The 458,593-nt window shown below is 63.5% G+C and carries 403 protein-coding genes, 10 tRNA genes, 3 rRNA genes, 4 pseudogenes and 3 riboswitches (2 of these 423 only partly in view); of the genes and pseudogenes, 235 read left to right on the top strand and 185 right to left on the bottom strand.

What is annotated here, in order from left to right; all coding sequences use genetic code 11:
* The 9 genes from ABX298_RS19160 to ABX298_RS19200 form a co-directional block, all read left to right on the top strand.
* Positions 1–531, top strand: partial view of an SDR family NAD(P)-dependent oxidoreductase gene (locus ABX298_RS19160; protein ID WP_013971831.1) — the 3' portion only. 237 nt of this gene lie to the left of the window's left edge; the window shows 531 of its 768 coding nt (coding positions 238–768); its start codon lies beyond the left edge, outside the window; the stop codon is at positions 529–531.
* 11 nt (positions 532–542) lie between these two features.
* A complete protein-coding gene (locus tag ABX298_RS19165) occupies positions 543–1,736 on the top strand; it encodes an acetyl-CoA C-acyltransferase (protein WP_085593209.1) in 1,194 nt (397 codons plus the stop codon).
* A gap of 8 nt (positions 1,737–1,744) precedes the next feature.
* Positions 1,745–2,872 carry an acyl-CoA dehydrogenase gene (locus ABX298_RS19170; protein ID WP_367393487.1) on the top strand — a complete coding sequence of 376 codons (1,128 nt, stop codon included), beginning with the start codon at positions 1,745–1,747 and terminating at the stop codon, positions 2,870–2,872.
* A gap of 13 nt (positions 2,873–2,885) precedes the next feature.
* Positions 2,886–3,659 carry an enoyl-CoA hydratase gene (locus tag ABX298_RS19175; RefSeq protein ID WP_013971834.1) on the top strand — a complete coding sequence of 258 codons (774 nt, stop codon included), beginning with the start codon at positions 2,886–2,888 and terminating at the stop codon, positions 3,657–3,659.
* Positions 3,660–4,291: 632 nt separating this feature from the next.
* Positions 4,292–4,597: a hypothetical protein gene (locus tag ABX298_RS19180; protein WP_367393488.1), complete on the top strand. Its 306-nt coding sequence runs from the start codon at positions 4,292–4,294 to the stop codon at positions 4,595–4,597.
* A 97-nt stretch (positions 4,598–4,694) separates the two neighbouring features.
* The gene (locus ABX298_RS19185) at positions 4,695–5,099 is read left to right on the top strand and encodes a TraR/DksA C4-type zinc finger protein (protein ID WP_003259022.1); all 405 of its coding nucleotides are present in this window, start codon (positions 4,695–4,697) and stop codon (positions 5,097–5,099) included.
* A gap of 178 nt (positions 5,100–5,277) precedes the next feature.
* Positions 5,278–5,472, top strand: coding sequence for a hypothetical protein (locus ABX298_RS19190; RefSeq protein ID WP_084785101.1), 195 nt, complete (start codon positions 5,278–5,280; stop codon positions 5,470–5,472).
* Positions 5,473–5,881: 409 nt separating this feature from the next.
* The gene (locus ABX298_RS19195; RefSeq protein WP_003259020.1) at positions 5,882–6,352 is read left to right on the top strand and encodes a hypothetical protein; all 471 of its coding nucleotides are present in this window, start codon (positions 5,882–5,884) and stop codon (positions 6,350–6,352) included.
* Positions 6,349–6,561, top strand: coding sequence for a hypothetical protein (locus tag ABX298_RS19200; RefSeq protein WP_367393489.1), 213 nt, complete (start codon positions 6,349–6,351; stop codon positions 6,559–6,561). The genes ABX298_RS19195 and ABX298_RS19200 overlap by 4 nt, the downstream gene beginning before the upstream one ends.
* Before the next feature lie 12 nt (positions 6,562–6,573).
* Here ABX298_RS19200 and ABX298_RS19205 read toward each other — a convergent pair whose 3' ends face one another.
* From ABX298_RS19205 to ABX298_RS19235, 7 genes are all read right to left on the bottom strand, one after another.
* Positions 6,574–6,939: a Na+/H+ antiporter subunit G gene (locus ABX298_RS19205; RefSeq protein WP_025338378.1), complete on the bottom strand. Its 366-nt coding sequence runs from the start codon at positions 6,937–6,939 to the stop codon at positions 6,574–6,576.
* Complete coding sequence (locus ABX298_RS19210) at positions 6,936–7,214, bottom strand: K+/H+ antiporter subunit F (protein ID WP_075044256.1); 279 nt, start codon at positions 7,212–7,214, stop codon at positions 6,936–6,938. The genes ABX298_RS19205 and ABX298_RS19210 overlap by 4 nt, the downstream gene beginning before the upstream one ends.
* Positions 7,211–7,699 carry a Na+/H+ antiporter subunit E gene (locus ABX298_RS19215; RefSeq protein ID WP_025338379.1) on the bottom strand — a complete coding sequence of 163 codons (489 nt, stop codon included), beginning with the start codon at positions 7,697–7,699 and terminating at the stop codon, positions 7,211–7,213. The genes ABX298_RS19210 and ABX298_RS19215 overlap by 4 nt, the downstream gene beginning before the upstream one ends.
* Complete coding sequence (locus tag ABX298_RS19220) at positions 7,696–9,375, bottom strand: monovalent cation/H+ antiporter subunit D (RefSeq protein WP_075044257.1); 1,680 nt, start codon at positions 9,373–9,375, stop codon at positions 7,696–7,698. Before ABX298_RS19220 ends, ABX298_RS19215 begins: the two co-directional genes overlap by 4 nt.
* Complete coding sequence (locus ABX298_RS19225) at positions 9,372–9,716, bottom strand: Na+/H+ antiporter subunit C (RefSeq protein WP_013971840.1); 345 nt, start codon at positions 9,714–9,716, stop codon at positions 9,372–9,374. The genes ABX298_RS19220 and ABX298_RS19225 overlap by 4 nt, the downstream gene beginning before the upstream one ends.
* The gene (locus tag ABX298_RS19230) at positions 9,716–12,631 is read right to left on the bottom strand and encodes a monovalent cation/H+ antiporter subunit A (protein ID WP_085593376.1); all 2,916 of its coding nucleotides are present in this window, start codon (positions 12,629–12,631) and stop codon (positions 9,716–9,718) included. The genes ABX298_RS19225 and ABX298_RS19230 overlap by 1 nt, the downstream gene beginning before the upstream one ends.
* A gap of 150 nt (positions 12,632–12,781) precedes the next feature.
* Positions 12,782–13,732: a DMT family transporter gene (locus ABX298_RS19235; protein ID WP_367393490.1), complete on the bottom strand. Its 951-nt coding sequence runs from the start codon at positions 13,730–13,732 to the stop codon at positions 12,782–12,784.
* 83 nt (positions 13,733–13,815) lie between these two features.
* Here ABX298_RS19235 and ABX298_RS19240 point away from each other — a divergent pair, with 83 nt between their 5' ends.
* Complete coding sequence (locus tag ABX298_RS19240) at positions 13,816–14,379, top strand: helix-turn-helix domain-containing protein (RefSeq protein ID WP_015269662.1); 564 nt, start codon at positions 13,816–13,818, stop codon at positions 14,377–14,379.
* A 142-nt stretch (positions 14,380–14,521) separates the two neighbouring features.
* On the opposite strand, the gene ABX298_RS19245 is transcribed toward ABX298_RS19240, so the two are convergent.
* On the bottom strand, positions 14,522–15,070 hold the full coding sequence (locus tag ABX298_RS19245) for a cysteine hydrolase family protein (RefSeq protein ID WP_075044259.1): 549 nt from the start codon (positions 15,068–15,070) through the stop codon (positions 14,522–14,524).
* 82 nt (positions 15,071–15,152) lie between these two features.
* Here ABX298_RS19245 and ABX298_RS19250 point away from each other — a divergent pair, with 82 nt between their 5' ends.
* Positions 15,153–16,136 carry a GlxA family transcriptional regulator gene (locus ABX298_RS19250; protein WP_367393491.1) on the top strand — a complete coding sequence of 328 codons (984 nt, stop codon included), beginning with the start codon at positions 15,153–15,155 and terminating at the stop codon, positions 16,134–16,136.
* A 106-nt stretch (positions 16,137–16,242) separates the two neighbouring features.
* A complete protein-coding gene (locus ABX298_RS19255) occupies positions 16,243–16,623 on the top strand; it encodes an antibiotic biosynthesis monooxygenase (protein ID WP_025338386.1) in 381 nt (126 codons plus the stop codon).
* Here the strand turns inward: ABX298_RS19255 and ABX298_RS19260 are convergent.
* Positions 16,602–17,372 (bottom strand): S9 family peptidase, encoded by a 771-nt coding sequence (locus ABX298_RS19260; RefSeq protein ID WP_075044261.1) that lies wholly within the window; start codon positions 17,370–17,372, stop codon positions 16,602–16,604. The two genes, ABX298_RS19255 and ABX298_RS19260, sit on opposite strands and share 22 nt — an antisense overlap.
* Complete coding sequence (locus ABX298_RS19265; RefSeq protein ID WP_367393492.1) at positions 17,356–18,474, bottom strand: DUF3182 family protein; 1,119 nt, start codon at positions 18,472–18,474, stop codon at positions 17,356–17,358. Before ABX298_RS19265 ends, ABX298_RS19260 begins: the two co-directional genes overlap by 17 nt.
* Before the next feature lie 220 nt (positions 18,475–18,694).
* Here ABX298_RS19265 and ABX298_RS19270 point away from each other — a divergent pair, with 220 nt between their 5' ends.
* Positions 18,695–20,503 carry an aminopeptidase P family protein gene (locus tag ABX298_RS19270; RefSeq protein WP_367393493.1) on the top strand — a complete coding sequence of 603 codons (1,809 nt, stop codon included), beginning with the start codon at positions 18,695–18,697 and terminating at the stop codon, positions 20,501–20,503.
* 42 nt (positions 20,504–20,545) lie between these two features.
* On the opposite strand, the gene ABX298_RS19275 is transcribed toward ABX298_RS19270, so the two are convergent.
* The gene (locus ABX298_RS19275; RefSeq protein WP_025338390.1) at positions 20,546–20,827 is read right to left on the bottom strand and encodes a hypothetical protein; all 282 of its coding nucleotides are present in this window, start codon (positions 20,825–20,827) and stop codon (positions 20,546–20,548) included.
* A 189-nt stretch (positions 20,828–21,016) separates the two neighbouring features.
* Entirely contained in the window at positions 21,017–21,904 is an 888-nt protein-coding gene (gene rhtA, locus ABX298_RS19280; RefSeq protein ID WP_367393494.1) for a threonine/homoserine exporter RhtA, read from the bottom strand.
* Positions 21,905–22,696: 792 nt separating this feature from the next.
* Between rhtA and ABX298_RS19285 the strand changes: the two genes are divergently transcribed.
* The 6 genes from ABX298_RS19285 (at position 22,697) to ABX298_RS19310 (ending at position 30,008) form a co-directional block, all read left to right on the top strand.
* Positions 22,697–24,233 (top strand): 16S ribosomal RNA (locus ABX298_RS19285).
* A gap of 77 nt (positions 24,234–24,310) precedes the next feature.
* Positions 24,311–24,387, top strand: a tRNA-Ile gene (locus ABX298_RS19290).
* 6 nt (positions 24,388–24,393) lie between these two features.
* Positions 24,394–24,469 (top strand) — tRNA-Ala (locus tag ABX298_RS19295).
* 233 nt (positions 24,470–24,702) lie between these two features.
* Positions 24,703–27,592: ribosomal RNA gene (locus tag ABX298_RS19300) — 23S ribosomal RNA — on the top strand.
* Positions 27,593–27,729: 137 nt separating this feature from the next.
* A 5S ribosomal RNA gene (rrf, locus tag ABX298_RS19305) occupies positions 27,730–27,845 on the top strand.
* Together the 16S, 23S and 5S rRNA genes with 2 tRNA genes alongside form the textbook arrangement of a ribosomal RNA operon.
* A gap of 354 nt (positions 27,846–28,199) precedes the next feature.
* On the top strand, positions 28,200–30,008 hold the full coding sequence (locus ABX298_RS19310; protein ID WP_367393495.1) for an ABC transporter ATP-binding protein/permease: 1,809 nt from the start codon (positions 28,200–28,202) through the stop codon (positions 30,006–30,008).
* Here the strand turns inward: ABX298_RS19310 and ABX298_RS19315 are convergent.
* Positions 30,005–31,234 carry an MFS transporter gene (locus tag ABX298_RS19315; RefSeq protein ID WP_317409474.1) on the bottom strand — a complete coding sequence of 410 codons (1,230 nt, stop codon included), beginning with the start codon at positions 31,232–31,234 and terminating at the stop codon, positions 30,005–30,007. The two genes, ABX298_RS19310 and ABX298_RS19315, sit on opposite strands and share 4 nt — an antisense overlap.
* A gap of 299 nt (positions 31,235–31,533) precedes the next feature.
* Between ABX298_RS19315 and ABX298_RS19320 the strand changes: the two genes are divergently transcribed.
* The 5 genes from ABX298_RS19320 (at position 31,534) to ABX298_RS19340 (ending at position 36,739) form a co-directional block, all read left to right on the top strand.
* Positions 31,534–33,768 carry a TonB-dependent siderophore receptor gene (locus tag ABX298_RS19320; protein WP_367393496.1) on the top strand — a complete coding sequence of 745 codons (2,235 nt, stop codon included), beginning with the start codon at positions 31,534–31,536 and terminating at the stop codon, positions 33,766–33,768.
* Between the two features lie 204 nt (positions 33,769–33,972).
* A complete protein-coding gene (locus tag ABX298_RS19325) occupies positions 33,973–34,260 on the top strand; it encodes an iron transporter (protein WP_286918529.1) in 288 nt (95 codons plus the stop codon).
* On the top strand, positions 34,257–35,771 hold the full coding sequence (locus ABX298_RS19330) for a PepSY domain-containing protein (protein ID WP_286918530.1): 1,515 nt from the start codon (positions 34,257–34,259) through the stop codon (positions 35,769–35,771). Before ABX298_RS19325 ends, ABX298_RS19330 begins: the two co-directional genes overlap by 4 nt.
* Positions 35,768–36,100, top strand: coding sequence for a DUF3325 domain-containing protein (locus ABX298_RS19335; protein WP_286918531.1), 333 nt, complete (start codon positions 35,768–35,770; stop codon positions 36,098–36,100). Before ABX298_RS19330 ends, ABX298_RS19335 begins: the two co-directional genes overlap by 4 nt.
* Before the next feature lie 99 nt (positions 36,101–36,199).
* Entirely contained in the window at positions 36,200–36,739 is a 540-nt protein-coding gene (locus ABX298_RS19340) for a histidine phosphatase family protein (protein WP_367393497.1), read from the top strand.
* A gap of 3 nt (positions 36,740–36,742) precedes the next feature.
* Here ABX298_RS19340 and ABX298_RS19345 read toward each other — a convergent pair whose 3' ends face one another.
* Positions 36,743–37,528: a sulfite exporter TauE/SafE family protein gene (locus tag ABX298_RS19345; protein ID WP_046616814.1), complete on the bottom strand. Its 786-nt coding sequence runs from the start codon at positions 37,526–37,528 to the stop codon at positions 36,743–36,745.
* Positions 37,529–37,671: 143 nt separating this feature from the next.
* Positions 37,672–38,265, bottom strand: a complete 594-nt coding sequence (locus tag ABX298_RS19350; RefSeq protein WP_075044520.1) for a helix-turn-helix domain-containing protein — start codon at positions 38,263–38,265, stop codon at positions 37,672–37,674.
* 114 nt (positions 38,266–38,379) lie between these two features.
* On the opposite strand from ABX298_RS19350, the gene ABX298_RS19355 reads away from it, so the two are divergent.
* The 3 genes from ABX298_RS19355 (at position 38,380) to ABX298_RS19365 (ending at position 41,214) form a co-directional block, all read left to right on the top strand.
* Positions 38,380–39,516, top strand: coding sequence for an NAD(P)/FAD-dependent oxidoreductase (locus ABX298_RS19355; RefSeq protein WP_367393498.1), 1,137 nt, complete (start codon positions 38,380–38,382; stop codon positions 39,514–39,516).
* 12 nt (positions 39,517–39,528) lie between these two features.
* Positions 39,529–39,906 carry a RidA family protein gene (locus ABX298_RS19360; RefSeq protein ID WP_075044522.1) on the top strand — a complete coding sequence of 126 codons (378 nt, stop codon included), beginning with the start codon at positions 39,529–39,531 and terminating at the stop codon, positions 39,904–39,906.
* 243 nt (positions 39,907–40,149) lie between these two features.
* Positions 40,150–41,214 (top strand): hypothetical protein, encoded by a 1,065-nt coding sequence (locus ABX298_RS19365; protein ID WP_075044523.1) that lies wholly within the window; start codon positions 40,150–40,152, stop codon positions 41,212–41,214.
* A gap of 112 nt (positions 41,215–41,326) precedes the next feature.
* Here the strand turns inward: ABX298_RS19365 and mcpA are convergent, their stop codons facing one another.
* Positions 41,327–43,213 (bottom strand): methyl-accepting chemotaxis protein McpA, encoded by a 1,887-nt coding sequence (gene mcpA / locus ABX298_RS19370; RefSeq protein WP_025338403.1) that lies wholly within the window; start codon positions 43,211–43,213, stop codon positions 41,327–41,329.
* A 142-nt stretch (positions 43,214–43,355) separates the two neighbouring features.
* Positions 43,356–44,234 carry a LysR family transcriptional regulator gene (locus ABX298_RS19375; RefSeq protein ID WP_367393499.1) on the bottom strand — a complete coding sequence of 293 codons (879 nt, stop codon included), beginning with the start codon at positions 44,232–44,234 and terminating at the stop codon, positions 43,356–43,358.
* A gap of 102 nt (positions 44,235–44,336) precedes the next feature.
* Between ABX298_RS19375 and ABX298_RS19380 the strand changes: the two genes are divergently transcribed.
* Entirely contained in the window at positions 44,337–44,765 is a 429-nt protein-coding gene (locus ABX298_RS19380) for a PACE efflux transporter (RefSeq protein WP_075044526.1), read from the top strand.
* Between the two features lie 124 nt (positions 44,766–44,889).
* Here the strand turns inward: ABX298_RS19380 and ABX298_RS19385 are convergent, their stop codons facing one another.
* The 7 genes from ABX298_RS19385 to ABX298_RS19415 all read right to left on the bottom strand — a co-directional run bounded on the left by ABX298_RS19385 (position 44,890) and on the right by ABX298_RS19415 (position 53,236).
* Positions 44,890–45,951 (bottom strand): hypothetical protein, encoded by a 1,062-nt coding sequence (locus ABX298_RS19385; protein WP_367393500.1) that lies wholly within the window; start codon positions 45,949–45,951, stop codon positions 44,890–44,892.
* A 177-nt stretch (positions 45,952–46,128) separates the two neighbouring features.
* Positions 46,129–46,797: a GntR family transcriptional regulator gene (locus ABX298_RS19390; protein WP_025338407.1), complete on the bottom strand. Its 669-nt coding sequence runs from the start codon at positions 46,795–46,797 to the stop codon at positions 46,129–46,131.
* A gap of 16 nt (positions 46,798–46,813) precedes the next feature.
* Positions 46,814–47,518, bottom strand: a complete 705-nt coding sequence (locus tag ABX298_RS19395; RefSeq protein WP_025338408.1) for a FadR/GntR family transcriptional regulator — start codon at positions 47,516–47,518, stop codon at positions 46,814–46,816.
* Between the two features lie 44 nt (positions 47,519–47,562).
* Positions 47,563–48,873, bottom strand: coding sequence for a C4-dicarboxylate transporter DctA (locus ABX298_RS19400; protein WP_003260726.1), 1,311 nt, complete (start codon positions 48,871–48,873; stop codon positions 47,563–47,565).
* Positions 48,874–49,308: 435 nt separating this feature from the next.
* Positions 49,309–49,788 carry an Lrp/AsnC family transcriptional regulator gene (locus ABX298_RS19405; RefSeq protein WP_367393501.1) on the bottom strand — a complete coding sequence of 160 codons (480 nt, stop codon included), beginning with the start codon at positions 49,786–49,788 and terminating at the stop codon, positions 49,309–49,311.
* A 182-nt stretch (positions 49,789–49,970) separates the two neighbouring features.
* Positions 49,971–51,035, bottom strand: coding sequence for an ornithine cyclodeaminase (locus ABX298_RS19410; RefSeq protein WP_075044528.1), 1,065 nt, complete (start codon positions 51,033–51,035; stop codon positions 49,971–49,973).
* 452 nt (positions 51,036–51,487) lie between these two features.
* Positions 51,488–53,236: a sigma-54-dependent Fis family transcriptional regulator gene (locus ABX298_RS19415; RefSeq protein ID WP_367393502.1), complete on the bottom strand. Its 1,749-nt coding sequence runs from the start codon at positions 53,234–53,236 to the stop codon at positions 51,488–51,490.
* Between the two features lie 224 nt (positions 53,237–53,460).
* Here ABX298_RS19415 and ABX298_RS19420 point away from each other — a divergent pair, with 224 nt between their 5' ends.
* From ABX298_RS19420 to ABX298_RS19445, 6 genes are read left to right on the top strand one after another with little or no spacing between them, the layout of a single operon-like run.
* Positions 53,461–54,555, top strand: a complete 1,095-nt coding sequence (locus ABX298_RS19420; protein ID WP_367393503.1) for an ABC transporter ATP-binding protein — start codon at positions 53,461–53,463, stop codon at positions 54,553–54,555.
* Positions 54,555–55,664, top strand: coding sequence for an ABC transporter ATP-binding protein (locus ABX298_RS19425; RefSeq protein WP_367393504.1), 1,110 nt, complete (start codon positions 54,555–54,557; stop codon positions 55,662–55,664). Before ABX298_RS19420 ends, ABX298_RS19425 begins: the two co-directional genes overlap by 1 nt.
* Positions 55,661–56,524 carry a carbohydrate ABC transporter permease gene (locus ABX298_RS19430; RefSeq protein ID WP_013971875.1) on the top strand — a complete coding sequence of 288 codons (864 nt, stop codon included), beginning with the start codon at positions 55,661–55,663 and terminating at the stop codon, positions 56,522–56,524. The genes ABX298_RS19425 and ABX298_RS19430 overlap by 4 nt, the downstream gene beginning before the upstream one ends.
* A gap of 3 nt (positions 56,525–56,527) precedes the next feature.
* The gene (locus ABX298_RS19435; protein WP_367393505.1) at positions 56,528–57,328 is read left to right on the top strand and encodes a carbohydrate ABC transporter permease; all 801 of its coding nucleotides are present in this window, start codon (positions 56,528–56,530) and stop codon (positions 57,326–57,328) included.
* A 12-nt stretch (positions 57,329–57,340) separates the two neighbouring features.
* Complete coding sequence (locus tag ABX298_RS19440) at positions 57,341–57,613, top strand: DUF2160 domain-containing protein (protein WP_013971877.1); 273 nt, start codon at positions 57,341–57,343, stop codon at positions 57,611–57,613.
* A gap of 39 nt (positions 57,614–57,652) precedes the next feature.
* Complete coding sequence (locus ABX298_RS19445) at positions 57,653–59,392, top strand: ABC transporter substrate-binding protein (protein WP_013971878.1); 1,740 nt, start codon at positions 57,653–57,655, stop codon at positions 59,390–59,392.
* A gap of 186 nt (positions 59,393–59,578) precedes the next feature.
* Here ABX298_RS19445 and folD (ABX298_RS19450) read toward each other — a convergent pair whose 3' ends face one another.
* Entirely contained in the window at positions 59,579–60,433 is an 855-nt protein-coding gene (folD, locus tag ABX298_RS19450) for a bifunctional methylenetetrahydrofolate dehydrogenase/methenyltetrahydrofolate cyclohydrolase FolD (protein WP_025338415.1), read from the bottom strand.
* A 271-nt stretch (positions 60,434–60,704) separates the two neighbouring features.
* Between folD (ABX298_RS19450) and ABX298_RS19455 the strand changes: the two genes are divergently transcribed.
* The 4 genes from ABX298_RS19455 to ABX298_RS19470 all read left to right on the top strand — a co-directional run bounded on the left by ABX298_RS19455 (position 60,705) and on the right by ABX298_RS19470 (position 61,155).
* Positions 60,705–60,781: transfer RNA gene (locus tag ABX298_RS19455), tRNA-Arg, on the top strand.
* 41 nt (positions 60,782–60,822) lie between these two features.
* Positions 60,823–60,898, top strand: a tRNA-His gene (locus ABX298_RS19460).
* Positions 60,899–60,950: 52 nt separating this feature from the next.
* Positions 60,951–61,035, top strand: a tRNA-Leu gene (locus ABX298_RS19465).
* 44 nt (positions 61,036–61,079) lie between these two features.
* Positions 61,080–61,155, top strand: a tRNA-His gene (locus ABX298_RS19470).
* 72 nt (positions 61,156–61,227) lie between these two features.
* On the opposite strand, the gene ABX298_RS19475 is transcribed toward ABX298_RS19470, so the two are convergent.
* Together ABX298_RS19475 and ABX298_RS19480 are read right to left on the bottom strand one after the other, a co-directional pair.
* The gene (locus tag ABX298_RS19475; RefSeq protein ID WP_317409484.1) at positions 61,228–61,530 is read right to left on the bottom strand and encodes a Fis family transcriptional regulator; all 303 of its coding nucleotides are present in this window, start codon (positions 61,528–61,530) and stop codon (positions 61,228–61,230) included.
* Complete coding sequence (locus ABX298_RS19480) at positions 61,527–61,883, bottom strand: type II toxin-antitoxin system RelE/ParE family toxin (RefSeq protein ID WP_085692157.1); 357 nt, start codon at positions 61,881–61,883, stop codon at positions 61,527–61,529. Before ABX298_RS19480 ends, ABX298_RS19475 begins: the two co-directional genes overlap by 4 nt.
* A 206-nt stretch (positions 61,884–62,089) precedes the next feature.
* On the opposite strand from ABX298_RS19480, the gene ABX298_RS19485 reads away from it, so the two are divergent.
* From ABX298_RS19485 to ABX298_RS19515, 7 genes are all read left to right on the top strand, one after another.
* The gene (locus ABX298_RS19485; protein ID WP_025338418.1) at positions 62,090–62,389 is read left to right on the top strand and encodes a DUF6388 family protein; all 300 of its coding nucleotides are present in this window, start codon (positions 62,090–62,092) and stop codon (positions 62,387–62,389) included.
* A gap of 247 nt (positions 62,390–62,636) precedes the next feature.
* A complete protein-coding gene (gene tig, locus ABX298_RS19490) occupies positions 62,637–63,950 on the top strand; it encodes a trigger factor (RefSeq protein WP_024086620.1) in 1,314 nt (437 codons plus the stop codon).
* Between the two features lie 91 nt (positions 63,951–64,041).
* Complete coding sequence (clpP, locus tag ABX298_RS19495) at positions 64,042–64,683, top strand: ATP-dependent Clp endopeptidase proteolytic subunit ClpP (RefSeq protein ID WP_003259400.1); 642 nt, start codon at positions 64,042–64,044, stop codon at positions 64,681–64,683.
* A 108-nt stretch (positions 64,684–64,791) separates the two neighbouring features.
* Positions 64,792–66,075, top strand: a complete 1,284-nt coding sequence (gene clpX / locus ABX298_RS19500; protein WP_025338419.1) for an ATP-dependent Clp protease ATP-binding subunit ClpX — start codon at positions 64,792–64,794, stop codon at positions 66,073–66,075.
* 163 nt (positions 66,076–66,238) lie between these two features.
* Entirely contained in the window at positions 66,239–68,635 is a 2,397-nt protein-coding gene (lon, locus tag ABX298_RS19505; protein WP_015269697.1) for an endopeptidase La, read from the top strand.
* Positions 68,636–68,787: 152 nt separating this feature from the next.
* Positions 68,788–69,060 carry an HU family DNA-binding protein gene (locus ABX298_RS19510; RefSeq protein WP_003259401.1) on the top strand — a complete coding sequence of 91 codons (273 nt, stop codon included), beginning with the start codon at positions 68,788–68,790 and terminating at the stop codon, positions 69,058–69,060.
* 183 nt (positions 69,061–69,243) lie between these two features.
* Positions 69,244–71,115 (top strand): SurA N-terminal domain-containing protein, encoded by a 1,872-nt coding sequence (locus tag ABX298_RS19515; protein ID WP_025338420.1) that lies wholly within the window; start codon positions 69,244–69,246, stop codon positions 71,113–71,115.
* Positions 71,116–71,292: 177 nt separating this feature from the next.
* Here ABX298_RS19515 and ABX298_RS19520 read toward each other — a convergent pair whose 3' ends face one another.
* Complete coding sequence (locus ABX298_RS19520) at positions 71,293–72,333, bottom strand: patatin-like phospholipase family protein (protein ID WP_025338421.1); 1,041 nt, start codon at positions 72,331–72,333, stop codon at positions 71,293–71,295.
* Positions 72,334–72,511: 178 nt separating this feature from the next.
* Here ABX298_RS19520 and ABX298_RS19525 point away from each other — a divergent pair, with 178 nt between their 5' ends.
* The 3 genes from ABX298_RS19525 (at position 72,512) to ABX298_RS19535 (ending at position 74,462) form a co-directional block, all read left to right on the top strand.
* Positions 72,512–72,790, top strand: a complete 279-nt coding sequence (locus ABX298_RS19525) for a hypothetical protein (RefSeq protein ID WP_003259403.1) — start codon at positions 72,512–72,514, stop codon at positions 72,788–72,790.
* Between the two features lie 17 nt (positions 72,791–72,807).
* Positions 72,808–73,587 carry a CHAD domain-containing protein gene (locus ABX298_RS19530; protein WP_075044536.1) on the top strand — a complete coding sequence of 260 codons (780 nt, stop codon included), beginning with the start codon at positions 72,808–72,810 and terminating at the stop codon, positions 73,585–73,587.
* A gap of 77 nt (positions 73,588–73,664) precedes the next feature.
* Positions 73,665–74,462, top strand: a complete 798-nt coding sequence (locus ABX298_RS19535) for an acyl-CoA thioesterase (protein ID WP_367393506.1) — start codon at positions 73,665–73,667, stop codon at positions 74,460–74,462.
* A 331-nt stretch (positions 74,463–74,793) separates the two neighbouring features.
* Here the strand turns inward: ABX298_RS19535 and ABX298_RS19540 are convergent, their stop codons facing one another.
* From ABX298_RS19540 to ABX298_RS19550, 3 genes are all read right to left on the bottom strand, one after another.
* Positions 74,794–75,162, bottom strand: a complete 369-nt coding sequence (locus ABX298_RS19540) for an Mpo1-like protein (protein WP_038409214.1) — start codon at positions 75,160–75,162, stop codon at positions 74,794–74,796.
* Positions 75,163–75,237: 75 nt separating this feature from the next.
* A complete protein-coding gene (locus ABX298_RS19545; protein ID WP_367393507.1) occupies positions 75,238–76,716 on the bottom strand; it encodes a methyl-accepting chemotaxis protein in 1,479 nt (492 codons plus the stop codon).
* A 217-nt stretch (positions 76,717–76,933) separates the two neighbouring features.
* The gene (locus ABX298_RS19550; RefSeq protein WP_075044538.1) at positions 76,934–77,731 is read right to left on the bottom strand and encodes a TatD family hydrolase; all 798 of its coding nucleotides are present in this window, start codon (positions 77,729–77,731) and stop codon (positions 76,934–76,936) included.
* A 158-nt stretch (positions 77,732–77,889) separates the two neighbouring features.
* Between ABX298_RS19550 and ABX298_RS19555 the strand changes: the two genes are divergently transcribed.
* The 4 genes from ABX298_RS19555 to greB all read left to right on the top strand — a co-directional run bounded on the left by ABX298_RS19555 (position 77,890) and on the right by greB (position 80,864).
* Positions 77,890–79,296: a transglycosylase SLT domain-containing protein gene (locus ABX298_RS19555; RefSeq protein WP_075044539.1), complete on the top strand. Its 1,407-nt coding sequence runs from the start codon at positions 77,890–77,892 to the stop codon at positions 79,294–79,296.
* Between the two features lie 113 nt (positions 79,297–79,409).
* Positions 79,410–79,847 carry a DoxX family protein gene (locus ABX298_RS19560; protein ID WP_015269705.1) on the top strand — a complete coding sequence of 146 codons (438 nt, stop codon included), beginning with the start codon at positions 79,410–79,412 and terminating at the stop codon, positions 79,845–79,847.
* 223 nt (positions 79,848–80,070) lie between these two features.
* A complete protein-coding gene (locus ABX298_RS19565; protein ID WP_025338428.1) occupies positions 80,071–80,379 on the top strand; it encodes a hypothetical protein in 309 nt (102 codons plus the stop codon).
* Positions 80,380–80,390: 11 nt separating this feature from the next.
* Complete coding sequence (greB, locus tag ABX298_RS19570) at positions 80,391–80,864, top strand: transcription elongation factor GreB (RefSeq protein WP_286101396.1); 474 nt, start codon at positions 80,391–80,393, stop codon at positions 80,862–80,864.
* A gap of 126 nt (positions 80,865–80,990) precedes the next feature.
* Here greB and ABX298_RS19575 read toward each other — a convergent pair whose 3' ends face one another.
* Both ABX298_RS19575 and ABX298_RS19580 read right to left on the bottom strand, forming a co-directional pair.
* Complete coding sequence (locus tag ABX298_RS19575; protein ID WP_084785128.1) at positions 80,991–83,498, bottom strand: ABC transporter permease; 2,508 nt, start codon at positions 83,496–83,498, stop codon at positions 80,991–80,993.
* On the bottom strand, positions 83,498–84,181 hold the full coding sequence (locus ABX298_RS19580; protein WP_016714756.1) for an ABC transporter ATP-binding protein: 684 nt from the start codon (positions 84,179–84,181) through the stop codon (positions 83,498–83,500). The genes ABX298_RS19575 and ABX298_RS19580 overlap by 1 nt, the downstream gene beginning before the upstream one ends.
* A gap of 10 nt (positions 84,182–84,191) precedes the next feature.
* On the opposite strand from ABX298_RS19580, the gene ABX298_RS19585 reads away from it, so the two are divergent.
* From ABX298_RS19585 to ABX298_RS19595, 3 genes are all read left to right on the top strand, one after another.
* Positions 84,192–84,797, top strand: a complete 606-nt coding sequence (locus ABX298_RS19585; RefSeq protein WP_025338430.1) for an arylesterase — start codon at positions 84,192–84,194, stop codon at positions 84,795–84,797.
* Positions 84,798–84,855: 58 nt separating this feature from the next.
* Complete coding sequence (locus ABX298_RS19590) at positions 84,856–85,146, top strand: hypothetical protein (RefSeq protein WP_025338431.1); 291 nt, start codon at positions 84,856–84,858, stop codon at positions 85,144–85,146.
* 111 nt (positions 85,147–85,257) lie between these two features.
* On the top strand, positions 85,258–86,235 hold the full coding sequence (locus ABX298_RS19595; RefSeq protein WP_003259779.1) for a L,D-transpeptidase family protein: 978 nt from the start codon (positions 85,258–85,260) through the stop codon (positions 86,233–86,235).
* A gap of 132 nt (positions 86,236–86,367) precedes the next feature.
* Here the strand turns inward: ABX298_RS19595 and oprI are convergent, their stop codons facing one another.
* Complete coding sequence (gene oprI / locus ABX298_RS19600; RefSeq protein WP_003259780.1) at positions 86,368–86,619, bottom strand: outer membrane lipoprotei OprI; 252 nt, start codon at positions 86,617–86,619, stop codon at positions 86,368–86,370.
* Positions 86,620–87,128: 509 nt separating this feature from the next.
* Here oprI and ABX298_RS19605 point away from each other — a divergent pair.
* Positions 87,129–87,410 (top strand): GNAT family N-acetyltransferase, encoded by a 282-nt coding sequence (locus ABX298_RS19605; protein ID WP_025338432.1) that lies wholly within the window; start codon positions 87,129–87,131, stop codon positions 87,408–87,410.
* A 135-nt stretch (positions 87,411–87,545) separates the two neighbouring features.
* Here ABX298_RS19605 and ABX298_RS19610 read toward each other — a convergent pair whose 3' ends face one another.
* A complete protein-coding gene (locus ABX298_RS19610; RefSeq protein WP_013971901.1) occupies positions 87,546–88,622 on the bottom strand; it encodes a 3-deoxy-7-phosphoheptulonate synthase in 1,077 nt (358 codons plus the stop codon).
* Between the two features lie 231 nt (positions 88,623–88,853).
* Here ABX298_RS19610 and ABX298_RS19615 point away from each other — a divergent pair, with 231 nt between their 5' ends.
* The 3 genes from ABX298_RS19615 (at position 88,854) to cysB (ending at position 91,526) form a co-directional block, all read left to right on the top strand.
* Positions 88,854–89,801 (top strand): putative 2-dehydropantoate 2-reductase, encoded by a 948-nt coding sequence (locus tag ABX298_RS19615; protein ID WP_317409503.1) that lies wholly within the window; start codon positions 88,854–88,856, stop codon positions 89,799–89,801.
* A 124-nt stretch (positions 89,802–89,925) separates the two neighbouring features.
* Positions 89,926–90,423, top strand: coding sequence for a universal stress protein (locus ABX298_RS19620; protein WP_015269711.1), 498 nt, complete (start codon positions 89,926–89,928; stop codon positions 90,421–90,423).
* 128 nt (positions 90,424–90,551) lie between these two features.
* Positions 90,552–91,526 carry an HTH-type transcriptional regulator CysB gene (gene cysB / locus ABX298_RS19625; RefSeq protein ID WP_013971904.1) on the top strand — a complete coding sequence of 325 codons (975 nt, stop codon included), beginning with the start codon at positions 90,552–90,554 and terminating at the stop codon, positions 91,524–91,526.
* A gap of 139 nt (positions 91,527–91,665) precedes the next feature.
* Here cysB and ABX298_RS19630 read toward each other — a convergent pair whose 3' ends face one another.
* The 5 genes from ABX298_RS19630 to ABX298_RS19650 form a co-directional block, all read right to left on the bottom strand.
* Positions 91,666–92,400: a phosphoadenylyl-sulfate reductase gene (locus ABX298_RS19630; RefSeq protein WP_015269712.1), complete on the bottom strand. Its 735-nt coding sequence runs from the start codon at positions 92,398–92,400 to the stop codon at positions 91,666–91,668.
* A 183-nt stretch (positions 92,401–92,583) separates the two neighbouring features.
* Complete coding sequence (pabB, locus tag ABX298_RS19635) at positions 92,584–93,927, bottom strand: aminodeoxychorismate synthase component I (RefSeq protein WP_238067518.1); 1,344 nt, start codon at positions 93,925–93,927, stop codon at positions 92,584–92,586.
* 200 nt (positions 93,928–94,127) lie between these two features.
* Positions 94,128–95,108, bottom strand: a complete 981-nt coding sequence (locus ABX298_RS19640; protein WP_025338436.1) for an alpha-L-glutamate ligase-like protein — start codon at positions 95,106–95,108, stop codon at positions 94,128–94,130.
* Positions 95,108–96,643, bottom strand: a complete 1,536-nt coding sequence (locus ABX298_RS19645; RefSeq protein ID WP_025338437.1) for an inactive transglutaminase family protein — start codon at positions 96,641–96,643, stop codon at positions 95,108–95,110. The genes ABX298_RS19640 and ABX298_RS19645 overlap by 1 nt, the downstream gene beginning before the upstream one ends.
* A 5-nt stretch (positions 96,644–96,648) precedes the next feature.
* Positions 96,649–97,185, bottom strand: coding sequence for an ATP-dependent zinc protease (locus ABX298_RS19650; protein ID WP_025338438.1), 537 nt, complete (start codon positions 97,183–97,185; stop codon positions 96,649–96,651).
* 329 nt (positions 97,186–97,514) lie between these two features.
* Here ABX298_RS19650 and ABX298_RS19655 point away from each other — a divergent pair, with 329 nt between their 5' ends.
* The 6 genes from ABX298_RS19655 to prpD all read left to right on the top strand — a co-directional run bounded on the left by ABX298_RS19655 (position 97,515) and on the right by prpD (position 106,167).
* Positions 97,515–98,231 (top strand): GntR family transcriptional regulator, encoded by a 717-nt coding sequence (locus tag ABX298_RS19655; protein WP_025338439.1) that lies wholly within the window; start codon positions 97,515–97,517, stop codon positions 98,229–98,231.
* On the top strand, positions 98,228–99,118 hold the full coding sequence (prpB, locus tag ABX298_RS19660) for a methylisocitrate lyase (protein ID WP_003259689.1): 891 nt from the start codon (positions 98,228–98,230) through the stop codon (positions 99,116–99,118). The genes ABX298_RS19655 and prpB overlap by 4 nt, the downstream gene beginning before the upstream one ends.
* A gap of 167 nt (positions 99,119–99,285) precedes the next feature.
* Entirely contained in the window at positions 99,286–100,413 is a 1,128-nt protein-coding gene (prpC, locus tag ABX298_RS19665) for a 2-methylcitrate synthase (RefSeq protein WP_075044544.1), read from the top strand.
* 191 nt (positions 100,414–100,604) lie between these two features.
* On the top strand, positions 100,605–103,193 hold the full coding sequence (gene acnD / locus ABX298_RS19670; RefSeq protein WP_025338440.1) for a Fe/S-dependent 2-methylisocitrate dehydratase AcnD: 2,589 nt from the start codon (positions 100,605–100,607) through the stop codon (positions 103,191–103,193).
* Positions 103,194–103,328: 135 nt separating this feature from the next.
* Positions 103,329–104,519 carry a 2-methylaconitate cis-trans isomerase PrpF gene (gene prpF, locus ABX298_RS19675; protein ID WP_367393508.1) on the top strand — a complete coding sequence of 397 codons (1,191 nt, stop codon included), beginning with the start codon at positions 103,329–103,331 and terminating at the stop codon, positions 104,517–104,519.
* 163 nt (positions 104,520–104,682) lie between these two features.
* Positions 104,683–106,167 (top strand): 2-methylcitrate dehydratase, encoded by a 1,485-nt coding sequence (prpD, locus tag ABX298_RS19680; protein WP_367393509.1) that lies wholly within the window; start codon positions 104,683–104,685, stop codon positions 106,165–106,167.
* 176 nt (positions 106,168–106,343) lie between these two features.
* Here the strand turns inward: prpD and acnB are convergent, their stop codons facing one another.
* Positions 106,344–108,953: a bifunctional aconitate hydratase 2/2-methylisocitrate dehydratase gene (acnB, locus tag ABX298_RS19685; RefSeq protein ID WP_075044547.1), complete on the bottom strand. Its 2,610-nt coding sequence runs from the start codon at positions 108,951–108,953 to the stop codon at positions 106,344–106,346.
* A 406-nt stretch (positions 108,954–109,359) separates the two neighbouring features.
* Between acnB and ABX298_RS19690 the strand changes: the two genes are divergently transcribed.
* Positions 109,360–109,827: a DUF1289 domain-containing protein gene (locus ABX298_RS19690; RefSeq protein ID WP_161795747.1), complete on the top strand. Its 468-nt coding sequence runs from the start codon at positions 109,360–109,362 to the stop codon at positions 109,825–109,827.
* 71 nt (positions 109,828–109,898) lie between these two features.
* Entirely contained in the window at positions 109,899–111,167 is a 1,269-nt protein-coding gene (locus ABX298_RS19695) for a hypothetical protein (RefSeq protein WP_367393510.1), read from the top strand.
* Between the two features lie 41 nt (positions 111,168–111,208).
* Here ABX298_RS19695 and queD read toward each other — a convergent pair whose 3' ends face one another.
* Together queD and ABX298_RS19705 are read right to left on the bottom strand one after the other, a co-directional pair.
* Positions 111,209–111,565, bottom strand: a complete 357-nt coding sequence (gene queD, locus ABX298_RS19700; protein ID WP_025338446.1) for a 6-carboxytetrahydropterin synthase QueD — start codon at positions 111,563–111,565, stop codon at positions 111,209–111,211.
* Between the two features lie 53 nt (positions 111,566–111,618).
* Positions 111,619–112,698 (bottom strand): patatin-like phospholipase family protein, encoded by a 1,080-nt coding sequence (locus tag ABX298_RS19705; RefSeq protein ID WP_367393511.1) that lies wholly within the window; start codon positions 112,696–112,698, stop codon positions 111,619–111,621.
* A 279-nt stretch (positions 112,699–112,977) separates the two neighbouring features.
* Between ABX298_RS19705 and ABX298_RS19710 the strand changes: the two genes are divergently transcribed.
* The 5 genes from ABX298_RS19710 (at position 112,978) to ABX298_RS19730 (ending at position 117,310) form a co-directional block, all read left to right on the top strand.
* Positions 112,978–113,289: a PepSY domain-containing protein gene (locus ABX298_RS19710; protein ID WP_025338449.1), complete on the top strand. Its 312-nt coding sequence runs from the start codon at positions 112,978–112,980 to the stop codon at positions 113,287–113,289.
* Positions 113,289–113,603 carry a PepSY domain-containing protein gene (locus ABX298_RS19715; protein ID WP_025338450.1) on the top strand — a complete coding sequence of 105 codons (315 nt, stop codon included), beginning with the start codon at positions 113,289–113,291 and terminating at the stop codon, positions 113,601–113,603. Before ABX298_RS19710 ends, ABX298_RS19715 begins: the two co-directional genes overlap by 1 nt.
* Positions 113,604–114,272 (top strand): response regulator transcription factor, encoded by a 669-nt coding sequence (locus tag ABX298_RS19720; RefSeq protein WP_013971919.1) that lies wholly within the window; start codon positions 113,604–113,606, stop codon positions 114,270–114,272.
* Positions 114,269–115,588, top strand: a complete 1,320-nt coding sequence (locus ABX298_RS19725; protein ID WP_367393512.1) for a sensor histidine kinase — start codon at positions 114,269–114,271, stop codon at positions 115,586–115,588. Before ABX298_RS19720 ends, ABX298_RS19725 begins: the two co-directional genes overlap by 4 nt.
* A 567-nt stretch (positions 115,589–116,155) precedes the next feature.
* Positions 116,156–117,310 carry an HPP family protein gene (locus ABX298_RS19730; RefSeq protein WP_317409508.1) on the top strand — a complete coding sequence of 385 codons (1,155 nt, stop codon included), beginning with the start codon at positions 116,156–116,158 and terminating at the stop codon, positions 117,308–117,310.
* Here the strand turns inward: ABX298_RS19730 and ABX298_RS19735 are convergent.
* The gene (locus ABX298_RS19735) at positions 117,284–118,150 is read right to left on the bottom strand and encodes a LysR family transcriptional regulator (RefSeq protein ID WP_025338453.1); all 867 of its coding nucleotides are present in this window, start codon (positions 118,148–118,150) and stop codon (positions 117,284–117,286) included. The genes ABX298_RS19730 and ABX298_RS19735 overlap by 27 nt on opposite strands.
* A gap of 180 nt (positions 118,151–118,330) precedes the next feature.
* On the opposite strand from ABX298_RS19735, the gene ABX298_RS19740 reads away from it, so the two are divergent.
* Positions 118,331–120,220: a propionyl-CoA synthetase gene (locus tag ABX298_RS19740; protein WP_367393513.1), complete on the top strand. Its 1,890-nt coding sequence runs from the start codon at positions 118,331–118,333 to the stop codon at positions 120,218–120,220.
* Positions 120,221–120,347: 127 nt separating this feature from the next.
* Here the strand turns inward: ABX298_RS19740 and zapE are convergent, their stop codons facing one another.
* Positions 120,348–121,418 (bottom strand): cell division protein ZapE, encoded by a 1,071-nt coding sequence (gene zapE / locus ABX298_RS19745; protein ID WP_084785133.1) that lies wholly within the window; start codon positions 121,416–121,418, stop codon positions 120,348–120,350.
* A 159-nt stretch (positions 121,419–121,577) separates the two neighbouring features.
* Between zapE and ABX298_RS19750 the strand changes: the two genes are divergently transcribed.
* On the top strand, positions 121,578–122,003 hold the full coding sequence (locus ABX298_RS19750; protein ID WP_075044616.1) for a DUF1810 domain-containing protein: 426 nt from the start codon (positions 121,578–121,580) through the stop codon (positions 122,001–122,003).
* A gap of 1 nt (position 122,004) precedes the next feature.
* Here ABX298_RS19750 and ABX298_RS19755 read toward each other — a convergent pair whose 3' ends face one another.
* Positions 122,005–122,247 (bottom strand): hypothetical protein, encoded by a 243-nt coding sequence (locus ABX298_RS19755; RefSeq protein WP_286918469.1) that lies wholly within the window; start codon positions 122,245–122,247, stop codon positions 122,005–122,007.
* Between the two features lie 260 nt (positions 122,248–122,507).
* Between ABX298_RS19755 and ABX298_RS19760 the strand changes: the two genes are divergently transcribed.
* Positions 122,508–122,582 (top strand) — tRNA-Gln (locus tag ABX298_RS19760).
* A gap of 91 nt (positions 122,583–122,673) precedes the next feature.
* On the opposite strand, the gene ABX298_RS19765 is transcribed toward ABX298_RS19760, so the two are convergent.
* The 3 genes from ABX298_RS19765 to ABX298_RS19775 are packed head-to-tail and all read right to left on the bottom strand — an operon-like array spanning position 122,674 to position 127,801.
* Positions 122,674–125,061, bottom strand: a complete 2,388-nt coding sequence (locus tag ABX298_RS19765; RefSeq protein WP_137163480.1) for a response regulator — start codon at positions 125,059–125,061, stop codon at positions 122,674–122,676.
* A gap of 13 nt (positions 125,062–125,074) precedes the next feature.
* Entirely contained in the window at positions 125,075–125,536 is a 462-nt protein-coding gene (locus tag ABX298_RS19770) for a response regulator (protein WP_075044618.1), read from the bottom strand.
* A gap of 15 nt (positions 125,537–125,551) precedes the next feature.
* Positions 125,552–127,801, bottom strand: a complete 2,250-nt coding sequence (locus ABX298_RS19775) for an ATP-binding protein (protein WP_367393514.1) — start codon at positions 127,799–127,801, stop codon at positions 125,552–125,554.
* Positions 127,802–128,064: 263 nt separating this feature from the next.
* Between ABX298_RS19775 and ABX298_RS19780 the strand changes: the two genes are divergently transcribed.
* The 7 genes from ABX298_RS19780 (at position 128,065) to ABX298_RS19810 (ending at position 134,402) form a co-directional block, all read left to right on the top strand.
* Entirely contained in the window at positions 128,065–128,592 is a 528-nt protein-coding gene (locus ABX298_RS19780; protein ID WP_367393515.1) for a spore coat U domain-containing protein, read from the top strand.
* Positions 128,593–128,622: 30 nt separating this feature from the next.
* On the top strand, positions 128,623–129,159 hold the full coding sequence (locus ABX298_RS19785; protein WP_075044621.1) for a spore coat U domain-containing protein: 537 nt from the start codon (positions 128,623–128,625) through the stop codon (positions 129,157–129,159).
* Positions 129,160–129,177: 18 nt separating this feature from the next.
* Positions 129,178–129,708: a spore coat U domain-containing protein gene (locus ABX298_RS19790; RefSeq protein ID WP_085663165.1), complete on the top strand. Its 531-nt coding sequence runs from the start codon at positions 129,178–129,180 to the stop codon at positions 129,706–129,708.
* A 3-nt stretch (positions 129,709–129,711) separates the two neighbouring features.
* Positions 129,712–130,215, top strand: coding sequence for a spore coat U domain-containing protein (locus ABX298_RS19795; protein WP_085592943.1), 504 nt, complete (start codon positions 129,712–129,714; stop codon positions 130,213–130,215).
* Between the two features lie 39 nt (positions 130,216–130,254).
* Positions 130,255–131,031 (top strand): molecular chaperone, encoded by a 777-nt coding sequence (locus ABX298_RS19800; protein ID WP_075044624.1) that lies wholly within the window; start codon positions 130,255–130,257, stop codon positions 131,029–131,031.
* 108 nt (positions 131,032–131,139) lie between these two features.
* Positions 131,140–133,437 carry a fimbria/pilus outer membrane usher protein gene (locus ABX298_RS19805; protein WP_157896986.1) on the top strand — a complete coding sequence of 766 codons (2,298 nt, stop codon included), beginning with the start codon at positions 131,140–131,142 and terminating at the stop codon, positions 133,435–133,437.
* On the top strand, positions 133,434–134,402 hold the full coding sequence (locus ABX298_RS19810) for a spore coat U domain-containing protein (RefSeq protein WP_286101411.1): 969 nt from the start codon (positions 133,434–133,436) through the stop codon (positions 134,400–134,402). Before ABX298_RS19805 ends, ABX298_RS19810 begins: the two co-directional genes overlap by 4 nt.
* Positions 134,403–134,595: 193 nt before the next feature.
* Here the strand turns inward: ABX298_RS19810 and ABX298_RS19815 are convergent, their stop codons facing one another.
* Positions 134,596–135,744: a M14-type cytosolic carboxypeptidase gene (locus tag ABX298_RS19815; RefSeq protein WP_317409513.1), complete on the bottom strand. Its 1,149-nt coding sequence runs from the start codon at positions 135,742–135,744 to the stop codon at positions 134,596–134,598.
* Positions 135,745–135,886: 142 nt separating this feature from the next.
* Positions 135,887–135,948, top strand: a riboswitch (Fluoride riboswitch).
* Between the two features lie 74 nt (positions 135,949–136,022).
* On the opposite strand from ABX298_RS19815, the gene crcB reads away from it, so the two are divergent.
* A complete protein-coding gene (crcB, locus tag ABX298_RS19820; RefSeq protein ID WP_025338468.1) occupies positions 136,023–136,400 on the top strand; it encodes a fluoride efflux transporter CrcB in 378 nt (125 codons plus the stop codon).
* Positions 136,401–136,623: 223 nt separating this feature from the next.
* Here the strand turns inward: crcB and ABX298_RS19825 are convergent, their stop codons facing one another.
* The 4 genes from ABX298_RS19825 to ABX298_RS19840 form a co-directional block, all read right to left on the bottom strand.
* On the bottom strand, positions 136,624–137,397 hold the full coding sequence (locus tag ABX298_RS19825; RefSeq protein WP_075044628.1) for a helix-turn-helix domain-containing protein: 774 nt from the start codon (positions 137,395–137,397) through the stop codon (positions 136,624–136,626).
* A 36-nt stretch (positions 137,398–137,433) separates the two neighbouring features.
* Positions 137,434–138,666 carry an MFS transporter gene (locus tag ABX298_RS19830; protein ID WP_367393516.1) on the bottom strand — a complete coding sequence of 411 codons (1,233 nt, stop codon included), beginning with the start codon at positions 138,664–138,666 and terminating at the stop codon, positions 137,434–137,436.
* A gap of 270 nt (positions 138,667–138,936) precedes the next feature.
* Positions 138,937–139,146: a hypothetical protein gene (locus ABX298_RS19835; protein WP_075044630.1), complete on the bottom strand. Its 210-nt coding sequence runs from the start codon at positions 139,144–139,146 to the stop codon at positions 138,937–138,939.
* A gap of 13 nt (positions 139,147–139,159) precedes the next feature.
* Positions 139,160–139,942, bottom strand: coding sequence for a VacJ family lipoprotein (locus ABX298_RS19840; protein WP_367393517.1), 783 nt, complete (start codon positions 139,940–139,942; stop codon positions 139,160–139,162).
* A 168-nt stretch (positions 139,943–140,110) separates the two neighbouring features.
* Between ABX298_RS19840 and ABX298_RS19845 the strand changes: the two genes are divergently transcribed.
* Both ABX298_RS19845 and ABX298_RS19850 read left to right on the top strand, forming a co-directional pair.
* Positions 140,111–140,821, top strand: coding sequence for a response regulator (locus ABX298_RS19845; protein ID WP_085592953.1), 711 nt, complete (start codon positions 140,111–140,113; stop codon positions 140,819–140,821).
* A complete protein-coding gene (locus tag ABX298_RS19850) occupies positions 140,818–142,173 on the top strand; it encodes an ATP-binding protein (protein ID WP_367393518.1) in 1,356 nt (451 codons plus the stop codon). Before ABX298_RS19845 ends, ABX298_RS19850 begins: the two co-directional genes overlap by 4 nt.
* On the opposite strand, the gene ABX298_RS19855 is transcribed toward ABX298_RS19850, so the two are convergent.
* The 6 genes from ABX298_RS19855 to ABX298_RS19880 all read right to left on the bottom strand — a co-directional run bounded on the left by ABX298_RS19855 (position 142,174) and on the right by ABX298_RS19880 (position 148,363).
* Positions 142,174–142,638 carry a DUF1348 family protein gene (locus tag ABX298_RS19855; RefSeq protein WP_367393519.1) on the bottom strand — a complete coding sequence of 155 codons (465 nt, stop codon included), beginning with the start codon at positions 142,636–142,638 and terminating at the stop codon, positions 142,174–142,176.
* Positions 142,639–142,929: 291 nt separating this feature from the next.
* The gene (locus ABX298_RS19860) at positions 142,930–144,120 is read right to left on the bottom strand and encodes an MFS transporter (RefSeq protein WP_367393520.1); all 1,191 of its coding nucleotides are present in this window, start codon (positions 144,118–144,120) and stop codon (positions 142,930–142,932) included.
* Positions 144,117–145,070, bottom strand: coding sequence for a TIGR03571 family LLM class oxidoreductase (locus ABX298_RS19865; protein ID WP_075044635.1), 954 nt, complete (start codon positions 145,068–145,070; stop codon positions 144,117–144,119). The genes ABX298_RS19860 and ABX298_RS19865 overlap by 4 nt, the downstream gene beginning before the upstream one ends.
* A 4-nt stretch (positions 145,071–145,074) precedes the next feature.
* A complete protein-coding gene (dkgB, locus tag ABX298_RS19870) occupies positions 145,075–145,878 on the bottom strand; it encodes a 2,5-didehydrogluconate reductase DkgB (RefSeq protein WP_075044636.1) in 804 nt (267 codons plus the stop codon).
* 354 nt (positions 145,879–146,232) lie between these two features.
* The gene (locus ABX298_RS19875; RefSeq protein ID WP_075044637.1) at positions 146,233–146,727 is read right to left on the bottom strand and encodes a DUF934 domain-containing protein; all 495 of its coding nucleotides are present in this window, start codon (positions 146,725–146,727) and stop codon (positions 146,233–146,235) included.
* The gene (locus ABX298_RS19880; RefSeq protein WP_085617583.1) at positions 146,711–148,363 is read right to left on the bottom strand and encodes a nitrite/sulfite reductase; all 1,653 of its coding nucleotides are present in this window, start codon (positions 148,361–148,363) and stop codon (positions 146,711–146,713) included. Before ABX298_RS19880 ends, ABX298_RS19875 begins: the two co-directional genes overlap by 17 nt.
* Positions 148,364–148,576: 213 nt before the next feature.
* Between ABX298_RS19880 and ABX298_RS19885 the strand changes: the two genes are divergently transcribed.
* The gene (locus tag ABX298_RS19885) at positions 148,577–149,653 is read left to right on the top strand and encodes an ABC transporter substrate-binding protein (RefSeq protein ID WP_367393521.1); all 1,077 of its coding nucleotides are present in this window, start codon (positions 148,577–148,579) and stop codon (positions 149,651–149,653) included.
* Positions 149,654–149,982: 329 nt separating this feature from the next.
* On the opposite strand, the gene ABX298_RS19890 is transcribed toward ABX298_RS19885, so the two are convergent.
* Positions 149,983–150,198 carry a DUF2970 domain-containing protein gene (locus ABX298_RS19890; RefSeq protein ID WP_046615696.1) on the bottom strand — a complete coding sequence of 72 codons (216 nt, stop codon included), beginning with the start codon at positions 150,196–150,198 and terminating at the stop codon, positions 149,983–149,985.
* Between the two features lie 77 nt (positions 150,199–150,275).
* Positions 150,276–153,983: a methionine synthase gene (gene metH, locus ABX298_RS19895; protein WP_075044640.1), complete on the bottom strand. Its 3,708-nt coding sequence runs from the start codon at positions 153,981–153,983 to the stop codon at positions 150,276–150,278.
* A 183-nt stretch (positions 153,984–154,166) separates the two neighbouring features.
* On the opposite strand from metH, the gene ABX298_RS19900 reads away from it, so the two are divergent.
* From ABX298_RS19900 to ABX298_RS19920, 5 genes are all read left to right on the top strand, one after another.
* Positions 154,167–156,467 (top strand): fatty acid cis/trans isomerase, encoded by a 2,301-nt coding sequence (locus tag ABX298_RS19900; RefSeq protein ID WP_025338484.1) that lies wholly within the window; start codon positions 154,167–154,169, stop codon positions 156,465–156,467.
* 208 nt (positions 156,468–156,675) lie between these two features.
* Positions 156,676–157,710 (top strand): acyltransferase, encoded by a 1,035-nt coding sequence (locus ABX298_RS19905; RefSeq protein ID WP_075044641.1) that lies wholly within the window; start codon positions 156,676–156,678, stop codon positions 157,708–157,710.
* Positions 157,711–157,768: 58 nt separating this feature from the next.
* Positions 157,769–158,353, top strand: a complete 585-nt coding sequence (nfuA, locus tag ABX298_RS19910) for a Fe-S biogenesis protein NfuA (RefSeq protein WP_003250416.1) — start codon at positions 157,769–157,771, stop codon at positions 158,351–158,353.
* 221 nt (positions 158,354–158,574) lie between these two features.
* Positions 158,575–159,183, top strand: coding sequence for an SCO family protein (locus ABX298_RS19915; protein ID WP_024086651.1), 609 nt, complete (start codon positions 158,575–158,577; stop codon positions 159,181–159,183).
* Entirely contained in the window at positions 159,184–159,666 is a 483-nt protein-coding gene (locus tag ABX298_RS19920) for a copper chaperone PCu(A)C (protein WP_013971950.1), read from the top strand. It abuts the gene before it with no gap.
* 127 nt (positions 159,667–159,793) lie between these two features.
* Here the strand turns inward: ABX298_RS19920 and ABX298_RS19925 are convergent, their stop codons facing one another.
* From ABX298_RS19925 to ABX298_RS19960, 8 genes are all read right to left on the bottom strand, one after another.
* Positions 159,794–160,021, bottom strand: coding sequence for a hypothetical protein (locus ABX298_RS19925; protein WP_003260451.1), 228 nt, complete (start codon positions 160,019–160,021; stop codon positions 159,794–159,796).
* Positions 160,022–160,093: 72 nt separating this feature from the next.
* Complete coding sequence (locus tag ABX298_RS19930) at positions 160,094–160,927, bottom strand: AraC family transcriptional regulator (RefSeq protein ID WP_075044642.1); 834 nt, start codon at positions 160,925–160,927, stop codon at positions 160,094–160,096.
* On the bottom strand, positions 160,924–161,238 hold the full coding sequence (locus tag ABX298_RS19935; protein WP_046615691.1) for an AzlD domain-containing protein: 315 nt from the start codon (positions 161,236–161,238) through the stop codon (positions 160,924–160,926). Before ABX298_RS19935 ends, ABX298_RS19930 begins: the two co-directional genes overlap by 4 nt.
* Positions 161,235–161,927, bottom strand: coding sequence for an AzlC family ABC transporter permease (locus tag ABX298_RS19940; protein ID WP_013971958.1), 693 nt, complete (start codon positions 161,925–161,927; stop codon positions 161,235–161,237). The genes ABX298_RS19935 and ABX298_RS19940 overlap by 4 nt, the downstream gene beginning before the upstream one ends.
* Positions 161,928–162,236: 309 nt before the next feature.
* Complete coding sequence (locus ABX298_RS19945; protein ID WP_317409518.1) at positions 162,237–162,932, bottom strand: sel1 repeat family protein; 696 nt, start codon at positions 162,930–162,932, stop codon at positions 162,237–162,239.
* A gap of 138 nt (positions 162,933–163,070) precedes the next feature.
* On the bottom strand, positions 163,071–164,153 hold the full coding sequence (locus ABX298_RS19950) for a hypothetical protein (protein ID WP_075044646.1): 1,083 nt from the start codon (positions 164,151–164,153) through the stop codon (positions 163,071–163,073).
* 39 nt (positions 164,154–164,192) lie between these two features.
* The gene (locus ABX298_RS19955; protein WP_025338491.1) at positions 164,193–164,819 is read right to left on the bottom strand and encodes a LysE family translocator; all 627 of its coding nucleotides are present in this window, start codon (positions 164,817–164,819) and stop codon (positions 164,193–164,195) included.
* A gap of 2 nt (positions 164,820–164,821) precedes the next feature.
* Positions 164,822–165,610 carry a YqcI/YcgG family protein gene (locus ABX298_RS19960; protein ID WP_025338492.1) on the bottom strand — a complete coding sequence of 263 codons (789 nt, stop codon included), beginning with the start codon at positions 165,608–165,610 and terminating at the stop codon, positions 164,822–164,824.
* A gap of 159 nt (positions 165,611–165,769) precedes the next feature.
* On the opposite strand from ABX298_RS19960, the gene ABX298_RS19965 reads away from it, so the two are divergent.
* The 7 genes from ABX298_RS19965 to ABX298_RS19995 all read left to right on the top strand — a co-directional run bounded on the left by ABX298_RS19965 (position 165,770) and on the right by ABX298_RS19995 (position 176,992).
* A complete protein-coding gene (locus ABX298_RS19965; RefSeq protein WP_075044647.1) occupies positions 165,770–166,690 on the top strand; it encodes a LysR substrate-binding domain-containing protein in 921 nt (306 codons plus the stop codon).
* Positions 166,691–167,037: 347 nt separating this feature from the next.
* On the top strand, positions 167,038–169,398 hold the full coding sequence (locus ABX298_RS19970; protein WP_367393522.1) for a DNA polymerase II: 2,361 nt from the start codon (positions 167,038–167,040) through the stop codon (positions 169,396–169,398).
* Between the two features lie 81 nt (positions 169,399–169,479).
* Positions 169,480–173,967, top strand: a complete 4,488-nt coding sequence (locus ABX298_RS19975; RefSeq protein ID WP_286101420.1) for an NEL-type E3 ubiquitin ligase domain-containing protein — start codon at positions 169,480–169,482, stop codon at positions 173,965–173,967.
* A 199-nt stretch (positions 173,968–174,166) separates the two neighbouring features.
* Positions 174,167–174,721, top strand: a complete 555-nt coding sequence (locus ABX298_RS19980) for a DUF4174 domain-containing protein (RefSeq protein WP_047932611.1) — start codon at positions 174,167–174,169, stop codon at positions 174,719–174,721.
* 163 nt (positions 174,722–174,884) lie between these two features.
* Positions 174,885–175,376 (top strand): hypothetical protein, encoded by a 492-nt coding sequence (locus ABX298_RS19985; RefSeq protein ID WP_013971966.1) that lies wholly within the window; start codon positions 174,885–174,887, stop codon positions 175,374–175,376.
* A gap of 76 nt (positions 175,377–175,452) precedes the next feature.
* Positions 175,453–176,301 carry a DUF692 domain-containing protein gene (locus ABX298_RS19990; protein ID WP_367393523.1) on the top strand — a complete coding sequence of 283 codons (849 nt, stop codon included), beginning with the start codon at positions 175,453–175,455 and terminating at the stop codon, positions 176,299–176,301.
* A complete protein-coding gene (locus ABX298_RS19995; RefSeq protein WP_075044650.1) occupies positions 176,294–176,992 on the top strand; it encodes a DUF2063 domain-containing protein in 699 nt (232 codons plus the stop codon). The genes ABX298_RS19990 and ABX298_RS19995 overlap by 8 nt, the downstream gene beginning before the upstream one ends.
* 150 nt (positions 176,993–177,142) lie before the next feature.
* Here ABX298_RS19995 and ABX298_RS20000 read toward each other — a convergent pair whose 3' ends face one another.
* The 4 genes from ABX298_RS20000 to ABX298_RS20015 form a co-directional block, all read right to left on the bottom strand.
* A complete protein-coding gene (locus ABX298_RS20000) occupies positions 177,143–177,631 on the bottom strand; it encodes a DoxX family protein (protein ID WP_075044651.1) in 489 nt (162 codons plus the stop codon).
* A gap of 14 nt (positions 177,632–177,645) precedes the next feature.
* Positions 177,646–178,263: a ferric reductase-like transmembrane domain-containing protein gene (locus ABX298_RS20005; protein WP_025338500.1), complete on the bottom strand. Its 618-nt coding sequence runs from the start codon at positions 178,261–178,263 to the stop codon at positions 177,646–177,648.
* A gap of 246 nt (positions 178,264–178,509) precedes the next feature.
* Positions 178,510–179,796 carry a sensor histidine kinase gene (locus tag ABX298_RS20010; protein WP_367393524.1) on the bottom strand — a complete coding sequence of 429 codons (1,287 nt, stop codon included), beginning with the start codon at positions 179,794–179,796 and terminating at the stop codon, positions 178,510–178,512.
* Positions 179,793–180,533, bottom strand: a complete 741-nt coding sequence (locus ABX298_RS20015) for a response regulator (protein WP_003250463.1) — start codon at positions 180,531–180,533, stop codon at positions 179,793–179,795. The genes ABX298_RS20010 and ABX298_RS20015 overlap by 4 nt, the downstream gene beginning before the upstream one ends.
* A gap of 220 nt (positions 180,534–180,753) precedes the next feature.
* Here ABX298_RS20015 and ABX298_RS20020 point away from each other — a divergent pair, with 220 nt between their 5' ends.
* Together ABX298_RS20020 and ABX298_RS20025 are read left to right on the top strand one after the other, a co-directional pair.
* The gene (locus tag ABX298_RS20020) at positions 180,754–181,029 is read left to right on the top strand and encodes a DUF2790 domain-containing protein (RefSeq protein WP_025338502.1); all 276 of its coding nucleotides are present in this window, start codon (positions 180,754–180,756) and stop codon (positions 181,027–181,029) included.
* Positions 181,019–181,555 (top strand): thioredoxin family protein, encoded by a 537-nt coding sequence (locus ABX298_RS20025; RefSeq protein WP_286101422.1) that lies wholly within the window; start codon positions 181,019–181,021, stop codon positions 181,553–181,555. The genes ABX298_RS20020 and ABX298_RS20025 overlap by 11 nt, the downstream gene beginning before the upstream one ends.
* Positions 181,556–181,674: 119 nt before the next feature.
* Here the strand turns inward: ABX298_RS20025 and ABX298_RS20030 are convergent, their stop codons facing one another.
* Positions 181,675–182,523 carry a shikimate dehydrogenase gene (locus ABX298_RS20030; RefSeq protein WP_025338504.1) on the bottom strand — a complete coding sequence of 283 codons (849 nt, stop codon included), beginning with the start codon at positions 182,521–182,523 and terminating at the stop codon, positions 181,675–181,677.
* The gene (aroQ, locus tag ABX298_RS20035; RefSeq protein ID WP_025338505.1) at positions 182,520–182,969 is read right to left on the bottom strand and encodes a type II 3-dehydroquinate dehydratase; all 450 of its coding nucleotides are present in this window, start codon (positions 182,967–182,969) and stop codon (positions 182,520–182,522) included. The genes ABX298_RS20030 and aroQ overlap by 4 nt, the downstream gene beginning before the upstream one ends.
* A gap of 282 nt (positions 182,970–183,251) precedes the next feature.
* On the opposite strand from aroQ, the gene ABX298_RS20040 reads away from it, so the two are divergent.
* Genes ABX298_RS20040 through ABX298_RS20050 form a run of 3 tightly spaced genes read left to right on the top strand, consistent with a single transcriptional unit; the run spans position 183,252 to position 188,860 of the window.
* Positions 183,252–184,505: a TolC family protein gene (locus ABX298_RS20040; RefSeq protein ID WP_084785137.1), complete on the top strand. Its 1,254-nt coding sequence runs from the start codon at positions 183,252–183,254 to the stop codon at positions 184,503–184,505.
* Positions 184,498–185,697, top strand: a complete 1,200-nt coding sequence (locus tag ABX298_RS20045) for an efflux RND transporter periplasmic adaptor subunit (protein WP_075044656.1) — start codon at positions 184,498–184,500, stop codon at positions 185,695–185,697. Before ABX298_RS20040 ends, ABX298_RS20045 begins: the two co-directional genes overlap by 8 nt.
* Positions 185,698–185,713: 16 nt before the next feature.
* Positions 185,714–188,860 carry an efflux RND transporter permease subunit gene (locus tag ABX298_RS20050; protein WP_075044657.1) on the top strand — a complete coding sequence of 1,049 codons (3,147 nt, stop codon included), beginning with the start codon at positions 185,714–185,716 and terminating at the stop codon, positions 188,858–188,860.
* Positions 188,861–188,991: 131 nt separating this feature from the next.
* Here ABX298_RS20050 and ABX298_RS20055 read toward each other — a convergent pair whose 3' ends face one another.
* From ABX298_RS20055 to nhaR, 15 genes are all read right to left on the bottom strand, one after another.
* Positions 188,992–190,329 (bottom strand): MFS transporter, encoded by a 1,338-nt coding sequence (locus ABX298_RS20055; RefSeq protein ID WP_075044658.1) that lies wholly within the window; start codon positions 190,327–190,329, stop codon positions 188,992–188,994.
* A 263-nt stretch (positions 190,330–190,592) separates the two neighbouring features.
* Positions 190,593–192,743, bottom strand: coding sequence for a TonB-dependent receptor (locus tag ABX298_RS20060; RefSeq protein ID WP_367393525.1), 2,151 nt, complete (start codon positions 192,741–192,743; stop codon positions 190,593–190,595).
* A gap of 70 nt (positions 192,744–192,813) precedes the next feature.
* A complete protein-coding gene (locus ABX298_RS20065; RefSeq protein ID WP_085592246.1) occupies positions 192,814–193,224 on the bottom strand; it encodes a DUF2946 family protein in 411 nt (136 codons plus the stop codon).
* A 136-nt stretch (positions 193,225–193,360) separates the two neighbouring features.
* Entirely contained in the window at positions 193,361–194,137 is a 777-nt protein-coding gene (locus ABX298_RS20070; protein WP_025338510.1) for a ParA family protein, read from the bottom strand.
* 206 nt (positions 194,138–194,343) lie between these two features.
* Entirely contained in the window at positions 194,344–195,186 is an 843-nt protein-coding gene (locus tag ABX298_RS20075) for an IS3 family transposase (RefSeq protein ID WP_044288731.1), read from the bottom strand.
* Positions 195,183–195,491 carry a transposase gene (locus tag ABX298_RS20080; protein ID WP_004376391.1) on the bottom strand — a complete coding sequence of 103 codons (309 nt, stop codon included), beginning with the start codon at positions 195,489–195,491 and terminating at the stop codon, positions 195,183–195,185. The genes ABX298_RS20075 and ABX298_RS20080 overlap by 4 nt, the downstream gene beginning before the upstream one ends.
* A gap of 164 nt (positions 195,492–195,655) precedes the next feature.
* A complete protein-coding gene (locus ABX298_RS20085) occupies positions 195,656–197,227 on the bottom strand; it encodes a diguanylate cyclase (RefSeq protein ID WP_367393526.1) in 1,572 nt (523 codons plus the stop codon).
* 77 nt (positions 197,228–197,304) lie between these two features.
* A complete protein-coding gene (locus ABX298_RS20090; protein ID WP_085663195.1) occupies positions 197,305–197,784 on the bottom strand; it encodes a hypothetical protein in 480 nt (159 codons plus the stop codon).
* 213 nt (positions 197,785–197,997) lie between these two features.
* Entirely contained in the window at positions 197,998–199,338 is a 1,341-nt protein-coding gene (locus tag ABX298_RS20095; RefSeq protein WP_367393527.1) for an OprD family porin, read from the bottom strand.
* A gap of 16 nt (positions 199,339–199,354) precedes the next feature.
* The gene (locus ABX298_RS20100; protein ID WP_075044665.1) at positions 199,355–200,143 is read right to left on the bottom strand and encodes an ABC transporter ATP-binding protein; all 789 of its coding nucleotides are present in this window, start codon (positions 200,141–200,143) and stop codon (positions 199,355–199,357) included.
* On the bottom strand, positions 200,140–201,156 hold the full coding sequence (locus ABX298_RS20105) for an iron ABC transporter permease (protein WP_286101429.1): 1,017 nt from the start codon (positions 201,154–201,156) through the stop codon (positions 200,140–200,142). Before ABX298_RS20105 ends, ABX298_RS20100 begins: the two co-directional genes overlap by 4 nt.
* Positions 201,156–202,172 carry an ABC transporter substrate-binding protein gene (locus tag ABX298_RS20110; protein ID WP_367393528.1) on the bottom strand — a complete coding sequence of 339 codons (1,017 nt, stop codon included), beginning with the start codon at positions 202,170–202,172 and terminating at the stop codon, positions 201,156–201,158. The genes ABX298_RS20105 and ABX298_RS20110 overlap by 1 nt, the downstream gene beginning before the upstream one ends.
* Before the next feature lie 110 nt (positions 202,173–202,282).
* Positions 202,283–202,481: riboswitch (cobalamin riboswitch) on the bottom strand.
* A 28-nt stretch (positions 202,482–202,509) separates the two neighbouring features.
* Positions 202,510–203,676, bottom strand: a complete 1,167-nt coding sequence (locus ABX298_RS20115) for a DUF1624 domain-containing protein (protein ID WP_317409529.1) — start codon at positions 203,674–203,676, stop codon at positions 202,510–202,512.
* Positions 203,677–203,879: 203 nt separating this feature from the next.
* Positions 203,880–206,006 (bottom strand): TonB-dependent receptor, encoded by a 2,127-nt coding sequence (locus tag ABX298_RS20120; protein WP_367393529.1) that lies wholly within the window; start codon positions 206,004–206,006, stop codon positions 203,880–203,882.
* A gap of 108 nt (positions 206,007–206,114) precedes the next feature.
* A riboswitch (cobalamin riboswitch) is annotated at positions 206,115–206,323 on the bottom strand.
* Between the two features lie 35 nt (positions 206,324–206,358).
* Positions 206,359–207,252, bottom strand: coding sequence for a transcriptional activator NhaR (nhaR, locus tag ABX298_RS20125; protein WP_085692103.1), 894 nt, complete (start codon positions 207,250–207,252; stop codon positions 206,359–206,361).
* Between the two features lie 134 nt (positions 207,253–207,386).
* Between nhaR and ABX298_RS20130 the strand changes: the two genes are divergently transcribed.
* Both ABX298_RS20130 and ABX298_RS20135 read left to right on the top strand, forming a co-directional pair.
* The gene (locus ABX298_RS20130; protein ID WP_025338519.1) at positions 207,387–207,626 is read left to right on the top strand and encodes a hypothetical protein; all 240 of its coding nucleotides are present in this window, start codon (positions 207,387–207,389) and stop codon (positions 207,624–207,626) included.
* 29 nt (positions 207,627–207,655) lie between these two features.
* Positions 207,656–208,408, top strand: coding sequence for a TerC family protein (locus ABX298_RS20135; RefSeq protein WP_003260907.1), 753 nt, complete (start codon positions 207,656–207,658; stop codon positions 208,406–208,408).
* A 132-nt stretch (positions 208,409–208,540) separates the two neighbouring features.
* On the opposite strand, the gene ABX298_RS20140 is transcribed toward ABX298_RS20135, so the two are convergent.
* The gene (locus ABX298_RS20140; RefSeq protein WP_167506588.1) at positions 208,541–208,717 is read right to left on the bottom strand and encodes a hypothetical protein; all 177 of its coding nucleotides are present in this window, start codon (positions 208,715–208,717) and stop codon (positions 208,541–208,543) included.
* A gap of 165 nt (positions 208,718–208,882) precedes the next feature.
* Between ABX298_RS20140 and ABX298_RS20145 the strand changes: the two genes are divergently transcribed.
* The gene (locus ABX298_RS20145) at positions 208,883–209,617 is read left to right on the top strand and encodes a peptidase C39 family protein (protein WP_367393530.1); all 735 of its coding nucleotides are present in this window, start codon (positions 208,883–208,885) and stop codon (positions 209,615–209,617) included.
* Between the two features lie 120 nt (positions 209,618–209,737).
* On the opposite strand, the pseudogene ABX298_RS20150 reads toward ABX298_RS20145, so the two are convergent.
* The 4 genes and pseudogenes from ABX298_RS20150 to ABX298_RS20165 all read right to left on the bottom strand — a co-directional run.
* Positions 209,738–209,893 (bottom strand): annotated as a pseudogene (locus tag ABX298_RS20150) (gamma-glutamylputrescine oxidoreductase); the annotation flags it as partial.
* 82 nt (positions 209,894–209,975) lie between these two features.
* Positions 209,976–210,131, bottom strand: a pseudogene (locus tag ABX298_RS20155) (gamma-glutamylputrescine oxidoreductase); the annotation flags it as partial.
* A 194-nt stretch (positions 210,132–210,325) separates the two neighbouring features.
* Positions 210,326–211,273 carry an IS110 family transposase gene (locus tag ABX298_RS20160; RefSeq protein ID WP_367393531.1) on the bottom strand — a complete coding sequence of 316 codons (948 nt, stop codon included), beginning with the start codon at positions 211,271–211,273 and terminating at the stop codon, positions 210,326–210,328.
* Between the two features lie 249 nt (positions 211,274–211,522).
* The gene (locus ABX298_RS20165) at positions 211,523–212,806 is read right to left on the bottom strand and encodes an FAD-binding oxidoreductase (protein WP_025338521.1); all 1,284 of its coding nucleotides are present in this window, start codon (positions 212,804–212,806) and stop codon (positions 211,523–211,525) included.
* A gap of 203 nt (positions 212,807–213,009) precedes the next feature.
* Between ABX298_RS20165 and ABX298_RS20170 the strand changes: the two genes are divergently transcribed.
* From ABX298_RS20170 to ABX298_RS20205, 8 genes are all read left to right on the top strand, one after another.
* Positions 213,010–213,086, top strand: a tRNA-Val gene (locus ABX298_RS20170).
* Between the two features lie 202 nt (positions 213,087–213,288).
* Positions 213,289–213,365: transfer RNA gene (locus ABX298_RS20175), tRNA-Val, on the top strand.
* A gap of 168 nt (positions 213,366–213,533) precedes the next feature.
* A complete protein-coding gene (locus ABX298_RS20180) occupies positions 213,534–214,904 on the top strand; it encodes an oligosaccharide flippase family protein (RefSeq protein WP_274120234.1) in 1,371 nt (456 codons plus the stop codon).
* Between the two features lie 421 nt (positions 214,905–215,325).
* Positions 215,326–215,400: a hypothetical protein gene (locus ABX298_RS20185; protein WP_350059728.1), complete on the top strand. Its 75-nt coding sequence runs from the start codon at positions 215,326–215,328 to the stop codon at positions 215,398–215,400.
* A gap of 43 nt (positions 215,401–215,443) precedes the next feature.
* On the top strand, positions 215,444–216,403 hold the full coding sequence (locus ABX298_RS20190; protein ID WP_367393532.1) for a hypothetical protein: 960 nt from the start codon (positions 215,444–215,446) through the stop codon (positions 216,401–216,403).
* A 33-nt stretch (positions 216,404–216,436) separates the two neighbouring features.
* Positions 216,437–217,552: a glycosyltransferase 61 family protein gene (locus tag ABX298_RS20195; RefSeq protein WP_367393533.1), complete on the top strand. Its 1,116-nt coding sequence runs from the start codon at positions 216,437–216,439 to the stop codon at positions 217,550–217,552.
* Between the two features lie 126 nt (positions 217,553–217,678).
* Positions 217,679–218,248: an SPOR domain-containing protein gene (locus tag ABX298_RS20200; protein WP_025338525.1), complete on the top strand. Its 570-nt coding sequence runs from the start codon at positions 217,679–217,681 to the stop codon at positions 218,246–218,248.
* Positions 218,249–218,502: 254 nt separating this feature from the next.
* The gene (locus tag ABX298_RS20205) at positions 218,503–218,928 is read left to right on the top strand and encodes an HD domain-containing protein (RefSeq protein WP_003260953.1); all 426 of its coding nucleotides are present in this window, start codon (positions 218,503–218,505) and stop codon (positions 218,926–218,928) included.
* Between the two features lie 14 nt (positions 218,929–218,942).
* On the opposite strand, the gene ABX298_RS20210 is transcribed toward ABX298_RS20205, so the two are convergent.
* Together ABX298_RS20210 and ABX298_RS20215 are read right to left on the bottom strand one after the other, a co-directional pair.
* Positions 218,943–219,185 carry a DUF1654 domain-containing protein gene (locus tag ABX298_RS20210; protein ID WP_075044724.1) on the bottom strand — a complete coding sequence of 81 codons (243 nt, stop codon included), beginning with the start codon at positions 219,183–219,185 and terminating at the stop codon, positions 218,943–218,945.
* Between the two features lie 84 nt (positions 219,186–219,269).
* Positions 219,270–220,187 carry a LysR substrate-binding domain-containing protein gene (locus tag ABX298_RS20215; RefSeq protein ID WP_075044725.1) on the bottom strand — a complete coding sequence of 306 codons (918 nt, stop codon included), beginning with the start codon at positions 220,185–220,187 and terminating at the stop codon, positions 219,270–219,272.
* Between the two features lie 226 nt (positions 220,188–220,413).
* On the opposite strand from ABX298_RS20215, the gene ABX298_RS20220 reads away from it, so the two are divergent.
* The 5 genes from ABX298_RS20220 (at position 220,414) to ABX298_RS20240 (ending at position 227,055) form a co-directional block, all read left to right on the top strand.
* Complete coding sequence (locus ABX298_RS20220; RefSeq protein WP_075044726.1) at positions 220,414–221,700, top strand: dicarboxylate/amino acid:cation symporter; 1,287 nt, start codon at positions 220,414–220,416, stop codon at positions 221,698–221,700.
* A gap of 11 nt (positions 221,701–221,711) precedes the next feature.
* Positions 221,712–223,184, top strand: a complete 1,473-nt coding sequence (locus ABX298_RS20225) for an aspartate/glutamate racemase family protein (protein WP_367393534.1) — start codon at positions 221,712–221,714, stop codon at positions 223,182–223,184.
* A gap of 455 nt (positions 223,185–223,639) precedes the next feature.
* Positions 223,640–225,022 (top strand): FAD-binding oxidoreductase, encoded by a 1,383-nt coding sequence (locus ABX298_RS20230; RefSeq protein ID WP_075044729.1) that lies wholly within the window; start codon positions 223,640–223,642, stop codon positions 225,020–225,022.
* A gap of 14 nt (positions 225,023–225,036) precedes the next feature.
* Positions 225,037–225,387: a cupin domain-containing protein gene (locus ABX298_RS20235; protein WP_025338531.1), complete on the top strand. Its 351-nt coding sequence runs from the start codon at positions 225,037–225,039 to the stop codon at positions 225,385–225,387.
* 156 nt (positions 225,388–225,543) lie between these two features.
* Positions 225,544–227,055 (top strand): CoA-acylating methylmalonate-semialdehyde dehydrogenase, encoded by a 1,512-nt coding sequence (locus ABX298_RS20240; RefSeq protein ID WP_367393535.1) that lies wholly within the window; start codon positions 225,544–225,546, stop codon positions 227,053–227,055.
* Between the two features lie 74 nt (positions 227,056–227,129).
* Here the strand turns inward: ABX298_RS20240 and ABX298_RS20245 are convergent, their stop codons facing one another.
* The gene (locus tag ABX298_RS20245) at positions 227,130–228,218 is read right to left on the bottom strand and encodes an asparaginase (RefSeq protein WP_367393536.1); all 1,089 of its coding nucleotides are present in this window, start codon (positions 228,216–228,218) and stop codon (positions 227,130–227,132) included.
* A 406-nt stretch (positions 228,219–228,624) separates the two neighbouring features.
* On the opposite strand from ABX298_RS20245, the gene ABX298_RS20250 reads away from it, so the two are divergent.
* The 7 genes from ABX298_RS20250 (at position 228,625) to ABX298_RS20280 (ending at position 235,652) form a co-directional block, all read left to right on the top strand.
* Entirely contained in the window at positions 228,625–229,581 is a 957-nt protein-coding gene (locus ABX298_RS20250) for a sugar ABC transporter substrate-binding protein (protein ID WP_367393537.1), read from the top strand.
* 21 nt (positions 229,582–229,602) lie between these two features.
* Positions 229,603–231,156, top strand: coding sequence for a sugar ABC transporter ATP-binding protein (locus ABX298_RS20255; protein ID WP_367393538.1), 1,554 nt, complete (start codon positions 229,603–229,605; stop codon positions 231,154–231,156).
* The gene (locus tag ABX298_RS20260) at positions 231,153–232,148 is read left to right on the top strand and encodes an ABC transporter permease (protein ID WP_015269786.1); all 996 of its coding nucleotides are present in this window, start codon (positions 231,153–231,155) and stop codon (positions 232,146–232,148) included. Before ABX298_RS20255 ends, ABX298_RS20260 begins: the two co-directional genes overlap by 4 nt.
* Positions 232,149–232,152: 4 nt before the next feature.
* Positions 232,153–233,175 (top strand): LacI family DNA-binding transcriptional regulator, encoded by a 1,023-nt coding sequence (locus ABX298_RS20265; RefSeq protein ID WP_317410151.1) that lies wholly within the window; start codon positions 232,153–232,155, stop codon positions 233,173–233,175.
* Between the two features lie 15 nt (positions 233,176–233,190).
* The gene (gene rbsK, locus ABX298_RS20270) at positions 233,191–234,099 is read left to right on the top strand and encodes a ribokinase (RefSeq protein ID WP_075044737.1); all 909 of its coding nucleotides are present in this window, start codon (positions 233,191–233,193) and stop codon (positions 234,097–234,099) included.
* Positions 234,096–234,494 (top strand): D-ribose pyranase, encoded by a 399-nt coding sequence (gene rbsD / locus ABX298_RS20275; protein ID WP_061550488.1) that lies wholly within the window; start codon positions 234,096–234,098, stop codon positions 234,492–234,494. Before rbsK ends, rbsD begins: the two co-directional genes overlap by 4 nt.
* Positions 234,495–234,650: 156 nt before the next feature.
* Entirely contained in the window at positions 234,651–235,652 is a 1,002-nt protein-coding gene (locus tag ABX298_RS20280; RefSeq protein WP_367393539.1) for a nucleoside hydrolase, read from the top strand.
* On the opposite strand, the gene ABX298_RS20285 is transcribed toward ABX298_RS20280, so the two are convergent.
* Complete coding sequence (locus ABX298_RS20285) at positions 235,624–235,836, bottom strand: hypothetical protein (protein ID WP_003260960.1); 213 nt, start codon at positions 235,834–235,836, stop codon at positions 235,624–235,626. The two genes, ABX298_RS20280 and ABX298_RS20285, sit on opposite strands and share 29 nt — an antisense overlap.
* 276 nt (positions 235,837–236,112) lie before the next feature.
* On the opposite strand from ABX298_RS20285, the gene ABX298_RS20290 reads away from it, so the two are divergent.
* Complete coding sequence (locus ABX298_RS20290) at positions 236,113–236,433, top strand: I78 family peptidase inhibitor (protein ID WP_085619066.1); 321 nt, start codon at positions 236,113–236,115, stop codon at positions 236,431–236,433.
* A gap of 223 nt (positions 236,434–236,656) precedes the next feature.
* Here the strand turns inward: ABX298_RS20290 and ABX298_RS20295 are convergent, their stop codons facing one another.
* Both ABX298_RS20295 and ABX298_RS20300 read right to left on the bottom strand, forming a co-directional pair.
* Positions 236,657–236,869 carry a cold-shock protein gene (locus tag ABX298_RS20295; RefSeq protein ID WP_003250656.1) on the bottom strand — a complete coding sequence of 71 codons (213 nt, stop codon included), beginning with the start codon at positions 236,867–236,869 and terminating at the stop codon, positions 236,657–236,659.
* Positions 236,870–237,031: 162 nt separating this feature from the next.
* Positions 237,032–237,337: a hypothetical protein gene (locus tag ABX298_RS20300; RefSeq protein ID WP_025338540.1), complete on the bottom strand. Its 306-nt coding sequence runs from the start codon at positions 237,335–237,337 to the stop codon at positions 237,032–237,034.
* Positions 237,338–237,675: 338 nt separating this feature from the next.
* On the opposite strand from ABX298_RS20300, the gene thrS reads away from it, so the two are divergent.
* The 10 genes from thrS to ABX298_RS20350 all read left to right on the top strand — a co-directional run bounded on the left by thrS (position 237,676) and on the right by ABX298_RS20350 (position 250,644).
* Positions 237,676–239,598, top strand: a complete 1,923-nt coding sequence (gene thrS, locus ABX298_RS20305; RefSeq protein ID WP_013972004.1) for a threonine--tRNA ligase — start codon at positions 237,676–237,678, stop codon at positions 239,596–239,598.
* Positions 239,598–240,149 (top strand): translation initiation factor IF-3, encoded by a 552-nt coding sequence (gene infC / locus ABX298_RS20310; RefSeq protein ID WP_013972005.1) that lies wholly within the window; start codon positions 239,598–239,600, stop codon positions 240,147–240,149. The genes thrS and infC overlap by 1 nt, the downstream gene beginning before the upstream one ends.
* A gap of 61 nt (positions 240,150–240,210) precedes the next feature.
* Positions 240,211–240,405 (top strand): 50S ribosomal protein L35, encoded by a 195-nt coding sequence (gene rpmI, locus ABX298_RS20315; RefSeq protein WP_003250667.1) that lies wholly within the window; start codon positions 240,211–240,213, stop codon positions 240,403–240,405.
* A gap of 27 nt (positions 240,406–240,432) precedes the next feature.
* Positions 240,433–240,789, top strand: coding sequence for a 50S ribosomal protein L20 (rplT, locus tag ABX298_RS20320; RefSeq protein WP_003250671.1), 357 nt, complete (start codon positions 240,433–240,435; stop codon positions 240,787–240,789).
* A gap of 109 nt (positions 240,790–240,898) precedes the next feature.
* On the top strand, positions 240,899–241,915 hold the full coding sequence (gene pheS / locus ABX298_RS20325; protein WP_013972006.1) for a phenylalanine--tRNA ligase subunit alpha: 1,017 nt from the start codon (positions 240,899–240,901) through the stop codon (positions 241,913–241,915).
* A gap of 31 nt (positions 241,916–241,946) precedes the next feature.
* Entirely contained in the window at positions 241,947–244,328 is a 2,382-nt protein-coding gene (pheT, locus tag ABX298_RS20330; RefSeq protein ID WP_350013238.1) for a phenylalanine--tRNA ligase subunit beta, read from the top strand.
* A gap of 4 nt (positions 244,329–244,332) precedes the next feature.
* Positions 244,333–244,635, top strand: a complete 303-nt coding sequence (gene ihfA / locus ABX298_RS20335) for an integration host factor subunit alpha (RefSeq protein WP_003250679.1) — start codon at positions 244,333–244,335, stop codon at positions 244,633–244,635.
* Complete coding sequence (locus tag ABX298_RS20340) at positions 244,616–244,972, top strand: MerR family transcriptional regulator (RefSeq protein WP_003250681.1); 357 nt, start codon at positions 244,616–244,618, stop codon at positions 244,970–244,972. Before ihfA ends, ABX298_RS20340 begins: the two co-directional genes overlap by 20 nt.
* 113 nt (positions 244,973–245,085) lie before the next feature.
* A tRNA-Pro gene (locus ABX298_RS20345) sits at positions 245,086–245,162 on the top strand.
* Between the two features lie 604 nt (positions 245,163–245,766).
* Complete coding sequence (locus ABX298_RS20350; RefSeq protein WP_367393540.1) at positions 245,767–250,644, top strand: DEAD/DEAH box helicase; 4,878 nt, start codon at positions 245,767–245,769, stop codon at positions 250,642–250,644.
* Between the two features lie 501 nt (positions 250,645–251,145).
* On the opposite strand, the gene ABX298_RS20355 is transcribed toward ABX298_RS20350, so the two are convergent.
* The 3 genes from ABX298_RS20355 to ABX298_RS20365 form a co-directional block, all read right to left on the bottom strand.
* The gene (locus ABX298_RS20355) at positions 251,146–251,427 is read right to left on the bottom strand and encodes a hypothetical protein (RefSeq protein ID WP_367393541.1); all 282 of its coding nucleotides are present in this window, start codon (positions 251,425–251,427) and stop codon (positions 251,146–251,148) included.
* Positions 251,427–252,404 carry an integrase domain-containing protein gene (locus ABX298_RS20360; RefSeq protein WP_367393542.1) on the bottom strand — a complete coding sequence of 326 codons (978 nt, stop codon included), beginning with the start codon at positions 252,402–252,404 and terminating at the stop codon, positions 251,427–251,429. Before ABX298_RS20360 ends, ABX298_RS20355 begins: the two co-directional genes overlap by 1 nt.
* A 939-nt stretch (positions 252,405–253,343) precedes the next feature.
* Positions 253,344–254,600: an integrase domain-containing protein gene (locus ABX298_RS20365; RefSeq protein WP_367393543.1), complete on the bottom strand. Its 1,257-nt coding sequence runs from the start codon at positions 254,598–254,600 to the stop codon at positions 253,344–253,346.
* 426 nt (positions 254,601–255,026) lie between these two features.
* Between ABX298_RS20365 and ABX298_RS20370 the strand changes: the two genes are divergently transcribed.
* Positions 255,027–255,833, top strand: a complete 807-nt coding sequence (locus tag ABX298_RS20370) for an HNH endonuclease (protein WP_367393544.1) — start codon at positions 255,027–255,029, stop codon at positions 255,831–255,833.
* Positions 255,834–255,945: 112 nt separating this feature from the next.
* On the opposite strand, the gene ABX298_RS20375 is transcribed toward ABX298_RS20370, so the two are convergent.
* Together ABX298_RS20375 and ABX298_RS20380 are read right to left on the bottom strand one after the other, a co-directional pair.
* Positions 255,946–256,209 (bottom strand): DUF3077 domain-containing protein, encoded by a 264-nt coding sequence (locus ABX298_RS20375; protein WP_367393545.1) that lies wholly within the window; start codon positions 256,207–256,209, stop codon positions 255,946–255,948.
* A gap of 165 nt (positions 256,210–256,374) precedes the next feature.
* Complete coding sequence (locus ABX298_RS20380; protein ID WP_367393546.1) at positions 256,375–256,617, bottom strand: hypothetical protein; 243 nt, start codon at positions 256,615–256,617, stop codon at positions 256,375–256,377.
* Between the two features lie 531 nt (positions 256,618–257,148).
* Here ABX298_RS20380 and ABX298_RS20385 point away from each other — a divergent pair.
* Positions 257,149–257,817, top strand: coding sequence for an HD domain-containing protein (locus tag ABX298_RS20385; protein ID WP_367393547.1), 669 nt, complete (start codon positions 257,149–257,151; stop codon positions 257,815–257,817).
* 720 nt (positions 257,818–258,537) lie between these two features.
* On the opposite strand, the gene ABX298_RS20390 is transcribed toward ABX298_RS20385, so the two are convergent.
* Positions 258,538–259,575, bottom strand: coding sequence for a diguanylate cyclase (locus tag ABX298_RS20390; protein ID WP_367393548.1), 1,038 nt, complete (start codon positions 259,573–259,575; stop codon positions 258,538–258,540).
* 212 nt (positions 259,576–259,787) lie between these two features.
* Here ABX298_RS20390 and glsB point away from each other — a divergent pair, with 212 nt between their 5' ends.
* The gene (gene glsB / locus ABX298_RS20395; protein WP_085592323.1) at positions 259,788–260,696 is read left to right on the top strand and encodes a glutaminase B; all 909 of its coding nucleotides are present in this window, start codon (positions 259,788–259,790) and stop codon (positions 260,694–260,696) included.
* Positions 260,697–261,434: 738 nt separating this feature from the next.
* Here glsB and ABX298_RS20400 read toward each other — a convergent pair.
* A complete protein-coding gene (locus ABX298_RS20400) occupies positions 261,435–262,343 on the bottom strand; it encodes a LysR substrate-binding domain-containing protein (RefSeq protein WP_367393549.1) in 909 nt (302 codons plus the stop codon).
* A gap of 137 nt (positions 262,344–262,480) precedes the next feature.
* Between ABX298_RS20400 and ABX298_RS20405 the strand changes: the two genes are divergently transcribed.
* Together ABX298_RS20405 and ABX298_RS20410 are read left to right on the top strand one after the other, a co-directional pair.
* Positions 262,481–263,305, top strand: a complete 825-nt coding sequence (locus tag ABX298_RS20405; RefSeq protein ID WP_047934842.1) for a phytanoyl-CoA dioxygenase family protein — start codon at positions 262,481–262,483, stop codon at positions 263,303–263,305.
* Between the two features lie 81 nt (positions 263,306–263,386).
* Positions 263,387–264,778 carry an amino acid permease gene (locus tag ABX298_RS20410; protein ID WP_367393550.1) on the top strand — a complete coding sequence of 464 codons (1,392 nt, stop codon included), beginning with the start codon at positions 263,387–263,389 and terminating at the stop codon, positions 264,776–264,778.
* A 166-nt stretch (positions 264,779–264,944) separates the two neighbouring features.
* On the opposite strand, the gene ABX298_RS20415 is transcribed toward ABX298_RS20410, so the two are convergent.
* Positions 264,945–265,745: a DUF6708 domain-containing protein gene (locus tag ABX298_RS20415; RefSeq protein WP_367393551.1), complete on the bottom strand. Its 801-nt coding sequence runs from the start codon at positions 265,743–265,745 to the stop codon at positions 264,945–264,947.
* Positions 265,742–268,960 carry a T6SS effector BTH_I2691 family protein gene (locus ABX298_RS20420; RefSeq protein WP_367393552.1) on the bottom strand — a complete coding sequence of 1,073 codons (3,219 nt, stop codon included), beginning with the start codon at positions 268,958–268,960 and terminating at the stop codon, positions 265,742–265,744. Before ABX298_RS20420 ends, ABX298_RS20415 begins: the two co-directional genes overlap by 4 nt.
* 245 nt (positions 268,961–269,205) lie before the next feature.
* Here ABX298_RS20420 and ABX298_RS20425 point away from each other — a divergent pair, with 245 nt between their 5' ends.
* Both ABX298_RS20425 and ABX298_RS20430 read left to right on the top strand, forming a co-directional pair.
* Positions 269,206–269,373, top strand: a complete 168-nt coding sequence (locus tag ABX298_RS20425) for a hypothetical protein (protein WP_178080719.1) — start codon at positions 269,206–269,208, stop codon at positions 269,371–269,373.
* Between the two features lie 96 nt (positions 269,374–269,469).
* A complete protein-coding gene (locus ABX298_RS20430; RefSeq protein WP_170978830.1) occupies positions 269,470–269,649 on the top strand; it encodes a hypothetical protein in 180 nt (59 codons plus the stop codon).
* A 565-nt stretch (positions 269,650–270,214) separates the two neighbouring features.
* Here ABX298_RS20430 and ABX298_RS20435 read toward each other — a convergent pair.
* The 3 genes from ABX298_RS20435 to ABX298_RS20445 all read right to left on the bottom strand — a co-directional run bounded on the left by ABX298_RS20435 (position 270,215) and on the right by ABX298_RS20445 (position 274,246).
* A complete protein-coding gene (locus ABX298_RS20435; protein ID WP_367393553.1) occupies positions 270,215–270,979 on the bottom strand; it encodes a hypothetical protein in 765 nt (254 codons plus the stop codon).
* 64 nt (positions 270,980–271,043) lie between these two features.
* Complete coding sequence (locus ABX298_RS20440) at positions 271,044–272,321, bottom strand: bifunctional O-acetylhomoserine aminocarboxypropyltransferase/cysteine synthase (protein ID WP_085706182.1); 1,278 nt, start codon at positions 272,319–272,321, stop codon at positions 271,044–271,046.
* A gap of 167 nt (positions 272,322–272,488) precedes the next feature.
* Positions 272,489–274,246, bottom strand: coding sequence for an OPT family oligopeptide transporter (locus ABX298_RS20445; RefSeq protein ID WP_317410554.1), 1,758 nt, complete (start codon positions 274,244–274,246; stop codon positions 272,489–272,491).
* Positions 274,247–274,536: 290 nt separating this feature from the next.
* On the opposite strand from ABX298_RS20445, the gene ABX298_RS20450 reads away from it, so the two are divergent.
* The 7 genes from ABX298_RS20450 (at position 274,537) to ABX298_RS20480 (ending at position 279,860) form a co-directional block, all read left to right on the top strand.
* Complete coding sequence (locus ABX298_RS20450; protein ID WP_256575294.1) at positions 274,537–274,671, top strand: hypothetical protein; 135 nt, start codon at positions 274,537–274,539, stop codon at positions 274,669–274,671.
* A gap of 126 nt (positions 274,672–274,797) precedes the next feature.
* Complete coding sequence (locus ABX298_RS20455; RefSeq protein WP_317410551.1) at positions 274,798–275,877, top strand: WYL domain-containing protein; 1,080 nt, start codon at positions 274,798–274,800, stop codon at positions 275,875–275,877.
* Positions 275,867–277,429: a hypothetical protein gene (locus tag ABX298_RS20460; RefSeq protein ID WP_367393554.1), complete on the top strand. Its 1,563-nt coding sequence runs from the start codon at positions 275,867–275,869 to the stop codon at positions 277,427–277,429. The genes ABX298_RS20455 and ABX298_RS20460 overlap by 11 nt, the downstream gene beginning before the upstream one ends.
* Before the next feature lie 47 nt (positions 277,430–277,476).
* On the top strand, positions 277,477–278,052 hold the full coding sequence (locus ABX298_RS20465; RefSeq protein WP_317410548.1) for a hypothetical protein: 576 nt from the start codon (positions 277,477–277,479) through the stop codon (positions 278,050–278,052).
* A 10-nt stretch (positions 278,053–278,062) separates the two neighbouring features.
* Positions 278,063–279,088, top strand: coding sequence for a hypothetical protein (locus ABX298_RS20470; protein ID WP_367393555.1), 1,026 nt, complete (start codon positions 278,063–278,065; stop codon positions 279,086–279,088).
* 102 nt (positions 279,089–279,190) lie between these two features.
* A complete protein-coding gene (locus tag ABX298_RS20475; RefSeq protein WP_367393556.1) occupies positions 279,191–279,502 on the top strand; it encodes a YkgJ family cysteine cluster protein in 312 nt (103 codons plus the stop codon).
* A gap of 196 nt (positions 279,503–279,698) precedes the next feature.
* A complete protein-coding gene (locus ABX298_RS20480; protein WP_024086757.1) occupies positions 279,699–279,860 on the top strand; it encodes a hypothetical protein in 162 nt (53 codons plus the stop codon).
* Positions 279,861–279,940: 80 nt separating this feature from the next.
* On the opposite strand, the gene ABX298_RS20485 is transcribed toward ABX298_RS20480, so the two are convergent.
* Positions 279,941–280,912 (bottom strand): GlxA family transcriptional regulator, encoded by a 972-nt coding sequence (locus ABX298_RS20485; protein WP_075044779.1) that lies wholly within the window; start codon positions 280,910–280,912, stop codon positions 279,941–279,943.
* Positions 280,913–281,042: 130 nt separating this feature from the next.
* Between ABX298_RS20485 and ABX298_RS20490 the strand changes: the two genes are divergently transcribed.
* Positions 281,043–281,684, top strand: coding sequence for an HD domain-containing protein (locus ABX298_RS20490; protein ID WP_367393557.1), 642 nt, complete (start codon positions 281,043–281,045; stop codon positions 281,682–281,684).
* 182 nt (positions 281,685–281,866) lie between these two features.
* Here ABX298_RS20490 and ABX298_RS20495 read toward each other — a convergent pair whose 3' ends face one another.
* The 3 genes from ABX298_RS20495 to ABX298_RS20505 all read right to left on the bottom strand — a co-directional run bounded on the left by ABX298_RS20495 (position 281,867) and on the right by ABX298_RS20505 (position 284,621).
* Entirely contained in the window at positions 281,867–282,916 is a 1,050-nt protein-coding gene (locus ABX298_RS20495; RefSeq protein WP_075044781.1) for a 5'-nucleotidase, read from the bottom strand.
* Between the two features lie 84 nt (positions 282,917–283,000).
* On the bottom strand, positions 283,001–283,492 hold the full coding sequence (locus ABX298_RS20500; protein WP_075044782.1) for a DUF1543 domain-containing protein: 492 nt from the start codon (positions 283,490–283,492) through the stop codon (positions 283,001–283,003).
* 214 nt (positions 283,493–283,706) lie between these two features.
* A complete protein-coding gene (locus tag ABX298_RS20505; protein ID WP_024086760.1) occupies positions 283,707–284,621 on the bottom strand; it encodes a LysR substrate-binding domain-containing protein in 915 nt (304 codons plus the stop codon).
* A gap of 94 nt (positions 284,622–284,715) precedes the next feature.
* Here ABX298_RS20505 and ABX298_RS20510 point away from each other — a divergent pair, with 94 nt between their 5' ends.
* Positions 284,716–285,891 carry an MFS transporter gene (locus tag ABX298_RS20510; protein WP_286101638.1) on the top strand — a complete coding sequence of 392 codons (1,176 nt, stop codon included), beginning with the start codon at positions 284,716–284,718 and terminating at the stop codon, positions 285,889–285,891.
* A gap of 153 nt (positions 285,892–286,044) precedes the next feature.
* Here the strand turns inward: ABX298_RS20510 and ABX298_RS20515 are convergent, their stop codons facing one another.
* Positions 286,045–286,668, bottom strand: coding sequence for a glutathione S-transferase family protein (locus ABX298_RS20515; protein ID WP_015269931.1), 624 nt, complete (start codon positions 286,666–286,668; stop codon positions 286,045–286,047).
* 198 nt (positions 286,669–286,866) lie between these two features.
* Here ABX298_RS20515 and ABX298_RS20520 point away from each other — a divergent pair, with 198 nt between their 5' ends.
* The 3 genes from ABX298_RS20520 to ABX298_RS20530 all read left to right on the top strand — a co-directional run bounded on the left by ABX298_RS20520 (position 286,867) and on the right by ABX298_RS20530 (position 289,002).
* Positions 286,867–287,169 (top strand): DUF3077 domain-containing protein, encoded by a 303-nt coding sequence (locus ABX298_RS20520; RefSeq protein WP_025338583.1) that lies wholly within the window; start codon positions 286,867–286,869, stop codon positions 287,167–287,169.
* Between the two features lie 78 nt (positions 287,170–287,247).
* The gene (locus ABX298_RS20525; RefSeq protein ID WP_367393558.1) at positions 287,248–287,970 is read left to right on the top strand and encodes a hypothetical protein; all 723 of its coding nucleotides are present in this window, start codon (positions 287,248–287,250) and stop codon (positions 287,968–287,970) included.
* A 111-nt stretch (positions 287,971–288,081) separates the two neighbouring features.
* Positions 288,082–289,002: a LysR family transcriptional regulator gene (locus tag ABX298_RS20530; protein ID WP_025338586.1), complete on the top strand. Its 921-nt coding sequence runs from the start codon at positions 288,082–288,084 to the stop codon at positions 289,000–289,002.
* A 499-nt stretch (positions 289,003–289,501) separates the two neighbouring features.
* Here ABX298_RS20530 and ABX298_RS20535 read toward each other — a convergent pair whose 3' ends face one another.
* Complete coding sequence (locus ABX298_RS20535) at positions 289,502–290,806, bottom strand: MFS transporter (protein ID WP_013972035.1); 1,305 nt, start codon at positions 290,804–290,806, stop codon at positions 289,502–289,504.
* Between the two features lie 266 nt (positions 290,807–291,072).
* Here ABX298_RS20535 and ABX298_RS20540 point away from each other — a divergent pair, with 266 nt between their 5' ends.
* From ABX298_RS20540 to ABX298_RS20550, 3 genes are read left to right on the top strand one after another with little or no spacing between them, the layout of a single operon-like run.
* Positions 291,073–292,236: an iron-containing alcohol dehydrogenase gene (locus ABX298_RS20540; RefSeq protein WP_137163565.1), complete on the top strand. Its 1,164-nt coding sequence runs from the start codon at positions 291,073–291,075 to the stop codon at positions 292,234–292,236.
* A gap of 21 nt (positions 292,237–292,257) precedes the next feature.
* Complete coding sequence (locus ABX298_RS20545; RefSeq protein WP_013972037.1) at positions 292,258–292,572, top strand: NIPSNAP family protein; 315 nt, start codon at positions 292,258–292,260, stop codon at positions 292,570–292,572.
* Between the two features lie 33 nt (positions 292,573–292,605).
* Positions 292,606–293,382, top strand: coding sequence for an SDR family oxidoreductase (locus ABX298_RS20550; RefSeq protein WP_025338589.1), 777 nt, complete (start codon positions 292,606–292,608; stop codon positions 293,380–293,382).
* Between the two features lie 124 nt (positions 293,383–293,506).
* On the opposite strand, the gene ABX298_RS20555 is transcribed toward ABX298_RS20550, so the two are convergent.
* From ABX298_RS20555 to ABX298_RS20575, 5 genes are all read right to left on the bottom strand, one after another.
* Positions 293,507–294,442: a cyclase family protein gene (locus tag ABX298_RS20555; protein ID WP_025338590.1), complete on the bottom strand. Its 936-nt coding sequence runs from the start codon at positions 294,440–294,442 to the stop codon at positions 293,507–293,509.
* Between the two features lie 98 nt (positions 294,443–294,540).
* Positions 294,541–295,083, bottom strand: a complete 543-nt coding sequence (locus ABX298_RS20560; protein ID WP_075044791.1) for a WYL domain-containing protein — start codon at positions 295,081–295,083, stop codon at positions 294,541–294,543.
* Positions 295,084–295,190: 107 nt separating this feature from the next.
* Entirely contained in the window at positions 295,191–296,177 is a 987-nt protein-coding gene (locus ABX298_RS20565) for a zinc-binding dehydrogenase (RefSeq protein ID WP_286101643.1), read from the bottom strand.
* A 247-nt stretch (positions 296,178–296,424) separates the two neighbouring features.
* Complete coding sequence (locus ABX298_RS20570; protein ID WP_367393559.1) at positions 296,425–297,222, bottom strand: SDR family NAD(P)-dependent oxidoreductase; 798 nt, start codon at positions 297,220–297,222, stop codon at positions 296,425–296,427.
* Between the two features lie 86 nt (positions 297,223–297,308).
* Entirely contained in the window at positions 297,309–298,232 is a 924-nt protein-coding gene (locus ABX298_RS20575) for a LysR family transcriptional regulator (protein ID WP_286101644.1), read from the bottom strand.
* Positions 298,233–298,611: 379 nt separating this feature from the next.
* On the opposite strand from ABX298_RS20575, the gene ABX298_RS20580 reads away from it, so the two are divergent.
* From ABX298_RS20580 to ABX298_RS20595, 4 genes are all read left to right on the top strand, one after another.
* Positions 298,612–299,805, top strand: a complete 1,194-nt coding sequence (locus ABX298_RS20580; protein ID WP_025338595.1) for an MFS transporter — start codon at positions 298,612–298,614, stop codon at positions 299,803–299,805.
* A 30-nt stretch (positions 299,806–299,835) separates the two neighbouring features.
* Complete coding sequence (locus ABX298_RS20585; RefSeq protein ID WP_367394485.1) at positions 299,836–300,942, top strand: alkene reductase; 1,107 nt, start codon at positions 299,836–299,838, stop codon at positions 300,940–300,942.
* Positions 300,943–301,185: 243 nt separating this feature from the next.
* Complete coding sequence (locus ABX298_RS20590; RefSeq protein ID WP_013972043.1) at positions 301,186–301,431, top strand: type II toxin-antitoxin system Phd/YefM family antitoxin; 246 nt, start codon at positions 301,186–301,188, stop codon at positions 301,429–301,431.
* Positions 301,421–301,702, top strand: coding sequence for a type II toxin-antitoxin system RelE/ParE family toxin (locus ABX298_RS20595; RefSeq protein ID WP_003259987.1), 282 nt, complete (start codon positions 301,421–301,423; stop codon positions 301,700–301,702). The genes ABX298_RS20590 and ABX298_RS20595 overlap by 11 nt, the downstream gene beginning before the upstream one ends.
* 80 nt (positions 301,703–301,782) lie before the next feature.
* On the opposite strand, the gene ABX298_RS20600 is transcribed toward ABX298_RS20595, so the two are convergent.
* Entirely contained in the window at positions 301,783–302,178 is a 396-nt protein-coding gene (locus ABX298_RS20600; RefSeq protein ID WP_023662326.1) for a hypothetical protein, read from the bottom strand.
* Between the two features lie 88 nt (positions 302,179–302,266).
* Complete coding sequence (locus ABX298_RS20605) at positions 302,267–303,175, bottom strand: LysR family transcriptional regulator (RefSeq protein WP_075044797.1); 909 nt, start codon at positions 303,173–303,175, stop codon at positions 302,267–302,269.
* 291 nt (positions 303,176–303,466) lie between these two features.
* Here ABX298_RS20605 and ABX298_RS20610 point away from each other — a divergent pair, with 291 nt between their 5' ends.
* The 3 genes from ABX298_RS20610 to ABX298_RS20620 are packed head-to-tail and all read left to right on the top strand — an operon-like array spanning position 303,467 to position 307,065.
* A complete protein-coding gene (locus ABX298_RS20610) occupies positions 303,467–304,771 on the top strand; it encodes an MFS transporter (RefSeq protein ID WP_025338598.1) in 1,305 nt (434 codons plus the stop codon).
* Positions 304,772–304,801: 30 nt separating this feature from the next.
* Complete coding sequence (locus tag ABX298_RS20615; protein ID WP_367393560.1) at positions 304,802–306,043, top strand: Zn-dependent hydrolase; 1,242 nt, start codon at positions 304,802–304,804, stop codon at positions 306,041–306,043.
* On the top strand, positions 306,043–307,065 hold the full coding sequence (locus ABX298_RS20620; protein WP_013972048.1) for a histone deacetylase family protein: 1,023 nt from the start codon (positions 306,043–306,045) through the stop codon (positions 307,063–307,065). The genes ABX298_RS20615 and ABX298_RS20620 overlap by 1 nt, the downstream gene beginning before the upstream one ends.
* Before the next feature lie 227 nt (positions 307,066–307,292).
* Here ABX298_RS20620 and ABX298_RS20625 read toward each other — a convergent pair whose 3' ends face one another.
* The gene (locus tag ABX298_RS20625) at positions 307,293–308,717 is read right to left on the bottom strand and encodes a PLP-dependent aminotransferase family protein (protein ID WP_015269943.1); all 1,425 of its coding nucleotides are present in this window, start codon (positions 308,715–308,717) and stop codon (positions 307,293–307,295) included.
* Positions 308,718–309,040: 323 nt separating this feature from the next.
* Here ABX298_RS20625 and ABX298_RS20630 point away from each other — a divergent pair, with 323 nt between their 5' ends.
* Both ABX298_RS20630 and tam read left to right on the top strand, forming a co-directional pair.
* Positions 309,041–310,450 (top strand): amino acid permease, encoded by a 1,410-nt coding sequence (locus tag ABX298_RS20630; RefSeq protein ID WP_025338600.1) that lies wholly within the window; start codon positions 309,041–309,043, stop codon positions 310,448–310,450.
* Positions 310,451–310,688: 238 nt separating this feature from the next.
* The gene (gene tam / locus ABX298_RS20635; protein ID WP_367393561.1) at positions 310,689–311,465 is read left to right on the top strand and encodes a trans-aconitate 2-methyltransferase; all 777 of its coding nucleotides are present in this window, start codon (positions 310,689–310,691) and stop codon (positions 311,463–311,465) included.
* Here tam and ABX298_RS20640 read toward each other — a convergent pair.
* Together ABX298_RS20640 and ABX298_RS20645 are read right to left on the bottom strand one after the other, a co-directional pair.
* Positions 311,455–311,826 carry a DUF2784 domain-containing protein gene (locus ABX298_RS20640; protein ID WP_367393562.1) on the bottom strand — a complete coding sequence of 124 codons (372 nt, stop codon included), beginning with the start codon at positions 311,824–311,826 and terminating at the stop codon, positions 311,455–311,457. The two genes, tam and ABX298_RS20640, sit on opposite strands and share 11 nt — an antisense overlap.
* A gap of 219 nt (positions 311,827–312,045) precedes the next feature.
* Positions 312,046–312,915 carry a LysR substrate-binding domain-containing protein gene (locus ABX298_RS20645; protein WP_013972053.1) on the bottom strand — a complete coding sequence of 290 codons (870 nt, stop codon included), beginning with the start codon at positions 312,913–312,915 and terminating at the stop codon, positions 312,046–312,048.
* Positions 312,916–313,158: 243 nt separating this feature from the next.
* Here ABX298_RS20645 and ABX298_RS20650 point away from each other — a divergent pair.
* From ABX298_RS20650 to ABX298_RS20670, 5 genes and pseudogenes are all read left to right on the top strand, one after another.
* Positions 313,159–314,406 (top strand): annotated as a pseudogene (locus ABX298_RS20650) (MFS transporter); the annotation flags it as partial.
* A gap of 84 nt (positions 314,407–314,490) precedes the next feature.
* Positions 314,491–315,882: an FAD-dependent oxidoreductase gene (locus ABX298_RS20655; protein WP_317410134.1), complete on the top strand. Its 1,392-nt coding sequence runs from the start codon at positions 314,491–314,493 to the stop codon at positions 315,880–315,882.
* A 97-nt stretch (positions 315,883–315,979) separates the two neighbouring features.
* Positions 315,980–316,690 (top strand): YebC/PmpR family DNA-binding transcriptional regulator, encoded by a 711-nt coding sequence (locus ABX298_RS20660; RefSeq protein WP_085592727.1) that lies wholly within the window; start codon positions 315,980–315,982, stop codon positions 316,688–316,690.
* Positions 316,691–316,834: 144 nt separating this feature from the next.
* A complete protein-coding gene (locus ABX298_RS20665) occupies positions 316,835–317,779 on the top strand; it encodes a LysR family transcriptional regulator (RefSeq protein WP_367393563.1) in 945 nt (314 codons plus the stop codon).
* A 180-nt stretch (positions 317,780–317,959) separates the two neighbouring features.
* Entirely contained in the window at positions 317,960–319,372 is a 1,413-nt protein-coding gene (locus ABX298_RS20670) for a DOPA decarboxylase (protein ID WP_367393564.1), read from the top strand.
* A gap of 136 nt (positions 319,373–319,508) precedes the next feature.
* On the opposite strand, the gene ABX298_RS20675 is transcribed toward ABX298_RS20670, so the two are convergent.
* Positions 319,509–320,882, bottom strand: coding sequence for an MFS transporter (locus tag ABX298_RS20675; RefSeq protein ID WP_025338609.1), 1,374 nt, complete (start codon positions 320,880–320,882; stop codon positions 319,509–319,511).
* Between the two features lie 375 nt (positions 320,883–321,257).
* Between ABX298_RS20675 and quiC the strand changes: the two genes are divergently transcribed.
* Complete coding sequence (gene quiC, locus ABX298_RS20680; RefSeq protein ID WP_025338610.1) at positions 321,258–323,165, top strand: 3-dehydroshikimate dehydratase QuiC; 1,908 nt, start codon at positions 321,258–321,260, stop codon at positions 323,163–323,165.
* A 208-nt stretch (positions 323,166–323,373) separates the two neighbouring features.
* Here quiC and ABX298_RS20685 read toward each other — a convergent pair whose 3' ends face one another.
* The 5 genes from ABX298_RS20685 to ABX298_RS20705 form a co-directional block, all read right to left on the bottom strand.
* Positions 323,374–324,042: a class I SAM-dependent methyltransferase gene (locus ABX298_RS20685; protein ID WP_367393565.1), complete on the bottom strand. Its 669-nt coding sequence runs from the start codon at positions 324,040–324,042 to the stop codon at positions 323,374–323,376.
* Positions 324,043–324,088: 46 nt separating this feature from the next.
* Positions 324,089–324,952, bottom strand: coding sequence for a diguanylate cyclase (locus tag ABX298_RS20690; protein WP_367393566.1), 864 nt, complete (start codon positions 324,950–324,952; stop codon positions 324,089–324,091).
* Positions 324,953–325,125: 173 nt separating this feature from the next.
* Positions 325,126–326,454, bottom strand: a complete 1,329-nt coding sequence (locus tag ABX298_RS20695) for a TolC family outer membrane protein (protein WP_367393567.1) — start codon at positions 326,452–326,454, stop codon at positions 325,126–325,128.
* 1 nt (position 326,455) lies between these two features.
* Positions 326,456–327,796 (bottom strand): HlyD family type I secretion periplasmic adaptor subunit, encoded by a 1,341-nt coding sequence (locus ABX298_RS20700; protein ID WP_075044812.1) that lies wholly within the window; start codon positions 327,794–327,796, stop codon positions 326,456–326,458.
* Positions 327,797–327,802: 6 nt separating this feature from the next.
* On the bottom strand, positions 327,803–329,539 hold the full coding sequence (locus tag ABX298_RS20705) for a type I secretion system permease/ATPase (RefSeq protein ID WP_317410131.1): 1,737 nt from the start codon (positions 329,537–329,539) through the stop codon (positions 327,803–327,805).
* 547 nt (positions 329,540–330,086) lie between these two features.
* Between ABX298_RS20705 and ABX298_RS20710 the strand changes: the two genes are divergently transcribed.
* Positions 330,087–340,841, top strand: a complete 10,755-nt coding sequence (locus ABX298_RS20710; protein ID WP_367393568.1) for a peroxidase family protein — start codon at positions 330,087–330,089, stop codon at positions 340,839–340,841.
* Positions 340,842–340,995: 154 nt separating this feature from the next.
* On the opposite strand, the gene ttdB is transcribed toward ABX298_RS20710, so the two are convergent.
* From ttdB to ABX298_RS20725, 3 genes are read right to left on the bottom strand one after another with little or no spacing between them, the layout of a single operon-like run.
* On the bottom strand, positions 340,996–341,604 hold the full coding sequence (ttdB, locus tag ABX298_RS20715) for a L(+)-tartrate dehydratase subunit beta (protein ID WP_003259286.1): 609 nt from the start codon (positions 341,602–341,604) through the stop codon (positions 340,996–340,998).
* Positions 341,601–342,500, bottom strand: coding sequence for a L(+)-tartrate dehydratase subunit alpha (ttdA, locus tag ABX298_RS20720; RefSeq protein ID WP_013972067.1), 900 nt, complete (start codon positions 342,498–342,500; stop codon positions 341,601–341,603). The genes ttdB and ttdA overlap by 4 nt, the downstream gene beginning before the upstream one ends.
* Before the next feature lie 54 nt (positions 342,501–342,554).
* Positions 342,555–343,892 carry a dicarboxylate/amino acid:cation symporter gene (locus ABX298_RS20725; RefSeq protein WP_367393569.1) on the bottom strand — a complete coding sequence of 446 codons (1,338 nt, stop codon included), beginning with the start codon at positions 343,890–343,892 and terminating at the stop codon, positions 342,555–342,557.
* Between the two features lie 196 nt (positions 343,893–344,088).
* Between ABX298_RS20725 and ABX298_RS20730 the strand changes: the two genes are divergently transcribed.
* Both ABX298_RS20730 and ABX298_RS20735 read left to right on the top strand, forming a co-directional pair.
* A complete protein-coding gene (locus ABX298_RS20730) occupies positions 344,089–345,000 on the top strand; it encodes a LysR substrate-binding domain-containing protein (protein ID WP_085706159.1) in 912 nt (303 codons plus the stop codon).
* 61 nt (positions 345,001–345,061) lie between these two features.
* On the top strand, positions 345,062–345,547 hold the full coding sequence (locus tag ABX298_RS20735) for an isochorismatase family protein (protein ID WP_367393570.1): 486 nt from the start codon (positions 345,062–345,064) through the stop codon (positions 345,545–345,547).
* Positions 345,548–346,616: 1,069 nt separating this feature from the next.
* On the opposite strand, the gene ABX298_RS20740 is transcribed toward ABX298_RS20735, so the two are convergent.
* Positions 346,617–347,315 (bottom strand): pirin family protein, encoded by a 699-nt coding sequence (locus ABX298_RS20740; RefSeq protein ID WP_063913719.1) that lies wholly within the window; start codon positions 347,313–347,315, stop codon positions 346,617–346,619.
* A 175-nt stretch (positions 347,316–347,490) separates the two neighbouring features.
* On the opposite strand from ABX298_RS20740, the gene ABX298_RS20745 reads away from it, so the two are divergent.
* Entirely contained in the window at positions 347,491–350,007 is a 2,517-nt protein-coding gene (locus ABX298_RS20745; RefSeq protein WP_286101658.1) for a UvrD-helicase domain-containing protein, read from the top strand.
* 7 nt (positions 350,008–350,014) lie between these two features.
* On the opposite strand, the gene ABX298_RS20750 is transcribed toward ABX298_RS20745, so the two are convergent.
* The gene (locus ABX298_RS20750; RefSeq protein ID WP_367393571.1) at positions 350,015–354,886 is read right to left on the bottom strand and encodes an NEL-type E3 ubiquitin ligase domain-containing protein; all 4,872 of its coding nucleotides are present in this window, start codon (positions 354,884–354,886) and stop codon (positions 350,015–350,017) included.
* Positions 354,887–355,140: 254 nt separating this feature from the next.
* On the opposite strand from ABX298_RS20750, the gene ABX298_RS20755 reads away from it, so the two are divergent.
* The 4 genes from ABX298_RS20755 (at position 355,141) to ABX298_RS20770 (ending at position 359,519) form a co-directional block, all read left to right on the top strand.
* Positions 355,141–356,067: an alpha/beta fold hydrolase gene (locus ABX298_RS20755; RefSeq protein WP_085618479.1), complete on the top strand. Its 927-nt coding sequence runs from the start codon at positions 355,141–355,143 to the stop codon at positions 356,065–356,067.
* A 356-nt stretch (positions 356,068–356,423) separates the two neighbouring features.
* Positions 356,424–356,849 carry a VOC family protein gene (locus ABX298_RS20760; protein WP_286101659.1) on the top strand — a complete coding sequence of 142 codons (426 nt, stop codon included), beginning with the start codon at positions 356,424–356,426 and terminating at the stop codon, positions 356,847–356,849.
* Complete coding sequence (locus ABX298_RS20765; RefSeq protein WP_367393572.1) at positions 356,846–357,625, top strand: alpha/beta fold hydrolase; 780 nt, start codon at positions 356,846–356,848, stop codon at positions 357,623–357,625. Before ABX298_RS20760 ends, ABX298_RS20765 begins: the two co-directional genes overlap by 4 nt.
* A 217-nt stretch (positions 357,626–357,842) precedes the next feature.
* On the top strand, positions 357,843–359,519 hold the full coding sequence (locus tag ABX298_RS20770; RefSeq protein ID WP_075044823.1) for an MFS transporter: 1,677 nt from the start codon (positions 357,843–357,845) through the stop codon (positions 359,517–359,519).
* 112 nt (positions 359,520–359,631) lie between these two features.
* Here ABX298_RS20770 and ABX298_RS20775 read toward each other — a convergent pair whose 3' ends face one another.
* Positions 359,632–360,201, bottom strand: coding sequence for a hypothetical protein (locus ABX298_RS20775; RefSeq protein WP_023662794.1), 570 nt, complete (start codon positions 360,199–360,201; stop codon positions 359,632–359,634).
* A gap of 111 nt (positions 360,202–360,312) precedes the next feature.
* Between ABX298_RS20775 and ABX298_RS20780 the strand changes: the two genes are divergently transcribed.
* From ABX298_RS20780 to ABX298_RS20810, 7 genes are read left to right on the top strand one after another with little or no spacing between them, the layout of a single operon-like run.
* Positions 360,313–360,990, top strand: coding sequence for a thermostable hemolysin (locus ABX298_RS20780; protein WP_075044825.1), 678 nt, complete (start codon positions 360,313–360,315; stop codon positions 360,988–360,990).
* Positions 360,980–362,440 (top strand): AMP-binding protein, encoded by a 1,461-nt coding sequence (locus tag ABX298_RS20785; RefSeq protein ID WP_367393573.1) that lies wholly within the window; start codon positions 360,980–360,982, stop codon positions 362,438–362,440. The genes ABX298_RS20780 and ABX298_RS20785 overlap by 11 nt, the downstream gene beginning before the upstream one ends.
* Positions 362,441–362,455: 15 nt before the next feature.
* Positions 362,456–363,136, top strand: coding sequence for an iron-containing redox enzyme family protein (locus ABX298_RS20790; RefSeq protein ID WP_317410121.1), 681 nt, complete (start codon positions 362,456–362,458; stop codon positions 363,134–363,136).
* Positions 363,123–363,929: an SDR family oxidoreductase gene (locus tag ABX298_RS20795; RefSeq protein WP_025338631.1), complete on the top strand. Its 807-nt coding sequence runs from the start codon at positions 363,123–363,125 to the stop codon at positions 363,927–363,929. The genes ABX298_RS20790 and ABX298_RS20795 overlap by 14 nt, the downstream gene beginning before the upstream one ends.
* A complete protein-coding gene (locus ABX298_RS20800) occupies positions 363,926–364,567 on the top strand; it encodes a tetratricopeptide repeat protein (RefSeq protein ID WP_367393574.1) in 642 nt (213 codons plus the stop codon). Before ABX298_RS20795 ends, ABX298_RS20800 begins: the two co-directional genes overlap by 4 nt.
* Before the next feature lie 2 nt (positions 364,568–364,569).
* Positions 364,570–365,232: a response regulator gene (locus ABX298_RS20805; protein WP_075044829.1), complete on the top strand. Its 663-nt coding sequence runs from the start codon at positions 364,570–364,572 to the stop codon at positions 365,230–365,232.
* Positions 365,229–366,596 carry a sensor histidine kinase gene (locus tag ABX298_RS20810; protein ID WP_367393575.1) on the top strand — a complete coding sequence of 456 codons (1,368 nt, stop codon included), beginning with the start codon at positions 365,229–365,231 and terminating at the stop codon, positions 366,594–366,596. Before ABX298_RS20805 ends, ABX298_RS20810 begins: the two co-directional genes overlap by 4 nt.
* A gap of 6 nt (positions 366,597–366,602) precedes the next feature.
* Here ABX298_RS20810 and ABX298_RS20815 read toward each other — a convergent pair whose 3' ends face one another.
* Positions 366,603–366,989: a VOC family protein gene (locus ABX298_RS20815; protein WP_085592672.1), complete on the bottom strand. Its 387-nt coding sequence runs from the start codon at positions 366,987–366,989 to the stop codon at positions 366,603–366,605.
* Positions 366,990–367,370: 381 nt separating this feature from the next.
* On the opposite strand from ABX298_RS20815, the gene ABX298_RS20820 reads away from it, so the two are divergent.
* Complete coding sequence (locus ABX298_RS20820) at positions 367,371–368,276, top strand: LysR family transcriptional regulator (RefSeq protein WP_025338637.1); 906 nt, start codon at positions 367,371–367,373, stop codon at positions 368,274–368,276.
* A 38-nt stretch (positions 368,277–368,314) separates the two neighbouring features.
* Here the strand turns inward: ABX298_RS20820 and ABX298_RS20825 are convergent, their stop codons facing one another.
* Positions 368,315–368,788, bottom strand: coding sequence for a YMGG-like glycine zipper-containing protein (locus ABX298_RS20825; RefSeq protein ID WP_025338638.1), 474 nt, complete (start codon positions 368,786–368,788; stop codon positions 368,315–368,317).
* Between the two features lie 151 nt (positions 368,789–368,939).
* Between ABX298_RS20825 and ABX298_RS20830 the strand changes: the two genes are divergently transcribed.
* The 5 genes from ABX298_RS20830 (at position 368,940) to ABX298_RS20850 (ending at position 374,040) form a co-directional block, all read left to right on the top strand.
* Entirely contained in the window at positions 368,940–369,536 is a 597-nt protein-coding gene (locus ABX298_RS20830; protein WP_025338639.1) for a paraquat-inducible protein A, read from the top strand.
* Positions 369,533–370,177 carry a paraquat-inducible protein A gene (locus ABX298_RS20835; RefSeq protein ID WP_075044833.1) on the top strand — a complete coding sequence of 215 codons (645 nt, stop codon included), beginning with the start codon at positions 369,533–369,535 and terminating at the stop codon, positions 370,175–370,177. Before ABX298_RS20830 ends, ABX298_RS20835 begins: the two co-directional genes overlap by 4 nt.
* Positions 370,161–371,801 (top strand): intermembrane transport protein PqiB, encoded by a 1,641-nt coding sequence (locus ABX298_RS20840; protein ID WP_075044834.1) that lies wholly within the window; start codon positions 370,161–370,163, stop codon positions 371,799–371,801. Before ABX298_RS20835 ends, ABX298_RS20840 begins: the two co-directional genes overlap by 17 nt.
* Before the next feature lie 11 nt (positions 371,802–371,812).
* A complete protein-coding gene (locus ABX298_RS20845; protein WP_075044835.1) occupies positions 371,813–372,349 on the top strand; it encodes a membrane integrity-associated transporter subunit PqiC in 537 nt (178 codons plus the stop codon).
* 305 nt (positions 372,350–372,654) lie between these two features.
* Positions 372,655–374,040, top strand: a complete 1,386-nt coding sequence (locus ABX298_RS20850; RefSeq protein ID WP_075044836.1) for an amino acid permease — start codon at positions 372,655–372,657, stop codon at positions 374,038–374,040.
* Positions 374,041–374,159: 119 nt separating this feature from the next.
* Here ABX298_RS20850 and ABX298_RS20855 read toward each other — a convergent pair whose 3' ends face one another.
* Both ABX298_RS20855 and ABX298_RS20860 read right to left on the bottom strand, forming a co-directional pair.
* A complete protein-coding gene (locus ABX298_RS20855; RefSeq protein WP_075044837.1) occupies positions 374,160–375,605 on the bottom strand; it encodes a PucR family transcriptional regulator in 1,446 nt (481 codons plus the stop codon).
* A 207-nt stretch (positions 375,606–375,812) separates the two neighbouring features.
* Positions 375,813–377,576: a phosphoethanolamine transferase CptA gene (locus tag ABX298_RS20860; protein WP_075044838.1), complete on the bottom strand. Its 1,764-nt coding sequence runs from the start codon at positions 377,574–377,576 to the stop codon at positions 375,813–375,815.
* Between the two features lie 153 nt (positions 377,577–377,729).
* Here ABX298_RS20860 and ABX298_RS20865 point away from each other — a divergent pair, with 153 nt between their 5' ends.
* Positions 377,730–377,888 carry a DUF2986 domain-containing protein gene (locus ABX298_RS20865; RefSeq protein ID WP_064506462.1) on the top strand — a complete coding sequence of 53 codons (159 nt, stop codon included), beginning with the start codon at positions 377,730–377,732 and terminating at the stop codon, positions 377,886–377,888.
* Between the two features lie 160 nt (positions 377,889–378,048).
* On the opposite strand, the gene ABX298_RS20870 is transcribed toward ABX298_RS20865, so the two are convergent.
* Entirely contained in the window at positions 378,049–378,417 is a 369-nt protein-coding gene (locus ABX298_RS20870) for a hypothetical protein (RefSeq protein ID WP_075044839.1), read from the bottom strand.
* 345 nt (positions 378,418–378,762) lie between these two features.
* Between ABX298_RS20870 and ABX298_RS20875 the strand changes: the two genes are divergently transcribed.
* Positions 378,763–379,695, top strand: a complete 933-nt coding sequence (locus ABX298_RS20875) for a GntR family transcriptional regulator (protein WP_075044840.1) — start codon at positions 378,763–378,765, stop codon at positions 379,693–379,695.
* Between the two features lie 103 nt (positions 379,696–379,798).
* Here ABX298_RS20875 and ABX298_RS20880 read toward each other — a convergent pair whose 3' ends face one another.
* The 4 genes from ABX298_RS20880 to ABX298_RS20895 all read right to left on the bottom strand — a co-directional run bounded on the left by ABX298_RS20880 (position 379,799) and on the right by ABX298_RS20895 (position 384,066).
* Positions 379,799–380,839 carry an AbrB family transcriptional regulator gene (locus tag ABX298_RS20880; RefSeq protein ID WP_075044841.1) on the bottom strand — a complete coding sequence of 347 codons (1,041 nt, stop codon included), beginning with the start codon at positions 380,837–380,839 and terminating at the stop codon, positions 379,799–379,801.
* Between the two features lie 144 nt (positions 380,840–380,983).
* On the bottom strand, positions 380,984–381,619 hold the full coding sequence (otnC, locus tag ABX298_RS20885) for a 3-oxo-tetronate 4-phosphate decarboxylase (RefSeq protein ID WP_075044842.1): 636 nt from the start codon (positions 381,617–381,619) through the stop codon (positions 380,984–380,986).
* The gene (gene otnK / locus ABX298_RS20890; RefSeq protein WP_084785149.1) at positions 381,616–382,887 is read right to left on the bottom strand and encodes a 3-oxo-tetronate kinase; all 1,272 of its coding nucleotides are present in this window, start codon (positions 382,885–382,887) and stop codon (positions 381,616–381,618) included. Before otnK ends, otnC begins: the two co-directional genes overlap by 4 nt.
* A 108-nt stretch (positions 382,888–382,995) precedes the next feature.
* Complete coding sequence (locus tag ABX298_RS20895) at positions 382,996–384,066, bottom strand: isocitrate/isopropylmalate dehydrogenase family protein (protein WP_075044843.1); 1,071 nt, start codon at positions 384,064–384,066, stop codon at positions 382,996–382,998.
* A 248-nt stretch (positions 384,067–384,314) separates the two neighbouring features.
* On the opposite strand from ABX298_RS20895, the gene rraA reads away from it, so the two are divergent.
* The gene (rraA, locus tag ABX298_RS20900; RefSeq protein ID WP_075044844.1) at positions 384,315–384,791 is read left to right on the top strand and encodes a ribonuclease E activity regulator RraA; all 477 of its coding nucleotides are present in this window, start codon (positions 384,315–384,317) and stop codon (positions 384,789–384,791) included.
* Here rraA and ABX298_RS20905 read toward each other — a convergent pair.
* Positions 384,788–385,726, bottom strand: a complete 939-nt coding sequence (locus tag ABX298_RS20905) for a GntR family transcriptional regulator (RefSeq protein ID WP_075044845.1) — start codon at positions 385,724–385,726, stop codon at positions 384,788–384,790. The genes rraA and ABX298_RS20905 overlap by 4 nt on opposite strands.
* 121 nt (positions 385,727–385,847) lie before the next feature.
* Between ABX298_RS20905 and ABX298_RS20910 the strand changes: the two genes are divergently transcribed.
* The 9 genes from ABX298_RS20910 to ABX298_RS20950 all read left to right on the top strand — a co-directional run bounded on the left by ABX298_RS20910 (position 385,848) and on the right by ABX298_RS20950 (position 397,365).
* Positions 385,848–386,510: an aspartate/glutamate racemase family protein gene (locus ABX298_RS20910; protein ID WP_075044846.1), complete on the top strand. Its 663-nt coding sequence runs from the start codon at positions 385,848–385,850 to the stop codon at positions 386,508–386,510.
* Between the two features lie 193 nt (positions 386,511–386,703).
* On the top strand, positions 386,704–387,447 hold the full coding sequence (gene phbB, locus ABX298_RS20915) for an acetoacetyl-CoA reductase (protein WP_075044847.1): 744 nt from the start codon (positions 386,704–386,706) through the stop codon (positions 387,445–387,447).
* A 92-nt stretch (positions 387,448–387,539) separates the two neighbouring features.
* Positions 387,540–388,871 carry a CitMHS family transporter gene (locus ABX298_RS20920; RefSeq protein ID WP_367393576.1) on the top strand — a complete coding sequence of 444 codons (1,332 nt, stop codon included), beginning with the start codon at positions 387,540–387,542 and terminating at the stop codon, positions 388,869–388,871.
* Between the two features lie 64 nt (positions 388,872–388,935).
* On the top strand, positions 388,936–389,823 hold the full coding sequence (locus ABX298_RS20925) for a LysR family transcriptional regulator (RefSeq protein ID WP_286101670.1): 888 nt from the start codon (positions 388,936–388,938) through the stop codon (positions 389,821–389,823).
* 149 nt (positions 389,824–389,972) lie between these two features.
* Positions 389,973–392,645 (top strand): aconitate hydratase AcnA, encoded by a 2,673-nt coding sequence (gene acnA / locus ABX298_RS20930; RefSeq protein WP_075044850.1) that lies wholly within the window; start codon positions 389,973–389,975, stop codon positions 392,643–392,645.
* Positions 392,646–392,766: 121 nt separating this feature from the next.
* Entirely contained in the window at positions 392,767–393,819 is a 1,053-nt protein-coding gene (locus tag ABX298_RS20935) for a lactonase family protein (RefSeq protein WP_075044851.1), read from the top strand.
* Between the two features lie 63 nt (positions 393,820–393,882).
* Positions 393,883–395,199, top strand: a complete 1,317-nt coding sequence (locus ABX298_RS20940; protein ID WP_075044852.1) for an MFS transporter — start codon at positions 393,883–393,885, stop codon at positions 395,197–395,199.
* Positions 395,200–395,356: 157 nt separating this feature from the next.
* Complete coding sequence (locus ABX298_RS20945; protein ID WP_075044853.1) at positions 395,357–396,610, top strand: OprD family porin; 1,254 nt, start codon at positions 395,357–395,359, stop codon at positions 396,608–396,610.
* Positions 396,611–396,636: 26 nt separating this feature from the next.
* Positions 396,637–397,365, top strand: coding sequence for a transporter substrate-binding domain-containing protein (locus tag ABX298_RS20950; protein WP_075044854.1), 729 nt, complete (start codon positions 396,637–396,639; stop codon positions 397,363–397,365).
* 110 nt (positions 397,366–397,475) lie between these two features.
* Here the strand turns inward: ABX298_RS20950 and ABX298_RS20955 are convergent.
* Positions 397,476–398,827, bottom strand: a protein-coding gene (locus ABX298_RS20955) for an IS3 family transposase (RefSeq protein WP_237140941.1) whose coding sequence is annotated in 2 segments (ribosomal slippage) — positions 397,476–398,350 and positions 398,350–398,827 — 1,353 coding nt in all. Because the reading frame shifts where the segments join, the coding sequence is not laid out codon by codon here.
* A gap of 313 nt (positions 398,828–399,140) precedes the next feature.
* Between ABX298_RS20955 and ABX298_RS20960 the strand changes: the two genes are divergently transcribed.
* A complete protein-coding gene (locus ABX298_RS20960; protein ID WP_367393577.1) occupies positions 399,141–399,632 on the top strand; it encodes a GNAT family N-acetyltransferase in 492 nt (163 codons plus the stop codon).
* Between the two features lie 60 nt (positions 399,633–399,692).
* On the opposite strand, the gene ABX298_RS20965 is transcribed toward ABX298_RS20960, so the two are convergent.
* The 3 genes from ABX298_RS20965 to ABX298_RS20975 all read right to left on the bottom strand — a co-directional run bounded on the left by ABX298_RS20965 (position 399,693) and on the right by ABX298_RS20975 (position 404,513).
* Entirely contained in the window at positions 399,693–401,066 is a 1,374-nt protein-coding gene (locus ABX298_RS20965; protein ID WP_025338655.1) for an 8-oxoguanine deaminase, read from the bottom strand.
* A 224-nt stretch (positions 401,067–401,290) separates the two neighbouring features.
* Positions 401,291–402,871: an aldehyde dehydrogenase (NADP(+)) gene (locus ABX298_RS20970; RefSeq protein WP_367393578.1), complete on the bottom strand. Its 1,581-nt coding sequence runs from the start codon at positions 402,869–402,871 to the stop codon at positions 401,291–401,293.
* Positions 402,872–403,133: 262 nt separating this feature from the next.
* Positions 403,134–404,513 (bottom strand): APC family permease, encoded by a 1,380-nt coding sequence (locus ABX298_RS20975; protein WP_075044858.1) that lies wholly within the window; start codon positions 404,511–404,513, stop codon positions 403,134–403,136.
* Positions 404,514–404,794: 281 nt separating this feature from the next.
* Between ABX298_RS20975 and ABX298_RS20980 the strand changes: the two genes are divergently transcribed.
* From ABX298_RS20980 to ABX298_RS21000, 5 genes are all read left to right on the top strand, one after another.
* Positions 404,795–405,637, top strand: coding sequence for a helix-turn-helix transcriptional regulator (locus ABX298_RS20980; protein ID WP_075044859.1), 843 nt, complete (start codon positions 404,795–404,797; stop codon positions 405,635–405,637).
* Between the two features lie 42 nt (positions 405,638–405,679).
* Positions 405,680–407,062, top strand: coding sequence for an aspartate aminotransferase family protein (locus tag ABX298_RS20985; RefSeq protein WP_025338659.1), 1,383 nt, complete (start codon positions 405,680–405,682; stop codon positions 407,060–407,062).
* 189 nt (positions 407,063–407,251) lie between these two features.
* Complete coding sequence (locus ABX298_RS20990; protein WP_274079009.1) at positions 407,252–408,745, top strand: aldehyde dehydrogenase; 1,494 nt, start codon at positions 407,252–407,254, stop codon at positions 408,743–408,745.
* Between the two features lie 351 nt (positions 408,746–409,096).
* Positions 409,097–411,982 carry an HD domain-containing phosphohydrolase gene (locus tag ABX298_RS20995; RefSeq protein ID WP_367393579.1) on the top strand — a complete coding sequence of 962 codons (2,886 nt, stop codon included), beginning with the start codon at positions 409,097–409,099 and terminating at the stop codon, positions 411,980–411,982.
* Positions 411,983–412,527: 545 nt separating this feature from the next.
* A complete protein-coding gene (locus ABX298_RS21000) occupies positions 412,528–412,791 on the top strand; it encodes a DUF3077 domain-containing protein (RefSeq protein ID WP_023660664.1) in 264 nt (87 codons plus the stop codon).
* Between the two features lie 185 nt (positions 412,792–412,976).
* On the opposite strand, the gene ABX298_RS21005 is transcribed toward ABX298_RS21000, so the two are convergent.
* The 6 genes from ABX298_RS21005 to purU are packed head-to-tail and all read right to left on the bottom strand — an operon-like array spanning position 412,977 to position 419,801.
* Positions 412,977–413,582: a sarcosine oxidase gene (locus tag ABX298_RS21005; RefSeq protein ID WP_085590969.1), complete on the bottom strand. Its 606-nt coding sequence runs from the start codon at positions 413,580–413,582 to the stop codon at positions 412,977–412,979.
* A gap of 3 nt (positions 413,583–413,585) precedes the next feature.
* Positions 413,586–416,489: a 2Fe-2S iron-sulfur cluster-binding protein gene (locus ABX298_RS21010; protein ID WP_367393580.1), complete on the bottom strand. Its 2,904-nt coding sequence runs from the start codon at positions 416,487–416,489 to the stop codon at positions 413,586–413,588.
* Positions 416,486–416,791, bottom strand: coding sequence for a sarcosine oxidase subunit delta (locus ABX298_RS21015; RefSeq protein WP_025338664.1), 306 nt, complete (start codon positions 416,789–416,791; stop codon positions 416,486–416,488). The genes ABX298_RS21010 and ABX298_RS21015 overlap by 4 nt, the downstream gene beginning before the upstream one ends.
* A gap of 12 nt (positions 416,792–416,803) precedes the next feature.
* The gene (locus ABX298_RS21020) at positions 416,804–418,045 is read right to left on the bottom strand and encodes an FAD-dependent oxidoreductase (RefSeq protein ID WP_367393581.1); all 1,242 of its coding nucleotides are present in this window, start codon (positions 418,043–418,045) and stop codon (positions 416,804–416,806) included.
* On the bottom strand, positions 418,027–418,938 hold the full coding sequence (folD, locus tag ABX298_RS21025; protein WP_367393582.1) for a bifunctional methylenetetrahydrofolate dehydrogenase/methenyltetrahydrofolate cyclohydrolase FolD: 912 nt from the start codon (positions 418,936–418,938) through the stop codon (positions 418,027–418,029). Before folD (ABX298_RS21025) ends, ABX298_RS21020 begins: the two co-directional genes overlap by 19 nt.
* Positions 418,935–419,801 (bottom strand): formyltetrahydrofolate deformylase, encoded by an 867-nt coding sequence (purU, locus tag ABX298_RS21030; protein WP_013973142.1) that lies wholly within the window; start codon positions 419,799–419,801, stop codon positions 418,935–418,937. Before purU ends, folD (ABX298_RS21025) begins: the two co-directional genes overlap by 4 nt.
* 262 nt (positions 419,802–420,063) lie before the next feature.
* Between purU and ABX298_RS21035 the strand changes: the two genes are divergently transcribed.
* The 5 genes from ABX298_RS21035 (at position 420,064) to ABX298_RS21055 (ending at position 423,337) form a co-directional block, all read left to right on the top strand.
* Positions 420,064–420,465, top strand: a complete 402-nt coding sequence (locus ABX298_RS21035) for a hypothetical protein (protein WP_025338667.1) — start codon at positions 420,064–420,066, stop codon at positions 420,463–420,465.
* A 246-nt stretch (positions 420,466–420,711) separates the two neighbouring features.
* Positions 420,712–420,933 (top strand): MbtH family protein, encoded by a 222-nt coding sequence (locus ABX298_RS21040; protein ID WP_003256222.1) that lies wholly within the window; start codon positions 420,712–420,714, stop codon positions 420,931–420,933.
* Complete coding sequence (locus ABX298_RS21045; RefSeq protein WP_367393583.1) at positions 420,930–421,649, top strand: thioesterase II family protein; 720 nt, start codon at positions 420,930–420,932, stop codon at positions 421,647–421,649. Before ABX298_RS21040 ends, ABX298_RS21045 begins: the two co-directional genes overlap by 4 nt.
* Positions 421,650–421,706: 57 nt before the next feature.
* The gene (locus tag ABX298_RS21050) at positions 421,707–422,258 is read left to right on the top strand and encodes a hydrolase (protein ID WP_025338669.1); all 552 of its coding nucleotides are present in this window, start codon (positions 421,707–421,709) and stop codon (positions 422,256–422,258) included.
* 26 nt (positions 422,259–422,284) lie between these two features.
* On the top strand, positions 422,285–423,337 hold the full coding sequence (locus ABX298_RS21055) for a DUF1615 domain-containing protein (RefSeq protein WP_025338670.1): 1,053 nt from the start codon (positions 422,285–422,287) through the stop codon (positions 423,335–423,337).
* A 161-nt stretch (positions 423,338–423,498) separates the two neighbouring features.
* Here ABX298_RS21055 and ABX298_RS21060 read toward each other — a convergent pair whose 3' ends face one another.
* The 9 genes from ABX298_RS21060 to ABX298_RS21100 all read right to left on the bottom strand — a co-directional run bounded on the left by ABX298_RS21060 (position 423,499) and on the right by ABX298_RS21100 (position 431,172).
* Positions 423,499–424,362, bottom strand: coding sequence for a zinc ABC transporter substrate-binding protein (locus ABX298_RS21060; RefSeq protein WP_317410459.1), 864 nt, complete (start codon positions 424,360–424,362; stop codon positions 423,499–423,501).
* Positions 424,359–425,258 (bottom strand): metal ABC transporter permease, encoded by a 900-nt coding sequence (locus ABX298_RS21065; protein WP_317410460.1) that lies wholly within the window; start codon positions 425,256–425,258, stop codon positions 424,359–424,361. The genes ABX298_RS21060 and ABX298_RS21065 overlap by 4 nt, the downstream gene beginning before the upstream one ends.
* Positions 425,258–426,004: a metal ABC transporter ATP-binding protein gene (locus ABX298_RS21070; RefSeq protein WP_015270826.1), complete on the bottom strand. Its 747-nt coding sequence runs from the start codon at positions 426,002–426,004 to the stop codon at positions 425,258–425,260. Before ABX298_RS21070 ends, ABX298_RS21065 begins: the two co-directional genes overlap by 1 nt.
* Entirely contained in the window at positions 426,001–426,903 is a 903-nt protein-coding gene (locus ABX298_RS21075; RefSeq protein WP_025338673.1) for a metal ABC transporter substrate-binding protein, read from the bottom strand. The genes ABX298_RS21070 and ABX298_RS21075 overlap by 4 nt, the downstream gene beginning before the upstream one ends.
* 16 nt (positions 426,904–426,919) lie before the next feature.
* Positions 426,920–427,489, bottom strand: a complete 570-nt coding sequence (locus tag ABX298_RS21080; RefSeq protein WP_367393584.1) for a DUF6162 family protein — start codon at positions 427,487–427,489, stop codon at positions 426,920–426,922.
* Positions 427,486–427,806: a hypothetical protein gene (locus tag ABX298_RS21085; protein ID WP_025338675.1), complete on the bottom strand. Its 321-nt coding sequence runs from the start codon at positions 427,804–427,806 to the stop codon at positions 427,486–427,488. The genes ABX298_RS21080 and ABX298_RS21085 overlap by 4 nt, the downstream gene beginning before the upstream one ends.
* On the bottom strand, positions 427,803–428,342 hold the full coding sequence (locus ABX298_RS21090) for a thiamine pyrophosphate-binding protein (protein WP_085692923.1): 540 nt from the start codon (positions 428,340–428,342) through the stop codon (positions 427,803–427,805). The genes ABX298_RS21085 and ABX298_RS21090 overlap by 4 nt, the downstream gene beginning before the upstream one ends.
* On the bottom strand, positions 428,339–429,532 hold the full coding sequence (locus ABX298_RS21095; protein ID WP_367393585.1) for a PepSY-associated TM helix domain-containing protein: 1,194 nt from the start codon (positions 429,530–429,532) through the stop codon (positions 428,339–428,341). The genes ABX298_RS21090 and ABX298_RS21095 overlap by 4 nt, the downstream gene beginning before the upstream one ends.
* A 305-nt stretch (positions 429,533–429,837) precedes the next feature.
* On the bottom strand, positions 429,838–431,172 hold the full coding sequence (locus ABX298_RS21100; protein ID WP_367393586.1) for a lysine N(6)-hydroxylase/L-ornithine N(5)-oxygenase family protein: 1,335 nt from the start codon (positions 431,170–431,172) through the stop codon (positions 429,838–429,840).
* A 201-nt stretch (positions 431,173–431,373) separates the two neighbouring features.
* Here ABX298_RS21100 and ABX298_RS21105 point away from each other — a divergent pair, with 201 nt between their 5' ends.
* Positions 431,374–431,808 carry a hypothetical protein gene (locus ABX298_RS21105; protein WP_075044874.1) on the top strand — a complete coding sequence of 145 codons (435 nt, stop codon included), beginning with the start codon at positions 431,374–431,376 and terminating at the stop codon, positions 431,806–431,808.
* A 151-nt stretch (positions 431,809–431,959) separates the two neighbouring features.
* Here ABX298_RS21105 and pbpG read toward each other — a convergent pair whose 3' ends face one another.
* Positions 431,960–432,886: a D-alanyl-D-alanine endopeptidase gene (gene pbpG, locus ABX298_RS21110; RefSeq protein WP_075044875.1), complete on the bottom strand. Its 927-nt coding sequence runs from the start codon at positions 432,884–432,886 to the stop codon at positions 431,960–431,962.
* A gap of 277 nt (positions 432,887–433,163) precedes the next feature.
* Between pbpG and ABX298_RS21115 the strand changes: the two genes are divergently transcribed.
* Positions 433,164–433,589, top strand: coding sequence for an NUDIX domain-containing protein (locus tag ABX298_RS21115; protein WP_075044876.1), 426 nt, complete (start codon positions 433,164–433,166; stop codon positions 433,587–433,589).
* Positions 433,590–433,808: 219 nt separating this feature from the next.
* On the top strand, positions 433,809–434,324 hold the full coding sequence (locus ABX298_RS21120) for a GrpB family protein (RefSeq protein ID WP_075044877.1): 516 nt from the start codon (positions 433,809–433,811) through the stop codon (positions 434,322–434,324).
* Positions 434,325–434,544: 220 nt separating this feature from the next.
* Here ABX298_RS21120 and ABX298_RS21125 read toward each other — a convergent pair.
* Both ABX298_RS21125 and ABX298_RS21130 read right to left on the bottom strand, forming a co-directional pair.
* Positions 434,545–435,674, bottom strand: a pseudogene (locus tag ABX298_RS21125) (sensor histidine kinase).
* A 169-nt stretch (positions 435,675–435,843) separates the two neighbouring features.
* Positions 435,844–436,518, bottom strand: coding sequence for a polysaccharide lyase family 7 protein (locus ABX298_RS21130; protein ID WP_075044879.1), 675 nt, complete (start codon positions 436,516–436,518; stop codon positions 435,844–435,846).
* A 238-nt stretch (positions 436,519–436,756) separates the two neighbouring features.
* On the opposite strand from ABX298_RS21130, the gene ABX298_RS21135 reads away from it, so the two are divergent.
* Positions 436,757–437,080 carry a DUF1654 domain-containing protein gene (locus ABX298_RS21135; RefSeq protein ID WP_025338682.1) on the top strand — a complete coding sequence of 108 codons (324 nt, stop codon included), beginning with the start codon at positions 436,757–436,759 and terminating at the stop codon, positions 437,078–437,080.
* Positions 437,081–437,410: 330 nt separating this feature from the next.
* On the opposite strand, the gene ABX298_RS21140 is transcribed toward ABX298_RS21135, so the two are convergent.
* Complete coding sequence (locus tag ABX298_RS21140) at positions 437,411–438,235, bottom strand: S24 family peptidase (RefSeq protein WP_286919446.1); 825 nt, start codon at positions 438,233–438,235, stop codon at positions 437,411–437,413.
* Between the two features lie 162 nt (positions 438,236–438,397).
* Between ABX298_RS21140 and ABX298_RS21145 the strand changes: the two genes are divergently transcribed.
* A complete protein-coding gene (locus tag ABX298_RS21145; RefSeq protein ID WP_075044881.1) occupies positions 438,398–438,763 on the top strand; it encodes a chemotaxis protein in 366 nt (121 codons plus the stop codon).
* Positions 438,764–438,828: 65 nt separating this feature from the next.
* The gene (locus ABX298_RS21150) at positions 438,829–439,314 is read left to right on the top strand and encodes a glycoside hydrolase family protein (RefSeq protein WP_238066514.1); all 486 of its coding nucleotides are present in this window, start codon (positions 438,829–438,831) and stop codon (positions 439,312–439,314) included.
* A 73-nt stretch (positions 439,315–439,387) separates the two neighbouring features.
* Here ABX298_RS21150 and ABX298_RS21155 read toward each other — a convergent pair whose 3' ends face one another.
* Together ABX298_RS21155 and ABX298_RS21160 are read right to left on the bottom strand one after the other, a co-directional pair.
* Complete coding sequence (locus tag ABX298_RS21155) at positions 439,388–439,570, bottom strand: hypothetical protein (protein ID WP_286919445.1); 183 nt, start codon at positions 439,568–439,570, stop codon at positions 439,388–439,390.
* 94 nt (positions 439,571–439,664) lie between these two features.
* A complete protein-coding gene (locus tag ABX298_RS21160; protein ID WP_025338687.1) occupies positions 439,665–440,009 on the bottom strand; it encodes a hypothetical protein in 345 nt (114 codons plus the stop codon).
* Positions 440,010–440,171: 162 nt separating this feature from the next.
* Between ABX298_RS21160 and ABX298_RS21165 the strand changes: the two genes are divergently transcribed.
* A complete protein-coding gene (locus ABX298_RS21165) occupies positions 440,172–440,993 on the top strand; it encodes a shikimate 5-dehydrogenase (protein ID WP_317410259.1) in 822 nt (273 codons plus the stop codon).
* A 127-nt stretch (positions 440,994–441,120) separates the two neighbouring features.
* Here the strand turns inward: ABX298_RS21165 and ABX298_RS21170 are convergent, their stop codons facing one another.
* The 3 genes from ABX298_RS21170 to ABX298_RS21180 form a co-directional block, all read right to left on the bottom strand.
* Positions 441,121–441,363 carry a hypothetical protein gene (locus ABX298_RS21170; protein WP_013973119.1) on the bottom strand — a complete coding sequence of 81 codons (243 nt, stop codon included), beginning with the start codon at positions 441,361–441,363 and terminating at the stop codon, positions 441,121–441,123.
* 97 nt (positions 441,364–441,460) lie between these two features.
* Positions 441,461–441,988, bottom strand: a complete 528-nt coding sequence (gene gloA, locus ABX298_RS21175) for a lactoylglutathione lyase (protein ID WP_025338689.1) — start codon at positions 441,986–441,988, stop codon at positions 441,461–441,463.
* A gap of 225 nt (positions 441,989–442,213) precedes the next feature.
* Positions 442,214–442,573, bottom strand: a complete 360-nt coding sequence (locus tag ABX298_RS21180; protein WP_015270810.1) for a histone-like nucleoid-structuring protein, MvaT/MvaU family — start codon at positions 442,571–442,573, stop codon at positions 442,214–442,216.
* Between the two features lie 361 nt (positions 442,574–442,934).
* On the opposite strand from ABX298_RS21180, the gene ABX298_RS21185 reads away from it, so the two are divergent.
* The gene (locus tag ABX298_RS21185; RefSeq protein ID WP_238066512.1) at positions 442,935–444,224 is read left to right on the top strand and encodes an OprD family porin; all 1,290 of its coding nucleotides are present in this window, start codon (positions 442,935–442,937) and stop codon (positions 444,222–444,224) included.
* Between the two features lie 67 nt (positions 444,225–444,291).
* On the top strand, positions 444,292–445,041 hold the full coding sequence (gene cobF, locus ABX298_RS21190) for a precorrin-6A synthase (deacetylating) (RefSeq protein WP_367393587.1): 750 nt from the start codon (positions 444,292–444,294) through the stop codon (positions 445,039–445,041).
* Positions 445,042–445,162: 121 nt separating this feature from the next.
* Here cobF and ABX298_RS21195 read toward each other — a convergent pair whose 3' ends face one another.
* Positions 445,163–445,513: a response regulator gene (locus ABX298_RS21195; RefSeq protein ID WP_367393588.1), complete on the bottom strand. Its 351-nt coding sequence runs from the start codon at positions 445,511–445,513 to the stop codon at positions 445,163–445,165.
* Positions 445,514–445,762: 249 nt separating this feature from the next.
* Between ABX298_RS21195 and ABX298_RS21200 the strand changes: the two genes are divergently transcribed.
* The 5 genes from ABX298_RS21200 to ABX298_RS21220 are packed head-to-tail and all read left to right on the top strand — an operon-like array spanning position 445,763 to position 452,262.
* Positions 445,763–449,230 carry a response regulator gene (locus ABX298_RS21200; RefSeq protein ID WP_367393589.1) on the top strand — a complete coding sequence of 1,156 codons (3,468 nt, stop codon included), beginning with the start codon at positions 445,763–445,765 and terminating at the stop codon, positions 449,228–449,230.
* Positions 449,227–450,048, top strand: coding sequence for a protein-glutamate O-methyltransferase CheR (locus ABX298_RS21205; protein ID WP_003259474.1), 822 nt, complete (start codon positions 449,227–449,229; stop codon positions 450,046–450,048). Before ABX298_RS21200 ends, ABX298_RS21205 begins: the two co-directional genes overlap by 4 nt.
* The gene (locus tag ABX298_RS21210) at positions 450,045–450,620 is read left to right on the top strand and encodes a chemotaxis protein CheB (protein WP_286919438.1); all 576 of its coding nucleotides are present in this window, start codon (positions 450,045–450,047) and stop codon (positions 450,618–450,620) included. The genes ABX298_RS21205 and ABX298_RS21210 overlap by 4 nt, the downstream gene beginning before the upstream one ends.
* Complete coding sequence (locus tag ABX298_RS21215) at positions 450,614–451,840, top strand: hybrid sensor histidine kinase/response regulator (protein ID WP_075044892.1); 1,227 nt, start codon at positions 450,614–450,616, stop codon at positions 451,838–451,840. The genes ABX298_RS21210 and ABX298_RS21215 overlap by 7 nt, the downstream gene beginning before the upstream one ends.
* Before the next feature lie 44 nt (positions 451,841–451,884).
* Complete coding sequence (locus ABX298_RS21220) at positions 451,885–452,262, top strand: response regulator (RefSeq protein ID WP_075044893.1); 378 nt, start codon at positions 451,885–451,887, stop codon at positions 452,260–452,262.
* Between the two features lie 110 nt (positions 452,263–452,372).
* On the opposite strand, the gene ABX298_RS21225 is transcribed toward ABX298_RS21220, so the two are convergent.
* From ABX298_RS21225 to ABX298_RS21235, 3 genes are read right to left on the bottom strand one after another with little or no spacing between them, the layout of a single operon-like run.
* The gene (locus ABX298_RS21225) at positions 452,373–452,954 is read right to left on the bottom strand and encodes a TetR/AcrR family transcriptional regulator (protein ID WP_075044895.1); all 582 of its coding nucleotides are present in this window, start codon (positions 452,952–452,954) and stop codon (positions 452,373–452,375) included.
* A 12-nt stretch (positions 452,955–452,966) separates the two neighbouring features.
* Entirely contained in the window at positions 452,967–453,815 is an 849-nt protein-coding gene (locus ABX298_RS21230; RefSeq protein WP_085615207.1) for a 3-hydroxybutyryl-CoA dehydrogenase, read from the bottom strand.
* A gap of 13 nt (positions 453,816–453,828) precedes the next feature.
* Complete coding sequence (locus ABX298_RS21235) at positions 453,829–455,013, bottom strand: acetyl-CoA C-acyltransferase family protein (RefSeq protein WP_025338698.1); 1,185 nt, start codon at positions 455,011–455,013, stop codon at positions 453,829–453,831.
* A gap of 168 nt (positions 455,014–455,181) precedes the next feature.
* On the opposite strand from ABX298_RS21235, the gene ABX298_RS21240 reads away from it, so the two are divergent.
* The gene (locus ABX298_RS21240; RefSeq protein WP_367393590.1) at positions 455,182–456,192 is read left to right on the top strand and encodes an AraC family transcriptional regulator ligand-binding domain-containing protein; all 1,011 of its coding nucleotides are present in this window, start codon (positions 455,182–455,184) and stop codon (positions 456,190–456,192) included.
* A 131-nt stretch (positions 456,193–456,323) separates the two neighbouring features.
* Here the strand turns inward: ABX298_RS21240 and ABX298_RS21245 are convergent, their stop codons facing one another.
* Complete coding sequence (locus ABX298_RS21245; protein ID WP_025338700.1) at positions 456,324–456,761, bottom strand: carboxymuconolactone decarboxylase family protein; 438 nt, start codon at positions 456,759–456,761, stop codon at positions 456,324–456,326.
* A 198-nt stretch (positions 456,762–456,959) separates the two neighbouring features.
* Here ABX298_RS21245 and ABX298_RS21250 point away from each other — a divergent pair, with 198 nt between their 5' ends.
* Positions 456,960–457,418, top strand: a complete 459-nt coding sequence (locus tag ABX298_RS21250; protein ID WP_025338701.1) for a nucleoside deaminase — start codon at positions 456,960–456,962, stop codon at positions 457,416–457,418.
* Positions 457,415–458,593 carry the 5' portion of a CynX/NimT family MFS transporter gene (locus tag ABX298_RS21255; RefSeq protein ID WP_367393591.1) on the top strand. It continues 18 nt past the right edge of the window, so the window shows 1,179 of its 1,197 coding nt (coding positions 1–1,179); the start codon lies at positions 457,415–457,417; its stop codon lies beyond the right edge, outside the window. The genes ABX298_RS21250 and ABX298_RS21255 overlap by 4 nt, the downstream gene beginning before the upstream one ends.

The raw sequence follows: 458,593 nt of genomic DNA on the forward strand, positions 1-458,593 counted from the left end.
CTGCACGGGCTGGTCAACTGCGCCGGCATCGTCGGCGCCGAGAAAGTGCTGGGCAAGCAGGGCCCGCATGGCCTTGCCAGCTTTGCCAAGGTCATCAACGTCAACCTGATCGGCAGCTTCAACCTGCTGCGCCTGGCCGCCGCGGCCATGGCCGAAGGGGCTGCCGATGAGGGGGGTGAGCGCGGGGTGATCATCAACACCGCCTCCATCGCCGCCTATGACGGCCAGATCGGCCAGGCTGCCTACGCAGCTTCCAAGGGCGCCATCGCCAGCCTGACCCTGCCGACTGCCCGCGAACTGGCGCGCTTCGGCATCCGTGTGATGACCATCGCCCCGGGCATCTTCGAAACGCCGATGATGGCCGGCATGACCGAGGAAGTACGCGCCTCGCTGGCCGCCGGCGTGCCATTCCCACCGCGCCTGGGTCGCCCGCAGGAGTACGCCGCGCTGGCCCGCCACATCATCGAGAACAGCATGCTCAACGGCGAGGTGATCCGCCTCGACGGTGCACTGCGCATGGCTGCCAAGTAAGGAGAGCGAACATGACCCTCGCCAATGACCCGATCGTTATCGTCAGCGCCGTGCGCACGCCCATGGGCGGCCTGCAGGGCGACCTCAAGAGCCTGACCGCGCCGCAGCTGGGCAGCGCCGCCATCCGTGGTGCCGTCGAGCGCGCCGGCATCGATGCCACCAGTGTCGAGCAGGTGCTGTTCGGCTGCGTGCTGCCGGCAGGCCAGGGCCAGGCACCGGCGCGCCAGGCCGCGCTGGGCGCCGGGCTGGACAAGCACACCACCTGCACCACCCTGAACAAGATGTGCGGTTCGGGCATGCAGGCGGCGATCATGGCCCATGACCTGCTGCTGGCCGGCACCGCCGATGTGGTGGTGGCCGGTGGCATGGAAAGCATGACCAACGCACCGTACCTGCTGGACAAGGCCCGTGGCGGCTACCGCATGGGCCACGGCAGGATCATCGACCACATGTTCATGGACGGCCTGGAAGACGCCTACGACAAGGGCCGCCTGATGGGCACCTTTGCCGAAGACTGCGCCCAGGCCAATGCCTTCAGCCGCGAAGCCCAGGACCAGTTCGCCATCGCCTCGCTGACCCGCGCCCAGGACGCTATCAAGAGCGGTCGCTTTGCTGCCGAGATCGTGCCGGTCGAGGTCACCGAGGGCAAGGAGAAGCGCGTCATCAAGGACGACGAACAACCGCCCAAGGCGCGCCTGGACAAGATCCCGCAGCTCAAGCCGGCCTTCCGCGAAGGCGGCACGGTGACCGCCGCCAACTCCAGCTCGATTTCCGACGGCGCTGCGGCGCTGGTGCTGATGCGCCGCTCCGAAGCTGACAAGCGCGGCCTCAAGCCGCTGGCGGTGATCCACGGCCACGCCGCCTTTGCCGACACCCCGGCACTGTTCCCGACCGCGCCGATCGGGGCCATCGACAAACTGATGAAACGCACTGGCTGGAACCTGGCCGAGGTCGACCTGTTCGAGATCAACGAGGCCTTCGCCGTGGTCACCCTGGCGGCCATGAAGCACCTCGACCTGCCGCACGACAAGGTCAATATCCATGGCGGCGCCTGTGCCCTCGGCCACCCGATCGGCGCTTCCGGCGCGCGCATCCTGGTGACCCTGCTGTCGGCCCTGCGCCAGAACAACCTGCGCCGTGGCGTGGCGGCCATCTGCATCGGCGGTGGCGAGGCCACGGCCATGGCTGTCGAATGCCTGTACTGAGGTGAACCATGCTGGTAACTGATGAGCAACAACAGATCGCCGACGCGGTACGCGCCTTTGCCCAGGAGCGCCTGAAGCCGTTTGCCGAGCAATGGGACAAGGAACACCGCTTCCCCAAGGAGGCCATCGAGGAGATGGCCGAGCTGGGCCTGTTCGGCATGCTGGTGCCGGAGCAGTGGGGCGGCAGCGACACCGGCTACGTGGCCTATGCCATGGCCCTGGAGGAAATCGCCGCCGGTGACGGCGCCTGCTCGACCATCATGAGCGTGCACAACTCGGTGGGCTGTGTGCCGATCCTGCGTTTTGGCAGCGAGCAGCAGAAGGAGCAGTTCCTCACCCCGTTGGCCAGCGGTGCGATGCTCGGCGCCTTCGCCCTGACCGAACCGCAGGCCGGCTCCGACGCCAGCAGCCTGAAGACCCGTGCACGTCTGGACGGCGACCACTACGTGCTCAATGGCAGCAAGCAGTTCATCACCTCCGGGCAGAACGCCGGGGTGGTGATCGTGTTCGCCGTGACCGACCCGGACGCCGGCAAGCGCGGCATCAGTGCCTTCATCGTGCCCACCGATTCGCCGGGCTACCAGGTGGCGCGGGTCGAGGACAAGCTCGGCCAGCACGCCTCCGATACCTGCCAGATCGTTTTCGATAATGTGCGTGTGCCGGTAGCCAACCGCCTGGGCGCCGAAGGCGAGGGCTACAAGATCGCCCTGGCCAACCTCGAAGGCGGCCGCATCGGCATCGCCTCGCAGGCGGTGGGCATGGCCCGCGCGGCGTTCGAAGTGGCGCGCGACTACGCCAACGAGCGGCAGAGCTTCGGCAAGGCGCTGATCGAGCACCAGGCGGTGGCCTTCCGCCTGGCCGACATGGCGACCAAGATTGCCGTGGCCCGGCAGATGGTGCTGCACGCCGCCGCGCTGCGCGATGCCGCGCGCCCGGCGCTGGTGGAAGCGTCGATGGCCAAGCTGTTTGCCTCGGAAATGGCCGAAAAGGTCTGTTCGGATGCCTTGCAGACCCTGGGCGGTTATGGCTATCTGAGTGACTTCCCGCTGGAGCGGATCTACCGCGACGTTCGGGTTTGCCAGATCTACGAAGGCACCAGCGACATTCAGCGCATGGTCATTGCGCGCAATCTTTGAAGGAGCAGACTGCATGGCATTCGAAACCATCCTGTTGGACATCCACGGCAAGGTCGGCCTGATCACCCTCAACCGCCCGCAGGCGCTGAACGCGCTGAACGCGCAGATCGTCGGCGAGATCAACCAGGCCCTGGACCAGCTCGAGCGCGATCCGAACATCGGCTGCGTGGTGCTGACCGGTTCCGCCAAGGCCTTTGCCGCTGGTGCCGACATCAAGGAAATGGCCGAGCTGCAATACCCGCAAATCTACGTTGACGACCTGTTCAGCGATTCCGACCGCATTGCCAACCGGCGCAAGCCGATCATTGCCGCGGTGTCCGGTTTTGCCCTGGGCGGCGGCTGCGAGCTGGCGATGATGTGTGACTTCATCCTGGCGGCGGACAATGCCAGGTTCGGCCAGCCGGAAATCAACCTTGGCGTGCTGCCGGGCATGGGCGGCACCCAGCGCCTGACCCGTGCGGTGGGCAAGGCCAAGGCCATGGAACTGTGCCTGACTGGTCGTCTGATGGGGGCTGAGGAAGCTGAGCGTGCTGGCCTGGTGGCGCGTATCGTGCCGCAGGCGGAGCTGGTGGAAGAGGCGCTGAAGGTGGCCGCGACCATTGCCAGCAAGTCGATTCCGGTGAGCATGATGGTCAAGGAGAGCGTCAACCGTGCGTTCGAAGTCACCCTTAGCGAGGGTGTGCGCTTCGAGCGGCGGGTGTTCCATGCGGCGTTTGCTACCGAAGACCAGAAAGAGGGAATGGCTGCGTTCATTGCCAAGCGCGAGGCGCAGTTCAAGGACCGCTGATTGGAATCGGCATTGCCGTTGCTTTTGCTTTTGCTTTTGCTTCTAAGCGCACGGTAGTTCAGGCGCCGCCGATTGCGACTTCAGGAGGCCGAGCGAAGGGACTGCGGAGGGAGGTGACGGGCATGGATGCCCGTCAAGCGCTGAGGCCCCATGGATGGGGCCTGCAGCGCGTACTCCCGGGAGCAGGCCCGTAGCGAGGGAACCCCGGAGCGCAGCGTAGGGGCCGGATGATGGGAGCCGACGGTTTTTGGTTCCTTTTTGCCACGACAAAAAGGGACCCGCCGTAAGGGCGGAAAGGTGAAAAAGCGCCACCTTCGAAAATGAATGTTGACCTTGTTGTTGATGCCCACGCTTGAAAGCGAAGAGCGAAGAGCGAAGAGCGAAGAGCGAAGAGCGGAAAAGTACTGGTCTTGATCTCGCGCATAGTCCATTTACGATGGCGACGCATACTCACCTTTTCGCCCTTACGGCGAGTCACTTTTTGCCAAACGCGGCAAAAAGTAACCAAAAAACGCTGCGCTCCCATCATCCGGCCCCTCCGCTACGCTACGGGGTTCCCTCGCGCCGGTCTTGCTCCCGGGAGTACGCGCTGCAGGCCCCATCCATGGGGCCTCAGCGCTTGACGGGCATCCATGCCCGTCACCTCCCTCCGCAAGACCTCTGCTCGGCCTCCTGAAGTCGCGAAGATCAAGATCAAGATCAAGATCAAGATCAAGAGCAAGAGCAAGAGCAAGAGCAAGAGCAAGAGCAAGAGCAAGAGCAAGAGCAAGAGCAAGAGCAAGAGCAAGAGCAAGAGCAAGAGCAGAGCAGAGCAGAGCAGAGCAGAGCAGAGCAGAGCAGAGGGCGCCGACTGGCGGAATGTGGGCACCGGAAGCAAATTCGCACCCAATTGCAGTTGCTCCACGCGACGCGGCGCCTTAGACTGCCGCCCCCTGTAAAAGAGTGCCGGTTGGCGCTTGAAGAATTCCGCTGCCGATGTCAAGGCGTCGGCGGCACCCGAATCGCCCAAATGCACATTTTTTCATAGAGAAATCGATGACCAAGGAACAGTTGCTGGCCATGTCGGCCGATGACTACATGAACGCTGACCAGCTGGCTTTCTTCGCTGGCCTGCTGCAGGCGATGAAAGTCGAAACCCATGAACGCATCGAGCTGAGCCGTGCCACCATCGAAGGCCTGGACACCCCGTCGGATCCTGCCGACGTGGCTTCGGTCGAAGAAGAGCGTAGCTGGCTGGTGAACGCCATCGACCGCGACCAGCGCCTGCTGCCGCAGCTGGAAATGGCCCTGGACCGTATTGCCGACGAAAGCTTCGGCTGGTGCGATGACAGCGGTGAACCAATCGGCCTGAAGCGTTTGCTGATCAGCCCGACCACCAAGTACTGCATCGAAGCCCAGGAGCGCCACGAGCAGCTCGACCGCCACCAGCGCCAGGTGTAACTCCGCGCGGTGTGCCAAGCCCCACGGAGCGATCCCTGGGGCTTTTTGCGTTTCTTGCCGGCCGCGGTTTTGTTGCCCTGCACGTAACACTGCTGTACCGGGATGCGCTGTTTCCGCGCCGTACGCAGGCGTATCATGGCTTTATCGTTAGGGTGCTAATTAAATTCCGGAGGGAATGATGAATAGCCGGGTCGATGTAGCCGTGATGATTGGTTCGGGGGTGCCCGCCACACTGCGTGCGCTGGGTAAACGCATCTGCTGGGTGGTGCTGGTCAATGGCGAACGCCGTGGTACCCCATTCGCCACCCGTGAAGAAGCGCTGGAGTGCCAGGCGGCCTGGCAGCAGCAGTTGAAGAAGGGCCTGGCGGCTTGAGTGCAGTGAGTGCTGCCGACGAGCGAACAGGGTGTCGTTCAGGGCGTTCCTCTGTAAGAAATGTACTTTGCCTCTCGACGAATTTCGGTGTTTTCGTGCATATTCTTCCCCCAGTAATGCGCTGATGGATTGCAGGGCCCGTTCTCACGTGCGCTCTGGCATCGCCTGCCGCATCTTTTCTGGCGGTTTTGCTGTCAGACATTACGCTTCCCGAATCGGGAATATGCCGAAAGCCTGTATTTGAGGCCAGATCTGGCAAGCCAGAGTAAAGATTCCTGCACGCTGCATCGCCAGCGTGCACAGACATTTCGCGTATCGCTTTATTACTCTTTTCGCCTATCGATAAGAAATGGCCGTGCCTCACCGAGCTTGGGTGAGGGCGGGTTGTAACCGGTTGAGGATTACTTCATTGGCAGTCAGCACTCTTGATACCCATGCGTTGTTCGCCCTGGGCGACTTGCGCGGTAAATTGGCCCAGCTGTTCCAGGGCCGCTTTGTCTATGTCACCGAACAGAGTCCCGAAGGCCTGTACATGGCTGAAATCGACACCGAAAGCGCATTGGTCGTCGATGACAAGCAGCGGTTGGAACTGAAGGTGGGCGACCACTTTCGCGCCGCCGTACTGCCCAGCCGCGAAGGCGGCAAACTGGAAATGCGCTTTCGCGAAATCAAGCTGAACGTGTATGGCGTGGGCGACTATGCCTTCGTCTCGGTGCCCGAAGGCGAGGGCATCGTGTTCCGTGAAGGCCACGGTGTGATGCTGGTGTTCGCCGCGCAGCAGCAAGTGCAGGAAGGCCTGGGCAAGTTGCTCAAGGCGGTGACCGGCAAGGTTGCCAAATGGCGCAAAGGTGAGCTGACCACCTTCAAGGCCAGTGAATGACCCACAGTGACGACGCGCCCGCCACGCGTGCCGAATTCCATCGCCAGCACCAGGCGGATGCCGTGGCCGAGGCCGAGCGTTTGCTGGCCAGGCGCGAAGAGTTGCAGAGCGCCTGGTTGAACTGGGTGGCGGGGGAATTGTATCGCCTCGGCCCGCCGCCTTATGCGGCCATGGTCCGGCGCGAGTTGCAGCGCCTGGCCCAAGGGTGAGGTGGCAACCTCTCAGTTACCGCGATCGCGGCCGCTGCTGACTTCTTCAGGTACCGGCTCTTTCGCCATGCGCTTGCGGAACAGCGCCGCCCGGGCCAGCAACAGTGTGGTCACCGGTACGGTGATCGACAGCAGGATCGGAATCAGCCAGGCGTGCAGCACCGGGGCGTCCTTGAGCCAGGAAAAGTAGATGATCGAGGCCAGTGCCACGCACCAGGCACCAATGGTCGAGGCCAGTGCCGGCGGGTGCATGCGCTGGAAGTAGTCCTTCAGCCGCAGCAGGCCCACGGCACCGATCAGGGCGAACAGGCTGCCGGTCAGCAGCAGCGCGGCAGTGACCAGCTCCAGCCAGAAGGGGAGTTGCAGGGTTTCAGTCATTCGATCACCTCACCGCGCAGCAGGAACTTGGCCAGCGCAAACGAGCCAACGAAACCGAACAGCGCAATCAGCAGGGCACCTTCGAAGTAGGTGTCACTGGCATAACGGATTCCCAGTACCAGCATGGTCAGCATGGCCAGGATGTACAGGTAGTCCAGCGCCAGCACCCGGTCCTGGGCGGACGGGCCGCGGAACAGCCGGACAAGTGCCAGGGCCATGGCCAGGGCGAAGATGAACAGGCTGGCGAGGACAGCATTGGCGAGCAGGCCTGTCATTGGAAAATCTCCATCAGCGGGCGTTCGTAGGTGTCCTTGAAGTGCTGGATGAAGGCCGCCTCATCGTCCAGGTCGAACACATGCAGCAGCAACACGCTGCGGTCCAGCGCCAGCTCGGACCAGACCGTGCCGGGCACCACCGTGGTAATCATCGACAACGCCGCCAGGCCATGCGGGTCGCGCAGGGCCAGCGGGATGTGCACGAAGGCCGAGCGCGGCGGCTGCTTGCCGGCGCGCAGCACGCCACGGGCAACCAGCAGGTTGGACATGATCACATCGATGCCGACCCGACCAATCAGCCGGGCGATGGCCAGCGGCCGTCGCACATGGGCATGCTGCGGGCGCAGCGGTGCCATCAGCAGCGGCGCCAGCACGCCGAGCGCGGCAGCCAGCAGCAGGTTGCCGGGGCTGACCGACAGGTTCAGCAACAGCCACAGGCCGAACAGCGAAACCGATAACAGCGGTGCGGGGAACAGTCGATTCATGGCTGCACCTGTACGTCGAGCGAGGTGGGGCCAGGAATCGGCCGGGCGGCCATCACGGCTTCGATATAGGCATCGGGGGCCTGCAGGCTGGCGGCGGTGTCCTGGGTGTAGCGCAGCAGCGGTTCGGCCTTGAAGCTGAGGATGATGCACAGGCCGAGCAGGATGACGATGGGCAGGCATTCATAGCGGCGCAGCACCGGCGACGGGCGTTCCTCAGGCTTCCAGAAACGCTGGATGCCGACGCGGCCGAAGGCGATCAGCGAGGCCATGCCAGACAGGATCAGCAACGCCACCAGGCCCCAGCCCGCCGTGCTCAGCGGCTGCTCGGCAGGTACGCCCAGCCCCTGCGGGTTGAACAGCGCGCTGATCAGGTTGAGCTTGCCGACAAAGCCCGACAGCGGCGGCATGCCGATGATCAGCAGGGCGCAGGCGATGAAGCTGAGGCCGAGGAAGGCCATGGTCCACGGGATGATCTGGCCGATCACCACCTTCTGTTCATCGTCGAGGTTGATGCCCTTGGGCGGGTGCAGTGATTCCAGCGGTGGCGGCATGGCGTCTTCTTCGTCGTCCAGCGGTGCTTCGTTGGCCGAGCGCGAACGCTCGACCAGTTCGGCGAGCAGGAACAGTGCGCACAGTGCCAGGGTCGAGTTGACCAGGTAGAACAATGCTGCGCCGGTTAGCGCCGATTGCGCAAAACCGACGGCGCCGAGCAGGGTGCCGGCCGAAACCAGGATGCTGAGGGCAGCCATGCGCTCCAGGCGCTGCGCGGCCAGGATCGACACCGCCGCCACCGCCAGGGTGACCAGGCCACCGTACACCAGCCATTCACCACCAAAGTGCGCCGAGGCCCCGGCCTGCCCGGAGAACAGCAGTGTCCACAGGCGCAGCACGGCATACAGGCCGACCTTGGTCATGATGGCGAACAGCGCAGCCACCGGCGCGCTGGCAGAGGCATAGGCCGGCACCAGCCAGAAGTTCAGCGGCCAGATGCCGGCCTTGACCAGAAAGGCCATGGCCAGGATCGCCGCGCCGGCGTGCAGCAGGCCGCGGTCGGCCTCCGGCACCAGCGGAATCTTCAGGGCCAGGTCGGCCATGTTCAGGGTGCCGGTCACGCCATACAGCATCGCCGCGCCGATCAGGAACAGCGACGAGGCGAACAGGTTGATGGCAATGTAGTGCAGGCCGGCACGCACCCGGGCGCGGCCCGAGCCATGCAGCAGCAGGCCGTAGGAAGCGGCCAGCAGCACCTCGAAGAACACGAACAGGTTGAACAGGTCGGCGGTGAGGAAGGCGCCGTACAGGCCCATCAGCTGGATCTGGAACAGTGCGTGGAAGCTGGCGCCGGCACCGTCCCAGCGGGCGCGGGCAAACAGCAGGGCACTGCAGCCGATGATGCCGGTGAGGGTCAGCAGCAGGGCCGACAGGTGGTCGACCACCAGCACGATGCCGAACGGCGCCGGCCAGTTGCCTGGCAGGTAGACACCGATCGATTCCGCCTGGCCCTGGGTGCGCACCCACAGCAGCAGGCTGACCGCGATGGCCAGGCCGGCGAAGGTCGACAGCAGGTTCAGCCGGGCTTTTATCTGCCGGTGTTTCTCGCCCAGCAGCAACATCACTGCCGCGGTCACCAGAGGCAGCAGGATGGGCGCGATGATCAATTGGCTCATGCCACTCATTCGTCACGCTCCCGGCCATCCACGTGGTCGGTACCGGTCAGGCCGCGCGAGGCCAGCAACACCACCAGGAACAGCGCGGTCATGGCGAAGCTGATGACGATGGCGGTGAGCACCAGGGCCTGCGGCAGGGGGTCGGTGTAGTGCAGCAGGTCCTGGGGCACGCCGTCCTTGATGATCGGTTCCTTGCCGATGAACAGGCTGCCCATGCTGAAGATGAACAGGTTGACCCCGTACGACAGCAGGCACAGGCCCATGATCACCTGATAGGTTCGCGGACGCAGGATCAGCCACACCCCCGAGGCGGCCAGAACGCCGATGGCAACTGCAATCACTTCTTCCATCAGGCGGCTCCTGCTTGGCTGGTTTTCGCCGGGTTGCCCGGGCGGTAGGCGCGCACCGACTGGTGCGCCAGGGCAGTGAGGATCAGCAGGGTCGAGCCGACCACCACGGTGAACACGCCGACATCGAAGAACAGCGCGCTGGCCACGTGCACATCGCCGAGCAACGGCAGGTGCAGGTGGGCGGTATGGGTGGTGAGGAACGGGTAGCCCAGCAGCATGGCGCCCGCGCCGGTCAGGGTTGCGCACAGCAGCCCGGTGCCCATCCAGCGCAGCGGGCGCAGGCTCATCTGCGCCTCGACCCACTGGGTGCCGGCCACCATGTACTGCAGGATGAACGCCACCGACATCACCAGGCCGGCGACAAAGCCGCCACCGGGCTGGTTGTGGCCACGCATGAACAGGTACATCGACACCAGCAGGGCGATCGGCAGCAGCAGGCGCACCAGCACCGCGGGCACCATCATGAAGCCCAGGGCGGTGTCGGTGGCATGCCGTGGGTTGATCAGGTCGGTGACCACGTCAGGTGCCAGCTGACGCTGCTGCGCCGGCAGTTGCATGCTTTCCTTCGGCGGGCGGAAGCGCCGCAGCAGGGCGAACACGGTCAGCGCCACGGCCACCAGCACGGTGATTTCACCGAGGGTATCGAAACCACGGAAGTCGACCAGCATGACATTGACCACGTTGGTGCCACCGCCCTGGGGCAGGGCCCGGCTCAGGTAGAACGAGGAAATGTCGTTCGGCGTCGGCCGGGTGAGCATGGCGTAGGACAGCACGGCCATGCCGCCACCTACCAGCACCGCCAGCAGCAGGTCGCGCAGGCGACGCATGCGTGCACGCTCCAGGCTGCCCGGCAGCGGCGATACGCCTTCGATCCGCCGCGGCAGCCAGCGCAGGCCGAGCAGGATCAGTACGGTGGTGACCACTTCCACTACCAGCTGGGTCAGGGCCAGGTCGGGCGCGGAGAACCAGACGAAGGTGATGCAGGTCATCAGGCCGCAGACGCTGACCATGATCAACGCCGCCAAGCGGTGATACTTGGCCTGGTAGGCAGCGCCGATGGCGCAGGCAATGGCGATCAGCCACAGCGCGACGAACACGCCCGAGCCCGGAATCTTCGGCCGGTCGCCCCAGCTCAGGCCGCTGTAGAGCATGGGGGTGAGGCCGGCGAGGAAGGCGGCGAGCACCAGCATGAACAGCTGCGACTGCAGGCGGCGGCTGGTGAGCAGGCGCTCGATGCGCCGCGCCAGCAGCATCAGTTGCACCTGGCCGTGTTCGAACAGGCGCTTGCCGTTGAAACGCTCGATCACCGGCGGGTAGGGGAAGCGGCCCAGGCGCAGCTGCTTGCGCAGCAGCAGGTACAGCACGATACCGCCGCTCATGGCCACCAGGCTCATGATCAGCGGCGCGTTCCAGCCATGCCAGATGGCCAGGCTGTATTCCGGCAGGGTACCGCCCACCACCGGCAGCGCGGCGGCGGCCAGCAGCGGGCCGACCGACTGGGCAGGGAAGATGCCCACCACCAGGCAGGTAAGCACCAGCAGTTCGACCGGCGCACGCATCCAGCGTGGCGGTTCGTGCGGGGTGTGCGGGAGGTCCTGCGCCGTGGGGCCGAAGAACACATCGACGGTGAAACGCAGGGCATAGGCCACGCTGAAGGTGCCGGCCAGGGTGGCGATCACCGGCAGCGTGGCCTCGACCCAGGCAGTGGAGCTGATGAACACCGTTTCGGCGAAGAACATTTCCTTGGACAGGAAACCGTTCATCAACGGCACGCCGGCCATCGAGGCGCTGGCGACCATGGCCAGGGTGGCGGTGTATGGCACCAGGCGTATCAGCCCGCTGAGGCGGCGGATGTCACGGGTACCGCTTTCGTGGTCGATGATGCCGGCGGCCATGAACAACGAGGCCTTGAAGGTGGCGTGGTTGAGAATGTGGAACACCGCCGCGACCGCGGCCAGCGGGCTGTTCAGGCCCAGCAGCAGGGTAATCAGGCCCAGGTGGCTGATGGTCGAGTACGCCAGCAGGCCCTTGAGGTCGTTCTGGAACATGGCGGCGAAGGCGCCGAGCAGCAGGGTGAGGGCGCCGGCACCGCCGACGATCCAGAACCACTCCTCGCTGCCCGACAGCACCGGCCACAGGCGCGCCAGCAGGAACACCCCGGCCTTGACCATGGTCGCCGAGTGCAGATAAGCCGATACCGGGGTGGGCGCTGCCATGGCATGGGGCAGCCAGAACTGGAAGGGGAATTGTGCGCTCTTGCTCAGGGCGCCGATGAGGATCAGTGGCAGCAGCACCGGGTACAGCGCATGCTGGCGGATGGTGTTGCCGGCAGCCAGGACCTTGTCCAGGTCGTAGCTGCCGACCACATGGCCGAGCAGCAGGGCACCCACCAGCAGGCACAAGCCGCCCGCGCCCGTGACCATCAGCGCCATGTAGGCGCCGCGGCGGGCGTCGGCACGGTGGTGCCAGTAACCGATCAGCAGGAACGAGAACAGGCTGGTGAGTTCCCAGAAGAACACCAGCTGGATCAGGTTGCCGGAGATCACCAGGCCGAGCATGGCGCCCATGAAGGCGAGGAAGAAGGCGAAGAAGCGCGGCACCGGGTCCTGTGGCGACATGTAGTAGCGGGCATACAGCGACACCAGCGTACCGATGCCCAGCACCAGCAGCGAGAACAGCCAGGCGAAGCCGTCCATGCGCAGCACCAGGTTCAACCCCAGGCTGGGCAGCCAGAGGAATTCTTCGCGAATCACGCCACCGTGGGCAACCTGAGGGTACAGCAGTGCTACCTGGACAGTGCCGACCAGGGCCACGAGCCCGGCGAGAATGGACTCCGCGTTACGTGCGTTGTGCGGCAGCACGGCTGCCAGGCAACTGCCCACGAACGGCAGAAGCAATAGCACTATCAATGACATAGCGTTCTATTCTGGAGAAGTTTGCAAAGAATCATACGTGCCGAGGGGTTGATCACCAACACGCAAGCTGTCGCAGAATCCTACAAACAGGCTGTGACAAGCTGCTTTTTTATAACAGATTCTTACAAAGCATAGCCGCAGTTGGCGGCTTTACAGGCCAGCCTGGCGTTCGCCTTCATCCTGCACGTCCCGTGCTTCGGCCACCTCGCGCGGGCGGCGCACCTTGAGTTCGCTGACCACCACCGCGATCACGATCAGCAGGCCGCCGAGCAGTGCCACGCCCGGCAGGCGCTCACCGGCGATGCGCCCGACGATCCCGGCCCATACCGGTTCGCCGGCATAGATGAGGGTGGCGCGGGTGGGCGAGACCGACTTCTGCGCCCAGTTCATTGCCACCTGGATCACCGCGCTCATGGCGCCCAGCCCCACGGCACTGGCCAGCAGCAGCCAGGAAAAGTCGGGTATGCGCTCCTGGGTTGGCACGATCATCAGGAACGCCAGCAGCGAGGCGGTCGCCAGCTGCACCACGGTGACCCGGCGCACATCGACCTGGCCGGCGTAGCGGCTGATCAGGATGATTTCGCCAGCAATGGCCACGGCGCTGACCAAGGTTACCAGCTCGCCTTCGCTGAAGTGCAGGCTGCCACCCTCCGGGCCGGCCAGCAGCATCAGGCCGATGAATGCCAGGGCAATACCGATGCTTGGCATCAGGCCGGGGCGCCGGCCCAGTACCAGCCATTGCAGCAGCGGCACGAACGGCACGTACAGCGCGGTGATGAACGCCGACTGGCTGCTGCTGATGGTTTGCAGGCCCATGGTCTGCAGGCCGTAGCCGAGCATGATCGACACCCCGATCAGCATGCCGGCCTTCAGTTCGGTGAAGGTCAGCCCCGGCAGCGCCCGCGCCGAGACCACCCCGACGAACAGCGCGGCTGCAGCGAAGCGCAGGCCGACGAAGAACATCGGGCCGCTGACGGTCATCACATTGTGCACCAGCAGGAAGGTGCCGCCCCACAGTATGGTGATGAACACCAGCACCAGTTCGGCCTTGCTCAGGCGAAAGGCAATGGCAGGGGTCGGTTTGCTGTTGGGCTGGCTCATGGTCTTGCGCACTCGGAGGGGGCGGCGCACAATCGCCGCAAAGTGGGCAGTATACTGCGCAATACCGACCAGTGAGCAATATAGTGCACAAAGATTCCTCGCACCGGGCATCGGTGCTGCAACATGTCAGCCTCAATGTACGCAGCCTGCGCAATGCCGCGGGCATGAGCCAGACGGCGCTGGCCGAGCGCTCCGGTGTCAGCCGGCGCATGCTGGTGGCGATCGAGGCGGGCGAAAAGAATGTCAGCCTGACTACTCTCGACCTGATTGCCGAAGCCTTGGGCGTGGCTTTCAGTACCCTGATCCAGGCACCTGACCAGCGTGACCCCGGGCGCATCGAAGAGTTGGCCTGGGCCGGGGAGCACCCGCAGAGCCGGGCGGTGCTGCTGGGCAGCAGTGTGGCGCGGCGCGAGGTGGAGCTGTGGGAATGGACCCTGGCACCGGGCGAGTGCTATTCCAGCGAGGCTGATGCCGAGGGCTGGAGCGAGCAGATCTATGTGGCGCAAGGGCAACTGACGCTGATTATCGAAGGGGTCGAGCATCGCCTGCAGGTCGGGCAGTTCCATGTGTTTCCCAGCAATTGCCGGTATGCCTATCGCAACGATGGGGCAGTGGCGGTGCGGTTTGTGCGTAATGTGGTGATTTGATCGAGAGATGTTGCTGCCTCCAGGGCCTCATCGCCGGCAAGCCAGCTCCCACAGGTTCTCCACTGGCTCCGAGCCTGAAGGTGGACCTGTGGGAGCTGGCTTGCCGGCGATGAGGCCTGTATGGGCAACCCAAGGTTTGCGGTCAGTCTCCTATCAACTCATCGGTCCTGACCACCTTGGCATAGGCAAACGCCAATGCCGCCATCACCGAATCATGCACCTGCGCAGCCGGCACCCGCTTGCCATCGAACTCCAGTGGTAGCGTGGCACAGGCGTCGTGCGCCACGGTCACGTCGTAACCCAGGTCGGCCGCGGCCCGGGTGGCGGCGTCGATGCACATGTGGCTCATGCTGCCGACGATGGTCAGGGCCTCGACGCCATGCCGGTCCAGCGTGTGCTCAAGGTCGGTACCGAGGAAGGCGTTGACCTTGTGCTTGAGCACCACCGGTTCACCGGCCTGAGGCTCGACCTTGGCATGGATCGCCGCACCCTGCGAGCCTGGCGCGAAGAACGGCGCATCGGCGCTGTCGAACTCATGCCGCACATGCACCACCAGGTCGCCCCGTCGACGCGCCGCCGCCAACAGGCGGGCAGCATTGTCGGCCGCCTGGTCGGCACCATCGAGGGTCCATTTGCCGCCCGGGAAGTAGTCGTTCTGGATGTCGATGATGATCAGCGCCTGCTTGCTCATGCTGCCTCCTGTGGCAGTAGTCGTTGGATGACGTTAGTTATAGGCTGTGTGCACTGACCTGAGGATTGGCGCGAACGACACTATGCAGGCAAAAACTGACAACCCCGCCAGCCTGGACATCGGCCTGCTGCTGTACCCCGGCGCGCAACGTGCTGCCGTGCATGGGCTGGCCGACCTGTTCCTGGTGGCCAACCGGGTGGTTGCCGAACTGGGTGCCCTCGAGTTGCCATCGGTGCGTATCAGCTTCTGGCTGGCAGACGAGGCGGGGCAGTTGCAGCCTGCCCCTGAGAGCCCACCTGCCGCCGCGGCCGATCTGCGGGTGCTGATCATTCCGCCGAGCCTGGAGTCGGCACCTCAGGGTGAGCTGCTTGAGCGCCATCGTGCGTCGTTATGCCAGTTGCACGGGCACGGCACGGTGCTGGCGTCGGTGTGCATCGGGGTGTTCTTCATCGCCGCCAGTGGCCTGCTCGACGGGCGCCCGGCCTGCACCCACTGGAACTACGTGCATTCGCTTGCCCAGCGTTTTCCCAAGGTGCGGGTCGAGGCCCAGCAACCGTTGCTGGACGATGGCGACATCGTCACCTCGGCCGGGCTGATGGCCTGGACCGACCTGGGCTTGCGCTTGCTGGAGCGCTTCATGGGCGCGACGGTGGCGCGGGAAACTGCCCGCTACCTGGCGGTCGACCCGGTCGCGGCGCCGCTGCCCGGTGCAGTGTTCAATCCACGCCTGGACCATGGCGACGAGGCGGTGCTGAAAGTGCAGCACTGGTTGCAGGGCAACGGTGGGCAGGATGCCGACCTGGCCAGCATGGCTGCGTGCGCGGGGCTGGAGGAACGCACCTTCCTGCGGCGTTTTCGTGCTGCCACCGGGCTACGGCCAACCGAGTACTGCCAGCAGGTGAGGGTGGGGCGGGCGTGCCGCTTGCTGGAGTTCACCCGGCGCAATGTCGAGCAGATCGCCTGGGGCGTCGGTTACCAGGACCCGGGTGCGTTTCGCAAGGTGTTTCAGCGCATCACCGGCCTGACCCCGAGTGATTACCGGCGGCGCTTCGCGGTATTGGGTTAGGGCGCGGGTGCGTTCCCGGTGCGGAAAACCGCTTGACCTTGACATAACTTGAGGTTTTACCCTGCTCGGCATCGCGCTGTAGGCGTCCGTCACCAGGAGACCGTTCATGACGGCAACATCCCATGCCCTGTGGTTTACCCAGATGATCGAATATGAAGTGCCTGGCAGGTTTCAGCAGGCGTTGGCCCAGGCGCTGGTGGCGCGCAGCGAAGCGCTGGCCGCGCGTTGCGAAGGGCTGCAGGGTGTCAGCATCCAGGCCAGCGACGATGGCAGTCGGGTGCTGCAGTACCTGCAATGGCAGTCCCGTCAGGCGTGGGCAGCGGCGGCCGTTTATTTCGTCGGGGAACCTTTCCTCGAACTGCTTGGCCAGCATCAGGCGCGTGGGGTCAACTTTGCTGCCTACCAGACCCTGCGTAGCCTGGTGCGCGGCGCCGATGGCGGCCTGCATTGCCAGGTGGGCGAGCCTCAGGCATACCAGGGCGCGTAGTGCGGGTAGCGGTCCAGGCGGGCGCCAACGACCATTTCGCTGACCCATGCCGCCAGGATCGAACTGTAGGCTTTCTGGCTCTCTTCGCTGGACAACGCATGGTCGGCACCGTCGACGATGCGGTGGGTGAGCGAATGGGCGCTGACGAATGCCGAGCGGTAGCTCATCAAGGTGCTGTGCGGCACATAGTCGTCCTGCTCGGACTCCACCAGCAGTACATCGCCACCGAACTCGGCACAGGCTGCCAGTGCGCGGTTGTCCGCCGGGCCGAGCGGGCGCTGGCGGTAGGCGTTCAACCGTTGCCGGTCGAGGGTTTGCTTGGGGAGGTTCCATTCGTCGTCCCAGTACATCGCGGGTACCCGCAGGGCCAGCCATTTCACCGGCCGCTCACGGGTCAGCAGGGTGGCCAGGTAGCCGCCATAGCTGCTGCCGATGATGGCGATGGCACTGGTGTCGACGGCCGGGTGACTTACCAGCCGGTCGTAGGCCACCAGCAGGTCGGTCAGGTTCTGTTCGCGGGTGACCGTCAGCCGTTGGCTTTCGGTTTTTTCGTGGCCGCGCAGGTCGAAGGTCATGCACACGCAGCCCAGCCCGGTGATATGCCGGGCGCGGGCCAGGTCGCGTTGCTGGCTGCCACCCCAGCCGTGGACGAAGAGGATGCCCGGCATCTTGCTGCCGGGGCTGACCAGGGTGCCGACGATGCTGTCATCCTCGACCTGCAGTTCAACGGTTTCACTCTGAATGGTCATGTTCACGAATCCGCGCGAATTTGCTGAGTTGTCCGAGTTCACTGTCGTTTCCTTGGTAAAAGAGGGTGGCGTCAGTGGGCAGTTCGGGGGTGCCGAACACTTCATGGGTGGAGGCACGCACCCGTTGCAATGCCGGGTCGTCGGCGAACGCCTGCAAGGCCAGCAGCTCGGCACTGCTGGCTCCGCCCAGGCGCCAGGATTGCTCGAGTACGCCGCTGCGCAGGTGGCCCAGGGGATTGACGCCGCGGGCGATGTCGTAGTTGCGCCGTGAGGCGATGAAGCCGGGGAAGTGCTGCTCGGCGGCCTGTTCGTAGGCCATCGCCTGGTTGATGGCCAGGCGCAGCGGCTCGTCCAGCGGCAGTTGCAGCAGTGCCTGATAGTCACCGCGCACCACTACCAGGTCGGAGCCGCCATACACTTCCGTGCCCTGATGGTCGCGGGTCAGTTGCTGGGTGCCGTGATAGCTGCAGGTCAGGCCGGCGACGCGTACCTGGCCGACGCTGAAGGTTTGCACTTCGCTCAGGTCTTCCTCGAGCACCAGCCCCCACAGCGCAAGGTCCTGGTCATCCATGCCGGCCAGCAGCGGTTCCAGTTCATCCACCGCGGTGATGACCTGTTGCCCACGGCCGGCGCAGGCCAGTACCGGCTTGATTCGCAACGGGCCGTCCGTCAATAACAGCTGTGCGGCGGTGCGCGCATCAGCCTTGCTGAACACGGTGTAGCCGCGCAGCAGGGCGTCGCTGGCTTGGCGGGCGAAGGCATCGGTCCAGCCCGGCGGGAAACTGGCCCCGGCCGGCAACGGGTGGGAGATCGCCTTGGTCGCCATGTAGGGGTGTGCGACCAGGCCACCGAACAGGTCCTGCTCGCTGCAGATGCCCAGGGCGGCATGGCGCTTGGGATCGACCAGGGTTTCGGTGGGCAGGTAGTAGTAGCCATCGGTGGCGCTTGGTGGCTGGCCGGGTTGCACGTGTGGGCAGCCCAGCAGGCGGGCCAGGCCATCGGCAAGCTTCAGGTGCACGGCATGCTCGTGGTCGGGGGTGTGCGCGCGGGTGTCGAGCAGCACCACGCCGCTTTTAGGGGCGCAGGCATTGGGCATGGTCATTTGCCTGTGTGCAATGAATGTATTGAGTGTGAAGCCGGTGCTTTGAGGAAGTTCAGCGGAACTTGATCGGTGGTCCTGGCCCGTATGTAGGAAATGTCCGGTATGCGCAGGGCGTGACGGGCAATGCATGCCGTGTGTCGGTCGCCACGATTGCAGGGCCTCGGCGGCTGTTCCATTATCGGCACACTGGATAAACCGTGATGTAGCCGCAGGAGAGCGCATGAACGTTCAGACCACCTTTGGGCAAAGCGTGCCGCAGCGCCTGGCGCAGGTTCGCCAGGCCATGGCCGCAGAGGGCATCGATGCCTTGCTGGTACCCTCGGCCGACCCCCATCTTTCCGAATACCTGCCCGGTTACTGGCAAGGGCGCCAGTGGCTGTCGGGTTTCCACGGCTCGGTCGGCACGCTGGTGGTCACGGCTGACTTTGCCGGGCTGTGGGTCGATAGCCGCTACTGGGAACAGGCGGAACAAGAGCTGGCTGGCAGCGGCATCGAGCTGATGAAGCTGTTGCCGGGCAAGCCTGGTGCGCTGGAATGGCTGGGCGATCACGTCGAGACCAATGGCAGCGTGGCGGTAGACGGTGCGGTCATGGCCCTGGCTTCGGCGCGCCAGCTTGGCGACCGGCTGAAGGCGCGCGGGGCGCGACTGGTGACTGACAAGGACCTGCTGGGCCAGGTATGGGAAGGGCGCCCGGCGCTGCCAGGCAACCCGGTCTACCAGCATTTGCCACCGCACGCCACGGTAAGCCGTGCGGAAAAGCTGGCGCAGTTGCGCCAGAGCGTGCAGGCCAAGGGGGCCGACTGGCATTTCATCGCTACCCTGGATGACATTGCCTGGCTGTTCAACCTGCGCGGTAGTGATGTGTCCTACAACCCGGTGTTCGTCGCCTTTGCCTTGATCAGCCAGCAGCAGGCCATCCTGTTCGTCGGCCAGGACAAGCTCGACGAACATCTACGCCAGGTGCTGGCGGCCGACGGTATCGAGGCGCGCGACTACGCCGAAGCAGGCAAGGCCCTTGCCGCCATGCCGGCCGGCAGCCGATTGCTGGTCGACCCGGCCCGGGTAACCTGCGGCCTGCTGGATAACCTGCCGGCCGGGGTGGAACTAGTCGAGGGGCTCAACCCCAGCACCCTGAGCAAGTCGTGCAAAGGTGATGACGATCTGGTGCACATCCGCCAGGTGATGGAGCAGGACGGCGCGGCCTTGTGCGAGTTCTTCGCCTGGCTCGAGGCCAGCCTCGGTCAGGAGCGGGTTACCGAACTGACGGTCGACGAGCAGTTGAGTGCCGCGCGTGCCCGGCGCCCAGGCTTCGTGTCGTTGAGCTTCTCGACCATTGCCGCCTTCAATGGCAATGGCGCGATGCCGCATTACCGTGCCACCGAGCAGTCGCATGCGGTCATCGAGGGCGATGGTCTGCTGCTGATCGATTCGGGCGGGCAGTACCTTGGCGGTACCACCGACATCACCCGCATGGTGCCGGTGGGCAACCCGAGCCTTGCACAGAAGCAGGATTGCACGCGCGTGCTCAAAGGCGTGATCGCCCTGTCGCGGGCCACCTTCCCGCGAGGTGTGCTGTCGCCGTTGCTCGATGCCATTGCCCGGGCACCGATCTGGGCTGACCAGGTGGATTACGGCCACGGCACCGGGCATGGGGTGGGTTACTTCATGAATGTGCACGAGGGGCCGCAGGTCATTGCCTACCAGGCGGCGCCCACGCCGCAGACGGCGATGCAGGTGGGCATGATCAGCTCGATCGAGCCGGGCACGTACCGCCCAGGGCAGTGGGGTGTGCGCATCGAGAACCTGGTGGTCAACCGCGAGGCCGGCAAGAGCGCCTTTGGCGACTTCCTGAACTTCGAGACCCTGACGCTGTGCCCGATCGATACCCGCTGCCTGGTGCCCGAACTGCTGGCCAGGGAAGAGGTGGACTGGTTGAACGGCTATCACGCCACGGTACGCGAGCGCCTGGCGCCGTTGCTCAAGGGGGACGCGCTGGCCTGGCTGGAGGCGCGTACCGTGCCCTTGTAAGGCGGCAAATGAAAAGGGCAGCTTGCGAGCTGCCCTTTTTTTCTACTTGCAGATGACGATCATGCTGCGGCTGGTGTAACCCGCCGGGTTGATGCCGAACAAGTAGTCACCGGGTTCTTCATCGCTATCGCCCGAGCGTGCAATGACCCGGTAGCCGCGCGTGCTGCAGGAGCTTGCGGCCTTGCTGTAGCAGTTGTCCCACGAGGAAGACAGGCCGGAGCAATTGATATGCAGGCCCTTCTTGCCCCTTTTGACCTCAGTCTTGGCCGTGGCGGCACATCCAGCAATAGCCAAGATGGCCAGGATGAGCAAAATACGTTTCATTCCTGTCCTTAAATGCAGGGCTGATAGCTGTATGGCCCTGTCGTTATCGCTTTGGTTCTTCCTGAAATTTCCCCAGCGTCCGTGTTCGGTCCAGTAGATAGCGTAAAGATGATGATTCCGTGACAGCTTAATCAGCGAGACGGGTCGCTACAATCACTAATCCTGTCTCAAATGAAAATATTTCTCATGTCAGTCTGCTGCGACGGCCGGGCTGGGTTCCTTGCGCATGGACAGGGTGGTGCCGACCGACGCGGTAATGATCGCCAGGATGGCCAGCCACTGGGTAAACGTCAGTACCTCGCCCAGGAACAGCAGGCCGGACAGTGCGCCGAAGGCTGGTTCGATGCTCATGAGGGTGCCGAAGGTGCGTGCCGGGATGCGCGTGAGGGCAACCATTTCCAGGCTGTAGGGCAGGGCGGTGGACAGCACCGCAACGCCCAGGGCCATGGGGATCACGGCGGGTGTGAGCAAAGCGCTGCCGGCGTGGGCGATACCGATGGGGGCAACGAACAGCGCGGCGACCACAACGCCCAGTGCGGCACTCTGGATACCATGCTCGGCCCCGGCCCGCTGCCCGAACAGGATGTACAGTGCCCAGCACACGCCCGCGCCCAGGGCATAGGCTGCGCCGACCGGGTCGAGGGCCTGCCCGCCATGGCCGGCCGGCAGCAACAGCAGCAGGCCGACGATGGCCAGCGCAATCCACAGGAAGTCGATCGGCCGGCGCGAGGAGAAGATCGCCACGGCCAGCGGGCCGGTGAACTCCAGTGCCACGGCGATGCCGATCGGTACCGTTTGCAGGGCCATATAGAAGAGGAAGTTCATGCCGCCCAGCGCCATGCCGTAGATGATGACGTTGCGCAGGGTGTTGCGGGTCATGCGCACACGCCACGGGCGCAGGATCAGCAGCATGATGATGCTGGCGAAGATCAGGCGCAGGGTGGTAGTGCCTTGGGCGCCGATGAGGGGGAACATGCTTTTGGCCAGGGAGGCACCGGACTGTATCGATGCCATGGCGATGAGCAGCAGGCCGATCGGGAAGAGGGTAGCGGCCAGGCTGCGGGGCTGGGTGTTCATTTCTGTGCAGCGATCCTTGAGCGGGGTGGGGGTGAGCAATATAGTGCGCAATTATGAGGGTGTGGGGCAAGGTGCCGGCCATGAGTTTTCTGGCGCCTGCAAAATCGAGCGCCGCGCACGCGGCGCATCGCCGGCAAGCCGGCTCCCACATCTGTTTCGGGCCAGTTTGTCCTGTGAGTTCACCGCTGCCGCCTTGTTTGTTCCCTTCGATATCGAAGGTGGCGCTGCTGCTTTTCTGCAATCTCCTGTCATGCTCCAAGGGTGCGAGTGCGGAGGAGGCAGGAATAACTGGCCCGAAACAGATGTGGGAGCCGGCTTGCCGGCGATGCGCCGCGCGGGCGGCGCTCGATCTCACAGGCGCAGCAGGTGTTGTGGCGAGCACCTGGCGGCCCTGACGCGGTCTTTTTCAAAAAAACCTAAATTATTGAAATTAAAGGTTGACCTCCGGAAACGCCGCCCTATAATGCGCACCACTCCAACGCGGTAGCGAAGCAAAGCCAGCCACCCCGTTGAGTCAAGTGTTTGAAGCTAAACGAGTTTCTCGCAAAAAACTTCAAAATAAACGCTTGACAGCAAATGAGGAAAGCGTAGAATGCGCGCCTCGGTTGAGACGAAAAACTCTTAACCAAACGCTCTTTAACAAATCGAATCAAGCAATTCGTGTGGGTGCTTGTGAGTACGGACTGATAGTCACAAAGATTATCAGCATCACAAGTGGCCATGCGAGAAATCACATAGTCATTTGAGATTGCTGAGCCAAGTTTAGGGTTTCTTAAAAACCCAAGCAGTATTGAACTGAAGAGTTTGATCATGGCTCAGATTGAACGCTGGCGGCAGGCCTAACACATGCAAGTCGAGCGGATGACGGGAGCTTGCTCCTTGATTCAGCGGCGGACGGGTGAGTAATGCCTAGGAATCTGCCTGGTAGTGGGGGACAACGTTTCGAAAGGAACGCTAATACCGCATACGTCCTACGGGAGAAAGCAGGGGACCTTCGGGCCTTGCGCTATCAGATGAGCCTAGGTCGGATTAGCTAGTTGGTGGGGTAATGGCTCACCAAGGCGACGATCCGTAACTGGTCTGAGAGGATGATCAGTCACACTGGAACTGAGACACGGTCCAGACTCCTACGGGAGGCAGCAGTGGGGAATATTGGACAATGGGCGAAAGCCTGATCCAGCCATGCCGCGTGTGTGAAGAAGGTCTTCGGATTGTAAAGCACTTTAAGTTGGGAGGAAGGGCAGTAAGTTAATACCTTGCTGTTTTGACGTTACCGACAGAATAAGCACCGGCTAACTCTGTGCCAGCAGCCGCGGTAATACAGAGGGTGCAAGCGTTAATCGGAATTACTGGGCGTAAAGCGCGCGTAGGTGGTTCGTTAAGTTGGATGTGAAAGCCCCGGGCTCAACCTGGGAACTGCATCCAAAACTGGCGAGCTAGAGTACGGTAGAGGGTGGTGGAATTTCCTGTGTAGCGGTGAAATGCGTAGATATAGGAAGGAACACCAGTGGCGAAGGCGACCACCTGGACTGATACTGACACTGAGGTGCGAAAGCGTGGGGAGCAAACAGGATTAGATACCCTGGTAGTCCACGCCGTAAACGATGTCAACTAGCCGTTGGAATCCTTGAGATTTTAGTGGCGCAGCTAACGCATTAAGTTGACCGCCTGGGGAGTACGGCCGCAAGGTTAAAACTCAAATGAATTGACGGGGGCCCGCACAAGCGGTGGAGCATGTGGTTTAATTCGAAGCAACGCGAAGAACCTTACCAGGCCTTGACATGCAGAGAACTTTCCAGAGATGGATTGGTGCCTTCGGGAACTCTGACACAGGTGCTGCATGGCTGTCGTCAGCTCGTGTCGTGAGATGTTGGGTTAAGTCCCGTAACGAGCGCAACCCTTGTCCTTAGTTACCAGCACGTTATGGTGGGCACTCTAAGGAGACTGCCGGTGACAAACCGGAGGAAGGTGGGGATGACGTCAAGTCATCATGGCCCTTACGGCCTGGGCTACACACGTGCTACAATGGTCGGTACAGAGGGTTGCCAAGCCGCGAGGTGGAGCTAATCTCACAAAACCGATCGTAGTCCGGATCGCAGTCTGCAACTCGACTGCGTGAAGTCGGAATCGCTAGTAATCGCGAATCAGAATGTCGCGGTGAATACGTTCCCGGGCCTTGTACACACCGCCCGTCACACCATGGGAGTGGGTTGCACCAGAAGTAGCTAGTCTAACCTTCGGGAGGACGGTTACCACGGTGTGATTCATGACTGGGGTGAAGTCGTAACAAGGTAGCCGTAGGGGAACCTGCGGCTGGATCACCTCCTTAATCGACGACATCAGCCTGCTGATGAGCTCCCACACGAATTGCTTGATTCATGGTTGAAGACGATCAAGACCCTATATAGGTCTGTAGCTCAGTTGGTTAGAGCGCACCCCTGATAAGGGTGAGGTCGGCAGTTCAAATCTGCCCAGACCTACCAATATGCGGGGCCATAGCTCAGCTGGGAGAGCGCCTGCCTTGCACGCAGGAGGTCAGCGGTTCGATCCCGCTTGGCTCCACCACTTGCTTCACTTGATCAAACTCAGAAATGAGCATTCGCTTCGAATGTTGATTTCTGACTTTTGTCAGATCGTTCTTTAAAAATTCGGATATGTGATAGATATAGACTGATGACCAGTTTCACTGCTGGTTAATCAGGCTAAGGTAAAATTTGTGAGTTCTGCTCGAAAGAGCAACATGCGAATTTTCGGCGAATGTCGTCTTCACAGTATAACCAGATTGCTTGGGGTTATATGGTCAAGTGAAGAAGCGCATACGGTGGATGCCTTGGCAGTCAGAGGCGATGAAAGACGTGGTAGCCTGCGATAAGCTTTGGGGAGTCGGCAAACAGACTGTGATCCAGAGATCTCTGAATGGGGGAACCCACTCAGCATAAGCTGAGTATCTTGTACTGAATACATAGGTGCAAGAGGCGAACCAGGGGAACTGAAACATCTAAGTACCCTGAGGAAAAGAAATCAACCGAGATTCCCTTAGTAGTGGCGAGCGAACGGGGACCAGCCCTTAAGTTGATTTGAGATTAGTGGAACGCTCTGGAAAGTGCGGCCATAGTGGGTGATAGCCCCGTACACGAAAATCTCTTGTCAATGAAATCGAGTAGGACGGAGCACGAGAAACTTTGTCTGAATATGGGGGGACCATCCTCCAAGGCTAAATACTACTGACTGACCGATAGTGAACCAGTACCGTGAGGGAAAGGCGAAAAGAACCCCGGAGAGGGGAGTGAAATAGAACCTGAAACCGTATGCGTACAAGCAGTGGGAGCCTACTTTGTTAGGTGACTGCGTACCTTTTGTATAATGGGTCAGCGACTTATATTCAGTGGCGAGCTTAACCGAATAGGGAGGCGTAGCGAAAGCGAGTCTTAATAGGGCGTTTAGTCGCTGGGTATAGACCCGAAACCGGGCGATCTATCCATGGGCAGGTTGAAGGTTAGGTAACACTGACTGGAGGACCGAACCGACTACCGTTGAAAAGTTAGCGGATGACCTGTGGATCGGAGTGAAAGGCTAATCAAGCTCGGAGATAGCTGGTTCTCCTCGAAAGCTATTTAGGTAGCGCCTCATGTATCACTCCAGGGGTAGAGCACTGTTTCGGCTAGGGGGTCATCCCGACTTACCAAACCGATGCAAACTCCGAATACCTGGAAGTGCCGAGCATGGGAGACACACGGCGGGTGCTAACGTCCGTCGTGAAAAGGGAAACAACCCAGACCGTCAGCTAAGGTCCCAAAGTCATGGTTAAGTGGGAAACGATGTGGGAAGGCTTAGACAGCTAGGAGGTTGGCTTAGAAGCAGCCACCCTTTAAAGAAAGCGTAATAGCTCACTAGTCGAGTCGGCCTGCGCGGAAGATGTAACGGGGCTCAAACCATGCACCGAAGCTACGGGTGTCATCTTTGATGACGCGGTAGAGGAGCGTTCTGTAAGCCTGTGAAGGTGAGTTGAGAAGCTTGCTGGAGGTATCAGAAGTGCGAATGCTGACATGAGTAACGACAATGCGAGTGAAAAACTCGCACGCCGAAAGACCAAGGTTTCCTGCGCAACGTTAATCGACGCAGGGTTAGTCGGTCCCTAAGGCGAGGCTGAAAAGCGTAGTCGATGGAAAACAGGTTAATATTCCTGTACTTCCAGTTATTGCGATGGAGGGACGGAGAAGGTTAGGCCAGCCTGGCGTTGGTTGTCCAGGTTTAAGGTGGTAGGCTGGAATCTTAGGCAAATCCGGGATTTCAAGGCCGAGAGCTGATGACGAGTTGCCTTTAGGCGACGAAGTGGTTGATACCATGCTTCCAAGAAAAGCTCCTAAGCTTCAGATAACTGGGAACCGTACCCCAAACCGACACAGGTGGTTAGGTAGAGAATACCAAGGCGCTTGAGAGAACTCGGGTGAAGGAACTAGGCAAAATGGCACCGTAACTTCGGGAGAAGGTGCGCCGGCGAGGGTGAAGGACTTGCTCCGTAAGCCCATGCCGGTCGAAGATACCAGGCCGCTGCGACTGTTTATTAAAAACACAGCACTCTGCAAACACGAAAGTGGACGTATAGGGTGTGACGCCTGCCCGGTGCCGGAAGGTTAATTGATGGGGTTAGCGCAAGCGAAGCTCTTGATCGAAGCCCCGGTAAACGGCGGCCGTAACTATAACGGTCCTAAGGTAGCGAAATTCCTTGTCGGGTAAGTTCCGACCTGCACGAATGGCGTAACGATGGCGGCGCTGTCTCCACCCGAGACTCAGTGAAATTGAAATCGCTGTGAAGATGCAGTGTATCCGCGGCTAGACGGAAAGACCCCGTGAACCTTTACTATAGCTTTGCACTGGACTTTGAATTTGCTTGTGTAGGATAGGTGGGAGGCTTTGAAGTGGGGACGCCAGTTCTCATGGAGCCATCCTTGAAATACCACCCTGGCAACTTTGAGGTTCTAACTCAGGTCCGTTATCCGGATCGAGGACAGTGTATGGTGGGTAGTTTGACTGGGGCGGTCTCCTCCCAAAGAGTAACGGAGGAGTACGAAGGTGCGCTCAGACCGGTCGGAAATCGGTCGTAGAGTATAAAGGCAAAAGCGCGCTTGACTGCGAGACAAACACGTCGAGCAGGTACGAAAGTAGGTCTTAGTGATCCGGTGGTTCTGTATGGAAGGGCCATCGCTCAACGGATAAAAGGTACTCCGGGGATAACAGGCTGATACCGCCCAAGAGTTCATATCGACGGCGGTGTTTGGCACCTCGATGTCGGCTCATCACATCCTGGGGCTGAAGCCGGTCCCAAGGGTATGGCTGTTCGCCATTTAAAGTGGTACGCGAGCTGGGTTTAGAACGTCGTGAGACAGTTCGGTCCCTATCTGCCGTGGACGTTTGAGATTTGAGAGGGGCTGCTCCTAGTACGAGAGGACCGGAGTGGACGAACCTCTGGTGTTCCGGTTGTCACGCCAGTGGCATTGCCGGGTAGCTATGTTCGGAAGAGATAACCGCTGAAAGCATCTAAGCGGGAAACTTGCCTCAAGATGAGATCTCACTGGGATCTTGAATCCCCTAAAGGGCCGTCGAAGACTACGACGTTGATAGGTTGGGTGTGTAAGCGCTGTGAGGCGTTGAGCTAACCAATACTAATTGCCCGTGAGGCTTGACCATATAACACCCAAGCAATTTGCGCACGAAAGCCAAATTGTGGTGGTGAAGACGAAACGAACCGAAAGTTCGCAACATCACAAATATCGCATATCCGAATTCGCTGGGCTGTCCATCTGGACATTCTGGCAACAGAATTTCTTGACGACCATAGAGCATTGGAACCACCTGATCCCATCCCGAACTCAGCAGTGAAACGATGCATCGCCGATGGTAGTGTGGGGTTTCCCCATGTGAGAGTAGGTCATCGTCAAGATTCATTTCGCAAAACCCCTATCTGCGTATGCAGGTAGGGGTTTTGTCTTTGTGGTGCAAAAATTCCCAGGCATACGCAGTCCCTGTGGGAGCGGCCTTGTGTCGCGAAAGGGCCGCAATGCGGCCCCAGGATTGATGCGCAACAGTTGAAATTGCTGGGGCTGCTTTGCAGCCCTTTCGCGACACAAGGCCGCTCCCACAGGGGATCGCGCCAACTTTCAGAATTTGAGCAAGACAGTTGCTCTCACAGGGCCCGCGTAGCTCCGAAAAGCAATCATGAAATGTGCGTCATTTATGCCTGACGAATCACAGGTCAATGCTACGCTCGCGGAAATACTCAGCACGGATACCCATCATGGAAATGAACTGGCACCAGGCCCTGCAAGAGAGCCTGAGCTGGCTGGCAATCGCCTCGTTCATCACCCTTGTCTGCTTCACAGCAGCCGCCACACTGGCTGTACGTTGTACGCGCTGGGGCAGCCAGTTCTGGCAGCTTGCCGGGCCCTATTTCAGTTTCAGGCGCAGTTGGCGGCCGTTGCTGGTGTTCGCCCTGCTGCTGGTATTGACGCTATTCTCGGTGCGCCTGAACGTGCTGTTCTCGTTCTGGTACAACGGCTTCTACAGCGCCTTGCAAGGCCTTGACCAAGCCGCTTTCTGGTACCTGCTCGGCGTCTTCGCGGTATTGGCCACGATCCATGTGCTGCGTTCGCTGTTCACCTTCTATGTAAGCCAGGCGTTCAGCATCCACTGGCGTGTCTGGCTGACCGAGCGCCTGACCCACGACTGGATGCACGGCGATGCCTACTACCGTGGCCAGTTCCTGGCCGAGCCGGTGGACAACCCTGACCAGCGTATCGAACTGGACGTCAACGCCTTTGTCAGCAACTCGGTGACCCTCGCCCTAGGCGCGGTCAGCGCGCTGGTTTCGCTGGTGGCGTTCACCGGCATCCTGTGGGGGCTGTCGGCGCCGCTGGCCGTCGCGGGTGTGGAGATTCCCCGGGCGATGGTGTTTGCTGTGTACCTGTACGTCATCGTCGCTACCTGGATCGCCTTCCGCCTCGGGCGGCCGCTGATCCGCCTGAACTTCCTCAACGAAAAGCTCACCGCCAACTTCCGTTACGCGCTGATGCGCCTGCGCGAGAACGCCGAGAACATCGCTTTCTACCAGGGCGCGCAGGTCGAGCGGGGCACCTTGCTGGGCCGCTTTGGTGCCTTGATCGTGAATGCCTGGGCGCTGGTGTTCCGAAACCTGAAATTCAGTGGTTTCAACCTGGGCGTGAGCCAGGTAGCAGTGGTGTTCCCGTTCATTCTGCAGGCACCGCGCTTCTTCAGCGGGGCGATCAAGCTGGGCGACGTCATGCAGACCTCCCAGGCCTTTGGCCAGGTGCAGGATTCGTTGTCATTCTTCCGCGAGTCGTATGATGCGTTTGCCCAGTACCGGGCTACCCTCGACCGTCTGACCGGCTTCCTCGATGCCAACGAGCAGGCGAGCGCTTTGCCGCGCGTCATCACCGAGGACCAGGAGCATGCCTTGGCGATCAGCCGCCTGCAGGTGCTGCGCCCGGACGGGCATGCACTTATCGCCGACCTGAACCTTGACCTGCACGCCGGCCAGGCGCTGTTGATCAAGGGGCCGTCGGGCAGCGGCAAAACCACGCTGCTGCGTGCGCTGGCGGGCCTCTGGCCGTATGCAGAGGGTGAGGTCAGGCGCCCGCTGGGCCACCAGGCGCTGTTCCTGTCGCAGCGGCCGTACCTGCCGCTGGGTGATCTGCGCGCCGTCATCGCCTACCCGGCGGCCAGCAGGCCTGAGGACGAAACGCGGATGCAGCAGGCCTTGCGCCAGGTCAACCTGACCCACCTGGCCGAGCGACTGGATGTCAGCTGTGACTGGTCACACATTCTCTCGGTCGGTGAGCAGCAGCGCCTGGCATTTGCCCGGGTGCTGTTCAACCGGCCGCAGGTGGTGTTTCTCGACGAGTCCACTTCGGCCATGGACGAAGGGCTCGAGCATGCCCTGTATTCACTGTTGCGCACGGAAATGCCGGGGGCGTTGCTGGTGAGTGTCGGGCACCGCAGCACGCTGGCAGGTTTCCATACCCATCGGCTGGAGGTGGATGGGCATGGCGGCTGGTCTCTACTGGAGCAGCAGCCAGCGCTGGCCTAGTGCGGCTTGCCGGTGATCGGGCCTGACCTGAGCAATGCGACCCCGACCAGGGTGCTGCCGGCACACGCTGCGCCAAGCAGGAATGTCGCCTTGAAGCCGACCCCGTCCCACAGCAGCCCGGCCACCACGCTGGCCACCAGCAGCGCCACGCCGGTCAGCAGGTTGAACAGGCCGAAGGCTGTACCGCGCAGTTCGGCGGGGGCACTGTCGGCGATCATGGCGGCAAAGACGCCTTGGCTGAAGCCCAGGTGCAGGCCCCAGGCAGCCACCCCCATGGCCAGCCCGGTCCAGCCCGGCAGCAGGGCCAGTAGCAGGTCGGCGGCGACCAGCAGCCCCAGCCCGGTCATCAGCACGCCGCGGCGGCCTACGCGGTCCGACAGCACCCCCGCTGGGTAGGCCGACAGCGAGTAGGCCAGGGCCATGAGCACCAGCACTGCCGGCGCCCACAGCGGCGCCAGACCCATGTCCTGGGCGCGCAGCAGCAGAAACGCCTCGCTGAAGCGGGCGAGGGTGAACAGCGTGGCCAGGCCGATCAGCCGCCAGTAGGCCGGGCCCAGGCGGGCCAGCTCGTGCAGGGCCAGCGGTGAGCGCACCGGCCGGGTAGTGGCCGGCGTTTCAGGTTCGTGCACGAAGGCGATGAGGATGTACACCGCCACGAACGCCGGGAGCACCGCCACCCAGAACACCGTCTGGAAATGGCTCGCGGTCAGCCACATCAGCACGATCGCCAGCAACGGCCCAAGGAAGGCGCCCACGGTATCCAGCGCCTGGCGCAGGCCGAAGGCTGCACCACGCAGTTCTGCGGGTGTGACGTCGGCCACCAGCGCATCGCGCGGCGCCCCACGAATGCCTTTGCCTACCCGGTCGACGAAGCGTGCTGCGGTCAACCACTCCAGCCCGGAGGCCATGGGAAACACCGGCTTGGTCAACGCACCCAGGCCATAGCCCAGCACCGTGAGCAGCTTGCGCTTGCCCAGCCGGTCGCTGAGGGCGCCGGAAAACACCTTGGTGATCGAGGCGGTCGCCTCGGCGATACCTTCGATAAAGCCCACCGCCACTACCGAGGTGCCGAGCACGGTGACCATGTACAGCGGCAGCAGGGCGTGAATCATTTCCGAGGAAATGTCCATGAACATCGACACGAAGCCCAGCGCCCAGACACTGCGAGGGATCTTCGACAGAGACCTGGTGGCGTTCGTGGCGTGGCTTTCTTCGTGGCTGCGCATCAGGAGGCTCGGCAGAGGGCTACGTTCGAAACTGTAGGAGCCGTCACGCAGGATGCAAATCGGACAGGTGTATGCAAGCAACAGCGCGAATAGCCGGGCTGCGCCGGCAACGCTGTCGTGTCAGCAAAGTTCCGTTACAAACATGTAAACTTCGTAAATAAGATTTAAACTCATTTGCGAATCTCTATATTTACCATCCCTGTTGGCCACCAAACTGAGTTTGCGAGGCCGGTGGGCGAGGGCTCCCGGTTTCCGACAGGGATGTGCCGTTTCGCTCATGAATCGCAGGAGATGTACCCATGCAGTGCAAGACTTCACCCAACAGCCTGGCCCTGGCGTTCGTTGCGCTGGCGTCACCGGCCATGGTGGCCAGCGCGGCCCAGGCCGAAGAACAGCGCACGGGTGAGGTGCTGGAGATGCCGGTCGCCGACAACGCGCTGGTGATTCAGGACACCCTGGTCACCGCCGAGCGCGAGGCACGCCAGGCCCTGGGTACGTCGATCATCACCGCCGAAGACATCAAGCGCCATCCGCCGGCCAATGACCTGTCCGACATCATCCGCCGCGAGCCCGGGGTCAACCTGACCGGCAACAGCGCCAGCGGCGCGCGTGGCAACAACCGGCAGATCGACCTGCGCGGCATGGGCCCGGAAAATACCCTGATCCTCATCGACGGCAAGCCATCCAGCGCACGCAACGCCGTGCGCTATGGCTGGAACGGCGACCGCGATACCCGCGGTGAAACCAACTGGGTACCGGCAGAAGCGGTCGAGCGCATCGAGATCCTGCGTGGCCCGGCGGCCGCACGTTACGGTTCCGGCGCCATGGGCGGGGTGGTCAACATCATCACCAAGCGGCCCACCGACGAACTCAAGGGCAGCGTCAGCCTGTATACCCAGCTGCCGGAAGACAGCGCCGAGGGCGCCAGCCGCCGGGGCAACTTCAACCTGGGCGGCGGCCTGACCGACAACCTCGGCTTCCGCCTGTACGGCGGCCTGGCCAAGACCGATGCCGACGACCTGGACATCAATGCCGGGCATGCCACCAGTGCGCTGGTGGCGGGTCGCGAAGGCGTACGCAACAAGGACATCAATGGCCTGCTGAGCTGGAAGCTGAACGACGAGCACCGCCTCGAGGCCAGTGCTGGCTACAGCCGCCAGGGTAATATCTTTGCCGGCGACACCATGAACAGCAACGGCGGTGGTGACGTCGAGTTCGTGTCCAGCCTGTACGGCCACGAAACCAATGTGATGCAGCGCAGTACCTACGACCTGACCCACCTGGGCGATTTCACCTGGGGTACCAGCAAGACCGTGCTGGCCTACGAGTACGTGCGCAACTGGCGCCTCAACGAGGGCCTGGCAGGCCGTACCGAAGGTGCCCCCAATGCCGAAGGCGCCGCCATGTCGCGCCTGCGCAACACGCGCCTGAGCAGCGAAGTGAACCTGCCATTCGCCATGGGCAGCACCGAACATGTGCTGACCCTGGGCGGCGAGTACCTGTACGAAGCGCTCAATGACCAGGGCTCGCTGCGCCCGCAAAGCTCGGACCCTACCGGTAACGACGGGTTGGTCGGTTTCGACCGCAGCAGCTCGAAGATGACCGCCCGCAGCTATGCGCTGTTCGTCGAGGACAACATCATAGTCGGCGACACCACCATTACCCCGGGCCTGCGTTTCGACCACCACGAAACCTTCGGCGACAACTTCAGCCCCAGCCTGAACCTGTCGCACAAGCTAACCGAAGCACTGTCGGTCAAAGGCGGTATCGCGCGCGCCTACAAGACCCCGAACCTGTACCAGTCCAATCCCAACTACTTGCTGTACAGCCGCGGCAATGGTTGCAGCGTGCAGCAGACCAACAACGGTGGCTGCTACCTGCAGGGCAACGCCGACCTCAAGCCCGAGATCAGCGTCAACAAGGAAATCGGCCTGATGTACGACCGTGGTACCTGGCGCACCAGTGCCACGTACTTTCGCAACGACTACAAGAACAAGATCGTCGGTGATACCGATGTGTTGTACACCATCGGCACCGGCAGCCGCGTGACCCAGTGGGACAACGCCGGCAAGGCGCGGGTGGAAGGTATCGAAGGCAACCTGTTCATCGAGCTTACCCCGGCCCTGGACTGGAACACCAACCTGACCTGGATGCTCGACAACGACAACCGCGAGACCGGCGAGCCGCTGTCGGTGATCCCGGAATACACCGTCAACACCACCTTCGACTGGCGCGCCACCGAGAAGCTGTCGTTCCAGGTGGCGGGTACCTACTTCGGCAAGCAGAAGTCGCCGACCTTCAACGAACGCACCCAGCAAGGCTACGACAAGACCGCGCAACGGGACGTGGAAGCCTACGGCCTGGTGGACGTGAGCGCTGGTTACAAGTTCAACGCCAACTACGACGTGCGGGTGGGGGTGAACAACGTGTTCGACAAGCAGATCCTGCGTGGCGGCAACGCCAGTACTTCGGGCGCCAATACCTATAACCAGCCGGGCAGGGCGGTGTTCGCTGCGCTGAACATCAACTTCTGATCCAAGGGGCCGCTGCGCGACCCATTCGCCGGCAAGCCAGCTCCCACAGGGATCGCGCCAACGTTTGGAATTTGAGCAAGACAGTTGCTCCCACAGATACCACACAGTATTCGAACCCTGTGCAATCCCTGTGGGAGCTGGCTTGCCGGCGAATGGGCTGCAAAGCAGCCCCGGATGCCTCCGATCAACGCCAAGGAGCCCCCGATGATCAAAGCCCCCGCCTGGCTGCAGATCCTCTCCCGCAGCTGTGCCGCACTGCTCGGCGGCTATGCCCTCAGCTACGCCGCCAGCGCCTGCCTGGCCCGCATCCTGCCGCTGGCTGCCGCCGATGCGGTCATCGTCGCGACCCTGCCGGCCTTCATCTTCTACACCGCCGCCATCCTCTGGGCCTTCGCCTGCAGCGATGCCCTGCGTGCCTGGGCCTCGCTGGCTGTGGCCGTACCGCTTGCCCTGATCGGCTTCTGGCCGCAGGCACTGGAGTGGCTGGCATGAAGAACACCTTCACCCAATCGATGGCCTGGCTGCACACCTGGGCCGGGCTGATATTCGGCTGGCTGCTGTTCGCCATCTTCGTCACCGGCACCCTGGCGGTATTCGACAAGGAACTCGACCACTGGATGCAACCGGAAATCCCGGCCACCGAGGTACCCCAGGCCGACGCCGCGCGGCGCGCCATTGCCTACTTGCAGGCCCACGAGCCGCAGGCTGGCAACTGGGGCATCAGCCTGCCGAGCGAGCGCTCGCCCGGGTTGCGCGTGTCCACCGGCGAGCGTCGCCATGGCCCCACCGTACAGCTTGACCCGCGCACTGGCGAGGCCATCGAGGTGCGGGACAGTGTTGGTGGCAACTTCTTCTTCCGCTTCCATTTCACCCTCGACCTGCCACGCAACTGGGGCATCTTCGTGGTCGGCGCGCTGGCGCTGGTAATGCTCGCGGCGCTGGTCACCGGTATCGTCATCCACAAGAAGATCTTCAAGGAGTTCTTCACCTTCCGGCCGAACAAGGGCCAGCGCTCGTGGCTGGATTTCCACAACGCCAGCGCGGTGCTGTTGCTGCCGTTCCACCTGATGATCACCTACACCGGCCTGGTGATCTTCATGCTCATCTACATCCCGGCCGGGGTCGATGCGCTGTTCGCCGGCGACAACCGTGCCTACTTCCAGGCCCAGGGCAATGCCCGCCTGGAGCAGCCTCGTGGCCTGGCCAGGCAACCGGCCGCGCTGGTCGATGTCGCGCCATTGCTGGCCCAGGCCGAGGCGCGCCTGGGGCCGATTGGTGGCCTGAATATCCGCAACCCCAACACGGCGGCGGCGCGTATCGAAATACGCCCCGGGCTGGGCAACCGCATTGCCTTGGCCAAGGGCCAGGCCATGGTCTTCGATGGGGTCAGCGGGCAGTTGCTCGGCGACGTCGCCGAATGGCACGCGGCGCCATTGACCCAGCGGGTCATGGCCGGCCTGCATTTCGCCCAGTTTGGCGGCTACCCGATGCGCTGGCTGTATTTCGTCTGCGGGCTGGTCAGTTGCCTGATGATCGCCAGCGGGCTGGTGCTGTTCTGCGTGAAGCGTGGGCGCAAGTACGCCAGCGCCGAGGCTTCGGTGCGGCGTTGGTACCGGTTGGCGGAGGTATGCAACGTGGGCTTCGTCAGTGGCCTGTTGTTGGCGTGCGTGGGGTTGCTGTGGGCCAGCCGTGTGCTGCCGGTGGAACTGGCGCAGCGGGAGAGCTGGGAGGTTCGTGCGTTCTTTGGTGTATGGCTGCTGGCGCTGTTGCATGCCGGTATCAGGCCGGTACGCCGGGCCTGGGTCGAGCAACTGCTGCTGACCGCGTTGCTGTGCATTGGCCTGGGTGCGTTGGGTGGCTTGGGCGACGCCATGCGCCTCGGGGTGGTGGCCTGTGCCTTGGTGTTGGGTGTATTGCTCGGGCTGCTGGCCTGGCGCGTATGGCAGGCGCAGTGGGTGCCGCAGAAGGCCAGGGCAGGGCGGCGGATGGAGGCCGGGGCATGATGATGTGGATCATGGGCAGCGTGTTGTTCGCCTACGCTGGCATGCTGGGGCTGTGCCAGGGGCTGGAGCGGCATTACAAGCAGGTATGGAACCGCACCTGCCCGCCGGTGCTGCGTGTTGGCTTGCGCGCGGCCGGCTGGCTGGCGTTGCTGGCCAGTCTGGTGCTATGTGCCCAGGCCTGGGGCTGGGCCATGGGGCCGGTGGCCTGGTTTGCCGTGATGTCGCTGGCGGGGATGGTGCTGGTATTGCTGCTGCCATACTGGCCGCGGCTGGCGGTGGGGTTGTTGGCAGCGGTGCCGGTTTGGGGACTGATGCTGCTGATGATCTGACCAGGCCCCATCGTCGGCGCAGCCGGTGCCAGGTTGTTGCGGTAAAAAGTGCCAAGGCATGTTAAACCTTGCGCCCCGACCCGCTGCGAGAGAAACCCGGTGAAAGCCGTCCGCCTGACCCTGATCTGCCACGCCCTTACCCAGGCCCAGAAGACCGGGCGCCTGCACCGTGCCGACGACGGCATCCTGCCGTTGGGCCAGCAGCCTTTCGCCGACCTTTCCGGTGTGCCGGTGCTGACTGCACCAGAGCGGCGAGCCTGCGAGACGGCGGCGTGGTTTTCGGGGCCGGTGCAGGTCGAGCCGGCCTTGGCCGATTGCGACCTGGGGTGTTGGCAAGGGCTGACGCTGAAGCAATTGCAGGCCGAGCAACCGCAGGCGATGGCCGAATGGCTGCAGGCCCCGGCCAGTGATGTGCACGGCGGCGAGTCGTTCGCCGTGCTTTGCCAGCGCATTGCCGCCTGGTTGGGGGCCTTCGACAGGCCAGGTGAATGGGTGGCGGTTACCCACCCGATGGTCATGCGCGCTGCGCTGGTGCACGTACTTGGCTGCCCGATGAGCGCCAGTCAGCGGGTCGACGTGTTGCCGCTGTCGCGCCTGGAGCTGAGCTTTACCGGGCAGTGGCGCCTGCGCCTGGGCTGAAGGTCAGAACGCCAGCTTGTAGCCGATCAGCAGCAGCATCGCCGCCAGGCACGGACGCAGCACGCGGTCGGAAATCCGCCCGGTGAGGTGGCTGCCCAGGTAGATGCCTGGCAGCGAGCCCAGCAGCAGGTAGCCCAGCAGCGACCAGTCCATGTTGCCCATGCCGGCATGGCCCAGGCCCGCCACCAGGGTAAGTGGCACGGCGTGGGCGATTTCGGTACCGACCAGGCGGCGGGTGACCAGGAACGGGTACAGCAGGAACAGCGCCACGGTACCCAGTGCGCCAGCACCGATGGAAGTGAGGGTGACCATCACCCCCAGCACCACGCCGGTGAGCACGGTAAGGATGTTCAGGCTGCGGTCGCTGAGGTGGTAGTGGTCACCGGCATGGCGGCTGGCGAAGGCCTGCAGGCGCGATTTGAACAGGATGGCCAGCGCGGTCAGGATCAGCACCACCGCCAGGCCTTGCTTGATGACGGCGTTGAGCGCCGAGGTGTCGGTGTGCAGGGTGCTGAGGAACCACAGGGTCAGCGCCGCAGCGGGCACGCTGCCCAGGCTGAGCAGGCCGGTGATCTTCCAGTCGACGTTCTTGTTGCGCGCATGCACCCAGACGCCACTGGCCTTGGTGATGGCGGCGTAGAGCAGGTCGGTGCCGACGGCTGTTGCCGGGCTGATGCCAAACCACAACAGGATCGGGGTCATCAGCGAGCCGCCACCGACGCCGGTCATTCCGACGATGAAACCCACGACCAGGCCCGCAATGGTGAAACCGAAAGAACCTACATCCATACGCTACTCGACTGCCCAACTTTGCCCGTTATCGGATGCAGCCCAGCATATAGATTTTTTTATAGCCAAATAGACTTGTTCGTTATTAGGTTATAACCGGGTGCTTGCCTGTCAGGGCCCTATCGCCGGCAGGCAGCACCGAGTCAGCGATCAGTCATCACCACCATCACATGTGCATCTGCGCCATCGTCACTTTCCGACAGGTAGATATGCCCCACCTGGCTGTCGAAATACGCCGTCTCCTGCGGCCCGATGCTCACCGCTTCGCCGGTTTCGAACTCGATACGAACGCGCCCGCTCAGCACCAACGCGAACTCTTGCCCGGGGTGGCGGATAAAATCGTCGAACTGGCCGCGTTCACGGGCAATAATGCGGGCATAAGCGGGTGTCATGCGCCGTTCGGGGAAGTCGCCGGCGATCGGGTGGTAGTCATAGGTGCCGGTCGAGTAGCCCGCCGCCGCCGGCAGTGAATCGACCACCACGGTCACCGGTGCCGGTGCCGTGACCGTGCCGCTGGCGCGCAACAGCTGGGCAATGTCGACATTCAGCGCCCGGGCGGCAGCGGCCAGTTTTTCATAGCTGACCGAGACCTGCGCCAGTTCCATCTTCGACAAGGTGGACAGCGGTACGCCGCTGGCTTCGGACAATTGCTTGAGGGTCATCTGGCGCGCCTTGCGCACCTGGCGCAGGCGCTGGCCGACTACGGCACGGTCCAGCAGGGGTAGGGCAGCGGGCATTGGGGGTCTCGGCATACGGCGTTGGTCGGGCATCTTACCTTGGACCCTTGCGTATTCGTAAATTCTCATATATTAGAATTCTCATAAATGATAATTAGCCTGGCAGGAGCGTGCATGACCCCGATCTACGACACCCTGATCATCGGCGCCGGCATTGCCGGTGCATCTCTGGGCTATCGCCTGGCCGGCCAGCAGAAGGTGCTGCTGCTCGAGCGCGAGGCACAGCCTGGCTACCATTCCACCGGGCGTTCGGCAGCCATGTTCATGGAGGCCTACGGCACCCCGCAGATCCAGGCGTTGACCCGCGCCAGCCGGGCCTTCTACGAAGCACCACCGCAGGGTTTCTGCGAGCACCCGCTGCTTGAACCGCGTGGCTGCCTGTACGTCGCCAGCCTGGAACAGCGCACGCTGCTCGAGCAGACCCTTGCGCAGAACCTGGTCAACGGCACCGAGGTCAGCCTGCTCGACCGCGACGCCGCCCTGGCCCTGGTGCCGAGCCTGCGTGGCGAGAACCTCGCCGGCGCGGTGCTCGAGGCGGGGGCCATGGACCTGGACGTACATGCCCTGCACCAAGGCTTCTTGCGTGGCTATCGCGCCGCTGGCGGCGAACTGCGCTGCAACGCCGAGCTTGTCCAGGCCTGGTATCTGGATGACCTGTGGCAGGTGCAGCTGGGCGATGGCAGCCGCATACAGGCGCGCCAGCTGGTCAATGCCGCTGGCGCCTGGGCCGACCGTGTGGCTGAGCAGTGCGGCGTGGCGCGTATCGGCCTGCAACCCTGCCGGCGCAGTGCCTTTACCTTCCCCGGCCCGGCAGACCAGGACTTCGCCCGCTGGCCGGCAGTAATCGGCGTAGACGAAAGCTTCTACTTCAAGCCCGACGCCGGCCAGCTGCTGGGTTCGCCGGCCAATGCCGACCCGGTCGAACCCCAGGACGCCGCGCCCGAGGAGCTCGACGTGGCTTTGGGCATCTACAACATCGAGGCCATGACCACCCTGGCGATCCGCCGGCCGAGCCACACCTGGGCCGGGCTGCGCTCGTTCGTCGCCGACGGCGACCTGGTGATCGGTTTCGATGTGCACGCGCCAGCGTTCTTCTGGCTGGCGGCACAAGGTGGCTATGGCATCCAGTCGGCTGCGGGCGCCTCGCGCCTGGCTGCCGACCTGCTGCTGGGCCAGCCCCTGTGTCCTGGCCTTGTCAGCCAGGGGGTGGCGCCCGAGCGCCTGTCCCCGGCCCGTTTCCAGCAATCCTGAAAGGAGCATCCCATGAGCAATGATATCCAGCGTTTCCCCAGCAGCCTGCCGTTCCCGTTCTCCCGTGCGGTGAAAGCCGGCGGCTTCCTGTTCCTGTCCGGCCAGGTGCCGATGAGTGCCGGCGGCGAAGTGGTGCGCGGTGACATCCAGGCCCAGACCCGCGCCGCCTGCGAGCGCATCGCCGAAAGCCTGGCGGCCTGCGGCGCGCGTTTCGACCAGGTGGTCAAGGCCACGGTGTGGCTGTCGGACATGAGCCACTTCGCCGGCTTCAACGAGGTGTACAAGGAGTTCTTCGGCGCAGCGCTGCCGGTGCGCTCGACCGTGGCCTCGGCATTGGCGCTGGGGGTGGATGTGGAGATCGAAGTGCAGGCGTTTGTCGGCGACACCTGACCGGGCAGAAATCTGCGCATGAACAACTGTCTTGCGCAAAACCTGCAAGATTGCCTGGCCCTGTGGGAGCGGGTTCACCCGCGAACACCGGCGTAGCCGGTGCCATGCAGCGCGGTGCCTGCTTCGCGGGTGAACCCGCTCCCACAGGGCCAGCGTTGCATTCAAGGACGGTGGATTACCTGTAGGAGCGGCGGCCTGAATTGCCCGCCAAAAAGCAAAACAACAATAAATCCAGAGGTTCACATGCAAGAGCAGCTGAAGATTGCCGGCGCGTTTGTCGGCGTGATCGTGGGGGCGGGGTTCGCTTCGGGGCGGGAACTGTTGTTGTTCTTTGTCGATTTCGGTGTGTGGGGGCTGGTCGGTGCGCTGGTCAGCGCAGCCTTGTTCACCTTCCTCGGCATGGCCCTGGCGGGGCTGGGCAATCGCCAGCAGGCCACTTCGCACAAGGACGTGATTCAGGCCATCTGCGGCCGTCACCTGGGCCTGTTCGTCGACTGGCTGATCACCTTTTTCATGTTTGCCGTCACCGTGGTCATGCTGGCCGGTGGTGGTGCCTTGCTGGAGCAGCAGTTCGGCATCCCGGCGCTGGCCGGCAGCGTGATGGTGACGCTGGTGGTGGTGGGCATCGTGTGCCTGGATGTGCGCAAGGTGATCCTCGCCATTGGTGCCATCACGCCGTTGCTGATCCTGGTGGCCTCGGCGATTGCGTTGTACGCCGTGTTCAGCCGGGAGCAGAGCTTCGCCCAGCTCGACCAGCTGGCCAGCCAGCAACAGGCGGGCACCCGTCACTGGCTGCTGGGGGCGTTCCTGTACGTGTCGTACAACATCGTTGCCGGCGCGCCGATCCTGGCCATCCTGGGCGGCTCGGCCAAGGGCGAGAGAACGGCGGTATGGGGTGGGTTGCTCGGTGGTGCAGCACTGGGCGGACTGATGCTGGTGATGAGTGCCGGGCTGTTGTCGCGCCTGGACAGCGTGGCTGACCTGCCGATGCCGATGCTGTCGATCGCCAACGAAGTATCGCCACTGCTGGGGCTGGTGATGTGCCTGATCATCTTCGGCATGATCGTCAACACCGCGGTGGGTACGTTGTTCTCGTTTCTCTCGCGGCTGATGCCGGCGGGGACGGCGAAGTTTCGCTGGGGCTCGGTGGTGACCGGGGTGGTGGCATTCGGCTGCAGCCTGGTGGGGTTCATCAGCCTGGTGGGTGAGGTGTACCCGCTGTTCGGTTACCTGGGCTTCGTGCTGATGGCTGCGGTGCTGCTGGCCTGGGTCCGGCGGAGCAAAGTGGTTAAAGCGGCGGTGGCGTAGGGGGCTGCTGCGCAGCCCGATCGCGACACAAGGCCGCTCCCACAAGGATCGCATGGCACCTGTGGGAGCGGCCTTGCGTCGCGATTGGGGCGCAGAGCGCCCCCTTGGGCCATCAGATCCTGAAGCTGCCTACCAGCTGCTTCAGACGCCCGGCCTGCTGGGCCAGTTGGTCGCAATGGCGCAGGGTCTCGTTGAGGTTCTCCACCCCTTGCTGGTTCAGGGCGTTGATCTGGGTGATGTCCAGGTTGAGGCTCTCGACCACGGCGGTCTGCTCTTCGGTAGCGGTAGCCACCGATTGGTTCATGCCATCGATCTCGCCAATGCGCTGGGTCACGCTGGCCAGGCGCTCGCCGGCCTGGTTGGCCACCTGCACGGTCTGCTCGCTGGAAACCTGGCTGGTGTTCATGGTGTGCACCGCTTCGCGCGAGCCTACCTGCAGGCTGGTGATCATGCGGTGGATTTCTTCCGCCGACTCCTGGGTGCGGTGCGCCAGGTTGCGTACCTCGTCGGCCACCACGGCAAAGCCACGGCCGGCCTCACCGGCACGGGCTGCTTCGATGGCGGCGTTCAGCGCCAGCAGGTTGGTCTGCTGCGAGATGCCCTTGATCACGTCGAGGATCTTGCCGATTTCGTCAGTGCTGGCGTTGAGCGTTTCGATTTGCGCGCAGGACTCGCTGATGCGCTGCGACAGGGCGGTCATGGCGCTGATCGCTTCTTCGACCACTTCACGGCCACCGTGGGCCTGCTCGCTGGCACCGCTGGCATGCTGCGAGGCATCGGCGGCGTTGCGGGCGATTTCCTGGGTGGCGGCACCCAGTTCGTTGATCGCTGCGGCCACGCTGTTGGTGCGCATGCTTTGCTCTTCGGAACCGGTGATCGACGCATTGGAGGCATTGACCACCTTTTCCGACAGGTCGTGCACCAGGCGGGTTGCCGAGGACACTTCGCTGATCGAGGCATGGATGCGCTCGACGAAGCGGTTGAACGAAGTGGCCAGTTCGCCGAACTCGTCCTTGTTCTGCACGGTCAGGCGGCGGGTAAGGTCACCTTCGCCCTCGGCGATGTCGCGCATGGCGCGGCCCATGGTGGTCAGCGGGCTCATCAGCACCGGGATCAGCAGGCCGAGCAGGCCGGCGATGGCCGCCACGGCGATCAGCATGGCGATGATCGCCGAGGTGCGGAACTGGCTGAGCGCGGCGTAGGCCTTGTCCTTGTCGATCGACAGGCCGATGTACCACTGTGCCGAAGGCAGGCCGGCCACCGGGGCGAAGGAGATGATGCGGTCCTGGCCATTGAGGGTGACATCCTGCATGCCGGCGGCGACTTGCAGGTTGCTGCCGGGGTAGATGTCCTTGAGGTTCTTCATCACCTGGTCTTTGTCGGGGCTGACGATCACCTGGCCATTGCTGTCGGCCAGGAAGGCGTGGCCGATGCCGCCGAAATCGACCGAGTTGATGATCTCGACCAGGGTGTCGAGGGTGACGTCACCGCCGACCACACCGATCAGCTCGCCATTGCCCTTGCTTTTCACCGGCGTGGCGATGGTGACCATCAGGCCGCCGACAGCACCCTGGTACGGGGCAGTCAGCACGGTCTGCCCGGCGCTTGCCGCGGCGCCGTACCAAGGGCGCTGACGTGGGTCGTAACCGGCCGGCATCTGTGTATCGGGGCGCTGGGTGAATACACCGTTGGCCTGGCCCAGGTAGGTGAACAGGAAATTGCGCGTATAGGACGGCTGCTCGATCAGCCCGGCCAGGGTGTCGCCGGCACCTTGCTGGGCGATGTCCTGGGCCAGGTTTTCCAGGACCAGGATGCGCCCGCTCATCCAGTTCTGCACGCTGCTGGCGGTCAGTGCGCCGGACTGCTGCACCGAAGCTTCGATGTTCTGGCGAATGGTGTTGCGTTGCAGGTAGTCGTTGTAGAGCGTGAACAGGGCAAATGCCAGGACCACGACGCCGCAGGCGCTGAGCAGGATCTTGTGGCGAAATTTCAGGTTCATGTTTCGAGACCTTGGGCCAATGAGGGGAGGGCGCATCGCGCTCATGACGCATTGCGCAACCTATCGTTCGGGATATCGGCTCAAGGGGTAAAAGATTGAAGTGCTTACAGAAATTTCTTACGGTCATTTCGACGGACGGCATTCACTGGCTACACAACTGCTCGATCAACAGGCGTGCAGCCTGCTGCAACGGTTGTTGCTTGCGCCAGAAGATGTGTACCGGCAACTGCAGCTCGTTGCGGGTGTTGCGAAAATCCAGGCGCACCAGGCGCCCGCTGGCCAGCAGTGGCGCGACCCGCGACAGCGGCAGGTCGCCCCAGCCCAGGCCGGCCTCCACCATCTGCAGGGCGAGGTCGAAGCTGTCGGTTGACCAGTGCGTGGCGCCTATCAACGGGCGTGGGTCGGCCAGCGGCAGGTCACGGCTGCGCACCAGGATCTGGCGCACCCGGGTGAGGTCTTCGAGGTAGTGGATACGCCCCTCGCGCAGGGCCGGGTGGGCGGGGGACAGGGTGGCCACCAGCGACTCCATGCCGATGTGCTGGAAGCCGCGCCGGGCATCGACCTGCAGCCCGGCAAAGGCCACGCAGAGGTCGGCGCGGCCGCTGTCCAGCAGGCGCACGGCCTCTTCCTGCGGGGCGCTGAGCAAGGCGATGTCCAGCAGCGGGTGCCGCTCACCCAGGCGAGCGATGGCCGCCAGCAGCGGGCGGTGGTCGATGTCCGGCACCACCGCCAGGGTCAGGCTGCTCTCCAGCCCTTGGGACAGCTCCAGGGCATGCACCTGCAGCAGCCCCAACTGCTCGGCGATCAGCCGGGCATGGGGTTCCAGCGCCATGGCCTGGGCGGTCGGGCGGACTTCCCGCGGGCCGCGTTCGAACAGGGGGTAGCCCAGTTCGGCCTCGAGGTTGCCGATGGCCATGCTCACGGCCGAAGGCACCCGCTGCAGGGCGCGCGCGGCGGCGGAAAACGAACCGCGGTCGAGCACGGCGAGAAACAGCTGGATATTGTCGCTGGAAAAGTTCATGGCAGTCTCCTGTCAGTAGATCTGACAGCTGCTGACTTTTGCTGTCAAGCATGATGAAGCATGATCGCGCCCCATCGCTTTTGTCATTGGAGGTAACCCCGGGTGCAGGGACTCAAACGCAAACTGGTCTACGTGACTTTCTATGAACTGATCGGGCTGTGCATGTCGACCCTCGGACTGGCCTACCTGTCGGACACCCAAGCGTCGCATACCGGGCCTCTGGCGGTGATGATCACCACCATCGCCATGCTCTGGAACCTGATCTACAACACCCTGTTCGAGTGGTGGGAGAGTCGCCAGGCCAAGCGCGGGCGCAGTGTGGCTCGGCGGGTGGCGCATGCCATCGGCTTCCAGCTGACCCTGGTGGTGTACCTGATCCCGCTGATTGCCTGGTGGCTGGACATGACATTGCTGGAGGCGTTGCTGGTGGACATGGCGTTTATCGTGCTGGTGCCGTGCTACACCTTTGCCTACAACTGGGCGTTCGACCGGATCTTTGGCTTGCCCAGTTCTGCGTTGGCTACGACCTGATGCGTTACCTGTGGCGGCCTCTTCGCGGGTAAACCCGCTCCCACAGGGATATCACAGGCCTTGAAGGCAGTGGGCGACCCTGTGGGAGCGGGTTTACCCGCGAAGAGGCCGGAACAGTCAACCACTAGGGTGGCAGGCGAATGATCAAAGGCTCCTGCTGCTGCTTCACCTGCTGCTCAACCGGTTGTTCCGCCGGCCGCGGCGCACTGGCCAGCAAGCTGTCCTCGACCTGCCCCGACAGGTAGTACACCCCCGACATGGCCCCGCTCTGGCGGTTCTCCATCAGCTCCTGCCATTCCTGGTTCAGCGCCACGTTGAGGATCACCCGCAACTGCTCGACCATCTGCGGGTGTTCGCGGTCATGGGTCATCATCCCGTAACCGGCCGCCGCAATCGAAATCATCGCCCCCGCCACCTTGCCCACCGCCGACGCCACGGCACTGGCGATGCCGCGCGGGGCCAGGGTGGCGCCGAGCTTTTCGCTGGCCTGGTTGGCCACCGAGTTCAGCCCGACATCGGTCCTCCCGGGGCCTTTGCTGGCCTGCTGGTGCAGGTGCTGGCGCATGGCTTGCCAGGCCGGTTGCTGGGCCAGCGACTTGGCCCGTAGCAGTTGGTACAGGCTGGCATTGCGCGCATCCGGCGGCCCCAGGGCGATTGCGGGAATGCGGTTGAGGCGCTGGCTGAACTGCTCGGGGGGCGCGTTGTAGCGGCTGATGATGGCCGGCAGCTGCTGGCCGAGCAGTTGCAGGTACAGCTCGCTGGCACGGTCGCGGATGCCTTCGGGGTTGATCTGCTCCGCCACCGGTTCGATCACCCGCTTGTGGTACTGCTCCTGCAGGTACAGCGCCAGGCGCTTTTCCGCCGGCTCCCGGCCTTCACCACTGTCGATCTTGTACCAGGCCACCTTGAGGGTCAGCCACTGCTGGGTCCAGTAGCCGGTGAACCAGGGGATGAAGTCGCTTTCGGTGCGCTGCTGTACCTGTTCCTTCCACACCCGCATGGAGCGCCGGGCATAGTCGTTGGCCGAGCTGGCGGCGCCGAGCGAGGCTTCGATCAGTTCCTGGTCGATGCGTTGCCAGGCGGCGGGGGTGAGCACCACCGGTGGTGGCGGGACAGGTGGGGGCTTGCCTGCGCAGCCGGCCAGGGCCAGCAGCAGGCACAGCAGCAGGAGGACTCGAGTGCTCACGCAACCGCCTCCCTGATAGAGGCTGGGGTGGTTCTCGGAGTATAGGGTGGGGTTGAGGGGGCTGCCGTGCAGCCCATCGCCGGCAAGCCAGCTCCCACAGGGACCGCGATGACCTCGAGAACAGCGCGAAACCTGTGGGAGCTGGCTTGCCGGCGATGGGACGCGCAGCGTCCCCGATTACTCTAGGTCGAGCTTTTCTTCCAGGCGGTCGAGATGCTTGTGCATCAGCCCCAGTGCCGCCTCGGCATCGCCGTGCTCCACGGCATCGATGATCGCCGCATGTTCCTGCCACGCGCAGTGGTCGCAGCATGGCGACTCGTAGCGGGCGATGATCAGCGAGGTCATCGGCACCAGGCCGTTGAGGAACCGTGCCAGTGGCGCATTGGCGGCCACCTGTGCCAGTTTCAGGTGAAACTCGCCGCCCAGGCGGATCGCCGCACAACGCTCGCCGTTCTCATGGTGCTGGCGCTCGCGCTCCACCAGTTGTCGCAGCTGGCGAATCTGTACAGGCCGGGCGCGTTGCGCGGCCAGGGTGATCAGCGTGGTTTCGGCCAGGCGCCGGGCGCTGAGCACCTGGCGGGCCTGCTCCGGGTCGGGTGCGGCCAGATGCGCAGTGTGGCTGGGGCGCTGCACCACCACCTGCTGGTCGGACAGGCGCCCGAGCACGCGGCGGATCACTGTACGGCTGACGCCAAAGGCGTGGCCCAGCGCCTGTTCGGGCAACAGGCTGCCAGGTGGCAGGCGCTGTTCGAGAATGGCATCGAACAGCCGCGGGTAGATCTGCTCGGCCGACAGGCGGGTTTCGCCGGCCGCGAGCAGGGCCGGCAAGTGAGGGGCGGCGTTCATGGTCGCTCTCCTGGGGTCATGGATGCGGGTGTTCGTCCGGGATGTTCAACGGGATGCCCATGCGCAACCCTTCGGCCAGGATGTGCTGGCGCATCTGGGCACTGGCCTGGGCGCTGCTGCGCTCACGTATGGCGCGCACCACCGCTTCGTTTTCCTTCAGCCGCGCGGCCAGGTGCTCTGGCGAATTGCGCAGCATGTCGGCGCTCTGCTTTAGGGCATTGCCGGTCTGTTGCACCACGCTCTGGAAGATCGGGTTGGTGGTCAGGGCGAACAGCGCTTCATGGAAGGCGATGTAGGCCCTGACGCCGGCTTCGCTGTCATCGGCCTCCAGCGCTTCACGCATGTCCATCAGGGTCAGGCGCAGCTGGCCGATGTCCTGGCTGTTGGCCGACTGCGCCACCAGGCCGACGATGAAGGGCTCTAGGGTGTAGCGCAGCTCCAGCACGTCGGCCAGGCTGGCTGCGGCGCTGGTGTCCACGCCCGGTTCCTGGGCGGCGGCATCGGCATCCAGCACCAGCACGCCCTTGCCCGGCAGCGAACGCACCAGGCCCAGGGTTTCCAGCACGGTCACCGCTTCGCGCAGGCTGGGGCGGCTGATACCCAGTTGTTCCGCCAGCTCGCGCTGGCCTGGCAGCATGTCGCCGGTACGCCATTGGCCTCGGGCGAGGGCCTGGCGCAGTTTTTCCACCACTGAGTTGACGACGGTAGATGAGCTGATCACGGTTCGCTCCTGGAAGGGCCGGCATCAGTGCCGGCCACGTTCGCTCAGAATTCCTGTTGATGGGGGTTGGGCTGCTTGCGTGGCGTGGGGGCGAAGCCGGGTTTGCCGTCGAGCACGTTGTGCGCGCGTTCCAGGTCGATGTCCTTCTCCCAGCGGGCGATGGCCACGGTGGCCACGCAGTTGCCGATCAGGTTGGTCAGCGCCCGGCCGATGCCCATGAACCAGTCCACCGCCAGTACCAGTACCAGGCCGACCACCGGGATCGCCGGCACGGCGGTCAGGGTAGCGGCAAGGATCACCAGCGCCGAGCCTGGGATGCCGTGAGCGCCCTTGGAAGTCACCAGCGATACCAGCAGGATGGTCAGCAGGTCGGTCATTGCCAGTGGCGTGCCGGTGGCGTTGGCAATGAACACGATGGCCAGGGTCAGGTAGATGGAGAAACCATCGAGGTTGAACGAATAGCCGGTGGGGATCACCAGGCCGACGGTGGAGCTGCCGATGCCCAGGTGCTCGAGCTTGCGCATGATCTGTGGCAGTACGGCATCGGACGAGGCGGTGCCCAGCACGATGGTCAGCTCTTCACGCAGGTACTTGATCAGTGGCAGCAGCTTCAGGCCCGACAGGCGCATGACCGTGCCCAGCACGATCAGTACGAAGCCGGCACAGGTCAGGTAGAACAGCGCCACCAGCCCGCCCAGGTGTTGTAGCGATTCCAGGCCGTACTTGCTGGTGGTGAAGGCGATGGCACCGAACACGCCGATCGGTGCCAGGCGCACGATCATGCCCATGATGCGGAAGATCACGTGGCTCAGTTCGTTGATCAGCCGCGAGATGCCGGCTGCCGAGTCACCTACCAGGTTCAGCGCGCTACCGAACAGTACCGAGAACAGCAGCACCTGGAGGATGTTGTTGTCGGCAAAGGCGCCGATCACCGAGGTGGGGATCAGGTCCATGAAGAATGCCGTGGCACCGTGGATGTGCTGGCCGCGCTCGGCCAGGCTGCTGGCGTCGGCGCTGGACAGTTGGTCCAGGTGGATGTTGGCGCCGCTGCCGATGCCACTGGTGAAGGCGAACACCAGGCCGATCACCAGCGCCAGGGTGGTCAGCACTTCGAAGTAGATCACCGACTTCAGGCCGATGCGCCCGACCTTTTTCAGGTCGCCGGCGCCCGAGATACCGCTGACCACCACGCAGAACACGATCAGGCCGATGAGCATCTTGATCAGCTTGATGAAGCCGTCGCCAAGGGGTTTGAGTTGCAGGGAAAGGTCGGGGAAGCTGAGACCGCAGGCGATGCCGAGGGCAAGGCCGAGCACGACTTGAAGGAAGATCGAACGCGAGCACCATTTGAGCATGGGAGGGATCTCTGATCGGTGTCCTTGCTTCGGTAGCCGCACGGGGCGAAAGAGCGCAGGACTTAATTATTGTGGTCTTACCGGTTTGTTCAGCGCGAAGCCATGAAAGCGCGAAAAATCCGACATTGCAAGGATTTTTGGCCTTACCGGTCTGACCAGTTGTGGGGCAATCCAGCCTGCCTCGCTCTAATTCGGTGCGTCTGGTTGATCGGGCCGTAGTGCGGCCGTTCGCAGGTGAAGCGCTGCGGCGAACCGCGTGCGCACATGAATCAGATCAGGCTTTGGCCAGTGCCTCGGGCACCGTTGCAATCAGCTTGCCAAGCGCCATGCCGACTTCCATATTTTCGATAACACCATGATTCATAAGGGTTAGCATTATGCGGATGACCTCGTAGAATCCGCGCCCGGCGCAATGGCGCGACTCTTGATAGCGCGTCAGCGAGCCATTGGCTTGACCTCGGCCAGTACCGGGTGCGCGACCAGCTTGTCGATGTGCAGGGTGTCGTCGTTCATCCAGCTTTCGCTGAGCAGCCGGTAGTGTTCCATGTCGCGGCAGCGCAGGCGCAGGCTGTAGTCGAAGTGGCCGCTGATCAGCTGGCACTCGTGCACTTCCGGGCAGTTGCGCAGGGTGGCTTCGAAGGCCTTCTGCGCGGCCCGCCCGCTTTGGTTGGACAGGGCGACCAGCACCAGCAGCGACACCCCAGGCGCCACCTTCTGCTGGTCGATGATCGCCCCGTAGCCGCGGATCACGCCACGGCGCTCCAGCTTGCGTACACGCTCCAGGCAGGGGCGGGGGGTGAGGTGGACGAGGCTGGAGAGCTTCTCGAAGGTGATGCGGCCGTCATGGCGCAGGATGTCGATGATCGCTTCGTCGATGCGGTCGAGGGGGTGGGCGTTGGCGTCCTTGGTGTCCATGCGCTTGGGCTTCGTTCGGAAGAGGGCATGGGACAGGTTAGGCGGTAAAGGGGGCCGCTGCGCGGCCCATCGCGACACAAGGCCGCTCCCACAGGGATCGCGCATCCATTCGAAATGGCGGCGGACTTTTGTGGGAGCGGCCTTGTGTCGCAGAAAGGGCTGCACAGCAGCCCCAAGGTCTATCAGGCACAGACGGAGTTAGCCTTGTTTACTGCCCGCAACTCCACCACCCGCGGCTGCAACAACCCATACAAATCCTTCGGATCCTCCAGCACCGGCACCAGCCCGATGTCCGTGCCGATACCCAGTGCCTGCGCCGTATCCAGCACATAGCGCAAGGCCGAGTAATCCTCCAGGGCAAACCCCACCGAGTCGAACAGCGTCACCTGTTCGGCGCGCTCACGCCCCTTGGCTTCCCCGGCAACCACACGCCAGAACTCGGTCACTGGCGAGTCAGCCGGCATCTGCTGGATCTCGCCTTCCACCCGGCTCTGCGGCTCGTACTCGACGATCACCCGGGCCCGCTCGACAATCGCCCGGTGCAGCTCGGTCTTGCCCGGGCAGTCACCGCCCACGGCGTTCAGGTGCATGCCCGGCTCGATCATCTCCGGGGTGATAATGGTGGCGCAGGCCTTGTCGGCGGTCACCGTGGTGACGATATCGGCCCCGCGTACCGCTTCGGCCACGGAGCTGGCGATGCTCAGCTTGAGGCCGGGTCGGTTGGCCAGGTTGGCGACCAATTTGGCCGAGGCGGCCGGGTCGATGTCGTACAGGCGGATTTCATCGATGCCCAGCAGGGCATTGAAGGCGATGGCCTGGAACTCGCTTTGCGAGCCATTGCCGATCAACGCCATGCTGCGGCTGTCTTCGCGCGCCAGGTAGCGGGCGGCCAGGGCCGAGGTGGCGGCAGTGCGGATGGCGGTGGTCAAGGTCATTTCGCTGAGCAGCAACGGTGCACCGGTATCGACGCTCGCCAGGGCGCCGAAGGCCATCACCGTGGGCAGGCCATGGCGAGTGTTCTTCGGATGGCCGTTGACGTACTTGAAAGCGTAGCGGCTGGCGTCCGAGATTGGCATCAGCTCGATCACGCCATCCGCTGAATGGTTGGCCACCCGGGCACACTTTTCGAAGACAGGCCAGCGCAGGTAGTCCTGGCGGATGTACTCGGCCATTTCCAGCAGGCACGTGGGCAGGCCTTTGCGGTTGACCAGGCGGGCCAGGTCTTGCACATCGATATAGCGGGTCATGAGGGGTCTCCCTGCGGTCGACGCTTCCAGAGTGGGCTCTGGTTTCATTGTGCGGCGGGTGGGGAGGTAAAGCTGGCTGTAATGGGTTGTGGCGGCAGCGGCTTTGGCTGATTTCGCTGCGCTGGCAGCCGAATCGGCTGTGGCTGCCTGGGCCGGCCCTATCGCCGGCAAGCCGGCTCCCACAGGGATATCACAGGCCTTGAGAGCGGCGCTGTAGGAGATAGCCCAGCCCTTTGGGCCGTGCTGTCGCACAGATAACTGAATTCGCGAGCGATCCTCGTACCCTGTGGGAGCGGCTTTAGCCGCGAAGAATCCAACGCGGTGCATGGCACCGGCTGCGCCGGTGTTCGCGGCTAAAGCCGCTCCCACAGGGTCCCTGCTAACTCAATGACTTATGTGCAGTTCTATGAGAGCTGGCTTGCCGGCGATGAGGCCAGTACAGGCAAAGGCAATCATCGCTCACGCAACCGCTTGTACAGCGTGGTGCGGCTGATCCCAAGCCCGCGCGCCACCGCCGACAGGTTGCCGTTGGCTTGCTCCACCAGCGCGTGCAGGTCCGCTTCCTCAGTGGCATGCAGCACGGGGGCCTGCAACTCGGCCAGAAATCCTGCAGGCAGGTGCTCGACGCCAACCGGCCCATTACCCGCCAAGGCCAGCGCCACCTGCAGCACACTCACCAGCTCACGCATATTCCCCGGCCAGGGGTGCTGATCGAGCAGTTCGATAATGGCCGCAGGCAGCCGCGCAGGCTGCCCGGGGTCGCGGTAGCGCGCATGCACCTGCTCGATCAGTTGCCGGCGGTCACTGCGCTCGCGCAGCGGCGGCAACACCACCGCCAGCCCGGCGATGCGGTAATACAGGTCCTGGCGAAAGCGCCCGGCGCGCACTTCTTCGGCCAGGTCGCGGTTGCTCGCCGACACCACGCGGATATCCACCGCCACCGGTTCGCCGCTGCCCAATGGCTGGATGCTGCGCGTCTGCAGCACGCGCAGCAGGCGGGCCTGGGTGGGCAACGGCATGTCGCCGATTTCGTCGAGGAACAGAATGCCGTGGTGGGCCTTGCGGATCAGCCCCGGGTTGCCCTTCTGGTGGGCACCGGTGAACGCGCCCTTGTCGTAGCCGAACAGTTCCGACTCCACCAGCTCGGCCGGGATCGCCGCGCAGTTGACGGCGATCAGCGGCTGGCTGGCGCGGCTGCTGGCCCGGTGCAGGGTATCGACGAATACCTCCTTGCCTACGCCGGTCTCCCCCTGCACCAGCACCGGGATGTCCTTTTCCAGCAGCAGGCCGGCCTGCGCCAGGGCCTTCTCCAGGCGTGGTTCGGCGCTACTGGCGGCGGGGCGGCTGGGGGCCTCGCGCGGCGGCTGCCACTGGCAATGAAAGCGGTTGCGCCCGGTGGCTTGGAGGGCGAAGGGCTGTTGCCGGGGATGGCTGAGCAGCTGTTGCAGGGGCAACTGGAACAGTTGCGCGATGTTCTGCTGCAGCGGGTTGCCCCCGAGCAGGGTGTCGGCCCGGTGATTGGCGGCCAGCACCTGCCCGTGCTCATCGAACACCAGCAGGCCGGCCCAAGGGCTGTCGAGGTTGTCGGAGGCGCTGTTGAAGATCAGTTGCGCGTGCTGGTCGGCATGCTTGGCGAGGATCAGGCGGTTCTCCAGGCTCTGGCCCATCATGCGTACCAGGCCCAGGGTCTGGCTGGCGGGCAGGTAGCCGTCGCTGGCCACATCGAGCACCCCGACCAGCTGGCGCTCGGCGTCGAACAGCGGCGCGGCGGCGCTGGACATATAGCGGTTCTGGCGCAGGAAGTGCTCGTCCTGGCCAACGTGAATCGCCTCGGCGCAGACCAGCGCGGTGCCCAGCGCATTGGTGCCGACACCGCGCTCGTGCCAGTGGGCACCGGCGCTGAAACCATGCTGCTGGCGCGGCTCGATGAACCGCCGCGAGCCCCAGCTGTCGAGCAGGCAGCCACTGGCATCGGCCAGCATCACCAGGTAGCTGGCATTGCCCAGCAGGTGCGCATATTGCGGCAGCACCGCTTCGCGGGTCAGGCGCAGCAGGGCCTGGCGCTGCTCCAGCAGGGCGTTCAGCTCGGCGCGGGTCAGGCAGTCGAAGTCCGGGGCGTGCTGGGGTTGCAGGCCGTGGTCGCGGCAGCGGGCCCAGGAGGCCTGGATCTGTTGGGCGTGGGGCGAAGCGGATGCGGCCATGGGCCTGTCCTGTGTGATTGTTGTCATGGGGCCGACCGCTGTTCAGTGTCGTGCACGGTTGTTCAATGTCAAACCGGCAAGTGTTCAGTTGTTCAGTGCTTGTGTTCACTTGTGAACCTGCGATTGGCCGGTGTGGCCAGCAAGGCCCCGGGCCAGACGGTCGCGGCGCAACTGGCACGAAACTGGCTGTGCCCGGCAGACAAAAACCACAAGAAGGCCACGCCATGTCCCTGGTGCTGGAACAGGTCAGCCGCAGCGTCGACAACCAGGCCTGGATCGTCGATGCCTCGCTGCGTTTCGAACCCGGCTCGTTCAACGTGCTGCTGGGCCGCACCCTGGCTGGCAAGACCAGCCTGATGCGCCTGATGGCCGGGCTCGATCGCCCGGACCGGGGGCGGGTGCTGATGGATGGCCAGGACGTGACTGGCGTGCCGGTGCGCCAGCGCAATGTGTCGATGGTGTATCAGCAGTTCATCAATTACCCGACCCTCAGCGTGTACGAGAACATTGCTTCACCGCTGCGCCAGGCACGCATGGACGAGCCCCAGATTTGCCGACGGGTGCAGGAAACCGCCGAAATGCTGCGCATCGAAGCCTACCTGCAGCGCCTGCCGCTGGAGCTGTCCGGTGGCCAGCAACAACGCACGGCAATGGCCCGGGCGCTGGTCAAGGATGCCTCGCTGATTTTGTTCGACGAGCCACTGGTCAACCTCGACTACAAGCTGCGCGAGGGCCTGCGCCAGGAACTGCGCGAACTGTTCGCGGCACGCCACTGCATTGCCGTGTATGCCACCACCGAGCCCAACGAGGCGCTGGCTCTGGGCGGTACCACCACCCTGGTGCATGAGGGCCGTATCGTCCAGAGCGGGCCTACCGCCGAGGTCTACCAGCGCCCGGGCAGCGTGCTGGCTGCCGAGCTGTTTTCCGAGCCGCCGATCAACCTGGTGCCTGGCCGTATCAGCGGCAACGACGTGAGCCTGGCCCAGGCCGTGCACTTTGCCCGCAATGCCGACTTGCAGCCGCTTGCCGAGGGTGACTACCGCTTTGGCGTGCGGCCCAGCCACATCAGCCTGGTGCCGGCCCACGACGACGACCTGGAATTGTCGGTGCTGGTGGAACTGGCCGAGATCAGTGGTTCAGAGACCTTCCTGCATGTGCGCAACGAACACTGGCGCATGATCCTGCACCTGCCAGGGGTGCACGAATACCAGGTGGACACTCCGATCCGCGTGTTCATCCCCACCCACAAGCTGTTCGTGTTCGACAGCGCCGGGGCGCTGGTGCAGGCCCCTGGGCTGCGCCAGGCAAGGAGAGGGTGATGGCCGAGATCCGCCTGCGCCAACTGGCGCACAGCTACAGCCGCCAGCCCGTCAGCGAGGCGGACTATGCCCTGCACGCGCTGGAGCATGTGTGGGAGCAGGGCGGTGCCTACGCCTTGCTCGGGCCGTCGGGCTGCGGCAAGTCGACCTTGCTCAACATCATCTCCGGGCTGCTGACACCGTCCCACGGCGAGGTGCTGTTCGACGGCAAGTCGGTCAACCAGCTGTCACCACAGGCGCGCAACATCGCCCAGGTGTTTCAGTTCCCGGTGGTGTACGACACCATGACGGTGTTCGACAACCTGGCGTTTCCCTTGCGCAACCAGGGGCTGGATGAAGCCCGGGTGCAGGCCCGGGTGGAGGAAATTGCCGAGGTGCTCGACCTGTCGGCCGTGCTGCGCAAGAAGGCGCGCAACCTCAGTGCCGACGAAAAGCAGAAGGTCTCCATGGGGCGTGGCCTGGTGCGCGATGACGTGTCGGCGATCCTGTTCGACGAGCCGCTGACGGTGATCGACCCGCACCTGAAGTGGAAGCTGCGGCGCAAGCTCAAGCAGATCCACGAGCAGTTCAACATCACCATGATCTACGTCACCCACGACCAGTTGGAGGCCTCGACGTTCGCCGACAAGATCGCGGTGATGCACGGCGGGCGCATCGTTCAGTTCGGCACCCCGCGTGAACTGTTCGAGCGGCCGCGGCATACCTTCGTCGGTTACTTCATCGGCAGCCCGGGGATGAACCTGATCGAGGTACGCGCCGAAGCGGATGGGGTGGTGTTCGGCGATATTCACCTGGTGCTGCCCGGGCAACTGCGGGAGCACCTGCGAGAGCGCCTGGCGGCCACAGGCGGTGGACGCCTGCAGGTAGGCATCCGCCCGGAATTCGTGCAGCTGTGGGACAGCCCGTTCGATGACGCCTACCCGGCACGGGTGCTGGACGTCGAGGACCTGGGCACCTACCGCATCGTCACCCTCGAACTGGGCGGTGTCGCGCTCAAGGCGCGCCTGGGCGAGGACCGCCCGCTGCCGGTGGCCCAGGCCTGGGTCAGCCTGCCGGCGCAGTGGCTGATGCTGTACGTCGACGATGTACTGCTGGAGGCCGGGCCATGAACAAGGTGCCCAACAACAAGGCCTGGTGGCTGGTGCTGCCGGTGTTCCTGCTGGTGGCATTCAGTGCGGTGGTGCCGATGATGACGGTGGTCAATTACTCGGTGCAGGACATCTTCGACCAGTCCAACCGCTACTTCGTCGGCGCCGACTGGTACCGCCAGGTGCTGCGCGACCCGGCGCTGCACGATGCGCTGCTGCGCCAGTTCATCTATTCCGCCTGCGTGCTGCTGATCGAGATCCCGCTGGGCATCGCCATTGCCCTGACCATGCCGACCAAGGGGCGCATGGCCTCGGTGTGCCTGATCGTCATGGCCATCCCGTTGCTGATCCCGTGGAACGTGGTCGGCACCATTTGGCAGATTTTCGGCCGGGCCGACATCGGCCTGCTCGGCGCCACCCTGGCCAAGCTCGGGGTCAGCTACAACTACGCTGGCGACCCGTTCGACGCTTGGCTGACCGTGCTGGTGATGGATGTGTGGCACTGGACATCGCTGGTGGCGTTGCTCTGTTATTCGGGGCTGCGCGCCATCCCCGACGTGTACTACCAGGCTGCGCGCATCGACCGCGCCTCGGGCTGGGCGGTGTTCCGCCATATCCAGTTGCCCAAGCTGAAGAACGTGCTGCTGATCGCGGTGATGCTGCGCTTCATGGACAGCTTCATGATCTATACCGAGCCCTTCGTGCTGACCGGTGGCGGGCCCGGCAACGCCACCACCTTCCTCAGCCAGACCCTCACGCGCATGGCCGTGGGGCAGTTCGACCTGGGCCCGGCGGCGGCATTCTCGCTGGTGTACTTCCTGATCATCCTGCTGGTTTCGTGGCTGTTCTACACAGCCATGACCCATGCCGACAAGGACTAGGCCATGAGCACGCGCAAATCGCTGGCCCTGTTGCTGTATTTCTTCTTCCTGCTGGTGCCGATCTACTGGCTGCTGAACATGTCGTTCAAGAGCAACAACGAAATCCTCGGCGGCCTGACCCTGTGGCCACAGGCGTTCACCCTCGACAACTACCGGGTGATTTTCACCGATGCCAGCTGGTACAGCGGCTACATCAATTCGCTGTACTACGTGTGCCTGAACACGCTGATTTCGCTGCTGGTGGCGCTGCCAGCGGCATATGCCTTCTCGCGTTACCGCTTCCTCGGGGACCGGCACCTGTTCTTCTGGCTGCTGACCAACCGCATGGCGCCACCGGCGGTGTTCCTGCTGCCGTTCTTCCAGCTGTATTCGTCGATCGGCCTGTTCGATACCCATATCGCCGTGGCCCTGGCCCACTGCCTGTTCAACGTGCCGCTGGCGGTGTGGATCCTCGAGGGGTTCATGTCTGGTGTGCCGAAGGAAATCGACGAAACAGCCTACATCGACGGCTACAGCTTCCCGCGCTTCTTCGTGAAGATCTTCATCCCGCTGATTGGCTCCGGCATCGGCGTGACGGCGTTTTTCTGTTTCATGTTCTCCTGGGTCGAGCTGCTGCTGGCGCGCACTCTGACCTCGGTGAATGCCAAACCGATCGCCGCGGTGATGACCCGTACCGTGTCGGCCTCGGGCATCGATTGGGGCGTGTTGGCGGCGGCGGGGGTACTGACCATCTTGCCGGGCATGCTGGTGATCTGGTTCGTGCGCAACCATGTGGCCAAGGGCTTCGCCCTGGGCCGGGTGTGAGGAGGGCAAGGCATGGAGTGGATGGCCTGGACCTTGCCGACGGCGCTGTTCTTCGCCGCCGTTGGCGTGCTGCTGCTGGGCATGACCCTGCTCGAACTGCGCCGCCCCTGCGTGGAGCGACGCGGCTTCCTGCCGCTGGTCACCAGCCGTGGCGACCGCTTGTTCATCGGCCTGCTGGCCAGCGCCTACCTGCATTTGCTGGTGGTTGGCGTCAGCGAGTGGCCATTGTGGGTGGCCTCGCTGCTGTCGCTGGCGTGGCTGGTGGTGGTGCTGCGCTGGGGCTGAGCGAGCGGCCCTGTGGGATAACTGAAACGGGAGATCACAATGTTCGACAACAAGTACAACAGGCGACATTTGACCCTGGCCGCGTTGCTGGTACTGGCCAGCGTGCAGGGCACAGCCTGGGCCGACCAGTACGAGGATGCGGCAAGGAAGTGGCTCGGCAGTGAGTTCAAGCCTTCGACCCTTACCCCTGAACAGCAGCTGGCCGAGTTGAAGTGGTTCATCAAGGCTGCCGAGCCGTTCCGTGGCATGAAGATCAACGTGGTGTCGGAAACCATCACCACCCATGAATACGAGTCCAAGGTGCTGGCCAAGGCTTTCAGCGAGATCACCGGTATACAGCTGACCCACGACCTGTTGCAGGAAGGCGACGTGGTGGAAAAGCTGCAGACACAGATGCAGTCGGACAAGAACATCTATGACGGCTGGGTCAACGACTCCGACCTGATCGGTACGCACTTTCGCTACGGCAAGGTGGAATCGATCACCGACCTGATGGCCAACGAAGGCAAGGACTACACTTCGCCGACCTTGGACCTGAAGGACTTCATCGGCATTTCCTTCACCACCGCGCCGGATGGCAAGGTCTACCAACTGCCCGACCAGCAGTTCGCCAACCTCTACTGGTTCCGTGCCGACTGGTTCGAGCGGCCCGAGCTGAAGGCCAGGTTCAAGGAAAAGTACGGCTACGAGCTGGGCGTACCGGTGAACTGGTCGGCCTACGAGGACATTGCCAGGTTCTTCACCGAAGACGTCAAGGAAATCGACGGCAAACGCGTTTATGGCCACATGGACTACGGCAAGAAAGACCCGTCGCTGGGCTGGCGCTTCACCGATGCCTGGTTCTCCATGGCGGGTGGCGGCGACAAAGGCCTGCCCAATGGTTTGCCGGTGGACGAATGGGGTATTCGCGTGGAGGACTGCCACCCGGTGGGGTCCAGCGTGACCCGTGGCGGCGACACCAACGGCCCGGCCGCCGTGTATGCCACGCAGAAGTACGTGGACTGGATGCGTGCCTATGCGCCCAAGGAAGCCCAGGGCATGACCTTCTCCGAAGCCGGCCCGGTGCCGGCCCAGGGTAATATCGCCCAGCAGATCTTCTGGTACACCGCGTTTACCGCCGACATGACCAAGCCCGGTTTGCCGGTGGTGAACGCTGACGGCACGCCGAAGTGGCGCATGGCGCCTTCGCCGAAGGGGCCGTACTGGGAGGAGGGGATGAAGCTGGGCTACCAGGACACCGGTTCGTGGACCTTCTTCAAGTCCACCCCCGAGAAGCAACGCCTGGCTGCGTGGTTGTACGCCCAGTTCGTCACCTCCAAGACCGTGTCGCTGAAAAAGACCATCGTCGGCCTCACACCGATTCGCGAGTCGGACATCAATTCCCAGGCCATGACCGAACTGGCGCCCAAGCTGGGCGGGCTGGTGGAGTTCTACCGCAGCCCGGCGCGGGTACAGTGGACACCGACCGGCACCAACGTGCCGGATTACCCGCGGTTGGCGCAGTTGTGGTGGAGCCACATCGCCGAAGTGGCCAGTGGCGAGAAGACCCCGCAGGAAGCGCTGGACGGCCTGGCCCGCGACCAGGACCGGATGATGGAGCGGTTGCAGCGGTCCAACGCCCAGGCCACCTGCGCACCGAAGCTGAACCCGGAGAAGGACGCCCAGTACTGGTTCGACCAGCCCGGGGCGCCGAAACCGAAACTGGCCAACGAAAAGCCCAAGGGCGAGACGGTCAGCTACAACGAACTGCTGAAGTCGTGGGAGGCGGCCAGGAAGTGACCGGCTGAATACCGCGCCGGCTTCTTCGCGGGTAAGCCCGCTCCCACAGAGATATCGCCATCTTCTGGGACGGCGCGCAACCTGTGGGAGCGGGTTCACCCGCGAAGAGGCCGGTGAAGCCAATGCATTGATCACGGGCAAAAAAAACGGCACCTGCCAGAGGTGCCGTTTTCATCTCACGCGGTATTACTTGTGCAGCTCTTCCGCCGCATACAGCGTGTTCTCCAGCAGGCATGCGCGGGTCATCGGCCCGACGCCGCCCGGCACCGGCGTGATCCAGCCGGCGCGCGGCAGGGCGGTCTCGTAGACCACGTCGCCGACCAGCTTGCCGTCTTCCTGGCGGTTGATGCCCACGTCGATGACGATGGCACCTTCCTTGATCCACTCACCCTTGACCAGGCCCGGCTTGCCTGCGGCCACTACCACCAGGTCGGCGCGGCCGACATGGCCGGGGAGGTCCTTGGTGAAGCGGTGGCAGACGGTCACGGTGCAGCCGGCCAGCAGCAGCTCCATGGCCATCGGGCGGCCAACGATGTTGGAGGCGCCGACGATGACCGCGTTCATGCCGTACAGGTCCTGGCCGGTGCTTTCCAGCAGGGTCATGATGCCCTTCGGCGTGCACGGGCGCAGCAGCGGGATGCGCTGGGCCAGGCGGCCGATGTTGTACGGGTGGAAGCCGTCCACGTCCTTGTCCGGGCGGATGCGCTCGAGCAGCAGCGAGGCGTCCAGGTGCGCCGGCAGCGGCAACTGCAGCAGGATACCGTCGACGGCCGGGTCGTCATTGAGGCGGTCGATCAGCTCGGTCAGGGCCTGCTGCGTGGTTTCGCTGGGCAGGTCGAACGCCTGCGAAATGAAGCCGACCTCTTCGCAGTCCTTGCGCTTGTGCGAGACATAGACTTGGGAGGCGGGGTCGGTGCCGACCAGGATCACCGCCAGGCCCGGCGTACGCAGGCCTTGCTGGCGACGCTCCACGACACGTTGAGCGATCTGCTGGCGCAGGCTGGCGGCGATCGCCTTGCCATCGATTAGGTGTGCAGTCATAGACGCGTGATTAACCATCGAGAAGGAAACAATTAAAGAGGGCGCATTCTCGCACGACATGGGCCAAGGGCAAAGGCGGGTGGTCGGGCAAATCCCCTAAGCCCTTAAATAATTTAAATTTTTTTGAGAAAGGTGTTGACGACTATCAGGCCCGCCTATAAGATTCGCCGCACTTGTCGGGCACAGCCTAGCACTGGTTGGCTAAGTCGGGCAGAATGAGTGGTTTAGCAGTTACCTGTTAAGGTCTCGTTCGGTTAGGCTTCAAGCTTAAGCGCCCGTAGCTCAGCTGGATAGAGCATCCGCCTTCTAAGCGGATGGTCGCAGGTTCGAGTCCTGCCGGGTGCGCCATTAGGCAGCTTTGGCAAGCAAGTAGGCTGTAATGCAATATGGTGGGCGTAGCTCAGTTGGTAGAGCGCTGGATTGTGATTCCAGTTGTCGTGGGTTCGATTCCCATCGTCCACCCCATATTCTTCAAAGGCGCCTCGATAGCATCTGGCGCCTTTGTTTTAAGCGTTACGCGGACGTGGTGAAATTGGTAGACACACTGGATTTAGGTTCCAGCGGCGCAAGCTGTAAGAGTTCGAGTCTCTTCGTCCGCACCATGCTTCTGTAAGGCTGTACCGCAACATCGCAAGACCGCAATATGGTGGGCGTAGCTCAGTTGGTAGAGCGCTGGATTGTGATTCCAGTTGTCGTGGGTTCGATTCCCATCGTCCACCCCATATTCTTCGAAGGCGCCTTGATCGTGAGATCGGGCGCCTTTTTGTTTTGCGCCCTGATCTGGCGCGCTGCGCTCAGGCGAGGGCAGGGCTGTTTTCCGGTACTAGGCGCACCTCTACGCGATGCCCGAGGGCGCGCGCTGCGCTGGCCAGGGTTGCCAGTGTCATGCCTGGGTCGTTCTGGTCGAGCGCCCGGTCAACCGCAGTGCGGCTGGTGTGCATGCGCTCGGCCAATGCCTTCTTGCTGATCTTCTGCGCTTTCATGGCATCGGCGATCTGCCAGGCGATCACGCGCTTCAGGGCGGCTGCGGATACCTCCTCTGCAAGGCCCTCGCCTGTCAGGAAGTCGTCGAAGTCGGAGCCGATATGTGTGGTCATTGCTTGTGCCTCTTTATGGCGGCTTGGCGCTGCCTGGCGGCGGCCAGGTCCGGCGCTGGTGTTTTCTGGCTCTTCTTGATGAAGCCGTGAAGCAGGACCATGGTGTTTCCATCCACGGTAAAAAGAACCCGGGCGATCGTGTTCTCAAGGTTGACCCTGGCCTCCCATAGGCCTTTCCCGAGCTTCCTGACAATGGGCATGCCTAGCGGCCATCCGATTTGTATTGTCTTGATCTCGGTTCCAATCAGGTGTTTGTGGGTGCGGGGGAGTGAGGTCAGCCATTCGCGTACAGGCTCATTGCCGGCTTCTGTGCGAAAGAAGCGGACTTCTAGTGTTGTTGCGTTCCTGTCCATGGAAGTGTACCAAAAAAGGTGCTCCATTCAAGCGCAGGGCAATAGCTTGTGCGATAGCGTGTTTCCCACAGTGCTGTAGGAGTGTTCGCCGGGTTGCAAATCAATCGATCCCGGCCCTTGCAATCCGCTGGTGACATCCCAATAAAAGCTGTTAGATTTCAGCCGGTTGAAACACCGGCCCATTTGGCCGGCAGAGGAACAGCCCGATGATCGCAAAAGAAGCCCGTCAGGCCCTGGCGCTACAGCGCTTTGCCGAGGCCAACCCGCAGCTGCTCGAAGAGATCCGTGAGCTGGATGCGCGCGAGCAGGCCCAGCAGATCGAGTGGGCGTTCGAGGATGCGGCCGAGGAGCAGGGTATCCAGCCTTGGGAGCTGGCCCTGCAACTGATCGCCGAAACCCCCGAGCAGCTGCAGGCCATGCGCCTGGAGACGCACCGCGAGGTAGCCGAGGCGCTGGGGATGGAGTGGGAGGAGTACTGCCAGTTCAACGAAATCGATCCTGAATAAAGGCAGCGAATTCGTTCCTGGTAGTTGTTTGACAAGGTATTTCGGCTGCAGGTCGCCCCGGGCGTCGTGCGGCCCCCATTGAAGCAGGCCCGGCGTTATGTCGTGCGGGCCTTGAAAGTTAATCGACCGGCGTGGTTTCCCGTCGTCCCGAGTGGGGTGACTTCTGCTGCGCGACTCACTAGAATGCTTGCCCTTGATTCTGGAGTCGGGCTAACGCCGGCTAACGTCTGTGCAACGAGGAATATCCATGCAAGTTTCTGTTGAAAACACTTCCGCTCTCGAGCGCCGCATGACCATCGCCGTTCCGGCCGAGCGCGTCGAGAACGAAGTCAACAAGCGTCTGCAACAGACTGCCAAGCGCGCCAAGGTTGCCGGCTTCCGCCCAGGCAAAGTGCCGATGAGCGTGATCCGTCAGCGTTTCGAAGCCGATGCCCGTCAAGAGGCTTTCGGTGACCTGGTCCAGGCTTCCTTCTACGAAGCCATCGTCGAGCAGAAGCTGAACCCGGCTGGCGCCCCTGCGGTAGAGCCGAAGTCCTTCGAAAAGGGCAAGGACCTGGAATTCGTCGCCATCTTCGAAGTGTTCCCAGAGTTCACTGTTGGCGGCCTCGAGTCGATCAACGTCGAGCGCCTGAGCGCCGAAGTGGCTGACGCCGACCTGGACAACATGCTGGAAGTGCTGCGCAAGCAGAACACCCGCTTCGAGGCCGTCGAGCGCGCCGCGCAGAACGACGACCAGGTCAACATCGACTTCGTCGGCAAGGTCGACGGTGAAGTGTTCGCCGGTGGTTCGGCCAAGGGCACCCAGCTGGTACTGGGCTCCGGCCGCATGATCCCAGGCTTCGAAGACGGCCTGGTTGGCGCCAAGGCTGGCGAAGAGCGCGTTGTCAACGTGACCTTCCCTGAGGACTACCAGAACCTGGACCTGGCTGGCAAAGCCGCCGAGTTCACCATCACCGTCAACAGCGTTGCTGCTCCTGTGCTGCCAGAGCTGAACGAAGAGTTCTTCGCCCAGTTCGGCATCAAGGAATCGACCCTGGAAGGCTTCCGCACCGAAGTTCGCAAGAACATGGAGCGTGAACTGCGCCAGGCCATCAAGGCCAAGGTGAAGAACCAGGTCATGGACGGTCTGCTGGCTGCCAACCCGATCGAAGTGCCTAAGGCCCTGCTGGAAAACGAAGTCAACCGTCTGCGCGTGCAGGCTGTTCAGCAGTTCGGTGGCAACATCAAGCCTGAGCAACTGCCGGCCGAGCTGTTCGAAGAACAAGCCAAGCGCCGTGTGGTCCTGGGCCTGATCGTGGCCGAAGTGGTCAAGCAGTTCGAGCTGAAGCCGGACGAAGGCAAGGTTCGCGAAATGATCGAAGAAATGGCTTCGGCTTACCAAGAGCCTGAGCAGGTCATCGCCTGGTACTACAAGAACGACCAGCAACTGAACGAAGTCCGTTCGGTTGTGCTGGAAGAACAAGTTGTAGATACTGTTCTGCAGAAAGCGACTGTGACCGACAAGTCGGTCTCGTACGAAGATGCCGTTAAACCAGCACAGGCTCCAGCCGCCGCTGAGTAACAGGCTTCTCTCGTAGGAAACCCCCACAAGCCAGCCTTCGAGCTGGCTTGTGCGTATTCAAGCCATGACTATTTGGGAGTGAGCGCAGGACATGTCCCGCAATTCTTATATTCAGCAGAGCTCTGACATCCAGGCCGCAGGCGGCCTGGTCCCGATGGTTATCGAGCAGTCCGCCCGTGGCGAACGCGCTTACGACATCTACTCGCGCCTGTTGAAGGAGCGTGTGATCTTCCTGGTTGGCCCGGTAGAGGACTACATGGCCAACCTCGTCGTCGCGCAACTGCTGTTCCTTGAAGCGGAAAACCCGGACAAGGATATCCATCTGTACATCAACTCGCCGGGCGGTTCCGTCACCGCCGGCATGTCGATCTACGACACCATGCAGTTCATCAAGCCGGACGTCTCGACCATCTGCATCGGCCAGGCCTGCAGCATGGGCGCCTTCCTGCTGGCTGCAGGTGCCAAGGGCAAGCGTCACTGCCTGCCGAACTCGCGCGTGATGATCCACCAGCCGCTGGGCGGCTTCCAGGGTCAGGCCACCGATATCGAAATCCACGCCCAGGAAATCCTCAATATCAAGGCACGCCTGAACGAGCTGCTGGCCTACCACACCGGCCAGGATCTCGAGACCATCAAGCGCGACACCGAACGTGACAACTTCATGAGCGCCTCGCGCGCGGCCGAGTACGGCCTGATCGACTCGGTCTACGACAAGCGGCAACTGGCCTCCTGAACCGGGGTGCCAGAGCAGGTAGGCGCGGAAAGCGCCTACCTGCGGACTTGAAAAAGCCCGCAATTGCCTTCATCTTGTGTTGCAAGCCTACCGGATTGGATCGATCGAATGACTGACACCCGTAACGGCGAGGACAGCGGCAAATTGCTTTATTGCTCCTTCTGCGGCAAAAGCCAGCACGAAGTGCGCAAACTGATTGCCGGGCCCTCGGTATTTATCTGCGACGAGTGCGTCGACCTGTGCAACGACATCATCCGTGAGGAGGTGCAGGAAGCCCAGGCCGAGAGCAGCGCGCACAAATTGCCTTCGCCGAAAGAAATCAGCGGTATCCTGGACCAGTACGTCATTGGTCAGGAACGCGCGAAGAAGGTGCTTGCCGTAGCGGTGTACAACCACTACAAGCGCCTGAACCAGCGTGACAAGAAGGGTGACGAAGTCGAACTCGGCAAGAGCAACATCCTGCTCATCGGGCCAACCGGCTCGGGCAAGACCCTGCTCGCCGAAACCCTTGCACGCCTGTTGAACGTACCGTTCACCATTGCTGACGCCACCACCCTGACCGAAGCCGGTTACGTGGGTGAGGACGTCGAGAACATCATCCAGAAGCTGTTGCAGAAGTGCGACTACGACGTGGAAAAGGCCCAGATGGGCATTGTCTACATCGACGAGATCGACAAGATTTCGCGCAAGTCGGACAACCCGTCCATCACCCGTGACGTCTCGGGCGAGGGCGTGCAGCAGGCACTGCTGAAGCTGATCGAAGGCACCGTGGCCTCGGTTCCGCCGCAAGGCGGCCGCAAGCACCCGCAACAGGAATTCCTGCAGGTCGATACCCGCAACATCCTGTTCATCTGCGGTGGCGCCTTCTCGGGCCTGGAAAAGGTCATCCAGAACCGCTCCACCAAGGGTGGCATCGGTTTTGGCGCCGAAGTACGCAGCAAGGAAGAGGGCAAGAAGGTTGGCGAGTCCCTGCGTGAGGTCGAGCCGGACGATCTGGTCAAGTTTGGCCTGATCCCGGAATTCGTTGGCCGCCTGCCGGTACTGGCAACCCTCGACGAGCTGGACGAGGCTGCGCTGATGCAGATCCTCACCGAGCCGAAGAACGCCCTGACCAAGCAGTATGCCAAGCTGTTCGAGATGGAAAGCGTCGACCTCGAGTTCCGCAGCGATGCGCTCAAGGCCGTGGCGCGCAAGGCCCTGGAGCGCAAGACCGGCGCCCGTGGCCTGCGTTCGATCCTCGAAGGCGTGCTGCTCGACACCATGTACGAGATTCCTTCGAAGAAGGATGTCAGCAAGGTGGTGATCGACGAGAGCGTCATCGATGGTACCTCGCAGCCGCTGATGATCTACGAGAACAGCGAGCCGCAAGCCAAGGCCGCACCGGACGCCTGATCCAGGCAATGGCCGGTTGACGGTTGCAAGCAAGAAGGGGCCTACGGGCCCCTTTCTGCTTTTCCTGCGCTAGCGCTTGTAATTTCCCAAGCGTGCCCCCACATTAGGTCCAAGCATCATTTCCACCGGTTTCCGGCCATAAGGCCGCTGTAGAGGCGAAATCATGAAGACCACCCTCGACTTGCCTCTTTTGCCATTGCGCGATGTCGTTGTTTACCCGCACATGGTCATCCCGCTGTTCGTGGGGCGCGAAAAGTCCATCGAAGCCCTTGAGGCGGCGATGACGGGCGAAAAGCAGATCCTCCTGCTGGCCCAGAAAAATCCGGCCGACGATGATCCGGGCGAAGACGCCCTGTACCGCGTCGGTACCGTTGCCACCGTGCTGCAATTGTTGAAACTGCCCGATGGCACCGTCAAGGTGCTGGTCGAGGGCGAGCAGCGCGGCGCCGTGGAGCGTTTCAGCGAAGTAGAAGGGCACATCCGTGCCGAAGTTTCCCTGATCGACGAAGTCGACGCCGCCGAGCGCGAGTCGGAAGTGTTCGTGCGCACGCTGCTGTCGCAGTTCGAGCAGTACGTGCAGCTGGGCAAGAAAGTCCCTGCCGAAGTGCTGTCGTCGCTGAACAGCATCGAAGAGCCAGGGCGCCTGGTCGATACCATGGCCGCACACATGGCCTTGAAGATCGAGCAGAAACAGGAAATTCTCGAAATCGTCGATCTGCCGACCCGTGTCGAGCACGTCCTGGCGCTGCTGGATGCCGAAATCGACCTGCTGCAGGTCGAAAAGCGCATTCGCGGTCGGGTCAAGAAGCAGATGGAGCGCAGCCAGCGCGAGTACTACCTGAATGAGCAGATGAAGGCCATTCAGAAAGAACTCGGCGATGGCGACGAAGGCCACAACGAAGTCGAAGAGCTGAAAAAGCGCATCGAAGCCGCTGGCCTGCCCAAGGACGCACTGGCCAAGGCCCAGGCCGAGCTGAACAAGCTCAAGCAGATGTCGCCGATGTCGGCCGAGGCCACCGTGGTCCGGTCCTATCTCGATTGGCTGGTGCAGGTGCCGTGGAAGGCCCAGAGCAAGGTGCGCCTGGACCTGGCCAAGGCCGAGGAAATCCTCGATGCCGACCACTACGGTCTGGAAGAGGTCAAGGAACGCATCCTCGAGTACCTTGCCGTGCAAAAGCGCGTCAAGAAAATCCGCGGCCCGGTACTGTGCCTGGTCGGCCCGCCTGGCGTCGGCAAGACCTCGCTGGCCGAGTCGATCGCCGCTGCCACCAACCGCAAGTTCGTGCGCATGGCCCTGGGTGGTGTGCGTGACGAGGCCGAAATCCGTGGTCACCGCCGTACCTACATCGGTTCCATGCCTGGCCGCCTGATCCAGAAGATGACCAAGGTGGGGGTGCGCAACCCGCTGTTCCTGCTGGACGAAATCGACAAGATGGGCAGCGACATGCGTGGCGACCCGGCCTCGGCACTGCTCGAAGTGCTCGACCCGGAGCAGAACCACAACTTCAACGACCACTACCTGGAGGTCGACTACGACCTCTCGGACGTGATGTTCCTGTGCACCTCGAACTCGATGAACATCCCGCCGGCGCTGCTCGACCGGATGGAAGTCATCCGCCTGCCGGGCTACACCGAGGACGAGAAGATCAACATCGCGGTCAAGTACCTGGTGCCCAAGCAGGTCAAGGCCAACGGCTTGAAGAAGGACGAGCTGGAAGTCGACGTCTCGGCGATCCGCGACATCATCCGCTTCTACACCCGCGAAGCCGGTGTGCGTGGCCTGGAGCGGCAAATCGCCAAGGTCTGCCGCAAGGTGGTCAAGGAACATACCGGGCAGAAACAGGTCAAGGTCAAGGTGGCCAGCGAGCAGCTGGAACACCTGCTGGGTGTGCGCAAGTTCCGCTACGGCCTGGCCGAGCAGCAGGACCAGATCGGCCAGGTTACCGGCCTGGCCTGGACCCAGGTGGGCGGCGAACTGCTGACCATCGAAGCCGTGGTCATCCCCGGCAAGGGCCAGCTGATCAAGACCGGCTCGCTGGGCGACGTCATGGTCGAGTCGATCACCGCCGCGCAGACCGTGGTGCGCAGCCGTGCCCGCAGCCTGGGTATAGCCGCCGACTTCCACGAGAAGCACGATGTGCATATCCACATGCCGGAAGGCGCCACGCCGAAGGACGGCCCAAGTGCCGGTATCGGCATGTGCACCGCGCTGGTGTCGGCGCTGACGCAGATTCCGGTACGTGCCGATGTGGCCATGACCGGCGAAATCACCCTGCGTGGCCAGGTGCTGGCCATTGGCGGGTTGAAGGAAAAACTGCTGGCGGCACACCGTGGCGGGATCAAGACGGTGATCATTCCCGAGGAGAATGTTCGCGATCTGAAGGAGATTCCGGAAAATATCAAACAGGATCTGCAGATCAAACCGGTCAAATGGATTGACGAAGTCCTGCAAATTGCGCTGCAATACGCCCCGGAGCCCTTGCCAGATGTGGCTCCGGAGATTGTCGCGAAAGATGAAAAGCGCGACGGCGATGCTAAGGAAAGAATTAGCACGCACTAGTAGTTTTTGGCTGGGGGGCTTTCCTTGACAGTTTTTTCGGGGCCTTGCTATAAAGCGGCACGCTATTGTCATCAGGCCACCCAGCGCACGTTTCATAAGCTTTTCATTACATACTTAGAAACAAACTCAATAGAGAAATAAGGGGACTTAGAGTGAACAAGTCGGAACTGATTGACGCTATCGCCGCATCTGCTGACATCCCGAAAGCTGTAGCCGGCCGTGCGCTGGACGCAGTCATCGAATCCGTCACCGGCGCCCTGAAGCAAGGTGACGATGTGGTACTGGTTGGTTTCGGTACCTTCTCGGTCAAGGAGCGTGCAGAGCGCACCGGCCGCAACCCGCAAACCGGTAACGCGATCAAGATCGCTGCCGCCAAGGTTCCAGGCTTCAAGGCTGGCAAAGGCCTGAAAGACGCCGTCAACTAAGTCGTCTCTTTCAGCCGGACCCGGCCTGGCCAGGTCCGAGCACGGTGATGGCGGGGCGCAAACGTTCCCGCCTGACACGTTTGCTAAGAAAAGGCGCATCCTCGGATGCGCCTTTCTTTTATCAGGTTTCTACCCACGCTCCGCGGTTGTCGACGCAGTGGTACAGCCGTTTCTGGGGGACGCATGCTGCAAAATATCAGGGACAATTCACAAGGTTGGATTGCCAAGACCATCATCGGCCTTATCGTCGTGTTGATGGCGTTGACCGGCTTCGAAGCCATTTTCCAGGCCGCCACACATAGCCAGGACGCCGCCAAGGTGAACGGCCAGACCATCAGCCAGAACGAGCTGAGCCAGGCGGCCGACATGCAGCGCCGTCAGCTGATGCAACAGTTGGGCAAGGATTTCGACCCGGCGCTGCTGGACGACAAATTGCTGCGTGAAGAGGCACTGAAAGGCCTGATCAGCCGCAAGCTGCTGCTGCAAGGCGCCGAAGATGCCAAATTCGCCTTCTCCGAGGCCGCGCTGGATCAAGTGATCCTGCAGACGCCGGAATTCCAGGTGGACGGCAAGTTCAGTGCCGACCGTTTTGACCAGGTCATTCGCCAGATGGGCTATGGCCGCATGCAGTTCCGCGACATGCTCGCCGAGGAAATGCTTATCGGCCAGCTGCGCACCGGCCTGGCCGGCAGCAGCTTCGTCACCGACCAGCAGGTCGATGCCTTTGCCCGCCTCGAGAAGCAGACCCGTGACTTCGCTTCCCTGACCTTCAAGGCCGACCCGGCCGCGGTCAAGGTCAGCGATGAAGAGATCAAGGCGCACTACGACCAGCACGCCAAGGAGTTCATGTCGCCAGACCAGGTGGTGATCGACTACATCGAGCTGAAGAAGTCGGTGTTCTTCGACCAGGTCAAGGTGACCGACGAAGAGCTCAAGGCCCAGTACGAGAAGGAAATCGCCAACCTCGCCGAGCAGCGCCATGCCGCGCACATCCTCATCGAGGTCAACGACAAGGTCACCGACGCCCAGGCCAAGGCCCGCGCCGACGAGATCGAGCAGCGTTTGGCCAAGGGTGAAGACTTTGCCGCGCTGGCCAAGGAGTTCTCCCAGGACCCGGGTTCGGCCAACAGCGGCGGTGACCTTGGCTTCGCTGGCCCGGGCGTTTACGACCCGGCGTTCGAAGATGCACTGTACAAGTTGCAGGATGGCCAGGTCTCGGCGCCGGTGCGCACCGAGTTCGGCTACCACCTGATCAAGCTGCTGGGCGTACAGGCACCGGAAGTGCCGAGCTTCGCCAGCCTGAAGGACAAGCTGACCCGTGACCTGAAGATCCCGCTGGTCGAGCAGCGTTACGTAGATGCCAGCAAGCAGCTGCAGGATGCCGCCTACGAGGCTTCCGACCTGGCCCAGCCGGCCCAGGACCTGAACCTGAAGGTGCAAACCTCCGCAGCCTTCGGCCGTGAGGGTGGTGAAGGCATCACTGCCAACCGTTCGGTCGTGCAGGCCGCATTCTCCGAAGAAGTGCTGGAGGAGGGTGCCAACAGCACCGCCATCGAGCTCGACCCGGAAACCACCGTGGTACTGCGCGTCAAGGAGCACCGCAAGCCTGAGCAGCTGCCGCTGGAAGCCGTGGCCAAGAACATCAGCGAGCACCTGGCCAAGGAGAAGGCGACTGCCGAGCTCAAGGCCAAGGCGGACAAGCTGATTGCCGGCCTGCGTGACGGTTCCATCGCAGCGGGCAGTGTGCACGAAGGGCAGGGCTGGAAGGCCTATGAAGCAGTTACCCGCGGCGAGGACGGTATCGACCCGGCCGAGCTGCAGGCACTGTTCCGCCTGGGCAAGCCACAAGCCAAGGACAAGCCGGTTTATGGCAGCGTCGTGCTGCGTGACGGTAGCCTGGTGGTACTGCAGCTCAAGGGTGTCAACGAAGGCGCTACTGCCACCGACGAAGAGAAGCAGCAGATCCGCCGCTACCTCGCGTCGCGTGCTGGCCAGCAAGACTTCGCGGCGTACCGCAAGCAGCTGGAAGCCAAGGCGGACATCACCCGTTACTAAGGTGATGGATGCATGAACGAACAGGCCGCCCAGTGCGGCCTGTTTCGTTTCTGCTGCCTGTTCCGGCCTCATCGCCGGAAAGCCAGCTCCCACAGGTATCACACTTGCCTCAAGCATTGCGGGGTATCTGTGGGAGCTGGCTTGCCGGCGATGAGGCCATTACAGGCAGTACAAGGCCTAGCGTTTCACCCCTTCATAGTTATCCAGCGTATCCCGCGCAATCTCCCGCCCCAGGGCAATCAGCTCCGGCGCCTTGTAGAACTCGAAAAACCGGCACACCCGTTTGGGCACGTTGATCAATACATCCGGTGGATAGCCGGCGATCTTGTACTGCGCCAACGACGTCTGCATGACCTCGAAGCTCTGGTTGATCAAGTCCAGCAGCGAAGCGGGCCCCACGTTGTCGATGATGAACGAGCCGGTCGCCGACTTCGGTGCGCCTTCGCGCTCCGGCGCCGCCGCCGGTTGCTGGCCTTCCGGGTTGGCGGCATCGGCCAGCCATGGGTTTGGCGGCGCAAGCCCTTCGGCGACGATTTCCTGCTCGATGCGGATCAGCTCCTCCGCCGGCTTGCGCCGGAACGGCAAGCGCGAGCCCAGCGAACTGAGCAGGGCATCGAACCGCATCTTGAACGCCGCCGGGCGTTCGATCACCGGTAACTGGTACTGCTTCTGATTGGTGGCGTTGAGGTTGACCGCGATGATCAGGTCGCAGTGGCTGGACACCACCGGCACGATCGGCAGCGGGTTGAGGATGCCGCCGTCGACCAGCATGCGGTTGCCTTGCATCACCGGGGTGAACAGGCTGGGGATGGCCGCCGAGGCGCGCATGGCCTGGTGCAGGCAGCCCTCCTGGAACCAGATTTCCTGCTGGTTGGTGAGGTCGGCTGCAACCGCCGTGTAGGGGATGCGCAATTGCTCGATGTTGATCTCGCCGACGATCTTGCGGATTTGCCCGAACACCTTGTCGCCGCGAATTGCGCCGAGGCGAAAGCTGACATCGACCAGGCGCAACACATCCAGGTAGTCGAGGCTCTCGATCCAGTTGCGGTAGTCTTCCAGCTTGCCGGCGGCATAGATGCCGCCGATCACCGCGCCCATGGAGCAGCCGGCGATGCAGGCAATGTCGTAGCCACGCCGCTCGATTTCCTCGATCACCCCGATATGTGCATACCCCCGGGCTCCGCCGGATCCCAGTACCAGTGCCACGCGTTTGCTCATGAACATTCCCCGGCCAGTGCAACCATGGTCCTACAATGCACCCATCGCCACCTGTGCTTCAATGTGCATCGCGCTGAGCTACTGTAATAAAACTGGCTGGGCCAAGCGGGCTGGGCAGGGCACTTTTCAGCTGCCGAGGCGTCAAAAAGCCAACGTTTTTTCTTTTGAGGTATTACCGATGAAAGCCTGGATCTGCCTTCCCTTGATCGCCTTGGCCCTTGCTGGCTGCGCGGGCAAGACGGCCTACCGCGAGAGTTGCGCGACCCAACTGGATGCCGCCTGGAAGGAACTAGACCTGGCCAAGGCCGAAGGCTTTGCCGGTGCCGTGAGCTACTCCAAGGCCTTGTCGTTGCTGACCGGGGCCAAGACCCAGCAGCAGTTCGAAGGTTATGAAAGCTGTACCAGAAAAGCCGAAAAGGCCCGTTTCTACATTCGTGAGTCTCGCGCCGGGCGCTGACCAAGGAGCGTCTTTCGATGTCTGCCATGCTCGATCATGTGGTTGCCCAGATAGTGGCCTTGCAGGTGCGCCTGCTGGCCTGCCGCGAGCGCCTGGCTGCCGATACCGACAGTGAGGCCTTGCATGACCTGCGCACCACCCTGCGGCGCCTGCGCAGCCTGCTGCGACCGCTGCGTGGGCTGCCGGGGGTGGAGCAACTGGAGGACGCCGCCAAGTCGTTGGGTACACTGACCACGCCGTTGCGTGACCGTGAGGTGCTGGCGGCCGAACTGATCGGGCGTGGTTTTGCCGAGGCCGGGCAGCGGCGCCTGGAAGGGCGAGGCAGTACCTTTGCCAGTGTTGCCGCCAGCCCGCAGCTGACCCGGGTGCTGGCGATTGTCGACGCGTTTCCGCTGTTCCTGCGTGCAGCTGGCCGCGAGGGCCTGGTCAAGGCGTTGGAAAAGCGTATCGACAAACGCCTGGTCAAACAGTGGCGCAAGTTGCACAAAGCGCTGCAGGACCCGGCCCACGATCGCCATCGCCTGCGTTTGCTGATCAAGCGTGCGCGCTACGGTGACGAGGCATACCCGCAGCTCGACCATGCGGGCAAGCAGTTGCGGCGCTTGCTGAAGCAGGCCCAGGGCGACCTGGGTGACTGGCATGATCGCCTGCAATGGCTGTTGCAGGCGCGCGACCATGCCGACCTGGCATCGTGCAAGGCCGCCTGGGAGCAGGAGTTGCACGAGGCCGAGCGCCATTCGGATGTGACGCTGGATGCACTGCAGCAGGCGCTGGCGCGGCGAAAGCCCGAAAAATGACCGATATGCGGGCTGATCGACAGGGGTTTGCTGGCTAGGATGGACAGACCTTTTTCGCTGCAGGCAGGAGCCGGCCAATGAATTTCAACCAACTGCTTGACGCCGTGCGGGCCAACCCCGAAGCGGTGAGCGTCCCGCCAAGCTGGGCCCAGGGTCGCGCCGCCTTTGGCGGGCTGATGGCGGCCATGGTGTATGAAGCCATGCGCCAGAAAATCTCCGATGACCGCCCCGTGCGTTCTCTGGCCATCAGCTTTGTGGCGCCGGCCGCGGCGGATGTGCCAATCCGCTTCGACGTGGAGGTGCTGCGTGAAGGCAAGGCAGTCAGCACCTTGCTGGGCCGTGCCGTTCAAGACGGCCAGGTGGTGACCCTGGTGCAGGGCAATTTCGGTGCAGGGCGGCCATCAGTGGTCGATGTGCCGGCGTTGCCGGCCACGGAAATGAAAGCGCTCGAAGACGCAGCCCCCGAGTTGCCCCATATCAAAGGCGTTACTCCGGAGTTCATGCAGCATGTGGCCTTGCGCTGGGCGGTGGGTGGGTTGCCGTTCAGTGGCAATCAGTCGCGCCAGATGGGTGGCTGGGTACGTTTGCGCTCGGTGGCCGAAGAACCGGTCAACGAGGCGCACCTGCTGGCGTTGGTCGATGCCTGGCCACCGAGCCTGATGCCGTTTCTCAAGCAGCCCGCTGCCGGCAGCACGTTGACCTGGACCATCGAATTCATGCAGCCCACGGCGCAGCTGTCGACCGTGGACTGGTGCCGTTATTGCGTGGAAACCGAGCATGCGCGGGATGGTTATGGGCATGCCGCTGCCGCGTTGAGGACGGCGCAGGGCGAGTTGCTGGCCTTGAGCCGGCAGACGGTTACCGTGTTTGCCTGACCGAACCCGGGAGCGCGTTGCGCTCCAATGGCGACACAAGGCCGCTCTCATGGAACAACACATAAATCATTGATTTAGCGGGGCCCCTGTGGGAGCGGGCGTGCCCGCGAAACGGCCAACGCGGTGTATGGCACCGGCTCCGCCGGTGTTCGCGGGCATGCCCGCTCCCACAAGGGATTGTGGCTCGCTCTCGAACATTGTTCCCTGTGCGACAGCGCAGCCCAAAGCGCTGGGCAATCTCCCACAGGGATCGCGTAAATTTCAGGACATGCGCGGTTCTTGTGGGAGCGGCCTTGCGTCGCGATTGGGCTGCAGAGCAGCCCCAATGGCATCAGCGCCGATGCTTGTGTCGTTCCCGCCAGGCCTTCCACCAGGCCCCGCTCAGCAAGAAGCGCGGAAAGGTGATGAACTGCTCGGTCAGCAGGCGTTGCACGGCATCCTTGCGGTTGGCGAAGGGCTCGGGTTGCTCGGCTTCCAGACGATGGCCCTGGCGCTGCAGGCCCAGGCCGGCAATCAAGGCAATGATGCCAACGGCAATCTGGCCCAGATCCAGGCCGAACAGGCCGGACAGAATCAGCAACGCGCCAAGGATGAACAACGGCACGGCGATCAGGTGCAGCACCAGGTTGGTCGGGTGGCGGTGGTTGTGGTGGTAGCCGCGCCATTGCCAGGCGGGCAGGTTGGGCAGGCGTTTGCTCATGGGCATTTCCTCTCGGTCATGCCCAAAGCTTAGTGCGCCCCCCAGGCGGGGGCCAATCGAGGCTGGCTATGGTGACTATAGCTTGAGCTGGCCAATGGCCTTGTTCAGCTCACCGGCCAGGGTCGCCAGCTCGCTGCTGGTGGTCGCCGAGCCCACGGTCTGTTGCACGGTCTGTTCGGTGACATCGCGAATACTCACTACGGCGCGGTTCATTTCCTCGGCCACCTGGCTTTGCTGCTCGGCTGCCACGGCAATCTGGGTGTTGCTTTCGCGCATCTGCGCCACGGCACCGGTAATCTCGGCCAGTGCTTCGCCGGCCTCCTGGGCCTGCCTGACGCAGTCGTCAGCCTTGTACGAGCTTTCCTGCATGAAATCCACTGCATCGCGGGTGCCCGACTGCAGGGCCGAGACCATGGTGGTGATCTCGTCGGTGGAGTTTTGCACGCGCTTGGCCAAGTTGCGCACTTCATCGGCCACCACGGCAAAGCCGCGGCCCAGGTCGCCGGCGCGCGCGGCTTCGATGGCGGCATTGAGCGCCAGCAGGTTGGTCTGCTCGGCGATGCTGTGGATCACACTGACCACGCCATTGATCTTCTGGCTGTCTTCGGCCAGCTGGCGAATCATCTCGGCAGTTTGCTGAACGCCGCTGGACAGCCCGGAAATCGAGTCCTGCACCCGGCTGACCACCACCTGGCCGCTACCGGCCAGGGTGTCGGCGGTTTGTGACAGGTCACGGGTGGCGCCGGCGTGCTGGGCGATGTGGTGCACCGTCGCCGACATTTCGTTGATGGCGGTAGCGGCCTGGTCGGTCTCGCTCTGCTGGCCGAGCATGCCGTGGCGCACGTCGCTCATGCTCGCAGCCAGGCGCGCGGCACCGGAGTCCAGTTGCGCTGCGGTGTGGGCGACGGTACTGACCACGCGGTGGTAGGTCGCCTGCATGGCATTGAAGGCCCCGGCCATCTGGCCGACCTCGTCGCCACAGGCCAGCGGTACGCGGGCCGACAGGTCGCCGGTTTTTTCCACGTGCAGCATCACGTCCTTGAGCGTGTTGAGCTGGCTGAGCAGGAAGCGGATCAGCAGCTGCGAGGCGCCGAGCATGGCCAGCATCAGGACCAGCACGCATACCGCGTAGTTGCTGAAGCGGTCGAGGAACACCTGGCGCAGGCTGGGCGACTGGGCCAGCACGGCCATTTGCTGATCGCCGTTGCGCAGCACCTGCGCGCCCTGTAGCGGGTTGTTGCCCAAGAGCCGGGCGGCGGGCAGTTCGACCCAGCCTTGGGCATTGCGCAGGGCCTCGAGGGGCTCACCCGCGAAGGTGGGCGTTTGCCCGGCTGACCAGCTGATGACGTTGGCCGGGCGGGGCAGCGGCTGGCCGGCCGGCCAGGCAGCCAGCAGTTGGGCCTGCGCGGCCGCCTGGGCCTGCGCGGCCTCGGCGCGGGCGCGTTGCTCCAGGTGCACGGCATAGAGCACCAGCAGCAAGGTCGTGACAAAGGCCACCGCGTTGACGGCCCAGAACTTGTACTTCAGGGAAACATTGCTAAGCCAGGCACCCATGGGCAGGTCTTCTCTGAGTTGAGCGGGAACAATATTGGCAAGGTGCCATCATTGTGCCTGCGCAAGCCAGGGCCTTTCTTGATGTGCATCAAGAAAGTTCCGCCGCCTGTAATGGCCCTATCGCCGGCAAGCCAGCTCCCACAGGGGGTAGCGTATGGCTCGAGGCCGATGTAGTCGAGGTGGGAGCTGGCTTGCCGGCGATAGGGCCATTACAGCTTCAGGATATCTGGAAAAACGCCCGCGCCGTTGCCGTGGTATGCGCCGCCGTATGTTCGGTCGACTCGCCCCGGTGCAAGGCCACTTCACGCAACACCTCCGGCAGGAACGCTGGTTCGTTGCGCCCGTTCTTCGGCTTGGGCCGCAGGCTGCGCGGCAGCAGGTAAGGCGCATCGCTCTCCAGCATCAGCCGCCCCTCGGCAATGTTGCCCACCAGCGGGTGCAGGTGGGTGCCACGGCGTTCGTCGCAGATCCAGCCGGTAATGCCGATGTGCAGGTCCATGTCCAGGTAGGCGAACAGCGCGTCGCGCTCGCCGGTAAAGCAATGCACCACTGCACCGGTCAGGTGGTCGCGGTAATCCTTGAGGATCGCCAGCAGGCGTTCGCTGGCGTCGCGTTCGTGCAGGAACACCGGCAGACGCAGCTCGGCAGCCAGTGCCAACTGTGCCTCCAGAGCTTTTTCCTGCAGCGGGCGAGGGGAGAAGTCGCGGTTGAAGTCCAGGCCGCATTCGCCCACGGCGCGCACGCGTGTTTCACTCAGCAACTGGCGCAACTGGCGCTCGCTGCCGGCATCCCAGGTTTTGGCATCATGAGGGTGTACGCCTGCCGTGGCGAACAGGTGCGCGCCGCTCGCATCCAGTTGCTGGCACAGTTCCAGCGCCTGTTCGCTGACCGCCAGGCTGGTGCCCGTCAGCACCATCTGCGTGACCCCGACCTCAAGGGCGCGCTCGACGATTGCCGCCTGCTGGTCGTGGAAACTGCTGTTGGTCAGGTTGACGCCGATATCGATCAGTTGCATGGTGCTATCTCGTGCCGCGGGGCGGCCAGCATAGCAAAAACCGTGTTTTTCTGAAAAAACCAAGAACTTCATGCTGTTGCCGTGGTCTTTTACCGTCATTTCTCTCTTGGCGGTGCAACCCCATGGATGCCGCCCACCGACCACGGACACGTTTTCGCATGCAGCGATGCTGGCTCATTTTCCTGCTGACGCTTGGGCTGACCTTGACCGGGCCTGCCCACGCGCGCGTGCCGGGACCGCAGCAGAACATCGCGCCGGCCAAGGTCCGTGACCTGCAGCAGATTCGCACCAGCCAGGTGCTGCGGGTGCTGGTCAACCAGAGCCGCAACAGCTCCGGTGAGGTCAAGGGCGAGCCGGTCGGCATCGAATACTATCGCCTGCGTGCCCTGGAACATTACCTCAATGCCCGCGCCGCCGACGGCCAGGAGATCCAGCTCAAGCTGATCCCGCGGGCCAAGGAGCAGTTGCTCGGCGCCCTGGCCCGTGGCGAGGGTGACCTGGCCGCGCCGGGTGAACTGCTCGACCCCGCCGTGGTGCGTGGGGTCAGCAGCAGCGCGCCGGTGCTCGACCAGGTGCCGCTGCTGCTGGTGGGGCGCAAAGGCGAACGCAGCTTCAGCCATGTCGAGCAGTTGTCCGGGCGTACCGTGGCCCTGACCAGCGCCAGTGCCGCCGGCCCGTTGATCCAGCAGGTCAACCAGCAGCTGGCGCTGCGCAAGCGTGCGCCGATCAAGGTGGAGTGGGTCGACTCGACCTTGGCGGTGGAGGATGTGCTGGAAATGGTCCAGGCCGGCATCTATCACCTGACCGTGGTCGAGCAGCCGATCGCCCGGCGCTGGGCCCGGGTGATGCCGCGCCTGCGCCTGGACAGCCGCGTGAAACTGGGGGCGCCGCAAGCCATGCGTTGGTATGTGAGGCCCGATGCGCCGCAGTTGCAGGCCACGGTCGATCGCTTTCTGCAGGGCTACCGCGCGCCGGACAACCAGGACGCCGCGTTCGAGCGCATCTACCGCCGCCAGTACCGGGTGCACGACCCATTGGCCAGCAAGAATCGCCAGCGTCTGACCGCGCTGCGGCCGGTGCTGCAGAAACACGGTGAGGCGCAGCAGATCGACTGGCTCAACCTGGCCGCGCTGGCCTTCAAGGAGTCGACGCTCAACCCGGCCGCGCGCGGCACCGGAGGGGCCCATGGCCTGATGCAGATCACCCCTTCGGCGGCGCAGCGTGTGGGGGTGAGCAACACCGCCACGGTGGATGGCAATGTCCAGGCCAGCGCCCGTTACCTGGCGCTGATCCGGCGCAAGTTCTTTGCCAGCGCCAAGATCAACGAGCGCGAGCGCATGGCCTTCGTGCTGGCGGCCTACAACCTGGGCCCCGAGCGCGTCCAGGCCATGCGCGCCGAAGCGCGGCGGCGCGGGCTGAATGGCGACCAGTGGTTCTTCCAGACCGAACGTGTCGCCATGGAGCAGCTGGGCATGGGGCCAGTCAACTTCGTCAATAGCGTCAACAAGTACTTTGTAGCGTTCAACCGGGAGCGTGCCGCGCTGGAGCGTGTGGCTAAACGCTGACAAATCGATTTTGTCGATTGTTATGTTGGGTTTTTTGCGATTTTCATATCTATCTAATCGATTATGATGGCGCCCATCCCAACACAACTTCCCCGCTTCAAGGAGTCTTCGACATGAACAACGCTACCCTCAACGCTCTGTTCTCCACCCGCGCCGGTGCTGGCCTGAGCGTCATCCGGATCCTGGTCGGCATCATCTTCATTGCGCATGGTGCGCAAAAACTGTTCGGCATGTTCGGTGGCTATGGCCTGGAAGGCACCGGCCAGTGGATGGAGAGCATCGGCCTGGCCCCGGGTTACCTGATGGCCCTGTTGTCCGGTAGTGCCGAGTTCTTCGGCGGCCTGGCCCTGGTGATCGGCCTGCTGGCCCGCCCGGCGGCCCTGGTGCTGGCGGTGACCCTGGTGGTGGCGATCCTCTCGGTGCATATCGGCAACGGTCTGTTCATGTCCAACAACGGCTATGAGTTCGGCCTGGCCCTGCTGGCTGGCACCGTCGCGGTACTGATCGAAGGCGCTGGCCGCTTCTCGCTGGACCGCCTGATCGCCCGCTGATCCACCGCAAATGCCAAGATACAAGCCTCAGGCCGATCACTTTCGGCTTGAGGCTTGTATCTTGCCGCTTGTAGCTCTAGCATACCGTCTGCGCCGATTTAAACAGCTACTTGCGGGGCGCAGGAAAGCCCCTCTCCGGGTCATCCGAAATACCGCTAAAGCGCTGGTTCGGTGACGCCTCCCACCGCTGCCCAGCGGGATTCGCGAGGCGGAGAGAAGCTCCATGAGTTGCCCACGTACCAGTGTCTGTTTGAGCCCCTTGCCTGCCAGCCAGGCGTCCCGCACACCGCGCATCCTGCTCGGCGGCCAGCATCAACCCACTCTTTTACGTCACCTTGAAGGCCTGTCCCGGCGCAAGGGCCAGGCGCGTGCATTTCTGATCCAGTTCGCCGATACCGGCTGCCACCTCGCACAGTATGGCAATGACCGTTTCGACCTGGCCGTGATCCAGGCCCCGGCACCGGACGAGGCCGCCGAAATCATCGGCCACCTCACCCGTATCGCGCGCCAAGGCCTGATTACCCGCCGCTGAGGAGCGCGCTGTTGAGTACCAACATCATCACCACGGAAGGCCATGAGGCGCTGAAGAAAGAACTGGACCACCTGTGGCGGGTATACCGCCCGGAGATTACCCAGAAGGTTACCTGGGCGGCATCGCTGGGCGACCGCAGCGAGAATGCCGACTACCAGTACAACAAGAAGCTGCTGCGCGAGATCGACCGCCGGGTGCGTTACCTGCGCAAGCGTCTTGAAGATGTGAAGGTGGTGGCCTACTCGCCGCAGCAAGAGGGCAAGGTGTTTTTCGGTGCCTGGGTGGAGATCGAGAACGACGAGGGCGAGACCATGAAGTTTCGCATTGTCGGGTATGACGAGATCTATGGGCGCAATGACTACATCTCGATCGACTCGCCCATGGCTCGTGCCTTGCTGAAGAAGGAGGAGGGTGATGAGGTGGTGGTGCACACACCTACCGGTGAAGCGACCTGGTATGTGAACAGCGTCCGCTACGGGCAGTGATGTGATGTTGCCTGTTGTGGCCCTATCGCCGGCAAGCCAGCTCCCACAGGGATAGCGCATGGCTCGAGGCCGCTGCGGTCGAGGTGGGAGCTGGCTTGCCGGCGATAGGGCCCTGACAGGTAAGTCTCACCCTTCCCGCAAGACCGCCAACGGGCTGGCATTCAACGCCCGCCGCGTCCCCAGCACCCCCGCACCACCTACCAGCAGCGCCCCTGCCAGCGGCAACAGCAGCAACCACACATGCGGGCTCCATTGCAGGTCGAAGGCATAGCGGTACAGCACCAGGGTAATCAGCTCGCACCCGACCGCCGCCAGCAAGCCGCTGGCCGCACCCAGCAAGCCGAACTCGATCCGCCGCGCCTTGACCAGTAATGGCCGCGCCGCGCCCAGCGCGCGCAGCAAGGCGCCCTGGCGGATGCGCTCGTCCAGCGTCGCCTGCAAGCCAGCGAACAGCACCGCCAACCCGGCTGCCAGCACGAACAGCAACACGTACTCCACCGCCAGGGTCACCTGGGCGAGGATGCTGCGCAGCTGATCGAGCAAGGCGTCCACCTGCAGGATGGTCACCGCCGGGAATGCCCGTGACAGCGCCACCACATCCAGGTCATGGCCCGCTGCCAGATAGAAGCTGGTCAGGTAGGTGGTCGGCAGCCCCTGCAACGTGCCGGGCTGGAAGATCATGTAGAAGTTCGGCTGGAAGCTGTCCCAGTGCACGCTGCGCAGGCTGCTGACCCGGGCTTGGCGCTGCTGGCCGCCGATGTCGAAGGTCAGCAGGTCGCCCAGTTGCAGCTTCAGGCTGCTGGCCAGTTCCGCCTCCACCGACACACCGGGGATTTCATCTTCGGCGGGCAACGCCTGCCACCAGTTGCCGCCCGTCAGTGCATTGCCTTCGGGCAGTTCGGCTGCCCAGGTCAGGCTGAGGTCGCGCTGCACGGCGCGCTCGCCTGCCGAATCCTTGCTGACCACCTGCTGCACCGGTTGCTCGTTGATGCGCACCAAGCGGCCGGGTGTCACCGGGTACAGCGGTGCCGAGGTGGCATTGACCTGCTGCAGGTGTTGGGCAAAGGGCTCACGGTCATCCGGCAGGATGTTCAGGGCGAAATGGTTGGGTGCATCCTTGGGCAGCTGCGCTTGCCAGGTGTCGAGCAGTTCCGCGCGCAGCAGGGCGACCAGGGCCATGGCCAGCAGGATCAGGCCGAAGGCCAGGGCCTGGCCGGCAGCGGCCATGGGGTGGCGCAGCAGTTGGCCCAGCCCCAGGCGCCAGGTCAGCGGGGCCCCGGCCAGCAATTGGCGCAGGCTGCGCAAACCGAGCAGCAGCAGGCCACCGAGCAGCAGCGCGGCGACCAGGCCGCCACCTAGCAGGGCGAAGGTGAGCAGCAGGTCGAGGCTCAGGCGCCACATGATCAGGCCCAGGGCGAACAGGGCCGCGCCGTACACCAGCCAGCTGCTGGGCGGTATCGGCAGCAGGTCGCGGCGTAGCACGCGCAGCGGCGGCACCTGGCCCAGCGCGGCAATTGGCGGCAGGGCGAAGCCGGCCAGGGCCACCAGCCCGGTAGCGATGCCGGCCAGGGCCGGGACGATGCCGCCTGCAGGCACCACGCTTGGCAGCAGGCCATGCAGCAGGCGGAACAGGCCCAGCTGGGCCAGCCAGCCGAGCAGGGCGCCGGCCAGCGCGGCGACCAGGCCGAGCATGGCCAATTGCAGGCAGTACAGGCCCAGTGCCTGGCGGCGCGAAAGGCCCAGGCAGCGCAGCAGGGCGCTGGCGTCCAGGCGGCGTGCGGCATAGCGGCTGGCCGACAGGGCAACGGCGACGCCTGCCAGCAGCACCGCCACCAGGCTGGCCATGTTCAGGTAGCGCTCGGCCTTGCCCAGGGCGCCGCCGACCTGCTGGTTGCCATCGCGGGTGTCGCGCAGGCGCTGGTTGGCGGCCAGGTCCTTTTTCAGTGCCCCGCGGTACTGGGCCAACGCTTCGGCATCGCCGCGCCACAGGTCGCGGTAGGTGACCCGGCTGCCCGGTTGGATCACGCCGGTCGCCTGCAGGTCGGCCAGGTTCATCATTACCCGTGGGGTAAGGCTGTAGAAGTTGTTGGCGCGGTCCGGTTCGTAGGTCAGTACGCGGCTCATGCGCAGCGTCTTCATGCCCACGTCGATGCTGTCGCCAACCTTCAGCCCCAGTGCCGCCAACAGGCGTGGCTCGACCCATGCTTCGCCAGGTGCCGGGCCGCCGCCCGGAGTTTCTGCGGCATAGGGCTCCGCGGCACTGCGAACTTGCCCGCGCAACGGGTAGGCACCATCGGCAGCCTTGACGCTGGACAGCTGGATACCGTTGTCGCCGCCTACCACGCTGGTGAACTCGACCACCTGGGCGTGGCGCAAGCCAAGCGCCTTGCCGGCTTCTATCTGCTGGTCGCGGGCCGGGGCACTGCCCTGCAGTACCAGGTCGGCACCGAGGAACTCGCTGGCGCGCAGCTGCATGGCGCCGTTGAGGCGGGCACCGAAATAACCGATGGCAGTGCTGGCCGCGACCGCCACCAGCAGGGCGAAGAACAGCACGCGCACTTCGCTGGCGCGAATGTCGCGCAGCAACTGGCGCAGGGCCAGGCCGCACAGGCGAGACAGCGGCATGTGGTTCATCAGGCCTCCACCGGGGCCACCAGGCGGCCCGCATCCAGGCGGATCTGGCGGCGGCAGCGCCGGGCCAGGCGTTCGTCATGGGTAACCAGCACCAGGGTGGTGCCGCGTTCCTTGTTCAGTTCGAACAGCAGGTCGCTGATGCGCTCGCCGGTGTGGCTGTCGAGGTTGCCGGTGGGTTCGTCGGCGAACAGCACTGCAGGTTGCGCGGCGAAGGCACGGGCAATGGCCACCCGTTGCTGTTCGCCGCCCGAAAGCTGGCGCGGGGTGTGGCTCAGGCGCTTGCCCAGGCCGACCCGTTCGAGCAGGGTGCGCGCGTGTTCGCGGGCGTCGCGGCGGCCGTCCAGCTCCAGCGGCAGCATGACGTTTTCCAGGGCGTTGAGGCTGTCGAGCAGCTGGAACGACTGGAACACGAAGCCCACATGTTCGGCGCGCACCCGCGCGCGCTGGTCTTCATCCAGCGGCCCCAGGTCGTGGCCAGCGAGGATGACCTTGCCGGCACTGGGCTGGTCCAGGCCGGCGAGCAGGCCGAGCAGGGTCGACTTGCCCGAGCCCGAGGCGCCGACGATGGCCAGGCTGTCGCCCTGGGCCAGGTCGAGGGACAGCGCGTGCAGGATGGTCAGGTCACCTTCCGCGCTGGGGACCACTTTGCTAAGGTTCTGCGCAACGAGAATGCTGGGGCCCATGGAGAATCCGATGCGAGTGTGGTGGTTGAGTGCCGGTCTGGCCCTGTATTGCCTGGCCCAGAGCGCGGCGGCGGGAACACTGCTGGTTGTCGGCGATAGTATCAGCGCCGGTTTTGGCCTGGATACCCGCCAGGGCTGGGTCTCCCTGTTGCAGACCCGCCTGCGGGACGAAGGTTTCGACGACAAAGTGGTCAATGCATCGATCAGCGGCGACACCAGTGCAGGTGGCCAGGCGCGGCTGCCGGCGCTGCTTGCAGCGCACAAGCCGAGCCTGGTGGTGCTGGAGCTGGGTGGCAACGATGGCTTGCGCGGGCAGTCGCCAGCGCAATTGCAACAAAATCTTGCCTCGATGATCGAAAGTTCGCGCAAGGCCGGTGCCAAGGTGGTGCTGCTGGGCATGCGCCTGCCACCCAATTATGGCGTGCGCTACACCACCGCCTTCGCCCAGGTGTATGAACAGCTGGCGGCAGAAAAACAGGTGCCGCTGGTGCCGTTTTTCCTCGAGGGGGTAGGGGGCGTGCCTGAGTTGATGCAGGCGGATGGCATTCACCCGGCCCAGGCTGCCCAGCAGCGCCTGCTGGAAAATGCCTGGCCGGCGATAAAACCCTTGCTGTGAAGCTTTAAACGGCGCCGGCTTTCGGCTAATGTTGCGCCCCCCGTTTCGAGTGCCACCGATGCCGCGCCCTGCCTGGTCCTTGTATGCCTACCAACTGATCGAGCCTGATGAGCAGCTCGACCTGTTCGCCTGCCAGGAAATCCGCGTCCACCTCGTGGCCCGCCAGCTCGAGCTGGGCGTACCGGCCGACCGCACGCTGTGCGGTGGCCTGCTGCCGGCGCAACCGCGCTGGTCGGGGGTGGCGCGCTCGATCTACCGCGACGGCCGCCTGTGCGACCTGTGCCGCGCCATCCTCGATGCCCAGCGGCGCGGCATGCGCCCGGTGTGGCCGGAGCTGCAGGGCGCCTGAACACCGCGCCTTTCATCATCTGGAACGCTTGCATGGCGCCAATGCCTCCCGCTTGCATCGGCGCAGGTGTACAATCGATTCTCTTGACCCACCTTTCGAAGGATTTACCGGATGTTGCCGCGCTTTCCTGCCGTCACCCGTAGCCTGTCCCTGGCCGCCCTGCTGGTAGCAGGCCCCGCTGCTGCGCTGGAGCTGCCACTGCCACCACCCGGTGAAGACATCATCGGCCAGGTGCATGTGATCAAGGCAAAGTACGAGGACACGTTCGCCGATATCGGCACTGCCAACGACCTCGGCTACCTGGAAATGATCGCCGCCAACCCGGGCGTGGACCCATGGCTGCCAGGTGCCGGTACCGAGATCATCTTGCCGACCCGCTACATCCTGCCGCCGGGCCCGCGCGAGGGCATCGTCATCAACCTGGCCGAATACCGCATGTACTACTTCCCGAAAGGGCAGAACGTGGTGCATACCTTCCCGCTGGGCATTGGCCGTGAAGGCTGGGGTTCGCCGATCGCCAATACCAAGATCACCGCCAAGACGCCGAACCCGACCTGGACCCCGCCAGCATCGATCCGTGCCGAGCACGCGGCTGACGGCGACATCCTGCCGAGCGTGGTGCCGGCCGGCCCGGACAACCCGCTGGGGCCGTTCAAGTTCACCCTCGGCGTGCCGGGCTACCTGATCCATGGTTCGAACAAGAAGTTCGGCATTGGCATGCGTACCAGCCACGGTTGCTTCCGCATGCTCAACAACAACGTGCTGGAACTGTCGAAGATGGTGCCGGTGGGTACGCCGGTGCGCATCATCAACGAGCCCTACAAGTTTGGTATCAGTGGCGGCAAGGTCTATCTGGAGGCGCACACGCCGCTGGACGACCAGGGTAATCCGTCGGTGGTCGATAAACACACTGCTGTTATCAACGCCTTGCTCAAGCGTGAAGACCTGGCCAATAACCTACGCATGAACTGGGACATGGTGCGTGACGTGGTGGCCGCGGAAGATGGCATGCCGGTGGAAATTGCCGTGCCGACCGAAAACCAGGGTGGCGCACCGATGGTTTCGAGCATTCCGCCCGAACTGCAGTAAGGTAATTGCGACACACCCGGGCCTGCCTTAGTGCAGGCCTTTTCGTTTCTGCGTGGTGCGTTTGCCTTGTGCGCAGGCAATAAAAAAGCCGACCCACAAGTGGGTCGGCTCCATAACAATCCGTGAGGATTATTACTTGCGGCTGGCTTTGTCCAGCATACGCAGAGCGCGCTCGTTGGCTTCGTCAGCGGTCTGCTGAGCCTTCTGAGCGGCTGCCAGTGCGTCGTCAGCCTTACGGTAGGCTTCGTCTGCACGAGCTTGAGCGCGAGCTGCTGCGTCTTCAGTCGCAGTCAGACGAGCTTCGGTTTCTTTGGATACGCTGCTGCAACCGGTAGCCAGAACTGCGGCCAGAGCCAGAGCAGAGAATTTCAGAACGTTGTTCATCGTGTTCCCCTTCAAGGACTTTCTATTAAATAGCCATCTCTCGGAAAAGAGAAACTGGCCGGCGTACATAGTACCCATTACTTGTAGTAAGTAAACTGACTAAGCGCAAGAACTGCAAAAAAAATGTTGCTTGACGCCTTTCCGACAAGATTTGCGACACGCCTGTGAAAAAAACGTACAGGGTTCGCAAGCGACTGTAGTACAGGAACTTTTTTGTTGAACTAAGGGTGACTTTAACTGTCCTTCGGCGTCTTAAGCCCTAGTACATCCGGTGGCTGCCTGGCGCGTTGCCAAGAATGGCATCTGGCTGCATTTTCGCCATTTTTAACCGCCACCACCTTGAGCAATCCCGCCTGCGGCGCCTACTATCTTGTGAGTGCCAGAGGATCCGAACGATTGCAATCGTCCAGTGGTCGAAGGGGGCAACAGGTGGCGTAGAGGATTCTGTGCCGGATAAACCACCATCGGTTAAGGTATGGGTCTGCCGAGAAGACCTGCGAGGAGTAGTGATGAGCGAAGCGCTGACCATCCACCATGACCAGGCCGGTCATCAGTTCGAGACCAACGTGGACGGTCATCGTGCCTATCTGACGTACATGGACCTGGGCAAGCAGACGCTGGACATCTATCGCACCTTCGTACCCAACGCCCTGCGTGGCCGCGGGATTGCTGCCGCCCTGACCGAACGGGCCCTGGAGTACGCTGAACAGATGGGCTATACGGTGATTCCGTCCTGCTCGTACGTGGAGCGCTACATGGAGCGCCAGCAGCGGCATTCGAGCAAGGTCTGATTCTGTAAAAAAAAAGCGGGGCCGCTTCGCGCCCCATCGCCGGCAAGCCAGCTCCCACATTTAAAGCGTTTCGCCGTACGTGTGGGAGCCGGCTTGCCGGCGATGGGGCGCGAAGCGGCCCCGCCTTTTATTGCATCAGCCGCGCTTACGCTGCGGCAGCACATCCTTAAGCTTGGCACGCATGCTGCGCAGGGTCTTCTCGGTAGCCGACCAGTCGATGCAGGCATCGGTGATCGACACGCCGTACTGCAGTTCGTCCAGGTTCTTCGGAATCGACTGGCAGCCCCAGTTCAGGTGGCTCTCGACCATCAGGCCGATGATCGACTGGTTGCCTTCGAGGATCTGGTTGGCGACGTTCTCCATCACCAGCGGTTGCAGGGCCGGGTCCTTGTTGGAGTTGGCGTGGCTGCAATCGACCATGATGTTGGCCTTGATCTTGGCCTTGGCCAGGTCCTGCTCGCAGAGGGCGACGCTGACCGAGTCGTAGTTCGGCTTGCCGTTGCCGCCGCGCAGTACCACGTGGCCGTACGGGTTGCCCTTGGTGGTGACGATCGACACGCCGCCTTCCTGGTTGATGCCGAGGAAGCGGTGCGGCTTGGACACCGACTGCAGGGCGTTGATGGCAACGGTCAGGCCGCCGTCGGTGCCGTTCTTGAAGCCGACCGCCGAGGACAGGCCCGAAGCCATCTCGCGGTGGGTCTGCGATTCGGTGGTGCGGGCGCCGATGGCCGACCAGCTGATCAGGTCCTGCAGGTACTGCGGGGAAATCGGGTCGAGCGCTTCGGTGGCGGTCGGCAGGCCCATTTCGGCCAGGTCCAGCAGCAGCTTGCGACCGATGTGCAGGCCATCCTGGATCTTGAACGAGTCATCCAGGTACGGGTCGTTGATCAGGCCTTTCCAGCCGACGGTGGTGCGCGGTTTTTCGAAATACACGCGCATGACCAGGTACAGCGTGTCGGACACTTCCTCGGCCAGTACTTTCAGGCGCTCGGCGTACTCGTGGGCGGCCTTGATGTCGTGGATCGAGCAAGGGCCGACCACGACGAACAGGCGATGGTCCTTGCCGTCGAGAATATTGCGCACCACTTCGCGGCCGGCAGTCACGGTCTGCAGGGCCTTGGCGCTGAGGGGGATTTCCTTCTTGAGCTGATCGGGGGTGATCAGGGTCTCGTTGGAGGCAACGTTCAAGTCATCGATCGGTAAATCAGCCATCGTGTTACTCGTCAGGTCACGGGTGCCGGCCGCCAACTATCCCCGTGCGGCCCAGCAGCAAGAATAATCGCAGCGGGGAGCCGAACCTTAGCGCGTTACAGGTGGCGCGACAATGGGCTGGGCCCAGTCCGTGTGGGGTTTTTCCGAGATGGCAGGTGTTTGCCGTGCATGGGCTGCCCAGCGCTGCGCAACCTGTGTAAAAAGAGGGCTGACTTTTACCTGGAGATCGGCATGCATCCGCACACACCACGTATCGGCATCATCGGCAGTGGCGCCATCGGCGGCTTCTATGGGTTGATGCTGGCCCGGGCCGGCTTCGATGTGCATTTTCTGTTGCGCAGCGAGTACGAGGTTGTCCGCGAGCAGGGGTTGACCCTGGACAGTGCCGTGCATGGCAACTTGCAGATAGAGGTGCAGGCCTATGCCAGTGCCGCCGACATGCCGCCTTGCGACTGGCTGCTGGTGGGGGCCAAGGCCACCAGTAATGACCAGTTGGCGCCGCTGATCGTGCAGGCGGCCGCACCGGGCGCCAAGGTGGTGCTGCTGCAGAACGGCCTGGGCGTGGAGGAGCAATTGCGCCCGGCCTTGCGCAGCGACATGCACCTGCTCGGCGGCCTGTGTTTCATCTGTGTCAACCGCCAGGCGCCCGGCGTGATCCGCCACCAGGCCCTGGGCGCGGTCAACCTCGGCTACCACAGCGGGCTGGCCAACGATGGCGGTGCCGCGCTGGTCAATGAAGGCGCGGAGCTGTTCCGGGCTGCGGGCATCGACTCGCAGGCCATGCCCGACCTGGCCCAGGCACGCTGGCAGAAGCTGGTGTGGAACGTGCCCTACAACGGCCTGTCGGTGCTGCTCGGCGCCAGCACCACGCCGCTGATGGCCGACAGTCATGGTCGCGCCCTGATTCAGACCCTGATGGCCGAGGTGGTGCAGGGGGCGGCGGCGTGTGGCCATGTGTTGCCCGAGGGGTATGCCGAGCACCTGTTCCAGGTGACCGAGCGCATGCCCGACTACTGGCCCAGCATGTACCACGACCATGTCCACAAGCGCCCGCTGGAGCTGCAGGCCATCTATGCCGAGCCGTTGGCGCAGGCGCGTGCGGCAGGCTGCCACTTGCCTCGCATGGAGATGCTGTACCAGGCGCTGGCGTTCATCGACCGGGGCGAACAGCCCCGCTGAGGGTGGCTCTGGCCCCGCCGGGGCCCTCCAGCCCGCACCAGCAGCGCGCCGGACGGCAAAGCGTGCGTCCGGCGCGCTGCTAAGCTGAAGCTTGCTCTGCCGCAGCGGCAGTCAAGGAGGTCGAATGATCCACTCCATGCTGTACGCCACCGACCTCGGTGTCTACGCCCCTTTTGTCATGCAACACGCGCTGGCGCTGGCGCGCACATTCGGCGCCGAGTTGTATGTGATCCATGCGGTAGAGCCCATGGGCCAGTTCGCTGAATCTCTCCTGCAAAGCTACCTCGATGAACAGACGCTCGACCAGCTGCACAGCCAGGGGGTGAACACGGTGATGGCCAATATCGAGCAGCGTGTGCTGGAAAACTTTCGCGACGAACTGGGCGAGGAGGCCGACCTGGCGGTGATAAAGGCGGTGCGGGTGCGCCAGGGCGACCCGGCGCAGGTGATCCTCGACCAGGCGCAGCGGCTGAGCGTCGATCTGCTGATTTTCGGTAGCCACAGTGCTGGCGCCGGCGTGGATGTGCCATTGGGGCGCACGGCGGTGCGGCTGCTGCAGCTGTCGCCGGTACCGGTGTACATGGTGCCGCTGGCGCAGCATTTGGGGCGTAGGAAAGCATGAAGATGGCCGTAGGCCATTTCCGGGGGTATGTAACAAAATAGTTCTAGATTTATTTCCAGAACCACTAATATAGTTATATATCGTCGCTGCCTGCTGCCGCTGACTCATCGCTGAACCGAGGGGAACCTATGAAGCTTCAACAACTGCGCTACATCTGGGAAGTGGCGCACCATGACCTCAACGTCTCCGCGACGGCGCAGAGCCTGTATACCTCCCAGCCAGGTATCAGCAAGCAGATCCGCCTGCTCGAGGATGAGCTGGGTGTTGAAGTCTTTGCCCGCAGCGGCAAGCACCTGACCCGCGTTACCCCGGCCGGTGAGCGCATCATCAATACCGCTGGCGAAATCCTGCGCAAGGTCGAAAGCATCAAGCAGATTGCCCAGGAATTCTCCAACGAGAAGAAGGGCACGCTGTCCATCGCCACCACCCACACCCAGGCGCGTTATGCCTTGCCGCCGGTGATCAGCAACTTCATCAAGCAGTACCCGGAAGTGTCCTTGCACATGCACCAGGGTTCGCCCATGCAGATTGCCGAAATGGCCGCGGACGGTACGGTCGACTTCGCCATCGCCACCGAGGCGCTGGAGCTGTTCGGCGACCTGATCATGATGCCGTGCTACAAGTGGAACCGCTGCGTGGTGGTGCCGCAGGGCCATCCGTTGACCAAGCTGCCAAAGCTTACTCTGGAAGCGGTCGCCGAATACCCGATCGTTACCTACGTGTTCGGTTTCACCGGCCGCTCGAAGCTGGACGAAGCGTTCAACCACCGCGGCCTTACGCCGAAAGTGGTGTTTACCGCCGCTGACGCCGACGTGATCAAGACCTATGTACGCCTGGGGCTGGGCGTGGGGATCGTCGCCAAGATGGCGGTGGACACCAAGCTCGACAGCGACCTGGTGGCCTTGGATGCCAGTGAACTGTTCGAAGCCAGCATCACCAAGATCGGCTTCCGCCGCGGCACCTTCCTGCGTGGTTTCATGTGCGACTTCATCGAGAAGTTCGCCCCGCACCTGACCCGTGAAGTGATGGCCAAGGCCATCCAGTGCCACAACAAGCAGGAGCTGGAAGACCTGTTCGAAGGCGTCGAGCTGCCGGTGCACTGATCTAGAATTGCAGGGGGCCGCTTTGCGGCCCAATCGCCGGCAAGCCAGCTCCCACAGGATTACCGTTGCCTGAAGGCTTGTGATGTTCCTGTGGGAGCTGGCTTGCCGGCGATTGGGGCGCGAAGCGGCCCCAGCTGTGTTATGCCTTGCTGATCAGGTTGCCCGCGTGCAACCCGCATTCCTTCTGCGTCGACTCTTCCCACCACCAACGCCCTTCGCGCTCATGCTGGTTTGGCAGCACCGGGCGGGTGCAGGGCTCGCAGCCAATGCTGATGAAGCCGCGCTCGTGCAGGCTGTTGTACGGCAGCTCCAGCATGCGGATATAACCCCACACTTCCTCGCTGGTCATCTGTGCCAGTGGGTTGAACTTGTACAGGGTGCGCTCGGGGGTGGAGAAGGCGCTGTCGATTTCCACTGCCGCCACCTGGCTGCGGGTACCCGGGCTCTGATCGCGACGCTGGCCGGTGGCCCAGGCGCTCACGGTGGCCAGCTTGCGACGCAGCGGCTCGATCTTGCGGATACCGCAGCACTCGCCGTGGCCGTCCTTGTAGAAGCTGAACAGGCCCTTTTCCTTGACGAACGGGTCGAGCTTGGCGCGGTCGGGGCTGAGGATTTCGATCGGCAGGTTGTACTGCTCGCGGACCTGGTCGATGAACCGGTAGGTCTCCGGGTGCAGGCGACCGGTGTCGAGGCTGAACACCTTGACCTGCTTGTTCAGCTTCCAGGCCATGTCCACCAGCACCACATCCTCGGCGCCGCTGAAGGAGATCCACAGGTCATCACCGAAGTGCTCGAAGGCAAGCTTGAGGATGTCCTGCGGGGACTTGTTGGCATAGGTCGCGGCCAGTGCGGCGACGTCGAAGGGTTGGCTCATCAGGCGGTTTCCATCGTGGCTGTGGCGCTGTGCGCTCGTAGTGAGGTGATGGTAACAAAAAATGGCGGGGTAGGCGGGCTTGGAGTCGGTGGCGCCTGCTTCGCGGGCACGCCCGCTCCCACAGGTACAGCGCACATCTGTTAGTTGTGGGAGCGGGCGAGCCCGCGAAGCAGGCGCCGCCGATCACAAGCCTTGCAGGGTCTCCATCAACACCCGCACCTTGGCAATCGACTCTTCATATTCGGCCTGCCACTCGGAGTCGGCCACCACCGCGCCGCCGCCCCAGCAGCTGACCTGTCCACCCTTGACCAGCAGACTGCGAATGGCAATCGAGCTGTCCATCTCGCCGCGCACATCCACGTAGAGCAGTGAGCCGCAGTACAGCGCCCGGCGTGCCGGCTCCAGTTCGTCGATGATCTGCATGGCGCGGATCTTTGGCGCGCCGGTGATCGAGCCGCCCGGGAAGCTGTCGCCGATCAGGTCCAGGGCGTCTTTGTCGCTGGCCAGCTGGCCGGTGATGCTGCTGACCAGGTGGTGCACATTGGGGTAGCTCTCCAGGCTGAACAGCTCGGGCACCTTCACCGAGCCGATCTCGCAGGTACGCCCCAGGTCGTTGCGCAGCAGGTCGACGATCATCAGGTTTTCCGAGCGATCCTTGGGGCTGTGCAGCAGCTCCTCGGCATTGCGCATGTCTTCAGCCGGGTTGCTGGCGCGCGGGCGGGTGCCCTTGATCGGCCGGGTTTCCACCTGGCGCTGGCTGACGCGGATGAAGCGCTCGGGCGAAAAGCTCAACAGGGCGCTGCCGTCGGCCAGTTGCTGGTAGCCGGAGAAGGGGGTGGGGCAGGCTTTGCGCAGGGCCTGGTAAGCGTGCCACGGGTCGCCCTGGCAGGGCGCGCGGAAGCGCTGGGTAAGGTTGATCTGGTAGCAGTCGCCGGCCTGGATGTAGTGCTGCACCTGGTCAAAGGCGGCCTTGTACTGCTCGGGCTGCAGGTCGCCGGCCATCGGCGCGAGTAGCTGGAAGCTGCCGCTTTCCGCGTTGTCGACACCTTCGAACAGGGCGATCAGCCGTTCCCGTTCGCTGCCGGGCAGGCTCGGGTGGAACACCAGTTGGCTGGTCGCGCACTGGTGGTCGGTCACCAGCGCCCAGGCATACAGGCCCAGTTGCGCGTCCGGCAGGCCAAGGTCGTCCACGGCCAGGCTGGGCAGGTGTTCCAGGCGGCGGCCGAAGTCATAGCTCAGGTAGCCGATCAGGCCGCCAGCGAACGGCAGCTCGCTGCCTGCGGGCAACTGCGCATGGCCCAGTCGTGCCAGACCGGCGCGCAGGCGCTGGAGGAAGGTGCGGCCATCTTCGTCGGGCTGCGCCTGCAGGTGTTGCAGCGGCCAGGCGCTGAGCAGGTCGAAGCGCCCGCGTTCGGCGCCGGGGCGGGCGCTGTCCAGCAGGATCGCACCGGGGGCCTGGCGCAGGCGGGCGAAATAGGCGGCAGGGTCGGGCTGGTAGGGCAGGGGGTGGAGCGTACAGGTCGGCATCAGTGTGGACGGCGATGTAAAAGCGAGGAGGGCGATTGTAGACCTGTGCAGGAAATGCGCCTAGCTTTGTGGCGACATTCAAGCACTGTGTTTCGCCCTTGCGGCCCTGTCGCGACACAAGGCCGCTCCTGCAGGAGATCGCGTGATCCTGCAGGAGCGGCCTTGTGTCGCGACAGGGCTGCGCAGCAGCCCCGGCGATTTCAGCGCGGGTGCACGTGCCCGAACAAGCCTTGCGATACCCGCACGCGCTGTTCGGCATCTTCGCTGATGCCATCCTTGGCCAGTGCTTCCAGGTGCGCCTCGATGGCGTGGGTGCGCTGGGTCAGGCCGCAGTCGTTGGCGATCTGGATGTTCAGGCCGGGGCGGGCGTTGAGCTCGAGAATCAGCGGCCCCTTGTCCTGGTCCAGCACCATGTCGACACCGATGTAGCCCAGGCCGCACAGCTCGTAGCAGCCGGCGGCCAGCTTCATGAAGCCGTCCCAGTTCGGCAGTTGCACGCCATCCACCGCGTTGGTGGTGTCCGGGTGCTTGCTGATGATGTTGTTCAACCAGGTGCCGCGCAAGGTCACGCCGGTAGCCAGGTCGACACCCACGCCGATGGCGCCCTGGTGCAGGTTGGCCTTGCCGCCGGACTGGCGGGTCGGCAGGCGCAGCATGGCCATCACCGGGTAGCCCATCAGCACGATGATGCGGATGTCCGGCACGCCTTCGTAGCTGATGCTCTTGAAGATCTGGTCGGGGGTGACCCGGTACTCGATCAGCGCACGGTCGCGGTGCCCGCCCAGCGAGTACAGGCCGGTGAGGATGCTCGAGATCTGGTGCTCGATTTCCTCGTGGCTGATGATCTTGCCGGACACCGTGCGGTAGCGGTCCTCGAAGCGGTCGGCGATCACCAGGATGCCGTCACCACCGGCGCCCTGCGCCGGCTTGATGACGAAATCGCTGCGCCCACCAATGATCTGGTGGAGCTTCTCGATCTCTTTCTCGGTCTCGATGATGCCGTACATTTCCGGCACATGGATGCCGGCCGCCAGGGCGCGCTCCTTGGTGATGATCTTGTCGTCGACGATCGGGTACAGATGGCGCTTGTTGTACTTCAACACGTAGTCCGCGTTGCGCCGGTTGATACCCATGATGCCCCGGGCCTCCAGGGCTTTCCACGTCTTGATCAGGCCAAACATCAGGCGTCAGCCTTCTTCAGGAATGCCTTGAAGCGTACGAGCTCGGTCAGGCGGTAGCCGCGGTAGCGACCCATCGCCAGCATGAAGCCTACCAGGATCAGCAGCACGGCCGGGAAGGTGAACACGAAGTACACCAGCTCCGGCACCATCATCAACAGGTGCGCCAGGGAAGCGGCGAACAGGGTGCCGATGGCCACTTTCATGGCATGGCCGCCGCCACGCTCTTCCCAGGTGATGGACAGGCGCTCGATGGTCATGGTCAGGATCACCATCGGGAACAGCGCTACCGACAGCCCGCGCTCCAGGCCCAGCTTGTGGCTGAACAGGCTGATGGCGGCAATCAGTACCACGACGAAGGTCAGTACCACCGACAGGCGTGGCAGCATCTGCAACTTCAGGTGTTCCAGGTACGAGCGCAGCGACAGGCCCAGGGCGGTGATTACGGTGAACAGCACGATACCGAAGCCAAGCTGGGTCTCGCGGAAGGCCAGGGCGATCAATACCGGGGTGAAGGTACCCAGGGTCTGCAGGCCGACCAGGTTGCGCAGCACCAGGATCACCAGCACGCCGATCGGGATCATCACCATGATCATGAAGGTTTGCTGGGTCTGCAGCGGCAGGCCGTACAGCGAATATTCGAGGAAGTCGGCGTCGGTATTCTCGTCGGTCAGCTTGGCCAGGCGGATGGCGTTCATCTCGCTGTTGTTCATGCTGAAGGTAACGTTGGCCTTCTTGCCGCCATCGACGGTGATCAGGTTGTCGTCACCGGTCCACCACAGCAGGCGATCGCTTGGCAGGCCCTGCTCGCCGGTGTCCGGGTTGAAGTACAGCCAGTCGGTGCCGTTGAAGCTGCGCAGCCACAGTTCCGGGGTTTGCGGGGTGTCGGCCACCAGGCGGATGGTGTGCACCTTCTCCATCGGTACGTGGGCGATCGACAGCAGCAGGTCGATGACCTGGGCCTTCTTCATGGCCGTGGTGTCGCCGGCCAGCAGCAGCTTGACGTTGTCGTCGTTGAGGTTGTTGACCCGCTTGATGGTCTCGCTGACGAAGGTCTCGACGTCGGCCGAGTGCTGGCGGATCGGCGCCATCAGGGCCTCGGCGGCGATCTTCTCGGGGCCTTCCACTGCCAGGCTGTCACGGAAGGTCGGGCCTTTGACCGTGGTCTTCTCGTTGCTGTAGCGCTTGGTCAGCACCAGGCGGTAGTAGAGGGTCTGGTTGCCGCTGGCGCGGCGGGCCGACCAGGTGACCTTGCGGTTGCCGTCGGCACGGTTGACGCTCACCCCGTAGTTGTTGGAGATGAAGCTCTCGTTGAGGCTGACGTAGTCGCGGTTCAGCGGTGGCACGAACATCTGCACCTTGACCGGGTCCTTGGTGCTGGCCACGAACTCGACCTTGGCGTCGATGTTCCACAGGTCGTCGGTTTCATCCTCGGTTACCGGGATGCCGAGTACGAAGATCTGATAAGCCGTGACCGCCACGCCCAACAGCACCAGCACGGTGATCAGGACTTTCAGATGGAGGGTAAGAGAGCGCATCGGGATTACTCTGCTTTGGGAGCGTCGGTGGCACAGGCAGGTTTGCCGGCCGCGTATTTAAGGCTTGGGTCGACCAGCGCGTCGAAGTGCTTGAGCGCCTCGGAGCCGATCAGCAGCGGGAACTGGAAGGCGCTGCGGTCGGTGAGGTTGACTTCGATGGTGCGCATGGCCTGGCCCATGCAGATTTCAAGTTCGATGACCGGGCGCGCGGTGTAGGCCTTGCCCGATTCAGCATCATAGTCGCCGGCCCGGCGCTTGATCTTGCTTACGCGTGCCAGCGGGCGTTCGATGGGGTGCGAATGGGCGGCGTCGATGGCCAGGTAGAAGCGCACCCAGCTTTCGCCGTTGCGCTTGAAACGCTTGATGTCGCGGGCGCTGAGCGACGCGGTCTTGGCGCCGGTGTCGAGCTTGGCGGCCACTTCCAGGTCCAGGTCGCCCAGGCGTGCATATTCGTTGAGACCGTACACGGTCTTGCCTGCGGCCTGGCCAAGGGCCGGCAGCAGGGTGAGGCAGAGCAGCAATAATGCGGGTGTAAGTCTCATATTCCTGGCGCGGTGCAGTGCAAGGTTCGGGGCTGTTTTCAAAGCCATGTTCAGAGCCGTGTTCAGGGCAAGGCGACTGGCAGCGACTGCGCAAGCTTCCTCGTTCATCTGTCAACAGCATGAATGGATGACAGACAGGCTATCCATACTCCATCGGAGGCGCGGCATTCTATCACGCCGGCGCCTTGACGCCAGCGGTGCGCGTTCTGACAGCACCGGGCTGGCATTAGTTCGTTCTTAGACGATTGTCGACAATATTCATTTTGTCTTTGACTGCCGCGATCGAATTAGCTAATTTCCGGCAAAGAGATTTGCAAGGTGTCGACAATATGCAGGACCTATCCACCCCCAGCCCGGTGCTGGCAGACGAAACGGAAACCTTGTCCGAAAACGTCTTCCGGCGCATCCAGGCGGCCATCGTCAAGGGCGATATCGCCCCCGGCAGCAAGATTTCCGAGCCGGAGCTGGCGCGTACCTACGGCATCAGCCGCGGGCCGCTGCGCGAGGCCATCCACCGCCTCGAAGGCCAGCGCCTGCTGGTGCGCGTGCCGCATGTGGGGGCGCGGGTGGTGTCGCTCAACCACGCCGAACTGATCGAGCTGTACGAAATTCGCGAATCGCTGGAAGGCATGGCCTGCCGCCTGGCCGCCGAACGCATGAGCCAGGCCGACATCGACGAACTGCGCCGGGTGCTCGACACCCACGAGCGCGATGCCGCGTTCCAGGCCGGCCTGGGCTATTACCAGCAGGAAGGCGACTACGACTTCCATTACCGGATCATCCAGGGCAGCGGTAACCAGACCCTGGTCAAGATGCTCTGCGGCGAGCTGTACCAGCTGGTGCGCATGTACCGCATCCAGTTTTCCGCCACGCCCAACCGGCCACGCCAGGCCTTTGCCGAACACCACCGCATTCTCGATGCCATCGCCGACCGTGACGGCGAGCTGGCCGAACTCCTGATGCGCCGCCACATCGGCGCGTCCAAGCGCAATATCGAGCGTCACTACCTGGACGCCCACAACAACAGCCCACGAGGTGAGAAATGACTGTGAAGAGCACCCCCGGTCAGCGTTTCCGCGACGCCGTTGCCGCTGAACATCCGCTGCAGGTGGTTGGCGCCATCAACGCCAACCATGCCCTGCTGGCCAAGCGCGCCGGCTTCAAGGCCATCTACCTGTCCGGTGGCGGCGTCGCCGCCGGTTCGCTGGGCCTGCCGGACCTGGGCATCAGCGGCCTGGACGATGTACTCACCGACGTGCGCCGCATCACCGACGTGTGCGACCTGCCGCTGCTGGTGGATGTCGACACCGGCTTCGGCGCCTCTGCCTTCAACGTTGCCCGTACCGTGCGCTCGATGAGCAAGTTCGGCGCTGCCGCCATCCATATCGAGGACCAGGTCGGCGCCAAGCGCTGCGGCCACCGCCCGAACAAGGAAATCGTCAGCCAGCAGGAAATGGTCGACCGCATCAAGGCCGCAGTCGATGCCCGTACCGATGACAGCTTCGTGATCATGGCGCGTACCGATGCCCTGGCCGTCGAGGGCCTGAACGCCGCCCTGGACCGCGCCGCCGCCTGCGTCGAGGCCGGTGCCGACATGATCTTCCCGGAAGCCATCACTGAGCTGCAGATGTACAAGACCTTCGCCGACCGGGTGAAGGCACCGATCCTGGCCAACATCACCGAATTCGGCGCCACTCCGCTGTACACCACCGAAGAGCTGGCCTCGGTCGACGTGTCGCTGGTGCTGTACCCGCTGTCGGCGTTCCGCGCCATGAACAAGGCGGCCGAAAACGTGTACACCGCGCTGCGCCGCGACGGCACGCAGAAGAACGTGATCGATACCATGCAGACCCGCATGGAGCTCTACGATGCCATTGGTTACCACGCCTTCGAGCAGAGCCTCGATGCGCTGTTTGCCCAGAAAAAAGGTTGAGCCTGTGAGGGCCTCATCGCCGGCAAGCCGGCTCCCACAGGTACCGCACAAGGTTCGAGCCCTGTGCAAGGCATTGTGGGAGCTGGCTTGCCGGCGATAGGGCCGATACAGCCACCCCCGAATTAGCCAGAAAGAATCCATAACAAGTTCAAGAAAGGAGAAACACCATGGCCGAAGCAAAAGTACTCAGTGGCGCAGGCCTGCGCGGCCAGGTGGCCGGCCAGACCGCGCTGTCGACCGTGGGCCAGGCCGGTGCCGGGCTGACCTACCGTGGTTACGACGTGCGTGATCTGGCCGCGGGTGCCGAGTTCGAAGAAGTCGCCTACCTGCTGCTGTACGGCGAGCTGCCGAGCAAAGCCGAACTGGCCGACTACAAGCGCAAGCTCAAGGGCCTGCGTGACCTGCCGCAAGCCCTGAAGGAAGTGCTCGAGCGCATCCCGCGTGACGCCCACCCGATGGACGTGATGCGCACAGGTTGCTCGGTGCTGGGTACCCTGGAGCCCGAACTGACCTTCGAGGCCCAGCGTGACAAGACCGACCGCCTGCTGGCGCTGTTCCCGGCGGTGATGTGCTACTGGTACCGCTTCACCCACGACGGTGTGCGTATCGACTGCACCAGCGACGAAGACACCCTCGGTGGCCACTTCCTGCACCTGTTGCACGGCAAGAAGCCGAGCGAGCTGCACGTCAAGGTCATGAACGTGTCGCTGATCCTCTACGCCGAGCACGAGTTCAATGCCTCGACCTTCACCGCCCGCGTCTGTGCCTCGACCCTCTCCGACCTGTACTCCTGCGTAACCGCCGCCATCGGTTCGCTGCGCGGCCCGCTGCATGGCGGTGCCAACGAGGCGGCGATGGAGCTGATCGAGCGCTTCCAGAACCCGCAGGAAGCCACTGCCGAGCTGCTGCGCATGCTCGAGCGCAAGGACAAGATCATGGGCTTTGGCCATGCCATCTACAAAGAGTCCGACCCGCGCAACGAGGTGATCAAGGGCTGGTCGAAACAGCTCGCCGACGAAGTGGGTGACAAGGTGCTGTATCCGGTTTCCGAAGCCATCGACAAGACCATGTGGGAGCAGAAGCGCCTGTTCCCCAACGCCGACTTCTACCATGCCTCGGCGTACCACTTCATGGGCATCCCGACCAAGCTGTTCACCCCGATCTTCGTCTGCTCGCGCCTGACCGGCTGGGCGGCGCACGTCTTCGAACAGCGCGCCAACAACCGCATCATCCGCCCGAGCGCCGAGTATGTCGGCGTCGAGCAGCGCCAGTTCGTGCCGATCGAGCAGCGCTGACAGGCCGTACCTGTGGGGGCCTGTTCCGGCCTCATCGCCGGCAAGCCGGCTCCCACAGGGACTGCACCAGCCTCAGGAGCAGTGCAATACCTGTGGGAGCCGGCTTGCCGGCGATGAGGCCGGAACGGCTGACACAGGGCTGCAACCAGAAAGCTATCCACGACCGTACCGTGACCGAGCCTGATAACGATATGAACACTGCATTCCGCAAGCACCTGCCAGGCACCGACCTGGACTACTTCGATGCCCGCGCGGCGGTCGAGGCCATCAAGCCCGGCGCCTACGATGGCCTGCCTTACACCTCTCGCGTACTCGCCGAAAACCTGGTGCGCCGCTGCGACCCGGCTACCCTCGACGCCTCGCTGGGCCAGCTGATCGAGCGCAAGCGCGACCTCGACTTCCCGTGGTTCCCGGCCCGCGTGGTGTGCCACGACATTCTCGGCCAGACCGCACTGGTCGACCTCGCCGGCCTGCGTGACGCCATTGCCGACAAAGGCGGCGACCCGGCCCAGGTCAACCCTGTGGTGCCGGTGCAACTGATCGTCGACCACTCGCTGGCCGTCGAGTGCGGCGGTTTCGACCCGCAGGCCTTCGAAAAGAACCGCGCCATCGAAGACCGCCGCAACGAAGACCGCTTCCACTTCATCAACTGGACCAAGAAGGCGTTCAAGAACGTCGACGTGATCCAGCCGGGCAACGGCATCATGCACCAGATCAACCTGGAGAAGATGTCGCCGGTGATCCACAACGACCGTGGCGTGGCCTACCCGGACACCTGTGTTGGCACCGACAGCCACACCCCGCATGTCGACGCCCTGGGCGTGATCGCCATCGGCGTGGGTGGCCTGGAAGCCGAGAACGTGATGCTCGGCCGTGCCTCGTGGATGCGCCTGCCGGAAATCGTCGGCGTCGAGCTGACCGGCAAGCTGGCGCCGAACATCACCGCCACCGACCTGGTGCTGGCCCTGACCGAATTCCTGCGCAAGCAGAAAGTCGTCGGCGCCTACCTGGAGTTCCACGGCGAGGGTGCCCGTGCCCTGACCCTGGGCGACCGCGCCACCATCTCCAACATGGCCCCGGAATATGGCGCCACTGCGGCGATGTTCGCCATCGACCAGCAGACCATCGACTACCTGCGCCTGACCGGCCGCGAAGAGCAGCAGGTCAAGCTGGTGGAAACCTATGCCAAGGCCACCGGCCTGTGGGCCGACAGCCTGGGCGGCGCAGTCTACGAGCGCACCCTGAGCTTCGACCTGTCGAGCGTGGTGCGCAACATGGCCGGCCCGTCCAACCCGCATGCCCGCGTCGCCACCAGCGACCTGGCGGCCAAAGGCATCGCCGGCAGTTGGGAAGAAGTGCCAGGGCAGATGCCAGATGGCGCGGTGATCATTGCCGCCATCACCAGCTGCACCAACACCAGCAACCCGCGCAACGTGATTGCCGCAGGCCTGCTGGCGCGCAATGCCAACAAGCTGGGCCTGGCCCGCAAGCCGTGGGTCAAGTCGTCGCTGGCGCCTGGCTCCAAGGCCGTGCAGCTGTACCTGGAAGAGGCCGGGCTGGAGAAGGAGCTGGAACAGCTCGGCTTTGGCATCGTCGCCTTCGCCTGCACCACCTGCAACGGCATGTCCGGCGCCCTGGACCCGGTGATCCAGCAAGAAATCATCGACCGTGACCTGTACGCCACCGCCGTGCTGTCGGGCAACCGCAACTTCGACGGGCGCATCCACCCGTATGCCAAGCAGGCCTTCCTTGCCTCGCCGCCACTGGTGGTGGCCTACGCCATCGCCGGTACCATCCGCTTCGACATCGAGAAGGATGTGCTGGGCGTGGTCGATGGCAAGGAAATCCGCCTCAAGGACATCTGGCCCAGCGACGAAGAGATCGACGCCGTAGTGCGTGCCGCGGTCAAGCCGGAGCAGTTCCGCAAGGTGTACATCCCGATGTTCGCCATCGAGGAAGACCGTGGGCCGAAGGTGGCGCCGCTGTACGACTGGCGCCCGATGAGCACCTACATCCGCCGCCCGCCGTACTGGGAAGGTGCCTTGGCCGGTGAACGTACCCTGCGCGGCATGCGCCCGCTGGCAGTGCTGCCGGACAACATCACCACCGACCACCTGTCGCCGTCCAACGCCATCATGCTCGACAGCGCTGCCGGCGAGTACCTGGCGAAGATGGGCCTGCCGGAGGAGGACTTCAACTCCTACGCTACCCACCGTGGCGACCACCTGACCGCCCAGCGCGCTACCTTTGCCAACCCCAAGCTGTTCAACGAAATGGTGCGCAAGGAAGACGGCAGCGTGAAGCAGGGCTCGCTGGCGCGTATCGAGCCGGAAGGCAAGGTCACCCGCATGTGGGAGGCGATCGAGACCTACATGGATCGCAAGCAGCCGCTGATCATCGTCGCCGGTGCCGACTACGGCCAGGGTTCGTCCCGTGACTGGGCGGCCAAGGGTGTGCGCCTGGCCGGTGTCGAGGCGATCGTCGCCGAAGGCTTCGAGCGTATTCACCGTACCAACCTGGTGGGCATGGGCGTACTGCCGCTGGAGTTCAAGCCGGGCACCGACCGCAAGACCCTCGGCCTGGATGGCAGCGAGACCTATGACGTACTGGGCGCGCGTACGCCGCGGGCGACGCTGACCCTGGTGGTTACCCGCGCCAACGGCGAGCGCCTGGAGGTACCGGTGACCTGCCGTCTGGACACCGCCGAGGAAGTGTCGATCTACGAGGCCGGCGGGGTGCTGCAGCGCTTCGCCCAGGACTTCCTCGAAGCGACCGCCTAATCAAGAGAAGCGCGGTCCTCTGTGGGAGCGGGTTTACCCGCGAATGCGTCAGCAGATACAACATTGTTTTCTGATCGGACGCTTTCGCGGGTGAACCCGCTCCCACAGGGGGGCTGTGCAAGACAGGAATTGAACATGGCTCATGTACCGCAAGTAAAAATCCCCGCCACCTACATCCGTGGCGGCACCAGCAAAGGCGTGTTCTTCCGCCTGCAAGACCTGCCCGAGCAGGCGCAGATCCCCGGCCCTGCCCGTGATGCACTGCTGCTGCGGGTGATCGGCAGCCCCGACCCCTATGGCAAGCAGATCGACGGCATGGGCGGCGCCACTTCGAGCACCAGCAAGACCGTGATCCTGTCGCAAAGCATCAAGCCTGAACACGATGTCGACTACCTGTTCGGCCAGGTCAGCATCGACAAGGCCTTTGTCGACTGGAGCGGCAATTGCGGCAACCTCTCCGCCGCGGTCGGTTCGTTCGCCATCAGCAGTGGCCTGGTCGACCCGGCGCGCATTCCGCGCAACGGCATCGCCACCGTGCGCATCTGGCAGGCCAACATCGGCAAGACCATCATCGCCCATGTGCCGATCACCGAAGGTGAAGTGCAGGAAACCGGCGACTTCGAGCTGGACGGGGTGACCTTCCCGGCCGCCGAGGTGCAGCTTGAGTTCCTCGACCCGGCGGCCGACGAAGAGGGCGACGGCGGGGCGATGTTCCCCACCGGCAACCTGGTCGATGACCTCGAGGTGCCAGGTGTCGGTACGTTCAAGGCGACCCTGATCAATGCCGGCATCCCGACGATCTTCGTCAATGCGGCGGATATCGGCTACACCGGCACCGAACTGCAGGACGCCATCAACGGCGACCCGCAGGCGCTGCTGCGCTTCGAGACGATTCGCGCCTATGGCGCCGTGCGCATGGGCCTGATCGACAACGTCGACCAGGCTGCCGGGCGTCAGCACACGCCGAAAGTGGCTTTCGTCGCGCCGCCGAGCACCTACACTGCGTCCAGTGGCAAAGCGGTGCAGGCGGGTGATATCGACCTGCTGGTACGGGCCTTGTCGATGGGCAAGTTGCACCATGCAATGATGGGGACGGCCGCGGTGGCCATCGGCACCGCGGCGGCCATTCCGGGCACGCTGGTCAACCTCGCCGCAGGCGGGGGCGAGCGCAGCGCCGTGCGTTTCGGCCACCCCTCGGGCACCCTGCGGGTGGGGGCCGAGGCGCGCCAGGTGAATGGTGAATGGACAGTGACCAAGGCAATCATGAGCCGCAGTGCTCGCGTGCTGATGGAGGGCTGGGTTCGCGTGCCTGGCGATAGCTTCTAACGCACCACTGGCGCTCGGCTTCGAGAGAGGGCCGCTGTGCGGCCCATCGCCGGCAAGCCAGCTCCCACAGGGACTGCACAGGCCCCAAGATCTGTGCGATCCCTGTGGGAGCTGGCTTGTCGGCGATGGGCTGCACAGCAGCCCCAATTCACAGGAGCTGGATATGAGCGCCAACGTAGACCTCAACGCCCGCCCGGACTACGACCGGGTGCTGCAAACCCTCGCCGATTATGCCCTCACGTACCGGGTCGAATCCGCCGAAGCCCTGGACACCGCGCGCAACTGCCTGATGGATACCCTCGGCTGCGGCCTGCTGGCCCTGCGCTTCCCCGAATGCACCAAGCTGCTCGGCCCCCAGGTGGAAGGCACCCTGGTGCCCAATGGCGCCCGCGTGCCCGGCACCGCCTATCGCCTGGACCCGGTCAAGGCCGCTTGGGACATCGGCTGCACGGTGCGCTGGCTGGACTACAACGATACCTGGCTGGCCGCAGAGTGGGCCCACCCCTCGGACAACCTCGGCGGCATCCTGGCCGTTGCCGATCACCTGTCGCAGAAGCGCGTGGCCGCAGGTGAAACGCCACTATTGATGCGCGATGTGCTCGAAGCCATGGTCATGGCTCACGAGATTCAGGGCGTGCTGGCGCTGGAAAACGCCTTCAACCGCGTTGGCCTCGATCACGTGATTCTGGTCAAGGTGGCCTCCACCGCCGTGTGCGCCAGGCTGATGGGGGCCAGCCGTGAGCAGATGCTGAGCGCCTTGTCCCACGCCTTCGTCGACGGCCAGGCGCTGCGTACCTACCGCCATGCGCCCAACGCCGGTTCGCGCAAATCGTGGGCCGCCGGTGATGCTTCCAGCCGTGGTGTGCGCCTGGCCGATATTGCCCTGCGTGGCGAGATGGGCGTGCCGGGTGTACTCACTGCGCCGCAGTGGGGCTTCTACGATGTGCTGTTCAGTCACACCAACAAGGACCTTGCGCTCAAGCCGTCCGAGCAGCAAGAGCTGCGCGTGCCGCAAGCCCTGGGTAGCTACGTGATGGAAAACGTGCTGTTCAAGGTCAGTTTCCCTGCCGAGTTCCACGCCCAGACCGCCTGCGAGGCGGCGGTGACCTTGCATCCACTGGTCCGTAACCGCCTGCATGAAATCGACCGTATCGTCATTACCACCCAGGAGTCGGCGATCCGCATCATTTCCAAGAGCGGCCCGCTGGCCAATGCCGCCGACCGCGACCACTGCCTGCAGTACATGGTGGCGGTGCCGCTGATTTTCGGTCATCTGGTGGCCGAGCATTACGAAGACACCTTCCATGCCAACCACCCAAGCATCGACCGCCTGCGCGAGAAGATGGAGGTGGTGGAAGACCCGCGCTTCAGCCGTGAGTACCTGGAGCCGGACAAGCGTTCGATCGCCAACGCGCTGCAGGTGTTCTTCAAGGATGGCAGCAGTACCGAGCAGGTGGTGGTGGAATACCCGATCGGGCATCGCCGGCGGCGAGGGGAGGGCATACCGTTGCTGGAGGCCAAGTTCAGGGACAACCTGGCGACGCGCTTTGCGCGGCAGCGGTGTGGGGAGATCGTGGATGTGTGCAAGGACCAGCAGAAGCTGGAACAGATGGCGGTGCACAGGTTTGTCGACCTGTTCGTGATCTGAGGTTGCCTGTGCTGGCCTCTTCGCGGCTAAAGCCGCTCCCACAAGGTCCTGCGCAGCCCTCGACAACTGTGGGGTCCCTGTGGGAGCGGCTTTAGCCGCGAAGAGGCCGGTACAGGTTGAAACAAGAAAGCCCCGGCATTTCTGCCGGGGCTTTCCTTTACATCTTACAACTCAGCTTACGCCTGAACCACCGGGATCTTGGCGTTGGCTGCCGCTTCGCGGAACTCGGCGATCTGGTCGAAGCTCAGGTAGCGGTAAACGTCGGCAGCCATGCTGTCGATGTCCTTCGCGTACTGCATGTACTCTTCGACGGTCGGCAGCTTGCCGATGATCGAAGCGACAGCAGCCAGCTCGGCCGATGCCAGGTACACGTTGGTGGCGTCGCCCAGACGGTTCGGGAAGTTACGGGTCGAGGTGGAGACCACGGTCGAACCGGTCTGCACACGTGCCTGGTTACCCATGCACAGCGAGCAGCCTGGCATTTCCATGCGCGCGCCAGCCTTGCCGTAGATGCCGTAGTAGCCTTCTTCGGTCAGCTGGTGAGCGTCCATCTTGGTTGGCGGAGCCAGCCACAGACGGGTCGGGATACCGCCCTTGACCTTGTCCAGCAGCTTGCCGGCAGCGCGGAAGTGGCCGATGTTGGTCATGCACGAACCGATGAACACTTCGTCGATCTTCTCGCCCTGTACCGAAGACAGCAGGCGGGCATCGTCCGGGTCGTTCGGCGCGCAGAGCACAGGCTCTTTCACGTCGGCCAGGTCGATTTCGATGATTTCGGCGTATTCGGCATCGGCGTCGGCCGACAGCAGCTCAGGCTTGGCCAGCCAGGCTTCCATGGCCTGGGCGCGGCGCTCCAGGGTGCGGGCATCGCCGTAGCCTTCGCCGATCATCCAGCGCAGCAGGGTGATGTTGGACTGCAGGTACTCGGCGATGGCCTTTTCTGGCAGCTTGATGGTGCAACCGGCAGCGGAACGCTCGGCCGAGGCGTCGGACAGCTCGAAGGCTTGCTCGACGGTCAGATCGTTCAGGCCTTCGATCTCGAGGATGCGGCCGGAGAAGGCGTTTTTCTTGCCTTTCTTCTCGACGGTCAGCAGGCCCTTCTGGATGGCGTAGTAAGGGATGGCGTGGACCAGGTCACGCAGGGTGATGCCTGGCTGCAGTTTGCCCTTGAAGCGCACCAGGATCGACTCTGGCATGTCCAGCGGCATGACGCCGGTGGCGGCGGCGAAGGCCACCAGGCCGGAACCTGCCGGGAACGAGATGCCGATCGGGAAGCGGGTGTGCGAGTCGCCACCGGTACCCACGGTGTCAGGCATCAGCATGCGGTTCAGCCAGCTGTGGATGATGCCGTCGCCCGGGCGCAGCGACACGCCGCCACGGGTGCGGATGAAGTCTGGCAGGGTGTGGTGGGTGGTGACGTCGATCGGCTTCGGATAGGCCGCGGTGTGGCAGAACGACTGCATCACCAGGTCAGCGGAGAAGCCCAGGCACGCCAGGTCTTTCAGCTCGTCGCGGGTCATCGGGCCAGTGGTGTCCTGGGAACCGACGGTGGTCATCTTCGGCTCGCAGTAGGCACCTGGGCGCACGCCCTGGCCTTCTGGCAGGCCGCAGGCACGGCCGACCATTTTCTGTGCCAGGGTGAAGCCCTTGCCCGAATCGGCAGGCTGCTCCGGCTTCTTGAACAGGTCGGAAGCACCCAGGCCCAGTTCGGCACGGGCTTTTTCGGTCAGGCCACGGCCGACGATCAGCGGGATACGGCCGCCAGCGCGGACTTCATCCAGCAGCACTTCGGTTTTCAGCTCGAAGTTGGTGACCAGTTCGTCGCTGCCGTGACGGCGCACTTCGCCCTTGAACGGGTAAACGTCGATGACGTCGCCCATGGCCAGGTTGGTGCAGTCGAATTCGATCGGCAGGGCGCCGGCGTCTTCCATGGTGTTGTAGAAGATCGGGGCAATCTTGGTGCCGAAGCAGAAGCCACCGGCGCGCTTGTTCGGCACGTACGGAATGTCGTCGCCGAAGAACCACAGCACCGAGTTGGTGGCGGATTTACGCGAGGAACCGGTACCGACCACGTCACCGACGTAGGCAACCGGGAAGCCCTTGGCCTTGACGGCTTCGATCTGGGCCAGCGGGCCGACCGAACCAGGCTGCTGCGGCTCGATGCCGTCGCGGGCCATTTTCAGCATGGCCAGGGCGTGCAGCGGGATGTCAGGGCGCGACCAGGCGTCCGGGGCAGGGGACAGGTCGTCGGTGTTGGTTTCGCCAGGCACCTTGAACACGGTCAGGGTGTACTTGTCGGCGATGGCCGGGCGCGAGGTGAACCACTCGCCGGCAGCCCAGGATTCCAGCACGGCCTTGGCGTGAACGTTGCCGGCCTTGGCTTTTTCGGCCACGTCGTGGAAGGCATCGAACATCAGCAGGGTGTGCTTGAGCTGTTCGGCCGCGACGGCGCCCAGTTCGGCGTCATCCAGCAGTGCGACCAGCGTTTCGATGTTGTAGCCGCCCTGCATGGTGCCCAGCAGTTCGGTGGCGTGCTTGCGGTCGATCAGAGGCGACTTGGCTTCGCCCTTGGCGACGGCGGAGAGGAAAGCGGCCTTGACGTAGGCAGCTTCGTCGACCCCTGGCGGTACGCGGTTGGTGATCAGGTCTACGAGGAAGGCTTCTTCGCCGGCCGGCGGGTTTTTCAGCAGCTCGACCAGGCCTGCAGTTTGTTCGGCGTTCAGCGGCTGGGGCACGATACCCAGGGCGGCACGCTCTTCGATGTGTTTGCGGTAGGCTTCAAGCACAGTTATTTCCCTCATCAGTGGTCCCTAAAGGGGGTCCGGGACGCTCATCCAGCATTCAATGCACCCATGCGCTGCCACGGCTTTGTGGGCCGCCCAGCCAGAGTCGCAAAGAATCCTTACAGAAGCTGCTTTCAAAGTTTTACGCCTGCAGAACGGGGAGCTGATGAGGGCTGGCACGGGCATGCGAGGGATGCATGGCCCGGGCCAACGCCGTTCTACCGGATGAACTGTGCTCGTGACGCTTTGAAAACAGCTTCCAACGGACATTGTTGCCTTTGAAAAGGCGGGATGATTCTACGGCAAAAAAAGCTCGAACGTAAGGCGGCGAAGATGACTTTAACGAGTGACCCTGGTTAGACAAAGGGCTAACATGAGCCCGTGTTCCACCGCCAAGCTGTTGTTTTTCATGTCCAACAAGTCCATCAAGACCCCTTGCGTCGGCCTGTGCTCCACGGTTTACGGAGACACGGTTTGCCGTGGCTGCAAGCGGTTCCACCACGAAGTGATCAACTGGAACGGCTACGACGATGCGCAGAAGCGCGCCGTGTGGCTGCGCCTGGAGCAGCTGCTGGTGCAGGTGATGATGGCCAAGCTGGAGGTGTTCGACAAAGGCCTGCTGCGCCAGCAACTGGAGCAGCGTTCCATCCGCTTTGTCGAGCAGCAGTCGGAATATTGCTGGGCATACCAGCTGATTGCCCGCGGGGCGCGGATGATCCGCGACCTGGAAGCCTACGGCATGGTGCTGCTGCCGGAATTCCGCGACTGGGAGCTGCCGCAGTTGCGCGACGCCATCGACCGTGAGTTCTTCCTGCTGTCCGAGGCGCATTACCAGCGCTACATCGCCCCGGCGTTCCTGCAACAGGCTTTGGAGTAGGCTGTTTCCCGCTGATTTCGGGCGGCATCGCTCGCGTAGTGTCCGGCGTTTTCCATGTACAGGAAGCGCCCATGAGCGACTATGTCTACCACCCGGAATTTTCCTTTTTGGCTCGCTGCTGGTGGCAGCTGGGCGATGAGCTCCTGCATCCCGATCAGTGGGACGCTTCGACCGCCAGGCTTGCCCCCATGTGGCTGCATTATGGCGGGGCCGGGTTTCACAATGACCACTGGTACCGGTATCTGCGGGCCGATCCCGAAGGCACCGGGCCATTGCGGCTGGAGCCATGGAGCTACACCTTGCCCAGTCATGTGTATGGCGAGCTGTTCTGGTTCGGAGCCTATGTCAGCGGTACGGACCGGACCGGGGCGACGCTGCGCTATGAAATGCGGCCTTATGACCGAAACTGGAAACCGCTGAACCGGATTGTCTACAGTAAGCCGGGGGCGCTGTCAGGCTTTGCAGGCTATGCGGGCGTGAAGGACCAGACCGAGGCGGGGGCCGGGCGTCAGCATCTGGCCGACCCGCAGCACCTGTGGAACCTTTCGGGTATCAACCACAAGGATATCAAGCGCGGGGCGCGGTTATGCAATGTCGTTCTGGTCGACGCCGCCGGGCAACGGGCCAGGCGCATCGCCAACCGGGAGGCGTGGCTGATAAACACGCTGACTGGCGAGCCAGGCCTGATAGCCCTCGAAGTGCTGGACTACGCCCATGAAGCGCGTGATGTCGCCTGGGGCACGGGCCTGCAGCGGGCGGGCAGCAGTCATGTGTTCAAGGCAGAGCACAGTTTCATCGCCAGTTTGTGCTGGCGGTCCGACGAGACGCCAGCCGACCCTGCCGGCTCCCCGGACGGCGTGCAGGGCTTGGTGGCAGCTCGCTTTGACGAAGGCTGGGAGTGGAACCCACGGGCAAGGTTGAGTGTGGAGCAGACCGATTCGTTGGGCACGCGCTGGCGCGACGATGAAACCCGACCGGCATGCGAGCGTTTCTGGTTTGCCGCTTACCTCGATAACGGGGTGTATGCGTATGAGATCTGGCCGCTCGACGCGCGTGGTCGGCGCCTGAACTTCACCCTGCGCAAACAGAAGGGCTGGACCATGAGCCTGGCGCAGCGCTGGCAATCGGTTCGTGCGCAGGCGGATTTTCTCTGGCATCTGGACGGGTTGGACCCGGCTGCCTTGCAGGTGGGGGCAACAGTGGCCAACGTGAAACTCAGGCACAGCAGTGGCCGAGTCGTGAAGCTGGCAGATCGCAGCGAACGCAGGCTGGGTACGGAGGCGCTGGGTGAGGAAGGTTCCCTGACTGTGCAGGTGCTGGAAACCTCGGCCAGGTTCTAGGATGGGGCGCAAGGGCGCTGCTACAGCGCCCTTGCCGGGGTTCAGTCGCCGCTGTACTCGCAGCCGCTGGTGCAGGTCTCGTGGATGCGGACCTTCGACAGTTCCGGCAGCAGCGGCTTGACCTGGTCCCAGATCCACTTGGCGATCACTTCGCTGGTGGGGTTTTCCAGGCCCGGGATGTCGTTCAGGTAGTTATGGTCCAGTTGCTCGTAGATCGGCTTGAAGATCGCCTTGATCTCGGCGAAATCGCGGATCCAGCCGGTGTGCGGGTCGAGCGGGCCGGTCAGGTGCAGGCCGACCTTGAACGAGTGGCCGTGCAGGCGACCGCATTTGTGCCCGGCAGGGACGTGCGGCAGGCGGTGGGCCGACTCGAATGTAAATTCTTTAAAAATTTCCACGCTGTCATAACTCTGTGTGAATCAAGAATGCGCGCAGTCTACCAGCATGGCCGCTACAAGGCTTGCAGGCGTTCATGCAACCGCCCGGTGGCAATCAGCTCCAGCAGCTCGTCGCCCAGCCGCTGGCTCTCGGCAATGGCCTTGTACCAGTAGCGCTTGCGGCCAGGCGCATCGCCCATGAAACGCTTGAAGTCGTTGCGGTCGGGCAGCTTGCCGTAGGGCAGCGCCGCCAGGTACTGCGGCGATGGCGTCATCAGCACCACGTTCTGCAGGCGGGTGGCATCGCCCTTGCGCCAGGGCAGGGCCTTGTCGAACCAGCCGGGTACGATCTTGTCGGTGAAGTGCGGGTACAGCACCAGGTCGTCGCCGCGGTAGGGCAGGTCGAGGTGGTAGTCCAGCAGGCCGCCGTCGCGGTAGGTGCCTGCACCTGCGCCTGGGATGTCTTTCACACCTTCCATGACCATGGGGATGGACCCTGAGGCGAGCAAGGCATGGCGCAGGTTGGCCTGGTCCAGCGGCAGGCAGCGCGAGGGGAAGTCGGTCAGTGCGTCGAGCGGCGGCGTGGCGCGGCCGTCGTGCAGGATGATGCGCTCGAAGTGCCGGGCCAGGCGCGAACGGCCGAGCAGGTTGCTGGCGATCACCGAACCCAGGCCGAGGCCCAGGCGGCCGCGATGGTCGTGGGCGAGCTGGCCATGGCTCTTCACTACCAGGATGTTCAGGCGATAGTGCGGGTTGGCCAGCAGTTGGCCGTCGCGGCCTTGCAGCAGGTTGTCGAGCATGTGTTGGCAGCTGCGGCTGATTTCGGCCGGGGTGACGCCCTTGGCGAAATCCTGCTCGGTGTACAGTTCGCCCAGGCGACGGATGCCTGCGACCGGGTCGTCGAGGCAGGCACTGGCGAAGCGCCAGGCGCCGATCGAGGCGCCGATCAGCGCACGTTGGCGTGGTGCCGACGGAAGCCACTCACCGAACAGCGCCAGGTCCAGGCCCTGGATGCCCAGCGGCTTCGGCCCGCCAGCCGCACCCGGCAGCACACCGACATCGGCCGCCTGCAGGCCGCGCTCGCGGACCTGCCGCAGGGCACGTTGGCCGGCCTTGAAGGTGAGGGCGGGGTACTTGATGTGAATGGCGCTCATGGCGGGTCTCTTGGGCAGCAGGCGGTCATTATAAGGCTTCATGCGAATACCCTGTGGGAGCGGGCGCGCCCGCGAATGGCCCAGCGCGGTGTATGGCACCGGCTGCGCCGGTGTTCGCGGGCAAGCCCGCTCCCACAGGGACCGCGCAGGATTCAGTGATGGCGTGAAAGCAGCCTGACCTGCGCTATCATGGCGCCAGTTGTTTTCAGGTTGAATTAAGGACCGGTGGTTAATCTTAACCCCGTAGACAACTTGCACAGTTCTCAGGAGAGAAGAACGATGAAACACATGACTGCCCTGTTCACCGTAGCCGCCGCCCTTGCCCTGGGCGCCCATTCCGCCATCGCCAAGGATGTGCAGCCCGACGAAGTGGTCAAGCTGGTCAATGCCAAGACCGTCAAGTCGCTGGACGAACTCAAGGCCGCCGCCGTGGCCAAGCACCCGGGTGCCACCGTCACCGACTCCGAGCTTGAAGACGAGTACGGCCGCTACATCTACAAGGTCGAGTTGCGCGACACGCAGAACGTCGAATGGGACGTGGCGCTGGACGCCAAGACCGGTGAAGTGCTGAAGGACGAGCGGGACAACTGATGACCCACCTACTGCGGCCGGCGCGCTACCTCGCGCTGGCCCTGCTGGCCGTGTGTTCCCTGGCCGTTGCCCGCGACCTGGACCAGGACGAAGCCCTGGAGCTGCGCCAGAAGGGCATCATCCTGCCACTCGAGCATCTGCTGGAAACCGCCCTGGGGCGTCACCCCGGGGCGCGCCTGCTGGAGGCCGAGCTGGAAGAAGACGACAATCGCTACGAATACGAAGTCGAGTTGCTGACGGCTGAAGGCGTGGTGCGCGAGATCAAGCTCGACGCCAGCAGCGGTGCCCTGCTCAAAGACGAGGAAGACGACTGAATGCGCCTGTTGCTTGTCGAGGACAATGTACCGCTGGCCGATGAACTGACCGCCGGCCTGCAGCGCCAGGGCTACGCCGTGGACTGGCTGGCCGACGGCCGCGACGCGGTGTACCAGGGCCAGAGCGAACCCTACGATTTGATCATCCTGGACCTTGGCCTGCCGGGCCTGCCGGGCCTCGAGGTGCTGGCCCAGTGGCGTGCCGCCGGCCTGGCCACGCCGGTGTTGATCCTTACTGCCCGTGGCTCGTGGGCCGAGCGTATCGAAGGGCTGAAGGCCGGGGCCGATGACTACCTGAGCAAACCCTTCCACCCCGAAGAACTGCAGCTACGCATCCAGGCGCTGTTGCGCCGTGCCCGTGGCCTGGCCAACCAGCCGACGCTGGAAGCGGCCGGCCTGCACCTGGACGAAAGCCGGCAGTGCGTGAACCGTGACGGCGTGGATATCCAGCTGACCGCCGCCGAGTTCCGCCTGCTGCGCTACTTCATGCTGCATCCGCAGCAGATCCTGTCCAAGAGCCACTTGGCCGAGCACCTCTACGACGGTGAAACCGAGCGCGACTCCAACGTACTGGAAGTGCACGTCAACCACTTGCGGCGCAAGCTGGGCCGCAGCGTCATCGAGACCCGCCGCGGGCAGGGCTACATCTACGCCGGGAGCGCCGCGTGAAGTCGATCCAGGCGCGCCTGAGCCTGGGCCTGGTGGCGGTGCTGGTGGTGGTCGGCCTGGTGCTGGCGCAGCTGACCCTGTGGCTGTTCGAAGTCGGCCTGCAGCGCTACCTGGAGAACGGCCTGCGCAAGGAAAGCGAAAACCTGCTGGTGGCCCTGGTGCGCGGGCCTTCGGGCCTGCAGCTGGATGAGCGGCGTATCTCGGCTGCCTACCAGCGGCCGTTTTCCGGCTATTACTTCCGCATCGATTTCGATAAAGGCACCTGGCGTTCCCGTTCGCTGTGGGATCTGGACATGCCCAAGCCCGCCGCGCCGGGCCTTTCCGACAGCCACGAACTCGGCCCGGAAGGCCAGCAACTGCTTGCCCTGCGTGCCGACTACCGGCGCCTGGGCCAGGACATCTCGATCAGCGTGGCACAGGATTATTCGCCGGTACGCGAAGGTTTCCGGCGCCTGCAGCAGATCGGCCTGGGCATGGGCCTGGTGGCGCTGATCCTGGTGCTGGTGTTGCAGCGCATCACCGTGACCCGCTCGCTGCGGCCACTGGAGCGGGCCCGCCAGCAGATCGCCCAGTTGCAGCAGGGCCAGCGCTCGCAGCTGGATGCCGAAGTGCCCAGCGAACTGGCGCCGCTGGTGGGGCAGATCAACCACCTGCTGAGCCATACCGAAGACAGCCTGCGCCGTTCGCGCAATGCCCTGGGCAACCTGGGCCATGCACTGAAGACGCCGCTGGCAGTACTGCTGAGCCTGGCCTCCAGCGAGCGCCTGAAGGACCTGCCGGATGTTCGCGCGCAGATGCGCGAGCAGCTGGAGCAGATTCAGCAGCGCCTGGCGCGTGAGCTGAACCGTGCGCGCCTGGCCGGGGATGCGCTGCCTGGCGCGCAGTTCGACTGCGACGTCGAGCTGCCGGGGTTGCTGGGGACGCTGAGCATGATCCATGGCGAGGGCCTGCTGCTGGCCAGGGATGTGCCGCCCGGGCTGCTGCTGCCTTGGGACCGCGAGGACTTCCTGGAGCTGCTCGGCAACCTGCTGGACAACGCCTGCAAGTGGGCCGACGGCGAGGTGCGGCTGGGTATCGCGCCGAATGCCGAGGGCTACCAGGTGTGGGTCGATGATGATGGCCCCGGTATTCCCGAGGGCCAGCGGCAGCAGGTACTGGAGCGCGGTTCGCGGCTGGACGAGCAGGTAGACGGGCACGGGCTGGGGTTGGGCATCGTGCGCGATATCGTCGAGGCCTGGGGCGGGCGCCTGGCGCTGCTGGATAGCCCGTTGGGCGGCTTGCGGGTGAGCATCGACTTGCCGCGCAAGGCTCGGTAATGCCGGGGCCGCTTTGCGGCCCATCGCCGGCAAGCCAGCTCCCACAGGTACAGCGTTGCTCTCAAGGTTGTCGCTGTACCTGTGGGAGCGGCCTTGTGTCGCGAAAGGGCCGCAAAGCGGCCCCAGGATTGATGCGCAACAGTTGAAATTGCTGGGGCTGCTTTGCAGCCCTTTCGCGACACAAGGCCGCTCCCACAGGGATCGCGCCAACTTTTAGAATTTGAGCAAGACAGTTGCTCCCACGCCGCTCGCATCGACCTCAAGCCATGTGCAGGACCCTGTGGGAGCTGGCTTGCCGGCGATGGGCTGCAAAGCAGCCCCATTGTGGGAGCCGACAAGCATGACCCCATGGGCCATATCACCACTGCAAAAAAATTGCAGTACAGCCGCATTTTTTTGAATTAGCCCAATCTCACCCCACCCGGCAAAATTCCCCTACGAAACCCTGCGGTTTCCATCTCTCCACGGACGGAGCCCCTTGTGCTATTGCAACCGCAATACGAGGCCCAGGCCACCTCGGCTGGGCTTTCTTTTTAACCAGAAAAACTACAGATTCCGATTACCTACATGTCTGCCTCGCGTTCCGAAAGTCGTCTGCAGCGGCTGTTGCCAGCGCCCCTGAATATTCCCCCCAAAGAATGGTTGCGTGCCGGTATCGGCGCGTTGCTCGGCCTGTTCCTCGCCGGCTGGCTGACCAGCATGGCCTATGGCCCCAGCATTGCCTTGCACCTGCTCGGCCCGCTGGCGGCTTCGGCCGTGCTGGTGTTCGCCGTGCACTCGGGCCCGTTGGCCCAGCCCTGGCCGGTGCTGGGCAGCTACGCCCTGGCCGGCGCGGTCGGCCTGGCCATGCGCCAGGGCTTCGGCCCGGAGCTGTGGGTGGCCGCTGCCGCCCTGGGTACCTCGATCCTGGTGATGTGCCTGCTGCGCTGCCTGCACCCACCGGGTGGCGGGGTGGCGGTGAGCGCGGTGCTGGCCGACCCGGGGCTGACCGCCATGGGCGACCACCTGCTGGAGCCGGTGCTGCTCAACGCGTTGATCCTGGTAGCGGTGGCGATCCTCTACAACCGCATCACCGGCGTGCGCTACCCGAAAGGCGCGGTGCCGCGCAAGGACCTGCACCACACCCATGACCCGCTGCCCAGCGAGCGAGTCGGCATCCGTGGAGAAGACCTGGACCAGGCCCTGGAAGAACTGGGCGAGTTCGTCGACGTCACCCGTGACGAACTGGAACGCATCATCCTGGCCACCGAGCAACACGCCCTGCAGCGCAGCCTTGGCGGCATCACCGCAGCCTCGGTGATGTCCCGCGACGTGCAGTTCGCCACGCCCGACACCACTCTGGAGCAGGCCTGGAAAATGCTGGCCAGCCACCACCTGAAAACCCTGCCGGTGCTGCAGCAGGGCAAACTGGTGGGAATCGTCAGCCTCAGCGACCTGGTCGGCCCGGCCATGCAGCGTGGTCGCTTCAGTTGGCGCGGGTTGTTCGGCCGCAAGGCGGTGCGCATGGAGCAGGTGATGAGCCGCCGGGTAATCAGCGTCAGCAGCCAGCACCCGCTGGAGCGCTTGCTGCCATTGCTGTGCGAACAGGGCCTGCATTGCCTGCCGGTGCTCGATGCCGACCAGTTGGTGGGGGTGATTACCCAGACCGACCTGATCGCCGGCCTCAAGCGCCAGCTGCTCAGCAAGGCCGAGGTTTCAGATAACCGGGTCCCAGCGTTGTGACCAGTCGCTGGCGCCGGCGGCTACCAGCCGGCGCAGGATGGCGAAGGCCTGTTGCAGGGCTTCGCTGTCGCGCTTGCGCGGGTACACCAGGAAGGTCGGGTAGGTGAATTCCGGCGCCTGCGGTACCCGCTCGAACACGCCGCTGTCCAGATAGGCCTGCACCACCCGCGTGCGGAAGTAGCCACTGCCGCCCTGGTCGAGTATGAACTGCAAGGCCAGCGGGCCCAGGTTGAAGCTCAGCGCCGGGCGCGCGCAGTCGGGCAGGGCGGCATCGTGCTGGCGACGGAAGGCTTCGCCCCAGTCGATATAGATGTACGGGTCCGGTTGGGCGACCCGGCGCACACGGATCAGCTTTTCCTCCATCAACTGCTCCACCTGCAGGCCCGGGCCGTAGGTCGGCTGGTAGACCAACGCGGCATCCAGCAGGCCCATCTCGACCTTGCGCAGCAGCGATTCGCCGTCGCTCACCTCGCTGCGGATGGCATGGCTGGGCAGCTCGCGGTGCAGGGCACTGACCCAGTCGAGCAGCATCGGGTTGCCCAAGCTCACCTCACCGCCCACGTGCAGCACTTGCTGGCAGCCTTCGGGCAGCGGCAGGTCGCGGCGCGCCGCTTCCCAGGTTTGCACCATCTGGTTGGCATAACTGACGAATGCCTCGCCGTCGCTGGTCAGGCTGGCGCCGTTGCGGCTGCGCACGAACAGCTGGCAGCCCAGTTGCTGCTCCAGGCGCTGCACCCGCGCGGTGATCGCCGTCTGTGACACGAACAGGCGTTCGGCGGCGGCGACCAGGCTGCCGCAACGCACGATTTCCAGAAAGGTACGGGCCTGATCGATGTCCATGAGCTGCTCGGTGGCTGAAGGGGTGGCCTATTCTAGAGGCTTTGCACCGTTATGGGGCGTTTTTGCGTTGTCTGCAAATTTGCAGGTCGGTTGTGACTTTAGTCCCATGGCGGCGCGGGTGTAGCGGTCCATACTCAAGTTTCGCCCTTCAATAACAACAAGTACCGGGTTTCTTTCGATATGAGCTACCAGCACAGCTACGCCCATTCCATTTCCGACCCTGCCGCTTTCTGGGCGGAACAGGCCGCGCACCTGGCCTGGCACCGCAAGCCTGCCCTCACGCTGCAAGACAATGCCGACGGTACCCACCGCTGGTTTGCCGATGGCCGCCTGAACAGCTGCTACCTGGCCCTCGATCACCAGATCGAGCAGGGCCGTGGCGAGCAGCTGGCGCTGATCTACGACTCGCCGGTGACCGGCGTGCAGCGGGCCTACACCTACCACCAACTGCGCGACGAGGTGGCGCGCCTGGCCGGGTTGTTGCGCCAGCTGGGGGTGAACAAGGGCGATGGCGTGATCATCTACATGCCCATGGTGCCGCAGGCGGCAATGGCCATGCTGGCCTGCGCGCGGATTGGCGCAGTGCACTCGGTGGTGTTCGGTGGCTTTGCCGCCAACGAGCTGGCCTTGCGCATCGACGATGCCCGGCCGACGCTACTGCTGACGGCCTCCTGCGGGCTGGAGTTCGACCGGGTAATCGAATACAAGCCGCTGGTCGATCGCGCCCTGCAACTGGCCCGCCACCAGCCGCGCAACGTGCTGGTGCTGCAGCGCCCGCAGGCGCGTGCCCAGCTGCAGCCAGGCCGCGACCTGGACTGGCAGGCGGCATTGGCCAAAGCCGAGCCGGTGGCACCGGTGGAGCTGGATGCCGGCGACCCGCTTTACATCATGTATACCTCTGGCACCACCGGCAAACCCAAGGGCATCGTGCGGGAAAACGGCGGCAATGCCGTGGCGCTGTGCTACGCCATGCGCCATATCTACGGCATGCAGGCCGGCGATGTGTGGTGGGGCATATCCGATGTGGGCTGGGTGGTCGGCCATTCGCTGATCGTCTATGGGCCGCTGATGAGCGGCTGCACCACGGTGTTCTACGAAGGCAAGCCGATCCGTACCCCGGACGCCTCGGCCTACTGGCGGGTGGTGGAGCAATACAAGGTCAATGCATTGTTCTGCGCGCCCACGGCCATGCGCGCCATCCGCAAGGAAGACCCCGAGGGGGAGCTGATCCGCAAGCACGACCTGAGCTCGCTGCGCCAGTTGTTCCTGGCTGGCGAGAAACTGGATTCCAGCACTCACGAATGGCTGGAACGGGTCAGTGGCAAGCCGGTGCATGATCATTGGTGGCAGACCGAGACCGGCTGGCCGGTCACCGCGCCCTGCGTAGGGCTGGAAGGCAGCGCGGCGAAGCCGGGGTCGAGCAACCGGGCGGTGCCGGGCTATCACGTGCGCGTGCTGGATGACGAGGGCCACCTGCTGGGGCCCAACCATCAGGGCTCGATCGTCATCGCCCTGCCATTGCCGCCCGGGTGCAGCCAGACGCTGTGGGGCGACCATGAGCGTTACCTGCAGGCCTACCTGCGGACCTACCCGGGGTATTACCACACCGGCGATGGTGGCTACCTGGACGATGACGGCTTCGTCTACATCATGGGGCGCACCGATGACGTGATCAACGTGTCCGGGCACCGGCTGTCCACCGGCGAGATGGAGGACCTGGTGGCACGCCATCCGGCGGTGGCCGAGTGCGCGGTGATTGGCGTGCATGACGAGATCAAGGGGCAGGTGCCGTTGGCCCTGGTGGTGCTCAAGGACGGCGAGGGCATTGCCGAGGCGCAGTTGCTGGTGGACCTGGTGGGCAGCGTGCGCGAGGAGATTGGCGCGTTGGCGTGCTTCAACCGGGTGCGGTTGGTGAAGCGGCTGCCCAAGACCCGCTCCGGGAAGATTCTGCGGGCGGTGCTGCGCAAGATTGCCGACGGGCAGGACTATGTGCCGCCATCGACCCTGGATGACCCTGCGGTGCTGGGTGAGATCGAGGCGGTGCTGGCGGATTTGCCCAGGGCGGGTTGATGTTTTGACTTTGCTGGCCTCTTCGCGGGCATGCCCGCTCCCACAGGTATTGCACAGTTCTCAAGGCCTGTGACATCCCTGTGGGAGCGGGCGTGCCCGCGAAGAGGCCGGCCCAGGCAATGCAGTTCTAGGGCCCTACCTGATGCAGCTGCCCCAACCGGCTGCGCGTACGCATCAGGTCGGCAAGCGGCCCGCCCAGGCTTTCTTCCAGCGGCCGTTTGCCGATCACCAGCACCTGCCGGTCCTGGTCATACAGCACATCCACCAGGTTGACGAAGCGCTGCTGCGCCGCCAGCGAACATTCCGACAAGTCATCCAGCCCATCGATGATCCACTCATCGTACTGCCCGGCCAGTACCAGGTAGTCGATCACTGCCGTGGCCTTTTCGCACAGGTCGTCAAAGCCAAGCACCACCCGACGGCCATCGACGGCCAGCGCGCGCAGCGGGCGCTTGTTCACTTCCAGCATCACCGGCTGCGGCTCGGGGACCTTCAGCGCCTGGCGCTGCGCTGCATTGCCCGGCCACACATAGTGGCCCCGGGTAAAGCGCTGATGCTCGCGGTTGGCCGGCAGGCTGCGGAAATCGGTATCGCCCCCCACTTCCAGCACTTCCATCGCGCTGTTGATCAGGCGGATCACCGGCAGGAAACGTTCGTGGTACAGCGGGTTGGGCAGCAGCCCTTCGGGTGCATAGTTGGACGTCACCAGCAGAAACACGCCGCGGCTGAACAACGCATTGAACAGCCGGGTGAGCAGCATGGCATCGCCAATGTCGTGCACATGGAATTCGTCGAAGCACAGCACCTGGCAATCGCCTACCAGCTCGTCGAGGGTCGCGCCCAATGCATCGTCCAGCGCCCGGTGGCGGTGCATGCCCTGGTGCAGGCGGGCGAAGAAGTCATGGAAGTGCAGGCGCAGCTTGGCCTGCACCGGCACGGCCTGGAAAAAGCCATCGAGCAGCCAGCTCTTGCCCCGGCCTACCGAACCGTACAGGTACAGGCTGCGCGGCTGGCCTTGTTCGAGCTGCGCCAGCTGTTCGGCCATGCAGTGGATCACCCGGCGTTGGCCGTCGCTGAGCTGGTAACCGCGGCTGTGCGCCTTGTCCTCGAACCAGCCGAGCAGTTCGCTCTGGTTGGCGGCGGCGCCGCGCAGGCGTTGGCCAAGCTGGCGTAGCGGGGTAGGGATCCAGGCAGGCAAAAGCAAAGCTCCTTGGGCGATGGCGGGGCAGCGTGCAGCTTGCCCGAGGGCGGCCATTTTGACCAATACAGAAAGTGCGCGGCAATCATCGCCTGATGAGATAGGTTTGCCATGGCAGGCATACAGTAAAGGCTGGAGCCGATGCGAGGAGGGGCGAGCATGCACGCCGACCATGATCTGCAGCGTTTCGTCGAGGCGCAGAACCCTGTGTATGACCAGGTGATGCAGGAGCTGCAGGCCGGGCGCAAGCGCAGCCACTGGATGTGGTACGTGTTCCCGCAGCTCGATGGCCTGGGCCACAGCGCCATGGCCGAACGCTATGCGCTGGCCGGTATCGACGAGGCCCGTGCCTACCTGGCTCATCCGCTGCTTGGCCCACGCCTGGAGGCCTGCGTGACTGCACTGTTGCAGCACAGCGACAAGAGCGCCCGTGAAATGCTCGGCAGCCCCGACCACCTCAAGCTGCGCTCGTGCCTGACCCTGTTCGCTCGGGCGGCGCCCGACAACCCGCTGTTCCAGCTGGCGCTGGTGCAATTTTACGGCGGTGATCAGGACGCCCTGACCCTGGCCATGTTGCAGGGTTAGCTCAGGCCTTGTGCTCCAGTTGGCGCTCGATCATGTACTTCACTGCCAGCCGACGTTCTTTCAGGCGGCGCAGATCATCATCCTCGAAGTTGCCCGCCGAGATCGACTCGGCGGCCAGCACCTGGTTGTCGATGTCCATGTACTCGTCCAGCAGCCGGTCCAGTGCCTTGTCCTGCTGACGGCGTTGCTGGACGATTTCGCGCGGGTAGTGCAAGTCCTGGTAAAGGTCGTGGGAGACAGGCATGGGGTCCTCCTTGGTCAATGCAGATGGCTCATCTGATTGGAAGGGAGGAAAGCGATTGTGTTGAAGCCAAGCGGGCGGAAAACGACGGATGGTCGCCGCGCCAACCGCGAAAATGACTAACTCGCTGTTTTTTGGTAATTTTTTTTCATCAGGGGGTTCACAGACCGAAAGTTTGTTGTTAAAGTGCCGCGCATTCCAAGACAACAACCCAGTTGTCACTCAGTTGGAATTGTCAGAGCAGCAAACGCTGCATCCGATACAGGGGCGTCGCCAAGCGGTAAGGCAGCAGGTTTTGATCCTGCCATGCGTTGGTTCGAATCCAGCCGCCCCTGCCATTTTCTTGCTTCAAACGTATCTCGGTCCGGTGCTTGGAAAGACAAGCGCTGGGCTTTGTCGTTTCCGCAGGTTTTGTCGCGGGCTGTTCGGTCACCTGGCAGTTCCAAGCATCTCGTTCAGCAAGCGGGCCAGTTCATCGGCCTGTACCGGCTTCTGGATCACCAGGCTGCCCGGCAACTCCAGCCCCTGCAATTCTGCATAACCGGTTAGCAGTACCACCGGCAGTTGCGGGTACCGCTCGCGTGCCGCCAGTGCCAGTTGCGCACCGTTGAACTCGGGCATGGCGAAATCGCTCAGTAGCAGGTCGATCTGCTCATCCAGCAAGGCCAAGGCCTGTTCGCCACTGTGCGCCTGGCGCACCTGGTAGCCGTACTGGCGCAACACATCACCGAGCATGTCGCGTACCAGATGGTCGTCATCCACCAGCAGCACGGTGCGATTGCGGCCGCTTTCGCTTATCGAGTGGCTGAACAGCGACGGCACCGGTTCGTTGACGGCTTCACCCTTGACTGCCGGCAGATACACGGCCACCTGGGTACCACGCCCCGGCGTGGTGTCGATGCGCACGCCACCCCCGGACTGTTTGGCGAAGCCGAATACCTGGGCCAGGCCCAGGCCCGAGCCCTTGCCGATATCCTTGGTGGTGAAGAACGGCTCGAACACCTTGGCCAGCACCTCTTCACTCATGCCGCAGCCGGTATCGCGGATGCTCAGCATCACGTACTCGCCAGGGTCCGGGTCTTCCGGGCGCTGCGGGCGGGCGTCGATCCGGGTGTTGCGGGTCGACAGCGTCAGTTGGCCGCCGTCGGGCATGGCATCGCGGGCATTGATCGCCAGGTTGAGAATGATCATTTCGGTCTGGGTCGGGTCGGTCAGCGCCTGCCACAGGGTCGGTTCCAGGTCCAGGCGCACCGAGACATTGCCGCCCAAGGTGCGGCGCAGCAACTCTTCCAGGCCGGCCAGGGTGCGGTTGAGGTTCAGCGCCACCGGTTCCAGGCGTTGGCGGCGGGAGAAAGCCAGCAACTGCGAGGTCAGCTTGGCGCCGCGCTCGCCGGCTTCGCGGATGTGCGTGAGCCGCGCACGGGCTTTTTCAACGTCGGCTTTGGCCAGGTCGCGCTCGAGGAAGCTGGCACCGGTGAGGATTACCGTCAGCAGGTTGTTGAAGTCGTGAGCCACACCGGCGGTCAGCTGGCCGACCGCTTCAAGCCGCTGCATCTGCTGCAGCGCGGCCTCGATACGTTCGCGTTCGGCGATCTGCTCGCGCAGGCGGGCGTTGGCTTCGGCCAGGCCCAGGGCGGCTTCGCGCTCGCTGGTGATGTCGCGCGCCACCACGTACAGCAGGGTGTCTTCCGGCACCACCACCCACGACAACCAGCGTTGCTGGCCACCGGCATCCAGGATACGCCCGACAAAGCGGGCGCTGGTGCGGCCATGGGCGAGGGCGGCCAGCTCGGTGAGCAGCAGTTCCTGGTCGGGCTCGGGCAGCAGGTGCAGCAAGGACGACTGGCTCAGGCGTTCGCGGGACAAGCCAAGGCTGGCTTCCCAGGCGGGGTTCAGCGCGACTGGGGTCAGGTCCTTGTTGAGCACGGCCAGCAAGTCCTGCGACAGCTCCCAGGCACGGTCGCGTTCGCGGGTGCGGCGCTCGACCCTTTCACCCAGCATCTCGTTGAGCTGGCGCAGTGCCTGGTTGGCCAGGCGCTGGGCATGGATGTCCTGCAGCACCCCGGAAAAACGCATGCACTTTCCGTCGACGAACTGGCTCTGGCCACTGCTGAGCAGCCAGCGCGGTTCCAGGCCAGCGGGTTGGGCGATGCGGAATTCGACCCGATACAGGCCGCCACTTTCCGGGCACATGGCGTGCTCCACCGCCTCGCGCACCTGCGGCAGGTCGTCGGGGTAGATGCCGGCGTAAAACACTTCGAGGCTCATTTCGGTATCGGCGGGCAGGCCGAACAGGGTCTTGCAGCGGTCATCCCACAACAACAGGCCTTCTTGCGGGCGCATGTCCCAGGTGCCCATGCCGGCAGCGTCGATGGCAATGCGTGCACGTGCCTCGACGTCGGCCAGGGCTTCTTCGGCGCGGCGCCGGCGCTGGCGCTCCTGCACTTCGGTCAGGGCCCGGCGTACGGCCTTGGGCAGCAGCGGCAGGTTCTTCTTGAGTACATAGTCGGTGGCGCCCAGGCGGATCATTTCCACCGCATGTTCTTCGCCATAGATGCCAGACAGGAAGATGAACGGAATGTCCGGTGCCAGGCGCTGGGCGATGGCCAGCACTTCGGTGCCGGACGAGCCCGGCAGCACGCAGTCGCACAGGATCAGGTCGTAGCGGGCCTCGCTCAGGGCTTGCTCGACACCGGCATGGTCGAACACCAGTTGCGCCTGCACTTGCAGCCCGCTGCGCTCCAGGCGCATCAGGGTCAGTTCGGCGTCCATCGAGTTGTCTTCGACTATCAGCAGTTTCAGCGGCGTTGGCTGCATCGTCGCGGGCACCTCAGATGCTGCCACGCCGGTTCAGGCGCAGCGAGCCGGGTGGCGGTTCGTTGAGTACCGCCCAGAACACCCCCAGGTCGGAAATGGCAGCGACGAATTCCTTGAACTCCACCGGCTTGACCACGTACGCGTTCACCCCCAGCTCGTAGGCGCGCAGCAGGTCGGGCTCCTCGCGCGAGGACGTCAACATCACCGTCGGGATGCTGCGCAGCTCGGCAGTGGCGCGCACTTCCTTCAGCACCTCCAGGCCGTCGACCTTTGGCAGTTTCAGGTCCAGCAGCAACACGGCGGGGTTGCCATCGTCACGTTGGGCATAGGCATTGCGCCGTAGCAGGTAGTCGAGTGCCTCGGCACCGTCACGCAGCACGATGACCTCGTTGGCCAACTGGCTGCGCTCCAGCGCCAGGAGCGTCAGCTCCAGGTCCCGTGGGTTGTCTTCGACCAGCAGGATGGGTTTGAGCATGATGGTAGCGGTGCCTCAGGTAGTCGCGGGGTGGCGCGGGAGGGTGAAGTGGAAGGTTGCACCCTGGCCAACCTTGCCATGGGCCCAGACCCGGCCGTCGTGGCGTTCGATGATGCGACGCACGCTGGCCAGGCCGATCCCGGTGCCTTCGAAGTCTTCCATGCGGTGCAGGCGCTGGAACACGCCGAACAGTTTGTTGGCGTAGGCCATGTCGAAGCCCACGCCGTTGTCGCGAATGCAGATCTCGGTTTCGCCCGGGTGTTGCACGGCACTGATGCCGATGCGCGCCGGGGTGCGCCCACGTGTGTATTTGATGGCGTTGGCCAGCAGGTTGTGCAAGGCCATGTTGATGAACGCCGGGTCACCGACCACCTTGGGCAACTGGGCAATGTCCCAGACAATTTCGCGGTTTTGGTAGTCGGGCGCCAGTTCGCTGCGAATGGCCTCGACCAGGGCGTTGAGGTCGACCTCGGACAGGCGCAGGGCAGAGCGGCCCATTTGCGAGAAGTTGAGCAGATTGTCGACCAGGCTTCCGGCAAAATGCGCGGCTTCCTCGATGTGTTGCAGAAAGCGCCTGCCGCGCTCGCTGAGGCCCTGGCCCTCGATTTCGCCGAGCAGTTCGGAGTAGCCGGCAATATGGCGCAGGGGCGCGCGCAGGTCATGGGACACGCTGTAGGAAAACGCTTCGAGCTCCTTGTTCGATCGGCGCAGCTCCCCAGCCAGCTGCGCCAGTTCCTCGGCCTTGCGCAGGACAATGCCGAGCACTGCCGTGCGCAGCTCCTGCACGCCTTCGATGACCAGTGGGTGCCAGGGTTCGCAGTAGCCGCGCAGTTTTTCCTGCCAGCTTTCGAAACTGTGCCGCGGGTCGAGGTTGCCCTGCGGCCCGACCTGTTTGTTCGGCTGCCCGGCCCAGTTCACCGTGCGCACCTGCTCGGGGCGGAACCACAGCAGGTAGTGCGAGTGGATCTGCGAAATGGCCACTGCCAGCACACCGCCTGCATGGGCCGCGAGCTCGGGCAGTTCATCGATGTCGCGGCGCAGGTTGTCGCTGTGGAACACGCTCTCTTCGCCACGCTGGGAGAGCCAGTGCACCAGGGCGTTTACCTGCGCGGCCGGAGGTGTCTTGCCGATCAGGTCGCAACGTTCGGCGGATATGACCGCGGCACCTTGGGCGCCGGCGAAGGCCAGCAGTACTTCCGGCAAGTCGCGCAGGCCGTCGCCGACACTGTCATGGTCGGCCATTGACGAGATCATGCGCACGATGTGTTGGCGCAGCTCCAGCAACTGGCGAGTGTTGGCGTGGGACTCGCGCGACTCGATCTGCAGCGACAGCACACTGGCCAGCAGCTCGCAGGCGGTACGGGTGCGCAGGTCCACCGGGCGCGGCTGTTCGTGGTGACAGGACACCAGCCCCCAGAGTTGCCCGTCGACCACGATCGACAGCGACATCGATGCCAGGGTACCCATGTTGCGCATGTACTGCAGGTGCACTGGCGACACGCTGCGCAGCGCGGCAAAGCTCAGGTCCAGCGGCTTGCCGGTGCGCGGGTTGGCAGCTGGCAGCAACGGCGAGGCCTGGTAGTTGGCGTCCTCGATCACGCGGATGCGGTTGATTCGGTACAGCTCGCGCGCCTGGCGCGGTATGTCCGAAGCGGGGAAGCACAGGCCCAGGTAGCTCGGGTACCCCGGGTCGGCCACCTCGGCCAGCACCTGGCCGTTGCCTTCGGCATCGAAGCGATAGGCCTTGACCCGGCCGAAGCCGGTGATGCGCTTGAGCTGCAGCACGGTTTGCTGCAGCAGTTCCTCGAGGCTGCCGGCCTGGTGCAGGCGGCCTACGAAGCTGCGCACCAGCGGGTAGTAGTCGCCTTGCCCGGCAAGGTCCGCCGGCAGGCGAGGGGGTTCGAATTCGGCGATCAGCACCTGGTCGTGACGATGGACCAGCAGGTGCAGGTTGCCGCGGCAAGGCGCGTCCTGGCGCAGGTGCACATCGCTGATGTGGAACGGAAAGACCTCGTCCTGCGGCAGGCGCGCCAGGTGCAGGCGCAGGTCGAAGGCACCGCTGACCAGTTCGGCGAACCCGCGACCTATCAGTTCACTGGCCGGTATGCCCAGCCAGTGCTCGACATTTTCGCTGGCCTGGAGTACCCGCATGTCGGTTTCGTCCAGCACCAGCAGGAAACCGTGGGGCTGGATGCTGCCAGGCAGCTGGATCGGCTCCTGGGCGCAGCGCTCGAGGGCTTGGGTGAGCGTGCTGTCTGCAATCATCTATGAAAACGCTCCTGTCGTGTCCTTCCATGCATGCCGCATGAGTCTAGGCAGGATGAAAGGGATACACCCTAACAGAATATCGGTCCGGATAACGGCCTTTGGCCATTTGAGGAGAATGTCCGCGATGCGTTCTGTGTCGTGCGGCTTTTTTTTCAGGTGGTAGCGCTTTTTGGCTAATACAAAAAAATGGCTCGATGCCAGCAGCGTGATGCCACTCCGCTGCTACGCTCAGGTCAGCAGACATCGACAAGGATAATTAGGTGACGGAGCGCTACCTGGCCGCCCTGTTGGGCCTTATGTTGAGCAGCAGCGCCATGGCGGCGGACTTCCTGGTGGAGGTGCGGGTGCTGGTGCAGCGCGGCTGCATGCTGGTCAACCAGCCCCGCGATGCCGGGGCACAGGCGCTTGGGCACATCGACCTGGGCGCTGCTGCACGGCTGGATGGCCCTGGGGCGCCGCTCACCGGCGCGCTGTTGAGCCAGCGCCCGCCACGCCTGGAATGCAATCCTCACACCCCCTATCAGGTCCGCGTCGACGGTGGTCAGCATGGCGGCGTCGGCGATTTGCGCTTCCTGGCCAGTGACGATGCCACGGCCCGGCCCATCCCGTATCGCCTTTACCGCGACGCTGCCTGGCGCGAACCGCTGCCGGTGAATGTGGCGCATTCGGCGCGGGTGCCGAGCAGCGGTTCGGTCGAGCTGCCGTTGTTTGCTCGGATCGACAAGCTGGCCTGGGTACCGCCTGCTGGCCTGTACGCCGACCTGCTCAAAGTCACCGTCAGCTGGTAGGGATGCCGCCATGCACAAGGACGCGACGCCATGAACCGTACCTCGATCCTGCTGCTTTCCCTGGGCCCGCTGCTGGTGCCCGGTGGTGCCGCGCATGGCACCAGCACCGGTTTCATCCAGGCGCGGCTGGTGATCAGCACCGCTTGCCAGATCAGCAGCAACGAGACGCAACCGGCAACGGTGGGTAACCCCGGCCTGATGGACTTCGGCGAGCGCGGACCGAACTGGGACCAGCCGCTGCGCAGCCGGGTTGATGATGTGAGCGGCGAAGGCAGCCTGCAGATCAGCTGCACGCCCGAGGTGCGGGCGTTCAACGTGCGCATCAACGGCGGCCTGAATGGCAGCGACGGCATACGGCGCCTGAGCAACGGCCGCGAGCTGATCCCCTATCAACTGGCGATCGACCCAGGCGGTAACAGCCGCTACGGCATCGGCCAGGCGCGTGCCTTCACCATCAGCAGTACCCGGCAGATACCGATCCCCATCTACGGTGTGGTAGTGGCGCAACCGCGCGCGCTGCCGGCCGGGCTGTACCGTGACACCCTGAGGGTGACCCTGGACTGGTAACGACACAAGGAGACTTCGATGAGAACGAACCTTTCACGCTGCATCCTCACCGGCCTGGGGCTGATGCTGGCTTCCCAGGCCCAGGCCGCCACGACCGGGACCATCGACTCGAAGCTGACCTTGACCGCGGCGTGCCAGGTCAATGGCAGTTCGGGCACTTCGGGGGTGAACTTCGGCGCCCTGGACTTCGGTACTCGCGATGCCCTGTTCACCAGCGCAGACGCCCAGGTGATCGGCGGCGGCGGAGGGGCGATCAGCATTCTCTGCTCGGCTGGCACGGTACCGGTGATCCGCGTGGGGGCAGGCGTCCACGATGGCCAGTCGACCGGGGGCAGCCGTGCGCTGGCGGATGGCGCCGGCAACTTCGTGCCGTACGACTTCTACACCGATTCCGGCCGCACGCAGGTGTTGGCCATCAACGGCACCATCACCTTGCCGATCAGCAGCGGTACGGCCCAGACCGTCAACCTGTATGGCCAGGCACGCGGCAAGGCCGGCCTGCCGGCGGGGGTGTACACCGACACAGTGTCCGTCGAGCTGTCGTTCTGAACCATGCGCAGCTGGCTGGCGGGCAGCCTGAGCGGCCTTGGCGTGCTGCTGGCCGCGCCTCTGGATGCGGCGACCACCAGCAGCTTCCAGGTGACGGCGCAGATCGTTGCCGGGTGCCTGGTGGTAGGCGGTGTGAGCAGCTTCGGGACGCTCGACTACGGTTCGCAATCGGCGCTGGCCAGCGGAGTCATCGGCACCTCGTTGGGCGGCAGCACGGTGACCTTCCAGTGCACCCCGGGGGTGGCCTTGAGCATGAGCGTGGATGGCGGGCAGAACAGTGCCAGTGGCACACGTAACCTCAAGCGTACGGGCGGCACGCAGGTGCTGGCCTACCAGTTGTACCGGGATGCGGCATACAGCCAGAGCCTGGGGATCGGCCAGAGCGTGGCCGTGAGCTACACCGACCCGACGGCGATCAAGCTGCCGGTGTACGGGCGGGTTCAGCTGACCGGCACGCAGCCGGCGGGGACCTACACCGATGTGGTGCAAGTGACGGTGACCTGGTGAATTCACCGGCACCAACGACCGGTATTCAAGGAGAGCTTCATGGGGGCAGGCGCGAAGTGGGCGCGTGGATTGATCGGAGCATTGTGGCTGGCGAGCCTGCCGGCCGGGGCGGCCACCTCGGTGCTGATCTGGCCGATCGACCCGGTGCTGGAGGCTGACCAGAAGGCCGGCGCACTGTGGCTGGAAAACCGTGGCACGGCGCCGGCCAACCTGCAGGTGCGCGTGTTCGCCTGGCGCCAGGGTGACTACCAGGAACAGTACCAGGCACAGCGCGAGATCATTGGCAGCCCGCCGGTGGCCAACATCGCTCCCGGGCAGAAGCAACTGATCCGCCTGACCCGCACCGGCCCTTCGCCAGTCGGCCAGGAGCAGGCCTACCGCATCATCATCGACGAAATTCCGCCCGCCATCCCCGTCGACAAGGCCGAGCCCGGCACCACCGCGGCGATCCGCCTGCAGATGCGCTACTCGGTACCCCTGTTCGTCTATGGCGAAGGCCTGTGGGGCAAGGCCGATCCCGCGGGCAAGCGCAATGCCGAGGGCGTCGGCAAGCCGCAACTCAGCTGGCGTGCGGTGACCGTGCAGGGCAAGCCGTACGTGGAGCTGCGCAACACCGGCGCTGTGCATGCGCGGCTGACCGATGTGGTGGTGCAGCAGGGCAGCCAGAGCAAGCCACTGGCCGATGGCCTACTGGGTTATGTGCTGCCGGGGGCCAGCATGCGCTGGCCGGCACCGCTGGCACCGAGTGCCGGCAGTGTGCTGAAGGGGAGGGTAAACGGCCAGAGCAGCGCGGACGCCATCCGCCAAAGCCAATGAGCCTGCGCCTGAATGCCACGCAGGGGCCAGGGAGGACCCGGCAATGGTTGGAAACCGTGTGTGAGGTGGCTGACAGCGAGGACGCACCGCTGGTGCCTGGGGCTGGCCCTGGTCGGCCCTGGCCTGGTGCTGGCCGACGACCTGCCGCCGCCACCCACGGAGCTGTCCGCGATCGCCGATGCCACGTTGTACCTCGAGCTGCTGGTGAACCAGATGCCCAGGGCTGAACTGGTGCCGGTGCAGCAGCGCGCCGGGCAGTTGTACCTGGACAGCGAAGTGTTGCGGGCGGCCGGCGTCTCGTTGCCGGGCAACCCGCAGGGCGAGGTGGCCCTGGAGGCCATCGCCGGGCTGCACGCCGACTACGACAGCCAGAACCAGCGCCTGCTGCTGCAAGTGCCGCCGGCCTGGCTGCCCGACCAGCAACTGGGCGACCGCAACCTGTACCCGGCCAGCGATGCGCGCAGCAGTTTCGGCGCCTTGTTCAACTACGACCTGTACCTCAACGACACCGATGACGGCGGCAGCTACCTGGCGGCCTGGAACGAACTGCGTCTGTTCGACAGCTGGGGTACGTTCTCCAGCACCGGGCAATGGCGCCAGTCGTTCAATGGTGCGCCGACCGACGACACGCGCCAGGGCTTCTTGCGTTACGACACCACCTGGCGCTTCACCGACGAACAGCGCCTGCTGACCTACGAAGCCGGTGACCTGATAACCGGGGCCTTGCCCTGGACCAGCTCGGTGCGGGTCGGTGGCCTGCAGTTGTCGCGCGATTTCGCTGCGCGCCCCGACCTGGTCACCTATCCGCTGCCGGCGTTCTCCGGTGAAGCGGCGGTACCGACCTCGCTGGACCTGTTCATCAATGGCTACAAGTCCAGCACCAGCGAATTGCAGCCGGGCCCCTACACGTTGACCAACGTGCCGTTCATCAACGGCGCCGGGGAGGCGGTGGTGGTTACCACCGATGCCCTTGGCCGGCAGGTGTCGACCACCTTGCCGTTCTACGTCACCAGCAGCCTGCTGCAGCAGGGCCTGAGCGACTATTCGGTGGCAGCCGGCAGCCTGCGCCGTGACTACGGGGTGCGCGATTTTGCCTACGGCCCCGGGGTTGCTTCGGCCAGCCTGCGCTACGGGGTCAGCGACATCTTCACCCTGGAGACCCATGCCGAAAGCGCCGAATCGCTGATGCTGGGCGGCCTGGGCGGCAACATGAGGCTGGGCAACCTCGGCGTGCTCAACGCGGCCCTGGCGCAGAGCCGGTTCGACGGCGACAAGGGCCACCAGGTCGCCCTCGGTTACCAGTACAACAGCCAGCGCATCGGCTTCAGCTACCAGCGCCTGCAACGCCATGGCGACTATGCCGACCTGACTCGGGTCGACAGCCGGGACATACAGCTGAGCCAGCGCAGCGAACAGGTCACCTTGAGCCTGAACCTGAACGAATACGGCAACATCGGCGCCGGCTATTTCGATGTGCGCGCCGGTGACGGCACACGAACCCGGTTGATCAACCTGAGCTACAGCAGGCCGCTGTGGGGCAACAGCAGCGTGTATCTGTCGGCCAACCGTGAAGTGGGGGACAGCCAGTGGGCGGTGCAGGCGCAACTGGTGATCCCGTTCGACCTGCACGGCACCCTGGCCCTGGGCATGGAGCGCAGCCAGCAGGGCGAAAGCCTGCAGCGGGTCAACTACAGCCGCGCGACGCCGGTGGGTGGTGGTGTCGGTTACAACCTGGGCTACGCCGCCGGTAGCGAGCGCGATGCCTACCGCCAGGCCGATGTCACCTGGCGCCTGCAGTCGGTGCAGTTGCAGGCCGGTGTGTATGGCAGCAGTGGCGAGATGACCCGCTGGGCCGACGCCAGTGGCTCGCTGGTGTGGATGGATGCCGGGCTGTTCGCTGCCAACCGCATCGACGATGCCTTCGTGGTGGTCAGCACCGGTGGTTACGCCGATGTGCCTGTGCGCTATGAAAACCAGGAGGTCGGCCGCACCGATGCCGATGGCCACCTGCTGGTGCCGTACAGCAGCGGTTACTACCGCGGCAAGTACGAGATCGACCCCATGGACTTGCCCCCAGACATCCTCGCGCCGGAAGTGGAGCAGCGGGTGGCGGTGCGCCGGGGCAGTGGCTACCTGCTGGAGTTTCCGCTCAGGCGCGTGCTGGCGGCCAGTGTCGAACTGGTGGACGCCGACCGGCAGGTGCTCAAGCTGGGCAGCCGTGTCACCCATGCAGAAAGCGGCAGCCAGGCGGTGGTCGGTTGGGATGGCCTGGTGTATCTGGAGAACCTGGCGCCGCATAACCGCCTGCAGGTGGAGCTGGAAGGGGGCGGGCAGTGCCAGGTGGCGTTCGACCTGCCTGAAGCACAAGGTTCGATCCCCTTGATCGGCCCGTTGGTGTGCAAGTGAAGGCCTGCTGGCGTGGTTTGTGGGCATGCGCCTTGTTGTTGTGGGCGGGCTCGGCCTGGGCCAAGTGCACGTCAGTGCTGACTACGCCGGCGGCGTTTGGTTCGCTCAACTCGACCCAGGTACGTGGCGCGGTACAGACAGCTTCCAGTACCAACTCGGGCCTGCAATGCAACGGTTCGGTGATCAGCGTGCTCAGCAGCACCGACTCCTTCAAGATCAAGGTCACCTCTACCACCAGCGGGCTGGTAGGCCCTACCGGGGATGTGATCCCCTACACGCTGTATGCCGACGCCACGACCACCTATCCGATTACCCGTGGCACCGCCTTCGAATTCAGGACCACCGGCATCCTCGACTTGCTCGGGTTGCTCAACGGTACACCGAAGAACGTGCCCATCTACATGCGCACGCAGGTAGGCAGCAACGTATCGGCCGGGTTGTATCAGGAAACCCTCACTGTCGAGTGGACCTGGGACTATTGCGACGGGATTGGTGTTGGCGGGCTTTGCATAGGGCGAGACCAGGGCACTGGTACCAAGACCCTGCTGGTGAGCATGACGGTGACCAACGACTGCCAGATCACCACACCCAGCATCAATTTCGCCAGCGCGCCGGTGGTGGCGGGGTTCGGCACGGTGAGCCAGAGCCTGAGTGTGTCGTGCACCAAGGGCAGCAACTACACCGTGGGCCTGGATGACGGGCAGAACGTGGCCAATGGGCGGCGGCGGATGAAGTCGGCGGCCAACAACTACCTGGCCTATGACATTTTCAAGGGCGCCGGTGCGGTGCGCTGGGGTTCGGTAGGAGCTGCGCGACGGGCCAGTACCGATGCCGATGTGAACCCCGGCACGGGGACCGGCACCGGTAGCCAGGTGTTCAACTACAACGCCAAGGTCTACACCGACCAGGCTACACCCCCGGCTGCGACCTATACCGACAGCGTGCTTCTGGATGTGCAGTTCTGAGCGCAGGGACCTTGTGGCAGCGGCGGTCCGCGTAACCTGTGGGAGCGGCTTTAGCCGCGAAGAATCCAACGGGGTGCATGGCACCGGCTACGCCGGTGTTCGCGGCTAAAGCCGCTCCCACAGGGTCCCTGCTAATTCCATGAGTCATGTGCAGTCCTGTGAGAGCCGGCTTGCCGGCGATGGGCCGTTTCAGTCAGCGCAAATCGCCAACCATCTTCGCCAATGTCTCCAACACCGCCCCGGCCAAATCCTTCGAGCGCGCCCCCGACCACCCGGTGACAGCATCCGGCGCGTCGTCATGGTCCTTGAACGGCATTTCCAGGGTCAGCGACAGGCAGTCATGCGCCATCCCCACCGCATTGCAGGCCAGCGTCGTGTTGGCTTGCCCCGGTTCGTCGCGGGTATAGCCATGCAAGGTCTGGAAGTCGCGGGTCAGGCTGCACAAGGTGCTGCGGAACTGCTCTTCCAGCTTGGCCAGACGCGGCGTGTAGCCGGGGTTGCCCTCGCAGGCCGCGGTGAACACATGGGGAATCTCCTCGTCGCCATGCACGTCGATGAACGCATCCACGCCGTATTGCTTCATCTGCGCCTGGGCGAAGAACACCTCGGGGCTGAGCTCGACGCTGGCGTCCTGCCAGGCACGGTTGAGGTCCTTGCCCTTGAAGTTGGTGCGCAGGTGGCCGAGGAAGGCGCCGTCGGGGTTCATGTTGGGGATCAGGTACAGGTCGGCCTTGGCCAGCAACTGCCGGATCACCGCGTCGTTGGCCTGCAGGCGGTCGATCACGCCCTCCATGAACCATTCGGCCATGTGTTCGCCCGGGTGTTGCTGGGCAATCAGCCACAGCTTGCGCTTGCCTGCGGCGCCATCACCGGCGCGCAGCAGGGGAATGTCGCGGCCCTGTACGCTGCGGCCACTGGCGAGCAATTCGACCCCCGGCAGTTGCTGTGCACGCTCGATCAGCTGGTTGTGGCGCGCGCGCGGGTAGGGCTCGAAGTAGGCGAACCAGATGTGCGGCTGTTCGGCCTTTACCTCGAACGACAGCGCCGTGCCGTCGAACTGGCTGGGGACGCGGAACCAGGTTTGCTGGTCGTAGGAGGCCACGGCGTTGTAGCCGCTCCAAGCGTTCTTGTAGGAGGAACCGGAGGCGTTGTCGAGGCTGAAGCGATGGACCTGGCCCGGCGTCAGCCCGCTGACCTTGAAGTGGAACCACTGGTAGTGGCCGCTGTGGGTGTCCGGGCGGATGGCCAGGTGCACCCGGGCCGGGTTGCTGGCATCCAGCACCTGGATGTTGCCGGAGTCGAAATCGCAGTCGATCTGCAGGGGGGACAGCGTCACGGTCATGTGCCGGGCTCCTTCTGGGGGCTTTGTTGTGAGGCTACTGTACACGGCTTGGCAGGGTTGCTGCGCGAGATCAGGCAACGCGGGGCCGATCAGGCGGTTGATGTATCAGGATATTGCATAGTAGCGCCTGGTTTCATAGCATCTCCCCCCAGGAGATGGCATTCCTCCTTGAACCGCCCCCGCGCTGATGATGCCTACGCATACCCTGTGACAGGGGCGCGTAGGCTATCGCCCGCCGTCTACCCACAGGGTTCCCGTTTACCCTGTGGAGTTTCCCGATGTACCTGTCCCTTTTTTCCGTAGTTGTTGGTGGCAGCGCTGGTTGCGTGTTGCGCTGGCTATTGGGCCTGCGCCTGAATTCGCTGTTCCCGGGCATGCCCTTCGGCACCTTGCTGGTGAACCTGGTTGGCGGTTTCATCATTGGCGGGGCCATGGCGTTTTTCCTGCGCTGGCCCAACCTCGACCCGGCCTGGCGGCTGCTGGTCACCACCGGCTTCTGCGGTGGCCTCACTACCTTCTCGACGTTTTCCGCCGAGGTGATGGCGATGCTGATGCATGGCCGTTATGGCTGGGCCATGGCCACGGTGTCGGCGCATGTGCTGGGCTCGCTGCTGATGACCTTCGCCGGTTTCGCGCTGGTGCGCTGGCTGGGCTGAGCAGGGGCGCGCTGCCTGGCACCGGCTTGGCCGGTGTTCGCGGGTAAACCCGCTCCCACAGAGGCCGCGTCGCGCTTAGGAATTGAATTCTCTGCGCGAAAGCGCAGCCCAGAGTGCCGGGTGATCTCCTACAGGAGTGTCACTAGCCTCAGGTGCGGTGATATCCCTGTGGGAGCGGGTTTACCCGCGAAGAGGCCCGCACAGTCAATGTGTCGCTTCCAGGTTATTTGAAGAACTGACTCGGCGTAGTACCGAACTGGCGCTTGAACATGCTGGCGAAGGCACTTGGGCTGTCATACCCCAGCGTCCCAGCCACATCGATGATCCGCTCGCCCAGGGCGATCCGCTCCAGTGCCTGCATCAGCCGCGCCTGCTGGCGCCACTGGCCGAAGGTCATGCCGGTTTCCTTGCGGAACAGGCGCTGGATGGTCTTTTCGTCCACCCCCAGCTGCTGGCCCCAGTCGGCCACGGTGGCGTTATCGTCAGGCCGCTCGTGCAGCGCGGCGCAGATTGCCTGCAGGCGCTTGTCGCCGGGCTGCGACAGCTTCAGCGGCAAGGTCGGCAGCACGCAGATCTCGTCGAGGATCAGGCGCATCACCCGGGCTTCACGCGAGTCCTCGGCAAACGGCGCGGTAAAGCCTACGGAGGCCTTGATCAGTTCGCTGAGCAACGGCGAGATGCTGATAGCCTTGCTCTGCACGGGCAACTGCACTGCCGCGTCGGTGCGCACGAACACACTGCGCATCTTCACATCGCCCACGCAGCGGATCGCGTGCACCTGGCCGCAGGGCATCCATACGCCGCGGCTGGGTGGCACGGTCCAGCGTTCGTTACCGGACTCGACGATCATCAGGCCTTTGATGGCATAGATCAGTTGGTGCTTGGCATGGCTGTGGGGCTCGATGAACCAGTCGGTCGGGTAGTCCGTCGCACGGCTGCCGACCTCCCAGCTCCACTCATCCACCTCCACCAGCAATTCGTGCTGCGGCTTCAGCATTTCGACCTCTTGTACGGGCAGCCTGGCGCGCCCACTTTAACAGCAGCGGCTGGGGCGGGCTTGCGAGCGGGTTGTTGGCAGCAGCGCGGTGGCCAACCCCAGCAGCGGCAGGAACGAGATGACCTGGTACACCCACTCGATGCCATGCCGGTCGGCCAGTTCACCAAGCCCGGCGGCGCCGATGCCGCTGATACCGAACATCAACCCGAACATCACCCCCGACACCATGCCGACACGGCCCGGCACGGCCTCCTGGGCATACACCACCAGGGCGGCGAAGGCCGAGGACATCACCAAGCCGATGGCCACCGCCAGTACCGCCGTCCAGGCCAGGTTGGCGTAGGGCAGGGCGAGGGCGAAGGGCGCCACGCCGAGGAACGAGACCCAGATCACCGCCTTGCGCCCGATACGGTCACCCACCGGGCCTCCGGCGAAGGTGCCCAGGGCCACGGCCGCGAGGAACACGAACAGGTACAGCTGGCTGTGCTGCACGCTCAGGCCGAAATGCTCGATCAGGTAGAAGGTGAAGTAGTTGGTGAACGAGGCGATGTAGACGAACTTGGCGAACATCAGCACGGCGATAACCGCCACCGCACGCCACATGGCACCACGCGACAGGCCGGGGGCCTGCTGGCCGGCGAAGGACTTGAGCCGGGTCTGGCCGTGGCGCACGGTCCAGCCGGTCACCCGCAGCAGCACGAATACCGCCAGCGCGGCCGCCAGCATGAACCAGGCAATGGCCGGCTGGCCGTGCGGAATGACGATGGCAGCGGTCAGCAGCGGGCCTAGGGCCGAGCCGGTGTTGCCACCGACCTGGAAGGTCGATTGCGCGGTGCCGAAGCGCCCACCGGAGGCCATCCTGGCCACTCGCGAGGCTTCGGGGTGGAAGGTCGCCGAGCCCACGCCGACTACCGCCGCGGCCACCAGCAGCATTTCATAGCTGCTGGCGAAGGCGAGCAGGGCGATGCCCACCAGCGTCACCAGCATGCCGGCCGGCAGCAGGTAGGGTTGCGGGTGCTTGTCGGTGCACAGGCCGACCCAGGGTTGCAGCAGGGACGCGGTCACCTGGTAGATCAGTGCGATCCAGCCGATCTGGGCAAAGCTCAGCGCGAAATCGCTCTTGAGCATCGGATAGATGGATGGCAGCACGGCCTGGATCAGGTCGTTGAGCAGGTGGGCGAATGCGGCAGCGCCGACGATGCGGACCAGAAAGCCCTGGGGTTGGTCGGCAGGTGTGGTGGCGGCCATGGAGGCGGTGGAGGTCGTCATGGGCGATCTTCTTCTGGCGAAAGGGAACAAGGCATTTGCCGAAGAAGGGTAGCCAGTGCCCGGTTTGCCTGTCTCACGCCGAACAGGCAGCCACTGTCGCGTTTCGGACATTCCGGGCCTGACGCCCTGAATTCGCAAGCGGTCCGCGTACCCTGTGGGAGCGGGTTTACCCGCGAAAAATCCAACGCGGTGCATGGCACCGGCTGCGCCGGTGTTCGCGGCTAAAGCCGCTCCCACAGGGTCCCTGCTAATACCTGGCCGCCCTCGGATTCATCGTTCGTGCCGCGCCACCCAGCGCAGCAATGCTGCAATCGGTACGCTGCGGTGAGCCTCGTGCCGGTAGGGCTTGCCTTCGGCGGTAAAGCGTTCGCGATAGCGGCTCAGCACCAGGCTCCGGCCATCGGCCGAAACCCGGGCCTCCAGTTCATGCAGTAACAGCGGTTGCCGGGCAGCGCCTTCCAGGCGCCTGAACAGCAGCATGGCGGCTTGAGAATCATTCTTCACGGGCACCCCCTGCACAATCCACTGGCCACGCCCCCGGTTCGCCGGCCTTGCCTTCTGCCACCCGGTTGCTGCGCCGCTGCGCGGTGTAGTCACGCAGCGCAAGGTAGTAGTCAGGCCAGGTGCGCAGCAGGTCGGTCAATGGCAGTGCTTCGGCCCGTGCATCGACGATGCCGCCGGCCGTGGCTACGTTGCCCATGGTTTCGACGGTATCGCTGTTGCCGCCAAACGGGTCCAGTGCCAGGCCCAGCAGCGTGCCGGTGGCATCGCGCAGGTTGTGGGTGCCCAGCAGCGGCAGCTCGACAATGGGGCCAGCGGCGATGTTCCACACCCCGAAGGTCTGGCCAAAGTCCGAGCGATGCTGGCTCAGCCCCATCTTGCCAGACACGTCGACCAGCCCCGCCACACCCAGGGTGGTGTTGAAGATGAAGCGGCTGAGGCTGGTCATCGCCCGTTCGCCATTGCCCTGCAGCAGGTCGTTGACGAACACCTTGGGCTCACCGAAGTTGCTGGCAAAGTTGTGCATGCCCTGTTGGGCAAAACCGGGCAGCGTGGCGTAGCCCCTGGCGACGGGGGCCAGCAGATAGTCATCGACCGTGCGGTTGAAGGCGAAAACGGCGCGGTTGGCGGGCTCGGCCGGGTCACTGACCTGATAGGCGACATTGCCGCAGGTCGCCGTGGCCGGTGCACGTTGGCTGCAGCCTCCCGCTGCAAGCAGCGACAAGGCCAGCGCGGCTGAGCGCGCTGAGCGGGAGGTGGATGATGAACGGGACATAGATACATTCCTGGCAAGAACTGGCGGCGATGCTGCGCAGTTTTCTTTGCCCGGGAATGTCCGGATTGTCTCGGCGTCGACACTTTGTTTCCGGGTTGAAATATATGACGGCTGCGTGGGGATAGCCTTAAAGTACGGCTTGGTAACCTTGTTTTGCGGTGCTTTTTTGTGAGCCATTTGCTGATAGTCGACGATGATGTCGAGGTGCTCGACCTGCTGCAGAAGTTTCTCTGCCAGCATGGCTACGAGGTTGATGTGGCCAAGGATGGCAAGGCGCTGTGGCAGGCCGTCGAGCGGCGGGTGCCGGACCTGGTCATTCTGGATGTGATGCTGCCTGGCGACAGTGGCCTGGTGCTGTGCCAGCGCTTGCTGGCCGAGCACAAGGTGGCAGTGATCATGCTCACCGCCATGGGTGAGTTGAGCGACCGGGTGGTTGGCCTGGAGCTGGGCGCAGACGACTACCTGACCAAGCCGTTCGCCGCCCGTGAACTGCTGGCCCGGGTGAGGGCAGTGCTGCGACGTGCCGGTGAAGCGGCCGGTGGCACGGCGGGCCATGCCTGCGCGACCCTGGAGTTTGCCGGCTGGCGGCTGGATGTGGTGCGGCGCGAGCTGCGTTCGCCGGACAACGTCATGATCCCCTTGTCCAACGGTGAGTTCGAGTTGCTGCTGGTGTTCGCCGAACATCCGCGGCGGGTGCTCAGCCGCCAGCAGTTGCTGGACATGGCTCGTGGCGATGCTTACGACGCCTATGACCGCAGCATCGACGTCCAGGTGAGCCGGCTGCGCCGCAAGCTTGAAACCGACAACGGCAACGAGCCCTTGATCCGTACCCTGCGCAATGCCGGTTACCTGTTCACGCCCACGGTCGCGAAGCGATGAAGCTGCTGGCCAGGGTTCGCCAGGCCCTGCCACGGCCCAGGATCACCATTGCCCGCTGGATCGCGCTGACCACGCTGACGGCGATGCTGTTCCTGCTGATGCTCAAGGGACTGTTCAGCCTGTTGCTGAGCGTCTGGGCGCAGCCACCGCTGCTGGAGAGTGGGGTGATCGAGAAGGTTGCAGCGGTCACCCGCATCCTCGATGCCGCGCCCATGGCGCAGCGTGCCAACATCGCCAGTGCGGCCGGCGACGGCTCATATTCAGTGCGGTGGCTGCGCCGCCATGACGAAGCGGGCGTGCCAGTGCTGGTCGATGCCGAGTTCAGCGAAGCCACGCCTATCCTGCGCGCACTGCTAAAGCGCCCGGATGCCAGGGTGGAGGCTTTCGAACCGTCCGACATGCCGGAGTACGCACCTGAACGTGGCTATGCGCTGATGATCTCGCTGAGTGACAAGTCCTGGGTGCTGTTCCGTGCCACCAGCCGTAGCTGGGGCCTGGATGAACTGCCGCGCAACCTGATCATCCTCGGCCTGATGCTGGTTTCCAGCCTTGCCGTCGCGCTGTTGGCCACGCGTTACCTGGCCAAGCCGCTGGAACGCTTTGCCGAAGGTGCGCGGCGTTTTGGCAAGGACTTCAACGCCCCGCCCATTCCGGTGGTCGGCCCGCACGACCTGCGCCAGGCCATTCTTGCGTTCAATGCCACCCAGGCGCAGCTCAAGCATTTTCTCAACGACCGTACCCAGATGCTTGCGGCCATTTCCCATGACTTGCGTGCACCGCTGACGCGCATGCGCTTGCGCGCCGAGTTCATCGACGATGCCCAGCTACAGGCCAAGTTGTTCAAGGACGTCGACGAGATGCAGGCGATGGTCGATGCGGCGTTGGAGTTCTTCCGTGATGACGCACGGCTGGAACAGACGACCGTATTCGACCTGGGCGAGTTGCTGCTGACCGTGGTGGACGATTTCAAGGACGCGGGGGTCGAGGTCGGCCTCAGCGGGCCGCGCCGCTGTGTTTACACGGGGCGGCCCGTGGGTATCAAGCGCGTGCTGGTCAACTTGATCGACAATGCAGCGAAATACGGCTGTGAGCCAACGGTGGTGCTGGCGGTAAGCGCCAGGCAGATCGAGATTACCGTGCTGGATCGCGGGCCGGGCATCGCGCCGCAGCTGCATGAGCAGGTATTCGCGCCGTTCTACCGTATCGAAGGTTCACGCAACCGCAATACCGGTGGCGTTGGGTTGGGCCTGCCCGCAGCACGGGCCATCGTGCTGGAGCAGGGGGGCAGCGTGACCCTGGGCAACCGCCCGGGTGGCGGGCTGGAAGTCAGGGTCATGCTGCCGCTGGGCTGATCAGAGCCCCATTTCGCTGAGCCCGGGGTGATCATCCGGGCGCCGGCCCAACGGCCAGCGGAACTTGCGCTCGGCTTCGCTGATAGGGTGCTCGTTGATGCTCGAATGACGGTTCTGCATCAGCCCGTCCTCGGCAAACTCCCAGTTTTCGTTGCCATAGGCGCGGTACCACTGACCGCTGTCGTCGTGGTACTCGTAGGCATAGCGCACGGCAATGCGATTGCCGGTGAAGGCCCACAGCTCCTTGATCAGGCGGTACTCCAGTTCATGGTTCCATTTACGCGTCAGGAACGCCTCGACCTCGGCACGGCCGCGGGGGAACTCGGCGCGGTTACGCCAGACGGTGTCGATGGTATAGGCAAGCGCGACCTTGGCCGGGTCGCGGCCATTCCAGCCATCCTCGGCCAGGCGGACCTTTTCGATGGCGCTTTCGCGGGTGAAGGGCGGCAGGGGTGGGCGGGACATCGGGGTACTCCTCAGTTCGATAGGCTGGTAGGAGAGTAGTAGCCGCTGGCCGAACAGAGAATGGGTGTGCCTGGCACATCATAATTGCAGTGCGTGGAACAATTGAGACCGCTCGAGATGGTGCAACTGTCTTGCTCAAGTCTGAAAGCTTGCGCAATCCCTGTGGGAGCGGCCTTGTGTCGCGAAAGGGCCGCAACGCGGCCCCGGGATTTCAGCTGTGATGCATAGGTTGCCGGGGCTGCGATGCAGCCCTTTCGCGACACAAGGCCGCTCCCACAGGAGGGGGCTCTGTCAGGCTGCGTCGGCTGCGGTTTTCCCGGCAGCCTTGGTACGCCCGCCCAGCCACACCAGCAGCAGCCCGGCAGCCGCCAGCACGCCACCTGCCATCGGCACTGCCGCATAGCCCAGGTCCAGGCTGATCACCGCACCACCCAGCGCCGCGCCCACGGCATTGCCCAGGTTGAACGCGCCGACGTTGATGGACGAGGCCAGCCCCGGTGCTTCGATGGCGGCGATCATCACCCGCATCTGCAGCGGCGGTACCACGGCGAAGGTGAACATGCCCCACACCAGCAAGGCGATGGCGGCGCCGATGTGGCTGCCCAGCACCAGCGGCATCAGCAGCATGATCACTGCCAGTGCCGCGAGGAAGATCCGCGCCGCCCCATCCAGCGACCAGTCGGCCAGGCGGCCACCCAGGCTGTTGCCCAGGGTGAAGCCCACACCGATCAGCACCAGGCCGAGGGTGACGAAACTGTCCGAGGCGCCGGTCAGTTCGGCCAGTACCGGTGCCACGTAGGTGTACAAGGTGAACATGGCGCCGGCACCGAGCACGGTGGTGGCCATTGCCAGCAGCACGCTGGGGCGGGCGATGACCGCCAGCTCCTTGCGCACGTGCGGCACGCTGCCGCGTTCACCCTTGGGCAGGGCATACCACAGCGCGGCCATGGCCAGCAGGCCCAGCACGGCGGTACCGGCAAAGGCCATGCGCCAGCCGACCTGCTGGCCGATCCAGGTGGCGGCCGGCACGCCGCCGATGTTGGCGATGGTCAGGCCCATGAACATGGTGGCCACGGCACTGGCCTGTTTCTCCTTGGGCACCACGCTGGCGGCCACTACTGCGCCAAGGCCGAAGAACGCGCCGTGGTTGAGGCTGGTGACCAGGCGCGAGGCGAGCAGGGTGTAGTAGTCCGGCGACAGCGACGACAGCAGGTTGCCGAGGGTGAAGATGGCCATCAGCGCCATCAGCGCAGCGCGCTTGCCGAAACGGCTGAACAGCAGGGTCATGATCGGCGCACCGACCATCACCCCGATGGCATAGGCGGTAATCAGCATGCCAGCGCTGGGGATGCTGACATCGACACCTTGGGCGATCACCGGCAGCAGGCCCATCGGGGTGAACTCGGTGGTGCCGATGCCGAAGGCGCCGATGGCCAGGGCAAACAGGACGCGCCCGGCTTTCATTGCGCGTGTTCCTGTCATGGTGTGGCCTCCGTCAGTTGGGCTTTTGTCTCATGGAATTGTGGCAATACGTATTCGGCGATTTCGCGCAGGGTTTCGTCCAGCGGCCGCACGTTGCGCCGCAGGTGCAGACCGATATGGTCGACGCCCGCCGCACGCAGGGCGCCGAGCTCGGTCGCCAGCGCCTTGCGGCCGCCGCGGAAACCGAAGCGCCAGCGTTGCAGCGGTTCGTCGGGGTTGTCCGCCAGGTCCAGGTGGATGAAGCTGCTGTAGGGCTTGTTGCCCGCCACCGCGCGCCAGGCGGCGACCCGCTGCCGGTGGTCGTCCGCTGTGCCGGGGTAGGCCAGGCAGCCGTCCAGGTTGCTGCCGATCCATGCCGGGCTCTGCTGGGCCAGGCCGGCTACCAGCAACGGTAGCGGCGAAGCGGTGCTGGGTAGCACGGCCAGCCCTTCGGGCAGGTGGCCGTTGGCACCATCACGCAGCAGCGCGACCTGTTCGCGGAATGTGTTGCCACGCCCCTCGAAATCCCGACCGAACAGTGGGTACTCCACCGGCCGGTCACCACTGGCCACGCCCAGCAGCAGGCGGTTGCCACTGAGGCGCTGCACGCTGTTGGCCGATTTCAGGGTCAGCAGCGGTTCGCGAATCGGCAGCACCACGGCAGCCGTGCCAAGCAGGATGTCGCGGGTTACCCCGGCCAGGTAGCCGAGGTAGGCAAACACCTCGAACACCTGGGCGGCGTCGCCGAACGACGGGTCGTACAGCGGCACATCGCGGACCCACAGGGCGCGGTAGCCCAGGCGGTCGGCCAGTTGTGCCAGTTCTGCGTGGCGGGCCAGGTCCGGCTCGCCGAACTGGCGGCCATCGCGGCGCCGCGCCTGGTCGCCGGCGGGCGTCCAGTCGTGGTCCAGCGGTGCTTCCAGGCCGATGCTGAAGCCGCCAGCGGTCAGGCGTTCGAGGGGTGTGGTCATGGTATCAATCCCAGATTGGCGCCAGGCCGTCAGGGCTGACTTCGCGGCCATTGCGTTCGAGCTTGGCGATGCGTGCCATGTCGTCGGCGTCCAGCTTCAGGTCACGGGCGAGCAGGTTGCTGGCCAGGTTTTCGCGCTTGGTCGACGACGGGATCACCGCGTAGCCCAGCTGCAGGGCCCAGGCCAGGGCAACCTGGGCGACGGTGGCCTTGTGCTTGGCGGCGATGTCGGCCAGAACCGAGTCCTTCAGGACTTTGCCGTAGGCCAGGGTCATGTACGAGGTGACGGTGATGCCTTGTTCCTTGAGGAACGCGGTCAGCTTGCTGTTCTGCAGGTACGGGCTGAGTTCGATCTGGTTGGTGGCGATTTCGCCTTTGCCGACCACTTCGATGGCCTGGCGGGTCAGTTCGATGTTGAAGTTGGACACACCGATCTGGCGGGTCAGGCCCAGCTTCTTGGCTTCGGCCAGGGCGCTCATGTACTCGCGCAGCTCAACGCCGTTGCCTGGGGCAGGCCAGTGGATCAGCAGCAGGTCGACGTAGTCGGTGCGCAGTTTCTGCAGGCTGTCGCGCAGGCTCGGGATCAGCTTGTCGGCGGCGTAGTTTTCGACCCAGATCTTGGTGGTGATGAACAGCTCGTCGCGCTTGACGCCGCTTTCGGCGATGGCCTGGCCGACGTCGGCTTCGTTCTGGTAGATCTGCGCGGTGTCGATGACCCGGTAGCCCAGTTCCAGGGCCGACTTGACCGAATCGATGACGGCCTGGCCGGTGAGGCGGAAGGTGCCGAGGCCGAAGGATGGAATGCTCATGGATCTGCTCCTGGTGAGTGAGGGGTGAGCCGAATCGAGCCTGGTCGCTCGGGTTCGATCGCTCTTCGTGTGGGGAGCAGTGTGCGGCTTTGAGGGGGATTGATTAAGGTGGGGCGGGGCCAAGGTCATTTGACCGGGAGGCAAGAATAGGTCGCTGTGCCTTGACTGTTGCTGAGGGAATGCAAGGTAAACCTGTACCGGCCTCTTCGCGGGTGAACCCGCTCCCACAGGGACCGCGCCGCACTCAAGAACGGTGCAGTACCTGTGGGAGCGGGCAAGCCCGCGAAGAGGCCGGTACAGGAAAACGAAACGGCCCGCCATAGAGGCGGGCCGTTTGGCATTGCAAGGTGACGATCAGCGGCGGCGGAACAGCGGCAGCGGCTCGTCGGTGGCTGCCTGGTAGGTCACCGAGAAGTCCTTCAGGCTTTGCAGCGCGTCTTCCGGGTCCTTGTCGGCACGGATGGCGAACGCGTCAAAACCGCAACGGGCCATGAAGAACAGCTGGTCGCGCAGCACGTCGCCAATGGCGCGCAGCTCGCCCTTGAACTTGTAGCGGTCACGCAGCAGGCGCGCATTGGAGTAGTTGCGCCCGTCGGTGAACGCCGGGAAGTTCAGTGCGATGACCTGGAAGTGCTGCACGTCCTCGCCGATTTCTTCCGCTTGCTCGTCGCTGTCCAGCCACACGCCCAGGCCGCCGTCGCGGGCCTTGAGTACGTGGGCATGGTCGCGCCACATCTGCAGCGGGACGATGTAGTCGTCGCAGTTGGTCAGCTCGTCAAAGGACGTTTCCTTGGGCAGCAGATGCCAGGTTTCGTCGACGATCTGGTTGTTCTTAATGATTCGCTGCATAGACGCGTTCCTTGAAGGGGTCGATGCCGATACGCTGGTAGGTGTCGATGAAACGCTCTTCCTCGGTACGTTGCTCGACGTACACGGCGATCAGCTTCTCGATCACATCGGCCATGTCATCCTGTGCGAAGGACGGGCCGAGGATCTTGCCCAGGCTCGCGCCACGCGCGGCATTGCCGCCCAGCGACACCTGGTAGAACTCCTCGCCCTTCTTGTCCACGCCGAGGATGCCGATGTGGCCCACGTGGTGGTGGCCGCAGGCGTTCATGCAGCCGGAGATGTTCAGGTCGATCTCGCCGATGTCGAACAGGTAGTCCAGGTCGTCGAAGCGGCGCTGGATGGATTCGGCGATCGGGATCGACTTGGCGTTGGCCAGCGAGCAGTAGTCACCACCCGGGCAGCAGATGATGTCGGTCAGCAGGCCGATGTTCGGGGTGGCGAAGCCGCTTTCGCGCAGTTCCAGCCACAGGGCGTGCAGCTGGCGCTGCTCGACGTCGGCGAGGATGATGTTCTGCTCGTGCGATGTGCGCAGGAAGCCGAAGCTGTAGCGCTCGGCCAGGTCGGCCACGGCGTCCAGCTGCTTGTCGGTCAGGTCGCCTGGGGCAACGCCGGTGGGCTTCAGCGACAGGGTCACGGCCACGTAGCCAGGGCGCTTGTGGGCGCGGGTGTTGCGCGAGCGCCAGCGGGCGAAGCCTGGGTATTCGGCGTCCAGGGCGGCGTAGTCGACGTTGTCCAGGGCCAGGTAGGCCGGGTCGACGAAGTGGCGCGATACACGCTGCACTTCGGCTTCGGTCAGCGTGGTGCTGCCACCGCGCAGGTGGACCATTTCGGCCTCGACCTTCTCGGCGAACACTTCCGGGGTAAGGGCCTTGACCAGGATCTTGATCCGCGCCTTGTACTTGTTGTCACGACGACCGTAACGGTTGTACACGCGCAGGATGGCGTCGAGGTAGCTGATCAGGTCCTGCCACGGCAGGAACTCGTTGATGAACGAGCCCACCACCGGGGTACGGCCCAGGCCGCCACCGACCAGCACGCGGAAGCCCAGCTCGCCAGCGGCATTGCGCACCGGCTCCAGGCCGATGTCGTGCACTTCGATGGCGGCGCGGTCTTCCTGCGAGCCGTTGATGGCAATCTTGAACTTGCGCGGCAGGTAAGCGAATTCCGGGTGGAAGGTGGTCCACTGGCGGACGATTTCGCACCACGGGCGCGGGTCGACGATTTCGTCTGCGGCTACACCGGCGAACTGGTCGGTGGTGGTGTTGCGCAGGCAGTTGCCGCTGGTCTGGATCGCGTGCATCTGCACGGTGGCCAGTTCGGCGAGGATGTCCGGGATGTCTTCCAGTGCCGGCCAGTTATACTGCACGTTCTGGCGGGTGGAGATGTGGGCGTAGCCCTTGTCGTAGTCGCGGGCGATCCTGGCCAGGGTGCGGACCTGGGTGGCGTTCAGCTGGCCGTACGGCACGGCGACGCGCAGCATCGGTGCGAAACGTTGGATGTAAAGGCCGTTCTGCAGGCGCAGAGGGCGGAATTCTTCTTCGCTCAGCTCACCGGCCAGATAGCGGCGGGTCTGATCACGGAACTGCTTGACGCGGTCCTCGATGATCCGCTGATCGTACTCGTCGTATACGTACATAAAAGTCCTGTCTCAGGCATGCAGCTATTCGCGCGCACGGCCGCGCACTCCGCTTCGGAGCCGGGGAACGATAGCAGGTTGCGTTTATGCGCTAAAGTGATGTTTTTGCATATGAAAAGAACCAAATGGACTATGTGAGACTGACTGCCATTTGTGCGTTGGGCGTGGCCTGGCGTTTATAATCCGATGTTTGCTTCGCAGGGATGTCAGCCCATGCTCAAGGCATTGTGCCAAAGCTTGTGTCTTGTCTTGCCGCTGGCGGCGAGCGCGCAGCCGGTTTCGGTGGTTTTCCTCAACCCGGGTCTGTCCACCGAGACGTTCTGGACCAGCTATAGCCGCTTCATGCAGGCCGCTGCGGACGACCTGGGCATGACCCTGCGCGTGGAGTACAGCGAACGCCGCGCCGACTTGGCGCTGACCCAGGCCAGGGCGATCCTGGGCGGGCCGCAGCGCCCGGATTACCTGGTACTGGTCAACGAGCAGTACGTGGCCCCGGAGATCATCCGCCTGTCGCGCGGCAGCGGGGTCAAGCTGTTCCTGGTCAACAACGGCCTGACTGCCGGCCAGGCCCGCAGCATCGAGGCCCAGCCCGACAAGTATGCCGCGCTGCTGGGCACCTTGACGGCCAACGACGAGCAGGCGGGCTTCCAGATGTTGCACCAGATGGTCGCGCAATTGCCCCGTGACAGCGGGCCGGTGGACCTGCTGGCGTTTGCCGGGGTCAAGACCACCCCGGCCTCGCAATTGCGCGAGGAAGGCATGCGCCGGGCCCTGGCCGACTTCCCCCAGGTGCGCCTGCGCCAGGTGGTATATGGCGGCTGGAGCCGCCAGCGCGCTTACGAGCAGGCGCAGCAACTGCTGGAGCGCTACCCGGCCACCCGCCTGGTGTGGTCGGCCAACGACGAAATGGCCTTTGGTGCCATGCAGGCGTTCGAGGAGGCGGGGCGCAAGCCGGGGCACGATGTGCTGTTCAGCGCCATCAACAGCTCGCCAGAGGCCCTGCACGCACGTATCGACGGGCGCCTGAGCGTGCTGATGGGCGGGCATTTCACCCTCGGCGGCTGGGCCATGGTGATGCTGCACGATGATGCCCAGGGGCTGGCGGTGAACCGTGACGGCCTGCGCGAGCATCGCGTGCCGGTGTTGCAGCCGATCGACCAGGCCAAGGCAACCCGTTGGCTGAAACTGCTGGAACGGCCGGACTACGGCATCGATTTCCAGCATTACAGTGCCGAAGGGCGGCCGCCCGACTACCAGTACCCGTTTCTGACATCACCGATCAATTATTGAAAGACCCTGCTTGAGGGAAGGGCATTGCTCGTCTTAACTGCTGGTGGTGAAGTGCATTCCCATAACCACTACAAGAGGCAATGCAATGGGAAACTCAACCAAGGTCCGCAAAGCTGACAGCAGCGTCGATGCCTGGGCGATCCTCTGCCTGATCGTTCTGGTGGTGGTCACTGCCGTGTATTGGGTCAGCCATCAGTAGACTTGTATTCAAGACCGTGATGCAGCCAGAGCGCCTGCGGGAGGGAGTCCCGCAGGCGTTTTTGCTTTGCCTGTGCCGGCCTTTTCGCGGGCTTGCCCGCTCCCACAGGTAAATCACTGCCCTTCAAAGGCTAGCGAGCAAGGTGCATGGCCAACTGCACCAGGCCGATCAGCACGGCAATGAACACCAGGGTGAACAGCGTCCCCAGCGCAATGAAATGGCTGGCCTTGCCGTGTGTGAAGTCGCGGGCGCGGTTCTTGCCGCTTTGCACGCCGAAGGCGGCAGCGAGGATGCTGTGCAGCATCTGCCAGAAGGTAGGGGGCTTGCCCTGGCTGGAATCGTCCATGGTGGCTCCTGAGGAAATCAGAGGCAATCAGGGACAGTGTAGGTGGCTATTGGGGCCGCAAAGCGGCCCCAAGGGTCTTAGCTGTCGTAACCCAGGTTAGGCGCCAGCCAACGCTCGCTGACACTCACATCCTGGCCCTTGCGCGCGCTGTAGCGCTCGATTTGGTCCTTGTCGACCTTGCCCACCGCAAAGTACTGCGCCTGCGGGTGGGCAAAGTACCAGCCGCTGACCGCCGCCGCCGGGAACATCGCGAAGTGATCGGTGAGGAACACGCCGCTCGGCCCGGTCTCGCCGATGGCAGTGCCATCAAGCAGGCGGAACAGGGTTTCCTTCTCGGTGTGGTCCGGGCAGGCCGGGTAGCCGGGGGCCGGGCGAATGCCGCGGTACTGCTCCTTGATCAGCGCCTCGTTGTCCAGGTGTTCGTCGCGGGCATAACCCCAGTGCTCTTTACGCACCTGCTCGTGCAGCCATTCGGCGCAGGCCTCGGCCAGGCGGTCGGCCAGGGCCTTGACCATGATCGAGCTGTAGTCGTCGCCCTTGTCCTGGTAGGCCTTGGCCACTTCCTCGGCACCGATGCCGGCGGTGGTGATGAAACCGCCCACGTAGTCGGTAACGCCACTGGCCTTCGGCGCGACGAAGTCGGCCAGCGACCAGTTGGGCTTGCCGTCCGGCTTGATGGTCTGCTGGCGCAGGTGGTGCAGGGTAGCCAGGGCCTGGCCGTCCTCGCCGTACACCTCGATATCGTCATCGGCCACCTGGTTGGCCGGCCAGAAGCCGAACACCGCGCGGGCGCTGATGAGCTTTTCGTCGATCAGCTTGTCGAGCATCTCGCGGGCGTCCTTGTACAGCGCCGTGGCCGCCTCGCCGACCACTTCGTCGGTAAGGATGCGCGGGAACTTGCCGGCCAGGTCCCAGGAAATGAAGAACGGGGTCCAGTCGATGTACTCGGCCAGGGTGCGCAGGTCGATGTCTTCCAGCACCTTGACGCCGGTGAAGGAGGGCACCGCTGGCTGGTAGCCAGCCCAGTCGTACTGCGGCTTGGCGGCGACAGCCTGGGCATAGCTCAGGCGCTCGGTGCGGGCACTGCGGTTGGCGGTGCGCTCGCGTACTTCCTCGTATTCCTGGCGGGTCTTCTCGACGAAACCGGCTTTCAGCTCCTTGGACAGCAACTGGGTGGCAACGCCCACCGCACGCGAGGCGTCGGTGACGTAGACCACGGCGTCGTTGCTGTACTTGGGCTCGATCTTGACCGCGGTGTGCGCCTTGGAGGTGGTGGCGCCGCCGATCATCAGCGGCAGCTGGAAGCCCTGGCGCTGCATTTCGCGGGCGACGTGGACCATTTCGTCCAGCGACGGTGTGATCAGGCCGGACAGGCCGATGATGTCGCACTTCTCGTCGCGGGCGGTTTGCAGGATCTTCTCGGCCGGCACCATCACGCCGAGGTCGACGATGTCATAGCCGTTGCAGCCCAGCACCACGCCGACGATGTTCTTGCCGATGTCGTGCACGTCGCCTTTTACCGTGGCCATCAGGATCTTGCCCTTGGCTTCCGGCTTGTCGCCTTTCTCGGCTTCGATGAACGGGATCAGGTGTGCTACCGCCTGTTTCATCACGCGGGCCGACTTGACCACCTGGGGCAGGAACATCTTGCCCGCGCCGAACAGGTCGCCGACCACGTTCATGCCATTCATCAGCGGGCCTTCGATCACTTCGATCGGGCGGGCGCACTGCTGGCGGCATTCCTCGGTGTCTTCGACGATGAACGCGGTGATGCCCTTGACCAGCGCGTGCTCCAGGCGTTTTTCCACCGGCAGCGAGCGCCACTCTTCGTTTTCCACTTCCTTGGTTGCGCCGCCGCCCTTGTAGTCGTCGGCGATGGCCAGCAGTGCGTCGGTGCCATGCGGGGTACGGTTGAGCACCACGTCCTCGACCTTTTCACGCAGGGCAGCCGGGATCTCGTCATAGATCTCCAGCTGGCCGGCGTTGACGATACCCATGGTCAGGCCGTTCTGGATCGCGTGGTACAGGAACACCGAGTGGATGGCTTCACGCACCGGGTTGTTGCCACGGAACGAGAACGACACGTTGGACACACCGCCCGAACTCAGGGCGTGCGGCAGGTGGTCGCGGATGTAGGCACAGGCCTCGATGAAATCGACGGCGTAGTTGTTGTGCTCTTCGATGCCGGTGGCGACGGCGAAGATGTTCGGGTCGAAGATGATGTCTTCCGGCGGGAAGCCCACTTCATTGACCAGGATGTCGTAGCTGCGCTGGCAGATTTCCTTCTTGCGCGCGGCAGTGTCGGCCTGGCCGACTTCGTCGAAGGCCATCACCACCACGGCAGCGCCATAGCGCTTGCACAGGCGGGCGTGGTGCTTGAACTGCTCGACGCCTTCCTTCATGGAAATGGAGTTGACGATGCCCTTGCCCTGGATGCACTTGAGGCCCGCTTCGATCACTTCCCACTTGGACGAGTCGATCATGATCGGCACGCGCGAGATGTCCGGCTCGCCGGCGATCAGGTTGAGGAAGCGGACCATGGCGGCCTGGGAGTCAAGCATCCCTTCGTCCATGTTGATGTCGATGACCTGGGCGCCGGCCTCGACCTGCTGCAGGGCGACTTCCAGGGCTTCGGTGTAGTTCTCTTCACGGATCAGCCGGGCGAACTTGGCGGAGCCGGTGATGTTGGTGCGCTCGCCGACGTTGACGAACAGCGACTGGCGGTCGATGGTGAACGGCTCCAGGCCCGACAGGCGGCAAGCCTTGGCGATTTCCGGAATCTCGCGTGGCTTGTACTTGGCCACGGCCTCGGCGATGGCCTGGATGTGGCCCGGGGTGGTGCCGCAGCAGCCGCCGATGATGTTGAGGAAGCCGCTGGCGGCGAATTCCTCGACCACCACGGCCATTTCCGCCGGGGTTTCGTCGTATTCACCGAAGGCGTTCGGCAGGCCGGCGTTGGGGTGGGCGGAGACATGGGTGTCGGCCTTGGTCGCCAGCTCTTCCAGATACGGGCGCAGGTCCTTGGCGCCGAGAGCGCAGTTCAGGCCCACGGAAATCGGCTTGGCGTGGCGTACCGAGTTCCAGAACGCTTCGGTGGTCTGGCCCGACAGGGTACGGCCCGAGGCGTCGGTGATGGTGCCGGAGATCATGATCGGCAGTTCGATGCCGTCTTCCTCGAACACCTGCTGCACGGCGAAGATCGCCGCCTTGGCGTTGAGGGTGTCGAAGATGGTCTCGATCAGCAGCAGGTCGGCGCCGCCCTCGATCAGGCCGCGGGTGGCCTCGATGTAGTTCGTTACCAGCTCGTCGAAGGTGACGTTGCGGTAGCCGGGGTCGTTGACATCCGGGGAAATCGAGCAGGTGCGGCTGGTAGGGCCGAGCACGCCGGCGACGAAGCGCGGCTTGTGCGGGGTTTCCAGGGTCTTGGCATCGGCCACCTGGCGGGCGATGCGCGCGCCCTCGACGTTCAGCTCGTAGACCAGCGACTCCATGCCGTAGTCGGCCTGGGAAATCTGCGTGGCGTTGAAGGTGTTGGTTTCGAGGATATCGGCGCCGGCATCCAGGTAGGCCTTTTCGATGGCGGCGATCACATCCGGGCGGCTGAGCAGCAACAGGTCGTTGTTACCCTTGACATCGCTTGGCCAATCGGCGAAACGCGTGCCACGATAGTCGTGTTCCTCGAGCCGGTAGCTTTGGATCATAGTACCCATGCCGCCGTCGAGGATCAGGATGCGCTCTTTGAGTGCGTTCTGGAGTGCTTGGAGACGAGCGCTGCGGTCGGACATAGGAACTACCTGGTCGGGCAAATTTCAGAAGGTGCAGAATCATAACAAAGCTGCGCGGTTTTTAGGCGCATCGCCCATTTGCATGAAAATGGCTCATGTTGGGCGGGCGTCGGCGAAGCAGGGCACCCAAGGACGACCAGGCAACAAATCGTGATGGCTTTCAATACCCAGGACTTTCCGCACATGGTGCATCGTATTCTTGCCGGCGTTTTCGCCCTGCTCATCAGCAGTGTGGCGTTTGGGCAAGCCCCCCAGTCGAGCCCGGCTATTTCCTACACCCGGGACATTCAACCGATCTTCACCGAGAAATGCGTGGCCTGCCACGCCTGCAACGACGCCGCCTGCCAGCTGAAGCTGGAAAGCCCCGAAGGCGCGGTGCGCGGCGCCACCAAGGTTCCGGTGTACCAGGGCGAGCGCAGCAAGGCAGTGCCCACCACGCGGCTGTTCTACGACGCCCACAGCGAGGGCGAGTGGCGCAAGAAGGGCTTCTACTCCGTGCTCGACAACCAGGGCAGCCAGGCCGCGCTGATGGCGCGCATGCTCGAGCTGGGGCACAAGACCCCGCTCACGCCCAACGCCAAGCTGCCCGAGGAAATCGTCCTGGGCCTGAACCGAAACAACATGTGCCCGTTGCCGCATGAGTTCGATGCCTATGCCGGCGCCCACCCCAAGGAAGGCATGCCACTGGCGGTGACCGGCCTGACCGACAAGGAATACGACACCATGCGCCGCTGGCTGGCCGCCGGTGCGCCGGTCGAGTACCAGCCGATCAAGCCAAGCGCGGCCGAAGCCAAGCAGATTGCCGACTGGGAAGAGCTGCTCAACCGCCCGGGTTCCACCGAGGCGCTGGTCGGCCGCTGGCTGTACGAGCACCTGTTCCTGGCGCACATCTACTTCGTTGGTGGCGAGCAGGGCCACTTCTTCCAGTGGGTACGTTCGCGTACACCGAGCGGCCAGCCGGTCGACCTGATCGCCACGCGCCGCCCCAACGACCCGCCGGGCACCGACTTCTACTACCGGTTGATCCCGGTGCAGGGCGTGATCGTGCACAAGACGCACATCACCTACCCGATGGGGCCGCAGAAGCTCAAGCGGGTCAAGCAACTGTTCTACGCCGGTGACTGGCATGCCACCGCGCTGCCAGGCTACGGCCCGCGCCACCGGGCCAACCCGTTCGAAACCTTCGAAGCGATCCCGGCAGTGGCGCGCTACCAGTTCATGCTGGATAACGCCGAGTACTTCGTGCGCACCTTCATCCGTGGCCCGGTATGCCGTGGGCAGATCGCCACCGACGTGATCCGCGACAACTTCTGGGCGTTGTTCCAGGAGCCGGCCCACGACCGCTACATCACCGACGCCAAGTACCGTGGCGAGGCCACGCCGCTGCTGGCCATGCCTGGGCAGATCGATGACGTGGGCAGCGTGCTGAGCCTGTGGCACGCCTACCGTGACAAGCGCAACGAGTACGAAAAACTGCGCCGCGAAGCCTATGCCGACATGCCGGCGCCGGGCTGGGCGACGCTGTGGGCCGGTAACGACAACGCGTTGCTGAGCATTTTCCGCCACTTCGACAGCGCCTCGGTGACCAAGGGCCTGATCGGTGATGTGCCGCTGACCGTGTGGCTGTTCGACTACCCGTTGTTCGAGCGCACCTATTACCAGCTGGCGGTCAACTTCGATGTGTTCGGCAACGTCTCGCACCAGTTGCAGACGCGCCTGTACTTCGACCTGATCCGCAACGGCGCCGAGGTCAACTTCCTGCGCCTGATGCCGGCCGACCAGCGCAAGGCGATCCTCGGCGACTGGTACCAGAACAGCGGCAAGGTGAAGATGTGGATGGATTATGAAGACATCGACACCGACACCCCGAGCGGCATCCAGCTCGACCCGCGCAACCCCAAGCGCGACTTCGGCCTGAAGCTGTTGCAGCGTACCGGCAGCCTGAACGCCGCGCCTGACCCGATCAACCGCTGCCAGGGCGCGTTCTGCTCGCGGCCGCAGGTGAGCGAAGAGTTCCGCAATGCCGAGCAGTCGCTCAGCCGCCTGGTGTCGCGCCCGGCTGCCGGGTTGAAGGTGATCAACCAGCTGCCCGAGGCGACCATGCTGCGCATCGAAGGGCAGGGCGGCCAGCGCCAGGTGTACAGCCTGCTGCGCAACCGCGCGCACAGCAACGTGGCGTTCCTGCTGGGCGAGGCGTACCGCTACCAGCCGGGGCTGGATACCCTGACGCTGTACCCGGGCGTGCTCAGCAGTTACCCCAACTTCATCTTCAACATCCCGACCAAGGATGTGCCGGAGTTCGTCGAGGACATGGAGTATGCGAAAGATGACCCGGCCAGGTTCGAGCGCATCGTCATGCGTTGGGGTGTGCGCCGCAGTCACCCAGAGTTCTGGCGCTATTTCCATGACCTGAACAGCTTTATCAAGGAGACCGAACCAGTCGAGGCGGGCGTGCTGGACATGAACCGCTACGAGAACCTCTGATCGGTTGGGCTGACCTTTCCGATTACCCTGCGGTCGGACTTGCTGGGTGGTCCGGGGGCTGCTTTGCAGCCCAATCGCCGGCAAGCCAGCTCCCACAGGGGCCGCACATGCCTGAAGGCTGCGCAGTACTTGTGGGAGCTGGCTTGCCGGCGATGGAGCGCAACGCGCTCCCAAAGGCCTCAATGCACCGGCAATCGCAGGGTACTCCATGCTGTATTCGCTTCAGGCACTGCGGGCGTTCGCCGCCTGGGTGGTGGTCTGCCACCATTTCATGCAGATCTTCTTCGACTTCCAAGCCTCCGGCCCCATCGGCCAACTGCTCACCGACCGCGGCGCCGCAGGCGTCGACATCTTCTTCGTCATCAGCGGGCTGGTCATCTACCTGTCGACCTGCGACAAGGCCATCGAGCCTCGCCAGTTCCTGCTCAACCGGGCGCTGCGTATCGTCCCGGCCTACTGGTTCTACACGGCGCTGATGGCGACCCTGCTGCTGGCCTTCAGCCAATGGATGCCGCACCAGGCATTCACCTGGCACCATCTGCTGCTGTCGCTGCTGTTCATTCCGGCGGAAAACCCCGGTGGCTACGGCTTGTACCCGACCCTGAACGTGGGCTGGACGCTGAACTTCGAAATGTTCTTCTACCTGCTGTTCGGCCTGGCCTTCCTGGTGCGCCAGCGTCATCACCAGTTGCTGGTCACCGCCGCGCTGCTGCTGGCCAGCGAGATACTGGGCCGGCTGGGTGTGCTCAGCCGCTTCTACAGCAACGACATCATCTACGAATTCCTGCTCGGCATCGGCCTGGGCGTGCTGCACCGTCGCGGGCTGATCCACCAGGGCCGCTGGCTGCCGTTGGCATTGCTGGCGGTGGCAGGCCTTGCCATCTACCACCTGGACGCTTCCCGGCGCTTGCTGCACTGGGGCGTGCCGAGCGCAATGATCGTGCTGGCCTTCGTCGCCCTGGAACCGGTGTTCCGCGGCAACCGGCTGCTCAAGGCGCTGGGCGACTGTTCGTATTCGGTGTACCTGGTCCATGTGCTGGTGCTGTACGCAGGCTGGTTCGCCAGCCAGCGCCTGCAGTTGAACCCGTACCTGGTGTTCGCCCTGTGCGTGCCGTCCATTGGACTAATGTCGTGGTTCAGCTACCAGTGGCTGGAGCGCGGCCTGTACCGGCGCATGCAGGCCTGGCTGGCGGCGCCACGGGGGCAGGCCCCTGAATATGCGCTTTCCCGAGTCAAATACTAGGACTTTGTTCGAAGGCCGGGTTGGCGTACACTTGGCCGCAAGTCTGTGAGGAACCTACATGAGCGCTATAACCATTACCGACGCCGCCCATGACTACCTGGCCGATCTGCTCTCCAAGCAGAACACGCCTGGCATCGGCATTCGCATTTTCATCACCCAGCCGGGCACCCAGTACGCCGAAACCTGCATCGCCTACTGCAAGCCGGGCGAAGAGAAGCCTGACGACACTGCCGTGGGCCTGAAGAGCTTCACCGCTTACCTGGACGCGGTCAGCGTGCCGTTCCTGGAAGACGCACTGGTCGACTATGCCACCGACCGCATGGGTGGCCAGCTGACCATCAAGGCGCCGAATGCCAAGGTGCCGATGGTCAACGAAGATAGCCCGATCAACGAGCGCATCAACTACTACCTGCAGACCGAGATCAACCCCGGCCTGGCCAGCCACGGCGGCCAGGTGAGCCTGGTGGATGTGGTCGACGACGGCATTGCCGTGCTGCAGTTCGGTGGTGGTTGCCAGGGTTGTGGCCAGGCCGACGTGACCCTGAAGGAAGGCATCGAGCGCACCCTGCTCGAGCGTATTCCCGAGCTGAAGGGCGTGCGTGACGTGACTGACCACAGCCAGAAAGAGAACGCCTACTACTGAGGCTGGCGCGCTCCTACAGGGATCGCGTTGAACCCGCTTCCTTAGCAACAAAGTGTTACTGTTTCAACCCCTGCGACAACAGGCCGCAGCCCGTATTCAAAGGGCTGCAGCCGATCCTTGCCTTCGTCGGGTAGAACCCCTCGGGGTGTCGTGCCAGAATGCCCCGGTTTTTCGACCGGCCCGTCCCGAGGGCCGGCACCTTCCCTGTAAAGGATGGTTTCATGAATGATCTATATACCCGGCGCGCAGTTGTCGCCGGGATGGGCGTTCTCGGGCTTGGCCTGCTCGCAGGCTGCAGCCCGGCCCGGGGGCTCGAGTTCAAGTACGGCAAGAACATGAGCAACGAAATCCTTGGGCGCAAGTTCAGCCTCAAGGACACCCAAGGCAATGTGCGCACCCTGTCGAGCTTCTACGGCAGCATGCCGATGATCTTCTTCGGCTTCACCCAGTGCCCGGCCGTGTGCCCGACCACCCTGGCGCGCGCCGCGCAAATCCGCAAGCTGCTGCGCGGCCGCGATCGCGACCTGTTCCAGGTGGTGTTGATTACCCTGGACCCGGAGCGCGACACCCCCGAAGTGCTCGATGCCTACGTGAAGGCATTCGACCCGTCGTTCACCGCGCTGACCGGCACCCCCGAGGAAATCGCCGCGGTGGCCAAAGAGTTCAAGGTGTTCTACGAGAAAGTCCCGGCCGGTGATACCTATACCGTCTCTCACTCGTCCACCAGCTACGTCTACGATACGCGTGGCACCCTGCGCCTGAGCCTGGGCCATTCCCTGACCGCCCAGGAATGCGCCGAAGACCTGGTCACCCTGATGGAGATCTGCTGAATGTCGATGCAACCGATCAAGCATGGCCTGGCTGCCCTGGTCCTGATGGGCCTGGCGCTGCCGGCCCTGGCCCAGACCACCGTGAGCGACGCCTGGGTGCGTGCGACCGTGCCGCACCAGCAGTCTACCGGTGCCTTCATGACCCTGACCGCCAGCAGCGACAGCAAGCTGGTGGGCGTGGCTTCGCCTGTGGCCAAGACCGTGCAGGTGCACGAGATGACCATGAACGGCGATGTGATGGGCATGCGTGAGGTCAAGGCGGTCGAGCTGCCGGCCGGCAAGGCCGTAACTCTCGACCCGAACAGCCTGCATGTGATGCTGATGGGCCTGAACAACCAGGTGAAGGAAGGCGAGAAAGTGCCGCTGACCCTGACCATCGAAGATGCCAAGGGGGCCAAGGAAACCCTGGACGTACAGGCCGAAGTGCGTGCGCTCAACGCCGAGGCGGGCGGTGGGCATGATCACATGCACATGAAGCACTGATCAGGCTGAACCCTTTGGGGGCGCTTTGCGCCCCATCGCGACACAAGGCCGCTCCCACAGGAGAACGCGTATCCCCTGTGGGAGCGGCCTTGTGTCGCGATGGGCTGCCAGGCAGCCCCCGGTTCAATCAGCTGCGAAACTTGGGCAGCGGCCTGTCGAGGGTCAGCGAGGTCAAGGTCTTGCGGACCTGGGCCTCATCGGCCTCCAGGGCCTTGAGACTTGCGCGGATCTTGCCGGCGGCGGGCACGTCGCCCTGCCGGTCGATCCAGTCGGCTATCTCCTTGCAGGCACTGCTCAGGCAGGCCTGGCGCTGGTTCATCAGCGACAGGAGGGTGGTGAGCTCTCTTTCGGACATGGCAGGATCCTCCATTCAGCCTTGTCAGTGTAGCAGTGGCTGGCCGGCCTGCCTGAGGCCGGCTGTCGCAGCTCAGCCCTGCAGGCAGGCGCTGCGATAAGCCCCTGGCGTTACCCCGTAGGCCTGCTTGAACTGCCGGCTCAAATGGCTCTGGTCGGCAAAGCCCAGGTCGAACGCCACCTCCGAGGCAGCCCAGCCACGCTTGAGCATTTCCCGCGCACGGGCCAGGCGCCGCTGCTTCAACCAGGCATGTGGCGGCAGGCCGGTGGCCTGGCGGAACACCCGGGCGAAGTGGAACGGCGACAGGTTGACCGCCGCCGCCAGGGCTTCGAGCGAGGGCGGGTCGGCCAGTTGGCTTTCCAGCAGCTCACGGGCGCGGGCCACTGCCAGCGGTTCGTGGCCGGGGGCGGCAGGTTCGGCGCATTGCCCGTGCCGTTGCACCAGGGCCAGCACCGCCTGGCGCCAGGCGGTCTGCTGCTGCAGGGCGCTGGCACCGGCTTCGGACAGCTGGTGCAACTGGCTGAAGGCAAGCGCCAGGGCCGGGTCGTGGATCACGCTGTCCTTGAAGCTGGGCATGCCGTGGCGGCCCAGTTCCAGTTCGTCGAGCACCCCGGTTACCCGTTCATGTTCCGGGTAGAACCCTCGGTAGCGCCAGCCCGCTTCGTGGGCGGTGGCCCCGGTGTGCAGTTCGTCGGGGTTGATCAGCACCATGCTGCCGACCGGCGCCAGGTGCTCGCTGCCGCGATGCCAGAAGCGCTGGGCGCCCGACTCGATCACGGTGAACACATAGCCTTCATGCACATGCGGGGCGAAACGCTGCTGGAAATAGCGCGCGTGCAGCATCTCGACGTCGCCCAGTGCCGGCGCCTGCCAGAGGTGTGTCTGCTCGCGCACGGGCGTGCTCATGCCAGCCAGCTGCGCAGGAGGAAGAAGATCAACATGCTCACCAGCATGCTCAGCAACACGCTGCGGGTCAACAGCACCAGGGCGATGGCCACCAGCGAACCCAGCAGGTAGGGGTTGAGCAGGCTCAGGTTCAACTGGTGCTCGGGCATGAAGATGATCGGGCCGCAGATTGCGGTGAGCATGCCCGGCACGGCAAAACCGAGGAACTGCCGGGCGTTGGAGCTCAGGCGCAAGGGCAGGCGCGGCTCCAGGAACGCATAGCGGTTGAGGAACACGATGGCGCCCATGGCAAGAATCAGGACCCAGGTCATGCGCGGGCTCCGGCGAATTTCTGGCAGACGAAACCGGCGCTCATGCCCAGCAGGCCTGCGGCCACCAGGGCGGTTTCCCAGTGCCAGTAGCTGAACAGCACCGAACAGAACAGCGACACCGCCACGCACACCAGCGTGGCCAGGTTGCGCACCAGCGGCGCGATCAGGGCGACGAAGGTGGCGACAATGGAAAAGTCCAGGCCGAGCTGGTCCAGGTGCGGAATGTTCTGCCCCAGCAGGATGCCGGCCAGGGTGAACAGGTTCCAGGCGACGTAGAAGGTCAGGCCCACGCCCAGGGCGTACCAGCGGTTGAACTGCTGCTGGTCGTACTGGCTGGTCAGGGCGAAGAACTCGTCGGTCAGCAGGAAGCCCAGGCCCAGCCGCCAGCGCAGCGGCTGGCTGGACAGCACCGGGCGCATCGTCAGGCCATACAGCAGGTGCTGCGAGGTCAGCAGCAGGGTGGTCAGCAGGATCGACGCCAGGTTGGCGCCGCCCTTGAGCATGCCGATCGCCACCAGTTGCGCGGCACCGGCGAAGACGATGGCCGACAGCCCTTGCCCCTCCCAGGCGCTGAGGTTGGCCTCGATGGCCATGGAGCCGGCCAGCAGGCCCCAGGGGGCGACGGCCAGGGACAACGGGAGGATGGCGATGGCGCCGTGGAGAAAGGCTTGGCGGGCGATGTGGGGCATGGTGGCTGCAGTGCGTGTACGTTGGCAGGCCAGCATGCCAGACGGGGCGGGGGATGGCTTGAACGATCTTGCTGGTCTCCACCTTGTGGGGGCAACTGTCTTGCTCAAAATTTCAAGGCACACGCGGTCACTGTGGGAGCGGGCATGCCCGCGAACACCGGCGCAGCCGGTGCCATGCACCGCGTTGGATGCTTCGCGGGCACGCCCGCTCCCACACAGGCCGCGTCGCGCTTGCGAATTGAGTTCTCTACGCGCCAGCGCAGCACAAGGGCTGGGCCATCTCCCACAAAGGATCGCGACTGCTGATGGTCAGGGACGGCTGGTCAGGTGCTGCTGCGCTGTCACGCAGCCGTTGGTATCCACGGCCTTCTGCAGCAGGCTCTGGCGGTGCTGCGGGTCAAGGTCGCCGAGCAGGCGGTAGACCTCGGCCTGGTAGTCACGCTGGCGCCCCCACTGCATTTCCAGGCCTTGTGGCCGGTTGCGGTTGCAGGCCAGGCGCGTGGCCGGTTGCGGGTAGTAGGGCGCATACACGGTAGCCATGTTGGGGATGGCCTCCAGCGCAGTACGGTACTCGTTGCTGACGTTATAAGGCGGGCACCAGGTGGCGATGGCCGGCGCCGGTGCGGCAAAGCCCTGTCTGAGGCTGGCTTCGAGCAGCGGGCAGGCGGCATCCGGGATTTGCGCGGCGGGCAGGTAGGTCATGTAGTACAGCGCCAGACGGTACTGTGCGACCGGGTGGCCCAGCTCCACGGACTTTTTCAGCAAGGCGACGGCTGTCGGCAGGGTGTGGGCCATGGCCTGTCCCTGGCGGCTGAGCTCCGGGTCGCCGCCGATGGCCGTGCGCAGTGTGCTGGCGCCGTCGTCCTGGCTGTCGGCCTGCTCCAGCAGGGGCAAGGCCTGGCGGTAGAGCAGGTCGGCATGAGGATCGATGCGCACTTCCAGCGCGTGCGCGGCCAGCGGCATCAGGGCGATCAACAGTGGGGGCAAGCGAAGCATGCGGCTCACAGGCAAGCCCCATGGGGTGCCAGGTACTGATGGATGGCTTCGATGTTCATGGCGGTCAAGCGTGCGCCTCGGGCAGATCGGAACGACGGCCTATTCTAGCCACCCAAGGGGCCTGGCCGGAAGACCACCTGGCAACTGTCAGACGAGCTTGATCGGCGTGACCTTGCGCTGGGCATGTTTTTCCTGGGCCAGGCCAAGCTTGGCGGTAATGACCTTGGCCAGGGCATTGTTGCCCAGGTCGTTCAAGTGCAGGCGGTCGATGAACAGGTCGGCGCCGAACACCGGCGAGCTGCTGAGCATGCAGTTCATGTCATAGCAGGGCACCGGGTCGGCCTGGCTCTTGATGCGACGGAAGAAGGCCGAGTGCAACTGGCTGTCGAAAGCGCCGTCCAGCAGCCGGTCGAAATTCGCCGGTCGTCGCTGCAGCGCGTCCAGCATGGCCTGTTCGCCAGCGGGCAGGCTATCCCGGCACCAGGGCAGCAACGGCTGCAGGATGAAGGTGAGGGTGGAATGGCTGTCTGCCAGCAGCCGGTCCCATTGGCGCAAGGTCCGGCCAATGCTGTCGGCGGCACGGGCCAGGCGCTTTTCCGGGGGTGACAGCGGCCAGGTGGCAGGTGTTGCGACCGAGGGCGCGGCCAACGCCTGGCCGATGCGCCGCCAAAGCGATTGCCGGCGGGGCGCCGCCGTGGGCTGCATGCCTTCGCTGAAACTGTTGAGAAAATCCTGGTAGGCCTTGGCGTGCCGCGGGTCGCTCAGGCTGGCGAGGACTTCGCAGAGGGCTTCGTGGGCCAGGGTGTTGAGGCCGCTGAGCACCACCACATGGCCGAGCTGGCCAAGGCGGTGCTGGTGGGTCAGGAACATCAGCAGCTCCTGGCTGGCATTGAGCCCGCAGCCAGCCAGGCTCAGCCAGACTTCGCCAGTCAGCATCGACAGGTGCGAGGCCACCGTGTGTTCGTCGGAGCTGGCACCGATACCCAGGGCGGTGGAGCCGCCGACCAGCAGGTTGATGCGTGACGCACCACCGCGCTCGGCTGCCGAAAAGCGCTTGCCGGCGCAATGGCTGTAGCGCAGGCCCAGGGCATCGGTGTTGATGGTGCCGGAGCGGTAGCCGGTTTCGTGCACATGCACGGTGTGCGGGGCACGCCGGCTGCCCAGCAGCAGAAAGCGCTGGTAGTCCTGTTGCAACGGCGAAGGCGACGGGGTCGTGTCAGTCGCAGTCATGGGTTCTCCTTCTGTTGCAGCGGGCACCTTGCGTCACGTTCAGGCCGCCAGCTCCTTGACGTTGTACAGCAGGCCGCCGGCGGCGATCAGCAGCAGGGCGACCCCCGAGGCCAGGCTGATCATGCGGTTGCTGCGCTGCGAGGCGATCTTGCCGATGGCGAAGATGTACAGGCTGAGCACGGCAAAATCGATGGCCACCCACAGCATCGACAGCACCACCATGCTCTTGCCGAACGACTCGGTGATCTGGATGAACTGCGGGAAGAAGGCGATGAAGAAGATGATGTCCTTCGGGTTGGAAATGCCCACCATGAAACCTTGCAGCAGCCCGCCGCGGCCAGGCTTGGCGAGCTCGCCCGGTGCCTCGGCTGCCGGCGCCTGCAGGGCGTCCCGCAGCGTGCCGACGGCAATGTAGCCGATGAACAGGCAACCCAGCAGGCTCATGGCGCTGAGCCAGGCCTTGTCGATGGCGGCGCTGGTGAGGATGATCCAGGCCGCCGCGCCGATCAGCACCAGTGATGCCCAGTTGGTGCCCACAGCAGTGAACATGGCCTTGCGTGAGCCGGAGGCGGCCGCGGTGTTGACGATCAGTGCCACCACCGGGCCGGGGGTGGCGATCAGTAGCAGGACAGTAAGGGCGTAGGTAGCGGTGAGTGCGGTATTCACGGTCAGGTCTCGATCAGTATGTCGGGTGTTGCCGGCTGTACGGCATGGGCGTGGAACGGGCAGCGGGACGGGTTGAGCGACCCTGCCTCCTGCAGTTGGTACTGCTTCCACTCGTAGTTGTCGGCATCGCCGAAGAAGCCAAGGGTGTCGGGCATGACGCCGTCGTTGTAGTGGTGCACGCGCTCGCGGATGCGTTCGCGGATACGATGGCCGCTTTCGGTGTTGACGTTGGCCACTTCGTCGAAGTTCGCCCGCGGGTTGATGACGAAGGTGATGTGTGGCCCCAGGTTGCGGCTTTTCATCTGCTGGTGGCCGGGGAAGTTCATGTTGATGAACAGCGGCATGCCGGCAAAGCAGAACGACCAGGCGTTGTCGTCGGGGTCGGTCGGGATGCCCTGCGGCCAGGGATGCGGGTCGCGCGCGTGCACACCACGCAGCACCTTCCAGGCCAGCGCCTGTTGCTCGGCCAGGGTGTAGTCGGCGGCAGTTTCGAGAAACACCACCAGTGGGCTGCCGATACGCTGCTTGGGTGGGATAGGTGTGACGGTGCGCACGTAGTCGGCCAGGCCCATGGCGATGTCATCGGCCAGCTGCCCGGCGCGGGCGAAGAGGATGTGGCAGGTTGCGCCGTTTACCGCCTTGCGGCCGAACAGGCAGGGAAACTCGGGGTTGGCGAGGACACTGCGAAAATGTTCTACGGCTTTGTAGGTCCAATGTCGCGCGTTGCGCACATGGTCAGCGGCCAGCTCTAGCGCATCCAGGCGATAGCAAGTTCCATAACCCGTCGACATGATTTCCCCAGGCGTAAATTTGATGAACGTTCAAGTCACATGCAGGCAGGATCTTGGTTATGTTTATTATTTACCCGCATTTTCCGAGACGTCCTTGGCGTTGTAAAACGCGTGGAACTATGACCTACTATTAGTCTTACTCATGCTCAGGGCGTCGCCATGTCGGAACGGATTCAGGCTTTGCACGCGCTGCGTGCCTTTGAGGTGGCCTCTCGCTATGGCTCATTTACCCGTGCCGCGGAAGAGCTGGCCCTGACTCAAGGCGCCGTCAGCCACCACATCAAGACCCTCGAAGCCATGTTCGGCTGCGACCTGTTCGAACGCCGCGGGCCGAAGCTGGCCCTGACCGAGCACGGGCGCCTGCTGGCGCAGGAGCTGAAGGTTGGCTTCAAGATCATCGAAAATGCCTGCGCCCTGCTGCGCCAGGACCGCTACGGCCTGCGTCTGAAGGCGCCGTCCACGCTCACCGTGCGCTGGCTGCTGCGGGCGCTGGATGCGTTCAAGAAGGTCGAGGACAACTGCAGCGTGCAGCTGTCCAGCGTGTGGATGGACATCGACAGCGTGGACTTCTATTCCGAGCCCTACGACTGTGCGATCCTCCTGGCCAACGGGCGTTTTCCCGCCGATATCGAGAGTTTCAAGCTGTTCGATGAATGGCTGATCCCGGTGTGCCACCCGGATTACATGGCCCAGGCACAACCGGACCTTGCCGACCTGGCCCAGTGCGAATTCCTGCACCCGTCCCCTGACCGACGAGACTGGCGGCGCTGGCTGGCTCGCATGGACGCGCTGGACATCAGCATCGACCACGGGCAAGTGTTCGATACCCTCGACCAGGGCATCTCGGCCGCACAGCAAGGCCTGGGTATTTCGGTGGTCGACCTGGTGCTGGCCAGCGCCGACCTGTTGGCCGGGCGCCTGGTAACGCCGTTCAAGCACGCGGTGGCCACCGGCGACGGCTATTACATGACCTGGCTCAAGGCCAGCCCCAAGGCGCGGCAGATGCACAAGCTGCGCGAGTTCCTGCTGGGCCAGGTGCCGCCGCTGGCCTGCAAGGACATCAATTACCTGTACGGTTGAACACGCGTTCGAGCAAACGCCCGGCGGTGGAGCGGTTTTTTGGCGGGGGCGTTTGTCTTGAGGGATTCAGCGCCTTAGGGAATTGCAAGTAACTGATTGATTTAGCAGGGTCTCTGTGGGAGCGGGCGTGCCCGCGAACACCGGCGCAGCCGGTGCCATCCATCGAGTCGGATTCTTCGCGGGCATGCCCGCTCCCACAGGGGCCGCGTCGCGTTTGCCAATTGGTGTTACCTGCGCGACAGCGCACCCCCATGGGTTGGACGTTCTCCTACAAAAATGCGCTGCGACGGTGCGTCAGCGGTAGAATCGCCGCAATCAGCACAACAAACGATTCAGAGGTCGACGCGGTGGAGTTGCAGCAGGGCTTTGTCCTGACCCGACATTGGCATGACACGCCCGAAGGCACCTGCGTGGAATTCTGGCTGGCCACCGACCAGGGGCCACGACAACTGCGCCTGGCGCCACAGGTATCGGTGGCATTCATCCCCCAGGCGCAGGAAGCACACGCGCGGGTGCTGCTGGCCAACGAAGCCGGTGTCGAGTTGCGGCCGCTGCAGCTGAAGGACTTTGACCAGCGCCCGGTGCTGGGCCTGTACTGCCGCCAGCACCGGCAACTGATGCAGCTGGAGCAACGCCTGCGCACGGCCGGTATCGAGGTGTTCGAAGCCGATATTCGCCCGCCCGAGCGCTACCTGATGGAGCGCTTCATCACCGCCCCGGTGCAGTTCACCGGCCAACCGGATGCCCAAGGCGTGCTCTGCGATGCCCAGCTCAAGCCCCTGCCGGGTTATCGCCCGCCGCTGCGCCTGGTGTCGCTGGACATCGAGACCAGCGAGCGGGGCGAGTTGTACAGCATTGCCCTGGAAGGCTGTGGCCAACGCCAGGTGTACATGCTCGGGCCGACCAACGGCACGGCTGATGACCTCGACTTCGACCTGCACTACTGCGCCGACCGCGCCGACATACTGGCCTGCCTCAACCAGTGGATGGCCGAGCACGACCCGGATGCAATCATCGGCTGGAACCTGATCCAGTTCGACCTGCGCCTGCTGCACGAGCACGCCAAGCTGCTGCAGGTACCGCTGGCACTGGGGCGCAATGGCGCGCCGATGACCTTGCGCAGCCATGCCGGTGGTGGCCACGTGTTCGCCGATGCCCCGGGGCGGCTGCTGATCGACGGCATCGAGGCGCTGCGCTCGGCGACCTGGAGCTTCCCGTCGTTCAGCCTTGAAAGTGTCGCCCAGACCTTGCTCGGTGAAGGCAAGGCCATCGACACGCCGTACCAGCGCATGGATGAAATCAACCGCCGCTTCGCCGAGGACAAGCCGGCGTTGGCGCGCTACAACCTCAAGGATTGCGAGCTGGTGACGCGCATTTTCGCCCACACCCGCCTGCTCGAATTCCTGCTGGAGCGGTCTTCGGTCACCGGCCTTGCGGTGGACCGCAGCGGTGGTTCGGTGGCCGCGTTCTGCCACTTGTACATCCCGCAGATGCACCGCCTGGGCTTTGTCGCCCCCAACCTCGGCAGCCGCCCCGACGAAGCCAGCCCCGGTGGCTTCGTCATGGATTCGCGCCCGGGCCTGTACGACTCGGTGCTGGTGCTGGACTACAAGAGCCTGTACCCGTCGATCATACGTACCTTCCTGATCGACCCGGTGGGGCTGGTCGAAGGCTTGCGCCTGCCCGACGATGAACACTCGGTGGAAGGCTTCCGGGGTGGGCGTTTCTCCCGTAGCGAGCATTGCCTGCCGGCCATCGTCGAGCGGGTATGGCAGGGCCGGGAAGCAGCCAAGCGCGAGGGCAACGCGCCGCTTTCGCAGGCGCTGAAGATCATCATGAATGCCTTCTACGGAGTGTTGGGTTCGAGCGGCTGCCGCTTCTTCGACCCGCGCCTGGCTTCCTCGATCACCATGCGCGGCCACCAGATCATGCGCCAGACCCGTGCGCTGATCGAAGCCAGGGGCTACGAGGTGATCTACGGCGATACCGACTCCACCTTCGTCTGGCTAAAGGGCGCCCACGGCGAGGAGGCTGCAGCACGCATCGGCCGTGAGCTGGTGGCCCAGGTCAACCAGTGGTGGCGCGAACACCTGCGCGAGCGGATGAACCTGGAAAGCGCGCTGGAGCTGCAGTTCGAGGTGCATTACCGGCGCTTCCTGATGCCCACCATCCGCGGCACGGACGAAGGCAGCAAGAAGCGCTACGCCGGGCTGGTGCAGCGGGCCGATGGCAGCGAGCAGATGGTCTACAAGGGCCTGGAGTCGGTGCGTACCGACTGGTCGCCGCTGGCCCGGGAGTTCCAGCAAGAGCTTTATGGCCGGATATTCCGCGGGGAGCCTTACCAGGCGTATGTGCGCGATTATGTACGGCGCACCCTGGCGGGCGAGCTGAATGAGCTGATGGTGTACCGCAAGCGTTTGCGCCGGCCGCTAGCCGATTACCAGCGCAATGTGCCGCCGCACGTGCGTGCGGCCCGGCTGGCCGATGACTACAACCGCCGCCTTGGCCGCCCGTTGCAATACCAGCGCGGCGGCTGGATCAGCTATCTGATCACCCTGGCGGGCCCCGAACCCCTGGAAAACCTGCAAGCACCGGTGGACTACGAGCATTACCTGACGCGGCAGCTGCAGCCGGTGGCCGATGCCATCCTGCCTTTCGTTGGCGACAGTTTCGAAGGGTTGACCGGCCAGCAGCTGGCGCTGTTCTGAAGAGGTGGTAGCTATCTAGCTAATCGCTTGGCAAGCCTGCGTCTAGTGTCGGGCCTTTTGATCAGCCCGAGGCGCAACAACGTGACTACACCCACCAAGCAGCAACCGCCAACCGCCGATACGCTGGCCATGGAGCAGGCCTATCAGGACAACCTCATCGTCAAGCGACTGCCCAGATGGATTCGCCGGTTGCGAATCGTCTCGCCGACCGAGCAGAACATCCCGGCCAACGGTTTGTATGAATCGCAGCATGCTGCATTGCGCGACGCGTTGAAAGACAGCCTGGCCTGTCGACAGTGGCTGGAAAAGGAGCTTGCGCGCATCCAGGGCATCGACCGTTTCGTCAAGCCGCTGCTACAACACGCCATGCAGGAAGAATTCGGCATCAGGGAAAATGTCGATGGCCTGTATTTCAGGCGCTGGTACACCTACACCGCTCCCAGCCAGGGCACCGTGTGGGGGCGCTATCCGGTGGTGGAAAAGGACTATTTCGACGTACCGCTGATCGAGGCGGCACTGGACAACTTCACGCCGGGCGAGGGGCGGAACGAGCAGCACAAGGACAACTGCATCGTCGACAGCCTGTCGCGACGGCTCGCCTCACCAACCGCGCCAGCCTTCGCACGCTTGTGCCGCCAGCTGGATCTGGGCAAGCGCTATCAACAGCACCTGGACAGCGTGCTCAAAGCGCCGAGCAGCCAGGCAAGCGGCTGGCGCAGCATGGCTTCGACGCTTGCCCAGCTGTACAGCTCGGTCATGCTGATCGATGCGTGCAAGGCTAAAGGCGATGGAGTACTGAGTGCTGCCGAACTGGACCTGGTGCTAGAGCTATGCAAGCACGGCAGACCTGGCACGTTGTACGAGTCGAAAGTGGTGGCCCGGCAACTCAAGGCGTTCGGCTGCGATTTGCAACAGATCGTGATACTCGATGTGTTTCATGACAAAGTCAGCCGCAAGATCATTGTCTACATTCCCGATGACCCCCATGGTCCCTGGACCGCAAGCCCCGACCTGGAAAGCTTCACCCGCGAGGTCTTGGGCAAGCGTCTGCGAGACAGGCACTATCAGGATTTCTTCAAACGTTTCGTACGCCGGCGCGACAGCCAGCAGTTCTTCTCCAGGGTTGCCAAGGAGCTGGTGGGCGTCGCCGATTGGGCGACCCGGGAAATGGACCAGCACATGCGGGACTACCCGCTGCCGTTGTTCGCCCACCTTGCCGCCGCGCGCATTGCCCACATCAAGGACGATGCCGCGCTTATTGCCACGCCGGTGTCAGAGCTGGATCGCAAGGCCCAGGGAGCCCATCAACAAAGGTTGGTTGTCGAGGGTTGGACACTGGCCAGCTTGGCGGGCGTGTTCATCCGCGCACTCAATGTACTGCTGCTGGCGGTAATGGTCTGGGACCTGCTGGGCGAGCTGTTCCAGGCGGTGGAGGACTGGCGCGAGGGCGATACCAGCGCCGCAATGGAGCATGTGCTCAGCGTGATCAAAGACCTGGCCATGATCGGTGTCACCGCTGTGGTATGGCGGGAAGTGAGCCGGGCCTGGGCCGCATTGGACCAGTGGGTGCCAGCGCGCCTGGAAGACGGCAGCGAAAAGCTCTGGAATGGAGACCTGGTGCCGTTTCGCAGCGCCGCACTTCCCGCTGGGGAAGTGGCCGATGCAATGGGCATCTACCGTGCCCTGGGCAGAAGCTGGATGACCATGGACGGCCACAACTACGAAATCGTCCAGCGCGCAGATGAAGAGTGGCAACTGGCACCACGAGGTGGTCATGGACCTTTGTTGCGTCACAATGACGCCGGTGCCTGGCGGGTGTGGACAGAGCAACCGGCCAGCTGGACAGACAAGCACCGTATGTTCCGCCGCCTTGGTGAGCGTTTCGCTCGCCTGGATGATGAACAGATTGACCAGGCCATGGCCGTCCATGCCCTGGATGCTGACCATCTACGGGCGTTGCATGTGTACGGCCGGCCACCTGAGGCCGAGCTGGTCGATACCGTAGAGCGCCTGCTGATCGACCGCCGGCTGCAAACCCTGCTGGACGATCTGAAACTCGGGCGGGTGCCGCAGGACGCGCCGTTGCTGGCGAAGGCTCGTGCCCTGCCTGGTGTCACCGAGCAGGGCGGGCCAGCATTGGCGGCGCAGGTCTCGGCAAGGCGGCGCCAGCTGTTTCAACAGGTGTATGACGGGCAGCAGGAGCCAGACGATGCGGCGGTGGCAACGTTGCGCAGGGCATTCCCGAGCCTGCATCGGCGAGCGGCGCGCGAGCTGCTGGGTGAGCTGTCTGCAGAAGGTGCGGAGTTTCAGGCACTGGTCAGCGGCACGGTGCCGTTTCGGCTGGTCGAAAGGGCCAGGCTGAGCGTCCTGCGCATACGTGTTGCGCGTGCCTGCGAGGCGCTGTTCATCGATACGCCCCAGACCCTGGACCAGGCCAAGGTCGCGCTGACGCTGCTGGAGACGCTGGATGTCAGGGAGGCCAGGCCGCGCTGGCGGCTGTACGATGGTGATAGCCCGCAGCCGATAATGACTACTGCTGGCGACGGGCGGAACTACAGGCTTGTGCATGACAACGGGCAGTTCGAGCTTGAAGATGCGCTAGGCCTCGAGCTGAGTGGCCCCGGCGAGCTGTTCGAGACCTTGGCGGCTGCGTTTGCCCCGGCCGATCGTGCTGCACTCGGTATCACTGAACCCTACGCCCCGGGTTTGAGAGCAGTGTTGGCCCGGCAAATGCCCGGGAACAGCAAAGTACTCGCCCAGGTGTTGGGCAAAAACCCTCGACAGCCATGGATGCTGGCGCCACTGCGCCTGGAGGATGGCAGGGTCGGCTACCCGCTGGGCGGCGGCCTGGGGCGCTTTGCCCGGCCTGCGTCTCGACCCCGGGCGTTCGAGACGCGTCTGCGCGACCTTTACCCGGCCTACAGTGATGAACAGATCGAAGCCTGGCTGACCACGTTGCATGCTTCGGGGCGTGATACCGACACTGAGCTCGGTGTGCTCGAAGAGCAGGCCCGCCGGTTGAGCGACCACTTGAAAAGCTGGGAGCGGCGAGGGTTGCTGAACGGTGAACGACCCGAGCGCAAGCGGTTTCGCAAAGCAATCATGCAATGCTGGCGGGAACGGGTGCCCGCTCAAGTTACACCTGAGCATCAACGTCTGGCTTTAACTTGGCAGTACAGCGCGTATGACCTGTGCTCATTGCCTGAACTGGGCCCACTCTTCAGCTTCCCGCACGTTACCGAACTTTCCCTGCGCAGCCTGTTGCTGAAAGAGGTACCAGAGCAGTTCCTGCTCTCATTCCCCAATCTGACGTCCCTGGAACTGAGCTACAACCAGTTGCAACGTCTGCCAGCGAGCCTGTCGTTGCTCAGTGACTTGCGCATACTCGACTTGTCCGGCAATCGCATCTCTCTGGACGAGCCCCAGGCTCAATTGCTGGCGCAATGCAGCCGGTTACGTTACCTGAACCTTTCGGACAATCGCTTGAACATGACCTTTTCTGTGGCGCAGATGAACCAGTTGGCCGAACTGCGTTTGCGCAATGCCGGGTTGGTATTGCTGCCCGAGGGCATCACGGATTGTCAGACGTTGTACATGCTCGATGCTTCCAACAACTTCATCACGCTGTTGCCTCCCAACTTCATCCAGTCCCCGTTGTGGCGGGACGGCTACGTTGCGCTGTCAGGCAATCCTGTGCTGCTGCACCAGGCTGAAGATGTGCAGGAGGCCTGGAACATTCCGGAGGACAGTTCGGTCCCTCACAAATTTCGCTGGGTGGACCGCCTGGACGGTGATAGACGCGAAGACCTGGGTAACCTGTGGGCCACTGTTGAGCAAATGGATGGGGCGACGAACTTCATGCAACTGCTGAAACAGCTTACGCGCTCGCAAGACTTCACCCATCCTCGATATGGGGAAATGCTGGCTACACGCGTTTTGACCATGATGGAAAAGGTGGACAGCTCAGCAGCATTGGCCAATGAAATTTTCGCCCATGCGCTGGTTGAAAACTGCGCCGACAATGCCACGGTTGTCTTCCAGCAGCTTGAAATCCGATGCCTTGTGTGGGAAGCCGAGCAGGCCGCCCCTTCTGGTAGCCAGGAACGAGCCCTGGTGAATCTGGCGCGGCAGTTGTGGAGGCAACAGGAGGTTGACTTCATCGCCATGCGCGAGGCTGAGGCTGCAGGTGCGAGCATTGAGTCGGTCGAATGGGCGCTGGCCTACTCGATCCGCTTGCGCGAGGACCTGGGCCTGCCTGGCAACGCACGGAGCATGCTACACGCGGGCATCCCGAACCTGGATGACGCTTCGGTGATGCGCGCGGCTGATCAGGTCAGGCGTAACGAGACAGACCACTCGGTGGCAGTGTGGATGGTCCAGCAACCGTTCTGGAGAAAATATCTCGAGAAACGCTACGTGCGCGAACTGGAAGTGCCGGCAAGTTTTCAGAACCAGTTGGCGGAGGATGCGAATGCCGAGGACGCCGCCAGGTTGATGGCGGAAATCAGGCTTTGGACCGAGAAGACCGAGCTTCAACTGACCATCGAGGCTCTGCAACGGCCGGCATGACAAGGGCGCATTGGACTATGCTCAAGCTACAAGTGATAGGGGTACTTTTTCGGGCTCGGGACGGGGAACGAGCGCACTTGGTAACCGCCGGTTACTGTTCATTCAAACATGGAGGTCTTTTGCTGGTTTACGCTCGCTCGTCGGATCTTTCGCCCTGATCTGTAGTCTTCTGGTTTATCGAGAGAATAAGGAGATACGCATGCTCGTCCGGTCACTGACCCTCGCCACCTTGCTCGCGCTCGTCGGCCCTGTGTTTGCCGCCGACAGTGACGCGCCGCTGGCCAAGGAACTGGGCAAGGCCAGGCCCTTGGTCGTCATTGCGCCCAGCAGCGCCGACCCGACCTTGCGTGGGTTGAACGAGGCCCTCAAGGACCCGGCCACCCAGGCCGCCTTCAAAGAGCGCAACCTGGTGGTGTACAGCGTTGCCAACATGATGGGCAAGCGTGAGGACAAGAACCTCGAGCAGCAGACCACCATGGCCCTGATCCGCGAGTTGAAGCTGGGTGCCAGCAAAGGCACCAAGGTGATCCTGGTGGGCAAGGACGGTGAGCGGCACATGCTCAAGGACGACGAAGAGGGAGGGGCCATCGACCCGCAGGTGATCCTCAAGGCGGTCGATGATCTGCCCGCCAGCGAAAAAGCCGTGTCGGCGCCGGAGCCTGTGGCAGCGGCGGCACCGGAACCCAAGGCCAAGGACAGCAAGCCTGCCAAACCCGCCAAACCTGCCGCGCCGCCCAAGCCGCTGGAAGACTGACCCTGCACGACGGCCCCGAGGCACCTTGGGGCCGTCGTGTATCCCACTGTATCTGCCCACGCCGCAGACCCATTCCCATACAAAACCGCACCCCGCGCGATACATCCACGACATACCGCAACGGCCTAATGGCTCCACATTCCAACCACAGTGGAGCGACACCATGACTCAAGTACGAAACACCCTCGGCCTGCTCGGCGCTGCCCTGATCGGCAGCATGGCATTGAGCAGCAGCGCCTTTGCCGTCGAGCCGTTGGCCCAGGGTTACCAGCTGGCTTCGGCCAAGGTGGCCGGCGAGGGCAAGTGTGGTGAAGGCAAATGTGGTGGCAGCGCCAAGGCCACCCAGGGCGAAGGCAAATGCGGTGAGGGCAAGTGCGGCGCCAGCGCCAAGGCCGGTGCCGAAGGCAAGTGTGGCGAGGGCAAGTGTGGTGATGCCTCGTTCGCCAAGACCGACAGCAACCACGACGGCAAGGTCTCGCGCGACGAGTTCCTGGCGGTGGCCAAGGACCGTGCCGGCGACTTCGACAAGATCGACAGCAACCATGATGGCTTCATCTCCGAACAGGAGGCGGCGGATCACCTCAAGGCGATCTACCAGGCTAATGGCAAGGCCATGCCCGAAGGCTTGTTCAGCCACCTGACCGGCAAGTCCTGACCTTCTGCCCCATGAACCGTGCAACGCCCCTCCTGCTGGTCAGGCGGGGCGTTGTGCCTGTTGCGGAGACCTTTTCATGCACCCCACATCTTTGTCCCCTGTAGCTTTACGGGCCGGGCTTGGCCTGCGCCGCGGCCTGTTGCCGGAACTGCTGGCCATGGAGGCTGGCGCCGTGGACTTCCTGGAATGCGCACCGGAAAACTGGGTTGCCGTGGGCGGTGCCTACGGCAAGGGCCTGGCGCAGTTGGCCGAGCGTTTTGCCATTACCTGCCACGGGCTGTCGTTGTCGCTGGGTGGCAGCGAGCCGCTGGACCGCCATTTCCTTGGCCAGACCCGCCAGTTTCTCGATCGCCACCAGGTGCGTCTGTACAGCGAGCACCTGAGCTACTGCAGTGATGACGGGCACCTGTACGACCTGATGCCCATTCCATTCACCGACGAAGCGGTGCGCCATGTGGCCGCGCGGATTCGCCAGGCCCAGGAATACCTGGAGCGGCGCATTGCCGTGGAAAACATCAGCTACTACGCCGCGCCGTACCAGGCGATGAGTGAACTCGACTTCATCCGCGCGGTACTCGATGAGGCCGACTGCGACCTGCTGCTGGACGTCAACAACGTCTTCGTCAATGCCTGCAATCACGGCTACGACGCCCGCGAATTCCTGGCGGGCTTGCCCCAGGCGCGGGTCACCGGCATGCACGTGGCTGGCCATTACGATGAAGCGCCGGACCTCAAGGTAGACACCCATGGGGCTGCGGTGAAGGAGGATGTGTGGGCGCTGTACGCGGTCGCCTGTGCGCGCTTCGGTGTGCAACCGACCGTGCTCGAGCGTGATTTCAACTATCCGCCGCTGGCCGAACTGCTCGCCGAGGCGGCGCGCATCCGCACTGTGCAGCGTGCTGCGGGAGGGCATGCAAATGAATGAGACCTTGCGTGAGCAGCAGTACACCTTGGCCCGGCACCTGCGTGACCCGCAGCGCCATGCGCCGCCGCCGGGCGTGGAAGCCCGGCGTCTGAAGGTTTACCGCGAGCTGTTCTATGGTGCTATCGAAGGTTTGCTGGCCGGCAGTTTTCCGGTGATGCGCCAGGCGTTGGGCGAACCGCGCTGGCATGCCCGAGTGCGAGATTTCTATGCCAACTATCGCAGCCAGACACCGTTGTTCACCGAGATTGCCCAAGCGTTCGTCGATTACCTGCAAGGCATCGAGCTGGATGCGCCCTGGCAGCTGGAGCTGGCGCACTATGAGTGGGTCGAGGCGCAGTTGTATCTGAGCGATGCCGAGGACCCGGCCCATGACCCGGCAGGCGACCTGCTGGAAGGGGAACCACTGTTGTCGTGTGTGGCACGCGTGTTGGCCTATCGCTGGCCGGTGGAGCGGATCGGGGCGGATTACCAGCCAGCGGTCGCGCCAGAGGCGCCGACCTTGTTGCTGGTTTATCGCGATGCGGGGTTGAAGGTGCGCTTCGCGCGCCTGGCGCCGCTGGCGTACCGGTTGCTGGCGCTGGAACAGGGCAGTGGGCGGGCTCGGTTGCAGGCGTTGGGCGGTGCTGTGGAAGAGGGGTTGGCGTTGCTGGAGGGATTGCGCGAGCAGGGGGTCATCATCGGTACATGTTGAATCGTGGTATTGGGGCGCTTTGCGCCCCATCGCCGGCAAGCCAGCTCCCACAGGTACAGCGCATGCCCAGAATCTTGCGCAGTACCTGTGGGAGCTGGCTTGTCGTGGCGACGAACCGCGGCGATGGGCTGCAACGCAGCCCCGGCAATATCACCTGCAGAACCGCCCTCTGAGCCAATGATCCAGGCTCAACCGCCCAGCCCCTTTCAGCAGCAGTGGCAGCAACGCCACCAGGTAGATCAGCGGCAACTTGAAGTTGCCAAAGCCCTGGTCGGTAATCGCATACCCTTGGGCCAGCTCGGCCAGGTTCGACCAGTGCGCCGGCCAATGTACCGCAGCAATCGCCACCACGGTCACCACCATCAGCCCCAACGAGGCCAGCCGGGTACCCAGTCCCAGCAACAGCAGTAACGGCAGGATCAGCTCTGCCCACATCGACAGCTGCCAGTTCAGCTCTGCAGGCAGCAGGTTGAAGGGGAACGGGAAGTTCGCTTGCAGGTCAGCGAACCAGTTGCTGCCATTGAATTTCTCCCAGCCGGATTCGAAAAATTCCCAGGCCAGGAACAGCCGCAACGGCAGGTCGGCGCTCCAGGTACCGAAACGGTCGAAGGTGGTCAGGGTGCGGGTCAAGGTGGTCATGCTGGTTTCTCTCTTCAGGAAAGGGCACGGGCGTTACGGCGTTGCTGGCGGGCCAGCTTGGCGGTGAGCTTGACGGCGATGGCGCTGAACATCAGGGCGAACGCCAGCGGGTACCAGCCGCCCATGGGGATGCGTTTGTAGAACGACAGGCAGAACACCGCGGCCAGTACCCACATGCCGGTGCTGTGCAGGGCCTGCCAGGCACGGCCACCCAACAGGCGCATCGGGGCCTTGAACGAGGTGATGGTGAGCAGCAGCAGGAACAGGTAGCCGAGGGTGCCGGGCAGGCTGGAAGTGAGCGTGCGGCCGGCCCAGAACAGCTCGGGGAATTGCTGGGCATAGCGGTAGATCAGTACGCCGTGCACGGTGTGGGAAAAGGCGAATGCCAACCCCAGATAGCGCCGTTCCTGGAGGATGCGGCGGCTGCTGGTGCCAGGCAGCAAGGTCACCAGCGACGAGGCCAGGAAGGCCAGCAGGAATAGCGCGAAGGAGCTGCGCGCGGTGGCACGGATCGCGCTGCGCAGGCCGTCCGGATCAGGTTGGCTGGCCAGGACCACGGCGGTCATCGCCAAGGTCAGGCCGGCGAGCGTGGCGAACAGCTTCCAGCCGGAGGGAAGGGTGAGGGGTTTCATCAGGAAGGCTCCCGGGGTGTGGTTGTGTGACCGGGAGTGTGTCGGGGTGGGGTATCTGCAGTGTGTCGGCGGTGGTGGGGTTGTGTATCGGAGTGTACTGATACTTCAAGCTCCACCTGCTTTTTGTGGGAGCGGCCTTGCGTCGCGAAAGGGCCGCAAAGCGGCCCCGGCAATTCATGCGACGAAGCTGAAAACCTGGGGCTGCTGCGCAGCCCTATCGCGACGCAAGGCCGCTCCCACAAACTGTCATTTGAGCTCGATCTGCGCGCACAGCCCGCCGCTTGCGCGGTTGCTCAGGGTCAGCCGGCCGCCCATGGCCTGGATCAGCTGATGGGCAATCGCCAACCCCAGCCCGGTGCCGCCGGTGCTGCGGTTGCGTGAACCTTCCACGCGATAGAACGGCTTGAGCACTTCATCCAGTTCGCCGCCGGGTATGCCTGGCCCGTTGTCGAGCACGCGGATCAACGTCTTGTCGCCCTCGCGGCACACCTCCAGTTCGGCAGCACCGGCAAACTTGAGGGCGTTGTCCACCAGGTTCACCAGCACCCGGCGCAGGGCATGCGGGCGGGTTTCCAGCAGGCTGCCGCTGCTGCCATGGCGCTCGACCTGGGCGCCACTGTCCTGGTAGTCGAACACCAGGCTGTCGAGAAAGGCATCGAGGTTGACCCGGCACGGGGCCTCGGTGCTGGTGTCCATGCTGCGGGCATAGGCCACGCCTTCGCGCACCAGGTGTTCCATTTCACCCAGGTCGCTCCACAGCTTGTCCTTTTCCACCCCTTCGTCCATCACTTCGACACGCAGCTTCATGCGCGTGATCGGTGTTTGCAGGTCGTGGGAAATGGCCGCCAGCAACTGCATGCGTTCCTTGAGGTAGGCAGCGATGCGCGCCTGCAGGGCGTTGAAGGCCACGGCGGCGTAGCGCACCTCGCGCGGGCCGCTTTCATCCAGCTGCACGCCAGGCTTGTCCGGGTCGAGGTTGTCCACCGCACGGGCCAGGCGGGTCAGCGGGCCGATCGCCAGGCGTACCGCCAGCCAGGTGCACAGCAACAGCACGGCCAGCTGGATCAGCAACACCACGGGCAGCCAACGTGCCACCGGGACCGGCGATGGGGTGACGTCGATGGTCAGCGGTGCGCCATCGGCCAGGGTCAGGTGTGCCTGGAAGTGCGCATTCGGGCCGGGTATTTCCTGGAAGGAAAGGCGATAGTCGGCGCCAATGGCCTTGACGATCGAGTCGGCGGCCATGGGCGGGTCGCTGGTCGGCATGGCTTCGCCCGCCAGGCCCTGGTCCAGCCGGTAGCGGTAGGTACGCCGCTCCAGGCGCGACAGCCAGGCGGCGCGCTCGGCCGCGGGCAGGCGGTCGAGGATGGCCACCGAGGTGGCCACGTCCTGCTCCAGGGTGCTGAGCATCATCGAGCGGCTGCTGATGTAGCGCTCGTAGGCCTGCAGGCCGAACGACAGGCCGTAGGCCAGCACCAGGCCGGTGAAGAAGATCAGTGCCAGGCGCGAGGCCAGGGTACGTGGCCACTTCATGATGGCGACTCGAGCAGTTGCACCGGCAGCGAGAACACGTAGCCCTCGCTGCGCACGGTCTTGATGCAGCTGGGTTCGCGGGCGTCGTCACCCAGGCGCTGGCGCAGGCGGCTGACCAGCAGGTCGATGGAGCGGTCGAAGATGTCGGCTTCGCGGCCCTGGGTCAGGTTGAGCAACTGCTCACGGCTGAGCACCCGCTGCGGGTGGTCGAGAAACACCCGCAGCAGGCGGTATTCGGCACCGCTCAGGGCTACCAGGGTGCCTTCGCTGTCGAGCAGGTGGCGCGCGGTGGTGTCCAGCCGCCACTGGCCGAAGCCGAGCAGGCGGCTGCTTTCGCTGATGGTGAGGTTGGGCGGCAGCATGCGCGTGCGGCGCAGCACGGCGTTGATACGGGCCAGCAGTTCGCGGGCCGAGAACGGCTTGGTCAGGTAATCGTCGGCGCCCATTTCCAGGCCGATGATACGGTCGGTTTCGTCGTTGCGGGCGGTCAGCATCAGCACTGGGGTGTTGCGGTGCTTGCCGGCGCGCAGCTCGCGGCACAACAGCAGGCCGTCGTCGCCGGGCATCATGATGTCCAGGACGATCAGGTCGACGCTGTTGGCTTCGAGAAAGGCGCGCATCTGCCGGCCGTCGGCGACGATGCTGGTGCGCAGGCCGTTCTTCTTCAGGTAGTTGCCGACCAGTTCGCGGATTTCGCGGTCGTCGTCGACGATCAGGATGTGATCGACGTGTTCCATGCGCTGCGTTCCTGTGCAAGAGGGGATGGGCGCAGTGTACCGAGCGCAATCGCGCTTGCCTGCGGGGGTTTGTATTGCAGTGTATCTGGCATGTGTACAGACACAGGAGGAAGCACATCACAGCTTCGGGCGACACATACGGGATACCTGGCCGGCGTGAAATGGCTCTCGACCGGGGAGCACAACTCCCCACCCTCAAGCGTTACACAGGAGAGATGCCATGAACTTCATTACCTTCGCCCGTGCCAGCCTGTTCGCCGTGCTCAGCTTTGGCGCCATTGCCGCCCAGGCCTCCACGATGCCGATGGACGATACCGGGGTCATGCAGTACCGCTACGGTGACCACCTGGATGTGAAGAAAGTGCTGTCGATACAGGACGACCAGAGCGACGCCTGCGGCCTGGTGAACACCCGCATGGACTACCTCGACTCCAAGGGCCAGCAGCAGAGCGTGCAGTACCGCACCTACGCCACCGGCGGTTGCCATGAGAATTGATCGCCGCTTGTTGTTGAAGGTTGGCGGTATTGCCCTGGCGCTGGCCGGCCTGGGCCTGGCCGGGCACCTTATGGCCCGCGACAGCTACGGTGCCATGCCGTCGCTGTCCGGCGCCAGCCAGTGGCTGAACTCGGCGCCGCTGGATGGCCCCGGGCTCAAGGGCAAGGTGGTGCTGGTGGACTTCTGGACCTGGGACTGCATCAACTGCCGGCGCAGCCTGCCGCACGTGAACGAATGGGCGCGGCGCTATGCCGACCAGGGCCTGGTGGTGGTCGGTGTGCACACCCCGGAGTACGACTACGAGCACGATGTAGGCACCTTGCGTGACAAGGTGGCCAGCCTGGGGATTGGTTACCCGGTGGCGGTGGATAACGACTACAAGGTGTGGAATGCCTGGGGCAACCAGTTCTGGCCGGCGCATTACTTTGTCGACCGCAAGGGGCAGGTGCGCCATGTGCACTTTGGCGAGGGGGATTATGGGGGGCAGGAGCAGGTGATACAGGCGTTGCTGAATGAGAAAGGGTGAGTTGTCTGTGCCGGCCTCTTCGCGGGCTTGCCCACTCCCACAGGGATTTGCGTAATCAGTGAAATCTGCGCAGTACCTGTGGGAGCGGGCAAGCCCGCGAAGAAGCCAACCCCTGTCTGTCAGGTGAAACTGGCAAAGTGCGCCTGCATCCGCGCCGCATCCGCCTGGCGCCCGCTGAACAGCTCGAACGCCTTCACCGCCTGGAACACGGCCATGTTGCTGCCATCCAGGGTGCGGCAGCCCAGCGCCCGGGCGGCGCGCAGCAGTTCGGTCTCCAGCGGGAAGTAGATGATCTCCGCCACCCACAGACGCGCATGCAGCAGCTCCACCGGCAGCGGTGTGCCCGGCAGCTTGGCCATGCCCACCGGCGTGGTGTTGACCAGCCCGTCCGCCTCGGCCAACGCCGTGGCCAGGTCGTTGCCGACCACGGCGCGCCCGGCACCGAAATGGGCATTCAGGTTGTCCACCAGGGCCTGTGCACGGGCCGCGTCCACTTCGAACAGCACCAGCCGCTCGACCCCTTCACCCAGCAGGGCATGGGCCACGGCCGAACCGGCACCACCGGCACCCATCTGCACCACCTGGCGCCGTGCCACATCAGGCAGGCCACGGCGCAAGCCTTCGGCAAAGCCCAGGCAGTCGGTGTTGTGGCCGACCCGCTTGCCGTCCTTGAGCACTACGGTGTTCACCGCGCCGATGCCGCGGGCTTCGTCCGACAGTTCGTCGAGCAACGGCAGGATCGCCTGCTTGAACGGGTAGGTGATGTTGAGCCCGGTGAAACCGGTATGCTGGGCGGCGTCGAGCAGGCCGGGCAGGGCGCTGTCGTCCAGTTGCAGCTGGTCGGCATCGATCAGCCGGTACAGGTAGCGCAGCGCCTGGGCATCACCTTCGTGTTCGTGCAGGGCAGGAGTGCGCGACAGCTGGATGCCACGGCCGATCAGGCCGGCGAGGATGGCTTGCTGGCTCATGCGCTGTGCTCCTGCAACATTTCGGCGAAGTGGCTGATGGCCATGCGGTAGCCATGGCTGCCCAGGCCGCAGATGACCCCGACGGCGATGGATGATACGAACGACAGGTGACGGAACGGTTCGCGCTTGTGCACGTTGGACAGGTGCACCTCGATTACCGGCACTTCGCTGGCCACCAGGGCATCGCGGATGGCCACCGAGGTATGGGTCCAGGCACCGGGGTTGATCACGATGCCGGCGCAGCGGCCACGGGCGGCATGGATCCAGTCGATCAGTTCGCCTTCGTGGTTGGTTTGGCGGAATTCGATTTCCAGGCCGTGGGCATGGGCGGTATCGGCACAGCCCTGAGCCAGGTCGGCGAGGGTTTCGTGGCCATATTGGGCAGGCTCGCGGGTGCCCAACATGTTCAGGTTGGGGCCGTTGAGCACGAGAATGAGGGGCTTCATGACGGGCATCGCTTTGTTGTTGTTGGATGCGTCTAGTTTTGTACCGACTGGTTAGTTTGGTCAATCGGACTAAACCGCTGTACCGGAAAAGTGGGCGATTATCGAACTTGATATCGCCTGTACCGGCCCTATCGCCGGCAAGCCAGCTCCCACAGGAACTCCATAGGGCTCCAGCTTTGTCGCCTGCAGCTTGATTACAAAATTGTAATTTTCCCGCCACCGCCCCGATAAGCGCGGCTTTCTACAGTCCCTCGCCAAAGCTCGCTGACGAGGACCTGTTTCGTGCCCATCCCCCGCAAGACCGCCTTGCTCTGCCTGTTGCTGGCTGTTGCCGCCAGCGCCCAGGCCAGCCAGAGCCTGAGCCTGCCACAGGCGCTTGACGCCGCCTTTGCCCAGAACCCGGAGCTGGCCGCGGCCGGCCGGGAAATCGGTATCGCCGATGGCGAGCGGCGCCAGGCCGGGCTGATCCCCAACCCGGAGCTGTCCTGGGAGGTCGAGGACACTCGCCGTGACACCAGCACCACCACTGTCACCCTCAGCCAACCGCTGGAGCTGGGCGGCAAGCGCGGTGCACGCATCGCCGTGGCCGGTGCCGGCCAGGCCATTGCCCAGCTGGACCTGGAGCGCCAGCGCAACGGCCTGCGCGCCGATGTGGTGCAGGCGTTTCACGCGGCCCTGCGCGCGCAGACCGCGCTGGAGCTGGCGCAGCAATCGCAGGCGTTGACCGAGCGTGGGCTGCGAGTGGTGCAGGGGCGGGTGACCGCTGGCCAGTCATCGCCCGTGGAGGCCACCCGGGCCCAGGTGCAGTTGGCCCAGGCCCAGGCTGAAGTGCGCCGTGCGCAAACCCAGCGCAGTGTGGCTTACCAGGCCCTGGCACGGTTGACCGGCAGCCCGCTGGCAAGCTTCGACCAGTTGCAGGCCGCCAACCTGTCCCCCGGTGATGCGCCCAGCGCCGACGCCCTGCTCGACCAGGTCGAGCAAACGGCTGAATGGCGCCTGGCCGCCGCCCAGGTCGAGCGCGGCGAAGCGTCCCTGGGTTCGGAAAAGGCCCTGCGCATTCCCAACCTCACCGTCAGCCTTGGCAGCCAGTACAGCCGCGAAGACCGCGAGCGGGTCAATGTGGTGGGCCTGTCGATGCCCTTGCCGCTGTTCGACCGTAACCAGGGCAACGTGCTGGCCGCGGCCCGCCGTGCCGACCAGGCGCGTGACCTGCGCAACGCCGTGGAGCTGCGCCTGCGCAGTGAAACCCGCAGTGCCGTCAGCCAGTGGACCACGGCCATGCAGGAAGTGCAGGCCTATGACCGCACCATCCTGCCTTCTGCCCAGCAGGCCGTGGACACCGCCACACGCGGTTTCGAAATGGGCAAGTTCGCCTTTCTCGATGTGCTCGACGCCCAGCGCACGCTGATCGAGGCGCGCGGGCTGTACCTCGAGGCGCTGGCCTCGGCAACCGACGCGCGGGCGCAGGTCGAGCGGATCTATGGCGACCTCGATGGGCTGAGCAACAAATTTAACAGCAGGAGCAACAATGACTAATCCACGCAAGATAGCCCTTCTGACTGCCGCCATTGCTGCGCTTGGCCTCGGTGGCCTGGCCTGGACCGGCAACCTCGGCAAGGCGTCGAGCACTGAAGCCCGGCACGACGACCACGGCGAAGACAGCCACGGCCACGGCGAGGAACAGGCCGGCGAAGGCCACGAAGAAGAAGAGGGCAAGCTGCACCTGTCCATCGCCCAGATCGAAGCTGCCGGTGTGCAACTGGCCGATGCCGGCCCTCGTGAACTGGGCACCGCCATCAGCTTCCCGGGTGAAATCCGCTTCGACGAGGACCGCACCGCCCACGTCGTGCCACGCGTGCCCGGTGTGGTCGAGTCGGTGCAAGCCGAGCTGGGCCAGGCGGTAAAGCGTGGTCAGGTGCTGGCGGTAATTGCCAGCCAGCAGATTTCCGACCTGCGCAGCGAACAACAGGCTGCCCAGCGCCGCCTGGAACTGGCGCGCCTGACCTTCCAGCGCGAACAGCAGCTGTGGCAGGAACGCATCAGTGCCGAGCAGGATTACTTGCAGGCCCGCCAGGCGTTGCAGGAAGCCGAGATTGCCTTGGCCAACGCCCGGCAGAAGGTCGCCGCCGTGGGCCCGGCCGGCGCCGGCAACCGCTATGAGCTGCGCGCGCCGTTCGATGCAGTGGTGGTGGAAAAGCACCTGACCGTGGGCGAGGTGGTCGATGAGACCAGCAATGCCTTCACCCTGTCTGACCTGAGCCGGGTCTGGGCCACCTTCGCCGTCGCCCCGCGCGACCTGGACAAGGTGACCACCGGCCGCAATGTGACGATCAGCGCGCCGGACCTGGGCGCCCAGGTCGAGGGCAAGGTCAACTACGTCGGCAGCCTGCTCGGCGAGCAGAACCGTGCCGCCACTGTCCGCGCCACGCTGGCCAACCCCAACGGCGCCTGGCGCCCCGGGCTGTTCGTCAATGTCGCGGTCAGCGTCGAACGCTTCAACGCCGCTGTCGTGGTACCGCAAAGCGCACTGCAAACCTGGGAGGAGCAGACCGTGGTGTTTGCCCGTACCGCGGAAGGCTTCGAGGCCCGCCCGGTGAAGACCGGCCGCCGCGACGCCGGCCAGGTGGAAATCACCACCGGCCTTGCCGCCGGAACCCAGGTGGCCGCTGCCGGCAGCTTTGTCCTCAAGTCCGAGCTGGGCAAAGGCTCGGCCGAGCACAGCCATTGATCACGGGGACGTCTGCATGTTCGAACGCCTGATCCAATTCGCCATCGAGCAGCGCCTGGTGGTGATGCTGGCCGTGGTCCTGATGGCCGCGGTGGGTATCCACAGCTACCAGAAACTGCCGATCGACGCTGTACCGGACATCACCAACGTCCAGGTGCAGATCAATACCGCTGCACCCGGCTATTCGCCGCTGGAGACCGAGCAGCGCATCACCTTCGCCATCGAGACCGCCATGGCCGGCCTGCCCGGGCTCAAGCAGACCCGCTCGCTGTCGCGCTCGGGTCTGTCGCAGGTCACGGTCATTTTCGACGACGGCACCGACCTGTTCTTCGCCCGCCAACTGGTCAACGAGCGCCTGCAAGTGGCGCGTGAGCAGTTGCCCGACGGCATCGAAGCGGGCATGGGGCCGATTTCCACCGGGCTGGGTGAAATCTTCCTGTGGACGGTGGAAGCCGAGCAGGGCGCGCTGAAGGAAGACGGCACGCCCTACACCCCGACCGACTTGCGGGTGATCCAGGACTGGATCATCAAGCCGCAGTTGCGCAACGTGCCCGGGGTGGCCGAGGTCAACAGCATCGGCGGCCATGCCAAGCAGTACCTGATTGCGCCGGAGCCCAAGCGCCTGGCGGCCTACAAACTCACCCTCAACGACCTGATCGCGGCGCTGGAGCGCAACAACGCCAACGTCGGCGCCGGTTACATCGAACGCAATGGCGAGCAGTTGCTGATTCGCGCGCCAGGCCAGGTGGCGTCGGCCGAGGACATCGCCAACATCGTCATTTCCAGTGTCGATGGCACGCCAATCCGCGTCAGCCATGTTGCCCAGGTCGGCCTGGGCGAAGAGCTGCGCTCGGGCGCGGCCACCGAAAACGGCCGGGAAGTGGTGCTGGGCACGGTGTTCATGCTGATTGGCGAGAACAGCCGCACGGTGTCCCAGGCGGTCGCCGCCAAGCTGGTCGAGATCAACCGCAACCTGCCCAAGGGCGTGGTCGCGGTGACGGTGTACGACCGCACCAACCTGGTGGAAAAGGCCATCGCCACGGTGAAGAAGAACCTGGTCGAAGGTGCCATTCTGGTCATCGCTGTGTTGTTCCTGTTCCTGGGCAACATCCGCGCTGCGCTAATCACTGCCATGGTCATTCCGTTGTCGATGCTGTTCACCTTCACCGGCATGTTCAGCAACAAGGTCAGCGCCAACCTGATGAGCCTGGGCGCATTGGACTTCGGCATCATCGTCGACGGCGCGGTGGTGATCGTGGAGAACGCCATCCGCCGCCTGGCCCACGCCCAGCAACGCCATGGCCGCATGCTGACCCGCACCGAGCGCTTCCATGAAGTGTTCGCTGCCGCCCGTGAGGCGCGTCGGCCGCTGATCTATGGCCAGCTGATCATCATGGTGGTGTACCTGCCGATCTTTGCCCTGACCGGGGTGGAGGGCAAGATGTTCCACCCTATGGCCTTTACAGTGGTCATCGCCCTGCTTGGTGCCATGATCCTCTCGGTTACCTTCGTGCCGGCGGCCATTGCCCTGTTCGTCACCGGCAAGGTCAAGGAAGAGGAAGGCCTGGTAATGCGCACGGCGCGTCAGCGCTATGCCCCGGTGCTGGCCTGGGTGCTGGGCCGGCGCAAGCTGGCGTTCGCTGGCGCCGCTACCCTGGTGTTGTTGTCCGGGGTTATGGCCAGCCGCATGGGCAGCGAGTTCATCCCCAGCCTCAGCGAAGGCGACTTCGCCCTGCAGGCCCTGCGGGTGCCGGGTACCAGCCTGTCGCAGTCGGTCGACATGCAGCAGCGCCTGGAACAGGCGATCATCGCCCAGGTGCCGGAAGTGCAGCGGGTGTTCGCCCGCACCGGCACCGCCGAGATCGCCTCCGACCCGATGCCGCCGAACATTTCCGACGCCTATGTGATGCTGCGTCCGCGTGAGCAATGGGGCGACCCGGGCAAGCCGCGTGATGAGCTGATCGCCGAGGTACAACGTGCCGCCGCCAGCGTGCCGGGCAGCAACTATGAGCTGTCGCAGCCGATCCAGCTGCGCTTCAACGAGCTGATTTCCGGGGTGCGCAGCGATGTGGCGGTGAAGCTGTTCGGTGATGACATGGACGTGCTCAACCGCACAGCCGCGCAGATCGCCAGCAGCCTGCAAGGCGTGCCGGGCGCGTCCGAGGTAAAGGTCGAACAGACTACCGGCCTGCCGGTGCTGACCATCGATATCGACCGCGACAAGGCGGCCCGCCATGGCCTTAACGTGGGTGATGTGCAGGACGCCATTGCCATTGCCGTGGGTGGCCGCACGGCCGGCACGTTGTACGAAGGTGACCGCCGTTTCGACATGGTGGTGCGCCTGTCGGAAACCCTGCGCACCGATGTCGACGGGCTGGGCAGCCTGCTGATTCCGGTGCCGGCCAATACGGCTGCGGGTGCCGGGCAAATCGGCTTCATCCCGCTGTCGCAGGTAGCCACGCTGAACCTGCAGCTGGGGCCGAACCAGGTCAGCCGCGAGGACGGCAAGCGGGTGGTGGTGGTCAGTGCCAACGTGCGCGGGCGCGACCTGGGTTCGTTCGTCGAGGAGGCCGAGCAGACGCTGATCGAGCAGGTGCAGATACCGCCGGGTTACTGGACCCGCTGGGGCGGCCAGTTCGAGCAGCTGCAGTCGGCGGCCGAGCGCCTGCAGGTGGTGGTGCCGGTGGCCTTGCTGCTGGTCATGGCGCTGTTGCTGATGATGTTCAACAACCTCAGGGATGGCCTGCTGGTGTTCACCGGCATCCCGTTCGCCCTTACCGGCGGGGTGCTGGCGCTGTGGTTGCGGGACATTCCGTTGTCCATTTCCGCTGGCGTGGGGTTCATTGCCTTGTCGGGGGTGGCGGTGCTCAACGGGCTGGTGATGATCGCCTTTATCCGTGGCCTGCGGGAGGAAGGGCGCACGCTGCGGGCAGCGGTCGAGGAGGGCGCGCTGACGCGCTTGCGGCCGGTGCTGATGACGGCACTGGTGGCGTCGCTGGGGTTCATCCCGATGGCCTTGGCTACCGGGACCGGGGCCGAGGTGCAGAGGCCGCTGGCGACCGTGGTGATTGGCGGGATTCTGTCGTCCACCGCACTGACCTTGCTGGTGTTGCCTGCGTTGTATCAGTGGGCGTATCGGCGGGAAGAGGTGCAGGAAAACTGAGAAGTAGGGGGCTGCTGTGCAGCCCATCGCCGGCAAGCCAGCTCCCACAGGGATTGCACATGGCTTGAGGGTGATGCGGTCGAGGTGGGAGCTGGCTTGCCGGCGATGGGCCGCAAAGCGGCCCCAAATTCTCAAACAGTACGACGAGCCCCAGTCCTTGCACCGTCGCCCCTAGCCTCATCATGCAGCGAAATCCGCGAAGTCTCCGGCAACGCCAACCCACCCACCAACGCCACCAGTGCAATCACCACCAGGTAGAACGCCGGTGCCAGGCTGCTGCCGGTCTGCCCGATCAGCCAGGTCGCCACCAGCGGTGCGGTACCGCCAAACAGCGTATAGGCCACGTTGTAGGTAATTGCCGAAGCGGTATAGCGGGTGCGGGTAGGGAAGCTTTCCGACAGCAATGCCGCCGTGACCACGCCACTGCACAACGCCCCCACCGCCAGCAGGATCACCCCCAGCAGCGCACCGGACATCGAGCCGGAACTGGCCAGCCAGTACGCCGGGAACACGCACAGCATCACCCACAGGCAGGTAAAGCCGATGGTCTTGCGCCGCCCGACGCGGTCCGAGAACGCCCCGGCCAGCGGGCAGCCGACCGCGGCGAACAGCAAGGCCACGGTGGTTACCAGCAGCGATTGCGCGCGGGTCAGGTTGCCGACCAGTTGCAGGTAGGTGGCGAAGTAGGTGGTGAACATGTAGAACGACAGCGCGGTCAGCGAGATGAAGGCCCCCAGGTTGCGGATCGCTCGGCCATGGTTGCGCAGGGTTTCCTTGAGCGGCGAATGTTCATGCTCCTTGCCCTGGGCGATGGCTTCGCGGAACGCCGGGGTTTCTTCCATGCGCCAGCGCAGGTACAGGCCGACCAGCCCCAGCGGCGCGGCGATCAAGAACGGGATGCGCCAGCCCCAGGCATTCATCGCCTCGGCCGACAGGCTGGCTTCCAGGCCATAGGCAATCACTGCCGCGCAGGCAAAGGCGGAAAAGGTCGACACCGGTACGAAGCTGCCATAGAAGGCGCGCTTGTCGTTGGGCGCATGCTCCATCAGGTAGGCGCAGGCCCCGGCATACTCGCCACCGGCGGAAAAGCCCTGCAGGCAGCGCGCCAGGGTCAGCAGCGCGGGGGCTGCCAGGCCGATGCTGGCGTAGGTCGGCAGCAGGCCGATGAGGGTCGTGGAGCCGGCCATCAGCAGGATGGTCAGCGACAGGATGCGCTTGCGCCCCAGGCGGTCACCCAGCGCGCCGAACACGATGCCGCCCAGCGGGCGCAGGGCGAACGCCACGGCGAATACCGCAAAGGTCTTGAGCAAGGCCACGCTGGCGTCTTCGCTGGCGAAGAACTGGCTGGCGATCAGGGTAGCGAGAAAGCCGTAGACGGCGAAGTCGAACCATTCGACGAAATTGCCGATGGCCGAGGCGGCGATCACCCGGCGCAGGGTGGCGGGGGATACCTCGTGAGGTGCGGGCATGCGAGTGCTCTCCGGTTCCATTGGCAGGCATGATGAAAGTGGCGCGGTCGGGCCGCGCCATCATTGTTGTGCTTGCCAGTAGATAGCCGGGCGCTGGAAGGCGCTTTGTCGAGGGCGACCTCGGGATACCTGATTCAACCGAACATGATGGGCTGCCCCTGATGGCCCTATCGCCGGCAAGCCAGCTCCCACAGAATTTGCACCGCACTCAAGGCTTGTGCAGTACCTGTGGGAGCTGGCTTGCCGGCGATAGGGCCATGGGCTCAGAAGCGCATATCCAGCGCCAGCTCGAAGGTACGCGGCGGCCCCATGTAGTACTGGCTGTTGTAGGCCTGCTTGGCATACACCTCGTCGGTCAGGTTGCGTACCCGCCCAGTGAGCGTGGTGTGTTCATCCAGCCGGTAGCGGGCGAACGCGCCGAACAGGGTGTACGCCGGGGCCTTGAGGCTGTTGGCGTTGTCGGCATACACCGAGCCCACGTAGCGCCCGTCTGCCCCCACCGACCACGCCGGGGTCAGGCTGTAGGTCAGCCACAGGTTGGCGACGCTGGCCGGTACGTTCACCGGTGCGTTGCCCTTGCGCGATACCGACACGCCGTTGACCGCCTCGTTGAACGCGTCGTACTGCGCATCGACATAGGCATAGTTGGCCTCGGCCAGCAGCTTCGGCGTCACCTGCAGGCGCCCGGACAACTCGACACCGCGTGAGGTCTGCTGCCCGGCCTGGACCGTGAGGTTGGCGTCGTTGGAGTCGCGCACGGCAAAGTCCTTGCGCACGATCTGGTACAACGCCAGCGTGGCTGCGCCGCGCCCGTCGAGAAAGTCGAACTTGCTGCCCACTTCCCACTGCTCGCCCTTGGACAGGTCGAACAGCCCGACGTTGGAATAGGTCGCTGCCGCCAGCGAGCCGGCCGGCAAGTCGGCAGAGGTACTGTACTGCGCATAGACGCTGGCGGAGGGGGTCAGCGCGTAGGTCAGGCCGATACGCCCGGAAAGCGGTTCCCAGCGCCGTTCGAAGAACGCCGGCGAGGTTGGCGTTACCGCGCCGTAGTTGGTCACCTGCATGTCGAGGTAGTCGTAGCGCAGGGCGGTCAGCAGGGCCAGGCGCTCGGTGAGTTGCAGGCGGTTTTCGGCAAACACCGCGCGGTTGGTCACCTCGTGGCGGCGTTGCTTGGTCAGGCCGGCATTCACCCCGGGGATGCCGTCGAAGCTGCCGGGGTCGAAGTGCTCGGCATCGACCACATCGCTCCAGCTGCTCGAGGTGGGGTAGAGGGTCTGGCGCATGCGCGAGTAATCCAGCCCCAGCGACCACTGGCTGGCCAGGCCGAACAGCTGGTTGTCGTGGCGCAGCTCGATGCGGTCGCCCAGCAGGTTCTGGTCGTGGCGCTGCAGGTAAGGGCTGCTGCGTCGTACCCTGCCATCGTCGGTGTAGCTGTAGCGTTCGAGGTTGCGGTAGTCGCGCTGGGCGTTGTAGTGGTACAGCGTGTTCTGCACGCTGGTGCTGTCGCTGAGCTGGTAGTCGAGGATCGAGCGTAGCCAGCGTACCCGCTGCTCATAGCGCCCGTCGCCGACGTTGTAGTTTTCGAAGCGGCGGCTTTTGTCGATCTTCATCGTGCTGCGCCCGGGCAGGATCGGCGAGCCCCAGTAAGGGCTGTCTTCGCGGTCTTCCTGGTACTCCAGGGCCAGGGTGTGGGTGAGGTTGGGCGTGAGGTCGCTCAGCAACGAGAAGGCCAGGCTGTCGGTGTGCCGTTCGTTGCGGTCGATGTAGCCGTTGCCCTGCCCGCGGCTGAAGTCCAGGCGCATGAAATGGCGGGCATCGGCGGGGTTGCTGGCCAGTGCCTGGTTGATGCCGAACGCCACTTCGCTGTCGTCGAAGCTGCCATGGCGGATACGGCCGTCGATGGTCTGCTGATCGCGGCTGGCCAGCTTGGTGATGTAGTTGATCGAGCCGCCCACCGCGCCCGCGCCATGCAGGAACGACGATGGCCCGCCGATCAGTTCGACGCGGTCGAGCACCCAGGCATCTACTGGCCGGGTGGCGCTGCTGTAGCCCAGGTTGATGCCGTTGTACAACTGGGTAACCTGGTTCTGGGTGAATCCGCGGTAGGCGACGAAGCCGCCAAAGCCGGGGTTGGCCGAGGCGTTGACGCCGGTCATGGCGTTGATCACATCCTGGCTGTCCTTGGCGCCGCGCTCCTCGATCAGGCGGCGGTCCGAGACACTGACCGAGGCCGGCGTTTCTCGCGCGGTGAGGCCCAGGCGCGAGCCGGTGCGGATCGGCTCGTCCAGTTGCACGCCGCTGGCGGCGTCGCGTTCACCGTCGATGGTGGTGGCGCTCAGTTCCACCGGGGCAGCATCCGCCCAGGCAAGGTTGCAGGTGCCCATGAGGAGCACCAGGGAGGTTTTGCGAAGCATGTTGGTGTGTCTTCCACGCAAAGGTCATGGCTGACCGCGAGCGCGCGCAGTCAGGCGCGCCCGGTAGAGGTCAGGCGAAATGAAGTACGGCTGCGGGGAAAGCGACGGGGGAGGCGCGGGGGTTGAGGGCGGGGCGTTGATAGCGCGGCGGCGGTTGCGCCCAGCTGCGCACCACGATGGGCGAGGTGGCCACGGCTTGCGCCGGGGTGAACGACCAGCCGCTGCTGCTGAGCGGCACGGCCAGGCCGAACGAGGAGCACACCGGGCAGTCGAGCTGGGCCATGTGCTGGTCGCCGCCGGCGCCATCCAGGTCGATGGCAACGCCGTGTTCGCTGTTGATCGAGCAGAAACCACCTTCCAGGCCGGCCAGGCGCAGGCCACCCATCTGGCCATGGTGCAGGCCGCACAGAACCAGGCTGAACAGGACGCTGGCGTAGAGCGTCCAGGCGGTCAGCGTGCGGGTATGCCGGGTGGTTTTCATGGCGGCGAATCTACCATCCGGATGAACGGTCGGGTAGTGCTTCGGGCTTGATATTTTTGGGGCTGCAATTTGACGCGATGCCTTGTAGGAGCGGCCTTGTGTCGCGAAAGGGGCGCAAAGCGCCCCCAGGGTTCTGTCAGGCCGCACGCTCCAGTACATCCAGCAAATCAACAAACTCCAGCGCCAGTTTATGCCGCGGCGCCAGGTGCACCAGCGGCACCGAGGCCTGGTGCGATTCACGCATCTTGATCGAACTGCTCAGGTACACCGGCAGCACCGGCATGCCTTCACCACGCAATTGCTCGACCAGGGTCTGGTGCAGCGCGGTGCGCCCGGCGAACTGGTTGACCACCACACCTTCCACCTGCAACGCCGGGTTGTGGTCCTGGCGCAGTTCTTCGACCTCGGCCATGACGCAGTGCAGGGCCTGGCGCGAAAAGCTGTCGCAGTCGAACGGGATCAACAGCCGCTCGGCCGCCACCAGCGCGCTGAAGGTATAGAAGTTGAGCGCCGGCGGGGTGTCGATGTAGATCCGCTCGTAGTCCTCGCCCAGTTCCACCAGCAGCTTGCGCAGCTTGTTGATCTTGAACTTGCTCTCCAGCTTGCCTTGCAGGTCGCTGAGGTCGGGGCTGGCGGTCACCAGGTGCAGGTTGCTGTAGCGGGTTTCGGTGATCGCCACCCGGTGCTTCTTGCCGGCAGCGGTGACTGGCGACAAGGTCTGGCGGAAGAAATCGGCGATGCCGGAAGGAATGGCGTCATTGACCAGGCCGGTCAGGTAGTAGGTGGCATTGGCCTGCGGGTCGAGGTCGACCAGCAAGGTCCGGTAGCCTTCGGCGGCACTGGCGGCGGCAAGGTTGCAGGCGATGCTGGACTTTCCGACGCCACCTTTCTGATTGAAAACCACACGACGCATTAGACGCTCATCCATGAAGTGAAAATGTCAGGTTGGGGTCAATCCTATGACTGGAACAAGACAGTTTTATGACAAGGAATGTTACAGCCTGCCAAGTTCATTTCGTCATGTGGCAATCGGTTTGCCTTGAGCTGTGTAGTGTCTGTTCCGGCCCTTTCGCAGGTGAACTGTTCTGGTCAAGTTTTGCCGGACACCGATTACGGTGATCAAGCCGCCTGCTGCTCCATAGCTATTGGCGACAGATAGTTGTTGTAGCTATGGAGCCTGATTCGGTTGTAGCGCATGAAGAAGCTGGTCATGTCCCTCCTGGCTTCTTCAATCTCCTTGTAGCCCTGAGAGGGTACCCACTCTGACTTGAGCGTCCCGAAGAAGCGCTCTGTTGGCGCATTGTCCCAGCATTGCCCCCTGCGACTCATGCTTTGGGTTATCCCATGCTCAAGCAGCTCGGACTGGAAGCGCTGGCTAGTGTATTGGCAGCCTTGATCTGAATGAAACATCAAGCCTGCATGCTTGCCTCGAACCCCCACTGCCATCCTCAGCGCCCTGCTAACCAAGTTAGCATCATTGATGAGAGAAAACGCCCAACCAACGATCCGCCGGGCGAACAGGTCAATCACTACTGCCAGGTGGTACCAGCGCTTCCCGACCATCAAGCTGGTAACGTCGCCGCACCAGACCTGATTGATTGCAGTCGGCTCGAAGTTACGTTCGAGCAGATTCCTGGCCACAAAGGCTTCGACGCCTCTGGAGCGGTACTGATGCCGGCGGCGCTGCCTGCTGGCCAGATTTGCCTCCTGCATGAGTTTTCCGGCCAGATACCGTCCTACTTTGAGCTGCTGAGCCTTCAAGTGCTCAGAGAGCATCCTCGCACCAACGCTTCCCCGGCTTTCAGCGTGCAATTGCACGACTTTTGCTCTGAGCGTGTCACGTTTGGTATTCGGCGTTGAACGGCGATGAAGCCAGTCATAAAACGCGCTGCGGGATACGTTCAGCGCGCTACAAAGCAAGCTGGTCGGATACGCCCCAGACTCCCTCAGTTCCTCGATCAAGAAAAACGATCGGGATCCGACATCAAGAGAGCCGTAGCCTTTTTTAAGATTTCGGCCTCGGTCTCCAGACGTTTGATTTTGGCGCGTAGTTGCTGGAGCTCGCGCTGCTCATCGCTGATCGCCTTGGTGCCAGCCACGGGCTGGCCTTTCTGGCGCTCTTTACGAACCTGATCCACCCAGCGGCGCAGAGCCGTTGGACCGACATCCATCGATGCGCAGACGTCGGGAACCGAACAGTTGTCGTCAAGAACCATGCTGGCAGCACGTTGCTTGAACTCGCGGGTATAGGTCTTTCGTTCTTGCATGGAACCTCCTGAGTGGGCGAATCATATCGCCCTTAAGAGGTGTCCGGGATCATTAGGCCAGTTCAAACCCGCTCCCACAGGTTATGCACCGCCCTTGAGGGCTGCGGGGTACCTGTGGGAGCGGGTTTACCCGCGAAGAGGCCGGAACAGGCAAGCAAGGGCGTTCAGGCAACAACCACCCGATTGCGCCCCTCCTGCTTGGCCCGGTAAAGCGCCCGGTCAGCCTCGCTCAACGCATCCCCCGGTTCGCTCTCGGTCTCGCCATCCCAATGCGCCACCCCCAGCGACACCGTCACCGCCCCCACCGGCTCCACTGGCGTATCCTGCACCGTCACCCGCAGCCGTTCGGCCACCACTGCCGCAACGTCCAGGCTAGCCCCCGGCAACAGCATCAAAAACTCCTCGCCGCCGGTGCGGCACAGCAGGTCACCCTCGCGGCAACAGCGGCGCATCAGTTCCGCCAGCCGGCGCAGTACCTGGTCACCCACCTCGTGCCCGTGGCGGTCGTTTACCCGCTTGAAATGGTCGACATCCAGCACGATGGCCGCAAATGCCCGGCCCTCGGCTTCCAGCAACGACAGGTTGAACTCCAGGCTGCGGCGGTTGCCCAGGCCGGTCAGCGGGTCGGTCTGGGCGTCGCGGTTGAGCCGGCCGATGCGTTCATGCAGCAGGTTCAGCCCAAACAGCAGCGCGCGCTTCAGCTCGGCCGCCTCGAAGTACCAGGCCGGTACCCGATGCAGGCGCTCGGCAGTGCCGGCCCGGTCCATCGAGCGGGCGCCGGCGGCCAGCTGCCACAGCGGCCGGGCGATGGTCATGGCCAGCCACCACAGCAGCACGCTGCCCACCAGCGCCAACGGTGCGGAGGTGCCGACCACGTTGAGGATCAGGTGGCTAAGCGGCGTCACTGTCTGGGTCAGCGGCTGCTGCGCCACCACGCCCCAACCGGCGCTGGGCACGGTGGCGTATCCGGCGAGCATTTCCACGCCGAGGCTGTTGGTCAGTTGCCGGGTACCACTGCCCAGGCTCGCCAGCTGATCGATCAATTCATTGCCTTCAACCACCGTCCCCACGCGCTGGCTATCGGGGTGGTACAGCAGACGGCGGTTGCGGTCGACCACGTACAGGTAGGAACCATCCTTGTAGAAATGCTCCCCCAGCAGGCTGTTGAGGATGTTGCGTTCACGCAGGTACAGGCTGCCGCCGACATACCCCAGGTAGCGGCCATTGCTGTCGAAAATGGGTTGCGACAGCGCCACCACCAGGTTTTTGGCCGCCGATATGTAGGGCGTCGACACCAATGGGCGGCGCGCCTGCAGCGCCTCCTGGACACCGGGCGAATGCATGTGGCTGCCGACCAGGTGCCGCAAAGGGGCGGGGGAAATCGCCAACAGCACCCCGTTGGCATCGATCACGAAGGTGGAATTGAAGGCCATGCTCTGGCTCAGGACACGCTCGGCCTCCACCTGCAGGGCGACGGCGTCACCTAGCTGGCGGCCTTGCACGCCAGCGCTGAACGACAGCTGCTGCAAGGCGTTGTCGATAAAGGTCTCGGTGATGCTTGCCAGCTTCATCGCATACACCCGGTTGGCTTCCAGGGCATGGTCGATCAGCAGTTGGCGTTGCACCCGGTAGCTGGCGAAGTAGCTGGCGCACAGCATGACCACGGCGGTAAGGGCGCAAAGCACCAGAATGAGTGTGCGTAGATCCAGGCGCAGTCCGTGCTTGGCGTGTGGCAATCCTGACCTCGGGTGATCGAAAACAGCTACGAAATGGGAACAACGTTACGCCTTATGAGCGCAGTGGGGAACCGCGTTCAGGAGCCTGCCTTTTCCAGCGCGTCCAGTTCGTCTTCCACCTGTTGCATGCGCTGCTCGGCCAGGGCCTGCACCTTCGCGTCGCGGGCCGATTCGCGCATCAGGGCGGTGAGCTTCTCGCTCAGGCGCTTGCCGGCCTCGGTGTCTTCCAGGGCGCGGGCCTTGGCCGGGTCTTGGGTGGCCTCGACGATGGTGGCGAACTCGGCATCGCTGAAGTTCTTTTCGCTGTACAGGCGGAACAGGTCCTGGCGCTGGTCCTCGACGGTCAGGTGCTTGCGCAGCACGCCCTGGATGGTCGCCTGCGGCAGCTGCGGGTGCGTGCGGCCGAGCAGCGCGGCCATGCGCTCGATGTTGTGCGTGTAGGCATCCTGCAGCGGCAGCTGGGCCAGGATCTGTTCTTCACGGGAGGGTTTCTGGTCGCAGGCGGTGAGGGCTGCAGTCAGCAGCAGGGGCAGCAGCAACTTCTGGAGGCGAGGCATGGCGTGGCCTGGTTGGGCAGTGAGTGCTGCCGATTATACGGCAGTTGTGGTTGCCTGATGGATTTTGGGGGCCGCTGTGCGGCCCATCGCGACACAAGGCCGCTCCCACAAGACCCTCACAGGTTTCTGAAGGTGCATTGCACCTGTGGGAGCGGCCTTGTGTCGCGAAAGGGGCGCGCAGCGGCCCCAGGATTTTTCAGGTCACGCGAAACATCAGAACCCACCCCCCAACGGCCATTCCACCGCCAACCGTATCTGGTCCCCATCCAGCTCCGCCTGCGCCGTATTGCCCCGATGCACGTTATGCCGCAGCGAAAACGCGGTGCCCTTGGCCTTGCCGCTCTGCACTACATACCGTGCCTCCAGGTCGCGCTCCCAATGCTTGCCCCCCTTGCCATACCCCAGGTACGCATACCCGCCCGCAGGGTCGACATGGCTGCCGTCGATATCGAACCCGCGCACGTACAACGCCGTCAGGTTCAACCCCGGTACGCCGTAGGCGCCCATGTTCAGGTCATAGCGCGCCTGCCACGATTTCTCGTTCGGCGCGTTGAAGTCCGACATCTGCACCGCGTTGGCAATGAAGATCGCCCCTCGCGTCACGTAGTCGAATGGCGTGTTGCCGTCCACCTGCTGCCAGCCCAGGCTGAAACCGTGCGGCCCGTGGTCGTAACGCGAGACCAGGCTCCAGGTGGTGTTGTCGATGCGCCCGGACAGCGCCTTGCCGGTATCGGTGGTGCGGTACAGGTTGAGGTCGAGGGTGAGGCTGCGTCGCTCATCCAGGGTATGGCTGAGGGTGCTGCCCAGGTAATGCTGGTTCCAGCTGTCCTGGTAGCGTGAGGTGTACAGGCTGCCGCTGAAGGCGGCGCCGGGGTTCCACACCACGCCGGCCAAATCGAAGCTGTTGCCCTGACGGCCATTGGAGTAGTTCACCACGAAGCCCTGGTCGTGGCTGGAAGCATTGCGGTCGGCGTTTTCGTTGAAGTGCCCGGCCACCAGCCTGAGGTGCTCGAACTCGGTGCTGTCAAGGAAGAACCCGGTCGCGGTCTCGGGTAGCAGGCGGCTGTCGGAGGAACTGAACACCGGGGTTTTGACCCGTTGCTCACCGTAGGACAGCACGGTATCGGACATGCGCAGTTTCAGTGCCGCGCCGGCACGGCTGTATTCGTTCTTCGGGTGCCCCTCGTTATCCACCCCGAGCAAGCGTGCTTTGCCCACGCGCCCGCCGCCGCTGTCGAGTTGCACGCCCAGGTAGGCGTGGGCGTCGACCCCGACACCAATCAGCCCCTGGGTGAAACCGGACCGGAAAGTGCCCATCAGGCCATAGGCCCATTCCTCGGCCTTGCCGCTACGTTCATCGCGCGGCTTGTAGGCGTTGCGCCCGGCACTGTTGCGCCCGCCATGCTTGTAGTCGCGCTGGTCGAATACGCTGCGGTTGAGCAGGCTCCAGCGGCCATCCTCGAAAAAACCGTTGCTTTGCGACTGGGCGGAATCGGCCAGCGCAGGGGGCGCGAGCAGGGCGCTGGCGAGCAGCAAAACGGCAGGGCGCGGCATGGGCAGAACTTCCTGTTCAGGGGGCGCGAAAACGCAGGATGTGCGCGCCGTCGAAGGGGTCGATGAGGTAATGGGCGTGCACGCCGAAGGTGTTCAGCAGGCGCTCGGGTGTAAGCACCTCGAGCGGTTTGCCGAGGGCGACCAGGCGGCCCTTGTCGAGCACCGCGACGCGGTCGCAGGTGAGCGCCTGGTTGAGGTCGTGCAGGGCCACCAGGGTGGTCACCGGCAGGGCCTGCACCTGTTGCAACAGGCTCAGCTGGTGCTGGATATCCAGGTGGTTGGTCGGCTCGTCCAGCAGCAGCACCTGCGGCCGCTGTGCCAGGGCACGGGCGATGTGCACGCGCTGGCGCTCGCCACCGGACAACGACCCCCACAGGCGGGTACGCAGGTGCAGGGCGTCGAGGTCGGCCAGGGCCTGCTCGACGATCGTGCGGTCCTCCCGGGAGAACGGCGCCAGCGCCGACAGCCAGGGGGTGCGGCCCAGGGCAACGGCATCGAACACGCTGATCGCATCGAGGGTGTCGGCCTGTTGTTCGACCAGCGCCAAGGCCTGGGCGACACAGCGTCGGGGCAACCGGGCCAGCGGTTCGCCCAGCAGTTGCACGCTGCCGTTGCCTGGCTTGCGCAGCCCGGCCAGCACCTTCAGCAGCGAGGATTTGCCGGAGCCGTTGGGGCCGACGATGCCCAGGGTTTCACCGGCGACAACGCTCAGCTCGATATCGCTGAGCACGGTGTTGCCGGCCAGTTGCAGCCCCAGGTTCTGGCAACTCAAGGGGGCCAGCTGTAGCGCCGTCATGACCGTCATGGGCGCCCCCGGCGGCTGACCAGGATCAGCGCGAAGACCGGTGCGCCGAGCAGCGCGGTGACCACGCCAACGGGGATCACCTGGCCCGGGATCAAGGTGCGCGACAGAATGTCGGCGGCGATCAGGAACAGTGCCCCGCCCAGTGCGCTGGCGGGCAGCAGGCGGCTGTGCCCGGGGCCGAGCAGCAGGCGCAGGGCATGGGGGATCACCAGCCCGACAAAACCGATGGCACCGACGATGGACACCATCACGGCGGTCACCAGCGCCGCGCAGCTGATCAGCAGCAACTGGGTACGCCGCACCGGGATGCCCAGCGACGCCGCCGAGTCGGCACCGAAGGTGAAGGCATCCAAGGCACGGCGATGCCACAGGCACACCAACAGCCCGAACAGTACAACTGGCACGGCCAGCCACACCGAAGGCCAACGTACGCCACTGAGGTTGCCCAGCAGCCAGAACAGGATGCCGCGTGCCTGTTCGGCGGTGGCCGACATGGTGATGAGGAAGGCGGTAAGGGCGTTGAACAGTTGCGAGCCGGCGATCCCGGCAAGGATCACCTGGGCATTGTTGCTGCTGGGGCCGGCTGCCCGGGCCAGCACCAGTACCAGGGCGAACGCTGCCAGGGCGCCGATGAAGGCGCCGCCGGACATGCTCAGCGCCAGGCTGCCGAAGCCCAGCAAGCCCACCAGCACCGCACCGGTCGAGGCGCCGGCAGACAGCCCCAGCAGGTAAGGCTCGGCCAACGGGTTGCGCAACAGTGCCTGGAGGATCACGCCGCAGGTGGCCAGGCCGGCGCCGCAGGCCGCAGCAACCAGGGTGCGGGGCAGGCGGTAGTTCCAGACGATGCCGGCGTCGATCGGGTCGACCGGGTAGCCGGCCTGCCACAGGTGGTTGGCCAGCACCTGGCCGACCACGCCGGGCGACAGGTTGGTTTCGCCGATGGCGGTGCCGGCCAGCAGGGCCGTCAACAGGGCGGCCAGGGCAACGCCGATGCAGGGTAACAGGCGCATCATCACTGGGCTGCTTTGCCGCTGGCGAAGGCGGCGGCCAGCGTCTGCAGGCCGGTGAACAAGCGAATGCCGGCCTGCATGGCATCGGCGTCGAGGATGATGATGCGACCGTGCTTCACCGCGTCCATGTTGCGCGTTACCGGGTCGCTACGCAGGAATGCCAGCTTCTTCTGGTAGTCGTCGGCGGGGTAGCGGCGGCGGTCCATGCGGGCAATGATCAGCCAGGTGGGGTTGGCCTTGGCCAGGGTTTCCCAGCCTACGGTCGGCCACTCTTCGCTGGACTCGACCACGTTGCGCACGCCAAGGGTGCGCAGCATGAAGTCGGCGACCCCCTGGCGGCCTGCCACGTAGGGGTCGATGTGCAAGTCGGCGCTGGAGAACCAGAACAGCGCCGAGGTGGCGGACAGGTCCTTGTCGGCCAGTTGCGCCTTGGCACTGTCCAATCGGCCTTTGAGTTCGGCATTCAGGGCCGTGCCACGGTCCTGCACGTCGAAGATTGCCGCCAGCTGGCTGACGCTCTTGTAGATAGTGTCGACCTGGAACGCCTGCAGGCGGGTGCCATCGGCGCCCACCAGGTTGTCCTTGCCTTCGCAGTCCGACGGCAGCAGGTAGGTGGGGATGCCCAGTTCATCGAACTGCTCGCGGGTGCCGACCACGCCCTGGGCACCGACCATCCATTCGAACTGCACCGTCACCAGTTGCGGGCGCTTGCCCACTACCGCCTCGAAGCTGGGCTCGTTGTCGGCCAGGCGCGGCACCTTGGCGTTCTGCGCCTGGTACTCGGGCAGCACGTTGTTGAACCACAGCGAGGTGGCCGCCAGTTTGTCGCCCAGCCCCAGCGCGTAGAGCATCTCGGTACCGGCCTGGCCAATGGTGACCGTGCGTTGCGGCGCCTGGGCGAAGGTTTGCGGCTTGCCGCAGTTGTCGACCGTCAGCGGGTAATGGGTGGCAGCAGCCTGGGCCAGGCCGGTGAGGCCGAGGCCGAGGCCGGCGAGCAGGGTGGCAAAACGGGGCAGCATGCTGGGCGATCTCCTATCGGACAGTTCGGGTGAGGAACGCACGGACAGGCATCGCCGAGCCCCCGCTGGCGGCAGGGGCAACACTGATGGCCAATCCCGGACACCCCGCCGGTTGGTGAATGTAGGCCGGCAGGTCTCCTGACTGGTGCGTCATGGCCTGGCTCCGGCCTTCCCGGGTTCGTGGCCCAGTGGCATCGATGGAGCAGGCTCGGCACCTACAGTTGCGGGGGCAGTTCCGTTTGGCCCGAATTGGCGGGCCTGGGATTCCCTATTGATTCCGTGGTGGAAACCGGCGGCCGGCATGGTAGACCATCGTGCCGCCGGGTGAAAACGCTTTTCAGAAGTACTTCAGCCAGGTGATGTCGCGCCGCCGCGCCTTCAGGCGGGCGAACCAGCGCACCGGCAGGTACAGCGAAACCGCCAGCAGCACTGCCCCCAGCCACACCGCGGCGATGCCGTCGAAGCCGAAGTAGTCGCCATGGTTGCGGCCAAACAGCGCCACGCTGGCCAGGTACAGCAGCTTCAGCACATACAGGTGCAGCAGGTAGAAGAACATCGGTGCCGCGCCGAACACCGCCAGGGCACTGATCCAGCGGGCCTGGCCGGCGCGTTCGAAGGCGCGCAGCAACAGCAGGCCACAGCCCAGGGTCAGGGCCAGGAACAGCAGCGACGGCGGGTACTTGGTGATGTTGAAGAAGCTCATCAGGGTTTGCGTGACGGTCGGGTAAGCGCTCCACGGCGCCTCGCCGTAGCCGTTGACCAGGCGCAACACGACAAAGCCCAGCAGCGCGATCAGCCCGGCCAGCAGCAGGCGATGCTGGCGTTGGCCGGCCGCGCTGCCACGGGCGAACCACGGGCCCAGGCCGTAGCCCAGGGCGATGACACCGATCCACGGCAGCACCGGGTAGGAGGTGCGCAGGCGCAGGTTTTCGGAGAACTCCAGCCAACCCCGGTCATGCAGGATCGCCCATGGCACATGCAGGGCGGATTCGGCGCCGAAGTGCAGGCCATCGAGCAGATTGTGGCCAGCGATGATGATTGCGCCCAGGGCGATCAGGGCGGCACGTGGCAGCCAGACCAGCAGCGACAGGGCGATCATGCTCACGCCGATCGCCCAGATCACCTGCAGGTAGATGACGCTGGGCGGCAGCTGGAAAGTCCAGGCGAAGTTGACCAGGGTGAATTCCAGCGCCACCAGGAACAGCCCGCGCTTGAACAGGAACGCCGAGACATCGCCGCGGCCCTGGTGTTTCTCGCCGTACAGCCAGGCCGACAGGCCGGTCAGCATGACGAACACCGGCGCGCACAGGTGGGCCAGGGTACGGCTGAAGAACAGCGAAGGCTCGGTGGTATCGATGGCCATCGGGTCGCTGACCTGGCGGTGCAGGAAGAAGGTTTCGCGGACATGGTCCAGGAGCATGAACAGGATCACCAGGCCGCGCAGGGCATCGATGCTCTGCAGGCGCTGGTTGAGCAGGGTGGGGGTGGCGCTGGCGCTTGTCATGGGAGGTCGCTGATAGGAATGGATGTCAACTGAAACGTTATCTTATAACTAAATTGTGACGGGGCGGTAGATGTTTTTGTGCTACCTGTGCCGGCCTCTTCGCGGGTAAACCCGCTCCCACAGGTACCTCACCGTATTCGAATTCTGTGATATCCCTGTGGGAGCGGGTTTACCCGCGAAGAGGCCGGTGCAGGCAGTTCAGGTCAGAAGCTGTAATCCACCGTCGCAAAGTACGACCGTGGCATCCCCATCAGCCACTGCTGGCCACTGAACGCCGACTGCACATACTCACGGTCGAACAGGTTGTTCAACTGCAACCCTAGCCGCACATCCGGCAACACCTGCCAGCCGATGTCGGCATCGACCACGGTGTAGCCGGGGGTGCTCTGGGTGTTGGCGGTATTGGCATATCGTTCGTCCACATAGCGCGCGCCAATGCCGGCCTCCAGCCGCTGGCCGAAGCCTTTGCTCAGCCACAGGTTGGCGGTACGCCGCGGGACATTGGCCGGGCGATTGCCCGCACGGTCCTGCGCCGCGCCGCCGACCATTTCGTCGAAGTCGTCATACCTGGCGCGCACGATCGCCGCGTTGGCCGACACCTGCCACTGGTGCGCCAGCGCCAGTTCCAGGGTTGCCTCCAGGCCGTCGGACGTCTGCTGGCCAGCCTGCTGCTTCTCGTGGGTGACCGGGTCATCCACCAGCAGCTTCTTCTTGACGATGTGGTAGGCCGCCAATGTCCATTCGCCACGCCCCTCCCAGAAGCGCTGCTTCAGGCCCACCTCGGTCTGCCTGGCCTCGGTCAGGTCGTAGTGCATCTGGTTGGCGCTGAGGCTGATGAGGTTGTCGACCCCGTCCTCGCTGGTGGAGTACTGGCCATACAGCGACAGGTCGTCGCTGACCGCAAACACCAGCCCGGCACGCCAGTTTCCGCCTTGCAGGCTGCGGTCGCTGCGGCTGTCGGTGGTCAGTTTCTCCTGGACGATGTGGTTCTGGTCGCGGCGCACGCCGGTGACCAGGGACAGGCGATCGCTCAACTGCAGGCGGTTTTCGGCGAACAGGGCAAAGGTGTGGGTGGTGGACAGGGTTTGCGGGCGCAGCGGCGAGGCGCTGTGGAACCAACCCGGTTGTGGCTGCCAAGGGTCGACGTAGTCACCGCCCACATCGTTGTAGGGCGCGTTGCTGTCGACGTTGAAGCGGACCTTGTTGTACTCGGCGCCGACCACGGTCTTGCTGGCCAGGCCGAACAGCGTGTGGTCGAGGGTGAAGGCCTGGCGATCGCCGAACTGTTCCTGGTTGTGCTTGATCTGCAGGTAGCTGCCGCGCAGCAGCTGCTGGCGCCCGGCATTCCAGCTGTACTCCTCGGCATTGCGCCAGTGACGGCGGCTCTTGATGTAGTACAGCTGGTTGCTGGCGCTGAGGTGGTCGCTCAACGTCCAGTCGGTGTTCAGGCGGGTCCATTCATCGACGTAGTGCTGCACATCGTCCTGCACGTTGTAGTTCTTCTTGCGCGGGCTGCTGCGGTAGTGGCCGTCGATCAGCGGGGTGCCGTAGTAGTTGGCAGGCTGCGCATCGCCGCGGTCGTGGGCGAGGGTGAAGCTGAGGTCGTCGCTGGCATCGAAGCGCAGCGCGGCGCTCAGCGCCAGGCTGCGTGACGGGGTGCGGTCGACCCAACCGTTACCGGTTTGCTGGTTCAGGGCCAGGCGGTAGCTCAGGCGCTCGCCGAGGCTGCCGCCGCTGTCCAGGCCGAGCTGCTGGCGGTCCCACGAACCGTAGCCCAGGCGCAGGTGGTTGCGTATCTCGCCGGCAAACGGCTTTTTCGGGATCACGTTGACTACCGCACCGGTGGCGCCTTCGCCATACAGCACCGAGGCCGGGCCACGAATCACATCGATGCGCTCGACCATCCACGGGTCGACCGGGAACGTCTGGGTGCCGGCACCGGTGTACAGGCGTGCGCCGTCGAACAGGGTCATCACCGAGTTGTGCCCGGTAAAGCCGCGGGCGGACAGGCCCGTGCCGCCGTCGCCCGGGGAGCCGATGTAGCTGATGCCCGGTGAGCGGGTCACCGCGTCCTGCACGGTGAGGTTGTTGCGCTGCTGAATCTGCTCGGCGCTGATGCTGCTGGTGCTGGCCGGTGTCTCCAGGGCGCTGAGGCCCAGGCGCGAGCCCGCCTGGGTCGGGGTGGCCAGGTCGATGGCGTGGCTGCCTTGGGTGTCGGTGATGGCCGTGGAGGGCAGGGCCAGTGGCTGTCGGTCGAGGTCATCGGCCAGGGCCGGCAGGGATACGGCCAGGCAGGCCGCCAGAGGGTGAAGCTTGAAGATACGGGACATGTCGTTCCACTACTGCAGGAATGAATGGATCCCGGTGGAAAACACGCAAAGGCGCACCGTGCACGCAGGCGCGCGCGCGGATACCGGCCTGCGCCCGCCCACCGCGGGTTGCCAAGTGAAGCTTCAGGCCGGTCTCCGGGCTTGCGAGGGGCATGAAACCTTCACCTTCCCATGCGTGTGCACAGTGGTATCTCGAAGGGTTCGCTCGCTTACCGTTGCGGGGGCAGCGCCGGACTTGTCGTGGGCAACACGACGCACCGGCTTCCCGTTTCACCCTGCGCGCGGCGGCGCAGGGCACCTGAAACTGGCGGGCATATGACCATTGAAACGCGGGAGGCGTCAAATCTGCCTGCTACCAATGAAACAACTCTCGTCGCGCCCCCTCGGTAATCGCCACGATCCCCGGGTGCTTGACCTTGCGCTCCACCGAAATGGCATAGAACGACTCGTGCACCGCCTCGGTCTGCCCGATCAGCTCCACGCCGTACTGGCGGCACACTTCCTCGGCGATCACGCTGGGCGCGACGAAGATGCCGCTGCCCGACTGCCCGAACGCCTGCATCAAGGCACTGTCATCGAACTCGCCGACGATCCGTGGCTGCACCTGCTGCTCACCCAGCCAGCGCAGCAGGCGGCTGCGTACCACGGTTTCCTGCCCGGGGATAAGCAATGGCGCATCCTGCAGGCAGGCGGGGAAGGGGCCTTCCAGGCGTTGTGCCAGCGCCGGGGTGGCGAAGAAGCTCAACCCACACTCGCCCAGTTTCTGGCTATAGCCCTTGATGTCCAGGTGGCTGGGCATGGGGCTGTCGGAAATCACCAGGTCCAGGCGCTGGATCGCCAGGTCGGCCAGCAGCCGTTCGAGCTTGTCCTCGCGGCAGTTGATACGCAGCACGTCGTCCAGCTCCATGGTCGGTGCCAGCAGGCGGTAGACGATGGACTTGGGCACCACGTCCGCCACGCCCACGCGGAACAGGATCTGCTCCTGCGGGCCGGCCCGCAGCATGGCCTCCAGCTCGTTACCCAGCTGGAACATCTGCTCGGCATAGATCAGCGTCTGGCGCCCTGTTTCGGTCAGTTCCAGCTGGCGCCCCACGCGCTGGAACAACTCCAGGCCGTAGGTCTGTTCCAGCAGGCTGATCTGCCCGCTGATGGTTTGCGGGGTCAGGTTCAACTGTTCGCTGGCACGGGCGATGCTGCCGGTCTTGGCCACGGCCCAGAAGTAGTGCAACTGCCGATAGTTGAGCATCGGTATGTTTCCGGAATCGTAAAAACCGAAGTATAACCGCTGAAAATACGAATTTTCCGGATGTGTTGCGCTCTTTAGAATACGACTCCATCAGGCGCCGTGTGCGCCGCCGGAACATGAAAAGCGAGGAACCTATGCTGCAACTCAAATCCATCGGCACGCCGCTGGTGCTGGCCTTGGCCCTGTTCACCCTGGCCGGTTGCGAGCAGGCCGAGAAATCCGCCCAGCAGATGCTCGACCAAGCCGCACAGTCGGCCAAGCAGGCCATCGACGACACCAACAAGGCCGCACAGCAGGCGTTGAGCGAGGCCATCGGCAGCGAAGGGCACAAGCCCAAGGACGCCGACAAGAAAGAAGACACCCAGGAAATCTGACCCCCAACCGCTGCTGCAGGATTTGAACAATGGAATACTTGCTGGAACTCGTCGCTAGCCCTACCGCCTGGGTTGCCCTGGCTACGCTGGTAGCCATGGAAGTCGTGCTGGGCATCGACAACCTGATCTTCATCTCCATCCTGACCAACAAGCTGCCGGTGGAGTACCGCTCCAAGGCGCGCCGTATCGGTATCAGCATGGCCTTGGTCATGCGCCTGGCGTTGCTCAGCACGGTGGCCTGGATTGTCCAGCTGACCGACCCGGTGTTCGAAGTGTTCGGCAATGCCTTCTCCTGGAAGGACGTGATCCTGATTGCCGGTGGCCTGTTCCTGCTGTGGAAGGCGACCAAGGAAATCCACGAGAACGTCGACCCGCACGGGGCCAAGGAAGAAGCCAAGGTGTCGTCGACGGTTACCCTGGGCTTTGCCGCGGCGATCTTCCAGATCCTGTTGCTGGACATCGTCTTCTCGGTCGACAGCATCATCACCGCCGTGGGCATGACCGAGCACCTGCCGATCATGATCATTGCCGTTATCACTGCCGTGATCGTCATGATGGTGGCCGCCGACCCGTTGGCCAACTTCATCAACGACAACCCGACCGTGGTGATGCTGGCCCTGGGCTTCCTGATCATGATCGGCATGACGCTGATCGCCGAAGGTTTCGGTGCCCATGTACCGAAGGGTTATGTATACGCGGCCATGGCCTTCTCGACGGCGATCGAGATCCTCAACATCCTGGCCCGTCGGGCGCGGTTGAAGCGCGAAGCGGCTGAAGGTTGATGCAAGAAAAGCGGGGCGCTTGCGCCCCATTCGCGGGTGAACCCGCTCCCACAGGTCCCCGCCACTTCTGAAGGCAGTGGAGGGCCTTGTGGGAGCGGGTTCACCCGCGAATGGGCCTCCGAAAGCTATGAATCAGTGCACCCCGGCATGCCGCCGCGCCCGGCGCACAGGCTGTGGCTTGGCGGGGGCCTGCGGTGGCAGGTGGTGGTGGGAGTGACGCCGCACGATACGCAGTACACCCCATAGCATGGCGGCTGCAACGCTCAGCCACATGCCCACCAGCATGAGGATTGCCATGGTCAGGCTCATCTGTGCCTCCATCTCTACGGGCCGCGCTCGGTCGCCGACGCTGGCCTTCCAGACACTGCTTTAGTCTAGTCTCTCGCCTGTGACGTTCCATTGACCAAAGGTCTATTGCTTGGTCCGATTTGCTCCTAACCGGTGTCGGACTATACCCGCGCCGCTGTCCGACCTATGATCGGTGGCCAGAGCCGGGCGCTGCCTGCCCGGCGTTGGAGCAAGCGAGTGTCCATGCAGCAACCTTCCTTCAAGACCATCCCTCGTCGGCTGCTGGCGGCCTGCCTGGTAGCGGCCAGCCTGGCCGGTTGTGCCAGCGTACCCTCCGCCAACCTCAAGGGTTTGCCGCAGCGGGTCGAGATCAGCAGCGTGCCGTTCTACCGTGGCAACGCCAACCACAGCGGGGCCATGGCATTGGCGGCGGTGCTGTCGCAACAGGGGGCTCCGATCACGCCGGGGCTGCTGGACAAGCCGCTGAACCTGCCCCAGGGCGCCGAGGCGCTGGACACCGGCATCCCCCGGGTGGCGCGCGACTACGGCATGGTGGTGTATCCGCTGGACAAGCAGCTGGACGCACTGTTGACCCAGGTGGCAGCGGGCAACCCGGTGCTGCTGCGTTACGAGGATGGTTCGGCCTGGTGGAGCGAGCCACGCTATGCCGTGCTGATCGGCTACGACCGCTACAAGCAGCGGGTGCTGTTGCGCTCGGGCATGCACCGGCGGCAGCTGATGGCGTTCGATGACTTTGCCTCGGCGTGGGCGAAGCTTGGGAGTTGGGCGGTGCTGGTGCAGCAACCGCGGCAATTGCCGGCCCAGGTGGACCGCCAGCGCTGGTTGCAGGCTGCGGATGAACTGGCGCGGGCGGGGCAGGAGATTGCGGCGAAGCAGGCCGTGAGTAGCCTGAATAAATAGCTTTGTCTGTACCGGCCCTTTCGCGGGTGAACCCGCTCCCACAGGAAACCCGCTGCCCTCAGGTCCAGTGATATCCCTGTGGGAGCGGGTTTACCCGCGAAGAGGCCAGCCCTGGCTACATCAGAAGCCCAGGCGATCGCGCAGGCTGTAGTACCAGGCACCAATGGCGCTGAACGGCACGCGCAGCATCTGGCCACCCGGGAACGGGTAGTGCGGCAGGCCGGCGAAGGCGTCGAAGCGCTCGGCCTGGCCACGCACGGCCTCGGCCAGCACCTCCCACAGGAAACCCGCTTCCCTCAGGTCCAGTGATATCCCTGTGGGAGCGGGTTTACCCGCGAAGAGGCCAGCCCTGGCTACATCAGAAGCCCAGGCGATCGCGCAGGCTGTAGTACCAGGCACCAATGGCGCTGAACGGCACGCGCAGCATCTGGCCACCCGGGAACGGGTAGTGCGGCAGGCCGGCGAAGGCGTCGAAGCGCTCGGCCTGGCCACGCACGGCCTCGGCCAGCACCTCCCACAGGAAACCCGCTGCCCTCAGGTCCAGTGATATCCCTGTGGGAGCAACTGTCTTGCTCAATTTCTAAAATCTAGCGCGTCACCTGTGGGAGCGGGCTTGTCCCGCGAACACGGGCGAAGCCCGTGCCATCCAGCGCGGTATTGGCTTGGTGGGCAAGCCCGCTCTCATATGAATTACGTCGGTTTCCTGATCTAGGTCCGCTTAGGCTGTGGCAAGACCAGATCCAGCCAAGGCTCGCCAGTCCTGAGCATGGCATTGAGCCGTACGAGGAATACCCGCATACAGGCTACGATAGCGACCTTGGCAACTTTTCCTCGTTCGCGCAGTGCCTCATAACGAGCCTTGAGTGCTGGGTTGTACTTCATCGCCACAAGGCATGACATGTACAACGATCGCCTGGCCTCAAACCGCCCGCCTGAGATAGAGCGCTTGCCCACGAATTTTCCGCTGTCGTGGTTGAAGGGCGCCACCCCGACCAATGAGGCTATTTCTCTAGACTCGACACGCCCCAGTTCTGGCAGAAGCGTTACCAGCTTGCCCGCCGTAACCAGCCCAATGCCTTTGACCTGGACCAGCTGAGTAACCCGTTCATCTTTCAGGGCTTCCGCTTGCTGGCTGATCGCTTGCTCAACCAGCTTGATCTGCGATTTGAAGTGCTGGAGGTTGGCTTTCAGAAAGTCGGACACCACGCGGGACTGCGCCTGTTTCAGGCGCCTCAGATCGTCATCACGCTGCTGAACCAGCCGATCACGTTGCTGCAGCAATTCCCGCAACAGCGCACGTTCCGGGCTGATCCGCAGGGTGGACTGGTCTGGAATGACCTCAGCGTAGTGGGCCAGTACTTCGGCATCGATGGCGTCGGTCTTGGCTTTGACGCCGATGGATTCTGCGAACGCTCGGGCTCGCTTGGGATTGACGCGTATGACTTTGTAGCCGCCATCCTGCAAGAAATGCATGACATCTCGCTCGTAGCCGCCCGTGGCCTCCAGCAAAACGCGCTTGATACTGCGCCCGCCAAGGCTTCGCTGCAGCTCCTCGAAGCCTGCCCGATCATTGCTCACATGGATTTTTATGCCTTGTGGCCGCACCAGCGCATCGAGTGATCGACTGGAAACATCAATACCCAGGAAGGACGCCATCACCAAACCCTCCTAAACTCAACACTGTGAGAGGACTTTGGCTTGGCCCACGCTTGTGATTCGAGATCAGAGCCGCATCCAACTGTTCGGGCTCTCGCCAAAGTGGAACGGTGAATGACAGCTTGTGCTCCCACTCGTGCTCATGGCACCTGCGGCATTCAGCTTGTCATTCACCGCTCTCACTCCAGATTTTAATCCCTCATCAAGACACAAGCGGGTTTACCCGCGAAGAGGCCAGCCCTGGCTACATCAGAAGCCCAGGCGATCGCGCAGGCTGTAGTACCAGGCACCAATGGCGCTGAACGGCACACGCAGCATCTGGCCACCCGGGAACGGGTAGTGCGGCAGGCCGGCGAAGGCGTCGAAGCGCTCGGCCTGGCCGCGCATGGCCTCGGCCAGCACCTTGCCCGCCAGGTGGGTGTAGGTCACGCCGTGACCCGAGCAGCCCTGGGAGTAGTAGATGTTGTCGCCGATACGGCCAACCTGCGGCAGGCGCGACAGGGTCAGCAGGAAGTTGCCGGTCCAGGCGTAGTCGATCTTCACGTTCTGCAGCTGCGGGAAGGCCTTGAGCATCTTCGGACGGATGATCGCCTCGATGTTGGCCGGGTCACGCGCGCCGTACACCACGCCGCCACCGAAGATCAGGCGCTTGTCGCTGGTCAGGCGGTAGTAGTCGAGCAGGTAGTTGCAGTCCTCGACGCAGTAGTCCTGTGGCAGCAGAGTGCGCGCCAGTTCGTCGCCCAGCGGCTCGGTGGTGATCACCTGGGTGCCGCATGGCATGGACTTGCTGGCCAGTTCCGGCACCAGGTTGCCCAGGTAGGCGTTGCCGGCGACGATGATGAACTTGGCGCGGACCTTGCCCTGCGGGGTATGCACCACCGGGTTGGCGCCACGCTCGATGCGTACGGCCGGGGTTTGTTCATAGATGATGCCGCCCAGCGATTCGACCGCGGCGGCTTCGCCCAGGGCCAGGTTCAGCGGGTGGATGTGGCCGCCGCTCATGTCCAGCATGCCGCCCACATAGTTGTCGCAGGCGACCACTTCGCGGATGCGCTTCTGGTCCATCAGCTCCAGCTGGTTGTGACCGAAGCGTTCCCACAGGCGCTTTTGCGACTCAAGGTGGCCCATCTGCTTGCTGGTGAGGGCAGCGAACACGCCACCGTCCTTCAGGTCGCACTGGATGTTGTACTTGGCCACGCGCTCACGAATGATGCGCCCGCCTTCGAAGGCCATCTGGCCCAGCAGCTGAGCCTGCTTGGGGCCGACGGTGCGTTCGATGACGTCGATGTCGCGGCTGTAGCTGTTGACGATCTGGCCACCGTTGCGGCCCGATGCGCCGAAGCCGACCTTGGCCGCTTCGACGATGCTCACCTTGAAGCCGTTCTCCAGCAGGAACAGGGCGCTGGACAGGCCGGTGTAGCCGGCGCCGATGATGCACACATCGGTTTCCACCTCACCCTGCAGCGCCGGACGTGGCGGCACCGGGTTGGCCGAGGCGGCGTAGTAGGACTGGGGGTAGGGGGTGTTAGCCATGCTGCAGGAACCTCGTGTTTTATATTTTTAACGAATGTACCGATGCTATCAATAATAATAAACACCCGCTAGTCGTCCGTTGAAAAACCTTTACTCGGTCCCCGTCAGCGCGCCTTTCTATAAAGAGTTTAAGATTCAGTAGGTTAGCGCGAAAAAAAGTATTGACATGGTCTTTGGAATGGGTAGAATGCGCACCACACGACAGGCACATAGCTCAGTTGGTTAGAGCACCACCTTGACATGGTGGGGGTCGTTGGTTCGAGTCCAATTGTGCCTACCAAATCGAAGAAGGGGTGATCCGAAAGGGTCACCCCTTTTTTCATTGTGATTTTATGCGGCCAGGGGCTGGTGCGCAGCCCATCCGACCAGTGCCGTGCTCCGGCAAGGCGGCCCCATGTGTAGAAAACTCGAAAGTTTTTGATTTTTCTCAAAAAAACGCTTTACAGGTACGCATTCGATCACTAATATGCGCACCACACGACAGGCACATAGCTCAGTTGGTTAGAGCACCACCTTGACATGGTGGGGGTCGTTGGTTCGAGTCCAATTGTGCCTACCAAACAAAAGTCCCGGTTTCCGGGCATCAAAAGGGCGACCCCAAGGGGTCGCCCTTTTGTTTTTGTCGTGCCCAACGAAGGGCGACTTCGCGCGCTACAGCCTCGTCGGATAACCGCATAGCGAATTGCGACTATAGTGAGTCTCTAGCGATGGGGTCAGAGATGCGGCTATGCCTTCGATTGATGTGTCGCTTCCGTTGAGCCTGCGCAAACGAGCCATGTTGGCCAGTGCGTTGAACCTTCTCGCTGTCTTTGCTTCCCAGGTCATGCGGCTGGGCGGCAATCTGGTTATCACCCGCTTGCTCGTGCCGGAAATGTTCGGCGTGATGGCCATTGCCACCACTGTTGCAGTGGTGCTGCAACTGCTTTCCGATGTTGGACTGCGGCCGAACGTCATTCAGAGCTCGCGCGGCGACGAACCGCTGTTTCTCGATACCGTGTGGACGGTGCAAGTCATCCGTGGGTTTGTGCTGTTCCTTCTGACGTTGCTATTGGCCCTGGGGGCAAAATTCACGCAGTACATCGAACTGTGGCCGGCCCATTCCACCTACGCCGCTCCAGAGCTACCGATGGTGCTGGCGTTGTCTGGGTTCGCCGCGATCATCTATGGCTTCCAGTCGCCCAAGGTCGATGTGGCCATCCGTGTCTTCCAGCAGAAGAAGGTAGTGATCGCCGAACTGATTGCACAGTTTGTCGGTTTGATCGTGATGCTCGTGGCAGGCTATCTCACCCGCTCCATCTGGTCATTGGTGGCGGCGGGGCTGCTGAGCACACTGGTTTTCACCGTACTCAGTCACCTGGTCTTCCAGGGGCCGCGCAACCGCCTGCGATGGGACCCCGCCGCGCTGCGCGAGGTGTTCGATTACGGGCGCTGGATCTTGTTGTCATCCTCCGTAGGGGTGCTGGCGATGCAGGGTGACCGGATCTGGTTCGGCGGAAGTATGTCGGTCGCGGAACTAGGGGTCTATTCCATCGCTGTCGCCATCCTCGGGGCCATTCAGTCGGTCCTGCTGCGGCTGGCGGGGGCAGTCGCCTTGCCGGCCTTCAGTGAGGCAACGAGAAGTGGCGACAAAGAGCGGGTGCGCAGCCTTTACTACCGTTCCAGGGTGCTGTTTGACCTGACCTCGCTGTTCGCTTGCGGTTTTTTGCTGACTGCCAGCCCGCTGTTGATCAGTTGGCTGTACGACGACCGTTATGCCGGCGCCGGCAATACCATGGCCATTCTCTCGCTCTCTCTTTTCACCTTGCGCTTCACGCTGGCACACCAGCTCTGGTTGGCCCTGGGGCTTACCAAATACGTGGCGATGGACAACATCATCCGGGTCGTTTCGCTGTTTATCCTACTGCCGGTCCTCATGGCCATCGGTGGCGTGAGCTATGCCATCTGGGGTGTGGCGCTGCATACCTTCTTCACGCTTTTCCTGATTTTTCCTGTCAACCGCAAACTGGGTCTGCTGGACCTGAAGCGCGAGGTTGTAGTACTGCCTGCCCTGCTGATCGGCGTCTTTTTCGGTGAAATGATAACCAGCCTGTTCACCTGATTGGGCCGTGAAGGCGCAGGCAGGTGAGCGTGTGGTCGGTAGACACATGGGCTGCAAAAGGTTCCAGCGCCTGGGAGGGGAGGCTGCATCAGGCGGCCCCTGAGGCCGCACGGTCAGGTATGCCGTTGTTATCTTTCGCCATATTCACAAGTAGAAAAAATGGCGCCATAAAACATACAGTTTTCACTGGCTAATCATTGAATAATCAATGGTTAAGCGTGTCTTGACAGATCTTTTTCGCAGATCTTTAATCTTTTGGTATATGGTGGCCCAAGGCGTTTAAGTGCCAAAGATTATTGCGTGTTTATTTGGCAGCGCTTATTGCCTGTTAACTGGATAAGCTCCAAGGACATGAAATGAGAGAGCACATACGAAAGCTCATAACGCCGTCGATGCGCTTCGAAATAAGAAAGTTCTTGACTTGGGCCCAGGATATAATGGGGCGCGCGTGTTTGTGGCGCTGGGAAATTACCAGGTTTCGGCTGCAGACAAGTAACGACTACGAAGTCTTATATGTGGGTCGAAAGAGCCGCAAGGAGATGGCCAAGTTGCTCATCGGCGGTAAACCCGAGGCCGACACCAAATCCGGCGATGGCACGCAACAGCCTGGCGCCGCGTCCCATAGGGTGTTGATTAGCGAGATGCCCAGTGCAGGTGCCCTGTACGTGCCCCATTACCTGAGTGCCATCATCCCCTTGGGGCGTCCGCTGGAAGAGATCATCGCCCGCTACGACGGTGAACTGCGCCGCAACATCCGCAAGTGTCGGCCACTGTACCGCATGCAGCAGGTGCTGACCGACGAGGAGATTGGCAAGGCCGACCGGGAAATGTTGCAGCCTTATGCCCAGGCGCGGCATGGCCTGCATGCCAAACAATTCGACTCCCAGGAAGTGTTGCGCATCGCCAAGACCGTTGGCCGGCTCGACCTCGTGATGAAAGGCGAGGAGGTTGTAGCCTGTCATTTCGGTTGTGTAATAACCCGGGCCGGCAAGCGCTATTGGAGCACGCTTCGCTTTGGCTACCCGGAGGCCGTCTTCAATGACCCAAAACGACTGCGCGAGGTCAACTCGATCACTACCTTCATGGCCCTGGAATGGGCCATCGAGCAGGGTTTCGATTATTACGATATCGGCCAATGTCTGGCACGTCCGGACGATGGGCTTTTGAAATGGAAGCGCCGGCGCGGCGGTGATGTGGATACCTTGGGCAACCAGGCTTACATGTTCGTCCGGCTGCCGAAGACCGGCATCGCCAAGTTTCTCTGGGAATTCCCGTTATTTGCCGTCGAGAACAGCAGGCTCACACTGCATCTGGGTTTGCCGGATGGGGCAAGTGACGAGGAAATTGTCGATCGCTATCGTGAAATGGTCTTCGGTGGATTATTCAAGATATACATTTACTGTGCGAAAGCGCCTGGCGAACTGCTACTGGAGAACTTGCGTGATCGATATGCTCACTTCCAGTCCCCGCCCATTCTGGAAAAAGTAGTGTGCAACTGAGCGCGAAAGATAGCCTTTCAATGAGAGCGCTGCATGATGAACGACATTTCGGATGTAGACACGAAGGGATCCGACCATAAAAGCTGGAGCTTGGCCGCATACAAGTACCTCGCAAGAAAGCGGCTGGTACGAAAGCCGTCGGAGAACCTGAAGAACCTTGCGGTCAGGACCTGGGATATCGCCCCGGCCGAGGTCACCCCAGCGCCTCCCGCTTTCTTTCTGCCGAATCAGTTGGAGCGAGTGACCGGCTGGGAAGCGAAACGTTTCTTTCCTTTCGAGCATCCGCGGCGGACCATGGAGGGGCTGGGCAGCGTCGCACAGGCCCCTACCAGGGGCTATCTGATCAAGGACGTCATTCTGATCGATGGCGCACTGTACAAGAACAATGCCAGCTTCTGGCTGTCTGACCGGCCCAACGGGTTGCCGCGAATCGTGGTGGAGCAAGAGATCGAGCGTGGGGCCGCTTATTGTTCACGTTACGGCAACCGCTGGTTTGGAACGTGGCTGGCCGAGGATTGCGTCACATATGCTTTGGCCCGTAACGAAGGCGTGCCGGTCACCACGGCACCCTCGGGCAGGTTCCCCCTTTTTTCCCAGGCTGCGCAGTACGAAGAATGGCTTGGCATGCATCCGCTTCGGCTGCACACGGCCTTTTTTCGAGAGTTGGTGCTGTTCGATGACTTCAGCCACAACACAAACCAGTCCGAGCGATACCGCGCCATGGGCCAAAAGTTGTTGTCGCGGGTAAATTACCAGTCCCACCCGGGGGTTTTCATCTTGCGGGGCGGTGATGGGGATCCGCGCCTGCTGCACAACGAACTACAGATTGCCGAACATCTGCAAAAACATCGCGGCTTTCGCATCCTTGCCCCTTTGAAGTGCGACCTGGCAACCATCGTGGAAACCTGTGCCGGGGCGAGGGTAGTGGTGGGCGTCGAAGGCAGCCAGCTCATCCACGGTATGAATGTGCTGTCGCCCGGCGCTTCGGTGCTGACGCTGCAGCCACCTGATCGCTTTGTCTGCTTCTACAAGTACCTGACTGATCGCGATCAACAGCATTTCGGCTTTGTGGTCGGGATACCTGATGGCAGCGGCTTCCGCATCGACCTCGATGAGCTCCAACGGACCTTGGATCTGCTGCCGTCATGACAAGGCAAGGCATGCCATGACTGCCTGAGGTGCATGGCCACTGGTTGCACGGTGTAACGTATGGTCGCGGTCCTTGCCCGGGGAGGGCGTGCTAGAATCCGCGCCTTCGAATCTGGAGGTACACGCGTGCGCAAACTGGCTGTGGTAATGGCAGTGCTCGCCCTGGCGGGCTGTGAGAACGAGGTCGAAGGCGTGCACAAACAGGTGGCCGAACACCTGCACAACCCCAAGACCGCCAAGTTCGGCAACGTGCGGATCGACACCCAGGGCACCATCTGCGGCCAGGTCCGCGGCAAGGATGATGCCGGGCAGTACGAAGCCTACCGCAGCTACGTGGCGATCAAGCGCGATGGCCAATACGAAATCATCGTCGACGACAGCGGCAACAACCTGCGCATCCGCGAGATGTGTGGCGGCGCCGAGCTGCAGCGTCGCGCCGAAGCCCTGGCAGGCCAGCCGGCCCCGCAAGGCTGGGATGTGGAAGTGATCCAGGGCGCCAACATGGGCGCGCTCAGCGACATGACCGCGCGCCTGATCGAAAAGGGCATCCCGTCCTCGGTGGAGTACCGCGACGGCAAGCCGGTGGTGCTGATGGGGCCGTTCCCCAGCCGTGAGGAAGCCGAAGCACGCAAGGCCGAGGTGATGGCCAAGCTGGGTACCGACTCGGTGGTGATCCAGCACGGCGCAGCGCGCTAAACCCGGTTTCTGCAGGCGCGGACTTTTGTGGGAGCGGCCTTGTGTCGCGAAAGGGCTGCGCAGCGGCCCCAGAATTTTGAACCCTGCACTTGCCGGGGCCGCTATGCGGCCCTTTCGCGACACAAGGCCGCTCCCACACGGCTTCCACAAGGCCGCTTGTGCAAGGTCGGCGCGGCACAGTCACACGCGCGCTAGACATTGTCCGCACAGTTTTGGCTATGCTTGGCAGGAAGAAGCCGAACGGGGAGGGCCTCATGTCTACACTGGAGCGGGCCATTGCCGTGGCCGCCAGGGCGCATGAAGGGCAATACGACAAGGGTGGGGCTGCTTATATCCTCCACCCGCTACGCGTGATGATGCGGGTTTCCACAACCGAACAACGGATTGTCGCGGTGCTTCACGATGTGATCGAAGACACCCCGCTGACCCTGTCCGACCTGGCGCGCGAGGGTTTCGCGCTGAAAATCCTTGCCGCCTTGCTGGCGCTCAGCCGCCGTGAGGGCGAGGCCTACCAGGACTTCGTGGTGCGCCTGGGCGGTGACCCGCTGGCACGCACCGTCAAGCTGGCCGACCTGGCCGACAACAGCGACCTTTCGCGCATCCCCTGCCCAGGCCCCACCGACCTGGCGCGGCTGGCGCGTTACCGCGAAGCCAGCGCCTACCTGCAGGCGTTGGCCTGAGGTTGAATACGCGGTCAGTCTTCCTTCGGCACGGTCCAGAAAATCTGCACACCGCCATCGTCGCGGTGGGCGAGGGTGACGTTATCGTTTTCGGCGATTTCCTCGAGCAGGGTTTCCCAGTCTTCCGGGGCTTCCTGTTCCAGGCGAAAGATCAGCGCCGCGCGGCTGCGCTGGGCAGTGGGGCTGTTGATGATCTTCTGGATGCGCATACCCAGTTGTTCATAGCTGCTCGGGGTGGCGGAGGCGGTGCTGGACACAAGTGTTTCCTTGTTTTTGCTGTATGCACATACAGTATTTCACTGTAAGTAATTTCGCAACAGCTTGTCAGGCGAAAACTGTGCTCAAGCCTGGGCCGATCCGTGCGCAGCGTTATCCAGGGTATTCCACAGGCTTCTCATCGTAGGGTTCTGATTCAACAGCGAGCAGTACGAGCGGATCTCCAGGCGCGTGCTCCATTCGGCGCCTCCAGCCTGCACGAGCAACCCTCTTTCCAGCTCGTCATTCACAGCACTGTGGGGCAGCCAGGCTACCCCATAGCCCTCGACAGCCATGCGAACCAGCAGCATCGCCATATCGGCCTCATAGCAGCGTTCCAGAGGGGCGACTTCAGGTGCGTTGCGAATGACGACGTCTGCCACTTTCCCCAGGAATGTCGTGGCGGTGTACGCCAGGTGCGGAATAGGCTTCTTGCCTGCGCAAAGCCGGAACATCGGCTTGCCCTGCGCGTCGGGCGCACACACGGGGATAAATGCATCATGGCCGAGTGCCAGGCTACCGAAGCGCTCAGGGTCCAGGGAGATGGGGGTAAGCGGATGATGGTAGACAATCATCAGGTCGCAGCTGCCTTCTTCAAGGGCGATGACGGCGTCATTGATGTTGGCCGCCACTACCCGGGCATTGAAGCGCTCGTTTTGCTGCTGGAACTGGCTGAGCCATTTCGGCAAGAACGTCATGGACAGGCTGTGGGCTGCCGTGATCTGGATCGAGCGCCCTGGCATCCGTTTCACGTCCCTCAGGTCGGCGCGCAGTGCCATCAAGGCGGCGAGCGCCTGGCGGGCTTCAGCGCAGAAGGTCTGGCCGGCGGGCGTGAGCTGTACCGGGTAGGTGGCACGATCAACCAGCTCGACACCCACCCACTCTTCGAGCGAGCGGATTCTCCTGGAGAGCGCGGACTGTGTAACGCATCGCACCTCGGCGGCGCGAGAAAAATTCTTCCACTCGGCGATCGCCATGAGGTCGTCCAGCCACTTGATTTGCATTGCTGATCTCCTTCGCCAGGCGCTCAGTGTAAGCGTGTTCGCACAAGCCTCGACAGCGATGCCTATAAACTATTCCGAAAACGCATAGGGTCAGCCCTATTACTCATCAACTTGTTTTTTTGCGGCGATAAACTTGTCTCCAGCACTCTCCTGGCGAGTTGCTGTTCCTGTCTTTATTCCAATCCTGCCAAGTAGAAAAAATAGAAAATAACTTGAGGAAAACATCGTGAAAAACAATAAGCTTCCGCGCCGAATTGCGATAGGTATCGCCTTGGGCGTAGTCGTCGGCTGGGCATGTCATCATTTCGCAGGCAGCGAACAGGACGCCAGGCAGATGGCAGCCTACTTCTCCATGGTGACGGACATCTTTCTGCGTCTGATCAAAATGATCATTGCGCCGCTGGTGTTCGCCACACTTGTCGGCGGGATCGCAAGCATGGGCAATTCGCGTTCGGTCGGCCGCATCGGCTTTCGTGCCATGGCCTGGTTCGTCTGCGCTTCGGCCATTTCACTGGCGATCGGCATGGCGCTGGTCAACCTGTTCGAACCAGGCGCTGGCATCAACTTGCAGGTCGCGCAGCACGCTGATGTCGTTACAGCCCCGGTGAATACGGGTGACTTCAGCCTCAAGGTATTTATCAGTCATGTATTCCCTCGCAGTATTGCCGAGGCCATGGCTAATAATGAAATACTTCAAATTGTGGTCTTCTCTTTGTTCTTCGGCTTCGCTCTGGCTGGCGTCAATCGGGCCGGCCATACAAAGATTGTGGACTGCATCGATGAACTTGCGAAAGTGATGTTTCGCATCACTGACTATGTCATGGCATTTGCACCGATCGGGGTTTTTGCAGCGATCGCTTCGGCAATCACTACTCAAGGCCTGGGGCTGCTGGTCGACTATGGCAAGCTCATTGTCGAGTTCTACCTGGGCATCCTGCTGCTGTGGGCAGTGCTGTTCGGTGCGGGTTACTTGTGCCTGGGCAAGTCTGTTTTCACGCTCGGCAAACTGATTCGCGAGCCTGTGCTGCTGGCGTTCTCCACGGCCAGCAGCGAGGCGGCCTACCCGAAAACGATGGAAGCGCTCGAGAAGTTCGGTGCGCCGAAACGCGTGTCCAGCTTCGTCCTGCCGTTGGGCTACTCGTTCAACCTCGACGGTTCGATGATGTACCAGGCGTTCGCCATCATGTTCATCGCCCAGGCATACAACATCGACCTCAGTTTCACCCAGCAGGTGTTGATCCTTTTGACACTGATGATTACCAGCAAGGGCATGGCGGGCGTGGCGCGGGCGTCGGTGGTGGTGGTCGCTGCGACCTTGCCGATGTTCAACCTGCCTGAGGCTGGCCTGCTGTTGATCATCGGTATCGATCAGTTCCTCGACATGGCGCGTACCGCTACCAACGTCGTGGGCAACAGCATTGCCACGGCAGTGATCGCCAAATCAGAGCCACAGACCGAGCCGGAAGCGGCAAGCGAGGCGTCCACCCTCGACCGCCCGGTATCGGCCGCCTGAGGAGTTTGCTCATGAAGTCGAAGAAGGCAGCCGGTCCACAAGCTTTTGCCCACACGATCGGGATTGTCGGCGGGCTTGGTTCGCTCGCGGGGGGCGACCTTTTCTACAAGCTTGTGAAGTCGCGGGCGGTGCTGGAGGACCAGGGGCGTTTTCATTTCCTGCTCGAGCAACATCCCTTCAAGGATGTGCTGCTGCCTCTGGACGCAAGCGCAAGCATGACCTCGCGAAAGTTCTACGTTTTCGAGGTGTGCAGGTCATTCGAAGCGAGCGGTGTGGATGCGATCATGCTGCCTTGCTTTGCCAGCCAGACGTTCCGCGCACAGATCCAGGAAGAGCTGGGGATTCCGGTACTTGACATGATGGAAGCCTTGGTGCGACACATCCGTCAGGTCGCGGAGCCAGGCAGTACACTCGGTGTGCTTGCTTCGGATTATGTGCGCCATTCCGGGCTCTTCGAACAAGCGTTGGGCTGCCAGTACGATGTGGTGTACCCCGACGCGCAAGCGCAGGTCGCGCTGATGGAGGCCATGTATGGCGTCAACGGCATCAAGGATGGGCACCTGAATGGCGTGCCTCTGGAGTCCGTGTACCAGGCATGCCTGTCAGTGCAGGCACAGGGTGCCACCTTGGTCGTGCCGGGTATGACCGAGCTTTCGCTGGTGTGCGCCGACCTGCAGCGCCGTGGCATTGCCGCACTGGATATCAATGAGCTCTACGCCACGTTTGCGACCCAAGGCTCAAGTGCGCCCCGTGAACTGCCTTTCAAGCTGGGTATCGTGGGTGGTGTCGGCCCTGCAGCGACGGTGGATTTCATGGGCAAGGTGGTTGCCGGTACGCCTGCGGGCCGGGATCAGGACCATATCAAGATGGTGGTCGAGCAGAACCCGCAAATTCCGGACCGCACGGCCAGCCTGCTGAATGATGAAACCGACCCGACGATGGCCATGTACGCGACCTGCAAGCGCCTGGAAAGCGCCGGTGCCAACGCAATTGCAATCCCGTGCAATACCGCTCACGCGTTTGTTGAACGCATCCAGGAGCACCTGCGCGTGCCAATCGTCAACATGCTCACCGAGACGATCGACTGGATAAGGCAAACATACGGCCGCGACAAGTCGGTCGGCCTGCTGGCGACGTCAGGCACCGTCGCCAGCCAGGTCTATCACCAGGCAGCGAGCCGCGCCGGGCTTGAGATTGTTGTGCCGGCGCCGGATTACCAGAAGCTGGTCATGGAGGCCATTTACGGTGAGCGGGGCATCAAGGCTGGCTTCACTGAAGGACTGTGTCGGGACCAGTTGCTGATTGCGGCCGAGCATCTCTCGGAAGTGGGGGCGACGGTGCTGATTCTGGGCTGTACGGAACTGCCGCTGGTGCTCAGCCACTGTGATGCTTATGAGCTGAGTGGCAGGACGGTTGCCCTGGTGGACCCCACCATGATTTTGGCACGCAGATGTGTCGCGTTGGCTGGGGGGGCAGGTAGTTAGCAGCATACTCATACGTTGCACATTCCCTGTGTGGGTTTCACCCGCGAATGGGTCGGTGCCGGGTGTCTGGCGGGTACCTGGGCTTTGTTTAAATGAAGCGGCAGCCGTGATTGAGCTCGAGGGCCTCTTCGCGGGTGAACCCGCTCCCACAGGTTCAGCGCCAACTCGAAGCCCGCGCCGTCCCTGTGGGAGCGGGCGCGCCCGCGAAGCAGGCGACGCGGTGGATGGCACCGGCTTTGCCGGTGTTCGCGGGCATGCCCGCTCCCACAGGTACCGCGCAACTGCAAATGCTGATGATCGTTCATACATTTGTATGGCTGATGGCTCCGTCTATTGAAAATGGTCGATACCACCCCCCGCCAACCCCGCATAACCTCAGGCCAACACGCACTGGTCACTACTGACAAGACGAAGCCCTCTACACCAGTCGCAAACGCCAACGGGAAGCCACCAGCATGTCAGCGAAATCCGATTTGTCCCTGTTACCCAACAAACCGCTATGGTTTGCCCCGAGCGCGCCACGGGCCCGGCTGGACGGCGTGGCCGATGCCGATGTGGTGATCGTCGGTGCCGGGTACACGGGGTTATGGACCGCCTACTACCTGCTCAAGAGCGACCCGTCGCTGCGCGTGGTACTGCTGGAAAAGAACGCCGTCGGCTTCGGCGCCTCGGGCCGCAACGGCGGTTGGGCCTCGGCGATCTTCCCGATTTCCCTGCACCGGGTGGAGCAACTGTATTCCCACCATGCGGCCTTGCACCTGCAGGCTGCGATGAACGCAACGGTCGACGAGATCGGCCGGGTGCTGGCGCTGGAAGGGGTCGATGCCGACTATGCCAAGCAGGGCTTCCTCTCTCTGGCCCGCAGCGCCCCGCAGATGGCGCGGGCGCGTGCGGCCGTGGAATCTTCGGCGCGCTTCGGGCTGCCCGACCAGTGGCGAGTGCTGGAGGCAGCCGAAGCCCAGGCCCGGACCGGTGCCCAAGGCACCCTTGGCGGCCTCTACACCGAACACTGCGCGCTCATCCACCCCGGCAAGCTGGTGCGTGGCCTGGCCAAGCTGGTCGAAAGCCTGGGCGCGACAATCTACGAGCAGTCGGCGGTCACCCAGATGACCCCGGGCGTGGTGCACACCGAACATGGTTCGGTACGTGCCGGTATGACCGTGCGGGCCACCGAGGCATTCACTTCGCAACAGCCGGGCAAGTCGCGTTTCGTCATCCCGCTGTATTCGCTGGTGCTGGCCACCGAGCCGTTGCCGCGTGAACTGCTGGCCCGGCTCAACCTCGACCACCGCCTGGCGTTCAACGACATGCGCCACCTGCGCGTATACGGCCAGGTCACCGCCGAAGGCCGGCTGGTGTTCGGCGGCCGGGGCGCGCCCTACAAATGGGGCTCGAGCATGCCCGAGCAGGCCGACCTGGTGGACAGTATCCACGGCAAGATCCACGACACCCTGCTCGAATTCTTCCCGGCCCTGCGCGACGCCCGCATCACCCACCGCTGGGGTGGCGCGCTGGGTGTTTCCCGCGACTGGTGCCCGACCGTCAGCATCGACCGCAACCAGCGCATGGCCTGGGCCGGCAACTACGTCGGTGACGGCGTGGCCACCAGCAACCTGGCGGGGCGCATTCTGCGCAACCTGATTCTCGAGCGTGATGAAGACATCAACACGCTGCCCCTGGTCAACCACCGCTCGCCATCCTGGGAGCCAGAACCGCTGCGCTGGTTCGGCATCAACAGCGGCCTGGCTGCCGCGTCGCTCAGTGATCTGGAAGAGCGCTACACCCACAAACCTTCACGTACCGCGATGCTGCTGGAAAAGCTCACCGGCGCCCATTGACAAGGAGAAACCCCATGCCTTCGTTCACCATCATCAAGCACGCCGACATCAAGGCACTGCCACTGAACCCTGCCGGTCAGCGTGCCGGCGCAGACAAGGGGGACCCTCAGATCGCCATCAGCAAGCAGGCCCCGGAAGCGGTCGGCAACCTCGGTGTGTGGGAGTGCCAGCCGGGTGGCTGGCCGGTGGTCGACCGCCCTGACACCGAGTTCACCTACATCATTTCCGGCAAGGCGCTGCTCACCGACGACAGCACCCGGGAGGTGGTGGAAGTGACCGGCGGCGACCTGATCATCCTGCCGCCAGGCTGGACCGGCCGCTGGGACGTGCTGGAAACCGTGCGCAAGGTCTATGCCATCTACTGATTTGCGCCAGAGCTGGAAGCCTGCCCCGATCCTTGTGGGAGCGGCTTCAGCCGCGAACACCGGCGCAGCCGGTGCCATGCACCGAGTTGCCTTCTTCGCGGGTGAACCCGCTCCCACATGGCCGGCGCATCCATCAACCATTTTCGGATAACCACAATGACCCAAACCATCATGAACTGGATCTCCGGCGCTCAGGCCGAGACCACCAGCGGCCAGCAACTACCGGTCTACAACCCGGCCACCGGCGTGGTCACCGGCCAGGTGCAGCTGTCTGCGCAAAAGGACGTGGACGCCGCCGTCGCGTCGGCCAAGGCCGCTTTCCCGGCCTGGAGCAACCTCTCGCCACTGCGCCGTTCGCGGGTGCTGAACAAGTTCCTGGCGTTGCTCAACGAGCACCGCGACGACCTGGCCCGCATGATTACCGCCGAGCACGGCAAGGTGTTCACCGATGCCCAGGGCGAGGTGATGCGCGGCATCGAGATCGTCGAGTTCGCCTGCGGCGCGCCGCAGCTGCTGAAAACCGACTTCACCGACCAGGTCAGCACCAACATCGACAACTGGACCCTGCGCCAGCCGCTGGGCGTGGTCACCGGCATCACCCCGTTCAACTTCCCGGTGATGGTGCCGATGTGGATGTTCCCGGTCGCCCTGGCCACCGGCAACACCTTCGTGCTCAAGCCCAGCCCGCTGGACCCGAGCCCGAGCCTGTTCATCGCCGAGCTGCTGAAGCAGGCCGGCCTGCCGGACGGCGTGTTCAACGTGGTGCAGGGCGACAAGAACGCGGTCAACGCGCTGATCGAGCACCCGGATGTGCAGGCGGTGTCGTTCGTCGGCTCCACGCCGATCGCCAACCACATCTACGAAACCGGTGCCCGCCACGGCAAGCGAGTGCAGGCGCTGGGCGGGGCTAAGAACCACTTGGTGGTGATGCCCGACGCCGACATCGATCAGGTGGTCGATGCGCTGATCGGTGCCGCCTATGGCTCGGCTGGCGAGCGTTGCATGGCGATCAGCGTGGCGGTGTTTGTCGGTGACGATACTGCCGAGAAGGTCATGCCCAAGCTGATCGAGCGTACCCGCGAGCTGAAAGTGCTGAACGGTACCAACCTCGAAGCCGAGATGGGCCCGATCGTCACCCGCGCGGCGCTGGAGCGCATCACCGGCTACATCGAGCAAGGCGTGAAGGAGGGCGCGAAGCTGCTGGTCGATGGCCGCAACTTCAACGGCCAGACGGCTGGCGAAGGTTGTGGTGACGGTTTCTGGCTGGGCGGCACGCTGTTCGACAACGTCACCCCGGACATGCGCATCTACAAGGAAGAGATCTTCGGCCCGGTACTGGCCTGCCTGCGGGTGAAGGACTTTGCCGAAGCGGTCGACCTGATCAACGCCCACGAGTTTGGCAATGGCGTGAGCCTGTACACCCGCGACGGCCACATCGCCCGCGAGTTCGGCCGCCGTATCCAGGTGGGCATGATCGGTATCAACGTACCGATCCCGGTGCCGATGGCCTGGCATGGCTTTGGTGGCTGGAAGAAGAGCCTGTTCGGCGACATGCATGCCTACGGTGAGGAAGGGGTGCGCTTCTACACCAAGCAGAAGAGCATCATGCAGCGCTGGCCGCAAGCCATCGCCAAAGGTGCGGAGTTCGCGATGCCGACCAGCCACTGAGGCATTCGGCTAGCTGACAGCAAACGGCCCCGCCCACGCAGCGGGGCTGTTTGCATTTCAGGGGGTACTAGTGATCAGTACTCCCAGAAGATCCGCTGCAGCTCCTTGCTGTCCTGGGTCTTGGTCATCGCCACCATCGCCAGGATCCGCGCCTTTTGCGGGTTCAGGTCATGGGCCACGACCCAGTCGTTCTTGTCATCCGGCTGTTCGGCGTTGCGCAGCACGAAACCACCTTGGTTGACGTGCGACGAGCGAATGATCTGCACGCCGTTCTTGCGCAGTTCCTGCAGCGCCGGCACTACCCGCGACGACACCGAACCGTTGCCGGTACCGGCATGGATCAGTGCCTTGGCCCCATTCTGCGCCAGCGCCTTGTAGGCGGTGTCGGTGACATTGCCATAGCCATAGGCGATGTCCACCTGCGGCAGGCTGCTGATCTGCTTGATGTCGAACTCGGAGTTGACCGTGTGGCGCTTGGCCGGCAGGCGGAACCAGTAGGACTTGCCTTCCACCACCATGCCCATCGGGCCCCAGGCGCTCTTGAAGGCTTCGGTCTTGATGTTGAGCGCCTTGCTCACATCGCGGCCGGACTGGATCTCGTCATTCATGGTCACCAGCACGCCCTTGCCGCGCGACTGCTTGTCGCTGGCCACGGCCACGGCGTTGTACAGGTTGAGCATGCCGTCGGCGGACATGGCGGTGCCCGGGCGCATCGAACCGACGACCACGATCGGCTTGTCGGTCTTTTCCACCAGGTTGAGGAAGTAGGCGGTTTCTTCCAGGGTGTCGGTGCCGTGGGTGATGACGATACCGTCCACGTCCTTGCTTTCGGCAAGTTCGGCAACGCGTTTGCCCAACTTGAGCAGGTCGTCGTTGGAGATGCTCTCAGAGGCGATCTGCATGACCTGCTCGCCGCGCACGTTGGCCACGTTGGCCAGTTCCGGTACGCCGGCGATCAGCTTGTCGACGCCCACCTTGGCGGCCTGGTAGGTGGCGCTGTTGGCGGCGCTGGCGCCAGCACCGGCAATGGTGCCGCCGGTGGCGAGAATGACCACGTTGGCCAGCTTCTGCTGGGTTTCGGCTTCTTTGGCCGAAACGGTGGTTGGCAGCACCAGCAGCAGGGCGAGTGCGCTGGGGGCGAAGGTTTTCAGTGCAACATTCATCGTTATTGTTCTCTCTCTTCCTAATGAGATGGTTGTTTTGTCGCACAGGGTGCAAGGCAGGTTTCGTACCAGTTGCGCGCACGGGCCTTGTGGGAGCGGCCTTGTGTCGCGAAAGGGGCGCGCAGCGGCCCCGGATCCCGGCGCAACAGCACACATTGCCGGGGCCGCCTTGCGGCCCTTTCGCGACACAAGGCCGCTCCCACATGCGGGGGTGTGCCATTCGAGATTCCGAACAAACGTAGGAAAAGACGTTCGGCTTTTCGGAAAAAATCCGGATAAACTGCCCCAGGCTCGACTTGACCTCCCACAGCCAAACGGATTTGACAAACCCCGGTCCTGTTTCCATAGTTAGGCAACGCAAACGTTTGCGATCCGACAAAAAACACAAGATCCGGAGTCATCGTCCATGAAACTGCCGTTCCCCGGTCGTCTGCTGGCCCTCGCGGTCATTTCCTCGCTGTCCCTGGCCCTGCCGTTTTCGGCCGCTCACGCCGAAGACAAGCCCAAGGTCGCCCTGGTCATGAAGTCGCTGGCCAACGAGTTCTTCCGCACCATGGAAGACGGCGCCAAGGACTACCAGAAAGCCCACGCCGATGAATTCGAGCTGATCGCCAACGGCATCAAGAACGAGACCGACACCGGCGAGCAGATCCGCATCGTCGAGCAGATGGTCAACGCGGGCGCCAAGGCCCTGGTCATTGCCCCGGCCGACTCCAAGGCGCTGGTATCGGCGGTGAAGAAGGCCATGGACCAGGGCGTGGCGGTGATCAACATCGACAACCGCCTGGACCCTGAACTGCTCAAGAGCAAAGGCATCAGCGTACCCTTCGTGGGCCCCGACAACCGCAAGGGCGCGCGCCTGGTCGGCGACTACCTGGCCAACGAGAAGCTCAAGGCCGGCGACCAGGTCGGCATCATCGAAGGCGTGCCGACCACCACCAACGCCCAGCAGCGTACCGCCGGCTTCAAGGACGCCATGGAGGCCGCCCAGATCAAGATCGTCTCGGTGCAGAGCGGCAATTGGGAAATCGACAAAGGCAACGCCGTCGCCGCTTCCATGCTCAACGAATACCCCGACCTGAAAGCCCTGCTGGCCGGTAACGACAGCATGGCCCTGGGCGCCGTGTCGGCCGTGCGTGCCGCTGGCAAAGCCGGCCAGGTGCAAGTGGTGGGCTACGACAACATCAACGCCATCAAGCCGATGCTCGCCGATGGCCGTGTGCTCGCCACCCTCGACCAGGCGGCCAGCCAGCAGGCGGTGTACGGCATCCAGGCGGCACTGAAAATGGTCAAGGGCGAGAAACCCGACGTGGATGCCGACAACGTCATCCAGACCCCGGTCCAACTCATCACCAAGCCCTGATCGCTGGCAGGAGAAACGGCCATGCCTGCATCGGCCAATGAAGTGGTGCTCGCCGCCAGCGGCCTGGGCAAGACCTACGCCCAGCCCGTGCTCGGCGAGGTCAGCCTGAACCTGCGGGCCGGCGAAGTGCTGGCGCTGACCGGTGAGAACGGCGCCGGCAAGAGCACCCTGTCCAAGCTCATCAGTGGCCTGGAAACCCCCACCACCGGGCACATGCACTACCGCGGCCAGGCCTACGCCCCTGGCAGCCGCAGCGAGGCCGAGCGCCTCGGCGTGCGCATGGTCATGCAGGAGCTGAACCTGCTGCCCACGCTGACCGTGGCGGAAAACCTGTTCCTCGACAACCTGCCCGGCCGCTTCGGCTGGATCAGCCAAAAGCGCCTGCGCCAACTGGCCACGGCCGCCATGGCCCAGGTCGGCCTCGACGCCATCGACCCGGACACCCCGGTCGGCGAGCTGGGCATCGGCCACCAGCAGATGGTCGAAATCGCCCGCAACCTGATTGGCGACTGCCATGTGCTGATCTTCGACGAACCCACCGCCATGCTCACCGCGCGCGAGGTGGAGCTGCTGTTCACCCAGATCGAGCGCCTGCGCCAACGTGGCGTGGCCATCGTCTACATCTCCCATCGCCTGGAAGAACTGCAGCGCGTGGCCCAGCGCATCGTCGTGCTGCGCGACGGCAAGCTGGTGTGCGACGAGCCGATACAGCGCTACAGCAGCGCCGAACTGGTCAACCTGATGGTCGGCCGCGAGCTGGGCGAGCATATCGACCTGGGCCGCCGGCAGATCGGCGCGCCGCTGCTCAAGGTCGACAAGCTCAGCCGTGCCGACAAGGTGCGTGAAGTGTCGTTCGAGGTCAGGGCAGGGGAGATCTTCGGTATCTCCGGCCTGATCGGTGCCGGGCGTACCGAGCTGTTGCGCCTGATCTACGGCGCCGACCGTGCCGACAGCGGCAACATTGCCCTCGGCCAGCCACCGCAGGTGGTCACCATCGACTCGCCCAAGGCTGCCGTGCAGGCCGGTATCGCGCTGATCACCGAAGACCGCAAAGGCGAGGGCCTGCTGCTGACGCAGTCGATCAGCGCGAATATCGCCCTGGGCAACCTCGGCGCGGTATCACGGGCCGGGGTGCTCGATGGCGAAGCCGAAGCGGCCTTGGCCGAGCGCCAGATCCAGGCCATGCGCATTCGCAGTGCCGGCCCGCAGCAGGTGGTGGGCGAGCTGTCTGGCGGCAACCAGCAGAAGGTGGTGATCGGCCGCTGGCTGGAACGCGAGTGCCAGGTGCTGCTGTTCGACGAGCCCACCCGTGGCATCGACGTCGGCGCCAAGTTCGACATCTATGGCCTGCTGGCCGAGCTGGCGCGCCAGGGCAAGGCCTTGGTGGTGGTGTCCAGCGACCTGCGCGAGCTGATGCTGATCTGCGACCGCATCGCCGTGCTGTCGGCCGGTCGCCTGATCGACACCTTCGAGCGTGACCATTGGAGCCAGGACCAGCTGCTGGCCGCGGCCTTTGCCGGTTATCAGAAACGTGACGCACTGCTGCATGACGCAGCTCCCAGGATGGATGCATGAAAACCACCCCGCTCGACAGCCAAGGCGCCGCACCGGTGCGCCGCAGTGGCACCTATCTTGGCCTGGGTACCTACCTGGGCTTGGCCGGCGCCTTGCTGGCGATGATCGTGCTGTTCTCGTTCCTCAGCAGCCACTTCTGGTCGTACAACACCTTCAGTACCCTGGCCAACCAGATCCCCGACCTGATGGTGCTGGCGGTGGGCATGACCTTCGTGCTGATCATCGGCGGCATCGACCTGTCGGTGGGCTCGGTGCTGGCGCTGGCGGCCTCCACGGTCAGCGTGGCGATCCTCGGCTGGGGTTGGGGCGTGTTGCCTTCGGCCTTGCTGGGCATGGCCGTGGCCGCGCTGGCCGGCAGCATCACCGGCGGGGTTACCGTGGCCTGGCGCATTCCGTCGTTCATCGTCTCGCTCGGGGTGCTGGAAATGGCCCGTGGCCTGGCCTACCAGTTCACCGACTCGCGCACCGCCTATATCGGCGATGCCTATGCCTGGTTCTCCAACCCCATCGCATTCGGCATCTCGCCGGCGTTCATCATCGCCTTGCTGGTGATCGTGCTGGCCCAGTTGGTGCTGACCCGCACGGTGTTCGGCCGCTACCTGATCGGCATCGGCACCAACGAAGAGGCCGTGCGCCTGGCCGGTATCGACCCGCGCCCGTACAAGGTGCTGGTGTTCGCCCTGATGGGCCTGCTTGCCGGCCTGGCCGCGCTGTTCCAGATCTCGCGGCTGGAAGCCGCCGACCCCAATGCCGGCTCCGGCCTGGAGCTGCAGGTGATCGCCGCCGTGGTGATTGGCGGCACCAGCCTGATGGGCGGGCGTGGCTCGGTCATCAGCACCTTCTTTGGCGTACTGATCATTTCGGTGCTGGCCGCAGGGCTGGCGCAGATCGGTGCCAGCGAGCCGACCAAACGCATTATCACCGGGGCGGTGATCGTCATCGCCGTGGTGCTCGACACTTACCGTAGCCGGCGTGCAGGCCGGCGGAACTGAAAACATGGCAACCATCAAAGACGTCGCGGCACTGGCGGGCATTTCCTACACCACCGTGTCCCATGTGCTGAACAAGACCCGGCCGGTCAGCGAGCAGGTACGGCTGAAAGTCGAAGCCGCCATCGCCGAGCTCGACTACGTGCCCAGCGCCGTGGCCCGCTCGCTGAAGGCGCGCAGCACTGCCACCATCGGCTTGCTGGTGCCCAACAGCGTCAACCCGTACTTCGCCGAACTGGCGCGGGGCATCGAAGACGCCTGCGAACGCAACGGCTACTGCGTGATCCTGTGCAACTCCGACGACAACCCGCAGAAGCAGCGCAGCTATCTGCGTGTACTGCTGGAAAAGCGCATCGATGGCCTGGTGGTGGCTTCGGTAGGCCAGGACAGCGACCTGCTGCAAAGCCTGGCTGGCGTGCGTACGCCCATGGTGATCGTCGACCGCGAACTGGATGGCGTCGATGCCGACCTGGTGCGCATCGATCACGAGCAGGGCGCCTACCTGGCCACCCGCCACCTGTTGGAGCTTGGCCACCGCGACATCGCATACATCGGCGGCCCTGCCGAGACCGGGGTCACCCAGCTGCGCCTGAGCGGCTTCCGTCGCGCCATGGCCGAGGCCGGCGCAGCGGTGCTGGGCGACCGCGTGCTGCACTGCGACTTCACCAGCCCGGGGGGCCATGCGGTGGCAACCCGGTTGCTGGAGGGCAAGCGGCCCACGGCGATCTTCGCCGGCAACGACATGATCGGCTTCGGCGTGCTGCGCGCCGCGGCCGAACGCAATATCAACGTACCCGGCGAGCTGTCGGTGATCGGCTTCGACGACATTGAGCTCAGCCGCTATGTGTACCCGCCGTTGACCACGGTGGGCCAGTCGATCCGCGAGTTGGGCGAGAGCGCCGCGTCGCTGTTGCTGGCGCGTATCGGCACGCCCCGGCAGGGCGCGGCGGAGCAACGCATCGTCGCCCCGCGCATTGTCCTGCGCGAGTCCACCGGGCCGCGCCCGGACCTGTTCAACGATTACCGCTAACGCTAAGGAAATGTCATGAGTGCCAAGGTCGTGGTAGTCGGTAGCCTCAACATGGACCTGGTGGCCCGCGCCCAGCGCCTGCCCCGGGCCGGCGAAACACTCCCCGGCGAAAGCTTTTTCACCGTGCCGGGCGGCAAGGGGGCCAACCAGGCGGTGGCCGTGGCGCGCCTGGGCGGCAGCGTGGCGATGATCGGCAACGTCGGCGACGACGATTATGGCCGGCAACTGCACCGGGCTTTGTATGTGGAAGGCATCGACTGCCAGGGCGTCAGCACCTGCCAGGGCGTGTCCAGCGGTGTGGCGCTGATCACCGTGGATGCCGCCAGCCAGAACTGCATCGTCATCATCCCCGGTGGCAACGGCCTGCTGACGCCGCAGTCGGTGCAGCGGTTCGATGCGCTGCTGCAGGCGGCCGAGGTGATCATCTGCCAGCTGGAAGTACCGGCCGACACCGTGGCCTGGACCCTGGCCAGGGGGCGTGAACTGGGCAAGCGGGTGATCCTGAACCCGGCGCCGGCGACCGGCCCCTTGCCGGCGGGCTGGTTCGCCCACATCGACTACCTGACGCCCAACGAAAGCGAGGCCGAAGCCCTGACCGGCGTGGCGGTGGCTGATCTGGACAGTGCTCGGCGCGCCGGCGAGCGCTTGCTGCAACTGGGTGCGGGCAAAGTGATCATCACCCTGGGCGCGCAAGGGGCCTTGCTGGTCACCCCTCAGGGCCACCAGCACTTCCCCGCGCCGCTGGTGCAGCCGCTGGACACCACGGCCGCCGGCGATACCTTCATCGGCGGCTTTGCCGCTGGCCTGGTGCGCGGCCTGGAGGAGGGCGAAGCCATCGCCTTCGGCCAGCGCGCCGCGGCCCTGTCGGTTACCCGCGCCGGTGCCCAGCCGTCGATTCCTTACCTGGCGGAGCTTGCGCCATGAAGAAGACCCCACTGCTGAACGTCGCCCTGTCGCGGACCATCGCCGGCATGGGGCATGGTGACATCCTGGTGATCGGCGATGCCGGGCTGCCGGTGCCGCCGGGTGTCGAACTGATCGACCTGGCCGTCACGCCTGGCCTGCCGGATTTCGCCAGCGTGTTGCGGGTTGTGCTGAGCGAGTTGCAGGTAGAACGCCACGTGCTGGCCGAAGAGATGCAGAAAGTAGTGCCACCGGCGCTGGTCGAGATCGAGCGGCTGAAGGGCAAGCTGGGCAAGCGCGAATGGCTGAGCCATGAAGATTTCAAGGAATTGTCACGCAGTGCCCGTGCGGTAGTGCGCACTGGCGAGTGCCAGCCCTACAGCAACATCGCGCTGATTTCCGGCGTGACTTTCTGAAGGTGGGGGCTGCGCCCCCGAATCGCCGGCAAGCCAGCTCCCACAGGTACTGCACAATGCTTGAGGCCGATGCAGTACCTGTGGGAGCTGGCTTGCCGGCGATTGGGCCGCAAAGCGGCCCCAGAAACCACCACCCAGGCAACAGGAGTGCCACCCATGCTCAAACCCTTGTTACAAGGAATCGCCCTCATGGCCGCAGCCACCACCCTCCAGGCCGCCCCCATCGACCTGATCATCGACACCGACCCAGGCGCCGACGACGTGGTCGCGCTGTTCCTGGCCATGGCCTCACCCGACGAGCTCAACATCCGCGCCATCACTACCGTGGCCGGCAACGTGCACCTGGAAAAAACCTCGCGCAACGCCCGCCTGGCCCGCGAATGGGCCGGCCGCGAAGACATCCCCGTGTACGCCGGCGCCGCTCGCCCGCTGGTGCGCAAGCCTATCTACGCCGCCGACGTGCACGGCGAAGAAGGCCTCACCGGCATCCAGGTCCACGAACCGAAAGCGCCGCTGGCCCAAGGCAATGCCGTGCAATACCTGGTCGACACCCTGGGCACCGCCAAGCCCCACAGCATCACCATCGCCATGCTCGGCCCACAAACCAACCTGGCCCTGGCGCTGATCCAGCGCCCGAACATCGCCAAAGGCATCAAGCAGGTGGTGGTCATGGGCGGTGCCCATTTCAACGGCGGCAACATCACCCCGGCGGCGGAATTCAACCTCTATGCCGACCCGCATGCCGCCGAAGTGGTGCTGGCCAGCGGCGTGCAACTGACCTACCTGCCGCTGGATGTCACCCACAAGCTGCTGACCAGCGATGCCCGCCTCAAGCAACTGGCGGCGGTGAACAACCAGGCCAGCAAACGGGTGGTGGATATCCTCAACGCCTACATCACCCATGACATGGACCTGTACGGCATGCCCGGCGGCCCGGTGCACGACGCCAGCGTCATCGCCTACCTGCTCAAGCCCGAGCTGTTCAGCGGCCGGCGTATCCATATGAGCATCGACAGCCGCGAAGGCCCCAGCTTCGGCCAGACCCTTGCCGACTGGTACGGCGTGCTCAAGCAGCCTGCCAACGTGATGTGGGTGGAGGAGGGCGATGCCCAGGGCCTGTTCGACCTGCTCAGCGCCCGTTTGGCGCGATTGGAATAGCCGTGTGCGGTGCGTAGCGCTCGAACACCTGGTCGAAGAAGCTGCGTGCCGCCTCGGCGCCGCGATCGCGCACCAGCAGGTCGATGGCAATCAGCAGCAACTCCTCCGGCGTGCCAGGGCTATACGCGCTCTGGCCTTCGGCCCATTTGACCTTGATATCGGCTTCGATGCTGTGGCTGCTCATGAAAGGCTCTCGCTTGGGGCCCGGGACGAAGGGGCGAACACCTGACCCTGGTGTTCGATGGAGGCGGGGTGCGCTCCACTTCTTGCACTAAATCATGACTTTGCGTCAGTGACCTTGCGGCTTAAGCATATGGCAAACGCAGCAGGTTGTGCAAAATCCGGTCACGATTGCGTTTTCGCCTCGGCTGGCGAGTTCAGGCAGACTTGACCGGTTTTGCAACAAAAGATGAGCGGAGCTGTCGGATCAGACAGTTCCCGGACCGATTTAGGAGGCTTCATGTTCCGTACCCGTGCTTACCTGGCAACCCTGGCGGTGGCTGCTGTCCTGGCTGGTTGCAGCACTGGTGGCAATTCTGCTGGTGGCGCTGCACCCGCCACGCCGGCAGGCAACGATGGCCGCTGCGAAGCCAGCGGCGCCGATTTCGCCATTGGCAAGCCCGCCAGCGCCGAGCTGCTGGAGCAGGCGCGCAAGGCCAGTGGCTCGCAGATGGCCCGCATTCTCAAGCCGCATGATGTGGTTACCCTTGAGTACCGCTCCGAGCGCTTGAATCTGAATGTGGACGAGCAGGGCAAGGTAATTCGCGTCAACTGCGGCTGATACGCGGTCCTTGTGGGAGCGGCCTTGTGTCGCGAAAGGGCCGCAAAGCGGCCCCGGCCATTGATGCTGCGAAGCTGAAACCCTGGGGCCGCTACGCGCCCCTTTCGCGACACAAGGCCGCTCCCACAAAAAAAGCCGCGCCCGCATGGGCCAACCCCTTCAGCCCATGCAGCACCCATAAAAAAACCCGCCACAAGGGCGGGTTTTTTTACAGCTATCCGAATTACTCCGGACGAACCTGTGCAGCCTGCATGCCCTTCTGGCCGCGCTCGGCGACGAAGGAAACAGTCTGGCCTTCTTTCAGGCTCTTGAAGCCGTCAGATTCGATGGCCTTGAAGTGAACGAACAGGTCGTCGCCGCCGCCTGCTGGGGTGATGAAGCCGTAGCCTTTCTCATCATTGAACCATTTGACGGTGCCTTGTTGGCGATTGGACATGGGTGAATCTCCAGAACATTTAGTTTTTTCAGTGGTGCAATGCGGCCGAGGCTACGGAGCACGGGACACATCATAGTCTAATTCTGCGCATCTAGCGCCTTTTACCTTCGCAGGATATTGATCCAGCTCAAAGAATGGCTGGTCTGCTCTGGCTTTAAGGTTTCAGCTCTTCGGTGCGCAGGCCTGTTTCACGACCGTCTGGGCCTTCTGCATCAGCTTGGCGTCCACGCCATCGTTGCTGTCGAGGTCGGCAATCTCCGCGTCGGTGAAATTCTTTTTGATGGTTTGCGCGCCACAGTCGCAGTGTTTTTTCGCGGTCGCAGCATCAACGCCTTGGCCTTGGGCCACTTGCGTGCACTGGCTCATGTAGGCGGCTTCCTTCCCGGCCGGGAAGTTGCCGGCGTTCGCAGCCATGGGCAGCAGCAGGGCCCCAGCAGCCGCCAGGGCCAGAAGAGACGGAACTCGCATAACCAGTTACTCCTTGGGTTAAGGTCTCATCAAGAGTAGGTTGCTTCCCAAGGTCTGATAGGAATTTTTCCGCGTTAGTTCACCGCTGCGGCGTAATTTCCAAATATTTCTGCCTGGCATGCAACCCGCGTGCTAGCATGCCCGGCTTGCAGCTGACAACTTGCAGCCTGCAGTTATCTTTTTTCTTTCCAGTCACTCTGGTTCGTCCCTGGCAAGCCGAAAGGCTTCTGCCACTGTGAGGCAGGCTTCCCGTTGCGGGAAGGCAGGTCGGATCTTGTACTGGCTCATCCCAACCCACGTGACCTTTGGTAGGGGTCACCACTAGGAGAGGAGGCGCCATGCCCGTTATTACTCTTCCCGATGGCAGTCAACGTTCGTTCGATCATGCCGTATCCGTAGCCGAAGTCGCCGCTTCCATCGGCGCCGGCCTGGCCAAGGCCACCGTGGCCGGCAAGGTCGACGGCAAACTGGTCGACGCCTGCGACCTGATCAGCAACGACGCCACCCTGCAGATCATCACCCCTAAAGATGAAGAGGGACTGGAGATCATCCGTCACTCGTGCGCCCACCTGGTCGGCCACGCGGTGAAACAGCTGTACCCGACCGCCAAGATGGTGATCGGCCCGGTCATCGACGAAGGCTTCTACTACGACATCGCCTACGAGCGCCCCTTCACCCCTGAAGACATGGCCGCCATCGAAAAGCGCATGATGGAGCTGATCGACAAGGACTACGACGTCATCAAGAAGGTGACCCCGCGCGCCGAAGTCATCGACGTGTTCAAGGCCCGTGGCGAAGACTACAAGCTGCGCCTGGTCGAAGACATGCCGGACGAGCAGGCCATGGGCCTGTACTACCACGAAGAATACGTCGACATGTGCCGCGGCCCGCACGTGCCGAACACCCGCTTCCTCAAGGCATTCAAGCTGACCAAGCTGTCCGGCGCCTACTGGCGCGGTGATGCCAAGAACGAGCAGCTGCAACGCGTGTACGGCACCGCCTGGGCCGACAAGAAGCAGCTGGCTGCGTACATCCAGCGCATCGAAGAAGCCGAAAAACGCGACCACCGCAAGATCGGCAAGCAGCTCGACCTGTTCCACCTGCAGGAAGAAGCCCCGGGCATGGTGTTCTGGCACGCCAACGGCTGGACCGTGTACCAGGTACTCGAGCAGTACATGCGCCAGGTCCAGCGCGTCAACGGCTACCAGGAAATCAAGACCCCGCAGGTTGTCGACCGCATTCTCTGGGAACGTTCCGGCCACTGGTCCAACTACGCCGAGAACATGTTCACCACTTCGTCGGAAAGCCGTGACTACGCGGTCAAGCCGATGAACTGCCCGTGCCACGTGCAGGTGTTCAACCAGGGCCTGAAGAGCTACCGCGACCTGCCGCTGCGCCTGGCCGAGTTCGGTGCCTGCCACCGTAACGAGCCGTCCGGCGCCCTGCACGGCATCATGCGCGTGCGTGGCTTCGTGCAGGACGACGCGCACATCTTCTGCACCGAAGAACAGGTGAAGAAAGAAGCCGCCGATTTCATCAAGCTGACCCTGGACGTGTACAAGGACTTCGGCTTCACCGACATCGCCATGAAGCTGTCGACCCGCCCGGCCAAGCGCGTGGGTTCCGAAGAGCTGTGGGACCGTGCCGAAGGCGCACTGGCCGACGCCTTGAACGAATCGGGCCTGGAGTGGGAATACCAGCCGGGCGAGGGCGCCTTCTACGGCCCGAAGATCGAGTTCACCCTGCGCGACTGCCTCGGCCGTAACTGGCAGTGCGGTACCCTGCAGTACGACCCGAACCTGCCGGAACGCCTGGATGCCAGCTATATCGCCGAAGATAACAGCCGAGTTCGCCCGGTCATGCTGCACCGCGCCATCCTCGGTTCGTTCGAGCGCTTCATCGGCATGCTGATCGAGCACTACGCTGGCGTGTTCCCGGCCTGGCTGGCACCCACCCAGGCCGTGATCATGAACATCACCGACAAGCAGGCCGATTTCGCCCTCGAGGTGGAAAATACCCTGAACGGTAGCGGTTTCCGTGCCAAGTCGGACTTGAGAAATGAGAAGATCGGCTTTAAAATCCGCGAGCATACTTTGCTCAAGGTCCCGTACCTTTTGGTTATAGGGGATCGCGAAGTCGAAACGCAGACCGTCGCCGTACGCACCCGTGAAGGCAAAGACCTCGGCTCCATGCCGGTGGCTGAATTCACGCAGCTGCTCAACAGCGCTGTTGCCCAGCGCGGTCGCCTAGAATCGGAGTAATGACTATTAAGCGTGAAATGAGAAACGATAAACGAACTGCACCGAAAGCCCCGATCAACGAGAATATCTCGGCACGCGAGGTTCGGTTAATTGGCGCTGACGGCGAGCAGATTGGCATCGTCTCGATTGATGAAGCGCTTCGTATCGCTGATGAAGCGAAGCTGGATCTGGTGGAAATCTCTGCAGACGCGCAACCGCCCGTCTGCAAGGTGATGGACTACGGCAAGCACCTCTTCGAGAAGAAGAAGCAGGCCAACGAAGCCAAGAAAAACCAGAAGCAGATCCAGATCAAAGAAATCAAGTTTCGTCCAGGGACGGAAGAAGGGGATTACCAGGTAAAACTACGCAACCTGGTACGTTTCCTTACCGATGGGGACAAGGCCAAGATCTCTCTGAGATTCCGTGGCCGTGAGATGGCCCACCAGGAGCTGGGCATGGAGCTGTTGAAGCGGGTCGAAGCCGACCTCGCCGAATACGGCTCCGTTGAGCAGCATCCGAAGATGGAAGGACGCCAGCTTATGATGGTCATCGCCCCCAAAAAGAAGAAGTAATCTCCCGGGCACGGCAGGCCTGATGATTATTGTGTAATTTTATCGAATGCGGAGTTCCAACATGCCAAAAATGAAAACCAAGAGCGGTGCTGCGAAGCGCTTCCTGAAGACCGCTTCCGGCTTCAAGCACAAGCACGCTTTCAAGAGCCACATCCTGACCAAAATGTCGACCAAGCGTAAGCGTCAACTGCGCGGTGCCAGCCTGCTGCACCCGTCTGACGTGGCAAAAGTCGAGCGCATGCTGCGCGTACGTTAATTCTGGTTTAGATAGAGGAAGTTACTCATGGCTCGTGTTAAGCGTGGCGTCATCGCTCGTAAGCGTCACAAGAAAATTCTGAAACTGGCTAAAGGCTACTACGGTGCACGCTCGCGCGTATTCCGCGTTGCCAAGCAGGCTGTCATCAAGGCAGGTCAATATGCCTACCGTGACCGTCGTCAGAAGAAGCGTCAGTTCCGCGCACTGTGGATCGCTCGTATCAACGCCGGTGCCCGCACCAACGGTCTGTCCTACAGCCGTCTGATTGCTGGCCTGAAAAAGGCTTCGATCGAAATCGACCGTAAGGTTCTGGCCGATCTGGCAGTGAACGAAAAAGCGGCGTTTGCTGCGATTGTCGAGAAAGCTAAAGCCGTTCTGGCTTAAGTACCCGCGACAATCACCCGGCGGCGCTAGCGCCGTCGGGCATTGAACGTCATCGATAGGGGAAGAGCCTTCAAAGCTCTTCCCCTATTTTCGTATCTGGAGTCTGTACATGGAAAACCTGGATGCGTTGGTCTCCCAAGCCCTAGAGGCCGTGGAGCGCGCTGAAGACATCAATACCCTGGAACAGATCCGGGTGAATTATCTCGGCAAGAAAGGCGAGCTGACCCAGGTGATGAAGACCCTGGGCAACCTGCCAGCCGAAGAGCGGCCGAAAGTCGGCGCGCTGATCAACGACGCCAAAGAGCGCGTTACCGTTGTGCTCAATGCTCGCAAGGCCGCCTTCGAAGAAGCCGAGCTCAGCGCTCGCCTGGCTGCCGAATGCATTGACGTCACCCTGCCAGGCCGCGGCCAGGCCACCGGTGGCCTGCACCCGATCACCCGTACACTCGAGCGCATCGAGCAGTTCTTCACCCACATCGGCTACGGCATCGCCGAAGGCCCAGAGGTGGAAGACGACTACCACAACTTCGAAGCGCTCAACATCCCCGGCCACCACCCGGCCCGGGCGATGCACGACACCTTCTACTTCAATGCCAACATGCTGCTGCGCACCCACACCTCGCCGGTGCAGGTGCGGACCATGGAGTCCACCCAGCCGCCAATCCGCATTGTCTGCCCGGGCCGCGTGTACCGCTGCGACTCGGATATCACCCACTCGCCGATGTTCCACCAGGTCGAAGGCCTGCTGATCGATCGCGATATCAACTTCGCCGACCTCAAGGGCACCATCGAAGAATTCCTGCGCGTGTTCTTCGAAAAAGAACTGGCGGTACGTTTCCGCCCATCGTTCTTCCCCTTCACCGAGCCGTCCGCCGAAGTCGACATCCAGTGCGTGATGTGTTCCGGCAAAGGCTGCCGCGTGTGCAAGCAGACCGGCTGGCTGGAAGTGATGGGTTGCGGCATGGTGCACCCGAACGTGCTGCGCATGTCCGGCATCGACCCTGAAGAGTTCCAGGGCTTCGCCTTCGGCATGGGCGCCGAGCGCCTGGCCATGCTGCGCTACGGCGTCAACGATTTGCGTCTGTTCTTCGATAACGACCTGCGGTTCCTTGCCCAATTCCGCTAGGCCCAATCGACGCACATTCTAGGAGAACAGCATGAAATTCAGTGAACAGTGGCTGCGCGGTTGGGTAAACCCGCAAGTCTCCCGTGACGAACTGGTCGCCCGCCTGTCCATGGCCGGCCTCGAAGTCGACAGCGTTACCCCCGCTGCCGGCCAGTTCAGCGGCATCGTCGTGGGCGAAATCCTCGCCACCGAACAGCACCCGGACGCCGACAAGCTGCGCGTGTGCCAGGTAAGCAACGGCCAGGAAACCTTCCAGGTCGTGTGCGGCGCCCCTAACGCCCGCCCAGGCATCAAGATCCCGTTCGCCATGATTGGCGCCGAACTGCCAGGCGACTTCAAGATCAAGAAGGCCAAGCTGCGCGGCGTCGAGTCCTTCGGCATGCTGTGCTCGGCTGCCGAACTGCAGATCAGCGAAGAGAACGACGGCCTGCTGGAACTGGCTGCCGACGCCCCGGTTGGCGAAGACATTCGCCAGTACCTGAGCCTGGACGACGCCAGCATCGAAATCGGCCTCACCCCCAACCGCGGCGACTGCCTGTCCATCGCAGGCCTCGCCCGCGACGTCAGCGCCCTGTACGACACCCCGGTCACCCGCCCGGTGGTGCCAGCCGTACCGGCTGCCCACGACGAAGTGCGCCCGGTCGAAGTCAGCGCCCCGGCCGCCTGCCCACGCTACCTGGGCCGCGTCATCCGCAACGTCGACCTGAGCAAGCCGACCCCACTGTGGATGGTCGAACGCCTGCGCCGCAGCGACGTGCGCAGCATCGACGCCGCCGTCGACATCACCAACTACGTGATGCTCGAACTCGGCCAGCCGATGCACGCCTTCGACCTGGCAGAAATCAACGGCGGCATCCGCGTACGCATGGCTGAAGAGGGCGAGAAGCTCGTCCTGCTCGACGGCCAGGAAGTTGCCCTGCGCGCCGACACCCTGGTAATCGCCGACCACACCCGCGCCCTGGCCATTGCCGGCGTCATGGGTGGCGAGCACAGCGGTGTGAACACCGAAAAAACCCGCGACCTGTTCCTCGAAAGCGCCTTCTTCGAGCCGATCTCCGTCGCCGGTAAAGCCCGTTCCTACGGCTTGCACACCGACGCCTCGCACCGCTACGAGCGCGGCGTAGACTCGCAGCTGGCTCGCGAAGCTATCGAACGCGCCACCCAACTGCTGCTGGACATCGTCGGCGGCGAAGCCGGCCCGGTCGTCGAAGCCGTCAGCGAACAGCACCTGCCGCAAGTGGCCCCGGTTACCCTGCGCGCCGAACGCATCACCCAGATGCTCGGCATGGAAATGGACCCAGCCCAGGTCGAGCAACTGCTCAACGCCCTGGAGCTGACCACTACCAAGACCGAAGAAGGGCAGTGGACAGTCAACGTCCCAAGCCACCGCTTCGACATCAGCCTGGAAGTGGACCTGATCGAAGAGCTGGCCCGCCTGTACGGCTACAACAACCTGCCGGTTCGCTACCCGCAAGCCCGCCTGGCCCCCCAGGGCAAGCCGGAAACCCGCGGTGACCTGCCGACCCTGCGCCGCCTGCTGGTTGCCCGCGGCTACCAGGAAGCCATCACCTACAGCTTCATCGACCCGAAACTGTTCGAACTGTTCAGCCCGGGCGTAGAGCCGCTGCTGCTGGCCAACCCCATCTCCAGCGACATGGCCGCCATGCGCGCGTCCCTGTGGCCGGGCCTGGTCAAGGCACTGCAGCACAACCTGAACCGCCAGCAAGACCGCGTGCGCCTGTTCGAAAGCGGCCTGCGCTTCGTCGGCCAGCTCGGCGACCTGAAGCAGCAGCCGATGATCGCCGGCGTTGTCACCGGCAGCCGCCTGCCAGAAGGCTGGGCCAACGGCCGCGACGGCGTCGACTTCTTCGACGTGAAGGCCGACGTGGAAGCCCTGCTGGGCTACTCCGGCGCCCTGAGCGACTTCACCTTCAGCGCCGGCAAGCACCCAGCCCTGCACCCAGGCCAGACCGCCGCCATCGAGCGTGACGGCAAGCTGGTCGGCTACCTCGGCGCCATCCACCCAGAGCTGGCAAAAGCCCTGGACCTGGACCGCCCGGTGTTCCTGTTCGAGCTGGTGCTGGGTGACGTGGTCGAAGGCCGCCTGCCGAAATTCAGCGAGCTGTCCAAGTTCCCGGAAACCCGCCGCGACCTGGCTTTGATCGCAGGACGTGATGTAGCTTCTAGCTCGGTGCTTGAAGTAATTCGTGACAATGCAGGCGAATGGCTCACAGACCTCAGGCTGTTTGATGTCTACCAAGGTAAAGGCATTGATCCTGATAGAAAAAGCCTTGCCGTCGGCTTGACCTGGCAGCATCCATCGCGCACTCTTAACGACGATGAGGTGAACGCCGCACTGCAAAACATCCTCACCTCGCTCGAACAAAGGTTGAACACCACGTTAAGGAAATAACGGCATGGGTGCTCTGACGAAAGCTGAGATGGCCGAAAGGCTGTACGAGGAGCTGGGGCTTAACAAGCGTGAGGCCAAGGAGCTGGTCGAGCTGTTTTTTGAAGAAATTCGGCACGCACTTGAAGAGAACGAGCAGGTCAAGCTGTCCGGTTTCGGCAACTTCGACCTTCGCGACAAACGCCAGCGGCCGGGCCGCAACCCCAAGACAGGGGAAGAAATCCCGATCACCGCACGGCGCGTCGTCACCTTTCGTCCAGGGCAGAAGTTGAAGGCCCGGGTTGAGGCCTATGCTGGAACCAAGCCATAACGACGAACTGCCCCCCATACCGGGCAAAAGGTACTTCACCATTGGTGAAGTGAGTGAGCTTTGTGCGGTAAAACCGCACGTGCTGCGGTATTGGGAGCAGGAGTTCGATCAGCTCAATCCCGTGAAGCGGCGGGGGAACCGGCGGTATTATCAGCGGCAGGATGTGCTGATGATTCGCCAGATTCGTGCGCTGCTTTATGACCAGGGGTTCACCATTGGCGGGGCTCGGTTGAGGCTTTCCAGTGATGAGGCCAAGGATGAGTCTAGCCAGTACAAGCAGCTGATTCGGCAGATGATTGTCGAGTTGGAGGATGTGTTGGTTGTGTTGAAGAAGTGACCTGGGTTGCTGGTGAATGGAAAATTTTTGAGAAAAAGCTTTCATTTATCAGGAGGTTAGGGTACATTCTTCAGCGTTCTCGGTAGCATTGAGAACATGCTTCAAAGCCCAGTCGGGGCGTAGCGCAGCCCGGTAGCGCACTTGCATGGGGTGCAAGGGGTCGAGTGTTCGAATCACTCCGTCCCGACCATTATTGAAACAACTAAGCCACCTTCGGGTGGCTTTGTTGTTTCTGGGTTTTTTGGTTTTTTAGAGGCTTCGCTTGTTTCTTTAATCATTCTTGTGATTCGGTTAGGCAAGATAGCTGCGCGCATCGTTTCGCGAACCTCGTAACTGAGTAGGCGTTTCGTAAAGGGGGTGGGCTACCCTGGTTCAATTCGCTGTCCATCTACGGATGCTCCCTGCGCTAAGCGATGAGGGCCGGTGTGGGCGAATAGATTTGCGGGCTGAACTTCTTGTGTTGGACTGTAAGCAGCTTGTCACTGGTCGTGCTACGGAGTGCGCGACCTATGCATCGAGAGCGCCGGGGTAATTTGAACAGGATATTTATTTATCTGAATTTATTGAGTTTTTATCGGTTAGCTCTCACCTTTGGAATGCCAACCGGAAAGCCAGTGCTCTGATTCGGTGCCATAAGCGTGATGGTGAGAGGGGGCGGTTCTCGACGGGTTCGGTACGGCTATGAACCTTCAGCGCGTGCGCAGCTGCGAAAACTTCCCAGCCTAGCTATTTTGGTACACTTCTGAAATTTTGCGCCTCAGGCGGGCGCTGGCAGTATTCTTAAGGATCGTTTGATGACCGCTATCTCTACTCTTCTAGACTCCTACCGCACTGCCGCCCTGACAGAGCGTGAGAAGGGCACCTATTTCGAGGAGCTGATCTGTGTCTACCTTCGCAACGAAGCGACCTACAGGGACCTCTACGATAAGGTATGGACCTATGCCGATTGGGCCAAGGAGCAGGGCCTGAGTGGTAAAGATACGGGAATCGACTTGGTAGCTCGCACTCAGGGGACCGGTGAGTATCATGCCGTCCAGTGCAAGCTGTACGCCGAAGACTACAAAATCCTGAAGAAAGACATCGATAGCTTCTTCACCGCTTCGGGAAAGGCGCCATTCTCGCATCGGGTCATCGTTGCCACTACCAACAACTGGAGCGAGCATGCCGAAGATGCGCTGCAGGGCCAGCAGCCCCCTGTCAGCAAGATTGACCTGCAAGCGTTGGAGGACAGTCAAATTGACTGGGCCAAGTACCGGTCCAGCAAAGTAATCACGCTCAAAACCAAGAAGCAACTACGCGAGCATCAGCAGACGGCATTGAACGCTGTCGCTGCTGGCCTAAAGGAGGCTGAGCGCGGCAAGCTAATTATGGCTTGCGGAACCGGCAAAACGTTCACGAGCTTGAAGATCGCTGAGCGCCTGGCCGGCAAGGACAAACGAGTACTCTTTTTGGTGCCTAGTCTGTCGTTGCTATCGCAGACGCTCACAGAGTGGACACAGGAGAGTGAGACCCCACTTCACAGCTTCGCAGTCTGCTCCGATAGTGACGTAGGGAAGAAGCGCAAGGCTGAGGACGACGCAGTTCAGGTTTTCACTCATGAGCTGCGTTACCCGGCGACCACAAAGGCGGACCGTCTAGCTGCAGAAATGCTCAAGCGTCATGACGCTGAGCACATGAGCGTGGTGTTCTCCACCTACCACTCAATCGACGTGATTAGCCGTGCCCAACATGAGCATGGGCTAGCTGACTTCGATCTGGTGATCTGTGACGAAGCACACCGCACCACTGGCGCGACCTTCGGTGATGACGACGAAAGCAATTTCGTGCGGATTCACGATGATGCTGATATTCGCGCCGCCAAGCGCTTGTATATGACAGCCACGCCGCGCATCTACGGTGACAGTGCCAAGGTTAAGGCAGAGTCCGGCGAAGTCACGCTTTGCTCGATGGATGACGAAGCCCTGTACGGCAAGGAGTTGTTTGTCATCAATTTCTCAGAGGCTGTCCAGCGAGGCCTGCTCACCGATTACAAAGTGCTGGTACTCACTGTAGAGGAAAGCACCATCAGTCGCCGCCTTCAGGACATGCTGAAGGACGAGAACAATCAGCTCAAAGTAGATGACGCGGCGAAAATTGTCGGCTGCTGGAAGGCATTGGCCAAGCAGGGCCTGCATGAGCAGCTAGTCGGTGATGATAAACCGATGAAGCGTGCTGTCGCGTTCTGCCAGGTTATTTCGCCCAATTACAAAGGCACCAAGCACAAGGTCAGTTCTGTCAACATTGCCGACATGTTCCAGTCGGTAGTGGAGGCTTATCAGGAGTCGGAGGAGATCGACGAGGCCTCACGACTTACCTGCGAAGCTGAGCACGTTGATGGCGGTATGAATGCCAGCCAGAAGGAAGCAAAGCTGAAGTGGCTGAAAGCTGAAGCACCTGCAAATACCTGCCGTATTCTCAGTAACGTACGTTGTCTGTCTGAGGGCGTGGACGTCCCAGCGTTGGATGCCGTGCTCTTCCTCACGCCACGCAACTCCCAGGTGGATGTGGTGCAGTCCGTTGGCCGCGTGATGCGCAACGCACCGGGGAAGAAGCGTGGTTACGTTGTGCTGCCGGTGGTCATCCCAGCCGGGATGGAGCCTCACGAAGCGCTCAACGACAACCAGACCTACAAGGTGGTCTGGCAGGTACTTCAGGCGTTGCGTTCGCACGACGACAGCTTCGATGCCATGGTCAACAAGCTCGACCTGATTGGCTCAGACCCGCGCAAGATGGAAGTTATCGCCATCACCGACAAGGCCGAGAAGAGGGCCAAAAAAGCCACTGGCACCAGCAACGGTAAGGCCGGTAAAGGGCAATACGGCATTGGTGAAAAGAGGGCTAAATACGATGTCGAAGGTCAGATGACTCAACAGGCTGAGCTGACCTACGAGGTTGGTGAAATCGAAAAGGCCATCTACGCCAAGATCGTCGAGAAGTGCGGCAACCGTCACCACTGGGAAGACTGGGCCAACGACATTGCCAAGATCGCCCGCACCCATATCGACCGTATCCAGGGGATTCTGGAAAATCCGGCCAACTCTCAGGAAAAGGCCGCTTTCAATGCCTTTGCCGCAGAGCTGCGTGACGACCTCAATGACAGCATCAGCGATGGCGAGATAATCGAAATGCTCGCCCAGCACTTGGTAACCAAGCCGGTGTTCGATGCGCTGTTCGATGAGTACAGCTTTGCCAGTCACAACCCCATGTCCAAGGCTATGCAAGGCGTGCTGGACGCGCTTCATGAGCACCACCTGGCCAAGGAAGCCGACACTCTGGAGAAGTTCTATGCCAGCGTGCGTCAACGTGCTGCCGGCATCGACAATGCCCAGGGCAAACAGAAGATCATCGTCGAACTGTACGACAAGTTCTTCCGCAACGCCTTCCCCAAAATGACCGAGCGCTTGGGTATCGTTTACACCCCGGTCGAGGTTGTGGATTTCATCCTCCACAGCGTCAACCACCTGCTGCAACAGGAGTTCGGTCAGACCCTTGGCAGCAAGGGCGTGCACATCATCGATCCTTTCACTGGTACAGGCACTTTCATCACCCGCCTGATCCAGTCTGGCCTGATCAAGGCAGAGGAGCTTCCGCACAAGTACAAGCACGAGATCCACGCCAACGAGTTGGTACTGCTAGCCTACTACATCGCTGCAATCAATATCGAAGCGGCCTACCATGGTGAAGTGATCGACGAGTACAGCCCGTTTGAAGGCATCTGTCTAACTGACACCTTCCAAATGTATGAAAAGGAAGACCTAGTCGATGAGCTGCTGGAGGACAATAGCGCCCGACGCAAGCGGCAGAAGGCGCTGGATATTCGGGTAATTGTTGGCAACCCGCCTTACTCTATTGGTCAAGGCAACCAGAACGACAACAACCAAAACGTCAGCTATCCGGCACTGGATCGACGTATCGAGGAGACCTATGTTGCAGGCTCGGATGCAACTCTCTCCAAGGGACTGTACGACAGTTATATCCGCGCTATTCGCTGGGCCAGTGATCGTATCGGCGATGCTGGCATTATAGGCTTTGTCACAAACGCAGGCTTTCTGGAAGCCAACACCGCTGATGGCCTTCGCAAGTGCTTGGCCGATGAATTTTCCAGCCTCTATGTTTTCCATCTGCGCGGCAATCAACGCACATCGGGGGAGACCTCCCGTAAAGAGGGCGGCAAGATTTTTGGCAGCGGTAGTCGTGCTCCTATTGCTATCTCGCTGCTGGTCAAGAATCCCGACGCACATGCTCACGGCCAGATTCATTTCTATGACATCGGCGATTACCTTAGTCGAGAGGAAAAACTGGAGAAAATTTCAGGGTTTTCCAGCGTGGCCGGCATTGAGCAATGGAGCAAGATCATACCTGACGAACATGGCGACTGGCTGAAGCAGCGCGACGACAGCTTCGGTCAGTTCATCGTCATGGGTGACAAGAAGGGGGACTCAGTCAAAATATTCGACAACTACTCACAAGGTGTTGTGACAGCTAGAGACGCTTGGGCCTACAACGGTAGTAAAGCGAGTCTGGAGGCCAACATGTCCGGCATGATTGACTTCTTTAACTCCGAAGTATGCCGCTTCAACGCGGCATATCCGGGGTTGGATGCTAAAGCACGCCAAGAATATGTGAATGATTTCATCAATGCCGACCCGGCATGCATTAGTTGGTCTAGGGCGCTGAAGCAGGATGTGGCTAAAAATCGCAGCTATATGTTTGAGAGAGACAGTATGGTGATTGCGCATTACCGTCCGTTCACCAAGCAGTGGATGTATTTCAATCGGCGCTTCAATGAGATGGTTTTGCAAATGCCGCGAATATTTCCCGCTGGTGGCATGAACATGGTAATTTGCATAACCGGCCTGGGAGAGTCTGCTAGTTTTAGTAGCTTGATCTCCGGGAATGTCTCTAACTTTCACTTTATCGCAGGCTCACAGTGCTTTCCCCTCTACCTTTACGACGAAGTCGCAAAAGCCTCAGGCGACGACCTTTTTGCACCGTCGGCTGAAGGCGAATTGCGCCGCCGCGATGCCATAACCGACGCTGGCCTTGCTCACTTCCATGTTGCCTACCCAGGCGAGCAAATCAGCAAGGAAGACCTGTTCTATTACGTCTACGGCATCCTGCATTCGCCAGACTACCGTGAACGCTTTGCCGACAACCTGAGCAAGGAGCTGCCGCGCATTCCGGCAGTGAGGAAGGCCGCTGACTTCTGGGCTTTCAGCAAGGCAGGCCGCGCATTGGCTGACCTGCATCTGAACTACGAAACCGTCGAGCCGTATCCGCTGACCATCGAGGCCAAGGCTCCGCTCACATCCGCCGATTACAGGGTAGAGAAAATGAAGTTCGCCAAGAAGGGCGACAAGACCACGGTCATCTACAACCAACGTATCACCCTCAAGGGTATTCCAGAAGCGGCCTGGGACTACGTGGTGAACGGTAAAGCTGCACTGGACTGGGTGATGGAGCGGCAGGCGGTACGTACTGACAAGGCGAGTGGAATCGTCAACGATGCCAACGATTGGGCCACCGAATCTATGGGCAATCCCAAGTACCCATTGGAGCTGTTCCAGCGAGTGGTTACTGTTAGTATCCAAACTCAGAGTATCGTCAATAGTTTACCGCCATTAGAGATTTGATTTTAATGCTATCTTCCCCTGCTTGGTAGGGGAAGTTTTGGTAGCGATGAGTGGCGGTGTAGGTCCCAGGGAGATTTCATTTCATTAAGATTGTTTTTTTGTGTGTGCCTGGCTTGAGACCAAAGGCGATCCGATTCGTGCTTATAGCTACCCTCGGGGCAAAGTTTCGCCCCGAGGACGCCCCCTTAACTTCCGTTGACCCACAGCGCCATGCACCAAGCAGATGTACTGCTGCAACAAGCCAGCTCAACGTGCCCATACATGAGCGAGGATAGGGGAATCCATTTTTTCCAATCTTTCAGATATCTTGCTTTTTGCGGATTTTACCTAAATATCGTATGGTGGCACTATGGTATTCCAGCGCTTTCACGCGCGTGCTGTTTCTGAAGCAAGGGTTTGTGGAGACTTGTCCCAGGCCCTATGACAGGTCATTGCAACGTCGGAAAAGAAGAGTTCTCTGCGAGATTTCCCGGCGAGCGGGATACTGCGGCCTTGGATTGTTTACCCTCGATGATTGAATGCCCATGATTTTTCTAAACGACGCGCTAGCAGCCTCACGGTCAGTAGGTAGTAATACCGAGTCGCTTCGCATCGCTTAGCTAGGTGGTGTTCAAGAAACCAAGCCACATGTTTTCTCTGCCAAGCCCAGGGTGTATCAAGCTGCCAGCGCTCAGATAGCTCAGCCTGGATGAGCTTTGCTTGCCGTAAATGGCGCTGCCGCGTTGTGTATGACCCCGTCAGCACGCCAGCCAAGAACAGCTCCATATCAAATGGCTTGTTCATCAGCGACCTCCCACGTAGGCAGCGACCACATCAATCCGACCGTGCCCCAGCTCATAGCTGATTTGCCTCCGCGCCTCACGATCCAGGCTCCTATTTATCTGGCAACATTGGCCTGCGTTGATAGGCGCACGGTGTTGGGTGATTTGCTCATAGCGCTCGCATGCGTACGCCGCTCGTAGCTCATGGAAGCCTTTGAGGTTGTGTGCATGCAGGATGTCCCGCGCAGGTCGAATGGCTTGTTGCAGAAAATCCAGGTAGCTTTCGTTTTGGTCAATCAGGTTGTGGCTTCCCGAAGGCGACACCTGCCGTGCAAACTCAAGTGCACCACGAACATGGTCGTCCACTGATATCCAACGAGGGGCCGTTGCTCCTGCGCGGCCGCCTTTGGTGCCGTCCTGGATGTTGATCCTGCCTAGGCCGTTAGCCTCACGACTTAACCGTGGCAGGTCAGCCAGGATAGCCTCACGCAGGCGCATGCTGGTGGCTCGCGCCAACAGAACAATCGCTGCGGCCCGTTGCTGATGATCGCGACAAAGCGCATCGACGATCTGCTTAACCTGTTCGCGGTCTTGGCCTTGCGGAGCCGATTGGCGAACTCCGGTGCGCTGCATTCCCAACGCCTTGCTCGGACTGGGCAATTTCACGTACCGATCACCGCCAAGCGCTGCCATGGTCCTGTTAACGCTGGATAGCCGATTTTGCGCGGTGCTGACCGCGAGGTCACCGCGCCTAACCAGGTCGCGCAGGTACGCCGCATAGTCGGCCAACACTTTTCGATCAATCTGCCGCGCATCCTTGATACCGGGCCCCTGTTCGGAACGGCACCATTTGACGAATGCCTGCCACCGATCACAGTGCGCTTTGACCGTGCCGTAATGACCGCCACCGAACATGTCTTTCAGCGCTTGCGGCCCCGCGTAGCTCAGTTGTCTGCCGTAACCGAAATTGCGGCCTTCGCGTCTACCCACCAATGCCATGTCGTTCACCTCATCGTCCGATCTCCGATCCTCGTCCCACGTCATCCCGCCAAGAATGCTGAGTGTTATCAGGGATCAAGGCCCCTGCGACCTGTGGGGATGTCCTCTAACGCGGACTGGCGGCTCCTTACGTCCGGGAGCAAGGGCATCTCATGATCTGGCCTCCTGAGCACCGTTACCGGTGGGCGGGTAGAGGCTGCATTGGCTGACGAGACCAGTGCCGCGAGATCCTGAGTCGGGTGAACGCGCAATGCGATGACCGGGGCATGCCTGACTGTCAGTCAGGTGCAGTCCATTCCCTGGTCTGCGGCACCATCATCTGCATGGCTGTTGCTGGTGACATCGGCGTTTGTCACGCCGATTGTCACGAGGAGGAATGCCGCAAAGCCCTGTGCGATCAGGGCTGCAGCAGTGGTAGAAGTGCCCGTCTCTTTCCACAGAAAGAGACGGGCAAAGGTTGGCGCAACAGTCGGCCAAGCGGATAGGTTGCTGCAGGGCAGCGAGGTACGGTGTGTCTGGCGCACGAGCGCTATATGTGTAAGAGCATCCATCACATGGGTAGTGACCGTACGAGCTGCCGGATGCGAATCGTACTTGGGCTGAATCACCGCGAGAGCGGCGTGACCTTTAAGGCTCGGGTCACCTGGGGTGCTGTCATCGACAGCCTTTGCACGGCCAGTTCTACGCCTGTGGATAAACCCGGTCAAGGGCCGAAATTAAGCGCCCTTGAGGACGTGAAAAGCGGTTATCCATTGGTGGAATTACTTGGTAACTCCCGGACAACGTCGTGGCTTTTAGCTTTTCAAAGTGAGGTCCATCCAAACAGGGCGGCTTTGCAACCCTGTTTGGATGGACCCGCGTTGAGAAGCAGATAAGCGAGGCTGCTTGCCCCGAATCTTGGACGTTCAGTTGTTTCCGCAATTCTTGCGCCGTACAGAGTTAGCGGATCGGTACCACGTTCTTGTCTCTGACTTGACCGTATGCTGAAGCAAGCAGGCTGCCGGTGGCGGCTTTCTGGATGTACTCACTCCACCAGGCCATCATCGGTCGTCTGCGTTCAATGTAGTCGGCTCGGTTGTAGGCGCTGCGCACCTCATCCTTGTCGACATGCGCCAGGGCGACCTCAATGAGCTCCGGGTCCCACCCATGCTCATTCAAGATGGTGCTGGCCATCGAGCGCATGCCGTGGCTGACCAAGCGGTCCTGGAAGCCCATGCGTTTCAACGCCATGTTGGCGGTCTGGCTATTGGCGTGGGTGCGTGGATTTCTGTCTGCCGGGAAGACGTATTCGCGATGGCCGCTGTGAGTCTTCAGTGACTCCAACAGTGCGACAGCGTGATCGCTCAACGGGATGCTGTGTGGGCGGCGCTTCTTCATCCGCTCCGCAGGGATAGTCCAGACACTCCTTTCAAAGTCGATGTCTGCCCAGCGAGTAGTCGCCGCCTCGGCGGGGCGAGTCATCGTGTGCAACTGCCATTCGATCAGGCAGCGGGTGGTGCGTTTGATGCTGGCGTTCGCGATCTCCAGCATGAGCTCGGGGAGTTCCTCGGGCGGAAGCGCAGCCATGTTTTCTTTCTTGGGCTTCTTGAATACTGCCCTGATGCCGGTGAGCGGGTTGGCGAAGATCAGGCCGGAGTTTACGCCGTAGGTCATGATCTCGTTTAGCCGCTGGCTAAGTCGCTTGACCGTCTCCAGGCTGCCTTTCGCTTCGATTGGGCGAAGCAGTCCGATCACCATCGGCGCGGTGATTTTGGTGAATGGTGTCGTCTTCAAATCGGGGAACACGTGCAGCGTGAGCGACCGCCAGATGTCCTCGGCGTAGGCAGGGGTCACCGAGTCTTTCTTGAGTTCAAACCAGGCGGTGGCCACGTTCTCGAAGGTGTGTTCGGTTTCCGCGCGTTTGGCTTCATTCAACGTATTGCGCTGCACCTTCGGATCGATGCCTTGAGCGAGCAGCTCGCGGGCTTCGACTGCCTTCTTTCGTGCGTTCGCCAGTGACAGTTCGGGGTAGGTCCCGAAGCCGATGTTGATGCGCTTCTTGGTCACTGGTTCGCGGTAATTGAAATTCCACAGCAACGAGCCGTTGCTGCGTACCCGGAGCTGCAAACCATCACCATCCGTGAGGACGTAATCCTTGGACGCGGGTTTGTCTCCCTTGAGCTGTCGATCGGAGAGGCGGAGGTTTTGAGCAGGCATGAGATTGTCCTCAAGCACTGATTCGGTATTCCAAAGATTAGCACCGGACGGGCTGGAATACCGCCTGGAATACCCGAATGGCTGGAACTCCAAAACTCTCAAAAGACCGCAAAAGCGCTGTAAGCCGCGTATTTACTGGATTGCAGGCACAAAAAAAGACGTCCGTGGACGTCTTTGATTGATCATTTGGTGGAGCCGGGGGGGAACTGAACCCGCGTCCGCCATCCGCTAACGTATAGCTAGTTCATAAGCTACAACCTCGTGAAGTTGGAATGCTGTGGGTAACGAAATACCCCAACAGCAATCTCGGCGGTGTAGGACATGGCCAGTTCTACAACCGCCGGAAATGTTGCTCACTTCTCATTATGCCGTAGGAAATTTCCTCTTTTTTGATAGGCTTTTGCCATCAGTCGAGAGGAAAGTCATATGCCCGTCGTCATCGTTGAAAACGACACATCGCAGTGGGAAGACGAGACAGGTGCTGTCTATCACTTCCCCAAGCGCTACCAAGCCTGGCTCGTGCAGGGAACCGAGGTGATCTACTACAAAGGGCGCATCAAGGACAAAGCCTTTGCTTCCGTCCGCCTCAGCGCCGATCCGCATTATTTTGGTAAGGCACGTATAGGTCAGGTCTACGCAGACCGGAGTAGCGATAAGGGTGATCTGTTTGCTCTGATTGAAAACTTCACGCCGTTTGAAGACGCTGTCCCCTCGAAAATTGACGGCGAGTACCTGGAGACTATCCCCGCCAGCCGTATGAGTAACTACTGGCGTGATGGCGTTCGGCCGATTTCTCAATCCGATTACGATGCCATCTTGAGCCATGCAACGCTCCTGCCTTCGCGTGTTGACGCGGCTGTACCGGATACGGAAGACGACCCACTTACCTTTGAATCGGCCAGTGAAGGCAGCAAAACAAGCTACTTTGGAACCCGTTACGAGCGCCGGAAAGATTTGAGGGTGAAGGCCATCGCCATCCACGGGCTTGACTGCAAGGCATGCGGGTTTGATTTCGAACAGGCATACGGCGAACACGCGAAGGGCTTCATTCACGTTCATCACGTAGTACCGATTTCGGACTTTGGTGGGGAAAAGGCCGTGAATCCTGAGACAGATCTCGTGACGCTGTGCGCCAACTGTCACGCAGTTGTCCATCGCAAGAGAGATAAGACCCTGAGTGTTGACGAGTTGAAAGGAATATTGCGCGGGCGATGGGTAATCGAGTCCCAGTAGACAGCTAAGCGCACGCTAACTTTGCCTGGCTGTGAAAGTGGGGGCAGCTGGAGCGCCTTCGAAACGGGGGATGGAGTTAGGCTTTGAAGGCGTCCAGTGAGGGGAGGGTGATTCAGCCCATCATGCCCAGCTCGGCATCATCCATCAGCGCCTTAGCCAATGCGCAGAGGTAATGCGAAGCCCAGATCAGCTGGGGTTTGTCTTCCATCAAGCCGTCCAGGGTCATATCCCGTGCGTAGCCCATAAGCTCCGAGGCTTGTTCGCGGGCGCTCTGGCAGGGGATGCCAGCTTCGATGCGGAACAGCGGATGGGTCTGGTTTTCCCCTTGGTAGAAGGTGGTTTTGCCGACGGTGAATTTGGTTTCTTCTGTGGTCATTGTTCTATCTCCCCGAAATCTCTAGTACCTGGTCTGGCCTCATCGCCGGCAAGCCAGCTCCCACAAATACTGCACAGGCCTCGAGATCTGTGGCGCAGTTTAGATCCATGTGGGAGCCTTGCTTGCTGGCGATAGGGGCAGCCCAGGCGACACATAAATGAAGCCTTAGTGCAAAGTCCTAGGCTCAGTGGGCATTTGCACCTGGATCAATGCGGACTCAAGCAAAGCTCGCAGCGTCTCCAGCTCGTGCATCGAGGACATCATCAGAATCGACGCTGGCGACTTGGGCTGCAGCAGCATTGCCTGATGTACGACGGTCGCCGCGCATAGCGCGTAGTCCGTGGCCTGGATCAGGGTATCTTCGAGGGATTGGAGAGTGTGGGGTGGATCAGGAACTATTTTTAGCATCGTACTGTGTTCTCGGTGGGGCCACCGCCAGCCCGCTGTCAAACGGAAAGGTGGCAGCTGTGCATGGGTTGACAGACCGGCGAACACAGAAACCGGCGCACGCGAGCGTGCCCCATGCACAACCGCCATAAACGGGTATGCACTGTGTATCGTCGCGGCCTGTCAAAGCCGGTCGTTGATATGCAACGACGGACCGAGACTAGAACGCTGAAAAAACGACCGCAACGAAAAACACGGTTGGGGAGTATCTTTGGGAAATGGCCTACAAGGAAGGGGTTAAATCTGACTTTTTTTGCCCGTTCACCTTCACAGCATGCAACGCCGGCTGCTCTGTTAACAGTTTGTGGCTCTCAAAAAGCTTTCCACTCACGAATCCCTGTATCCAGTTATGTCGCCATGCCAACAAACGGTCCAGCATGGACTTTCGCCACTCAAGCCTTGAAACTGACCCGCTCGCATCTGGACCAAGGCAGGTCACGGGCCAGCCCCTGACAACGGACGCCAAGTCACAGCCCATGGAATGCACTGAAGATGACTATCGAAGCTTTTGCCCCTTTCCAGCGCCTCGCCACTGACCTGCTGAAGTACCTACCGGCTGACCAGCCAGATGGCTCCCACGACCTGTCCCACATCCATCGCGTATGGGTCAACGCGCAACGGATACAGCGCGTAGAAGGCGGCGACCTGGAAGTGCTGCTTGCAGCGACTGTGCTGCATGATTGTGTCGCAGTAGAAAAGAACTCGCCCTTGCGTGGGCAGGCGTCAACGCTGTCCGCACAAAGGGCGGCGTCAATCCTGGCTGATATGGGCTGGCCCTTGCAGCGCATCGAGCAGGTGGCGCATGCAGTCAAAACCCACAGCTACTCGGCTGGCTTCGAACCGCTCACCCTTGAGGCCAGGATTCTTCAGGATAGTGATCGCCTGGACGCCATAGGTGCAGTGGGTATCGCCCGGTGTTTTTACGTTTCCGGGCGAATGGGGTCGGCGCTGTACGATTTCGAGAACCCCACTGCGTGGGGAAGGGAGTATCAGGACAAGGCGTATACGGTCGAGCACTTTCATACCAAGCTGCTCAAGCTTGCGTCAGGGTTTAAAACTGCTGAAGGGGCTCGACTGGCTGCTGAACGTCACGCGCGGCTTGAAGTGTTTGTTGCGGATTTCATGGATGAGATCGGGGCTGGCGGGGCAGGGGTGCAGTGACGGGGTTTGGGACGATTGGCAGGTTTTTTGGGCGTGAGTCAGCTGTATTGGAACTGCCCACGACTGGATCGATTTTGTTGGTGGTTTTGGGGAAGTAGCCAGGCCCTGGGGCGGGTAGCTGTGGTGTCATGGGCCTGAGTGTTCTGTTTGGGCGGGGAAGAATTTAGCGTGGGCATGGCACCGGCTGTGCCGGTGTTCGCGGCTGAAGCCGCTCCCACAGGGGGGCTGCTAATTCAGGGAGATGTTTGCAGTTTTTGAGGGCGGGTTTGTTCGTGAAGACCTTGTTGGCGATGCCATTCGCTGTGTTGGAGTCTTCGTGGGTATGTTGGACCGCGGCGGCGCCGGTCCCTTGGAGGCTGGGTCCCTGTTTACCGGTTGAGCTATCCGTGCGGCAACGCACCTCTGGGCTGGGCCTTCTTGTAGTAGGTTCTGCTGATCGATGAGTTGTGTGCAGTTTTTTTGAGCGGGTTTACAGTGGATGGCACGGGCTGCGCCCGTGTTCGCGGGCGCGCCCGCTCCCACAGGGATCGCGGCAACACCTAGAGTTTTTGCAAGGCAGTTGCTTTCACAGGGGACGTGCAGGGTTTGAGTGCTGTGTTTGCGGCCTTTAGATGATCCAGCTTTGGCGGCAAGGGCATGCCGAGCGGGGCGGGCTCTGGGAAATGAACAGGCGGGCTGATGTGCGAGAGTAGATGCCGTACAGCCCGGATCGTGTTCGTCTCAGAGAGGCGGCGCTACATAGATAACCCGATCACGCCCATTCTGTTTGGCGGTATAGAGCCCCTTGTCGGCGCGTTCCAGTGCGTCATCCTGCGTTTCACCCTTGGCGAACAGGGTGCACCCTATGCTCAGGGTTACCTTCAACTGACCACAGGGCAGCTGCATCGGGCTGCCACCCACCTGTTCGCGAATCCGCTCAGCAATCCGCGTCAGTTCTTCGCTGTCTTTAACATGCAAAATAGCGACGAACTCCTCACCGCCATGGCGCACCAGCAGGTCATCGGGGCGAAGTGCTGCGCGGAGGCGGCGGGCAGATTCGCAAAGCACTTTGTCACCGCCGCCATGGCCGTACTTGTCGTTGATGGATTTGAAGTGATCCAGGTCGGCATAAACCGCGCCCAGTTGTAAGCCGTTCACCTCTGCCAATCGCCGTTCATGGTCTTCAAACGCCGACAGCGCGCCGCGGTTCCACAGTTGTGTCAAAGGGTCGAGCAGGGCTTTGCGCTGCTCGCGATCCATTTCAAGTCGCAGATCGCGGTTCACCTGCGCCAAGGTACGCAGTTGCAGATATCCCTCGGCAAGCGTGGCCAGGTCCCTGAAATTCGCTTGTTGAGCCTCGCTGAGCACGCGCGGGTGGGGATCGAACATGCACAGCGTGCCGATGGCTTTGCCGTTGCCGGCGCGCAAGGGGTGGCCGGCGTAAAAGCGGATGTAGGGCGGGTTGAGCACCAGCGGGTTGTCGATGAATCGCCCGTCGCACTTGGCGTCGGGCACCATCAGGGTACCCTCGCCGAGAATGGCGTAGCCGCAAAAGGAAATACTGCGCGTCGTCTCGCTTGCCTCAAGCCCTATGCGGGCCTTGAACCACTGTCGGTCCTGGTCGATCAGGCTGATAAGCACAGTGTCCACATGGGCCAGGTCCTGGGTAAGCCGCACCAGGGTATCGAGGTAATGCTCGGCTGGTGTATCGACCAGGTTCATGTCATCGAGCGTGCGCTGGCGAAGCGCTTCGTCTGCGGGTAAAGGGCAAGCTGGCATCGTTGGTCCTCCATTCCCTGGTTGGCTGCTTTTGCACTAGGCGGGGCGCGTTCTCTATACCGTCGAGACAAGCACAGCATAGGTTATAGCGTGGAGCCTAGGGCTGCAGGTGCGGCTGGCCATTTCTTGCCGAGAGTGTGATTTCTTTCGCTCGATAATCGTCAAGATTGCTACCCCTTCGCCGTCGTCTGGGGACTGATACAGGGCCTTTCATGCAAACGCTGTTGAACGAGATTCTCGAAGAAGTACGCCCCTTGATCGGCAAGGGCAAAGTGGCTGACTACATTCCTGCGCTGGCCGATGTGCCAGCGAACCAGCTGGGCATCGCGGTCTATGGCAACGATGGCAGCTATTACTGCGCAGGCGACGCCCTGGTACCGTTCTCGGTGCAGAGTATTTCCAAGGTGTTCAGCCTGGTGCAGGCGATTGGACACTCGGGGGAAGCCATTTGGGAGCGGCTTGGCCATGAGCCTTCCGGCCAGCCGTTCAACTCGCTGGTGCAGCTGGAGTTCGAGCGTGGTCGGCCGCGTAATCCATTTATCAATGCGGGGGCGTTGGTGATCTGCGATATCAACCAGTCGCGCTTTGCTGCACCCACGTTGTCGATGCGCGATTTTGTGCGGCGGCTATCGGGCAATCCGCATATCTCGATCGATGCTCGCGTTGCCGATTCGGAGTATCAATTCCGCGCGCGCAACGCGGCCATGGCTTACCTGATGCAGTCGTTCGGCAACTTCCATAACGAGGTGGAGACGGTGCTGCGCAGTTATTTCAGTTACTGCGCGCTGCAAATGAACTGCCTTGATCTGGCTCGGGCGTTCTGTTTCCTGGCTAACGATGGGTTCTGCAAGCACAGCGGTGAGCAGATTCTGACCCGGCGCCAGACCCAGCAGGTGAACTCGATCATGGCCACTAGCGGGTTGTATGACGAAGCAGGGAATTTCGCCTATCGGGTGGGGTTGCCAGGTAAGAGTGGCGTGGGGGGCGGGATTGTGGCCATCGTGCCGGGGCAATTCACCGTGTGCGTGTGGTCGCCGGAGTTGAATGCGGCGGGTAACTCCCTGGCGGGGATGGCGGCGCTTGAGTTGCTGAGCTCGCGGATTGGGTGGTCGGTGTTCTGATCGGCGGGCTCGCTCGTTGTGCGATGCGGCGGTGTGGCGGTTTCACTTACCTGTGAAGAATCCAACGCGGTGTATGGCACCGGCTTCGCCGGTGTTCGCGGGTGAACCCGCTCCCACAGGTACTGTGGTTGCGTTGAAGGCTGTGGTGATCCTGTGGGAGCGGGCGAGCCCGCGAAGAATGCGACGCGGTGCATGGCACCGGCTATGCCGGTGTTCGCGGGCATGCCCGCTCCCATAGGTACTGCGGCTGCCTTGAAGGCTGTGGTGATCTTGTGGGAGCGGGCGTGCCCGCGAAGAATCCAGCGCGGTGCACGGCACCGGCTGTGCCGGTGTTCGCGGGCATGCCCGCTCCCACAGGTACTGTGGTTGCGTTGAAGGTTGTGGTGATCCTGTGGGAGCGGGTTTACCCGCGAAGAATGCGACGCGGTGTATGGCACCGGCTGTGCCGGTGTTCGCGGGCATGCCCGCCCCCACAGGTACTGTGGCTGCGTTGAAGGCTGTGGCGATCCTGTGGGAGCGGGTTTACCCGCGAAGAATGCAACGCGGTGTATGGCACCGGCTGCGCCGGTGTTCGCGGGTGAACCCGCTCCCACAGGTACTGTGGCTGCCTTGAAGGCTGTGATGATCCTGTGGGAGCGGGCGTGCCCGCGAAGAATGCAACGCGGTGCATGGCACCGGCTGCGCCGGTGTTCGCGGGCATGCCCGCTCCTACAGTGGAGCTTTCCTGAGTGAACGAACTCAGGCCCCCCCACCAGCTATCTCCCGAGCAACCCAGCCCTTGAACGCCTCCGCCACCGGCGATGGGTGCATCGCGCCTGATTGGGCCAGCACCACTTTTTGCGGTGATACCTCTTCCAGTAATGGCCGGCATAGCAGCGGTGTGCCGTCATAGCAGTGGTCCCCGGCGGGCCGGGTGCATGACAGGGCAACCCCGTAGCCATGCGCGACGAGGCCCCGTTGCATCTCGAAGGTCTGGGTGTATTGCTGAGTGCGCGGTTGCAGGTTGTGCGCCCAAAACAGTGAAAGAAAATACTCACGCGTTTGTGCGATGTCCTCAAGAATCAAACACTCTTGCGCCAGCTCATGCAGCGGTATCGCTGCCAGGTGGGCCAGGCGGTGGTCAGTGGCGATGAGTGCGTAGGGCTTCAGCTCAGCCAGTACCTGGCGCGGCAGCAAGGGATCAAGGCCAATGTCATAAGTCAGCGCGAGCTCGGCTTTACCGGCGCTCAAGTGGCGGTGTACGCCTGCCAGGTCAGTCTCGAAAAGCGTTACCTCGACATCGGGATACTGCTTGCGAAAACTTGACAGCAGCCGCGGCGCGTAATAGGGGCCCAAGTCTTGAAAGCAGATGAGCGACAGGTTGCCGCGAAGCGAGCCGCGCGTGGTATCCGCGTTCTGATTCATGGCAATGGCCATGCCGATGATATCGCGTGCCTGGGCCAGTAAACGCGTGCCCGCTGACGTCAGCTCCAGCCCGCGGCTCACCTGGCGCCGGAACAGCCTCTCGTTCAGCGCCTCTTCCAGCTGGGCGATCGCTACCGAAACCGATGGCTGTGAAACGTGCCGGGCTCTGGCCGCAGCGCTGATGCTGCCGTGCTCGGCCACGGCGACGAAGTACTCGAGCTGCCTGAACGAGAACCCTATCATCTTTTCCTATACTCGGGATTAGGAAATATATTCTTTTCCTATTGTGGCTGAAAAGCAATACTCGCGGTGCACCTTGCTTATTCCGCTTGAAAACTGGCAGTGGTGCTGTTGCCCAATAAAAAGACCAAAGGGTGCTTATGAAACAGTCCGCCGAATTTCAACTGACTGACGAAACCATCGAGGCTTTCCAGCGTGATGGTGCCGTCTGCGTACGTAATTTGTTCACGCCAGAAGAAGTTGCACTGCTCGAAACTGGCATCGAACAGAACCTGAAAGCCCCAAGCGAGCGCGCTAAAGTGGCAAGCCGCCCTGATGACCCGGGTTGGTTCTTCGAAGACTTCTGTAATTGGGGGGATATTTCGGCCTATCGCCAGTTCATCTTCGAAAGCAGGGTAGGTAGTGTTGCAGCGCAACTCATGAACAGTGAGACAGCCCGGCTTTATCACGATCACCTGCTGGTCAAGGAGCCGAACACGCGCCAGCGAACGCCCTGGCATCAGGACCAGCCGTATTACAACATCGACGGGCGGCAGAACTGCAGCATGTGGATGCCAGTCGACCCGGTCTCGAGAGAATCCACCCTTGAATTCGTAGGGGGCTCGCACCTTGGGCCATGGCTGATGCCGCGCAGCTTCCTCGACAGCCAGGCGCAATGGTTCCCTGAAGGCAGCCTTGCAGACTTGCCGGATATCGAGGCCGATCGCAGCGCCTGGAACATCCTCGGCTGGGAACTCTCCCCAGGCGACGCCGTGTTCTTCCACATGCTCACCTTGCACGCCTCGGGCGGTGTCGGGGGCAATCGTCGGCGTCGTGCCTTCTCGGTACGTTTCCTGGGCGATGACATTACTCACGCACCGCGCCAGTGGAAAACCTCACCACAGTTTCCCGGCCTCGAAACGCAACTCGCCAGCGGTGCCCAAATGAACCACGAACTGTTTCCGGTGCTGTGGCCTAGGGCTTGATGATTTGGAATGCTGCGTGCCTGATAAAACCGCACGGCATTAGCGTTGTGCGGACCTGATAATAAAACCAAGAAGGTATCTATGAGCGCTCAATCTTCACACCAGTTGAAGCGGGGTCTCTCTACCCGGCATATTCGTTTCATGGCGTTAGGTTCTGCTATCGGTACGGGGCTGTTCTATGGCTCGGCATCGGCAATAAAGTTGGCAGGGCCTTCAGTTTTGCTGGCTTATCTGATTGGTGGCGCCGCCATTTACATGATGATGCGCGCCCTTGGCGAAATGGCGGTTCATAACCCGGTGTCAGGCTCGTTCGGGCACTATGCCAGCCAGTATCTTGGGCGCTACTTTGGCTTTCTGACAGGTTGGAGCTACGCGTTCTCGATGCTGGTAGTTTGCCTGGCAGACGTGACGGCCTTTGGCGTTTACATGGGGCTGTGGTTCCCTGAAACACCTGCCTGGATCTGGGTGCTTGGGATAGTGTTCTTAATCGGGGCGCTGAACCTGTGCAGCGTGAAAGTGTTCGGGGAGATGGAGTTCTGGCTGTCGTTGCTGAAGGTGACCGCGATCGTTGCCATGATTGTGGCAGGCGCGGCTGTGCTGCTGTTGGGTATACAGTTGAATGACGAGGCAGGCACGGTTGCCGGAGTCTCGAATCTGTGGAGCCACGGCGGGTTCTTCCCTAATGGCGTCAGTGGGATGATCGCTTCGTTCACTGTCGTGATGTTCGCCTTTGGCGGGGTCGAAATGATCGGCATCACCGCAGGCGAGGCAAGGGACCCGAAGCGCGTGCTGCCCAAGGCTATCAACTCGGTGCCTCTGCGCATCCTGCTGTTCTACATTCTTACCCTGTTCGTACTCATGGCCATTTACCCTTGGACCAGCATCGGCAGCCACGGTAGCCCGTTCGTGCAGATCTTCAGTGGTCTTGGCATCAGTTCAGCGGCTACCGTGTTGAACATCGTGGTGATTTCAGCTGCTGTTTCGGCGATCAATAGCGATATCTTCAGTGCTGGGCGGATGATGTACGGAATGGCTCAGGACGGCCAGGCGCCAGCCGGTTTTGCATCGTTGTCACGTTTCGGTGTGCCGTGGATGACGGTTGCAGTGATGGGCGTCGCGCTGCTTCTGGGCGTGGTATTGAACTACCTGGTGCCGGAAGACTTGTTCCTGGTTCTTGCGGCGGTGGTCACGTTCTCCATTGTCTGGGTCTGGTTGATGATCCTGCTTTCTCAAGTGGCCATGCGGCGCGGCATGAGCAAGGAGGAGGTGGCAGCACTGGATTATCGTGTGCCGCTGTGGCCGGTAGGGCCAGCTTGCGCGATTGCTTTCATGGTGTTCATTTTTGGCGTGCTCGGTTGGTTCCCGGCCAGCCGCACAGCCATGTATGTCGGGGTTGGCTGGTTGGTGCTGCTATCCCTGGGTTACTGGTTGTGGGGTGTGCGTGCGCCACGTCATGTGTCGGCTAACGCTTGAGGCATTGAACCAAACTGTGGGAGCGGGCTTGGCCGCGAAGAATCAAACGCGGTGGCTGGCACCGGCTACGCCGGTGTTCGCGGGCATGCCCGCTCCCACAGGTACTACAGCTGAATTGAAGACTGTGGTGAGCCTTACCTTCTAGGCCCCGGGGGCATCGGCCCTCTCATTCAGATGGGGCAGTACGGGACTCACGGTCAATGTCCTCCGGCCAATGAACCTTGGGCGCCAGGCAATGCATATGGCTCAGGCCATCGTCATCGTTCCAGTCACGAGGTGGATGCACGAACTTCGGCAGGGCTTCGGGGCCTTGCTGCATGAACAGCCGGGCGATAGCCCAGTAGGCTTCGCCGTGGTACAGGTCGTGGGTGAAGAAGACGCGGTCGATGACTTCGTTGGTTTCCGGGTTGCGGACGGACAGCATGACGTTTTCGATCAGCCCACCGTGGCCAGGGGCGTAGACTCGGTAGACTTCGGCGGTTACGTCGTCCCAGTTGTAGGCGACCGGTTTGACGCCCCAGTGTTTGCGGCTGAAGATGAAGATGCGGTCATATCGAAACTCATAAATGTATATCTTTTGGCGGAGTCGATTGAAGCGAATTGGCTCATCTCTAGGCGTAGCCAGATCAAGTCTGACATAGGGAATCAAAGCCCATAGTATTGCCGGAGGAAAAATTATTGATATGTTTATTAGCCAATCGCGCTGCCAACCGTCATGCAAAAGACCCCAGTAGAGGCAAAACGTCAATCCCAGAATAAAAATCAACCCCGGAATCCCAACTAAAAATATGACACCTCGGAGGATAATGCTACTCCGAGGTAACTCGAGATAAACATCATCGAAGTAGTTGGGCGACGGTTTGACACTTGCCCACACTTCCCGCCACTTTGGCACTTCATCTACCTTGGGAAGGTCATGACTCCAGCCTAAAGCGCGCTCCCACAGAACTTTACCATCACGCTTCACTCGTTAATCTCCCTGGCACAAATCTCAATATACCCACCTGGCAAGCTCCGATCCGGCCAGTACATCACCAACAGCGTAGCTGCCAGTATCGTGTGGTTTCCTATAGTTGCCATGAGCGATATCGAGCCAGAAATTTCTAACTGACTGAGCCCCGCAGGGTAAGGTTTTCGCTTCTCGCTGATTGAATAATTGCGGTCGTGGTCGGGTATTCGCGGCGATGTAAAGCTGGAAAATGAAGAGGACGGTGAGAGAGGCTCTTCAGAGTTTGCAAAGAAATTGCCCGAAGCAATAGTTTCCCCGCCAACGTAATCAGGGTGATGGCCATCACCGTGACGATGCACGATCAATTTCCAGTGATATCCCGAAGACCGCTCGTCGTACATAGGCAAAGCGATCAAGAATTTTAGCTCCCTCATTATTTCGACACTAATCAAACCACCGATTTTCGGAAGACCTGGATCAGTTGCCAAGTGCGACTCAAAGTGCAACTTCGCCTGCACCCCTAACGTGGCAGCATTGAGTTCGGCAAAAGCGATATCCGCATGTTCTGGAGAATTCCAATGAATGCTCGGCTTTTCGTCTGCCTTTCCAAAGCAGCACCGTCTTACCCAGCGTTCCAAATCAGTTGATTCATTTTTTTCAGCCCGTTTGCTTAGTTGATAAGCAGCAAGCGTGAGGGCTATCGCCAATCCCAGCGGGCCGAAAAATAACGGGTTGAGTACTGCGACTCCGAACGCGATAGTTCCAGCAGCATAAAAAACGGCTGAAGTTAGATGTTGGTAGTACGCTACATCATCACCCGCAGCGGCGGTGCGCCTCATGGCATTGATTGCTTGAGCCGTATCAAAGACCCCTGCAACCGCACTCACCAAAGCACCAAGCCTTATCAAGACCTCCCCTGTGGCTGCTACACCCTTTGCCCGTGCCAAATTCAGTGGACCAGCACTTGATCTCAAAATGAGCCCAACCAGTTCGACTTGCCCTCCCAACAGGCCCAACTGCGATCCTTGCAACGCCAATTTGGCCTCATGCGCCTTGGGCCCAATCTCCGTTTCCGCCTTTTCCTGATTCCTGCCCAGGCTGTCCTGCTGCAGATACAACCCGCCTATCGCCAGTAGAACCTCCCAGCTGCCAGCAATCCCGCGCAACCCGGAAAAACCGGTTTTTACCAATCGGGCCGCCTGCTGCGACGTGATCTTCATCCCCTGCAATAATTTGCGTGCATCGGCTTCCAACGTCCCTGCCGCCACCGAGATATCCACCAGGGCAAGCTGCGCCGCACTGCTCGCCTGCGTTACGCCAATGTTGGCTTCCTGGAATAATCGCCCATGCACCTCTTCCGCCTTGCCTTCGACCCACACCGTTACGCTGATCATCGAATTGGTGAACCGCGGGTCGAGTACGGCCAGGCTCATCAGCCCGTGCTGGATGATCGGCCGCACCTTGCGCATGGCCTTCATCGAGCCAAACTCGAAGTCATCGATATTGCGGCGCATCCGGTCCCGCGCCTCGGCGATCGACGCATTGGCCTTGTGCTGCAACTCCCGGAGGTGGGCGCTCTGCAAGGCGTAGTACTCGCCCAGCTTCATCTGCACTTCCAGCTCGATCAGGTGGACGCCGTTGTAGAGAAACTGCGTGGCGCTGTTCAGATGCCGCACGGCCTTCTGAATGCCAGGCGACAGACATGGCGCCAGCCGCTGACTGGCCGCATTGAGCGCGCTCTGCGTTTCGGCAATGGCCTGCTTGAGGGTATTGCGCATGCGCAGGCCGGCGTCATCGCTGGCGATGATCTTGCTCAGCATGCCGTAGAGCTTGTCGCTGTCGTTCCAGTTGATCGCTTCTGTGGCGGAGAAACTGGGCAGCAGCCCGGCCAGCAGAGAGCGATCCCGCATCAACAAGGCGCGGTAGGGCGGGCTGTCCGGGTCCTGCAGCCATTTCAACCAGAGCAGTTCGCTGGTGCCGGAAGCGGGAATATGCGGTTCAAGGCGGGGGACGACAGCTTCCGTAACGCCACCGCCCAGGCACAGGGCCATGGTCTTCGCATAGGCCACCCCGGACTCACGATCGTTACCGTCGTAGTCGTACGCCTCGGCCACCTTGAACATGGGCGTATCGAACAAGGCAACGTACGCCTGGGCGTCCTTGTCGATGTAGCGCTGAAACTCGCGCTCCTGCTGCTCGTATTCAGCTTGGAACGCGGCCCGCTGCGGTTCGTGGTAGCGCTCTTCAAGCCGCTCGTCACTCTCCTGCTGCGCACGCTCAACCAATAGCTGCCGCTCGACAGCCGGGTCGGTGAACACCGGCGGCCCATCGCCCGTCATCGGTTCCAGCGACGGCACCTTCTGCGCCGCCCATTCCCTGTGCGTGGCACGAATGATCTGCAGGATCTGCGAGGTCTGCAGTTGATAGGCCCGCATCGGTTCTTCACGCCAGGCCTGACGCTTCAGTACCCAGTTCAGCCGCTGATGGTTGTACTCCTGAATCAGCCCGACGGTGTCGTCGAGCACCACTGCCAGCACGCCGTTTTCCAGCTGGTGCCGGTTGATCGCATTGACCAGATAGCCGCCCAGGGCGAACCGGCGCAACCAGCGGCTGTGGAAGCCATGCGCACTGTCGAAGGGGGCACAGCCATGCTGGGCATACTCGAACACCTGCTGATCGACCCCAAGCTTATCGGGCGTCATGGCGATGCCCAGCAGTTCGGGATTGTTGCGTGCCTGAATCAGGTCCAGGCCCTCGAAGCGATGCGCAGGCGACGCGCCGCTCTTGTAGGCGTTCAGCACGCTCACCGGCCAAGGATCACTGGAGAAGGCCAGCCAGGCGCTGGCGTACCTGCTGGTATCGATGTTGAGAAAGGCCGAAGGAATGTCGTGATCTGCGTTCACGCATTTTTCGGGCAGCGGCGAAGGCGGGCCGTCCGGTGGCTCGTAGGGATTGAAGCGGCGCAGATGACCTTGCTCGCTGACGGCATAGGCATGCCAGACTTGCTGGTCGAGCAGCACATAGAGGAAGCCCCTGCGCAAGGTGCGCAAGCCGATCTTCGCCGTGATATGCCGGTTATCCGCCACGGTGGAGACACACTCGGGGCGGGTATCGGGCACCAGGGCGCGGCGCAGCGGCAGGATTGGCAGGCCCTGGCGCTCGCAGAACATGCACTGGTCATGCGGCAGCCCGGCTTCGGCGATCGCGAGGGCAATACGTTGGCTGATGGTCATGAGCGATCCTCGTGTTGGACAGGTCCTTGTCGACCTCTGAACACTAACGGGGAATCGCTTTCCAGAGAGGCATTGGGCTTCCTAAAAGCTTGTAGGAAACGTCTCTGAATAATGGTTTAGCTCTATATGGGGCCATGATCGGTACCCCGGCCTTTTGCGCCACCTGTCGAACCCAAGGCACTGCTGCTGGCCGTTTTCCGTCCGATCTGTATGCGCGATCAACGCGCAAACCCAGGAGAACTTCCATGGCAAACGATCAGAAAGACCCCGGCCTCGAGCAAACCGAATCCCAGCCCGGCAGCGGTGACGGAGAGGTCCCGCTACCTTCGGATGACGAAGGCCCGATCGAGGAGGAGATGGAGGACGTGCAGGCCAACAATTCGGTTTCTGCCGAGCACCCGCAGCCTCGCTGACGGAGTTGCCCGGAACGAATGCGGTTCACACCTTTTCTTGTGAGGTATGCAGCGATGAGCCCCGATCCGAATGCCCAAGGCGGCACGAACCAGGACATGCCCACTTCACCCGACCCGGCCGTTGACCCCGACCGCCCGACCATACCCGACCCTGACGACGACCCGCTCATGAACGAAGAAGAGGGTGGTGATTGGCAGGAGGAAGACAGCTTGGCTGATGACGGCAGGCAGAGCGTGGAGCAGCCTGCGGTGGACCTGGATCAGCGCAGGGAATGACCATTGATAGGGCAGGGCCCTGTGGGAGCGGGTTTACCCGCGAAGAATCCGACACGGTGTATGGCACCGGCTGCGCCGGTGTTCGCGGGCATGCCCGCTCCCACAGGTACTGTGGCTGCCTTGAAGGCTGTGGTGATCCGGTGGGCGTGCCCGCGAAGAATCCGGCGCGGTGGCTGGCACCGGCTGCGCCGGTGTTCGCGCGTGAACCCGCTCCCACAGGTACTGCGGCTGCCTTGAAGGCTGTGGTGATCCTGTGGGAGCGGGCATGCCCGCGAAGAATCCAACGCGGTGCATGGCACCGGCTACGCCGGTGTTCGCGGGCACGCCAGCTTCCACAGGTACTGCGGCTGCCTTGAAGGCTGTGGTGATCCTGTAGGAGCGGGCATGCCCGCGAAGAATCCAACGCGGTGCATGGCACCGGCTACGCCGGTGTTCGCGGGCACGCCAGCTCCCACAGGTACTGCATCTGCCTTGAAGACTGTAGTGATCCTGTAGGAGCTGGCTTGCCTGCGATGGGCTGCGCAGCAGCCCCAATGGACACAGCCCTGGCATGCGCGCCGGCGTATCACCCCCGTCGCAACGCAGCCGCCAGCCCCACGGTCAGGATCACGGCACAAAGCATGGCCAGGCTGATGGCAATTGCGACACCCCAGGCATCGAGCAGCCCTGCCAATACCAGATAAAACGCAATCACCCCCATCGCCCCGATCGCATTGCCCCGCACCATCGCCGCCATTCCGGCACGGCCATTCTGCACATGGGCGAACACCACCAGCGGCCAGGCAATCACCGGGATCGGCGCCAGCATGCCGCTGGCCGCCGGGCCCAGCCAGTTGGCCAGGCTTGTGATGACCATCAGCAACGAAGTGGCAGACACCATGCGCAGAGGGATCTCCCAAAACCGCTGCCGGGGCCGGGCCAGGGAATCCGGCCTGGGCTCGTGGCCGCTGGCGCGTATCAACACGCCAATCAGCACCAGCGCCACGGCAATCGACAGGTACAGGTTGCCCCCGTGGGTAAACGCATAGGCCGCTACACCATAGAACAGCATCGCCAGCAATACGGCTGGGCCGATGCCGAGCCTGCGTGTAGCGAACAGGTAGAAAGTGTAAGTGGCCTGCACCGCCGCCAGGCCGCCCAGCGCGCCGGGCACCGCCCCCAAGGCAAAGGCCGTGCCCTGTTCCAGGCACAGGAAGGTCATTACCAGTGCCGAGGTGATCGGCAGGCCGGACAGCAACCCGCCGAGCAGGCCGCCCCAGCGACGCGAGGCGAGGGAGATGGCCCACATCAGGAGGGGGGTGACGATCAGCTTGAGGTAGAACAGGGTCATCGCAGGGCTATCCATATGTGCGAAAGGTGCGCCCGCCGTAGGCATTGGGTAGGGCGCAGATGAATCAACCGCGGCTGGCCTCCAGCGCCTGGGCCAGGTCGGCGATGATGTCGTCGCTGTGCTCGATGCCGATCGACAGGCGCACCATGTCCCGTGGCACGCCGGCCTTCTCCAGTTCCTCGTCGTTGAGCTGGCGGTGGGTGGTGGAGGCGGGGTGGCAGGCCAGCGACTTGGCGTCGCCGATGTTCACCAGGCGCACCACCAGCTGCAGCGCATCGATGAAGCGCGCGCCGGCCGCCTGGCCGCCCTTGATGCCGAACGACAGGATCGACGCCGGTTTGCCGCCGGTATAGCGCCGGGCCAGTTCATGCTCGGGGTGGTCGGGCAGCCCTGCATATTTCACCCACGCCACCTGCTCGTGGGCTTGCAGGTAGCGGGCGACCTTCAGCGCGTTCTCGGTGTGGCGCTCCATGCGCAGGGCCAAGGTTTCCAGGCCTTGCAGGATCAGGAAGGCATTGAACGGCGACAGCGCTGCGCCTGTGTTGCGCAACGGCACCACGCGGCAGCGGCCGATGAAGGCGGCGGGGCCGAAGGCTTCGGTGTAGGTGACGCCGTGATAGGACGGGTCGGGGGTGTTGAGCAGGGCGAAGCGTTCCTTGTTGTCGGCCCAGGGGAACTTGCCGGAGTCGATGACGATGCCGCCGATGCTGGTGCCGTGGCCGCCGATGTACTTGGTCAGCGAGTGCACGACGATATCGGCACCGTGCTCGAACGGCCGGCACAGCACCGGGGTGGCCACGGTGTTGTCGACGATCAGCGGCACACCATGGCGGTGGGCGGCCTCGGCCAGCGCGGCGATGTCGACGATATTGCCGGCAGGGTTGCCGATGGACTCGCAGAACACCGCCTTGGTACGCGAATCGATCAATGCTTCGAGGGCGTCGATGTCGTCATGGGCGGCGAAGCGGGTATGGATGCCCATGCGTGGCAGGGTGTGGGCCAGCAGGTTGTAGGTGCCGCCGTACAGCTTGGCCACCGAGACAATGTTGTCGCCGGCCTCGGCGACGGTCTGGATGGCGTAGGTGATGGCCGCCATGCCCGAGGCCACCGCCAGCGCGCCAACCCCGCCCTCCAGGGCGGCCATGCGCTGCTCGAGCACGTCGTTGGTGGGGTTCATGATGCGCGAGTAGATGTTGCCGGCCACCTTCAGGTCGAAAAGGTCGGCGCCGTGCTGGGTGTCGTCGAAGGCGAAGGAAGTGGTCTGGTAGATCGGTACAGCCACTGCCCGGGTAGTCGGGTCGGGGCTGAAGCCTGCGTGGATGGCGAGGGTTTCCAGCTTCATGCAATCGTTCCTTGAGCGTGGGTGGAGCGATCGAGCATGTGGCGGGGGGAGGGTATGGGTCAAGCGTGAACACGCGATGGGCTGGCCGGCAGCAGCCCATCGCATTCAAGGGCGCGTTAGAACGTTGTAAATGGCACGCAAGCAGCATGGCCGAGCCATGCCAACCGCTACAGCATCCGCACCATCTCCCGGAACGATGCCGCCACCCCGGTAATGCTTTCCCCGGCAATCAGCCCCGCTGCGGCCGTGATCGCAAACCGCTCGGTAACGCTCGGCCAACGGCAACCGACCAGCCAGGTAACCACCGCGCCGAGCCCCATCATCATGCTGATCGATGCTGGCAGTATGAACGCCAGCCCCAGTGCGCCGGTACTCGGCAGCCAGCGCGCCACCCATTGCGGCAGCAGGCTGTCCAGCGCGCCCAACAGTACGCCTGCCGCGCTGCCGGCCACGATCGCCCAGCGCAGCTCCGGCGACAGCGCCCCCAGCCCCTGCATCAGGGTCTGGGCCACGGCCTTCCAGGTCGCCACGGCCGGTGCGGGCCATTGCTCGGTAAGCAGCAGGGTCTGCGGATCGGGAATCAGCACCAGGTACACCAGCACGCCCGCCACGCTGCCGATGAGAATGCCCAGGCACTGTGCAATCAGTTGCTTGTATGGCGTGGCGCCGATCGCCTGGCCAACCTTGAAGTCGTTCATCAGGTCGGTGGCTTGCCCGGCCGCGCCGCCGGCAGTGTTGGCGCTCATCAGGTTGATGGCCACCTGGCCCGGGGCGACCAGGCCAAAGCTGAGCTGCGACAGCTTGCCGATGGCGCCGATCGGCGCAATACCGGTGGCACCGACCACGCGCGCGGCGACCACCGCAAGGCATATCGCCAAGGGAATACTCAGCAGCGCCATCCACCAGTCGATGCCGAACAGCAACGCCTGTAGCGCCACCACCAGCGCAATGGACAATAACAGCCCGCACGCAGGCGCCAGGGAAAACCGCCCACGGGCGTGCGCTGCCCGACTTGCCAGCGGGGCGGTGGGCCTTTGCCGGGGCATTTGCAACAGGCGGACCGACAATGAAGTCAGGGTCGCGCATACCATCAGGCTGACGCCCGGCCACAACAGCCATTCCACCAGGGCAGCGAACTGTGGGCCGCTGGCGTTCGGGGCCAGCACCACCAGGGCATGGTCGATCAGCCACGGTGCCAGCCCGCCCCAGGCCAGCGCGGCGCCGAACAGCAGCGTCAGGCCCACGCGGATACCGATGATGCCGCCGAAGCCGACCAGCATCAGCGAAGGATCAAGCGTGAAGGTCAGGCGCTCGAGCACAGGCGAGGGTGCCCAGCGCGGGATCGCCCAGACGAACCCGTCAATCCACTTCACCAGCCCCGACAGCAACGCGGCGCTGCACAGCACCTTTATCCGCATCATGGCTTCGTGGCCGTGGCGGTAGATCTGCTGCAATGTCTCCAGGGTCGCCATGCCCTCAGGGAACTTCAGGCCATGGTCATCGAGCAGGGCGGGGCGCAGATACCAGGCGATCCAGATGCCCAGGAAGCTCACGGAGAACACCCAGGCCATCATCGGCAGCGGGTCCAGCTGGTGACCGGTGAGCAGGGTATAGGCGGGGATCGGCGCGACCAGCCCGCCAGAAACGATGGAAGCGGCGGCCGAGGCCACGGTCTGGTTGATGTTGCTTTCGTGCAACGTCCATGCGGGCCGGCCCTTGCTGCGCCCCGCCAGGCCCTGCCACAGGGTGAAGCCGACCAGCAAGGCGATGATCGACATGTTGAACGACCAGCCGATCCGAAGGCCCGCGTACACATTCGAGGGTGTCAGCAGAATGCCCAGCACTACGCCGGTAAGCACCGCCCGCAGGCTCAGTTCACGTTCGATGCGAGCCTGGGGAAGGGCGGTGGACGGGGCATCTCTCATGGCAATCCCTTGTCGGAGTGGTAAGCGCGCTTTGCACAAATGAGCCACTGCCGCCACAAAGGTTCACTGTCGCTTGCGGTTGTGCAGGCTGCCTGCCAACAGGCATATCGTCCGGACAGTCCATCGTTGCGCGCCCTCCGTTTGCCACCCCGCACGACGCATGCACCAATCGGCAAATCCCCCGCTGGCGATTGCAAATGGCTGTCAGCATGTGTAACGGCAAAGTAGCGACACAGAATGTCGCAGGGGACTGCCAGGATGCCTGCATCCAACCCCCGAGGAATTTCGGAATGAAAGAATTGACTTGCTTCGCCGTCGGACTGGTCGTCGGCGTGCTGTTGATGAAGAAGACCCAGGCAGTCGTTGATCTGCAGCGCGAACTGGAGCGCGAGCGCGGCCGCCGCAGCGCTCAGCCCACAGCGTGAGAATTTTGATATATGGCTTTTTGCTACTGGTAGTTGATAGCGGATAGTGCTAAAAAGCCATCAAAGGACAGTTCGCCAGCAATATGACGCCAGCGAATCATCATCAAGGTCGATTGAGCACGTTTCATGTCAGATCCCAAAGACAGGCTGTTCCGGCATCTGGCCCTACTGCGTCTCATCCCCCGTGAGCCGAAGAGTATCTCCACCACCGAGTTGTTTGAGCGGCTGCGGCGCGAACGGTTCGACTTCGATCCACGCACGTTGCAGCGCGATTTGGCAGGGCGCCTTGCACTGGACTTCCCATTGCTTTGCGATGAAAGCCAGAAACCCTATCGCTGGAGCTTCCCCAGCAACACGCCGGACTTCGAGTACCCGGCCTTGGACACGCCCACTGCATTGGCGTTCGTGCTTGCCCAAAGCCATCTGGACAAACTGCTACCTCCCAGCGTGATGCAGCTGCTGATGCCTCATTTCGACCTGGCCCGCCGTCAAATCAACGCGCTGCAACACAACAACCTTGCGCATTGGCGTGATAGCGTGCGTGCGCTGCCTAATGGCAAGGCACTGCAACCTGCAGAAGTGGATGCGGTGATCTGGTCCAAGGTCGCGGATGCACTACTGGATAAGCGCCAGTTGGACGTGCTCTACCTCAGCCGCAGTAAAGGCCAGCCTAAGACGTTGCGCCTGCATCCGCTGGGGATTGTCGCGCGTCACTCCATCAGTTACCTGATAGCCGTTGTCGATGGCTACACCGATGCGCGTCAGTTCGCTCTGCATCGCATCCAGCAAGTGACCTGCCTGGAGGCACCTGCGGAAACTGCGTATGGGTTTGACATCGACAGCTATTTGCTGGGCGGAGGTTTCAACACTCCGGGGCCGGTCGAGCACATCGAGTTAGTGGCCGACGTAGCACCGCAAATTGCTTGGCTGTTGAGCGAAACACCACTTGCACGAAACCAGCGCCTGGAGCACTTGCCAGGCTCAGACTGGCACCGTGTGCGAGCCAGCGTACCTGATGATCAGGAAACCCAGTGGTGGCTATTCGGTCTGGGAGAGAACGCTCGCCTGCATGAACCGCGCAGCTGGGTCCAAACCATCCGAACAAGGCTTATGGACGCGCAGGCATTGTATGCGCAGCCGTCAGCCGAACTGTCTTCCGTTGCCAACCACCCCTCTGGCTGCCAGGAAACCAACAATGAAGTCTGATTCGTCAAAACCGTCCAACTCGAACAGCAACCATGAAGAGATCCAACGGGACATCATCCAGAGCGTGACGGCGCTTTCCACCAGCGAAACCGTCAGCCGCTTTGGCAGTGCCAATGCCGAATACATCAAAGGCTTCACGGGCGTCGATAACGAAACCGGGCAGCGCTTCGCCAAGGGGCTGGCCGATATTGCCAAGCACAAAGTCAATGACGACCCGCTCTACGCCAAGCAGAACATCAAACAACAGGCAGGCTATTCTGCGGAGGTAGCTACCACCAGCCGTGATAATGCCGAGGCAATCATCAATGGTTCGAAAGTGCGTACTTCGCGCAGTGACGACCTGCCCCAATACGGCAAGAACCACAATGTGGTGGACCGTGTGCAGCTCATAGACGGGCAGGTTATTGAAGGCACGCAGTCACAGATGAAGTTTGTGGGTAACCGCGATCAGTTGTTCGAGGACATTGCCAGCGAGAACGGAAAGTTCGCCCGCTACCGTGGAATCAAGCTCGAGCTGCCATCCGAACAGTTTGAAGGAGCAGAAGCTCATTGTCGCGAAAAGGCTGCAGCGCTGCGCGAGCAGGCTACCAAGGTCGATGCGGCGGGCAAGCCAGACGTAGCGGCCAAGCTTCGCCGCGATGCGGATAATTACGAGCAGTTGGCGGATAATGTCAAAGACAGTGGGCTGACCACCGAGGACGCCATTTTCTATCGTGAGAACCCCGAACTCGCCACGGTAATGGATATCGGCCGCACTAGTCATCGCGCCGGCCTGGAGGGCGCCAAGCTTGGTGCGATTGTCGGGGCCAGTATCTCGACGCTGCAGAATGTGTTCTCGGTTGCGCAAGGCAAGCAAGACCTCACAGATGCAGCGCGTGCGGTAGCGACAGATACCGCCAAGGCAGGTGCTCTTGGCTATGGCACTGCATTTGTCGGTGCAGCACTCAAGGGGGGTATGCAGCAGTCCGGCAATGTGACTCTTCGTAATCTGGCCCATACAAATGCACCGGCAATGGCAGTGAATGTTTGCCTGTCGCTCGGCAGTTCCGTCAAGCGATACGTCACCGGTGAAATCAGCGAAGCGCAGTTGCTTGCTGAACTGGGCGAGAAGGGCTCGGGCATGCTCGCCAGCAGCATGATGGCGGCCGTCGGCCAAGTCGCTATTCCAATTCCATTCGTAGGCGCGGCCGTTGGCGGCATGATCGGCTACACCCTGTCTTCGCTGTTCTACCAGGCAGCCCTGGATGCCGCACGCGGGGCTGAACTTTCCCGTGTTCAGCTGGAGCGCACCCGTGCCATCCAGGCTGCTGCCCGCGATCGTATCGCTGTTGAGCAGGCCGCCTTGGATGAGTTCACCAGCCGTGAAATCCCGCAATTGCGAAGGGAGACGCAGCAGCTGTTTTCCAGGATCAATGCCACCGGCAGCGTCAGTACTGATGAGGTTGCAGCGGCGATAAATGAGTACGCCACGTTGCTGGGCAAAAAGCTGCAGTTCCAGACACAAGATGAGTTCGACAGTTTCATGGACAGCGACAGCCCGCTGGTTCTGTAAGCATGTTGCCGACTTAATATTTCCAAGGAACGAGGACAACACCGTTCATGCTGATCAAGCTCCTGTCCACGCCGGACAAAAAACATTTGATAGACCTGGCAAAGCTGCTCGCTCTTTCCGATAAGCCCCTGTTGTGGGATGGCAAGACAGCCGCTGAAGTGAATGCCGGTACCAACCTCGATGCCCTTTCAATCCAGGAAGGTGAGCATGAGCGCGAACTGATTGCCGAAATGGAGCAATTGGCAGGTATCAACCAACAGTCGTCATCGTTCGTCTGGCCTGGTAGACGGACCGATGTGCAGTCGAGCCTGCTTGAGGCCGTCAAGGCGTTTCCTATCACCCAGGCAGATCGCCCTGAGTCCCGTGCCCAGGCAGCGAAGACCGTGCTCAAGGAATTGCTAAAGAACAAGAAGTGCGATCAACCTTCCAGTCCGAAAGTAATGCTGTTCGAGCTGATACTCGTGTCGCTGCGAGGTGGCTGTATCTCCAGCATCGAATGGGCACTACTCAAAGAGTTTCAACAGCACCACAAACTTGAAGACTTCATCTTCGATGACCTCCTGGAACGCGCAGAAGTGCTGAACAAGGAAGTCAACAAAACCATCTCAATTGTGCTTGAGTAAGGAACGCATCATGCCATTACCCCTGCTTATCGGCGCCGCCGCCATCGCTGGTATCTACGGTGCAGTCAAAGGCGTCAGTGGTGCTATCGACCACAGTAATGCCAGCGATCTCAACGAAGACGCTCGTACCATGGTCAACAACGCCAACGAGGAAATTGAAGATCAGCGCGAGAAGACCAACAGCACGTTGGAAGACTACGGTCAGCGCAAACTGCGTGCGTTCAATGGCGTAATTGCCGATTTCATCACGACTTATGAGCGTATCAAGAACGTTGAACTCTCGCAGAGCCCGGAACTGGACAAGCTCAACGCAGGCGACTTCACCAGCAAGACGCTGACTGGGCTACGCCAGGATTATAAAGCGCTGCAGGACGCAGGTCTGGGCTTGGGTGCGGGCCTGAGTGGCGGCGCAGCACTTGCCTTCGGTGCCTACAACGGCACCATGTTGCTGGCGACTGCCAGCACCGGCACTGCCATTTCTTCGCTAGGGGGGGTGGCTGCAACTAATGCTACCCTGGCCTGGTTGGGTGGTGGTTCGCTGGCCGCAGGCGGCTACGGCATGGCAGGCGGTATGATGGTTCTGGGTGGCATTGTGGCGGGTCCGGCATTGGCCATCTTTGGCCACGTTCTAGGTAACAAGGGTGAAGAGGCCCTGAACAAGGCCCGCAGTAACATGGAACAGGCCCGTACCATCCGCGACCAAGCCAAGCTGATGACCGAAAAATTGAGCGCCATTGCACAAGTCACCACGCTAGCCAACAACACCTTCTCCAATGTCAGCTCGCAACTGCGTCGCGCTGTGAATGAAATGAAGACGGTTATCGATCAGCAAGGTGTCGACTACCGTGGTTACTCGGATCAAAGCAAAAAAGTGGTGTTCGGCTCGGTCAAGTTTGCCCAGTTGCTCAAGGCCATGATCGACACTCCGATTCTGGATACTGACGGTAACTTGGTGCTGTCCACTGAAAAGCGCATCAAGGACGTCACGCTGGTTGCTAATGGCAAGAAAGCTGGACTGGACGCTCCTATCGCTTGAGTGTTGCTGGTTCAAATGCTGCGCTAGCAATACCAGAGCCCACGCATTTGCGTGGGCTCTTCAATTTCAATACAGCCGTCCCAATGCGCGGATGAGGTCTGAATGATTACCTCCGATTCAGCGTTATCGAGGTTCCCCTGTAACCAATGTGGCTTGTGCTGCCAACGTGTGGACAAATCTGACGAGACTCGGTTTCTGGATCGGGGGGATGGTGTTTGCAGTCACTACGACTCCTTGCGAAAAGGCTGCGGTATCTATGAGCAACGACCTGATATCTGCCGTGTAGATCGTCAGTACGTTGAGCGTTTCGCCGAGCACTATGGCTGGGATGAGTTTGTGGCGATGAATGTGGCGGTTTGCATCGAACTGCAGAATGACGGGCATCGGGCTGTGCTGTGCAAAAGTACTAGCTGAGCAACCCGTCTTTAGCGCATGCCCTGGTGTCGTGCGTACCGCCAAGCGAATCTGGTAGTCCATTTTGCTTTCCCACACTGCACCGACTGTAAAGATATGCAAAGTTTCCCCAGGCCATCACGCTGTCACTCTAGAATCCGCCCGCTGCCGAACCTGGTAATGGCAGGCAGCAGATCTAGCCTTGTGGAGCGTTCCAATGAAGTCGAAACACCTTTTCCGCGCAGCCCTGGTTGCGGCGCTGGTATCGGCCTTGTCAGGCTGCTGGATGTTCATGCCGCCGGGTGGTGGCGGTGGTCATGGTGGTGGCCACGGTGGGGGCGGTGGCTTTGGCGGTCATCAGGGCGGTGGCCCTCGCTAAGCTGACCTTGCGACGGAGCGCACAGCCTCGGCCGGGACGCTAAAGCGTACCCGGCGCGAGCGCACACACCTCGGTTCAGCTCACCCCGACCGCCCAAACCGCTTGCGATACTCCGCCGGCGTCACCCCCACATGCTTCACGAACGCCCGCCGCAACGTATCCGCATTGGCAAATCCGCACAGCGCCGCCACCTGCTTCGGTGCCTCTCGCCCAGCCTCCAGCCGCGCCCGCGCAGCATTCACCCGCGCCAGCTCCACCCACGCGGCCGGGGTCATGCCCACATCACCCTGAAACACCCGTGCAAAATGCCTCGGGCTCAGCCCAACCCGCGCAGCCAGGCTGGCAACCCCGTGGTCCAGTGCAGGGTTGGCGGCCACGTAACGCTGCAACCCCTGCAATGCCGAACGCCCAACCGGTGATGTCCCGCCCTGCCGGCTGAACTGCAGCTGCCCGCCAGGCCGTTTGAAGTACATCACCAGGTGCCCGGCAACCTGCTTGGCAATATCCCGCCCCAGGTCTTCTTCCACCAGGGCCAGTGCCAGGTCCAGCCCGGCCGTTACCCCCGCAGCGGTACGCAGGTTGCCGTCATGCACCTGAATGGCGTCGGCATCCACCTGCACCCGCGGATAACGCTCGGCCAGCGGCTGCGCCACGGCCCAATGGGTGGTCACACGCCGGTCATCCAGCAACCCGGCAGCCGCCAGGGCAAATGCCCCCGTGCACACCGAGCCGTAACGCCGGCAAGCGCCCGCGCGTTGCCGCAGCCAGTCGAGAATGCCGGGGCGCAGGTACTGCTCGGCAGCCTGCGGCGTGCCGGCGACCAGCAAGGTGTCGATGGCTTCCAGGTCTTCGCCGATCCAGCCGTCGGCGACCAGGCGCGTACCGGAAGAGCTCACCAGCGGCCCCGGTTCGCAAGCCAGCAACAGTAGGCGATAGGCGTCACGGCCGGCCTGGCGGTTGGCTTCGGCGAACACATCGAGCGGGCCGCAGGCATCCAGCAGTTGTACGCCGGGCATGGCCAGGATGGCGACCGTGATGGGGGCAGAGGGCATGGTGGCTCCGGGCGTTGCGCCGCAAGTCCGTAATCCGCCGACAATGGCAGTATATGGCGCTACAAGTCAATTGAGGACATGGACTCACGACCGCAGACTGGGCTCGTCATCAACCCACCCAGGAGCGACCATGTCCTCATCCATCGCCGGTATCCAGGTGCCCGACAGCGCCATGGCTCGGGAAATCACCGAGCTCGTCCGTGACACGGCTTCCCCTTTGCTGTTCCACCACTCCAGCCGGGTGTTCTACTTCGCGGCCCTTGCCGGGCAGCGGCTGGGGCTGCGCTACGACAGTGAACTGTTGTACGCAGGCTGCATGTTCCATGACATGGGCCTGACCCATCAGCACAGCAGCGATTGCTGCGGCTTCGAGGTGGACGGTGCCAATGCGGCGCGCGATTTCCTCCAGCGCCACGGCGTGGACGAGCGCGATGTCGAGCGTGTGTGGACGGCGATCGCGCTGCATACCACGCCTGGCATTCCAGAGCACATGCACCCGCTGATCGCCCTGGTCACGGCGGGGGTAGAGACTGATGTGCTGGGGCTGCACCACGAAGGGCTGGGGATTGCAGCACGGGACGCCGTGGTCCAGGCGCACCCGCGTGGGGAGCGGTTCAAGGAGGCGATCATCCAGGCGTTTTACGACGGGATCCGGCACAAGCCGCAGACCACGTTTGGCAACGTGAAGGCGGATGTGATCGCGGACAAGGAGCCTGCATTCCGGCCTGGGAATTTCTGCAGCGTCATTCGGCAGTCCTGTTGGGCGAGCTGAGTAAAGCGGGCGGAGGATGGCACTGGCGTTGCGCAGGTATTGCGCATTACATCAAACCGGTGCGATCGAAGTGGGAGCAGCTGTCTTGCTCACATTCTAAAAGTTGGCGCAAACCCCTGTGGGAGCGGCATTGTGTCGCGAAAGGGCTGCAGAGCAGCCCCAGCAATTTCAACTGTTGCGCATCAATCCTGGGGCCGCTTTGCGGCCCTTTCGCGACACAAGGCCGCTCCCACAGGTTCAGCGACAACCTCGGGAGCAACGCTGTACCTGTGGGGCACGTCGAGCGCAAAGTCCGCCACCGAGCGCTCACGATTCGCCACCCCGAACGGCACATGCACCATCGGCAAATCCCCCGCCGGCGATTGCAAATGGCTGCGCTGGTCATCAAAGAACACATGCGGCTTCAGAATCGACAGCACCCTGGGTTTTTCCATCCCGCCCAGAAAGAAGCACTCGTCCGGCGATACGCCCCAGTCTTTCAACGTCGTCACCACCCGCTCGTGCGAAGGGGCATTGCGCGCCGTCACGATGGCAATCCGCAAGATGCGCTTGTACGCCGGGTCCTCGGCCAACTTGCGGTCTTCGAGCATGCGAATCAGCGAAAGCTTGCGGTACAGGTCCGCCAGCGGCCCCGGTGAATGCGGGATGCCCTTGCGCACGCGTTCATGCTCCTGAAACTCGTCCAGGTTGTCGTCGCGCTTGTACACGCGCTCGGCCTCGTCATCGGCAATCACCCCGTCAAAGTCGAAGGCCACCCGCAGTTCGGTGTCGATCTCGTCATCGTAGATGCGTGTCGGCAGCACCCGCCCGGCCGGGTAGTTGGCGTCGATGGCTTTCTGCACATCTTCCTCGTTGGCGCTGAGAAACAGCGAGGCATTGAACGCCGGGATGTACTCGTAGGGCGAGCGGCCCGACATGAACGCCGCGCGGGTGATGTCCAGCTGGTAGTGGCTGATCGAGCGAAACACCCGCAGGCCGGTTTCCGGCGAGTTGCGCGACAGCAGCACCACCTCCACCGGCAACTGCTCGGGGAAGGCCTGGTTGATGCTCAGGAAGCGGCGAATGAACGGGAACGCCACACCCTTGGGGAAGGGTTCGTCCAGGTTCTGCTGCTGGTGCTGGCGGTAAGCCTCGACGCCCTGGGACTGGTAGATGTCGTCCGAGACGGTGAGGTCGAACAGCGCACTCGAAGCAACGCCGATGACCAGTTTCTGTTCGATGGGGTAGGGCATGAAGCAACTCCTGAGCGTGAGCTGAAGGCAAGTGTACCCGTGCGCTGTGACGAAAGCCCTCAGTACCAACAGGCGCTATCGGCATCAGATGAGGATGTAGTCGCTACGCACCATCAGCGGCTCATGCGCCCCTTCGACCAGGTGCACGAACTGCCCTGCCACCTGGTCGATCGCCAGGCAGTCGTCGACATCCAGCAAGGCATCGGTATGCGGCTTCAGCCAGCCCGCCTGCATGCGTTGCTTGCCCAGGGCCTTGGCCTCGGTCTTGCTGTGGGCGGTGACCAGCAGGTAGCGGTGGGCCTCGCCGAACACTGCGCGTTCATAACCACCGAGGTTGATGAAGTACAGGCGCAGGGCACCGGGGGCGGGGGCGTGCGGGCGCAGTTCTATGCGCTGGCCGTCGACGCCATGCACTTCCAGCCACGAATCGATGTGCAAACCTTTCGGGCTGCCGAACCAGGCCTGGCGCAACTGCGGGTAGGCCTGTTCGAAGGTGTCGGCCAGGGCGAACACCACATCGTGAACTTCGATCTTGGCGCCGGGGTGGCGGCCTCCGAGCATGACGACGTAAAGCATGGGCGGTCCTTTGCGGGGCTAACGTAAGAATGCGGCATTGTACTGCCTGATTCGCGGATGCCGCTTTCATGGAACTGCACAGGACTCACTGAATTAGCAGGGCCCCTGTGGGAGCGGCTTTAGCCGCGAACACCGGCGCAGCCGGTGCCAGGCACTGTGTTGGATTCTTCGCGGCTAAAGCCGCTCCCACAGGGTACGCGTACCGTTTGCGCATTCAGTTCTCTGCGCGACAGCTCCGGCCTGACAGTTGCTCCACCAGAAAATCCACGAACACCCGCACCCGCGCCGGCATCGCTGGGCCGCCGACGAACACCGCATGGATCGGCTCGCGATCACCGGGGTTGTACGCCTCCAGCAACGGCACCAGCTGCCCGTTGGCCAGGTCGTCGGCCACGGTAAAGGTACCGATGCGCGCCACGCCGGCGCCGAGCCTGGCCAACTGCGCCAGGGCCTCGCCGCTGCTGCATTCGATATTGCCCGTCACCTTCAATGAAAACGCCTGCCCGTCGCGGCGGAACGGCCAGTCGGGCGCGGCGCGGCGGAAGTTGAAACGCAGGCAGTTGTGCCGGGCCAGGTCCTCTGGCACAAGCGGCGTACCGCAGCGCGCCAGGTACTCGGGCGAAGCGACGATCACCTGGCCGGTTTCGCCAATGGCGCGGGCGCTTAACGAACTGTCCGGCAGGTGGCCGAAGCGCAGCGCCACGTCGGCCTGACCGCCGAGAATGTCGGCCACTTCGTCGCTGAGGGTAAGGTCGACCAGCACCTGCGGGTAGCGCGCGCTGAACGCTGCCAGCAACGGCACCACGGTCAAGCGGCCATGGCCCAGCGCTGCGCTGACCCGCAAGCGCCCGCGTGGCACGCCCTGGTCGGTGATGGCCTCTTCCACTTCGAGCATGTCGGCCAGCACCCGCCGTGCACCGCGCAGGTACGCTTCGCCCTCGGGCGTGAGGGTGATCGCCCGGGTGGTGCGCAGCAGCAGGCGGGTGCCCAGGCGCTGTTCGGTGCGCGCGAGGATGCGGCTCACCGCCGAAGGCGTCAGACCCAGCGCCCGGGCGGCTGCGGACAGGCTGCCCTCCTGGGCCACCTTGGCAAATATTTCCATCTCTCCGGATCTTCCACTGAAGTCCATTTGTGCCTCTTCAGCAAAGGTGGTTCGCAAAAATGCAGTCTAGTGCGGCTCGGCTTCGGATCGTAGCATTTGCAGCACAGATAAGGAGCTTGCCATGCGTATCAATCCACCTCTTGTCGCACTCGCCATCGGTGCCTTCGGCATCGGGGTCACCGAGTTCGCCCCCATGGGCATGTTGCCCAGCATCGCCACCGACCTTGGCGTCTCCATCCCCGCTGCCGGATTGTTGGTCAGTGCCTATGCGATCGGTGTGCTGATCGGCGCACCACTGATGACCCTGGCCACGGTGAAGATCCCACGGCGTTACCTGCTGATCGGGCTGATGGCCATTTTCACCCTCGGCAACCTGATGTCGGCCCTGGCCAGCGACTACGCCAGCCTGCTGGTCGCCCGCGTGGTCACCTCGCTGAACCACGGTGCGTTCTTCGGCATCGGCTCGATCGTCGCGGCCAGCGTGGTGCCGCCCGAGAAGCGCGCCGGGGCCGTGGCCGCCATGTTCATGGGGTTGACCCTGGCCACCATTGGCGGAGTGCCGCTGGCGACCTGGTTCGGTGAAATGCTGGGCTGGCGCACGGCATTCTGGGGCATCGCCGGGCTCGGCCTGGTGGCAATGACCACCCTCTGGTACGCACTGCCCAATGTGCCGTCGCCCAAGGGTGGCGGGGCCATGGCCGAAATCCGCGTGCTGGGCCGCGGGCCGGTGCTGGCGGCACTGCTGCTGACCGTGGTGGGCTCCAGTGCGATGTTCACGGTATTCACCTACATCGCGCCGATCCTGCAGAGCGAGGCGGCAGCGTCCACCACCTTCGTCACGGCCATGCTGGTGTTGTTCGGTGTCGGCCTGACCTTGGGCAACGTGTGGGGTGGCAAGGCGGCGGACCGCTCGATCGACCGTACCCTGATGTTGTCGCTGGCCGTGCTGATTGCGGTGTTGCTGGTGTTCCCGCTGGTGATGGACTGGCCGCTGCCGACTGCGCTGGCAATCCTGGTATGGGGCGCTGCCAGCTTTGCCCTGGTGCCGCCGCTGCAAATGCGGGTGATGGAGGCGGCCAAGGATGCGCCCAACCTGGCGTCGGCGGTGAACATCGGGGCGTTCAACCTGGGTAACGCGATTGGTGCGGCGCTGGGCGGGGCGGTGATCAATGCCGGGTTGGGGTATTCGGCGGTTTCCCTGGCGGGGGCGGCGATGGCGGCGGTTGGGTTGGTGATGGTATTGATGTTTGCCTGGCGTGGGCGGGCGGTGGCGTTGGGGGCTCGGGCAGCGCTGTAAGGGCTTGAGATCCTGGGGGCGCTTTGCGCCCCTTTCGCGACACAAGGCCGCTCCCACAGGGAAGGCGCTGGCAGTACTTGTGGGAGCGGCCTTGTGTCGCGATGGGCTGCAAAGCAGCCCCACGGTCTTGCCCCGGTCGTCAATCTGTTGCCATCACGGCGTACCGTTACGGCCATGCAGGTGATAGGCCGGGCGCTCGCTCAGCCGCTCGTAATAATCGCGCACGGCCGGCAGGTGCGGGTGCTCGAACGGCGTTTCGAACCAGCGGTTGACCGACAGGCCAATGGGGATGTCGGCCAAGGTGAACTGGCTGCCGGCCACATAGGCACCGGTGCTTGCCAGCTGGCGGTCGAGAATGTGCATGTAGCGCGCCCAGTCCGCGCAGCCGGCGGCCAGGGCCTGTGGGTCCTGGTGGGCGGGCGAGTGCCTGACCAGCGACATGAACGCGTAGCTCCAGGAACGGTTGAGGTCCGAGGCCTGCCAGTCGATCCACTGGTCGATCCTGGCCCGCGCCTGCGCCTCGCCCGGGTAGAACGCGGTGGCGCCATAGCGCGTGGCCAGGTAGCGGATGATGCTGTTGGATTCCCACAGGGTGAAGTCGCCATCCTGGATCACCGGGATCATGGCGTTGGGGTTCAACGCAAGGAACTCGGCGCTGTCCGTGGGCTTGAAACCCGCCCCCCAGTCTTCGCGCTCGAACGCGACCTCGAACTCGGCGCACGCCCACAGGACTTTTCGTACATTGATGGAGGAGGCTCTGCCCAGTATCCGTAGCATGGTGTTCATCCTTGTGGGAGGGAGATTGATCGTCCGTCACTGCCGGTTGCCGGTCAAGAGCCTGAGTGGTGGTGGAGCATCCCCTTTGTAGGTTCCTTGTAGTCCATTTCCGAAAGTAAGCCTTTCCACCCCCAAGGTTATTGTGGCGGGGCAGGCAGCGCCCTAGTCTCGGCACGCTCGTAACCCCGAGGAATGGACATGGACAAAGACACTCCGAAAGAAAGCAGCAACCTCAATGTCGTGCGTGCAGCGGGCCGTTTTGGCAACGGCGGCGCCGAACTGGTGCAGATGAACGCGCAGCTGCCAATGCGTACGGCGCTGATGGAGGCCTCAAGCATCATGGGCTGCATTACCGAACTCACCCGCAAGGCCATCGACCGGCCCGGTGACCGCAAGGCGATGATGCAGGCCACGTATTACCTGGCAGGCATGGCCAAGGCGCTGATCGACGGCCAGTTGCAGCAGTTGCGCCAGGCTCGGGGAGGCGAGCAGGAGCCATAGTCAGGCTTGCCTGGGGACCATGAACTTGGCACCCTTGGCCAGTTTGAATCTCTGTATCACGACAGAAGGAAGTTTGCATTGAGCTGGGACAAGGTGGGGAAACTCCTCGTAGCCGTGCTGCTTGGCCTGATGGTCCTGCTGACCGCCTATGGGTTGCTCAGGGGCAACCCGCGCCTGGAGGCATCGCTGACCTATGGCTACCTCACCTATCCCAGCCAGTTCAGCGAACGCATCACCAAAGCCAGCGAGCAGCTCAAGTACGAGCAGTTGCAGGGGCGTATCAATGCCATCAGCGAGGGCGGGCTGAGCCACGATCAGGTCGAGCGGCTGATCGAAATGGCCCAGGCGCCGTATGCCCAGCTGTTCGCCAAGCCCTTCGAGGCCGGGCTGGTCGACCACCGTACCGGTCTGCTCATCGAGCTGCGCAACAGCGGTGATGCGCAGGTACGCCAGGTGAAAATCCGCCTGCCGGCGAAAGGCCTGGTGCAGGTGCGCGATGCAGCTGGCAATGACACCATCCTGGAAACCTCCACCATGCAAGCGGACATCCCCGTCATCGAGCCGGGTGGCGCATGCAAGGTATGGGTGTATTTCGATGCGGACTACTCGCAGATCCGCCAAGGCGGGGTCAGCATCAGTCACGCCGATGGCAAGGCTGACATACAGGTTTACCGCGAGGTCATCGGTTTCCCGGCCTGGGTGGCCCGTTACAGCCGCGAGCTGATGGTGCTGCTGGGCGTATTGGCGGCCAGCGTGCTGGGCCTGGGGTATGCCTGCCTGTCGCGTCGCCGCGTGGCGTGAGCTTGCCGGGCGTGTCTTCAGGGCAAAGGACATTTGCCACAAACTCAACAATCGCCCGTTGACAACCCTCTATAGTGCTCGGCATTACAAGACCCATGCCGAGCCTGCCCGATGATCCCCTCCCTGGACTCCATTTTTTCCCGCCTGCGCCTGCGTCAGTTACGCCTGCTCATCGAACTGGACCGCTGCGGCTCCCTGCACAAGGCGGCGGAGGCCATGGCGATTTCCCAGCCTGGTGCAACCAAGGCCTTGCGCGAGGTGGAGGAGGTGCTGGGTGTGCCGTTGTTCCAGCGCCTGCCCAGCGGCCTGGTGGCCAATGACGTAGGCCGTTGCGTGGTGCGATATGCGCGGTTGATTCACAGTGACCTGGGGCATTTGCGCGAGGAGGTGCTGGGCATCGTCCAGGGCCAGGGTGGGCGGCTGGCGGTGGGTAGCATCATGGGTGCCATGCCGACCCTGGTCGGTGCCCTCGGGCGGTTGCGCCGCAAGCAGCCGCAACTGGCGGTGGAGATCGCCGAGAACACCAGTGCCAACCTGCTGGCACAGCTTGATGAAGGGCGCCTGGACCTGGCCATCTGCCGGCCAGGGCTGGGCCGCAATGCGGCGGACTACGCCTTTGTCGAACTGGCCCAGGAGCCGCTGGCGGTGGTCGCGCACCCGCAGCACCCGCTGGCCGGGGCGGCGGCGCTGGAAGTTGGCGACCTGAGCCAGTACCGCTGGATTGTCTACCCGGCGAACATGCCCATGCGCCAGGCGCTGGAGCGTGAGTTGAGCGAGGCGGGGGTGGAGGTGCCACGCTACCCGCTGGAAACCTTCTCCACCTTTGCCACCTTCATGCTGCTGGAAGACGACCCGACGCTGGTGGCGGTGATCCCCAGCGCGGTGGCGGCCTTTGCCGAGCAGCGCGGGTTGCTGGTGTCGTTGGCAGTGAAGCTGCGGGCGCTGAGCGAGCCGTTCGGGATCGTGCACCGGGTGGCAGCGCCGCTGTCGCCGGCGGCGCGGTTGCTGGTGGAGGAGCTTACGGCCGGTTGAGCCCTGTTGCGACCCCCTGTGGGAGCGGGCAAGCCCGCGAAGCAGGCGACACGGTGGATGGCACCGGCTACGCCGGTGTTCGCGGCCACGGCCGCTCCCACAGGTAAAGCGTGAACCCGAAGCCCACAGGTATAGCGTGAGCCCGAAAGCCTGCGCCGTACCTGTGGGAGCGGGCAAGCCCGCGAAGCAGGCGACGCGGTGGATGGCACCGGCTACGCCGGTGTTCGCGGCTACGGCCGCTCCTACAGGTACAGCGTGATCCCGAAGCCTGCGCCGTACCTGTGGGAGCGGGCATGCCCGCGAAGCAGGCGACGCGGTGGATGGCACCGGCTGCGCCGGTGTTCGCGGCCACGGCCGCTCCCACAGGTACAACGTGAGTCCGAAGCCTGCGCCGTACCTGTGGGAGCGGGTTCACCCGCGAAGCAGGCGACGCGGTGGATGGCACCGGCTACGCCGGTGTTCGCGGCTGAAGCCACACAGGGATCTCGCAATCTCGATCTCAGAACTGCCGCTCGCGGTAATCGATCAAGCTGGAAAACACCGCAATCAACACCGCAGCCACCACAAAGAAGATCAGCGCAAAGAAGTAGTCCCCGGTGAACTGCACGATCAGCCCGATCACGATCGGCACCAGCACCCCGGCCATGTTGCCGCAGAAGTTCATGGTGCCACCCAGCACGCCGGTGCGCGACGGCCCGCCGATGATCGCCGGCAGGCACCAGTACATCCCGCACCAACGAATGAAGAACATCGCCACGCACAGCAGGCTGATCACCGCGACGGTCTCGCCCACATAGGCTGCCGCCAGGATGCACAGCGCCGCCACCAGCGCCGAACCGCTGAACATGGTGCGCATCACCAGGTTCGGCGAGGCACCGCTGGCCCGCCAGCGGTCACCGATCCAGCCGCCGATCAGTTCGCCGACAAACCCGCACATGAAGATCAGGAAGGTCGCCCCGCCCATGGCCGAGATGTTCAGGCCGTGGGCCTTGTGCAGGTAGCTCGGCATCCAGGTCAGCAGGCCGTAGAACACTGCCAGGATGCAGCTGTAGCCGGCGAACATGGCAAAGATCGAACGGTCCTTGAGCAGCTCGCGCAGCGGCAGGCTGGCCTTGGCTGCCGCGGCATGGGCGCTGGCGTTACCTTCGGTGATGTGGCGCAGTTCGGCCTCGTTCACCCCCGGGTGCTCGCTGGGGTGGTTGCGGATGTACTTCCACGCCAGGATGCCGGCCAATACGGTGCCGACCCCGGCCACCACGAAGGCCAACCGCCACGAACCCAGCCAGGCAATCAGCCCGGAAATCAGGATCGCCCCCAGGGCGCTGCCCAGCGGCGCGCCGCCATCCACCAGCACCGCGCCACGGCCACGTTCGTTAGGCGTCAGCCAGGCGCCATTGAGCTTGGCCCCGGCGGGCATGATCGGCGACTCGGCCACGCCCAGGCCGATACGCGTCAGCAGCAGTACCAGCCAGTTGTGCGAGGCCGCGCCCAGTGCCTGGAACAGGCCCCAGGCCACAGTTGCCGCGCCAATGATGCCGCGGGTGTGGAAGCGGTCCAGCAGCATGCCGCCAGGGATCTGCATCAAGGCATAGGACCAGAAGAACGCACTGAGCATCAGCCCTTCCATGGCCGGCGTCAGGTTGAATTCGGGGGCGATCAGCGGCAGCGCCACCGACAGCGAGGCGCGGTCGATGTAGTTGATTGCGGTCAGCAGCAACAGGATCAGGAAGATGCGCCAGCGCACCGTGGTCATCGGGGCCGCAGCGGGCAGCGCCAGGTCGGCCGGGGAGGGGATGGTCTTCATCGCAGGAGCTCGTTGTTGTGATTATCGGGAGGCGTAGCAACTACGCAGGCCGATTGTTGGAGCGCTGCCGGCAGTGCAGGTAATGAAAAGAGCTGATCCGCCAATAACGCCTGCTTATTACCCAGGCAGGGGATAAGCAGTGGTTATTGGCGGATCAGCTCTTTTCATTATCGGCGGCCCTGGCCCGCGCTCTAGATTGCCCCGGCACGGCCCGCCAGCGTCATGGCGGGCACAACAAGAACAACGCAGTTGCCTGAGGACCCCTCATGAGCCAATTCCAGTTCCATTTCCCCACCATTGCCAAATGTGGCGCGGGCCTGGCCGACCAGGCCGGTGCGCTGCTCAAGCCGTACGTGGACGGCACCCTGCTGGTGGTCACCGACCAGGGCCTGATCGACGCTGGCATCCTGGCCGGCTTCTTCGCCTCGCTGGAGCAGGCGGGCATCGACTACCAGCTGTTCTCCGCCGTTGAAGCCAACCCCAGCACCGACGTGCTCGACGCTGCCGTGGCGCTGCTGAAAGAGCGCAACTGCACCGCCGTGATCGGCGTGGGCGGCGGCAGCAGCATCGACACCGCCAAGGGCGTGGCGGCGATGGCCACCAACCCTGGCAACATCCTCGACTACGAGGGCTACGACAAACTGACCCAGCCGCCGCTGCCGATCTTCGCCATCCCGACCACCTCCGGTACCGGCAGCGAATGCACGGCGTCGACCGTGTTCACCAACAAGCGCACGCTGTTCAAGACGGTGATCGTCAGCCCGCGGCTGTTCCCGCGCCTGGCCATCCTCGACCCGGCACTGACCCTGAAGCTGCCCGCGGCCATCACCGCCGCCACCGGCATGGATGCCCTGACCCACGCCATCGAGTCGTATGTGTCGCGCCAGGCCAACCCGATCAGCCAGGCCATGGCCCTGCAGGCCATTCGCATGATTGCCGGCAGCCTGGAAAAAACCTACTTCGTCGGCACCGACATGGCGGCCCGCGAGCAGATGCTGCTGGGTTCGTTCCTGGCCGGGGTGGCGTTCTCGCAATCCAAGCTGGGCAACGTGCATGCCATTTCCCACACCTTCGGCGGGGTGTTCAACATTCCCCATGGCATCGCCAATGCCGCCCTGCTGCCTTACGTGATCAAGTTCAACCTGCCGGCCTGCCCGGAGCGCTTCCGCGACATCGCCATTGCCCTGGGCGCCGATGTGACCGGGCTCAGCGTGGAGCAGGCCGCGGCCCGCACGGTGGATGCAGTGGTGGCCCTGAACCAGGCCATCGGCATTCCCGCGACCATCCGTGAACTGGGCGTGGACCTGGAGTTCCTGCCGCAGATGGTCAGCGACTCGATGCGCAGCGGCAACGTGCTGGTCAACCCACGCCTGACCACCGCGCGCGATGTCGAGCGCCTGATCACCGACGCCTACCACGGCAACCTCTGAACCTTTTACGGAATCACGACCATGTTCTATGAAATGCGTACCTACACCCTGCACATCGGCAAGATGAAGCAGTACCTGGAACACTTCGAAAAGGAAGGCTTGCCGGTGATCTCGCGCTACGCCAAGCTGGTGGGCTGGTGGTACACCGAGATTGGCGAACTGAACCAGGTGGTGCACATCTGGGCCTACGAGAGCCTTGACGACCGCATCGAGCGCCGCGCCGCCCTGTACCGCGATGCGGACTGGCTGGAGCGCTTCATCCCCGTGGCCTTCCCGATGCTGGTGCGGATGGAATCGAAGCTGTTGATGCCTGCCGCGTTTTCGCCGATCCAGTGACCCTGTAACTGCATTGCATCAAGGAGCAATCCAATGGATCTAGGCATTACCGGCCGCTGGGCCATCGTCTGCGCGGCCAGCCAGGGCCTGGGCAAAGGCTGCGCCGAGGCGCTGGGCAAAGAAGGCGTCAACCTGGTCATCAATGCCCGTACCCAGGCCACCCTGGAGCAGACCGCCGCCGAGTTGCGCGCGGCCTGCCCGGGCATCGAGGTGCGCACCGTGGCCGGTGATGTCGCCGACGCCGAGGTGCGCCAGGCACTGCTGGCAGCCTGCCCGCAGGTGGATATCCTGGTCAACAATGCCGGTGGCCCGCCCCCGGGCGACTTCCGCGACTGGGGCCGCGAGGACTGGCTGAAGGCACTGGACGCCAACATGCTTACCCCCATCGAGCTGATCAAGGCGGTGGTCGATGGCATGGCCGAGCGCGGGTTCGGCCGGGTGGTGAACATCACCTCCGGCGCGGTGAAGGCGCCGATCGATATTCTTGGCTTGTCCAATGGTGCGCGCAGTGGCCTGACCGGCTTCATCGCCGGCCTGGCCCGTCAGCAGCGCCTGGCGGGCAGCAACGTGACGCTGAATAACTTGCTGCCTGGGGCGTTCGACACGGCGCGCCTGCAGAAGACCTTGAAGGCGGCAGGTGGCGATGTGGAAGCCACCGCCCAGTCGCGACGCAAGGCCATCCCGGCGGCGCGCTTTGGCAGTGCCGGCGAGTTCGGCGCTTACTGCGCGTTCCTGTGCAGTGCGCATGCCGGGTACATCACCGGGCAGAACCTGTTGATCGATGGCGGGGCGTTCCCCGGTACCTTCTGAAAATGGGGCCGCTTTGCGGCCCTTTCGCGACACAAGGCCGCTCCTACAAAGGGATGTGCATTCCCCTGTAGGAGCGGCCTTGTGTCGCGAAAGGGCTGCAAAGCAGCCCCAGGATCGAAATCGATCAGTGAATTGCCACGGGATTGATGTTCACCTGGGTCGAGCCCTTGTACAGCGGCTGGCCCAGCACGAACAGGAACTCGAACGCCTTGTCCTTCACCAGCGCGCGGGTGTCGATCAGCTCCAGGTTGTAGATGCCGCGCTTGGCCAGCATGAACTGGTTGACCGGGAATTCTTCACCGGTCGGGTTCGGGTACACCTCCGAAGCCCAGGTATCGCCACCAAAGGCGACAATGCCTTGGTCAGCCAGCCACTCGGCCGCCGGCAGGTCGATGCCCGGTTCGGTGGCGAGGAACTGCTGGTTGTCCTTGCCGATCAGTTCCAGCCAACCGGTGTTGAACAGCACCACGTCACCCTTGCGCAGGGTAATGCCTTCTTTCTTGAGCACGGCCTTGATGTCGTCGACGGTGAACGAGGTGCCGCCCGGCACGATGGCCTTGCCGTAGTGAGCGGTCATGTCCAGCACCACGCCGCGGGTGACCATTGGCGGTACTTTTTCCACACCCAGCTTGGTCACGCCTTCGACCGTGACGAAATCGGCAGCCTTGTTGCCGTTGTAGTAGACGTTGTCGATACCGATGTGGCCGATGCCGTTGAGCTGGGTGCCGACGCCGGTCCAGCCGTTGACCAGTTCATCGTTGAAGCTGAACTTGTTGCGGCCCAGGGTCTGGCCGGCCTGCTCGCCAGGCTGGATGTTGTACAGGTGGAAGCTGCGGTGGCGGAAGGCCGGCAGGTCTTTGCTCACCGGTACGGCCAGCGGGTAGGTCTTGCCGGTCTTGACCAGGCCGACCGCCTGCTTGACCACTTCGGGGGTGAGCAGGTTGGCGGCGCCGATTTCATCCTGTTTGCCGTAGGGCGAGGTCTGCCAGTCGGCGGCCAGGGTGGCCTGGGCAGTGGTCGCCAGGGCGACGGCGAGCAGCAGGGGCTTGAAGCGTTTCATCGGGTACTCCTGATAGTGAGGCGTTGTCAGGAGCAGATTCTGCGCAGGGCCAGCTATGGGAAAAAGCGGCCCGGGGGACAATGACTTTTGCTTGCCGGTCAACAACCACCCGCGTGCAGCGCCAGGCTCTGGCGCAACTGCTCGAGCATGGCCTGGCGCAGCGCCTGCGGCGCCTGCACGCGGATCGAGCCGGCCTGGGACAGCAGCCAGCCCATCAGCGCACGGTTGTCGTCGACGGTGGCGACCAGGGTGGCGCCACCGTCCGCTTGCAGCGTCAGTTGCATATCTGCCGACAGGGGCGCCGCTTCCAGGCGCCGGGCCAGCGCATCATCGACCCAGGCGTGCAACTCGACCTGTTCCGGGGGTGTGAGCGCATCAGGCTGCAGTTGCTGCGCTTCACCCAGGTTCAGGCCCGGTTGCCAGTACCAGCCGTAGGGCATGCCTTTGCTGTTGCACTGCAGCGGGAACAGCGCCGCGAGTTCGACCAGGTCGCGTTCGACGGTGCGTTTGCTGGTGATATGGCCCACGGTTGTCAGGGCGGCCTGCAACTGGGTGGAACTCATCCCCGGGTGGCGACCGGGCAGCAGCTTGAGCAGCTGCCACTGGCGGGCGATGGTGTGGCGGGTAGGGTGGCTGGGCAAAGGGCTCGTCCTTGAAGGCAGGCATGAGTCCTGCCTGGGTAGTGGCGTTTAGCTATTGCCCAGCATACCTTGTAGCAGAATGGGATCCAAGTTCTCGCGCACGGCCTTCAGTCCAGGCGCGTCACCCATTTGCCTGCGCCTTGGCCCTCTTTCAGCTGCCGCAGAGCCTGTGGCAATGCCGAGAAGGCGAACTCGCGGCGCTGTGGCGCGATCAGGCTGCCATCGGCGACGGCCTGCAGCAGGCGTTCACCGGCCACGCGCAGGGCTTGGCGATCTGCCAACCGGCCATGGGCATGAATGCTGTTGAGCGCCACTTCATGCAGCGAGATCGCCGTGCCGAAGGCGGGCGTTGGCGCGGTTTCCTGGCGGTCCTGGATGCACACCAGGTGGCCGTTGTAGCCGAGCAGGTGGGCAAGGCTGCCGGCATGGGCGCCGCTGACGGTGTCGAACAGGGCATGCAGCGGGCGCTCGCCCAGGGCGGTCTGCAGTTGGTTCTGCCAGTCGGCGTCGTGGTAGTCGAACACCCCGCTCACACCAAGGGCCTTGAGCGTGGCGTGGTGGCGTTGGCCGGCACTGGCCCACACGCGCAGGCCTCGTTGCGCGGCCAGTTGCGCGAGGTAGAAGCCCACCGCGCCACCGGCGCCGATCACCAGCACGTCGCGGCTGGCACCTTCGGGCACCTTGGCCAGGGCCTGCCAGGCGGTCAGGGCGGGGCAGGGCACGGCGGCCGCGGCGGTGTCGCCGAGCGCACTGGGGATATGCATCACCAGGCTGGCATCCAGCAGGCAGTGCTCGGCAAAGCTGCCGTCACGCGCCAGCGATTGGTGGTAGGCAACGCGGCTGCCCAACGGCATGTCGACGCCTGCGCCAACGGCGACTACCACACCGGCGCCATCCACGCCCGGTACCGTGCCTTGCTGCCAGGCAGGGTGGCCCCACTCGCAGATTTTCCAGTCCACCGGGTTGAGGGCAATGGCGCGGTTGGCCACCAGCACCTCACCGGGGCCGGGTTGTGGCAGGGGTTTACGCAGCAGTTGCAGGCCGTCGAGGCCGGCGTTCGGGGTCCAGGCCCAGGCTTGATGATCGGTTGGCATGGTGCGGGTCCTTTCGAGACGGGTGTGGGCGGCCGGCTAGCGGGGATCAAGAGGGGGAAACAGGTGCGGTGACGGCAAGGTGTTTTGACTGGAAGACAAAAAAGCGGGGCCGCTGTGCGCCCCATCGCCGGCAAGCCAGCTCCCACCGGAACCTGTGGGAGCTGGCTTGCCTGCGATGGGCTGCAAAGCAGCCCCAATTCACATGGCCTTGAACAGCGCTTCGGTCGACGGGTAGCCGGGAGTGAAGTCAGATAGCCAGGCTGTCGACTACACCACCATCGACCCGCAGCGCTGCACCGGTGGTGGCGGACGAGTAAGGGGAGGCGAGGTACACCGCGAGGTGGGCGACTTCGTCGACATCGGCGGCACGCTGGATGATCGAGCTCGGCCGAGCAGTACGCACGAAGTTGTCGGCTTCTTCACGAATGCTGCGCCCGGACGCCTGGGCTGCATCAGCCACCAGCGCGGCCACGCCGTCGGTCAGGGTCGGGCCGGGCAGCACCGCGTTCACGGTTACCCCGGTGCCGGCCAAGCGCTTGGCCAGGCCATGCGATACCGCCAGGTTGGCAGCCTTGGTGACACCGTAGTTGATCATGTCGGCAGGGATGGCGATGCCCGATTCCGAGGAGATGAACAGGATCCGCCCCCAACCTTTCTCGACCATGCCCGGGGCATAGTGGCGGGCCAGGCGCACGCCGCTCAGCACGTTGGTGTCGTAGAAGCGCGTCCACTCGCTTTCGGCCACGTCGAAGAAGTCGACGTCGTCGTAGATGCCCAGGTTGTTGACCAGGATATCGGCCCGTGGGTGGGCGGCGAACAGGGTTTCGGCACCGGCGGCGGTGCCCAGGTCGGCAACCACGCCGTGGATCTGGCCACGGCCGCCTTGCTCGCGCAGTTCGGCCAGGGCGGCATCCAGCGACTTCTGGCTGCGGCCGGCAATGACTACGTCTGCGTTGGCGCGGGCCAGGCCGCGGGCGATAGCCAGACCAATACCGCCGGTCGAGCCGCTGATGATGGCGGTGCGTCCGCCGAGGTCGATGTTCATGGAATGGCTCCTGTGGGTGAGTTGCATCGATAGGAGCCATCCTAGTGAAGCGCGGTCAGACTGTAAAAGACGTAATGCGACTGAGTTCAGACCTGGTTGGACTTATCAAGCCCTTGCTCGGCCAATGCCAGCACCCGCTCGCGGAAAATGCCCACGATCGGCCGCAAGTCGACCTGGTGCCAGACCGCCCACAACTGCTCGCTGGGCTGGAACCAGTCCAGCTGGCGCAGCACCACGGTCGGCCCGGCGCTGGCCGACAGGCTGCTTTGCACCATGGCCAGGCCCAGGCCGGCGGACACCAGGCCGAGCACGCTCAGCGGGTCGTTGGCCTCCAGCGACAGGCGCGGGGTGAAGCCGGCATCGCCACAGCGGGCGATGAAATCGTCACGCTTGTGGCCCTGGTCGGGCTGCCCACCGGTGATGATCCAGTCCTGTTCGTGCAGGTCGGCGGGGGTCAGTTCGGCCTTGCTGGCCAGCGGGTGCGCGGCCGGGATGGCCAGCAGCAATGGGTCGTCCAGCACCGGCTGGCCGCGCAGGTCGGGGTCGTTCTTTTGCGGGGGCTCGCAAACTAGGGCAATGTCCAGGCTGCGCTGACGCAGGCCTTCGAACTGTTCGTTGGGGGTCATGTTGTACAGCGCAATATGAATGTTCGGGCGCTCGCCACGAATGGCCCGCACCGCGCCCGGCAGCACGCCGGCGTGGATGGCGTGGTTGACGTAACCGATGCACAGCCCGCCTTCCTCGCCACGGCCCAGGCGCTTGCCCAGCGATTCCAGGCGCTCGGCATGCTTGAGCAGGCCGCGCGCCTCGGCCAGGAAGGTGCGCCCGTCCCTGGTCAGGTACAGGCGCTGGTTGCGCCGTTCGAACAGCGCCAGGCCAAGGTTGTCCTCCAGCTGGGCGATCTGCCGGCTGAGGGGGGATTGGGAAATATGCAGCTGCTCGGCGGCCCGGCCGACGTTCTCGCATTCGGCGACGGCTACGAAGTAGCGCAACTGACGTAGATCTTGCATGAGACCTCCTGGGACTTAACTATTGACAATTATGACTTGTGCGGTCTCGATCTTGCCAGCGTGCCATACGTTCACTTCGTCGGGTTGATGAACGCGGTCAATTGTGGGAGCGGCCTTGTGTCGCGAAAGGGCTGCAAAGCAGCCCCAGCAATATATGTCTTTGCGCTGAACCCCTGGGGCTGCCTTGCAGCCCTTTCGCGACACAAGGCCGCTCCCACAACTGACCGCGCAGGCTGGAACATTAAAGTTGACCCGCTCGCAATAGCTTGAAGATAACCTTTGCCTTCAAATCAAAACTCATTGTCCCGTCCCCACCTTTTTCCCATCCCCACGTCCCTCGAGAATTCACCCATCCCAACCTTCCACAGGTGATTCTCAAATGCCTCTCGCCTTGTTAGCCCTGACCCTGGCGGCCTTCGCCATCGGCACCACGGAATTCGTGATCGTCGGCCTCATCCCGACCATCGCCAATGATCTGGCGGTCACCCTGCCTTCGGCCGGCCTGCTGGTCAGCCTTTACGCCCTCAGCGTCGCCATCGGCGCGCCCCTGCTCACCGCCATGACCGGCCGCGTCCCGCGCAAGCTGTTGCTGGTCGGCCTGATGGCGCTGTTCACCGCCGGTAACCTGGTGGCCTGGCAGGCGCCCAGCTACGAATCGCTGATCATGGCGCGCATCCTCACCGGCCTGGCCCACGGGGTGTTCTTCTCGGTCGGCTCGATCATCGCCACCAGCCTGGTGCCGAAAGAAAAGGCCGCCAGCGCCATCGCCACCATGTTCAGTGGCATGACCGTGGCCTTCGTCACCGGTATCCCGCTGGGTACCTTCATCGGCCAGCACTTCGGCTGGCGCGTGACCTTCCTGGTGGTGGCCGCCTTCGGCCTGGTGGCGCTGCTCGGCGCACTGCTGTTCGTGCCCAAGCGCATCCAGCACAGCCAACCGGCACCGCTGCTGCGCCAACTGCGGGTGATGCTGCAACCGCGGCTGCTGCTGGTGTATGCCATGACCGCCGTGGGTTACGGCGGCTCGCTGATCGCCTTCACCTTCCTTGCCCCGATCCTGCAGGACATCGCCGGCTTCGGCGCCAACAGCGTCGCCCTGGTGCTGCTCGCCTACGGCGTTTCGGTTGCCCTGGGCAACATCTGGGGCGGCCGCCTGGCCGACCGCAAAGGCCCGGTCAAGGCACTGTCGATCATCTTTCTGCTGCTGGCCGTGGTGCTGCTGGCGCTGACCTTCACCGCGCCGCATCCGGTGCTGGTGGTAATCACCGTACTGGCCTGGGGCGCGGTGGCCTTCGGCAATGTGCCGGGCCTGCAGGTGTACGTGGTGCAGCAGGCGGAAAAGGTCGCCCCCGACGCAGTCGACGTGGCTGCCGGTTTCAACATCGCCGCCTTCAACCTGGGTGTGGCCGGTGGCTCCTGGGGCGGTGCCCAGGTGGTGCAACAGCTCGGCCTTGGCCACACCCCATGGATTGCCGCGCTGGTCACCCTCGGTGCCTTGGCCCTGACCCTGTACAGCGGCCGCCTCGACCGCCGCGTACCTGCCCAGCCACAACCTGTTGTCAGCCGCGCCTGACCCCTGATTCGCCTTACGGAGATGCTCATGATGACTCAAGATCCGCTGTTCCAACCCCTGCAATTCGGCGCCCTTAACCTGCCCAACCGCGTGCTGATGCCGCCGATGACCCGCTCCCGCGCCGCCCAGCCTGGCGATGTACCGACCGCGCTGATGGCCGAGTACTACGCACAACGCGCCAGTGCCGGGCTGATCGTCAGTGAAGGCACCTGGATCTCGCCACTGGGCAAGGGTTACGCCCGCACCCCGGGTATCCACACCCAGGCGCAGATCGACGGCTGGCGCCTGGTCACCGAGGCGGTACATGCCGCAGGCGGGCGCATCTTCGCCCAGCTCTGGCACGTCGGCCGCCTCAGCCACAGCAGCCTGCTCGGCGGCCAGGCACCGGTGTCGTCCTCGGCGATGCAGGCCGAAGGTGTGAATGTGTTCATCGACAATGCCGACGGCACGCCAGGCTTTGTCCAGGCCTCCAAACCACGCGCGTTGAGCGAAGCGGAAATTGCCGAGATCATCGAGCAATACCGCCAGGCTGCGCGCAATGCCATGGCGGCCGGTTTTGACGGTGTCGAGTTGCACGCGGCCAACGGTTACCTGGTCAATCAGTTCCTCGATTCCGGCGCCAACGACCGCACCGACCGCTACGGCGGTTCGCTGGAAAACCGCCTGCGTTTCCTCGACCAGGTCACCCGTGCGCTGGTCGAAGGCACCGGCGACGCCCAGCGCGTAGGCGTACGCCTGGCGCCGCTGACCACGCTCAATGGCTGCGTCGATGCCGACCCGGTTACCACCTATACCGCGGCAGCCAAGCGCCTGGGCGAAATTGGCATCGGCTACCTGCACATTGCCGAAGCCGACTGGGATGACGCGCCGGACATGCCGGCGGACTTCAAGCAACAGCTGCGGGCGGTGTTCCCCGGGGTGATGGTGTATGCCGGCAAATACACCGGCGAACGTGCACGGCGCGCGCTGGAGGAGGGCTGGGCTGACCTGATCGGCTTCGGCCGGCCATTCGTGGCCAACCCGGACCTGCCGGCGCGGCTGAAGCTGAATGCGCCCCTGGCCGAGCACGAACGGGCCACGCTGTTTGGCGGTGATGCCCATGGCCTGACCGACTACCCGGCCCTGGCAACAGCCTGACCCCGACCGCTCCTCATGGAACTGCAAATGACTCATTGAGTTAGCAGGGACCCTGTGGGAGCGGCTTTAGCCGCGAACACCGGCGCAGCCGGTGCCATGCACCGCGTTGGATTCAAAGGGCTGGGCGATCTCCCGCAAACACGGCATTTCGCCTGTCGTGTCTTACCTCTGTGCTTGAGCAGTGACGACTTGTTTGTGTCCTATATATGGACCAAAATATGGCTCTCTATTGAGGGTGTAAACATGCAAAACATATTCGCTGACGTGGCCGTAAGCGTGTCGGAACTGAAAAAGAACCCATCCGCGGTGATGACCGGCGCTGCGGGTATGCCCGTCGCCGTGCTCAATCACAACCGCGTGATGGGTTACATGGTGCCGGCCGAACTGTACGAGGCCATGATGGAACGCTTGGAAGATCTCGAATTGAGCGAACTGGCCAAGTCGAGGTTGGGTGAAAAAGGCGTACCGGTATCCCTGGATGACCTATAAACTCGAATTCCTGCCTTCGGCACTGAAAGAGTGGGGCAAGCTAGGCCACACCGTGCGCGAACAGATCAAGAAAAAACTCGCCGAGCGCCTGCAGTCGCCCAAGGTACAGGCCGACGCGCTGCGTGACCTGCCGAACCACTACAAAATCAAGCTCAAGGCCTCTGGATATCGCCTCGTCTATCGAGTCGAGGACGAGCGTATCGTTGTAGTGGTGGTATCGGTTGGCAAGCGCGAGCGTAGCGAGGTGTATCGATCCGCTCAGAAGCGGTAAACATCATCAGCGGTGTAGCCATCCTGCAAACGCCGCGCGCTACGAATGAGCTTCGCTCACAATCCCCCTGTTCCTCGTTGCTATTCCATCAGCATCACAGCATTGGCGTATTTTTCCTGGTCCGGTGTGAACGTTGTCAGCATGCCGGTGTGATTACAGGTCAGGGTGAGCTCTGTTCGCGTATCGATGAACAGATCCTCGCCGCGAAGGCCCTGCCATTGCGCCAGGTACTTGAACGAACCGTACTTCATCGGTTTCTTCAAAGCGCGATCATGGCCACCTTTCCAACCTAGCACCGGGAGTGCGCCATCGGCGCAGTGCCGGGCAAGTTCTGGCTGGGCCAGAGCCCGCTCTCGGCCAATCTCCCAGCAGCGGATCAAGCCCTCGTCGGGCCCCTTCCATGCTTCTTCCCAGGTGATCAAGGGGCGGATGGGGTGATGAATGGGGCGTCGAATGACCCCGGTAGCTCGATCCATGACTGAGATTGTCCGTAATGTTCAGTTGGCCTGGATGCTACTAATTGGCCACTATCGTGTCCAGTGCTCGCCGACCCCAGCTCTGCGTTTAGTCAAGGCTCTGCTGCAACGCCTCGATAAACACCTCTTCCGCGCGGCTGAAGCGTTGCTCCCTGTTCCACAACAGGTGGATATCCACATCGGCAATCCCTTCCTGCGGCGGCAGCTTCCACAGCAACCCGGCGTCTACATCCGGCGCCACCACATGCTCGGGCAGGCAACCTATGCCAAACCCGGCAATCACCAGCCGGCGCACTTCTTCAAGGCTTGGTGACGATGCCACGATCCGCCCGGCAAACCCTTGCTGGTCACGGAAAATGGTCAGTGGCGACAGCATGCCGCCAATCTGGTCACTGGTGAAACTGACGAAGTTCTCCCGCTGCAGGTCGCCTTCGGCCTGGCCGAACAGGGCATGGTGCTTGCCACAGAAGAACGCATAGCGCTGGCGCAGGAACAACCGCTGCTCCAGCCGTGGCTGCGCACGCCGGTTCAGGCTGAGGCCCGCCGTGGCGGTTTTTTCCTGCAGGGCGGCGACGATGTCGGAGCTGCGCATCACGTCGATCTCCAGCTCCACCCGCGGGTGCTGGCGGTGGAAGTCGGCGAGGAAATCGTCGAAGCGTTCGTTGACGATACGGCTGATCATCAGCAGGCGTACCTTGCCCACCAGTTCGTCCGCCGGCTGCTCCAGCAAGCCGCCGATTTGCGACATCTGCCCATAGACCTCGCCGGCCAGCTGGAACAGCTGCTCGCCCATTTCCGTCAGCACGAAGCGCGGCCCGCGGCGGGCGATGAGCTGGCGGCCAAGCTGTTCTTCAAGGCGCTTGAGAGCCTGGCTCACTGCCGGCTGGGTGAGGTGCAGGCGGGCGGCCGCGCGGCTGATGGACAGCTCCTGGCCGATGACCCGGAAGGTGCGCAGCAGGTTCCAGTCGAGGCGGTCGTTGAGCAGACGGTCGGGCATGGCAGGGCTCGATAATAAGCAGGGCTAATATTTCGAATAATAAATAGAAAATTGACTAATCATAGCCCCGGGCCGATAAATCGCAGATATCGAGGCCTGTCGAATCGGTGTTGGCTTCTTCGCGGGTAAACCCGCTCCCACAGGTACTGCAGCGCTTGCAGACCTTGTGCAAGCCCTGTGGGAGCGGGTTTACCCGCGAAGAAGCTGACGCCAGACCAACAGGCCAAGCGCCACAAGAGCGCCACCGTGCCCCCAACAACTCCTGCCAGAACAACAAGCAAAGGAGCCCCCATGAAGCCCACCGCTTCCCCCCAGCCACGCCGTGCCGCCGCCGCCGCGTTCATCGGTACCATGATCGAGTGGTACGACTTCTACATCTACGCCACCGCCGCCGCCCTGGTGTTCGGCGCGCTGTTCTTCCCCTCCGACAACAGCCTGTTCAGCACCATGGCCGCGTTCGGTACCTTCGCCGTCGGCTTCTTCGCCCGGCCGCTGGGTGGCATCGTCTTCGGCCACGTGGGCGACCGTATCGGCCGCAAGAAGTCGCTGGTCATCACCTTGCTGATGATGGGCATCGTCACCGTGGGCATCGGCCTGCTGCCGACCTACGCACAAATCGGCGCCAGCGCGCCGGTACTGCTGATCCTGCTGCGCATCGTCCAGGGCATTGCCGTGGGCGGCGAGTGGGGCGGGGCGGTGCTGATGGCCGGTGAGCATGCCCCCAAGGGCCGGCGCAACTTCTTTGCTTCGTTCGCCCAGCTGGGCAGCCCGGCGGGCCTGATCCTGTCGCTGCTGGCCTTCGGCGCGGTCACCCGCCTGCCGGAAGAAGACCTGATGAACTGGGGCTGGCGCGTGCCGTTCCTGGCCAGCGCGCTGTTGCTGCTGGTGGGCCTGGCGATTCGCCTGGGGGTGAACGAGTCGCCCGAGTTCATCGCCAGCCGTGAGCAGGCGGAAAAGGCCCGGCGCAAGGAGCAGGCCCCGGTATTCGAAGTGCTGCGCACGGCCTGGCGCCCGCTGTTGCTGTGCATCGGTGCCAATACCCTGGGTATTGCCGGGGTCTACTTCACCAACACCTTCATGATCAGCTACACCACCCAGCAGTTGCACCTGGAGCGTTCGTTGATCCTGGAGTGCCTGTTCTTCGTGGCGATCATCCAGTTCTGCGTGCAGCCGTTGGCCGCGTGGCTATCGGAAAAGATCGGCGCCACCCGCTTCCTGGCCCTGGTCGCGCTGCTGGCGATGGCCTCGCCGTACCCGATGTTCGTGCTGGTCAGCTCGGGCCAGGGCCCGTTGATCGTGCTCGGCATTGCCCTGGCCGCCGCGTGCATGGCGTCGTTCTACGCGGTGATCGCCGGCTACGTCAGCGGCATGTTCGACACCCGCGTGCGCTACACCGCCATTTCCCTGGCCTACCAGATCTGCGGTGCCATCGCGGGCGGCCTGACCCCGCTGATCGGTACCTGGCTGGCCCACACCTTCACCGGCCAATGGTGGCCGATGGCGGTGTTCTACACCCTGATCGCCACCATCTCGCTGGTCTGCGTGCTCGCCCTGGCGCGCCAGTACGCCCGCAGCCAGCGCCTGGAACTGGCCTGATCGAACCGCTTTTTTCTGGAGTACCCGCACATGTTGAAAAGTAATGGCGAACGCCTGTGGGCGAGCCTGATGGCCATGGCCGAAATCGGTGCCACTGCCCGTGGCGGCAGCTGCCGCCTGGCCCTGAGCGACGAGGACAAGGCTGGCCGTGAACTGTTCAGCCACTGGTGCCGCGAAGCCGGCCTGACGCTGACTGTGGATGCCATCGGCAACCTGTTCGCTCGCCGCGCTGGCAGCGACCCGGATGCAGCGCCGGTGATGATGGGCAGCCACCTCGATACCCAACCTGAGGGCGGCCGTTTCGATGGTGTCTACGGTGTGCTGGCGGGCCTTGAAGTGGTGCGCCGGCTCAATGACCTGAACATCCAGACGCGCAAACCGCTGGAAATCGCCGTATGGACCAACGAGGAGGGCGCCCGCTTCACCCCGGCCATGTTCGGCTCGGCGGTGTTCACCGGCACCCTGGCACTGGACGAAGCGCTGGCCATTCGCGACGCCGATGGCATCAGCGTCGCCGACGAACTGCAACGCACCGGTTACGCCGGCCGGCGCCCGCTGGGCGGCCAGGTCGATGCCTATTTCGAGGCGCATATCGAGCAAGGTCCGATCCTTGAAGACAACGCCAAGGCCATTGGCGTGGTCAGCGGCGGGCAGGCCATCCGATGGCTCGACGTCACGGTCGAAGGCATGGCCGCACACGCCGGCACCACGCCGATGCCGCTGCGCAAGGATGCCCTGTACGGCACCGCACGGATGATCCAGGCGGTCGAGCAACTGGCTGCCGATTTTGCCCCCGAAGGCCTGACCACGGTGGGTGAACTGTCCATCGCCAAGTCCTCGCGCAACACCATTCCGGGGCTGCTGCAGTTCACCGTCGACTTGCGTCATCACCGGGATGAAGCCATCGAGGCGATGGAGCGCGACCTGACGTTGAAGCTGCAAGCCATCGCCAATCAGCGCGGGTTGCAGGTGCGTATCGAGCGCCATTGGGTCAGCCCGGCCACACCATTCGATGCCGATTGCGTAGCCGCCGTGCAGCAGGCGGTGGATGGCCTGGGCTACGCCCAGCAGTCGATCGTCAGCGGCGCCGGCCACGACGCCATCCTGCTCGCCCGCTACTGCCCGACCGCCATGGTGTTCATCCCCTGTGTCGGTGGCCTGAGCCACAACGAGGCCGAAGACGTACTGCCCGACGACGCCCGCCAGGGTGCCGATGTACTGCTCAATGCCGTGCTGGCCCGCGCGGGCCTTATCGAACAAGGAGACGCCTGATGCGTTGCTACTTCCACCCCGAACAACTGCTGCACCACCCACGCAGCTATTACTCGCGCGGCGCCATGCGCACCCCGCAGGAAGTCCCCGAACGCGCCCAGCGCCTGCTGCAGGCAGCCAAGGATCTGGGCTTCGACATCCGTCAGCCTGAGGACGCCGGCCTCGAGCCGCTCAAGGCAGTGCATGGCGAGGCCTACCTGGCCTTCCTCGAAGAAGCCCATGCGCGCTGGAAGGAAGTGCCCGAGGACTGGGGCGACGAGGTCATGTCCAACATCTTCGTGCGTGAACCCAACGCCCTGCGTGGCATCCTCGCCCAGGCCGGGCGCTACCTGGCTGACGGCAGCTGCCCTGTAGGCGAACACACCTGGCGCTCGGCCTATTGGTCTGCGCAAAGCGCAGTGGCCGGTGCCAAGGCCATTCTCGACGGCGAGCCGGCGGCCTATGCCCTGTGCCGGCCGCCAGGCCACCATGCGCGCTTCGATGCAGCCGGTGGTTTCTGCTACATCAACAACGCCGCTGTCGCTGCCCAGGCCTTGCGCAGCCGCTACAGCCGCGTGGCCATCCTCGATACCGACATGCACCACGGGCAGGGGATTCAGGAAATCTTCTACGACCGCCGGGATGTGCTGTATGTGTCGGTGCATGGCGACCCCACCAACTTCTACCCGGGTGTGGCCGGGTTCGCGGACGAGCGTGGCAGCGGTGCGGGGGAGGGGTACAACCTCAACTTGCCGATGGCGCATGGGGCTAGCGAAGCGGACTTCATGGGCCAGCTGGAAATCGCGCTGGCAGCGGTGAAGGACTTTGGCGCCGAGGTGCTGGTGTTGTCGCTGGGGTTCGATATCTACGAACTGGACCCGCAGAGCAAGGTGGCGGTGACGACTGAAGGGTTTGCGGTATTGGGCGAGCGGATTCGGGCGATGCGCTTGCCGTGCCTGATCGTGCAGGAAGGGGGGTATCACCTGGAGAGCCTGGAGGCGAATGCGCAGGCGTTCTTTGCCGACAAGGCGGACTGGCGATAAGTGCCAGGGGCCGGCAGCCGAGGAATGGCTGCCGGCCTCTTCGCGGGTGAACCCGCTCCCACAGGGATCGCGACGCACTTGGGCTTTCAGCAGGGCCGTTGCTCCCAAAGGGATATCACTAACCTCAAGGCTGGTGGGAGCCATGTGGGAGCGGGTTTACCCGCGAAGAGGCCGGGGCAGGCAGCCCATCAGCGCCAGGTGGACGCACGGATAGCCGAAGCAGCCCGTTACACCCCACCCCGCCGCACATGCTTCACCAACACCTTCTCCAGCAACTCCCACATCGCCGGCTCGGTACTGAACGCCACGTTGAACCGCATCCAGCCGGTCGCCTTGGCATCGACCATGAACAACTGCCCGGGCCCGAGCATGATGCCTTTCTCCAACGCATCATCCAGCAACGCCGCGCTGTCCGGAATCGCCGGGTGGCGGGTCCAGATATACATCCCTTCATCCGACTCGATGAACAGCTCGAAGCCCAACCGATGCAGATGCCGGCCAACTTCCTGGTGCGCCTCGGCCAAACGCTGGCGCAGGCGCTTGAGGTGCTTGCGCCAGCGCCCGTCGATGATCGCGGCATACACCACGCGCTCCATCACCTGCGAGGTGGTCAGGCCCGAGCGCATCTTCAGGTGCAGCAGCTTCTGCATCAGCTCGGGGTTGGCCAGCATGTAGCCGACCCGCACATTGGGCGAAATGCTCTTGGAGTAGCTGCCCACGTACACCACCTGCTGCAGGTGGTCGAGGCTGGCCAGGCACGGCTGCGGTTCGGCGACCATGTCGGCATACAGGTTGTTTTCCACCAGGCGGAAGCCGTGCTGGCTGGCCAGTTGCAGCAGGCGGTGCAGCTGCGGTAGCGGCGTGCGCGAGCAGGTCGGGCTGTGCAGGTGCGGCTGGGTGAAGAACGCAGTGGGGCGGTGATGGGTGAGCAACTGCTCCAGTTGGTTCAGGTCGTAGCCGGCCGGTGTGCGCGGTACGCCGACCAGGGTTGCGCCCTGGGTGCGCAGGATGCTCATCAGGTTGGGGTAGCCGGGGTCGTCCACCAGCACCACGTCGCCCGGGCGCACCAGGGTGCGCGCGGCCAGGTCCAGGGCCTGGCTGGCGCCATGGGTGAGCATCAGCTGCGCCGGGTTGGCGACGATAGACAGTTCCTGCTGCAGGTTCTGTGCGGTCAGTGCTCGCAGTTCCATCAGGCCCATGGGGTCGCCGTAGCCCGACAGCTCCAGCGGGCTGCCGGCCACCTGGCGCAGGCCGCGGCGCAGGCCGTCTTCGTACATCCAGTCGTTGGGCAGCCAGCCGCAGCCAGGCTTGAACGGCAGCTGGCGGATTTCGAAGATCTGCTGCAGGTACCACTCGGAGTTGAACGTTGGTCGACTGGTGTCGGCCTCGGCGTTGTGCGGGTCGAGCAATTCGCCCGCCGCGCGGTTGACGAAGAACCCCGCATTGCCCCGGCTCACCAGCAGGCCCTGGGCGACCAGACGGTCGTAGGCCTCGACCACGGTGAAGGTGCTCACCGAATAGCTCGCGGCAAAGGCGCGGATCGAGGGGACCTTGGCGCCTGGCTTGAGGGTCTGGTTGTCGATCAACTCGCGCAGCCCGTCGATGATCTGGTTCACCAGCGGGGTCGAGGAGTCTGGATGTAATTCGAACATTCGGGGCCTTCAGGGTGCGTATCGCCCGGCGTTTGCAAGGTGTATTGCATGGGCGACCTGTACAGTGCAGTGCGAGTTTCATGCCACTGTGCATGGCTCTCTGCGTCGGACATTTTTACATTAGGTGTCAGATATCGCCACCTAAAGCATGTTCAGTTCGCCCCAGGCGCCTGCCCTGGGGCGCGTCAGCAGGCCGCCATGGAGGGCCTGCGTGTGTTCGCTCACACCATCCTGCGCGCATTAGCACTGATGTACGTGAAACCGCCAGCCATCGGGGTTTTACAGTTTTCCTTGGATAAAAAGAAGCACGGGGTACACAACTGATGGACGCAACATCCACAACCACCACCGCGAAAAGCGGGCACGAGAGCAAGCTCAGTGCCTCGCTCAAGTCGCGCCACCTGACGATGATGTCGATCGCCGGGGTTATCGGCGGCGCCTTGTTCGTCGGTTCCGGCAGCGTGATTCACAGCGCCGGCCCAGCCGCGGTGCTGGCCTACCTGGCAGGCGGCATCCTGGTGGTACTGATCATGCGCATGCTGGGTGAAATGGCGACTTCCTCGCCAGACACCGGTTCGTTCTCCACCTACGCCGATCGCGCCATCGGCCGTTGGGCCGGTTTCACCATCGGCTGGCTGTACTGGTGGTACTGGGTCATCCTCATGGCCTGGGAAGCTTATGTGGCGGGCAAGATCCTGCATGGTTTCTTCCCCGACGTCAGCGTCAACGTGTTCGTGCTGGCCACGACCCTGTTGCTGATCACCGTCAACTTCTTCAACGTCAAGCACTACGGTGAGTTCGAATTCTGGTTCGCCTTGATCAAGGTGATCGCGATCGTCTGCTTCCTGATCGTGTGTACCGCTGCCGTGCTGAACATCTGGCAGTTCGGTGAAGTGCGTGGCATCAGCCACCTCACCGCCGAAGGCTTCATGCCCAATGGCATCACCACCGTGATCGGTGCCTTGCTCGGGGTGATGTTTGCCTTCCTCGGCGCGGAAATCGTCACCATCGCCGCTTCCGAAGCCAAGGACCCGGCCGCGCAGATCGTCAAGGCGACCAACTCGGTGGTCTGGCGTGTGTGCCTGTTCTACGTGGGTTCGATCTTCCTGATCGTCTGCCTGGTACCGTGGAACGACCCGCACCTGGGCGTTTCCGGCTATGGCGCCTACCGCCGCACCCTGGAGCTGCTGGGCGTGCCGTATGCCGAGCTGCTGATGAACTTCGTGGTGCTGACCTCGGTGAGCAGCTGCCTGATCTCGGGCCACTACACCGCTTCGCGCATGCTGTTCTCCCTGGCCCAGCGTGGCGACGCGCCGTCGTTCTTCAAGATCACCCGCGCCGGCACCGGTGTACCGGTGTACGCGATCATGGGTTCGTGCGCCGTGGCCGTGGTGTGTGCGCTGATCAACTTCAGCGAGACCCTGCGCCCGAAAGACGTGCTGGAAACCCTGATGAACACCACCGGCATGATTGCCCTGCTGGTGTACCTTGTGATTGCCTTCTCGCAGCTGCGCATGCGCCGCAAGCTGATTGCCGAAGGCAAGGAAGTACGCCTGAAGATGTGGCTGTTCCCATGGCTGACCTACCTGGTGATCGCGTTCATCGTGGCCGCCCTGGTAACCATGGCCTTCATGCCTGACTACCAGATCCTGGTGATCTCCACCGGTATCGCCGCGGCAATCGTGGTGGCGATGGGTGTGGTGCACCAGATCCGCACTGGCAAGCAGCACTAAGCGTCACTCGCTTCTCGAAACGGCCGGCTCCCTCAGGGACCCGGCCGTTTCGCGTTGTTGGGCCAGGTTTTGTGGGAGCGGCCTTGTGTCGCGAAAGGGCTGCAACACCGGAGAACCATGGGGCCGCCTTGCGGCCCTTTCGCGACACAAGGCCGCTCCCACAAGGACCGCGTCAGACCTATCAGAACAGTGCAGATGGCAATATGCTGAACACATTGCCCGCCCAAAGGAGCTTCACATGGCCTGGTCCGCCACCCAGTACTCGCTGTTCGAAGACGAGCGTACCCGCGCCGTGCGCGATCTGCTCGCCGCTGTGCCACCACGCCCGGTACGCCACGCCACCGACCTGGGCTGTGGCCCTGGCAATTCCACCGAGGTGCTGCTGCAACGTTACCCGGATGCCCAGGTGACGGCCCTGGACAGTGACCCGGACATGATCGAAAAGGCCCGCGAGCGCAAACGGCTGTGCATCCCCCGGGTGCGCACTGTCGTCGGTGACATTGCCGGCTGGTCCGCTCCCGAGCCGCAGGACCTGATCCTGGCCAATGCCTCGTTACAGTGGGTGCCCGACCACGCCTCGCTGTACCCGCACCTGGTGCGCCAGCTGAGCGAAGGTGCCAGCCTGGCCGTGCAGACCCCGGACAACCTCGACGAGCCGGCCCACCGGCAGCTGCGCGAAATCGCCAGCCAGGGCCCCTGGGCGGCGAAGTTCTCTGATTTCCAGCTGCCGCCACGGCACAGCGCGGCGTTCTACTACGACCTGCTCAGCCCGCTGTGCGCGCGGGTGGATGTGTGGCGTACCACCTATCATCACCCCTTGGCCGGTGGCGCCGAAGCCGTGGTGGAATGGTTCAAGGGTTCGGCCTTGCGTCCGTACTTGGGGCGGTTGGAGGAGCAGGAGCAGGCGGATTTCCTGCAGATGTACCTGCAGGCGATGCAGCGCGACTACCCGCCGGCCACCGATGGCAAGGTGCTGTTGCCGTTCCCGCGGCTGTTCGTGATCGCTACCCGCTAGGGCGGCGCCAGCGCCAGGCCACGTAGCTGTAGATGCCGAGGTTGAGCAGCAGCACCAAAGTGCCTAGCAGCAGCTGGATGTGCGGTGTCAGCCCGGCGGGGTAGATCAACGGCCAGATGTAGTGCTCGACGAAGCCGCCCTGATAGCCCGCGTCACCAGCCGCGCTGCGCATGCGGTTTTCCCAGGTGGTCAGCGGGCAGCCCAGGTGCAGGCATTCCACCGCCATGCCCCAGGCCAGCGCCGGCAGGTGCAGCAGCAGGGCAGGGCGCCAGCGCAGTACCATCAGGCCGCCGAACAGCACCAGCAGGATGAAGAGCAGGTGCAGCAGGACCAGGCTGTCGGCGGCAAGGCGGTAGAGCATGGGGTGTGTGCCGAGGGTTGAGGTTATCCCAGCATAGTTGGGTTGCCCGTACCGGCCTCTTCGCGGGTGAACCCGCTCCCACAGGTACTCCACAGAGCTCGAGAGCTGTGGAATACCTGTGAGAGCTGCCTACATTGGTCTCCACAGGTACCGTGCCAATCTGAGCCTGAGTGCGGCCCCTGTGGGAGCGGGCAAGCCCGCGAAGAGGCCGGCACAGGCTTACAACCCTTCCTCCACCATCTGCAGGAAGGTCGCCACCACCCGCCGCGTGCGCTGCTCGCTCAGGCACACCAGGGTCTCGGTCAGGTGCCGCTGGCAATCGACGATCGGCAAGGCGCACACCCGCGCATCCGCACCAAACTCCGCCGCCGACACCACCCCCACACCAATCCCCACCACCACCGCTTCCCGCGCCGCTTCCCGGCCTTCCACCTGGATCGCCGGGCGAATCCGCAGCCCGGCCCGTTGCATTTCTTCTTCCAGCGTCTGCCGCGTCACCGACCCGGGCTCGCGCAGCACCAGCGGCGTATCGTCCAGGTCCGCCAGGCTGATCGCGCCGCGGCTGGCCCATGGGTGCTGGTGGGAGACGAACGCCACCATCGGGTCGCGGCGCAGCGGCAGGCAGTGCAGCCGCTCATCGTCGACGTCCCGCCCCAGCAGGGCCAGGTCGGCCTGGTAGCTGAACAGCCGGGCCAGCGACTCGTCGGTGTTGCCGGTCTCGATCTTCACCTGGATGCCCGGGTAGCGCTGGCAGAAGCGGGCGATCTGCGGCAGCACGTGCACCGGCGCATCCACCGCCAGCACCAGGCTGCCGGTGTGCAGCGCACGCGAATCCTGCAGCAGTTCATGGGCCTCGGCCTCGCAGGCGAACAGGCGCTGGCTGATGCCCAGCAGGCGCTCGCCGAGGTCGGTGAGCTGCACCGAACGCTTGTTGCGGTGGAACAGCAAGACGCCGAAGCGCTCCTCCAGTTTGCGCACCTGGTCCGACACCGCGGGCTGGGTAAGAAACAGCTTTTCGGCGGCGCGGGTAAAGCTGCCGTGAACGGCCACGGCATGGAAGGCCTTGAGTTGTGCGTGGGAAACCGACATGACGACCTCAGTAACAAGCTGGGCTTATGTGTGAAATACGATAAATCGATTTTATTTATCTTAGCGCAACTGTTTCCATGCATGTCAGCCCGACGCTGGTACCACAAGTGCCGCCAGGGCCATGGCACCCACACGGCGCCATCTGACCCGATGACAGCCTCGTCATCGCTGTGCGTAACACAAGAACAAGACAGGCGTTTCTTCACATTCTGCCGGCACACTCAAGCAAGAGGTCAGACTTACATGAACCAATCCCTAGCCGCGTTCAAACGCTGGCGTATCCAGATTTTCGCCATTACCTGGCTGGCCTACGCCGCCTTCTACTTCACCCGCAAGGCCTTCTCGGTGGCCAAGCTGGGCATCGGTGAAGACCCCAACTTCATGCTCGACAAGGCCGCCATGGCCAACCTCGACGCCATCTACCTGGCCGCCTACGCCGTAGGCCAGTTCACCTGGGGCATGCTTGCCGACCGCTTTGGCCCACGAGTGGTGGTGCTCGGCGGCCTGCTGATTTCTGCTGCTGCGGCGGTGGTGATGGGCAGTTACGCCACCTTCCCGATCTTCGCCACCTGCATGCTGGTGCAGGGCCTGGCGCAATCAACCGGCTGGGCCGGGTTGTGCAAGAACATCGGCAGCTTCTTCCCGGCGTCGCAGCGTGGGCGGGTGCTGGGCCTGTGGAGCTCCTGCTATGCCTTCGGCGGCCTGGTGGCCTCGCCGTTCGCCGGCTGGTGGGCCTATACCCTGGTCGGTACGTGGCACGCGGCGTTCTTCTCCAGTGCCGCGGTGGTGGCGCTGGTGGCCGTGCTGTTCTTCTTCCTGCAGCGCAACAAGCCTGAAGACGTCGGCCTGCCGGCGGTGGAGCCCGAGCCACAAAGCATGGCCCCGGCCGGCAACCTGTGCAGCGTGTGGGCGCCGCTGAAGGAGATCATGCGCAACCGCACGGTGCTGACCCTGGGGCTGGCGTACTTCCTGTTGAAGCCGGCGCGCTACGCCATCCTGCTGTGGGGGCCGGTGATCGTCTTCGAGCAGATGCCCTCGGTGGGCAAGGTAGGGGCAGCGATCATCCCGACAGCCTTCGAACTGGCCGGGCTGCTCGGCCCGATCATCATCGGCCTGGCCTCCGACAAGCTGTTCGGCGCCCGGCGCATGCCGGCCTGTGTCATCAGCCTGGTGTTGCTGACCGTGGCGTTGGCGGCGTTCATGGCGGCCATGCACACCGGCAGCGTGATCCTGGTGGTGGCCCTGCTGTTCGTCATGGGCCTGACCCTGTACGGGCCGGACTCGATGATCAGCGGCGCTGCGGCCATCGACTTCGGCACTGCCAAGGCCGGCGCCACCGCAGCAGGTTTCGTCAACGGCTGTGGCTCGGTGGGGGCGGTGCTTGGCGGGCTGCTGCCGGGGTACTTCGATGGTGTCACGGTGTTCATCGTGTTCGCCGGCTGCGCGCTGTTCTCGGCGCTGGTGCTGCTGCCGCACTGGAACAGCCGCCCGGCCAGCGCTGCGCAAAGCACTGATGTGGCACCGAATACCAGCATGGCAATCAAGCCACTGCGTACCTGAAAGGAAAGCGAGCGAATGAGACCCTTCTGGCTGCAACAGGCCCTGGATTCGGCGCAAGAGGCGGTGTGCCCGCCGCTGCAAGGCGATGTCCGTTGCGATGTGTGCATCGTCGGCGGCGGCTATACCGGCCTGTGGACCGCGCTGATGCTCAAGGAAGCGGTGCCGGCCCTGGATATCGTGCTGATCGAGGCCGATATCTGCGGTGCCGGTGCCAGTGGCCGCAATGGTGGCTGTGCGTTGTCCTGGTCGGCCAAGTACTTCACCCTCGAGCGGTTGTTCGGGGTGGCCGAGGCGGTGCGCCTGGTGCGTGAGTCGGAGCGCAGCATCGGTGAGATCGGCGCGTTCTGCGCGGCCAATGGCATCGATTGCGACTACCGCCTGGACGGCACGCTGTACACCGCCACCAACGCCGCGCAGGTCGGCGCCACCGACTCGGTGATCGCTGCGCTGGAGCAAAAGGGGATCAATTCGTTTCGCCGCCTGCCGCTGCAGCAGGTGCAGCGCCTGGCGGGTTCGGCGCGGCACCTGGAAGGCTGGTTCTCGCCGGCCGCGGCCACGGTGCAGCCGGGCAAGCTGGTGCGCGGCCTGCGCCGGGTAGCCTTGCAGCGCGGCGTGCGCATCCATGAGGGCACCGCCATGACCGGCCTGGAGCACGGCGCCCCGGTGCAGGTGCGCACGGCCCATGGCACGGTGCGCGCCGACCGCGTGGTATTGGGCCTGAATGCCTGGATGGCGCGGGCTTTCCCACAGTTCGAGCGCAGCGTGGTGATTGTTTCCAGCGACATGGTGATCACCGAACCTTGCCCCGAGCTGTTGCATCAGATTGGCCTGGACAGCGGCATCAGCGTGCTCGATTCGCGGATATTCGTGCATTACTACCACAACACCTCCGATGGTCGGCTGATGCTCGGCAAGGGCGGCAATACCTTCGCCTATGGCGGGCGCATGCTGCCGGTGTTCGACCAGCCGTCGCCGTACCGGCCGCTGCTGCGTGAAAGCCTGGGCGGGTTTTTCCCGGCGCTGGCCGAGGTGCCGCTGGCGGCCAGCTGGAACGGGCCGTCTGACCGCTCGGTGACCGGTTTGCCGTTCTTTGGCCGGCTGGACGGGCAGGGCAACGTGTTCTACGGCTTTGGTTACTCCGGCAGCGGCGTCGGGCCGTGCCACATGGGCGGGCAGATTCTGTCGTCGCTGGCACTGGGGCTGGACGACCCATGGACCCGTTCGCCGCTGGTCAAGGGGCCGCTGGGGCTGTTTCCGCCCGAGCCGATCCGCTACCTGGGCTCGCTGATGGTGCGCAATGCCATCCGCCGCAAGGAGCGGGCCGAGGACCGTGGGCTGCGGCCGCGCAGGCTGGATGTGCGCCTGGCGCGGTTTGCCGCGGCGGCGGGCAAGGCCGATAAAGGCTGATGAGATTTCTTGTCGAACACAGGCCGGAGGGCGTATAAACTGCACCCACTTTTGGCCGGTCGCTTCCTGAACCGGCCGCTGAAACAAGAGAGTCGACATGGGCGCACAGTGGAAAGCCAAACATAAAGAAGCCGCGGCCAACGCCAAAGGCAAGATCATGGGCAAGCTGTCCAAAGAGATCCAGATCGCCGCCAAGTCCGGCGCCGACCCGGACATGAACCCACGCCTGCGCCTGGCCATCGAGCAGGCAAAGAAGGCCTCGATGACCCGCGAGACCCTGGAACGCGCAATCCGCAAGGGCGCGGGCCTGGACGGCGATGCCGTGCAGTACTCGGCGGTAAGCTACGAAGGTTTCGCCCCGCACCAGGTACCGCTGATCGTCGAGTGCCTGACCGACAACGTCAACCGCACCGTCGCGCAAATCCGCGTGCTGTTCCGCAAGGGCCAGCTGGGTGCCAGTGGTTCGGTGGCCTGGGATTTCAACCACGTCGGCCTGATCGAAGCCACCCCGAGCGGCGACGCCGACCCGGAAATGGCGGCCATCGAAGCCGGTGCCCAGGACTTTGAAGACGGCGACGAAGAGGGTTCGACCCTGTTCATCACCGACACCACCGACCTGGACGCGGTGCAGAAGGCCCTGCCGGAGCATGGCTTCACCGTGACCTCGGCGAAGATCGGCTACACCCCGAAGAACCCGGTGAGCGCGGCAACCCTGAGTGCCGAAGCGCTGGCCGAGGTGGAAGCGTTCCTCGAAGCCATCGACGAGAACGATGACGTGCAGAACGTTTATGTTGGTCTGACTGACTGATCTGCTTCTCTGGGGCCGCTTTGCGGCCCAATCGCCGGCAAGCCAGCTCCCACAGGTACAGCACAAGCCCCGATGGTTGTGGTGACCCTGTGGGAGCTGGCTTGCCGGCGATTGGGCCGGTCGATCCCCTGGAAGGGAGCCTGTATGAACCTCGCTTTCGCCTCCCTTAGCCTCACCCACCTGCGCACCCTCGACCACCTGCTGCAGCTGAAGAACCTCAGCCACGCCGCCGAGCGCCTGGGCGTCAGCCAGTCCGCCCTCAGCCGCCAGCTGGTCCATCTGCGCGAAGCCTTCGATGACCCGTTGCTGGTACGCCAGGGCCGCGGTTACGTGCTCAGCGAACACGCCGAAGCCCTGGTCGAACCCCTGCGCCAGGTTCTCGAAGAGCTGCACGCCCTGCGCCAGCCCGCGGTGTTCGACCCGGCGCGCTGCGAGCGGCGTTTCTGCCTGGCCGCTTCGGACTACGTGGCCGAGCACATGCTGCCGCTGCTGGTGGCGGCGCTGGAGCGCGAAGCGCCGGGTGTATCGCTGGAGTACCGCACCTGGCAGGCCGGCCAGTACGCCTTGCTGGCCAGCGGCGAGATCGACCTGGCCACCACCTTGTTCGACGAGTCGCCACCCAACCTGCACGGGCGCCTGTTGGGCGAGGACCGCGCGGTGTGCCTGATGCGCCACGACCACCCGCTGGCCGCCCGCGGCGCGCTCAGCCAGGCCGACTACCTGGCGCACAAGCATGTGCGTATTTCCGGTGGAGGCGACAAGGACAGCTTCATCGACCGCCACTTGCGCGCCCAGGGCCTGCAACGGCGGGTCAGCCTGGAAGTGCCGTTCTTCTCTGCCACCGTGCAGGTGATCGCCAACAGCCAGGCGCTGGCCACCGTGCCCGAGCACATCGCCCGGCAGCTGTGCCGCCTGCATGACCTGGCCTGGCGGCCGCTGGGCTTCATCGACCACAGCCAGCGCTACTGGGTGGTGTGGCACCAGCGCCTGCAGGCCTCGGCCGAACACCGCTGGTTGCGCAACCGGGTGTTCGAGTTGTGGCGCCAGTCGCAGTTCGGTGTGCAGGGCGGGCATGCGGGTTTGCCATAGCAGGTATGCGTGAGGTGGGGTTATTCACTTCGGGATAGGTGCCTAGACTGGGGCATTGTGTTGCCTGTACCGGCCTCTTCGCGGGTAAACCCGCTCCTACAAACGATGCAGTACCTGTGGGAGCGGGTTTACCCGCGAAGAGGCCAGTACAGGCAGCGAACCACCCACAGGAGACCCCAGGTGACCCCCGAACAATTCCGCCAGTACGGCCACCAACTGATCGACCTGATCGCCGACTACCGCCAGACCGTCGGCGAGCGCCCGGTCATGGCCCAGGTCGAGCCCGGCTATCTCAAGGCCGCCTTGCCCGCTCAGGCCCCCCGGCAAGGCGAACCTTTCGCAGCGATCCTCGACGACGTCAACCAGTTGGTCATGCCCGGCCTTTCCCATTGGCAGCACCCTGACTTCTACGGCTACTTCCCCTCCAACGGCACCCTGTCGTCGGTCCTCGGTGACTTCCTCAGCACTGGCCTGGGCGTGCTGGGCCTGTCGTGGCAGTCCAGCCCGGCCCTGAGCGAGCTGGAGGAAACCACCCTCGACTGGCTGCGTCAGCTGCTCGGCCTGTCTGGCCAATGGAGCGGGGTGATCCAGGACACCGCATCCACCAGTACCCTGGTGGCGCTGATCTGCGCGCGGGAACGCGCCAGCGACTACGCACTGGTACGCGGCGGCTTGCAAGCCCAGGCCAGGCCGCTGATCGTCTATGTCAGCGCCCATGCCCACAGTTCGGTGGACAAGGCCGCATTGCTGGCCGGTTTCGGTCGCGACAACATCCGCCTGATCCCGACCGACGAACGCTATGCCCTGCGCCCGGAAGCACTGCAGGCGGCGATCGAGCAGGACCTGGCCGCCGGCAACCAGCCCTGCGCCGTGGTCGCGACCACCGGCACCACCGCTACCACGGCCCTCGACCCGCTGCGGCCGATCGGCGAGATCGCCCAGGCTCATGGCCTGTGGCTGCACGTGGACTCGGCCATGGCCGGCTCGGCGATGATCCTGCCGGAATGCCGCTGGATGTGGGACGGCATCGAGCTGGCCGATTCGCTGGTGGTCAACGCGCACAAGTGGCTGGGTGTGGCCTTCGATTGCTCGATCTACTACGTGCGCGACCCGCAGCACCTGATCCGGGTCATGAGCACCAACCCCAGCTACCTGCAGTCGGCGGTGGATGGCGAGGTGAAGAACCTGCGTGACTGGGGTATCCCGCTGGGCCGTCGGTTCCGTGCGTTGAAGCTGTGGTTCATGCTGCGCAGCGAGGGGGTCGAGGCGTTGCAGGCACGGCTGCGGCGTGACCTGGACAATGCCCAGTGGCTGGCCGGGCAAATCGGCGCGGCGGCGGAGTGGGAGGTGCTGGCGCCGGTGCAGTTGCAGACGTTGTGCATTCGCCATCGGCCTGCGGGGCTGGAAGGGGAGGCGCTGGATGCGCATACCAAGGGCTGGGCCGAACGGCTGAACGCGTCCGGGGATGCCTATGTGACGCCGGCGACGCTGGATGGACGGTGGATGGTGCGGGTGTCGATTGGCGCATTGCCGACCGAGCGGGAGCATGTCGAACAGCTCTGGGCGCGCCTGCAGGAAGTGGTCAAGGGCTGAAACTGCCGGGGCCGCGTTGCGGCCCTTTCGCCGGCAAGCCAGCTCCCACATGGACTGCATCGGCCTCAGGCTTGATGCGACCCTGTGGGAGCGGGCATGCCCGCGAATGGGCTGCAGAGCAGCCCCCTGCAATCTGTCAGTGGCTCACTGCCTGAAAGCTCCCTTTACGGCTAGCCTCATACGCGGTCTTGTCCATCGGCTTGGCATCGGGGTTGCCAAGGTCTTCCATCGCCAGGCGATGGGTTTCCGGGGCAATGTACGCTGCCAGGGCACACACGCAGGTGATGAAGAACGCCAGGCCACCGACCACCAGCGGGATGTTGTCCGAACCAGGCGGGGCAACCAGGGCGAACAGTGCCGGCAGCATGGCGGTCAGCATGGTGCCGATGTTCTGCGCGATGGCCATGGCCGAAACACGGTAGCGGGTGTGGAACAGCTCCGGGTAGAAGCTTGGGAACACCGCGTTGTAACCCTGGTACACCATGCCCCACATCACGATCGACGAGGCGAACGCCAGCGGTACGTTCTGAATGCTGATCGCATAAAGGTAGACGAAAGCCAGCAGGCCCGAGCCCAGGCAACCGGCGATCATGGTCGGGCGACGGCCGATCTTGTCGGACAGGTTGCCGACAAATGGAATCACCAGCACCGCGACGATGTTGCCGACTACCGGAATCCACAGGTACACGCTCTTGTCGAAGCCGATGCCATAGGCTGGCTGCACCGCGTAGGCCGCACCGAAGATGGTGGCGACTACCGGGATCACGTTCATCAAGGCCATGAACATCACCAGCACCATGTGCTTCCAGCTGTGGCGGAAGGCCTCGCTGATCGGCGACTTGGCGACCTTGTCCTGCTTCTCTTCCTTCACGAACGCCGGGGTTTCGTGCACTTCCTTGCGAATGATGAAGCCGGCGATCAGCACGATGGCGCTCATCAGGAATGGAATGCGCCAGCCCCAGTCGTTGAAGGCTTCGCTGGGCATGAAGTAGGCCAGTGGCAGGAACACTGCCGCCGCCAACACCTGGCCAGCCTGCACGCCTTGCAGGGTGAAGCTGGCGTAGTAGCCCCGTCGACCGAACGGTGCGTGCTCCATGATCATCGAACTGGCACCGGAGATTTCCCCGGCCACGGCAAAGCCCTGGATCAGGCGCAGCACCACCAGCAAGGCCGGGGCGAGCAGGCCGATGTCGTGGTAGGTGGGCAGCAGGCCCACGGCCATCGTCGACAGGCCCATCAGGAACATGCACAGCAGCAGTACGTTCTTGCGGCCGCGGGTGTCACCCCAGTGGCCCAGCACGAAGGCGCCGACCGGGCGCGCCAGGTAACCCACGCCGTAGGTGGCCAGCGAGGCAATGATGGCCATTTTCGGGTCGGTGTTGGGGAAGAAGATCTGCGGGAAAATCAGCGCAGCGGCCTGGGCGTAGATGAAGAAGTCGTAGTACTCGAGTGCCGAGCCTATCCATCCACTGGCGGTCGCTTTCTTGGCTTGAGAGCTGGAGTGAGCCATCGTTGTCTCCGTTGTTATTGTTGTTTGCACAGGTTCCGCCGGAGATTCGCCAAGGCAGGAGGCGAGGGTCGGTGTGCCTGCGTCTGTGGTTCATGTTGACCACGGGCCAGTGGACTGGCAATTCGCTAAAACCGGTTTTGTGCGATAATCGAACGCAAAACTAACCATTCCGTACAAAGAGATTGAAGCGACGACTTTACCTGCGAATAATCGATCGTGCCAGGAACTGTGGCACTGATTTTCCAGGCCCGGCCCAATCGCCGGCAAGCCAGCTCCCACAAGGTATGCGCCAATCCTGTGGGAGCTGGCTTGCCGGCGATTGGGCCGGAACAGGCAGCCCTGGCCTCAACCCTCTAACAACAAGGAACTCCCGCCATGCAGCGTTCGATCGCTACCGTGTCCTTGAGCGGCACCCTGCCGGAAAAGCTCGAAGCCATCGCCGCCGCCGGTTTTGACGGCGTCGAGATCTTCGAAAACGACCTGCTCTATTACGCCGGCAGCCCGCGCCAGGTACGGCAGATGTGCGCCGACCTGGGTATTGCCATCACCCTGTTCCAGCCGTTCCGCGATTTCGAGGGCTGCCGCCGCGACCGCCTGCAGAAAAACCTCGACCGCGCCGAGCGCAAGTTCGACCTGATGCAGGAACTGGGCACCGACCTGGTGCTGGTATGCAGCAACGTCCAGGCCGATGCCCTGGGCGAAGAGCAATTGCTGGTTGACGACTTGCGCCTGCTGGCCGAGCACGCTGGCAAACGCGGCCTGCGCATTGGCTACGAAGCGCTGGCCTGGGGCCGCCACGTCAACACCTACCAGCAAGTCTGGAACCTGGTGCGCCAGGCCGACCACCCGGCCCTCGGGGTGATCCTCGACAGCTTCCACACCTTGTCGCTCAAGGGCGACCCGAGCGCGATCCGCGATATCCCCGGCGACAAGATCTTCTTCGTGCAAATGGCCGACGCGCCGATCCTGGCCATGGATGTGCTGGAGTGGAGCCGCCACTTCCGCTGCTTCCCGGGGCAGGGCGAGATGGACATGGCCGGTTTCCTGGCGCCAATCCTTGCCACCGGCTACCGCGGGCCGCTGTCGCTGGAAATCTTCAACGACGGCTTCCGCGCCGCACCGCCCCGGCAGAACGCCGCCGACGGCCTGCGTTCGCTGCTGTACCTCGAAGAGCACACCCGCCTGCGCCTGGAGCAGGAAGGTACCTCGATCGAGCCCGGTGTGCTGTTCACCCCACCGGCGGCCAGTGCCTATGACGGCGTGGAATTCCTCGAATTTGCAGTCGACGAAGCCGTTGGCGCGCGCCTGGGCAGCTGGCTGAAGCGCCTGGGCTTTGCCGATGCCGGCAAGCACCGCAGCAAAGAGGTGCAGCTGCTGCGCCAGGGCGATATCAACATTGTGCTGAACGCCGAACCCTATTCCTTCGGCCACAACTTCTTCGAGGCCCACGGGCCGTCGCTGTGCGCCACCGCGCTGCGGGTCAAGGACCAGCAAGCCGCCCTGAAGCGCGCCACGGCCTTCCGTGGCCAGCCATTCCGTGGCCTGGTCGGGCCCAACGAGTGCGAAGTGCCGGCGGTACGTGCGCCAGATGGCAGCCTGCTGTACCTGGTGGAGCAGGGCACTGCCGGCCAGACCCTGTACGACACCGATTTCAGCCTGGACAAGAACGCCACGGCCACCGGCGGCCTGCGCCGTATCGACCACATGGCCCTGGCCCTGCCGGCCGAGTCGCTGGACAGCTGGGTGCTGTTCTACAAGAGCCTGTTCGATTTCGCTGCCGACGACGAAGTGGTGCTGCCGGACCCTTATGGCCTGGTCAAGAGCCGCGCCCTGCGTAGCCAGTGCGGCACCCTGCGCCTGCCGCTGAACATCTCGGAAAACCGCAACACCGCCATCGCCCATGCGCTGTCCAGCTACCGTGGTTCGGGCGTGCACCACATCGCCTTCGATTGCGACGACATCTTCCGCGAGGTGGCGCGGGCAAAACTGGCTGGGGTACCGTTGCTGGAGATCCCGCTGAACTACTACGACGACCTGGCGGCGCGTTTCGATTTCGACGACGAGTTCCTCAGCGAACTGGCCTACTACAACGTGCTGTACGACCGCGATGCCCAGGGCGGCGAGCTGTTCCACGTGTACACCGAGCCGTTCGAAGAGCGTTTCTTCTTCGAGATCATCCAGCGCAAGGGGGGGTATGCCGGTTACGGTGCGGCCAACGTCGCGGTGCGCCTGGCAGCCATGGCCAAGGCCCGCAGCGGGGCGGCGCGCAAGCCGGTCTTGTAGTTGCTGCCTGTACCGGCCCCATCGCCGGCAAGCCAGCTCCCACAGGATCACCGCGGCCCGATAGGCCAGTGCAGTACCTGTGGGAGTTGCCTGTACCGGCCTCATCGCCGGCAAGCCAGCTCCCACAGGATCACCACGGCCCGATAGGCCAGTGCAGTACCTGTGGGAGCTGGCTTGCCGGCGATGAGGCCGGTAAAGCCACTGCGGTTCAGCGCCCCTCGGCCACCAACAGCAGCGACTGCGGCAGCGCACTCTGCGGGTGCTGTGGCTCCTGCAGGCTGACCAGCCGCAACCCCGCCATGTCCAGCGCGTTCAGCCAGCTGGCCAGGGTACGGAAGTACCACGGCATCACCTGCCAATCCCCGGCGAACCCGGCAAACGCCTCCTCCCGCCAGCCATCCTGGTAATCCCCATCCGCCACGCTCCATGGGTGCAGGGTCTGGATCACCAGTGCACCGCCGGGCGCCAGCAACGCATTCATCGCCGCCAGCAACGGGATGATGTCCTGCTGCAACAGGGCGAAGTTGGCACAGATCAGGTCATAGTCCTTGCCGACACAGGCCTGCCCGGCGGCCAGCTGTGCATAGCTGGCCAGGTGCACCTCGGCGGAGCCTGCAGCACGCGCGGCATCCACCAGCGCCCGGTCTCCATCCACACCTACCGCCTCGATACCCCGGTCGCCCAGCGCGCGCAGCAGCCAGCCTTCTCCACAGCCCAGGTCGAGCACCCGTTCGGGCTGGCGGCCAAGAATGGCCAGCAGGATGGCCTGGTCGGTGACCTGGCGACGGCTGTCGATACTGCCGCTGCGCACCGCATCGATCCAGGCCTGTGCGTTGTGCTGCCAGCTGTCGAGCAAGGCGTCTTCAGGGTTGCGCATGGTCATCTCCTTTGTACTCGTTTCCGCGCTGCGGCCGCCAGAGCGCTCAGCCGGCCGCAGCGCGCTGTCGCTTGATCCGGTACATATCGCCATCAGCATGGCGCAGCAGCATGTCGGCATCGTTGCCGTCCTCGGGGAAACGGGCCACGCCAATGCTGCAGGATGGCGCGTCGATGCCGGCAAACTCGGCGCCGAGTGGCTCGGCCATGGCGGCCAGGATGCGTGCCACCTGCTCGGCGATGGCCTCTGGCGACACGTAGTCGGTCAGCAGCACGGTGAACTCGTCACCACCCATCCGCGCCACTGTATCGCTCGCACCTACGCAGCCTTCCAGGCGCCGCGCCAGGGTGCACAGCACCCGGTCACCCACGCTGTGGCCATGGTTGTCGTTGATGTCCTTGAAGTCATTGATATCGATGAACAGCAACGCCAGCGGGTGGTTGTGGTGCCGGGCCGCGGCAAGGGCTGCGTCCAGCCGGTCATTGAACATGGCCCGGTTGGCCAGGCGGGTGAGTGGGTCATGGTGGGCCAGGAAGCGCAGTTCCTCCTCGGCCTGGCGTTGGGCGGTGACATCCCGCGCCACACCGATGCGGGCATCGGCCTCATCGGACCAGCAGGCGGCCCACAGGATATGCACGATACCGCCATCCTTGCGGATGTAGCGGTTGCGGAAGTCGTAGTGGGATTGGCCGTTCATCACCCGGACGATCGATGCGCGGGTGATCGCCAGGTCGTCAGGGTGCATGTAGTCGGTGATCGGGGTGCCGATCAGTTCGCAGGCCCGGTAGCCCAGCAGCGCCTCGCAGGCATCGCTGACGAAAACGATCTGGTTGTCCCGGTCCACCACGAACACCGTGTCCAGCATCAGGTGGATCAGCCTGGGGTATAACGCTTGGAGGTCTACGGGCATGGGGCAGGGCGTCCGCGGCGGGGTGACCGATCATAGCCTGAAATGGAACAGAATGCGGTAGGCACCGCATACCCTGTGGGAGCGGGCATGCCCGCGAACACCGGCGCAGCCGGTGCCATCCACCGCGTCCCCTGCTTCGCGGGTATGCCCGCTCCCACAGGGCTGCCCGATAGTCAGTTGCTCACCACCAGTTCCGGCCCGAGGTAATCGTTGATCTGCTGAATATCGTCATCCCCCAGGCTGCCCACCGACGATGCCAGGCGCAGCCGCGACATCAGGTAGTTCAGCTTCGCCTCGAACAGGTCATGCCGGGCGTCAAACAGCAATTCCTCGGCATTGAGCACATCCGAGTTGGTGCTGGTGCCGCCTTCCCTGAAACCCTTGCGGGCCGAAAGCAGCGAGCGTTCGTTGGACGCCACGGCCTTTTCCAGCGCCTGAATGCGCAAGGCGCCACTCTGCACGCCGCGGTACTCGCGAGTGGTGCCGGAGATCACTTCCTCGCGCGTGGCGTCCAGTTCATCCAGGGCCTTGGAACTGTTGGCGCTGGCCTGGCGGGTGAGGGCACTGGTGCTGCCGCCGCTGTACAGCGGAATGTTCAGCTCCAGCCCGATCGAGCTGTAGTGGTTGCGCTGGTTCAGTTCGGAAATCGACTGGCTGCTGCCGGCGGTATAGCCCGCCACGAAATCCAGGGTCGGCCAGTGCCCGGCGCGGGCGCGTTTCACTTCTTCTTCGGCCAGCTCGTAGCTGTGCCGGCGCGCATGGATCAACGGGCTGTCGGCCTGGGCCTTGACCAGCCAGTCCTGCAGGTTGCCTGGCATCAGCGGCGGGGTGCTGAAGCCCGACTGCAAGGTGGTCAGCGACTCCGGCGTTTCACCGATATATTCCTCCAGCTTGCGGCGGGCGTTGACCAGGTTGTCCTGGGCCTCGATCAGGTCGGCCTCGGCCAGGTCGCGACGGGCTACCGACTCGTCGATGTCGGTGATGGTGCCGGCACCCAGCTCCATGCGGCGCTTCGCCGACGCCAGTTGCTCTTCGAAAGCATTCAGCTTGGCCTTGGCCAGGGTGATGGTTTCGCTGGCCAGCAGCACGTCGAAGTAAGCCTCGGCCAGGCGCACCGCGGCGTCCTGGCTCTTGGCATCGAACACCGCCACGCTGTAGTCCGCACGCTGCTGGCCCTGACGGTATTCGGCCATCTTCTGCTTGTTGAACAGCGGTTGGCGCAACCGCACGTTGGCGCCCTTGGAGTCATAGTCCAGGTCGCTGTCCCGGCCATTCTGACGCTGGCTGCCATTGACCCTGTTGAAGTAGCCCGCAGCGTTGATCTGCGGCAGCAGGCCGGCCTGGCCGATGGCGCGGTTCTCGCTGCCGGCTTCTTTCTCGTGCACCGCGGCGCGGTAGATCGGGCCCTGGTACTGCAGCAGGTCCCAGGCTTGCTTCAGGTCCATGGCACTGGCCTGTACGGACAACCCCAACAGGCACAACATCAGGCACGGGCGATTCATGTCATTGCTCCTTGAACGAGGCGTCCACGCGTTCGAGCATCGGCTTGAGCAGGTAACTGAGCAGGTTGCGCTCGCCGGTCTTGATGGTGACGGTGGCCGGCATGCCGGGGCGAATGTGGTTGCTGCCCAACAGGCCCATGCCGTCCTGCGTCACTTCCACCTGGGCCAGGTAGTACGGCTGCTTGCTTTCTTCGTCCATCAGGCGGTCGGCAGAAATGGTCATGACCCGCCCGGGGATGTTCGGTGTCTTCGCATGGTTGAAGGCCGGGAAGGCGAGGTCCACGTCCAGGCCCGGCACCATCTTGTCGATGGCCTGCACCGGGATCATCGCGTCCACCTGCAACGGCTGGTCGAGCGGCACCACCTCCATGATCTTGGCCCCAGGCTGGATGATGCCGCCGACCGTGGCGATGCTGAGGGCCTGGACCATGCCGTCGATCGGTGAGCGGATCACCGTGTGGGTCACTTCGTAGTCCAGCGCGCGCAGGCGATCGGCCAGGGTGGTGTTCTCCTTGGCGGTATCGGTCAGTTGCGATTCCACTTCCTTGAGATAGTCGTGCTGGCGTTGCAGGATGCGCAGCTTGATCTCGGTGGCCTGGCTGCGCGCCCGGGCAATGTTGTTGAGGTTTTCGGCCTGGCCGGCGGACAGATCGGCATTGTTGCGTTCCAGCTCCAGCAGGCGATTGCGTGGCACATAGCCTTCGGCGGCCAGCACGCGTGTGCCTTGCAGTTCCTGGTTGAGGAAGCCGATCTGCGAGGCGCGGGCGCCGTACACCTGCTGCAGGCCCTTGAGCTGCACCGCCGTGGCGGCCAGGTTTTCCTCGAGGATGCTCAGTTCACCGGCAAGGCCCGCGCGACGGGTGTCCAGCAGGCGCTGTTGCAGGTCCATGGCTGCCAGCAGGCGCGGGTCGCTGCCGTAGTGCTTGAGCAAGGCAGGGTCGAAGGTGACTGTGTCGCGGCCATCGCGCTCGGCTTCCAGGCGGTTTTCCACGGTCTTGCTGACAATGTACTGGGCACTGACCGCGCCCTGTTCGGCCACCGCGCGCAGGGCGTCCAGGCGTACCACCTCCTGGCCTTTCTTCACCATGTCGCCTTCACGCACCAGGATCGCCTCGACCGTGCCGCCGGTCAGGTGCTGCACCGCCTTGCGGTTGCTGGTGACCTTGACCGTGCCGGTGGCGACCACCCCCGCATCCAGTGGCGCCAGGCACGACCACAGCAGGAAGCCGCCAAAGCCGGCGATGACCATCCATACGCCCCAGCGTGCCGGCCGGCCCATGTCCAGGTCGATACCGTTGCGGGCCTCGGCGGGAATCAATTCGGTGTGTTGGGTCATCTGCATGATCGATCACTCCCGTGCTTTTACCGAGGCCAGCGGCGCTGCGGTCGCCGCCGGGATCACGCTGGCCTTGCGCAGCGCCGCGAACACTTCGTCGCGGCTGCCGAGCATGTGCACGGCACCGTCGCGCAGCATCAGCACCTTGTCGACCGCGCACAGCACATTGGGCCGGTGGGAAATCAGGATTACCGTGGCCCCGCGCGCCTTGAGTTCGGCCAGCGCATCGACCAGGGCCTTTTCGCCAACGTCATCGAGGTTGGCGTTGGGCTCGTCCAGCACCACCAGGTTCGGCTCGCCATACAGCGCACGGGCCAGGGCGATGCGTTGCTTCTGGCCACCGGACAGCGGGCTGCCGTCGGCTGCCAGGCGGGTGTCGTAGCCCTGCGGGAAGCGCAGGATCATGTCGTGCACGCCACTGCTGCGGGCAGCGCGGATCACCGCTTCGCTGTTTACTTCGGTGAAGCGTGCGATGTTCTCGGCGATGGTGCCCTCGAACAACTCCACGTCCTGCGGCAGATAGCCGAGCCACGGGCCAAGTTCGGCCTTGTTCCAGGTGAAGATGTCGGCACCGTCCAGGCGCACCTTGCCGGCCTGGGTCGGCCACACGCCTACCAGCAGGCGGGCGAGGGTGGATTTGCCCGAGGCCGAAGGGCCGATGATGCCCAGGCTTTCACCCGGGACCAGGCTGAAGCTGACCCCGCGCACGATGTTGTTGTTGGTGCCGGGGGCGCCGGCGATCACGTTTTCCACGGCCAGCATGCCCATTGGTCGTTGCAGCGACATGCTCGGTGGCCGCTGCGGGTAGTCGTGCAGCAGGTCGTTGAGCCGGCCCCAGGCGGAACGACAGCCCAGCAGTTGCTTCCATGCGGCGATCACCTGCTCCACCGGGGCCAGGGCGCGGCCGGTGAGGATCGAGCAGGCGATCATCATGCCGGGGGTGATCTTGCCTTCGATCGCCAGCAGTGCGCCGGCACCGAGGATCACCGACTGCAACGTGATGCGCACGAAGCGCCCGGTGCTGCTGATCATTGCGGCGCGGTCGGAGGCCAGGGTCTGCATCTGCAGGATGCGCAAGTGGCCCTGGTACCAGCGCTTGCCGATCGCCGGCAGCATGCCCATGGCTTCGATCACTTCGGCGTTGCGCAGGTTGTTGTTGGCATAGCTGGCCGACGACATGGCCGCCTGGTTGGCTTCGGCCAAGGGTTTTTGCGTGGCCTTCTCGGTGAGGTAGGCCAGGCCCACCAGGATCAGTGAGCCGATCAGCGTCACCAGCCCCAGCAGTGGGTGGACCAGGTAGCAGACAAGCAGGTAGATCGGCGTCCAGGGGGCATCGAAGAAGGCGAACAGGCCGTTGCCGGTCAGAAACTGGCGCACCTGCGCAAGGTCCTGCAGGGCCTGGGCCGGGTTGCCGCCGGCGCGGCTCAGGTTGCGTTCGAAGGCAGCGCTGAAGATGCGTCGGTTGAGGTCCATGTCGAGGAAGTTGCCGACCCGGATCAGTACGCGGGTGCGGACCATCTCCAGGGACGACATCAGCATGAACAGGCCGATTACCAGCAGGGTGAGCATGGTCAGGGTGGTGACGTTGCGGCTGACCAGGGCGCGGTCGTACACCTGCAACATATAAATTGCTGGCGTCAACATCATGACGTTTATCACGCCGCTGAAGGCGGCCAGGGCAAAAAAGCTGCGGCGCAGGCGGAACAGCACGTCGGCCAGCTCGGAACGGGTACGTGGCGGCTTGTGCATCGGGGGCCTCCCTTTATCACAAACGGGAAGCCCTTGCGGCGCCCCGTACAGCGGTAGTTGTGGCTTCTGGTCGGCTCGCAGGCGGGTCGCTCTAAGGGCGAATGGTCCAAAACGCTGCGTTGCTCCCACATGCAGCAGCGTAGGTTGCAGTGAAACACTCGGTAATATCTTTTTGCTCTATAAAGTCTTTGAACTTTTCATAAGTGCCATGAAAAACAGGGAGTTGTGTCGCGTTATCAATGCCGGACGAATTTTTTGACGGGATATTGACAAGTTTTTCTTCTGCGACTTTAGTCTGATGTATTCGGACCCTGTGCGAGCTGGGGTCGATGTGTGTGCGGTGCCTACCTGTATCGCACCGTTTACAAGGTTCCCGCCGTTCCTGTGGGAGCCGGCTTGCCGGCGATGAGGCCAGTGGCGATAACACAGCACCGTAGTGCCCAACTGCCCCCAGAACCCAGAATCAGAAACTGCGCACGTCACTGACTGGGCGCGGGAAGGACCCTGTTGCCCTGAGTCATCTCCCGACAGATCGAGGGCAATTGAAATGGCAGATTTCAGCAAGTCGGACCTGGAGTTCATCCTCCAGCAGATCTTCATCGCCGAAGCCCATGCCGATGGCACCAGCCTGATCGACCTGCTGCCCAACAGCCAGGTGCCGTTCGGCCTGCGTACCGTGGACGGCAGCTACAACAACCTGGTGACCGGGCAGAGCGAGTTCGGCGCCGCCGACAACTCGTTCCTGCGCCTGCTCAGTCCGTCCTTCACTGGCGCCTATGCCGGCACCGGTACGGTTACCGACTCGCAACCACGTACCATCAGCAACCTGATCGTCGACCAGACGGCGAACAACCCGGCCGCAGTCGAAGCTAATGGCGGCGCCGCCCCGGTGATCAGCCCCGGCATCGATGGGGTATTCGGCACCGCTGATGACACGGAAGTGTTCTTCATCCCCAACGTGTCGCCCGACGTCGGCCTGACCGCCGGCTTCAACGCCTGGATGACCTTCTTCGGCCAGTTCTTCGACCACGGCCTGGACCTGGTCACCAAAAGCAGCACCGACGTCGTGTTCATCCCGCTGCAGCCGGACGACCCGCTGTTCGTCGAAGGCAGCCCGACCAACTTCATGGTGCTGCCACGGGCTGTGCGTACCGCAGGCGCCGATGGTGTTGTGGGTACCGCCGACGATGGCCAGACCAACACCACCTCGCCGTTCGTCGACCAGAGCCAGACCTACAGCTCGCACCCCTCGCACCAGGTGTTCCTGCGTGAATACACGCTCAATGCCGCAGGCGACCCGGTAGCCACCGGGCGGCTCATCACCAACCGTGACCTGGGCGCCGATGGCCGCTTCGGCACCGCCGACGATGGCGACGGCGAAAGTGGTGGCATGGCCACCTGGGCAGTGGTCAAGGCCCAGGCCCGCGACCTGCTGGGCATCAACCTGACCGATGCCGATGTGCACAGCGTGCCGCTGCTGGCCACCGACCCCTACGGCAACTTCCTGCGCGGGCCCAACGGCATGCCGCAGGTGGTGATGCGCGTCAACAATGGCGCCGACGGCATCGCCGGTACCGCCGACGACGTCACCACGCTGGTCGAAGGCAACCGCGACGCGCCGATCAGCCTGGCCAATGCCGTGAGCACCGGGCATGGCTTCCTTGACGACATCGCCCACAACGCCGCGCCGGTGATCGTGAACGGAGTGCTGCAAGCCGACGCCGATACTGCCGTGGGCAACGCACAGCCGGTGGGGCCGGGTGGCAACAACCTGACCTACGACAACGAACTGCTCGACGCCCACTACATCGCCGGCGACGGCCGGGTGAACGAGAACATCGGCCTGACTGCCGTGCACCATGTGTTCCACTCCGAGCACAACCGCCTGGTGCAGCAGACCAAGGACACCCTGTTGGCTTCCGGCGATGTGGCGTTCCTCAACCAGTGGCTGATCGATGATGTCGCTGCCATCCCCACCACGCCCGCCGAAATTGCCGCGCTGGTATGGGACGGCGAGCGGCTGTTCCAGGCTGCCAAGTTCGGCACCGAGATGCAGTACCAGCACCTGGTGTTCGAAGAGTTCGCCCGCACCATCCAGCCGCAGATCGACGAGTTCCTGGCCCCCAACGGCTACGACACGTCGATCGACCCGGCCATCCTCGCCGAGTTCGCCCATGTGGTTTACCGCTTCGGTCACTCGATGCTGACAGAGACCGTCGACCGCTTCGACCCGGCGTTCGCCCCGGTGGACGGCGACCCGCAGCTCGGCCTGATCGCTGCCTTCCTCAACCCGCTGGCCTTCGCCGGCAGTGGTGCTACCGCCGACGAAGCGGCCGGCGCGATCATCCGTGGCGTCACCCGTCAGCTGGGCAACGAAATCGACGAGTTCGTCACAGAGGCGCTGCGCAACAACCTGCTTGGCCTGCCGCTGGACCTGCCCGCGCTGAACATTGCCCGTGGCCGTGACACCGGCATCCCCACCCTCAACGAGGCGCGGCGCGATTTCTATGCCATGACCGGCGACAGCCAGCTCAAGCCTTACATCAGCTGGGCCGACTTTGCCGACCACCTCAAGCACCCGGCGTCGCTGATCAACTTCATCGCCGCCTACGGTACCCACGCCACCATCACCGGGGCGGACACCGAAGCGGCCAAGCGCGCCGCCGCCGTGGCGCTGGTGCTTGGCGGTGACGGCGCACCAGCGGACCGCCTGGACTTCCTCAACGGCACCGGCGCCTACGCCAACGTGACACTGGTCGGCGCGGACGGCATCCCCGGCACCGCCGATGACATCACCGGAGTGACCGTGACCGGTGTCGATGACATCGACTTCTGGGTCGGCGGCCTGGCCGAGCAGAAAATGCCATTCGGCGGCATGCTCGGCTCCAGTTTCAACTTCGTCTTCGAGACCCAGCTGGAAGCGCTGCAGAACGGCGACCGGTTCTACTACCTTTCGCGCACCGCGGGCATGAACTTTGGCACCGAGCTGGAGAACAACTCCTTCGCCAAGCTGATCATGCTCAACTCCGATGTCACCCACCTGTCCAACACCGTGTTCCTCACGCCGACCTTCACCCTCGAGGTGGACCAGACCAAGCAGTTCACCGGCCTGGGCGCCGACGGCCGGGCCGACCCGACGGGCGGCATCATGATCAACGGCGTCGAAGTGGTGCCGCTGGTGATTCGCGACAACCCCGATACCGTGGGCACCGACACCAACTTCCTGCATTACACCGGCGAAGACCACGTGGTGCTGGGCGGCACTTCCGGCAACGACATCATCATCTCCGGTGAGGGCGACGATACCGTCTACGGCGACGCCGGCAACGACACCCTGGAAGGCGGTGCGGGCAACGATGCCGTACTGGGCGGCGCCGGTGATGACATCATCACCGACTCCTTCGGCGACAACCGCCTGGAAGGCAACGACGGCAACGACGTCATCGTTGCCGGCAGCATGCTGGTGGGCGGTAACCTGATCCTGGGCGGCAACGGCCAGGACTTCATCATCACCACCGAAGACATCAGCACCACCTTCGGCGGCCAGGGCGACGACTTCATTCTCGGCGCCAAGACCAACCTGCCACCGACCGGCAATGAGGGCGACGACTGGATCGAGAAGGGCACCCAGGACGGTGCGCCCGGCGACAACTTTGCGCCGCTGCTGGGTGACGAAGTGGTCGGCAACGACATCTTCGTCGGTGGTGGCGGCTTCGACGAAATGATCGGCGAGGGCGGTGACGACATCTTTGTCGGCAGCGACGCCCAGGACAAGATGGACGGCATGTCCGGCTTCGACTGGATTACCAACAAGAATGACCAGGTTGGCGTCACCGTCGACCTGACCCTGGCCGCCCTGGCTCAACCCCATGGCAACGCACCGAACCAGAACACCGGTATTTTCAACCCGGTCGGCGCCTCGCCGGCTTCCATCCTCGACCGCTTTGCCGAGGTCGAGGGCGTGTCCGGCTCGAACTTCGCCGATGTGCTCAAGGGCGATAATGTCGATGCCGTGACCATCCTCAACCACGGCGGTGCCACCGGCAGTGCGCTGACCAACGTGGCACTGATCCGTGGCCTGCAGCAGTTCCTGGCCGATGCCGGGTTGCCGACCACCGGCTTTGCCACCGGCAACATCATGCTCGGCGGCAACGGCAGCGACCTGATCGAAGGCCGTGGGGGCGATGACCTGATCGACGGTGACAAGTGGCTCAACGTGCGCATCGCCGTGTATGCCCCGGGAGACGTCAACCACACCGGCCCTGAGATCGCCAGCTTCGACAGCATGGTTGACATGATTCCGTTCATGCTCGACCGCACCTACAACCCTGGCCAGCTCAAGGCCGTGCGGGAAATACTGCCCGGCACCTCGACGGGAGGCGCGGCGTTCGACACGGCGGTGTTCTCAGGGGTGCAGAGCGAGTACACGGTGACGCAGAACACCAAAGGTACGCTCGACACATCAGATGATGTCTGGACAGTGACCGACAACGTGGCTGGACGCGATGGCGTCGATACCCTGTTGCACATCGAACGCCTGCAGTTCGCCGACAGCCAGCGGGTGCTGGTGGAAGGCGTGAATGCGCAGCCTGTCGGCAACCCGGCCATCACTGACGGCAACGGCGGTGCGATCACCGTGGGCGATCTGCTTACGGTAAACGTGGCCGGCGTGCGGGATGCCGATAACATCAGCGCCGGCAACCCGCTGGGCACGCTCGCCGACCGTTCGGTGTCGTACTACTGGCAGTTCGAGGCCACCCCGGGCAGTGGTGTGTTCGAGGACATCATCCTGCTGCCGGCCGGCGACCTGGCGTTCCAGAGTGCCGACGGCACCACGTTCAAGGTGTCGCCAGACCTGGCCGGGTTGTCCCTGCGGGTCAAGGCGATCTACCAGGACGCCCATGGCACCACCGAAGTGCTGTTCTCCCAGCCCACCACCGTGGTGCAACCGGGCGCGCCTGTGGTACCGACGCCAGCCACGCCGGTGGCGGATGCCACTGCTGGCGGCGCCGGGCTGCACATGGTGCGTTCCGACCTCAACTTCATCCTCGACCAGATCAAGATCGCCGAGGCCGATGCCAACGGGGCAGACATCCTCTCGCTGCTGCCCAACATCCGTTCGGCGCTGGGCCTGCGGGCGGTGGATGGCTCGAACAACAACCTGATGAACCTCAACGGTATCAACAACACGCAGTACGGTGCCGCCGACAACGTCTTCCCGCGCGTGACCGACCCGGTGTTCAACCCGGCCGAAGGTGCACCGGCCGGCTTCTTCGGCCCTGGCTCGCCGGCCATTCCGGGCTCGTCTTACGAACAGACCAGCGGCCCGGTGTTCGACTCGCAGCCGCGCACCATCAGCAACCTGCTGTCCGACCAGACCTCCAACAACCCGGCTGCCTATGCCACGGCATATGACCCCGGTGCGGACGGTGTGCTCAACTTCGGTGCCGTGGGCAACGACGACGTGCTCAAGGACGGCGTGCGCATCGTCGCCAGCCCAGGCCTGGACGGCCAGTTCGGCACCGGCGACGACCACGACGTTTACCTGTTCGAGAACACCGCCGCCGATGCTGGCCTGTCCGCGCCGTTCAACGCCTGGATGACCTTCTTCGGGCAGTTCTTCGACCATGGCCTGGACCTAGTCACCAAGGGGGGCTCCGGCACTATTTACATCCCGCTGCAACCGGATGACCCGCTGTACGTGGAGGGTGGTTTCACCAACTTCATGGTGGTGACCCGTGCGACCAACCTGCCTGGGCCGGATGGCATCCTCGGCAACGCCGATGACATCCACGAGCACACCAATACCACCACTCCGTTCGTGGATCAGAACCAGACCTACAGCTCGCATCCTTCCCACCAGGTGTTCCTGCGCGGCTATCTGCTGACCGACGACGGACCTATCGCCACCGGCCGATTGATCACCAACCGGGACCTGGGCGCCGACGGCCGCTACGGTACCGCCGACGACACCGAAATTGGTGGCATGGCGACCTGGAAGGTGGTCAAGGCCCAAGCCCGTGACGTACTGGGCATCAACCTGACCGACGCAGACGTCGACAACGTGCCGCTACTGGCGACCGATGCTTACGGCAACTTCATCAAGGGGCCCAACGGTTTCCCGATGGTAATCATGAAAGGTGCCGACGGCATTGCCGGCACGGCCGACGACCAGCAGGTCGAAGGCAACCCGCTGGCGCCGATCGACCTGACCAACGCCGTACGCACCGGTCACCAGTTCCTTGCCGACATCGCCCACAATGCCGTGCCGGTGTTCAGCGGTGGCGTGCTGGTGCCTGATGCCGATACCGATGTGGGCAACGCCGTGCCGGTGAACCCAAACACCGGTGCCAACCTGGCCTACGACAACGAACTGCTCGACGCGCACTACATCGCCGGCGACGGCCGGGTCAACGAGAACATCGGCCTGACTGCCGTGCATGCGATCTTCCACTCCGAGCACAATCGGCTGGTGGCGCAGACCATGGACACCGTGCTCGATTCGGGTGACCTGGCCTTCATCAACGAGTGGCTGCTCAACCCGATAACAGTGCTGCCGGCCGACCAGGCCGCAATCGACGCGCTGGTGTGGAATGGCGAGCGGCTGTTCCAGGCCGCCAAGTTCGGTACCGAGATGCAGTACCAGCACCTGGTGTTCGAGGAGTTCGCCCGCACCGTACAACCGCGAGTCGACCTGTTCTTCGCCCCGACCCAGGTGTATGACGTCGACCTCGATGCGTCGATCGTGGCCGAGTTCGCTCACACCGTGTACCGCTTCGGCCACTCGATGCTGACCGAGACCGTCGACCGCTTCGACGTCGACTTCACCGTCATCAGCGACCCGGCCAGCGCCAACCCCGACCAGCAACTGGGCCTGATCGCGGCGTTCCTCAACCCGCTGGCGTATGCCGCCAGTGGCGTTACCCCCGAGGATGCCACCAGCGCCATCGTGCGCGGGGTCACCCGCCAGGCCGGTAACGAGATCGACGAGTTCGTCACCGAGGCGCTGCGCAACAACCTGCTCGGCCTGCCACTGGACCTGCCGGCAATCAACATCGCCCGTGGCCGCGACGTCGGTATCCCTTCGCTGAACGCTGTGCGCCGCGATATCTACGCACAAACCGGCGATACCCAGCTCAAGCCTTACACCAGCTGGGTCGACCTGGTGCAGCACCTGAAGCATCCGGAGTCGTTGATCAACTTCATCGCTGCCTACGGCACTCACAGCACCATCACCGAGGCCACCACGCTGCTGGAAAAACGCGCGGCGGCCATGGCCTTGGTGTTCGGCGGCGACGGCGCACCAGCCGATCGCCTGGACTTCCTCAACAGCACCGGAGCCTACGCCAACGTCACGCTGCCTGGCAGGGATGGCGTGCTGGGTACCGCCGATGACCTGCGGGCAGTGACCGTGACCGGGGTCGATGCCATCGACCTGTGGATCGGCGGCCTGGCCGAAGCGAAAACCCCGTTCGGCGGCATGCTGGGCAGCACCTTCAACTTCGTGTTCGAGAACCAGATGGAGAAACTGCAGGACGGCGACCGCTTCTACTACCTGGAGCGCACCGCCGGCCTGTCGATGAACGCCGAACTGGAAAGCAACTCGTTCGCCAAGCTGATCATGGCCAACACCTCGGCCACCCACCTGCCGGGCCTGGTGTTCTCCGACCCGGGCTTCTACCTGGAAGTGGACCAGAGCAAGCAGTTCAACGAAGGCCTGGGCAACCTCGACCCACTGGGTGAAAACGGCGAGCAGGTGGTGTTCCGCGACAGCCCGCTGACAGCAGGCCCGGACACCAACTACATCCGCTATGCCGGTGCCGAGCACATCGTGCTGGGCGGCACCGAGGGTGACGACATCCTGGTGTCCAGCGAGGGTGACGATACGGTCTGGGGCGATGGCGGCAACGACCGCATCGAGGGTGGCGACGGCAACGACCAGCTGCGTGGTGGTGCCGGCGACGACATCATCAGCGACATGGGTGGTGACGACAACATCCAGGGCGGCGACGGCAACGATGTGCTGCACGGCGGTAATGGCGTCAACCTGATCATCGGCGGTTTCGGCAACGACTTCATCGTCACCGGTGAGGACGCCTCCGAAGCCATTGGCGGCCAGGGCAACGACTTTATCCTGGGCAGCAAAGCCAACGAGCAGGACATGGGCAACGAAGGTGACGACTGGATCGAGAAGGGCACCTCGGACGGTGCGCCTGGCGACAACTTCGACCCGCTCGGCAACGACCCGATCATCGGCAACGACGTGTTCATCGGTGGCAACGAGAACGACAAGTTCAACGGTGAAGGCGGCGACGACATCATGGTCGGCAGCCTGGGCTTCGGTGACCGCTACATCGGTGGTTCCGGCTACGACTGGGCGACCTTCAAGGGCCTGGCCCAGGGTGTGACCGCAGACTTCAGCGACCGCTTCTTCGATGTGCCGCCGGTACCGGGTTCGGGCGCGTCTGCGCTGGTGCGCTTCGACATCATGGAAGGCCTGTCGGGTTCTGCCCATGGCGACTTCCTGCGCGGTGACAGCGAAACTTCTGCCACCTTGCCTACCAACGGCGCCAACGGCAGCGTGCTGACCAACATCAGCCTGATCAACGGCCTGTCCGGCCTGCTGGCTGCCGGGGCAACGTTCTACGACGGTGGCAACATCATCCTCGGCGGCAGCGGCAGCGACCTGATCGAAGGCCGTGGTGGCGACGACATCCTCGACGGTGACAAGTGGCTGAACGTGCGCATCAGCGTGCGCGCCAACAGCGACGGCACCGGCCCGGAAATCGCCAGCTTCGACAGCATGGAGCCGATGGTGCCGCTGATGCTCAATGGCACCTACAACCCGGGCCAGCTGGTGATCGTCCGTGAAATCCTGAGCGGCACCGACAGCTACGACACGGCGGTGTTCTCGGGGGTGGCCACCGACTATAGCGTGGTGGTCGATGGCAACTCGGTGATCGTCACCGACTCGGTGGCCGGGCGTGATGGTGTCGACCGCCTGACCGGCATCGAGCGCCTGCAGTTCTCGGATGGCTCGCAAGCCTCCGGTGTGGGTACCGCGGTCAACGCCGGCCCTACCGGCAGCCTGGTGATCCTTGACGCTGCCACCGGCGTGCGTGACGACACACCGGTCAGTGGCCAGCTGCTACGGGTCACCCCGCTGGCGGTACATGATGCGGACAACGTCAGCGCGACCAACCTGACCGGTGCGATCACCGGCCCGGTGGCGTACTACTGGCAAGTAGAGACCCTGCCAGGCTCGGGTGTCTATGAAGACATCACCTTCGTTGCTGCCGGCGAGGTTTCGCGAGCTGTCGGTACCACCTACCGGGTCACGGACGATGTGGCGGGGCTGAACATCCGCGTACGCGCGGTGTACCAGGACACCAAGGGTACGCTGGAAATCGTCGATTCGGCGCCGAACAACGCGCCGACCGCCGGGCCTACCGTGACCGGGCTGCTGGTGCAGAACCAGACGCTCACCGCCAACCCGGCAACCATCGTCGATGCCGACGGCCTGAGCAACCCGCGGTTCACCTTCCAGTGGCAGTCCAACCGGGGTACCGGCTGGGTCGACATTGCTGGCGCCATCAACAGCACCTTCCTCCTCACCCAGAACCAGGTGGGGCAGAACATGCGGGTGGTGGTCAGCTACGTGGATGACTTTGGTGTGCAGGAAAGCATCGCCTCCGACATCCTTGACCCGGTGGCCAACGTCAACGATGCGCCCACCGGTGCCGTGCTGATCAGCGACACCACGCCAGACCAGGGCCAGACGCTGACCGCGCTCACCGGCAGTATCGCCGACCTGGATGGGCTGGGCGCGTTCAGCTTCCAGTGGCAGCAGAACATTGGCGGCACCTTCAGCAACATCGCGGGTGCCACTGCTGCAACCTTCACCCCGGGCTTCGAGCAGGGTAACCGGCAGTTGCGGGTGGTCGTGAGCTACACCGACGCCTTTGGTACCCGGGAGTCGCTGACTTCGGCCGCGACCGCGGCGGTTGTGCCGCCGCCAGGCGTGGTGCTGGTCGGTACTGCCGGGGCCAATACCCTGACCGGTGGTGCGGGCAACGATACGCTCTCGGGGCTGGGTGGCAACGATGTGCTCAACGGCCTGGGCGGCGCCGACCAACTGTTCGGCGGGGATGGTAACGACATCCTCAATGGGGGTAACGACCCCGACAGCCTCGACGGCGGTGCCGGCAACGACACCCTCAACGGCGGGCTTGGTGCAGATGCCATGGTTGGCGGTGCAGGCAACGACACCTTCGTGGTCGACAACCTCGGCGACACCGTGAGCGAGGCGCTGAACGGTGGTGTCGACCTGGTGCAGACCACCCTTGCCAGCTACACCCTGGGTGCCAACGTCGAAAACCTGACCTTTACCGGGGCAGGCAACTTCACTGGCACCGGTAACACGCTGGCCAACACCATCACCGGTGGTGCCGGTAACGACCTGCTCAATGGCGGTGCCGGTATCGACCGCTTGGTTGGTGGCCTTGGCAACGACACCTATGTGGTGGATAACGCCGGCGATGTGGTGGTCGAGGCTACGGCGGGCGGTACGGATACCGTGCGTGCCACGGCGGCCAGCTACACCCTGGGTGCCAACGTCGAGAACCTGACCTATATCGGGGCGGGCAACTTCACCGGTACCGGTAATGGCCTGGCCAACATCATCACCGGCGCGGCAGGCAACGACACGCTGAACGGCGATGCTGGCAACGACCAGTTGCTCGGCGGCTTGGGCACCGACACCCTGAACGGTGGCGCTGGCAACGACACCCTCGACGGCGGCGCCGGTAACGACTCGCTGTTCGGGGACACCGGCAACGACAACCTGCAGGGTGGTGCCGGCGCTGACAGCCTTGATGGCGGCAACGGCGTCGATGTGCTGCAGGGTGGCGACGGCAACGACACGCTGTTTGGTGACGTTGGCAACGACACCTTGCAGGGTGGTGCCGGCAATGACTTCCTCAACGGTGGGGCGGGTAACGATACCGTCGTGGGCGGTGCCGGCAACGACACCATGATGGCCACTGACGGCAATGATGTCTTCCAGTTCGCTGCCGGCTTCGGCAATGACCTGATCATCAACTTTGACGCTGTTCCGCAGGGTGGCCAGGACCGGCTGGATATCGCTGCCCTCAACATCACCGCGGCCACCTTTGCCGGCAGCGTCATCATAGCCGATGTCGGCAATGACACGCTGGTCAGCATCGGTACCGACTCCATCCGCCTGGTGGGGGTGGCGGATGCAACCACGGTGACCGTAGCGGACTTCAACCTGGCAGGTTGAGGGCCAGAGAAGACGTGACAAGGGCCGCTTTGCGGCCCATTCGCGGGCAAGCCCGCTCCCACAGGGATATCACTGCCCTCAGGCTTGGTGATACCCCTGTAGGAGCGGCCTTGTGTCGCGATTGGGCCGCAAAGCGGCCCCATGTCGCACGCAGTTACTTGATGAACCGCACCTGGCTGTTGATCTTCTCGATCACCGCCCCCTTGCGTTCGTTGAACCGGGCCTTGTTCTGCTCGAACAGGTTGTTGCCCTTGGTGTCGATGGAGATGATCAACGGGCCGAACTCGCGCACGCGGTTCACCCATAGCGTCTCCGGCATGCCCAAGTCCTGCCATTCCGCACGCTCGATCTCTTCCACCTGGGTCGCCGCCAGCACCGCGCAACCGCCCGGGAACACTGCATGCACTGCCTTGTTTTCCAGGCAACCGGTTGTAGTCTCCGGGCCCATGCCACCCTTGCCGACGATCAGCTTGACGCCGGTCTGCTCGATGAACTGCTTCTCGAACTTTTCCATGCGCATGCTGGTGGTCGGGCCGATGGAGACCATCTCGAAGCTGCCATCGTCCTTCTTCCTGACGATGGGGCCTGCGTGGAAAATCGCGCCGCCGCGCAAGTCGACCGGCAGCTCGCGGCCCAGTTCGATGAGCCGGCGGTGGGCAACGTCACGGCAGGTCACCAGTTGGCCGGTGAGGTAGACCACATCGCCCACGTTGAGGTTGGCCAGGTCTTCGTCGCTGATAGGTGTGCTCAGGATCTTTTTCACAGTACTACCCCTTCGTGCGAGAGGATGTCGTAGGACAGGTCGGCGTTGATGCGGATCTTGCCGCGGCGGTGCGCCCAGCAGCCGGTGGACACCGCCACACCGATGGTGGACGGGTGGCGGGCCGAAGACTCGATGTTCACGCCCATCACGCTGCTGTTGCCGGTCAGGCCCTGCGGGCCGATGCCGATTTCGTTGAGGCCTTCCTCCAGCAGCTTTTCCATCATCGCCGCGCTTTCGTTGGGGTGGCTGGAGTCCACTTCGCGCAGGATGGCCTTCTTCGACAGGCGTGCCGCCGTCTCCACCGAGGTCGATACCCCTACACCCACCAGCAGTGGCGGGCAGGCGTTGACACCGCGCGAGGTGATGACATCGAAGACGAACTCGGTCACCCCTTCATAACCTTGCCCCGGCATCAGTACCTTGGCCGAGCCAGGCAGCGTGCAGCCGCCGCCGGCCATGTACACGTCGACGATGGCGTAGTCGGCATCGGGGATGATTTCCCAGTCCAGCCACGGGATCTTCGAGCCAGTGTTGGTGCCGGTGTTCTTCTCGATGAAGGTTTCCACCGCATTGTGGCGCAGCGGCCCCTGGATGGTGGCTTCCCTGGTGGCGTTCTCGAGGATGCCTTCCATCTCGCCCAGTAGCGGGAAGCGCGCGCCCGCCGAGACGAAGTACTGGATGACGCCGGTGTCCTGGCAGCTGGGCCGGTTGAGCTTGTCGGCGTATTCCTGGTTGTCGGCCATCGAGTCGTACACGGCGATGGCCAGCGGGTTGGTTTCGGCGGCGCGCAACTTGGCGGTCTTTTCCTTGACGTCGCGGGGCAGGCGCTTGCCGATATAGGCGGTGAACTTGGCCATCACGTCGGTAAGCGATGACACGGCTGTTTCTTTGTCCATGATTATTTCCTCACTGCATCACAAGGCGGGTTCTTTTTGCTGTTTTTCGAAAGGTCAGGGTGCGGGTGTGCCGGCCTCCATGCGTGCAAGGGCAGGGTGCGGCACAGCGGCCTCGGGTTCGGGGTCGGCCGGCAGCTGGCCGTCCAGGGCCTGGGCCATGCGCTGCTTGTCCAGCGCACCCACCCAGTTGGCGATTGCCACGGTGCCGACCGCGTTGCCGATGGTGTTGGTGATGGCCCGGGCTTCGGACATGAAGCGGTCCACGCCCAGCAGCAGGACCATGCCGGCCACCGGGATGTTGTCCATGGTCGCCAGGGTCGCGGCCAGGGTGATGAAGCCCGAGCCGGTTACGCCTGCAGAGCCTTTGGAGGTGAGCAGCAGCACACCCAGCACGATCAGTTGGTCCATCAGGGTCAGCGGTGTGTTGGTGGCCTGGGCGATGAAGATGGCGGCCATGGTGTAGTAGATGCACTGGCCGTCCGGGTTGAAGGTAAGGCCCGAGGGGATCACCAGGCCGACCACAGGCTTGGACACGCCAACCTTTTCCAGCTTGTTCATCAGTTGCGGTACCACCGACTCGGATGAGCTGGTACCCAGTACCGTGAACAGTTCTTCCTTGAGGTACTTGAGGAACTTCCACAGGTTGAAGCCGCACAGCCGGGCAATGGCGCCCAGCACCACCACCACGAACAGGAAGCAGGTCAGGTACATGGTCGCCATCAGCTTGCCCAGCGAAACGATCGAGCCCAGCCCGTACTTGCCCACGGTGAACGCCATGGCACCGCAGGCGGCCAGCGGTGCCACGCGCATGATCATGCCGACGATGAAGAACATGCCGTGGGAGAACGCTTCGAGCACATCCACCATCGGCTTGCCGCGCGGGCCCAGGTGGGAGAGGGCGATGCCTAACAGGGTGCTGAACAGCAGAATCGGCAGGATCTCGTTCTTGGCGAAGGCATCGGTCACGCTGGCGGGTATCACGTGCAGCAGGAAGTCGATGAAGCCACCGCTGTTGCCGGCTGCCGCGGCGGTGTAGGTGGAGATGCTCTTGGCATCCAGGGTGGCAGGGTCGACGTTCATGCCCAGGCCGGGCTGCACGATGTTGACTACCACCAGCCCCAGTACCAGGGCAAAGGTGGACAGCACTTCGAAGTAGATCAGCGCGCGCACGCCGACGCGGCCGAGTTCCTTCATGTTTTCCATCTTGGCGATGCCCAGCACCACCGTGGCGAAGATGATCGGGGCGAAGACCATCTTGATCAGTTTGATGAAGGCGTCACCGACGGGCTTCAGGTCAGCGCCAACCTGTGGCCAGAACACTCCGATCAGCACCCCGAGGGTTACGCCGATCAATACCTGTACGTAGAGCTTGCCGAACAATCGCTTGGCCATTGCCGTCTCCGAATTATTGTTGTGAGTCGGATTTATCTGGCGGCCGGGCTGCTCGTGAGGGGTGCAGGTCACACCTGGCCTTGGCGGCCGAAGAGCCCAGCTTTCTTGTGGTTAATCACGCAGGGCAAAAGGTAATGGTTTTTCAAAAATGCTGTAATACAATGAAATTCAACTCATTGTTTCCCTCAGGTTAATTATGAATCCGGTATCGGAGCTGGCGTTCTTCACCCAGCTGATCAGGGTGGGTAGCCTGGCGGGCACTGCTCGCGAACTGAACCTGACCCCGCCAGCGGTCTCCAAGCGCCTGGCCCAGCTGGAACAGCGCCTGGGCGTGCGCCTGCTCAACCGCACCACACGCAGCATCAGCCTTACCGCCGAGGGCGAGACTTACCTGGTGAATGCCAAGCGCATACTGGGCGAGATCGAGGAAATGGAGCGGCAGGTGTCCAGCAGCCGCGCCGAGCCCAAGGGTTTGCTGCGGGTCAATGCGCCGCTGGGCTTTGGCCGTACCCACGTGGGGCCGGCGGTGTCATCGTTTGCCAAGCGCTACCCCGAGGTGGAGGTGCAGTTGCACCTGACCGACCGCCCCATTGCCCTGCCGAACGATGCCATCGACGTGGCCATCCGCTTTGGCGAGCTGCCCGACTCGCGGCTGATCGCCCGCAAGATCGCGGCCAACCGCCGCCGATTGTGCGCATCGCCCGGTTACCTGGAAGCCCACGGTACCCCCGAATCGCCAAAGGACCTGGCCAGCCACAACTGCATCGTGTTGCGCCAGAACGACGCCGCGTTCGGTATCTGGCGGCTAAGCCGCGGCAAGCAGAGCGAGTCGGTGAAGGTGCATGGCAGCCTCAGCACCAACGATGGCGAGGTCGCCCTGAACTGGGCGCTGGACGGGCAGGGCATCCTGCTGCGGGCCGAGTGGAACCTGGCCGACCACCTGCGCAGCGGGCGCCTGGTGGAGGTGCTGGGCGATTACCACACGCCGCCTGCGGATATCTATGCGGTGTACCTGGAACGCCTGAACCTGTCGGCCAAGGTGTCGTGCTTCGTCGAGCACCTGAGGGCATTCTTCCGCCAGGGGGACAGCCTGGCAGGGTGGCATTGAGGCCTTTACCACAGGCGATCGCGTTATACTCCGCGCCTTTGCCCATGCCCGGAATCCGCCCATGCGCCAGGTTTTGCTCATTGTCGATGTCCAGTCCACCTTCAGCCCGCCCGAGTGGCTGGTCGATGGCCTGCGCCGGTTGTCGGCGAACATCCCCACCATCGCCTCGGTCGAGTTGCACGACGAACAGGTCACGCCGTTCGAGCGCCAGCTTGGCTGGCACCCGGCGGCCGAGGACGACAGCCTGGTCGAGGCCGACCAGGTGTTCGTCAAGCATGGCTACGGGCAGAGCGCCGAGGCTATCGACTACATCAAGAAATTGGGTGTGGAGCGCGTGCTGGTATGTGGGTTGCAGACCGAAACCTGTGTGCTGGCCGCCGGTTTCGCCCTGTTCGATGCGGGGCTGATGCCCACCCTGGTCACCGACATGACGGTAGGCTCTTTGCTCGACAGGTCGGGCAAGCTGGGCATCGACCTGTGGAAGCATCACTTCCGCCAGGTCACCACCTCGGCCGAGGTGCTCGCCGAAGTGGCTGTACCAGGCTAGCGCTTGCAGGCCCATTCTCATAGAACTGCACATAACTCATTGAAATAGCAGGGCCCCTGTGGGAGCGGCTTTAGCCGCGAACACCGGCGCAGCCGGTGCCATGCACCGCGTTGGATTCTTCGCGGCTAAAGCCGCTCCCACAGGGTACGAGGATCGCTTGCGAATTCAGTTATCTGTGCGACAGCGCAGCCCAAAGGGCTGGGTAATCTCCCACAGGTTAAAGCATGGTCTTATCGGGCCGTGGTGATCCTGTGGGAGAGCGGCCTTGCGTCGCGAAAGGGCTGCGTAGCGGCCCCAGGATCTCGGCATCACAGCCGAAATTGCCGGGGCCGCCTCTCATAGAACAACACATAACTCATTGAGTTGGCAGTGACCTTGTGGGAGCGGGCGTGTCGAGGCGTCGAACCGCCGCGAACACCGGCGGAGCCGGTGCCAGGCACCGCGTTGGATTCTTCGCGGGCACGCCCGCTCCCACAGGGCACGAGGATCGCTTGCGAATTCAGTTATCTGTGCGACAGCGCAGCCCAAAGGGCTGGGTAATCTCCCACAGGTTAAAGCATGGTCTTATCGGGCCGTGGTGATCCTGTGGGAGCGGCCTTGCGTCGCGAAAGGGCTGCGTAGCGGCCCCAGGATCTCGGCATCACAGCCGAAATTGCCGGGGCCGCCTCTCATAGAACAACACATAACTCATTGAGTTGGCAGTGACCTTGTGGGAGCGGGCGTGTCGAGGCGTCGAACCGCCGCGAACACCGGCGGAGCCGGTGCCAGGCACCGCGTTGGATTCTTCGCGGGCACGCCCGCTCCCACAGGGTACGAGGATCGCTTGCGAATTCAGTTATCTGTGCGACAGCGCAGCCCAAAGGGCTGGGTAATCTCCCACAGGTTAAAGCATGGTCTTATCGGGCCGTGGTGATCCTGTGGGAGCGGCCTTGCGTCGCGAAAGGGCTGCGTAGCGGCCCCAGGATCTCGGCATCACAGCCGAAATTGCCGGGGCCGCCTTGCGGCCCTTTCGCGACGCAAGGCCGCTCCCACAGGGGAACACCTACATGCGAATTTGCAAGGACAGGCCTCAGGCCACATCCACCAGCACGATCTCGCTGTCCTCGATGGCGGTCACCCGCAGCACCTCCTCCTGCTCGATCGCCACGCCATCGCGCGCCTTGGCACGCAGCCCGTTGACCTCCACCAGCCCCTTGGCCGGCACCAGGTAGCCCCGGCGTGCGGCATCGAAGCGGTACTCGGCAGTTTCGCCGGCACGCAGGGTGGCAGCCACCAGCCGCGCATCGGTGCGGATCTGCAGGCTGTCCTCATCGCCCGCACGGCCGCTGGCCAGGGTCACGAAGCCTTCGCCACGCTCACCTTTGGGGAACGGCCGGGTACCCCACTGCGGTGCTTCGCCAGTGCGCTCTGGCACGATCCAGATCTGGAAAATACGCGTGTCGACGTCTTCCAGGTTGTACTCGCTGTGCACGATGCCGGTACCGGCGCTCATCACCTGCACGTCCCCGGCTTCGGTACGGCCTTTGTTACCCAGGCTGTCCTGGTGGCTGATCGCGCCTTCACGCACATAGGTGATGATTTCCATGTCGCGGTGCGGGTGCGGCGGGAAGCCGCTGCCGGCAGCGATCAGGTCGTCGTTCCACACCCGCAGGTTGCCCCAGTGCATGCGCGCCGGGTCGTAGTACTCGGCAAACGAGAAATGATGGTGGGCGTCGAGCCAGCCGTGGTTGGCGTGGCCGAGGCTTTCGAACGGTCGCAGTTGCAGCATGGTCGTGCTCCTTGAATCAGTGGAATGAGGCCATGATGCGTCAAAGAAGCATCGAAAATAAGCGTAAATATCGGCTTAAAATAATCAGTAAAATAGATTGATAGCGATGGAGTGTTTTATCCGCTTCATCGCCTAATCCACTGATCTGCAAGCATTCGCTGGCGATTTTTTGTCGATGCGGCGAACATGCCCGCTGATTTTGTTTTTCAACGGAGTGACCGTGGCCCACGAGCAACCCCAGGCCCCCGCCGACCTTACCCCTCCTGCCCAACTGCCCTGGTTTCGCCGCCTGGCGGCCCGCCTGCTGGGGCGCGGCCTGACCCGCCTGCAGGCCCAGCACCGCGACTCCTGGTTCCTCGGCCACGCCAGCGGCCAGCGCAGTGGCCATGCCGATGGCGTGCGTGAAGGGTTCGAACGCGGGCGGGTGGAAGGTTACGAGGCCGGGCGCCAGGTGCTGGTGATCCGCGATACCCGGCCCGACACCGCCGCGGTGCCGGGCCGGGATGACAACCTGTTCGATGACTGGCGCCTGCCCCTGACTGCCGAGCTGAAAAAGCGCTTCAAGGCCGATGTCGCCCAGCGCCTGCCCGCCGAGGCGCAACCCAGTGCCGCGCAATGGAAGCTGATATTCAGCGACACACCGTCCACCTGCGTGGTGGCAGGGGCCGGGGCGGGCAAGTCCACCTCGCTGGTGCTGCGCATCCTGCTGTTGCGCCACTACCTGGGCTACGAGCTGGATGCGATGACCGTGGTCACCTTCACCCGCGAGTCGCGCAAGGACTTCATCAAGCGCCTGCTGCAGGTGTTCGCCCTGTGGCAGATCAACCTGCAACCGCTGCAGGCCCGCGAGCTGGTGCGCACGTTCCATTCGCGCATCCTGCCGCTGGTGCGCAGCCTGCCGGGTTTTGGCCAGGTGCGCGCGTTCGAAACGCTGGGCAACGAGATGCCGGCCGGGCGTGAGGCCGAGGCCGAGAGCAACCCGTTCGACCTGCGCCTGAACGATGCCCAGCGCCAGCAACTGAACCAGTGCTACAGCACGCTGCTGGGCGAGAGCCCGCGTTTTGCCGAGCTGGTCGGCCTGTTGCGCAGCGAAGCCCTGCAATTGAAGCCGCTGGACCCGAACAACCCCGATGTGCAGAAGCGCGCCCAGGTAACCCAGCTGGCTGCCCAGCGCGACGAAGAGCTGTGCGACGTGATCGAAGACCTGTGGTTCGCCGCCGGCGCCTGGCCGATCAAAGGCATCGAACCCTGCCGCGAAACCATCCAGATCCGTGGCAGCCGCTTCCATGTGCATGGCCGTCTGGCCGGCCAGGGGCCTTTGCTCGTGCTGGGCTTCGACCCGGCGGAAAGCGCGCAGTACCAGCGCCCCGGCGCCAAGCTGGCAGTGCGCGCCGAGTGGGCGGTCAAGCGCACCCTGTTGCAGGCCTTCTGCGACCAGCCGCTGATCTGGCTCGACAACTACGCCATGGCCCGGCGCCTGGCAGCCTCGCTGGCCGGTGATGCCGTGGCCGGCCCCGGCTTCGAATACAAGGTCAAGGGCGAACTGGCCCCGGCGCCGCTGCTAGATGCCTTTGTCGGTGCGGCGAACTTCATCGAGAACCTCGGCCTGGAGGTGAACACTGCCGTGGCGGCGATGAGCTTCCCGTCCGGCGACAGCGATGCGCTGTTCTTCGAGGCCCTGGCCCTGTACTGGAAGGCCCTGGAGGCGCACCTGCTGGACCAGTCGCCGCCGGTGATGAGCTACAACCGCATGTTCGCCTTGTTCGGCGAGAACAACCCGGAAAACCTGCAACTTCTGCCCGACCCGTTGCTGCGGCCGCTGGCGCACCTGATGATCGACGAGTTCCAGGACGTGTCACCGCAGATCGTCAGCTGGCTGCGCGCCAGCCTCGCCGAGATCCGTCGTCGCGGCCCGGCGATGCACACCGGGCGCCATGCCCAGCATTCGTCGCTGCTGTGCGTGGGCGACGACTGGCAGTCGATCTACGGCTGGCGTGGCAGTTCGCCCAAGTACTTCATGGAGTTCACCAAGGCCTTCCCGTCGCCGGCCAATACCCGGGTGATGCTGGTCGACAACTACCGTTGCCAGCAGCAGGTGATCGACGCGGCCGAACACTTGGTCAAGGGCACCCCGGCGATTGCCGGCAAGAAAGCCAGGGCCAGTGGCCCGGCGGCCGAGTTGCCAGGCTCGCCGGTAAAAGTGTTCGACCGTGACGAGGCAGCCCTGGGTGAAACCCTGATCGAGCACTACCAGCGTGGCGAGACGGTGATGATGCTGTACCGCAAGGGCAGCGACAGGGCGCTGATGAACGAGCACCTGCAATGCGTGCTGAACGCCGAGGCGGCGTTGCCGGCCGAGCAGCGCCGGCTGCGCCAGTTGACCTACCACAGTGCCAAGGGCTTGCAAGCCGATGCAGTGTTCATGCTGGGCGACTGCCAGTACCTGACCAGTTCGCCCTACAAGAACCAGGTGTATCGCCAGGCCGGGCTGGGCAAGGCCGGTGATGCCCAGCCGTTCGATACCGCGCAGAAGGAAGAGGTGCAGCGCCTGGCCTATGTGGCGGTAACCCGCGCGGTCAGGCACTGCTATTGGCATGTGGAGGCGGCCAACGCAGAGGCGGCGGCAGCGCCGCGTGCGTCGAGCCAGGTGGATGGGCGGCAGGCCTTCTTCGAAGACCTGCGTGGTCTTTGATCAGCTTTCAGGCATCGAGGACGTCCGCTTGCCGGGTAAGGCTCAGCAGTAGCCCGGCTTCCACCTCCTGCTGTGCCTGGGTCAAGGCGTTCGTAGCCTTGACATAGGCTTGCTCATTGAGAGGAACCCGACGTAGCGTGCCGTTTTCGTCCAGTGCAGGGTCAGGCATTTCCGGGGCCAGTGCACGCAATATCGCGTCGTCCAGGTGCGTGACCGGCTCCTGAGTTTCATCCAGGCAATAGAACAGGTAATCGAGGCCTGGGCGCCAGAAGTCGGTAATGGCTTCGAACTGGCTGGCATATTGGCGCTTGAGGTAGTCAGCCCAGACCGGCTGTTCGCTCATCCACTGCTGTCGGGCGGTGGAATCGGCATCGAGTTCGAGCACAGCAGCGCGGACGTTGTCGATGATTTGCTGGTTTATGTTGGCGAAATGGCGATAAAGCATGCCGCTGCTAGGTTCGGGGAAATCGAGCTCTTCGGCCAAGGACTGGCGCAGTGCCAGGCGAACTTCGATATCGTCGACCCGTTCTCTGGCCAGGACCGCATCAGGGATTGCCGCAGGGACATCCAGCACGTCAAGGTCCGGTAACTGACCGGCATCTCCACCTAGCGCCGCCCTGCGCACGATGCGATGCGTGCTGATGCGGTCCGCCAGTTCGTTGACTTTTTCGCGACGATACAGCTTGCGGTAAAGGTCGAGCAGCGGCTTGGCCGTGCCCCTTGCCAACCCTGAGGCCTGGCTGGCCAGCAACTCCACTTCCAGGGCGCTGAATGCATCTGCGCCGGCATCACCGCAATGGGGGGGGAAGGTATGCGCCACCTCGTTCAACCGCTCGCGCAACGCTGTATCCTCGTGGGCCTGCTTCAACAGTGCCCACACTCGGGCACGCAGGCCTTGCGGATCCCTTTGCGCTTCCAACGAGTAGGTCAGGCGCTCCAACACCGTTTGCAGGTCGCCATTGTCGTTCTGATCGAACAGGTCGGACCACAGCTGCTTTTGAGGGTCTGTCGCGACATTGCGCCAGAACCCTTGCCACTCCGACCTGGCGGGTGCGTGCTCGAAGATATTGACGCCGCTGGCTCTCAGGCGCCTGGCCGACTCGGCCTCCAGATCGTTGTAGTTGAAGAACCAGCGGCGCTCGGGCAAGCGGGCGGCGACGTCCCGCACATACGGACTGCGCAGGATGTTTGCCAGGTCCGGAACATGGTGGATGCGGTTGGATGAGAGGTCCAGGTAGCGCAACTGGTACTGCGTCTGGCTCATCAGGGTGGTCAAGCCCGTGGGAAATGCCTGCAACTCAGCATTGGACAGGTTCAGGCGCTGCAGCCGCGCCATGTAGCGCACATCAGGCGCGTGCTGCAGCGGGTTGAAGTCCAGGTCCAGTTGCTGCGGATGGATCATGTCCTGAAAGCGCGTGGCGAGGTTTTCATCGAGCGTGATGCGATTGTGCCCCAGCCTCAGGACATCCAGTGGCCGGCCGCAGAGGAAAGTCAGTGTCGCTTCATCCAGTGTCAGCTGGTTGCGGCGCAAATTCAGTTGGCGCAGGTCTGGCATCGCCGCCAGCACGCGTTGTGCGGTGGGTGAGAGGGTAGCAAGGGTGTTGTTGGTCAGATCCAGCGTGCGCAGCCTGGGCACCGATTCAAGTGCCTCGAACAGTGCTTGCGCGTCGATTGTACGGTTGTTGGTCACTTCCAGCACTTGCAGGTTGGGGAAGCGTGACAGGAACGTCCTGTCCAGTCGTTGTAGTTGCAGTTCGTTCAGCTTGAGTTCACGGATGTGGGGCAGGCTGGCTGTGATCGCTGGCAACTCGGGCAACTGCATTCGCTCCAGCACGAGCGTGTCCAGGTTGCCGGGACCCTCCCGCCGCCAGGCAGCCTTGAGGCGGTCGGCGCATTGTTGTCGCTCGAAGCGCTGGCTGATGTCGCGTGGGGTCAGGTACCACGTTTCCAGATAGCGTTTCAGATCTTGCCACTCTGCCTGCAGTTGCCGCACTGCCGTGCCCAGGTCACCGGTCTGGCTCAGTTCGGCCCTCAGGGCGCTGATCTCGTTGCTGTTCAGTGAGGGGAAAAGTGACTTGAGCCGGCGTGTCGCGGCGCTTTCGCCGAGAGGGCCTGCTCCTCGGCCACTGAGTGGGTAACCGATTCGCCCATGTGCCAGGCGCATGGGCGAGCGAAAGCCAGGCCTGATTGGCTGCTGGCCGAGCAGCACGGCGCAGCCCGAGCGGTCGGCGAGGGCGCTGGCGAACAGCTCGGCTTCACTCGCCTGCGGCTGTTCGGCTACCAATGCATCACGCAGCACTTGGCTGTCGGCATTGGCAAGGTCTGCTCGGTACAGGCCGGTCAAGGCACGATCGAGGCGGGCGCGGGCTTGCAGGTAGCGGGCCTCTTCAGCCACGCGCAAGGGCACGCGCCCGCTCTTCAGGCGTTCGCGTTCGGTGCTGTCGGCATGTGCGACGAGCTCTTCCAGGGCATTGTCAGGCAAGCCGGGGAACTGGCGGCCCAAGGTCTGTGCTTCGTCGCCAAGCGGTGCGCGATGGCTTTCCAGCATGCTCGCGAAGACTTCGCGACGACGTGCTGTCAGGTGGTTGGCCAGCAGCTCGTTGAGGGCGCCCGGGCGCTGCTCTGCTGGCGTATCGGGTAGCAGCTGCTGTATGTCATCTTCATCCATCCCCGCCAGGACAATCTTGCTCAGTTCGCCATCGTCAAGCTCTTCGCGGCCGATCTCGATCTGTACTGTGTCTGCTTTTGGCTGCGCACCGAAATAGTCTGCCTCCCCCCATTTTTCGGCACCGGTGAAGACCTTCAGCCTGTAGTTCTCGGGCCAGCCAGGCAGCTGTACCAGTTCCGGCAGCGCGAAGTTCATATGTGCAGCCAAAGGCTGGCCATGACGTACCCGGGTGATAATGCCCTCCACGTCGTCAGCCAGTCGCAGGCGCAGCAAGGTATCGGCCAGCAGAGGCGGCGGCCGCGAGCCGGTGACCTGGCTGCGACGCAAGGTGTCTGCGTCGACTTCGGTAATGCGCAAGGCGGCAAGTTGCTCCGATGCATCCAGTCCCTGACCGAACCGGCCCAGCCCCTCGAGCAACTGCGCATCGTCCCATTCGAGCGGGTTGTCGTGGGCCAACTGCCAGCGCTGGTCGCCGAGGTAGCGCAAGGCCGGAGTGTAGGCATCGGGGGCGTCCGGGTGGCGCACATGCCACTGTCCCTCGGTTTCGAACACCTCATACAGTTTGCCTTGAAGCCAAACGTGGGTTTTGCCATCGATGATGTAGAGCCCTTGGGCATTTTTCTGCACACCCACCGGCAACGAGCTCGAAGTGCTGTAAGGGCCTATGTCTGGGTGCCAAAGCCGTTCGCGGCCACCTTTCCAGACGCTTTCCAGCGCATCGACGAACCCTGATGCCTTGACCGCGCTGCTGCCGACGGCAAAACCGGCGATCACGGCGGCATTGATGGCCAGTGACTCGAGCTGCTGCAGCGCTTCCTGGGTATCGCCTTCTTCCCAGGCTTCGAACCCGGTGAACACTGAATCCATGAGGTCGTAGGCAAATACCCCAAGCATCGCGGCATCCAGCCCAGGCACGAAGAAGGCGGCCACGTTCAGTACGTTCATGCCTGCGTCCAGCCAGTGCTGCAGCCGTTCCTTGCGTGCCTTGGCGTCGGCATCGGCGGTCGGTACTGCAATTGCTCTGGCAGTTGCCTTGACGCGGCGCTTGTGCTCTCTGTAAAGCACCTGCCAGATAGGAAAGGCCAGGCGCGTTCGTTTGAAGTGCAGCTCAGGCTTGTTCTTGGGTTTGCGTGTGGAGGCGTCGTGCTCGAACAAGGCATTTTCGAGCTTGCGGCTGAGCTCGACCTGGTTGTCCTGGTCAGCGAAGCTGATCAAGTGCTGGCGAAACGTGGTTTGCACCAGGCGTTGACGCATGAGTGAGCCGGCTTTTTGCAAGGAAGCGAACTCCCTTACCGGGTGTTCGGAATCGTGGGGAATGTAGAGCATGCAGGGGTTGGTCTGGTCGGCGTCATCGGGGCCTATCAGCAGTACGCCATGAAGCGGGATGCCGAACAGGCTGAAGCGCCAGCAGCGAAGCTTGTGTTCGCCGTAACGCGGCGTGCTTTCGTTGTCGCATAGCTGTACCAGAGCATTGTGGCCTTTGAGCGTCAACAGGCCCTTGAGGTAGGCGATCATTGCCTCGGTTTTCAGTGCCTGCTGGCTTGCATCGATCCACTGCTGTTCGATCGCGGCCTTTCTTGGGCCTTCATAAATGCCCTGCAGGTGGTCTTGATACTGCTGGCCCAGGTTCAGGCTTCGGCAAAGGTTCACGAACGCTTCGGGCTCGAGCCCGGGAAGTGAGGCGACGTTGTCCGTGCCAAGGGTCAGGGTGTCGAACGGGCCCACTTCGTCGGGCCCTTCGAAATTGTGCAGTGCGGCCTCCAGCAGCGAGCGCTTCTGTGGCGGCCCTTCGGGGCGCTTGATGTACGTATCGTCACCGCCGAGTGAAAAATCGAGGCCTGGGACATTTTCCAGCGTGGTGTACACCTTGAACGGCTGGTGCAGGTACTGGGCTTTGTCCACTTCGACATCCGGGCCCAACCGGCCCTCGAGCAAAGGCTTGCAGAATTCGCTGATCTGCCTGAAGTCATCGAGCAAGGCTTGCAGCGCTTTGAACCCGGCATTGCGGGCGCTGATCAGCTGTCGTAAACGCGCCTGGTCTTCATCGCTGGCTGCAGCGTACCAGGCGTAAGGCGAGCCGTTTTCGTCGAGGTAGTCCTTGCGCACGCTCTGCACGACGCGGCGGGTATGGTCGGGGTGCATCGTTCGGCACCAGGTAGGCAGGTTACGGACAATCTGGGCCTGATGGAAAGGCACGGGTGTGCTGGTCATGCTGAATACTCCGTGGTCAATGGAGGCGCCAGTCGACAGTTTTCGCCTCGGCATGCGGTGGTATTTAGTTGAATGCTCAGGTCGGTCCTGTGCACGAGAGCGTCGGTAGGGGAGCAGCGCGGGCAGGGCTGTTGGGAGATGGTGGAGCAAGGCATGGGGTAGGCATGTCGTGTGGATGACGCCGGCGTGTGGGGTATGGGTCGGTGTCATGTGATGCCTGGCCATGGGCCGGCGCTCTATCAGGGAGAACTACGATGCATTCGCTGTGCAGTCCCAAGGATCACCTGCTGGACCTCGACGGTATTGAAATAGCGGTACGCACCTGGGGGGCGGAGGACGGCATCCCGGTGCTGGCCCTGCATGGCTGGCTGGACAACGCCGCCTCGTTCGAGCGCCTGGCACCGATGCTCGACGGCTGCTTCGTGGTCGCTCCCGACCTGGTCGGCCACGGCCGCTCGGACCATCGCCGCCACGACAGTGGCTACTACCTGTGGGAACATGCCGAGGACATGCTGGCGGTCGCCGACAGCCTGGGCCTGGCGCAATTCCATGTGCTGGCCCATGGCATGGGCACCGGGGTGGCGTCGCTGCTGGCGGCCATGACCAGCGGTATTGCCAGCATGACCTTCCTCGACGGCATGGGCGCACCGTTCACGGTGGCCGAGGACGACCGCGTGCAGCACCTGGCCCGGGCCTACCGGCTCAAGCGCATGGTGCAGCGCAGCCAGTTGCAGGGTTTTGCCGAGCCGGACGTCGGCCGTTTCGAGGACCTGGACACGGCCTTGGAACAACGCCGCGAGCGCCTGGATACCGGGCTGTCGGAAGAGGCGGCACGGCTGCTGGCGCTGCGCGACCTGCTGCAGCTGGGCGAGGGCTATTGCTGGCGCCACGACCCACGCCTGGTGCTGCCCGAACCCATGCCGCTGACCGAGCGCGAAGCCTGCGACCTGCTCAGCCAGATCCGTTGCCCGTTGTACCTGCTGTTCGGCCGTCAGGGGGCATTCACCGGTGAGGCCTTTACCCGGCGCCAGGCGGCTTTGCCCAGCCAGGCGAAGATCTCCTGGCATCCGGGCGGGCACCACTTCCACCTGGATGCGCCGGACCGGGCGCTGGTCGATCAACTGCTGCGCATCCTCGCCCGCCATGAAGGGGGCGTGCTGCAACGGTTGGTAAACGAGTAACTGGATATGGTCATGCCATGCGCACGTGGGCTATGGTGGTGAATCTCATCGGGCTTGCGTGATCCCTTGTGGGAGGTTGTCCAGCTCTTTGGGCTGCGCTGTCGCGCAGATAACTGAATTCGCAAGCGATCCTCGTACCCTGTGGGAGCGGCTTTAGCCGCGAAGAATCCAACACGGTGCATGGCACCGGCTGCGCCGGTGTTCGCGGCTAAAGCCGCTCCCACAGGGGCCCTGCTAATTCAATGAGTTATGTGCAGTTCCATGAGAGCGGGCGAAGCCCGTGCCATTCACCGCAGCGCCTGATTCGCGGGCACGCCCGCTCCCACAGGAATCCAGCGGCCACAAGGAGCCTTGGCATGCGACCATTCGTCATCAAGCACATCGACCACCTCGTCCTGCGGGTCAGCGACCTGGAGCGCAGTGTCGCTTTCTACACCCAACTGCTCGGCTGCACGGTCAGCCGCGTGCGCGAAGACCTGGGTATGGTCCACCTGGCTACAGGTACGGCGATGATCGACCTGGTGACCCTGGACGGTCTCCTGGGTAAGCCTGGTGGAGCGGCGCCGGGGACCGAGGGGCGCAACCTGCACCATTTCTGCCTGCGCATCGAGCCGTTCGACGAGGCTGCACTTACGGCCTACCTGCAAGCTGCGGGGGTTGAAGTCGAACCTGCGGAAAAACGCTATGGCGCCGAAGGCGAGGGGCTGTCGCTGTACTGCTACGACCCCGATGGCAACCAGGTCGAGCTGAAAGGGCCTGTACCGGCAACGGAGGCTCCATGAGCAACCTGCACACCCGCGAGCACTGGATCGACACCGCGCAAGGCAAGCTCTTCGCCCAGGAATGGGCGCCGCTGCAGGCGCAGGGTGCGCCGATCGTCCTGCTGCACGATTCACTGGGTTGCGTTGCCTTGTGGCGCGAGTTCCCGGCGCAGCTTGCGCAAACCACCGGGCACCGGGTAATCGCCTACGATCGCCTGGGCTTTGGCCGCTCCGACGCCCACCCCGGCAGCTTGCGCCTGGGCTTTGTCGAGGATGAGGCGCAGCAGGGGTTCACGGCGCTGCGCGAGCATTTTGGCATTGGCGATTTCATTGTCTTCGGCCACAGCGTTGGCGGCGGCATGGCCGTGGCCTGTGCGGCGGCCTTCGCCAGCCAGTGTGTGGGGCTGATTACCGAATCGGCGCAGGCGTTTGTCGAGGCCCGTACCCTTGAGGGCATTCGCGTGGCCGACCAGCAGTTTGCCGAACCCGGGCAGTTGCAACGGCTGGAGCGCTACCACGGCGGCAAGGCCGAGTGGGTATTGCGTGCCTGGGTGGACAACTGGTTGTCCGAGCACTTTGCCGATTGGAGCCTGGATGCGCTGCTGCCGCAGGTACGCTGCCCGCTGTTGAGCCTGCATGGCGAGAACGACGAGTTCGGCTCGCCGGCACACCCCGAGCGGTTGGTCGCGCTGGCTGGCGGCCCGGGGTTGATGCGCCTGCTGCAAGGTTGTGGCCATGTGCCGCATCGGGAGCAGGCCGAGCGGGTACTGGAGGAAGTCCTGCAGTTCTTGCGCTGACCTTTCTCCCAGGCTGACGCGGTCCTGCACGGATCGCGCAAGGCTCAAGTGGATATCCCGGCAAAGCCTATTATGCTTCAGTTACCTTGCTGCGATCCGAGGCGGCCTGCCTCGTCGTGCTTCGCATATCCAAAGCAAGCCCCCCAGGGCCTGGGTGCGATGGTGAAAATGATTTGAGGTGCTCCCGGCCTGCCTGACGACAAGACGGAGGCACCCCATGGCGGTTCTCGACAGCACATCCACGGGCAGCGCGCCCCAACGCGGTATCACCCGGGAGGAGCGCAAGGTCATCTTCGCCTCGTCCCTGGGTACGGTATTCGAATGGTACGACTTCTACCTGTACGGCTCCCTGGCGGCGATCATCGCCAAGCATTTCTTTGCCGGGGTCAATGAAACCACCTCGTTCATCTTCGCCTTGCTGGCCTTTGCCGCCGGCTTTGCCGTGCGGCCATTCGGCGCCATCGTGTTCGGCCGCCTGGGCGACATGATCGGGCGCAAGTACACCTTCCTCATCACCATCGTCATCATGGGCCTGTCCACCGCTGTGGTGGGCCTGTTACCCAGCTATGCCACGATCGGCGTGGCCGCGCCGATCATCCTCATCAGCCTGCGCCTGCTGCAGGGCCTGGCATTGGGTGGCGAGTACGGCGGCGCGGCCACCTATGTGGCCGAGCATGCACCCAAGGGCCGGCGCGGTTTCTTCACCGCCTGGATCCAGACCACGGCCACCCTGGGGCTGTTCCTCTCGCTGCTGGTGATCATGGCCTGCCGCACGGCCATGGGTAACGAGGTGTTCGAGGCCTGGGGCTGGCGGGTGCCGTTCCTGCTGTCGATATTGCTGCTGGCGATTTCGGTGTACATCCGCATGCAGCTCAACGAGTCGCCGGTGTTCATGAAGATGAAGGCCGAGGGCAAGGCGTCCAAGGCGCCACTGACCGAATCGTTCGCCCGCTGGGACAACCTCAAGGTGGTGATCATGTCGCTGCTCGGCGGCACCGCCGGCCAGGCCGTGGTGTGGTACACCGGGCAGTTCTATGCGCTGTTCTTCCTGTTGCAGATGCTCAAGATCGAGCCGCAGACCGCCAACCTGCTGATTGCCGGTTCGCTGTTGATCGGCACACCGTTCTTCATCTTCTTCGGCAGCCTGTCCGACCGCATCGGCCGTAAGAAAATCATCATGGCCGGTTGCATCATCGCCGCGCTGACCTACTTCCCGATCTTCAAGGCACTGACCCAGTACGGCAACCCGGACGTGTTCGTCGCCCAGGAGCAGAACCCTGTGGTGGTGATGGCAGACCCTGCCCAGTGCGCGTTCCAGTTCGACCCGGTGGGCAAGGCCAAATTCACCAGCTCGTGCGATATCGCCAAGAGCCTGCTGGCCAAGCGGGCTATCCCCTATACCAACGAAGCGGCCGAGCCTGGCAACGTGGCGCAGATCCGCATTGGTGAGCGGGTGCTGCCAAGCTTTGATGGCAGTGGCCTGGCGGCAGCGGACTTCAAGGCACAGAGCGACGCCTTTACCGCGACCTTGAGCGGAGCGTTGAAGGAAGCCGGCTACCCGGAAAAGGCCGACCCGGCGAAGATCCACTACCCGATGGTGCTGTTGCTGCTGACCATTCTGGTGATCTACGTGACCATGGTCTACGGCCCGATCGCGGCCTGGCTGGTGGAGCTGTTCCCGGCGCGTATCCGCTACACCTCGATGTCGCTGCCTTACCACATCGGCAACGGCTGGTTCGGCGGCTTCCTGCCGACCGTGGCGTTTGCCATGGTGGCGGCGACCGGGGATATCTATTACGGCTTGTGGTACCCCATCGTGATTGCGGTGATGACGGCGGTGCTGGGGATCTTCTTCCTGCCGGAGACCAAGGATCGCGATATCAACCACACTTGAAGGTTGAGGCTGCCTGTACCGGCCTCTTCGCGGGCTTGCCCGCTCCCACAGGGATACCACTGTGCCCTGTGGGAGCGGGTTCACCCGCGAAGAGGCCGGCACAGTCAACCCATCAGTCGAAATAGCCACGCAACCCAAAGGCATACCCGGTATCCACCCCGGCAGCCTCGCCCCGGCTCCAGCGCTTCTTCAACACGAACTCGAACGCCGGCTCGTACAGCCCGTCCCGCACCAGCGCACCCGCCAGCACCTCCACGTCATACCAGCCATTGTCCAGCTCGATGATCGGCCGCCCCGGCACCTGGTAGCGCGCCATCAGGTCACCCAGTGTCTTGGGCGTGAAGTGCTGCAGGATGCGCCAGGTGTACAGCATCAGCGCACCGTGCTCGACCTGCAGCACATAGCCATTGCGGCGGTGCTTGAGGCGGCTGCCGGGTTCGCGCAGAGCCGGGGTGTGGTTGTCCAGGGTGAACAGGATGCGGTAGGGCAGGTTATCGACCCCGGCCAGTGGCAGCACAATCCCTTCGCGCACGGCCTGGTCGCCGCTGTCGCCGTGGGTGAACGCATGGGCCAGGTCGTCGGGCAATTCATGTTGTTGCTTGAAGCGCTCGAGCAGCTGGATATCGCCGAGCAGAAAGTAGTCGACCAGGTCGTTGAGCACTTCGCTGAATTCGTGGCGCATCTGTTTTCCTTGTTGGTGCGCATGGGGGCAATGGCAAATGTAGCACTTCATATTGGCTTCAGATTGCCCCCTGATACTGCCCCCGAGACCTGACTTGAAGGGGGGACAGCCATGACCCAGGCAGACAGCGCCAGCCTGTTTCCACTGGCTATCGGCAACCACGGCGATCGCCTTGCCCACATGACACTGAAACACCCGGGGGAGCCGGGGCGCGACGAGCTGGAGCAGTTCATTCACGCCCGCTTTGCCTGCGCGCACCACGCCGATGTGCAGCACTACCTGCCCGAACTGCTCGGCCTGCATGACAGCCACGGGCGCCTGATGGCCGCTGCCGGCATACGCCTGGCCAGCAGTGGCCCGACCTTCATCGAGCGTTACCTGGATGAACCGCTGGAAGTGGCCGTGACCCGGCTGTCGGCCAGCCCGGTCAGCCGTACGCAGTTGGTCGAAGTGGGCAACCTGGCCGCGCTCAGCGCCGGCAGCGCGCGGATCATGATCATTGCCGTGACCTGGTTGCTGGCCGCCCGCGGCTTGCAGTGGGTGGCCTTCACCGGTGCCGCGACCCTGGTCAACAGCTTTCATCGCCTGGGCCTGGTGCCCACGGCGCTGGCCGTGGCCGACCCTGGCCGGTTGAACGGCGATGCCGACAGTTGGGGCAGTTACTACGCGCAGCACCCGCAAGTGTTCGTCGGCAACATCGACTACGGCCATGCAGCCCTGGCCCGCGGCGGCGTTTTCGAGCGGCTGGGCTTGCCCGCGAGCATGCAGGAGGCCGGCCATGCCGCGTGAATGCCAGCTGTTCAGGGAAGTATTGCAACTGCACGCCCGTCACCGAGGGGCACAACCGGCGTTGCTGGGATTTGGCGGGCCATTCACCTATCAACAGTTGCTGGACGAGGTCGAGCAACGCCAGGCCTGGTTGAGCGCGCAGCCATCGGGCACCTTCGCCCTGGCCCTGGAAAACGGCCCCGAGGCGCTGTTCTGGGACCTGGCAGCGCTGTTCGCGGCGCGCCCCATCGTCATCCTGCCGGCGTTCTTCAGCAGTGCCCAGCGCCGCCACTGCCTGGCACAGAGCGGGGCGGTGCTGGCGCTGGCCGACGAGGCCTTCGCTGACGACTTGCACGCCAGTGGCTTCATTGCCGGTGAGCGCTTCTGGAGCCGGCAGCTGCCAGCGGCCGTACCCTTGCCACCGGGTACCGCGAAGATTACCTACACCTCCGGTAGTACCGGTGCACCCAAGGGCGTATGCCTGAGCGCCGATGCCATGCTGCGGGTAGCGCGTGAACTGGAGGCCGCCAGCCGGCCCACGGCGCCAGGCAAGTACCTGGCGGTATTGCCCCTGGCGGTGCTGCTGGAGAACCTGGGCCTGTACGCGGCCCTGCTGGCCGGGGCGAGCATTGCCCTGTACCCGCAGGCGCAACTGGGCTTTCGCGGTGCCAGTCAGGTCGACTTCAAGCGATTGCTGGGCGCCATCGCCTTGAGTGGTGCCGAAAGCCTGATCCTGGTGCCGCAACTGCTGCTTGGGCTGGTCACTGCCATCGAGCGCGGCCTGATGCGGGTCGGCCCGTTGCGCTTCGTGGCGGTGGGCGGCGCGCGGGTGGCACCGAGCCTGCTGGCCCGGGCCGAGGCCGTCGGGCTGCCGGTGTTCGAGGGCTATGGCTTGTCCGAATGCGCCTCGGTGGTATGCCTCAATCGCCCCGGGGCGTATCGCCCGGGCAGTGTCGGGCGGCCGCTGCCGCATGTGCAGGTGCGCATTGCCGAAGACGGCGAAGTGCAGGTGGCCGGTTCGGCGTTGCTCGGCTACCTGGGCGAGCCCCCCTTCAGCGAGCCGTGGTTGCCCACCGGTGACCTGGGCCACTTCGACAGCGACGGCTTCCTGTACCTGGCCGGGCGCAAGAAGCACCAGTACAGCACCAGCTTCGGGCGCAACGTCAACCCCGAGTGGGTCGAGGCCGAACTGACCCAGGGCGGGGTGATCGCCCAGGCGTTCGTCCACGGCGAAGGCCTGGCGCACAACCTGGCGCTGATCTGGCCGCTGGACCCGCAGGCTGACGACCACACCCTGGAACAGGCCATCCGTCAGGCCAATGCCGACCTGCCGGACTATGCCCGGGTGCATGCCTGGCGGCGCCTGCCCGAACCCTTGAGTGCCGCCGGGCAAACCCTTACCGCCAACGGCCGGCCACGCCGCGAACAGATCCTGCGGTGTTACCAGTCCCTGTTATCCGACCTTCAATGACCCACGAGGTTTGCCATGCTTTTCTTCGATACGCTGCAGCAGGAAACCGCCGACGAGCGTACGGCATTGTTCAGCGTCCCGGTCATCCGCGACGCGCTGGCCGGCAAGGCCAGCCTCGAGGCCTACGTGGCCTTTCTGACCCAGGCCTACCACCACGTGCGGCACACCGTACCCTTGATGATGGCCTGCGGGGCCCGTTTGCCGGCGCGGCTGGAGTGGCTGCGCGGCGCAGTGTGCGAGTACATCGAGGAGGAGTACGGCCATGAGCGCTGGATTCTCGATGACATCGCCGCCTGCGGTGGCGACCCCCAACAGGTGGCGGGCGGCCGCCCGGCATTGCCTGTCGAGCTGATGGTGGCCTTTCTCTACGACCAGATTGCCCGTGGCAACCCGGTTGGGCTGTTCGGCATGGTCAATGTGCTCGAAGGCACCAGCATTGCCCTGGCTACCCAGGCTGCCGGTACCCTGCAGGGCAGCCTCGGCCTGCCGGACCAGGCGTTCAGCTACCTGAGTTCCCACGGCGCCCTGGACCAGGACCACATGGCCACCTACCGTGGCCTGATGAACCGTCTGGATCAGCTCGAAGACCAGCAGGCGGTAATCCACGCTGCCAAAGTGGTGTACCGCCTGTACACGGCCATGTTCGAAGGGCTGCCGCGTACCGCGCAGCAGGAGGTACAGCATGCGCTTGCCTGATTGCGTGGCGGTGCTCACCGGCGCCAGCGGTGGCATCGGCCTGGAGCTGGCGGACCAGCTTTGCAGTGCCGGGGCCCGCGTACTGGCGGTCAGCCGGCAGCAGGGCAAGCTGGCCGAACTGATGGCGCGCTACCCCGGCCAACTGCGTTGGCAGCAGGCCGACCTGCGCTGCGCCGAAGGCCGCCGTGACGTGCTGGAGGCGGCGCGGGCGATGGGCAGTTGCAACCTGTTGATCAACGCCGCCGGGGTCAACCGCTTCGCCTTGCTCGAACAGATGGACGAGGCCGCTTTGGACGAGTTGTTCGACCTCAACATCAAGGCCGCCGTGCAGCTCACCCGCCTGTGCCTGCCATTGCTGCGTGCGCAGCCCAGTGCGCTGGTGGTGAACGTGGGGTCGATCTACGGCTCGATCGGCTACCCCGGCTATGCCACCTACTGCGCCAGCAAGTTTGCCTTGCGCGGGTTCTCCGAGGCATTGCGCCGCGAGCTTGCCGACACCTCGGTGAACGTGCTGTATGCCGCACCGCGCACCACCCGTACGACGATGAACAGCAGCGCCGCGCAGGCCCTGAACCAGGCGTTGAAGGTAGGCGTCGATGACCCGCAGGATGTCGCCCGGGCAGTGCTCGACGCGGTGCAGGCCGAGCGCAGCGAACTGTACCTGGGCTGGCCGGAGAAACTCTTCGTGCGCCTTAACGGCATGCTGCCGGGCGTCGTCGACCGCGCCCTGCGCAAGCAATTGCCGCTGATCCGCCGCTACAGCACCTGGCACAGCAAGGAGTCGAGCAAATGAAACGTCTGATACTGGCCGGCCTGCTGGCCATCGCCCCGTTCACCTGGGCCCTCGACCAGAACGGTACCCAGCAACTCAATGCCATCCAGCAGCGCTGGGCGGTGATTCGCTACAACCTGCCCGAAGCCCAGCGTGCCGAGGCGTTCGAGGCCCTGGCGGTACAGTCGGCGGCGTTGGTGCGCCAGCATCCGGGCTCGGCCGAGCCGCTGATCTGGGACGGCATCGTCAACAGCAGCTGGGCCGGCGCCACCGGTGGGCTGGGCGCGCTGGGCAAGGTCAAGGCCGCCCGCGCCAGCCTGGAAAAGGCCTTGGCCATGGACCCCAAGGCCCTGCAGGGCTCGGCCTACACCAGCCTGGGCGCGCTGTACGACCAGGTGCCCGGCTGGCCGCTGAGCTTCGGCGACCAAGCCAAGGCCGAGGCCATGCTGCGCCAGGCGCTGGCGATCAACCCCGACGGTATCGACAGCAACTACTTCTGGGCTGACCACCTGTACCGGCAGAACCGCTACGACGAAGCCCGCGCCGCCCTGCAAAAGGCGTTGCAGGCACCGCCCCGGCCCGGGCGGGAGCTGGCCGACCAGGGCCGGCGCGGTGAAATCGATGCTTTACTCAAAGCGATCAAGGACAAACAGGATTAAGCATGCGCCTGCTGCTGGTAGAAGACGACGCCGCGTTGGGGGAGGGGATCTGTGACGGCCTGCGCCGCGAGGGCTATACCCTCGACTGGTTGCAGGATGGCGCCAGCGCGTTGCATGCCCTGTGCCACGAGGAGTTCGACCTGGCCATTCTCGACCTGGGCTTGCCGCGCCTGGATGGCATCGAGTTGTTGCGGCGCCTGCGTGCGGCCGGGAAGAGCCTGCCGGTGCTGGTGCTGACCGCCCGCGACGCCACCGAGGACCGCATCGCCGGGCTGGACGCCGGCGCCGACGACTACCTGGTCAAACCCTTCGACCTCAACGAACTCAAGGCCCGCTTGCGGGCCTTGCTGCGGCGCAGCAGTGGCCGTGCGCGGGTGTTGATCGAACACGCCGGGGTGTGCCTGGACCCGGTCAGCCAACAGGTGCACTACCAGGGCCAGCCGGTGGTGCTCACGCCCAAGGAATACCTGCTGCTGCACGAATTGCTGGCCCAGCCGGGCAAGGTGTTCACCCGCGAACGCTTGACCCAGTTGCTGTATGGCTGGGATGAAGAGCCGGAGAGCAATACCCTGGAAGTGAACATCTACCACCTGCGCAAGAAGCTGTTCAACGGCCTGATCCGCACCGTGCGCGGAATCGGCTACCTGGTGGAACGCAAGGCATGAGCTCGCTGCGCCAACGCACCCTGTGGCGGGTGATGCTGCTGTTGCTGGTCGGCAGCGGGTTGCTGGCGCTGTACAACTACCACGACAGCCGCCACGAAATTAACGAGGTGTACGACGCCCACCTGGCGCAGAACGCCCGGCTGCTGCAGGGCATCATGAGCCTGCCGGTGCAGGAGCAGAGCCGTGACGAGTTGTACCGTGCCTTCGACGAGGCCTTGAGCAAGGCCGGGCACCACAAGGTGGGGCACCGCTACGAGAGCAAGCTGGCCTTCCAGGTGTGGGCCGACGACAACGGGCTGCTGGTGCACACGCCCAGCGCCCCGCAGCTGGGGCAGGCGCCGCGGGTGCCAGGGTTTGCCGACGTGGTGGTGGACGGGCGCCGTTGGCGCAGTTTCGTCTTGCCGGTGCCGGAAAAACACTGGGTGATCTGGGTGGGCGAGCGCAACGACGTGCGTGACGACCTGATCGAACGCATCGTGCGGCACACGCTGTTGCCATTCCTGTTCGGCAGCCTGGCCCTGGCCTTGCTGGTGTGGGCGGCCATAGGCTGGGGGCTGCGGCCGCTGCAGAACATGGCCAGGGTGATCCGCGCCCGCCATGCCGAGTCGCTCGAGCCGTTGCAGCTGGTGCCGTTGCCGAAGGAGCTGGAACCGATGCAGGCGGCGATCAACCGCCTGCTCGGGCAGATCGATGACCTGCTGCGCCGCGAGCACCGTTTCATCGCCGACGCTGCCCACGAGATGCGCACGCCCTTGGCCATCCTGCGCCTGCATGCGCAGAACGCCCTCAATGCAGACAGCGCTGCCGAGCGGGACAAGGCCCTGCAGTTCCTGATGGGCGGTGTCGACCGCCTTGCCCGGGTGGTCAACCAGCTGTTGACCCTGGCCCGCCTGGAGCCGCGCCCAGGCCGGCGTGACTGGCCGCAGGTGGACCTGGAGGGCGTGGTGGCCGAGACCCTGGCCGAGCTGACCCCATGGATCCTGGAGCGCGGGCTGGAGCCTTCGCTGGACATCGCCGCCGGCGACTACCACTTGCACACCGACGCTGGCGCGCTGGGTATCGCCTTGCAGAACCTGGTGGCGAATGCCGTGGACCATTCGCCGGCAGGCGGTCGGGTCACCGTGACACTGCAGCGCGAAGGGCAGGCCTTGCTGGTCAGTGTCGATGACGAAGGGCCGGGCATCGCCGAAGTCGACCAGCAGCGGGTGTTCGAGCGCTTCTACAGCAAGGGCTCGACCAATGGCGCCGGGCTGGGGTTGTCGATCGTCAGCACCATCATGACCCGCCTGGGTGGCAGCGTGCAGTTGCGCAACCAGGCGCCACACGGGTTGCGCGCGACCTTGCGCCTGCCCGTGGGGCCCTGAACATCGCTAGTGTTTCTGGGCGATCTGGATCAGGTTGCCGCAGGTGTCATCGAACACCGCTACGGTGACGGGCCCCATGTCGGTGGGCGTCTGGGTGAACTGCACGCCTGCCGCGCACAGCCGGGTATATTCGGCCTGGATGTCACGCACGCCGAACGAGGTGGCGGGAATGCCGTCCTGCTTGAGCGCGGCCTTGTATTCCCTGGCGGCCGGGTGCGCGTCGGGTTCGAGCAGCAGCTCGACGCCGTTGGGGTCGTTGGGGGAGGTGAGCGTCAGCCAGCGGTGTCGGCCCATGGGGATATCGTGCTTGGGCTCGAAACCGAGTACGTAGTGGTAGAAAGCCAGGGCTTTGGCCTGGTCGTCGACGAGGATGCTGGTGACCACGATCTTCATAAGCGCACACCCTATGTCTGGAGCCGATGAGTACTAGTAAAGACAATCAGGGGTATTTGACCAGCGGGCTGCCAGGCTCCTGTGGGCTTTAGCCTGCTGTCAGTCAGTTTCTACAGGCTTTACTGGGGCTGCTTTGCAGCCCATCGCCGGCAAGCCAGCTCCCACAGGGACCACGTAACTCTTGAAGTCTGCGCTGTACCTGTGGGAGCTGGCTTGCCGGCGATGGGCCGCGTCGGATTCTTCGCGGCTAAAGTCCCCCTACAAAAAACCTGCTCAAGCCATAGGTAAATCCTTCATCACCCGGCCCCCACCCAGCCGCTGCCAAGGGTAAAGTGACAGGCATGATCCCAGCGCGCCCAGACCGGCGTCAGAGAGGTGCCCGTGGCGGCCTACACATTGCGACAACTCAAGTACTTCGTCACCACCGTCGAGGCCGGCAGCGTGGCCGAGGCTTCCCGCCAGCTGTACATCGCCCAGCCGTCCATCTCCACGGCCATCAAGAGCCTGGAGGAAAGCTTCGGCGTGCAGCTGTTCATCCGTCACCACGCCCAGGGTGTGTCACTGACGCCTAGCGGCAAACGCTTCTATGCCAAGACCAAGTCGCTGCTGCAGATGGCCCACGAATTCGAGCAGAACGCCCTGGCCGACAACGACACCGTGGCCGGGCAAATCGACATCGGCTGCTTCGAAACCGTGGCACCGCTGTACCTGCCGCGGCTGATCGCCGGCTTTCGCCAGCGTTACCCGGGGGTGGATATCCGCCTGCGCGACGGCGAGCAGCAGGACCTGATCCAGGGCCTGACCGCGGGTACCTTCGACCTGGCGTTCCTCTACGACCATGACCTGGACGGCACCATCGAGGCCGAGCCGCTGATGCCGCCGCAGAAACCCTATGTGCTGCTGCCCGAGAACCACCGCTTCGCCGGCCAGGCCCAGGTGTCGCTGCGTGACCTGTGCCCGGAGCCGATGATCCTGCTGGACGTTGCCCCCAGCCGTACCTACTTCGTCAGCCTGTTCAACGAAATGGGCCTCACGCCCAACATCGTCTTCAGCTCGCCGTCGATCGAGATGGTGCGCGGCATGGTCGGACAGGGCTTCGGTTTTTCGCTGCTGGTGACGCGGCCGCATTCGGAGTACACCTACGACGGGCAACGCCTGGCCATGCTGGATATCGCCGAGCCAGTGGCGCTGTCAGGGCTGGCGGCGGCCTGGTTGAAGCGGGTGCAGCTGACCAAGCCGGCGCAGTTGTTCGTGGAGTTCTGCCGGGAGCAGTTGGCGAAGTTCTGAATCGGGCACGCCGTGCAGGAGCATGGCGTGCCCGTTGGTCAGGGGTTGACCTGATAGCCGCGCCCTTGCAGGCACCCGGCATAGGCACTGGCATGAGCCTGGGCTTTCGCTTCGTCCTGGCCGCGCCGGTCCTGACGGCGGTCCTGACGCTGGCGCATGCCACCGACCGCAGCACCGGCGGCGGCCACTTCGCCGGCGCGGTTCTGCCGGTATTGCTCCTTGGCATCGTCACCGACCCGGTCATACAGCTCGTCGTGCTGGTTGCCGCGCACCTGCGCGCCTGCCGCACCGGCAACCGCGCCGGCAGCGGCACCGCGTACCCGGCCACCGACATGGGGGTCGCTGGAGGTCGCGGCACTGTTCGCGGCATTGGTCGCGACGGTATTGCAATCATTGATATCCAGTTGCATCTGCTGGCTGCTCTGGCCCTTGAGCGGCACCACCGACTGCGCCTGGGTTGCCGATGCCGCGCACAGCAGCACCAGCAGGCAACTCCACGTCATCGTACGCATGGCAAACCTCCAGCGGGTGGGGATCCCGTCTCACAGAATAGTTCGCCTTTGCTGCCGATGATGGCAGTTTTGCCGGGATGGTCTAAACCGGATATCAAACGTGGTTCGCCTGCGTATGACGGCGTGAACCCGGGCTACCTGTGGAAACCCCATGAGCCAGACCCAGCACCTGATCATCTGTGAGTACTGTGACACGGTGTACCACCGTGCGCCGCTGCTCAAGCATCAGCGCGCCGTTTGCCAGCGCTGTGGCGGCGTGTTGTACCGGCACACCTCGCTGACCGTGCAGCAGCGGCTGGCCCTGAGCGTGACGGGGGGCATCCTGCTGGTGTTCGCCAACTTCTACCCGGTGATGACCATCGGCATGCAGGGGCTCACCCATTCCGCGACATTATGGGACTCGGTGCAGATCCTCAGCCACGGCAGTATCACCTTCATCGCCCTGGTCATGGCCTTGTCGATCATCTTTGCGCCGGTGCTGCAGATTACCCTGTTGTGCTGGCTATTGAGTTTCGCCCTGGCCGGCCAGCGCGCCCCCGGCTTTGCCCTGTGCATGCGCAGCCTGGAGAGCCTGCGGCCGTGGAGCATGCTGGAGGTGTGCCTGCTGGGGGCGATGGTGGCGGTGATCAAGCTGGCGGGGTTGCTCGATGTGATACCCGGCATCGGCCTGCTGGCCCTGGCCGCACTGAGCATGCTGATCATCCATATCGCCGGCAAGGACATCCGCGACCTTTGGGAGCAGGTATGAATACCCCGGCCAATGCCGACGACCTGGGCCTGTGCCTGTGCCATGGCTGCGGCCAGGCCTGCGAACTGGGTAGCGGCAAGCACACCTGCGACCGCTGTGGTGCCGCCATCCACCGGCGCAAGGCCAATGCCATCAGCCGCGGCTGGGCGTTTCTGCTGGCGGCGCTGGTTTTCTACATCCCCGCCAACCTGCTGCCGGTGATGCACACCGAAATGCTCGGCAGTGGCAGCGCAAGCACCATTGGCGGTGGTGTGCTGGAGTTCTGGGAGGCAGGGGCCTGGGACATCGCACTGATCATCTTCATTGCCAGCGTGGGCGTACCGGCCATCAAGTTCTTTTCGCTCGGCCTGTTGCTGTTCACCGCCCAGCGCGGTTCTACCTGGGCCTGCCGACAGCGCTCGCAGCTGTACCGTTTCGTCGAGCTGATCGGCTACTGGTCGATGCTCGATGTGATGGTGGTGGCGCTGGTGGCGGCGCTGGTGCAACTGCGCGGGCTGGGCACCATCGAGCCGCGGGTGGGCATCCTGTTTTTCGGCATGGTGGTGGTACTGACCATGTTTTCTGCGATGAGCTTCGATCCACGCCTGATCTGGGATAGCCGTGCCAACGAGGGAGGCCGCATTGATGGTGCAACAGACTGACAAGCGCGAGGGCGCGGGGCAGATTGAAGTTCACACCCGGCGCTGGAGTGTGTCGCTGGTATGGATCGTGCCGATACTGGCGATCCTGATCGGCGCTTCGCTGGTGGTGCGCAACTGGATGCAGCAGGGCCCGGTCATCGCCATTTCCTTCCACACCGGGGAAGGGCTGGTGGCGCACAAGACCCAGGTCAAGTACCGCAGCGTGGTGATCGGCGAAGTCACCACGGTGGACCTGGCCGACGACAAGAAGAGCGTGGTTGCCAAGGTCCAGCTGTCCAACGACGCCCGCGCGTTCGCCACCCAGGGGGCGCGTTTCTGGGTGGTGCGGCCACGCATTGGCGTGGGCGGCGTGTCCGGTGTGGACACGCTGCTGTCGGGCAGTTTCATCGGGGCGGATTCCGGCGAATCGAAAGTGCCGGAGAAGTCCTTTGTCGGCCTGGAGCTGCCACCGCCGATCACCTACGACGAAAAGGGCAAGCGCTTTGTCCTGACCGCCAGCGACCTGGGGTCGCTGGATATTGGCTCGTCGATCTACTACCGCAAGATCCCGGTGGGCGAGGTGGTGTCCTTTGCCCTGCAGGGCGATGGCAAGGGCGTGGAGATCGGCGTGTTCGTGCAGGCCCCCTACGACAGCTTCGTCACCGCCGATACCCGCTTCTGGAATGCCAGTGGCGTGGACATGCAGATCGGTGCCAACGGCCTGAAGATCGATACCGAATCACTGTCGTCGATCCTGGTGGGCGGGCTGGCCTTTGGCTCGCCCGACTTCGCCCCGCAAGCCGAGCCCGCTGCCGACCAGGCGCGCTTCCAGCTGTTTGCCGACCGCGACACCGCCCTGGCACCGCCCAGTGGCCAGGCGCAGTACCTGCAATTGCGCTTCGACCAGGCCATGCGCGGCCTGTCGGTGGGAGCGCCGGTGGAGTTCAAGGGTGTGGAGTTCGGTAGGGTCACTTCGGTCAAGCTCGACTACGATGCCACCCGGCAGACCTTCCCGGTGGTGGTCGATGCGGTGATCTACCCGCAGCGGTTGGGGCCGGTGCACCGCAAGATGCTGGCCGTGTTCAAGCATGCCGAAGGCGACATGGACGGTGCGCGTCGGCTGATCGGCACCTTCGTCGAGCACGGGCTGCGGGCCCAGGCGCGCAGCGGCAACCTGATCACCGGGCAGATGTTCATTTCCCTGGACTTCTACCCCGATGCCCCCAAGGTGGCCTTCGACAAGACCGCAGACCCTATCACCATCCCCACCTTGCCCGGCAGCCTGGAGCAGTTGCAGGAACAGCTGCAGCGGGTGGTGGAGCGCATCAGCAAACTGCCGCTGGAGAGCATCGCCAACAACCTGGACGGCAGCCTGCGAGAGTTGCGCGCCAGCCTCAAGCAGTTCAACGGCCAGACGCTGCCGGACGTGAAGGTGGCGCTGGACGAAGTGCACAAGACCCTGCGCACCGCCAATTCGGCCATTTCCGAAGACTCGCCGCAGCGCGAGCGGATGGGCGAAACCCTGGACGAACTGGAGCGCATGTCGCGTTCGTTGCGTGACCTTGCCGATTACCTGGGCCGGCACCCCGAGTCGCTGATACGCGGCCGGCCGAAAGCGGCCGCTGCCGCCGACCTTGAACCCTGAGGAGACAGCCGATGCATCGACTGCGCAATGTGTGTGGCGCCGGCCTGCTGGCCGTGCTGTGGGGCTGCAGCAGTACCCCTAACAACTATCACACGCTGGTACCGAGCGAACCGGTGCGTGACGGTGGCCAGCGCATCCAGGTGGCGAGGGTAGCCGTGCCGCCGCAGGTGGACCGCCCGCAGTTGGTGGTGCGGCAAGGGCAGAGCGGCCTGGCCATCCTCGAGACGGAGTGGTGGGGGGCCAACCTGGTGGAAGAGTTCCGCAGCGCCTTGCAGGACCAGTTGGGCGGGCCGGTGGGTGGCGGCAAGGCGTTGCTGCGGGTGGACGTGCAGCGCTTCGATAGCGTGCCGGGGCGCTACGCCTCGCTGGAGGCGGTATGGCGCCTGACGCGCCCGGGTGCGGCCGAACTGACCTGCCGTACCTCGCTGCAGACGCCCGCGGACAACAGCATAGCCAGCCTGGTCAATGCCCACCAGGCCAACCTGCGCAAACTGGCCGAGGCGGTGCGGGGGAGTGCCCGGCAGGGCAGCTGTGCCCAACCTGCCTGATGACTGATCGATGCACGGTACTTGTGGGAGCGGCCTTGTGTCGCGAAAGGGCCGCGTAGCGGCCCCCGGATTTCAGCGTCACGGCAGCAATTGCCGGGGCCGCTTTGCGGCCCTTTTGCGACACAAGGCCGCTCCCACAGAGTTCGCGGCTGCGGTCGCCTGACACTTCCTGTCCTTCCCTCCATTCATACATTTGTACAGGCCAGCGCCTGCGCACCTGTTTTTTTGCGATAGGCCATGCGCTGGCCCCTGCATACCCTTGCGAAGCGGCAATGTTGATTACTAATAATAAAAGGAGACAACCAATGCCGATTCAGTCGGAGCATGACCCGCGTCTCAAGCGTGCCCTCAAGACCCGGCACATCAGCATGCTGGCCCTGGGCGGTGTGATCGGGGCCGGTCTGTTCGTAGGGTCCAGCGCGGTTATCGCATCAACCGGCCCGGGTGCCTTCATCACCTATGCCATCACCGGCCTGATCGTCGCGCTGGTGATGCGCATGCTCGGCGAAATGGCCGCCGCGCACCCGGCCAAAGGTTCGTTCGTCGACTACGCCCGGTTGGCCTTCGGGCGCCCGGCCGGGTACATGACCGGTTGGCTGTACTGGTACTTCTGGGTGATCGTGGTCGGCTTCGAGGCCGTGGTCGGCGGGCAGATCATCAATGCCTGGCTGCCCGATATCCCGGTGTGGGCCATTGCCCTTGGCCTGATGGTCGGCATGACCTTGCTCAACCTGATGTCGGTGCACTCGTTTGGCGAGGCCGAATACTGGTTCGCCGGCATCAAGGTCGCGGCCATCGTGGTGTTTCTGGTCGTGGCCGGGTTGTACGTGTTCAACCTGTGGCCTGGCTCCAGCGCCAGTTTTGCCAACCTCACCCAGCATGGCGGCTTCCTTCCCCATGGGGTAGGCGCGTTGTTCACCGGGGTGGTGGTGGTGATTTTCTCCATGACCGGTGTGGAAGTCGCCACCCTGGCGGCGGCCGAGTCGGAAGACCCGTCGCGCAACATCCGCAAGGCGGTGAACACGGTGATGCTGCGCATCCTGGTGTTCTTCGTGCTGGCGACGTTCTTCATCGTGGTGGCACAGCCATGGACCTCGATCACCCCCGGCAAGTCGCCGTTCGTGACCACCCTGGAGCATATCGGCATTCCCGGCGCAGGCGACATGCTCACCGTGGTCATCCTGGTGGCGGTGCTGTCGGTACTCAATGCCGGCCTGTATACCTCGTCGCGGTTGCTCTACGTGCTGGCCTCCAACGGTGAGGCGCCACGCTGGGTGGCCAAGGTCAGCGGCAATGGCGTACCCGTACGCGGGGTGATTGCCTCGACCCTGGTGGGCTATGGCTGCGTGGTGATTGCGGCGCTGTGGCCGGATACCGTGTTCCAGTTCCTGATCAACTCGTCCGGCACGGTGTTCCTGTTCGTCTACCTGGTGATCTGCCTGTCGCAGCTCAGGCTGCGGCGCAAATGGGTGGCGGAAGGTACGCTGAAGTTCGCCATGTGGGGGCATCCGTGGTTGCCGTTGCTGGTGACCGGGTCGATCGTGGCGGTGCTGGTGAGCATGGCCTTCGACCCGAGCATGCGGGTGAGCCTGGGGCAATGCGTGGTTGCGATTGTGGTGATTGCGGTTTCGTATGTGATGGTGCGGGGGCCGCGGGGGCAGCAGCCTGGTGCAGAGGTTGGGTTGAATTAAGGTGTATCTGGGGCCGCCTTGCGGCCCATCGCGACACAAGGCCGCTCCCACAGAAGGACCGCGCAGTCCTGTGGGAGCGGCCTTGTGTCGCGACAGGGGCGCAAAGCGCCCCCAAGGGCCTAGACCAGATGCTCGAACAGGTCGGTATTCTTCCCCGCCTGAATCGCAATCCAGAACCGCGCAATCCCGCCGGTAGTGGTCGGCTTGATCCCGGTAAGCTGCTCCACCAGCTTCAGCCGGTACACCAGCGTCTGCCGGTGAATCCCCAAATCATACGCCGTGGCCTTCCAGTTGCCGTCGTTGTGCAGGAAGGTGACCAACGTCTGCAGCAGCGCCGCACCCTGGGTGCGGTCATGCTCGATCAGCGGCCCCAGGTAACGCCCCACCAGCGCCCGCGCCTCGGCCAGCGACTTGGGCGCCATGATCAGGCCGGTTTCCGCCTCGCCATAGCGCAGTTGCTGCGCGCCACTTTCCTCGGCCTGGGTCAGCGCCAGGCGGGCTTGGCGCACGCTCTCGCGAAAGCCGGTGGCCGCCGCGATCGGCCCGCTGATACCAATTACCGTACCCTCGCCGAGGTTGTGGCACAGCGCCGTCAGGCTTGGCGCGTCGTCACGGCTGATCGCCAGCAGCAGGCCTTTGTCGTCGAGCAGTAGCGGCGTGGAGTGATGCAGGGCAGGGGCCTGGTGGATGTCGGCGCTGCTCCACGGGCCGTGGCTGCCCGGCCTGATCGCCAGGCTCACCAGGGTGCCGACCAGGCCACGGCGCTCCAGCATCGGCCGCGCCAGGCTGAACTCCGTCTCGCTGTCGAGCAGGCTGCGCAACAGCGCTGCGCCTTCTTCGCGCTGCTGGTCGCGGTGGATCATCAGGCGTTCCAGTTCCACCCCCAGCAAGCCGACCAGCGAGCGCACCAGGATGGCGTCATCCTGCGTGCGGGTGCCTTTGCGCGCCATCAGCAGGTTAGCGCGGGCGCGGCCGCCGATCGGGATGCGTTCCACCCGCTCGGCAGCCTGCGCGGCCCGGCGGGTTTCGACCACGGTGGTGCCGCTGGGGGCATCCTCGATGGCCAGGTCGAGGCCGAGGGTGTCGGCCAGGATCGCCAGGCGCCCAGCCATGTCGGGGGCTTTGCGCAAGGCATCGGCGTAGGTCTGGAACAGCCGCTCGCTGGCGTTGAAACGCTCGCGCTGGGCCTGCAGCACGCTCTCGATCACGTAGTGCGACAGCTTGACGAACTCCAGTTCGAAGCTGCCATGCAGCACCGGGAACAACAGGCGGTCGGCGGCGGCCAGCAGTTCGCCGGACAGCGCCGGCGCATCGGCCCGCGGCGCCACCACCAAGGCACTGGAGTTGCTCTGCACCAGTTGCTCCAGCCAGCTCACCTGGTCTGCCGGGGCGCTGGGCAGGCCGACGCCGGTGGTCATCACCAGGTCGCCTGGCGATACCCAGCGCCAGGGGTCTGGCAAGTCGACGGTGTGGGCCCAGGTGATCAGCCTGCCGGTGCCGGCCGCGCCAGCCACGGCCTGCAACTTGAGCAGTTCGATATCGATCAGGTCCTGCACCGTGAGCATGGGCATCTCTCATTCCAAAGATGCGCCAAGCATGGCGTTTTACGCTGGGGCGGTAAACCTTTGTTCGCGGTGCAGGGCCAGTGGGGCTGCTTTGCAGCCCATCGCGACACAAGGCCGCTCCTACAGGACAGTGCGCATCCTTGTGGGAGCGGCCTTGTGTCGCGAAAGGGGCGCAAAGCGCCCCCGGCAATCCCCACCGCGCAACACTCAGTTCAGGTTCTTGCCACTACTGGCCGTCTCCCGCACCCGCTCGGCCTTGTCCAGCGGCAGGTGGTCGAACTCGCGCAGCCCATCCTTGCGGTACGGGTCGCCAATCCAGCGTGGTGCCACCACGAACTGCGGGCTCACCAGGCTCTTGGCCGGTTCGTAACGGTCATAGCTCAGCCCGGCCAGGTCGGACAGGGTATGGATCAGGTGCGAGCTGCTGTAGGGGCGGTCGGCCATCGCCTGCAAGTCGCGCGGGTGCTCGGCCTGCCAGCTGGGCGAAGTCCACAGCATGAACGGGATGGTGTACATCGGCCGGGTCGGCGCGCCTTCGTTGCGCCCCAGGCGGTCGTGGTTGCCAGAGCTGTACACATCTTCGCCATGGTCGGACAGGTACAGCAGGAAGCCATTGGAGGTACTGGCCGAGTAACGCTTGAGCAGGCTCGACACCACGTAGTCGTTGTAGCGCACCGCGTTGTCGTAGAAGTTGTAGGTTTCCACCTGGTCATCGGTCAGCTTGCCGGGCACCCCCTGGCGGTCGTTGAAGTGCGCGTAGTCGTTCGGGTAGCGGTAGCGATAGTCCATGTGCGTACCCAGCAGGTGCACGATGATGAACTTGTTCGGCGCCGGGTCCTGCAGGGCCTTCTCGAACGGCGACAGCACCACATCGTCGTACTGGCTGGCATTCTGGTTGCGCTGGTTGTTCAGGTACACCGGCGCGTCCGTCTGCTGCGAGAAGGTGGTCAGCATGGTGTTGCGCTTGGTCATGGTCTGCTGGTTGGTGATCCAGAAGGTCTTGTAGCCGGCCTGTTTCATCAGGTTGATCAGCGACGGGTCGGTGAGGAAGCGGTCCGGGTTCTGCTCGTCGCCGAAGGTGAGGATCTGCTGCATCACTTCGATGGTGTACGGGCGTGGCGACACCACGTTGCGGAACACCGTCAGGCTCTTGTCGCTGGCGGCCAGCGCATCGAGGTTGGGCGTGGTGTCGCGGTTGTAGCCGTACAGGTGCATGTGCTCGCGGGTGGTGGATTCGCCCAGCACCAGCACCAGCGTGCGTGGCGCTGCACCGCTGCTGTCACGCAGGTTTTGCAGGGGCGGTAGCGCGGCGTTCTTGGCCAGCAGTTCCTGCATGTTGTCCAGCTGCTGGCGGTACTGGCGGTAGCCGACCAGCAGTTGCCAGGGCACGGCGGGTTCCATGCGCTGCTGCACCTTTTCCGCCGCGTCGGCGAAGCTGCGTTCCTGGGTGACCATCTGCTTGTAGAACGGGTACACCAGGTTGGCCAGCAGCAACAGGGCGACCACCGGCAGGCGGCTGCGCAGTGGCAGGCTGACCGGGCGTACGCGCTTCCACAGCAGCACCGCCACCAGCGTGTACAGCAGCAGTGCCAGGCCCAGCCAGGCGCTGAAGTACTGGCTGAAGTACTCACCGGCCTCGGCGGTGTTGGACTCGAACATCACGAAGATGACGCTTTGCGAGAACTCCTGGCGATAGATGCCGAAGTAGCTCAGGCCCACCAGCGAAGCAGCCCACAACACCAGGCCGATGACCGCTGCCGTGGCGCGAGTGAAGCGCGGCAGCAGCAGTACCGGGGCCAGCCACAGGCTGCTGAGGAAGAATGCATCGCGAAAACCGGCGAACCCGGTGGTACCACTGAACAGCAGCAACGCCTGGGTCACGCCCGAGAAGTACCAGAAGAACAGCAAAAGCCAGCCCAGGCCGGCCCAGTCCACGCGCTTGGGCGAGGAGGTGGATGGAGTGTGTGACACGTATGCCTCGTCGTACTTGGCGGCCAGCGGATGTGCCCGTGGCCGGAAAGGGCGTGACGCTAATCTGCCGAGCGTGAAAATAACGTCAACGAGACGCTGGCCCAGGCAAGGTATGATGTGTTCAGCCAAACCGGACTGACAGGTCGAGTGAGAATGAACCGTCGCAAGAAGATCAAGCAGCTACTGCAGGCGCATGCCAAGAAGGCCAGCGCCAAGCTGGCGCCGCGCAAGCCCAAGTACATTTGCAAGGCCGACCGTTTGAAGATGGAGGCCGAGGCTGCAGCGGATACCCCAGGCGTTACGGAGAACTGATGCCTGTCACGCGCCCCTGTGGGAGCGGCCTTGTGTCGCGATAGGGCCGCAGAGCGGCCCCAGGTTCCAGCATTACGGCTACCAATGCTGGGGCTGCTGCGCAGCCCTTTCGCGACACAAGGCCGCTCCCACATCGAACGCGCCAATTGCGGATCAACGATCAACGGCGATAGTAGCGGTGGTCATCATTGTAGCGGTGGTGCATGGCCCGCTCATGGCGGTGCTCCCAGTCGCGGCGCCGTTCCCAGTCGCGTCGGCGTTCCCAGTCTCGCCGGCGCTCCCAATCACGGCGGGCCTGCTCGCGGCGCCATTGTTCGCGGCGCCAGTCGCTGCGGTGGTCATGCCAGCGGTCGTCATCGTGGGCCAGCAGTGTGGCTGGCTGTTCATCGGCCACACTGGCCACCCTGGACCAGGGGTTGCCGGCAGGCTGCAACGGTGATTGAACCACCGGGGCTGCCACTACGGGCGCCTTCATTTGTGTTGCCGATGCCGTGCCCATCGCCGCGAACGAGAACAGGCCGAGCAGCATCAACCTTGCGACATGTATTTTCATGAGCGAAGCCAACCTCTGATAACAATTGAGCCATCTGGCCAGCAGGTGGTCGGCGAAGCTTGTCTCGCGTTCCGCTACCTTTCTGTGCCTCCCACATAGACCGGTAAACGGGAAAAAGTTCGCAGCGGCAACAAGTTGTAGAACTTCTGTGGCTCAAAACAGATAGTCGGTTGCGAGCAAGCTGAATTCGCGGTGCCGAATGATGCCGCTGACCAGGGCCAGATCATGGCGCAGCTCTCAGGAGCTCTCGTTGGCTATGCTCGCGTATACTGTGGCGCAGATCCGGTAGCGCAAACACCCTCCTTTGATTGGTTCAGGTACATGGCATCGAGCACCCTCGTCCAGAGAATCGTTTCTGAAATCCGGCAAAAGATTCAGCTGGGCGAACTGGCCCCTGGCGCGCACCTCAGTGCGCAGAAGGTGGCCGACAGCTTCCACGTGTCGCGCTCGCCCGCGCGAGAGGCGCTGACCACGCTCGCCGGGCAGAAACTGCTGGAGCAGATTCCCAACCGTGGCTTTTTCGTGCTGGAGATGCCGGGAGGTATGGTGCCGGGCAGTGATGAAGTCACCTCGCTGGAAGAGCCGCCCGAGTACTACCGGCTTTCCGAAGACTGGCTCAACGACGCCATCCCGGCGGAGGTAACCGAAAAGTACCTGCGTGACCGCTACGGCCTGACCAAATTCCAGGTCACCGACATACTCAACCGGGCGGCCAAGGTCGGCTGGGCGGAACCCAAGGCAGGCTACGGCTGGCGCTTTCTTGACGTGGCCAAGACCCCGGAAACCCTCGAACAGATCTACCGCGTGCGTGCGCTGATCGAGCCAGCGGCGCTATTGGAAAGCAGCTTCATCGGCGACCTCGAGGTGTTGCGGCGGTTGAAGAAAGAGCAGAGCGACCTGCTGGCCGGTGGCATCGATACCTTGCCTGCGGACATGCTGCTGAAGTCGGGCATTCGTTTTCATGAGGAGCTGATCAAGCTGTCGGGCAACCCACTGTATCTGATGATCCTCAGGCAGTTGAACAACATGCGCCGGTTGATCGAGTACCGCTCGATGATCGACCGCAAGCGGCTTTATACCCAGTGTGCCGAGCACCTGCGCATGGTCGAACTGGTGGAGGAAGGGGATAACCTGGAGGCGGCGCACCTGATGAAACGCCACCTCAGTGGTTCGTTTGCGCGCAAGTCGCCGATCCTGGAACTGCGCAGGGCGGCGCAGGGGCAACTTGTGCCGAACGTTGTCGTGGAAATCTGAACCGTGGGGCCGCTTTGCGGCCAGTCGCGACACGTCAGAGGCTACGCGTTACCTGTAGGAGCGGCCTTGTGTCGCGATGGGCTGCGAAGCAGCCCCGGCAATCTCACTGTTCAACCGCTGCCCGTCGCCCCAACCACACCTTCAACAGCGGTTCCGCACACAACATCACCAACACCAGCCGCATGATCTGCATCGCCGTCACCATCCCCGCCCCAAGGTTCAACGCCTCCGCCGTCAGGTACATCTCGGTGGTACTTCCCGGCATCATCCCCAACGCCAGCGACAACAACCGGCTACCCGACAACCAGGCAAAGCCCCAGGCGAACAGGAAGGTGCAGCCAATCATCGCCAGGGTGAACGCCACTACCTTGCCCAGATACAGGGGGGAGCGTCGGAAGAAGCCGCGGTCAAAAAAGCTGCCCAGCGCACAACCGATCATCAACTGGCCGTAATGGCTCAACTCCACCGGTAGCGCCATGCGCAGATCGAAGCATGCCGTCAGCGCCGCACACAAGGTCATCGGCCCGAACATCCACGGGTTCGGCAGCCCCAGACGCTTCCATGACAAAGCCACCAGCACCCCACCGGCCAGCATCGGCCCCAGCCACTGCCAGTCGGCCGGCAAGCGTGGCTGCGAGGTGCCGGGGGCCGCGTGCATCAGCAGGAGCATCGCCGGTGGCACGCTGAGCACGATCAGCACCAGGCGAATGCTGTGTGCTGCGGCGATCTGGCTGACGTTTGCCCGATAGCGCATACCCAGTTGGATCATCTCGGCGAAGTTGGCCGGCATGAAGGCGAAGTAGGCGGTGGTCAGGTCCATGCCGCGGCGGTGGATGAAAGCGATGCCAACCAAAGCCAGCAGCAGGGTGACGAAGGCGGCGGCCAGCATCAGCAGGAAATGCCTCGCAAGTTCGTGCACCACCGGCTGAGTGAAGTGCAGGCCGATGGAGGTTGCGATCAGCCATTGGCCGGACTTGCGGCCGTTGGGGATTTCGGCAATGGCCCAGCCGCTGCAGCGGATGATGATCACGGCAAGCATCGAGCCGATGATCCACGGTAGGGGCCAGTGGGCGGCGCTGGCGAGTAGTGCGCCGGCGGTGCCTGTCAGCGGGGTGGCCCACCAGGTTTTCAAGGTATTGAGCATGGGGTCTCCTGGTGTTTGTTGGGGGGGGCTGCTTTGCAGCCCATCACGACACAAGGCCGCTCCTGCAGGAAACGCGGTCCCCTTGGAGAAGCCTTGTGTCGCGATGAGGCGCAAAGCGCCCCCATGATTCGCCGACGCAACGCGTCACTTGGCGGAATACTGCCGCCGCAACTCAGCCACCTGCTCCGGCGTCAAGGTGCGGAACTTGTGCTGGAAAATCAGCAGAAACAGCTGCGCCGTTGCCTCCAGCTCTTCCGCGGCATCCACCGCCGCATTCAGGTCGCTGCCCGCCACCACCGGCCCGTGGTGGGCCAGCAGCATGGCGTGGTGCTTGCCCGAAAACGCCCGCACCGCCTCGGCCAGTGCCGGGTCGCCAGGTGCGTAGTAAGGCACCAGCGGTAGCTTGCCGACGCGCATGGCGTAATAGGCGGTAATGGCCGGCAGCAGGTCGTCCGGATCCAGTCCGTCCAGCACAGATACCGCCACCGAGTGCGTCGAGTGCAGGTGCACCACTGCGCCACTGGTGGGCCGCTCCTGGTACATGGCCAGGTGCAGCATCAGCTCCTTGGACGGCTTGTCGCCGCTGACATGGCGACCCTCCCAGTCGAGCTTGGTCAGCCGTGCCGGGTCCAGCCGGCCCAGGCTGGACCCGGTGGGGGTGAGCAGCCAGCCATCGTCCAGGCGCACGCTGATATTGCCGGTGCCGCCGTGGGTCAGGCCGCGGTCGTACATCGACTTGCCCAGCAGCACGATCTCTTCCCGTTGCTTGCTTTCGTTCATGGTGCCAGCTCCAGTGCCTGGGTGAAGAAGCCGGGGCCACCGAAGTTGCCCGACTTCAATGCCAACGCCACGGGCACCTGGCCCAGTCCGAGGGTCCAGGGCACGCCAGGGGCTATCGATGGGCCGATGCGCAGCGCCTTGACGCCCAGGGCCTTGACCACCGCTCCGGAGGTTTCGCCACCGGCGACCACGAAGGTGCGCACGCCCAGTTCCTGCAGGCCGAGGGCGATCTGCGCCAGGGCGCGCTCGACAATTTCCCCGGCGGCCTCAACGCCCAGCCGGGCCTGCACGGCCTTGACCGCGTCCGGCTGTGCGCTGGCATAAATCAGCACAGGGCCTTGGGCCAGCAGTGGCTGGGCCCAGTCCAGCGCTTCAGTCACCAGGTCATGGCCTTCGGCCAGGCGCAGCGGGTCGATGGCGAAGCTGGGTTTGCCGCTGTCGTGCCAATGCGCGACCTGACCATTGGTGGCTACCGAGCAACTGCCAGATAGCACGGCAGCCAGCCCATCGACCGGGGGCAGGTCTGCCGCACAGGCGGTATCGGCCAGCAGGCCGGCGCGCTTGTAGTTGTCCGGCAGGCCCAGGGCAACGCCCGACCCACCTGTGATCAGCCGTTGTTCGCTGGCGGCTTCGCCAATGACCGTCAGATCGGCGTTGCTGATGGCATCGACGATGGCATATCCGAAGCCACCCGCTTGGGCATCGGCCAAAGCCAGGCGCACGGCTGCGGCACCTTGGCTGACAGTGGCATGGCGGACCAGGCCGACTTTGCGCGGCGTTTGCTGTTGCAGCACGCGCACCAGGTTGGAATCGGCCATCGGCGTGAGCGGGTGGTGGCGCATGCCGGATTCGTTCAGCAACGTGTCGCCGACGAACAGGTGGCCATTGAACAGGGTGCGTTGGTTTTCCGGGAAGGCCGGGCAGGCCAGGGCAAATGGCGTGTCCAGTGCGTCGAGCAAGGCATCGGCCACTGGGCCGATGTTGCCTTGCGCCGTGGAGTCGAAGGTGGAGCAGTATTTGAAGAAGTACTGCCGGCAACCGGTGGCCTTGAGCCAGGCCAGAGCCGTCAGGGACTGTTCGACTGCCTGTTCGGCGGGCAGCGTGCGGGTTTTCAGGGCGATGACGATGGCATCGACATCGGCGTCGATCGGCCCGACGGGTACGTCGATCACTTGCAGGGTGCGCATGCCGCCACGCACCAGCATGCTGGCAAGGTCGGTGCCGCCGGTGAAGTCGTCTGCGATGCAGCCCAGAATCGGTTGGCTCATGGCCAGTTCCTCCAGCCCGGCACCGAATGCGCAGGGCTCGGAACACAGGCCTGTGTGGGGGTAGGGAAGGGCGCTTGGCGGCACGCACGGGCGTGCCGCCAACTTGGGTCAACCGGCGATGGCTTCGGCCACGGCCTCGCCAAAGGCGCGGCAGCCCAGTTGGCCACCGAGGTCGGCAGTGCGCTTGGCCGGGTCTTCCAGCACAGCGTCCACGGCCTGTTCCATGGCCTTGCCGGCTTCGAACAGCGCCGGCTTGCCATGGTGCTCGCCCATCCACTGCAACAGCATGGCCACCGACAAGATCATCGACACCGGATTGGCCTTGTCCTGGCCGGCGATATCGGGCGCCGAACCATGCTGGGCCTGGGCGCAGCAATGGATGTCGCTGGCCATCATCGAACCGGCCAGGCCCAGGCTACCGGACAGCTCGCTGGCCAGGTCGCTGATGATGTCGCCGTAGAAGTTGGTCGCCACCAGCACATCGAAGCGCTCCGGGCTGCGCACCAGGTGGGCCGTGGAAGCATCCACCAGCAGGTCGTCCAGTTGCACTTCGGGGAAGTCCTTGGCCACGTTGCGCACGCATTCCAGGAATAACCCGTCGGTCATGTGGAAGCTGTTGGCCTTGTGGATCGCGGTGACCTTGCGCTTGCGCTTCATCGCCAGTTCGAAGGCGCGGCGGGTGATGCGCTCGCAGCAGTGCCGGGTGATCTTGCGGGTTGACAGGGCCATGTCGGGCGAGGGCATCACTTCACCCCAGCCACGGCTCATGTTGCGGTCCGGGTAGAAGCCTTCGGTGGCCTCGCGCATGATCACCAGGTCCATGTGCTTGCCCGGTTTCATGTTGGATTCCAGGAAGCTGCGGGTACGCGCCGGACGTACGTTGGCGTACAGGTCCAGGCCGATGCGGAAGCCCGCCGAAACGTTGCGACCGCCTTTCTCCGGGGCCGGGTAGTCGGCATGGGACTGGGTGCCGAGGATGATGCCGTCGTAGGTCTTGGCCTTCTCCAGCACTTCGTCGCGCAGGGTGGTGCCGTACTTTTCCAGGCTGACGAAGCCGACGTCGTCGTAATCGAACGACAGGCCCAGGTCGAACTTGCGGTTGGCAGCGTGCAGTGCCGCCATCGACGACTCCACGATCTCGGGGCCGATACCGTCGCAGGGAAGAACCAGAATTCGCATCACACTCTCCTAACCATTTTTATTCGGGCGTTCTATTGAGGATCAAGGCGCTTCATCGACGTCGCTCGATAGTGTACTTCGTTATTACGAAATACATTAAAAGTCAGCCGCCAAGCGGGTTTTCGGTGCCATTGGCTGTGCATCTTGGGTTGGCCTTATTCGCTCGCCTTTGCATTTTATTGCATGCAAAACCAATTCGTGCAACATTTGTTTTGACTACGGAGCTACTGAACAAAGGAGAGCGCAACATGATCAAGACCACGGACCTCTGCGACGAACTGGGCGAGCGGGCGCGGGTGCTGGCGCCGGTATTCGTCGACTTGGGCGGCAAGCGCGACTTCCAGGGGCAGGCGGTGACGGTGAAGTGCTTCGAGGACAATTCACGGGTCAAGGAGCTGAGCAGTCAGCCAGGGCAGGGCAAGGTATTGGTGATAGATGGTGGTGGCAGCGAGCGTTGCGCGCTGTTCGGCGACCACATTGCCGAAGACCTGGCGCGCAACGGCTGGGCAGGTGTGCTGGTGTACGGCCATGTGCGCGACAAGGCCGTGCTGCAGGGGCTGCCTCTGGCGATCAAGGCCTTGGGCGTGACCCCGCGCAAGTCGGTCAAGCGCAACGAAGGGCAGGTGGGCCTGAGCGTGACGTTCGCCGGGCAGACCATCGCCGCCAGTGACTGGCTGTATGGCGACGATGATGGTGTGGTTGTGCTCGACGCGCCGTGCGCCTAACCCAGGTCGGCGACCGCCAGCGCCTGTTTCAAGTCCCGGGCTTCCTGGGCTTCGCGGGCGGCCTTGAGGCGGCTGACCACGTCGAGGTGCTGGCGCAGAAAGGCCGCTGCCTCTTCGCGCCGGCCTTGTTCGATCAGGTCGAGCAGCTGGATGTGTTCCTTGCACTGGCTGATCAGCCGAGGGCGGTCGACGTTGGACTGGTAGGCCATGAACCGGCGCAGCTGGTTTTGCCGGCGGATCGCTTCAAGGAAGAAGGTGTTGCCCGAGCAGCGCACGATCAGTTCGTGCAGTTGCGAGCCGATCTGGAACAGTTGCGAGCGGGACAGGGTGAAGATATCGCCATCGAGCAGTTCCTGCTGGATGCGCCGCGCCTTGGCGAAGGCAGCGCTGTCGACCTTGTAGGTGGGCTCCAGCAGCGCTGCCGGCTCGATAGCCATGCGGAAGCGGTAGCTCTGGATATGCGCTTCGGAGTCATGCAGGAAGCTGTTGATGCTCCAGCCCTGGCCCGGGTTGCGTTCGATCATGCCTTCGTTGGCCAGGCGATTGAGCACCTTGAGCAACTGGCCGCGTGGTACGTCGTACTTGCGCAGCAACTCGGCCTCGAAGAACGAGGTGCTGATCTCGCCGGCCAGTACATCGTCGACCACGCGCAGGTAGAAGTCTTCGAAGGTGTCGACGTCCAGCGGCAACTTGCGTACGTCGATGTCGCGGGCATCGCGGGTGAGAAAGTAGCCGCGGTTCGGCTCCTTTACTGCCAGGCCGAGGTCTTCGAGCAAGGCAAAGCCGCGGCGCACCGGCGAGCGCGATACACCCAGTTCCTTGGCGAAGGCTTCTTCGCGCAGCGGGTCGCCAGCGCGCATGGAGCGGGCTCGGGCCATGTCGAGGATTTTCGGTGCGAGTTGGCCGGCGAGGTCCGTTTTTATCTTGGAGGTCATGTCCTGGCGCTTCGAGCAACGGGCGGCGAGCCGCAAAAAACAGCCGGGCAACCCCCGGCCGGAAACATCATCCCTGGCAAGCCTGGCTTGCCGTCAACAATGTTTGCACCCCGGAGAACGCATGACCAGCACCAAACGCATTTTTCTCATACACGCCACGCCCGTGGCCATTGCGCCGATCAACGAAACCTTTGCCCGGCTGTGGCCCGAGGCCGAGCTGTGCAACCTGCTGGAAGACTCGCTGTCGCGCGACCTGCGCAGCGCCGGGCAGTTGACCGACGACCTGAAACGGCGCTTTTGCGAACTGGCCCGCTACGCCCGCGATGCTGGCGCGCATGCGGTACTGTTTACCTGTTCGGCGTTTGGCGAAGCCATCGAGTCGAGTCGCCGGGAGTTGGATATCCCGGTGCTCAAGCCTAATGAGGCGATGATCGACGAGGCACTGGGGCAGGCGCGCACGATAGGTATCCTTGCCACCTTCGAGCCCAGCATCGGTTCGATGAGTGAGGAGTTTGCCAAGGCGGCCGACGCGCGTGGTGTGCAGATTCGCATTGTATCGGGTGCTTGCCCGCACGCGCTGGAAGCCCTGCACCAGGGCGATGCAGCCCGGCATGACCGCCTGATTGCCGACCTGGCCGGGCAGATCGAGGCGTGCGATGTGCTGTGCTTTGCCCAGTTCTCCATGACCCGGGCCGCGGAAGGTGCGCGCTATGCCAGCGGGCGACCGGTGCTGACTACGCCAGATAGTGCGGTGCTGATGCTGCGTAGGCTTCTGGAGGCTTGACACTCGACTGGGCCATGCGGTCTTCAGGTACTGCCTATTTAAGTTCAAAAATGCATTTTTGTTTTCGTCGGGCATGCGAAATAAATTGTACTGTGTTGGCTTGCAAAACAATCAGGCTTCGCGTTAAGTAGTCAGCAACCGCCGCCACCGGTGGCCAGCAATGCTCCCCACAAAAACAATACGGAGTACACCCATGAGCAAACGTATCGCCTACGTCACCGCGGGAATGGGCGGCCTTGGCACTGCCATCTGCCAGCGCCTGGCCCGGGATGGTTTCACCGTCGTGGTCGGCTGCGGCCCTGCATCGCCACACAAGGACGCCTGGCTGGCCGAGCAGAAACAGCACGGCTTCGACTTCATCGCCTCGGAAGGCAATGTCGCCGACTGGGCCTCGTGCCAGGAGGCCTTTGCCCGTATCAAGCGCGAAGTCGGCCCGGTGGATGTACTGGTGAACAACGCCGGCACCGCGATCAACGTGGTGTTCCGCGACATGCAGCCCGGTGACTGGAGCACGGTCATCGATACCAACCTCAATTCCCTGTTCAACGTCACTCGCCAGGTCATCGACGACATGGTCGCCCGTAGCTGGGGCCGGGTAATCAATATTTCCTCGGTCAACGCCCAGATCGGCCAGGTAGGCCAGGTAAACTATTCCACCGCCAAATCGGCGATTCGCGGCTTCACCCGCGCGCTGGCCCGCGAAGTTGGCGCACGCGGGGTGACGGTGAACACCGTATCGCCGGGCTTCATCACCACGGCCAAACTGCGCTCGGTCACCAGTGCCTCGGTGATGGACCGCATCATCCAGGACATCCCCGCGCGCCGCCTGGGTACCCCGGACGAAATCGCCGCCATTTGTGCCTGGCTGGCATCTGACGAATCGGGCTATGCAAACGGGGCGGATTTCTCGCTCAATGGCGGCCTGCACATGAGTTGACGGCGCAGGCCGGCTGCCTGCCGCTTTACCTTGATGCGTCTGTTCGGCGCTGACTCATAAAAACAATTGTATTTCAAGTCAAGGTGATACAAATGCTGTCAATTCTTGGATACGGCATGATCGTGACCTTCATGGCCCTGATCATGACCAAGCGCCTGTCGCCGCTGGTGGCCATGACTACGGTACCGATTTTATTCGCGCTGTTCGCAGGCTTCGGGCCGGACATGGGCGACATGATGATCGAGGGGCTGCGCAAGGTCGCGCCCACGGCGATCATGGTGATGTTCGCCATCCTCTACTTCGGGGTGATGTTCGACACCGGCCTGTTCGACCCCATAATCAAGAAGTTCATCCTGCTGATCGGCGGCGACCCGATGAAAGCGGTGGTGTTCGCCGCCCTGCTGGCGGGGCTGGTGTCGCTCGACGGCGACGGCTCGACCACCTACATGATCACTGTCACGGCCATGTTGCCGCTGTTCAAGCGCATGCGCCTGGACCCGCTGGCGCTGACCTGCGTGGTGATTCTTGCCGCCAGCGTCACCAACCTGCTGCCCTGGGGTGGGCCGCTGGCCCGTGCCGCCGCCTCGCTGCAGGTGGAAACCGCCGAACTGTTCCTGCCGTTGATCCCGACCCTGATCATCAGCTTCCTCGGCGTACTGCTGCTGGCCTGGTTCATCGGTACCCGTGAACGCCAGCGCCTGGGCCGCCTGCCGCAGTCGTTGGGCGCGGCCGCCACGGTGTTCGACGATACCGACAACGAGGCTACGCCGTCGCTGTCGGAAGAAAACACCGAACTACGCCGGCCCAAGCTGTTCTGGCTGAATGCCGGCTTGACCATCGCCCTGATGGCTGGCCTGCTGCTGGAAATCCTGCCGCTGGCGATTCTGTTCATGGTGGCGTTCTCGATCGCCCTGGTAATCAACTACCCGCACATGCAGGACCAGCGCAGGCGCATTTCTGCCCACGCGCCGACGGCGTTGAACCAGATCGCCATCTTCCTCGCTGCCGGCATCCTCGCGGGCATCCTCTCGGGCACCGGCATGGTCGATGCCATGTCCAAGAGTTTCCTCGACATGCTGCCGGCAAGCTGGGGGCCGTACATGGCACCGATTACGGCGCTGGCAAGCATTCCCGGCACCTTCTTCATGTCCAACGACGCCTTCTACTACGGGGTACTGCCAGTGCTGGCCAAGGCCGCCGAGGTGTACGGCATCACCCATGCCGAGATCGGCCGTGCCTCGCTGGTCGGCCAGCCCATCCACCTGCTGAGCCCGCTAGTGGCCTCGACCTACTTGCTGTGTGGCCTGGCTGGGGTAGAGTTCAGTGACCACCAGAAGTACACGCTGAAATGGGCGTTCGCGCTGTGCATGCTGATCATGTTCGTGGCCATGGGCTTTGGCCTGTTCCCATGGAGCGCTGGCTGACCCGCGCCGATCAACACCGGGGTGGCCGCAGGCTGCTCCGGCTTCTGCCTTTCAGGACTTTGCCGTGCGTTACGACCTTACCAGCCTGGACCTGTTCATCACCGTGGCCCAGGAGCGCAATCTCACCCGCACCAGCCGCATCAAGCATGTGGCGGTGTCGGCGATCAGCAAGCGCATCACCGAGCTGGAGGCGCAGATCGGCTCGCCGCTGCTGGTGCGCAATGCTCGCGGCGTGGAGCTGACCCCGGCGGGGCAGTCGCTACTGTTCTACGCCCGCCAGCTCAAGCAGACCATGGCCCAACTGGATACCGAGCTGAGCGGCTACGCCAGCGGGGTCAAGGGCCATATCCGTATCCATGCCATTACCTCGGCGCTGTCGCAGTTCCTGCCGCAGGACCTGGCCGGCTTTGCCCAGCTGTACCCGGCGATCAAGTTCGACATCGAAGAGCGGGTAGGCTCGGCGGTGGTCCGTGCAGTTGCCGACGGGCGCGCCGACCTTGGCATCATCGCCGCACAAACTCCTGCTCAGGGCCTGGAAACCTTCCCCTACCGGCACGACGAACTGACCTTGGTCGTACCTGTCGGGCATGCTCTGGCGACCCGTCAGCGGGTGCGCTTCGAAGAGGTGCTGGAGCACGAGATGGTCGGCCCGCACCTGGAAAGCTCGGTGCACACCTTGCTCACCAGTGAAGCCGAGCGGCTGGGCAAGGCACTGAAGCTGCGTATCCGTATCAGCAGCTTTGACTGCATGTGCCGCATGGTGTCGAACGGGCTCGGTGTCGCCGTGCTGCCGCGCAGTGTCATCGACCAGTACCTGCGCAGCCACAAGCTCAAGGCGGTGACCCTTGACGAGCCTTGGGCGCAGCGCACCCTGCTGCTGGCGTTGCGCAAGTTCGATGGCGCCTCGGCCACCCTCAAGACCTTTGTCGACCACCTGAAACTGGCGGATTAGGGCCATTGTTGAGCGTTCGCGATTGGCGAACGCTGCTGTGGTAATTGATCAATTTTCATCCGCCCAGGCTGCTTTTACCATCGGCTCATCCACAACGCCGAGTGCCGATTGCGGCCTGTGCACACGACCAGAAACCGAGCGATACGAGCATGACCGAGACTGCCCGCGACCTGATGAGCACCCTGGAGATCGACCAGGCGCAATTTACCTACGTCGACCTGAAGAAGCTGCTGAACCCCAGCCAGCTGCAACGCCTGCCGTTTTCCATCCGTATCCTGCTGGAGAACGTCGCCCGCTGCACGCCGCAGGCGTTGCAGCCGGTGCTGGCTCGCGCCCTGGGTCAGGGCCCGGACTGCGAGGTGCCGTTCCAGCCCAACCGCCTGATGTTCCATGACACCACCTGCCTGCCGGCGCTGGCCGACTTCGCCGGCATGCGTGACGTGGTGGCCGAGCTGGGTGGCGACCCGGCGGCGATGAACCCGCAGATCCCGGCGGTGCTGACCATCGACCACTCGGTGATTGTCGAGCGCTTTGCCGAGCCGGAAGCGGTCGAACAGAACCTGGACATCGATTTTCGCCGCAACAGCGAGCGCTATCGCTTCATCAAGTGGGCGCAGAAGAGCCTGGACAACTTTGGCGTGATTCCGCCGGGCACCGGCATCATCCACCAGATGAACATGGAAGCCTTGGCCAAGGTGGTATGGGAAAGCCGCACGGAAGACGGCCAGCGCCTGCTGCACCCGGACGATATGGTCGCCACCGACAGCCACACACCAATGATCAACGCCATCGGCGTGCTGGGCTGGGGAGTCGGCGGCCTGGAAGGGCAGGCGGCGATGGTTGGCGAGCCGGTGCCGATCAACTTCCCGCAGGTGATCGGTTTTCGCGTCACCAATGCCCTGCGCCCGGGCGTGACCGCCACCGACCTGTCGCTGCATGTAGCGCAGATCCTGCGCCAGCGTTCGGTGGTGGGCAAGTTCGTCGAGTTCACCGGCCCTGGCCTGACCACCCTCAGTTGGGCGGCGCGCGGTACGGTGTCGAACATGGCGCCGGAGTATGGCGCCACCGTGGTGTTCTTCCCGTTCGACGACCAGACCCTGGACTATCTGAGACTCACCGGCCGCTCAGCCGAGCTGTGCCTGCAAGCCGCCAGCTACATGCATGCCCAGGACCTGCATCGGCGCGATGACCAGCCAGAGCCTCAGTTCGATGAACTGATCGAACTGGACCTGGCCACCATCGAGCCGAGTGTCGCCGGCCCGTACCAACCGCACCAGCGGCAGCCGCTGTCGCGCTCGGGCGCCTCGTTCCAGGAGCAGGTGCTCGGTAATGGCAACCTGATTGCCGGCCCCAAGGCAGAGCAGTTTTTCGAGCCATCCTTCGGTACGCCGATCAGTCACGGCGCCGTGGTGATCTCGGCGATCACCAGTTGCACCAACACTGCCAACCCGGCGCAGATGATCCAGGCTGGACTGCTGGCGCGTAACGCCCGACGCCTGGGGCTGCAGCGCAAGCCCTGGGTCAAGACTTCACTGTCGCCGGGCTCCCAGGTGGTGGCTGACTACCTGGCCGAGGCCGACCTGCTGCAGGACTTCTCTGCCTTGGGCTTTGACCTGGCCGGCTTTGGCTGCATGACCTGCATCGGCAACTCCGGCAAGCTTGAAACCCACGTGGAAGCCTTTGCCGACCAGGGCCTGAAAGGCGTGGTGGTGCTGTCGGGCAACCGCAACTTCGAAGGTCGGGTGAACCCCAAGGTGCCCGCAGGTTACCTGGCTTCGCCGGCCCTTTGCGTGGCCTTCGCCATCGCCGGTACCGTCGAGGTCGACCTGACCCGCGAAGCGCTCGGACATGACAGCGCCGGCAACCCGGTGTACCTGCACGACCTTATGCCCAGCGACGAGGAGGTCGCCACACTGGCGGCCCGGGTGGTCAAGCCGGAATTCTTCCGGCAACGCCTGGCCACCGTCTGGGACGGTACCCACCATTGGCAGGCGCTGTCGGCCGAAGGCAGCGTGCAGTTCCCGTGGGATGCGCGGTCCACCTACCTGCGCCGTCCGCAGTATCTGGCCGATATCCAGGCCGAACCCAAGGCCAGCCTGGCGATCCAGGGGGCGCGGCCGTTGATGGTGCTGGGCGACAACGTGACCACCGACCATATTTCCCCTGCTGGCGCGATCCCTGCCAACAGCCAGGCTGGCGAGTGGCTGCTGGCGCGCGGCGAGGACCCGCAGGACCTAAACCAGTACTCCACCCGCCGCAGCAACCACGAAGTGATGTTGCGTGGCGCGTTTACCAACAAGTCGGTGCGTAACCGCCTGCTCGGCGAGCAGCAGCCAGGTCCTGGTGCCTGGGCCTGGAACGCCGACCACAGTCAGTGCCTGCCGCTGTACGACGCGGCGCAGAGCTATGCCGGTACGCCAATGGTGGTGTTCGCCGGTATCAACTACGGCGCCGGCTCCAGCCGTGACTGGGCGGCCAAGGCCCAGGCCCTGCTGGGCGTGCGCGCCGTGGTGGCACGCAGCATCGAGCGGATTCACCGCAGCAACCTGATCGGCATGGGCGTGCTACCGCTGCTGTTCAAGGGCGGCGAGAGCGTGGACGACCTGCAACTGGATGGCAGCGAGCATTTCGACTTCGTCGGCCTGGACGAACTGAGCGTGGGCGAAAACCGCATCCGCCTGCTGGTGCAGCGCCAGGATGGCCGCCGCGACGAGGCCGAGCTGATTGCCCGCATCGATTCGCAGCAGGAAATCCGCTACCTGGTCAATGGCGGGGTGCTGCCCTATGTGATTCGCAAAGTGGTCAAGCGCACCCGCAGTTGACGCTGCTGACCTGAACGATGCTGCTCTGAATGTTTCAAGGCGGTGGCCGTGATGGCCACCGTGCGGGGCGCTGCTGCCGCCACAAAGGCCAGCGCTCATCCACTAACGGGAGAACTACCCAATGTTTGCCTACGTCGGTTCGCGCACCACCCGCGAGCGCAATGCCAGGGGTGACGGTATCACGGTCTATCAGGTGGACCAGCAGGCGGGCACCCTGGAGCGCGTGCAGGTGGTCGGTGACCTGGTCAACCCGTCGTTCCTGGCCCTCAACCGGGCCGGCGACCGTCTGTACAGCGTGCATGGCGATCGCAGCGAAGTCAGCGCCTTCAGCGTCGACCGCAACGATGGCAGCCTGGTCCTGCTCAACACCGTCAGCTGCGAAGGCCGCAACCCGGTGCACCTGGCGCTGGACCCGAGCGAGCGCCACATGATCGTGTCCAACCACATTACCGGCACCCTGGCAGTGCTGGACGTACAGGCCGATGGCCGCCTGGGTGCGGTCAGCCAGCTGGTGCAACTGGAAGGGCCGATCGGGCCGCACCGGGTCGAGCAGCCATTTGCCAAGCCACATTTCAACCCGTTCGATGCCTCGGGCCAGTTTGTGCTGGTGCCGGACAAAGGCCTGGACCGGGTGTTCAGCTTCCGCTTCGACAACGGCAAGTTGTACCCGGCCGAGCAACCCTTCGTGGCCAGTCGCGAAGGCGCCGGGCCACGGCATATCGCGCTGCACCCCAATGCGCCTTACGCCTTTGCCATCAACGAGCTGGATTCCACCGTCACCAGCTACCGCTTCGACGCCATGACCGGTGCACTGCAACCGCTGCAGGTGTTGTCGTCACTGCCCTCGACCTACACCGGCAACAGCCGCGCCTCGGAAATCGAAGTGGACCGCAGCGGGCGTTTTCTCTACGCCTCCAACCGCGGTTACGACAGCATCGCAGTGTTTGCCATCGACCTGCAAAGCGGCCTGCTGACGCTAGCCGATGTGGCGCCGAGCGGTGGCAGCACGCCACGCTTCTTCACCCTTACTCCCAACCAGCGCTTTGTCTTCGCCCTGAACGAAGACAGCGACAGCATCGTTGCCCTGGCAGTCGATGCGCAGCACGGACGCTTGAGCAAGACGGGCTTTGCGGTTTCGACCGGCAGTCCGGTCTGCATGGTTTTTTCTGCCTGAACCGGGCTGCACGTATAACAATGAAAAGGGGCGGGCTCTGGCCTGCCCCATAGTGAGGTTGCCATGAACAACAACAAGACTGTCGATGAACAGGCCACGGTCCGCAAGGTCACCCTGCGCATCATCCCTTTCATGTTCCTGCTTTACATCGTGTCGTACCTGGACCGTGCCAACATCGGCTACGCGGCCCTGGAAATGAACAAGGAGTTGGCCCTGACCAGTGAAGCCTTCGGCTTCATCTCGGGTATCTTCTTCATCGGTTACTTCCTGTTCGAAGTTCCGAGCAACGTCATGCTCAACAAGTACGGTGCGCGGGTGTGGATCGCCCGCATCCTGGTGACTTGGGGAGCCATCGCTGCCGCTACCGCCTTTGCCCAGACCGCCAACCAGCTGTATGTGCTGCGCTTCTTCCTTGGCGTGGCAGAGGCCGGGTTCTTTCCGGGCGTAATCGTGTATCTGACTTACTGGTTCCGCTCCAGGGAGCTGGCCACCACCGTGGCCCTGTTCACGGCGGCGATCCCGGTCAGCTACATCATCGGTGCACCGCTTTCCACCTGGATCATGGACAACATCAAGTGGCTGGACTGGAGCGGCTGGCGCTGGATGCTGTTCCTCGAAGGCGTGCCAGCAATTTTCCTCGGCGTGGCCTGCTTCCTGTTCCTGACCGACAAGCCCGAACAGGCCAAGTGGCTTACCCAGGCAGAAAAGGACTGGCTGATCGCCGAACTGGAACGTGACCGCCAGAGCCGCAAGAATGTAAAGCGCCTGAGTGTGTTCAAGACCATGGTCAACCCCAAGGTGCTGTACCTGGCGTTCATCTACTTCGTGTACCAGTGCGGCAGCCTGGGTGTCGGCTACTGGATGCCGCAGATCATCAAGGGCTTCAGCAGCAGCCTGACCCATACCCAGATCGGCCTGATCGCCATGCTGCCGTACATTGTCGCGACCATTCTGATGGTGGTGTGGTCGCGCAGCTCTGACCGGCGCAACGAGCGCAAGCTGCACTCGGCTATCCCGCTGGCGGTGGCGGCCCTGGGCCTGGTAGGTGCGGCCATGCTGCCAAGCCCGGTGGCATCGATGACGATGATCTGTGTGGCGCTGACCGGGCTATATAGCTTCAAGTCGCCGTTCTGGGCACTGCCTACATTGTTCCTCGACCGCGCCACCGCTGCGGTGTCGATTGCCGTGATCAACTCCATCGGCAACCTCGGCGGCTTTGCCGGGCCGTCGCTGATTGGCGTGGTCAAGGGCGAGACCGGCAGTGCGGCGACCGGGTTGATGTTCCTTAGTGCCTTGTTGCTACTGGCGTTCCTGATGACCTTGCTGATGCGGGTTGACAACAAGGAACCCGGTCAGCCGCAGACCGCATCCGCCCACTAGTCCCTTGGGGCTGCTGCGCAGCCCGTTCGCAGCACAAGGCTGCTCCTGCACAGGAGCACGCCACCTCTGAAGCAACACCAAACCACCAGAAGCGGCCTTGTGTCGCGACAGGGCCGCGCCGCGGCCCCAACAATCCCAGCAAATTCGGAACCGCCAGATGCACAACAACAAGAACATCCTGCGTACCCTGCTAACCCTGTCTCCCTGCCTGGCCGCCGGCACCGTCAGCGCCGAAGGCTTCATCCAGGACAGCAAGGCCAATCTGACGCTGCAGAACTACTATTTCAACCGCGACTTCCGCGACGGCACCGGCCAGTCCAAGCGCGAGGAGTGGGCTCAGGGTTTCCTGCTCGACCTGCGCTCCGGCTACACCCCTGGCACAGTCGGCTTCGGCCTGGACGCCCTGGGCATGCTTGGCATCAAGCTCGATTCAAGCCCCGACCGTGCAGGCTCTGGTCTGCTGCCGGTGCACGACGATGGTCGCGCCGCCGACGAGTTCAGCCGCCTGGGCTTGACCGCCAAGGTCAAGGTGTCTGCCAGCGAGTTCAAGTACGGCACCCTGGTCCCCAAACTGCCGACCGTGCAGGCCAATACCGGCCGCATCCTGCCGCAAACCTTCGAGGGCGGCTTGCTGACGGTCAAGGAAATCGAAGGCTTGACCTTCACCGTTGCGCGCTTCAACCGGATGACCGACCGCGACTCGACCAACGCGACCAGGATTACCCTCAACAACAAGAACCGGCGCTTCGCCGGGGCCGTTGAAGGGGATGACTACTGGATCGGCGGTGCTGACTACGCCTTGAGCAAGCAGCTGGGCATTAGCTACCAGTACGCCGAGTTGCAGGACGTGTACCGGCAGAGCTTCTTCGGCCTCAACCATGTATGGAGCCTGGGCCCGGGGAAGCTCAAGAGTGACCTGCGCTACATGCTCAGTGACGACGCCGGCAAAGCCCGTGGTGGTGCCATCGATAGCGGCGCCCTGAGCGGCATGTTTACCTACAGCCTGGGCGGCCATGCCTTTGGCCTTGGCTTGCAGAAAATGAATGGCGATACCTCAATGCCGTTCCTCAACGGTACCGACCCGTACCTGACCAACTACATCCAGATCAACGACTTTGCCGAGCCGGGCGAGCGTTCGTGGCAGTTGCGCTATGACTACGACTTCGCTGCGCTGGGCATCCCGGGCCTGAGCTTCATGACCCGCTATGTCAAGGGCGACCACGCCGATGCGGCCACCTCGACACAGCAGGGGCGTGAATGGGAGCGCAACACCGATATCGCCTACGTGATCCAGGCCGGCCCCTTGAAGAACGTTGGCATTCGCTGGCGTAATGCGGCCTACCGCTCCAATTTCGCCCGGGGTGCAGACGAAAACCGCCTGATCGTGACCTACACCTTGCCTATCTGGTAAGGCCAGAAAAATTCATGGAGAACCCGATGCCTGCCACCATCGCGCAAGCAGTGCTCAATCAACTTGCCCCCAACGGCATCCTCCCGGTTGCCATCAATCTCGGCAATCCGGTCCTCGCACAGCGTGGCCCGGACGGTGAACCGCAGGGCGTATCGGTCGCTCTTGCCAAGGCTTTGGCCGAAGAGCTTGGCGTTACCCTGCAAATGCATACCTTCGACGCCGCCGGCAAAGTTTTCGCGGCGCTGGAGGAGGGGACCTGGAATCTGGCCTTCCTCGCCATCGAGCCGGTGCGCGAAGCACAGATAGCCTTCAGCGAACCCTATGTACTGATCGAAGGCACGTACCTGGTAAACCGCGATGCGCCGTTCCAACAGGTCGAGCAACTGGACTGTGCCGGCTTGCGCCTGGCCGTGGGCAATGGGGCTGCCTATGACCTGTACCTGAGCCGCACCCTCGAACACGCCGAGTTGGTACGTGCCGATACCTCGGCTGGCGCCGTTGACCTGTTCATCGAGCAAGGCCTGGATGCCGCGGCCGGTGTGCGTCAGCCGTTGCAGAAAGTGGCCGATGCCGACTTGCGGTATCGGGTGCTGGACGGCGCGTTCACCGCCATTCGCCAAGCCATGGCCGTGCCGCGTGGGCGCGAGCAGGCTGCAGCCTATGTGCGGGACTTTGTCGAACGGCAGTTGCGCAGTGGTTTTGTTCGTGGGGCCTTGCTGGCTACCGGGCAAACGGACGTCAGCGCACCGCGTTGAGTTTGGGGGGGCGCTTTGCGCCCCATCGCGACACAAGGCCGCTCCCACAGGTACAGCGTGATCCCGAAGCCTGTGCCGTACCTGGACTGCCCCCGAAAAGTTGGACAGTTTTAGCCAGTGGCCTGAGTCCTGTAGCTGACAGGGCTCAGGCCATTGAGTTTCAGCCTGATGCGGTCATGGTTGTAGTAATGGATGTACTCCTCCAGGCCCGCCTTCAGCTGTTCGACGCTTTCAAAGCGCTTCAGGTAGAAGAACTCTGACTTCAGTGTGCCGAAGAAGCTTTCCATCGCTGCATTATCCAGACAATTACCCTTGCGAGACATGCTCTGCTTCACACCGCGCGCTGCGAGCTTATGGCGGTATTGGGGCTGCTGGTAATGCCATCCCTGGTCTGAGTGGATCACTAGCTTGGGCTTTTCACCCAACCCATCGAGCGCCTTTTCCAGCATGTTCCCAACCAAGCCATAGGTAGGCCGGCAAGCTGTTTCATAGGCGATGATCTCACCGTTGTACAAGTCCATCACGGGCGACAGGTAGAGCTTTTGTTGGGCCACTTTGAACTCAGTGACATCGGTCACCCACTTCTGGTTGGGGCGTTGCGCGACGAAATTACGCTCAAGCAAATTCATGGCCACCTTGCCGACAATGCCGCGATAAGATCGATACTTCTTCGGGCGTACAACGGACTGCAAACCAAGCTCAGCCATCAACCGTTCAATGACCTTCTTGTTGACCAAGGTCCCCTGATTCCTGATGGCAAGGGCAATGCGGCGGTAGCCATACAGCCCTTTCTCCTCGTGATAGACACGCTGCACCAACTCCTTGAGCGAGGCGTGCCTGTCCGGCTTTTGCTGGCACTTGACCTGGTAATAAAAGGTACTGCGTGCCAACCCCACCATCTGCAAGAGGTCAGGCAGCGGATATTTATGTCTGAATTTGCAGACGATCAGGGCTTTTTCGTCCGTGTTCGCTCCTTCTCCTCTCGCAGAGCCTTTAACTCCTTTAGGACATCATTCTCCATACGCAGATACTCGAGCTCGCTCAACAACTGCTCACGAGATTTCTCTGCGTCATTGGTGTCTGTCGGCTTGATGGGCTTAATTTTCTTCGGCACGGCTGATTTTCTTTGTTTGGCGAGAGTGGCTACAGGACTGCCACTGTAGTGCTGCCGCAGCCAAATGCCTATCTGTGAGGACTGTCCAAGGTCAAAGTGCGCCGCTGTTTGGCGCAGGGACAGGCGATGCTCAAGCATGTACTTGAGCACCCGCCGCTTGAATTCCTCGGTGTAGCGGCGACCATGCGAGCGAGGGCTGAGGCTGGCATCGGCTTGGTAGCCAGCAACCCAGCGCCGAAGCAGGCTGAAATCGATGCCAAAGTGTTGTGCCACCTTGCGAAAGCCCCGGCTGCCCTCTAGGTAAGCGGTGATAGCCGTGAGCTTGAACTGCTCTGTGTATTTACCCATAGATCCCCCAAGGGTTGGATTGGTGTCCAACTTCTTGGGGGCAGTCCATACCTGTGGGAGCGGGCATGCCCGCGAAGCAGGCGACGCGGTGGATGGCAGCGGCTCTGCCGGTGTTCGCGGCTAAAGCCGCTCCTACAGGTGCAGCGTGAGCCTGAAGCCTGCGCCGTACTTGTGGGAGCGGGTTCACCCGCGAAGCAGGCGACGCGGTGGATGTGTTCGGTTACTGCGCAGGTTTCGGGTACAAGCTGTACCTGTGGCTGCGGCGCTCATTTACCATGGCGGCTGTTTTTAGCCATTACCAAGGAATCCCTCCATGAGCGCCCCTCAGTTCCGCACCCCCACAGCCGCCGACGCCGAACGCTGCTACGCCATCGAAATCGGTGCCTATGAAGGCGATGAGGCGGCCACGCTGGAGAAGATCCGCACCCGCATCGCGCAGTATCCGCAGGGCTTCCTGGTGCTGGAAAACGTGGGCGAGATCGTTGGTTTCATCAACAGCGGCTGTGCCCACGAAGTGGTGATGTCCGACGAGGCATTCAAGGAGCTGGTCGGGCATGACCCGGCGGCGCCAAATGTGGTGATCATGTCGGTGGTGGTGGACCCGGCGCACCAGGGCAAAGGCTACGCCAAGCAGTTGATGGATGAATTCATCGCACGCATGAAAGCGGCGGGCAAGCTGACCATTCATCTGATGTGCAAGGAACAGCATGTGGCGTTGTACCAGAAGCTGGGCTATCAGTACGTGAAACCGTCGCCGTCGGACCACGGCGGCATGGCCTGGCATGAGATGCTCATGGTCCTCTGATTTAGCAAGACACGGCAGCGTTGCCGGCGATGGGCCGCCAAGGCGGCCCCGAATGGCTGCTTATTCGCCGCTGACCAGCTGGCGTGCCAACTGGTTGTGGCGCTCCAGCACCCGTGGCAGGTCGACCGTGGCCAGCTGGCCATCCTTCACCACCACACGGCCATTGATGACACTGGTGTGCACCTGGGTCGGGGTGCAGAACACCAGCGCCGCCAACGGGTCGTGGTGGCCGCCGGCATAGGCCACGTGGCCGAGGTCGAAGGCGACAAAGTCGGCCACCATGCCTGGGGCCAGGGCGCCGATGTCGTTGCGGTTGAGCACCTTGGCACCGCCGAGCGTTGCAATTTCCAGCGCCTCGCGTGCAGTCATCGCGTCGGGGCCGAAGCCCACCCGTTGCAGCAGCAAGGCCTGGCGCACTTCACCGATCATGCTGGCGCCGTCGTTGGATGCCGAACCGTCGACCCCAAGGCCCACCGGCACCCCGTGGTCGCGCATCTTGCGCACCGGGGCGATGCCCGAGGCCAGGCGCATGTTCGAGCATGGGCAGTGGGCGACACCCGTGCCGGTGCGGGCGAACAGCTCGATGCCATGCTGGTCGAGTTGCACACAGTGGGCGTGCCACACGTCGTGGCCGACCCAGCCGAGGTCTTCGGCATATTCGGCGGGGGTCATGCCGAACTTCTCGCGGCTGTAGGCGATGTCGTTGACGTTCTCGGCCAGGTGGGTGTGCAACGACACCCCGTACTGGCGCGCCAGCACGGCTGCTTCGCGCATCAGGTCGCGGCTGACCGAGAACGGCGAGCAGGGCGCCACCACGATGCGGCGCATCGAGCCGTGGCTGGCGTCGTGATAGTCCTCGATCAGGCGCTGGGACTCCTTGAGGATGTCGGCTTCCTTCTCCACCACCGAATCAGGCGGCAGACCGCCCTGGCTGCGGCCCACGCTCATGCTGCCGCGCGCGGCGTGGAAGCGCATGCCGATCTCGTCGGCGGCATGGATGCTGTCGTCGAGCTTGCAGCCGTTGGGGTAGATGTACAGGTGGTCGCTGGACGTGGTGCAGCCGGACAGGATCAGTTCGGCCATGGCGGTCTGGGTCGACACCGCGATCATCTCGGGGGTCAGGCGCGCCCAGATCGGGTACAGGTTGGTCAGCCAGTTGAACAGTTCGCCGTCCTGGGCTGCCGGCACCACGCGGGTGAGGCTCTGGTACATGTGGTGGTGGGTGTTGACCAGGCCAGGGATGACCACCTTGCCGGCCATGTCCAGCACCACATCGGCGTGCTGTGGCAGGGTATCGCTGGGGCCGACCTGGCGGATCAGGTTGCCTTCGATGAACATTCCGCCGTTCCTGATCTCGCGGCGTTCGCCGTCCATGGTGACCAGAAGTTCGGCGTTTTTGACCAGTAGCGTTCTTGGAGCATTTGTAGATGACATGGCTTAAGCCTGTCGCAATACGCATCGGCGATTACCGATGTCATAGGCGCATGGCATTGTAAGCAAGGTTTTTGCGGATTGTATACAGGGCTGGTAATCCTGTACTGGCCTCTTCGCGGGTAAACCCGCTCCCACAGGTACTGCACAGTGCTTGAATTCTGTGCAGTACCTGTGGGAGCGGGTTTACCCGCGAAGAGGCCAGTACAGGCTACCTCAATGTCAGATCAAACCGCGCCACGGCTGGCGACCCCATCCACCAACCGCGCAATCCCCAGCGGGTTGGCACTTTTCAGCACATCCGGCAGCAGCGCATCCGGGTAGTTCTGGAAGCACACCGGGCGCAGGAAGCGGTCGATGGCCAAGGTACCGACCGAAGTGCCTCGGGCATCGGAGGTAGCCGGGTATGGCCCGCCATGCACCATCGCGTCCGATACCTCTACGCCGGTCGGGTAGCCGTTCAGCAGCAGGCGCCCGGCCTTGCGCTCCAGCAGCGGCACCAGCGTGGCAAAGGCACGCAGGTCGTCCGGTTCGGCAATCAGGGTGGCCGTCAGCTGGCCTTGAAGGTGGTGCAGCGCTTCGGCCAGTTGCTGGGCATCGGCCACTTCCACCACCACGGTGGTCGGGCCGAACACTTCTTCCTGCAGCAGCGGGTCGCTGTCCAGCAGCAGGCTCACGTCCGCCTTGAACAGCTGCGGCTGGGCCTGGGTGCCGGCTTGTGGCTGCCCGGCCAGGTGCTGGATGCCAGGGTGCGCCAGCAGGTGCTGCACACCGTTCTGGTAGCTGCGTAGGGTGCCAGCGTTGAGCATGGTCTGCGGCGCCTGGTCGGCCATGCGCGCCACCAGCGTGTGCACGAAGCGTTCGAACTGCGGCGACTTGATGCCCACCACCAGGCCCGGGTTGGTGCAGAACTGCCCGCAACCCAGCACTACCGAGGCGGCCAGTTCGCCGGCTACCTGCTCGCCACGGGCCTGCAGGGCCTGGGGCAGGACAATTACCGGGTTGATGCTGCTCATTTCGGCGAACACCGGGATCGGCTGCGGGCGCGCAGCCGCCATGTCGCACAGGGCGCGGCCACCACGCAGCGACCCGGTGAAGCCGACCGCCTGGATGGCCGGGTGCTTGACCAGTGCTTCGCCCACGCCGGCGCCATAGATCATGTTGAACACGCCTGCAGGCATGCCGCAGCCGGCCACCGCGCGGTCAATGGCCGCGGCCACGTGGGCAGCGGTCAGCATGTGCCCGCTGTGGGCCTTGAACACCACCGGGCAGCCGGCCGCCAGCGCCGAGGCGGTATCACCGCCGGCGGTGGAGAAGGCCAGCGGGAAGTTGCTGGCACCGAATACAGCCACCGGGCCGACGCCGATGCGGTACTGGCGCAGGTCCGGGCGTGGCAGCGGGGTGCGCTCGGGCAGCGCACGGTCGATGCGCGCACCGAGGAAGTCGCCACGGCGCACCACATCGGCGAACAGGCGCAGCTGGTTGCTGGTGCGGGCGCGCTCACCGCGGATGCGTGCCTCGGGCAGCGCGGTTTCGCGCATCACATGCTGGACGAAGTCATCGCCCAGTGCGTCCAGTTCGTTGGCCATGGCGTCGAGGAAGGCGGCGCGCTGTGCCGGGCTGGTGCTGCGGTAGGCCGGGTAGGCAGCCTCGGCGGCCTGCACGGCGGCTTCGACTTCGTCGCCGGTCGCCTGGTGGAAGGCGTATGGCAGTGGCTCGCCGGTGTGGGCGTCGACGCTGTTCAGCAGCACGTCACCGTTGCCGCTGAGCTGGCCGGCGATGTGGTTCAGGCGATGTTCGATGGACATTTCGTTTCCCGTTGGCAATGACAGACGTTGGGCTGGGACTGTAGGGGGCGAAATGCGTGCTGAATAATGATTAATGCGGATCAGGTGATAACAGATTGTTATCGCAACGGCCTTCTCCAAAAGTTTCCATCGTATGCACGGCCCCCTGTGGGAGCGGGTTCACCCGCGAAGCAGGCGACTCGGTGTATGGCACCGGCTTCGCCGGTATTCGCGGGTAAACCCGCTCCCACAGGGACCGCGCAAATGCTTGAAAGCGCGTGGGTCACTCGGCCATCTGCAACTCCGGCAGCTTTACCCGGAACGCCCGGGTAAGCCCCAGCAGCACCACCAGGCCCATGCCCATCCAGCACAAACCGATGGTGAACGACAGGCTGGTCAGGCTGCTCCACAGCCACAGCGTGCTGAGGAAGCCCAGGCCGGGAATGGCGCCATACAGCAGGTAGTTGCGGCCACCACGCAGCTTGTGGTCGATCAGGTAGTGCTTGACCACGGCCAGGTTCACCGCCGAGAAGGCGAACAGCGCGCCAAAGCTGATCATGTTGGCCACCGTGTCGAGGCTGATCACCAAGGCAATCAGCGACAGCAGGCTGACCAGCAGGATGGCCGTGGCCGGTACGCGCTTTTTCGTCACCAGCTGGCCGAACGCACGGGGCAACGCACCGTCGCGGCCCATGGCGAACAGCACCCGCGACACGCTGGCCTGGGACACCATGGCCGAGGCGAAGCAGCCGGCCACGTAGGTGGCGGTGAAGGCGGTCACCAGCAGTTCGCCGCCGACCCGGCGCATCACGTCCACCGACGCCGAGTCCGGGTCGGCGAAGCTGCCCCAGTCAGGGAACACCATCTGTGCGCAGTACGACACCACCAGGAACAACATGCCGCCGATCAGCGACACGGCGAGGATCGCCACGGGAATGCGGTAGGTGGGGTTGCTGGTTTCCTCGGCCATGGTCGAGACCGCATCGAAGCCCAGGAACGACAGGCACAGCACGGCGGCGCCGGTCATGATCAACGGCACGCTGAAGCCTTCGTGGTGGAACGGCGCCAGCAGCGACACCGGCTGCGCCTGCCCGCCGAGGTTGTGGATGGACAGGGCGACGAACACGACGATGAACACCAGTTGCACCACCACCAGGATCCAGTTCACCCGGGTGATCGACTCGATGCCGATCAGGTTGAGGAAGGTAACCAGGGCAATGGAGCCCGCCACCCACACCCAGGCGTGGATGGCCGGGAAGTACTCCGACATGTAGATGCCGATCAGCAGGTAGCTGAGCAGCGGCAGGAAGATGTAGTCGAGCAGCAGGGTCCAGCCGGCGATGAAGCCGATGTGACTGCCGAAGGCCTTGCGGGTGTAGGTGTAGACCGAGCCGGAGTAGGGGTGGGCCTGGACCATGCGGCCGTAGCTGTAGGCGGTCAGCAGCATGGCGGCGAGGGTCAGCAGGTAGGCGGTGGGCAGGTGCCCCTTGGTCATCTGGGTGACCAGCCCGTAGGTGGTGAATACTGCAAGGGGGACCATGTAGGCCAGGCCGAACAGCACCAGGGCGGGCAGCCCCATGGACTTGCGGAAACGGCCGTTGCTGGCGGTGGGTTGCGACGGGCTATGTGCAGGGCTATGGGCTGTACTTGTTGTTGTATGCATTGCTAACTCCTGGAAAGGGATGCAGGACGCCGCGGTATGCGAGCGGGCTCGATACCGGTGGGTGTTGTGCAAGGAGGTCGAGCGGGTGGCTCGCAGCGCTGGGGCGGGTTGATGCTCCCACACCCCGCCGGTACCCGGAATCACCCTTTGGGGTGAGCCGGCAGGGGGCTTTGCCTGCTCACCCCAAAGGGTGATTTCGGTGTTTGCAGTGCCATGGGAGTATCTGGCCAACGACGCACCGCACTGGCGGCGGTGCCTTTACTTGAGACGGCAGGCCCAAAGTGACTGATCAATTGCTTTCGCAACAGTGGTTCGAGCACCTGGCCAAGGTCACCGAGGCGATCGGCCGACCGGGCTTTGCCGCCACCCTGTTTGCTGCGCTTGGCGTGATTCGGCCGATCCAGGCGACCACGGTGTACCTGTACCCGCACGACGGCATGCCCTGCGCGCTGTTCGAGCAGGACGACAAGGCGCCCTGGCAGCCCGAGGGCAATGTCAGCCGCTACCTGTCCGGCTTCTATCTGCTCGACCCGTTCTACGGGGCCTGTGTGGAGCAGGTCGAGTCCGGTTGCTACGGCCTGTTCGAAGTGGCGCCCGACCACTTCGAGGTCAGCGAGTACTACCAGTCGTTCTACCGGCACTCGCACCTGGAGGATGAGCTCAACTACATCCTGCAGGTCGCGCCCGGGCAGAGCCTGGCGGTATCGCTGGCGTTCACCGACAAGCTCGATGGGCAAACCCGTGCGCTGTTCGCGCGTATCACGCCCTGGGTGCTGGCGGTGCTCGGCAAGCACTTCGCCGGGCTGGACAGCCGCACCGGGCGCTTCGAGAACATCCTCGAGCAGCGCATCCACGCGGCGTTGAACAACTTCGGCAGCTCGCTGCTGACCGAGCGTGAGTGCCGTATCGCCCAGCTGATCCTGCGTGGCCACTCGACCAAGTCGCTGGCCGAGCGCCTGGGGGTGTCGGAGGACACCATCAAGTCACACCGCAAGAACGTCTACGCCAAGCTCGACATCGGTACCCAGTCCGAGCTGTTCTCCCTGTTCATCGACGCGCTGGCCAATGCCCAGGGCGTGCTGGGCAAGGACCCGCTGGAAAGCTACATGGGCAAGCTGCGCTGAGCGCAAGCCACCCTGCAACCCCACCGCAAAGGAAAACCAACAATGAATGCGCCTTTCGCCCCGCAACGCCAGACCCGTGACTACCAGGCAGCCGATGCCGCGCACCACATCCATGCCTTCCTCGACCAGAAGGCGCTGAACGCCGAAGGGCCGCGGGTGATCGTCGGTGGCGAACGCCTGCACCTGTGGGACAGCGAGGGCAAGCGCTACCTGGATGGCATGTCCGGCCTGTGGTGCACCCAGCTCGGCTACGGCCGTCGCGACCTGACCGCTGCCGCAGCCACGCAGATGGACCAGCTGGCCTACTACAACATGTTCTTCCACACCACCCACCCGGCGGTGATCGAACTGTCCGAGCTGCTGTTCAGCCTGTTGCCGGGGCACTACAGCCACGCGATCTACACCAACTCCGGCTCCGAGGCCAACGAGGTGCTGATCCGTACCGTGCGCCGCTACTGGCAGGTGGTTGGCCAGCCGAACAAGAAGATCATGATCGGCCGCTGGAACGGTTACCACGGCTCGACCCTGGCCGCCACGGCGCTGGGTGGCATGAAGTTCATGCACGAAATGGGCGGGTTGATTCCGGATGTGGCGCACATCGATGAACCGTACTGGTACGCCGAGGGCGGCGAGCTGACCCCGGCCGAGTTCGGCCGCCGCTGCGCCCTGCAACTGGAGGAGAAGATCCTTGAACTGGGTGCCGAGAACGTCGCCGGCTTTATCGCCGAGCCGTTCCAGGGCGCAGGCGGCATGATCTTCCCGCCGGAAAGCTACTGGCCCGAGATCCAGCGCATCTGCCGCCAGTACGACGTGCTGCTGTGCGCCGATGAAGTGATCGGCGGCTTTGGCCGCACTGGCGAATGGTTCGCCCACGAGTACTTCGGCTTCGAGCCTGACACCCTGTCGATCGCCAAGGGCCTGACCAGCGGCTACGTGCCCATGGGCGGCCTGGTGCTGAGCAAGCGCATTGCCGAGGCGCTGGTGGAGCGGGGTGGGGTGTTCGCCCACGGCCTGACCTATTCCGGCCACCCGGTGGCGGCGGCGGTGGCCATCGCCAACCTGAAGGCGCTGCGTGACGAAGGCATCGTGCGCCAGGTGAAGGACGACACCGGGCCGTACCTGCAACGCATCCTGCGCGAGGTGTTTGCCGACCACCCGTTGATCGGCCAGGTGCAGGGCGCCGGGTTGGTGGCGGCGCTGCAGTTCGCCGAGCACAAGCCGACGCGCAAGCGCTTCGCCAACGAGAATGACCTGGCCTGGCAGTGCCGCACCTTCGGTTTCGAGGAAGGGGTGATCATTCGCTCCACCCTGGGCCGGATGATCATGGCGCCGGCGCTGATCGCCAACCACAGCGAGCTGGATGAGCTGGTGGAGAAGACCCGCATCGCCGTGGACCGCACGGCGCGCCTGGTCGGCAAGCTCTAAAAACCTGCGAGCGCTCCGCAGCCCCTGTGGGAGCGGGTTCACCCGCGAAGAATGCGACGCGGTGCATGGCACCGGCTTCGCCGGTGTTCGCGGCGGTTCGACGCCTCGATGAACCCGCTCCCCCGGGGCTGTATCGACACTGCACCTTACGAGCAACAGAGACCGCCACGACGGTCGCCTGGAGTACAAATGTACACCCTCGAATTCTGGCAACAACGTGCCTCGGACCTCTACCTCCCGGCCAATGCACTGATCGACGGCAAGCCCGTCAACGCACAGGACGGCGCCACCTTCGCCGCCATCAACCCCGCCACCAACAAGGTGCTGGCCCAGGTCACCGCCTGCGGCCAGGCCGAGGTCGACCTGGCCGTCGCCAGCGCCCGCAGGGCTTTCGAACAAGGCCCATGGCCGCGCATGGCCCCCGGCGAGCGCAAGAAAGTGCTGCTGCGCCTGGCCGAGCTGATCATGGCCCATCGCGAAGAACTGGCCCTGCTCGACTCGCTGAACATGGGCAAGCCGGTCATGGACGCCTACAACATTGACGTGCCGGGCTCGGCGCAGGTGTTCGCCTGGTACGGCGAGGCGCTGGACAAGCTGTACGACCAGGTGGCACCCACCGCGCCCAACGCGCTGGCCACCATCACCCGCGAAGCCCTCGGCGTGGTCGCCGCCGTGGTGCCGTGGAATTTCCCGCTCGACATGGCCGCCTGGAAGCTCGCCCCGGCGCTGGCTGCCGGCAACAGCGTGGTGCTCAAGCCCGCCGAGCAATCACCGTTCTCGGCCCTGCGCCTGGCCCAGCTGGCGTTGCAGGCCGGTGTGCCGGAAGGCGTGCTGAACGTGGTGCCGGGCCTGGGCGAGCAGGCCGGGCAGGCGCTGGGCCTGCACCCGGACGTGGATTGCCTGGTGTTCACCGGCTCCACCCAGGTGGGCAAGTACTTCATGCAGTACTCGGCACAGTCCAACCTCAAGCAGGTATGGCTGGAGTGCGGCGGCAAGAGCCCCAACCTGGTGTTCGAAAACTGCCAGGACCTGGACCTGGCTGCGGAAAAGGCGGCATTCGGTATCTTCTTCAACCAGGGTGAGGTGTGCTCGGCCAACTCGCGGCTGTACGTGCAGCGCTCCATCCATGACGAGTTCATCGAGCGCCTGCAGGCCAAGGCCCGTCAGTGGCTGCCAGGCAACCCGCTGGACCCGGCGAGCCGTGCCGGTGCCATTGTGGATGCCGGGCAGACCGGCCGGATCGAAACCGCCATCGCCCGTGCCGGGCAGGACGGGGCGCGGTTGGTGTGCGGTGGCCGGCGCCTGACTATCGACGGCTCGGACAATTACATCGAGCCGACCATTTTTGCCGGGGTTGATGGCCGTATGAGCCTGGCGCGGGAGGAGGTATTCGGGCCGGTGCTTGCGGTCAGTGCCTTCGACAGTGAAGAGCAGGCCGTGCGCCTGGCCAACGACAGCATCTATGGGCTGGCGGCGTCGGTGTGGAGCGATGACTTCAACCAGGTGCACCGCGTGGCGCGGGCGTTGAAGGCCGGCACCGTGTCGGTGAACACGGTCGACGCGCTGGACGTGACGGTGCCGTTCGGCGGCGGCAGGCAGTCCGGGTTTGGCCGCGACCTGTCGCTGCACTCGTTCGATAAGTATTCGCAGCTCAAGACCACCTGGTACCAGTTGCGCGCCTGATACATCCGATCTTGCACCGCGTCGCCTATTTCGCGGGCTCGCCCGCTCCCACAGGTACTGCACTGGCTCAGGTGCTGCGCGGTCCCTTGTGGGAGACCACCTGGTACCAGGTGCGCGCCTGATACATCCGGTCTTGCACCGCGTCGCCTGCTTCGCGGTACCCGGATCATTCATGGCGTTCCGTTAATTTTCTTTGCCAACCCGGCAGAAAGCTCGGGTCCGCTCTACACTGCTGTCAAGATGGGGCTGGGCTATGTGCCACCACGCCCCCGTCTCGCTGCCTGCGAATGGCTTCGGCCTGCATGATCGTCCTGGCTGCCCCGTCAAACCGCCATACATGGAGTACCTGGGATGGGCTGCGTGTCGAATGGTCGTGCTGCTGGCAACGCCGGACGTGGCATTTCACTGCAGTGGCTGGTGGCACTCGCCATCGTGCTGGGCATGTTGCTGCTCGGCGCCGCCCTGGCCTGGCAGGGCTATCACGGCATTCGCCAGACCTTGGTGGCCGCAGCAGGTGATTCTGCCCAGCAAATTGGCAAGACCATCGACGAGCGCGCCCGGCGCCTGATCGACCCGGTGCACAGCAGTATCCGCCTGCTCGCCCACAACCCGGCCGCGCAAACCCCGGCGCAGCGCCTGGAACGCTTGCCGCAACTGGTCGAGACGCTGGACGCCAACCGCATGCTCAGTGCTGCCTACATGGGTTACCCCAGTGGTGAGTTCCTGCTGGTGCGCCGCTTGCGCGACCCGCAGTTGCTGCAGCGTTTCGCCGCGCCGCCGGGCACCGTGTTCCTGGTGCAGAGCGTCAGCCGTGAGGGCGGGGCGGTGCAGGGTGAATGGCGCTTCTACGACCACGCGCTGAACCTGCTGCAGGCCCAGGCCAAGCCCGAATACCGCTACGACCCGCGCACGCGCCCGTGGTTTGTCGAGGCCAGCGCCCAACCCACCACCGTACTGACCCACCCCTATGTGTTCTTCACCACCCGCGAGATCGGCCTGACCATGGCCCAGCGCAGTGTCGACGGCGGGGCGGTGATCGGCATGGACGTTTCGGTCGATGACCTGGCCAGCGAGACCCAGGGCCTGCGCATGACCCCCGGCACCGAGATCGTCGTGGTCGACGACCAGGGCAGCGTGGTGGCCTACCCGGACCTGCAGCGGGTAATCGTGCACGAAGGGCAGGCCGTGCGCTTGTCGCGCATCGGCGAACTGGGCATCCCCAGCCTGCAGCACCTTTACGCCGACCTGCCGCAAGGCACCCGGCCACAGCCTTATCAGGTGGACGGCCAGACCTGGTATGGCATGCGCGTACAACTGACCAACCTGGCCGGGCAGGACCTGCAGGTGCTGATTGCCGTGCCAGGCCATGAGTTGCTGGCCGGTGCGCGCAAGGTACTGCTCGAACAGTTGCTCTGGACCGCCGCCCTGATAACCGTGCTGCTGGTGCTCGGTGGTGTGCTCGGCCGGCGCATCGGCCGCCCGTTGCGGCTGCTGGCCGAACAGCTTCAAGGCGTGGCGGGTTTTGATTTCAGCCGCGAAGTCGGGGTGCGCTCGCGGGTGTCCGAGGTACGTGAGCTGAGCCGCGTGCTCAGCCGCATGTCCGGCACCATCCGCAGCTTCCAGGCGATTACCCTCACGCTCAGCCGCGAGCGCGACCTGGAGCGCATGCTCGACGGTGTGTTGACCCATCTGGTGGAAGCCGCCGGGGTCAGTGCCGGCGTGGTGTACCTGTTCGATGCCGAACATGCCTTGCTGCGCCTGGCCGCGGCCTGCCGTGGCGAGCAGTACCCTGGCGAGCTGGCCGTGGATGAGACTGCCCAGCAGCACCTCGCCACGGCGGTGACCCAGGCTCTCGGCCTGCATGAGGGCAGCATGGCCTTGGTATTGAATGACCGTAGCCAGGCGTTGCTGGGCATCCTGGTCCTGCAACTGGGCGATGGACCTGTACACGAGCAGACAGGCCAGCCGTTCCGCAGCTTTGTTGCCGAACTGTCCGGGGTGGTGGCGGTGGCCATCGAGACACGCCAGCTGGTCGAAGCCCAGCAACGCCTGCTGGATGCCATGATCAAGCTGCTGGCCGATGCCATCGATGCCAAGAGCCCCTATACCGGCGGCCATTGCGAGCGGGTGCCACAACTGGCGCAGATGCTGCTGGACCAGGCGGTGGCGGCCGAAACCGGCCCGTACGCCAGCTTCAGCATGACCGAGGCTGAACGCTACGAATTCCACGTGGCGGCCTGGCTGCACGACTGCGGCAAGGTCACCAGCCCCGAGTATGTGGTGGACAAGGCGACCAAGCTGGAAACCTTGTACAACCGTATCCACGAGGTACGCATGCGTTTCGAGGTGCTCTGGCGGGATGCCGAGCTGGCCTATTGGCAAGGCCTGGCCAGCGGTGGCGACCAGCAGGCGCTGCAAGCCACCCTGGCGCGCAGCCAGGCCCAGCTGCAGGACGACTTCGCCTTCGTCGCCCAGGCCAACATCGGCGGCGAGTTCATGCAGGACGCCGACATCGAACGCCTGCAGCAGATTGGCCAGCGCCGCTGGCAGCGCCATTTCGACAACCGCCTGGGCATCTCCCGTGATGAGGTGGAGCGCTTTGCCGATGTGCCTGCGCCTGCGCTACCGGTTGACGAACCACTGCTGGCCGACCGCCCTGAGCATTGCGTGCCCTGGGGCCCCCGCAAGCCCCCGGTGGCCAAGGGCGACCCGCGCAACCGCTGGGGCTTCGACATGCGCTTGCCGGCCTGTGCCAGCAATCATGGCGAGTTGTACAACCTGGCGATCCGCCGCGGCACGCTGAATGATGAGGAACGCTTCAAGATCAACGAACACATCGTGCAGACCATCATCATGCTCAGTTCCTTGCCGTTCCCCCGCCAGCTCAAGCGGGTGCCGGACATCGCCGGCAACCACCACGAGAAAATGGACGGCAGCGGCTACCCGCGCCGGCTGGGCGAGCAGGACCTGGGCATTGCCGAGCGGGTGATGGCGATTGCCGACATCTTCGAGGCGCTGACCGCGGCGGACCGGCCCTACAAGGCGCCGAAGACCCTGTCCGAGTCGGTGAAGATCCTGGTGGGCATGGCCCGTGGCGGGCACATCGACGGCCAGTTGCTGGAGCTGTTCCTCAGCAGCGGGGTGTACCGCCAGTATGCCGAGCGGTTCCTGCGTGCCGAGCAGATCGATGAGGTGGATGTGGCGTACTGGTTGGGGCAGATGCATTGCCCGGCTTGAGCGAAAAATCAGATTTAGCCCCTTCCTTGTAGGCCATTTCCCAAAGATACTCACGCCGCCTGTTTCCCGTTGCGGCCGCTTTGGCAGCGCTCTAGTCTCGGCGGGTCGCTGCACATCAGCGATCGGCTTTGACAGGCCGCTTTGGGTTGATCGCATGGCTGAACTTTCAATGGCAGCTGTGCGTAGGGCACGTTCGCGTGCGCCGGTAACTGATCAACTCCGCCGGTCTGTCAACCTACGTACAGTTGCCGCCCTCCCGTTTGACAGCAGGTGTGTGGTAGCTCCATCAAGGAGTTGATTCATGCTGAAAGTTGTCCCCGATCCACCCCACATCCCCCCATTCCTTCGAAGACAGCAGATGCCCGATGGGCGCAGCACTTTGCATTAAGGCTTTATTGATGTGTCGCCAGGGCTGGCCTCTTCGCGGGTGAACCCGCTCCCACAGGATCACCACAGACTTCAAGACTTGCACAGTACCTGTGGGAGCGGGTTTACCCGCGAAAGGGCCGGCTCAGGCAGTCGAGATATTTCAGGGGGATTCACCAATGACCACAGAAGACACCCAATTCACCGTCGGCAAGACCACCTTCTACCAAGGCGAAAACGGCACCCATCCACTGTTCCGCATCGAGCCCGGCATCCCCTGTCGCGATGCCCGCGAGCAGTCCTCGGAATTGATGGGCTATGTCCGCGAACTGACCATCACCGGCCTGATGGATGAGAAACCGATGATGATCTGGGCCGCCCATTACCTGAGCGCAATGGCCAAGGCGCTGATGGATGATGCCGAGCTGGGCATGAAGCACTGAGGTATCGCAGATCTGCGTGATTACTTTGCAGGAGCGGCCTTGTGTCGCGAAAGGGGTGCGAAGCGCCCCCAACGATCTGTGCACCACCGCAAAAACGCCGGGGCCGCTTTGCGGCCCTTTCGCGACACAAGGCCGCTCCTACAGGAATCGCGCCGTTAATGAGGAACAGGGCAGGCCGGCGCAGGTCAATGCATCAGTTCATCCACCCCGACCCACCCACCATCGAACTCATCCATGGCATCCAGCACCGCTTCACGGAAATACGCCAGCGACGCCCGATCAAACAGCAACTGCAACGCCGGCCTCTCATCGCTCCCCACATTCAGCACGATCACGTTGATCCGCGCCGCCGAGGTCTGCGCGACCGCCCCAACGGGAAACGCCTGGGCGCGCAAGTCCACCCCGCACAACTTGGCCATCACCGCGCTGCAATACTCCCCCGACAGCTGCAGCCAGGCATGGCTATCCTGGCGCGGCAGCAGGTAGTTGCGCCGGGCATCCTGCACCCACCCGGCCTCTTCGGCAGCCACCCGTGCACCGCCGTCCGCCAGGCTGCCCAACAGCAGGTACTCGGTCTGCGACAAGCGCGCTACCCAGCCACCGTCTTGCTGGCGCACGGCCTGGTTGGGTAGCGACGGCAAGCGGTAGCCACGCGCCTGCAGGCAAGCGGCACTGTCGCCCCCTCGAAACCCGACCCGTGCCAGATCGGTCAGGTCAGTCAACGCGCAGTTGTGCAACAGCTCGGCCCGCGGGCTGTGTGGAATAAAAGCTTCGGCTTGCAAACTGGTCATGGCTCAGACCTCCTGGCGCAGGTTGTCGGGATCGTGGAACGGCAGGGGCACCACCTTGGCATTGACCATCACGCCGCCCTCCACGCGGATCGGGATGTGCATGCCAGGCGTGGCCTGATGGGCACCGGCGTAAGCCAGGCCGATGATCTGCCCCAGGGTTTGCGAGTATTCGCAGGATGTGACGTTGCCGCTGATATCCGCCCCGTCCAGCACCAGATGCCCCTCCAGCGGCTGCGGGCTGCCCTTGGGCAGGGTGAAGCCGACCAGTTTGCGCTTGAGCGGCTGCGCTTCGAGGATCTCGATCGAGCGCTTGCCGACGAAGAATGGCTTCTTGCGGCCGATCGCCCACTGCATGTCGATCTCCGCCGGGTGGGTCATGCCGTCGGTGTCCTGGCTGATGATCACGTGGCCTTTTTCCAGGCGCAGCAGGCGCTGGGTCTCGACGCCGAACGGGCGAATGCCCAACCCCGCGCCGGCCTGCATCAAGGCATCCCACAGGCGCTCGGCGTGGCGCGCCGGCACGTGCACTTCGTAGCCCAGTTCACCCACAAAGCCCACCCGCAGGATGCGCGCGGCAATACCGGCCACGGTGCCCTGGCGTACGCCGAGGTAAGGGAAGGCCTCGGCCGACAGGTCCACATCGTCACATACCTTGGCCAGCACCTGGCGTGACAGCGGCCCGGCCAGGTTGACCGCGGCCAGGGCGGCGGTGACGTTGGTGACGTCCACATCCAGGCGCCATTGCGCGTTCCACTTCAGCATCTGCTGGTAGATGCGGTCGACGCCGCTGGTGGTGGCGGTGACGTAGAAGTGCTGCTCGCCCAGCCGGGCGCACACGCCGTCATCGATCACCACGCCGTGCTCGTTGGTCATCAGCGCGTAGCGGGTGCGGCCGATTGCCAGCTTGGCGAAGCCGAAGGTGTAAAGGCGCTCCAGCAGTTCGGCGGCGTCGGGGCCGCGCACATCCAGGCCACCGAGGGTGGATACGTCGATCAGGCCGACCTTCTCGCGCACATGGCGGGCTTCCTCCTGCATGCAGCGTTCGCGTTCCTCGGGCTTGCCATAATAGGCCGGGCGCTGCCAGAGGCCGGCCGGCATCATCTTCGCCCCGGCTTCCAAGTGGCGGCGATGCATCGGTGTTTGCCGGTACGGGTCGAAGGCGCGGCCGGCGACGTGGGCCAGTTTTTCCGCCTGGAACGGTGGGCGGGCGGTGGTCACCCCGGTTTCGCTGATGCTGCGCCCGGTGGCTTGGGCCACCAGGCGGGCGGTCGGTAGCGCCGAGTGGCGGCCCTGGGACGGGCCCATGCCGACCGTGGAAAAGCGCTTGACCAGCTGCACGTCGCGGTAGCCGCTGCGGGTGGCGTTGACGATGTCGCGCACTTGCAGGTCTTCGTCGAAGTCGACGAAATCCTTGCCCTTGGGGTGGGGGAAGATCGGCCAGGGGAAGTTGACCTTGGCTTCGGCACTGAACACTGGCTGCACCGGCGCTTCCAGGCCCAGCGCTGCCAGCGCATCGACAGCCCCGCGAGTGGCGTCGGCCAGCACATTGCCCAGTGCGTGACGGCCGTTCACCGAGCCGGCGATATCCAGCCCGGCCGGCAGGTTGCTGATGACGAATTCGTCGCGGTTCACATCGTAGGCCAGCTTGCCGCCAGCCTGGCACAGCAACTGGTACACCGGCATGTAGCCTGCCGACATGCACAGCAGGTCGCAGGCCAGGCGCAGGCCGTGCGGGCCGACCTTGCCCTGGCCGGTGATCGGGCGAATATCCACGCCACTCACGTGGCGCATGCCCGCTTCGTGCAGGGCTTCGTACACGGTGCTGCCCAGGTGCACGGGTATATCGCGGCGCTTCAGTTCGGCGGCCACTGCGGCATCGGCTGGCTCGGCGCGCATGTCGACCACCGCGGCCACGGCCACGCCTTGCTCCTGCAGGTCGAGGGCGGCGAGGTAGCCGTCATCGTGGCCGGTGAGGATTACCGCGCGCTGGCCCGGCTTGACCGCGTACAGCTTCATCAGCCGCTGCGCGGCGCTGGTCAGCATGACCCCCGGCAGGTCGTTGTTGCGGAACACCACTGGCTGGTCGAACGCACCGGCCGCCACCAGGCAGCGGCTGGCGCGCACCTTGTACAGGCGTTTGTGCTGGATCACCGGCAGGTAGTTGTCGGTGAACCAGCCGTTGCAGGTGGCTTCCAGCAGCACTTGGATGTTCGGGTGGCCCTCGACGGCTGCCAGCAGTTCCTGGCGCAGGCCGGTGGCGCGGGTGCCGGCAATGTCGAAGCGGGCGTAGGTGAGCGAGCCGCCAAGCACCGGCTGTTGCTCGATCAGCAACACCTTGGCCCCGGCATTGGCCGCGTCCAGTGCCGCACGCAGGCCCGCCGGGCCAGCGCCGATGACGGCCAGATCGACGAACAGATAGGCCTTGTCGTAGTGCTGCGGCCTGAAACCGAGGTCGAGCACGCCCAGGCCGGCCTTCTTGCGGATCAGCGGCTCCCACACCTTCCACATGCCCTTGGGCTTGTAGAACGAGCGGTAATAGAAGCCCACCGGCATGAAGCGCGAAAACTTGCCCAGGTAGGCATCGCGGTCGTGCGCCAGGCTACCGTTGAAGTTCTGCCCTTCGACCACCTGGCCATCGCGGGCGGCTTCCAGGTCGGCCAGCACATTGGGCTCGTCCGGCAGCTGCACCAGGGTGTTGGCATCCTGCCCGGCCATGCTCAGCGGGCCGCGCGGGCGGTGGTACTTGAACGAGCGCGACAGCAACCAGCGGCCGCTGCCGAGCAAGGCGCTGGCGATGCTGTCACCGGCAAAGCCCTGGCAGGCCTGGCCGTCGAACTGGAAGTGCAGGGGCCGCTCGCGGTCGATCAGCAGGCCCATGGGCGCGGGGAGGCGAGTGTGGCTGTTCATCCGGCAATCTCCGGGGTGGCGGCGGGGTTGAAGTCGACGCGGCGGTCGAACAGTTCTTTCGGGTCGAAGGTGCGCAGCACCTGGTCGCTCACCGTGTGGCGTTCGGCCAGGAACCAGTAGCTGGAGGCGTTGTGCAGCCACCACTCGGTCACCACCCCGGCCAGGTTGTCGCTGTTGAACACATAGTCGGCCCATTCGGCGTCGCTGCAGCTGGCCGGGTCGGGCATGTGCCTGAATTCGCCGCCGTAGGTGAACTCGCTGATATTGCGCGGGCCGTTCAAGGGGCAGGTCAGGATCTTCATCGTCGTCGCTCCTTAGTGGCTGGCCGCGGTGGCGCCCATTTCGTTGACTTGCTGGAAGCGGCTGAAGCGCTCCAGGGCAAAGGGTGCGATCAGTTCCGGCACCTTGCCGCCACTGGCGACCAGCTCGGCCATGGTCTTGCCGCAGATCGGCGTGGCCTTGAAACCCCAGGTGCCCCAGCCGGCGTCCAGGTAATAGTTGTGCACCGGCGACAGGCCCATGATCGGGCTGTAGTCCGGTGTCATGTCGGTGCTCCCGGCCCATTGGCGCATCAGCTTGGCGTTGGCCATGAACGGGAACATCTCGATGGCGTGGGCCAGCAGGCTTTCCTTGAGGTCGAGGGTGGAGCGGGTGTTGTACAGCGGGTAGGGGTCGGAGCCGCCGCCAAAGACGATCTCGCCACGGCTGGTCTGTTGCACGTAGCAGTGCAGCGCCGACGAGCTGACCAGCGGATCGAGGAACGGCTTGAACGGCTGGGTGACCATGGCCTGCAGCGGGTAGGTATGGATCGGTGCACGGATGCCGGCCTTGGCCATCAGCAGCGAACTGGCCCCGGCCACGGCCTGCACCACGCAACCGCACTGCACGGTGCCACGGTTGGTCTTCACCGCCTCGATGCGCCCGTTGCGGATCAGCAGCTCCTGCACTTCGGTCAGCTGGTGGATCTCGACGCCGCGCTTGGCCGCCTGCCTGGCGTAGCCCCAGGCCACTGCGTCGTGGCGCGCGGTGGCGCCGTCGATGTGCCACAGGCCAGCCAGCACCGGCAGGTGCCCCGGGTCCAGGTTCAGGCTGGGCACCAGTTCGCGGATCTGCTGGCGGTCGATCATTTCCGTGCGGCCACCGAAATGCTTGTTGACCTCGGCGCGCTGGCGGAACGCGCGCACGGTCGCGTCGGTATGCGCCAGGGTGAGCTGACCGCGCTCGGAATACATGATGTTGAAGTCGAACTCGTTCGACAGGTTCTGGAACATGCGCACCGATTCTGCGTAAAAGCGCACACCCTCACTGGTGAGGTAGTTGGATCGGATCACCGCGGTGTTGCGCGCGGTGTTGCCGCCGCCCAGGTAGGCCTTTTCCAGCACGGCGACATTGGTGATGCCGTGGTACTTGGCCAAGTAGTAGGCGATGGCCACGCCGTGGCCGCCGCCGCCGACGATCACCACGTCATAGCGTGGCTTGAGTTCGCACGGTGGTGGCAGGTCGACCTCCACCGGGTAGTCGGCGCTCAGGCCGTATTTCAGCAGGGCGAAAGGCATGGGGTGCGCTCCTGGTGGGCGGCCTGTTGTTGCAGGTCGAGGGCGAGCAGGGTGTTTTTCATCAGGTAGGCGATGGTCATCGGGCCAACGCCGCCGGGCACCGGGGTGATGCCGGCCACCTGGGGCAGGGCGGCGGCGAAGTCGACATCGCCGAACAGGCGGCTGTGGCCGCCTTCGTCGATGCGGTTGATACCGACATCGATCACCACCGCGCCGGGCTTGAGCCAGTCGGCACCGATCAGCCGCGGCTTGCCCACTGCGGCCACCAGGATGTCGGCCTGGCGACACAACGCCGGCAGGTCGCGGCTGTGCGAGTGCACCACGGTCACCGTGCAGTCGGCCTGCAGCAGCAGGGCGGCCATGGGCTTGCCGACGATGTTCGAGCGGCCGACCACTACCGCATGCTTGCCGCGCAGCTCGCCACAGGCATCGCGCAGCAGGCGCATGCAGCCGCTGGGCGTGCACGGGGTGAGCACATCGCGGCCCTGGGCCAGGCCGCCGACGTTCTCGCTGTGGAAACCGTCCACATCCTTCAGTGGGCTGATCGCCTGGAGAATGCGGTGTTCGTCGATATGGGCCGGCAACGGCAGTTGCACGAGGATGCCGTTGACCTCGGGGGCGCGGTTGAGGCGCTCGATCAGGGCCAGCAGCTCGGCTTGGCTGGTGTCGGCGGGCAGGCGATGCTCCAGCGAGCGGATGCCCACCTCTTCGGCACGCAGCACCTTGTTGCGCACATACACCTGGCTGGCAGCGTCGGCGCCGACCAGCACCACCGCCAGGCCCGGCTGCACGCCGCCCTGGCGCAGTTCCTGCACCTGCTCGCGTACCTCGGCCAGCACCCGCGCCGCGGTGGCCTTGCCGTCGATCAGCTTGATACCGGGAATGGCGTTCATTTGAAGATCACCGTGCGGTCGTGGTTCAGGAACACCCGGTGCTCCAGGTGGTATTTCACGGCGCGGGACAGGGCGATGGTCTCGGTGTCGCGGCCGATGGCCACCAGGTCATCCGGTGCGTAGGCATGGTCCACGCGCTGCACTTCCTGCTCGATGATCGGGCCTTCGTCGAGGTCGCTGGTGACGTAGTGGGCGGTGGCGCCGATCAGCTTCACCCCGCGCTGGTAGGCCTGGTGATAAGGCTTGGCGCCTTTGAAACCGGGCAGGAACGAATGGTGGATGTTGATCGCCCGGCCTGACAGCTGGCGGCACAGGTCGTCGGAGAGGATCTGCATGTAGCGCGCCAGCACCACCAGTTCGGTGCCGGTGTCCTCGACGATGCGCAGCAGCGCGGCTTCCTGTTCGGCCTTGGTGTCCTTGCTGACCGGCAGGTAGACGAAACGGATGCCCTGGCGCTCGGCCATCGGGCGCAGGTCCAGGTGGTTGGAGACCACGGCGGTGATCTGCATGTCCAGCTCGCCCTTGGCATGGCGGTACAGCAGGTCGGACAGACAGTGGTCGAACTTGCTCACCATCAGCAGCACGCGCATCGGCCGGGCACTGCTGTGCAGGCTCCACTGCATGTCGAAGCGCTGGGCGACATCGGCAAAGCCGGCTTCCAGCTGCGGTGTGTCACCCGTGACACCGGTGTTGTAGCGGAACACCGCGCGCATGAAGAAGCGCCCGTTGTCCTCGTCGTCGAACTGCGCCATCTCGCTGATGTAGCAACCGTGCTCGGCCAGGTAGGTGGTCACCGCGGCGACGATGCCGGACACGGCCGGGCAGCTGACGCGCAGGATGAAGTGATCGGGAGCGGGATGCATGTCGGATAGGCCTCGTGATGGAGTGGGGCAGGTCGGGCACAAGGGCAAAAGAGGCTTCGCGGGAGGCGAAGATATGTTTCTTGGTGGGAATATAAATTTCCTTTTGGAGATTTATAGGCGAAGTGAGGGGTAGCGGTCTAGAGATTTGTGAAATTTTTTATCCTGACAGGAAAGTTTTTTACGCCATCGCGGCTCCTGTGGGAGCCGGCTTGCCGGCGATAGGGCCCGCACAGGCGGCACAAAAACTGGCTATGCTTGCCCCATGACCAGTTCTCCATCCCTGCGCCAACCCTGCCCACCTGGCGCCTGCATTTGTGGCCGCGAACACCTGGCCGACCACCCGCAGACAGCCCAGCGCATCCTCCTGCTGACCCGCCAGGAAGAAAAGCGCCTGCTCGACCGCCTGGAAAACCTCAAGGACCTGGAAGACCTGCAACGCCTGCAGCAGCGGATGTACGAAAACCTGGGCATCCGCGTGCATATCGCCCCTGGTTTCAACGAAGTGCGGACCATGCGTGGCATCGTCATCGAACTGGACGACCAGCCCGGGCTGTGCCGCAAGACCCGGCAGTCGATCCCGGCGGCGATCCGCCGTGGGCTGGAGCGCAACCCGCAGGTGGCCTTCCGCTTGCTCGATACCCACGACCTGTTGCGTGATACCTGATCTTTCATCCCAGCACCGGCTCTTTGTGGGAGCGGCCTTGTGTCGCGAAAGGGCCGCAAAGCGGCCCCTGGGTTCTAGCTGTGACGCAAATATTGCCGGGGCTGCTGTGCAGCCCTTTCGCGACACAAGGCCGCTCCCACAGGGGACCGCGTCAGCCCCACTAATTTTTCCGCCGCACGCTACGTCTACTTGAAAGCCCCCCTGCGCCAGGCGCGCAGCGGCATTCATCACTCAAGGAGACAGGCAATGACTTCCGTTTTCGACCGCGACGATATCCAGTTCCAGGTAGTGGTCAACCACGAAGAGCAATACTCGATCTGGCCCGACTACAAAGCCATCCCCAACGGCTGGCGTGCCGTAGGCAAGAGCGGCCTGAAGAAGGACTGCCTGGCCTATATCGATGAAGTCTGGACCGACATGCGCCCGCTGAGCCTGCGCCAGAAAATGGCCGAAGCCGCCGCCCAGTGACTGCTTTGAACCTGCTGTGCCTGCCGTATTCCGGGGCCAGCGCCATGGTCTACAGCCGCTGGCGGCGCAAGCTGCCGACGTGGCTGCAGGTACGCCCGGTGGAACTGCCCGGGCGTGGTGCGCGCATGGCCGAGCCACTGCACACCGACATGCAGGCCCTGGCCCGGCAACTGGCCGCCGAACAGCGCCTGGCGGCCAGCACCCCCTACGCGCTGCTCGGCCATAGCCTGGGCGCCTTGCTGGCATTTGAACTTGCCCATGAGTTGCAGGCGCTGGGCTGCCCGGCGCCACTGGCCCTGTTCGCCTGCGGTACCGCAGCGCCGACCCGCCGCGAGGACTACGACGGCAAGAACTGGCGCGAGCCCAAGAACGACGCCGAGTTGATCGGCGAGTTGCGCGAGCTTCAGGGCACGCCCGAGGAAGTGCTGGCCAACGCCGAGCTGATGAGCCTGACCTTGCCCACCCTGCGCGCGGACTTCCTGCTGTGTGGTACCTACGCCTACCGCCAGCGGCCGGCCTTGCAGTGCCCGCTGCACGTGTTGGGCGGCATGCAGGACCGCGCCAGTGACGAGCAGTTGCAGGCCTGGCGCCAGGAAACCCACGGGGCGTTCTCGCTGCAGATGTTCCCTGGCGGCCACTTCTTCATCCATGAGCATGAGGACCGGGTGCTCGCTGCGCTGACCGCGTCGCTGCAACCGCTTCGGCTGTCCGCCTGATTGACGTCACCGCTTGCCTGGGGGAGGCTAGGCCTTTTCCCAGGCAAGAGGCAGACAATGCTGATCGATCCCCACAAGGCCACGCTGCTGGTCGTCGACATCCAGGAAAAACTCATCGGCGCCATGAGCGACCCTGAAGGCACCCGCGCGCGGGCCCGCTGGTTGTTGGCGGCGACGAACGAGCTGGAACTGCCGACGGTGATTTCCGAGCAGTACCCCAAGGGCCTGGGCCATACCCTGGCCGAGCTGCTGGCCGCAGCGCCGGCCGCCGAGGTGGTGGAGAAAAGCCATTTTTCCTGCGTGGCCGCAGAGTGCCTGCCAGCGAGTTTGATGGCGCGCGAGCAAGTGATTGTCTGTGGCATGGAAACCCACGTCTGTGTGCTGCAGACCGTGCTCGGCCTGCTGGCGCTGGGCAAGCAGGTGTTCGTGGTCGAGGATGCCTGCGACAGCCGTACCCCGGCGAGCAAGGCCGCAGGGCTGGCGCGCATGCGGGCTGCGGGGGCGCAGGTGGTGACCCGCGAAATGGTTTTGTTCGAGCTTATGGGCAGTGCCGGCCACCCGCTGTTCCGGCACATCAGCAAGACCTACCTGGTCGGTGAACAGCCCTGAACGGCCGGTTACTGGCTGCCGGGTTGATGGCCCTGGCGCTGCTGCAAGGCTGCGCCGGGCGCCGTGAGGAAGCACCCGAGGCGGACCCGGCCAAGGTCCGCGCCCAACTGCTGCGGCTGTTGCCCGCCCAGGCCAAGGACCGCGAGGGCTGGGCCCGGGACATTCAGGTGGCGTTCGAGGCCCAGCGTATTGCCCCCAGCAAGAGCAACCTGTGTGCGGTGCTGGCGGTGACCGAACAGGAATCGACCTTCAATGCCGACCCGCAGGTGCCCAACCTGGGGCGTATCGCCCGGGAGGAAATCGACCGCCGCGCCGCGCGCCTGCATATCCCCAAGCTGCTGGTCGATGGTGCACTGAAGACGCCGTCGGGTAATGGCAAGAGCTACCAGCAACGTTTGCAGGCGGTGCGCAGCGAGAAGCAGTTGAGCGAACTGTATGACGAAGTCATCGCTCGCGTGCCGCTGGGCAAGACCTTGCTGGGCGGGCTGAACCCGGTGCATACCGGTGGGCCGATGCAGGTCAGCATCGACTTTGCCGAAAAGCATGCGCGGGATTACCCCTACAGCCACGACGGCAGCATTCGCCAGGAAGTGTTCACCCGGCGTGGCGGCATGTATTTCGGTATCGCCCATTTGCTGGGCTATTCGGCCAACTACGATCGCCAGCTGTACCGCTTTGCCGATTTCAACGCGGGCTGGTACGCCAGCCGCAATGCGGCATTCCAGGCAGCACTGAGCAAGGTGACGGGGGTAACGCTGGCGCTGGATGGCGACCTGGTGGCGCCGGGCTCGATCATGCCCGGGACCACGGAAAAGGCGGCGCGCAAACTGGGAGGGAAGCTGGGCCTGCGCAACCCGCAGATCCGCAGCCAGCTGGAGGAGGGCGATAGCTTGGCCTTCGAGGACAGCAAGCTGTACAGCGGGGTGTTTGCCCTGGCGGATGCCGCGGCCGGCAAGCCGGTGCCACGGGCGGTGCTGCCGGGGATTCAGCTGAAAAGCCCGAAGATCACCCGCAAGTTGACCACGGCGTGGTTTGCCGGGCGGGTGGATGAGCGTTATCAGCGGTGCATGAAGCGCTAGCCTGTCATCCAACGCGGTCAACTGTGGGAGCGGCCTTGCGTCGCGAAAGGGCTGCGCAGCAGCCCCAGAAATTTGTGCATCTGTGCTGAAATCCTGGGGCCGCGATGCGGCCCTTTCGCGACGCAAGGCCGCTCCCACATTGACCGTGCCAGCCTGCCTGATCAGCTTTCGCCCAGGGCGGCAACTACCTGATCCACACTGGCTTTCAGCCCCGCAAACGCATCCTCAGGGTCACTTTCCACCACCACCAGCTTCGCCCCGGACGCCTTGATCACCTCGGCCACAGCCGCCTCAGGCTGCCGATGGTCCAGCACCAGCGCCACATCCTGCGCCTTCAGGTTGTCCCCCAGCGCCTTCAGCGCAGTCGCATCCCACTCGGCCGGCAGCGGCTGCTCGACCACGTCCAGGTTCAACCCGCTGGCCAGATAACCCAGCCGCTCCGACAGGCTCACCACCGTCAGGTTGTCGACCTTGGCCAAGCGTGTCTGGCTGCTGGCCGAAAGCTCCAGCAACTGGCGTTTGAGCCCGGCCAGGTTGCCCTGGATCTTCGCCTTGTCGCCCGGCGCCAACCGCTCCAGGTCATTGGCTACCACGTCGGCCATGCGCCCGAAGTTGGTCGGGTTGAGCCAGGGGTAAGCGCCATAGGCCTCGTCGCCGCTCACCGCAATACCCGGCAGTGCGCCATCCACCGGCCGTGCGGCGTCGATCTCGACGATCCGGATATTGCTGCGCCGGGCCATCGGGTACAGCGGGTCGTCACGCCAGATCGAGCGCACGCCGATCACCGCGTCGGCCTGCTGCGCGGCCTTGTGCAGGCTGGCGCCACCGCGCCCGCTGAAATAGGAAGGTTGGCGGCTGGCAGGCAGGTTGGCGGGGGCTGCACGCGTGAGCTGCACCGTGGTGCCGTCGAGCAGGGCGCTGGCCAGGCTGTGAGTGACGGGCAGGGTGGTCAGTACTTGCGTGGCGAAAGACAGCGACGGCAGGCCGGCCAGGGCCAGCGCCAGGGTCAGGCGTTTCAGGTTCATGCCGGGTTTCCTTGCAGGCGGGGGACGAGGGCGCGGGCCAGCGCCGCCAGGGCGAAGCAGATGCCGGCGACCAGGATGATCGCGGCGCCGGACGGCACCGGCAGGTCGCAAACGATCGGCAGCAGGATGCCGAGCAACGTGCTCAGCGTGGCGATCAGCACCGACAGGAAGAAAAAGCCCTTCAGCGACTGGCTGACCAGGCGTGCGGCGGCAGCGGGAATCACCAGCAGCGCCCCGACCAGGATCGCCCCGATCACCTTCACCGAGGCCACGGTGACCAGGGTCACCAGCACCACGAACAGGTAGTCCAGGGTTTTCACCGCCACCCCGCGTACGGCCGCCAGCTGTGGGTTGAAACTGGCCAGCATGATGCGGTTGTACAGCGGCACGGCCAATGCCAGCACCAGCACCGCGACGATGCCCAGCACCACCAGGTCCTGGCCGCTGACGGTCAGCACCGAGCCGAACAGCACGTTCTCGAGGATGTGCACATTGATCTTGCCCGCCAGCATCAGCAGCAGGCTGGCGCCCAGCGCCAGCGACACCGACAGGAACACGCCGATCAGCGTGTCCGGCGACAGCCCGGTGCGGTTGCGCAGGAAGTTGAGCAAGATGCCGAACAGCAGGCAGTAGCCGAACAGGCTGCCGTAGGGGCCGGTGTAGGGCTCCCCCAGCAGGATGCCGATGGCCACGCCGGTCAGCGCGGCATGGCCTACTGCCTCGGAGAAGAAGGCAAAGCGCTTGACCACCACCAGGGTGCCCAGGCCGCCCAGCACCGGGCCGATCATCAAACCGGCCAGCAGAGCGTTGACCACGAAGCCGTAGGCCAGCGCCTCGGGCAGGTAGCCGGCAGTGGCCCAGTCCTGGACCGTTTGCCGAAAGATTTCGAAACTCATCAGGCAAGGCTCTCGCTACGCGGGTGAACGGAGAACAGGCCGAGCAGGCGCTCTGGGGTCAGGGCCTGGGCGGGCGGGGCGTCGAACAGTACCTGGCGGCTCAGGCCGGTAACCCGGTCGGCCAGGCGCAGCACAGCTTCCAGGTCGTGTTCGATCCATAGCACGGTGGTGCCGGCCTGGCGCCAGCCCTGCAGCAGTTGTTCGAACACCTGGATACCGGCTTCATCCAGGGCCGACATCGGCTCGTCCAGCACCAGCAGTTGCGGCTCGGGAATCAGGCCCTGGGCCAGCAGCACGCGTTGGCGTTCGCCACCGGAAAGCGCGCCCATGCGCCGTTTGCGCTTGTCGAGCATGCCGACCCGCGCCAGGGCCGCGTCGATAGCCGGCTGCACACGGCGCGACAGGCCGAGGAAGGCGGGGCGGCGCTGGCACATGGCAGCCATGAAATCGTCCACGGTCATCGGCAGGCCACGGTCGAACTCCAGCGCCTGCGGCACATAGCCGATCACTTCGCGTTCGCCGGGCCAGTGCAGGGTCAGCTGGCCCTGGTGCGGCATTTGCCCAAGCAGGGTCTTGATCAGCGAACTCTTGCCGCCGCCGTTGGGGCCGACGATGGCATGCACGCTGCCGGCGGCGACGTTGAAACTGACCTGTTCGAGGATGCGGGTGCGGCCCAGGGTCAGGTCGATGCCGGCAAACTCGATGCGCGGCCCGCAGGCTGTCACCAGGTTGGCGGCGGCGGTCATGCGCGGTTCTCCTGGATGGCGCGGACCACGGTGTCGAGGTTGCGCTTCATCTCCACTTCGTACTTGTCCTTGGTGTATTCGCCGTAGGAAATGTGCGTCAGCGGGTACAGGCGCACGCCGGATTCACGCTGGATGGTTTCGACATAGGCCGACGGGAAGTCCATTTCCGAGAAGATCACCCGCACGTCCAGCGCCTTGAGCTGGTCGATGGTCTTTTTCAGCTGGGCCGGGCTGGGTTCGATGCCATGGGCTGGCTCGACCACCGCAGTCACCTCCAGGCCGAAGTCGCGCACCAGGTAGTCGTAGGCGGCATGGATGGTGGCGACCCGGAAGGTGGCGCTGGGCGCCTCGGTGACCTTGGCCAGTGCGTCGGCACGCAGTGTGCGCAAGCGCTTGGCATAGGCGCGGGCGTTTTGCGTGTACAGCTTGGCGTTGTCCGGGTCGAGCTTGCCCAGTTCGCGGGCGATGTTGTTGACCTGGGCGATGGTGGTGCTGATCGACAGGAAGGTGTGCGGGTTGACCACCTTGCCGGCGCCACGGGCGGCAATGCCGGTGGCCGCCAGCAAGGGTACGTTCTGGTTGGCCTCGATGGTGTTGATGCCGGGCTTTTCGCTGGCGGCGATCATGCGGTCGGCGAAATCGTCATGGCCAACGCCGTTGAGCACCACCACGTCCAGGGTGCCGATGCGCTTGATGTCCTCGGCCCGTGGCTCGTAGGCATGGGGGTTGAACCCCGCCGGAATCAGCGGCACCACTTCGGCCTTGTCGCCGACGATGTTGCTCACATAGCTGTAGTAGGGGTGCAGGGTAATGCCGATACGCAGGGGCTTGCCGTTATCGGCCAGGGCCTGTGCCGGCAGGGCAAGGGCCAGGAGCAGGGCGAGGGCGGAGCGGAGCATGGGGGAGTCCTTGGGTTCAGTGACGGTGTTCGCGGGTGACCCCGGCGTCGTAATGGCTGACCACCTGCTGCCAGCCGGCGGCGATCAGGGCGGCCTGGCCAAGGTCGTCCGGGGTCACGGCGGCGCTGTCGCGGCGCAGCCAGACATCGGCCTGGCCGGTGCTGTCGGCCGGCAGGATCAGCAGCAGGCTGCCGGCCACTTCCGGGGCCTGGCTGCGGCCAAGGTAGGCCCCGGGCTCCAGCCACGACCATTGGTGGCTGCCGCGGCTCTGGCTGCCGGCATCGACCACGAACGGCGGCAGGCCTTCCTCGGCCAGGGCCTGTACGCTGGGCGCGGCGGCGTTTTCTTCACGCAGCAACTGGATTTCGTCGAAGGCCACCCGCAGGTCGGTGTACAGGCCTTGCTCGGCGGCGGTGAGGTCGCGACGGGCGTCGATCTGGTGGCTGGCGATGGCCTGTTCATCCTCGCGTTCGCCGCGCAGCAGCACCACGCTGGTGGCGAGTACCACGATCAGCAGGCTGACCAGCAGCACGTACAGGGTTTCGTGCCCGGCACCGGCCGGGCGAATCACTTGGGCGCGGCTCATGGCTGGGCGATATCGGCGTGGTCGACTTCCACCACGTGCCCGGGGCCGGCATCGAACAGCACGTAGAATTCGCCGTCCGGGCGCTTGAAGGTCAGGGTCGAATCATCACCGAGCTTGCCGCCGACCAGCACCTGTTCGTCGTAGGCGATGACGTCCAGGGTTACCCCGGGGGCACCGCTGCCATCCGAGAAGCCGCCGGTGCACTTGACCTGGCCGCCAGGCAGTTCTTCGCACTCGCACATCGGGTTGTGCGCCAGGGCCGGGCCGGCGGCCAGCACCAGCAAGGGCAGGGCGAGGGTGCGCATCAGGTGTTTCATTTATTGCCTCCTTGTTTCTCGAGCCAGGCCACGGTGGCTGGCGATGCCTTGGCCAGAGGGACCGACGCCTGGTGCATGCTGCCGTCCCAGCCTTCCAGGGTGATCCAGATCTGCGCGTCGGGCTTGGTGCGTGGCGGGATCGGCAACGAGGTGCCCATGTTGTACGGCGCACCGAAGAAAATCGTGCCGGCGGCGCGCAGGCTGCGCGGTTTGCCGATGCGCAGGTAGGCCGCCTTGACGCCGTTGACGCAGGCCTTGCACAGCGATGCATTGAAGACCTTGAAGTGGCCGGCAGGGCCGTCGGCGCGGGGCGCCTCGTCACGCATCTCGGCCAGGTCCAGGGTATAGGGGCCGACCTGGATGTCGTTGATCACATTGGCGCCGAGCCCCGCTTCGCCGCGGAACAGCTTGGCGTCGGCGAAGTACTTGGGCATGAAGCCCAGCGGGATGAGGATCAGCAGGATGTTCAGGTGAAAACGCCACTTCAGCCACAGTTGCTTCAGCGGGCTGACGGTCACGGCTTGGGCCTGGCTCATGGGCGGATCTCCACGGTGGGTTCAGGGCGCGCCATGCGCGGTGCGCGCTCGCTGCGCTTGAGGGCGGCGGCGGTGGCCTGGGCGGTGCGTTTGGTCCAGATCAGCAAGCCGCTGAACACCATCAGGGTGAGGACCAGGCCGAAGAAGAACCACACCAGCTTGATCGGCAGGCCGCCGAAATCGCCGGTGTGCAGCGGGCGCATGGATTCGGTGACGAACTCCAGGGCGGAGCGGTCGCTGATCAGGAACTGGCTGTCGACATTACGCGTGTACGGGTTTACCGAGGCGCTTTGGAACATCAGCGGGTACCAGCCTGGCCCTGCCAGGGTGATGTGGCTGTAGGCGGTGGCCGGCAGCGAGATGAAGCTGATGTCCAGCCCCGGGACCGCCAGGCCGGCGATGCGTGCCGCTTCATCCAGGTCGATGCGCGTTGCCGGGCTGCCATTCGGGGTTTGCGGCACGTCCTCACGGGCGATCACCGGCACGATGGGCCGGCTGGAAATGGTGATGTGGTTGTCGGCCAGGATCGCCTGGATCAGGAACCAGGTGCCGGTGATGGAAATGACCGCAATGAACCAGATCGACCAGACCCCGGCCAGGCGGTGCAAGTCGCCCCAGAAAATCCGCGAACCATGGCCGGTGCGCACCGGCTTGAAGAAACCCTTCCAGAACTTCTTGTACACCACCAGGCCGGTGACCAGCGAAGCCAGCATGGGCAGCCCGAGCAGCGACACCAGGTACCAGCCCCAGCTGAAGCCGTTGGTGAACGGCACCAGCCACCAGCCGTGCAGGGCGCGGGTGAAGGCTTCGAAGTTGAAGTCCGGGGTCTTGCCCTGGATGGCCCCGGTGTAGGGGTTTACATACAGCGTCGGGCTGGTGCCGTCAGGCAGGGTGACATTGGCTTTGACCGCGAAGTGCGAACCGTCCGGCTGGATCAGCCGCTCCACCACCATGTCCGGCTCGGCCTTGTGCAGGGCGTCCAGTACCTGCTGGAAGCTCAGGCGCTCGGCGTCGGCGTCGGGCTTGTTGGCGCGCACGGCGGGGTCGGCCAGCCAGACGATTTCCTGGCTGACCACCGCGAGCATGCCGGTGAAGCAGACGATCAGGACAAAGAACCAGATCGGCAAGGCGAGCCAGCTGTGGACCAGGAACCACAGCCTGGATTTGGATTTTTTCGGTGATTTGGCCATCTGACGGTCTTCTGCAATGGGGAGTCGAGCGTGTGCCCAGCCAAAGAGGGGCTGTATTGATAAGGACGAATGAGAATCGAAAACCTGCCGTTTTAAATGCAAGCAAATGTTTCAAGGCCGAGGGCGAATGCCTGGGCGTCGGTGTCATTGGGGGCTGCTGCGCAGCCCATCGCCGGCAAGCCCGGCTCCCACAGGGTTGAGGTCAGTGCTGTACCTGTGGGAGCCCGGCTTGCCGGCGATGGGCCGCACAGCGGCCCCAATCGATTCAGGTCAAGGTCGGCCTGGAAGGCATGAAGCAGGAGGGATCAGGCGCGGGTCAGGGCCACTGCCGGTTGCGGCTTGCCGTGCAGCTGCGCCAGGTCCTGGTACAGCGCGCGGCCAATTTCCGCAGCGCGCGCCGGCAGCACCGAGAGCAGGGTGTCACTCAGGCCGTGGCTGTTTTCGCAGAAGCCCTGCAGGTACACCGAGGCCTGCAGGTCGGGGCTGGCCAGCACGCGGTAGTTGCGGTCGACGCTGAAATCTTCCAGGTACCCGGCCAGGGGCGCCAGCAGGTCACGGTGCGAGCGGCGCTCGTAGCCGGTTGCGAGTATCACCGCGTCGTAGCGGTGGGTCTGCTGCTGGCCGGTGGCGAGGTCGCGCAGGGTCAGTTCCAGGCCTTCGCGGGTGGCCACCACGGCTTCGACCTGGCGCCGGCACAGCACGTTGTGGCGGTACTGGTGGGCGACCTTCTGCCGGTAGAGGATGCCGTAGATGCGTTCGATCAGGTTGAGGTCGACCACCGAATAGTTGGTGTTGTGGTATTCGCCCAGCAGCTTGCTGCGCTGGTCGGCCGGTTCGTTGTAGACCAGGTCGGTGTAGTCCGGCGAGAAGATCTCGTTGACGAACGGGCTGTCATCGGCAGGCTTGAGCGCCGAACCGCGCAGGATCATGTCGACCTTGACCGACGGGTAGCTGTCGTTAAGGTCGATGAACGCCTCGGCGGCGCTCTGGCCCGAACCGATCACGGCAATGCGCATCGGCTTGCCGGCGGTGCACGGCAGCTTGTTCAGGCTGCTCAGGTACTGTGAGTGATGGAATACCCGCGGGTCGTCCTTGAATGCGCCGAACTTTTCCGGGATTTTCGGCGTGCCGCCGCTGCCGACCACCACCGAACGGGTGCGGCGGCTGTATTCGCGGCCTTGGGCGTCGCGCGAGACCAGGCGCAGGTGCTCGACCCGGCCCGCCTGCACGTCCGGCTCGATGCGCAGCACTTCCTCGCCATATACCGCCTGGGTGGCGAAGTGCTCGGCGGCCCAGCGCAGGTAGTCGTTGTACTCGAGGCGGCAGGGGTAGAAGGTGCCGAGGTTGATGAAGTCGGCCAGGCGCTGCTTCTGGTGCAGGTAGTTGACGAAGCTGTAGGGGCTGGTGGGGTTGCGCAGCGACACCAGGTCCTTGAGGAACGAGATCTGCAGCTCGCTCTGGGTGGCCAGGGTTTCGCCGTGCCAGCGATAGTCCTGCTGTTTGTCGATGAACAGCGCGTCGAGGCCATGGCCCTGGGACTCGGCGAGTTCTTCCAGGGCGATGGCCAGGGCCAGGTTGGAAGGGCCGAAGCCCACGCCGATCAGGTCCTTGATGGTTTCCGGGTTTGCAGACTGGCTCATGGCTGCGGTTCCATAATGGTCGAATGTTGACGCTCGCCGGGAGAGGTCGGCGCCTGCGTTTGTACATTGGGTGGAACGAGCCAAACGATGGGGAATTTACTGGCGGGCGACCGGCCACTTGCAACAGGGGCTAAAGGCTTGCGCCTGTCGGCCGATAGGCAGAACAACCCAAGGACCCATTTGCAACGCAGGGAGAAAGACATGACAGGTATTGCAGCAGTCAGCATCAGCACCACGGCCCAGGCGCTGAGCACCACCCAGGTCGCCGACAGCCAGGATGCGCAAAAGACTGAAGAGAGTGGGGCCGGCACTCAGGCCGACACGTCGAAATTGAACGGTGGCGGCCAGGCTCAAGGCGCCCAGGGCAGCAGTGAAAGTTCGGAGCCTGCGCACATCAGGCAATTGCGCGAGATGATCAAGAAGCTGCAGAAGCAATTGGCCGAGGAGCAGAAGCAACTGGCCCAGCTGATGGCGCAGAAGATGGACGAAACCACCAAGCTGGCAGTTGTGTCCGCCAAGCAGGCGAGCATCGCCACCATCAATGGTGAAATCCTGCAGGCCACCGCGCAGTTGCTCGAAGCGCTACAGAAAACGGGTGGCAGCAGCGCGGGCGGGATGGTCAGCACCACGGCCTGAACTTGGGGCTGCTGTGCAGCCCATCGCCGGCAAGCCGGCTCCCACATCGATCGCGCAGGGCAGTTGCTCTCGCAGGCCTGGTGCTGTCACTGTGGGAGCTGGCTTGCCGGCGATAGGGCCGGTGCAGGCCCCATCATCATTCCGGCGGCGGTCATTCGGCCGCCAGGCGCCCCTTGTTCTGCCGCTCCGCCTTGTACTGCATGGCCACCGCCGGCGCCGGCTTGGCAGCACCGGTTTCCAGCCACTGACGCATGCGGCTGGCATCGGCGAAGTGGGTGTACTTGCCAAAGGCGTCGAGGATCACCATGGCCACCGGGCGGTTGTCCATGCGGGTCAGCAGCACCAGGCAGTGCCCGGCTTCATTGGTGAAGCCGGTCTTGGTCAGCTTGATGTCCCAGTTGCTCTTGTTCACCAGGTGGTCGGTGTTGCGGAAGCCCAGGGTGTAGTTGGGCTTGCGGAAGGCTACCGTCTTCTCGCGGGTGGTCGACAGCTCGCTCAGCATCGGGTACTTGCGCGACGCCATCAGCAGCTTGGCCAGGTCACGGGCCGTGGACACGTTCTGCGTCGACAGGCCGGTCGGCTCGACGTAGCGGGTGTGCGCCATGCCCAGGCTGCGGGCCTTGGTGTTCATCGCCTTGATGAACGCCGGGTAGCCGCCGGGGTAATGGTTGGCCAGGGTGTTGGCCGCACGGTTTTCCGATGACATCAGGGTAATCAGCAAGGTTTCGCGGCGGTCGAGCTGGCTGCCCAGCCGCACACGCGAATACACGCCTTTCATTTCCGGGTTGTTGGCAATGGTCATGGTAAGCATCTCATCCATGGGCTGCTTGGCATCCAGCACTACCATCGCCGTCATCAGTTTGGTCACCGACGCAATCGGTACCACGCGGTCGGGGTGGCTCGAATACAGCTCCTGGTTGGTGTTCAGGTCGATCAGCAGGGCGCTGCCCGAGGCGAGATGCAGCTTGGATGGGTCACGTTGAACCTGGGCCGGGGGTTGTGCAGCAGCGGTCGACGGAAGGGTCGCAGTACCTGTGAGCAACAGCAGCAGGCTGAGGATGGACAGGGATGTTTTCACGTTGAGGCTCACTAAAAGTTGGTATGTCGTTGGCTGTGCAAGGGTTTTCCCCCAAAAACCACTGCATTCTGGAGTATGGCTGATTTGCTGTCGAATGCCTTATGACTAAAGGGCGCAACGTGAACGAAATTTAATCCGGTACCAAGGAGAAAAGTAGCGTACGGCTATCAGGTCGAACGCCGTTCTCTGTCTACAATGCCCTTCCGTTTCCCGATTCGTACAAGCCAAACTGAACGCCTATCATGGATGGCTTTTCGAGCTTCATGTGGAGAGAGCAATGATTCCTGGCAAGGTATGCCCTGTAGTGCTGTCGTCTTCGCCACCGTCCAGGCTTCTACTATTCCGGCACCCTATAGCAGGCACGCAACTGGTAAAAGGCACTATTGAGAGTGGGGAAGCTCCCAGCGAGGCGGCCTTGCGTGAGCTGGCAGAGGAGTCTGGCATCGACGACGCGATAGTTGAAACGGACTTGGGGTGCTGGAATGCCGAACATCTAGATCAAATATGGTCGTTTCAACTTTGTCGAGCATTGCGTGATCTCCCAGAAAGCTGGACCCATCAGACACTAGATGACCACGGCCATGTGTTCGAGTTTTTCTGGGCTCCGCTAGATGAATTTCCCTACGCCGATTGCCATCCCGTATTCCAGCGAGCACTGGAGTTCTTATGGCGTAGACTCAAGGAATTTGAGTCGTTGGAATAGCGAGGGGAAATCAGATGGCAGTCGAAGGGCAACTTCACACCTTGAGGAAGTCAGTCATCCACGACCCGTGGCTTTCGACCCAAAGCGGCCTTTGGTGGAGGACAGCATACGATCTGCTGAATCGCCGTACTGCCGAGGTTTTCGTAAGCAGTCCCTGGAGAATGCACATTTTTTGAGGGAACATTTAGGGCTTTAGCTACTACCCGCCAAGGAACGGAAATGGCACTGACCAGCAAGATCACTCCCTATAACCCCATGTGGCCCTCTCGCTTTCTGGCAGACAAGCCAATCATCGCTTCGGCCTTTGGCGATGAACTGATTGCCATACACCATGTTGGTAGTACCTCTGTTCAGGGGCTCGCGGCGAAGCCCGAGATCGATGTGCTCATCGAAGTTCGCGATCATAGCAATGCCTCGGAGCGGGACGAGATTTTGATGGGTTTGGGATATGTACGAGGAAGTGACCTATCGGAGGGGCATCATTTCTACCGGCGTAATGTGGATGGAATTCGCACGCACAAGCTCCACGCTTGTACCCGTGGCCACCTTACGATCACCCAGATGCTGGGGTTCAGAGATTTGCTTAGGCGTGATGCCTCGATCCGCCAGCAGTATGAAGCGCTGAAGCTACAATTGGAGGCGAGCAATACGGGTGGGATGGCTGAATACCTGGAGAAAAAGTCTCCGTTTATTATTGCGGCACTATTTCATGCCGGTATATCAATTCCTGAATGACCGAAGGGTCGCGAAGCAGCCTTGGCATCAGGTGTCTGCTTTGGGTCGAAAGCTGCCGGGTCGTGAATGACCGCTATCTCCAGCGATGTTTTTCGCGTTTTGAAGAGTTTTCAAAATTGAGGAAAGGCCGTATTTCCGGGCCTTCCAGCCCTCCACGCCACACTGCATCCCACCCCAAAACACAACGAAATCTAATCCGGTACCTGTCCTGTACCCATCATCACTCTGCCGAAGACAGCAGAACAACCTCGAAGGTCGTCCCTTCCTCTTCGGTCGACTCCACCTCAATTCTGCCACCGTGGTTCGCCACGATCTCCGATGCGATGAACAGGCCAAGGCCGAGCCCCGCTGCGGAGCCCCGCTCTCCGGATGAGTAGCTCGAGTATCTCCCTTCCGGCTTGAAGATGTAGGGCTTCACCTCGGGTGGAATAGGCTCTCCGGAATTCTGGCCGCTGACCCGTGGAACACCATCCACCCTGGCCACCGTGACCTTGATCGGGGCCGTCGCATCGCCATGGCGCAGGGCATTGCCTATCAGGTTGGAGAAAACCTGAGAGATGCGGTCAGGGTCGAATTGCCCGGTGATGTGCGCCTGCTCATCCAGGATGATCCGCGCGTGCGGGAATGCCGTGCGCAGTTCGTCAATGACAGCCTGGCAGATAGAGTTCAGATCGATTTTCCGCAAATCCACTGGAATGCCAGTCCCCAGGTTGCAGCGGGCCAGATCCAGCAAATCGTTGATCATGACATTTGCCCGATGTGCACTGGTACAAACCTGGGTCGCAAGTAACTTTCCCTTTTCATCCAGCCCCGTCTGCCGCTGGATCAGCCCGCCAGCCATGAGTATCGCGCCCAAGGGCGAACGCAAATCATGACCGAGCACGGCGAGCACCATTTTCCGGGTCGCCTCGACTGCCGTTCCGTAGGCCGCGATCGACTCTACGAGCGCCTGGTCAATCGCTTCATTGAACCGGATCATGTCCTGAACATGATGCGCGTCTGCGAACGATTCCTGGGTAAGCCAGAGTGACAGAACGCTTGCGCGCAATGCCCGGTATTCGGACACCATCTGATCCATCGAGAACCCAGCTATCAAGCGAGCAACCGCGTGGGTCTGCGCTGCGGTTTCGCTGGAACTCCTGGGGCCTCTCCCTTGTGCTTTCTCGGACTGTTGTTGCCTGCTCTGGGCGTTCTCATGTCTGCGGCCACGGTGCGGAGCAACTCCTCGGCATGATTGCGCAAGCCGATGGAGTCCTGCTTTGGCAGCTCTGTTTCAACCGAGCGGGCGTAATTTTCCCAAGCCTGGAGAATGGGTTCCATACTGCTACCAATGAAATCGAACAGTCTCATGGGGCCTAACCCTGATCAGGAAAAAAGACATCCGAGTAGCTTAGTTCATCCGGGATACAGGAAGTTTGAGCGGCAGTCATGAGCGGCCCACCTGGAGTTCAAAGGCGATCCCGATGAAACCTGCGTTGGGGGGGCAGGGGCATCGGGATGTCTTACCGGCTGCCTGGGTTCAGGCATGGGTCAGCGAGAGGTCGCTGATGATGCAGATCGAGCCGTCATCGGCGGGCGTGGTATCGGTGTAGTCCACCTGGTTGTAGACCCCGCCGTGGAACTCGAATAGCTGTGTAGCCCAGGTGCTGTCGAACTGCAGATCGCCGGACGTACCGCTCACGCCATTGCACTTGGCCGTAACGTTGACCACGCCTGCTGCGGTGGCATGGATGCTCACCTCGAACTTTGCCCCCAGCGGTACCCCCTTGAGCACCGTCGAGTTGATCGGGTCAGTCTGGTTGTAGGTCCGCCGAAAACCCAGGGTGATGTCGCCCTTTTTCCAGAACACCTTCACGGGCGGGCTGTCGTCCCCGTAGACGTGCATCTGCGCGATGACCACCTTCTGCGCCCAGTTGACCTTGGTCAGCGTCATTTCCTGGCGATTCCAGTGATGTGGGGCACCGCCCAAGGTCCAGTATTTCGGCTCCGACCACTCGCAGCGGGTCCTGCGGGTGCTTTTGCTCGAAGCGCCTTTGGTGGGGGCAGACAACTGGACCGAACCATCGCTGAGCACTGTCACGTAGTTCGGGTACAGGGCAATCGCTTCGCTGCCGGTGAGTTCGACCGCTACGGTGCTGATCGACGATTCGACTACCGGAACGGCGAGGGTGAGGTTGCGGATATCTACGCTCATGGGGAGAACTCCTGAATGAAAATGACGGTGGGTGCCGCAGCAGCACGGTGGCGGCTGCTGGAATGAAATTTAGCCTTACGCTAAATCATCGTCAATAGCCCATGGCTAAAATTATTTCGCCGGGCGACAAATTACCTGTTGGCGAAAATTTTCCACATCGGGGGCTTTACGCTTGATTTGGCGGTGAGATAAGCTTTCCTTGAATACTGTACAAATATACAGATGTCAGGATAAGAATATGTCTAAGCCCTTGAAGTCGACGCCCCATCAGCGCCAGGAAATGACCGGAATAGAGCGGCTGAGCTTGCGGGTATCAGCGATGATCAACCACCCGCTCGCGCAGACGCAGCGCTGGGTGACGGTGCATCGCCTGGATACCGACGGTGATGCCGAGTGGGAGGAGGTGATGGGCCTGCTGGCCGAGACGCCCGAGCTGGAACTGACCTTCAACGACGACGAGAGCGTGACGGTGCGCTGGGAGCGCGGCAGCGTGGAGGAGCGCGACGACTTTATCGTCGAGCAGGACAGCGAGCAGCAGGTCGAGGAGGCGGCACCTTTCTGAAGGTCAGAAAGAGCCTGCGGGGCAGCGTAATACTGTTCACTCAAGTCTGATGTGACATCGATTGGGGCTTCCTTGCAGCCCTTCGCGGGCAAGCCCGCTCCCATAGAACTGCGCATAACTCATTAAAGGCAGGGACTTTGTGGGAGCGGCTTTAGCCGCGAACACCGGCGCAGCCGGTGCCATGCACCGCGTTGGATTCTTCGCGGCTAAAGCCGCTCCCACAGGGTACGCGTACCGCTTGGCTGTGGGAGCGGGCTTGCCCGCGAAGGGCCGCAAGGCGGCCCCAGTTGCGCGAATGGACAGCATTACGCTGGGGTGGTGGCCTTCGCTTTACACAAGGTGTGCATTCCACACCAGCAGCACCCTGGCCTGGATGTAGGTCTCTTCCCGGCGAATCATGCGGTCCTTGTGCCGCGAGTTGTCGGAAATCATCTCGAAATGGTCTTCGTCGGCAATCTGCAATCGCTTGATGTAGATGTGGTCGCCCCAGGAGAAGAAGTAGATTCCATCACCGACGAACTCGCGGATGCTGACGTCCACGATCAGCGGGTCGCGGTGCTTGATGGTCGGTTCCATCGACTGGCCCCAGCCGGTCACCATCTTCAGGTGGTGGTGCTCGCTGAACTCCACGCCAAGCTCGCGCAGGTGGCTTGGGCTGACGCGAACATCCTTGAACATCTCGGGGTAGTCGTGGGGGATCTGCCCGCCGCCCATGGCCGCACGGACGTCGTAGTGGGCAATCCATACTTCGTCGCCCACCAGTCCTGGCCGAACAAGTTCAGCCGCCACCAGCGTCGAGTCTGCCGGCTCCTCGGCGGCGGCCAGCAGCCTTTGCCGGGTTTCTTCGGGGATGCCCTTGCCGCTTCTGGCAAGCATCTGCTTGACCAGATCGGCCGCGGAAAGCTTGCTGTCGACAGCCTCGGCCGGCGACTGCGCCTGGTCGCCCGCTGCCATCGCGTCGAACCACCCCCGTGGCAAGCCTTCGATGCCCTCGATTCGGCGGGCCACGTCATCGCCCAGGTTCTTCGCTGTCTTGTCCGAAAGGATCTGGCTCAGGTGCGCAGGCGCCATCCCCCAGCGCTCTGCGCAGGATCCCTTCCTCTGGCTGCCGATCAGCTTGACCAGGTTGTGCTTGCGAATTTCGTAGATGTCCATGGGGCGAAGCATGCCAGTGTTTAGCTCGCTGCTAAATATGCTCAAGGCTAAATTTCTCTTGTCATGTTATTAGCTGTAGGCTAAATTAAATGCGCAAGCAAGGAAAGCCACCGAGAAGCTGTTCTCCAGGCTTACGACATCACCATCCGTTATGAGGTTTTCATGGACCCGACTGACCTCGGCCCAGGCACCATCACCTGGCTGGGCGGAACAGGCACCGTGTTGCTGGGTGCATTCCTCTGGCTGCGCAAGTGGCTGTCCAGGGATGCGGCTGACCGTGCCATGGACAACGCTGATATTGGCGTGGTCCGGCGCCTGAACGAGCTGCTCGATATCGAGCGTGACGCCCGAAGAGAAGCGCAGGCCAGGGCCGATCAGTTTGCAAAGGAACGCAATGAACTGGTGATCACTGTAGGGCGCCTGGAAGGCAAGATCGAAGCGCTGACCAGTCGGGGCGGCCATCCTCCCCGGCAGGTCACCGTCCAGGGCGAGGGGATCGCCCGCCTGCGCGGGAAGCAGGGTGAGTGAGGCGGCCCGCAAGACAAATTCTGTTTATGCCCATGCGTATGGGCCTTTTTCTGTATGGAGACAACATGGCTCGATTGGATTCTGCCGCTGCCGGCGGCGCGAACGTGCTCGCATTCCTGGACATGCTGGCCTGGTCCGAGGGTACCTCGACCATCGCTGCCAGTGACGATGGCTACAACGTCCTGGTCGGCGGCCAACTGTTCAATGACTACAGCGGGCACCCGAGGCAGAAGGTGTGGTTGCCCAGCTACGGCATCCACAGCTCCGCTGCGGGGCGGTACCAGATTCTGGCCGGTACCTGGGATGCCATCGTGAGCACTTATGGCTTCAATGGCCGCTTTACCCCTGAGGCCCAGGACCTGGCGGCAATCAAGTTGCTGAGCGAGTGCGGCGCGTTGGCGCTGATCAAGGCCGGCCGCATTGCCCAGGCGATCGCCAAGGCCGCGCCGATCTGGGCCAGCCTGCCTGGCGCGGGCTACGGTCAGCGCGAGCACCAGCTGGCCGCGTTGTTGGCAATGTTCATAGCCTGCAGCGGGGAGGTGCAGGCGTAACGCCCAGGCAAAAAAAGACCCGCCAGGTAGGCGGGCCAGAAGGGCGTAGGGAGCAACGCACAACAAATACGGGTCAGGCGACCAAGGTGCCTGGTTGCAACTGTTCGACCAGGGCCTGAGCCGAGGCGCGGGTCGGCATCGGGCCGCTTACGGCTTCGCCGTTGCGCACCAGGTACCAGCATGCCAGCAGGCCCTGCTGACGCAGCGAAGCGGGGACGGCACTGCCGACGACGGACATGATCTGGATAGTGGCCATGTGGACCTCCTGTAAAACATGGCCCTACCTTACGCAGCAGCCGGGGCGGTTTGAAATTAACTTCCTCGATAGTGGTCATTGGTTCTATCAACATTTACCACCGCGGCGGGCCGTAATACACCGGTGGCGGACCGTAGTAGGTGCGATAGCCCGGGGGCGGTGGTGCTGGCACGTAGTACGGCTGGTAGTACACCGGCGGTGGCGGTGGTTGCACGTAGACCGGTGGCGGCCCGTAGTAGACCGGTTGGCGCTCGACGTACACGGTACGGTCACGCCCGCCATAAACCGTCGCCCCGACCACGGCGCCAACCACGGCCGCACCCAGCAGCGGGCCGGGGCCATACCAACCGCCATGGCCATGGCCGCCATGGGCGACAGCGGGCGCGCTGATGGCCAGGGCACCGACCAGCAGGGCGATTCCGGGAATGTGACGGTTCATGAAGAAACCCTCGCAAGGACACCCCAGGTGTGGGGTCCTATTACTATGACTCCACTTTTCGTCAGCTGAGCACGGGGGAACGGTAAAGGTTGTGTAAGCGACGACCAGCGGTTACGTCTGTTACGCTGAACAAACGTTTCAGTTATGACAAAGGAGCAGGTTATGTCGACAACTCCCAGCAGAGACACCGTGCTGTGCATCTCCCTGGCGGGCCGCCCCGGCACCTTCGGGGTACGGTTCCACAACCACCTGTACCAGCAGCTGGGCCTGGACTTCTACTACAAGGCCATGCGCACCGATGACCTGCCGGCGGCGGTGACGGGCATCCGTGCCTTGGGTATCCGCGGTTGCGGGGTATCGATGCCGTACAAGGAGGCCTGCATGGCCCTGGTCGACGAGATCGACCCATCGGCGGCGGCCATCGAGTCGGTCAATACCCTGGTCAATAGCAATGGTCACCTGAAGGCCTACAACACCGATTACCTGGCCGTGCGCCAGTTGCTGGAGCAACACCAGGTCGACCCGACCACGGCGTTTGCCTTGCGCGGCAGTGGCGGCATGGCCAAGGCGGTAGCCAGTGCCTTGCGCGATGCCGGGTTCGCCGAAGGCATCATCGTGGCGCGCAACGAGCAGGCCGGGCGGCAGCTGGCGGATGTGTGCGGTTATCGCTGGGTGGCGGAGCTGGGCGACCTGTGCCCACCCATGCTGGTGAACGTGACGCCGATCGGCATGGCGGGCGGGCCCGAGGCCGAGCAGCTGGCGTTTTCCGAGAACGCCATCGCCGCGGCGGCGCGGGTGTTCGATGTGGTGGCGATGCCGGAGAGCACACCGTTGATCCGACGGGCGCGGGCGTTGGATAAGCCGGTGATCACCGGGCTGGAGGTGATTGCGCTGCAGGCGCTGGAGCAGTTCGTGCTTTATACCGGGGTGCGACCCACCTTGGCGCAGGTGGAGGCGGCGGTGGCGTACGCCCGGGATATCTGATTACTCCGGTGCCGGCCCTTTCGCGGGTAAACCCGCTCCCACAGGGATAGCGCACGCATGTAGCAGCGGCGCTACCCCTGTGGGAGCGGGTTTACCCGCGAAGAGGCCGGCACAGGCATTGACAAGGTCAGAACACCTTGTGCCCTTCATCCAGCTGTTGGTCGACCAGCGCCCGGCCATGGGCCAGCGACACATGCTGTGCGTTCTCGAGGTCGGAGAAGAACTTCATCGGCATCGACATGCGCCTGCTGGTGTGCCCGTCGGGGTCGGTGATCAGGCACCCGGCGGCGTAGGGCAGGGGGGAATCGGGGTGGGGCATCACGCTGGCGGTGATGGTGTGCTTGCGATATTCACAGTGAAGAGATTGCATCGTCCTTACCTCGCTGTGGCATGTGAAGCAGTTACCTTCATATACCACAGCAAGGGGCCGGGAGTTCCCGGCCCGACGAGCGAGCCGCGATTAGCGCTCAGCCTTTGAGCTCGGTCGGCTGGATGACTTCGACCCAGTAACCGTCCGGGTCCTTGACGAAGGCCAGGTGGTTCATGCGCCCGTCTTGCAGGCGCTTCTGGAACGGTACGTCCAGTGCCTCGAAGCGTGCGCAGGCGGCGCGTACGTCCGGTACCGAGATGCAGATGTGGCCAAAGCCGCGTGGGTCGGTGTTGCCGTTGTGGTAGGCAAACTCGGCATCGTTTTCGGTGCCGTGGTTGTGGGTCAGCTCCAGCACGCCCGGGATCGACTTCATCCACTGGTGGCGTTCGCTGTCATCGGCCGGGATCTGCGCCGGGTCGACCAAGGCCAGGAAGTACAGGCTGAAGGCGGCTTCGGGGAAGTCGCGCTTGTCCACCAGGCGGAAGCCCAGCACGCGGGTATAGAAGTCCAGGGACTTCTCGATGTCCTTGACCCGCAGCATGGTGTGGTTGAAGACGAACTGGGCGGTGGCGGCGTCCGGTTGGGCGGTGACGCCAGGCAGGGTTTGCAGATCATGCAGGCTCATGGGAACTCCTGAGACGGGGCCGGGCGCAGGGCGCCGGCAAAACAGACAGGCCGGCCATGATACGGCAGTGTGCCGATTGCGCAAATGAAAGCGCCCTGCACGAGGCAGGGCGCTGGAATTAGAGGCCCGCATGTGCGGGCGCGTGATGGGGTCGCTAGTCCTTTAGCTGTCTCGATACTGAGCCAGCCCTTGTGAAAAAAGTGTGAAGTACGTGTGGACGTTTCATCAGCGTACCCAGCTTTCTACCGTGGCGGCTCCGTATTGTTCTTTCCAGGCCTTGAGCCCACGGTGGTTGCCGCCTTTGGTCTCGATCCGCTCGCCGGTGTGCGGGTTGGTGTAAACCTTCACCACGCGCGCGCGGCGCTGTTGCTTGGGCGCTGCACTGGAAACCCGGGCCACTGCTTTCGGGTCGAGGATGGCGATGATATCGCGCAGGCTCTTGTCGTAGCTTTTCATCAGGCCGACTAGTTTCTGCTCGAATTCGATTTCGCGTTTGAGGCCGGCATCCTTTTTCAACGCTTCCAGTTGCGCCATCTGTTCCTGGAGCGCTTTTTCGGCAGCACGAAACTCTGCAAGTCTGGACACTGTAATCACTCCTGTACGTCGGTCGTGGCAGGGCGTGACGAACATTGAAGAAGAATAAAAACGCCGGCCACGCGGGTGGGTTCCGCTGTTCGCTGATATCGAGTGTAGTCATTCATGGGTACTGGGTAAACTGCAAACTTTTTGTAAGTAAGCCGGGAACTTTCCTAGTTTTGCGCGCGGTATTGTCCGGTTTTTTCGCGGTTGCCTTGCGGTGCGCTTAGACCATGGTCCAATGGCCCGTGCCAGAGCCTTCGCGCGATAATTTCAGATGATGGCCGGCTATTGTTCGGCCCCCTCGCAGTACCGTGGCCAGCACGTGCCACAGGTTGTTTACTCGCCTTGATTCTGGATGTTTTCTCCCATGTTTGCCCCTTTTCCCATCGCCCCCGGGCGTCGTGTTGCCGGCTTGTTCCTGTTGTGTGCCGGCGTCAATGCCCAGGCCGCCGGTTTTCTTGAAGACAGCAGTGCTAAGGTCGAAGCACGCAATGTCTATTTCAACCGGGATTTCCGTGACGGCCACAGCAGTTCCAGCCAGGGTGCGTCCAAACGCGAAGAATGGGCACAAGGTTTCATCCTCAATGTGCAGTCGGGTTACACGCAGGGGCCGGTAGGTTTTGGCGTGGATGCGCTGGGCATGTTCGGCTTCAAACTTGACTCCAGCCCGGCAGACAGCAACAGCGGCCTGTTGCCGTCTTCCGGCCATGACCCACGGCACTCGGCGGACCAGTACGCGAAGATGGGCCTGGCGGCCAAGGTCAAGGTTTCCAATACCGTGCTCAAGTACGGTTCGATGATGCCGGATGTGCCGCTGCTCAAGTACAACGATGGCCGCCTGCTGCCGACCATGTTCCATGGCGCCATGCTCACCTCCGAAGAAGTGCGCGACCTGAAGTTCACCCTGGCCCGTCTGGACAAGTACACCGCACGGGATTCCACCGACCGTCAGGACATTCGCGTGCATTGCAAGAACAAGCGCTATGCCTGCGATATCGAGGCTGACCACTTTGACCTGGCCGGTGTCGATTACCGTTTCAACGAGCGCTTCAGCGCCCAGTACCAGGTGGCCAAGCTGGAGAACATCTACCGTCAGCACTTCCTCGGCCTGGTGGCCAGCCAGCCATTGGCGGTGGGCAGCCTGTCGGCAGACCTGCGCTTGATCAAGAGTGACGACATCGGCAATGCCCGCGCCGGCGAAATCGACCATCGCGCGTTCAGCGGCATGCTCGGCTACAGCCTGGGTGGCCACAAGCTCAGTGCCGGCTGGCAACGCATGTATGGCGACAGTGCCATGCCATACCTGGATGGCACCAACCCGTACCTGGTCAACTATGCCCAGGTCAACGACTTCGCCGCCGCCCAGGAACGTTCCTGGCAGGTGCGTTATGACTATGACTTCAAGGCCCTGGGCGTGCCCGGCCTGACCTTCTTCACCCGTTACATCAACGGTGACAATATCAAGGTGCCGGGCAGCACGGCCGAAGGCAAAGAGTGGGAACGCGACACCGAGTTCAAGTACCAGGTGCAAAGTGGCACGTTCAAGGACGTCAGTGTGCGCCTGCGTAATTCCACTTACCGCAGCAACTATGAAAAGTGGGCGCGTGACATGGACGAGACACGGGTCATTGTCAGCTACAACTTCTCCATCTTCTGACGGGGCGCTTTGCCAAATACCGGCAGCCACCTGACAATGGCTGCTGGTTCCCGCAAAGGGCAGGGCAATGAAAGACCTGTTGTTGATCGGCATCGGCCCGGGTGACCCACGCCAGGTCACCTACGAGGCGGTCGATGCGCTGCGCCAGGCCAGCGTGTTCTTCGTGCTCGACAAGGGCGGCGACAAGGACGAACTGGTGCGCCTGCGCAAGGCCATCCTGCAACGCTATCGGCCCGAGGGCGGCTACCGCCTGGTGCAGGTCGCCGACCCTGCACGCGATGGCCAGGCGGATGACTACCTGGGCGCGGTGCAGGACTGGCACCGGCAGCGTGCGGCGCTGTATGCCCAACTGATCGAACAGGAGATAGGCATTGGGGAAACCGGCGCCTTTCTGCTGTGGGGCGAGCCGACGCTGTACGACAGCACCCTGCGCATCCTTGGCCTGGTCCGCGAGCGTGGTGTGGCGCTGCGCCTGCAGGTCATTCCGGGCATCAGCAGCGTGCAGGCGTTGGCGGCGCGCCATCAGGTGCCGCTCAACCGCATCGGTGAGCCGTTGACCGTATTGCCAGGGCGGCGCCTGGCCGGGCAGGGGCAGATCGACAATGTGCTGGTGATGCTGGACGGGCAGTGCGCGTTTGCCCGGTTCGATGACCCGGCGCTGATGATCTACTGGGGCGCGTACCTGGGGACTGCTGATGAGGTGCTGATTGCCGGGCCGTTGCAGGCGGTGAAGGCGCAGATAATGGAAGTGCGTGAGCGGGAGCGGGCGCGCAAGGGGTGGATCATGGATAGCTACCTGTTGCGCAGGGAGCTGTAGTCAGCTGCAGCCTGTGCCGGCCTCTTCGCGGGCTCGCCCGCTCCCACAGGTACAGCGCCAGCTTTGGGGCCGCGCGTTCCCTGTGGGAGCGGGCAAGCCCGCGAAGCAGGCGACACCGATTTCAAGGGTTACCCAGAATGGCCTGCACCTTCTCCCGCAACTGGTCGATGCTGAACGGCTTGCCGATGAGGTGCATGCCCTCCGGTACATCGACGCTTTCGGCATAGCCACTGGCGAACAGCACCGGCAACAGCGGCCGCAGCTCGCGCGCCTTGACCGCCAACTCTTCGCCACGCATGTCCGGCAGCCCCACATCGGTCATCATCAGCGCCAGTGCCTGGCTCGGGTCCTCGAGAATGCGCAGCGCCGCGTTGGCATGCTCCGCTTCGATGACGGTGTAGCCCAACTCGTCGAGCACTTCGACCATCAGCATGCGTACGATGTCGTCGTCTTCGACTACCAGAAGGTGCATGGTTGCGATCCTGTGCAGAATGAATGTCTTTAATCTGTGCTCCGGATGGCAGCAGAAGTTCCCGGAGGATACCGGTCCGTGCAATCAGATGGAACGATTGGCGCACATCACCTTCAAATACTGGCTAAATGCCCTGCCAGACCCGCCAAAGCTGGTTAGACTCGCTTTACGGGACAGAGCAGTGGCAGACAACTACAACGATCGCTTTGCCACACTTTCAATGGACTTTACTTGCTCGGGCGTTTTCACATGATTCAAGCAGCCTCGATGGACCAGCGGAGCTTCCGCAAGCTGTTGAGCCGCAACGTCGGCCTACCCCTGGGGGTTGGCCTGCTGGGGGCCGTTGCCTTCGTCGCGGTGATCAACTACCTGCTTTCGGCCTTGCAGTGGGTCGAGCACACCGACCGGGTGATCGGCAATGCCAACGAAACGGTCAAACTGTCGATCGACATGGAAACCGGCATGCGTGGCTTCCTGATCACCGGCGACGAGCGTTTCCTCGACCCCTACGAGGTGGCCAAGCCGCGCATCTTCGGTAGCCTGCAGAGCCTGCGCGGCATGGTCGAGGACAACCCGCAACAGGTCGAACGCATCGACCGGCTGATCGCCCTGCAGCAGGCGTGGAACACCTTCGGCAGCGAGATGATCAACTTGCGCCGCAGCCAGGGTGATTACCGCGCCTTGATCGGCAACGGCCGCGGCAAGCGCCTGACTGACGAGATCCGCAAGGAGTTCGACAACCTGATCGCCAGCGAACAACAGTTGCGCATGGCGCGCAACGAGCGGGTCAACAGTGTGACCGTCACGGTCATGTCGTCCTTCGTGCTGTTCATCGTCGGCCTAAGTGCCTTGCTGGCCTACCTCGGGCGGCGCGACCTATTGGCGCTGTCGGGTACCTATGACGAAAACTTCAAGGCCCAGCAGCGCGCGGCCGAGCGCCTGGAGCACCAGGCCTGGCTGCGCAACGGGCAGACGCAACTGGCCGAACAGGTGCTCGGCCAGCTGACCCTGCCCATGCTCGGTGACAACATCCTGCGTTTCTTCGCCAGCTACCTGGGCAGCGTGGTCGGCGCACTGTACGTACGTGACGAGCATGGCCGCCTGGTGCGTGTGGCCAGCTATGGCCTGGATGCCGAGGAGCAGGCCCGCGAGCAGGTGCTGGGCGATCACGAAGGCCTGCTGGCCCAGGCCGTGCGCGAAGCGCGGCTGCTGCGCCTGGACGACTTGCCCGACGACTATTTCCACCTCAGTTCCGGCCTGGGTCGGGGCCTGCCGCGCAGTGCCATGCTGATGCCCTGCAGTGATGACGGGCAGATCAACGGTGTGCTGGAGCTGGGCTTCCTGCGGCCGCTGCAGGAGCGTGACGAAGAGATGCTGCAGCGGGTCCGTGGCAACCTCGGTATCTCCATCGAAAGCGCCCGCTACCGGCAGCGCCTGCAGGAAGTGCTGGCCGAGACCCAGCAACTGAACGAAGAGCTGCAAGTGCAGCAGGAAGAGCTGAAAACCGCCAACGAAGAGCTCGAAGAGCAATCCCGCGTGCTCAAGGAGTCCCAGGCCCATCTGGAAACCCAGCAGGCGGAACTGGAGCAGACCAACGAGCAATTGTCCGAGCGCACCGAGGCGCTGGACCGCAAGAACGACGAGCTGCTCCAGGCCCAGGACGAGCTGCAGGCGCGCGCCGAGGAACTGCAGCGTTCGAGCAAGTACAAGTCCGAGTTCCTCGCCAATATGTCCCACGAGCTGCGTACGCCGCTGAACAGTTCGCTGATCCTGGCCAAGCTGCTGGCGGAGAACGGCGAGGGCAACCTCAGCGACGAGCAGGTCAAGTTCGCCGAATCCATATACTCGGCCGGCAACGACCTGCTCAACCTGATCAACGACATTCTCGACATCGCCAAGGTGGAAGCCGGCAAGCTCGAAGTGCGCCCCGAAAGCACCCAGGTGGAACGCCTGGTCGAAGGCCTGCGTGGCATGTTCGAGCCGCTGGCCGGGCACAAGGGCCTGGCCTTCGAGGTGACCACCGAGGCGCAGGTGCCGGCCACGCTGTTCACCGACCGCCAGCGGCTGGAGCAGATTCTCAAGAACCTGCTGTCCAACGCCATCAAGTTCACCGAGCGCGGCCAGGTCAGCCTGAACATCGGTTACCAGCCCGGCACCGGCATCGTCTTTGCCGTGCGCGATACCGGCATCGGCATCGCCGCCGACCAGCAGCAGGCGATCTTCGGCGCCTTCCACCAGGTCGATGGCACCAGCAATCGCCGTTATGGCGGCACTGGCCTGGGCCTGTCCATTTCCCGCGACCTGGCGCACCTGCTGGGTGGGCAGATCAGCGTCGACAGCAGCCCCGGCCAGGGCAGCGTGTTCAGCCTGATCCTGCCGGAGCGCTATGAGCGGGTTGCGCAGGATATCGAGCCACTCAGCCTGCGCCCGGCGGTCGACAGCCTGCCACCCGCGCCGCAGGCACCGGCGGTGGCGGCGCCGAAACGCCAGGCACCGACATTCGCCGACGACCGCGAGCGCGCGCCGTTCGGCAACCGCTGCATTCTGGTGATCGAGGACGAACCGAACTTCGCCCGCATCCTCTTCGACCTGGCCCACGAACTGGGTTACAGCTGCCTGGTGGCGCAGGGCGCCGACGAGGGCTTCGAACTGGCCGCGCAGTACATCCCCGATGCCATCCTGCTGGACATGCGTTTGCCCGACCATTCCGGCCTGACCGTGCTGCAACGCCTGAAGGAGCAGGCGAGCACCCGGCACATCCCGGTGCATATCATTTCCGTGGAGGACCGGGTCGAGGCTGCCATGCACATGGGCGCCGTCGGCTACGCGGTCAAGCCCACCAGCCGCGAACAACTCAAGGAAGTGTTCGCCCGCCTGGAGGCCAAGCTGACCCAGAAGCTCAAGCACATCCTGCTGGTGGAAGACGACGACCTGCAGCGCGAAAGCATTGCCCGCCTGATCGGCGACGACGATGTCGAGATCACCGCCGTGGCCATGGCCCAGGATGCCCTGGCGTTGCTGCGCGAGAACATCTACGACTGCATGATCATCGACCTCAAGCTGCCCGACATGCTCGGCAACGAGCTGCTCAAGCGCATGACCGCCGAGGACATCCGTGCCTTCCCGCCGGTGATCGTGTATACCGGGCGCAACCTGACCCGCGAAGAAGAAGCCGACCTGCTCAAGTATTCGCGCTCGATCATCATCAAGGGCGCCCGCTCGCCGGAGCGCCTGCTCGACGAAGTGACGCTGTTCCTGCACAAGGTCGAGTCGCAGCTGTCCAACGAACGCCAGCGCATGCTCAAGACCGCGCGCAGCCGCGACAAGGTATTCGAAGGCCGCAAGGTGCTGCTGGTGGACGACGACGTGCGCAACATCTTCGCCCTGACCAGCGCGCTGGAACACAAGGGCGCGATCGTCGAAATCGGCCGCAACGGCCGCGAAGCCATCGAGCGCCTGGAGCAGCATGACGACATCGACCTGGTGCTGATGGACGTGATGATGCCGGAAATGGACGGCTTCGAGGCTACCCGGCTGATCCGCCAGCAACAACGCTGGCGCAAGCTGCCGATCATTGCCGTGACCGCCAAGGCGATGAAGGATGACCAGCAGCGTTGCCTGCAGGCCGGCGCCAACGATTACCTGGCCAAACCGATCGACCTGGACCGCTTGTTCTCGCTGATCCGTGTGTGGCTGCCGCAACTGGAGCGAATTTGACTAGCGAACGTAACACCGATATCGAAATCCGCTTGCTGATCGAGGCCATCTACCTCAAGTACAGCTACGATTTCCGCAACTATTCCGGCGCGTCGATCAAGCGCCGGATCCTGCATGCGCTGCGCCAGTTCGACTGCCTCACGGTGTCGGCGCTGCAGGAGCGCGTGCTGCACGACCCTGGCATGTTCATGCAGTTGCTGCAGTACCTGACGATCCCGGTCAGCGAGATGTTCCGCGACCCGGGGCACTACCTGGCGCTGCGCAACGAAGTGGTACCGCTGCTGCGCACCTGGCCGTCGATCAAGGTGTGGATTGCCGGCTGCAGCACGGGCGAGGAGGTGTATTCGATGGCCATCCTGCTGCGCGAGGAGGGCCTGCTGGAGCGCACCATCATCTACGCCACCGACATCAACCCGCATTCGCTGGACAAGGCCAAGCAGGGCATCTACTCGATGCAGAGCATGCGCGAGTACGCCGAAAACTATCGCATCGCCGGCGGCCGGCGGGACTTTGCCGAGTACTACACGGCAGCCTACGGCAACGCCATCATGGACAGCACCCTGCGCGACAACGTGACCTTCGCCGACCACAGCCTGGCCACCGACAGCGTGTTTTCCGAAACCCAGCTGGTGTCGTGCCGCAACGTGCTCATCTACTTCAACAAGGAGCTGCAGGACCGCGCCCTGGGCCTGTTCCACGAGTCCCTATGCCACCGCGGCTTCCTGGTGCTGGGCAGCAAGGAATCGGTGGATTTTTCCGCCTACAGCGAGCGCTTCGAGCCGCTGGTCAAGCCCGAACGGATCTACCGCAAGTCATGAAAGGCGTACGCGCGATGGTGATCGGCGCCTCGGCCGGCGGCGTTACAGCGCTGTTCAGTGTGCTGGGCGCGTTGCCGGCCGGCTTCGCCATTCCGGTGATATGCGTGCTGCACCTGCCAGATGACCGCCACAGCCAGCTGGCCGAGGTGCTGCAACGTCGCCTGCGGCGGCCAGTGTGCGAGGCCTGTGACAAACAACCGCTGCGCGCCGGGCAGATCTACGTTGCCGGGCCGGGTTATCACCTGTCGGTGGAGCGTGACCTGACCCTGTCGCTGAGCCAGGAGCCGCCGGTGCATTTTTCCCGGCCGGCGATCGACTACCTGTTCATGTCGGCGGCCGATGCCTATGGTGCCGGCCTGCTGGGCATGTTGCTCACCGGGGCCAACGAGGATGGCGCAGAAGGCCTTGCCTATATCAAGCGCAACGGGGGCCGGACCGTGGTCCAGGACCCTTGCGACGCACAGGTGGCGCTGATGCCGGAGGCCGCATTGGCCCTGCACCAGCCCGACCATATTCTTTCTCTGAGTGGCATCGAGCGATTGCTCGCCGCCCTGGAACCCAGCGCATGCTAAGCCACACCATCGCCAAACTGCTGATCGTCGACGACCTGCCAGAAAACCTGCTGGCCCTCGACGCCCTGATCCAGGGCCAAGACCGCGAGGTGCACCAGGCACAGTCGGCCGAGGCAGCGTTGTCGCTGTTGCTCGAGCACGAGTTCGCCCTGGCCATCCTCGACGTGCAGATGCCGGGCATGAACGGTTTCGAGCTGGCCGAGCTGATGCGCGGCACGGAAAAGACTCGCAACATCCCCATCGTGTTCGTCACTGCCGCCGGGCGCGAGATGAACTACGCGTTCAAGGGCTATGAAAGCGGCGCGGTGGACTTTCTGTACAAGCCGCTCGACACCCTGGCGGTGAAGAGCAAGGTGTCGGTGTTCGTCGACCTGTACCGCCAGCGCAAGGTGCTCGACCGCCAGTTGCAGGCCCTGGAACGCAGCCGCCAGGAGCAGGAGCTGCTGCTGGCCCAGCTGCAAACGGCGCGGGGTGAACTGGAGCATGCCGTGCGCATGCGCGATGACTTCATGTCGATCGTGTCCCACGAGGTGCGCACCCCGCTCAATGGCCTGATCCTGGAAACCCAGCTGCGCAAGCTGCACCTGGCACGCGGCAACCTTGCCGCCTTCAGCGGCGACAAGCTGCAGGCCATGGTCGAGCGCGACGAGCGGCAGATCAACAGCCTGATCCGCCTGGTCGAAGACATGCTCGATGTATCGCGCATCCGCACCGGCAAACTGTCGTTGCGGCCCAAGGCGTTCGACCTGGGCCAGCTGGTGCGCGGCCTGGTGGAGAACTTTGCTGCCCAGGCCAGCGCACTGGATACCCATTTCGAATTGCAACGCTGCGAGCCGCTGCAGGGTGAGTGGGACGAGTTTCGCATCGAGCAGGTGCTGGCCAACCTGTTGTCCAATGCCTTGCGTTATGGTGAGCGCAAACCGGTGCAGGTGCGGGTGTTCGAGCAGGACGGCCTGGCCTGCGTGCAGGTGCAGGACCATGGCATCGGCATCTGCGTGGCCAACCAGCAGCGCATCTTCCAGCAGTTCGAGCGGGTCGCCACCCAGCAGGCCAGCGGTGGGTTGGGCCTGGGGCTGTACATATCGGAGCAGATCGTCCAGGCACACGGTGGGCGCATACTGGTGGAGAGTGAAGAGGGCAAAGGCGCCACCTTTACCTTGCAGTTGCCACTGGCAACTTACGAACAACAAAACGACCAGGCACGGGCAACCTCTGCCTGAGCCTGGGGTCTGATGGCCAGCTGTAAGTATTTCAAGGCGTTGACATGAGTGAAGATGCACAAGATGTAGTACTGGTGGTCGAGGACGAACCGGCGATTCGCATGATCCTGCGTGATTACCTGGCAGGCGAGGGCTACCACGTGCTGGTGGCCGAGGATGGCGAGCAGGCGTTCGCGATCCTGGCGAGCAAGCCGCACCTCGACCTGATGGTGACGGACTTCCGCTTGCCGGGCGGGATTTCCGGGGTGGACATTGCCGAGCCGGCGGTGAAATTGCGGCCGGACCTGAAGGTGATCTTCATCAGCGGCTACCCGGCGGAGATTCTCGAATCCGGCAGCCCTATCACCCGCAAGGCACCGATCCTGGCCAAGCCGTTCGACCTGGATACCTTGCACGATCAGATCCAGTCACTCCTGCGCTAGCCTGCACTGGCCCTTTCGCGGGTAAACCCGCTCCCACAGGAGCTGTGCAAGTCTCAAGGTTTGCACCGTTCCTGTGGGAGCGGGTTTACCCGCGAAAGGGCCGGTGCAGGCTAGCGCAGTGTCCGCTCCAGCCCACCCACCAGCATGCTTTCCATCAACCCCAGCCCCTGTTCTTCGGGCAAGGCCTTCAACAACCCCGGCAACTGGTTCAGCAGCGTCGCCACCACATGCGCCGTGGCCACCAGGGCCTGCCCCTGCAACTTCGCCTGCGGTGCGATCAACCTCAGCAACCCCGCCTCATAGCGCTTGCGCAGCAAGGCCAGGCGCGCCTGCTGGTCTTCGCTCAGGCAACAGAAGTCGCGCTCTGCCAGGCGAAACTGCATGGGCCGCTCGGCATGCAGCTGCCAGTGCGCGGCAATCAGGCAGCTCAACGCCGACGCCCCGCGCGCCATGGCCCTGCGCCCCTGGTCCAGGGTGGCCTGCAACTCCTCGTACAACTCCTCGATCAGGTCGTACAACAAGTCCTGCTTGCTGGGAAAGTGGTGGTACAGCGAGCCTGCGGTAAGCCCCACATGGGCCGCCAGCTCGCGCATGCTGACCTGGCCAAAGCCCTTTTCGGCAAACAGCGCCATGGCCCGGTCACGTCGCTCTTCAAAGTTGGCACAGCGCATCGCGGCATTGACCGGGGGCATGGCGTTCGCTCCTCAGTAGGTGAAGAAACCGCGGCCGCTCTTGCGCCCCAGCCAACCGGCCGCGACCATTTCCTTGAGCAACGGGGCAGGGCGGTACTTGCTGTCGTTGAAGCCTTCATGGAAGGCCTCCATGATCGCTAGCAGGGTGTCCAGGCCGATCAGGTCGGCCAGGGCCAGCGGGCCGATCGGCTGGTTGCAGCCCAGGCGCATGCCGGTGTCGATGTCCTCGGCACTGGCCAGGCCCTCCTGGCGCACGAAGATCGCTTCGTTGATCATCGGCACCAGGATGCGGTTGACCACGAAGCCCGGGCGGTTGCCGGCGGTGATCGGGGTCTTGCCGACCTTTTCGGTCACCACCAGCGCCTGGGCGTAGGTGCTGTCGCTGGTCTGCAGGCCGCGAATGATCTCGACCAGCGCCATCATCGGCACCGGGTTGAAGAAGTGCACGCCAATGAAGCGCTCGGGGTGCTCGATGCTGGCCGCCAGCTGGGTGACCGACAGCGACGAGGTGTTGGTGGCGATCAGGCAGTCGGCGGCGACGTTGGCCGCCACCTGCTGCAGGATGCGCTGCTTGAGCTGCAGGTTCTCGGTGGCGGCCTCGATCACCAGCTGCGCGCCGCGCAGCTGGGTGTAGTCGGTGCTGGTGCGAATGCGCGTGCGGGCGGCTGCCGCCTTGTCGGCGTCGAGGGTGCCTTTGCCGACCTGGCGCTCGAGGTTCTTGCTCAAGGTGGCCACGCCGCGCTCCAGCGCAGCGTCGGAAACATCCACCAGCAGTACCTGGTAGCCGGCCACCGCACACACCTGGGCAATGCCGTTGCCCATGGTGCCGGCGCCGATCACGGCAATCTGTTCAATGCTCATGTGTCAGGCTCCCTCAGACGCGCTCGAAGACCACGGCGATGCCTTGGCCACCGCCGATGCACATGGTGGCCAGGGCGTAGCGGCCCTGGATGCGCTGCAGCTCATGGATGGCCTTGGTGGCGATGATCGCGCCGGTGGCGCCCACCGGGTGACCCAGGGAAATGCCCGAGCCGTTGGGGTTGACCTTTTCCGGGTCGAAGCCCAGTTCGCGAGCCACGGCGCAGGCCTGGGCGGCGAAGGCTTCGTTGGACTCGATCACATCCAGGTCCTGCACCTTCAGGCCGGTCTTTTCCAGCACCTTGCGGGTGGCCGGGATCGGGCCCAGGCCCATCAGTTCAGGCTCGACACCGGCATGGGCGTAGCCCACCAGGCGTGCCAGCGGCTTCAGGCCCAGGCGGCGCACCGCATCACCACTGGCCAGTACCAGGCCGCCAGCGCCGTCGTTGATGCCACTGGCATTGCCGGCGGTAACGGTGCCGTCTTTCTTGAACACGGTCTTCATCCCCGCCAGTTGCTCGGCGGTCACTTCGCCACGCACATGCTCGTCGGTGCTGAACTGCACGCTGCCCTTGCGGGTTTTCAGTTCCAGCGGGACGATCTGGCTGGCGAAGCGGCCTTCGGCAATGGCGCGGGCAGCGCGGCGCTGGCTGGTCAGGGCCAGTTCGTCCTGCATTTCGCGGGTAATGCCGTGCTTGGCCGCAACGTTCTCGGCAGTGATGCCCATATGGAAGTGTTCAAACGGGTCCTGCAGCACGCCGACGGTGTAGTCGATGCCTTGCAGGTCACCCATGCGAGCGCCCCAGCGTGCCTGCGGCAGCAGGTACGGGCCACGGCTCATGGATTCGGCGCCGGCTGCCACGGCCACATCGGTGTCGCCGAGCAGCAGGCATTGGGCTGCCGAGACGATGGCCTGCAGGCCCGAGCCGCACAGGCGGTTGACGTTGAATGCCGGGGTTTCCTTGGGGATGCCGGCGTTCATTGCCGCTACGCGGGCCAGGTAGGCGTCACGCGGTTCGGTAGGGATCACCGTGCCCATCACCAGGTGGCCGACTTGCTCGGCGGCAACGCCCGAGCGCTCGATGGCGGCGCGGGTGATGGCGCTGGCCAGGTCGGCCAGCGGCAGGTCCTTGAGGGAACCGCCAAAGCCACCAATGGCTGAACGGACGGCACTGACGACGTAGATTTCTGCGCTGCTCATAGGGGCTCCGATTGCGAAGGCATGGCGGGACCGGGCCAGGCTCTGCGAGAATGGCCGGCGATCCCGGAGTGGGACCGAGTCTAGGCAAAGGCTCTGTTGCAGCCTATGCCGGAACTGTTCAGACAACCTGGCACTTTTTGCCACTCAGCATAGACAGCGAAAACCGCCATGCGCGATAGCGATTCGGTCGCCGTGTACTTCCTCAATGCCATGCTCCACGCCCTGCGCGACTGCCCCACCGAACGCGATGCGCAGCTGCGTGCGGTGGGCATCGACCCGCAACTGCTCGAGCAGCCCCAGGCCCGTGTACCGGCCAAGGCCTTCGCCCAGCTGTGGCTGGCGCTGATCCAGCGCCTGGACGACGAGTTCTTCCGCCTCGACAGCCACGGCATGCCGCCGGGCAGTTTCGCCCTGATCTGCCGGGGCCTGATCCTGGAGCCGAACCTGGAAAAGGCCTTGCGCCAGTGCATGGGCGGTTTTGGCCTGTTCCTGCGCGATTTGCGCGGCAGCCTGACGCTGCGTGGCGGGCGGGCGCTGATCAGCGTGCAGTCGAGCATCGCCGACCCGCTGACCCGGGTTTATGCCGAGGAAACCTACCTGGTGCTGATGATCGGCATGCTGTGCTGGCTGGCCGGGCGGCGGATCGCCATCGACCGCACCGAGCTGGCGGTGTCGCGCCCGGCCCAGGAGGACGACCTGCTGCTGTGGGGGCCGGACCTGCGCCTGGGCAGCGGGCGCACCGAGGTGGAGTTCGACAGCGCCTACCTGCGCCTGCCGGTGGTGCAGGATGTGGCGGCCCTGAAAACCTTCCTGCGCAGCGCGCCGCAGGGGTTGGTGATTCGCTTTCGCAACCAGAACGGGCTGGTGGCCGAGGTGTACCGGCACCTGCGGGCACGGCGCTATGGGCAGTGGCCGACGCTGGCGGCGCTGGCGCAGCAGCAGGGGGTCAGTGCCAGTACTTTCCGTCGGCAGCTGGAGCGGGAAGGGCGTTCGTACCAGCAGATCAAGGATGAGGTGCGCCGGGCAATGGCCTTCGAGCGGTTGCGCGAAGGGGAGCTGAGCATTGCCGAGATTGCCGAGCAGACCGGGTTCCAGGAGCCCAGTGCGTTTCACCGGGCGTTCAAGAAATGGACCGGGCAGAGCCCCGGCAGCTACCGGGCGCGGTTGGCCGGGCGTTGAGATGTTGCCTGTGCGGGCCTCTTCGCGGGTGAACCCGCTCCCACAGGGGACTCACAGAATCTGAAAAATGTGCTGTACCTGTGGGAGCGGGTTCACCCGCGAAGAGGCCGGTACAGGCTACCGATCAATGATCAGGCCGGCACCATGGCAAACCCGACCCCGAAGCGGTTCCAGGCATTGATGGTGGCAATTGCCAGGGTCAGGTTGGCCACCTCGGCCGGCTCGAAGTGCTCCTGCAAGGCTTCATATTCGCCCTGCGGCGCGCCGTGCTCGGGCAGCCGGGTCAGGCTCTCCACCCAGGCCAGCGCAGCACGCTCGCGCGGGGTGAAGTAGGCGGTTTCCTGCCAGACGCACAAGGTCTGCAGGCGTGCCTCGGTCTCACCGGCCTTGCGCGCATCGTTGGCGTGCAGGTTGACGCAGTAGGCGCAGCCGTTGATCTGCGAGGCCCGCAGGCGCACCAGTTCCAGCAGGGAATTTTCCAGGCCGCTCTTGGCCAGGGCCTGCTCCAGGCCGACCATGGCTTTGTAGGCCTCGGGGGCGTGCTTGGCCCATTCGATACGGTTGTGCATGGCTGTCTCCAAAGGGTGTGGGGTGGGGATGGCGCTACTGTAGCGCCGCACGTTGGCCTCCCCGATAGCCAATCGCGCGCATGAGCGGGAGGCCAATCGGCCATTCGGGAGGCCACTGACAGGCATCCAATCTCTTCATTTCTGCCAGGCCGCCCAAGCCCGGATAATGACCAGGTCTTGCAACAGGAGAACCGATTCATGTCCGAAGAACGCTACATGCGCGAAGCGCTCGACCTGGCCCGCGCCAACATCAAGGCCGGTGGCCGGCCCTTCGGCGCCGTGCTGGTGTACCAAGGGCAGGTGCTGGCACGTGCGGTCAACGAGATCCACAGCACCCAGGACCCGACCGCCCACGCCGAGATGCAGGCCATCCGCAAGGCCAGCCACGCCCTGGGCCAGGCGCGCCTGGATGGCGCCGAAATCTACGCCAGCGGCCACCCGTGCCCGATGTGCCTGGCGGCCATGCACCTGTGCGGCATCGAGCGGGCCTGGTTTGCCTACGACAACGCCGAGGGCGAACCCTATGGCTTGTCCACCGCGGCGGTATACGCGCAGATGGCTCGCCCGCCCCAGCAGCAGAGCCTGCCGCTGCGCGCGCTGAAGCCCAGCGGCGAAGCCGGTCTGTACCTTGAATGGAAACAGGCCAACGCACAATGAGAGCGGCATTGAACCTGTTGCTGGTCATGCTGCTGGCACTGAACCTGCGGCCGATCCTGACCAGCATCGGCCCGTTGCTCGAACCCATGCGCGCCAGCACCGGCCTGGGTTACCAGCAGGCGGCCTTGCTGACGGCGTTGCCGGTGCTGTGCATGGGCCTGGTGCCCTTGCTGCAACCCTGGTTGCGGCGCTGGATCAGCGAACATGGCGGCATGCTCGCTGGCCTGTCTGCCATCGCCCTGGCCTGCCTGTGGCGCCTGCAACTGGGCAGCGCCTGGGCGCTGATTGCCAGTGCGGTGGTCGCCGGCCTGGGGGTGGCGGTAGTGCAGGGCATGATGCCGGGGCTGGTCAACCGCTGGTTTCCCGGCCGCCTGGCGGGGGCGATGGGCCTGTATTCGGCAGCGCTGATGAGCGGCGGCGGCCTGGCCGCCGTGCTTGGGCCGCACATCAGTGGCTACTTCGGCCACTGGCAGGTCGGCCTGGGCGTGTGGGCGATCCCGGCTGTGCTGGCGGTGCTGACCTGGGCCGTGCTGCGGCCGCGCCAGGAGGCGCCGAAACTGGCCGGTGCCGCCGGCGGTCATTGGTTCGGTACGCGTCGGGCCTGGTTGCTGGCGCTGTACTTTGGCTTGATCAACGGTGGCTACACCAGCATGGTGGCCTGGTTGCCGGCCTATCACATCGAGCATGGTGGCAGCGCCCAGGGCGGTGCCGACCTGGTTGGCCTGATGACCATCTTCCAGGTGGCCGGCGCACTGGGCCTGCCGCTGTTGCTGCGGCGCTGGGCAGACCGGCGCCCGGGCCTGTGGCTGGCCTTGGCGATCCAGCTGGTGGGTTTCCTCGGCCTGCTGCTGGCACCCACGCTGGCCTCGGGGCTGTGGGTGGCGATGATCGGTTTCGGCCTGGGCGCCTGCTTCAGCCAGAGCCTGACGCTGACCCTGGAGCACCTGAAGACGCCTGCCGAGGCTGGCAGCCTGGCGGCGTTCGTGCAGGGCATCGGCTTCATCATCACCGGCATCGTGCCGTACGTCACCGGCTGGTTGCGCGACATGAGCGGTGATTTCCAGGCCTCGTGGACGCTGCTGACCGTGACCGTGGTGGCAATGCTGCTGGTTACCGCCTGCTTCAACCCACGCGGTTATGCCGCGGCCATTGCCCGCCCGGTAGTGGCGGGCAAG

It is taken from the genome of Pseudomonas sp. X4, from assembly GCF_040784925.1.
GTDB classification, from domain to species: Bacteria; Pseudomonadota; Gammaproteobacteria; order Pseudomonadales; family Pseudomonadaceae; genus Aquipseudomonas; species Aquipseudomonas putida_Z.

Coding starts and splice junctions, on each gene's coding strand:
- ABX298_RS20265 (WP_317410151.1), top strand. CDS start 232,153: ATGGCAACCATCAAAGACGTCGCGGCACTGGCGGGCATTTCCTACACC.
- ABX298_RS20250 (WP_367393537.1), top strand. CDS start 228,625: ATGAAACTGCCGTTCCCCGGTCGTCTGCTGGCCCTCGCGGTCATTTCC.
- ABX298_RS20380 (WP_367393546.1), bottom strand. CDS start 256,617: ATGCTAAAAATAGTTCCTGATCCACCCCACACTCTCCAATCCCTCGAA.
- thrS (WP_013972004.1), top strand. CDS start 237,676: ATGCCCGTTATTACTCTTCCCGATGGCAGTCAACGTTCGTTCGATCAT.
- ABX298_RS19960 (WP_025338492.1), bottom strand. CDS start 165,610: ATGTCGACGGGTTATGGAACTTGCTATCGCCTGGATGCGCTAGAGCTG.
- ABX298_RS20540 (WP_137163565.1), top strand. CDS start 291,073: ATGAGCCAATTCCAGTTCCATTTCCCCACCATTGCCAAATGTGGCGCG.
- ABX298_RS20355 (WP_367393541.1), bottom strand. CDS start 251,427: ATGAACAAGCCATTTGATATGGAGCTGTTCTTGGCTGGCGTGCTGACG.
- otnK (WP_084785149.1), bottom strand. CDS start 382,887: ATGAGCCAACCGATTCTGGGCTGCATCGCAGACGACTTCACCGGCGGC.
- ABX298_RS19435 (WP_367393505.1), top strand. CDS start 56,528: ATGAGCACGCGCAAATCGCTGGCCCTGTTGCTGTATTTCTTCTTCCTG.
- ABX298_RS21185 (WP_238066512.1), top strand. CDS start 442,935: ATGTTTGCCCCTTTTCCCATCGCCCCCGGGCGTCGTGTTGCCGGCTTG.
- ABX298_RS19425 (WP_367393504.1), top strand. CDS start 54,555: ATGGCCGAGATCCGCCTGCGCCAACTGGCGCACAGCTACAGCCGCCAG.
- ABX298_RS20295 (WP_003250656.1), bottom strand. CDS start 236,869: ATGTCCAATCGCCAACAAGGCACCGTCAAATGGTTCAATGATGAGAAA.
- ABX298_RS20910 (WP_075044846.1), top strand. CDS start 385,848: ATGACCAGCACCAAACGCATTTTTCTCATACACGCCACGCCCGTGGCC.
- ABX298_RS20700 (WP_075044812.1), bottom strand. CDS start 327,796: ATGCAGATGACCCAACACACCGAATTGATTCCCGCCGAGGCCCGCAAC.
- ABX298_RS19260 (WP_075044261.1), bottom strand. CDS start 17,372: ATGACCATTCAGAGTGAAACCGTTGAACTGCAGGTCGAGGATGACAGC.
- ABX298_RS20580 (WP_025338595.1), top strand. CDS start 298,612: ATGCCTCTCGCCTTGTTAGCCCTGACCCTGGCGGCCTTCGCCATCGGC.
- ABX298_RS20835 (WP_075044833.1), top strand. CDS start 369,533: ATGAATACCCCGGCCAATGCCGACGACCTGGGCCTGTGCCTGTGCCAT.
- ABX298_RS20235 (WP_025338531.1), top strand. CDS start 225,037: ATGCCTTCGTTCACCATCATCAAGCACGCCGACATCAAGGCACTGCCA.
- ABX298_RS19650 (WP_025338438.1), bottom strand. CDS start 97,185: ATGAGACTTACACCCGCATTATTGCTGCTCTGCCTCACCCTGCTGCCG.
- ABX298_RS21120 (WP_075044877.1), top strand. CDS start 433,809: ATGGCACTGACCAGCAAGATCACTCCCTATAACCCCATGTGGCCCTCT.
- ABX298_RS20470 (WP_367393555.1), top strand. CDS start 278,063: ATGCCATTACCCCTGCTTATCGGCGCCGCCGCCATCGCTGGTATCTAC.
- ABX298_RS20750 (WP_367393571.1), bottom strand. CDS start 354,886: ATGACCAGCACACCCGTGCCTTTCCATCAGGCCCAGATTGTCCGTAAC.
- ABX298_RS20205 (WP_003260953.1), top strand. CDS start 218,503: ATGTCTACACTGGAGCGGGCCATTGCCGTGGCCGCCAGGGCGCATGAA.
- ABX298_RS19940 (WP_013971958.1), bottom strand. CDS start 161,927: ATGCCCCACATCGCCCGCCAAGCCTTTCTCCACGGCGCCATCGCCATC.
- ABX298_RS21075 (WP_025338673.1), bottom strand. CDS start 426,903: ATGCTCCGCTCCGCCCTCGCCCTGCTCCTGGCCCTTGCCCTGCCGGCA.
- ABX298_RS21135 (WP_025338682.1), top strand. CDS start 436,757: ATGTCTAAGCCCTTGAAGTCGACGCCCCATCAGCGCCAGGAAATGACC.
- ABX298_RS20705 (WP_317410131.1), bottom strand. CDS start 329,539: ATGCACAAGCCGCCACGTACCCGTTCCGAGCTGGCCGACGTGCTGTTC.
- ABX298_RS19430 (WP_013971875.1), top strand. CDS start 55,661: ATGAACAAGGTGCCCAACAACAAGGCCTGGTGGCTGGTGCTGCCGGTG.
- ihfA (WP_003250679.1), top strand. CDS start 244,333: ATGGGTGCTCTGACGAAAGCTGAGATGGCCGAAAGGCTGTACGAGGAG.
- ABX298_RS20030 (WP_025338504.1), bottom strand. CDS start 182,523: ATGAGCCAGCAAGCCATCCTCGCCGGCCTGATCGGCCGTGGCATCCAG.
- ABX298_RS19930 (WP_075044642.1), bottom strand. CDS start 160,927: ATGAGCACGCCCGTGCGCGAGCAGACACACCTCTGGCAGGCGCCGGCA.
- ABX298_RS19255 (WP_025338386.1), top strand. CDS start 16,243: ATGACGGCAACATCCCATGCCCTGTGGTTTACCCAGATGATCGAATAT.
- ABX298_RS19180 (WP_367393488.1), top strand. CDS start 4,292: ATGCCCGTCACCTCCCTCCGCAAGACCTCTGCTCGGCCTCCTGAAGTC.
- ABX298_RS21015 (WP_025338664.1), bottom strand. CDS start 416,791: ATGAAGATCCTGACCTGCCCCTTGAACGGCCCGCGCAATATCAGCGAG.
- ABX298_RS19325 (WP_286918529.1), top strand. CDS start 33,973: ATGATCAAAGCCCCCGCCTGGCTGCAGATCCTCTCCCGCAGCTGTGCC.
- ABX298_RS20060 (WP_367393525.1), bottom strand. CDS start 192,743: ATGCTTCGCAAAACCTCCCTGGTGCTCCTCATGGGCACCTGCAACCTT.
- ABX298_RS21010 (WP_367393580.1), bottom strand. CDS start 416,489: ATGAACAGCCACACTCGCCTCCCCGCGCCCATGGGCCTGCTGATCGAC.
- ABX298_RS20535 (WP_013972035.1), bottom strand. CDS start 290,806: ATGAAGACCATCCCCTCCCCGGCCGACCTGGCGCTGCCCGCTGCGGCC.
- ABX298_RS19230 (WP_085593376.1), bottom strand. CDS start 12,631: ATGTCATTGATAGTGCTATTGCTTCTGCCGTTCGTGGGCAGTTGCCTG.
- ABX298_RS20655 (WP_317410134.1), top strand. CDS start 314,491: ATGAGACCCTTCTGGCTGCAACAGGCCCTGGATTCGGCGCAAGAGGCG.
- ABX298_RS19355 (WP_367393498.1), top strand. CDS start 38,380: ATGACCCCGATCTACGACACCCTGATCATCGGCGCCGGCATTGCCGGT.
- ABX298_RS20115 (WP_317409529.1), bottom strand. CDS start 203,676: ATGACAAGCGCCAGCGCCACCCCCACCCTGCTCAACCAGCGCCTGCAG.
- ABX298_RS20575 (WP_286101644.1), bottom strand. CDS start 298,232: ATGCAAGATCTACGTCAGTTGCGCTACTTCGTAGCCGTCGCCGAATGC.
- ABX298_RS20195 (WP_367393533.1), top strand. CDS start 216,437: ATGATGAACGACATTTCGGATGTAGACACGAAGGGATCCGACCATAAA.
- ABX298_RS20690 (WP_367393566.1), bottom strand. CDS start 324,952: ATGCCCGTAGACCTCCAAGCGTTATACCCCAGGCTGATCCACCTGATG.
- ABX298_RS20775 (WP_023662794.1), bottom strand. CDS start 360,201: ATGCGCCACGAATTCAGCGAAGTGCTCAACGACCTGGTCGACTACTTT.
- ABX298_RS20950 (WP_075044854.1), top strand. CDS start 396,637: ATGCCTGCCACCATCGCGCAAGCAGTGCTCAATCAACTTGCCCCCAAC.
- ABX298_RS20140 (WP_167506588.1), bottom strand. CDS start 208,717: ATGAGCCTGACCATGGCAATCCTCATGCTGGTGGGCATGTGGCTGAGC.
- ABX298_RS20685 (WP_367393565.1), bottom strand. CDS start 324,042: ATGCGCAACCCTGAAGACGCCTTGCTCGACAGCTGGCAGCACAACGCA.
- ABX298_RS19620 (WP_015269711.1), top strand. CDS start 89,926: ATGATCCACTCCATGCTGTACGCCACCGACCTCGGTGTCTACGCCCCT.
- ABX298_RS20770 (WP_075044823.1), top strand. CDS start 357,843: ATGGCGGTTCTCGACAGCACATCCACGGGCAGCGCGCCCCAACGCGGT.
- phbB (WP_075044847.1), top strand. CDS start 386,704: ATGAGCAAACGTATCGCCTACGTCACCGCGGGAATGGGCGGCCTTGGC.
- ABX298_RS20625 (WP_015269943.1), bottom strand. CDS start 308,717: ATGTTCGAATTACATCCAGACTCCTCGACCCCGCTGGTGAACCAGATC.
- pheS (WP_013972006.1), top strand. CDS start 240,899: ATGGAAAACCTGGATGCGTTGGTCTCCCAAGCCCTAGAGGCCGTGGAG.
- ABX298_RS20935 (WP_075044851.1), top strand. CDS start 392,767: ATGTTTGCCTACGTCGGTTCGCGCACCACCCGCGAGCGCAATGCCAGG.
- ABX298_RS21070 (WP_015270826.1), bottom strand. CDS start 426,004: ATGACCGCCGCCGCCAACCTGGTGACAGCCTGCGGGCCGCGCATCGAG.
- ABX298_RS20945 (WP_075044853.1), top strand. CDS start 395,357: ATGCACAACAACAAGAACATCCTGCGTACCCTGCTAACCCTGTCTCCC.
- ABX298_RS21200 (WP_367393589.1), top strand. CDS start 445,763: ATGATTCAAGCAGCCTCGATGGACCAGCGGAGCTTCCGCAAGCTGTTG.
- ABX298_RS21000 (WP_023660664.1), top strand. CDS start 412,528: ATGACCACAGAAGACACCCAATTCACCGTCGGCAAGACCACCTTCTAC.
- ABX298_RS19860 (WP_367393520.1), bottom strand. CDS start 144,120: ATGACAGGAACACGCGCAATGAAAGCCGGGCGCGTCCTGTTTGCCCTG.
- ABX298_RS20875 (WP_075044840.1), top strand. CDS start 378,763: ATGGCATCGAGCACCCTCGTCCAGAGAATCGTTTCTGAAATCCGGCAA.
- crcB (WP_025338468.1), top strand. CDS start 136,023: ATGTACCTGTCCCTTTTTTCCGTAGTTGTTGGTGGCAGCGCTGGTTGC.
- ABX298_RS20905 (WP_075044845.1), bottom strand. CDS start 385,726: ATGACCTCCAAGATAAAAACGGACCTCGCCGGCCAACTCGCACCGAAA.
- ABX298_RS20990 (WP_274079009.1), top strand. CDS start 407,252: ATGTACACCCTCGAATTCTGGCAACAACGTGCCTCGGACCTCTACCTC.
- ABX298_RS20020 (WP_025338502.1), top strand. CDS start 180,754: ATGAACTTCATTACCTTCGCCCGTGCCAGCCTGTTCGCCGTGCTCAGC.
- ABX298_RS20385 (WP_367393547.1), top strand. CDS start 257,149: ATGACTATCGAAGCTTTTGCCCCTTTCCAGCGCCTCGCCACTGACCTG.
- ABX298_RS20490 (WP_367393557.1), top strand. CDS start 281,043: ATGTCCTCATCCATCGCCGGTATCCAGGTGCCCGACAGCGCCATGGCT.
- ABX298_RS19555 (WP_075044539.1), top strand. CDS start 77,890: ATGCAGCGATGCTGGCTCATTTTCCTGCTGACGCTTGGGCTGACCTTG.
- ABX298_RS19990 (WP_367393523.1), top strand. CDS start 175,453: ATGCACCCCACATCTTTGTCCCCTGTAGCTTTACGGGCCGGGCTTGGC.
- ABX298_RS19615 (WP_317409503.1), top strand. CDS start 88,854: ATGCATCCGCACACACCACGTATCGGCATCATCGGCAGTGGCGCCATC.
- ABX298_RS20565 (WP_286101643.1), bottom strand. CDS start 296,177: ATGCCAACCGATCATCAAGCCTGGGCCTGGACCCCGAACGCCGGCCTC.
- ABX298_RS19530 (WP_075044536.1), top strand. CDS start 72,808: ATGTCTGCCATGCTCGATCATGTGGTTGCCCAGATAGTGGCCTTGCAG.
- ABX298_RS19835 (WP_075044630.1), bottom strand. CDS start 139,146: ATGCTGCTGTTCAGGCGCCTGGAAGGCGCTGCCCGGCAACCGCTGTTA.
- ABX298_RS19630 (WP_015269712.1), bottom strand. CDS start 92,400: ATGAGCCAACCCTTCGACGTCGCCGCACTGGCCGCGACCTATGCCAAC.
- ABX298_RS20350 (WP_367393540.1), top strand. CDS start 245,767: ATGACCGCTATCTCTACTCTTCTAGACTCCTACCGCACTGCCGCCCTG.
- ABX298_RS19785 (WP_075044621.1), top strand. CDS start 128,623: ATGAACCGTACCTCGATCCTGCTGCTTTCCCTGGGCCCGCTGCTGGTG.
- ABX298_RS20180 (WP_274120234.1), top strand. CDS start 213,534: ATGCCTTCGATTGATGTGTCGCTTCCGTTGAGCCTGCGCAAACGAGCC.
- ABX298_RS21040 (WP_003256222.1), top strand. CDS start 420,712: ATGACTTCCGTTTTCGACCGCGACGATATCCAGTTCCAGGTAGTGGTC.
- ABX298_RS19270 (WP_367393493.1), top strand. CDS start 18,695: ATGAACGTTCAGACCACCTTTGGGCAAAGCGTGCCGCAGCGCCTGGCG.
- ABX298_RS19320 (WP_367393496.1), top strand. CDS start 31,534: ATGCAGTGCAAGACTTCACCCAACAGCCTGGCCCTGGCGTTCGTTGCG.
- ABX298_RS20475 (WP_367393556.1), top strand. CDS start 279,191: ATGATTACCTCCGATTCAGCGTTATCGAGGTTCCCCTGTAACCAATGT.
- ABX298_RS21165 (WP_317410259.1), top strand. CDS start 440,172: ATGTCGACAACTCCCAGCAGAGACACCGTGCTGTGCATCTCCCTGGCG.
- ABX298_RS20120 (WP_367393529.1), bottom strand. CDS start 206,006: ATGTCCCGTATCTTCAAGCTTCACCCTCTGGCGGCCTGCCTGGCCGTA.
- quiC (WP_025338610.1), top strand. CDS start 321,258: ATGCAGCGTTCGATCGCTACCGTGTCCTTGAGCGGCACCCTGCCGGAA.
- ABX298_RS20455 (WP_317410551.1), top strand. CDS start 274,798: ATGTCAGATCCCAAAGACAGGCTGTTCCGGCATCTGGCCCTACTGCGT.
- ABX298_RS19225 (WP_013971840.1), bottom strand. CDS start 9,716: ATGGAAGAAGTGATTGCAGTTGCCATCGGCGTTCTGGCCGCCTCGGGG.
- ABX298_RS20105 (WP_286101429.1), bottom strand. CDS start 201,156: ATGATGCGCCTGTTACCCTGCATCGGCGTTGCCCTGGCCGCCCTGTTG.
- ABX298_RS19375 (WP_367393499.1), bottom strand. CDS start 44,234: ATGAACTTTTCCAGCGACAATATCCAGCTGTTTCTCGCCGTGCTCGAC.
- ABX298_RS21100 (WP_367393586.1), bottom strand. CDS start 431,172: ATGAGCCAGTCTGCAAACCCGGAAACCATCAAGGACCTGATCGGCGTG.
- folD (WP_367393582.1), bottom strand. CDS start 418,938: ATGAACGCCATTCCCGGTATCAAGCTGATCGACGGCAAGGCCACCGCG.
- ABX298_RS19875 (WP_075044637.1), bottom strand. CDS start 146,727: ATGCAGCGAATCATTAAGAACAACCAGATCGTCGACGAAACCTGGCAT.
- ABX298_RS19690 (WP_161795747.1), top strand. CDS start 109,360: ATGTCCAACAAGTCCATCAAGACCCCTTGCGTCGGCCTGTGCTCCACG.
- ABX298_RS21035 (WP_025338667.1), top strand. CDS start 420,064: ATGACCAGTTCTCCATCCCTGCGCCAACCCTGCCCACCTGGCGCCTGC.
- ABX298_RS19440 (WP_013971877.1), top strand. CDS start 57,341: ATGGAGTGGATGGCCTGGACCTTGCCGACGGCGCTGTTCTTCGCCGCC.
- ABX298_RS20110 (WP_367393528.1), bottom strand. CDS start 202,172: ATGCTGCCCCGTTTTGCCACCCTGCTCGCCGGCCTCGGCCTCGGCCTC.
- ABX298_RS19175 (WP_013971834.1), top strand. CDS start 2,886: ATGGCATTCGAAACCATCCTGTTGGACATCCACGGCAAGGTCGGCCTG.
- dkgB (WP_075044636.1), bottom strand. CDS start 145,878: ATGAGCATTCCATCCTTCGGCCTCGGCACCTTCCGCCTCACCGGCCAG.
- prpF (WP_367393508.1), top strand. CDS start 103,329: ATGGCTCATGTACCGCAAGTAAAAATCCCCGCCACCTACATCCGTGGC.
- ABX298_RS19790 (WP_085663165.1), top strand. CDS start 129,178: ATGAGAACGAACCTTTCACGCTGCATCCTCACCGGCCTGGGGCTGATG.
- infC (WP_013972005.1), top strand. CDS start 239,598: ATGACTATTAAGCGTGAAATGAGAAACGATAAACGAACTGCACCGAAA.
- acnD (WP_025338440.1), top strand. CDS start 100,605: ATGAACACTGCATTCCGCAAGCACCTGCCAGGCACCGACCTGGACTAC.
- prpB (WP_003259689.1), top strand. CDS start 98,228: ATGACTGTGAAGAGCACCCCCGGTCAGCGTTTCCGCGACGCCGTTGCC.
- ABX298_RS20665 (WP_367393563.1), top strand. CDS start 316,835: ATGAACCTCGCTTTCGCCTCCCTTAGCCTCACCCACCTGCGCACCCTC.
- ABX298_RS19310 (WP_367393495.1), top strand. CDS start 28,200: ATGGAAATGAACTGGCACCAGGCCCTGCAAGAGAGCCTGAGCTGGCTG.
- ABX298_RS20405 (WP_047934842.1), top strand. CDS start 262,481: ATGAAACAGTCCGCCGAATTTCAACTGACTGACGAAACCATCGAGGCT.
- ABX298_RS19795 (WP_085592943.1), top strand. CDS start 129,712: ATGCGCAGCTGGCTGGCGGGCAGCCTGAGCGGCCTTGGCGTGCTGCTG.
- ABX298_RS21055 (WP_025338670.1), top strand. CDS start 422,285: ATGGCCCTGGCGCTGCTGCAAGGCTGCGCCGGGCGCCGTGAGGAAGCA.
- ABX298_RS20425 (WP_178080719.1), top strand. CDS start 269,206: ATGGCAAACGATCAGAAAGACCCCGGCCTCGAGCAAACCGAATCCCAG.
- ABX298_RS19475 (WP_317409484.1), bottom strand. CDS start 61,530: ATGACCACACATATCGGCTCCGACTTCGACGACTTCCTGACAGGCGAG.
- clpP (WP_003259400.1), top strand. CDS start 64,042: ATGTCCCGCAATTCTTATATTCAGCAGAGCTCTGACATCCAGGCCGCA.
- ABX298_RS19540 (WP_038409214.1), bottom strand. CDS start 75,162: ATGAGCAAACGCCTGCCCAACCTGCCCGCCTGGCAATGGCGCGGCTAC.
- ABX298_RS20090 (WP_085663195.1), bottom strand. CDS start 197,784: ATGCCTCGCCTCCAGAAGTTGCTGCTGCCCCTGCTGCTGACTGCAGCC.
- ABX298_RS20610 (WP_025338598.1), top strand. CDS start 303,467: ATGAAGCCCACCGCTTCCCCCCAGCCACGCCGTGCCGCCGCCGCCGCG.
- ABX298_RS20755 (WP_085618479.1), top strand. CDS start 355,141: ATGCATTCGCTGTGCAGTCCCAAGGATCACCTGCTGGACCTCGACGGT.
- ABX298_RS20570 (WP_367393559.1), bottom strand. CDS start 297,222: ATGAACATCGACCTCGGCGGACGCACCGCCATCATCAGCGGCTCGACC.
- purU (WP_013973142.1), bottom strand. CDS start 419,801: ATGCATCCCGCTCCCGATCACTTCATCCTGCGCGTCAGCTGCCCGGCC.
- ABX298_RS20855 (WP_075044837.1), bottom strand. CDS start 375,605: ATGCTCACGGTGCAGGACCTGATCGATATCGAACTGCTCAAGTTGCAG.
- ABX298_RS19235 (WP_367393490.1), bottom strand. CDS start 13,732: ATGAGCCAGCCCAACAGCAAACCGACCCCTGCCATTGCCTTTCGCCTG.
- nfuA (WP_003250416.1), top strand. CDS start 157,769: ATGAGCGCTATAACCATTACCGACGCCGCCCATGACTACCTGGCCGAT.
- ABX298_RS20550 (WP_025338589.1), top strand. CDS start 292,606: ATGGATCTAGGCATTACCGGCCGCTGGGCCATCGTCTGCGCGGCCAGC.
- ABX298_RS19775 (WP_367393514.1), bottom strand. CDS start 127,801: ATGATTGCAGACAGCACGCTCACCCAAGCCCTCGAGCGCTGCGCCCAG.
- ABX298_RS19245 (WP_075044259.1), bottom strand. CDS start 15,070: ATGAGCAAGCAGGCGCTGATCATCATCGACATCCAGAACGACTACTTC.
- ABX298_RS19605 (WP_025338432.1), top strand. CDS start 87,129: ATGAGCGAAGCGCTGACCATCCACCATGACCAGGCCGGTCATCAGTTC.
- ABX298_RS21250 (WP_025338701.1), top strand. CDS start 456,960: ATGTCCGAAGAACGCTACATGCGCGAAGCGCTCGACCTGGCCCGCGCC.
- ABX298_RS21150 (WP_238066514.1), top strand. CDS start 438,829: ATGGCTCGATTGGATTCTGCCGCTGCCGGCGGCGCGAACGTGCTCGCA.
- ABX298_RS19655 (WP_025338439.1), top strand. CDS start 97,515: ATGCAGGACCTATCCACCCCCAGCCCGGTGCTGGCAGACGAAACGGAA.
- ABX298_RS19335 (WP_286918531.1), top strand. CDS start 35,768: ATGATGATGTGGATCATGGGCAGCGTGTTGTTCGCCTACGCTGGCATG.
- ABX298_RS21130 (WP_075044879.1), bottom strand. CDS start 436,518: ATGAGCGTAGATATCCGCAACCTCACCCTCGCCGTTCCGGTAGTCGAA.
- ABX298_RS20815 (WP_085592672.1), bottom strand. CDS start 366,989: ATGAAGATCGTGGTCACCAGCATCCTCGTCGACGACCAGGCCAAAGCC.
- ABX298_RS20545 (WP_013972037.1), top strand. CDS start 292,258: ATGTTCTATGAAATGCGTACCTACACCCTGCACATCGGCAAGATGAAG.
- ABX298_RS20370 (WP_367393544.1), top strand. CDS start 255,027: ATGCCCGTCGTCATCGTTGAAAACGACACATCGCAGTGGGAAGACGAG.
- folD (WP_025338415.1), bottom strand. CDS start 60,433: ATGACTGCACACCTAATCGATGGCAAGGCGATCGCCGCCAGCCTGCGC.
- ABX298_RS21220 (WP_075044893.1), top strand. CDS start 451,885: ATGAGTGAAGATGCACAAGATGTAGTACTGGTGGTCGAGGACGAACCG.
- ABX298_RS19210 (WP_075044256.1), bottom strand. CDS start 7,214: ATGACAGGCCTGCTCGCCAATGCTGTCCTCGCCAGCCTGTTCATCTTC.
- ABX298_RS21160 (WP_025338687.1), bottom strand. CDS start 440,009: ATGAACCGTCACATTCCCGGAATCGCCCTGCTGGTCGGTGCCCTGGCC.
- cobF (WP_367393587.1), top strand. CDS start 444,292: ATGAAAGACCTGTTGTTGATCGGCATCGGCCCGGGTGACCCACGCCAG.
- ABX298_RS20530 (WP_025338586.1), top strand. CDS start 288,082: ATGATCCCCTCCCTGGACTCCATTTTTTCCCGCCTGCGCCTGCGTCAG.
- ABX298_RS20960 (WP_367393577.1), top strand. CDS start 399,141: ATGAGCGCCCCTCAGTTCCGCACCCCCACAGCCGCCGACGCCGAACGC.
- ABX298_RS20070 (WP_025338510.1), bottom strand. CDS start 194,137: ATGCGTCGTGTGGTTTTCAATCAGAAAGGTGGCGTCGGAAAGTCCAGC.
- ABX298_RS21215 (WP_075044892.1), top strand. CDS start 450,614: ATGCTAAGCCACACCATCGCCAAACTGCTGATCGTCGACGACCTGCCA.
- ABX298_RS19200 (WP_367393489.1), top strand. CDS start 6,349: ATGACCCACAGTGACGACGCGCCCGCCACGCGTGCCGAATTCCATCGC.
- otnC (WP_075044842.1), bottom strand. CDS start 381,619: ATGAACGAAAGCAAGCAACGGGAAGAGATCGTGCTGCTGGGCAAGTCG.
- ABX298_RS20255 (WP_367393538.1), top strand. CDS start 229,603: ATGCCTGCATCGGCCAATGAAGTGGTGCTCGCCGCCAGCGGCCTGGGC.
- ABX298_RS19920 (WP_013971950.1), top strand. CDS start 159,184: ATGTCGATGCAACCGATCAAGCATGGCCTGGCTGCCCTGGTCCTGATG.
- ABX298_RS19640 (WP_025338436.1), bottom strand. CDS start 95,108: ATGTTTGGCCTGATCAAGACGTGGAAAGCCCTGGAGGCCCGGGGCATC.
- ABX298_RS19880 (WP_085617583.1), bottom strand. CDS start 148,363: ATGTACGTATACGACGAGTACGATCAGCGGATCATCGAGGACCGCGTC.
- ABX298_RS19645 (WP_025338437.1), bottom strand. CDS start 96,643: ATGCGCTCTCTTACCCTCCATCTGAAAGTCCTGATCACCGTGCTGGTG.
- ABX298_RS20615 (WP_367393560.1), top strand. CDS start 304,802: ATGTTGAAAAGTAATGGCGAACGCCTGTGGGCGAGCCTGATGGCCATG.
- pabB (WP_238067518.1), bottom strand. CDS start 93,927: ATGCCGACCTGTACGCTCCACCCCCTGCCCTACCAGCCCGACCCTGCC.
- ABX298_RS20285 (WP_003260960.1), bottom strand. CDS start 235,836: ATGAGCAGCCACAGCATCGAAGCCGATATCAAGGTCAAATGGGCCGAA.
- ABX298_RS21145 (WP_075044881.1), top strand. CDS start 438,398: ATGGACCCGACTGACCTCGGCCCAGGCACCATCACCTGGCTGGGCGGA.
- tig (WP_024086620.1), top strand. CDS start 62,637: ATGCAAGTTTCTGTTGAAAACACTTCCGCTCTCGAGCGCCGCATGACC.
- ABX298_RS20485 (WP_075044779.1), bottom strand. CDS start 280,912: ATGCCCTCTGCCCCCATCACGGTCGCCATCCTGGCCATGCCCGGCGTA.
- ABX298_RS20480 (WP_024086757.1), top strand. CDS start 279,699: ATGAAGTCGAAACACCTTTTCCGCGCAGCCCTGGTTGCGGCGCTGGTA.
- ABX298_RS20160 (WP_367393531.1), bottom strand. CDS start 211,273: ATGGCGTCCTTCCTGGGTATTGATGTTTCCAGTCGATCACTCGATGCG.
- ABX298_RS19710 (WP_025338449.1), top strand. CDS start 112,978: ATGAAACACATGACTGCCCTGTTCACCGTAGCCGCCGCCCTTGCCCTG.
- prpD (WP_367393509.1), top strand. CDS start 104,683: ATGAGCGCCAACGTAGACCTCAACGCCCGCCCGGACTACGACCGGGTG.
- ABX298_RS19765 (WP_137163480.1), bottom strand. CDS start 125,061: ATGCAGCCAACGCCGCTGAAACTGCTGATAGTCGAAGACAACTCGATG.
- ABX298_RS19840 (WP_367393517.1), bottom strand. CDS start 139,942: ATGTCCCGTTCATCATCCACCTCCCGCTCAGCGCGCTCAGCCGCGCTG.
- ABX298_RS19815 (WP_317409513.1), bottom strand. CDS start 135,744: ATGACCGTGACGCTGTCCCCCCTGCAGATCGACTGCGATTTCGACTCC.
- ABX298_RS19525 (WP_003259403.1), top strand. CDS start 72,512: ATGAAAGCCTGGATCTGCCTTCCCTTGATCGCCTTGGCCCTTGCTGGC.
- ABX298_RS19590 (WP_025338431.1), top strand. CDS start 84,856: ATGCCGCGCCCTGCCTGGTCCTTGTATGCCTACCAACTGATCGAGCCT.
- ABX298_RS21235 (WP_025338698.1), bottom strand. CDS start 455,013: ATGAGCAGCGCAGAAATCTACGTCGTCAGTGCCGTCCGTTCAGCCATT.
- ABX298_RS20130 (WP_025338519.1), top strand. CDS start 207,387: ATGCTGCAACTCAAATCCATCGGCACGCCGCTGGTGCTGGCCTTGGCC.
- ABX298_RS20500 (WP_075044782.1), bottom strand. CDS start 283,492: ATGCTTTACGTCGTCATGCTCGGAGGCCGCCACCCCGGCGCCAAGATC.
- ABX298_RS19925 (WP_003260451.1), bottom strand. CDS start 160,021: ATGTCCGAAAGAGAGCTCACCACCCTCCTGTCGCTGATGAACCAGCGC.
- ABX298_RS20740 (WP_063913719.1), bottom strand. CDS start 347,315: ATGCTGCAACTGCGACCGTTCGAAAGCCTCGGCCACGCCAACCACGGC.
- ABX298_RS20215 (WP_075044725.1), bottom strand. CDS start 220,187: ATGCAAATCAAGTGGCTGGACGACCTCATGGCGATCGCCGAGTGGAAG.
- ABX298_RS21225 (WP_075044895.1), bottom strand. CDS start 452,954: ATGCCCCCGGTCAATGCCGCGATGCGCTGTGCCAACTTTGAAGAGCGA.
- ABX298_RS19250 (WP_367393491.1), top strand. CDS start 15,153: ATGCAGGCAAAAACTGACAACCCCGCCAGCCTGGACATCGGCCTGCTG.
- ABX298_RS20010 (WP_367393524.1), bottom strand. CDS start 179,796: ATGAAGTGGCCACGTACCCTGGCCTCGCGCCTGGCACTGATCTTCTTC.
- ABX298_RS20055 (WP_075044658.1), bottom strand. CDS start 190,329: ATGCCCGCACCTCACGAGGTATCCCCCGCCACCCTGCGCCGGGTGATC.
- ABX298_RS20440 (WP_085706182.1), bottom strand. CDS start 272,321: ATGAAGCTGGAAACCCTCGCCATCCACGCAGGCTTCAGCCCCGACCCG.
- ABX298_RS21005 (WP_085590969.1), bottom strand. CDS start 413,582: ATGACCAGTTTGCAAGCCGAAGCTTTTATTCCACACAGCCCGCGGGCC.
- ABX298_RS20280 (WP_367393539.1), top strand. CDS start 234,651: ATGCTCAAACCCTTGTTACAAGGAATCGCCCTCATGGCCGCAGCCACC.
- ABX298_RS19330 (WP_286918530.1), top strand. CDS start 34,257: ATGAAGAACACCTTCACCCAATCGATGGCCTGGCTGCACACCTGGGCC.
- ABX298_RS20975 (WP_075044858.1), bottom strand. CDS start 404,513: ATGCATACAACAACAAGTACAGCCCATAGCCCTGCACATAGCCCGTCG.
- ABX298_RS21095 (WP_367393585.1), bottom strand. CDS start 429,532: ATGGCCAAATCACCGAAAAAATCCAAATCCAGGCTGTGGTTCCTGGTC.
- rhtA (WP_367393494.1), bottom strand. CDS start 21,904: ATGAACACCCAGCCCCGCAGCCTGGCCGCTACCCTCTTCCCGATCGGC.
- ABX298_RS20725 (WP_367393569.1), bottom strand. CDS start 343,892: ATGGCCAAGCGATTGTTCGGCAAGCTCTACGTACAGGTATTGATCGGC.
- ABX298_RS20460 (WP_367393554.1), top strand. CDS start 275,867: ATGAAGTCTGATTCGTCAAAACCGTCCAACTCGAACAGCAACCATGAA.
- ABX298_RS19565 (WP_025338428.1), top strand. CDS start 80,071: ATGAGTTGCCCACGTACCAGTGTCTGTTTGAGCCCCTTGCCTGCCAGC.
- ABX298_RS19715 (WP_025338450.1), top strand. CDS start 113,289: ATGACCCACCTACTGCGGCCGGCGCGCTACCTCGCGCTGGCCCTGCTG.
- ABX298_RS19515 (WP_025338420.1), top strand. CDS start 69,244: ATGCTGCAAAATATCAGGGACAATTCACAAGGTTGGATTGCCAAGACC.
- ABX298_RS21140 (WP_286919446.1), bottom strand. CDS start 438,235: ATGGACATCTACGAAATTCGCAAGCACAACCTGGTCAAGCTGATCGGC.
- ABX298_RS19850 (WP_367393518.1), top strand. CDS start 140,818: ATGAAGCTGCTGGCCAGGGTTCGCCAGGCCCTGCCACGGCCCAGGATC.
- ABX298_RS20600 (WP_023662326.1), bottom strand. CDS start 302,178: ATGGATCGAGCTACCGGGGTCATTCGACGCCCCATTCATCACCCCATC.
- ABX298_RS19345 (WP_046616814.1), bottom strand. CDS start 37,528: ATGGATGTAGGTTCTTTCGGTTTCACCATTGCGGGCCTGGTCGTGGGT.
- ABX298_RS20970 (WP_367393578.1), bottom strand. CDS start 402,871: ATGTCCATCGAACATCGCCTGAACCACATCGCCGGCCAGCTCAGCGGC.
- ABX298_RS19390 (WP_025338407.1), bottom strand. CDS start 46,797: ATGAACGCCGCCCCTCACTTGCCGGCCCTGCTCGCGGCCGGCGAAACC.
- ABX298_RS21230 (WP_085615207.1), bottom strand. CDS start 453,815: ATGAGCATTGAACAGATTGCCGTGATCGGCGCCGGCACCATGGGCAAC.
- ABX298_RS19905 (WP_075044641.1), top strand. CDS start 156,676: ATGCTGTATTCGCTTCAGGCACTGCGGGCGTTCGCCGCCTGGGTGGTG.
- ABX298_RS19740 (WP_367393513.1), top strand. CDS start 118,331: ATGAGCTACCAGCACAGCTACGCCCATTCCATTTCCGACCCTGCCGCT.
- ABX298_RS19520 (WP_025338421.1), bottom strand. CDS start 72,333: ATGAGCAAACGCGTGGCACTGGTACTGGGATCCGGCGGAGCCCGGGGG.
- ABX298_RS20240 (WP_367393535.1), top strand. CDS start 225,544: ATGACCCAAACCATCATGAACTGGATCTCCGGCGCTCAGGCCGAGACC.
- ABX298_RS19935 (WP_046615691.1), bottom strand. CDS start 161,238: ATGACCTGGGTCCTGATTCTTGCCATGGGCGCCATCGTGTTCCTCAAC.
- rpmI (WP_003250667.1), top strand. CDS start 240,211: ATGCCAAAAATGAAAACCAAGAGCGGTGCTGCGAAGCGCTTCCTGAAG.
- cysB (WP_013971904.1), top strand. CDS start 90,552: ATGAAGCTTCAACAACTGCGCTACATCTGGGAAGTGGCGCACCATGAC.
- ABX298_RS20940 (WP_075044852.1), top strand. CDS start 393,883: ATGAACAACAACAAGACTGTCGATGAACAGGCCACGGTCCGCAAGGTC.
- ABX298_RS19825 (WP_075044628.1), bottom strand. CDS start 137,397: ATGCTGAAGCCGCAGCACGAATTGCTGGTGGAGGTGGATGAGTGGAGC.
- ABX298_RS20805 (WP_075044829.1), top strand. CDS start 364,570: ATGCGCCTGCTGCTGGTAGAAGACGACGCCGCGTTGGGGGAGGGGATC.
- ABX298_RS20290 (WP_085619066.1), top strand. CDS start 236,113: ATGTTCCGTACCCGTGCTTACCTGGCAACCCTGGCGGTGGCTGCTGTC.
- ABX298_RS19980 (WP_047932611.1), top strand. CDS start 174,167: ATGCTCGTCCGGTCACTGACCCTCGCCACCTTGCTCGCGCTCGTCGGC.
- ABX298_RS20810 (WP_367393575.1), top strand. CDS start 365,229: ATGAGCTCGCTGCGCCAACGCACCCTGTGGCGGGTGATGCTGCTGTTG.
- ABX298_RS20245 (WP_367393536.1), bottom strand. CDS start 228,218: ATGAATGTTGCACTGAAAACCTTCGCCCCCAGCGCACTCGCCCTGCTG.
- ABX298_RS19275 (WP_025338390.1), bottom strand. CDS start 20,827: ATGAAACGTATTTTGCTCATCCTGGCCATCTTGGCTATTGCTGGATGT.
- ABX298_RS19865 (WP_075044635.1), bottom strand. CDS start 145,070: ATGACCACACCCCTCGAACGCCTGACCGCTGGCGGCTTCAGCATCGGC.
- ABX298_RS20880 (WP_075044841.1), bottom strand. CDS start 380,839: ATGCTCAATACCTTGAAAACCTGGTGGGCCACCCCGCTGACAGGCACC.
- ABX298_RS20410 (WP_367393550.1), top strand. CDS start 263,387: ATGAGCGCTCAATCTTCACACCAGTTGAAGCGGGGTCTCTCTACCCGG.
- ABX298_RS20145 (WP_367393530.1), top strand. CDS start 208,883: ATGATCGGTGGCCAGAGCCGGGCGCTGCCTGCCCGGCGTTGGAGCAAG.
- ABX298_RS19360 (WP_075044522.1), top strand. CDS start 39,529: ATGAGCAATGATATCCAGCGTTTCCCCAGCAGCCTGCCGTTCCCGTTC.
- ABX298_RS21155 (WP_286919445.1), bottom strand. CDS start 439,570: ATGGCCACTATCCAGATCATGTCCGTCGTCGGCAGTGCCGTCCCCGCT.
- ABX298_RS20435 (WP_367393553.1), bottom strand. CDS start 270,979: ATGACCCTGTTCTACCTCAAGCTGATCGTCACCCCCCTCCTGATGTGG.
- ABX298_RS19830 (WP_367393516.1), bottom strand. CDS start 138,666: ATGACGACCTCCACCGCCTCCATGGCCGCCACCACACCTGCCGACCAA.
- ABX298_RS20620 (WP_013972048.1), top strand. CDS start 306,043: ATGCGTTGCTACTTCCACCCCGAACAACTGCTGCACCACCCACGCAGC.
- ABX298_RS20050 (WP_075044657.1), top strand. CDS start 185,714: ATGTTCGAACGCCTGATCCAATTCGCCATCGAGCAGCGCCTGGTGGTG.
- ABX298_RS20675 (WP_025338609.1), bottom strand. CDS start 320,882: ATGGCTCACTCCAGCTCTCAAGCCAAGAAAGCGACCGCCAGTGGATGG.
- ABX298_RS20710 (WP_367393568.1), top strand. CDS start 330,087: ATGGCAGATTTCAGCAAGTCGGACCTGGAGTTCATCCTCCAGCAGATC.
- ABX298_RS20390 (WP_367393548.1), bottom strand. CDS start 259,575: ATGCCAGCTTGCCCTTTACCCGCAGACGAAGCGCTTCGCCAGCGCACG.
- ABX298_RS19965 (WP_075044647.1), top strand. CDS start 165,770: ATGTCGGAACGGATTCAGGCTTTGCACGCGCTGCGTGCCTTTGAGGTG.
- ABX298_RS20515 (WP_015269931.1), bottom strand. CDS start 286,668: ATGCTACGGATACTGGGCAGAGCCTCCTCCATCAATGTACGAAAAGTC.
- ABX298_RS20590 (WP_013972043.1), top strand. CDS start 301,186: ATGCAAAACATATTCGCTGACGTGGCCGTAAGCGTGTCGGAACTGAAA.
- ABX298_RS19885 (WP_367393521.1), top strand. CDS start 148,577: ATGCTCAAGGCATTGTGCCAAAGCTTGTGTCTTGTCTTGCCGCTGGCG.
- rbsK (WP_075044737.1), top strand. CDS start 233,191: ATGAGTGCCAAGGTCGTGGTAGTCGGTAGCCTCAACATGGACCTGGTG.
- ABX298_RS19890 (WP_046615696.1), bottom strand. CDS start 150,198: ATGGACGATTCCAGCCAGGGCAAGCCCCCTACCTTCTGGCAGATGCTG.
- ABX298_RS19265 (WP_367393492.1), bottom strand. CDS start 18,474: ATGACCATGCCCAATGCCTGCGCCCCTAAAAGCGGCGTGGTGCTGCTC.
- oprI (WP_003259780.1), bottom strand. CDS start 86,619: ATGAACAACGTTCTGAAATTCTCTGCTCTGGCTCTGGCCGCAGTTCTG.
- ABX298_RS20360 (WP_367393542.1), bottom strand. CDS start 252,404: ATGGCATTGGTGGGTAGACGCGAAGGCCGCAATTTCGGTTACGGCAGA.
- ABX298_RS19705 (WP_367393511.1), bottom strand. CDS start 112,698: ATGAGCGCCATTCACATCAAGTACCCCGCCCTCACCTTCAAGGCCGGC.
- nhaR (WP_085692103.1), bottom strand. CDS start 207,252: ATGCTCAACTATCGGCAGTTGCACTACTTCTGGGCCGTGGCCAAGACC.
- aroQ (WP_025338505.1), bottom strand. CDS start 182,969: ATGAAGCCCCTCATTCTCGTGCTCAACGGCCCCAACCTGAACATGTTG.
- ABX298_RS20365 (WP_367393543.1), bottom strand. CDS start 254,600: ATGCCTGCTCAAAACCTCCGCCTCTCCGATCGACAGCTCAAGGGAGAC.
- ABX298_RS20015 (WP_003250463.1), bottom strand. CDS start 180,533: ATGGAACACGTCGATCACATCCTGATCGTCGACGACGACCGCGAAATC.
- ABX298_RS19720 (WP_013971919.1), top strand. CDS start 113,604: ATGCGCCTGTTGCTTGTCGAGGACAATGTACCGCTGGCCGATGAACTG.
- ABX298_RS20400 (WP_367393549.1), bottom strand. CDS start 262,343: ATGATAGGGTTCTCGTTCAGGCAGCTCGAGTACTTCGTCGCCGTGGCC.
- ABX298_RS20025 (WP_286101422.1), top strand. CDS start 181,019: ATGAGAATTGATCGCCGCTTGTTGTTGAAGGTTGGCGGTATTGCCCTG.
- ABX298_RS19485 (WP_025338418.1), top strand. CDS start 62,090: ATGATCGCAAAAGAAGCCCGTCAGGCCCTGGCGCTACAGCGCTTTGCC.
- ABX298_RS19365 (WP_075044523.1), top strand. CDS start 40,150: ATGCAAGAGCAGCTGAAGATTGCCGGCGCGTTTGTCGGCGTGATCGTG.
- ABX298_RS20850 (WP_075044836.1), top strand. CDS start 372,655: ATGCCGATTCAGTCGGAGCATGACCCGCGTCTCAAGCGTGCCCTCAAG.
- ABX298_RS20420 (WP_367393552.1), bottom strand. CDS start 268,960: ATGACCATCAGCCAACGTATTGCCCTCGCGATCGCCGAAGCCGGGCTG.
- ABX298_RS20830 (WP_025338639.1), top strand. CDS start 368,940: ATGAGCCAGACCCAGCACCTGATCATCTGTGAGTACTGTGACACGGTG.
- ABX298_RS20165 (WP_025338521.1), bottom strand. CDS start 212,806: ATGGCTAACACCCCCTACCCCCAGTCCTACTACGCCGCCTCGGCCAAC.
- ABX298_RS19950 (WP_075044646.1), bottom strand. CDS start 164,153: ATGACTGCGACTGACACGACCCCGTCGCCTTCGCCGTTGCAACAGGAC.
- ABX298_RS20760 (WP_286101659.1), top strand. CDS start 356,424: ATGCGACCATTCGTCATCAAGCACATCGACCACCTCGTCCTGCGGGTC.
- ABX298_RS21105 (WP_075044874.1), top strand. CDS start 431,374: ATGACAGGTATTGCAGCAGTCAGCATCAGCACCACGGCCCAGGCGCTG.
- ABX298_RS19985 (WP_013971966.1), top strand. CDS start 174,885: ATGACTCAAGTACGAAACACCCTCGGCCTGCTCGGCGCTGCCCTGATC.
- ABX298_RS19350 (WP_075044520.1), bottom strand. CDS start 38,265: ATGCCCGCTGCCCTACCCCTGCTGGACCGTGCCGTAGTCGGCCAGCGC.
- glsB (WP_085592323.1), top strand. CDS start 259,788: ATGCAAACGCTGTTGAACGAGATTCTCGAAGAAGTACGCCCCTTGATC.
- ABX298_RS19575 (WP_084785128.1), bottom strand. CDS start 83,498: ATGAACCACATGCCGCTGTCTCGCCTGTGCGGCCTGGCCCTGCGCCAG.
- ABX298_RS20785 (WP_367393573.1), top strand. CDS start 360,980: ATGCCGCGTGAATGCCAGCTGTTCAGGGAAGTATTGCAACTGCACGCC.
- ABX298_RS21245 (WP_025338700.1), bottom strand. CDS start 456,761: ATGCACAACCGTATCGAATGGGCCAAGCACGCCCCCGAGGCCTACAAA.
- mcpA (WP_025338403.1), bottom strand. CDS start 43,213: ATGAACCTGAAATTTCGCCACAAGATCCTGCTCAGCGCCTGCGGCGTC.
- ABX298_RS19165 (WP_085593209.1), top strand. CDS start 543: ATGACCCTCGCCAATGACCCGATCGTTATCGTCAGCGCCGTGCGCACG.
- ABX298_RS19560 (WP_015269705.1), top strand. CDS start 79,410: ATGAACAACGCTACCCTCAACGCTCTGTTCTCCACCCGCGCCGGTGCT.
- pheT (WP_350013238.1), top strand. CDS start 241,947: ATGAAATTCAGTGAACAGTGGCTGCGCGGTTGGGTAAACCCGCAAGTC.
- acnA (WP_075044850.1), top strand. CDS start 389,973: ATGACCGAGACTGCCCGCGACCTGATGAGCACCCTGGAGATCGACCAG.
- ABX298_RS20505 (WP_024086760.1), bottom strand. CDS start 284,621: ATGGACTTCAGTGGAAGATCCGGAGAGATGGAAATATTTGCCAAGGTG.
- ABX298_RS20095 (WP_367393527.1), bottom strand. CDS start 199,338: ATGCCGCGCCCTGCCGTTTTGCTGCTCGCCAGCGCCCTGCTCGCGCCC.
- ABX298_RS19755 (WP_286918469.1), bottom strand. CDS start 122,247: ATGCCTGTCTCCCACGACCTTTACCAGGACTTGCACTACCCGCGCGAA.
- ABX298_RS20190 (WP_367393532.1), top strand. CDS start 215,444: ATGGCCAAGTTGCTCATCGGCGGTAAACCCGAGGCCGACACCAAATCC.
- ABX298_RS19550 (WP_075044538.1), bottom strand. CDS start 77,731: ATGCAACTGATCGATATCGGCGTCAACCTGACCAACAGCAGTTTCCAC.
- ABX298_RS20375 (WP_367393545.1), bottom strand. CDS start 256,209: ATGACCACAGAAGAAACCAAATTCACCGTCGGCAAAACCACCTTCTAC.
- ABX298_RS19855 (WP_367393519.1), bottom strand. CDS start 142,638: ATGTCCCGCCCACCCCTGCCGCCCTTCACCCGCGAAAGCGCCATCGAA.
- ABX298_RS19415 (WP_367393502.1), bottom strand. CDS start 53,236: ATGGCCGCATCCGCTTCGCCCCACGCCCAACAGATCCAGGCCTCCTGG.
- ABX298_RS19730 (WP_317409508.1), top strand. CDS start 116,156: ATGTCTGCCTCGCGTTCCGAAAGTCGTCTGCAGCGGCTGTTGCCAGCG.
- ABX298_RS19410 (WP_075044528.1), bottom strand. CDS start 51,035: ATGACCCGCTATATCGATGTGCAAGACCTGGCCCGCCTGGTCAACCGC.
- ABX298_RS19220 (WP_075044257.1), bottom strand. CDS start 9,375: ATGAGTGGCATGAGCCAATTGATCATCGCGCCCATCCTGCTGCCTCTG.
- ABX298_RS21195 (WP_367393588.1), bottom strand. CDS start 445,513: ATGCACCTTCTGGTAGTCGAAGACGACGACATCGTACGCATGCTGATG.
- ABX298_RS20495 (WP_075044781.1), bottom strand. CDS start 282,916: ATGCCCTACCCCATCGAACAGAAACTGGTCATCGGCGTTGCTTCGAGT.
- ABX298_RS19480 (WP_085692157.1), bottom strand. CDS start 61,883: ATGGACAGGAACGCAACAACACTAGAAGTCCGCTTCTTTCGCACAGAA.
- ABX298_RS19170 (WP_367393487.1), top strand. CDS start 1,745: ATGCTGGTAACTGATGAGCAACAACAGATCGCCGACGCGGTACGCGCC.
- prpC (WP_075044544.1), top strand. CDS start 99,286: ATGGCCGAAGCAAAAGTACTCAGTGGCGCAGGCCTGCGCGGCCAGGTG.
- ABX298_RS20865 (WP_064506462.1), top strand. CDS start 377,730: ATGAACCGTCGCAAGAAGATCAAGCAGCTACTGCAGGCGCATGCCAAG.
- ABX298_RS20005 (WP_025338500.1), bottom strand. CDS start 178,263: ATGAAACCCCTCACCCTTCCCTCCGGCTGGAAGCTGTTCGCCACGCTC.
- ABX298_RS19580 (WP_016714756.1), bottom strand. CDS start 84,181: ATGGGCCCCAGCATTCTCGTTGCGCAGAACCTTAGCAAAGTGGTCCCC.
- ABX298_RS20985 (WP_025338659.1), top strand. CDS start 405,680: ATGAATGCGCCTTTCGCCCCGCAACGCCAGACCCGTGACTACCAGGCA.
- ABX298_RS20080 (WP_004376391.1), bottom strand. CDS start 195,491: ATGCAAGAACGAAAGACCTATACCCGCGAGTTCAAGCAACGTGCTGCC.
- ABX298_RS21085 (WP_025338675.1), bottom strand. CDS start 427,806: ATGAAACACCTGATGCGCACCCTCGCCCTGCCCTTGCTGGTGCTGGCC.
- ABX298_RS20660 (WP_085592727.1), top strand. CDS start 315,980: ATGGGCGCACAGTGGAAAGCCAAACATAAAGAAGCCGCGGCCAACGCC.
- ABX298_RS19535 (WP_367393506.1), top strand. CDS start 73,665: ATGAATTTCAACCAACTGCTTGACGCCGTGCGGGCCAACCCCGAAGCG.
- ABX298_RS20800 (WP_367393574.1), top strand. CDS start 363,926: ATGAAACGTCTGATACTGGCCGGCCTGCTGGCCATCGCCCCGTTCACC.
- ABX298_RS20585 (WP_367394485.1), top strand. CDS start 299,836: ATGACTCAAGATCCGCTGTTCCAACCCCTGCAATTCGGCGCCCTTAAC.
- ABX298_RS20790 (WP_317410121.1), top strand. CDS start 362,456: ATGCTTTTCTTCGATACGCTGCAGCAGGAAACCGCCGACGAGCGTACG.
- ABX298_RS19735 (WP_025338453.1), bottom strand. CDS start 118,150: ATGGACATCGATCAGGCCCGTACCTTTCTGGAAATCGTGCGTTGCGGC.
- ABX298_RS21210 (WP_286919438.1), top strand. CDS start 450,045: ATGAAAGGCGTACGCGCGATGGTGATCGGCGCCTCGGCCGGCGGCGTT.
- ABX298_RS20730 (WP_085706159.1), top strand. CDS start 344,089: ATGAATCCGGTATCGGAGCTGGCGTTCTTCACCCAGCTGATCAGGGTG.
- ABX298_RS19400 (WP_003260726.1), bottom strand. CDS start 48,873: ATGCTCAAATGGTGCTCGCGTTCGATCTTCCTTCAAGTCGTGCTCGGC.
- ABX298_RS20430 (WP_170978830.1), top strand. CDS start 269,470: ATGCCCACTTCACCCGACCCGGCCGTTGACCCCGACCGCCCGACCATA.
- ABX298_RS19215 (WP_025338379.1), bottom strand. CDS start 7,699: ATGAATCGACTGTTCCCCGCACCGCTGTTATCGGTTTCGCTGTTCGGC.
- ABX298_RS20695 (WP_367393567.1), bottom strand. CDS start 326,454: ATGAATCGCCCGTGCCTGATGTTGTGCCTGTTGGGGTTGTCCGTACAG.
- ABX298_RS20920 (WP_367393576.1), top strand. CDS start 387,540: ATGCTGTCAATTCTTGGATACGGCATGATCGTGACCTTCATGGCCCTG.
- ABX298_RS20520 (WP_025338583.1), top strand. CDS start 286,867: ATGGACAAAGACACTCCGAAAGAAAGCAGCAACCTCAATGTCGTGCGT.
- ABX298_RS19900 (WP_025338484.1), top strand. CDS start 154,167: ATGGTGCATCGTATTCTTGCCGGCGTTTTCGCCCTGCTCATCAGCAGT.
- ABX298_RS19420 (WP_367393503.1), top strand. CDS start 53,461: ATGTCCCTGGTGCTGGAACAGGTCAGCCGCAGCGTCGACAACCAGGCC.
- ABX298_RS20300 (WP_025338540.1), bottom strand. CDS start 237,337: ATGCGAGTTCCGTCTCTTCTGGCCCTGGCGGCTGCTGGGGCCCTGCTG.
- ABX298_RS20765 (WP_367393572.1), top strand. CDS start 356,846: ATGAGCAACCTGCACACCCGCGAGCACTGGATCGACACCGCGCAAGGC.
- ABX298_RS20045 (WP_075044656.1), top strand. CDS start 184,498: ATGACTAATCCACGCAAGATAGCCCTTCTGACTGCCGCCATTGCTGCG.
- rraA (WP_075044844.1), top strand. CDS start 384,315: ATGATCAAGACCACGGACCTCTGCGACGAACTGGGCGAGCGGGCGCGG.
- ABX298_RS20555 (WP_025338590.1), bottom strand. CDS start 294,442: ATGAAACGCTTCAAGCCCCTGCTGCTCGCCGTCGCCCTGGCGACCACT.
- ABX298_RS20605 (WP_075044797.1), bottom strand. CDS start 303,175: ATGCCCGACCGTCTGCTCAACGACCGCCTCGACTGGAACCTGCTGCGC.
- ABX298_RS20870 (WP_075044839.1), bottom strand. CDS start 378,417: ATGCTGCTCGGCCTGTTCTCGTTCGCGGCGATGGGCACGGCATCGGCA.
- ABX298_RS19595 (WP_003259779.1), top strand. CDS start 85,258: ATGTTGCCGCGCTTTCCTGCCGTCACCCGTAGCCTGTCCCTGGCCGCC.
- ABX298_RS19695 (WP_367393510.1), top strand. CDS start 109,899: ATGAGCGACTATGTCTACCACCCGGAATTTTCCTTTTTGGCTCGCTGC.
- ABX298_RS19315 (WP_317409474.1), bottom strand. CDS start 31,234: ATGCGCAGCCACGAAGAAAGCCACGCCACGAACGCCACCAGGTCTCTG.
- ABX298_RS20450 (WP_256575294.1), top strand. CDS start 274,537: ATGAAAGAATTGACTTGCTTCGCCGTCGGACTGGTCGTCGGCGTGCTG.
- ABX298_RS21115 (WP_075044876.1), top strand. CDS start 433,164: ATGATTCCTGGCAAGGTATGCCCTGTAGTGCTGTCGTCTTCGCCACCG.
- tam (WP_367393561.1), top strand. CDS start 310,689: ATGGCCTGGTCCGCCACCCAGTACTCGCTGTTCGAAGACGAGCGTACC.
- ABX298_RS19750 (WP_075044616.1), top strand. CDS start 121,578: ATGCACGCCGACCATGATCTGCAGCGTTTCGTCGAGGCGCAGAACCCT.
- ABX298_RS20895 (WP_075044843.1), bottom strand. CDS start 384,066: ATGCGAATTCTGGTTCTTCCCTGCGACGGTATCGGCCCCGAGATCGTG.
- ttdA (WP_013972067.1), bottom strand. CDS start 342,500: ATGGACAAAGAAACAGCCGTGTCATCGCTTACCGACGTGATGGCCAAG.
- ABX298_RS20965 (WP_025338655.1), bottom strand. CDS start 401,066: ATGTCATCTACAAATGCTCCAAGAACGCTACTGGTCAAAAACGCCGAA.
- ABX298_RS19190 (WP_084785101.1), top strand. CDS start 5,278: ATGAATAGCCGGGTCGATGTAGCCGTGATGATTGGTTCGGGGGTGCCC.
- ABX298_RS20100 (WP_075044665.1), bottom strand. CDS start 200,143: ATGACGGTCATGACGGCGCTACAGCTGGCCCCCTTGAGTTGCCAGAAC.
- ABX298_RS19800 (WP_075044624.1), top strand. CDS start 130,255: ATGGGGGCAGGCGCGAAGTGGGCGCGTGGATTGATCGGAGCATTGTGG.
- ABX298_RS20595 (WP_003259987.1), top strand. CDS start 301,421: ATGACCTATAAACTCGAATTCCTGCCTTCGGCACTGAAAGAGTGGGGC.
- ABX298_RS21060 (WP_317410459.1), bottom strand. CDS start 424,362: ATGAACCTGAAACGCCTGACCCTGGCGCTGGCCCTGGCCGGCCTGCCG.
- ABX298_RS21080 (WP_367393584.1), bottom strand. CDS start 427,489: ATGAGCCGCGCCCAAGTGATTCGCCCGGCCGGTGCCGGGCACGAAACC.
- ABX298_RS19405 (WP_367393501.1), bottom strand. CDS start 49,788: ATGGACACCAAGGACGCCAACGCCCACCCCCTCGACCGCATCGACGAA.
- ABX298_RS20795 (WP_025338631.1), top strand. CDS start 363,123: ATGCGCTTGCCTGATTGCGTGGCGGTGCTCACCGGCGCCAGCGGTGGC.
- ABX298_RS19445 (WP_013971878.1), top strand. CDS start 57,653: ATGTTCGACAACAAGTACAACAGGCGACATTTGACCCTGGCCGCGTTG.
- ABX298_RS19770 (WP_075044618.1), bottom strand. CDS start 125,536: ATGCTCAAACCCATCCTGCTGGTCGAAGACAACCCACGGGACCTGGAG.
- lon (WP_015269697.1), top strand. CDS start 66,239: ATGAAGACCACCCTCGACTTGCCTCTTTTGCCATTGCGCGATGTCGTT.
- ABX298_RS20510 (WP_286101638.1), top strand. CDS start 284,716: ATGCGTATCAATCCACCTCTTGTCGCACTCGCCATCGGTGCCTTCGGC.
- metH (WP_075044640.1), bottom strand. CDS start 153,983: ATGTCCGACCGCAGCGCTCGTCTCCAAGCACTCCAGAACGCACTCAAA.
- ABX298_RS20640 (WP_367393562.1), bottom strand. CDS start 311,826: ATGCTCTACCGCCTTGCCGCCGACAGCCTGGTCCTGCTGCACCTGCTC.
- ABX298_RS20260 (WP_015269786.1), top strand. CDS start 231,153: ATGAAAACCACCCCGCTCGACAGCCAAGGCGCCGCACCGGTGCGCCGC.
- ABX298_RS21020 (WP_367393581.1), bottom strand. CDS start 418,045: ATGCCTTTCGCCCTGCTGAAATACGGCCTGAGCGCCGACTACCCGGTG.
- ABX298_RS20465 (WP_317410548.1), top strand. CDS start 277,477: ATGCTGATCAAGCTCCTGTCCACGCCGGACAAAAAACATTTGATAGAC.
- rbsD (WP_061550488.1), top strand. CDS start 234,096: ATGAAGAAGACCCCACTGCTGAACGTCGCCCTGTCGCGGACCATCGCC.
- ABX298_RS20445 (WP_317410554.1), bottom strand. CDS start 274,246: ATGAGAGATGCCCCGTCCACCGCCCTTCCCCAGGCTCGCATCGAACGT.
- ABX298_RS20225 (WP_367393534.1), top strand. CDS start 221,712: ATGAAGTCGAAGAAGGCAGCCGGTCCACAAGCTTTTGCCCACACGATC.
- ABX298_RS21240 (WP_367393590.1), top strand. CDS start 455,182: ATGCGCGATAGCGATTCGGTCGCCGTGTACTTCCTCAATGCCATGCTC.
- ABX298_RS20745 (WP_286101658.1), top strand. CDS start 347,491: ATGCGGCGAACATGCCCGCTGATTTTGTTTTTCAACGGAGTGACCGTG.
- ABX298_RS20825 (WP_025338638.1), bottom strand. CDS start 368,788: ATGCGTACGATGACGTGGAGTTGCCTGCTGGTGCTGCTGTGCGCGGCA.
- ABX298_RS20340 (WP_003250681.1), top strand. CDS start 244,616: ATGCTGGAACCAAGCCATAACGACGAACTGCCCCCCATACCGGGCAAA.
- ABX298_RS20840 (WP_075044834.1), top strand. CDS start 370,161: ATGGTGCAACAGACTGACAAGCGCGAGGGCGCGGGGCAGATTGAAGTT.
- ABX298_RS20645 (WP_013972053.1), bottom strand. CDS start 312,915: ATGTCGGTTTCCCACGCACAACTCAAGGCCTTCCATGCCGTGGCCGTT.
- ABX298_RS21050 (WP_025338669.1), top strand. CDS start 421,707: ATGCTGATCGATCCCCACAAGGCCACGCTGCTGGTCGTCGACATCCAG.
- ABX298_RS19545 (WP_367393507.1), bottom strand. CDS start 76,716: ATGGGTGCCTGGCTTAGCAATGTTTCCCTGAAGTACAAGTTCTGGGCC.
- ABX298_RS20135 (WP_003260907.1), top strand. CDS start 207,656: ATGGAATACTTGCTGGAACTCGTCGCTAGCCCTACCGCCTGGGTTGCC.
- ABX298_RS20995 (WP_367393579.1), top strand. CDS start 409,097: ATGGGCTGCGTGTCGAATGGTCGTGCTGCTGGCAACGCCGGACGTGGC.
- rplT (WP_003250671.1), top strand. CDS start 240,433: ATGGCTCGTGTTAAGCGTGGCGTCATCGCTCGTAAGCGTCACAAGAAA.
- gloA (WP_025338689.1), bottom strand. CDS start 441,988: ATGAGCCTGCATGATCTGCAAACCCTGCCTGGCGTCACCGCCCAACCG.
- ABX298_RS19610 (WP_013971901.1), bottom strand. CDS start 88,622: ATGGCTGATTTACCGATCGATGACTTGAACGTTGCCTCCAACGAGACC.
- ABX298_RS19185 (WP_003259022.1), top strand. CDS start 4,695: ATGACCAAGGAACAGTTGCTGGCCATGTCGGCCGATGACTACATGAAC.
- ABX298_RS20735 (WP_367393570.1), top strand. CDS start 345,062: ATGCGCCAGGTTTTGCTCATTGTCGATGTCCAGTCCACCTTCAGCCCG.
- ABX298_RS19205 (WP_025338378.1), bottom strand. CDS start 6,939: ATGACTGAAACCCTGCAACTCCCCTTCTGGCTGGAGCTGGTCACTGCC.
- ABX298_RS20845 (WP_075044835.1), top strand. CDS start 371,813: ATGCATCGACTGCGCAATGTGTGTGGCGCCGGCCTGCTGGCCGTGCTG.
- ABX298_RS20630 (WP_025338600.1), top strand. CDS start 309,041: ATGGACGCAACATCCACAACCACCACCGCGAAAAGCGGGCACGAGAGC.
- ABX298_RS20065 (WP_085592246.1), bottom strand. CDS start 193,224: ATGAAAACCACCCGGCATACCCGCACGCTGACCGCCTGGACGCTCTAC.
- ABX298_RS21065 (WP_317410460.1), bottom strand. CDS start 425,258: ATGAGTTTCGAAATCTTTCGGCAAACGGTCCAGGACTGGGCCACTGCC.
- ABX298_RS20780 (WP_075044825.1), top strand. CDS start 360,313: ATGACCCAGGCAGACAGCGCCAGCCTGTTTCCACTGGCTATCGGCAAC.
- ABX298_RS21170 (WP_013973119.1), bottom strand. CDS start 441,363: ATGCAATCTCTTCACTGTGAATATCGCAAGCACACCATCACCGCCAGC.
- ABX298_RS19585 (WP_025338430.1), top strand. CDS start 84,192: ATGCGAGTGTGGTGGTTGAGTGCCGGTCTGGCCCTGTATTGCCTGGCC.
- clpX (WP_025338419.1), top strand. CDS start 64,792: ATGACTGACACCCGTAACGGCGAGGACAGCGGCAAATTGCTTTATTGC.
- ABX298_RS20230 (WP_075044729.1), top strand. CDS start 223,640: ATGTCAGCGAAATCCGATTTGTCCCTGTTACCCAACAAACCGCTATGG.
- ABX298_RS19995 (WP_075044650.1), top strand. CDS start 176,294: ATGAATGAGACCTTGCGTGAGCAGCAGTACACCTTGGCCCGGCACCTG.
- ABX298_RS19915 (WP_024086651.1), top strand. CDS start 158,575: ATGAATGATCTATATACCCGGCGCGCAGTTGTCGCCGGGATGGGCGTT.
- ABX298_RS20000 (WP_075044651.1), bottom strand. CDS start 177,631: ATGACCACCTTGACCCGCACCCTGACCACCTTCGACCGTTTCGGTACC.
- ABX298_RS21090 (WP_085692923.1), bottom strand. CDS start 428,342: ATGAGCCAGGCCCAAGCCGTGACCGTCAGCCCGCTGAAGCAACTGTGG.